Annotated in this window: 414 protein-coding genes, 1 tRNA gene, 3 pseudogenes and 3 riboswitches (2 of these 421 running past the window's edge); of the genes and pseudogenes, 247 read left to right on the top strand and 171 right to left on the bottom strand. The window is 67.8% G+C overall.

Translation table 11 applies throughout. The annotated features are described in order from the left end of the window. The 3 genes in view from WS54_RS01825 to WS54_RS01835 are tightly spaced (each overlapping or abutting the next) and all read left to right on the top strand, a layout consistent with a single transcriptional unit that may run on beyond the window. Positions 1-1,450: the 3' portion of an efflux RND transporter periplasmic adaptor subunit gene (locus WS54_RS01825; protein ID WP_059785151.1), read on the top strand. 74 nt of this gene lie to the left of the window's left edge; only the last 1,450 of its 1,524 coding nucleotides appear in the window; its start codon lies off the left edge, out of view; the stop codon is at positions 1,448-1,450. After that, on the top strand, positions 1,447-4,653 hold the full coding sequence (locus WS54_RS01830) for an efflux RND transporter permease subunit (protein WP_059784818.1): 3,207 nt from the start codon (positions 1,447-1,449) through the stop codon (positions 4,651-4,653). The genes WS54_RS01825 and WS54_RS01830 overlap by 4 nt, the downstream gene beginning before the upstream one ends. Next, on the top strand, positions 4,650-5,018 hold the full coding sequence (locus WS54_RS01835) for a copper-binding protein (RefSeq protein ID WP_058902683.1): 369 nt from the start codon (positions 4,650-4,652) through the stop codon (positions 5,016-5,018). Before WS54_RS01830 ends, WS54_RS01835 begins: the two co-directional genes overlap by 4 nt. Positions 5,019-5,113: 95 nt before the next feature. On the opposite strand, the gene WS54_RS01840 is transcribed toward WS54_RS01835, so the two are convergent. Beyond that, positions 5,114-6,124: a sodium:calcium antiporter gene (locus WS54_RS01840; RefSeq protein WP_059722292.1), complete on the bottom strand. Its 1,011-nt coding sequence runs from the start codon at positions 6,122-6,124 to the stop codon at positions 5,114-5,116. 61 nt (positions 6,125-6,185) lie between these two features. Then, positions 6,186-6,361, bottom strand: a riboswitch (yybP-ykoY riboswitch). Between the two features lie 118 nt (positions 6,362-6,479). Here WS54_RS01840 and WS54_RS01845 point away from each other — a divergent pair. From WS54_RS01845 to WS54_RS01860, 4 genes are all read left to right on the top strand, one after another. Continuing rightward, positions 6,480-6,755, top strand: a complete 276-nt coding sequence (locus WS54_RS01845; RefSeq protein WP_006479857.1) for a metal/formaldehyde-sensitive transcriptional repressor — start codon at positions 6,480-6,482, stop codon at positions 6,753-6,755. Positions 6,756-6,767: 12 nt separating this feature from the next. After that, positions 6,768-7,775, top strand: a complete 1,008-nt coding sequence (gene dmeF / locus WS54_RS01850) for a CDF family Co(II)/Ni(II) efflux transporter DmeF (protein ID WP_059784814.1) — start codon at positions 6,768-6,770, stop codon at positions 7,773-7,775. A gap of 2 nt (positions 7,776-7,777) precedes the next feature. Beyond that, complete coding sequence (locus tag WS54_RS01855; RefSeq protein WP_006484585.1) at positions 7,778-7,963, top strand: DUF1289 domain-containing protein; 186 nt, start codon at positions 7,778-7,780, stop codon at positions 7,961-7,963. A 90-nt stretch (positions 7,964-8,053) separates the two neighbouring features. Beyond that, complete coding sequence (locus WS54_RS01860) at positions 8,054-9,262, top strand: MFS transporter (protein WP_059784808.1); 1,209 nt, start codon at positions 8,054-8,056, stop codon at positions 9,260-9,262. A 24-nt stretch (positions 9,263-9,286) separates the two neighbouring features. On the opposite strand, the gene WS54_RS01865 is transcribed toward WS54_RS01860, so the two are convergent. After that, complete coding sequence (locus WS54_RS01865) at positions 9,287-10,696, bottom strand: heavy metal sensor histidine kinase (protein ID WP_059784805.1); 1,410 nt, start codon at positions 10,694-10,696, stop codon at positions 9,287-9,289. Beyond that, positions 10,693-11,364: a heavy metal response regulator transcription factor gene (locus tag WS54_RS01870; RefSeq protein WP_059784800.1), complete on the bottom strand. Its 672-nt coding sequence runs from the start codon at positions 11,362-11,364 to the stop codon at positions 10,693-10,695. The genes WS54_RS01865 and WS54_RS01870 overlap by 4 nt, the downstream gene beginning before the upstream one ends. A gap of 232 nt (positions 11,365-11,596) precedes the next feature. Here WS54_RS01870 and WS54_RS01875 point away from each other — a divergent pair, with 232 nt between their 5' ends. The 10 genes from WS54_RS01875 to WS54_RS01925 all read left to right on the top strand — a co-directional run bounded on the left by WS54_RS01875 (position 11,597) and on the right by WS54_RS01925 (position 21,868). Continuing rightward, on the top strand, positions 11,597-11,953 hold the full coding sequence (locus tag WS54_RS01875) for a hypothetical protein (RefSeq protein WP_034205579.1): 357 nt from the start codon (positions 11,597-11,599) through the stop codon (positions 11,951-11,953). A gap of 88 nt (positions 11,954-12,041) precedes the next feature. Then, positions 12,042-12,323 (top strand): hypothetical protein, encoded by a 282-nt coding sequence (locus tag WS54_RS01880; RefSeq protein ID WP_058903570.1) that lies wholly within the window; start codon positions 12,042-12,044, stop codon positions 12,321-12,323. Beyond that, positions 12,320-13,819 carry a TolC family protein gene (locus WS54_RS01885; protein WP_059784797.1) on the top strand — a complete coding sequence of 500 codons (1,500 nt, stop codon included), beginning with the start codon at positions 12,320-12,322 and terminating at the stop codon, positions 13,817-13,819. The genes WS54_RS01880 and WS54_RS01885 overlap by 4 nt, the downstream gene beginning before the upstream one ends. 1 nt (position 13,820) lies before the next feature. Next, positions 13,821-15,116: a multicopper oxidase family protein gene (locus tag WS54_RS01890; RefSeq protein ID WP_059784793.1), complete on the top strand. Its 1,296-nt coding sequence runs from the start codon at positions 13,821-13,823 to the stop codon at positions 15,114-15,116. Positions 15,117-15,182: 66 nt separating this feature from the next. Next, positions 15,183-15,530, top strand: a complete 348-nt coding sequence (locus tag WS54_RS01895) for a copper-binding protein (protein WP_059784789.1) — start codon at positions 15,183-15,185, stop codon at positions 15,528-15,530. A gap of 14 nt (positions 15,531-15,544) precedes the next feature. Further along, positions 15,545-15,925, top strand: a complete 381-nt coding sequence (gene copC, locus WS54_RS01900; protein WP_059785148.1) for a copper homeostasis periplasmic binding protein CopC — start codon at positions 15,545-15,547, stop codon at positions 15,923-15,925. After that, positions 15,922-16,863, top strand: coding sequence for a CopD family protein (locus WS54_RS01905; RefSeq protein ID WP_059784785.1), 942 nt, complete (start codon positions 15,922-15,924; stop codon positions 16,861-16,863). Before copC ends, WS54_RS01905 begins: the two co-directional genes overlap by 4 nt. 169 nt (positions 16,864-17,032) lie before the next feature. Next, complete coding sequence (locus WS54_RS01910; RefSeq protein ID WP_059784782.1) at positions 17,033-18,847, top strand: ExeM/NucH family extracellular endonuclease; 1,815 nt, start codon at positions 17,033-17,035, stop codon at positions 18,845-18,847. 698 nt (positions 18,848-19,545) lie between these two features. Beyond that, positions 19,546-21,393 carry a S10 family serine carboxypeptidase-like protein gene (locus WS54_RS01920; protein WP_034205573.1) on the top strand — a complete coding sequence of 616 codons (1,848 nt, stop codon included), beginning with the start codon at positions 19,546-19,548 and terminating at the stop codon, positions 21,391-21,393. Positions 21,394-21,436: 43 nt separating this feature from the next. Continuing rightward, complete coding sequence (locus tag WS54_RS01925) at positions 21,437-21,868, top strand: hypothetical protein (protein WP_059784779.1); 432 nt, start codon at positions 21,437-21,439, stop codon at positions 21,866-21,868. Between the two features lie 71 nt (positions 21,869-21,939). On the opposite strand, the gene WS54_RS01930 is transcribed toward WS54_RS01925, so the two are convergent. Continuing rightward, positions 21,940-23,019 (bottom strand): alcohol dehydrogenase catalytic domain-containing protein, encoded by a 1,080-nt coding sequence (locus WS54_RS01930; protein ID WP_059784778.1) that lies wholly within the window; start codon positions 23,017-23,019, stop codon positions 21,940-21,942. A gap of 109 nt (positions 23,020-23,128) precedes the next feature. On the opposite strand from WS54_RS01930, the gene WS54_RS01935 reads away from it, so the two are divergent. Next, complete coding sequence (locus tag WS54_RS01935; RefSeq protein WP_059784774.1) at positions 23,129-23,920, top strand: helix-turn-helix transcriptional regulator; 792 nt, start codon at positions 23,129-23,131, stop codon at positions 23,918-23,920. A 92-nt stretch (positions 23,921-24,012) separates the two neighbouring features. Here WS54_RS01935 and WS54_RS01940 read toward each other — a convergent pair whose 3' ends face one another. Next, positions 24,013-25,491 (bottom strand): aminotransferase class V-fold PLP-dependent enzyme, encoded by a 1,479-nt coding sequence (locus WS54_RS01940; RefSeq protein WP_059784772.1) that lies wholly within the window; start codon positions 25,489-25,491, stop codon positions 24,013-24,015. 329 nt (positions 25,492-25,820) lie between these two features. On the opposite strand from WS54_RS01940, the gene WS54_RS01945 reads away from it, so the two are divergent. The 4 genes from WS54_RS01945 (at position 25,821) to WS54_RS33490 (ending at position 29,373) form a co-directional block, all read left to right on the top strand. After that, positions 25,821-26,636 carry a MipA/OmpV family protein gene (locus WS54_RS01945; RefSeq protein WP_059784769.1) on the top strand — a complete coding sequence of 272 codons (816 nt, stop codon included), beginning with the start codon at positions 25,821-25,823 and terminating at the stop codon, positions 26,634-26,636. Between the two features lie 8 nt (positions 26,637-26,644). Next, complete coding sequence (locus WS54_RS01950; RefSeq protein WP_059784766.1) at positions 26,645-27,319, top strand: response regulator transcription factor; 675 nt, start codon at positions 26,645-26,647, stop codon at positions 27,317-27,319. Positions 27,320-27,370: 51 nt separating this feature from the next. Continuing rightward, complete coding sequence (locus tag WS54_RS01955; RefSeq protein WP_059784763.1) at positions 27,371-28,723, top strand: ATP-binding protein; 1,353 nt, start codon at positions 27,371-27,373, stop codon at positions 28,721-28,723. A 173-nt stretch (positions 28,724-28,896) separates the two neighbouring features. Next, positions 28,897-29,001: riboswitch (SAM-I-IV-variant riboswitch) on the top strand. 42 nt (positions 29,002-29,043) lie between these two features. Next, positions 29,044-29,373, top strand: coding sequence for a hypothetical protein (locus WS54_RS33490; RefSeq protein WP_159086624.1), 330 nt, complete (start codon positions 29,044-29,046; stop codon positions 29,371-29,373). Positions 29,374-29,424: 51 nt separating this feature from the next. On the opposite strand, the gene glmS is transcribed toward WS54_RS33490, so the two are convergent. Further along, positions 29,425-31,254 carry a glutamine--fructose-6-phosphate transaminase (isomerizing) gene (glmS, locus tag WS54_RS01965; RefSeq protein ID WP_059784760.1) on the bottom strand — a complete coding sequence of 610 codons (1,830 nt, stop codon included), beginning with the start codon at positions 31,252-31,254 and terminating at the stop codon, positions 29,425-29,427. A 156-nt stretch (positions 31,255-31,410) separates the two neighbouring features. Between glmS and WS54_RS01970 the strand changes: the two genes are divergently transcribed. Next, positions 31,411-31,902, top strand: coding sequence for an Lrp/AsnC family transcriptional regulator (locus WS54_RS01970; RefSeq protein ID WP_059784758.1), 492 nt, complete (start codon positions 31,411-31,413; stop codon positions 31,900-31,902). 29 nt (positions 31,903-31,931) lie between these two features. Here the strand turns inward: WS54_RS01970 and panB are convergent, their stop codons facing one another. Beyond that, positions 31,932-32,786, bottom strand: coding sequence for a 3-methyl-2-oxobutanoate hydroxymethyltransferase (panB, locus tag WS54_RS01975; RefSeq protein WP_034205560.1), 855 nt, complete (start codon positions 32,784-32,786; stop codon positions 31,932-31,934). A gap of 77 nt (positions 32,787-32,863) precedes the next feature. Here panB and WS54_RS01980 point away from each other — a divergent pair, with 77 nt between their 5' ends. Continuing rightward, entirely contained in the window at positions 32,864-33,682 is an 819-nt protein-coding gene (locus tag WS54_RS01980; protein ID WP_034205559.1) for an AraC family transcriptional regulator, read from the top strand. Positions 33,683-33,695: 13 nt separating this feature from the next. On the opposite strand, the gene WS54_RS01985 is transcribed toward WS54_RS01980, so the two are convergent. Next, entirely contained in the window at positions 33,696-34,229 is a 534-nt protein-coding gene (locus tag WS54_RS01985) for a methylated-DNA--[protein]-cysteine S-methyltransferase (protein ID WP_059784755.1), read from the bottom strand. After that, positions 34,226-35,698, bottom strand: a complete 1,473-nt coding sequence (locus WS54_RS01990; protein WP_059784752.1) for a DNA-3-methyladenine glycosylase 2 family protein — start codon at positions 35,696-35,698, stop codon at positions 34,226-34,228. The genes WS54_RS01985 and WS54_RS01990 overlap by 4 nt, the downstream gene beginning before the upstream one ends. A 331-nt stretch (positions 35,699-36,029) precedes the next feature. Between WS54_RS01990 and WS54_RS01995 the strand changes: the two genes are divergently transcribed. Next, the gene (locus tag WS54_RS01995) at positions 36,030-37,322 is read left to right on the top strand and encodes an MFS transporter (RefSeq protein WP_034206257.1); all 1,293 of its coding nucleotides are present in this window, start codon (positions 36,030-36,032) and stop codon (positions 37,320-37,322) included. A 79-nt stretch (positions 37,323-37,401) separates the two neighbouring features. On the opposite strand, the gene WS54_RS02000 is transcribed toward WS54_RS01995, so the two are convergent. Beyond that, positions 37,402-38,505, bottom strand: coding sequence for a LacI family DNA-binding transcriptional regulator (locus tag WS54_RS02000; RefSeq protein ID WP_034205556.1), 1,104 nt, complete (start codon positions 38,503-38,505; stop codon positions 37,402-37,404). Positions 38,506-38,575: 70 nt separating this feature from the next. On the opposite strand from WS54_RS02000, the gene WS54_RS02005 reads away from it, so the two are divergent. Next, entirely contained in the window at positions 38,576-39,409 is an 834-nt protein-coding gene (locus WS54_RS02005; RefSeq protein ID WP_059784749.1) for an NAD-dependent epimerase/dehydratase family protein, read from the top strand. Between the two features lie 201 nt (positions 39,410-39,610). Continuing rightward, positions 39,611-40,330 (top strand): tetratricopeptide repeat protein, encoded by a 720-nt coding sequence (locus tag WS54_RS02010; protein WP_082725165.1) that lies wholly within the window; start codon positions 39,611-39,613, stop codon positions 40,328-40,330. Between the two features lie 98 nt (positions 40,331-40,428). On the opposite strand, the gene WS54_RS02015 is transcribed toward WS54_RS02010, so the two are convergent. Together WS54_RS02015 and WS54_RS02020 are read right to left on the bottom strand one after the other, a co-directional pair. Continuing rightward, on the bottom strand, positions 40,429-40,749 hold the full coding sequence (locus WS54_RS02015) for a DUF1330 domain-containing protein (protein ID WP_034205553.1): 321 nt from the start codon (positions 40,747-40,749) through the stop codon (positions 40,429-40,431). A 176-nt stretch (positions 40,750-40,925) separates the two neighbouring features. After that, positions 40,926-41,384 (bottom strand): MerR family transcriptional regulator, encoded by a 459-nt coding sequence (locus WS54_RS02020; RefSeq protein ID WP_059784744.1) that lies wholly within the window; start codon positions 41,382-41,384, stop codon positions 40,926-40,928. 77 nt (positions 41,385-41,461) lie between these two features. On the opposite strand from WS54_RS02020, the gene WS54_RS02025 reads away from it, so the two are divergent. After that, positions 41,462-42,694, top strand: coding sequence for an NADH:flavin oxidoreductase/NADH oxidase family protein (locus WS54_RS02025; RefSeq protein ID WP_059784741.1), 1,233 nt, complete (start codon positions 41,462-41,464; stop codon positions 42,692-42,694). 94 nt (positions 42,695-42,788) lie between these two features. Here WS54_RS02025 and WS54_RS02030 read toward each other — a convergent pair whose 3' ends face one another. The 4 genes from WS54_RS02030 to WS54_RS02045 all read right to left on the bottom strand — a co-directional run bounded on the left by WS54_RS02030 (position 42,789) and on the right by WS54_RS02045 (position 47,591). Beyond that, positions 42,789-44,912 (bottom strand): TonB-dependent receptor, encoded by a 2,124-nt coding sequence (locus tag WS54_RS02030; RefSeq protein WP_059784738.1) that lies wholly within the window; start codon positions 44,910-44,912, stop codon positions 42,789-42,791. A gap of 40 nt (positions 44,913-44,952) precedes the next feature. Further along, on the bottom strand, positions 44,953-46,428 hold the full coding sequence (locus tag WS54_RS02035; protein WP_059784736.1) for a PepSY-associated TM helix domain-containing protein: 1,476 nt from the start codon (positions 46,426-46,428) through the stop codon (positions 44,953-44,955). 243 nt (positions 46,429-46,671) lie between these two features. Further along, entirely contained in the window at positions 46,672-47,157 is a 486-nt protein-coding gene (locus tag WS54_RS02040; RefSeq protein WP_059784733.1) for a hypothetical protein, read from the bottom strand. A gap of 110 nt (positions 47,158-47,267) precedes the next feature. Continuing rightward, positions 47,268-47,591 carry a hypothetical protein gene (locus tag WS54_RS02045; RefSeq protein ID WP_034205546.1) on the bottom strand — a complete coding sequence of 108 codons (324 nt, stop codon included), beginning with the start codon at positions 47,589-47,591 and terminating at the stop codon, positions 47,268-47,270. Positions 47,592-48,184: 593 nt separating this feature from the next. Between WS54_RS02045 and WS54_RS02050 the strand changes: the two genes are divergently transcribed. Continuing rightward, the gene (locus tag WS54_RS02050; RefSeq protein WP_034205545.1) at positions 48,185-48,817 is read left to right on the top strand and encodes a LysE family translocator; all 633 of its coding nucleotides are present in this window, start codon (positions 48,185-48,187) and stop codon (positions 48,815-48,817) included. A 73-nt stretch (positions 48,818-48,890) separates the two neighbouring features. Here WS54_RS02050 and WS54_RS02055 read toward each other — a convergent pair whose 3' ends face one another. Beyond that, positions 48,891-50,519 carry an NADP-dependent glyceraldehyde-3-phosphate dehydrogenase gene (locus WS54_RS02055; RefSeq protein ID WP_059784728.1) on the bottom strand — a complete coding sequence of 543 codons (1,629 nt, stop codon included), beginning with the start codon at positions 50,517-50,519 and terminating at the stop codon, positions 48,891-48,893. Between the two features lie 938 nt (positions 50,520-51,457). On the opposite strand from WS54_RS02055, the gene WS54_RS02065 reads away from it, so the two are divergent. Beyond that, positions 51,458-53,587 carry a TonB-dependent receptor gene (locus tag WS54_RS02065; protein ID WP_059784721.1) on the top strand — a complete coding sequence of 710 codons (2,130 nt, stop codon included), beginning with the start codon at positions 51,458-51,460 and terminating at the stop codon, positions 53,585-53,587. An 18-nt stretch (positions 53,588-53,605) separates the two neighbouring features. Continuing rightward, positions 53,606-54,136, top strand: coding sequence for a hypothetical protein (locus tag WS54_RS02070; protein ID WP_236872744.1), 531 nt, complete (start codon positions 53,606-53,608; stop codon positions 54,134-54,136). Between the two features lie 19 nt (positions 54,137-54,155). Here the strand turns inward: WS54_RS02070 and WS54_RS02075 are convergent, their stop codons facing one another. After that, positions 54,156-55,103, bottom strand: a complete 948-nt coding sequence (locus WS54_RS02075; protein WP_034205541.1) for a LysR family transcriptional regulator — start codon at positions 55,101-55,103, stop codon at positions 54,156-54,158. A gap of 433 nt (positions 55,104-55,536) precedes the next feature. Between WS54_RS02075 and WS54_RS02080 the strand changes: the two genes are divergently transcribed. Then, the gene (locus WS54_RS02080) at positions 55,537-56,565 is read left to right on the top strand and encodes a DUF1338 domain-containing protein (protein ID WP_034205540.1); all 1,029 of its coding nucleotides are present in this window, start codon (positions 55,537-55,539) and stop codon (positions 56,563-56,565) included. 244 nt (positions 56,566-56,809) lie between these two features. Here the strand turns inward: WS54_RS02080 and WS54_RS02085 are convergent, their stop codons facing one another. The 3 genes from WS54_RS02085 to WS54_RS33895 all read right to left on the bottom strand — a co-directional run bounded on the left by WS54_RS02085 (position 56,810) and on the right by WS54_RS33895 (position 57,645). Beyond that, on the bottom strand, positions 56,810-57,007 hold the full coding sequence (locus WS54_RS02085; protein WP_034205539.1) for a CsbD family protein: 198 nt from the start codon (positions 57,005-57,007) through the stop codon (positions 56,810-56,812). A gap of 53 nt (positions 57,008-57,060) precedes the next feature. Next, entirely contained in the window at positions 57,061-57,411 is a 351-nt protein-coding gene (locus WS54_RS02090) for a BON domain-containing protein (RefSeq protein WP_034205538.1), read from the bottom strand. A 69-nt stretch (positions 57,412-57,480) separates the two neighbouring features. Continuing rightward, complete coding sequence (locus tag WS54_RS33895; RefSeq protein WP_179949047.1) at positions 57,481-57,645, bottom strand: hypothetical protein; 165 nt, start codon at positions 57,643-57,645, stop codon at positions 57,481-57,483. Between the two features lie 382 nt (positions 57,646-58,027). Here WS54_RS33895 and WS54_RS02095 point away from each other — a divergent pair, with 382 nt between their 5' ends. The 5 genes from WS54_RS02095 (at position 58,028) to WS54_RS02115 (ending at position 63,244) form a co-directional block, all read left to right on the top strand. After that, entirely contained in the window at positions 58,028-59,560 is a 1,533-nt protein-coding gene (locus WS54_RS02095; RefSeq protein ID WP_034205537.1) for a helix-turn-helix transcriptional regulator, read from the top strand. A 141-nt stretch (positions 59,561-59,701) separates the two neighbouring features. Continuing rightward, on the top strand, positions 59,702-59,893 hold the full coding sequence (locus WS54_RS02100; protein WP_059784714.1) for a CsbD family protein: 192 nt from the start codon (positions 59,702-59,704) through the stop codon (positions 59,891-59,893). 421 nt (positions 59,894-60,314) lie between these two features. Further along, a complete protein-coding gene (locus WS54_RS02105) occupies positions 60,315-61,466 on the top strand; it encodes a branched-chain amino acid ABC transporter substrate-binding protein (protein WP_059784711.1) in 1,152 nt (383 codons plus the stop codon). 203 nt (positions 61,467-61,669) lie between these two features. Further along, positions 61,670-62,842 carry an NAD(P)/FAD-dependent oxidoreductase gene (locus WS54_RS02110; protein ID WP_059784708.1) on the top strand — a complete coding sequence of 391 codons (1,173 nt, stop codon included), beginning with the start codon at positions 61,670-61,672 and terminating at the stop codon, positions 62,840-62,842. Positions 62,843-63,028: 186 nt separating this feature from the next. Next, entirely contained in the window at positions 63,029-63,244 is a 216-nt protein-coding gene (locus WS54_RS02115; RefSeq protein WP_059784705.1) for a hypothetical protein, read from the top strand. A 140-nt stretch (positions 63,245-63,384) separates the two neighbouring features. Here the strand turns inward: WS54_RS02115 and WS54_RS02120 are convergent, their stop codons facing one another. Next, entirely contained in the window at positions 63,385-64,566 is a 1,182-nt protein-coding gene (locus tag WS54_RS02120; RefSeq protein ID WP_059785145.1) for a serine hydrolase domain-containing protein, read from the bottom strand. Between the two features lie 277 nt (positions 64,567-64,843). Here WS54_RS02120 and WS54_RS02125 point away from each other — a divergent pair, with 277 nt between their 5' ends. The 5 genes from WS54_RS02125 (at position 64,844) to WS54_RS02145 (ending at position 70,813) form a co-directional block, all read left to right on the top strand. Then, complete coding sequence (locus tag WS54_RS02125) at positions 64,844-65,971, top strand: aminotransferase class V-fold PLP-dependent enzyme (protein WP_059784701.1); 1,128 nt, start codon at positions 64,844-64,846, stop codon at positions 65,969-65,971. Between the two features lie 96 nt (positions 65,972-66,067). Beyond that, entirely contained in the window at positions 66,068-66,637 is a 570-nt protein-coding gene (locus WS54_RS02130) for a YdeI/OmpD-associated family protein (RefSeq protein ID WP_059784697.1), read from the top strand. A gap of 371 nt (positions 66,638-67,008) precedes the next feature. Next, positions 67,009-68,106: a NucA/NucB deoxyribonuclease domain-containing protein gene (locus WS54_RS02135; RefSeq protein WP_236872745.1), complete on the top strand. Its 1,098-nt coding sequence runs from the start codon at positions 67,009-67,011 to the stop codon at positions 68,104-68,106. Between the two features lie 79 nt (positions 68,107-68,185). Further along, positions 68,186-70,210, top strand: a complete 2,025-nt coding sequence (locus WS54_RS02140; RefSeq protein WP_059784690.1) for an SMI1/KNR4 family protein — start codon at positions 68,186-68,188, stop codon at positions 70,208-70,210. A 96-nt stretch (positions 70,211-70,306) separates the two neighbouring features. After that, a complete protein-coding gene (locus WS54_RS02145; RefSeq protein WP_059784687.1) occupies positions 70,307-70,813 on the top strand; it encodes a GNAT family N-acetyltransferase in 507 nt (168 codons plus the stop codon). 109 nt (positions 70,814-70,922) lie between these two features. Here the strand turns inward: WS54_RS02145 and WS54_RS02150 are convergent. Next, positions 70,923-71,087, bottom strand: a pseudogene (locus tag WS54_RS02150) (TetR/AcrR family transcriptional regulator); the annotation flags it as partial. A gap of 191 nt (positions 71,088-71,278) precedes the next feature. Here WS54_RS02150 and WS54_RS02155 point away from each other — a divergent pair. The 4 genes from WS54_RS02155 (at position 71,279) to WS54_RS34125 (ending at position 72,832) form a co-directional block, all read left to right on the top strand. After that, positions 71,279-71,620: a DHCW motif cupin fold protein gene (locus WS54_RS02155; protein WP_059784683.1), complete on the top strand. Its 342-nt coding sequence runs from the start codon at positions 71,279-71,281 to the stop codon at positions 71,618-71,620. 160 nt (positions 71,621-71,780) lie between these two features. Then, on the top strand, positions 71,781-72,155 hold the full coding sequence (locus WS54_RS02160) for a VOC family protein (protein ID WP_059784682.1): 375 nt from the start codon (positions 71,781-71,783) through the stop codon (positions 72,153-72,155). Next, positions 72,152-72,460, top strand: coding sequence for a hypothetical protein (locus WS54_RS34120; protein ID WP_236872746.1), 309 nt, complete (start codon positions 72,152-72,154; stop codon positions 72,458-72,460). The genes WS54_RS02160 and WS54_RS34120 overlap by 4 nt, the downstream gene beginning before the upstream one ends. A 24-nt stretch (positions 72,461-72,484) precedes the next feature. Continuing rightward, entirely contained in the window at positions 72,485-72,832 is a 348-nt protein-coding gene (locus tag WS54_RS34125; protein ID WP_236872747.1) for a hypothetical protein, read from the top strand. Positions 72,833-72,837: 5 nt separating this feature from the next. Here WS54_RS34125 and WS54_RS02170 read toward each other — a convergent pair whose 3' ends face one another. Continuing rightward, positions 72,838-73,809, bottom strand: a complete 972-nt coding sequence (locus WS54_RS02170; RefSeq protein WP_059784680.1) for a LysR substrate-binding domain-containing protein — start codon at positions 73,807-73,809, stop codon at positions 72,838-72,840. A gap of 134 nt (positions 73,810-73,943) precedes the next feature. Between WS54_RS02170 and WS54_RS02175 the strand changes: the two genes are divergently transcribed. From WS54_RS02175 to WS54_RS02190, 4 genes are all read left to right on the top strand, one after another. Then, on the top strand, positions 73,944-76,235 hold the full coding sequence (locus tag WS54_RS02175) for an NADP-dependent malic enzyme (protein ID WP_059784678.1): 2,292 nt from the start codon (positions 73,944-73,946) through the stop codon (positions 76,233-76,235). A 235-nt stretch (positions 76,236-76,470) separates the two neighbouring features. Continuing rightward, on the top strand, positions 76,471-77,670 hold the full coding sequence (locus WS54_RS02180) for an aminotransferase-like domain-containing protein (protein WP_059784677.1): 1,200 nt from the start codon (positions 76,471-76,473) through the stop codon (positions 77,668-77,670). 12 nt (positions 77,671-77,682) lie between these two features. Then, positions 77,683-77,874, top strand: a complete 192-nt coding sequence (locus WS54_RS02185) for a hypothetical protein (protein ID WP_059784675.1) — start codon at positions 77,683-77,685, stop codon at positions 77,872-77,874. A 94-nt stretch (positions 77,875-77,968) separates the two neighbouring features. Beyond that, the gene (locus WS54_RS02190; protein WP_059785143.1) at positions 77,969-78,556 is read left to right on the top strand and encodes a pyridoxamine 5'-phosphate oxidase family protein; all 588 of its coding nucleotides are present in this window, start codon (positions 77,969-77,971) and stop codon (positions 78,554-78,556) included. Between the two features lie 25 nt (positions 78,557-78,581). Here the strand turns inward: WS54_RS02190 and gcvA are convergent, their stop codons facing one another. Then, on the bottom strand, positions 78,582-79,472 hold the full coding sequence (gene gcvA / locus WS54_RS02195) for a transcriptional regulator GcvA (RefSeq protein WP_059784672.1): 891 nt from the start codon (positions 79,470-79,472) through the stop codon (positions 78,582-78,584). A gap of 134 nt (positions 79,473-79,606) precedes the next feature. On the opposite strand from gcvA, the gene WS54_RS02200 reads away from it, so the two are divergent. The 7 genes from WS54_RS02200 to WS54_RS02230 all read left to right on the top strand — a co-directional run bounded on the left by WS54_RS02200 (position 79,607) and on the right by WS54_RS02230 (position 86,636). After that, positions 79,607-80,311 (top strand): SDR family oxidoreductase, encoded by a 705-nt coding sequence (locus WS54_RS02200; RefSeq protein WP_059785139.1) that lies wholly within the window; start codon positions 79,607-79,609, stop codon positions 80,309-80,311. A gap of 207 nt (positions 80,312-80,518) precedes the next feature. After that, positions 80,519-81,796 (top strand): epoxide hydrolase family protein, encoded by a 1,278-nt coding sequence (locus tag WS54_RS02205; protein ID WP_059784669.1) that lies wholly within the window; start codon positions 80,519-80,521, stop codon positions 81,794-81,796. Between the two features lie 276 nt (positions 81,797-82,072). Next, positions 82,073-83,116, top strand: coding sequence for an alpha/beta fold hydrolase (locus WS54_RS02210; protein WP_059784668.1), 1,044 nt, complete (start codon positions 82,073-82,075; stop codon positions 83,114-83,116). Further along, entirely contained in the window at positions 83,116-83,658 is a 543-nt protein-coding gene (locus WS54_RS02215) for a cytochrome P460 family protein (RefSeq protein ID WP_059784665.1), read from the top strand. Before WS54_RS02210 ends, WS54_RS02215 begins: the two co-directional genes overlap by 1 nt. 277 nt (positions 83,659-83,935) lie before the next feature. Then, the gene (locus WS54_RS02220) at positions 83,936-84,283 is read left to right on the top strand and encodes a DUF4148 domain-containing protein (protein ID WP_034205513.1); all 348 of its coding nucleotides are present in this window, start codon (positions 83,936-83,938) and stop codon (positions 84,281-84,283) included. A gap of 84 nt (positions 84,284-84,367) precedes the next feature. Next, complete coding sequence (locus WS54_RS02225) at positions 84,368-85,159, top strand: alpha/beta fold hydrolase (RefSeq protein ID WP_059785136.1); 792 nt, start codon at positions 84,368-84,370, stop codon at positions 85,157-85,159. 76 nt (positions 85,160-85,235) lie between these two features. Then, positions 85,236-86,636: an amidase family protein gene (locus WS54_RS02230; protein ID WP_059784662.1), complete on the top strand. Its 1,401-nt coding sequence runs from the start codon at positions 85,236-85,238 to the stop codon at positions 86,634-86,636. A 92-nt stretch (positions 86,637-86,728) separates the two neighbouring features. Here WS54_RS02230 and WS54_RS02235 read toward each other — a convergent pair whose 3' ends face one another. Further along, on the bottom strand, positions 86,729-87,064 hold the full coding sequence (locus WS54_RS02235; protein ID WP_156443554.1) for a hypothetical protein: 336 nt from the start codon (positions 87,062-87,064) through the stop codon (positions 86,729-86,731). Between the two features lie 684 nt (positions 87,065-87,748). Between WS54_RS02235 and WS54_RS02240 the strand changes: the two genes are divergently transcribed. The 5 genes from WS54_RS02240 to WS54_RS02260 all read left to right on the top strand — a co-directional run bounded on the left by WS54_RS02240 (position 87,749) and on the right by WS54_RS02260 (position 92,464). After that, positions 87,749-88,219: a rhodanese-like domain-containing protein gene (locus WS54_RS02240; RefSeq protein ID WP_059784657.1), complete on the top strand. Its 471-nt coding sequence runs from the start codon at positions 87,749-87,751 to the stop codon at positions 88,217-88,219. 28 nt (positions 88,220-88,247) lie between these two features. Continuing rightward, positions 88,248-89,201 carry a serine O-acetyltransferase EpsC gene (epsC, locus tag WS54_RS02245; RefSeq protein WP_059784654.1) on the top strand — a complete coding sequence of 318 codons (954 nt, stop codon included), beginning with the start codon at positions 88,248-88,250 and terminating at the stop codon, positions 89,199-89,201. Further along, positions 89,198-89,419 (top strand): helix-turn-helix domain-containing protein, encoded by a 222-nt coding sequence (locus WS54_RS02250; protein WP_034205508.1) that lies wholly within the window; start codon positions 89,198-89,200, stop codon positions 89,417-89,419. The genes epsC and WS54_RS02250 overlap by 4 nt, the downstream gene beginning before the upstream one ends. 137 nt (positions 89,420-89,556) lie before the next feature. Further along, complete coding sequence (locus WS54_RS02255; RefSeq protein ID WP_034205507.1) at positions 89,557-90,489, top strand: family 2A encapsulin nanocompartment shell protein; 933 nt, start codon at positions 89,557-89,559, stop codon at positions 90,487-90,489. After that, on the top strand, positions 90,464-92,464 hold the full coding sequence (locus WS54_RS02260; protein ID WP_059784651.1) for a family 2A encapsulin nanocompartment cargo protein cysteine desulfurase: 2,001 nt from the start codon (positions 90,464-90,466) through the stop codon (positions 92,462-92,464). Before WS54_RS02255 ends, WS54_RS02260 begins: the two co-directional genes overlap by 26 nt. A 460-nt stretch (positions 92,465-92,924) precedes the next feature. Here the strand turns inward: WS54_RS02260 and groL are convergent, their stop codons facing one another. The 3 genes from groL to WS54_RS02275 form a co-directional block, all read right to left on the bottom strand. Further along, positions 92,925-94,565, bottom strand: coding sequence for a chaperonin GroEL (groL, locus tag WS54_RS02265; RefSeq protein ID WP_059784648.1), 1,641 nt, complete (start codon positions 94,563-94,565; stop codon positions 92,925-92,927). A 12-nt stretch (positions 94,566-94,577) separates the two neighbouring features. Next, positions 94,578-94,868, bottom strand: a complete 291-nt coding sequence (locus WS54_RS02270; RefSeq protein ID WP_011356207.1) for a co-chaperone GroES — start codon at positions 94,866-94,868, stop codon at positions 94,578-94,580. Positions 94,869-95,066: 198 nt separating this feature from the next. Continuing rightward, entirely contained in the window at positions 95,067-96,017 is a 951-nt protein-coding gene (locus WS54_RS02275; protein WP_059784646.1) for a LysR substrate-binding domain-containing protein, read from the bottom strand. 163 nt (positions 96,018-96,180) lie between these two features. On the opposite strand from WS54_RS02275, the gene WS54_RS02280 reads away from it, so the two are divergent. The 3 genes from WS54_RS02280 (at position 96,181) to WS54_RS02290 (ending at position 99,532) form a co-directional block, all read left to right on the top strand. Beyond that, positions 96,181-97,335, top strand: a complete 1,155-nt coding sequence (locus WS54_RS02280; RefSeq protein WP_442861311.1) for a M20 aminoacylase family protein — start codon at positions 96,181-96,183, stop codon at positions 97,333-97,335. Positions 97,336-97,417: 82 nt separating this feature from the next. Next, a complete protein-coding gene (locus WS54_RS02285; protein ID WP_059784644.1) occupies positions 97,418-98,200 on the top strand; it encodes an ABC transporter substrate-binding protein in 783 nt (260 codons plus the stop codon). Between the two features lie 174 nt (positions 98,201-98,374). Further along, positions 98,375-99,532 carry a porin gene (locus WS54_RS02290; protein WP_059784641.1) on the top strand — a complete coding sequence of 386 codons (1,158 nt, stop codon included), beginning with the start codon at positions 98,375-98,377 and terminating at the stop codon, positions 99,530-99,532. A 97-nt stretch (positions 99,533-99,629) separates the two neighbouring features. Here the strand turns inward: WS54_RS02290 and WS54_RS02295 are convergent, their stop codons facing one another. After that, a complete protein-coding gene (locus tag WS54_RS02295) occupies positions 99,630-100,649 on the bottom strand; it encodes a zinc-dependent alcohol dehydrogenase family protein (RefSeq protein WP_059784639.1) in 1,020 nt (339 codons plus the stop codon). A 128-nt stretch (positions 100,650-100,777) separates the two neighbouring features. On the opposite strand from WS54_RS02295, the gene WS54_RS02300 reads away from it, so the two are divergent. After that, entirely contained in the window at positions 100,778-101,752 is a 975-nt protein-coding gene (locus WS54_RS02300; RefSeq protein WP_059784636.1) for a LysR substrate-binding domain-containing protein, read from the top strand. Positions 101,753-101,768: 16 nt separating this feature from the next. Here WS54_RS02300 and WS54_RS02305 read toward each other — a convergent pair whose 3' ends face one another. Further along, positions 101,769-102,053, bottom strand: coding sequence for a hypothetical protein (locus WS54_RS02305; RefSeq protein WP_108041761.1), 285 nt, complete (start codon positions 102,051-102,053; stop codon positions 101,769-101,771). Positions 102,054-102,090: 37 nt separating this feature from the next. Here WS54_RS02305 and WS54_RS02310 point away from each other — a divergent pair, with 37 nt between their 5' ends. From WS54_RS02310 to WS54_RS02335, 6 genes are all read left to right on the top strand, one after another. Continuing rightward, entirely contained in the window at positions 102,091-102,810 is a 720-nt protein-coding gene (locus WS54_RS02310; protein WP_034205498.1) for an SDR family oxidoreductase, read from the top strand. A gap of 137 nt (positions 102,811-102,947) precedes the next feature. Further along, positions 102,948-104,897: an arylsulfatase gene (locus WS54_RS02315; protein ID WP_059784633.1), complete on the top strand. Its 1,950-nt coding sequence runs from the start codon at positions 102,948-102,950 to the stop codon at positions 104,895-104,897. A gap of 16 nt (positions 104,898-104,913) precedes the next feature. Next, complete coding sequence (locus tag WS54_RS02320) at positions 104,914-105,963, top strand: formylglycine-generating enzyme family protein (RefSeq protein WP_059784631.1); 1,050 nt, start codon at positions 104,914-104,916, stop codon at positions 105,961-105,963. Then, on the top strand, positions 105,960-106,772 hold the full coding sequence (locus WS54_RS02325) for a MetQ/NlpA family lipoprotein (protein WP_034205495.1): 813 nt from the start codon (positions 105,960-105,962) through the stop codon (positions 106,770-106,772). Before WS54_RS02320 ends, WS54_RS02325 begins: the two co-directional genes overlap by 4 nt. Further along, entirely contained in the window at positions 106,766-107,749 is a 984-nt protein-coding gene (locus WS54_RS02330) for a YkgJ family cysteine cluster protein (protein WP_059784628.1), read from the top strand. The genes WS54_RS02325 and WS54_RS02330 overlap by 7 nt, the downstream gene beginning before the upstream one ends. A gap of 65 nt (positions 107,750-107,814) precedes the next feature. Further along, a complete protein-coding gene (locus WS54_RS02335; protein ID WP_034205493.1) occupies positions 107,815-108,141 on the top strand; it encodes an antibiotic biosynthesis monooxygenase family protein in 327 nt (108 codons plus the stop codon). Between the two features lie 10 nt (positions 108,142-108,151). Here the strand turns inward: WS54_RS02335 and WS54_RS02340 are convergent, their stop codons facing one another. Together WS54_RS02340 and WS54_RS02345 are read right to left on the bottom strand one after the other, a co-directional pair. Further along, the gene (locus WS54_RS02340) at positions 108,152-109,039 is read right to left on the bottom strand and encodes a hypothetical protein (RefSeq protein WP_059784625.1); all 888 of its coding nucleotides are present in this window, start codon (positions 109,037-109,039) and stop codon (positions 108,152-108,154) included. A gap of 155 nt (positions 109,040-109,194) precedes the next feature. Then, on the bottom strand, positions 109,195-110,127 hold the full coding sequence (locus WS54_RS02345) for a LysR family transcriptional regulator (RefSeq protein ID WP_034205491.1): 933 nt from the start codon (positions 110,125-110,127) through the stop codon (positions 109,195-109,197). Between the two features lie 206 nt (positions 110,128-110,333). Here WS54_RS02345 and WS54_RS02350 point away from each other — a divergent pair, with 206 nt between their 5' ends. The 4 genes from WS54_RS02350 to pdeR all read left to right on the top strand — a co-directional run bounded on the left by WS54_RS02350 (position 110,334) and on the right by pdeR (position 118,826). Beyond that, positions 110,334-111,107: a putative hydro-lyase gene (locus tag WS54_RS02350; RefSeq protein WP_059784622.1), complete on the top strand. Its 774-nt coding sequence runs from the start codon at positions 110,334-110,336 to the stop codon at positions 111,105-111,107. Positions 111,108-111,186: 79 nt separating this feature from the next. Then, positions 111,187-112,485 (top strand): MFS transporter, encoded by a 1,299-nt coding sequence (locus tag WS54_RS02355; RefSeq protein WP_059784619.1) that lies wholly within the window; start codon positions 111,187-111,189, stop codon positions 112,483-112,485. Between the two features lie 124 nt (positions 112,486-112,609). Next, on the top strand, positions 112,610-116,248 hold the full coding sequence (locus WS54_RS02360) for a hydantoinase B/oxoprolinase family protein (protein WP_059784616.1): 3,639 nt from the start codon (positions 112,610-112,612) through the stop codon (positions 116,246-116,248). Between the two features lie 574 nt (positions 116,249-116,822). Further along, a complete protein-coding gene (pdeR, locus tag WS54_RS02365; RefSeq protein WP_059784614.1) occupies positions 116,823-118,826 on the top strand; it encodes a cyclic di-GMP phosphodiesterase in 2,004 nt (667 codons plus the stop codon). Between the two features lie 49 nt (positions 118,827-118,875). Here the strand turns inward: pdeR and WS54_RS02370 are convergent, their stop codons facing one another. Beyond that, entirely contained in the window at positions 118,876-119,739 is an 864-nt protein-coding gene (locus tag WS54_RS02370) for a crotonase/enoyl-CoA hydratase family protein (RefSeq protein ID WP_059784611.1), read from the bottom strand. Between the two features lie 397 nt (positions 119,740-120,136). Between WS54_RS02370 and WS54_RS02375 the strand changes: the two genes are divergently transcribed. Then, the gene (locus tag WS54_RS02375) at positions 120,137-122,044 is read left to right on the top strand and encodes a DUF3857 and transglutaminase domain-containing protein (RefSeq protein WP_059784608.1); all 1,908 of its coding nucleotides are present in this window, start codon (positions 120,137-120,139) and stop codon (positions 122,042-122,044) included. A 68-nt stretch (positions 122,045-122,112) separates the two neighbouring features. Next, positions 122,113-122,277: a hypothetical protein gene (locus tag WS54_RS33900; protein ID WP_179949908.1), complete on the top strand. Its 165-nt coding sequence runs from the start codon at positions 122,113-122,115 to the stop codon at positions 122,275-122,277. Positions 122,278-122,320: 43 nt separating this feature from the next. Here WS54_RS33900 and WS54_RS02380 read toward each other — a convergent pair whose 3' ends face one another. Continuing rightward, complete coding sequence (locus WS54_RS02380; protein WP_059784603.1) at positions 122,321-123,370, bottom strand: AraC family transcriptional regulator; 1,050 nt, start codon at positions 123,368-123,370, stop codon at positions 122,321-122,323. A gap of 70 nt (positions 123,371-123,440) precedes the next feature. Here WS54_RS02380 and WS54_RS02385 point away from each other — a divergent pair, with 70 nt between their 5' ends. Continuing rightward, the gene (locus tag WS54_RS02385) at positions 123,441-124,643 is read left to right on the top strand and encodes an MFS transporter (RefSeq protein WP_059784600.1); all 1,203 of its coding nucleotides are present in this window, start codon (positions 123,441-123,443) and stop codon (positions 124,641-124,643) included. 61 nt (positions 124,644-124,704) lie between these two features. Here WS54_RS02385 and WS54_RS02390 read toward each other — a convergent pair whose 3' ends face one another. Beyond that, on the bottom strand, positions 124,705-125,583 hold the full coding sequence (locus tag WS54_RS02390) for an aldo/keto reductase family oxidoreductase (RefSeq protein ID WP_059784597.1): 879 nt from the start codon (positions 125,581-125,583) through the stop codon (positions 124,705-124,707). Between the two features lie 100 nt (positions 125,584-125,683). Here WS54_RS02390 and WS54_RS02395 point away from each other — a divergent pair, with 100 nt between their 5' ends. Then, a complete protein-coding gene (locus tag WS54_RS02395; protein ID WP_059784595.1) occupies positions 125,684-126,583 on the top strand; it encodes a LysR family transcriptional regulator in 900 nt (299 codons plus the stop codon). 6 nt (positions 126,584-126,589) lie between these two features. Here the strand turns inward: WS54_RS02395 and WS54_RS34425 are convergent. From WS54_RS34425 to WS54_RS02410, 3 genes and pseudogenes are all read right to left on the bottom strand, one after another. After that, a pseudogene (locus WS54_RS34425) lies at positions 126,590-126,781 on the bottom strand (transcriptional regulator); the annotation flags it as partial. Between the two features lie 188 nt (positions 126,782-126,969). Beyond that, positions 126,970-127,731: an isocitrate lyase/PEP mutase family protein gene (locus WS54_RS02405; protein ID WP_059784589.1), complete on the bottom strand. Its 762-nt coding sequence runs from the start codon at positions 127,729-127,731 to the stop codon at positions 126,970-126,972. Positions 127,732-127,877: 146 nt separating this feature from the next. Further along, the gene (locus WS54_RS02410; RefSeq protein WP_059784586.1) at positions 127,878-128,345 is read right to left on the bottom strand and encodes a MarR family winged helix-turn-helix transcriptional regulator; all 468 of its coding nucleotides are present in this window, start codon (positions 128,343-128,345) and stop codon (positions 127,878-127,880) included. An 81-nt stretch (positions 128,346-128,426) separates the two neighbouring features. On the opposite strand from WS54_RS02410, the gene WS54_RS02415 reads away from it, so the two are divergent. Continuing rightward, positions 128,427-128,795 (top strand): hypothetical protein, encoded by a 369-nt coding sequence (locus WS54_RS02415; protein ID WP_059784585.1) that lies wholly within the window; start codon positions 128,427-128,429, stop codon positions 128,793-128,795. 93 nt (positions 128,796-128,888) lie between these two features. Beyond that, a complete protein-coding gene (locus tag WS54_RS02420; RefSeq protein WP_059785127.1) occupies positions 128,889-129,506 on the top strand; it encodes a glutathione S-transferase family protein in 618 nt (205 codons plus the stop codon). A gap of 48 nt (positions 129,507-129,554) precedes the next feature. On the opposite strand, the gene WS54_RS02425 is transcribed toward WS54_RS02420, so the two are convergent. The 5 genes from WS54_RS02425 to WS54_RS02445 all read right to left on the bottom strand — a co-directional run bounded on the left by WS54_RS02425 (position 129,555) and on the right by WS54_RS02445 (position 134,656). After that, the gene (locus WS54_RS02425; RefSeq protein WP_059784581.1) at positions 129,555-130,283 is read right to left on the bottom strand and encodes an HAD family hydrolase; all 729 of its coding nucleotides are present in this window, start codon (positions 130,281-130,283) and stop codon (positions 129,555-129,557) included. A gap of 24 nt (positions 130,284-130,307) precedes the next feature. Further along, positions 130,308-131,279, bottom strand: a complete 972-nt coding sequence (locus WS54_RS02430) for an ornithine cyclodeaminase family protein (protein WP_059784578.1) — start codon at positions 131,277-131,279, stop codon at positions 130,308-130,310. 105 nt (positions 131,280-131,384) lie between these two features. Next, the gene (locus tag WS54_RS02435; RefSeq protein ID WP_059784577.1) at positions 131,385-132,515 is read right to left on the bottom strand and encodes a DSD1 family PLP-dependent enzyme; all 1,131 of its coding nucleotides are present in this window, start codon (positions 132,513-132,515) and stop codon (positions 131,385-131,387) included. 128 nt (positions 132,516-132,643) lie between these two features. Further along, positions 132,644-133,603: a LysR substrate-binding domain-containing protein gene (locus WS54_RS02440; protein ID WP_059784574.1), complete on the bottom strand. Its 960-nt coding sequence runs from the start codon at positions 133,601-133,603 to the stop codon at positions 132,644-132,646. A gap of 138 nt (positions 133,604-133,741) precedes the next feature. After that, a complete protein-coding gene (locus WS54_RS02445) occupies positions 133,742-134,656 on the bottom strand; it encodes an NAD(P)/FAD-dependent oxidoreductase (RefSeq protein WP_059784572.1) in 915 nt (304 codons plus the stop codon). 139 nt (positions 134,657-134,795) lie between these two features. On the opposite strand from WS54_RS02445, the gene WS54_RS02450 reads away from it, so the two are divergent. The 4 genes from WS54_RS02450 (at position 134,796) to WS54_RS02465 (ending at position 140,723) form a co-directional block, all read left to right on the top strand. Further along, complete coding sequence (locus WS54_RS02450; protein WP_059784569.1) at positions 134,796-135,236, top strand: RrF2 family transcriptional regulator; 441 nt, start codon at positions 134,796-134,798, stop codon at positions 135,234-135,236. 251 nt (positions 135,237-135,487) lie between these two features. Beyond that, positions 135,488-136,090, top strand: a complete 603-nt coding sequence (locus WS54_RS02455) for a DUF2760 domain-containing protein (protein WP_059784566.1) — start codon at positions 135,488-135,490, stop codon at positions 136,088-136,090. Continuing rightward, positions 136,087-137,928, top strand: coding sequence for an Hsp70 family protein (locus WS54_RS02460; protein ID WP_059784564.1), 1,842 nt, complete (start codon positions 136,087-136,089; stop codon positions 137,926-137,928). The genes WS54_RS02455 and WS54_RS02460 overlap by 4 nt, the downstream gene beginning before the upstream one ends. 5 nt (positions 137,929-137,933) lie before the next feature. Beyond that, positions 137,934-140,723, top strand: coding sequence for an Hsp70 family protein (locus tag WS54_RS02465; protein ID WP_059784562.1), 2,790 nt, complete (start codon positions 137,934-137,936; stop codon positions 140,721-140,723). A 95-nt stretch (positions 140,724-140,818) separates the two neighbouring features. Here the strand turns inward: WS54_RS02465 and ctlX are convergent, their stop codons facing one another. Both ctlX and WS54_RS02475 read right to left on the bottom strand, forming a co-directional pair. Next, positions 140,819-141,823 carry a citrulline utilization hydrolase CtlX gene (gene ctlX, locus WS54_RS02470; protein WP_059784559.1) on the bottom strand — a complete coding sequence of 335 codons (1,005 nt, stop codon included), beginning with the start codon at positions 141,821-141,823 and terminating at the stop codon, positions 140,819-140,821. A 58-nt stretch (positions 141,824-141,881) separates the two neighbouring features. Next, on the bottom strand, positions 141,882-142,961 hold the full coding sequence (locus WS54_RS02475; RefSeq protein WP_059784557.1) for an ornithine cyclodeaminase: 1,080 nt from the start codon (positions 142,959-142,961) through the stop codon (positions 141,882-141,884). A 295-nt stretch (positions 142,962-143,256) separates the two neighbouring features. Here WS54_RS02475 and WS54_RS02480 point away from each other — a divergent pair, with 295 nt between their 5' ends. Further along, positions 143,257-143,688 carry an Lrp/AsnC family transcriptional regulator gene (locus WS54_RS02480; protein WP_059237585.1) on the top strand — a complete coding sequence of 144 codons (432 nt, stop codon included), beginning with the start codon at positions 143,257-143,259 and terminating at the stop codon, positions 143,686-143,688. A gap of 35 nt (positions 143,689-143,723) precedes the next feature. Here WS54_RS02480 and WS54_RS02485 read toward each other — a convergent pair whose 3' ends face one another. The 4 genes from WS54_RS02485 to WS54_RS02500 are packed head-to-tail and all read right to left on the bottom strand — an operon-like array spanning position 143,724 to position 147,311. Beyond that, positions 143,724-144,317, bottom strand: a complete 594-nt coding sequence (locus WS54_RS02485; protein ID WP_059784554.1) for a peroxidase-related enzyme — start codon at positions 144,315-144,317, stop codon at positions 143,724-143,726. Beyond that, on the bottom strand, positions 144,314-144,844 hold the full coding sequence (locus tag WS54_RS02490; protein WP_059784552.1) for a CMD domain-containing protein: 531 nt from the start codon (positions 144,842-144,844) through the stop codon (positions 144,314-144,316). The genes WS54_RS02485 and WS54_RS02490 overlap by 4 nt, the downstream gene beginning before the upstream one ends. Further along, positions 144,841-146,301, bottom strand: coding sequence for an NAD(P)-binding domain-containing protein (locus tag WS54_RS02495; RefSeq protein ID WP_059784549.1), 1,461 nt, complete (start codon positions 146,299-146,301; stop codon positions 144,841-144,843). The genes WS54_RS02490 and WS54_RS02495 overlap by 4 nt, the downstream gene beginning before the upstream one ends. Then, positions 146,298-147,311, bottom strand: coding sequence for a LysR family transcriptional regulator (locus WS54_RS02500; protein ID WP_059784546.1), 1,014 nt, complete (start codon positions 147,309-147,311; stop codon positions 146,298-146,300). The genes WS54_RS02495 and WS54_RS02500 overlap by 4 nt, the downstream gene beginning before the upstream one ends. 355 nt (positions 147,312-147,666) lie before the next feature. Between WS54_RS02500 and WS54_RS02505 the strand changes: the two genes are divergently transcribed. From WS54_RS02505 to WS54_RS02520, 4 genes are read left to right on the top strand one after another with little or no spacing between them, the layout of a single operon-like run. Next, positions 147,667-148,860: an ABC transporter substrate-binding protein gene (locus WS54_RS02505; protein WP_059784543.1), complete on the top strand. Its 1,194-nt coding sequence runs from the start codon at positions 147,667-147,669 to the stop codon at positions 148,858-148,860. Positions 148,861-148,899: 39 nt separating this feature from the next. Further along, a complete protein-coding gene (locus WS54_RS02510; RefSeq protein WP_034205461.1) occupies positions 148,900-150,711 on the top strand; it encodes an ABC transporter permease in 1,812 nt (603 codons plus the stop codon). 11 nt (positions 150,712-150,722) lie between these two features. Continuing rightward, positions 150,723-151,580, top strand: a complete 858-nt coding sequence (locus WS54_RS02515; RefSeq protein ID WP_059784540.1) for an ABC transporter ATP-binding protein — start codon at positions 150,723-150,725, stop codon at positions 151,578-151,580. Continuing rightward, on the top strand, positions 151,577-152,341 hold the full coding sequence (locus WS54_RS02520) for an ABC transporter ATP-binding protein (protein WP_059784538.1): 765 nt from the start codon (positions 151,577-151,579) through the stop codon (positions 152,339-152,341). The genes WS54_RS02515 and WS54_RS02520 overlap by 4 nt, the downstream gene beginning before the upstream one ends. Positions 152,342-152,353: 12 nt before the next feature. Here the strand turns inward: WS54_RS02520 and WS54_RS02525 are convergent, their stop codons facing one another. After that, positions 152,354-153,775, bottom strand: a complete 1,422-nt coding sequence (locus tag WS54_RS02525) for a sensor histidine kinase (RefSeq protein ID WP_059784535.1) — start codon at positions 153,773-153,775, stop codon at positions 152,354-152,356. Then, positions 153,762-154,427 carry a response regulator transcription factor gene (locus tag WS54_RS02530; RefSeq protein ID WP_059784533.1) on the bottom strand — a complete coding sequence of 222 codons (666 nt, stop codon included), beginning with the start codon at positions 154,425-154,427 and terminating at the stop codon, positions 153,762-153,764. The genes WS54_RS02525 and WS54_RS02530 overlap by 14 nt, the downstream gene beginning before the upstream one ends. Before the next feature lie 237 nt (positions 154,428-154,664). Between WS54_RS02530 and WS54_RS02535 the strand changes: the two genes are divergently transcribed. The 3 genes from WS54_RS02535 (at position 154,665) to WS54_RS02545 (ending at position 157,423) form a co-directional block, all read left to right on the top strand. Further along, positions 154,665-155,681, top strand: a complete 1,017-nt coding sequence (locus WS54_RS02535; protein ID WP_059784530.1) for an ABC transporter substrate-binding protein — start codon at positions 154,665-154,667, stop codon at positions 155,679-155,681. Positions 155,682-155,793: 112 nt separating this feature from the next. After that, positions 155,794-157,104 (top strand): MFS transporter, encoded by a 1,311-nt coding sequence (locus WS54_RS02540; RefSeq protein WP_059784527.1) that lies wholly within the window; start codon positions 155,794-155,796, stop codon positions 157,102-157,104. A 115-nt stretch (positions 157,105-157,219) separates the two neighbouring features. After that, entirely contained in the window at positions 157,220-157,423 is a 204-nt protein-coding gene (locus WS54_RS02545) for a prevent-host-death protein (protein ID WP_236872749.1), read from the top strand. 34 nt (positions 157,424-157,457) lie between these two features. Here WS54_RS02545 and WS54_RS02550 read toward each other — a convergent pair whose 3' ends face one another. Then, positions 157,458-159,245, bottom strand: a complete 1,788-nt coding sequence (locus WS54_RS02550; protein WP_059784522.1) for a sensor histidine kinase — start codon at positions 159,243-159,245, stop codon at positions 157,458-157,460. Next, the gene (locus tag WS54_RS02555; protein ID WP_059784519.1) at positions 159,242-159,889 is read right to left on the bottom strand and encodes a response regulator; all 648 of its coding nucleotides are present in this window, start codon (positions 159,887-159,889) and stop codon (positions 159,242-159,244) included. Before WS54_RS02555 ends, WS54_RS02550 begins: the two co-directional genes overlap by 4 nt. 326 nt (positions 159,890-160,215) lie before the next feature. On the opposite strand from WS54_RS02555, the gene WS54_RS02565 reads away from it, so the two are divergent. Continuing rightward, entirely contained in the window at positions 160,216-160,668 is a 453-nt protein-coding gene (locus WS54_RS02565) for a hypothetical protein (RefSeq protein WP_059784517.1), read from the top strand. Positions 160,669-160,774: 106 nt separating this feature from the next. Further along, a complete protein-coding gene (locus tag WS54_RS02570) occupies positions 160,775-162,793 on the top strand; it encodes a VTT domain-containing protein (RefSeq protein ID WP_059784515.1) in 2,019 nt (672 codons plus the stop codon). A 25-nt stretch (positions 162,794-162,818) separates the two neighbouring features. Here WS54_RS02570 and WS54_RS02575 read toward each other — a convergent pair whose 3' ends face one another. Together WS54_RS02575 and WS54_RS02580 are read right to left on the bottom strand one after the other, a co-directional pair. Further along, the gene (locus WS54_RS02575; RefSeq protein ID WP_034205450.1) at positions 162,819-163,148 is read right to left on the bottom strand and encodes a helix-turn-helix domain-containing transcriptional regulator; all 330 of its coding nucleotides are present in this window, start codon (positions 163,146-163,148) and stop codon (positions 162,819-162,821) included. Continuing rightward, positions 163,145-163,477 (bottom strand): type II toxin-antitoxin system RelE/ParE family toxin, encoded by a 333-nt coding sequence (locus WS54_RS02580; RefSeq protein WP_059784513.1) that lies wholly within the window; start codon positions 163,475-163,477, stop codon positions 163,145-163,147. The genes WS54_RS02575 and WS54_RS02580 overlap by 4 nt, the downstream gene beginning before the upstream one ends. A gap of 403 nt (positions 163,478-163,880) precedes the next feature. On the opposite strand from WS54_RS02580, the gene WS54_RS02585 reads away from it, so the two are divergent. Beyond that, positions 163,881-164,390, top strand: coding sequence for a GNAT family N-acetyltransferase (locus tag WS54_RS02585; protein WP_059784510.1), 510 nt, complete (start codon positions 163,881-163,883; stop codon positions 164,388-164,390). 16 nt (positions 164,391-164,406) lie between these two features. Here the strand turns inward: WS54_RS02585 and WS54_RS02590 are convergent, their stop codons facing one another. From WS54_RS02590 to WS54_RS02595, 3 genes are all read right to left on the bottom strand, one after another. After that, complete coding sequence (locus tag WS54_RS02590) at positions 164,407-165,360, bottom strand: hypothetical protein (RefSeq protein WP_059784508.1); 954 nt, start codon at positions 165,358-165,360, stop codon at positions 164,407-164,409. Positions 165,361-165,418: 58 nt separating this feature from the next. Next, positions 165,419-165,541, bottom strand: a complete 123-nt coding sequence (locus WS54_RS34355) for a hypothetical protein (protein WP_006752127.1) — start codon at positions 165,539-165,541, stop codon at positions 165,419-165,421. A 398-nt stretch (positions 165,542-165,939) separates the two neighbouring features. Then, positions 165,940-166,395, bottom strand: coding sequence for an Lrp/AsnC family transcriptional regulator (locus tag WS54_RS02595; RefSeq protein WP_059784505.1), 456 nt, complete (start codon positions 166,393-166,395; stop codon positions 165,940-165,942). A gap of 115 nt (positions 166,396-166,510) precedes the next feature. Between WS54_RS02595 and WS54_RS02600 the strand changes: the two genes are divergently transcribed. Both WS54_RS02600 and WS54_RS02605 read left to right on the top strand, forming a co-directional pair. Then, entirely contained in the window at positions 166,511-167,056 is a 546-nt protein-coding gene (locus WS54_RS02600; RefSeq protein ID WP_059784504.1) for an RBBP9/YdeN family alpha/beta hydrolase, read from the top strand. A 122-nt stretch (positions 167,057-167,178) separates the two neighbouring features. Continuing rightward, positions 167,179-168,429 (top strand): YbfB/YjiJ family MFS transporter, encoded by a 1,251-nt coding sequence (locus tag WS54_RS02605; RefSeq protein ID WP_059784501.1) that lies wholly within the window; start codon positions 167,179-167,181, stop codon positions 168,427-168,429. 39 nt (positions 168,430-168,468) lie between these two features. Here WS54_RS02605 and hpaC read toward each other — a convergent pair whose 3' ends face one another. Beyond that, entirely contained in the window at positions 168,469-169,014 is a 546-nt protein-coding gene (hpaC, locus tag WS54_RS02610) for a 4-hydroxyphenylacetate 3-monooxygenase, reductase component (protein WP_059784499.1), read from the bottom strand. A 356-nt stretch (positions 169,015-169,370) separates the two neighbouring features. Here hpaC and WS54_RS02620 point away from each other — a divergent pair, with 356 nt between their 5' ends. Next, complete coding sequence (locus WS54_RS02620; RefSeq protein ID WP_034205443.1) at positions 169,371-170,003, top strand: response regulator transcription factor; 633 nt, start codon at positions 169,371-169,373, stop codon at positions 170,001-170,003. A 12-nt stretch (positions 170,004-170,015) separates the two neighbouring features. Here WS54_RS02620 and WS54_RS02625 read toward each other — a convergent pair whose 3' ends face one another. The 5 genes from WS54_RS02625 to WS54_RS02645 all read right to left on the bottom strand — a co-directional run bounded on the left by WS54_RS02625 (position 170,016) and on the right by WS54_RS02645 (position 174,177). Then, positions 170,016-170,759 (bottom strand): SDR family NAD(P)-dependent oxidoreductase, encoded by a 744-nt coding sequence (locus tag WS54_RS02625; protein ID WP_059784497.1) that lies wholly within the window; start codon positions 170,757-170,759, stop codon positions 170,016-170,018. A 58-nt stretch (positions 170,760-170,817) separates the two neighbouring features. Then, positions 170,818-171,942 (bottom strand): amidase, encoded by a 1,125-nt coding sequence (locus WS54_RS02630; protein WP_059784494.1) that lies wholly within the window; start codon positions 171,940-171,942, stop codon positions 170,818-170,820. Positions 171,943-171,973: 31 nt separating this feature from the next. Beyond that, a complete protein-coding gene (locus WS54_RS02635; RefSeq protein ID WP_059784491.1) occupies positions 171,974-172,495 on the bottom strand; it encodes a nuclear transport factor 2 family protein in 522 nt (173 codons plus the stop codon). Positions 172,496-172,503: 8 nt separating this feature from the next. Continuing rightward, complete coding sequence (locus WS54_RS02640) at positions 172,504-172,881, bottom strand: hypothetical protein (RefSeq protein WP_034205439.1); 378 nt, start codon at positions 172,879-172,881, stop codon at positions 172,504-172,506. Positions 172,882-172,983: 102 nt separating this feature from the next. Continuing rightward, positions 172,984-174,177, bottom strand: coding sequence for an acyl-CoA dehydrogenase family protein (locus WS54_RS02645; RefSeq protein ID WP_059784487.1), 1,194 nt, complete (start codon positions 174,175-174,177; stop codon positions 172,984-172,986). Positions 174,178-174,330: 153 nt separating this feature from the next. Here WS54_RS02645 and WS54_RS02650 point away from each other — a divergent pair, with 153 nt between their 5' ends. Then, entirely contained in the window at positions 174,331-175,887 is a 1,557-nt protein-coding gene (locus WS54_RS02650) for a sensor histidine kinase (RefSeq protein ID WP_059784485.1), read from the top strand. Positions 175,888-175,931: 44 nt separating this feature from the next. On the opposite strand, the gene WS54_RS02655 is transcribed toward WS54_RS02650, so the two are convergent. From WS54_RS02655 to WS54_RS02665, 3 genes are all read right to left on the bottom strand, one after another. Further along, positions 175,932-176,318, bottom strand: coding sequence for a tautomerase family protein (locus WS54_RS02655; protein WP_059784481.1), 387 nt, complete (start codon positions 176,316-176,318; stop codon positions 175,932-175,934). A gap of 122 nt (positions 176,319-176,440) precedes the next feature. Next, positions 176,441-176,944, bottom strand: coding sequence for an aromatic-ring-hydroxylating dioxygenase subunit beta (locus tag WS54_RS02660; protein WP_059784478.1), 504 nt, complete (start codon positions 176,942-176,944; stop codon positions 176,441-176,443). Further along, positions 176,941-178,224, bottom strand: coding sequence for an aromatic ring-hydroxylating oxygenase subunit alpha (locus tag WS54_RS02665; protein ID WP_059784475.1), 1,284 nt, complete (start codon positions 178,222-178,224; stop codon positions 176,941-176,943). Before WS54_RS02665 ends, WS54_RS02660 begins: the two co-directional genes overlap by 4 nt. A gap of 139 nt (positions 178,225-178,363) precedes the next feature. On the opposite strand from WS54_RS02665, the gene WS54_RS02670 reads away from it, so the two are divergent. Next, a complete protein-coding gene (locus WS54_RS02670) occupies positions 178,364-179,281 on the top strand; it encodes a LysR family transcriptional regulator (RefSeq protein WP_034206245.1) in 918 nt (305 codons plus the stop codon). 118 nt (positions 179,282-179,399) lie between these two features. Here WS54_RS02670 and WS54_RS02675 read toward each other — a convergent pair whose 3' ends face one another. Then, positions 179,400-180,389 carry a PDR/VanB family oxidoreductase gene (locus WS54_RS02675; RefSeq protein WP_059784472.1) on the bottom strand — a complete coding sequence of 330 codons (990 nt, stop codon included), beginning with the start codon at positions 180,387-180,389 and terminating at the stop codon, positions 179,400-179,402. 158 nt (positions 180,390-180,547) lie between these two features. Further along, positions 180,548-181,942 carry a spinster family MFS transporter gene (locus WS54_RS02680; RefSeq protein WP_059784469.1) on the bottom strand — a complete coding sequence of 465 codons (1,395 nt, stop codon included), beginning with the start codon at positions 181,940-181,942 and terminating at the stop codon, positions 180,548-180,550. 410 nt (positions 181,943-182,352) lie between these two features. On the opposite strand from WS54_RS02680, the gene WS54_RS02685 reads away from it, so the two are divergent. Further along, positions 182,353-183,471: a porin gene (locus WS54_RS02685; protein WP_059784467.1), complete on the top strand. Its 1,119-nt coding sequence runs from the start codon at positions 182,353-182,355 to the stop codon at positions 183,469-183,471. Positions 183,472-183,497: 26 nt separating this feature from the next. Here WS54_RS02685 and WS54_RS02690 read toward each other — a convergent pair whose 3' ends face one another. Together WS54_RS02690 and WS54_RS02695 are read right to left on the bottom strand one after the other, a co-directional pair. Next, positions 183,498-184,529: a LysR family transcriptional regulator gene (locus tag WS54_RS02690; RefSeq protein WP_059784464.1), complete on the bottom strand. Its 1,032-nt coding sequence runs from the start codon at positions 184,527-184,529 to the stop codon at positions 183,498-183,500. Continuing rightward, positions 184,526-185,506, bottom strand: coding sequence for an AraC family transcriptional regulator (locus WS54_RS02695; RefSeq protein ID WP_059784461.1), 981 nt, complete (start codon positions 185,504-185,506; stop codon positions 184,526-184,528). The genes WS54_RS02690 and WS54_RS02695 overlap by 4 nt, the downstream gene beginning before the upstream one ends. 149 nt (positions 185,507-185,655) lie before the next feature. Here WS54_RS02695 and WS54_RS02700 point away from each other — a divergent pair, with 149 nt between their 5' ends. After that, positions 185,656-186,762, top strand: a complete 1,107-nt coding sequence (locus WS54_RS02700; RefSeq protein ID WP_059785123.1) for an NAD/NADP-dependent octopine/nopaline dehydrogenase family protein — start codon at positions 185,656-185,658, stop codon at positions 186,760-186,762. After that, complete coding sequence (locus tag WS54_RS02705; protein WP_059784459.1) at positions 186,759-187,769, top strand: 3-hydroxybutyryl-CoA dehydrogenase; 1,011 nt, start codon at positions 186,759-186,761, stop codon at positions 187,767-187,769. Before WS54_RS02700 ends, WS54_RS02705 begins: the two co-directional genes overlap by 4 nt. Positions 187,770-187,780: 11 nt before the next feature. Here WS54_RS02705 and WS54_RS02710 read toward each other — a convergent pair whose 3' ends face one another. From WS54_RS02710 to WS54_RS02720, 3 genes are all read right to left on the bottom strand, one after another. Further along, positions 187,781-189,118 (bottom strand): MFS transporter, encoded by a 1,338-nt coding sequence (locus tag WS54_RS02710; RefSeq protein ID WP_059784457.1) that lies wholly within the window; start codon positions 189,116-189,118, stop codon positions 187,781-187,783. A gap of 321 nt (positions 189,119-189,439) precedes the next feature. Then, the gene (locus WS54_RS02715) at positions 189,440-189,961 is read right to left on the bottom strand and encodes a GNAT family N-acetyltransferase (protein WP_059784454.1); all 522 of its coding nucleotides are present in this window, start codon (positions 189,959-189,961) and stop codon (positions 189,440-189,442) included. Positions 189,962-190,030: 69 nt separating this feature from the next. Next, positions 190,031-190,774 carry an SDR family oxidoreductase gene (locus WS54_RS02720; protein ID WP_059784451.1) on the bottom strand — a complete coding sequence of 248 codons (744 nt, stop codon included), beginning with the start codon at positions 190,772-190,774 and terminating at the stop codon, positions 190,031-190,033. Between the two features lie 309 nt (positions 190,775-191,083). On the opposite strand from WS54_RS02720, the gene WS54_RS02725 reads away from it, so the two are divergent. Further along, a complete protein-coding gene (locus WS54_RS02725; protein WP_059784449.1) occupies positions 191,084-191,467 on the top strand; it encodes a hypothetical protein in 384 nt (127 codons plus the stop codon). A 192-nt stretch (positions 191,468-191,659) separates the two neighbouring features. On the opposite strand, the gene WS54_RS02730 is transcribed toward WS54_RS02725, so the two are convergent. After that, positions 191,660-192,520, bottom strand: coding sequence for a helix-turn-helix transcriptional regulator (locus WS54_RS02730; RefSeq protein WP_034205423.1), 861 nt, complete (start codon positions 192,518-192,520; stop codon positions 191,660-191,662). Positions 192,521-192,615: 95 nt separating this feature from the next. On the opposite strand from WS54_RS02730, the gene WS54_RS02735 reads away from it, so the two are divergent. After that, entirely contained in the window at positions 192,616-193,509 is an 894-nt protein-coding gene (locus WS54_RS02735; protein ID WP_034205422.1) for an SDR family oxidoreductase, read from the top strand. A gap of 33 nt (positions 193,510-193,542) precedes the next feature. Here WS54_RS02735 and WS54_RS02740 read toward each other — a convergent pair whose 3' ends face one another. The 5 genes from WS54_RS02740 to WS54_RS02760 all read right to left on the bottom strand — a co-directional run bounded on the left by WS54_RS02740 (position 193,543) and on the right by WS54_RS02760 (position 198,698). Next, positions 193,543-194,532: a zinc-dependent alcohol dehydrogenase family protein gene (locus WS54_RS02740; RefSeq protein WP_059784446.1), complete on the bottom strand. Its 990-nt coding sequence runs from the start codon at positions 194,530-194,532 to the stop codon at positions 193,543-193,545. Between the two features lie 123 nt (positions 194,533-194,655). After that, entirely contained in the window at positions 194,656-195,558 is a 903-nt protein-coding gene (locus WS54_RS02745) for a LysR family transcriptional regulator (protein WP_059784444.1), read from the bottom strand. Between the two features lie 79 nt (positions 195,559-195,637). Continuing rightward, positions 195,638-197,017: an FAD-containing oxidoreductase gene (locus WS54_RS02750; RefSeq protein WP_059784441.1), complete on the bottom strand. Its 1,380-nt coding sequence runs from the start codon at positions 197,015-197,017 to the stop codon at positions 195,638-195,640. A gap of 182 nt (positions 197,018-197,199) precedes the next feature. Next, on the bottom strand, positions 197,200-197,778 hold the full coding sequence (locus tag WS54_RS02755) for a hypothetical protein (RefSeq protein WP_059784438.1): 579 nt from the start codon (positions 197,776-197,778) through the stop codon (positions 197,200-197,202). A 50-nt stretch (positions 197,779-197,828) separates the two neighbouring features. Next, positions 197,829-198,698: a hypothetical protein gene (locus tag WS54_RS02760; protein WP_059784435.1), complete on the bottom strand. Its 870-nt coding sequence runs from the start codon at positions 198,696-198,698 to the stop codon at positions 197,829-197,831. A gap of 275 nt (positions 198,699-198,973) precedes the next feature. Between WS54_RS02760 and WS54_RS02765 the strand changes: the two genes are divergently transcribed. The 5 genes from WS54_RS02765 (at position 198,974) to WS54_RS02785 (ending at position 205,037) form a co-directional block, all read left to right on the top strand. Further along, entirely contained in the window at positions 198,974-199,612 is a 639-nt protein-coding gene (locus tag WS54_RS02765) for a LysE family translocator (protein ID WP_059784433.1), read from the top strand. Positions 199,613-199,913: 301 nt separating this feature from the next. After that, positions 199,914-200,708 carry a DUF3348 domain-containing protein gene (locus tag WS54_RS02770; protein WP_059784428.1) on the top strand — a complete coding sequence of 265 codons (795 nt, stop codon included), beginning with the start codon at positions 199,914-199,916 and terminating at the stop codon, positions 200,706-200,708. Between the two features lie 10 nt (positions 200,709-200,718). Next, the gene (locus tag WS54_RS02775) at positions 200,719-203,766 is read left to right on the top strand and encodes a DUF802 domain-containing protein (RefSeq protein WP_108041768.1); all 3,048 of its coding nucleotides are present in this window, start codon (positions 200,719-200,721) and stop codon (positions 203,764-203,766) included. Positions 203,767-203,769: 3 nt separating this feature from the next. Then, complete coding sequence (locus tag WS54_RS02780; protein ID WP_059784423.1) at positions 203,770-204,414, top strand: OmpA family protein; 645 nt, start codon at positions 203,770-203,772, stop codon at positions 204,412-204,414. Next, positions 204,411-205,037: a DUF2894 domain-containing protein gene (locus tag WS54_RS02785; RefSeq protein WP_059784421.1), complete on the top strand. Its 627-nt coding sequence runs from the start codon at positions 204,411-204,413 to the stop codon at positions 205,035-205,037. The genes WS54_RS02780 and WS54_RS02785 overlap by 4 nt, the downstream gene beginning before the upstream one ends. Positions 205,038-205,070: 33 nt before the next feature. Here the strand turns inward: WS54_RS02785 and WS54_RS02790 are convergent, their stop codons facing one another. Then, the gene (locus WS54_RS02790; protein WP_059784418.1) at positions 205,071-205,631 is read right to left on the bottom strand and encodes an NADPH-dependent FMN reductase; all 561 of its coding nucleotides are present in this window, start codon (positions 205,629-205,631) and stop codon (positions 205,071-205,073) included. A 145-nt stretch (positions 205,632-205,776) separates the two neighbouring features. Here WS54_RS02790 and WS54_RS02795 point away from each other — a divergent pair, with 145 nt between their 5' ends. Further along, positions 205,777-206,301: a hypothetical protein gene (locus WS54_RS02795; protein WP_034205410.1), complete on the top strand. Its 525-nt coding sequence runs from the start codon at positions 205,777-205,779 to the stop codon at positions 206,299-206,301. Positions 206,302-206,418: 117 nt separating this feature from the next. Here WS54_RS02795 and WS54_RS02800 read toward each other — a convergent pair whose 3' ends face one another. The 4 genes from WS54_RS02800 to WS54_RS34135 form a co-directional block, all read right to left on the bottom strand. Then, positions 206,419-207,045 (bottom strand): hypothetical protein, encoded by a 627-nt coding sequence (locus WS54_RS02800; RefSeq protein WP_059784416.1) that lies wholly within the window; start codon positions 207,043-207,045, stop codon positions 206,419-206,421. A gap of 105 nt (positions 207,046-207,150) precedes the next feature. Beyond that, positions 207,151-207,375, bottom strand: coding sequence for a hypothetical protein (locus WS54_RS33495; RefSeq protein WP_159086625.1), 225 nt, complete (start codon positions 207,373-207,375; stop codon positions 207,151-207,153). Between the two features lie 250 nt (positions 207,376-207,625). After that, positions 207,626-208,909, bottom strand: a complete 1,284-nt coding sequence (locus tag WS54_RS02805) for an isoprenylcysteine carboxylmethyltransferase family protein (protein ID WP_034205409.1) — start codon at positions 208,907-208,909, stop codon at positions 207,626-207,628. Positions 208,910-209,038: 129 nt separating this feature from the next. Continuing rightward, positions 209,039-211,312 carry a collagen-like triple helix repeat-containing protein gene (locus WS54_RS34135; RefSeq protein WP_108041770.1) on the bottom strand — a complete coding sequence of 758 codons (2,274 nt, stop codon included), beginning with the start codon at positions 211,310-211,312 and terminating at the stop codon, positions 209,039-209,041. A gap of 362 nt (positions 211,313-211,674) precedes the next feature. Between WS54_RS34135 and WS54_RS02815 the strand changes: the two genes are divergently transcribed. Further along, on the top strand, positions 211,675-212,073 hold the full coding sequence (locus WS54_RS02815; protein WP_027782376.1) for a carboxymuconolactone decarboxylase family protein: 399 nt from the start codon (positions 211,675-211,677) through the stop codon (positions 212,071-212,073). A 55-nt stretch (positions 212,074-212,128) separates the two neighbouring features. On the opposite strand, the gene WS54_RS02820 is transcribed toward WS54_RS02815, so the two are convergent. Genes WS54_RS02820 through WS54_RS02830 form a run of 3 tightly spaced genes read right to left on the bottom strand, consistent with a single transcriptional unit; the run spans position 212,129 to position 215,629 of the window. After that, entirely contained in the window at positions 212,129-213,112 is a 984-nt protein-coding gene (locus WS54_RS02820) for an alpha/beta fold hydrolase (RefSeq protein ID WP_059784410.1), read from the bottom strand. 7 nt (positions 213,113-213,119) lie between these two features. Continuing rightward, a complete protein-coding gene (locus WS54_RS02825) occupies positions 213,120-214,703 on the bottom strand; it encodes a flavin-containing monooxygenase (protein ID WP_059784408.1) in 1,584 nt (527 codons plus the stop codon). Then, positions 214,700-215,629: an SDR family NAD(P)-dependent oxidoreductase gene (locus tag WS54_RS02830; protein WP_059784406.1), complete on the bottom strand. Its 930-nt coding sequence runs from the start codon at positions 215,627-215,629 to the stop codon at positions 214,700-214,702. The genes WS54_RS02825 and WS54_RS02830 overlap by 4 nt, the downstream gene beginning before the upstream one ends. A gap of 103 nt (positions 215,630-215,732) precedes the next feature. Here WS54_RS02830 and WS54_RS02835 point away from each other — a divergent pair, with 103 nt between their 5' ends. The 3 genes from WS54_RS02835 to WS54_RS02845 all read left to right on the top strand — a co-directional run bounded on the left by WS54_RS02835 (position 215,733) and on the right by WS54_RS02845 (position 217,069). Continuing rightward, on the top strand, positions 215,733-216,377 hold the full coding sequence (locus tag WS54_RS02835; protein ID WP_236872750.1) for a TetR/AcrR family transcriptional regulator: 645 nt from the start codon (positions 215,733-215,735) through the stop codon (positions 216,375-216,377). Between the two features lie 93 nt (positions 216,378-216,470). Beyond that, positions 216,471-216,743: a type II toxin-antitoxin system Phd/YefM family antitoxin gene (locus WS54_RS02840; protein WP_059784400.1), complete on the top strand. Its 273-nt coding sequence runs from the start codon at positions 216,471-216,473 to the stop codon at positions 216,741-216,743. After that, a complete protein-coding gene (locus tag WS54_RS02845) occupies positions 216,740-217,069 on the top strand; it encodes a type II toxin-antitoxin system RelE/ParE family toxin (protein WP_059784398.1) in 330 nt (109 codons plus the stop codon). Before WS54_RS02840 ends, WS54_RS02845 begins: the two co-directional genes overlap by 4 nt. Before the next feature lie 31 nt (positions 217,070-217,100). On the opposite strand, the gene WS54_RS02850 is transcribed toward WS54_RS02845, so the two are convergent. After that, complete coding sequence (locus WS54_RS02850; protein ID WP_059784395.1) at positions 217,101-218,042, bottom strand: LysR family transcriptional regulator; 942 nt, start codon at positions 218,040-218,042, stop codon at positions 217,101-217,103. A gap of 126 nt (positions 218,043-218,168) precedes the next feature. On the opposite strand from WS54_RS02850, the gene WS54_RS02855 reads away from it, so the two are divergent. From WS54_RS02855 to WS54_RS02905, 10 genes are all read left to right on the top strand, one after another. Next, on the top strand, positions 218,169-218,813 hold the full coding sequence (locus WS54_RS02855; RefSeq protein WP_059784392.1) for a glutathione S-transferase family protein: 645 nt from the start codon (positions 218,169-218,171) through the stop codon (positions 218,811-218,813). A gap of 33 nt (positions 218,814-218,846) precedes the next feature. Next, the gene (locus WS54_RS02860; protein ID WP_059784390.1) at positions 218,847-220,910 is read left to right on the top strand and encodes a pyridoxamine 5'-phosphate oxidase family protein; all 2,064 of its coding nucleotides are present in this window, start codon (positions 218,847-218,849) and stop codon (positions 220,908-220,910) included. A 753-nt stretch (positions 220,911-221,663) separates the two neighbouring features. Further along, a complete protein-coding gene (locus tag WS54_RS02870; protein WP_059784387.1) occupies positions 221,664-223,895 on the top strand; it encodes a TonB-dependent siderophore receptor in 2,232 nt (743 codons plus the stop codon). A 59-nt stretch (positions 223,896-223,954) separates the two neighbouring features. Further along, complete coding sequence (gene pnuC, locus WS54_RS02875; protein ID WP_059784385.1) at positions 223,955-224,599, top strand: nicotinamide riboside transporter PnuC; 645 nt, start codon at positions 223,955-223,957, stop codon at positions 224,597-224,599. Positions 224,600-224,635: 36 nt separating this feature from the next. Next, positions 224,636-225,826 carry a phosphotransferase enzyme family protein gene (locus tag WS54_RS02880; RefSeq protein WP_059784382.1) on the top strand — a complete coding sequence of 397 codons (1,191 nt, stop codon included), beginning with the start codon at positions 224,636-224,638 and terminating at the stop codon, positions 225,824-225,826. A 251-nt stretch (positions 225,827-226,077) separates the two neighbouring features. Next, a complete protein-coding gene (locus tag WS54_RS02885; RefSeq protein WP_059784379.1) occupies positions 226,078-227,385 on the top strand; it encodes a TolC family protein in 1,308 nt (435 codons plus the stop codon). 26 nt (positions 227,386-227,411) lie between these two features. Beyond that, a complete protein-coding gene (locus tag WS54_RS02890; RefSeq protein ID WP_059784377.1) occupies positions 227,412-228,881 on the top strand; it encodes an efflux RND transporter periplasmic adaptor subunit in 1,470 nt (489 codons plus the stop codon). A 128-nt stretch (positions 228,882-229,009) separates the two neighbouring features. After that, complete coding sequence (locus tag WS54_RS02895; protein ID WP_059784374.1) at positions 229,010-232,222, top strand: efflux RND transporter permease subunit; 3,213 nt, start codon at positions 229,010-229,012, stop codon at positions 232,220-232,222. Next, a complete protein-coding gene (gene irlR / locus WS54_RS02900) occupies positions 232,222-232,905 on the top strand; it encodes a heavy metal response regulator transcription factor IrlR (RefSeq protein ID WP_034205392.1) in 684 nt (227 codons plus the stop codon). The genes WS54_RS02895 and irlR overlap by 1 nt, the downstream gene beginning before the upstream one ends. After that, positions 232,902-234,326 carry a heavy metal sensor histidine kinase gene (locus tag WS54_RS02905; RefSeq protein ID WP_059784372.1) on the top strand — a complete coding sequence of 475 codons (1,425 nt, stop codon included), beginning with the start codon at positions 232,902-232,904 and terminating at the stop codon, positions 234,324-234,326. The genes irlR and WS54_RS02905 overlap by 4 nt, the downstream gene beginning before the upstream one ends. A 78-nt stretch (positions 234,327-234,404) precedes the next feature. Here WS54_RS02905 and WS54_RS02910 read toward each other — a convergent pair whose 3' ends face one another. After that, positions 234,405-234,692 (bottom strand): DUF4148 domain-containing protein, encoded by a 288-nt coding sequence (locus tag WS54_RS02910; RefSeq protein ID WP_059784370.1) that lies wholly within the window; start codon positions 234,690-234,692, stop codon positions 234,405-234,407. 141 nt (positions 234,693-234,833) lie between these two features. Here WS54_RS02910 and WS54_RS02915 point away from each other — a divergent pair, with 141 nt between their 5' ends. The 3 genes from WS54_RS02915 (at position 234,834) to WS54_RS02925 (ending at position 236,333) form a co-directional block, all read left to right on the top strand. After that, on the top strand, positions 234,834-235,232 hold the full coding sequence (locus WS54_RS02915; RefSeq protein WP_236872751.1) for a hypothetical protein: 399 nt from the start codon (positions 234,834-234,836) through the stop codon (positions 235,230-235,232). A gap of 288 nt (positions 235,233-235,520) precedes the next feature. Further along, positions 235,521-235,802: a hypothetical protein gene (locus tag WS54_RS02920; RefSeq protein WP_059784367.1), complete on the top strand. Its 282-nt coding sequence runs from the start codon at positions 235,521-235,523 to the stop codon at positions 235,800-235,802. Positions 235,803-235,829: 27 nt separating this feature from the next. Beyond that, entirely contained in the window at positions 235,830-236,333 is a 504-nt protein-coding gene (locus WS54_RS02925; RefSeq protein WP_059784364.1) for a hypothetical protein, read from the top strand. Between the two features lie 22 nt (positions 236,334-236,355). Here the strand turns inward: WS54_RS02925 and WS54_RS02930 are convergent, their stop codons facing one another. Together WS54_RS02930 and WS54_RS02935 are read right to left on the bottom strand one after the other, a co-directional pair. Next, entirely contained in the window at positions 236,356-237,081 is a 726-nt protein-coding gene (locus WS54_RS02930) for a ZIP family metal transporter (RefSeq protein WP_059784363.1), read from the bottom strand. 162 nt (positions 237,082-237,243) lie between these two features. Then, the gene (locus WS54_RS02935; RefSeq protein WP_059784360.1) at positions 237,244-238,539 is read right to left on the bottom strand and encodes an O-acetylhomoserine aminocarboxypropyltransferase/cysteine synthase family protein; all 1,296 of its coding nucleotides are present in this window, start codon (positions 238,537-238,539) and stop codon (positions 237,244-237,246) included. Between the two features lie 147 nt (positions 238,540-238,686). On the opposite strand from WS54_RS02935, the gene WS54_RS02940 reads away from it, so the two are divergent. After that, on the top strand, positions 238,687-239,358 hold the full coding sequence (locus tag WS54_RS02940; protein WP_034205386.1) for an O-methyltransferase: 672 nt from the start codon (positions 238,687-238,689) through the stop codon (positions 239,356-239,358). Positions 239,359-239,367: 9 nt separating this feature from the next. On the opposite strand, the gene WS54_RS02945 is transcribed toward WS54_RS02940, so the two are convergent. From WS54_RS02945 to WS54_RS02955, 3 genes are all read right to left on the bottom strand, one after another. Next, on the bottom strand, positions 239,368-240,519 hold the full coding sequence (locus WS54_RS02945; protein ID WP_179955201.1) for a DUF1176 domain-containing protein: 1,152 nt from the start codon (positions 240,517-240,519) through the stop codon (positions 239,368-239,370). 325 nt (positions 240,520-240,844) lie between these two features. Further along, complete coding sequence (locus WS54_RS02950; protein WP_059784356.1) at positions 240,845-241,597, bottom strand: class I SAM-dependent methyltransferase; 753 nt, start codon at positions 241,595-241,597, stop codon at positions 240,845-240,847. A gap of 13 nt (positions 241,598-241,610) precedes the next feature. Continuing rightward, a complete protein-coding gene (locus WS54_RS02955) occupies positions 241,611-242,237 on the bottom strand; it encodes a LysE family translocator (protein ID WP_034205383.1) in 627 nt (208 codons plus the stop codon). 165 nt (positions 242,238-242,402) lie between these two features. On the opposite strand from WS54_RS02955, the gene WS54_RS02960 reads away from it, so the two are divergent. The 3 genes from WS54_RS02960 (at position 242,403) to WS54_RS02970 (ending at position 244,793) form a co-directional block, all read left to right on the top strand. Continuing rightward, complete coding sequence (locus WS54_RS02960; protein WP_059784354.1) at positions 242,403-243,203, top strand: AraC family transcriptional regulator; 801 nt, start codon at positions 242,403-242,405, stop codon at positions 243,201-243,203. A 120-nt stretch (positions 243,204-243,323) separates the two neighbouring features. Then, positions 243,324-243,743 carry a hypothetical protein gene (locus tag WS54_RS02965; RefSeq protein ID WP_059784352.1) on the top strand — a complete coding sequence of 140 codons (420 nt, stop codon included), beginning with the start codon at positions 243,324-243,326 and terminating at the stop codon, positions 243,741-243,743. A gap of 102 nt (positions 243,744-243,845) precedes the next feature. After that, on the top strand, positions 243,846-244,793 hold the full coding sequence (locus WS54_RS02970; protein WP_059784350.1) for a LysR family transcriptional regulator: 948 nt from the start codon (positions 243,846-243,848) through the stop codon (positions 244,791-244,793). Between the two features lie 234 nt (positions 244,794-245,027). Here WS54_RS02970 and WS54_RS02975 read toward each other — a convergent pair whose 3' ends face one another. Further along, positions 245,028-245,948 carry a LysR substrate-binding domain-containing protein gene (locus WS54_RS02975; protein ID WP_059784347.1) on the bottom strand — a complete coding sequence of 307 codons (921 nt, stop codon included), beginning with the start codon at positions 245,946-245,948 and terminating at the stop codon, positions 245,028-245,030. A gap of 108 nt (positions 245,949-246,056) precedes the next feature. On the opposite strand from WS54_RS02975, the gene WS54_RS02980 reads away from it, so the two are divergent. Together WS54_RS02980 and WS54_RS02985 are read left to right on the top strand one after the other, a co-directional pair. Next, the gene (locus WS54_RS02980) at positions 246,057-247,139 is read left to right on the top strand and encodes a tartrate dehydrogenase (RefSeq protein ID WP_034205379.1); all 1,083 of its coding nucleotides are present in this window, start codon (positions 246,057-246,059) and stop codon (positions 247,137-247,139) included. Between the two features lie 133 nt (positions 247,140-247,272). Further along, complete coding sequence (locus tag WS54_RS02985) at positions 247,273-248,583, top strand: MFS transporter (protein WP_059784342.1); 1,311 nt, start codon at positions 247,273-247,275, stop codon at positions 248,581-248,583. Positions 248,584-248,756: 173 nt separating this feature from the next. On the opposite strand, the gene WS54_RS02995 is transcribed toward WS54_RS02985, so the two are convergent. The 4 genes from WS54_RS02995 to WS54_RS03010 all read right to left on the bottom strand — a co-directional run bounded on the left by WS54_RS02995 (position 248,757) and on the right by WS54_RS03010 (position 253,986). Next, positions 248,757-249,254, bottom strand: a complete 498-nt coding sequence (locus WS54_RS02995; protein ID WP_059784340.1) for a hypothetical protein — start codon at positions 249,252-249,254, stop codon at positions 248,757-248,759. Positions 249,255-249,471: 217 nt separating this feature from the next. Beyond that, entirely contained in the window at positions 249,472-250,809 is a 1,338-nt protein-coding gene (gene argG, locus WS54_RS03000; RefSeq protein ID WP_006496064.1) for an argininosuccinate synthase, read from the bottom strand. 320 nt (positions 250,810-251,129) lie between these two features. Further along, positions 251,130-252,212 (bottom strand): FUSC family protein, encoded by a 1,083-nt coding sequence (locus WS54_RS03005; protein ID WP_059784337.1) that lies wholly within the window; start codon positions 252,210-252,212, stop codon positions 251,130-251,132. A gap of 241 nt (positions 252,213-252,453) precedes the next feature. Next, positions 252,454-253,986, bottom strand: coding sequence for a sensor domain-containing diguanylate cyclase (locus WS54_RS03010; protein ID WP_059784334.1), 1,533 nt, complete (start codon positions 253,984-253,986; stop codon positions 252,454-252,456). A 585-nt stretch (positions 253,987-254,571) separates the two neighbouring features. Between WS54_RS03010 and WS54_RS03015 the strand changes: the two genes are divergently transcribed. The 4 genes from WS54_RS03015 (at position 254,572) to WS54_RS03030 (ending at position 258,612) form a co-directional block, all read left to right on the top strand. Further along, complete coding sequence (locus WS54_RS03015; RefSeq protein WP_059784331.1) at positions 254,572-256,107, top strand: amino acid permease; 1,536 nt, start codon at positions 254,572-254,574, stop codon at positions 256,105-256,107. Between the two features lie 262 nt (positions 256,108-256,369). Further along, entirely contained in the window at positions 256,370-256,615 is a 246-nt protein-coding gene (locus tag WS54_RS03020) for a DUF3717 domain-containing protein (RefSeq protein WP_059784329.1), read from the top strand. 166 nt (positions 256,616-256,781) lie between these two features. Then, positions 256,782-257,699: a LysR family transcriptional regulator gene (locus WS54_RS03025; RefSeq protein WP_059784326.1), complete on the top strand. Its 918-nt coding sequence runs from the start codon at positions 256,782-256,784 to the stop codon at positions 257,697-257,699. 109 nt (positions 257,700-257,808) lie between these two features. Beyond that, a complete protein-coding gene (locus WS54_RS03030; protein ID WP_059784323.1) occupies positions 257,809-258,612 on the top strand; it encodes an alpha/beta fold hydrolase in 804 nt (267 codons plus the stop codon). A 40-nt stretch (positions 258,613-258,652) separates the two neighbouring features. Here the strand turns inward: WS54_RS03030 and WS54_RS03035 are convergent, their stop codons facing one another. The 3 genes from WS54_RS03035 to WS54_RS03050 all read right to left on the bottom strand — a co-directional run bounded on the left by WS54_RS03035 (position 258,653) and on the right by WS54_RS03050 (position 261,473). After that, on the bottom strand, positions 258,653-259,006 hold the full coding sequence (locus tag WS54_RS03035) for a hypothetical protein (RefSeq protein ID WP_059784320.1): 354 nt from the start codon (positions 259,004-259,006) through the stop codon (positions 258,653-258,655). A 177-nt stretch (positions 259,007-259,183) separates the two neighbouring features. Further along, positions 259,184-260,836, bottom strand: coding sequence for a PqiB family protein (locus WS54_RS03045; RefSeq protein ID WP_082725164.1), 1,653 nt, complete (start codon positions 260,834-260,836; stop codon positions 259,184-259,186). Then, the gene (locus WS54_RS03050; protein WP_059785112.1) at positions 260,811-261,473 is read right to left on the bottom strand and encodes a DUF3313 domain-containing protein; all 663 of its coding nucleotides are present in this window, start codon (positions 261,471-261,473) and stop codon (positions 260,811-260,813) included. Before WS54_RS03050 ends, WS54_RS03045 begins: the two co-directional genes overlap by 26 nt. A 386-nt stretch (positions 261,474-261,859) precedes the next feature. On the opposite strand from WS54_RS03050, the gene WS54_RS03055 reads away from it, so the two are divergent. Continuing rightward, positions 261,860-262,474 (top strand): TetR family transcriptional regulator, encoded by a 615-nt coding sequence (locus WS54_RS03055; RefSeq protein WP_059784317.1) that lies wholly within the window; start codon positions 261,860-261,862, stop codon positions 262,472-262,474. A gap of 114 nt (positions 262,475-262,588) precedes the next feature. Here the strand turns inward: WS54_RS03055 and WS54_RS03060 are convergent, their stop codons facing one another. After that, on the bottom strand, positions 262,589-263,209 hold the full coding sequence (locus WS54_RS03060; RefSeq protein WP_059784315.1) for a TetR/AcrR family transcriptional regulator: 621 nt from the start codon (positions 263,207-263,209) through the stop codon (positions 262,589-262,591). Between the two features lie 95 nt (positions 263,210-263,304). On the opposite strand from WS54_RS03060, the gene WS54_RS03065 reads away from it, so the two are divergent. Further along, positions 263,305-264,546 (top strand): glycosyltransferase, encoded by a 1,242-nt coding sequence (locus WS54_RS03065; protein WP_059784312.1) that lies wholly within the window; start codon positions 263,305-263,307, stop codon positions 264,544-264,546. A gap of 15 nt (positions 264,547-264,561) precedes the next feature. On the opposite strand, the gene hutC is transcribed toward WS54_RS03065, so the two are convergent. After that, on the bottom strand, positions 264,562-265,257 hold the full coding sequence (gene hutC, locus WS54_RS03070; RefSeq protein ID WP_034205366.1) for a histidine utilization repressor: 696 nt from the start codon (positions 265,255-265,257) through the stop codon (positions 264,562-264,564). A gap of 198 nt (positions 265,258-265,455) precedes the next feature. On the opposite strand from hutC, the gene WS54_RS33500 reads away from it, so the two are divergent. The 5 genes from WS54_RS33500 (at position 265,456) to WS54_RS03095 (ending at position 269,206) form a co-directional block, all read left to right on the top strand. Further along, the gene (locus tag WS54_RS33500; RefSeq protein ID WP_159086626.1) at positions 265,456-265,782 is read left to right on the top strand and encodes a hypothetical protein; all 327 of its coding nucleotides are present in this window, start codon (positions 265,456-265,458) and stop codon (positions 265,780-265,782) included. Positions 265,783-266,058: 276 nt separating this feature from the next. After that, positions 266,059-266,832 (top strand): ABC transporter substrate-binding protein, encoded by a 774-nt coding sequence (locus WS54_RS03080; protein WP_034205364.1) that lies wholly within the window; start codon positions 266,059-266,061, stop codon positions 266,830-266,832. Positions 266,833-267,005: 173 nt separating this feature from the next. Continuing rightward, positions 267,006-267,695, top strand: coding sequence for an ABC transporter permease (locus tag WS54_RS03085; protein ID WP_059784306.1), 690 nt, complete (start codon positions 267,006-267,008; stop codon positions 267,693-267,695). Continuing rightward, positions 267,692-268,405, top strand: a complete 714-nt coding sequence (locus WS54_RS03090; RefSeq protein ID WP_034205362.1) for an ABC transporter permease — start codon at positions 267,692-267,694, stop codon at positions 268,403-268,405. The genes WS54_RS03085 and WS54_RS03090 overlap by 4 nt, the downstream gene beginning before the upstream one ends. Before the next feature lie 33 nt (positions 268,406-268,438). Beyond that, the gene (locus WS54_RS03095; protein WP_034205361.1) at positions 268,439-269,206 is read left to right on the top strand and encodes an ABC transporter ATP-binding protein; all 768 of its coding nucleotides are present in this window, start codon (positions 268,439-268,441) and stop codon (positions 269,204-269,206) included. 45 nt (positions 269,207-269,251) lie between these two features. Here the strand turns inward: WS54_RS03095 and WS54_RS03100 are convergent, their stop codons facing one another. Both WS54_RS03100 and WS54_RS03105 read right to left on the bottom strand, forming a co-directional pair. Then, positions 269,252-270,538 (bottom strand): M24 family metallopeptidase, encoded by a 1,287-nt coding sequence (locus WS54_RS03100; protein WP_218929439.1) that lies wholly within the window; start codon positions 270,536-270,538, stop codon positions 269,252-269,254. A gap of 15 nt (positions 270,539-270,553) precedes the next feature. After that, positions 270,554-271,342 carry a HalD/BesD family halogenase gene (locus tag WS54_RS03105; RefSeq protein WP_218929442.1) on the bottom strand — a complete coding sequence of 263 codons (789 nt, stop codon included), beginning with the start codon at positions 271,340-271,342 and terminating at the stop codon, positions 270,554-270,556. A 131-nt stretch (positions 271,343-271,473) separates the two neighbouring features. Between WS54_RS03105 and WS54_RS03110 the strand changes: the two genes are divergently transcribed. Together WS54_RS03110 and WS54_RS03115 are read left to right on the top strand one after the other, a co-directional pair. After that, entirely contained in the window at positions 271,474-272,478 is a 1,005-nt protein-coding gene (locus tag WS54_RS03110; protein WP_236872753.1) for a LysR family transcriptional regulator, read from the top strand. Between the two features lie 143 nt (positions 272,479-272,621). Next, positions 272,622-273,629, top strand: a complete 1,008-nt coding sequence (locus WS54_RS03115; RefSeq protein WP_236872754.1) for a glycine betaine ABC transporter substrate-binding protein — start codon at positions 272,622-272,624, stop codon at positions 273,627-273,629. A 149-nt stretch (positions 273,630-273,778) separates the two neighbouring features. Here WS54_RS03115 and WS54_RS03120 read toward each other — a convergent pair whose 3' ends face one another. Both WS54_RS03120 and WS54_RS03125 read right to left on the bottom strand, forming a co-directional pair. Further along, entirely contained in the window at positions 273,779-276,097 is a 2,319-nt protein-coding gene (locus WS54_RS03120) for a PA14 domain-containing protein (RefSeq protein WP_059784294.1), read from the bottom strand. Between the two features lie 380 nt (positions 276,098-276,477). Next, positions 276,478-277,518, bottom strand: a complete 1,041-nt coding sequence (locus tag WS54_RS03125) for a LacI family DNA-binding transcriptional regulator (protein ID WP_034205356.1) — start codon at positions 277,516-277,518, stop codon at positions 276,478-276,480. 320 nt (positions 277,519-277,838) lie between these two features. Here WS54_RS03125 and WS54_RS03130 point away from each other — a divergent pair, with 320 nt between their 5' ends. From WS54_RS03130 to WS54_RS03160, 8 genes are all read left to right on the top strand, one after another. Next, positions 277,839-278,756 (top strand): aldose 1-epimerase, encoded by a 918-nt coding sequence (locus WS54_RS03130; protein WP_059784293.1) that lies wholly within the window; start codon positions 277,839-277,841, stop codon positions 278,754-278,756. Positions 278,757-278,889: 133 nt separating this feature from the next. Beyond that, a complete protein-coding gene (locus WS54_RS03135; protein ID WP_082725163.1) occupies positions 278,890-279,918 on the top strand; it encodes an ABC transporter substrate-binding protein in 1,029 nt (342 codons plus the stop codon). A 66-nt stretch (positions 279,919-279,984) separates the two neighbouring features. Next, the gene (locus WS54_RS03140) at positions 279,985-281,541 is read left to right on the top strand and encodes a sugar ABC transporter ATP-binding protein (protein ID WP_059784290.1); all 1,557 of its coding nucleotides are present in this window, start codon (positions 279,985-279,987) and stop codon (positions 281,539-281,541) included. A gap of 33 nt (positions 281,542-281,574) precedes the next feature. Then, positions 281,575-282,552 carry an ABC transporter permease gene (locus WS54_RS03145; protein WP_082725162.1) on the top strand — a complete coding sequence of 326 codons (978 nt, stop codon included), beginning with the start codon at positions 281,575-281,577 and terminating at the stop codon, positions 282,550-282,552. Position 282,553: 1 nt separating this feature from the next. Further along, on the top strand, positions 282,554-283,549 hold the full coding sequence (locus WS54_RS03150; RefSeq protein WP_059784287.1) for an ABC transporter permease: 996 nt from the start codon (positions 282,554-282,556) through the stop codon (positions 283,547-283,549). 79 nt (positions 283,550-283,628) lie between these two features. Beyond that, positions 283,629-284,063, top strand: coding sequence for a cupin domain-containing protein (locus WS54_RS03155; RefSeq protein ID WP_059784284.1), 435 nt, complete (start codon positions 283,629-283,631; stop codon positions 284,061-284,063). A 292-nt stretch (positions 284,064-284,355) separates the two neighbouring features. Continuing rightward, a complete protein-coding gene (locus WS54_RS33905; protein ID WP_175883728.1) occupies positions 284,356-284,493 on the top strand; it encodes an HHHH-motif protein in 138 nt (45 codons plus the stop codon). 65 nt (positions 284,494-284,558) lie between these two features. Further along, entirely contained in the window at positions 284,559-285,020 is a 462-nt protein-coding gene (locus WS54_RS03160; protein WP_059784282.1) for a DUF3761 domain-containing protein, read from the top strand. Positions 285,021-285,125: 105 nt separating this feature from the next. On the opposite strand, the gene WS54_RS03165 is transcribed toward WS54_RS03160, so the two are convergent. Beyond that, on the bottom strand, positions 285,126-286,481 hold the full coding sequence (locus WS54_RS03165) for a polyhydroxyalkanoate depolymerase (protein ID WP_059784280.1): 1,356 nt from the start codon (positions 286,479-286,481) through the stop codon (positions 285,126-285,128). Positions 286,482-286,766: 285 nt separating this feature from the next. Between WS54_RS03165 and WS54_RS03170 the strand changes: the two genes are divergently transcribed. The 10 genes and pseudogenes from WS54_RS03170 to WS54_RS03215 all read left to right on the top strand — a co-directional run bounded on the left by WS54_RS03170 (position 286,767) and on the right by WS54_RS03215 (position 299,579). Further along, positions 286,767-287,429 (top strand): glutathione S-transferase family protein, encoded by a 663-nt coding sequence (locus WS54_RS03170; protein WP_059784276.1) that lies wholly within the window; start codon positions 286,767-286,769, stop codon positions 287,427-287,429. A gap of 241 nt (positions 287,430-287,670) precedes the next feature. Continuing rightward, complete coding sequence (locus WS54_RS03175; RefSeq protein ID WP_059784274.1) at positions 287,671-288,918, top strand: cyclic nucleotide-binding domain-containing protein; 1,248 nt, start codon at positions 287,671-287,673, stop codon at positions 288,916-288,918. Between the two features lie 13 nt (positions 288,919-288,931). Further along, complete coding sequence (locus WS54_RS03180) at positions 288,932-289,696, top strand: flagellar motor protein (RefSeq protein ID WP_059784271.1); 765 nt, start codon at positions 288,932-288,934, stop codon at positions 289,694-289,696. A gap of 68 nt (positions 289,697-289,764) precedes the next feature. Continuing rightward, positions 289,765-290,433: an OmpA/MotB family protein gene (locus tag WS54_RS03185; RefSeq protein WP_059784267.1), complete on the top strand. Its 669-nt coding sequence runs from the start codon at positions 289,765-289,767 to the stop codon at positions 290,431-290,433. Positions 290,434-290,604: 171 nt separating this feature from the next. After that, the gene (locus WS54_RS03190; protein ID WP_059784265.1) at positions 290,605-292,467 is read left to right on the top strand and encodes a methyl-accepting chemotaxis protein; all 1,863 of its coding nucleotides are present in this window, start codon (positions 290,605-290,607) and stop codon (positions 292,465-292,467) included. Between the two features lie 389 nt (positions 292,468-292,856). Continuing rightward, positions 292,857-293,171 carry a hypothetical protein gene (locus WS54_RS03195; protein ID WP_059784264.1) on the top strand — a complete coding sequence of 105 codons (315 nt, stop codon included), beginning with the start codon at positions 292,857-292,859 and terminating at the stop codon, positions 293,169-293,171. A gap of 356 nt (positions 293,172-293,527) precedes the next feature. Continuing rightward, positions 293,528-296,944, top strand: a complete 3,417-nt coding sequence (locus WS54_RS33505; protein WP_159086627.1) for a hypothetical protein — start codon at positions 293,528-293,530, stop codon at positions 296,942-296,944. A gap of 278 nt (positions 296,945-297,222) precedes the next feature. Continuing rightward, complete coding sequence (locus WS54_RS33510; protein WP_159086628.1) at positions 297,223-297,831, top strand: hypothetical protein; 609 nt, start codon at positions 297,223-297,225, stop codon at positions 297,829-297,831. Positions 297,832-297,961: 130 nt separating this feature from the next. Further along, a pseudogene (locus WS54_RS03210) lies at positions 297,962-298,912 on the top strand (IS256 family transposase); the annotation flags it as partial. Between the two features lie 370 nt (positions 298,913-299,282). Beyond that, complete coding sequence (locus WS54_RS03215) at positions 299,283-299,579, top strand: hypothetical protein (protein ID WP_059784257.1); 297 nt, start codon at positions 299,283-299,285, stop codon at positions 299,577-299,579. Positions 299,580-299,779: 200 nt separating this feature from the next. Here WS54_RS03215 and WS54_RS03220 read toward each other — a convergent pair whose 3' ends face one another. The 3 genes from WS54_RS03220 to WS54_RS03230 form a co-directional block, all read right to left on the bottom strand. Continuing rightward, positions 299,780-301,021 carry a metal-dependent hydrolase family protein gene (locus WS54_RS03220; protein WP_059784253.1) on the bottom strand — a complete coding sequence of 414 codons (1,242 nt, stop codon included), beginning with the start codon at positions 301,019-301,021 and terminating at the stop codon, positions 299,780-299,782. Positions 301,022-301,033: 12 nt separating this feature from the next. Continuing rightward, positions 301,034-302,350 (bottom strand): MFS transporter, encoded by a 1,317-nt coding sequence (locus WS54_RS03225; RefSeq protein ID WP_034205342.1) that lies wholly within the window; start codon positions 302,348-302,350, stop codon positions 301,034-301,036. A gap of 130 nt (positions 302,351-302,480) precedes the next feature. Then, entirely contained in the window at positions 302,481-303,392 is a 912-nt protein-coding gene (locus WS54_RS03230) for a LysR substrate-binding domain-containing protein (RefSeq protein WP_059784251.1), read from the bottom strand. Positions 303,393-303,589: 197 nt separating this feature from the next. Between WS54_RS03230 and WS54_RS03235 the strand changes: the two genes are divergently transcribed. Beyond that, complete coding sequence (locus WS54_RS03235; RefSeq protein ID WP_059784249.1) at positions 303,590-304,021, top strand: TIGR02594 family protein; 432 nt, start codon at positions 303,590-303,592, stop codon at positions 304,019-304,021. Positions 304,022-304,067: 46 nt separating this feature from the next. Here WS54_RS03235 and WS54_RS03240 read toward each other — a convergent pair whose 3' ends face one another. The 5 genes from WS54_RS03240 to WS54_RS03260 all read right to left on the bottom strand — a co-directional run bounded on the left by WS54_RS03240 (position 304,068) and on the right by WS54_RS03260 (position 309,726). Further along, positions 304,068-305,504, bottom strand: coding sequence for an efflux transporter outer membrane subunit (locus WS54_RS03240; protein WP_059784246.1), 1,437 nt, complete (start codon positions 305,502-305,504; stop codon positions 304,068-304,070). A 15-nt stretch (positions 305,505-305,519) separates the two neighbouring features. Further along, positions 305,520-307,094: a DHA2 family efflux MFS transporter permease subunit gene (locus WS54_RS03245; protein ID WP_059784244.1), complete on the bottom strand. Its 1,575-nt coding sequence runs from the start codon at positions 307,092-307,094 to the stop codon at positions 305,520-305,522. Positions 307,095-307,107: 13 nt separating this feature from the next. Continuing rightward, positions 307,108-308,202: an HlyD family secretion protein gene (locus WS54_RS03250; RefSeq protein ID WP_034205337.1), complete on the bottom strand. Its 1,095-nt coding sequence runs from the start codon at positions 308,200-308,202 to the stop codon at positions 307,108-307,110. 64 nt (positions 308,203-308,266) lie between these two features. Beyond that, positions 308,267-308,698 carry a MarR family winged helix-turn-helix transcriptional regulator gene (locus WS54_RS03255; RefSeq protein WP_059501342.1) on the bottom strand — a complete coding sequence of 144 codons (432 nt, stop codon included), beginning with the start codon at positions 308,696-308,698 and terminating at the stop codon, positions 308,267-308,269. 107 nt (positions 308,699-308,805) lie between these two features. Next, positions 308,806-309,726 (bottom strand): LysR family transcriptional regulator, encoded by a 921-nt coding sequence (locus WS54_RS03260; protein ID WP_034205335.1) that lies wholly within the window; start codon positions 309,724-309,726, stop codon positions 308,806-308,808. Positions 309,727-309,818: 92 nt separating this feature from the next. On the opposite strand from WS54_RS03260, the gene WS54_RS03265 reads away from it, so the two are divergent. From WS54_RS03265 to WS54_RS03275, 3 genes are all read left to right on the top strand, one after another. Next, positions 309,819-310,247 carry a MarR family winged helix-turn-helix transcriptional regulator gene (locus WS54_RS03265; protein WP_034205334.1) on the top strand — a complete coding sequence of 143 codons (429 nt, stop codon included), beginning with the start codon at positions 309,819-309,821 and terminating at the stop codon, positions 310,245-310,247. 190 nt (positions 310,248-310,437) lie between these two features. Next, on the top strand, positions 310,438-311,685 hold the full coding sequence (locus WS54_RS03270; RefSeq protein WP_059784242.1) for an aconitase X: 1,248 nt from the start codon (positions 310,438-310,440) through the stop codon (positions 311,683-311,685). Then, positions 311,678-312,127, top strand: a complete 450-nt coding sequence (locus tag WS54_RS03275; protein WP_059784239.1) for an aconitase X swivel domain-containing protein — start codon at positions 311,678-311,680, stop codon at positions 312,125-312,127. Before WS54_RS03270 ends, WS54_RS03275 begins: the two co-directional genes overlap by 8 nt. A 22-nt stretch (positions 312,128-312,149) precedes the next feature. Here the strand turns inward: WS54_RS03275 and WS54_RS03280 are convergent, their stop codons facing one another. Next, entirely contained in the window at positions 312,150-313,229 is a 1,080-nt protein-coding gene (locus WS54_RS03280) for an AraC family transcriptional regulator (RefSeq protein WP_059785105.1), read from the bottom strand. 75 nt (positions 313,230-313,304) lie between these two features. On the opposite strand from WS54_RS03280, the gene WS54_RS03285 reads away from it, so the two are divergent. Further along, positions 313,305-315,338: an NADPH-dependent 2,4-dienoyl-CoA reductase gene (locus tag WS54_RS03285; RefSeq protein ID WP_059784237.1), complete on the top strand. Its 2,034-nt coding sequence runs from the start codon at positions 313,305-313,307 to the stop codon at positions 315,336-315,338. A 192-nt stretch (positions 315,339-315,530) separates the two neighbouring features. Here WS54_RS03285 and WS54_RS03290 read toward each other — a convergent pair whose 3' ends face one another. Both WS54_RS03290 and WS54_RS03295 read right to left on the bottom strand, forming a co-directional pair. Further along, entirely contained in the window at positions 315,531-315,935 is a 405-nt protein-coding gene (locus WS54_RS03290; protein WP_059784235.1) for a DUF2471 family protein, read from the bottom strand. Positions 315,936-316,100: 165 nt separating this feature from the next. Then, positions 316,101-316,994 (bottom strand): LysR family transcriptional regulator, encoded by an 894-nt coding sequence (locus WS54_RS03295; protein ID WP_034205327.1) that lies wholly within the window; start codon positions 316,992-316,994, stop codon positions 316,101-316,103. Between the two features lie 86 nt (positions 316,995-317,080). Between WS54_RS03295 and WS54_RS03300 the strand changes: the two genes are divergently transcribed. Then, a complete protein-coding gene (locus tag WS54_RS03300; protein ID WP_034205326.1) occupies positions 317,081-317,860 on the top strand; it encodes an NAD(P)H-dependent oxidoreductase in 780 nt (259 codons plus the stop codon). A 140-nt stretch (positions 317,861-318,000) separates the two neighbouring features. Here the strand turns inward: WS54_RS03300 and catC are convergent, their stop codons facing one another. From catC to WS54_RS03315, 3 genes are read right to left on the bottom strand one after another with little or no spacing between them, the layout of a single operon-like run. After that, entirely contained in the window at positions 318,001-318,291 is a 291-nt protein-coding gene (gene catC, locus WS54_RS03305) for a muconolactone Delta-isomerase (RefSeq protein ID WP_059784232.1), read from the bottom strand. A 43-nt stretch (positions 318,292-318,334) separates the two neighbouring features. Then, complete coding sequence (gene catA / locus WS54_RS03310) at positions 318,335-319,237, bottom strand: catechol 1,2-dioxygenase (protein WP_034205324.1); 903 nt, start codon at positions 319,235-319,237, stop codon at positions 318,335-318,337. Positions 319,238-319,269: 32 nt separating this feature from the next. Then, positions 319,270-320,403: a muconate/chloromuconate family cycloisomerase gene (locus tag WS54_RS03315; RefSeq protein WP_059784229.1), complete on the bottom strand. Its 1,134-nt coding sequence runs from the start codon at positions 320,401-320,403 to the stop codon at positions 319,270-319,272. A gap of 91 nt (positions 320,404-320,494) precedes the next feature. Here WS54_RS03315 and WS54_RS03320 point away from each other — a divergent pair, with 91 nt between their 5' ends. Next, a complete protein-coding gene (locus WS54_RS03320) occupies positions 320,495-321,385 on the top strand; it encodes a LysR family transcriptional regulator (RefSeq protein WP_034205322.1) in 891 nt (296 codons plus the stop codon). Between the two features lie 261 nt (positions 321,386-321,646). Here WS54_RS03320 and andR read toward each other — a convergent pair whose 3' ends face one another. Next, positions 321,647-322,606: an anthranilate 1,2-dioxygenase regulatory protein AndR gene (gene andR / locus WS54_RS03325; protein ID WP_059784227.1), complete on the bottom strand. Its 960-nt coding sequence runs from the start codon at positions 322,604-322,606 to the stop codon at positions 321,647-321,649. A gap of 213 nt (positions 322,607-322,819) precedes the next feature. On the opposite strand from andR, the gene andAc reads away from it, so the two are divergent. The 5 genes from andAc to WS54_RS03350 all read left to right on the top strand — a co-directional run bounded on the left by andAc (position 322,820) and on the right by WS54_RS03350 (position 327,549). Then, on the top strand, positions 322,820-324,091 hold the full coding sequence (andAc, locus tag WS54_RS03330; RefSeq protein ID WP_034205321.1) for an anthranilate 1,2-dioxygenase large subunit AndAc: 1,272 nt from the start codon (positions 322,820-322,822) through the stop codon (positions 324,089-324,091). Positions 324,092-324,105: 14 nt separating this feature from the next. Then, entirely contained in the window at positions 324,106-324,582 is a 477-nt protein-coding gene (andAd, locus tag WS54_RS03335) for an anthranilate 1,2-dioxygenase small subunit AndAd (protein ID WP_034205320.1), read from the top strand. Between the two features lie 35 nt (positions 324,583-324,617). Next, positions 324,618-324,944: an anthranilate 1,2-dioxygenase ferredoxin subunit AndAb gene (gene andAb / locus WS54_RS03340; protein ID WP_059784224.1), complete on the top strand. Its 327-nt coding sequence runs from the start codon at positions 324,618-324,620 to the stop codon at positions 324,942-324,944. After that, positions 324,934-326,154, top strand: a complete 1,221-nt coding sequence (andAa, locus tag WS54_RS03345; RefSeq protein WP_034205319.1) for an anthranilate 1,2-dioxygenase system ferredoxin--NAD(+) reductase — start codon at positions 324,934-324,936, stop codon at positions 326,152-326,154. The genes andAb and andAa overlap by 11 nt, the downstream gene beginning before the upstream one ends. A 108-nt stretch (positions 326,155-326,262) precedes the next feature. Beyond that, positions 326,263-327,549: a DUF445 domain-containing protein gene (locus WS54_RS03350; RefSeq protein ID WP_059784221.1), complete on the top strand. Its 1,287-nt coding sequence runs from the start codon at positions 326,263-326,265 to the stop codon at positions 327,547-327,549. 33 nt (positions 327,550-327,582) lie between these two features. On the opposite strand, the gene WS54_RS03355 is transcribed toward WS54_RS03350, so the two are convergent. The 4 genes from WS54_RS03355 to WS54_RS03370 all read right to left on the bottom strand — a co-directional run bounded on the left by WS54_RS03355 (position 327,583) and on the right by WS54_RS03370 (position 329,183). Next, positions 327,583-327,885, bottom strand: coding sequence for a HigA family addiction module antitoxin (locus WS54_RS03355; protein ID WP_059784218.1), 303 nt, complete (start codon positions 327,883-327,885; stop codon positions 327,583-327,585). A gap of 12 nt (positions 327,886-327,897) precedes the next feature. Further along, positions 327,898-328,176: a type II toxin-antitoxin system RelE/ParE family toxin gene (locus tag WS54_RS03360; RefSeq protein WP_034205316.1), complete on the bottom strand. Its 279-nt coding sequence runs from the start codon at positions 328,174-328,176 to the stop codon at positions 327,898-327,900. Positions 328,177-328,562: 386 nt separating this feature from the next. Beyond that, the gene (locus WS54_RS03365) at positions 328,563-328,862 is read right to left on the bottom strand and encodes an addiction module antidote protein (protein WP_059784215.1); all 300 of its coding nucleotides are present in this window, start codon (positions 328,860-328,862) and stop codon (positions 328,563-328,565) included. A gap of 3 nt (positions 328,863-328,865) precedes the next feature. Then, a complete protein-coding gene (locus WS54_RS03370) occupies positions 328,866-329,183 on the bottom strand; it encodes a type II toxin-antitoxin system RelE/ParE family toxin (protein ID WP_108041857.1) in 318 nt (105 codons plus the stop codon). Between the two features lie 395 nt (positions 329,184-329,578). On the opposite strand from WS54_RS03370, the gene WS54_RS03380 reads away from it, so the two are divergent. The 12 genes from WS54_RS03380 to WS54_RS03440 all read left to right on the top strand — a co-directional run bounded on the left by WS54_RS03380 (position 329,579) and on the right by WS54_RS03440 (position 346,087). Further along, complete coding sequence (locus tag WS54_RS03380; protein ID WP_034205314.1) at positions 329,579-331,219, top strand: acetolactate synthase large subunit; 1,641 nt, start codon at positions 329,579-329,581, stop codon at positions 331,217-331,219. 29 nt (positions 331,220-331,248) lie between these two features. After that, positions 331,249-332,682, top strand: a complete 1,434-nt coding sequence (locus WS54_RS03385; RefSeq protein WP_059784211.1) for an aldehyde dehydrogenase family protein — start codon at positions 331,249-331,251, stop codon at positions 332,680-332,682. 227 nt (positions 332,683-332,909) lie between these two features. Next, positions 332,910-334,493, top strand: a complete 1,584-nt coding sequence (locus WS54_RS03390) for a Na+/H+ antiporter (protein ID WP_059784209.1) — start codon at positions 332,910-332,912, stop codon at positions 334,491-334,493. A 473-nt stretch (positions 334,494-334,966) separates the two neighbouring features. Further along, positions 334,967-336,100: a hybrid sensor histidine kinase/response regulator gene (locus WS54_RS03395; protein ID WP_034205311.1), complete on the top strand. Its 1,134-nt coding sequence runs from the start codon at positions 334,967-334,969 to the stop codon at positions 336,098-336,100. A 124-nt stretch (positions 336,101-336,224) separates the two neighbouring features. Further along, a complete protein-coding gene (locus WS54_RS03405; protein WP_059784206.1) occupies positions 336,225-337,901 on the top strand; it encodes a methyl-accepting chemotaxis protein in 1,677 nt (558 codons plus the stop codon). Continuing rightward, positions 337,898-338,410, top strand: a complete 513-nt coding sequence (locus WS54_RS03410; RefSeq protein WP_059784202.1) for a chemotaxis protein CheW — start codon at positions 337,898-337,900, stop codon at positions 338,408-338,410. The genes WS54_RS03405 and WS54_RS03410 overlap by 4 nt, the downstream gene beginning before the upstream one ends. Further along, on the top strand, positions 338,407-339,843 hold the full coding sequence (locus WS54_RS03415; RefSeq protein WP_059784200.1) for a CheR family methyltransferase: 1,437 nt from the start codon (positions 338,407-338,409) through the stop codon (positions 339,841-339,843). The genes WS54_RS03410 and WS54_RS03415 overlap by 4 nt, the downstream gene beginning before the upstream one ends. Before the next feature lie 46 nt (positions 339,844-339,889). Beyond that, complete coding sequence (locus WS54_RS03420; RefSeq protein ID WP_059784197.1) at positions 339,890-340,600, top strand: chemotaxis protein CheW; 711 nt, start codon at positions 339,890-339,892, stop codon at positions 340,598-340,600. After that, positions 340,597-342,906 carry a hybrid sensor histidine kinase/response regulator gene (locus WS54_RS03425; protein WP_059784194.1) on the top strand — a complete coding sequence of 770 codons (2,310 nt, stop codon included), beginning with the start codon at positions 340,597-340,599 and terminating at the stop codon, positions 342,904-342,906. The genes WS54_RS03420 and WS54_RS03425 overlap by 4 nt, the downstream gene beginning before the upstream one ends. Beyond that, positions 342,903-343,922 (top strand): chemotaxis response regulator protein-glutamate methylesterase, encoded by a 1,020-nt coding sequence (locus WS54_RS03430; RefSeq protein WP_034205305.1) that lies wholly within the window; start codon positions 342,903-342,905, stop codon positions 343,920-343,922. Before WS54_RS03425 ends, WS54_RS03430 begins: the two co-directional genes overlap by 4 nt. A 79-nt stretch (positions 343,923-344,001) precedes the next feature. Next, a riboswitch (Fluoride riboswitch) is annotated at positions 344,002-344,107 on the top strand. 79 nt (positions 344,108-344,186) lie between these two features. Next, positions 344,187-345,428, top strand: a complete 1,242-nt coding sequence (locus WS54_RS03435; protein WP_059784191.1) for a voltage-gated chloride channel family protein — start codon at positions 344,187-344,189, stop codon at positions 345,426-345,428. Between the two features lie 77 nt (positions 345,429-345,505). Continuing rightward, on the top strand, positions 345,506-346,087 hold the full coding sequence (locus WS54_RS03440) for a hypothetical protein (protein WP_059784187.1): 582 nt from the start codon (positions 345,506-345,508) through the stop codon (positions 346,085-346,087). A 1-nt stretch (position 346,088) separates the two neighbouring features. Here the strand turns inward: WS54_RS03440 and WS54_RS03445 are convergent, their stop codons facing one another. Beyond that, positions 346,089-347,102, bottom strand: a complete 1,014-nt coding sequence (locus WS54_RS03445) for an alcohol dehydrogenase catalytic domain-containing protein (protein ID WP_059784184.1) — start codon at positions 347,100-347,102, stop codon at positions 346,089-346,091. A 116-nt stretch (positions 347,103-347,218) separates the two neighbouring features. Here WS54_RS03445 and WS54_RS03450 point away from each other — a divergent pair, with 116 nt between their 5' ends. Next, positions 347,219-348,112 carry a LysR family transcriptional regulator gene (locus tag WS54_RS03450; protein ID WP_059784181.1) on the top strand — a complete coding sequence of 298 codons (894 nt, stop codon included), beginning with the start codon at positions 347,219-347,221 and terminating at the stop codon, positions 348,110-348,112. Between the two features lie 72 nt (positions 348,113-348,184). Here WS54_RS03450 and WS54_RS03455 read toward each other — a convergent pair whose 3' ends face one another. Both WS54_RS03455 and WS54_RS03460 read right to left on the bottom strand, forming a co-directional pair. Next, positions 348,185-348,898, bottom strand: coding sequence for a riboflavin synthase (locus WS54_RS03455; protein ID WP_059784179.1), 714 nt, complete (start codon positions 348,896-348,898; stop codon positions 348,185-348,187). A gap of 211 nt (positions 348,899-349,109) precedes the next feature. Beyond that, entirely contained in the window at positions 349,110-350,972 is a 1,863-nt protein-coding gene (locus WS54_RS03460; protein ID WP_059784176.1) for an ABC transporter ATP-binding protein, read from the bottom strand. Between the two features lie 485 nt (positions 350,973-351,457). On the opposite strand from WS54_RS03460, the gene WS54_RS03470 reads away from it, so the two are divergent. Continuing rightward, entirely contained in the window at positions 351,458-352,339 is an 882-nt protein-coding gene (locus WS54_RS03470) for a Dyp-type peroxidase (protein WP_059784173.1), read from the top strand. A gap of 96 nt (positions 352,340-352,435) precedes the next feature. Here the strand turns inward: WS54_RS03470 and WS54_RS03475 are convergent, their stop codons facing one another. Both WS54_RS03475 and WS54_RS03480 read right to left on the bottom strand, forming a co-directional pair. After that, a complete protein-coding gene (locus WS54_RS03475) occupies positions 352,436-352,837 on the bottom strand; it encodes an OsmC family protein (protein ID WP_059784170.1) in 402 nt (133 codons plus the stop codon). A 97-nt stretch (positions 352,838-352,934) separates the two neighbouring features. Next, positions 352,935-353,858, bottom strand: a complete 924-nt coding sequence (locus tag WS54_RS03480; RefSeq protein ID WP_059784168.1) for a LysR family transcriptional regulator — start codon at positions 353,856-353,858, stop codon at positions 352,935-352,937. 485 nt (positions 353,859-354,343) lie between these two features. On the opposite strand from WS54_RS03480, the gene WS54_RS03485 reads away from it, so the two are divergent. The 6 genes from WS54_RS03485 to WS54_RS03520 all read left to right on the top strand — a co-directional run bounded on the left by WS54_RS03485 (position 354,344) and on the right by WS54_RS03520 (position 360,398). After that, on the top strand, positions 354,344-355,408 hold the full coding sequence (locus WS54_RS03485) for a helix-turn-helix domain-containing protein (protein WP_059784165.1): 1,065 nt from the start codon (positions 354,344-354,346) through the stop codon (positions 355,406-355,408). After that, on the top strand, positions 355,357-356,673 hold the full coding sequence (locus WS54_RS03490) for an Nramp family divalent metal transporter (protein WP_059784164.1): 1,317 nt from the start codon (positions 355,357-355,359) through the stop codon (positions 356,671-356,673). The genes WS54_RS03485 and WS54_RS03490 overlap by 52 nt, the downstream gene beginning before the upstream one ends. Positions 356,674-356,753: 80 nt before the next feature. Beyond that, positions 356,754-357,344 (top strand): phosphatase PAP2 family protein, encoded by a 591-nt coding sequence (locus WS54_RS03495; RefSeq protein WP_034205293.1) that lies wholly within the window; start codon positions 356,754-356,756, stop codon positions 357,342-357,344. A 502-nt stretch (positions 357,345-357,846) separates the two neighbouring features. Continuing rightward, complete coding sequence (locus WS54_RS03510) at positions 357,847-358,635, top strand: SDR family oxidoreductase (RefSeq protein ID WP_059784161.1); 789 nt, start codon at positions 357,847-357,849, stop codon at positions 358,633-358,635. 37 nt (positions 358,636-358,672) lie between these two features. Continuing rightward, a complete protein-coding gene (locus WS54_RS03515) occupies positions 358,673-359,689 on the top strand; it encodes an NADP-dependent oxidoreductase (protein WP_059785104.1) in 1,017 nt (338 codons plus the stop codon). Between the two features lie 196 nt (positions 359,690-359,885). Continuing rightward, positions 359,886-360,398: a hypothetical protein gene (locus WS54_RS03520; protein ID WP_059784159.1), complete on the top strand. Its 513-nt coding sequence runs from the start codon at positions 359,886-359,888 to the stop codon at positions 360,396-360,398. A gap of 46 nt (positions 360,399-360,444) precedes the next feature. On the opposite strand, the gene WS54_RS03525 is transcribed toward WS54_RS03520, so the two are convergent. The 4 genes from WS54_RS03525 to WS54_RS03540 all read right to left on the bottom strand — a co-directional run bounded on the left by WS54_RS03525 (position 360,445) and on the right by WS54_RS03540 (position 364,925). Continuing rightward, on the bottom strand, positions 360,445-361,497 hold the full coding sequence (locus WS54_RS03525) for an AI-2E family transporter (protein ID WP_059784156.1): 1,053 nt from the start codon (positions 361,495-361,497) through the stop codon (positions 360,445-360,447). Between the two features lie 235 nt (positions 361,498-361,732). Next, on the bottom strand, positions 361,733-362,317 hold the full coding sequence (locus WS54_RS03530; RefSeq protein ID WP_034205289.1) for a BPSL1445 family SYLF domain-containing lipoprotein: 585 nt from the start codon (positions 362,315-362,317) through the stop codon (positions 361,733-361,735). A 65-nt stretch (positions 362,318-362,382) separates the two neighbouring features. Further along, on the bottom strand, positions 362,383-362,769 hold the full coding sequence (locus tag WS54_RS03535) for a DUF883 family protein (protein WP_034205288.1): 387 nt from the start codon (positions 362,767-362,769) through the stop codon (positions 362,383-362,385). 284 nt (positions 362,770-363,053) lie between these two features. Beyond that, complete coding sequence (locus WS54_RS03540; RefSeq protein WP_059784153.1) at positions 363,054-364,925, bottom strand: ExeM/NucH family extracellular endonuclease; 1,872 nt, start codon at positions 364,923-364,925, stop codon at positions 363,054-363,056. Positions 364,926-365,131: 206 nt separating this feature from the next. On the opposite strand from WS54_RS03540, the gene WS54_RS03545 reads away from it, so the two are divergent. The 8 genes from WS54_RS03545 to WS54_RS03585 all read left to right on the top strand — a co-directional run bounded on the left by WS54_RS03545 (position 365,132) and on the right by WS54_RS03585 (position 372,141). Further along, the gene (locus tag WS54_RS03545) at positions 365,132-365,485 is read left to right on the top strand and encodes a YciI family protein (RefSeq protein WP_027782496.1); all 354 of its coding nucleotides are present in this window, start codon (positions 365,132-365,134) and stop codon (positions 365,483-365,485) included. A 124-nt stretch (positions 365,486-365,609) separates the two neighbouring features. Further along, a complete protein-coding gene (locus WS54_RS03550; protein ID WP_006482945.1) occupies positions 365,610-366,029 on the top strand; it encodes a YciI family protein in 420 nt (139 codons plus the stop codon). A gap of 25 nt (positions 366,030-366,054) precedes the next feature. Then, the gene (locus WS54_RS03555; protein WP_059784151.1) at positions 366,055-366,471 is read left to right on the top strand and encodes a VOC family protein; all 417 of its coding nucleotides are present in this window, start codon (positions 366,055-366,057) and stop codon (positions 366,469-366,471) included. Then, positions 366,468-367,736, top strand: coding sequence for an RNA polymerase sigma factor (locus tag WS54_RS03560; RefSeq protein WP_059784148.1), 1,269 nt, complete (start codon positions 366,468-366,470; stop codon positions 367,734-367,736). Before WS54_RS03555 ends, WS54_RS03560 begins: the two co-directional genes overlap by 4 nt. 225 nt (positions 367,737-367,961) lie before the next feature. Continuing rightward, positions 367,962-368,384: a rubrerythrin family protein gene (locus WS54_RS03565; RefSeq protein WP_006497294.1), complete on the top strand. Its 423-nt coding sequence runs from the start codon at positions 367,962-367,964 to the stop codon at positions 368,382-368,384. A gap of 121 nt (positions 368,385-368,505) precedes the next feature. Beyond that, positions 368,506-369,843 (top strand): heterodisulfide reductase-related iron-sulfur binding cluster, encoded by a 1,338-nt coding sequence (locus WS54_RS03570; RefSeq protein ID WP_059785101.1) that lies wholly within the window; start codon positions 368,506-368,508, stop codon positions 369,841-369,843. A gap of 62 nt (positions 369,844-369,905) precedes the next feature. Continuing rightward, a complete protein-coding gene (locus WS54_RS03575; protein WP_059784145.1) occupies positions 369,906-370,487 on the top strand; it encodes a DUF3501 family protein in 582 nt (193 codons plus the stop codon). Positions 370,488-371,199: 712 nt separating this feature from the next. After that, positions 371,200-372,141 (top strand): transposase, encoded by a 942-nt coding sequence (locus tag WS54_RS03585; protein ID WP_034205283.1) that lies wholly within the window; start codon positions 371,200-371,202, stop codon positions 372,139-372,141. A 141-nt stretch (positions 372,142-372,282) separates the two neighbouring features. On the opposite strand, the gene WS54_RS03590 is transcribed toward WS54_RS03585, so the two are convergent. Beyond that, positions 372,283-373,809, bottom strand: a complete 1,527-nt coding sequence (locus WS54_RS03590) for a mannose-1-phosphate guanylyltransferase/mannose-6-phosphate isomerase (protein ID WP_059784143.1) — start codon at positions 373,807-373,809, stop codon at positions 372,283-372,285. A 94-nt stretch (positions 373,810-373,903) separates the two neighbouring features. Between WS54_RS03590 and WS54_RS33515 the strand changes: the two genes are divergently transcribed. The 11 genes from WS54_RS33515 (at position 373,904) to WS54_RS03640 (ending at position 387,058) form a co-directional block, all read left to right on the top strand. Then, positions 373,904-374,170, top strand: a complete 267-nt coding sequence (locus WS54_RS33515; protein WP_155294385.1) for a hypothetical protein — start codon at positions 373,904-373,906, stop codon at positions 374,168-374,170. Positions 374,171-374,240: 70 nt separating this feature from the next. Continuing rightward, positions 374,241-375,614: an undecaprenyl-phosphate glucose phosphotransferase gene (locus WS54_RS03595; protein WP_034205281.1), complete on the top strand. Its 1,374-nt coding sequence runs from the start codon at positions 374,241-374,243 to the stop codon at positions 375,612-375,614. Positions 375,615-375,688: 74 nt separating this feature from the next. Continuing rightward, on the top strand, positions 375,689-377,101 hold the full coding sequence (locus tag WS54_RS03600) for a UDP-glucose dehydrogenase family protein (RefSeq protein ID WP_059784140.1): 1,413 nt from the start codon (positions 375,689-375,691) through the stop codon (positions 377,099-377,101). 30 nt (positions 377,102-377,131) lie between these two features. Continuing rightward, entirely contained in the window at positions 377,132-377,575 is a 444-nt protein-coding gene (locus tag WS54_RS03605; RefSeq protein ID WP_034205279.1) for a low molecular weight protein-tyrosine-phosphatase, read from the top strand. Beyond that, complete coding sequence (locus tag WS54_RS03610) at positions 377,569-378,747, top strand: polysaccharide biosynthesis/export family protein (RefSeq protein ID WP_034205278.1); 1,179 nt, start codon at positions 377,569-377,571, stop codon at positions 378,745-378,747. The genes WS54_RS03605 and WS54_RS03610 overlap by 7 nt, the downstream gene beginning before the upstream one ends. Before the next feature lie 50 nt (positions 378,748-378,797). Continuing rightward, positions 378,798-381,023 (top strand): polysaccharide biosynthesis tyrosine autokinase, encoded by a 2,226-nt coding sequence (locus WS54_RS03615; RefSeq protein ID WP_059784137.1) that lies wholly within the window; start codon positions 378,798-378,800, stop codon positions 381,021-381,023. A gap of 62 nt (positions 381,024-381,085) precedes the next feature. Beyond that, positions 381,086-382,045, top strand: a complete 960-nt coding sequence (locus WS54_RS03620; protein WP_059784134.1) for a glycosyltransferase family 2 protein — start codon at positions 381,086-381,088, stop codon at positions 382,043-382,045. A 43-nt stretch (positions 382,046-382,088) separates the two neighbouring features. Then, positions 382,089-383,234 (top strand): glycosyltransferase family 4 protein, encoded by a 1,146-nt coding sequence (locus tag WS54_RS03625; protein WP_034205275.1) that lies wholly within the window; start codon positions 382,089-382,091, stop codon positions 383,232-383,234. Positions 383,235-383,244: 10 nt separating this feature from the next. After that, the gene (locus WS54_RS03630) at positions 383,245-384,711 is read left to right on the top strand and encodes an O-antigen ligase family protein (protein ID WP_059784132.1); all 1,467 of its coding nucleotides are present in this window, start codon (positions 383,245-383,247) and stop codon (positions 384,709-384,711) included. Further along, positions 384,708-385,892 (top strand): glycosyltransferase family 4 protein, encoded by a 1,185-nt coding sequence (locus tag WS54_RS03635; protein ID WP_034205273.1) that lies wholly within the window; start codon positions 384,708-384,710, stop codon positions 385,890-385,892. Before WS54_RS03630 ends, WS54_RS03635 begins: the two co-directional genes overlap by 4 nt. Beyond that, positions 385,892-387,058: a glycosyltransferase family 4 protein gene (locus tag WS54_RS03640; RefSeq protein WP_059784129.1), complete on the top strand. Its 1,167-nt coding sequence runs from the start codon at positions 385,892-385,894 to the stop codon at positions 387,056-387,058. The genes WS54_RS03635 and WS54_RS03640 overlap by 1 nt, the downstream gene beginning before the upstream one ends. 129 nt (positions 387,059-387,187) lie before the next feature. On the opposite strand, the gene WS54_RS03645 is transcribed toward WS54_RS03640, so the two are convergent. Beyond that, entirely contained in the window at positions 387,188-388,423 is a 1,236-nt protein-coding gene (locus tag WS54_RS03645; protein WP_059784126.1) for an MFS transporter, read from the bottom strand. Between the two features lie 154 nt (positions 388,424-388,577). Here WS54_RS03645 and WS54_RS03650 point away from each other — a divergent pair, with 154 nt between their 5' ends. Together WS54_RS03650 and WS54_RS03655 are read left to right on the top strand one after the other, a co-directional pair. Next, positions 388,578-389,048 (top strand): winged helix-turn-helix transcriptional regulator, encoded by a 471-nt coding sequence (locus tag WS54_RS03650; RefSeq protein WP_059784123.1) that lies wholly within the window; start codon positions 388,578-388,580, stop codon positions 389,046-389,048. Positions 389,049-389,113: 65 nt separating this feature from the next. Continuing rightward, positions 389,114-390,049, top strand: a complete 936-nt coding sequence (locus WS54_RS03655) for a hypothetical protein (RefSeq protein WP_034205270.1) — start codon at positions 389,114-389,116, stop codon at positions 390,047-390,049. Here WS54_RS03655 and WS54_RS03660 read toward each other — a convergent pair. From WS54_RS03660 to WS54_RS03670, 3 genes are all read right to left on the bottom strand, one after another. Beyond that, entirely contained in the window at positions 389,991-391,487 is a 1,497-nt protein-coding gene (locus WS54_RS03660; RefSeq protein WP_059785099.1) for an MFS transporter, read from the bottom strand. The genes WS54_RS03655 and WS54_RS03660 overlap by 59 nt on opposite strands. 121 nt (positions 391,488-391,608) lie before the next feature. Then, on the bottom strand, positions 391,609-392,382 hold the full coding sequence (locus WS54_RS03665) for an AraC family transcriptional regulator (RefSeq protein WP_059784119.1): 774 nt from the start codon (positions 392,380-392,382) through the stop codon (positions 391,609-391,611). A gap of 26 nt (positions 392,383-392,408) precedes the next feature. Further along, positions 392,409-392,750, bottom strand: coding sequence for an FKBP-type peptidyl-prolyl cis-trans isomerase (locus WS54_RS03670; RefSeq protein WP_059466723.1), 342 nt, complete (start codon positions 392,748-392,750; stop codon positions 392,409-392,411). 582 nt (positions 392,751-393,332) lie between these two features. On the opposite strand from WS54_RS03670, the gene WS54_RS03675 reads away from it, so the two are divergent. Both WS54_RS03675 and WS54_RS03680 read left to right on the top strand, forming a co-directional pair. Beyond that, complete coding sequence (locus WS54_RS03675) at positions 393,333-394,250, top strand: metal-dependent hydrolase (RefSeq protein WP_059785096.1); 918 nt, start codon at positions 393,333-393,335, stop codon at positions 394,248-394,250. Positions 394,251-394,735: 485 nt separating this feature from the next. Beyond that, complete coding sequence (locus WS54_RS03680) at positions 394,736-396,220, top strand: sigma-54 dependent transcriptional regulator (RefSeq protein WP_059784117.1); 1,485 nt, start codon at positions 394,736-394,738, stop codon at positions 396,218-396,220. A gap of 1,246 nt (positions 396,221-397,466) precedes the next feature. Here WS54_RS03680 and WS54_RS03700 read toward each other — a convergent pair. Further along, positions 397,467-398,249, bottom strand: a complete 783-nt coding sequence (locus tag WS54_RS03700; RefSeq protein WP_034206232.1) for an ABC transporter substrate-binding protein — start codon at positions 398,247-398,249, stop codon at positions 397,467-397,469. Between the two features lie 235 nt (positions 398,250-398,484). On the opposite strand from WS54_RS03700, the gene WS54_RS03705 reads away from it, so the two are divergent. Both WS54_RS03705 and WS54_RS03710 read left to right on the top strand, forming a co-directional pair. After that, on the top strand, positions 398,485-398,904 hold the full coding sequence (locus tag WS54_RS03705) for an MbcA/ParS/Xre antitoxin family protein (RefSeq protein WP_027782522.1): 420 nt from the start codon (positions 398,485-398,487) through the stop codon (positions 398,902-398,904). Then, positions 398,901-399,602 (top strand): RES family NAD+ phosphorylase, encoded by a 702-nt coding sequence (locus WS54_RS03710; protein ID WP_034205264.1) that lies wholly within the window; start codon positions 398,901-398,903, stop codon positions 399,600-399,602. The genes WS54_RS03705 and WS54_RS03710 overlap by 4 nt, the downstream gene beginning before the upstream one ends. A 60-nt stretch (positions 399,603-399,662) precedes the next feature. Here the strand turns inward: WS54_RS03710 and WS54_RS03715 are convergent, their stop codons facing one another. After that, positions 399,663-400,394: a metallophosphoesterase gene (locus WS54_RS03715; RefSeq protein ID WP_059784114.1), complete on the bottom strand. Its 732-nt coding sequence runs from the start codon at positions 400,392-400,394 to the stop codon at positions 399,663-399,665. A 122-nt stretch (positions 400,395-400,516) separates the two neighbouring features. On the opposite strand from WS54_RS03715, the gene WS54_RS03720 reads away from it, so the two are divergent. Beyond that, the gene (locus WS54_RS03720) at positions 400,517-401,170 is read left to right on the top strand and encodes a DUF1345 domain-containing protein (RefSeq protein ID WP_034205262.1); all 654 of its coding nucleotides are present in this window, start codon (positions 400,517-400,519) and stop codon (positions 401,168-401,170) included. A 15-nt stretch (positions 401,171-401,185) separates the two neighbouring features. Here the strand turns inward: WS54_RS03720 and WS54_RS03725 are convergent, their stop codons facing one another. Continuing rightward, positions 401,186-401,854, bottom strand: a complete 669-nt coding sequence (locus WS54_RS03725) for a glutathione S-transferase (protein ID WP_034205261.1) — start codon at positions 401,852-401,854, stop codon at positions 401,186-401,188. Positions 401,855-401,953: 99 nt separating this feature from the next. Beyond that, on the bottom strand, positions 401,954-402,661 hold the full coding sequence (locus WS54_RS03730; protein WP_059784111.1) for a class I SAM-dependent methyltransferase: 708 nt from the start codon (positions 402,659-402,661) through the stop codon (positions 401,954-401,956). Positions 402,662-402,963: 302 nt separating this feature from the next. Here WS54_RS03730 and WS54_RS03735 point away from each other — a divergent pair, with 302 nt between their 5' ends. After that, a complete protein-coding gene (locus tag WS54_RS03735) occupies positions 402,964-404,619 on the top strand; it encodes a DUF3459 domain-containing protein (protein ID WP_059785093.1) in 1,656 nt (551 codons plus the stop codon). Between the two features lie 67 nt (positions 404,620-404,686). Here the strand turns inward: WS54_RS03735 and WS54_RS03740 are convergent, their stop codons facing one another. From WS54_RS03740 to WS54_RS03760, 5 genes are all read right to left on the bottom strand, one after another. Further along, complete coding sequence (locus tag WS54_RS03740; protein ID WP_059784109.1) at positions 404,687-405,271, bottom strand: thiamine phosphate synthase; 585 nt, start codon at positions 405,269-405,271, stop codon at positions 404,687-404,689. 25 nt (positions 405,272-405,296) lie between these two features. Continuing rightward, positions 405,297-406,640, bottom strand: a complete 1,344-nt coding sequence (locus tag WS54_RS03745; protein WP_059784106.1) for a hemolysin family protein — start codon at positions 406,638-406,640, stop codon at positions 405,297-405,299. 76 nt (positions 406,641-406,716) lie between these two features. Next, on the bottom strand, positions 406,717-407,496 hold the full coding sequence (locus WS54_RS03750; RefSeq protein WP_034205257.1) for a sensor histidine kinase: 780 nt from the start codon (positions 407,494-407,496) through the stop codon (positions 406,717-406,719). 67 nt (positions 407,497-407,563) lie between these two features. Continuing rightward, positions 407,564-408,487 carry a DMT family transporter gene (locus WS54_RS03755; RefSeq protein ID WP_059785091.1) on the bottom strand — a complete coding sequence of 308 codons (924 nt, stop codon included), beginning with the start codon at positions 408,485-408,487 and terminating at the stop codon, positions 407,564-407,566. 41 nt (positions 408,488-408,528) lie between these two features. Then, the gene (locus WS54_RS03760; RefSeq protein WP_059784103.1) at positions 408,529-409,386 is read right to left on the bottom strand and encodes a LysR family transcriptional regulator; all 858 of its coding nucleotides are present in this window, start codon (positions 409,384-409,386) and stop codon (positions 408,529-408,531) included. A gap of 113 nt (positions 409,387-409,499) precedes the next feature. Between WS54_RS03760 and WS54_RS03765 the strand changes: the two genes are divergently transcribed. The 3 genes from WS54_RS03765 to WS54_RS03775 all read left to right on the top strand — a co-directional run bounded on the left by WS54_RS03765 (position 409,500) and on the right by WS54_RS03775 (position 412,529). Continuing rightward, positions 409,500-409,883, top strand: coding sequence for a tautomerase family protein (locus WS54_RS03765; protein ID WP_034205254.1), 384 nt, complete (start codon positions 409,500-409,502; stop codon positions 409,881-409,883). A gap of 139 nt (positions 409,884-410,022) precedes the next feature. After that, positions 410,023-411,639 carry a CHAD domain-containing protein gene (locus WS54_RS03770; protein WP_059784100.1) on the top strand — a complete coding sequence of 539 codons (1,617 nt, stop codon included), beginning with the start codon at positions 410,023-410,025 and terminating at the stop codon, positions 411,637-411,639. A gap of 44 nt (positions 411,640-411,683) precedes the next feature. Then, on the top strand, positions 411,684-412,529 hold the full coding sequence (locus tag WS54_RS03775; RefSeq protein ID WP_059784097.1) for a TOBE domain-containing protein: 846 nt from the start codon (positions 411,684-411,686) through the stop codon (positions 412,527-412,529). Between the two features lie 161 nt (positions 412,530-412,690). On the opposite strand, the gene WS54_RS03780 is transcribed toward WS54_RS03775, so the two are convergent. From WS54_RS03780 to WS54_RS03795, 4 genes are all read right to left on the bottom strand, one after another. After that, positions 412,691-413,392: a sulfate/molybdate ABC transporter ATP-binding protein gene (locus tag WS54_RS03780; protein ID WP_059784093.1), complete on the bottom strand. Its 702-nt coding sequence runs from the start codon at positions 413,390-413,392 to the stop codon at positions 412,691-412,693. Between the two features lie 64 nt (positions 413,393-413,456). After that, the gene (gene modB / locus WS54_RS03785; protein ID WP_059501220.1) at positions 413,457-414,134 is read right to left on the bottom strand and encodes a molybdate ABC transporter permease subunit; all 678 of its coding nucleotides are present in this window, start codon (positions 414,132-414,134) and stop codon (positions 413,457-413,459) included. A gap of 10 nt (positions 414,135-414,144) precedes the next feature. Beyond that, positions 414,145-414,939: a molybdate ABC transporter substrate-binding protein gene (gene modA, locus WS54_RS03790; RefSeq protein WP_059784090.1), complete on the bottom strand. Its 795-nt coding sequence runs from the start codon at positions 414,937-414,939 to the stop codon at positions 414,145-414,147. Between the two features lie 118 nt (positions 414,940-415,057). Then, entirely contained in the window at positions 415,058-415,756 is a 699-nt protein-coding gene (locus tag WS54_RS03795) for a phosphatase PAP2 family protein (protein ID WP_059784089.1), read from the bottom strand. A gap of 259 nt (positions 415,757-416,015) precedes the next feature. On the opposite strand from WS54_RS03795, the gene WS54_RS03800 reads away from it, so the two are divergent. Both WS54_RS03800 and WS54_RS03805 read left to right on the top strand, forming a co-directional pair. Beyond that, the gene (locus tag WS54_RS03800; RefSeq protein WP_059784086.1) at positions 416,016-417,125 is read left to right on the top strand and encodes an extracellular catalytic domain type 1 short-chain-length polyhydroxyalkanoate depolymerase; all 1,110 of its coding nucleotides are present in this window, start codon (positions 416,016-416,018) and stop codon (positions 417,123-417,125) included. 74 nt (positions 417,126-417,199) lie between these two features. After that, complete coding sequence (locus WS54_RS03805; protein ID WP_080747669.1) at positions 417,200-417,376, top strand: DUF3563 family protein; 177 nt, start codon at positions 417,200-417,202, stop codon at positions 417,374-417,376. A 103-nt stretch (positions 417,377-417,479) separates the two neighbouring features. Here WS54_RS03805 and WS54_RS03810 read toward each other — a convergent pair whose 3' ends face one another. From WS54_RS03810 to WS54_RS03830, 5 genes are all read right to left on the bottom strand, one after another. Next, positions 417,480-417,899, bottom strand: a complete 420-nt coding sequence (locus tag WS54_RS03810) for an organic hydroperoxide resistance protein (protein ID WP_048988685.1) — start codon at positions 417,897-417,899, stop codon at positions 417,480-417,482. A 154-nt stretch (positions 417,900-418,053) separates the two neighbouring features. After that, complete coding sequence (locus tag WS54_RS03815) at positions 418,054-418,506, bottom strand: MarR family winged helix-turn-helix transcriptional regulator (RefSeq protein ID WP_034205244.1); 453 nt, start codon at positions 418,504-418,506, stop codon at positions 418,054-418,056. A gap of 190 nt (positions 418,507-418,696) precedes the next feature. Further along, a complete protein-coding gene (locus WS54_RS03820) occupies positions 418,697-419,506 on the bottom strand; it encodes a BPSS1780 family membrane protein (protein ID WP_059784085.1) in 810 nt (269 codons plus the stop codon). Then, positions 419,497-420,495 (bottom strand): homoserine kinase, encoded by a 999-nt coding sequence (locus tag WS54_RS03825; protein ID WP_059784083.1) that lies wholly within the window; start codon positions 420,493-420,495, stop codon positions 419,497-419,499. The genes WS54_RS03820 and WS54_RS03825 overlap by 10 nt, the downstream gene beginning before the upstream one ends. 99 nt (positions 420,496-420,594) lie before the next feature. Next, the gene (locus tag WS54_RS03830) at positions 420,595-420,990 is read right to left on the bottom strand and encodes a hypothetical protein (RefSeq protein ID WP_006479446.1); all 396 of its coding nucleotides are present in this window, start codon (positions 420,988-420,990) and stop codon (positions 420,595-420,597) included. A gap of 129 nt (positions 420,991-421,119) precedes the next feature. Between WS54_RS03830 and WS54_RS03835 the strand changes: the two genes are divergently transcribed. Beyond that, a complete protein-coding gene (locus WS54_RS03835) occupies positions 421,120-422,646 on the top strand; it encodes an AMP nucleosidase (protein ID WP_034205241.1) in 1,527 nt (508 codons plus the stop codon). Between the two features lie 114 nt (positions 422,647-422,760). On the opposite strand, the gene WS54_RS03840 is transcribed toward WS54_RS03835, so the two are convergent. Together WS54_RS03840 and WS54_RS03845 are read right to left on the bottom strand one after the other, a co-directional pair. Further along, positions 422,761-423,048, bottom strand: a complete 288-nt coding sequence (locus WS54_RS03840) for a hypothetical protein (RefSeq protein WP_059784081.1) — start codon at positions 423,046-423,048, stop codon at positions 422,761-422,763. 382 nt (positions 423,049-423,430) lie between these two features. Continuing rightward, positions 423,431-424,186, bottom strand: coding sequence for a TIGR00730 family Rossman fold protein (locus WS54_RS03845; protein WP_034205239.1), 756 nt, complete (start codon positions 424,184-424,186; stop codon positions 423,431-423,433). Between the two features lies 1 nt (position 424,187). Between WS54_RS03845 and polA the strand changes: the two genes are divergently transcribed. From polA to WS54_RS03865, 3 genes are all read left to right on the top strand, one after another. Further along, entirely contained in the window at positions 424,188-426,941 is a 2,754-nt protein-coding gene (gene polA, locus WS54_RS03850; protein ID WP_034205238.1) for a DNA polymerase I, read from the top strand. Between the two features lie 278 nt (positions 426,942-427,219). Continuing rightward, a complete protein-coding gene (locus WS54_RS03855; RefSeq protein ID WP_059784078.1) occupies positions 427,220-428,554 on the top strand; it encodes an NAD(P)/FAD-dependent oxidoreductase in 1,335 nt (444 codons plus the stop codon). A 376-nt stretch (positions 428,555-428,930) separates the two neighbouring features. After that, a complete protein-coding gene (locus WS54_RS03865) occupies positions 428,931-429,806 on the top strand; it encodes a dienelactone hydrolase family protein (protein ID WP_034205236.1) in 876 nt (291 codons plus the stop codon). A 129-nt stretch (positions 429,807-429,935) separates the two neighbouring features. On the opposite strand, the gene WS54_RS03870 is transcribed toward WS54_RS03865, so the two are convergent. Both WS54_RS03870 and WS54_RS03875 read right to left on the bottom strand, forming a co-directional pair. Continuing rightward, positions 429,936-430,805: a sulfurtransferase gene (locus WS54_RS03870; protein ID WP_034205235.1), complete on the bottom strand. Its 870-nt coding sequence runs from the start codon at positions 430,803-430,805 to the stop codon at positions 429,936-429,938. A 116-nt stretch (positions 430,806-430,921) separates the two neighbouring features. Further along, entirely contained in the window at positions 430,922-432,028 is a 1,107-nt protein-coding gene (locus tag WS54_RS03875; RefSeq protein ID WP_034205234.1) for an aromatic ring-hydroxylating oxygenase subunit alpha, read from the bottom strand. A gap of 269 nt (positions 432,029-432,297) precedes the next feature. Here WS54_RS03875 and WS54_RS03880 point away from each other — a divergent pair, with 269 nt between their 5' ends. The 4 genes from WS54_RS03880 (at position 432,298) to folE2 (ending at position 436,423) form a co-directional block, all read left to right on the top strand. Then, positions 432,298-432,591, top strand: a complete 294-nt coding sequence (locus WS54_RS03880) for an exodeoxyribonuclease VII small subunit (RefSeq protein ID WP_006479428.1) — start codon at positions 432,298-432,300, stop codon at positions 432,589-432,591. Then, positions 432,588-433,472 carry a polyprenyl synthetase family protein gene (locus tag WS54_RS03885; protein WP_059501205.1) on the top strand — a complete coding sequence of 295 codons (885 nt, stop codon included), beginning with the start codon at positions 432,588-432,590 and terminating at the stop codon, positions 433,470-433,472. Before WS54_RS03880 ends, WS54_RS03885 begins: the two co-directional genes overlap by 4 nt. Before the next feature lie 81 nt (positions 433,473-433,553). Further along, positions 433,554-435,458, top strand: coding sequence for a 1-deoxy-D-xylulose-5-phosphate synthase (gene dxs, locus WS54_RS03890; RefSeq protein WP_034205232.1), 1,905 nt, complete (start codon positions 433,554-433,556; stop codon positions 435,456-435,458). A gap of 155 nt (positions 435,459-435,613) precedes the next feature. Then, positions 435,614-436,423: a GTP cyclohydrolase FolE2 gene (gene folE2, locus WS54_RS03895; RefSeq protein WP_059784075.1), complete on the top strand. Its 810-nt coding sequence runs from the start codon at positions 435,614-435,616 to the stop codon at positions 436,421-436,423. A gap of 91 nt (positions 436,424-436,514) precedes the next feature. Here folE2 and tsaD read toward each other — a convergent pair whose 3' ends face one another. Next, positions 436,515-437,555 (bottom strand): tRNA (adenosine(37)-N6)-threonylcarbamoyltransferase complex transferase subunit TsaD, encoded by a 1,041-nt coding sequence (gene tsaD / locus WS54_RS03900; protein WP_059784073.1) that lies wholly within the window; start codon positions 437,553-437,555, stop codon positions 436,515-436,517. A 121-nt stretch (positions 437,556-437,676) separates the two neighbouring features. Between tsaD and WS54_RS03905 the strand changes: the two genes are divergently transcribed. The 7 genes from WS54_RS03905 to WS54_RS03940 all read left to right on the top strand — a co-directional run bounded on the left by WS54_RS03905 (position 437,677) and on the right by WS54_RS03940 (position 446,400). Next, positions 437,677-438,906 carry an NAD(P)/FAD-dependent oxidoreductase gene (locus WS54_RS03905; RefSeq protein ID WP_257128090.1) on the top strand — a complete coding sequence of 410 codons (1,230 nt, stop codon included), beginning with the start codon at positions 437,677-437,679 and terminating at the stop codon, positions 438,904-438,906. A 105-nt stretch (positions 438,907-439,011) separates the two neighbouring features. Beyond that, positions 439,012-439,224, top strand: a complete 213-nt coding sequence (gene rpsU, locus WS54_RS03910; RefSeq protein ID WP_006479415.1) for a 30S ribosomal protein S21 — start codon at positions 439,012-439,014, stop codon at positions 439,222-439,224. Positions 439,225-439,418: 194 nt separating this feature from the next. Beyond that, a complete protein-coding gene (locus tag WS54_RS03915; RefSeq protein ID WP_059784067.1) occupies positions 439,419-439,865 on the top strand; it encodes a GatB/YqeY domain-containing protein in 447 nt (148 codons plus the stop codon). 70 nt (positions 439,866-439,935) lie between these two features. Then, a complete protein-coding gene (gene dnaG / locus WS54_RS03920; RefSeq protein ID WP_059784065.1) occupies positions 439,936-441,813 on the top strand; it encodes a DNA primase in 1,878 nt (625 codons plus the stop codon). Positions 441,814-441,901: 88 nt separating this feature from the next. Further along, positions 441,902-444,319 carry an RNA polymerase sigma factor RpoD gene (rpoD, locus tag WS54_RS03925; protein ID WP_080747667.1) on the top strand — a complete coding sequence of 806 codons (2,418 nt, stop codon included), beginning with the start codon at positions 441,902-441,904 and terminating at the stop codon, positions 444,317-444,319. A 138-nt stretch (positions 444,320-444,457) separates the two neighbouring features. Then, positions 444,458-444,536, top strand: a tRNA-Ile gene (locus WS54_RS03930). 313 nt (positions 444,537-444,849) lie between these two features. After that, the gene (locus tag WS54_RS03940; protein WP_059784062.1) at positions 444,850-446,400 is read left to right on the top strand and encodes a phospholipase D family protein; all 1,551 of its coding nucleotides are present in this window, start codon (positions 444,850-444,852) and stop codon (positions 446,398-446,400) included. Positions 446,401-446,407: 7 nt separating this feature from the next. Here WS54_RS03940 and pdxR read toward each other — a convergent pair whose 3' ends face one another. After that, positions 446,408-447,889 (bottom strand): MocR-like pyridoxine biosynthesis transcription factor PdxR, encoded by a 1,482-nt coding sequence (pdxR, locus tag WS54_RS03945; protein ID WP_059784060.1) that lies wholly within the window; start codon positions 447,887-447,889, stop codon positions 446,408-446,410. A gap of 235 nt (positions 447,890-448,124) precedes the next feature. On the opposite strand from pdxR, the gene WS54_RS03955 reads away from it, so the two are divergent. Further along, positions 448,125-448,775 (top strand): pyridoxamine 5'-phosphate oxidase family protein, encoded by a 651-nt coding sequence (locus WS54_RS03955; RefSeq protein ID WP_059784058.1) that lies wholly within the window; start codon positions 448,125-448,127, stop codon positions 448,773-448,775. A 142-nt stretch (positions 448,776-448,917) separates the two neighbouring features. On the opposite strand, the gene WS54_RS03960 is transcribed toward WS54_RS03955, so the two are convergent. The 3 genes from WS54_RS03960 to WS54_RS03970 form a co-directional block, all read right to left on the bottom strand. Further along, a complete protein-coding gene (locus WS54_RS03960; protein ID WP_034205224.1) occupies positions 448,918-450,753 on the bottom strand; it encodes a S53 family peptidase in 1,836 nt (611 codons plus the stop codon). Between the two features lie 235 nt (positions 450,754-450,988). Then, complete coding sequence (locus WS54_RS34140) at positions 450,989-451,378, bottom strand: hypothetical protein (RefSeq protein WP_230624805.1); 390 nt, start codon at positions 451,376-451,378, stop codon at positions 450,989-450,991. 3 nt (positions 451,379-451,381) lie between these two features. Further along, positions 451,382-451,758 carry the 3' portion of a hypothetical protein gene (locus WS54_RS03970; protein ID WP_059784056.1) on the bottom strand. The gene runs 247 nt beyond the window's last position, so the window shows 377 of its 624 coding nt (coding positions 248-624); its start codon lies off the right edge, out of view; it ends in the stop codon at positions 451,382-451,384.

The following is a 451,758-nucleotide window of genomic DNA, read 5'->3' on the forward strand; positions in this document are numbered from 1 at the left end:
CGCGGGCGTTCGCCATGCGACGGGCGGCGCGGCGACGGTCGCCATGCCCGCCGCCGCGCCGTCGGGCGTGCCGGCTCAGCAGGCCTCACGCAAGGTGCTGTACTGGCACGACCCGATGGTGCCGAACCAGCACTTCGACAAACCGGGCAAATCGCCGTTCATGGACATGCAGTTGCAGCCGGTCTATGCGGACGAAGGCGGTGCCGCCGCAGGCGTCCGGATCGATCCGGGCCTGCAGCAGAACCTCGGCATCCGCTATGCGACCGTGCGTCGGCGGCAGACGGCGGCCGGCTTCGACGCGGTAGGCACCACGCAGTTCGACGAAGCGCGCGCGGTGGTCGTGCAGTCGCGCGTGACGGGCTACATCGATCGCCTGTATGCGCGTGCGCCGATGCAGCGCATCGCGAAGGGCGCGCGGGTCGCATCGCTGTTCGTGCCCGACTGGCTCGCGCCGCAGGAGGAGTATCTCGCGCTGAAGCGCGGCGGGATGGACGGCAGCGTGCTCGATGCAGCGCGCGCACGGATGCGTGCGCTGTCGATCCCGGACGGGATGATCGCGGCCCTCGACCGCACCGGCCGCGCGCAGACGCACGTCGTGCTGAGCGCGCCGGAAACCGGCGTCGTCAGCGAGCTGAACGTGCGCGACGGCGCGATGGTCGCGCCCGGTCAGACACTCGTGAAGATCGCCGGGCTGTCGACGCTGTGGCTGATCGTCGAGGTGCCGGAAGCGCTCGCCTTGAACGTGCAGCCGGGCATGTCGGTCGACGCGACGTTCGCCGGCGATCCGGCCCGGCATTTCGGCGGCCGCATCCGCGAAGTGCTGCCCGGCATCAGCACGGGCAGCCGTACGTTGCAGGCGCGCGTGGAGATCGACAACGCGTCGCAGAAGCTCACGCCCGGCATGCTGATGCGCGTGCGGGTCGCCGAGAACGAGACGGTGTCGCGCCTGCTGGTGCCGTCCGAGGCGGTGATCGCGACCGGCCGGCGCACGATCGTCATCGTGAAGCTCGGCGACGGCCGGCTCCAGCCGGTGTCGGTGACGGTCGGCAACGACGTCGGCGGCGACACGGAAGTGCTCGGCGGGCTGAACGAAGGCGATACGGTTGTCGCATCGGGGCAGTTCCTGATCGATTCGGAAGCCAGCCTGAAAAGCGTGCTGCCGCGGCTGGAGCGGGCGGCAGGCGCAAGCTCGGCCGCATCGTCCGCGACGGCAAGCGCGCCGGTGTACGAAACCACCGGCAAGGTGGAGAAGGTCACCGCCGACGACATCACGTTCTCGCATCAGCCGGTGCCGGCGCTCGGCTGGGGCGCGATGACGATGGCGTTCGGCAAGCCGTCGGTGCGCGCGTTTCCGGACGTGAAGCCGGGGCAGACCGTGCGTTTCGCGTTCACGCAGACCGACGACGGCTACCGGCTGACGAAGGTCGAGCCGCAGGGAGGTGAGCGATGATCGCGCGCATCATTCACTGGTCCGTCCATCACCGGTTTCTGGTGCTGCTGGCCACCGTGCTGCTCGCGGCATGGGGCGTGCATTCGCTGCGGCAGACACCGCTCGACGCATTGCCCGACCTGTCGGACACGCAGGTGATCGTGAAGGCGTCGTATCCGGGCAAGGCGCCGCAGGTTGTCGAGGATCAGGTGACCTATCCGCTGACGACGACGCTGCTCGGCGTGCCCGGCGCGAAAACCGTGCGTGCGTACTCGTCGTTCGGCGACGCGTTCGTCTACGTGCTGTTCGACGACCGCACCGATCCGTACTGGGCGCGCTCGCGCGTGCTCGAATACCTGAGCCAGGTGCAGAGCCGCCTGCCGGCGGGCGCGACCGTGTCGCTTGGGCCCGATGCGACCGGTGTCGGCTGGGTATACGAGTACGCGCTCGTCGATCGCACCGGCCGTCACGATCTCGGCCAGTTGCGCGCGCTCAACGACTGGTTCCTGAAGTTCGAACTGAAGGCCGTGCCGGACGTCTCCGAAGTCGCGAGTATCGGCGGCATGGTGCGCCAGTACCAGGTCGTGCTGGACCCGGACAAGCTGCGTGCATACGGCATCACGCAGGCTGCGGTCGCGGAGGCGCTCGGCAAGGCCAACCAGGCCTCCGGCGGCTCGGTCGTCGAGCTGGCCGAGTCGGAGTACATGGTGCGGTCGTCCGGCTACCTGCGCACGCTCGACGATTTCCGTCACGTCGTGCTGCGCACCGACGACACCGGCACGCCGGTCTTGCTCGGCGACGTCGCACGCATCCAGGTCGGCCCGGCGATGCGGCGCGGTATCGCGGAACTGAACGGGGAGGGCGAAGTGACGGGCGGCGTCGTCGTGATGCGCTCGGGCAAGAACGCGTTGACGACGATCGACGCGGTGAAGGCGAAGCTCGCCGACCTCAAGCGTTCGCTGCCTGCCGGCGTCGAGATCGTCACGACCTACGACCGATCGCAACTGATCGCGCGCGCGGTCGACAACCTGACGGACAAGCTGATCGAGGAATTCGTCATCGTCGGTGTCGTCTGCGCGGTATTCCTGTTCCATCTGCGCAGCGCGCTGGTCGCGATCCTGTCGCTGCCGCTCGGCGTATTGGTCGCGTTCATCGTGATGCGCTACCAGGGCGTGAATGCGAACCTGATGTCGCTCGGGGGGATCGCGATCGCGATCGGCGCGATGATCGACGCGGCGATCGTAATGATCGAGAACGCGCACAAGCATCTGGAAGCGTACGACCACGCGCATCCGGGCGAGCCGATCACCGCCGCGCGTCGCTGGGAGCTCGTCGCGGCATCGGCGGCGGAAGTCGGGCCCGCGCTGTTCTTCTCGCTGCTGATCATCACGCTGTCGTTCGTTCCGGTGTTTTCGCTGGAAGGGCAGGAGGGCAAGCTGTTCGCGCCGCTGGCGTTCACGAAGACCTATACGATCGCGGCCGCCGCCGGGTTGTCGGTGACGCTGGTGCCGGTGCTGATGGGCTATCTGGTGCGCGGCCGCATTCCGCACGAGCACGCGAACCCGATCAATCGCGTGCTGATCCGCCTGTACCGGCCGCTGCTCGAAGCGACGTTGCGGCGCCCGTGGGCCGCGATCGGCGTGGCAGTCGTCGCGCTCGTGCTGACGGCCGTGCCGTTGTCGCGGCTCGGTGGCGAATTCATGCCGCCGCTCGACGAAGGCGACTTGCTGTACATGCCGACCGCGCTGCCGGGCATCTCGGCGGACAAGGCGAGCGAACTGCTGCAGCAGACCGACCGGCTGATCAAGACCGTGCCCGAGGTCGACACGGTGTTCGGCAAGTCGGGTCGCGCCGATACCGCGACCGACCCCGCGCCGCTCGAGATGTTCGAGACGACGATCCGCTTCAAGCCGCGCAGTACATGGCGGCCGGGCATGACGCCGGAGAAGCTCGTCGACGAACTCGACCGGACGGTGAGGGTGCCGGGCCTGTCGAACGTATGGGTGCCGCCGATCCGCAACCGGCTCGACATGCTGTCCACCGGGATCAAGACGCCGGTCGGCGTGAAGATTTCCGGGCCGGACCTGACGGGAATCGACGCGATCGCGACGCAGGTCGAGGCCGCCGTGAAGCGCGTGCCGGGCGTGACGTCCGCGCTCGCGGAGCGGCTGAACGGCGGCCGCTACGTCGACGTCGACATCGATCGGCTCGCCGCCGCGCGTTACGGGCTGTCGGTGGCGGATATCCAGTCGGTCGTGTCGTCGGCGATCGGCGGCGAGGACGTCGGCGAAGTGATCGCCGGGCGCGAGCGTTTCCCGATCAACATCCGCTATCCACGCGAGATCCGCGATTCGCTCGACAACTTGCGGCAACTGCCGGTCGTCACCGCGCGCGGCGCGCAGATTCGCCTCGGCGACGTCGCGCGTGTCGCGATCGCCGACGGGCCGCCGATGATCCGCAGCGAGAACGCACGGCTGTCCGGCTACGTGTACGTCGATCTCCGCGGTGTCGACCTCAGCACGGCGGTTCGTGCGATGCAGCAGGCCGTCGCGCGGCAGGTCGCGTTGCCGCCCGGCTATTCGATCGCGTGGTCGGGACAGTTCGAGTATCTCGAACGCGCGGCGGCGACGTTGCGTACCGTCGTGCCCGTCACGCTCGTCGTGATCTTCGTGCTGCTGTTCGTCACGTTCGATTCGGCGGCCGACGCGTTGCTGCTGATGTCGACGGTGCCGTTCGCGCTGGTCGGCGGATTCTGGCTCGTATGGGCGCTCGGCCATGCGGTGTCCGTCGCGACGTCGGTCGGGTTCATCGCACTGGCGGGCGTGGCGGCCGAATTCGGCGTGGTGATGCTGCTGTACCTGAAGGGCGCGCTGCAGCGCCGGCTCGATGCCGGCGAACCGCTGACCGATGCGTTGCTGCTCGACGCGATTCGCGAAGGCGCGGTGCTGCGCGTGCGGCCGAAGGCGATGACGGTCGCCGTCGTGCTCGCCGGCCTCGTGCCGATCATGATCGGCCACGGCGCCGGTTCCGAAGTCATGCAGCGCATCGCCGCGCCGATGGTCGGCGGCATGGTCACGGCGCCGCTGCTGTCGATGTTCGTCATTCCCGCCGCGTGGCTTCTGCTGCAGCGCCGTCGTGCGCGAAGCGCGGGCCGAGCGCGGCATTCCGAGGCAGTTCCTTCCGGCACGAACGTGCCATCCCTTCCCACCGGAGAATCACGATGAAGATGAATCAATTGATCGCTGCTGCAACCGCTGTCGTCGCGCTGAGTGCTTTCGCGGTACCGGCGCTTGCCGCCGGCGAGATGTCGAACATGGACATGTCCGGCATGAAGATGTCGTCGGACGGCGCGGCGGAATCGAACGCCGCGCTGACCGACGCCGAAGTGAAGAAGGTCGATGCCGCGAGCGGCAAGATCACGTTGAAGCACGGCGCGCTGCAGAACGTCGGGATGCCGCCGATGACGATGGCGTTCAAGGCGAAGGATGCGGCGATGCTCGCGCAAGCGCATGCGGGCGACCAGGTCAAGGTGCGGATCGAGAAGGTCGACGGCACGTTGACGATCGTCAAACTCGTCAAGGGTTCCTGATCGGCGGGATGCGGGCGTCGCAGCCGCCGCCCGCATCCGGCGCCGTGAAGCGCGCCGCGCCGACGTGTTGGTCGGCCGGCGCGCCCGACCGGCGTTTAGCGCGCCAGCGTCACCGCCAGATACCCCACATAACCCGCGCCGTTCGCGAGCAACGCCCAGATCGCGAGCCCGCGCGTGCGCGCATTGATGCGCAGCCAGGCCGCTGCCGCGAGCGTGATGATCACGCCGGTCAGCACTTCGGGGCGCGGCTCCCACGGCGTCAGCATGATGCCGATCGCCGGCAGCAGCGTGCCCTGGAACACCATCGCGCCGGTGATGTTGCCGAACGCGAGCGTGTCCTTCCGGCGGCGGATCCACAGCACGCTGTTGACCTTCTCCGGCAGTTCCGTCGCGATCGGCACGATGATCAGCGACAGCAGCAGCGCCGACACGCCGAGCACGTGCGACACGCCTTCCACGCCGTGAATGAAGCCCTTCGCCCCGCCCACCAGCAGCGCGACGCCGATCAGCAGTTGCAGCACGATCGTCGCCAGGTTGGTCGGCAGGCCGATGCGCGACAGGAACATCGCGTGCGGCGCCTCGGTGCCGTGCCCGGCATCGACGAGCCCGGTCGATGCACGGAACGTCATCACGACGTACATCACGTAGAGCCCGACCAGCATCGCGGCGAGCAGCGCGCGTACGGCCCAGTTGTGATGCGGAACGAACATCGCGACGGTCGCCAGCGAGAACGCGGCGAGGAACGTGTTCATGTCGCGCACGAAGCCGGTGCGTTCCGGCGTGATCGTGCCGCGCAGCCCGCGCGTGCGGATCACGGCGAGCGTCATCAGGAACGTGGTGAGCGTCGCGAGCATCAGCGGCGCGCCGAGAATCGCGCCGACGCCGATCTCCTCGTTCACGGCCTGGTTCGACGTGCCGCCGGCCAGCGCGAGCAGCGGCACCATCGTTTCGGGCAGCGCGGTGCCGACGGCCGCGAACAGCGAGCCGGTCACGCCTTCGGAAATCTTCAGGCGTTCGCCGAGATGTTCGAGCGCATTGGTGAAGACTTCGGCCGCGACGAGGATCACGACCAGCATGAACGCCAGTTCGACAAACATGAAGGTCATGCGGCACCTCCGCAGGCAGCGGTGGCGTGGGCAAGGCGAGCAGGGAGGAACATGGGGACTCCGTGGTCGGACGCTGACGAACCATGACACATCCGCCGACGTCCGACCAGGAACGACGCGATGTGCCGATGGTCTCGCCAAGCCGATCGGGCCGAACGCGCCACGGCCGCAGGCCGAGTGTGTTGACGCGTTCGCTTTCCGGGGGCGGAAAGCAGGCTACTCCCCAAAGACGGAGAGCAGTCTAGCCGAGCGGTTTTCTTTCGACAAGCCTTCGTCTCGAAAAAAATATACCCCTCCACCCTATAGGGGCAGCCTTCCGGAGATATACTCCCCTACCCTATACAGGAGCCCAGCGATGAGTCATACCGTCCGCGAGAAACAGAAGCTGCTGAACCGCGTGCGCCGTATCAAGGGACAGGTGGAAGCGATCGAGCGGGCGCTGGAAGAAGAGCGCGGCTGCAACGACGTGCTGCAACTGATCACGAGCTGCCGCGGCGCGATGAACGGCCTGCTGGCCGTCGTGCTGGAAGACCACATCCGGTCGCATCTCGTCGATGCGGACACGCCCGATGCGCACGAGGGCAGCGCGACCGAGCAGCTGATCGAGGTCGTGCACAGCTATTTCAAGTAACCGGATGCAAACATGAACGAATTCGACGGCGCGGCGGCGGGCGGCGCGCACAGCCACGCATTTCTGGGCGCCGCACACGCGCGCAACGAGCGGAAGACGTGGATGGTCATCGGCCTGTGTACGGCGATGATGATCGCCGAGATCGTCGGCGGCACGCTGTTCGGCTCGCTCGCGCTGGTCGCCGACGGGCTGCACATGTCGACGCATGCGGGCGCGATGCTGATCGCCGCGCTGGCCTATACCTATGCGCGCCGGCATGCCGACGATCCGCGTTTCGTGTTCGGCACCGGCAAGCTCGGCGACCTGGCCGGCTTCACGAGCGCGATCGTGCTGGCGATGATCGCGTTGCTGATCGGCTACGAGGCGATCGCGCGGCTGCTGGCGCCAGTGCCGATTCGCTTCGACGAAGCGATTCCGATCGCCGTGCTGGGGCTCGCCGTGAACCTCGCCAGCGTGTGGCTGCTGAGCGGCGATCACCATCACGGGCATCGTCATGGTCACGATCATCCGCATCACCACGACGACGACCACGACCACGACGACGCGCACCACGCGCATCATGGTCACGCATCGCACTCGGCCGCGCATCGCGACCACAACATCCGGTCGGCCTACGTTCACGTGATCGCCGACGCGGCCGTGTCGGTACTGGCGATCGTCGGCCTGCTGCTCGCGCGCGCGTTCGGATGGGTCTGGATGGACCCGCTCGCGGGCATCGTCGGCGCGCTGGTGATCGCCAACTGGGCGTACGGGCTGATACGCGATACGGGCGGTGTGCTGCTCGACGTCAACGTCGATCGCAAGCTGACGGACAACGTCCGCCGCGCGATCGAGGCGTTCGGCGACCAGGTCAACGATCTCCACGTGTGGCGCGTGGGCCCCGGGCACATGAGCGCGATCGTGTCGGTCGAATCGGCCGACACCGCGCGCGATGCACGTTTCTACCATGCGCTGGTCGCGGGCTTCGACGGCGTGTCGCACGTGACCGTCGAAGTGCTGACGCCCGCGAAGGCGGCCTGATCGTGGCCGTGAAATCGCCGTGTATCGAGCTGTGCGCGTTCGACGGCCGCACGGGCTTTTGCGTCGGCTGCCTGCGCACCCGCGACGAGGCGCGCGACTGGAAGAAACTGACCGACCATCGCCGGCACCAGATCCTCAACGACCGCACGCGCCGGCAGGCGAAACTTCGGCGCGATACGGCGGAATAGCGGGCGCGCACGCACGGCGTGCGGTCGTGTCACGGGACTGCAGTAGCATCACAGGCATTCGACGTCTGGATTCCTGAACCGGAGCGACCCATGCAGACCGACTCATCGACCGGCATTCTTCGGCAGATTCCACGCAGCGTGTGGGTGCTCGGCTGTGTCAGCCTGCTGATGGACGTGTCGTCCGAAATCATCCACAGCCTGTTGCCGATGTTCCTGATGGCGGGGCTCGGCGCGAGCGCGACGACGATCGGCCTGATCGAGGGGATCGCCGAGGCGACGTCGCCGGTCGTCAAGGTGTTCTCCGGCACGCTGAGCGACTATCTGCGCAATCGCAAATGGCTCGCGGTGGCCGGCTACGCGCTCGGCGCGCTCAGCAAGCCGCTGTTCGCGATCGCGCCGACGATCGGCGTCGTGGTGACCGCACGCATCGTCGATCGCGTCGGCAAGGGGATTCGTGGCGCGCCGCGCGATGCGCTCGTCGCCGACGTCACGCCCGTTCACCTGCGCGGCGCCGCGTACGGGTTGCGCCAGTCGCTCGACACGGTCGGCGCGTTCCTCGGGCCGCTGCTGGCCGTCGTCATCATGCTGGTGTGGCGCGACGATTTCCGCCTCGCGTTCTGGCTGGCCGTGATCCCGGGCGTGCTCGCCGTGGCGCTGCTCGCGTTCGGCATCGACGAACCGGCGCGTGCGCCGGGCGAGCCGCGCGTCAATCCGATCCGCCGCGAGGTCGTCGCGCAACTCGGCGCCCGCTACTGGTGGGTCGTGGCCGTCGGCGGCGTGTTCGCGCTCGCGCGTTTCAGCGAGGCGTTCCTGGTGCTGCGCGCGATGGGCAGCGGCGTGCCCGTCGCGCTCGTGCCGCTCGTGATGGTCGCGATGAACGTCGTGTACGCGTTGTCCGCTTACCCGTTCGGCAAGCTCGCCGATACGACGAGCCACACGACACTGATGGTGGTCGGGCTCGTCATGCTGATCGCCGCCGATATCGTGTTGGCGCACGGCGCGCACTGGCCGGCCGTGCTCGTCGGCGTCGCGCTGTGGGGGCTCCATATGGGCATGACGCAAGGGCTGCTCGCGACGATGGTCGCGCATGCCGCGCCGGCCGAATTGAGAGGGACGGCGTTCGGCGTGTTCAACCTGGTCAGCGGCATCGTGACGCTCGTATCGAGCGTCGTCGCGGGCTTCCTGTGGGACCGGGCCGGTGCTGCTGCCACGTTCTACGCGGGGGCGGTGTTCAGCGCGGCGACCATCGCGCTGCTCGTGTGCGTTCGCACGTCGTTCGGCACGGTGCAGGATCGCTAGCCGCACGACGCGGCGGCGCACGCGCTAACGATCAGTGCCGCGCGGAAAGTAAAGCGCGAACGTCGTGCGCCCGTCGCGGCTCGCGACCTCCACCTTGCCGCGATGCAGCTCCATGATCGACTTCACGATCGCGAGCCCGAGCCCCGCGTTGCGCGCCGCGCCGTGCCGCGACGAATCGATCCGGTAGAACCGCTCGAAGATCCGCTCGACCTGTTCGGGCGGAATCGCGGCGCCGCGGTTCGTGACTTCGACGACCGCGTAGCCGCGTTGTACGGACACGGCCAGCTCGATCGTCGACGCGGCGTGCGCGTGTTCGAGCGCATTCGACGCGAGGTTGCTGACCGCACGCCGGAACAGCGTCGCGTCGGCGACGACCGGCGCTTCGCCATGCACGTCGATGCGCACGCCGGCCTCGTCGGCCAACGCCTGGAAATACGACGCGAGCCGGCGCAGTTCGCTGCCCGCGTCCAGTTCGGCGGTCTTCAGGTGCTGCCGTGCATTGTCGGTGCGCGCGAGAAACAGCATGTTCTCGATCATCCGCTGCAGCCGTTCGCATTCCTCGATGTTCGACTCGATCAGCGCTTCGTATTCGTCGACGGTGCGGGCGCGCGACAGCGTGATCTGCGACGAGCTGATCACGTTCGCGAGCGGCGTGCGCATGTCGTGCGCGAGATCGGACGAGAACTGCGACAGCCGCACGAACGCGCGTTCGAGGCGGTCGAGCATCCGGTTCACCGACGTGGCGAACTCGCGCAATTCGACCGGGCCGCCGCGCGCGTCGAGGCGTGCGTTCAGGTTGTGCGCCTCGATGCGCGATGTCTGCCGGCCGAGGCTTTCGACCGGGCGCAGGCCGCGCGACGCGACCGCGTAGCCGAGCGCGCCGACCAGCAGCGCGCCGACGGCCGCCGCGAGCCAGATGTCGACACGATAGCTTTCGAGCAGCGACTGCCGATCGGCCGCGGTGCGCGCGAGCGCGACCTCGATCGCTTCGCCGGACGGCAGCGTTTCGCGCGCGTACACGCAGCGCGACGTGCCGATGCCGGGCGGCGCGCACGTGAACGGCTCAGCGGCGCTGCCAGCCGGATGCGGCGCCGAGATCACCGATGCGAGCGTGTTGCCGGCTTCGTCGGAATGCTCGACGAGCGGTTGGTGTCGCGCATCGTAGATGCCGAGATAGACGCCCGGATGTGACAGCAGCACGTCATGGAACACGGCCGGGTCGGCGCGCAGCGCGGCCGTCGAGCCGCTGGCGCGTGCCAGTTGCAGGAACTGGTTGAGCTTGGCGGAGATCTCGATGTCGTCGCGCCGCGTCAGTTCGGCGGACAGCGAACGATAGAGATACGCGCCGGTCAGCGCGAACACGAGCGCCGCGACGGCGGCGAACGCGAGCGTCAGGCGCCGCAGCAGCGAATACGACGCGGGGCGCGCGGTCACGAACGATCCTCGAGCACGTAGCCCATGCCGCGGATCGTGTGGATCAGCTTCTTCTCGTAAGCGTTGTCGATCTTCGCGCGCAGGCGCTTGATCGCCGCATCGACGACGTTCGTGTCGCTGTCGAAATTCATGTCCCAGATCTGCGACGTGATGAAGGTGCGCGTCAGCACCTCGCCTTCGCGTTCCGCGAGCAGCTGCAGCAGCGCGAATTCCTGTGCGGTCAGGTCGATGCGGGCGTCGGCGCGCCGCACGCGGCGCTTGAGCAGGTCGATTTCCAGATCGGCGACGTGCAGGACGTCGCGCACGTTGCGCGGTGCGCGCCGCAGCAGTGAGCGGATACGGGCGAGGAATTCGGCATACGCGAACGGCTTGAGCAGGTAATCGTCGGCGCCGAGTTCGAGCCCGGCGACCTTGTCCTCGATCGCGTCGCGGGCCGTGAGCAGCAGCACGGGCGTCTGCTTCTGCGCGCGCAGCCGCCTGAGCACCTCGAAGCCGTCGAGCTCCGGCAGCATCACGTCGAGCACGACGAGGTCGAAATCCTCGTGCAATGCGAGGAACAGCCCGTCCTTGCCGTTTTCCGCGACGTCGACCGTGTAGCTCGCCTCCGTCAGGCCCTTCCGCAGGTAGGACGCCATCTTGGCTTCGTCTTCGACTATCAGTATCCGCATGGTGAGGCAGGCTGTCCGTGATTCCAGCCGGTCAGTGTAACGCCGAGCGTACGGTGTCGCGCGTGCGCGCAGGATGACCGGCGGATGACGGAATTGTCATGAAAAGCCGGTCATGTTTCGGCCATGCCGTCGTCACCGCGTCGGCGATAAGCTGCGGTCGTCTTGTCCCCGGCGCGCGCCGTCACGGCGCCGCGACGGCCCGAACGATCGCTGTCTGCCCGATTTCGTCTCCATGTCGTACTGGCGCACCTTTCTCGTCGTCGTATTGCTCGCGCTGAGCCTGCCGATCCAGTCGTTCGCGGTCGTTTCGATGCCGTGCTCGGGAGCTGCCGTGCGGCATGCGGACAACGCGTCGCACGCGATGCCGGCCGCGCAGGACGGTCATCGCGATCACGGCGACCATGCACGAGGTGCGTCGTCGTGTGCCGCGTGCGTGTCCTGCTGCTTCGGCACGGACATGTCGGGGGCGCTCGCGGTGCCTGCCGCGGCGAGCGTCGGCGTCACGATCGTCGCGCCACCGCCTTCGGCCGGAGGCGTGTCGTTCCTGACCGGCGGCATCGACCGGCCGCCGCGCCGGATGCCCGCCTAGTCCCTGCCCGTGGCCGACCGGCCGCGATCCGCCCTCTACTCCGGCGGCCGCCTCGGGCGCGCCGGACGACTTACGACGAGACATGTTCATGCGATTGATCATTGCGGCGCTAATGGGCGCGGCGGCCCTCGTGCCGTCGCTCGCGCCCGCGCAAACCCCGTTGCCCGATCCGGCGGACGCCGCCGCGTCGGTGCCGGACGTCACCGTGACGTCCGCGTTCGACGGCTACCGGCCGTATCGGGACGATGCAGGCCCGGGCTGGAAGCAACTGAACCGGGACGTGACGGAGCGGCCCGCGAAAGGGCGTACGACCGGCGGCGCGGCCGGCAACGGCGCGGCCCATTCGATGCACGGAGGGGCCGCGCGATGACGACGTTCGCGATATCGCCGAGGATCGGCGCGGCCGTGGTCGCGCTGGCGTTCCTCGCGGGCTGCACGACGTTTTCGAAGGACGGGTTCGACGCCGTGTCGTCCGCCGCATCGGCGCGCATCGGCAAGGACGCAGTGGTGGTCAGGACCGACGCCGACCGCGAAGCCGTCGACCGGCGGACGAAGGAACTGCTCGGCAAGCCGCTGTCGATGGACGACGCGGTGCAGGTCGCGCTGCTGAACAACCGCGGGCTGCAGGCGTCGTATGCGGAGCTGGGGCTGTCGGAGGCCGACCTCGTGCAGGCCGGCCGGCTGCCGAACCCGCGCTTCGCATTCAGCCGCACGCGTGCCGGCGACGGCGAGCTGACGCTCGGCCGCACGTTCTCGGCGAACGTGTTCGCGCTGCTGACGATGCCGCTTGCAACGAAGATCGAGCGCCGCCGTTTCGAGCAGACCAGGCTGGAAACGGCCGATGCGATGCTGAAGGTCGCGGCCGATGCGCGCCGGGCCTACGTGGAAGCGGTCGCCGCCGAGCAGGCCGCGAACTATGCGCAGCAGGTGCGCGACGCCGCGAGCGCGGCCGCCGAGCTGGCGCTGCGCATGCGGCAGGCCGGCAACTTCAGCCGGCTCGACTACGCGCGCGAACAGGCGTTTCATGCCGACGCGGTCGCGCAGCACGCGAAGGCGCGCCAGCAGGCCGTCGCCGCACGCGAGAAGCTCACGCGTGCGATGGGGCTGTGGGGCGAACGCACGCGATACGCGCTACCCGAACGCCTGCCGGATTTGCCGAAGGCGCGCCCGGATCTGCCCGATCTCGAACGCTTCGCGATGCGCAACCGCCTCGACATCCAGGCGGCGAAGCTGCGGACGCAGGGCGTCGCGTCGTCGCTCGGCCTGAGCAAGGCCACGCGTTTCGTCAACGCGGTCGAGCTCGGTTACGTGAACGACTACGAGACCGGCAAGGGCCACGAGCACGGCTACGAGATCAGCGTCGAGATTCCGCTGTTCGACTGGGGCGGCGCGAAGGTCGCGCGCGCCGAGGCCGTCTACATGCAATCGGCGAACCGGCTCGCGAAAACGGCCATCGATGCCCGCTCCGAAGTACGCGAATCGTACGCGGCGTACGTGACGAGCTACGACGTCGCGACGCACTATCGCGACGAAGTCGTGCCGCTGCGCAAGACGATTTCCGACGAACTGCTGCTGCGCTACAACGGGATGCTCGCGAGCGTGTTCGAGCTGCTGACCGATGCGCGCGAACAGGTCGGCGCGGTCAACGGCTACATCGACGCGCTGAAGGACTACTGGCTCGCCGAAACCGATCTGCAGATGGCCGTCGGCGGCCGGTTGCCGTCGTCGGGCGCCGCGCCGCGCGCACCGCATGACGCCGAATCGGCACCCGCATCCACATTCGACGCCGACGCTGCGCGGCAGCCGGCTTCCACCCCCGCGGCGCCATCGGCGCCCGCCACGCAACCGCATCCGGAAGGTCATTGACATGGTGTCCCGTCGACAATTTCTCAGCGGCTCGGGCGCCGCGCTGCTTGGCGCGGCGATGGTCAGCCGGGCCGGCGCCGCGTCGCTGCCCGACGCGCCGACGATGGCGAAAACCGGCACGCAGCCGCCGCTCGTGCCGCCCAACGGCCGCCCGTACACGCCCGTCGCGACGCTGAACGGCTGGTCGCTGCCGTGGCGGATGAAGAACGGCTGGAAGGAATTCCACCTGACGGCCGAGCCCGTCGTGCGCGAGATGGCGCCCGGCATGAACGCGAACCTGTGGGGTTACAACGGCCAGTCGCCCGGCCCGACGATCGAGGCCGTCGAAGGCGACAAGGTCCGCATCTTCGTGACCAACCGGCTGCCCGAGCACACGACGATCCACTGGCACGGGCTGCGGCTGCCGAACGGGATGGACGGCGTCGGCGGCCTCACGCAGCCGCATATCCCGCCCGGCAAGACCTTCGTCTACGAGTTCAGGCTCGAAGCGCACGGCACGTTCATGTATCACCCGCACGCCGACGAGATGGTGCAGATGGCGATGGGGATGATGGGCATGTTCGTCGTGCATCCGAAGGACCGCGGCACGATGCCGGTCGATCGCGATTTCGTGTTCCTGCTCGCCGCGTACGACATCGATCCCGGCAGCTACACGCCGCGCGTGAACGAGATGACCGACTTCAACATGTGGACCTTCAACTCGCGCGTGTTCCCGGGCATCGATCCGCTGCCGGTGCGCGCCGGCGACCGCGTGCGGATTCGTTTCGGCAACCTGACGATGACGAATCACCCGATCCACCTGCACGGCTACAGCTTCGAGGTCGCGGGCACCGACGGCGGCTGGATTCCGCCGGCCGCGCGCTGGCCGGAAGTGACGGCCGATGTCGCGGTGGGCCAGATGCGCGCGATCGAGTTCACCGCCGATCGCCCGGGCGACTGGGCGTTCCATTGCCACAAGTCGCACCACACGATGAATGCGATGGGCCATCAGGTGCCGAACCTGATCGGCGTACCGCAGAAGGATCTCGCGAAGCGGATCGGCAAGCTCGTGCCCGACTACATGGCGATGGGCAGCACGGGCGGCGCGATGGGCGGCATGGAGATGCCGCTGCCCGACAACACGCTGCCGATGATGACCGGCACGGGCCCGTTCGGGCCGCTGGAAATGGGTGGCATGTTCACGGTGCTCAAGGTGCGGCAAGGGCTCGGCCGCAACGACTATCGCGATCCGGGCTGGTTCCGGCATCCGAAGGGCACCGTCGCATACGAATACACCGGCGAAATGCCGGACGGTTGAAGCAGCACGCGGCGGCCGCGCCGATGCGGCCGCCGGTTTCCATTCACTCACACGGGAGTCGACACGATGAAGAAGGGACTGGTTTTGATGGCGACGGGGTGCGCGCTGGCGTTCTCCGCTGCGTCGTACGCCGCCGGCGACATGGCCGGCATGGACATGAGCGATGGCGCGAAGCAGGGCGCCGCGGCGGCGTCGCGCATGTCGCACGGCGAGATCCGCAAGGTCGACCCGGCGGCCGGCAAGCTGACGATCAAGCACGGCCCGCTGGAGAACCTCGGGATGGACGCGATGACGATGGTATTCAAGGTGAAGGACCCGGCGATGCTGTCGCAGGTCAAGGCGGGCGATACGGTCGACTTCGTCGCCGAGGACGTGGACGGCGTGCTGACCGTCGTCGAACTGAAGAAGCCGTGACGCGGAGCGCGAACATGACCAGCACGATTTCCGGACGGCTCGCCGCGTTCGCCGCGGCTGGCGCCCTCTTCGCGATGACACCGGTCGAGGCCTCGGCCCACGGCAAGCTCGAAGGCGCCGCACCCGCAGCCGGCAGCACGGTCGACGCGTCGCCCGACACGGTGCGGCTGACGTTCAACGAAGACCTCGAACCGGCGTTCAGCTCGGTGAAGGTGTCGGATGCGAGCGGCAACGCCGTCACGCAGGACAAGGCGAAGGTCGACGCGTCGAATCCGCGCGTGATGGCCGTCGCGATACCGAAGCTCGCGGCCGGCGCGTACACGGTGCAGTGGACGGCGATGACGGCCGATGCGCATCGCACGAAGGGCACCTATACGTTCCGGGTGAAGGAATGAACGACGGCATCCTCGGCCTGTTGCGGCTCGTGGCGGTGGCGATCCAGAACGCCGGGTTCGCGGTGGTCGTCGGTGCGCTGCTCGGTCGCCACTGGCTCGCGCGCGGCGCGTCCGCATGGCAGCACGACGTCGGCCGGCGGCTCGTCGCGACGCTGCGCATCGCATCCGTCGTATCGCTGCTCGCGAGCGTCACCGCGTTCTGGGCGCACTGCGCGCTGATGAGCGAAGTGTCGCTGCTCGACGCGGGGCCGGCGGTGTGTTCGATGCTTGCGCGCACCGGGTTCGGTCATGCGTGGCTGGCCGGCACGGTGTTGATGCTCGTCGTCGTGCTGCTGTCGTTCGTCGGGCGCGCGAACGACACGCGGTTTCCGTTCGCGATGGCGGCCGCGCTTGCCGCTGTCGCGCTGGCGCGCAGCAACGGCGGCCATCCGGTGGACGCCGGGCTGTTCAGCGTGCCGGTGTGGGTCGACTGGCTGCATCTGCTGGCGATCAGCGCGTGGGTCGGGCTCGTGCTCGTGACGGCGTTCGGCCTGATGCCGCGGCTCGCCCGCATGCCGACGAGCGAGCGCATGACGGGTGCGGCGTTCGTGCAGTCGCTGTCCGATGCGTCGACCTGCGCGTTGATCGTGCTGTTCGCGACCGGCGCGTACAACGGCTGGCGCGGCGTCGAGACGCCCGCCAACCTGCTCGCGTCGACGTACGGGCAGATCCTGCTGCTGAAGCTCGCGCTCGTGCTGCTTGCCGCGATGCTCGGCGGGCACAACCGCTTCTTCGGGATGCCGAAGCTGCTGGACGCGTTGAAGGACCCGGCCGCCGCGATGCCGGCACACGCGTTGAAGCGGTTCTGCACCGTGCTGCGAGTCGAGGCGGTCGTGCTCGGCGGCGTGCTGATGGCGGCGGCCGTGCTCGTGTCGAGCGCGTTGCCGGGGACGGTCTAGCGGCGGGGCTTCGGCGCCGGAAGATGGGGTGCATGGTCGGGGCTTGACCGGACGACACAGGGCGATCGCGGCGTGATGACGACCATTACATCGGCCTGTCTCGCGATTACCAAAAACTGTCACCGAGCGCCGCTAAGCTTTCGCCACCCTCACAACCGGGATTCCCGCCATGCGCTCGACAATCCGCCTGTTTGCCCCGCTATTGCTGCTCCCGGCGCTCGCCGCGCCGGTGTGCGCCGCCACCGCCGCACCCGTCAGCCCCAATTGCGGCGGCAGCACGACGCCGATCGCCGATATCCAGGGGCCGGGCGCGCCGTCGCCGCTCGCCGGGCAGAACGCGTCGATCGAAGCCGTCGTCACCGCCGATTTCGGCGGTACGGACGGCTTCGGCGGCTTCTTCGTCCAGCAGGCCGACGCGCAGCGCCGCAACCAGCCGGGCGTGTCCGAAGGCCTGTTCGTCTATGCGCCGAAAGCGCGCGCGAAGGCCGGCGATCTCGTGCACGTGACGGGCAAGATCGAGGAGAAATACGGGCAGACGCAGCTCACGCTGTCGGGCCCGATCGCGGTGTGCGCGAACGGCCAGACGGTCACGCCCGCGACGCTCACGCTGCCGGTCGACAGCCCGAACGCGTTCGCCGCGTACGAAGGGATGCTCGTGCGCCTGCCGCAGACGCTGAGCGTCACCGACAACTACGAACTCGGCCGTTACGGCAGCGTGATGCTCAGCAACGGCCGCCTGCGCACGCCGACGAGCGTCGTGCCGCCCGCACAGGCGCAGGCGCAGATCGACGCGAACGCGCGCAACCGCCTGATCCTCGACGACGGCTCGAACAAGCAGAATCCCGCGACCGTGCCGTACCCGGCGCCGGGCCTGTCGGCCTCGAACACGCTGCGCGCGGGCTACACCGTGCGCGACGTCGAAGGCGTGCTCGAAGTGCGTTACGGCGCATGGCGCGTGCAGCCGCTGCCCGGTGCAGCAGTGCCGGCGTTCGAAGCACGTACGAACCCGCGCACGAACGCGCCGGCGCGCGATCCGAAATCGAACCTGCGCGTCGCGTCGTTCAACGTGCTGAACTACTTCAACGGCAACGGTCTCGGCGGCGGCTTCGACGATCCGAACAATCGCGGCGCGAAGACCTTCCAGGAATTCCAGCGCCAGGAAGCGAAGATCGTCAGCGCGCTGAAGGCGATCGACGCCGACGTGATCGGCCTGATGGAAATCCAGAACAACGGTTACGGCGAACTGAGCGCGGTGCGCCAGCTCGCGGCGAAGCTCGGCGACCACTGGCGCGTCGTCGATCCGGGTACGTCGCGGCTCGGCGGCGACGCGATCGCGGTCGCGATGATCTACGACAGCCGCAAGGTCGAGCCGGTCGGTCGCGCGGCGACGCTCGCGATCGACGACAAGAACCGTCAGCCGCTCGCGCAGTCGTTCCGGCTGGTCGGCGGCAACAAGCAGGCGCTGACGGTGGCCGTGAACCACCTGAAGTCGAAGAACTGCCCGGACGCCGCGAACGACGATCTCGACCAGGGCGATGGCCAGGGCTGCTGGAACCCGACGCGCACGCGCGCGGCGGCGAAAGTCGCCGACTGGCTGGCCGGCAACCCGACGGGCGTCAAGAGCCAGGGCGTGCTGCTGATCGGCGACTTCAACAGCTACACGTACGAAGACCCGATCCGCGCGCTCGAGTCGCGCGGTTACCGCAACCTCGTCGCGCGCTGGATCGGCGCGAACGCATACAGCTACGTGTACAACGGCGAAGCCGGCTATCTCGACCACGCGCTCGCGACGCTGCCGCTCGCGTCGCACGTGAAGGCCGTGCACGAATGGCACATCAACGCGGACGAGCCGCTCGCGCTGCAGTACACGCTCGCGTACAAGTCGGCCGAGCAGCAGAAGACGTTCTACGCACCGGATGCATATCGCTCGTCGGATCACGATCCGGTGCTGATCGATATCGCGCTGCCGGGCGGCGGGAAGTGACGATGGTTTGAGTGCCTGCGACAGGCGCGACGCGCGGCAATGCCGTCCGTCGCGGCCTGTCCGGGAAAGCCGCTCGAATGCCGGGTAAATAATGCCGCGCAGAATTAATCGAACCGGTATTTTATGGATGACGCAGTGCACATCGTTTCTGCAATTGAAGCGTGATTGAAGCGAATCGAATTATCGAATGACGTGCGCATGTCGCTGCACCGTCCCGATCGATACGGCGATAATAAAAATGAAAGAATGGTCCTGTCGATCCGAAGGCCTTGAACGCGCTGCGCCAATGCAGAAAAGGCTTCCGCGTTGTGCGGGAAAAGTAAAATATTCGGCGCGGCATTGCCGATGAAGCATGCCTTTCACGAATAATCCTGTTTTCTTTCAAATTCCAGACACTGTCCGCCCTTCGCATCATTGCGGGATTTTTAATATCCGAATGATCTTTGACAACGCGGCGCAGCACCGCCTATTTTTGTCATGTCGTAAATTTCAGTAATACAAAAGTGGTCCAAACTGCAGGGGGCGCGTCCTGGCATCATTCTCGCCGGCAGTTTGCTGTGTCTGTATCAAGTTCAGTCTCTTAGAAGTCCCATCCAACCGCCGATTGCCGACCGTGCAACGCGAGTGGCGGGTACGCCTGCGCGTTTCGCGGGCGTCGGCGGCCTTTGTGACGCGGTATCCGAAATCAAAGGGCAGAGATGAAACCAGACAGGAGCAGTACCGGCAGCCGCCGCGTTCGTCGCGGCCGGCTGGGCGGGCTAGGCGCATTGACCGCCATGACACTGGCGCTCGCGGCATGCGGCGGCGACGATTCGTCGTCCGTCGGCGCGTCGAGCCTCGCACAGGCCACCGCGAGCCAGCAGGCCAGCGCGCAGGCGGCCGGCACCCAGGCGCCGGCGGCCAACCAGCCGTACGTCGACCTGGTCGCGTATTCGATGAACGCGACCGACGGCCTCGCGCCGTCGCAGGTGGCCGAGAAAGCGGCCGTCATGCATTACCAGTGGAAGGGCGGCGGCAAGACGATCGACTACACGACGACCACCGGCCACCTGACCGCGCAGGACGCGAACGGCAATGCGGAAGCGTCGATGTCGTATGTCGCGTACACGGCGCCCAGCACGAACGGCAAGCCGCGCCCGGTCACGTTCGTCTATAACGGCGGGCCGGGCTCGTCGTCGATCTGGCTGCGGCTCGGCTCGTTCGCGCCGACCCGCGTGGCCACGCCCGATCCGCTGTTCGGCAACAACTGGCCGAACTATCCGCTCGTCGACAATGCGGAAAGCCTGATCGACACCACCGACCTCGTGTTCATCGACCCGCCCGGCACCGGGCTGTCGGAGGCCGTGTTGCCGAACACCAACCAGAAGTACTGGGGTTCCGACGCGGACGTGAACATCATGCGCGACTTCATCCAGCGCTACCTGAACGTCAACAGCCGCGGCACGTCGCCGATCTACCTGTACGGCGAATCGTACGGCACGCCGCGTACCGACATGCTCGCGCTCGCGCTCGAATCGGCCGGCGTGCACCTGACGGGCATCGTGCTGCAGTCGTCGATCCTGAACTACTTCGCGGATGCGGTGGAAGCGGTGGCGATCACGCAGTCGACCGAAGGGCTGCTGCTCGATACCGACACGGTGGCCGGCTATCTGCCCGGCTACGCGGCGGTCGCGGCGTACTTCAACCAGGTCTCGCCGGCGCCGGTGAACCAGGATCTGTACGCACTGCAGACGGAATTGTTCACGACGCTGATCTACAGCCAGTTGCAGAAGTACTCGCAGTCGTGGGTGTTGAGCCAGCTCGGCATTCCGGATGCGCTCGGCACGCCGGTGTTCCCGAGCGATGCGACGCTCAGGCTGTGGTCGATCCCGTCGAGCCTCACGCAGCAGGCGCTGCGCGGCTACTTCAACGCGAATCCGTTCGGCACGAGCCTGCTGCCGGGCACGACGATCGGCCGGTATGACGGGCGCGTGTCGTTGCCGAATTCCGATCCGCGGCTGCAGACCGACGGCGATCCGTCCGACATCCTGATCTCGCAGCCGTTCACGAACGCGCTCGCGACGCAGATGCCGGACTATCTCGGCTACACGGCCCCGAACGCGACGTACCTGCCGCTGAACGACAACATCATCGGCGTCTGGGACTTCTCGCACGACGGCCAGCCGATGCCCGACACGATCCCCGATCTGCTCGGTGCGCTGCAGCTCAACCCGAAGCTTCGCGTGCTCGCGGAGAACGGCTACCACGATCTCGCGACGCCGTTCTTCAACACGGAGAAGCAGCTCGCGCGGCTGCAGACGGTCAAGGGCCTGAATCCGAAGCTGCAGGTGAACTTCTTCCAGGGCGGCCACATGACTTACCTGGACGACGTCGCCCGTCCGCTGATGAAGCGGGACCTGCAGACGTTCTACAAGGGCGCGCGGATTCCGACGGCGCTGACGCTGCGCATGCTGCCGCCGCCGTGGCCGGACGAAAACCCGCCCAGCGTGCCGACCGGCAGCGTCCCGGGCGCGACGGCCGCGACGACGCTGGCGGCCGCCCCGTGAGCGACGGACGCGTTGTCGGCGGAACCCTCTATTCATCCATTGAATGCGAGCGATCATGTCCCTAATCCAATTGATGCGGCGTATGTCCCCGTTGATCGTGCTCGGTGCCGTGATGAGCAGTGCCTACGCGTTGCCGCCGCAGGCGGTGGCGCCGGTGAAGCTGCCGCAAGGCGGGCGCGGTGTCGACGGTCCGTTCTTTCCTGCCACGCGGGCGGCGCCGGTGTTGCCGTCGACCGGCGCGGCCTTGCAGCAGCAGGCGCAGCAGCGCGTCGACGCGAGGCTCGGCGGCAATACCGTGCTCAGCAACGGCGCAGCCGTGACGAAGGCGCAGGCGCAGAGCAGCGGGCTCGGCTTCGTGTCGAAGCACTTCGACGAGATCGATGCGAAGCACACCGGTCGCGTGACGATGAGCGACGTACGGCAGTTCATCCGGCAGCGGCAGGCGCAGGCGCAGCAGGAACAGCAGGACGAGTGACGTAGCAGGCAGGACGGCGGCCGGTGCGGCTTGTCGGGCGCACCGGCCGCCGAATCGTCGGCGGGCTCGGCTTAAGGCGCGATCACCGTCATCCTGAACGGCCCGCCGTGCTCCGCCGCATGCGTAACCGCGTCGTTCGCGTCGTCGAGCGCGAAGGCCGTCACGTCGAATTGTCCGAGGTCGAGCAGCCCGCCGCGAACGAGCCCGGTCATCAGCGTCACGGCTTGCGTCGGGTACATCCATTTGCCGCGCAGCGTGATGTCGTTGCGCATGATCCACGGATACGGCAGCTCGAGCCCGGCCCCGCCGAGCATGCCGACGCCGCCCATCAGCACCACGCGCCCGTACGGGCGAACCGCCATCACGGCCGCGCGCACCGTCGTCGCGGGCACCGACGGCGGCATCAGGTCGATCACGCAGTCGATCGGCCCCGGCGCCGCCTGCTGCATGCGGATGCGGTCTCCGGTTTCGTCGCCGGTCAGCTCGACCGTGCGCACGCGGTCGCCGAAGCGGCGTTCGAGATCCGCGAGCACGCGCACGTTGCGGCCGGGCGCGACCACGCAGCGCGCGCCCATTGCCAGCGCCACCGCGACGCAGGCGCTGCCGAAATGGCCGGTCGCGCCGCTGACGAGCACGATTTCGCCGGCGCGCAGGTCGGATGCCAGCAGCCCGCCGTAAGGCACGAGCAGGGTATTGAGCGCGCACCAGCGTGCGGCGTCGGCCGACGCGATCGCGCCGATGCGCACCGCGTTCTCGGTCGGCACGCGCAGCCGTTCGGCGAACGGACCGTCGTGAAAATAGCGCTGCAACTGCTTGCCGCCTTCACCGCGCGTGCTCCAGCCCTGCAGCACGATGTCGGGCATTCGCGCGTCGTCGCGCGAGCGGACGGTCGGGTCGCAGAACACCCAGTCGCCCGGCTGCAATTGCGTCGCGTCGGGGCCGGTTTGCCGGACCCGGCCGATCGCGCCGCAGCCGGGCACGATCGGCAGCTCAAGCGGATAGCGGCGCTCGCCGCTGAATACTTCCCGCGCATAGGGCAGAACCGGCGTCGCGACGACGTCCACGACGACTTCGCCGGTGCCGAGCACGGGGTCCGGCATCGTTTCGATCGCGAGCGGCCCGCCGAACGACTTCAGAATCGCAGCTTTCATGACGCTTCCTGACGGTGGGGATGCGTCGATTCTGGCAGGCTTAGAATCTGCAACAAGGCCCGGCGCGAGCCCAGGATGGGCCGATACCACCCTGCCCGGAGCGAACCCGATGACCGTCACCACGCGAACCCCGTTCGGCGATTTCCTGCGCTCGCGGCGCAAGAAGCTGCGCCCGGAAGCCGTCGGTCTGCACGGCGGCCCGCGCCGGCGCACGCCCGGCCTGCGGCGCGAGGAGGTCGCGGAACTCGCGGGCATCGGCGTCGACTGGTACGTCCGGCTCGAGCAGGGGCGCGACGTCAACCCGTCGGAGGCGACGCTCGACGCGCTGGCGCGTGCGTTGCGGCTCGACAAGGCCGAAGCCGTCCATCTGCGCACGCTCGCACGGCGCGACGGGCCGCGTGCGTTCGTGCCGGAACACGTGCCGCCGACCCTCGCGCGGCTCGTCGCGCACCTTCGGCAGCCTGCCTACGTGACCGGCCGGCGCTGGGACATCCTCGCGTGGAATGCCGCCGCGGCCGAGGTGCTCGGCTTCGACCGGCTGGCGCAAGCCGATCGCAATATCCTGGTCTACATGTTCGAGACGCCGCACGCGCGTGCGCTGTTCGCCGCGAGCTGGGCCGACGAGGCGCGGCGGATGATCGCGCTGTTTCGCACGAGCCACGATCTCTACGCGAGCGATCCGGCGTTCGTCGCGCTGGTCGCGCGATTGCGCGCCGGCAGCGCCGAGTTCGCGCAATGGTGGGATGCGCATGACGTGCGCAGCGGCGTGTCCGGCGAGAAAGTGCTCGTGCATGCGCAACGCGGCACGCAGCGCTACGAGTACGCGACGTTCCAGGCGAACGACGATCCCGCGCTGAAGCTGGCGATCTATACGCCGGTGAACGGCGATGAACGGGCCTGATGCGGTCGTGACCGGCGCCACCGGGCGGCCGCGCAGCGAAGCATCGGCTTCATGCGCGACCGCAGGCGGTCAGGCGTAAGGGTGGGGGAGGCTCACGCCGCCCGTCGAGCGGATAGCCGATTCCACAGCATGCCGGAGCGGCTGCCGCTGCGGCAATACGCGAGCACCGGCTTCGGCAGCGTGTCGACCAGTGCGCCGAACGCGTCGACTTCCGCGTCGCCGATGCGGTCGCGCTCGACCGGCAGGTAGCGCGCGTCCATCCCCAGTTCGCGCGCGGCCGCGGCGATCTCGTCGAACGACGGCTGATCCACACCTTCGCCATCCGGCCGGTTGCAGATCACCGCACGAAAGCCCGCATTGCGGATCGCCTTCAGGTCGGCCGGCGTGATCTGCCTCGACGCGGTGAAGCCGGTCGCCGCGGCCGCCCGGCATTGCTCGATCGCCCGCGCGAAACAGCCGATCGCGAAGTCGACGTCCTGCTCCGTCGTGAAGCGCCCGAAACTGATGCGCACGGTACGCCCGGCCGTTTCCGCGTCGAGGCCGATCGCGGTCAGCACGTGGGACGGTGCGCCGCTGGTCGAATTGCATGCGGAGGTGGACGACACGGCGAGCGCTTCGCCGAGCATGAACGGGAAGAAGCCCGGCGCATTGACCGTCAGGCTCAGCGTGTGCGGGATGCGGCGGGCGGCGGCCGCGTTCTGCGTGATGTCGCCGAGCGCGAACAGCGCGTCGGTGAGCCGCGCGCCGAGCGCAGCGATCCGCGCGGCTTCGCCGTCGAGTTTCTCGGCGGCGAGTTCGCATGCGACACCCATGCCGACGATCTGATGCGTCGCGAGTGTGCCCGAACGCAGCCCGCGCTCGTGGCCGCCGCCGTGAATCTGCGGCGCGATCCGGCTCGCGATCTCGCGGCGGACGAACAGCGCGCCGATCCCCTTGGGGCCGTACACCTTGTGGGCGGACATCGACATCATGTCGATGCCGAGCGCGCGCACGTCGATCGGCGTCTTGCCGAGCGCCTGCGCGGCGTCGACGTGGAGCAGCGCGCCGGCCGCGTGCACGATGCGGGCGATCGCGCCGATGTCGGTCAGCGTGCCGATCTCGTTGTTCACGAGCATCAGCGACACGAGGCCGGTGTCGGGGCCGAGCGCGGCCGCCACCGCGTCGGCGGTGATTTCGCCGTGGGCGTCGGGCGTCAGGAAAGTGACCTGCATGCCGCGCTTCGACAGGTTCGCCATCGTGTCGAGCACGGCCTTGTGCTCGAGGCGGCTCGTGATCAGGTGGCGCTTGCCGGTCGCGTTTTCCGCATAGCCCTTCAGCGCGAGGTTGTTCGATTCGGTGGCGCCCGACGTCCAGACGATCTCGTCGGCGTCCGCGCCGATCAGCGCGGCGACCTGCGCACGGGCGTGTTCGACCTTGTCCTTCGCTTGCCGGCCGGCGGCGTGCGAACTGGATGCGGGGTTGCCGAAGATGCCGTCGAAGCCGAGGCAGGCCGTCATCGCGTCGATCACGGCAGGGTCGGCGGGGGTCGTGGCTGCGTAGTCGAGGTAGTGCAGCGGGGTGGGGGCGCTCATGTCCGTCTCTTGCTCATTGCGTAGTGACGGAAATGATACGGGGGACAGAAGGGAAAAAGGATCCAAAGTTGGCTGAGGATTCGGCTCGATGTGGAATAACGTTTTATCCATATGCGGAATGGGGAAATTTGTTTCTTTCCGGGCCGGCCGAGTGCGGCGGCGCCGGCATGCAGGCTCGCGCGCATCGAGCCTCTCGCCTTGCATCGATATTTCCCACCATCCGAATTCCTCACAAGATCCGCCCGAGACGATTTTTTCGGTAAGTGAGCGGTAAGTCGACTGGTCCTACAGTAGCCCCCGTTTCGACCGCCGACTCCAGGAAAACGATTGTGAAAATTGCCGCCCGCCGCGCACGTCCGTTATGGCTGATTGCCGCTTCATTCGCACTGTCATCCGCTTCCGCATGGGCGGACGACGCCATGAGCCCGCCCGATTCCGATCATTCGGGGCTGACCATCCTCGACCACGCGACGAACGTCACGCATTGGGGATTGGGCGCCGGCGTCGGCGTCGAGCCGTCGGTCTACAGCGGCGACGGCACCCGCGTATTGCCTTTTCCGCTGGTCTACTTCGACAACAAATGGGTGCAGGCCATCGGCACCACCATCGATCTGAAAATCGGCAGCTGGAGCGGCGTCAATCTCGCGCTGCGTGGCCAGTTCTCGCTGTTCGACGGATACAAGGGCTCGGACGCACCGATCCTGAACGGCATGGACAATCGCAAGGGCGCGTTGTGGTACGGCCCTGCACTGTCATGGAGCACGCGCTTCGGCACGTTGTCGGGCAGTTTCCTGCTCGGCGGAAACAAGGGCGAACGCGCGAAGATCGGCTTCGAGAAGGCGTTCGCGCTCGGCGCGTTCTCGATCGCGCCGCATGTCGGCGTGGAATGGCTGAGCGACAAATACGTCGACTACTATTACGGCGTGCGACCATCCGAGGCACGTGCGTGGCGCGCCGCATACAGCGCGGGTTCGGCCGTGAACGTGTCGGCCGGCACCCGTATCGACTACCGGCTGACGAAGCAGCAGACGGTGTTCGTGGACGTGGGTGTGTCGCGTCTCGGCGACGGCATCACCGACAGTCCGCTCGTCGGAAGACGGGTCGTTCCCGAGGCCAGAATCGGCTACATGTATCGGTTCAAGTGAGTGCGAGTATGCCAAGAGTGGCGATTGTCGAGGATCACGAGCGCCTGGCCGGCCTGCTGGCTCAGGCCCTGGCCGCGGCGGGGATCGAATCCGATCGGTTCGGCAATGCTCGGGAAGCCGCTTACGGTATCGACCGGGCCGATTACGCGCTGCTGATCGTCGATCGAGGATTGCCCGACGGAGACGGCCTGGCGTTCTTGCGCACGCTGCGCGCGGCGGGGCGCATGATGCCTTGCCTGATGTTGACGGCGCGCGACGCGTTGCATGACCGCATCGACGGACTCGAAAGCGGCGCCGACGACTATGTGACCAAGCCGTTCGAAATGAGCGAGCTCGTCGCCCGCGTCCGCACGCTGATGCGGCGCCCGGCGCTGCTCACGACGCTCGTCGCGTCGTTCGCGGATGTGACCGTCGACCCCTCGCAGCGCACGATGCGCTGTGGCGACCGGACGACACTGCTGGCGCCGGCCGAACTGCAGGTCCTGCTCTGCCTGATGGAAGCCGCGGGCCGGACCGTCCGACATTCGAACCTCGAGCATGCCGCATGGGGGCTCGCGGAGGCGGTCACGCCGAACGCGCTCGAGGTGACCGTGCACCGCTTGCGCAAGAAACTGACGGCGATCGGCGCAACGATGCGACTCGCCAATATCCGCGGCGCCGGCTTCGCGCTGCGCGACGCGTGACGATGCTTCGCCGCGTTCCGCCGGTTGTCACGTCCTCGTAAGAGAACCACCATGTTCCGTCATTGGGTGCTACGCCTGTCGACCCGTCTATGGGTGACCAACGTCGTCGCGTTCGCCATCAGCCTGGCGCTGCTGTCTGCGCTTTCCATCTATTTTCTGGATCGATATCCCGAGTTCTTGGGACGGCGCCAGCAGATGGAGAGCATCCGTCATATCGTGGCCGGGATGCGTTTCGACGCGGCCGGGCGCCCCGCATCCGTGCGATTGGGCGAGCATCCGGCGGTGATGTTCCGGCTCTTGCCGGCCGACGTGAAGTATCGCGTGCTCGATGCGACGGGGAAGGTGTTGCTGGCGTCGGTGCCTTCGAGCGACGACCGACCCTGGCTGACGGAGGACCTCGCGACGGTGGCAGGCAAGGTACTGCCCGCGACGATCGACAGCAAGGCGTACGTGGTCGCGACTCAACGCGCGTTGAACGGTAGCGTCGTCTATTACGTGCAGGTGGCGCACAGCAGGCAACTCGTCGATGCGCTCGTCAGGACGCGGATCGATCCGATACCGAAGACCATCGCTTATGTGCTGGTCATTGCGACCGTTATTTTCGGACTGACGCTGCCGTTGACGATCAGCCATGTGCTGAAGCCGTTGCGGGAGGTATCGCGTGCCGCGCGGGAAATCGAGCCACGCAACTTGAAGACGCGGCTGTCGTCGGCCGGGATTCCCAGCGAGATCAAGCCGCTGATAGACGCGTTCAACGATGCGCTGACCCGGCTCGAGAACGGCTTCGCGGTTCAGCAGCAATTTCTCGCCGACGCCGCACACGAGTTGCAGACGCCGCTCACGCTGGTCAGAGGGCAGATCGAGCTGCAGCCCGACATCAGCCAGAAGGCGCTGTTGCTTCGCGAGATCGACTTGATGGCACGGCAGGTCAAGCAACTGCTGCATCTGGCCGAAGTCAGCGAAGCGCGGAACTTCAGCTTCGACGACGTGAACGGCGCCGAGGTCACGCGAGACGTCGTGAGCTTGCTGGCTGGCAAGGCCGATGCGAAGCAGGTGAAGCTTCATATCGAAGCGCGCGACGCCGCGGCGCCTATACGGGCGGATAGCGGGGCGCTTTTCATCCTGCTCAAGAACATCCTCGAGAACGCGATCAACGCTTCGCCGTCGAGTGGTGTCGTCGTGCTGACCGTTCTCGATTCGGCGATTCATATCGAAGATGAAGGACCGGGTATTCGGCGGGAGCATCTTCCGCTGCTCTTCGATCGATACTGGCGGGCACCGGACTCGCGGTATGACGGTGCCGGCCTCGGGCTGGCAATCTGCAGGGAGATTGCCGACGCCCATCACTGGAACCTCACGGTCGATGTGCTGACGACGGGGACGCGGTTCAGTGTCTGGTTTTAGTTGGCCATGAAGGGATTTCGACCCCTCATGCAAGACACGCGGGTCCGTGGGTTACCTTGGTAACGGGGCGGACGAGTGCGCCTGTCATGCCGACGTGTCGCTTTTCACCGCCCCTTGTCCGGCGTCGATTTTTCGATATAATGAATCCACGTTCGGCATGACGAACGTGAGAATTCAAGCATCCAGAGTCGGGTTTATCCGACGCCAACCTGCCCTCCCGGGCAAGGTGGACGCCCTCGAGGCGATGCGGCCGATTGACGGCAACGAAGCGGGAGCAGCATGGCTGGCACCGGTTCGATCACCATTCATCCGGAGCAACCATGAGCCAAGTTTCCTCCGCTTCCCGCCCGACCGTCTGTGAAGACTGGTCGCACTTCCTTCCCGGTTTCACGTTGACGCATACGGTTCATCTCGTTTCGAGACGGCTTCCGGGCATCGTTTCGACAGCGGAGGCCGTGCTCGAAGGTGAAACGGCGACGGTCGATCGTTGGGCCATCACCCGCTGTGGCGATGTTCTCGAGCAAAAGATCGTGCTCGGTGAAATGACGGAAGGGCAAGCGGTGCGGCTGCGTGAGCGGCTTGCCGCGCTGGAGGGGGTGCTCCGGGCGCGGGTGGAGCATCATTTCGTGAGGGCGGGGGCGGCGCGGTAGACGATGTGGGCGGATCGTCGCCGTATCGGCTGACAAGGGGAAAACATCCCCTCACTCCACCGTCACCGACTTAGCCAAATTCCTCGGCTTATCGATATCCGTCCCCCGCGCCAGCGCCGCGTGATACGCGAGCAGTTGCATCGGCACCGTATGCAAGATTGGCGACAACGGTCCGTAATACTCGTTGAGTCGAATCACCTCGATCCCTTCGCTCGGCACGATCCCGCAGTCCACATCCGCGAACACGAAAAGCCTGCCATTCCGCGCACTGACTTCATGCATGTTCGACCTGAGCTTCTCGAGCAACATGTCGTTCGGCGCGACCGCGATCACCGGCATTTCGTTGCTGACGAGCGCCAGCGGCCCATGCTTGAGCTCCCCCGCCGGATAAGCCTCCGCATGAATATACGAAATCTCCTTCATCTTCAGCGCCCCTTCGAGCGCGATCGGATAATGCATCCCGCGCCCGAGAAACAGCATGTTGTCGCGTCGCGCGAGCAACTCCGACCACGCCATGATCTGCGGCTCCAGCGCGAGCACCTTCGACATCGCATCGGGCAGATGCCGCAGCGCGCGCAGATGCTCCTTTTCTTCATCGTCGCTCAATCGCCCGCGCACTTGCGCCAGTGACAGCGTCAGCAGGAACAACGCAACGAGCTGCGTCGTAAACGCCTTCGTCGAAGCCACGCCGATCTCGATCCCCGCACGCGTCACGAATTGCAGCGCGCATTCGCGCATCAGCGCACTCGTCGCGACGTTGCAGATCGCGAGCGTGTGCATCATTCCGCTGCGCTTCGCGACATGCACCGCGCCGAGCACGTCAGCGGTTTCACCGCTTTGCGACACCGCAACCACCAACGTGCGCGGATTCGGCACACCGTCGCGATAACGAAACTCGCTTGCGATTTCCACACTCGCCGGCAGCTTCGCGATGCTCTCGATCCAGTACTTCGCGGTCAGCGCCGCGTGATAGCTGCCGCCGCACGCGAGCAGCAGCACCGAATCGACGTCGTTGAACACACGCCATGCGCCGTCGCCGAATAGCTCGGGCATGATCGACGAAACGTCGAGCAGCGTATCGGCCACGGCCTGCGGCTGCTCGAAGATCTCCTTCTGCATGTAGTAGCGATACGATCCGAGATCGGCCGCGCCGCTATGCGCGGCGACGCGATGCACCGCGCGCTCGACGCGCTGGCCGGCCGCATCGACGATCCAGTAGCGATGCAGTTGAATATCGGCGACGTCGCCGTTCTCGAGGTACGCAATGCGATCGGTGATGCCGGACAGCGCAATCGCGTCGGACGCCAGAAAATTCTCGCCTTCGCCGACTCCGACCACGAGCGGCATCCCGTCGCGCGCGCCGACGATCCGGTGCGGCTCGTCGCGGCACATCACCGCGATCGCATAGCTGCCGCGCAGTCGCGCGACCGCACGCCGGACCGCGTCGAACAGGTCGCCTTCGTACAGGTGGTCGATCAGGTGCGCGATCGCCTCGCTGTCGGTCTGGCTCGCGAACACATAACCGTGCGCCTGCAGTTCCGCACGCAACTGATCGCAGTTTTCGATGATCCCGTTGTGCGACAGCGCGATGCGCGCATTCGCATCGCTCGGCGAGAAGTGCGGATGCGCGTTGAGCGTGATGGGCGCGCCATGCGTGGCCCAGCGCGTATGCGCGATGCCCGTGTAACCCGACAGCCCCTGCGCGGCGATCTCGCGCTGCAGGTTCGCGACACGATCGACGCTGCGGGCGCGCGCCAGCGCGCGGTCGCGGTAGACCACGACGCCGCACGAATCGTAGCCACGGTATTCGAGCCGCTTCAGGCCGTCGACCAGGTTCGGCAGGATGTCCCGCTGGGCAACCGCTCCGACAATTCCACACATATCGCGCTCCGTAAATGTCCCATCTGGATCAGTGAGAGCGATGGTAGAAGCAGTCGAATGGAATTTAATTTCAAAAAATAGGTATTAATGAAATGGATGGTGGATCGTCTATCATGTTGAAATTAAATTTCACCCTCTGACCGGAAGGAGTGGCCGATGGCCGGCATCACCCTCGACGATCTCGACCTGCGCATTCTCGCGATCCTGCAGGACGACGCGTCGGTATCGAACCTTCAACTCGCCGAGCGCGCGCTGTCGTCGCCGCCCACCTGCATGCGCCGCGTGCGGCGGCTGACGGAGGCCGGCGTGATCCGTCGGCAGGTCGCGATGCTCGACCCGGTCGCGATCGGCACGGCCGTCACCGCGTTGATCGAGATCAGCCTCGACCGGCAGACGGCCGAGGACTACGACGCGTTCGAAGCGTACGTGTGCGCGGAGCCGGCCGTCACGCAGTGTTATCGCGTGTCGCCGGGGCCCGATTTCGTCGTGATCGCCGATCTGGCCGATGTCGCGGAATACGACGAATTCGCGCGGCGGCTGTTCACCGGCGCGTCGAACGTCCGCAACGTGCGGACGTTTTTCTCGACGCATCGCGCGAAATTCGAAGCGAACGCGCGGGTCGCGCATGCGATGCGCAAGCGCACGTAACGTGAGGTAACCGCGTCGTTCGTCCCGCATCACGCAGTCGGGGCCGCGTTCGCCAGTTGCAGCGGCTTGCCGTATCCGAAGCAATGCGCGGGCTCGGGAAACACGCGCTGCCGCACGTCGTGCGCGTACTGGCGGATCGCGTCGCGCATCAGCGCGTTCGCATCCGCGTAACGCTTCACGAAGCGCGGCGTGTACGCGTCGAATGCGCCGATCATGTCCTCGGTCACGAGTACCTGCCCGTCGCAGGCGGGCGATGCGCCGATGCCGATCGTCGGGATCGTCAGCGTCTCGGTCAGGTGGCGCGCGAGCGCTTCGGCGGTGCCTTCGATGACGACGCCGAATGCGCCGGCACGCTCGGCCGCGCACGCGGCGTCGAACACCTGCGCGGCCGAACGCGGGTCCATGCCTTGCGCGCGGAAGCCGCCCGTCGCGTTGGCCTGCTGCGGCATGAGGCCGACATGCGCCATCACCGGAATGCCGCGATCGGTCAGGAAGCGGATCGTGTCGGTCATCTCGCCGCCGCCTTCGAGCTTCACGGCCTGTGCGCCGGTTTCGGCGAGCAGCCGCGCGGCGGAGCGATAGGCTTGCGCGGGCGATTCCTGGAACGTGGAGAACGGCAGGTCGACGACGACGCACGCCTGCGCCGCGCCGCGCACGACGGCCGCGCCGTGTGCAATCATCATGTCGAGCGTGACGCGCAGCGTATCGGGCATCCCGTACAGCACCATGCCGACGGAGTCGCCGACGATGATCACGTCGGCCACGTCGTCGACGAGTTTCGCCATCGGCGCGGAATACGCGGTCAGCGACACGAGGCTGCCGATGCCTTTGGTCGAACGGATCGCGGTGACGGTCTTGCGAGTGATGCGGGTATGAGCGCTCATGGGTGGAAGCCGTGTGAAAAAGGAGCCGCCACGGTAGCATCGCGCTCGTTCGTGCAATGACCTTCGGAGGACGTCTTATGTTGCTGGCGGGACAACCCGGCGGCCCTTACGCGGTGCCGCCGATGGCGCGCCTGCCGAGGCCGCTGTACGTGCGTGCGTTCGGCATTCCCGGCAACGTGAGCGTCGACGCGCACAGTCATCCGTGGGCGCAACTGATGTATGCGACGAGCGGCGTGCTCGAGGTGACGACACCGTCGAGCCGGCAACTGCTGCCGCCGCACTATGCGATGTGGATTCCGCCACACGTGCCGCACGCGGTGTCGACGCGCGATGGCGTCGCGTTCCACAGCCTGTATCTCGACGAGGCAATCGCGCGCAGCGACGTGAACGACGATTGCACGATCCTGTGCATGACGCCGCTGCTGCGCGAGCTGGTGATCGCGACCGGCGAGTTGCCGGTGAACTACGACGAGGCGGGGCCGGACGGTGCGCTCGTGTGCCTGATCGCGGACCGGATCGCGCGCATGCAGCCGGCGCCGCTCACGGTGCCGCTGCCGCGCGATCCGCGCCTGCTGAAAATCGCGCGCGCGTTGCATGCGGCGCCGGGCGATACGCGCAGTCTCGACGAATGGGGCCATCGGGTCGGCGCGACGCGGCGCACGCTGTCGCGCCTGTTCCGGCAGGACACGGGGCTGTCGTTCACCGAATGGCGGCAGGCCGTGCGGCTGCTCGCGTCGCTGCCGCTGCTCGATGCGGGTGCGCCGATCGGCGCGGTGGCCGCGCAACTGGGTTACGACTCGACGTCGTCCTTCATCGCGCTGTTCCACGCGAAATTCCGCGTGACGCCCGGCGCGTATGCGAAGCGTGAAGCGCGCCGGCCGGTGTCGAGCGCGTGACGCGCGCCCTCCATCAGAACGCCAGCGCCTGCTGCACCGGGTGCCGGGCGCCGCGCGAAAACCCCGCGCCTTCGAGCGACAGCAGCGCACGTTTGCGGTCGACGCCGCCCGCATAACCGGTCAGGCTGCCCGACGCGCCGACCACGCGATGGCACGGCACGATGATCGATACCGGATTGCGGCCGACCGCGCCGCCCACCGCGCGCGCACCGCTCATCGGCAGCCCGACGCGCTCGGTGATGTCGCCGTACGACACGAGTTCGCCGAACGGAATCGCCAGCAGTTCCTGCCATACCCGTCGCTGAAACGCAGTGCCGCGCAGGTGGATCGGCACCGAAAACGTGTCGCGTGCACCGGTGAAGTATTCGGCGATTTCTTCGGCGACGCGGCGGGCGATCGGCGAGCGGGCGAGCGCGTCCGCTTCGCGCACGATCGCCAGCGGCGGGAAGTATTTCTGGCCGACGAAGTACAGGCCGGTCAGCACATCGTCCTCGATGCGCACGGCAATGTCGCCCAGCGGGCTCGGAATCAGGTGAGCGGGAGTCATCGCGACATTTCTCCATGAAGGCGCCATGCATGCAATGCGGCATACGCGCGCCACGGCGCCCAGCGGGTCGCCGCGTGCGGCGCGGAGGACGGCCCGCGCGCGGGTTCGGTGCGGGTGGGCAGCCATGCATCGTCGGCGGGAAATGCGTTCGGCCACGCCATCGCGCGCATCGCGACGTACTGCACCGCGCGTTCGTCGAAGCCGGGCAGCGCGCGCAGCGCGGCGAGCGTCGCGTCGAGCGGCGCCATCGGTTCGAGCGCGAGCGTGCCGTCGTCGACGGCACGGGCGAGCGACACGATCGCGCGTGCCGTGTCGCGCTCGATGCCGATCGTCTCGAGGGCCGAAGGCGGCAGCGCGGCCAGCGTCGCGGCGCAGGGCAGCGCGTGCGTGAGGCCCTGCGGCGCGCCGTCGACCGAGTGACCGAAGCGTGCCGCAATTCGTGCGAGCAACGGCGTATCCGCCTGCGCGGCCGCAAGCTGCTCGCCCGCGAGGGCACGGATCGCAATCTCGAGGCCGTCGAACGCACCGGGCACGCGCAGGCCCGGCGAGCCGCTCGCGAGATCGCCGAGATGCGCGTCGATCACGTCGGGGCGGCTGTCCAGATCGAACAGCCGGCGCACGCGTGCGAGCACGGCCGGCACGACCGGCGTCAGCGCGGGCGACACGGTGACGGCCAGCGCGAAGCGCTGCGGCACGTGCGCGACGGACAGCCAGCCGGCCAAGCGGCGGCCGCCGTTCCGGTCCGGCAGCTCGACGATGCGCGCATAACGCTGCGCATCGATCCGCTCGACGCCATCGATCTGCCGCTGCGCGAGAAAACGCATCAGGTCGGCCCATGCGAACGGCGGCCGGTACGGCAGCGGGAAGGTCATGTCGCCGTCGGCCGATGCACCGGCCCCTTTACGTAGCCGCAGCGGATTGAGGCCGTAGCGCTGGCGGAACAGGTCGTTGAAGCGCCGCACGCTGCCGAACCCGGCCGTCGACGCGACGACGGCCACCGGCAGCGCGGTATCGGTCAGCAGCCGCTTGGCCATCAGCAGCCGCTGCGTCTGCGCGAACTCGACCGGCGACACGCCGAACTGCGCGCCGAAGATGCGGCGCAGATGGCGTTCGGTCACGCCGACGCGCCGTGCGAGCGCATCGACGGAATGCGCGTTCAGGAATCCGTCGTCGATCAGCGTCGCGGCCGCGTCGGCGAGATTGCCGGACAGGTCGAGCAGCCCGTGGCCGGGCGCGAGCTCGGGGCGGCAGCGCATGCAGGGCCGGAAGCCGGCTTTCTCGGCGGCCGCGGCGGTCGGGTAGTAGCTGCAGTTGCGCGCCTTCGGCGGCTTCACCGGGCAGACGGGGCGGCAGTACACGCCGGTCGTCGCCACGCCGACGAAGAACCAGCCGTCGAAGCGGCGGTTGCGCGAAAGCAGGGCGGCGTAACAGGTGTCGGGATCGAGGCGCATGGGACGACTGTAAACCATCCCCGGCGCCGATTCTGGCTGGAATCGGACATGTGTCTCCGCGGCCGCGCGCGCCGCGCCTCGGCGGGAAAATCAGGGGAAAAACGGTTAATGCCACTCTGCGGAACAGTCGTCTCTTTTACCGCGACCAATTTGAGATGACTCATCGAAATCCCCGACTGACACGGCCCCGGTGCAAACCCTATCCTTTGAAAAACGTTTTCCAGACGGATCGGCGAAACGTGCCGTGCGCAGCCGTGCGCAGCCGCGCGCCGCCGTTCGCCCCGGCGCCGGTCGCCGGTCAACGAACTTCGTGCGGCGCGACGGGCGCGACCGCGCATCGGAGACATTCATGCCCACTGCCGTCGTCGGCGCCGTGCGCGCGGTTGCCAGTCGCTACCGCTGGACCGTCTGTGCGCTGCTGTTTTTCGCGACCGTCATCAACTACATGGATCGGCAGATCCTCGGCCTGCTCGCGCCGATGCTCCAGCACGACATCGGCTGGAGCCAGGTGCAGTACGGCCGCATCGTGATGGCGTTTTCGGCGTTCTATGCGTTGGGCCTGCTCGGCTTCGGGCGCATCGTCGACTGGCTCGGCACGCGGGTGTCGTACGCGGTGGCGATGCTGGTGTGGAGCATCGCCGCGATGCTGCACGCGGCGGTCGGTTCGGTGACGGGGTTCGCGTTCGTGCGCGCGCTGCTCGGCATCGGCGAGGGCGGCAACTTCCCGGCCGCGATCAAGACGACGGCCGAATGGTTCCCGCGCCGCGAGCGCGCGCTCGCCACCGGCATCTTCAACTCGGGAGCGAACATCGGCGCGGTGTTCGCGCCGGCGATCATCCCGGCGATCGCCGTGGCCTACGGCTGGCGCGCGGCGTTCGTGATCATCGGCGCGATCGGCATCGTGTGGCTGGCGGTGTGGCTGGCGATGTATCGCACGGCCGACACGCGCGCACTCGCGGCGGAATACGACGAGCCGCGCGACGAAGCCGAAGCGCTCGACGCGGCGAATGCGAGCGCCGGCGCGCCGCGCTGGGGCGAACTCATCCGCAAGCGCGAGACGTGGGCATTCCTGGTCGGCAAGTTCCTGACCGACCCGGTGTGGTGGTTCTACCTGTTCTGGCTGCCGAAGTGGCTCAACGAGTCGCGCGGGATGGACATGCAGCACATCGGTTTGCCGCTCGTCTGCATCTATGCGCTGACGACGGTCGGCAGCATCGGCGGCGGCTGGCTGTCGTCGATGCTGCTGCGTGCAGGCTGGAGCGTGAACCGTGCGCGCAAGACGGCGATGCTGATCTGCGCCTGCTGCGTGCTGCCGATCGCGTTCGTGTCGCAGGTGCAGAGCCTGTGGATCGCAGTCCTGATCGTCGGCCTCGCCGCCGCCGCGCACCAGGGCTGGTCGGCGAACCTGTTCACGACCGCGTCCGACCTGTTCCCGCGCCGCGCGGTCGCGTCGGTGGTCGGCATCGGCGGGATGGCCGGCTCGATCGGCGGCGTGCTGTTCTCGGAAGTGATCGGCCAGGTGCTGCAGCGCACCGGCCACTATTGGGTGCTGTTCGCGATCGGCGCGTCGGCCTACCTGATCGCGCTGGCCGTGATGCACGGGCTCGTGCCGAAGATGAAGCCCGCGAAACTCGACGCGTGATTCGCGTCGTTGCAAACGAACGCGCCGCGTCGGACGGCGCGGTTTTTTGCGTTCGGGGCGGTGGCGTGTCGCGACCGCGTCAGCCGGCCGCGGCCGTCGACGCGCGCATGATCAGCCGCGGCTCGAACGTCGAATAGCTCGCGTCGGTGCGCCCGGCGAGCGCGTCGATCAGCTTCTGCATCGCGAGCTCGCCCATGTTCTCGCTCTGGATGTCGACGGTCGTCAGCGCGGGCGCCGCGTAGGCGCCGTACGGCACGTTGTCGATGCCGGCGACGGACACGTCCTGCGGTAGCCGGAAGCCGAGCGACGCAGCCTCCTTCATGAAGCCGAGCGCGATCAGGTCGTTGTAGCAGATCACGGCCTGCGGGCGCTGCGGCCCGAGCATCACGCGCGAGCACGCGCGCTCGCCGGCCTCGGCGGTCGGCGCATGCGCGTCGTGCACGTCGAGCGTGAGCCCGGCTTCGGCGAGGCAGTCGCGCGCGCCCTGAATCCGTTCGTCGTTCACGCGCGCGGTGCCGAAGCCGAGATACGCGATGCGCGTGTGGCCGAGGTTGAGCAGGTGGCGCGCGAGCATGTAAGTCGACAGCCGGTTGTCGATGCCGACGCTCGGAATCGGCAGGCCCGGGCTGCGACGCAGCAGCACGAGCGGCTTGTTGAGGTCGAGCATCCAGCCGGCTTCCTCGTCGGGCATCCGCGTGCTGACGATCAGCCCGTCGACGCGCTGCGCGAGCGCCTCGATCAGCGAACGTTCGCGCGCCTGGCTTTCCTCGGTATCGACGAGCAGCAGCGTGTAGTCGTGCTGCAGCGCGACGCGGTTCGCGCCTTTCACCACGTTCGTGAAGTGCGGGTTGCTGATGTCGAGGATCACGAGGCCGATGGTGCGCGTGCGGCCGGTGATCATCGAGCGCGCGAGCGGGTTCGAACGGTAGCCGAGCCGCTCGATGGCGTCCTTCAGCCGTGCCTCGACGGTCGGCGAGAAGCGCTGCGTGCCGTTCACGTACTTCGAGACCGTCGCGACCGACACGCCGGCTTCCGCGGCCACGTCGCGGATCGTCGGGGAAACTTTTTTCATCCGCAGGGTAACGTTTTCGTTCGATAACGCCGGATTGTGGCAGAAAAAGCCGGCGCGCGGCCAGCGGTCGATATCGGGAAAGTGCGGATGGCTGCAAGCAGGTTCGGCCATTGACGTTCGGCGCCGCGTCCGCGTATAGTTGGAAAACGTTTTCCGATTTGGGCAGATTCAAGGAGATTCGATGAACGCCTCATCCACCGCCGCGCGCAAACCGTTCGGCCGCCTGCTGCTGACGGGCGCGGCCGGCAACCTCGGCCGCCAGTTGCGCGGTGCGCTCGCCGACTGGGCCGACGTCGTGCGCGTCAGCGACATCGCGGCGCTGGGCGACGCGGCCACGCATGAAGAAATTCGCGAGGTCAACTTGGCCGACCGGCCGGCCGTGATGCAGCTCGTCGACGGCGTGGACGCGATCGTTCACCTCGGCGGCATTTCGGTCGATGCGCCGTTCGACGATCTGGTCGGCGCGAACATCACCGGCACGTACAACCTGTACGAAGCCGCGCGCAAGCATGGTGTGAAGCGCGTCGTGTTCGCGAGCTCGAACCATGCGATCGGTTTCCATCCGGTCACCGAAGTGCTCGACGCCGATTCGCCGCTGCGCCCCGACAGCCTGTACGGGGTGACGAAGTGCTTCGGCGAATCGCTGTCGCGCTACTACTTCGACCGCTTCGGGATCGAAACCGTCTGCCTGCGGATCGGCTCGTCGTTCGAGGTGCCGAAGAACCCGCGCATGCTCGTCACGTTTCTCAGCTATCGCGACTTCATCGAGCTCGTGCGCTGCTCGCTGCTGACGAATCGTGTCGGCCACGCGATCGTCTACGGCGCGTCGGACAACCCGGTGAAGTGGTGGGACAACACGAAGGTCGGCTTCCTCGGCTTCCGCCCGCGCGACAGCTCCGAGCAGTTCGCCGGGTTGTTTCCGGTGACGGCGCCGACCGCCGATTACGACGATCCCGCGCAGCGGTTCCAGGGCGGCGGCTTCGTCGTCGGCGAGCCGATGGAACGGAACGCGTAGGCGGCGCGGCTGGCCGAAGGCGCTTCATTGACGACGGATTGGCGGATGCGGTAAAAGGGGAGCCTTCCGGTGTGACAGGCTCCGCCATGCGGTGCCCGGAACGACGACGCGCACCGGACGGCTGCATGCGCGGCGCGACGCTCGAGGGCACGACGTCGCACCGCGCCGCGATCCGATCGAATAATCACAATATCGAGAGCAATGAAGAAGACCTTATTGGCGTTGAGCCTTGCGCTGGCCGTTGCGCCGGCGTTTGCGGATCTGCAGGACGCATTTGCCGCCTACAAGAAGAACGACTACAAGACTGCCATCCCCGAACTCACGACCGCAGCGAACGCGGGTAACGTCGAAGCGGCTGCGCTGCTCGGTGATTACTACCGCTACCAGGACGCAGAGCAGGCGGTGAAGTGGAGTTTTCTCGCGGCCCAGCACGGCGACGCGAAGATGCAATACGACATGGGCGTGCAGATCGACGATGCCGCGTGGCAGTTGTTCCGGCACGAGGAGAATCCGGCCAAGCGCTATTTCCGCGTGGCGGCGGACTGCTTCCAGATGGCGGCCGATCGCGGCTACGCACCCGCACAGAGCGCGCTCGGCATGATGTACGACATGGGGATGAAGCTGCCCCAAGACCTCGAGAAAGCCGTCGCGCTGTATCGCGCCGCTGCGCGCCAGGGCGATCCGCTGGGGCTCGAAAGCATGGGTACGCTCTACCAGCAAGGGCGCGGCGTGAAGCAGAACCTGTCGACCGCGTACACGTTCTATCTTGCCGCGGTGAAGGCCGGGAAAGGCAGCCGCAAGGTCGAGTTCTCCGAGGCGACTGCACGCGCGCTCGAAGGGGAACTGTCGGCGCGCGATCGCGCGCGGGCGAAGGCGACCATCGATGCGTGGCAGCCGGGGCAGCCGCTCGACGGGATCTGACGCGGCAGCCGCCCGCGCGTCGCGGCCTGCGTGGCGTGCCGATGGTGCGCCACGCAGCGCGGCGTCGAGCGCGTAGGGAACGCCACGCGCATCGAGCCTCAGCGCAGGATGTCGGTCGCCTTGTGCCGTTCGTCGACGCCGTCGATCAGGATCAACGGGCCGCTCGCGTGTCGTGCGCGCAGCGGCTGAATCTGCCGGTACGCGTCCGATTCGTACCATGCGCGCGCCGTGTCGAGATCGGGAAACGCGATCGCGATCAGGTCGCCGCGCCACACGCCTTCGCGCACTTCCGGCCGTGCGCCGTGAATCACGAAATGGCCGTCGTACGGCGCGAGCGTGCCGTCGATCCGTTCGAGGTATTCGACGATGTCGTCGCACATCTCGACGTCGTGCAGGTGGGCGATGGCGTAGGCGGTCATGGCGGGCTCCTTGGCGGGATGCGGTGCGTGAGTCGATGGAGCCATGATCGCGGCGCGGGCGGTGCGCGTCGATTACCTGCGACGTAAGCAAATCGCGACAACCGCGCCATATCGTGTTCAGGCTGCGGCGCGCATCGATCGATGGATGGCGCAGCGTAATCCCACGGCACACTCCCTCACGCGCGCTTGCGCGCCGGCCGCACCGCGGCTGCGGACTCCAGTGGCTGGCTGGCCTGCTCGCAGAGCCGGTCGAGCATCCGTTGCGCGGCGCTCGCGCAATCCTCGCCTTCGGGCTTGTTCTCGATTTCGTCGATCAACGTCTCGAGGTGCTGCCGGTTCTGCGCGAGCCGCCGTTCGAGCAGCGCGATCTCGTCGACCTTGTGCCGCAGCGCGACCAGCAGTTCGTCGTGCGGCCATGCGCCGAGATCGGGCGGCAGCACCGCGCGGATCTCGTCGAGCGAGAAGCCCGCACACTGCGCGCGGTCGATGATCGCGAGCCGCGTCAACGCTTCCGGCCCGTATTCCCGATAGCCGTTCGCCTGCCGGCGGGCCGGTTCGAGCAGGCCGCTCGCTTCGTAGAAACGGATGCGCGACGCGGCGAGGCCGCTCGCCTTCGCCAGTTCGCCGATTTTCATGTTGGGCTCCAAAAAGGCTTGACCTTAAAGTTGACTTTAAAGTTATCGTAGGCCATCGTCAATCGAGGATCTGCCACATGAATCTGTTTGCGCCCCTCACACTGCCCAACGGGGCGGTGATTCCGAACCGTCTGGCCAAGGCCGCGATGGAAGAAAACATGGCCGATGCGGACCACGCGCCGTCCGATGCGTTGCTGCGCCTGTACCAGGCGTGGGCCGACGGTCAGGCCGGCCTGATCCTGACCGGCAACGTGATGGTGGACGGCCGCGCGATGACGGGGCCGAACGGCGTCGTGCTCGAAAGCGACGCGCATCTCGACCGTTTCCGCCGCTGGGCGCAGATCGCCCGCTCGGGCGGCGGGCACGTGTGGATGCAGATCAATCACCCCGGGCGCCAGATGCAGGCGGCGCTCGGCCAGACGACGCTCGCGCCGTCGGCCGTGCCGCTCGCGCTCGGCGCGCTGTCGAAGCAGTTTCCGGTGCCGAAGGAAATGACGGCGGCCGATATCGCCGACGTGCAGCAGCGTTTCGTGCGTGCCGCGCGGCTCGCGGAGCAAAGCGGCTTCACCGGCGTGCAGGTGCATGCGGCGCACGGCTATCTGCTGAGCCAGTTCCTGTCGCCGCTGACGAACCGCCGGCAGGATCAATGGGGCGGCAGCATCGAGAATCGCGCACGCCTGCTGCTCGATATCGTGAAGGCGGTGCGCGCGTCGGTATCGCCGGCCTTCGCCGTCGCGGTGAAGCTGAATTCGGCCGATTTCCAGCGCGGCGGTTTCAGCGCGGACGACGCGAAGCGCGTGGTCGAATTGCTGAATCCGCTCGGCGTCGATCTCGTCGAACTGTCGGGCGGCAGCTATGAAGTGCCGGCGATGCAGGGCGAGGCGCGCGACGGGCGCACGCTCGCGCGCGAAGCGTATTTCCTCGAATTCGCGCGCGACATCACGGCCGTCGCGCGGATGCCGCTGATGGTCACGGGCGGCATCCGGCGTCGTGCGGTGGCCGAGCAGGTCGTGAACAGCGGCGTGGCGATGGTCGGCATCGCGACCGCGCTGTCGATCGACCCGAACCTGCCGCGCGACTGGCGCGCCGGCAAGGACAGCGCGCCGGTGCTGGAGCCGATCCGCTGGAAGAACAAGGCGCTGGGCGCGCTGGCGAACATGGCCGTCGTCAAGTTTCAGCTCACGCGGCTCAGCGAAGGGCGTCGTACGCACCCGCAGGTGTCGCCGCTGCGCGCGCTGGTGAAGCAGCAACTGGCCGCGCAGTGCCAGACGCGACGCTACCGGAAGTGGATGGCGGGGCCGCGTACTTGATCGATGCGTCCGGGTCGGCCGCGGCGGTACCGAAGGCTGACCGACCCGCCGCCACGCACGCGGCGCCGCGCGCGTGGCGTGGCGGCGCGTCGCATCAGAACCGGTAGTTCGCGAGCACTTCGAGCCGCCGGTCGTTGCCGAGCAGATACTGCGTCTCGTTGTAGTACGCGGACTGTACGTAGCGACGGTTGAACACGTTGTACGCGCGGGCGGTGATCGTCGTGTCCCTGCGCGGCCGCCACGCGAGGCCGAGGTCGACGGTCGTGTACGACGGCATCACGAGCTGGTTCGCGGTATCGGCGAAGCGCTTGCCGACGTACTTGACGCCCGCGATGCCCGTCCAGTCCGGCGCGAAGCGCCAGCCCACCCACAGGTTCGCCAGACGCTGCGGCACCGACACCGGCACGTTGCCCGCGCGCGATACGGTCGCGCCGCTGGACGACTGCCGGAAATCGTCGTATTTCGCGCGCAGGATCGACACGTTCGCATCGACGCGCCAGTCCTTCGCGATCTCCGCACCGACCGTCGCTTCCAGCCCGCGCGACGACTGCTGGCCGACCTGGATCGACTGGTTCGGGTTCGCCGGGTCGGCCGTCAGGAGATTGCTCTTCACGATCCGGTACGCGGCCAGCGTCCATTCCGCCTTGCCGTCGAGGAACGACTGCTTCACGCCGATCTCGATCTGGCGGCCGGTCGCGAGCGTGAAATTCGCCTTCGACGCATTCAGCGACAGCAGCGAGCTGACCGGATCGGCCGCGACCGAATACTGGCCGTACACGGCGAGACCGGGCCGCACGTCGTACACGGTGCCGACGCGCCAGCCCGTGTTCGCGAACACCTTCGTGAATGCGCCGCCGTTCACGAGATCGTCGCGGTTCACGCTCGCATGGTCGTAGCGCAGCCCGCCGATCACCGACCAGCGCGGCGTGATCGCGAGCCGGTTCTCCGCGAACAGCGCGTACTGGTTCGACTGGCTGCGGTACTTCGGAAACGTACCGGCCGTATTGATGAAACCGCCCGGATCGAAGTCGAACGGATCGACCGTCGACGTGCCCGAATACGGCGAGTTGTTGTCGTGCTGGAACGTCGTGTGGTTGAACTCGACGCCCGCCGAAAACGTGTTGCGCATGCCGAACGGCGCGCTGTCGACGGTGGCCGTCGTCACGTTGCCGTATTGCTCCTGATCATGAAAGATCTCGGTGTAGCTGCTGCGCCGCACTTGCGCGCTCGACGGCACGTACGTGTAGTACTCCGCATCCTTCCAGTGACGATTGCTCTTCATCCGGTACAGCGTGCTCGTCACGTTCAGGCCGTCGCTCGGCTGCCAGTTCGCCGACACGGTGGCCCAGCTGTCGCGGAACGCGATGTCGGCGTCGCCGACGTTGTAGTTCTTCTCGTCGAGCGCGCGATCGCGCGCACCGCCGACGAGCGGCGCGCCGAAATACCGCATCGGATGCTGGAAGCCTTGCGCGTACGACGCCGTCACGTACAGGTCGGGCGTCACGTCGTAGCGCAGCGCGCCCGAGACCGACAGGTTGCGCGAGTCGCCGCGATCGACCCAGTTCGACGAGCGGTTGCCGCTGATGTCGAAGCGGTACGACAGCTTGTCGTCGATCGCGCCGCCGCTGCCGAACGCGGCGCGCGCCGTGCCTTCGGTGCCGCCGCCGACCTGCAGCTCGTTGCGGATCGGCGTGCGCGTCGGCTTCTTCGGCACGATGTTGACCACGCCGCCGATCGCGCCTTCGCCGTAGATCACCGAGGCGGGGCCGCGCAGCACGTCGATATGGTCGACCGACCACGTGTCGAACGGGAACGTGACGCCGATCGCGCCGTACGGGCGCACGCCGTCATAGAGCTGCGTGACCGACGACGCGCCGACGAAGCCGCGCGCGGCGAGTTCCGAATTGCCGTTGCCGGGATGCGGCGACGCGCTGATGCCGGCGGCGCGGCTCACGGCGTCGACGATCGAACTGTCGCCGCGCGTGTCGAGGGTGGCGCGGCGGATCTGCTCGACGCTCGCGGGCGTTTCGAGCGGCGACAGCCCGAGATGGCTGCCGGTGTCGAGCGGTTGCGTCAGTCCGGGCGCCTTCTGCGCGTCGACGCGAATCGGTGCGAGCGTGGCGCCGGCTTCGTCGACGCCGCTTTTCTGTGCGTGTGCGTGCCCGCCCGGCGAGAGCGCCGCGAGAACGGCAGCGGGCAGCATCGATCTGAACTTCATCGTTTCGGTTTCCTTCGAATGGGGGAGGCGCTTGCATCGATCACGCTGCGGCCGGCGCCGCGCGGCCGAACAGCAGCCGGTCGAGCAGCCAGACCGCGACGAGCGTCAACCCCATCAGCGGGAACACGATGCCGAGCAGCACGAGCCCGGCGATCCAGCCGCGCATCGGCGGCGTGCCGCGTTCGCGCGACGGTGCGCCCAGCTTCCCGGCCGGGCGGCGTTTCCACCACATCACGGTGCCCGTGACGGCCATCGCGGCCAGCCCGAGCGACAACACTGCGCAAAGGATCTGGTTCGCGAGCCCGAAATAACGGCCCATGTGCAGCGACGTGCCGTACGACACGGCTTTCGATACCGCGCCGTAGTCGCCGTAGCGGATGTCCTTCAGGACGGCGCCGCTGTACTGGTCGACGTAGATCGTGCGTTCGGCCTTCGGGTCGGCCGGAAAGTACGACGCGGTGAACACGCCATCCGCGCCGGACGGCAACGCGAGCGTGTAGCCGCTCGTCACGCCGAGCCCGGCGACGATCGCGATCGCGCGGGCCAGCGGCAGCGGCGCAGGGGCCGGCGCCGACGCCGACGGCGAATGCGGCACGGGCACGTTGCCGACCGCCCACGGCGTTTGCGGCAACGGCAGGTCGTCCATCACCATTCCCGGCATCGATTCGCCGGAATCGTGGTGATGGCCGGACGACATGGCCGGCTGCGCAGGCGCGTGCCCGGCCGTCACGGCGGCACCCGGGCGCGTCGAGCGGATCGACCCGCCGCCCCACGCGCCTTCCGGCGCACCGAGGTTCACGGTCGCGGCGAGCGCCTTGAAATTCTTGCCCCACGAGCCCGACCACGGCAGCCCCGTCAGGATGAACGCGACCGTGCCGGCCGCGAGCCAGATGCCGGCCGACGCGTGAATGCTCTTCCACAGCGGCCGGCCGCGCAGCGACAGGTCGGGCCGCAGCGCGCGCCCGACGCGGGCCGTCCCGCGCGGCCACCACAGCGCGACGCCGGTGCCGATCATCACGAAGGTCCAGCAGGCGGCGAGCTCCATCAGCAACTCGCCGGTCTTGCCGAGCAGCAGCTTGCGATGCAGCATCCGGTCGATCTGCATGAAGCGGTTCTCGACGCTCAGCGTGCCGAGCACGCTGCCGTCGTACGGGTTCACGTACACGCTCTCGCGGCTGCCGTCGCGCAGCCGGAATACGTACTCGGCGCTGCGGTCCGGCGCGGTGGCGACCTGCACGGACACCGGCGTGGCGCCGGCCGGCATCGCGGTGCGTGCGCGGGCGAGCAGCGTGTCGGCATCGAGCCGCGGCGTCGCGCGCGGTTCGACGACCAGCCGGTGCGGATACAGCAGCGGTTCGATCTGCGGCTGGAAGCAGTAGAGCGTGCCCGTGATCGCGAGGATCACGAGGAACGGCATCACGAACAGGCCGGCGTAGAAATGCCAGCGCCAGAGCGTCCGGTAACCGGCGCTGGCGGAACGAGCGGGCGAGATGGCCCGATCGACGGTGGTCGACATGGTGTGAACTCCTCGGGTGCGTCGAGCGGCGCGACCGGCGCGGGCCGGCTGCGGTCGACGTGCGTCGCACCCGCATGCGTGCATCGCCGCGACAGGCGGCGCGGCACGCTGCGCAAACGGTGCGCAGGGCGGCGTCGCCCGCGCGATGCGGGCATTCGGGTGAACGCGTGAATCAGGTCAGGGCGAAACGAACGGCGTGAACGCGCATGCACGTCGACGTGCGCGCGTCACGGGGCAAAACGTTCAGCAGAACAGAGGAGGAGCGCGGGAGGGCGGGCGATCGTCGCATATCGATCGCACGAATGGAAGACCGTCGAAGCGAATGAAGAAGCGCCGCGGCGGAGCCGCGGGAAACAGCAGCACCAGCAGCACGAACGACGCGAGCGCGGTGAACAGTGCGGCGCCGAACGCGCACAGGCTGTCGCCGTTGTCGGAGGACGCCGCCTGGTCGGCATGCGCGTCATGCTTCAGTGCATCGGCGAGCGCGCGCGCATCGTTGGCCGGCGTGATCGGCGCGCCCGCATCGAAGCGGGCGGCCAGCGCGGCGCCGGTGACGATCAGCGGGCCGCGGCCCGAACACAGCACCACCGAGCCCGCATCCGGACCGTCCGGATCGAGCATCACGGCGCCCGACATCAGCGCGCGGGACAGCAGCGTCACGAGGAGGAACCCCCACAGCCACCGTCGCGCGACGCCTGGCCGGAGCAGGAAGCGGCGAAGTGCGTTCATGGCGCGCGATTGTACCTCCGTTTACGTGGAGGGGCGGTCGGGGCGCGCGTGTGCGGGGCGGGTTGAGTGGCCGCAACGGCCGTGCGCGACGCGCGATCCGTTGCGCCGGCTCACACCGGATAGGCGTCGTCGACCTTCAGGTTCGCGAGCCGGAACAGCGTGCGCAGCGTCTGCGGATGAATGTCGCGGTGCGCGGCGAGCGACGTCAGCATGAAGTCGAGCACCTTCGCGTAGCGGAGCAGTACGAGGCAGCGCGCGAGATCGGGCGCGCGGCCGCGCATGTCTTCGGCGAGCGTGACCATTTGCGTTGACAGCGTGCGCGCCATCTCGAGTTCCATCTGCTGTTTTTCGGTCCAGTCGGGCAGCGGCTGTTCGAGCACCTTCGCGAGGAAGAGCTGGAACGACGAGTCGGACGAGTTGGGCTGCGCATCCATGAAGAGCCTCGTTGCGTGTGCGTATCGTACGGGCGTATCCGCGGACGCGCCCGAGGGTGGATTCATGTCCGCGCGGTCCCCGCGCGCGGCCTCTGCCCGAACGGAATGCAGATTCCGTACCAGCGCCGCCGGACGATTGTTGAGCAATGTTGAGCCGCGCTCCGCCGTCGGTCGGCGAGTCCCGCCGGGACTGGATCGCGCAGGCGGTCGAGGAGGGTGTCTATGGGCGCGAGGTGCGCCGCGTCGGGCGCCCGACGCGGCGTGACGGCGCGAAATGCTTCACGGATGTAACGTAACGCGGGCCTCGGGCGCGTCGCGCGTTTGCGCCGGCGAACGGCCGGAACGACGCGTGCCGCGTGGTCCGGCCGCGCCCGCCGTGCGTCCGCCGACGGAAAACGGCTGCGCGGAACGTGCGCTGTCGCATCGCGCGGACCGGCGGCGAGCACGCCGGTTGTTTCAAAACAGAGACGGTCCGGCGGCGGCCGATCGGTTGCGTGGTCATCCAACTGGCCCAGCGATCGGCCGCACAATTGTCTATGTGCAGACGGCGCGGGTTTGCCAACAATCCCCGAATCGTCCCCGCGAGATACGACATGAGCGCCCATACCTTCTTCTCGGCCAACCTGCTGCTTGCCTACACGGCCTATTTCATCGGCACGGCCAGCCCCGGGCCGAGCAATCTCGCGATCATGTCGGTCGCCGCGACCCAGGGCCGCAAGGCGGCGCTCGCGTTCGCGCTCGGCGTGATTTCGGGGTCGATGTTCTGGGCGACGATCGCGGCGCTCGGCATATCGGCCGCGCTGCTCGCGTGGTCGAAGCTGCTGGTCGCGATCAAGGTCTTCGGCGGGCTGTACCTGCTGTGGCTCGCGTTCAAGTCGGCGCGCACGGCGCTGTCGGGGCCGCCGGCGGCATCGGCGAGCGAGGCCCGCGAGCAGCGGCTGTCGCGCTTCTACGTGCGCGGCGCGATGCTGCACCTGACCAATCCGAAGGCGATTCTCGTGTGGGTGTCGATCGTCGCGCTGTCGTCGAACGGCGCGGGCGGCGCGCACGGCGCCGTCGTCCCGGGCTGCCTCGCGATCGGCTGCATGGTGTTCGGCGGCTATGCGCTGGTGTTCTCGATGGACGGTGCGCGGCGGCTGTACGTGCGCGGCCGTCGCGCGATGGAAGCGTGCCTGGCCGTGGTGTTCGGCGTCGCGGGCATTCGGCTGCTGGCGACGAACGTCTAGCAGCGCGACGCATACCGGAAGCGCCCCGCCGCAGCGGCGTGCGACGGGGGCCCCGGCATCGACCGGGACGGCTTCAGAAAATGAAGCCGGTATTGATGAACTTCGAGTGGTGATCCGACACGATCGAGTCGAGCAGTTGCTTGCTGCCGTCGGTCTGCTTCGCCGCGACCATCGAGCGGATCGAGAACGCGCGCAGCGCATCGCTCACCGACAGCGTGCCTTCGGCCGAATCCTTGCGTCCCGCGAACGGGAACACGTCGGGCCCGCGCTGGCACTGGCAATTGATGTTCACGCGGCACACCTGGTTCACGAGCGGATCGACGAGCGCGCCGATCTGCGCCGGATCGGAACCGAAGATGCTGACCTGCTGGCCGTGATCCGACGTCGTCACGTAGTCGAGCGCGGTTTCCACGTCGTCGAACGGTGCGACCGGAATGATCGGCCCGAACTGCTCCTCGCGGTACAGCTTCATCCCTTCGGACACCGGATACACGACGGCCGGATAGAACAGCGTCTTGCTGAATTCCCCGCCCGAACGATTGACGACCTGCGCGCCCTTCGCCTTCGCGTCGTCGATCGCGTCGGTCATGTACGCGGTGCGATGCATGCCGGGCAGCGGCGTGATGCTGACGCCTTTTTCCCACGGCATGCCGATCTTCAGCTGTTCGAGTGCGGCGGTGAAGCGCTTCAGGAATTCGTCGACGATCGAGCGATGCACGAGCAGCATCTTCAGCGCGGTGCAGCGCTGGCCGTTGAACGACAGTGCGCCGAGCAGGCACTCCTTCACGGTGAGGTCGAGATCGGCGTCGGGCAGCACGATCGCCGCGTTCTTCGCGTCGAGGCCGAGGATCGCGCGCAGCCGGTGCGACTTCGGGTGCTGCTTCTTCAGGTGATCGGCCACCTTGCTCGACCCGATCAGCGCGAGCACGTTGATCTTGCCCGACGCGAGCATGTGCGGCACGACCACCGCGCCCGGCGCGTAGATCGTGTTGATCACGCCCTTCGGGAACGCGTCGCGGAACGCCTCGAGCAGCGGCTCGAACAGCAGCGTGCCGTACTGCGGCGGCTTGAACACCACGGTGTTGCCCATCAGCAGCGCCGGAATCAGCGTCGCGAACGTCTCGTTCAACGGATAGTTGTACGGGCCCATGCACAGCACGACGCCCAGCGGCGTGCGGCGGATCTGGCCGATCGTGCCTTCCGCGATCACGAAGCGCGAGTTCGCGTTGTCGAGCTCCTTCAGCGCATCGATCGTCTGCGTCATGTAGGTGACGGTGCGGTCGAATTCCTTCTGCGAATCGGCGAGGCTCTTGCCGATCTCCCACATGATCAGGTTCACGACGAGTTCGCGCTGCGCGACCATCCGCTTGATGAAGTCCTGCATGCATGCAATGCGCTGCTCGACCTTCATCGTCGGCCACTCGCCGCGGCCCGCGTCGTACGCGCGCACCGCGGCGTCGAGCGCCGCGTCGCTTTCCGTTTCGCCCATCACCGGGTAGCTGCCGATCTCGACCTGCTCGACGCTGCCGTCCGCCTGGCGCACGCACACCGGGGACAGCACGGTCTTGGTTGCGCCGTCCCACGGCCGCAGTTCGCCGTCGACGAGCGACACGCGCTGGTGAATCGGCGAAGCCAGCCGGAATTCGGCGGGGATGTCCTGTAAGGCGGGAAAAAGGTGCTGCAGGGAGGCGGAATCGGGCATGACGGTCTCGTTTGACGGGGTGTCCGGGAAGGACGGGCGATGCGAATCCTGAACTGAACGGTCCTCGATCCTGAATCGGCATCATGACGCGCCCGCGACGGCGCGTCACGCGCGAATAGCGTCGATTCAGCGAATGGAACCAGTTCCATTTAAAAGGAACGCCGCAGCGAATGCAACATGGGGGCAAGCGCGCCGCAATGACCGTAAGCATTCGGAAAGAATGTGTCCAAATCCCCGGTATAACGGCCGCGGTGCAAGCGCAAACGTTTTACTTGGGCCGAATTGAGCGGATAATGGCGCAGCGCGGCGAGGAAAAAAACGCAGTGAGCCTGAGAGCAGACGTAGTGAAGAACGGACGAAGATCCGCTGCGCTGCCGATACGAGGTCGGCTGCCCGGAGCGCCGGGTCGGGGTTGCCCGGTCCGGCGCGCACCGGACCGTTGAATCCGCTCCGTCTGCTCGACCCGATCCTTCGTGATCCTCTCCAGTTTCTCCGTCGTCGTATCCCGACTCCCGCCTGTTATCGATCGTTGCCGCATGAGGCGGCCGATTCTAATCTTTCGTTTATATTACAAATCAAGCCGCTCGATGACCCAAAACAGAAAGGTATTCGTCAGGAATGCAGAGCGCCATGCGCGCTTGCGTTGCGGACAGGCGACACGGTGAAAATTAACTAAAAACACGAATCATTCTCGTTTATTATTTCGCCGCATTACGAGCCGTGACGGGATGTCACGGCTTTTTTCGTGCCGGCGGCGCCGGCCGGCAGCGATCCGCGCCGGCCGTTCGCCACCCGGCCTGCGCGACGGGGCGATCCTCCACGCGCATCGTCGTTTTCGCGAAAAGGGCTTGGCCGCTTCGCCGCGCGATGTGCGCGCGGGCCGGCTCGTTCTCGTTCGCCGTTTTCTTCACCACCTTCTACGTTCACGAACGTTCACGATGAAACTCAACACGAGCGCGTGCCATGCGCTTCTGATCGTCACGTCGCTGGCCGGCGCCCGCACTTCGTTTGCGCAGGCGGCCGACACCGCGGCGACCCTGCCCGCGATTTCCGTCAACGCGGCCGCCGAGCATGCGTCGTACGACGGCGGCCATTCGCGCGCGGCGACCAAGACCGACATGTCGCTGATGGACGTGCCGCAGACGGTGAACGTCGTGCCGCACGCGGTGATCGAGGATCAGAACGCGACGTCGCTGCAGGACGCACTGCGCAACGTGCCGGGCGTCGGCTTCTCGGTCGGCGACGGCCAGCGCGACCAGATCACGATCCGCGGCTTCAACAGCATCACGGACCAGTACGTCGACGGCATTCGCGACGATGCGCTGTACTACCGCGACCTGTCGAACGTCGAGCGTGTCGAGGTGCTGAAGGGGCCGGCGGCCGTGCTGTACGGGCGCGGCTCGGCGGGCGGCATCGTGAACCGCGTGCTGAAGCGGCCGCAGGCGACGCCGGTGAACGACGTGGGCGTGACGCTCGGCACGCGCGGCGAGCGGCGCGGCGAATTCGACCTCGGCTGGAACCCGAACGACGCGGCGCGCTTCCGCGTGACCGGCGCGGCCGAGAATTCGAACAGCTTCCGCGACCAGTTCCAGCTCAACCGGCAGGCGATCGCGCCGTCCGCGCAGTTCAAGCTCGACCGCGACACGGTGCTGAACGTCGAATTCGACTACCTGCACGACCGCCGCACGTCCGATCAGGGCCTGCCCGCGTATCGCGGCCGGCCGGTCGACGTGCCGATCAACACGTACTACGGGTCGGCCGACGGGGGGAACAGTTCTTACAACGACGTCTCCGCGAAGAGCGCGACGGTGTCGCTCGATCACCGCTTCGACGATTCGCTGTCGTTCCACGGCGCGATCCGCGCGTACGACTTCTCGCTCGAGCGGAAGAACTACGTGACGTACGAGCCGATCAAGACGGCCGCGCACCCGGTCGTCACGCTCGACCAGTCGACGCGCCAGCGCACCGATCACGGCATCGACGGGCTGTTCGAGCTCACGCAGAAGACGTCGCTGTTCGGCATGCGTCACGAGCTGCTGTACGGGCTCGAGCTGTCGCAGCAGCAGAAGTTCGACACGATCTACGGCGTGACGAAGGTCGCGACCTACGATCTCTTCGATCCGCAGCCGGTCGTGCTGCCCGGCGTGCCGACCGGCGTGCGCGCGAAGACGAACGCGTCGACCGTCGTCGGGCTCGCGGGCGTCTATGCGCAGGATCTGATCTCGCTGACCGAACACTGGAAGGTGCTCGCGGGCCTGCGCTTCGACTACCTGAACCAGACCCGCCACGACTACACGTCGTCGAACGTCAATCTCGAGCGCACCGATCATGCGTGGAGCCCGCGCGTCGGCCTGATCTACGAACCGCTCGACTGGCTCACGCTGTACGGATCGTTCAGCCAGTCGTTCTCGCCGCTGGCCGACACGCTGATCAGCTCCGGCGCGTTCTCGAACGGCGCCGCGCTCGCGCCGCAGAAGACCACCGCGTATGAGCTCGGCTCGCGCTTCGACCTCGGCGGCAAGGCCACGGCCAGCGTCGCGCTGTTCGACATGCGCCAGACCAACCAGCAGATCGGCGACCCGGCGAATCCCGGCTATGCGCTGCCGATCGGCACGCAGCACGTGCGCGGGATGGAACTCGGCTTCACCGGCGAGATCGCGCCGAAGTGGTCTGTGTATGCGGGGTACGCGTACCTGAACGGCACGGTGGACGGATCCGCGCAGTCGACGGCGGCCGGCCTCGCGGTGTCGAGCAACACGCCGGGGCTGATGCCGCGGCACAGCGCGAGCCTGTGGCTCAAGCGCGAGCTGCCGTACGGCTTCTATGCGGCGGCCGGCATGCAGTTCCAGTCGGCGCGCTACACGTCGGCGAGCGATCTCGTCACGCTGCCGTCGTTCACGGTGTTCAACCTGGGTGCCGGCTATCGGAGCAAGAAGGTCGACGTGACGCTCACGCTCGACAACCTGTTCAATCGACGCTACTTCATCGCCGCGCACGGCAACGCGGACCTGTACAACATGCCGGGCGATCCGCGCACGCTGACCGCCACGGTGAAGTGGCACATGTAACGCACGCGGTGCGCGACAATGCGGGTCTTCGTCACGACGACCCGCACCCGACTGCCCATGATCCGCCCCGCGATTGATGGATTCTCCATGGCCGGCCGCGCCCGTGCGCTGCTTTTATCGTTGCTGGCGTGCGGCCCGCTCGCGGCCGGTGCGCAGACGATTCCCGCGGATGCCGAGCCGGGTTGCCGGGCGGCGCATCTCGACCGGACGATCACGCTGTCGGGGCAATACGCGCTCGATTACGGCGACGAATCGCTCGGGTCGGACGTATGGTTCGAAGAGGACGACGCGTCTGAGCGGCGCTTGCCCGATCGCTCGCAACGAGCGGGCGTGATCGTTTTCACGAATCAACAGGAGGCGAGACGCGGGCTGCGGCTGCCTGCCGCGCAGCCGCGCGGCGTGTGCCGGTTCGACGGGCGCGCGACGCTCGTGATCCGCGATTTGGAGACGGCGTGCCCGGGGCTGGAAACGCCCGATCGTGCGCGGCTGGTGAAGGTCGTGGCGGCCGACGCGCCGGCGCGGCACGCCTGCGGCGCCATCGCGCGATGACGCCGGCGTGACGGCGCCGTTACTCGACGTCCTCGTCCTCTTCGTCATCGGCGGCGGGTGCGTCGCGCTCGGGCGCCGCATACGCGCTCGCCTGTTCGAGCAGCCAGCTGCGGAACGATTCCAGCGGCTTGCTGTGGCTGAACTCGGTCGGATACACGAGGTAGTACGCCGAATCGCCGACGGTTGCCGCATCGCACGGCACGACGAGGCCGAGCTGCTGCAACTGTTCCTCGACGAAGAACTTCGGCACGAGCGCGACGCCGAGCCCGGCCGCGGCCGCGCTGATCAGCATCGTATGCAGTTCGTAGCGTACGCCCTGCATCGTGCGAATATCCTCGACGCCGTGCGTCTCGAACCACTGCGCCCATGCGCCGGGGCGCGTCGTCGAGTGCAGCAGCGGATACGCGAGCAGATCCTCGACGCGCTCGACCGGCCCGTCCAGCAGCGCCGGCGAGCAGATCGGCACGACTTCCTCGCCGAACAGGTAGTCGGACGACGTGCCGGGCCAGGTCGGCTTGCCGTAGTGGATCGCGGCTTCGAAGTGCGTGTCCTCGAACGAGAACAGGTCGGTGCGGCTGCCCATGTTCACGCGCACGTCGGGCGTGCGGTCGTAGAAGCTCTTGATGCGCGGGATCAGCCAGTGCGACGCGAAGGTCGGCAGCACCGCGAGCTCGAGGTAACCGCCGCCGCTGCCGTGCGCGATGATCGACAGCGTGTCGCGGTCGAGCGTTTCCAGCGCGCGTCGTACTTGCGTGCCGTACAGCTTGCCGGCCCGCGTCAGCACGACGCGCTGCTTCACACGCGCGAACAGCCGCACGCCGAGGCTCGCCTCCAGCGTCGCGATCTGCCGCGACACCGCGCTTTCGGTCAGGAACAGTTCCTTGGCCGCGTGCGTGAAGCTCTCGTGGCGAGCGGCGGCTTCGAAAGCCACGAGCGCGCCCATGTTGGGGATCTTGAATTTGCGCATGATGTCTGGGTCTGTCTGGATAGGGAGCACGCACCCGAAATTAAAAAATCATTCCACGGGAATGCCCGACATCTCCCGTAGGGCGGCGTCGCTCGTCGCTCGTCTGGCGCGACCAAACGGCGCTCCTCGCTCCTTGCCCTGCGCCCTGAAGGAAGCCCCCTTGGAACGAGCGATGTCGGGCATTCGCACGTGTGTTCCCTTGCCAAACAGACCTTCAATTCCTCTGATAAAAAGGGCCGCCGCACGTGGGCGAAAGGCAGGCGAAGATCGGCTGATCATTCCAAAAACTCATTACGTATCAATTTAATCTCGCTTTACGCCCCGCTGCAACCCTTTGAATAATGCTTCCCGTGCAAGGCCAGGCGCCCGCAGGGTGGCCGGCCGACGAATGGCCGGCACGTTTGCCGGCGGGTCCCCCGAGACGAGAATCCTGATGCGCAATCCGAATATCGACAGCTTGCTGACGAAGCTGCTGGGACAGGCGAAGACCGACGCCCTGTTCTCGACCCTGAACATGCCGGCCATCCTCGAAGAATGGGAAGACGGCGTCGTGACGCGCGCGGAAATCGCGCAGGCGATGAACATGGCGCTGTTCGAAGGGCTGCTCGAGCGTTCGGCGAACGGCCGCGCGTACACGGCCGACACGATCGAGCGCGGCGGTTCGGTCTATTTCGACCACGGCGCGCTGCGCACGGTGCGCTGGCCGCACACGGGCGCGCTGCCGCCGGGCGAGGCCGCGTTCACGCGCATCCTGCGTCCGCTCGGCTTCCGCCTGAACGGCCGTTACCCGCTCGACAAGCTCGGCATGACCGGCCGGGCGTACGCGCATGAGGACGCGCCGGACGAAATCGCGCAGTTCTTCGTCAGCGAGCTGCATCCGGAGCGCTTCTCGAAGGAATTCCAGCAGGCCGTGACGAATGTCGTCAGCTCGTCGCGCGACCCGTTGTCGCCGGCGGCCGTCGCGTTGCTGTGGGAAGTCGAGCGCGAAGGCTGGCTGTCGCTGGACGACGCGCACGCGTTGCTGCCGGAAATCGTCGGCGCGTTCGCGCGCCAGCACGACCTGCCGAACGAGCTCGACTATGAAACGCTGCTGATGGAATCGGCGGAAATGGCGTGGATCGCGACCGAAGGCAACGCGTTCAACCACGCGACCGACCGCGTCGCCGACGTGTTCAAGCTGGCCGACGACGAGAAGGCGAAGGGTCGGCCGATGAAGCCGGAAGTCGAACGCTCGCGCTCGGGCCGCGTGTTCCAGACCGCCTATCGCGCGGACACCGTCGAGCGCGAATTCCGCACCCGCGACGGCGGCACGGTGAAACGCAACGTGCCGGGTTCGTTCTACGAGTTCATCACGCGCAAGCGCACGTTCGACCAGACGGCGCGCCGCTGGGTGACCGACCTGCGCTTCGACGCGGGCAACGCACAGGGCATCTTCAAGATGACGGCGAACGCGGCGAAGTAAGCGCGACGCGTCGCGCGCCGCATGCAAAAGCAGACGGGCCGGCGGCTGGTTTCAGCCGTCGGCCCGTTTTTCGTTCGTCGACGGGGCGTCGCGTGCGTCAGAAGAGGTGCGTGACCAGATAAAACAGCACCAGCAGCCCGATCGGCACGCCGAGCAGCCATGCGATCAGATATTTGCCCATGTCGCTGTCCTCCTCGTGGCCGCGACGCGGCGTGCGTCGCGGCGGGGTGAGACGACTGGCGCGTTACAGCTCGCGGTCGAATTCCTTCAACTGCTTCTCGGCTTCGTCGCGGGCAATGCCGTAACGCTCCTGGATCTTGCCGGCCAGATAATCGCGATTGCCTTCCGCGACCGCGAGATCGTCGTCGGTCAGCTTGCCCCACTTGGCCTTCAGCTTGCCGGTGAGCTGCTTCCACTGGCCCTTGATCTTGTCTTCGTTCATGGTGTGCTCCTTTCGTAAGGGGAGAAAAGTGCGGCACGCGGCCGCGTGATAGTTCAGGCCTTCGCCTTCAGGCCCGATGCGTCGACGTGCTTCACACCCTTGATGGCGCGCGTCACGGCGACGGCCTTCTTCACGGCGACCTTCGTCGGCAACACGCCCGTGAGCGTGACGACGCCGTCCACCGTCTTCACGCTGATGTCGGTGCTCTTCACGCCATCGGTGGTCGCGAGTTCACTCTTCACCTTGGTCGTGATCCATGTGTCGGTCACCGGCTGGCTCGATTCGGTCGCCATGCCGCTGTCGGTCGACGAGGCCTGGGCGTGCGCGTTCGTGAGCGGGGCAGCGGAAAGCAGGAACGCCGCGCTGACGGCGAGCAGTGTCGAAAGGTGCGAGGTCTTGTTCATTGATGTTCTCCTTCGATTGGCGAGCGAAGCAACGGGTGAGCACGGATCGTTCCCGCGCGTTGCCGGGCCTTAGCGGGCGATCGGCGTGTCGTAGCCGGGCTCGCGCGGCGGCATGTCGGGCCGCGGCACGTCGGGCGGCAGCGGTACCGGCGGGTCGGTGCCGGGCGCCGGTTCGGGCGGATTGTCCGGGGGCGGTTCGGGCCGCGTCGGATCGGGTGTCTGATGCAGTTTCATCCGGGTGTCCTCCTCTGCGGTAGAAAGAGCAGCGTATGAGCGCCGATGCAGTACCAGCGTACCGACGCGAACGCGAGCGGACATCGCGCAAATTCACCTGATCGGCTAGTGCGTTTGCACCGGGGACGGAACGCAGCGGTGGAACACGCGCGTGCACCATGTCCCGGGCAACGCCGCCGGACGGGCGCGCGGGCCGCGCCGCGACGTTCGGCGGGGCACCGCACGATCGCGAGCGGCGTGCGAATGTACTATTCGAGATAGTGCATCCGCGCCTGTCGGGCCGTTGCGCGGCAGGCGATCATCGCCGCACGCGCCAGCCGGGGCGCGCCACCGCAACGGGCGCTCGGCCGACGCCCGTATCGACGACAGGGACAACGATTCGATGAACGAACAAGTAGACGAACAGGCGCTCAAGTCGCATACCGACCGGCGTCAACTGCACCAGATCATCGCCGGGCTCACCGAGGGCGTGATCCTGATCGAGCCCGATCAGCGGATCGTCTGGGCGAACGAGGCCGCGCTCGCGATGCATGGTGTGACCGAGCTGAAGGCGCTCGGCGCGGACGTCACCGAATACCGCGAGCGATTCCGGCTGCGCTACCGGAACAACCATCCGGTGCGCGACGGCCACTATCCGATGGATCGCGTGATCGCCGGCGAGGAGTTCAGCGACGTGACGGTCGAGGTCGAATCGGCGGCCGACGAGTCGGTGAGCTGGGTTCACCGCATCCGCAGCCTGGTGCTGACGAACGCGGCCGGCGCACCCGATTGCCTCGCGCTCGTGTTGCACGATGCGACCGAATGGGCGAGCGCCGAGGAGCGCTTCGAGCGCACCTTCAACGCGAATCCGGCGCCGGCCGTGATCTGCCGGCTCGACGACTTGCGCTACGTGAAGGTCAACCAGGGCTTTCTCGACATGACGGGGTACGCGCGCGACGACGTGCTCGGCCGTTCGGTGTACGAGATCGACGTGCTCGAACAGGCCGAGCGGCGCGAGCTCGCGATCGAGCGGCTCGGCGAAGGCGCGACGATCCCGCAGATGGAAGCCGTGCTGAAGCTTGCCGACGGCAACACCAAGGCGGTGGTCGTCGCCGGGCAGCCGATCGACATGAACGGCGAGGCGTGCATGCTGTTCACGTTCATGGATCTCGAGCCGCGCAAGCAGGCCGAGCGCGCGCTGATGCAAAGCGAGGAGCGCTTCGCGACGGCGTTCCGGATGGCGCCGGTCGCGACCGCGATCGTCACGGCCGACCGTTTCGAGCTGCTCGACGTGAACGACGCGTTTGCCGCGCTGACGGGCCACGCGCAAGGCGACCTGCTCGGCAAGTCCGCCGACGAGATCGGGCTGTGGGCCGAGCGCGGCGTGTGGTCGCGCGTCGAAGGTCGGCTCGCGCGCGACGGCAACGTGCGCAACGCCGACGTGCAGATCCGCACGCGCGACGGCGACGTGCGCGATTGCGTCGTGTCGGCGGACCCCGTCGCGATCCACGGGCGCGACTGCCTGCTCGTCGCGCTGCTCGACATCAGCGACCGCAAGCGGACCGAGATGGAGCTCGTCTATGCGATCGAGACCGCGATGCAGGATGCGTCGTGGTTCAGCCGCACGCTGATCGAGAAGCTCGCGAACGTGCGGCGCGCGAATGCGCCGGATGCGGGCGCGCAGCTGTCCGATCTGACCGCGCGCGAGCGCGACGTGTTCGACCTGCTGTGCCACGGCCTGGCCGACAAGGAGATCGCCGGCCGCCTCGGGCTTGCGCCGAACACCGTGCGCAATCACGTCGCGACGATCTACGCGAAGCTCGACGTGCATAGCCGCGGCGAGGCGATCGTCTGGGCGCGCGAGCGCGGGATCGTCGGCGCGGCCGAGGCGAACGGCGCGCGCGGCGACAAGGGCGGTGCGAAGGGCAAGGACTGACCGCGGCGGTACGAATGCACCAGGCGCACTGGTGCATCCGCATCTGCCGCCCGCGGCGCCGGCTTGCGATCCTGTCCACTCGGCGGCGCCGCGCAGGGGCGCGGCATCGCCGGCTTTCCTCAACCATCGCAGGAGACGACCATGGACAGGAATCGCATCGAGGGCAAGCTCAAGCAGGTCAAGGGTTCGGTCAAGGAAGCACTCGGCAAGGTGACGGGCGACCGCGAGACCGAAGCGGAAGGCGTGGCTGAACAGCAGGCCGGCAAGCTTCAGGAGAAGGCCGCCGAGGCCGCCGACGCGGTGCGCAACCACAAGGGCACCGATCGGCACTGATCGATGACGCGGCGCCTTGCCGGCGTCGCGAAGGCCGGCCGGGACGACGTCGCAACGATGATGCGTTGCCGGCATGACCATGGCCGACCTTGATCCAGCGGCGCGGCCGCCCTTCGCCATGGAAAGCTTCCCTGCACGGTCCACCGACGGGCGGGCCGAGGATCGGCCGCGACTACGGAACTTGATGACAAATCCTCACAACATAGTTCCGATATTTCGTTTGCTGCACGGGTATTGGCTACCCACAATCCCTTCACCTCTTACGCGATGAAAGGCTCTTCGGAGACGGAGCCGCGGTCATCGTCCGCCCGGATTGGCGCGTGGCACGCGCCCTGGCACGCAAACGCATCACCGGCGCGCAGGAGGTTGCCGGCGCGCGACCCTCGCGCGTTGCATCCCGACCCCCAGAAGAAGGACTGCCATGACGTTCCGCATTCGTTCGCTTTCCGGCGTTGCGCTGACCGCCGCGCTTCTCGCGTTCCAGACGGGCGCGGCCCACGCACAGGAGACGATCGTCAAGGTCGGCGTGGCCGGCCCGCTCACGGGCGGCGGCGCCGCATACGGCAAAGACATCGAGAACGGCGTGCGCATGGCGGTCGACGAAGCGAATGCCGCGCGCACGACCGTCGGCGGCAAGCCGGTGAAATTCGTCATAGCGTCGCAGGACGACCAGAGCGATCCGCGCACCGGCGTGCAGGCCGCGCAGCAGCTCGCCGACGCGCAGGTGGCCGTTGTGATCGGCCACTTCAATTCGGGCACGACGCTGCCCGCGTCGAAGATCTACGCGAAGGCCGGCATTCCGATGATCACGCCGTCGGCGACCAATCCCGACATCACGCGCGCCGGGCTCGATACCGTGTACCGCGTGATCGCGACCGACACGCAGAACGCCGGCAACGCCGGTGCGTATGCGGCGAGCGTGACGAAGGCGAAGCGCATCGCGATCATCGACGATCGCACCGCGTTCGGCCAGGGCGAAGCCGACGAGTTCGAGAAGGCCGTGAAGGCGAACGGCGGCACGATCGTCGCGCGCGAATTCACGAACGACAAGGCCGTCGACTTCAGCGCGCAGCTCACGAAGATCAAGAGCACGAATGCCGACCTCGTGTTCTTCGGCGGCCTCGACGCACAGGCCGCGATGCTCGTGAAGCGCATGCGCCAGCTCGGCATTCGCGCGCAGTTCCTCGCGGGCGGCGGCGTGATGAACGCGAACTTCATCCGGCTGGCCGGCAACGCGGCCGAAGGCGCGTCGGTGTGGGAGTACGGGCAGCCGCTGTCGCGTCTGGCGAAGGGCAAGCTGTTCGAAACGAAATTCAAGCAGAAGTACGGCGTTGACATGCTCGCGTATGCGCCGTTCGCGTACGACGCGACGTGGATCGCGATCAACGCGATGCAGAAGGCGAACTCGACGAAGCCGGCCGATTTCAACGGTGCGCTGAAGGGCACGCGCTATGACGGCATCACAGGCACGATCGCATTCACGAACACGGGCGACCTGAAGAGCCCGAGCTCGACGCTGTATGAAGTGAAGAACGCCGCGTGGCAGCCCGTCACGACGAAATCGGCGGACTGAACGCAACACGGGCGAGCGGGCTTTCGCGGCGATGCCGGACGTGCTGAAATAGCCGGAGCGATCGTCGACGAAGCCTGCCCGCGCGACGCCGCGCGAGGCGCGGCACGAACCAGCCACGGGCGCGGCCGGCCGGCGGAGGCCGGCGCCAAGCCCGTCATCAGCGTGAGCGGCCCCAAGCCTTTTACGTGCAACCGGAGTCAGTCGTGAGTTCTCAAGTCGTCATCGTCGGCGGTGGTGTGATCGGCAGCTCGATCGCGTATTTCCTGCGCGCCACCGATCCCACGGTCGCCGTGACCGTCATCGAACGCGATCCCACCTATGCGAGATCGTCGTCGGCGCTGTCGGCCGCGTCGATTCGCCAGCAGTTCTCCACGCCGCTGTCGATCGAGATGTCGCTGTTCGGCATCGACTTCCTGCGCACGATCGGCGAACGGCTCGAAGTGGACGGCAACCGGCCGTCGATCGATCTGCACGAAGGCGGTTACCTGTTCCTCGCGACGCCGGCCGGCGACGCGACGCTGCGCGAGAACCATGCGCTGCAGACGCGCCTCGGCGCCGATATCCGGCTGATGGACGGCGCCGCGCTGCGCGCGAAGTTTCCGTGGCTCAACGTCGACGATCTCGTGTCGGGCGCGTACGGCGTGAGCGGCGAAGGCTGGTTCGACGGCTACGGGCTCGTGCAGGCGCTGCGCAAGAAGGCGCAGGCGCTCGGCGCGCGCTACGTGGCCGCCGACGTGAAGGACGTCGTGCGCGACGGCCGCCGGATCACGCATGTCGTGACGGGCGACGGCGAGCGCTACGCATGCGACACGCTGGTCAACGCGGCCGGCGCGTGGACGCGCGCGCTGTCGTCGATGATGGGCATCGACATTCCCGTGTATGCGCGTCGGCGCAGCATCTTCAACGTATCGTCGCCGGCGAAGCTCGCCGATTGCCCGCTGCTGATCGACCCGACCGGCGTGTATTTCCGGCCGGAAGGGCGGACGTATATCTGCGGCACGTCGCCGAGCCCGGATCGCGACCCGGACGACCTGCCGCTCGACGAAGTCGATCACGCGCTGTTCGACGACGTGATCTGGCCGACGCTCGCGCACCGCGTGCCGGAATTCGAGGCGTTGCGCGTCGAGAACTGCTGGTCCGGTTACTACGAGTACAACGTGTTCGATCACAACGCGATCATCGGCTACCACCCCGAACTCGACAACGTCGTGTTCGCGAACGGCTACAGCGGCCACGGGCTGCAGCAAGGGCCGGCGACCGGGCGTGGCGTCAGCGAACTCATTCTGGGCGGGCGTTACGACACGCTCGACCTGTCGTCGCTCGGCTGGGCGCGCGTGCTCGAAAACCGGCCGATCGTCGAAAAGAACGTCGTGTAGCGCGGCGTGACCGCCCGGTGTGGGGTGGGCGGGATTCTCCTTGTGTCTCAAACCCGTTGGCCCGGCTCCGTCGGGCCTTTTTTCATGGTCGGCGCGCCGCGCCGTGCTCGATGTCGCCGATGCCGGGATGTGGCAACATCGCGGAGGTTTCGACACACGATCTTTACTCGAGCAACGGGGGCCGGGATGAGCGACATCGCCATCGATATACCGTGGCCGGTCATGATGCTGATTCTGGGTGTCAGCTATTGGCCATTGTGGCTGCTTGTCGGAGCAGGGTTGATGTATTTCGGTGTAACGCGTCTGCGCGGGGTCGGGCGTGTTGCCTGTACGGTCGTTGCGGTCTTGTTCATTCTTTATACCGGCCTGGGCTTGTACGTGATGCTTGCCAGGTCACGATAGCGATGCGGTCGGCCGGAAGCGGCGTGACGTCGATTCATGGATGTCGCGACACGTCATGCGCCGCGCTGGACGCGAGGAAGCGATCGATCTGCGCGGAACGACACGGGCCCGGCTTCGCCGGGCCTTTTCCATTCCGCTCGCTACCGAACGCCATAAATCGCGTCCCGCAGATCGAGCGTGTACTGCCCGTTCATGCCTTCGTAAAGGGTGTTCGACAGCGACACGACGGTGAGCCCGCGTGCGCGGTCGACGAACCACGAGTGACCGTAGACGCCGCCCCAGCGCCAGGTGCCGACGGATTCCGGCGACGCGGCCGCCTGCGGGTCGTGCAGCACCGAGAAGCCGATTCCGAAGCCCGCGCCCGGCAGGTCCGGCAATTCGAAATCGCCGGTTTGCACGCGGCCCATCTCGTCGACGAGCTCGGCGGGCAGGATCGCGCCGCCGCCCGCACGCAGCGTGTCCAGCACCGTCAGCACGTCGCCGGCGGTGCCGACCATCCCGGCGCCACCCGATGCGAACGCGTGTGCATTCAGCGCGCGCGACGGCGAGTACGTGACGCCGACGAACCCTTCGACGATGGGCACCGTCTCGTTCTCCGCGAGCCGGTGCGGCTGCGGCGTGTCGTTGACGTACGGCGTGGCTAGCCGCGCGGGATCGCGTGCGACGAAGGCCGTGTCGCGTGCGCCGAGCGGGCGCAGCACGAGCGCATCGACCGCATCGGCGAGCGGCACGCCGCAGACGGCCTCGATCAGCGCACCGACGACGTCGATCGACAGCGAATAGTTCCAGCGGGTGCCGGGTGCGAACAGCAGCGGCACGCTGGCGATCCGGCGCAGGTTTTCGGCGAGCGTGATCGATGCGCCATCGAGCCCGTCGGAGACGCCGGCGCGCGCGTAGGGGCCGTTTGCGTCGGTTTCGTTGAAGCGATAGTCGAGACCGGCGGTATGCACGAGCAACTGGCGCACCGTGATCGTCGGCACGCGGCCGTCGGGGAGTGCCGGACGGAACGCGGGCAGCCAGCGCGTGACGTCCTCGTCGAGCGACAGCTTGCGTTGCGCGACGAGCGCCATCGCGGCCGCCGAGACGATCGGCTTCGTCACCGACGCGAGCCGGAACAGCGTGTCCTCGCGCATCGGCGTACGCGATTCGCGGTCCGCGAACCCGGCCGCGCGGCGATAGACGAGTTCGCCGTCGCGGGCGACGAGGACGACCGCGCCGACGAGGCGCTGCATGTCGAGCTGGCGGGACAGGACCGCGTCGACGCGCTCGGCGAGCGCGGGATCGGTTGACGACTGCAGTGACGATGCGGGAGAGGAGGTCATCGAGATTTCCGTCGTGAAGGGGCCGTTCGACATGTTATGGGATGCCTGGCGCACGCGTCGTTAACCCGTACGCGGAGCGGGGCGATGTGGGCGGCGCGGGCTCGCGGCGACGAACACCCGGCCCGGCAGCCGACAAAATATGCGCCAATCGGCCGGCGGCGTTCGTTAGAATCTGCTTTCGTCGAGGCAATGACGCATTTGCATTGGTGCAGAGCAGTATCGAATCGAAGACGTGGCTTGTCCCGATTCCATCGTTCATCTTTCACCGGAGGCGAGCATGCCAGGTTTACTTCCCGATGTTGACCGCGAGGGGCTCCTCGAATATTCGGTGGTGTACACCGATCGCTCGGTCAATCATATGTCGCAGCGCTTCCAGGGCGTCATGCGCGACATCTCCGCCACGCTGAATAAAGTCTACAACGCGAAGTCGGTCGCGATCGTCCCGGGCAGCGGCACGTTCGGCATGGAAGCCGTGGCGCGACAGTTCGCGACGAACAAGAAGTGCCTCGTCATCCGCAACGGCTGGTTCAGCTTCCGCTGGTCGCAGATTTTCGACATGGGCAGCATCCCGTCCGAAACGACGGTGCTGAAGGCGCGTCCGGTCGAAGCCGGCAGGCAGGCCGCCTATGCGCCGGCGCCGATCGACGAAGTGGTCGCCGCGATCAAGGAAAACAAACCCGATCTCGTGTTCGCGCCGCACGTCGAAACCGCGTCCGGCATGATGCTGCCCGATGCGTACCTGCGCGCGGTGGCCGATGCCGTGCATGCGGTCGGCGGCATGTTCGTGCTGGATTGCATCGCGTCGGGCACCGTGTGGGTCGACATGCAGGCGAGCGGCGTCGACATCCTGATCAGCGCGCCGCAAAAGGGCTGGAGCGCATCGCCGTGTTGCGCGATGGTCATGTTGAGCCCGCTCGCGCGCGAACGCATCGATGCGACGACCAGCACCAGCTTCGCGTGCGATCTGCACAAGTGGCTGCAGATCATGGAAGCGTACGAGGGCGGCGGGTTCGCGTATCACGCGACGATGCCCACGGACAGCCTCACGACGCTGCGCGACGTGATGAAGGAAACCGATGCGTACGGTTTCGACAAGGTGAAGGCGGAACAGCTCGAGCTCGGCGAGCGCATTCGTGCGCTGCTGACGGAGAAGGGGTTCAGGAGCGTGGCCGCGGCAGGATTCGAGGCGCCGGGTGTCGTGGTGAGCTACACGGACGATGACGGTATTCGCACCGGAAAGAAATTCGCCGATGTCGGTGTGCAGATCGCGGCGGGCGTGCCGTTGCAATGCGACGAGCCGGAGGATTTCAAGACGTTCCGGCTCGGGTTGTTCGGTCTCGACAAGCTGCACGATGTCGACGGCGCGGTGAAGCGGTTTGCCGATGCGTTGAACCGGATTCTTTGAGGCGGTCGTGCGCAACGGGCTGCGCCGGCGGTTGCCGCGCGTTCGTCGAGCGGCGGCTTCCGGATCGTTGAAAACCCGACCGTTCAGGAGCGTGACATGACCGAAGGCGCGCTGACGTTTGCCAGTCAAGCCGAATGGGAAAGCTGGCTGGAAAAAAACGGCGGCGCGTCGACCGGCGCATGGCTGCGGCTCGCGAAAAAAGGCGCGGGGCAGCGAACCGTCACCTACGAAGAGGCGGTGGAAAGCGCCCTCTGCCACGGCTGGATCGATGGCCAAAAGAAGGCCGAGAGCGAGCAATACTGGTTGCAGCGTTTCACCCCACGCTCGGCGAAAAGCATCTGGTCCAGGCTCAACAAGGACAAGGCCGAAGCGCTGATCGCCGCAGGAAGAATGTGGCCGGCCGGCATGGACGAAATCGAGAGGGCGAGGAAGGACGGCCGCTGGGAGGCGGCCTATACGTCGGCCAGCAACTCGATCGTGCCGGACGATCTGCAGGCGGCGCTGGACGCCAATCCGAAAGCCGCGAAGTTTTTTGCGACGCTGAACAGCCGCAATCGCTATGCGATCCTGTTTCGGATACAGAACGCGAAGAAGCCGGAAACACGGGCGCGAAAGATCGCGGAATTCATCGACATGCTCAAGCGGGGCGAGACGTTTCATCCGTAGGGCTTTGGCACCGGTGGCATACCAGAAGAAGCATGACTGGCCGAGAACAGCCGGAAGCGGGCGGCTGCCGCCACTTGACGGCGGCAGCGTTCAATTATTCGGCATGCCGAGGTCGGTTGCGTCGCATACGGATTCAACTATGCGACATGGGCTTCGCGTACGGGATCGATTTAGTCGGCGTGACATGAAAAATTCGTTTTTTTGATTTTATGGGTAATTACGTTTATAAAAATAAAACAATAGATATGTAGTCGTGTCGATGATTTACATATCCCTGACGAAATTGACAGCTGCATTTCATCTAAATGTTAGTTTAAATGGATGTGCAGCGAAATCGGTCATTTCGATTAATGAAATAATCAGGAGGGAATGTGATTCATCGAATGCTTTTTGCCGGTGCGATTGTGCTTGCGACGGCGATGCCGGCTCATGCGGAAAGTGCGACGGATGTTTCTCCCATTTGCACGACAGTCCGGACCGAACCGACCAGGGACTCGCTATTGAGTCGAAGCAGTTATTGCCAGAAAACGGTCCCGCTCGAATATGTCGCGAAGGACAATCAAAACAATGAAATCGGGCGAGTGGCTATCGAGGCCTACGCGTATTCCGACAATCCGTCGAATCAGCTTGCGTGGCCATTGAAGTTCCGATTTCGCACCCGCGTCATTTCCGGCAATCCGGGCGGCCTGATGATCAAGCCCGTCGTCGAATGCGGATCGGATTGCACGGTTGCGCCCAATGCCGGCGTGCCGCTTGCCCTCGGCGGATTGTCCAACGAGATATCGGTGATGGTTACGCCGAACATGGGAGCCAATAACCCGCTCAGGTTCAGTCCGACCCTCGAGTATCGGGTCGCGAAGTCGGGGGACTCGTTCGAGAACGGAGCAAGCGTGAGTCCGTACGCGGGTGTGGGTTATATTCCCGACATTCGATGCGACGTCGCGCTCGTCAAGAGCAACTCGCAAGGATGTGTCTACGCGGACGCACCGGCGGTTCTCCGTACCATTGTCGCCACGAATCCCGACGTCGATGAATCGGCGATCCATATTCGCGAAGCGCAAGCGGCCGGGCGGCCCGGCAAGTTCGTGCCGAAGGGAGACGGCACGATTTTTCCCGATACTTGGGAGTCCCGGCCGCTGACACGCACGCGCGACGCAACGCTTCGGCGCGACAATCGGGATGCATCCAAGAAGCAATGCGTTGCGAAATACGGCTCGGTTAACGGTCAGTGCACGTTCACCGGCGATCCGGACGAAACGCCGACCGATTGCGATTGCGACGAGTATCCGTTTGCGTCGACCGAGCAGGGTGCATCGAGTGACCCGGAAGTATCGGTCAAGCGTATCGATGCCAGCGATAATCGACGCGCGGGCGCTTTTCTCGGCAATTTCTATTTGAACCAGCGCGTGCTCGACCAAGAGAATTTCTACGTCGACGTCGGATCTCAGCAGCCTGCCGCAAAACGTTGAGCCGCTGGGGAAAAGGAAAACCGTACCGTTGCCGCGGTTCGCGGGTGACCCCAAACCGCGGCATGAAAACATTCACCACATGAGCGATCACGAGAATTTCCCTTTCTGGCTCAACCAGCCCTATGAACGCTGTCGACGCGTCGTGCCGGGCGCGATGCAATCCGAGACGGTGGCGGTGGAGGATGCGCTGACGCGCGTGACGGCGGCCGACGTTTTCGCGCTGGAGAATGTCCCGCCCGTTCCGCTCGCTGCGATCGAAGGCTATGCATTGCGCGCATCTGATACCGTACACGCGACGCATAGTGCGCCCGCCGAACTCGATTTCGAGTTCAGCCGACGCGCGCTGGCTTCGCCAGCGGGCAGTCCGGCGGCTCGCGCAATCGGCGCGCGGTGTGCGGTCGATGTTCCTCCGTATTTCGCACTGCCGGAAAACGCCGACACCGTCGTCCCGAAAGGCAACGTTGAAATTACGCATCGCGGCGCCCGGTCTTTCCTGCTGTTGCACGCGCCGCTATCCGCCGGGCAACACGTCATCGCTCCCGGCAGCGAATATCGACAAGGCAGTCTGCTCCTGCCCAAGGGCAGCCGGATAACGGCCGAGCGGCGGATCGCGCTGATAGCGGCAGGCGTTCGCGATATCGAGGTTACCAAACGGCCGCGCATCGGCGTGGTGATCGTCGGATATGAACAGCGCGCGCCCGGAATTGCTCGCGAACGCTGGCAGCGGCCCGACACGAGCGGACCGTATATCCGTGCGGTACTGCAGCGCTGGGGATACGAAGTCCACTCGGTCGAATACATCGAGCCTCCGGACATGGCGTTGTCGCCGCTCGAGGTGCAACAGAACGAGTACGCATTCAGGAAGAAGCTCGCCGAGCTCGCGCAACGTTATGACCTGATCGTCGGAGCCGGATTGCCTGCCAAGCCGCCCTTCCGGGATGTCGGACTGAATGCGCAACCGGTGTATTCGCGCGACGACGCGACCGTCGAGATCCAGCAAACACCGGCGGATCGTTTCAACTTCGGACGCAGCGACGATCGCTCGCCGCCGAAGAAAACCACGCTCACGTTCACGCGGCCGGACGGTACGCAGAGCGGGATGACGGTCATGACCAGCTACGATCAGGCCACGCTGATCAACCTGCCGGGCCACACGAATGCGGTCGCTATGCTGATGCACGCGATCATGCCGCGCGTGCTCGATTTGCTCGAGCACGCCGCAACACCGGGGCCCCATTGGGAAGCCGGCATCATTGACCACAGCGTCGAGCGCGATGCTCGACTGAACGCGATGCGATGGGGCAATCTGCACCGCGGCGTCGATGGTAACCCGGTCGTTCGCCTGCTGCCGGCCGAAGATGACGGGTCGATCGGTGGTGTCGTCCATGCCGATGTGCTCGTCGCGATCCCCGCAGCGGACTATCCGATGGCGGCAGGTTCGTCCGTGCTGTTCCTGCGTCTCGATCGCGGCCTTGCCAGCGAGCCGCCGCGCCATGTCACGGCGACATCCGCCGAGGGAGCCGAACAAGCGTTGCCGGCGGTCGACACCCGCGTGGCCGCCCACGCGATCGACGACGCACGCACTATCGACCTTCGCGAAACATGGCAGCGGATCGATGCAACGTTCGCCGCCGATGCGTCACGCTTGCCGGGCGGACTCAACGGACCCGCGTCCGACGATGACATTGATGCATTGCAGGTCGCGCTGGGTACGACGCTGCCCGACGTTTTCATCGACAGTCTGCGCATTCACAATGGCCAGACGGCATTGGGCGATGCGTTTTCCGGAAGCGATGCGCTGCTGAGCGTTCACGAGATCCTCGCGCAATGGCGCATCTGGAAAGGTCTCGTGGACGGCGGCGATTTTGACGGCATGACATCGGAGCCGGAGCCCGGCATCGCCGACGACTGGTACAACCTGAAGTGGATTCCGTTCACCCACGACGGCAGTGGCAATCACCTGTGTGTCGACCTCGATCCCGCTGAAGGCGGCGTCGCCGGTCAAGTGATTCGGGTCTGGCATGATGATGCGCGGCGCGAGCGTGTCGCGGGGAGTTTTCCCGCGTGGCTGGCCGGCATCGCGTCGGCGCGACAATCAAGCTGAGTACTCATGGAGCGTGCAGTCGTGCCGCCTCGTCGATAACCAACGCGTGGCGCGATGTGGCGGGATGGCGGCCCAGACCCGACGGAGAAACGAACGATGGTGTCGAAAAGCGTCCGCAAGGCGACGGTCGACGATGTTCCGGTGCTGACACGGATCCGGAACGATGCACATGCCAAGAAGGTCGCGCACCGCGACTACGTATGGGGCAAGGAGGGCGACGGATTCTCCGAAGGGTGGGTACGAAACCACGTCGCCAAGAAAGCCGTATACGTCGTCGAACAGGATGGCGCGCTGGTCGGAACGTTCTCGCTCGACTTCGACGATGACAGGCACTGGGGGCCCCAAGCGCCGATTGCAGGCTACGTGCACGGCCTCTGTGTGCGGCAGGGTTTCAACGGCCTCGGGCTCGGCAGCTTCATGCTCGACTGGTGCGCTCATGAGGTGAGCCGCTTGAACCGGCGTTTGCTTCGACTCGACTGCAGCGCTGAAAACATCACGCTCTGCGCTTACTACGAGTCGCTGGGCTTTGTCCGCGTCGGATTGAAAGCGGACGGTATTGTCTGGTCTCTTTACGAAAAACCTGTCAGTTCGGGCCGCCGGTGATCGCGGCGGTCCTGCAGCGAACATCGGCGACGGAATCCACGTCAGTCGGGGTCGCACGATCGAACACCACGCGTTCATCTGAAGCCGCGCCCCCGTTACCCTGCTGCACCGGCAAAAAGCCCGCTTTACGATAACTGTCGATCAGCCCGTCATAGAGCGAGAGATCGGCGCGGCTCCGCGCGATGAGCTGGGCGCCGGCGATGGCGGCGAAGATCGCCCGTGCCCGCTGTTTGCGCTCTCGGGCACCGACCACTGCCGCCGCGGACAGAACCTTGCCGCGCTACCGCGTCACGACGCAAGCTCAGGGGGCATGTATCGGTCACTCCGAATTCGTCACGGAATGCTCGACTTGCAATTGTGGAATAGTGTTTGATGTCCAAGGCGATCGGATGCGAACGGATTGCATGGATCGCGACGGCGGATTGACCCTGGCACGAAAGCCCGACCTATACAGGAAGCGACAGTATGAAAATGGATGCGTTTGCCTTTGGCACGACCAACTGGGCCGAAATCGAACGAACGGAACATCGAGGAGAAACCGGCGTCGCTTATTGGCGCACGCGGTTCTTTGGTGAAGAGCCGAACCGGATCCGTGTGCGGATGGTGGAATACACGCCCGGCTACCTCGCCGATCACTGGTGCCAAAAAGGGCATGTTCTTTTCTGTATGGAAGGCGAACTGGAAACGACGCTCGAGGACGGGCGGAAGTTCGTTTTGACGGCGGGCATGAGCTACCAGGTTGGCGACAACGCGGAGCCACATCAGTCCTACACCCGGACCGGTGCGAAACTTTTCATTGTCGACTGATCCGGGTGTCCGCGCGTTTTTTTCAGTCCGCTTTCGGATGCCCCGGACGTCTCATACGGGGCGATCGAGCGGGTAACGGGCTACCACCGCATGTGGCACCGTTGCGGTCATCGCACCATCGCATCAGCATGCTGTCTGATCCATCCATCGGGGAGAGCTCATGTTTGACCACGTCAAATTCGGCGTCAGCGACTACGCCGCCAGCAAGGCGTTTTTCCTCAGGGCACTGGAACCGCTGGGTGCCGAAATCGTCGGGGAACGCGAGCCGTCGTGCGGGATCGAGATCGGACTGCCCAGCAAGTCTTCGCTGTGTTTGTTCCCGACCGACGAGAAACCGGCGCAACTCCACATCGCGTTCGTGGCCGACACGCGGCAGCAAGTCGATGCGTTCCATCGCGCGGCGCTGGAGGCCGGCGGGAAAGACAATGGCGCGCCCGGGCTGCGGCCGCATTATCACGCGAACTACTACGCGGCGTTCGTCATCGGTCCGGATGGACACAATATCGAGGCGGTGTGTCATCGGGCGGAGGGGTGATGCGCTGGATCGGTAAAACGCTCGCGGCGATCGCAAGCATCGCGTTCGTCGGCATTGCCTGCGTTCAGGCAGCGCCCCGCGAAACTGCATTCCCGCGCTTCACGCAGACGGAAGGCAAGCTCGACGGCGACGGGCTTCCGCTCTCCGGCGTGAAGCTCTGCGTGCTGCCCGACCGTGCGCCGTGCTTCGAGATGCCGCCGGCGCCGCTTCCCCATTCTTCGAAGGCGCTGTACCAGTTCGGCCTGAATCCACGGTCTGAGCGGTTGCCGATTGCGTCCGGCGGCTCGTGGGTGTTCTTCTCCTGAATGTTCTCGGGTGGCGGCAGCGGGATGCTGGAGCGCGTGGCGGTGCTGCGCGTTGGCGCGAACGGCAAGATCGAGAATCTGATGCCGAAGGTCACGCAGACGGAAATGGCCGATCGCGCGATGTGGAACGTGCCGGAGGTGTCGCCGTATCCGCTGTTTGTCCGCGCGGACGCCGAGTGGCAAGAGGGCGAAGTGCATTTCGACAAGCACTTCTTCGAAGTCGACGCATGGGTGTTCGACTCTGCCGTCCATCAATACGCGAAGCGCTTTTCTTATCGCACGAGCACACGCTACGACAGAGGCGAGGGTTCGGACCACGTGCTGGCCGCCGAGCGCGCGGAAATCCTGCGTCGCCTTTCAGCGGGCAAGTAACGCGGTTATCGCTGCGTGTCCCCGTACGTCTCCTTGCACACTGCACGCAGCGCATCGACGAGCAGATCGCGCGCGGGCGACTGCGAATCGGCGGAGCGCGTGAACAGCGCGATGGGCGGCAGCGTCCATACCAGCGAATACGGCACGATCGCCACGCCGGCGATCCGCACGAGTTCTTCCGCGATATCGGCCGGCACGATCGACACGGCCTCGTCGCTCGACGCGATCATTTCGCCGATCAGCTTCGACGAGTAGCTTTCGACGATCGGCACGGGCGGCGCGATGCCGGCCGACAGGAACAGGTCGGTCACCTGTTCGCGCATCGGCGTATGCGGCGCGCCGAGAATCCAGTCGAGCGCGTGCAGCTTGTGCCAGTCCAGCGGCGTGCGGGCGAGCTTCGCCGCCAGCCGCCGGCTCGCGATCATGCGCGGCTGCTGCTGATACAGCACTTCGAACGAAACTTGCCCGAGATCGATCGCCGACGACGCGCGCCCGATCACGATGTCGACACTGTGATCGCGCAGTTGCAGCAGCAACTGATCGCTGGTGCCTTCGTGAATCGTGACGGTCAGGCGTCGCTCCATGCGCGCTTGCAGCCACTTCAGCGCGGCCGACAGCATCTGGCCGGAGATGAACGGAATCACGCCGATGTGCAGATGGGCCGCATGCCCGGCGGCGACGGCCTCCATCTCGCGGGCGAGGTGGTCGAGATCCTTGATCATCGCTTTCGCCCGTTCGAGCACGACCGCGCCGAGCGCGGTGGGCCGCATGCCGCGCGACGAGCGCTCGAACAGCGGCGTGCCGAACATGCTCTCCAGTTCGGACAGCGCGTTGGTCACGGCCGGCTGGCTGCTCGCCATGTGCTCGGCGACGCGCGTCAGCGATCCGTGCTGCTGGATCTGCAACAACAGCACCAGATGCCGAATCTTCAGACGAGCGCCGAGCCGCCTGACCACGTCGTTGGCGTCAAAATTCATTGACTGGTCATGCATTCATCAGGAAAAAGTGATGAACCGATATTAAAACAGAATCATCACGTTATGGCGGATCCCTAGAATCACCTTCATGGATCGCGCCGGGACTGGCCTGGCGCCCACGCCGGGACCCCAACATGAAACAGACAGAGACACAGCAGCAGGCCGCGTTCGACTATCACGAGTTTCCGACCCCCGGGAAAATCTCGGTCGTGGCGAGCAAGCCGCTGGTGACCCAGCGCGATCTGGCGCTGGCCTATACGCCCGGCGTGGCGAGCGTGTGCGAGTCGATCGCCGCCGATCCGCTGCAGGCGCACCGCTTCACGAGCCGCGGCAATCTCGTCGGCGTGATCACGAACGGCACCGCCGTGCTCGGTCTCGGCAACATCGGCCCGCTCGCGTCGAAGCCGGTGATGGAAGGCAAGGCCGTCCTGTTCAAGAAGTTCGCCGGGATCGACGTGTTCGACATCGAGATCAACGAGACCGATCCGGACAAGCTGGTCGACATCATCGCCGGCCTCGAGCCCACGTTCGGCGGCATCAACCTCGAGGACATCAAGGCGCCGGAATGCTTCACCGTCGAGCAGAAGCTGCGCGAACGCATGAAGATTCCGGTCTTCCACGACGATCAGCACGGCACCGCCATTACCGTTTCCGCCGCGTTCATCAACGGGCTGAAGGTCGTCGGGAAGTCGATCAAGGAAGTGAAGGTCGTGACGTCGGGCGCCGGCGCGGCCGCGCTCGCGTGCCTGGACCTGCTGGTCGACCTCGGGCTGCCGGTGGAAAACGTCTGGGTGACCGACATCGAAGGCGTCGTCTATCGCGGCCGTACCGCGCTGATGGATCCGGCCAAGTCGCGCTTCGCGCAGGAAACCGAGGCGCGCAAGCTCGCCGACGTGATCGGCGGCGCGGATGTGTTCCTGGGGCTGTCGGTGGGCGGCATTCTCACGGCGGAGATGCTCAAGGAAATGGCGGCGCGCCCGCTGATTCTCGCGCTGGCCAATCCGACGCCGGAAATCTTCCCGGAACTCGCGCACGAGACGCGCGACGACGTCGTCATCGCGACGGGCCGCTCGGACTACCCGAACCAGGTCAACAACGTCCTGTGCTTCCCGTACATTTTCCGCGGCGCGCTGGACGTGGGTGCGACGACGATCACGCGCGAGATGGAGATCGCCGCGGTGCACGCGATCGCGGGGCTGGCCGAGGAAGAGCAGAACGAAGTCGTCGCGGCGGCCTACGGTGCATACGATGTGTCGTTCGGCCCGCAATACCTGATTCCGAAGCCGTTCGACCCGCGCCTGATCGTGCGGATCGCGCCGGCCGTGGCGAAGGCGGCGATGGAAGGCGGCGTGGCGACGCGTCCGCTCGCGAATCTCGATGCGTACGTCGAACAGTTGCAGCAATTCGTCTATCACTCGGGCGCGTTCATGAAGCCGCTGTTCGCGACTGCGCGTCAGCTCGTGCGCGACGGCGGCAAGGCGCGGCTCGTGTTCACCGAAGGCGAAGACGAGCGCGTGCTGCGTGCGGTGCAGGTCATCGTCGACGAGAAGCTGGCGCGGCCGATTCTGGTCGGGCGTCCGGAGGTGCTGCTCGCGCGCATCGAGCGGTTCGGCCTGCGCTTGCGGCTCGGTCAGGACGTCGAAGTAACCAATCCGGAATACGACGAGCGTTTCCCGCAGTACTGGACGAAGTATTGGGAACTGCGGTGCCGCGACGGTATTTCGAAGGAAATGGCGCGCGTGGAGATGCGCCGCCGCCTGACGCTGATCGGCGCGATGATGGTGCAGCTCGGCGACGCGGACGGGATGATCTGCGGGACGGTGGGCGAGTATCACAATCACCTGCGGTTCGTGGACGAAGTGATCGGCAAGAAGCCCGGTGCGTCGACGTACGCGGCGATGAACATCCTGTTGCTCGATCAGCGGACGGTCGCGCTGGTGGATACGCACGTGAACGACAACCCGGATGCGGAGCAGATCGCGGAATTCACGATCGCGGCGGCGCGGCAGATGGAATGGCTGAATCTGACGCCGAAGGTGGCGCTGCTGTCGCGGTCGAATTTCGGGTCGGGGAGTGCGGCTTCCGGCGTGAAGATGCGCCGGGCGCTGGAGATCGTGCGGGAGCAGGCGCCGGATATCGAGGCGGATGGCGAGATGCATGGCGACTGCGCGCTCGATGAAGGGCTGCGGGCGAAGCTGCTGCCGATGTCGCCGTTGAAGGGGGCGGCGAATTTGCTGGTCTGTCCGAACGTGGATGCCGGCAACATCGCGTACAACCTGCTCAAGACGGAAGCGGGGAGCAATGTGGCGGTGGGGCCGTTCTTGCTCGGCGTCAATGCGCCGGTGAACATTCTTACGTCCAGCGCAACCGTGCGGCGGATCGTGAATATGGCCGCTTTGACCGTGATCGAGGCCAATCGAGGGTGACGGGCTGAGGGATCGCTGGGGGAGGGGCGGTTACGGACGCGCCTCCGGGTTGACCCGCGCGCCGCTCCCCATTTGATGACCAAACCGCAAGACCTAGTGCATAGATATCGTTTGCCGAGCCCTTAATGACTATCGACAATCGTGGCTCGAATTCACCGCCGCGGCGCCAGAAGCGCCTTGGTGGCCGGCACGCGGCGGCTATCCCGGCCGGCCGTGCCCACCCGCTCACGACGACATGTACGCGTTCACGCCCTCATTCCAAAACCCTGCCGGTTCGCCGATCCGCGAGTTGTTCAAGTACCTGTCCGAACCGGGCATGATTTCCTTCGCGGGCGGTTACCCGGCCAGCGACCTGTTCGATGTCGACGGCCTGAATGCGGCCGCCGAACGCGCATACGCGCAGCCCGTTCGCTGCCTGCAATACGGCCCCACCGACGGCCTCGCCGAACTGAAGCAGCAACTGATCGCGCTGATGGCGCGGCGCGGCGTCGCCTGCACGCTGGCCGAGCTGCTCGTCACGACCGGGTCGCAGCAAGGGCTCGACCTGCTGCTGCGCGTGATGGTGTCGCCCGGCGACGTCGTGCTGACCGAACAGCCGGCCTATCCGGCCACGCTGCAGGCGATGCGCTTGCAACAGGCGCGCATCGTGACGATTCCCGTCGACGGTGAAGGGCTCGACGTCGATCGTCTCGGCGAACGACTCGCGTCCGGCGCGATCGCGCAGCCGAAGCTGCTCTACACGGTCCCGACCTTCGCGAACCCGACGGGTGCGACGCTCACGCGCGAACGCCGGCTGAAGCTGCTGCGTCTCGCGGTGCAATACCGTTTCCTGATCGTCGAGGACGATCCGTACGGCGACCTGCGTTTCGCAGGCGAAGCCGTGCCGTCGATGCTCGCGCTGGCCGGCGAAGTGGACGGCGCGCGCGACTGGATCGTGCATTTCGCGAGCCTGTCGAAGATCGTCGCGCCGGGGCTGCGCGTGGGCTGGACGATCGCGCCGGCCGAAATCGCGCGGCGCTGCGTGATCGCGAAGCAGACGGTCGATCTGTGCAGCGCGCCGTGGACGCAGGCGACCGCCGCCGAATACCTGGCCGATGGCGCGCTCGAACGCCATCTGCCGCGCATCACGGCCGCGTACCGGCGCAAATGCGACGCGATGTGCGACGCGCTGCGCGACGGTTTCGGCGATGCAATCGCATTCCATCGTCCCGAAGGCGGGATGTTCGTGTGGGCACGGATCGGCGCGGTGCCGTCGGACGTGCTGCTGCAGCAGGCGATCGCCAACAGGATCGTGTTCGTGCCCGGCAACGCGTTCTTCGCGGACAACGTCGACGCAGCGTCGCTGCGCCTGTCGTTCGCCGCGCCGGACGTCGATGCGATCAGGGAAGGCGTCGCGCGCCTCGTGCGCGCGTATGGTGCGGCGCGGGCCGCGTGAGGAGACATCGACATGACGATCACCGTCAACGAAACGACATCGACGGGCGCAGCATCGTTCGCCGGCGACGAGCGGCCGGCCACGCATCGCTCGACGCAGATCGGCGCGGGGCCGCAATATGTGGCCGACGTGCTCGGCCGCTTCGGCGCGGAGCCGGCGACCGATGCCGGCGATGCGGCGTCGGTCGTGCTCGGCTACAACTGAGCGGCGCACGCGCGGCGGCGCATCGTATGCGAGCGGTCGCCGACACGAACGGTTAAGCTTGCGCGATCGAAACACCGACGATCGCCGCTGCCTCATGTCCGACCCGACTTCCGAATCGCTCGCGCAAACCCATGACCGCCTGTGGTCCTGCCTCGAATCCGGCGTGCGCGTGTCGCGCTCGCCGTTCACGATGTTGCAGGCGGCGACGCTCGGCCTCGATGGCGCGCCGAAGGTCCGGACGATCGTATTGCGTCAGGTGAATCGCACCGAGCGCGTGCTGTCGTTTCATACCGATGCGCGTTCGGCGAAGGCGGCGGAGTTGCGCCGCGATCCGCGCATCTCGATCGTCGCCGGCGATCTCGATGCGCTCGTGCAGATTCGCGCGGAAGGCGTTGCGTCGATCTGCGACGACGAAGCGCAACGGCGTGCGGTCTGGCGAGCGAGCCGGCCGCATACGTTGCTGCTGTATCGCGCGCCGTTGCCGCCCGGTACGCCGGTCGCGTCGCCCGAAGTCGCGCATGTCGACGGCGCCGCACCCACCGGCGACGGCTACGAAAACTTCTGCCTGATCCACATGACGGTCACGCGCATCGACTGGCTCGAACTCGCACGCGCCGGCCATCGTCGAGCGGTATTCGACCTGAGCGAAAGCGGCTACGAAGCCCGCTGGATCGCGCCCTGACACGAACCCGACGCGCTCGGGCCGTTCAGGGCCGCCCGTCCGACGCGGCCCGGATCATCCACTCGCGCATCACCGCGATCGCGTCGTCGTCGCGGCGCTCGGCCGGATACACGAGATAGAACCCCATCGACAGCGGAAACGCGAAGTCGAACGGCTTGCACAGTCGTCCGGCGGCGATGTCGCGCTCGACGAGCGGCTCGGTCGCGAGCGCGATGCCCTGGCCAGCGACGGCCGCATCGATCGCGAGCGACGTCTGGTTGAAGCGCAGCCCCTTGTGCGGATCGACGTCGACCGATTCGGGCATCGCCGCGAGGAACGCGGGCCACAGATCGTGCGCGTCGTGCAGCAGCACCTGGCCGGCGAGCGCACGCGGCGAAGCCGGCGCGGTCAGCACCGACGGGCTGCATACCGCATACACGTCGAGCGGGAACAGCGCATGGGTGGCGAGATGCTTGCCGAACGGCGGCTTGCCATAGCGGATCGCGAGATCGACGCCGTCGTGGCGAAACGTCGCGATCTGCGGGTCGGCGATCACGCGCACGTCGTAGTCGGGATGGGCGTCGGTGAACTGCGCGAGCCGCGGGATCAGCCACTTCGACGCGAACGACGGCGTCGTGCTGATCGTCAGCGCGGCGCGCCGTTTCACGAGCTTGTCGGTCGCGTCGGCGATCGCGTGCAGCGCGCGCTGCACGTCGGAGAAATACGCGGCGCCGTCGTGCGTGAGCGCGAGGCCGCGCGGCAGGCGCTCGAACAGCTTCAGGCCGAGCACGTCCTCGAGATGACGCACCTGCTGCGCGACGGCGCCCTGCGTGACGCCGATCTCGTCGGCGGCGGCGCGGAAATTGAGGTGTCGCGCGGACACTTCGAACGCACGAAGCGCATTCAGCGGCGGCAGGCGGGAAGGGCGTGGCGGCATCGTCAGGCTGTAGAAAAACTATCGGCTGGCGGCAGAAATACTGGTTCGACAGTCGGAATCGATGCGCCTACATTACCACCATGGCGCGCCGAATGGCGGCTGCGCGACGGCGGAACGAGAGCAAGGAGCGGATCGTGACTGTAGAAAAAGTGGCGTTGATCACGGCGGCGGGCAAGGGCATGGGCGCGGCGATCGCGCGGGAATTGGCGGCGAGCGGCTATCGCGTCGCGCTGATGTCGCCGTCGGGCAGCGCGGTGGCGCTCGGCGAGGAACTGGGCGGCTTCGGCATCGAGGGCTCGGTGACGGAAGAGGCCGATATCGACCGGCTCGTGCAGGAAGCGCTCGCGCGCTACGGCCGCATCGACGCGGTCGTGAACAACACCGGCCATCCGCCGAAGGGCGAACTGCTGGCGATCACCGACGACAACTGGCACGCGGGGCTCGACCTGATCCTGCTGAACGTGGTGCGCGTGATGCGCCGCGTGACGCCGATCTTCCAGAAGCAGGGCGGCGGCGCGGTGGTCAACATCTCGAGCTTCGCGGCGGATGCGCCCGAGCAGCCGATGCCCGTTTCGTCGGCGTTGCGCGCGGCGCTGAGCGCATGGACGCGCCTGTACGCGGAACGCTATGCGGCCGAGAACATCCGGATGAACGCGGTGCTGCCGGGCTTCGTCGACAGCTGGCCGGAAACGCCGGAGATCGTCGCGCGCATTCCGGCCGGCCGCTTCGGCAAGACCGGCGAGATCGCGAAGACGGTCGCGTTCCTGCTGTCGGACGGCGCGGGCTACATCACCGGGCAGAACATTCGCGTCGACGGCGCGATCGTCAAGGCGCTCTGAGCGGCACACGGGCGCGCGGGCCGCGCAAGCGTGTCCGCCCGCCGTGCAGCAGCAGCTACAAACGCGTACAAATCAGACAAATCCGCGATACATCGGACCTTTCAAATGGGCGACGCCGCGTGGCCAGGGCGCGCCGGATTGAAAGCCAAGGCGCGATCCCGCGCGCGGCATGTTCACTTTCCACTTCACGAAAGGAGATGCCGAACGATGTCTTCCACACCGTTTTCCCCGATGCGTCGCCACCTGCTGGCCACTTCCGTGGCCGCCGGGGTCTCGGCGATGCTGCCCACCGCGCTGCATGCCGCGACCGGCGCGAGCGGCATACGCCCGTTCACCGCGCACATTCCCGACGAAGCCGTGGCCGACCTGCGCCGTCGGATCGCCGCGACGCGCTGGCCGGGCCGTGAGACCGTCGCCGACGAATCGCAGGGCGTGCGGCTCGCGCGCATGCAGGCGCTGCTGCGCTACTGGGGCACCGACTACGACTGGCGCAAGGGCGAGGCGCGCCTGAACGGTTTCCCGATGTTCATCACGGAAATCGACGGGCTCGACATTCATTTCATTCACGTGCGGTCGCGGCACGAGAACGCGATGCCGATGATCATGACGCACGGCTGGCCCGGTTCGATCTTCGAGCTGCTGAAGGCGATCGGCCCGCTGACCGACCCGACCGCGCACGGCGCGAGCGCGGACGACGCGTTCCACGTCGTCGTGCCGTCGCTGCCGGGCTTCGGTTTTTCGGGCCGGCCGACGAAGACCGGCTGGGGTTCCGACCATATCGCGCGTGCGTGGGGCGAGCTGATGGCGCGGCTCGGCTATACGCGCTTCGTGTCGCAGGGCGGCGACTGCGGCTCGGTGATCTCGCATCGCATGGCGATGCAGCGCGTGCAGGGCCTGGCCGGGATTCACGTCAACATGCCGGCGACGGTGCCGCCGGACATCGCGACGCTGCTCGCGACCGATGCGCCCGCGCCGGCTTCGCTGTCGCCGAAGGAGAGGGCCGCGTACGAGAAGCTGGCGACGTTCTATCGCGACAACTGCGGCTACTCGGCGATGATGGTCACGCGGCCGCAGACGGTCGGCTATGCGCTTGCGGATTCGCCGTCCGGGCAGGCTGCGTGGATGTACGACAAGATCTCGCAGTGGACGTACAGCGGCGGCGTGCCAGAACGCTCGATTCCGCGCGACGAGATTCTCGACGACATTTCGCTGTACTGGCTGACGAACACCGCGACGTCGGCCGCGCAGATCTACTGGGAGGATCACTCGAACAACTTCAACGCGGTGGACATCTCGTTGCCGGCGGCGATCACGGTGTTTCCGGGCGAGATCTACCAGGCGCCGCGCAGCTGGGCCGAGCGCAGCTATCGCAACCTGATCTACTTCAACGAAGTCGACAAGGGCGGCCACTTCGCGGCGTGGGAGGAGCCGGAATTGTTCGCGCGTGAAGTGCGTGCCGGGTTCCGGCCGTTGCGGCGCGCGTAAGCGGAGGGTACACAACGAATACGGGTCGGCCTGCTGCGCGGCCCGTGTTCGTTTCTACGCAACCGCCTGCAATGCCAGCGCGTGGTTTTTTGAATCGTCGTGTGTCGGGTCCGCACACGGATACGTTGGGATACAAAGCCTCCGGGCGGTTCGGATATAAAACCGGTGAAGCGATTCACACGGCGATGCGATGCGCCGCCGCTGCGAACGGCGACACCCGATTGCCCGCACGTGCCGCGGGCCCTTTCCTTAGCGATCGACACTGGAGAACGAGTCATGCCTGATACCGTGAACACCCGCCGCCGCCTGATCCTGGGCTCGACGCTGGCGAGCCTGAGCCTGGCCGACCTCGGCTTTAGCGCGCTGGCGCGAGCGCAGTCGGCGCCCGATTCGCCCGCAGCAAAGCGCCCGGCCGGCGTCGCGTCGCTGGGCACGATCCACCAGATCGATGCGGGCGTGCTGAATGTCGGGTATGCGGATCTCGGCCCGAAGGACGGCCCCGTCGTGTTCCTGCTGCATGGCTGGCCGTACGACATCTACAGCTATGCGGAAGTCGCGCCGCTGCTCGTCGCGGCCGGCTATCGCGTGATCGTGCCGTATCTGCGCGGCTACGGCTCGACGACGTTCCGCTCGGCCGACACGGTGCGCAACGGCCAGCAGGCCGTGACGGCCGTCGACATCGTCGCGCTGATGGATGCGCTGAAGATCGACCGCGCGGTGTTCGGCGGCTACGACTGGGGCGCGCGCACGGCCGACATCATCGCGGCGCTGTGGCCGCAGCGCGTGAAGGCGCTGGTATCGGTGAGCGGCTACCTGATCGGCAGCCAGGCGGCGAACGCCAAGCCGCTGCCGCCGCAGGCCGAATTCCAGTGGTGGTATCAGTTCTACTTCACGACCGAGCGCGGCGAACTCGGCTACGCGCAGAATCGCGATGCATTCAACAAGCTGATCTGGCAGCTCGCGTCGCCGAAGTGGCAGTTCTCCGACGAGACTTATGCGCGCTCGGCCGAATCGTTCCGGAATCCCGATCACGTGGCCGTGGTGATCCACAACTATCGCTGGCGGCTCGGCCTGGCCAAGGGCGAAGCACGATACGACGACATCGAGCGTCGTCTCGCGGCCGGGCCCGCGATCAGCGTGCCGACGATCACGATGGAAGGCGATGCGAACGGTGCGCCGCATCCGGAGCCGGCCGCGTACGCGAAGAAGTTCACCGGCAAGTACCAGCACCGGACCATCGCCGGCGGCATCGGCCACAACCTGCCGCAGGAAGCGCCGCAGGCGTTCGCCGACGCGATCCTGCAAGTGGAGCATCTGTGATGCGGGCCGGCGTGGAGGTGTGGCGGCGCGGCGCGCGTCGCGCGCTCGTCGCGGGCTCGCTACTGGCCGGCGCGTGGTCGGCGAGCGGCCCGGCCGCATTCGCGGAACAGCCGAAGCCGGCCGCGGCCGCGTCGCCGATCTACGGCGTGACGATTCCGCCCGGCTACCGGAAATGGGAGATGGTCGCCCCGGCCGAAGAGGCCGCACCGCTCGACGAATTGCGCGTGGTGCTCGGCAACCCGGTCGCGATCCGCGCACTCGAACAGGCGACGCTGCCGTTCCCGGACGGCACGATCCTCGTGAAGCTTGCGTACAAGCGCAAGCAGTCCGACGAGTTCGCGCCCGCGACGGTGCCCGGCCAGGCGACGACCGTGCAGGTGATGGTGAAGGACTCGCGCCGCTACGCCGCGACGGGCGGCTGGGGGTTCGGGCGCTTCATCAACGGCGTGCCGGGCGACATCGGCCAGCATCAGACGTGCTTTGCGTGCCATCAGGCGCGGGTGAAGAATCACGATTACGTGTTCACGCGGCTCGCGCCGTGACGTGACACGGCGGTGCGAAGGTGACGGAAAGGCGTGCCCTGCGAGGCACGCCTTTTTTCGTGGTGCGCGGGAGCGGTGGAGCGCATCGGCAAGCGGGTTTGTATCGCACTGTATCTGCGGCCTTCTTTGAAAAACTGGCATGCAGAAAGCCCTGTTCCGGAAACATGCCGGATACGTGCGCGGGTTCTACTGTCGACATGCAGCAAACGTTCGGTGCCAGACGTTCGCGCCGGACACCAAGTGATCGACACCCCAACTTCCTTCAAGGAGAAATCTCATGAAAGCCGCTCGAATCCTCGCCGTTGCCGTCCTCGCCGTCGCACCCGCGCTGTCGTTCGCCGATACCGGCCACGGCCTCACGCGTGCCGAAGTGCGCGCGGACCTCATCCGTCTCGAGAAGGCCGGCTACAACCCGGCCGGCAGCGAAGCGCATTACCCGGACGATATCGCCGCCGCCCAGAACGCCGTCGCGGCTGCCGAGCAAGTCGCACGGTCGGACCAGAACGGCCCGTCGAAGTCGCAAGGCGACAACGTGGCCGACGCGTCGACGCCGGCCGGCCATCGCGACGCAGCGCAGTCGCGTACCGCACGCAACGCCGCCGACGACCTGTACGCGCATTCGTGATGCCGCGCCGCGCCGGCGACATGCAGGCGCGGCCGCTCACGCAGTACTTCACTTCAACGATACGACAAGGAAAGGAGCATGACGATGGCCGGTTTGATGAAACGCGTTCTGGTATCCGCTGCGATGATCGGCGGACTGTTCGGTGCGGTCGCGGCGCAGGCCGCGCCGAAGGAAGACCTGAAGGGCACCAACGTCGTGCTCGTGCACGGCGCGTTCGCCGACGGGTCGAGCTGGAACCGCGTGATTCCGCTGCTCGAGGCGCGCGGGCTGCACGTGGTGTCGGTGCAGAATCCGCTGAGCTCGCTCGCCGACGATGCGGCCGCCGCGAAGCGCACGATCGACGAACAGAAGGGGCCGGTCGTGCTGGTCGGCCATTCGTGGGCCGGCGTCGTGATCAGCGACGCGGGCAACGACGACAAGGTGAAGTCGCTCGTGTACGTCGCGGCGTTCGCGCCCGACAACGGCCAGTCGATTGCGGACGTCACGCAGGGCCTGCCGGCGCCGTCATGGGCCGGCGAGTTGCGCAAGGACGCAGGCGGCTTCGCACGGCTGTCCGACAAGGCGATCGCGCAGGATTTCGCGCCGGATCTGCCGCCCGTGCAGCAGCGCATCGTTGCGGCGACCCAGGGGCCGTGGTATAGCGGGTGCATCTCCGAGAAGGTCGCGCAGGCCGCATGGCATGCGAAGCCGTCGACGTTCGTCGTCGCGACGCAGGACCGGATGATCGACCCGACGCTTCAGGACGCGATGGCGAAGCGGATCGGCGCGACGGTCGCGCGCGTGAACGCCAGCCACGTCGCGATGCTGAGCCAGCCGAAGGCCGTGGCCGACGCGATCATCGCCGCCGCTGAGCGCGCGAAGCAGGCTACGCAGTGAGCGAATGCGGCGCCGCGCTTTCGTGAGGAGGCGCAGTGCGTGAGTGATGGCGATGTCTTTCCACCCAGGAGAAGTCATGACGCAACTCTGGCAACTGTCGGCAACCGAACTCGCGAAACGCGTGCGGCAGCGCGATGTATCCGCGCGCGAAGTGGCGGACACTGTGCTCGATCGTCTCGATGCCGTGAATCCGGCGATCAACGCGGTCGTCGAACACCGTCCCGACGACGTGCGGCGGCAGGCCGACGAAGTCGATCGCGCCATCGCGCGCGGCGACGATCCGGGGCCGCTCGCGGGCGTACCCGTCACCGCGAAGATCAACGTCGATCAGGCCGGCTTTGCGACGACCAACGGCACGCGCCTGCAGGAAAACCTGATCGCGCCCGCCGACAGTCCGGTGGTCGCCAACATTCGGAAGGCCGGCGGGGTGCTGCTCGGCCGCACCAATTCGCCGACGTTCGCATTGCGCTGGTTCACGTCGAATCTCGTGCATGGCCGCACGCGCAACCCGCGTAATCCGTCGCTGACGCCGGGTGGATCGAGCGGCGGCGCGGCGGCGGCCGTGGCCGCCGGGATCGGCCCGCTCGCGCTCGGCACCGACATCGGCGGCTCGGTGCGCTACCCGGCCTATGCGTGCGGCGTCCACGGAATCCGGCCGTCGCTCGGCCGCGTGCCGGCGTTCAACGCGTCGTCGCCGGAGCGCGCGATCGGCGCGCAACTGATGTCGACGGCCGGGCCGATCGCGCGCACGATCGACGATCTCTCGCTCGCGCTGCGTGCTTTCTGCGCGCCGGACTCGCGCGATCCGTGGCACGTCGCGGTGCCGTTCGACGGGCGCGCGGTGCCCAAGCGCGCGGCGCTGTGCGTGCGTCCGCGCGGGCTGGAGGTCGTGCCCGAAGTCGAGGCTGCGCTGCGCGATGCCGCGCGCCGGCTCGTCGATGCGGGCTGGACCGTCGACGAGATCGACGATACGCCGCCGATGCGCGAGGCTGCGCTGTTGCAGGAACAGCTGTGGCTCGGCGACGGGTTCGGCGCGCTGGCGAACGCAGTCGAGCAGGACGGCGATCCGGGCGCGGCCGCGGTGATCGATGCCGTGCGCGGCAAGGTGCGCGACCTGCCGGCCGACGTGATCAGCCGCGCGCTGGTCCGGCGCACGACGCTGACGCGGCAGTGGCGGTTGTTTCTCGACGAATATGCTGTGTTGCTGCTGCCTGTTTCGTCGGAACTGCCGTTCCCCGACGATCTAGACCGGCAAGGGCCGGACGGCTTCGACCGCGTGTGGGAAGCGCAGCTCACGTTGCGCGCGCTGCCCGCGATGGGGCTGCCGGGGCTGGCCGTCACGACGTCGCTCGCGAACGGCGTGCCGGTGGGCGTGCAGGTGGTGGCCTCGCATCATCGCGAGGATCTGTGTCTGCTCGCGGGGCGCGATATCGAGGCGCGTGGGGTGCCGGTCGAGGTGGTCGATCCGGTGGTGTGACGTGCAGACAGCGCGTGTATCGGCGACACCGCACGGGCATCGCCGATGCATCGTTACCTGTCCAATATCGCGCGACGGCGCGACGTCGGTCGTCAACAGCTCAGCTGAATCGTGGCAACCGTCGGGATGTTGGTATTCCCGTCCGAAATACTCGGCATGACGGAAATATGGCCCGGGTGAAAGTTGGCGACGCACGAGAAGCTGACGCTCGTGTTGTTGAGAATCGTCATCGAGACATCGGTTGCTTGCCAATGGAGCGGCGTGTTCGTCCACGGTGCACCGACCGACGCCGTGCACGTCCCGTTACCGGTGGTCGACGTGCATGAAATGCTCAGGGACGTCTGTGCATGCGCTGGCGATGTGGTCAGCAGCAGCGGAATCGACAGAAGCATGGGCAAGTAAATATTTCGCGAATGTTTGGTCATCATTTTTACGAAAATCCTTGTTTGTCCGTCAAATGGAAAGGATCGCGCGATTCGATACGGCGAAAAACGCGATGCGAACATCGTACCGAAACCGCGCCGGAAGTGGTCGCGTTACGCGTGAATGAATGCAGACGGCTCTCATGCGGTTGAAAACCCGGCAACGGCTTTCATAAGCGCGGCGAGCCGGCGTGCGTGGCCGACGCGTTTCGTCACGCTAAATCGCATTCGTGAAAGCAAGGTGACAGCCCGATCCGGTGGCGGGCACGGCGCGTGTGTCGGTGCGGGTGGAGGTTTCCTTGACGCCGTCAGCCCGTGAACGATCGCCTTCTCTATCGAACCCGTCCTCACCCCTGCCACCGCCGCAACTCACGGAGCGTGAGCTGTCCATTCCATTGCCTCGAACACGAGATGACGGTTTGGTCCATCCGGCCTTTTAAAACGCTTCGATGCACGACATCGAACGGTCATCGCCTTCCTTCCATTTCCAGCCCGCCAGCGACCGCGCATCGATAGCGCGCGTCCGTCATTGCATTCCCCACAGCGCTGATTTGGAAATGAATTTTTATTGGTTCTGCTTCCCCAACCGCACTCGCATAGTGGTGCTGACGGCTATAGACAGCACGCAAGCTGCAACAGCCGCTTTCCCGGTGTTTTGTTCATACGAATTTGCGAGAACAAGGAAGTGTCATGACGGTTGAACTGCAAGAACGAACCGCTGCGCAGCAGGCGCTCGAAGACGCGCGCGCGGCAGCCGTGGCGGCCGGCACGCCCTATGCGGGCGGCATCGCGCCGGAAGCCGCGTGGGCGCTGTTCTCGGCGGGCGACGCATTGCTGGTGGACGTGCGCACGGCCGAGGAGCGGAAATTCGTCGGCCACGTGCCGGAGTCGCTGCACGTGCCGTGGGCGACCGGCACGAGCCTGACGCGCAACCCGCGCTTCGTGCGCGAACTGGAAGCGAAGACCGGCAAGGACGCGGTCGTGCTGTTGCTGTGCCGCAGCGGCAACCGTTCGGCGCAGGCGGCCGAGGCCGCAACGAAGGGTGGTTTCACGCAGGTTTTCAATGTGCTCGAAGGCTTCGAGGGCGATCTCGACGAACGGCAGCATCGCGGCGGCCGCAACGGCTGGCGCTTTCGCGGCCTGCCGTGGGCGCAGGATTGATTCACGGCCGTGACGGGGAGAAAGCAGGATGGCCGCATTCGACATCGACGACATCGTTCAATCGCTGCAGACGGTGCGTCGCGCATGGCGCGAAAAGCAGCGGCGCTCGCTCGAACCGGGCGGGCGCGATTTGCCGGCGCGAGAAGCGCTCGCGCAGATCGTCGGCGCGCTGAAGGGCGTGCTGTTTCCGATGCGGCTCGGGCCGCCCGATCTGCGGCAGGAAAGCGAGAACTTCCACGTGGCCCATGCGCTCGATTCGGCGCTGAATGCGCTGCTCGCGCAGGTGACGCTCGAATTGCGCTACGCAGCGCGTCAGCGCAATGCCGACGGGCCACCGCCCGATCGCATCGATGAAGTCGCGTCGACGGCCGTGCAGGCGTTCGCCGCGCGCTTGCCGGAGATTCGCCGGCTGCTCGACAGCGACGTGCTGGCGGCCTTCCACGGCGATCCGGCGGCCGGCAGCGTCGACGAGGTGCTGCTGTGCTATCCGGGCATCCTCGCGATGATCCACCACCGGCTCGCGCACGAACTGTACGGGCTCGGCCTGCCGCTGCTCGCGCGGATCATCGCCGAGCAGGCGCATGCGGAGACGGGCATCGACATTCATCCGGGCGCGCGCATCGGCGCGGGCTTCTTCATCGACCACGGCACGGGCGTCGTGATCGGCGAGACGGCGATCATCGGCGAGCGCGTGCGCGTGTACCAGGCCGTCACGCTCGGCGCGAAGCGCTTCCCGCGCGATGCCGCCGGCCATCTGGAGAAAGGGCTCGCGCGCCATCCGATCGTCGAGGACGACGTCGTGATCTATGCGGGCGCAACGATCCTCGGCCGCGTGACGATCGGGCGGGGCGCGGTGATCGGCGGCAACGTGTGGCTCACGCAAGACGTGCCGGCCGGCGCAAACGTCACGCAGGCCGTGCTGCGCAGCGAAGCGAACGCCGCGCCGCGCACGGCGGCGCGCGTCGCCTGGGAGGCGCGATGAGCGACCTCATCCATCACTTCGGCGCCAACGTGCGCAAGCTGCGCGAAGCGCGCACGTGGTCGCAGGAACAACTGGCCGAGCATGCGGGGCTGAACCGCTCGTACGTCGGCGAGATCGAGCGCGGCGAGGCGATCGCGTCGATCGTCACGGCCGACAAGATCGCCCGCGCGTTCGACGTATCGATCTCGACGCTGCTGCCGGCCGCATACGTCACCTGAGGTTGCCCCGCATCGTTTCCCCCTTCGGTTGCACGACCTGACGGCTATAGCATGTTGAGCCGGCAGGGGCGGGTTTCCGATAATCACCGAGCGTCATAAGCAATCCTGTTTTTCATCTTAAGAACCCGGAGCCACACATGTCGACCGTTGCAAGCGGCACGGCCGCGCTGAGCGATCACGCCGCCCGCCAACTAGCGAACGCTACCAAGACCGTCCCCCAGCTTTCCACGATCACGCCGCGCTGGCTGACCCATCTGCTGCAATGGGTGCCGGTCGAGGCCGGCATTTACCGCCTGAACCAGGTGAAGAACCCGGAAGCCGTGCGCGCCGCGTGCACGCAGCTCGAGGACGAAAGCGTGTTGCCGCAGACCTTCGTGCCGTACGAGGAGCAGCCGCGCGAATACTTCCTGAACGCGGTGAGCACGGTGCTCGACGTGCATACGCGGATTTCCGATCTTTACAGTAGTCCTCACGACCAGATCAAGGAGCAGCTGCGCCTGACGATCGAGACGATCAAGGAGCTGCAGGAAAGCCAGCTGATCAACAATCCCGACTACGGGCTGCTCGCGAACGTGACCGACGAACAGCGGATCTTCCCGCTGACGGGCGCGCCGACGCCGGACGATCTCGACGAGCTGCTGACGAAGGTGTGGAAGGAGCCGGCCTTCTTCCTCACGCACCCGCTCGCGATCGCCGCGTTCGGCCGCGAATGCACGCGGCGCGGCGTGCCGCCGCCGACGGTCAGCCTGTTCGGCTCGCAGTTCCTCACGTGGCGCGGCATTCCGCTGATTCCGTCGGACAAGGTGCCGGTCGCGGACGGCAAGACCAAGATCCTGCTGTTGCGCGTCGGCGACAAGCGCCAGGGCGTCGTCGGCCTGTATCAGCCGGGCGTCGCGGGCGAGCAGGGGCCGGGCCTGTCGGTGCGCTTCATGGGGATCAACAATCAGGCGATCGCGTCGTACCTGATCTCGCTGTATTGCTCGCTCGCGGTCCATTCGCCGGATGCGCTGGCTGTCCTCGATGACGTCGAAATCGCCAAGTACCATGACTATCCCGACACCTACCGTTAATCCCGGCCTGGCCGGCGGGGACGCGCACGGGTTGCCGCATGCGTCGCTGCCGGCCGGGCTGCCCGACCCGGCGACGCTCGCGCGGCTCGCGTCCGAGTTCTTCGCGACGCCGCCCGGGCAGGCTACCGCGCCCGGGCTGTCGGCGGGCAGCGGCGCGGTCGGCGGCGTGCCGTCGGCATTGCCGGCGGCGGCGCCGATTCTCGCGTCCGTCAGCAACCCGGTGCCGGGCGGCTCGCCGCTCGCAGGCCCGGGCGGGGCGGGCACCGGTGTGCCGGGGCTCGCGCTGCCGCAGGGCAAGGCGCCCGGCACGAATCTCGCGCCATCTGCGCCGACGCACATGTTGTCGCTCGGCAACCGCGCACCGGCGCTCGCGCCGCATGCGGCCGCGCAGAACGGGTTGCCCGACAACGTCGTGTCGATCGCGCCCGCGCTCGAACCGCGGGTCGGCGGGGCGGCGCTCGGCGTACCGCAAGTGAGCGCCGCCGCACCGGAAGGCGCGGCGAAGGTGTCGCCGTACTACTTCACCGACGGTTCGCTGCAGGGCTGGCAGGCGACGCTGCGGGACATCGTCGTGCCGTCGAACGGGCTCGCGTCGCCGGAAGCATTCGGGTTGCCGGGCGACGACGCGCTGCGCGCGCTGCTCGCCGTGCAGCGCGACGTGCCGGTGTCGCATGCATCGGGCACCGACGTGCCGCGCTACTTCATCGACGATGCGCAGGCAGCCGCGCCGCAAGGTCAGCTGCATCGCGGTGCCCATCCGCCGTTCGACGTGAACGCGATCCGCCGCGATTTCCCGATCCTGCAGGAGCGCGTGAACGGCAAGCAACTCGTCTGGTTCGACAACGCTGCGACGACGCACAAGCCGCAGGCCGTGATCGACCGCCTCGCGTACTTCTATGCACACGAGAACTCGAACATTCATCGCGCGGCGCATGCACTGGCCGGCCGCGCGACGGATGCGTACGAGCATGCACGCGAAACGGTGCAGCGCTTCATCGGCGCATCGTCGCCCGACGAGATCGTGTTCGTGCGGGGCACGACCGAGGCGATCAATCTGATCGCGAAGACGTGGGGCGTGCAGAACGTCGGCGAAGGCGACGAGATCGTCGTGTCGCATCTCGAGCATCACGCGAACATCGTGCCGTGGCAGCAGCTTGCCGCGCAGAAGGGCGCGACGCTGCGCGTGATTCCGGTCGACGATTCGGGGCAGGTATTGCTCGACGAATATCGGAAGCTGCTCAACGATCGCACGAAGATCGTGTCCGTTACGCAGGTGTCGAACGCGCTCGGCACGGTCGTGCCGGTGAAGGAGATCGTCGAGCTCGCGCATCGCGCCGGTGCGAAGGCGCTGGTCGACGGCGCGCAGTCGATCTCGCACATGCGTGTGGACGTGCAGGCGATCGACGCGGATTTCTTCGTGTTCTCCGGGCACAAGATCTACGGGCCGACCGGGATCGGCGTCGTGTACGGCAAGCGTGCGATCCTCGACGACATGCCGCCGTGGCAGGGAGGCGGCAACATGATCGCGGACGTGACGTTCGAGCGCACGGTGTTCCAGCCGCCGCCGAACCGCTTCGAAGCCGGCACCGGCAACATCGCGGACGCGGTGGGGCTCGGCGCGGCGCTCGACTACGTGAGCCGCGTCGGCATCGAGAACATCGCGCGCTACGAGCACGATTTGCTTGCGTACGCAACGAGCGTGCTGGCGCCGGTGCCGGGCGTGCGGCTCGTCGGCACCGCGCGCGACAAGGCGAGCGTGCTGTCGTTCGTGCTGAAGGGCTACGAAACCGAGGAAGTCGGGCAGGCGCTGAACGAGGAGGGAATCGCCGTGCGCTCGGGGCATCATTGCGCGCAACCGATTCTGCGGCGCTTCGGGCTCGAGGCCACGGTACGGCCGTCGCTCGCGTTCTACAACACGTGCGATGAAGTCGATGCGCTGGTGAGCGTCGTCAGGAGACTGGCGGCGCGACGCTGACGTTGGTGTCGATGTCGATGTTGACCCGCTTGCGGCGGCCTTCGCGGGCCGCCGCAAGCGTTTTCATGCCAACCGGTCGGAAACGTGGCGACGGATTTCGGACGGCATCGCCTGCGTGACGGTGCCCGTGCGTTGCACGAAGAGGCCGTGGCGGCGTGCACGACGTGGAAAGATTGTGTGGCGGACGCGGTCGGAATGTTTCGGATAACGACAGGATGAATGCCGGTGCGCCCGAGCAGCGCGACCTCCTGCGCGAAGGCGCGGCGCGCACGGGCGTCGCTTGCGGCACATCCGTCGACGGTGGCGACGGTCTGCCCGTGCAGCACCTGCATGAAAGGCAGCGAGCCGGTCGGGCCGGCCACGCGTCAGCGAACAACGCGCAACGACCTCTGTCGCCACGCGTCGCAGGATCCAGCCAGGACGCGCACGCCGGCGAACCGGCGCGCACGCTGCCGCGTCGTCAGAAATCGAATCCCGGCCCGCCCGCGCCCGGGCCACCCGGTGCGGCAGCCGGCGCCGCATCCTTCGGCGCTTCGAACACGGTCGCATCGGTCGTCAGCAGCAGTCCGGCCACCGACGCCGCGTTCTGCAGCGCGGTGCGCGTGACCTTGGTCGGATCGAGCACGCCCGATTCGACGAGGTCGCCGTACTCGCCCGTCTGCGCGTTGTACCCGAAGTTGCCCGTGCCTTCGGCGACCTTCGCGACGACGACGCTCGCTTCCTCGCCCGCATTCGCGACGATCTGGCGCAGCGGTTCTTCCAGCGCGCGCAGCACGATCTTGATGCCCGCGTCCTGATCGGCGTTCACGCCCTTCAGCTCGCGGATCGCCTGCCGCACGCGGATCAGTGCGACGCCGCCGCCCGGCACGATGCCTTCTTCCACGGCCGCGCGCGTCGCGTGCAGCGCGTCGTCGACGCGATCCTTCTTCTCCTTCACCTCGATTTCGGTCGCGCCGCCGACCTTGATCACCGCCACGCCGCCCGCGAGCTTCGCGACGCGTTCCTGCAGCTTCTCGCGGTCGTAGTCGGACGTCGCCTCGTCGATCTGCACGCGGATCTGCTTCACGCGCGCTTCGATGTTCTTCGCATCGCCCGCGCCGTCGATCACGGTGGTGTTTTCCTTGCCGACCTCGATGCGCTTCGCCTGGCCCAGGTCGGCGAGCGTGGCCTTCTCGAGCGTCAAGCCGGTTTCCTCGGCGATCACCTGGCCGCTGGTGAGAATCGCGATGTCCTCCAGCAGCGCCTTGCGCCGATCGCCGAAGCCCGGCGCCTTGACCGCGACCGTCTTCAGGATGCCGCGGATGTTGTTCACGACGAGCGTCGCGAGCGCTTCGCCTTCGACGTCTTCCGCGATGATCAGCAGCGGTCGGCCCGACTTGGCGACCTGCTCGAGCACCGGCAGCAGGTCGCGGATGTTCGAGATCTTCTTGTCGTGCAGGAGGATGTACGGGCTTTCGATCTCGGCGATCTGCTTGTCCGGATTGTTGATGAAATACGGCGACAGGTAACCGCGGTCGAATTGCAGCCCCTCGACGACGTCGAGCTCGTCGGCGAGCGACTTGCCGTCCTCGACGGTGATCACGCCTTCCTTGCCGACGCGGTCGATCGCTTCGGCAATGCGCTGGCCGATCGACTCCTCGCCGTTCGCGGAAATCGTCGCCACCTGCGCGATTTCCTTGCTGGTGGTGGTCGGCTTGCTGATCTTCTTCAATTCGTCGACGGCCGATGCGACGGCCTTGTCGATGCCGCGCTTCAGGTCGAGCGGATTGAGCCCGGCCGCGACGTATTTCTGGCCTTCGCGGACGATCGCCTGCGCGAGCACGGTGGCCGTCGTCGTGCCGTCGCCGGCCGCGTCGCTGGTGCGCGACGCGACTTCCTTCACGAGTTGCGCGCCGATGTTCTGCAGCTTGTCCGCGAGTTCGATTTCCTTCGCGACCGACACGCCGTCCTTCGTGACGACGGGCGCACCGAAGCTGCGTTCGAGCACGACGTTGCGGCCTTTCGGCCCGAGCGTGACCTTCACCGCGTTCGCGAGAATGTTGACGCCTTCGGTCAGCTTCGCACGTGCGACGTCGCTGAAAATGATTTCCTTCGCTGCCATGATTGTGCTCCGTTATTGATTGACGACCGCGACGATGTCTTCCTCGCGCAGCACGAGAAACTCGTTGCCGTCCACCTTGACGGCTTGCCCCGCGTACTTGCCGAACAGCACGCGCTCGCCGACCTGCAGGTCGGGCACGATGCGCTGGCCGTCCGCGTCCTTGCGGCCGGGGCCGACGGCGATCACTTCGCCCTGGTCTGGCTTTTCGGCCGCGCTATCGGGAATCACGATGCCCGATGCGGTGGTGGTTTCCTGATCGAGTCGCTTCACGATCACGCGATCGTGCAAGGGGCGTAGGCTCATATTTTCGTCCTGTGCTGTTCTGTCGAAATGGGCTGGCACTCTTTAACAGAGAGTGCTGACGAGTATAGAAATGCGCGCCGGCGCGATCCAATAACGGATTCGGAAAAGCATTTGCGCGAATGCGCTTTGGGAACGGGTCCGGCTCTGCGGCATGGAGACCGTCGCCGGACGCAACGCGCAACGCGCGACGCGGGCGCGTCAGATCAGCAGCGACACGGTCTTGAACAGCGCGAGATCGTCCTTGCGCGCGGAGCGCGCGTGCCGCCGGACGACCTGCAGCAGGCAGTCGATGAAGCAGCGCGCGGCCTCGCTCAGCGTGCTGCTGCGGCGCGTGACGATGCCGAGCTCGCGCGGCTCGAAGGTCTCCTTCAGCGACAGCGCGCGCATCCGCTCGCCGAACGGCGGCACGGCGGCGAGAATCGTCGGGCACCACGTGCACATGTCGGCCTGCTCGAGCATCGTCTGCAGCATCGCGACCGATTGCGCGCGCACGATGCGCCGCTCGTCGATCTGCGCGCCGTGGCGCGTGAACAGGTAGTCGACGAGCGCCGCCTGGCCGTCCGCCGCGAAATTCAGCACCCAATCGTTGTCGAGCAGATCGTGGATCGATCGCGCGCGTTCGCGCGGGTGGCCGGCGCGCACCATCACCGAGGTCTCGTAACGCAGCATCGGCTCGAACGCGAATTCCTGCGCGCTGCCCGGCTGCACGTGCCCGAGCGCGAAATCCATGGTGCCGTCGCGCAGCAGCGGCTGCGCGACGGCGATCAACGCTTCGTAGAGTTCGAGACGCACGTCGGGCATCCGTTCTCGAAAACGCAGCACCGTTTCCGCGAGGAACGTCATGGTGAGCCATGGCGTGACGCCGACGCTCAGCCGCCCCTCGACGCGCCCGCGCAGCCGTTCGAGATCGCTCTGCGCGTGCTCCAGTTGTTTCAGCACGAGCTTCGCATGGGTGAGCAAGGTTTTCCCGTATTCGGTAAAGCCGATGCCCTCCGGCGCGCGCACGAGCAGCGGCAGGCGCTCGCTTGCCTCCAGCTCGCGCAACGCGCGCGTGACGGCCGCCTGCGACAGCCCGAGCATGCGCGCCGCGCCCCGGATGCTGCCGGCCTCTGCGCTCGCGACGAGCGCCTGCAACTGATGCAGTTTCATGGTGCGATACCCGACAACGAAAGGTTGTCATCATAACGAAACCGCGGCTGGTCGGCCGGATTTTCGCTGCATACGATCCCGTCACGATCCGCCCTCCGGCGGTCGACAACCGGAACGTAGCGAAGGAGTATCGGGGTTGGGCCAAACACGAATTTTTCCCGAAATGGCAGCGATCGAAGCCGAGATGATCGCGCTGCGCCGCCGGCTGCACGCGCATCCCGAGCTCGGCTTCGAGGAGCGCGCGACCGGCGATCTCGTCGCCGAGCACCTGACAACATGGGGTTATCGGGTGGAGCGCGGCCTCGGCGGCACCGGCGTGGTCGGCACGCTGGCGCGCGGCGCCGGCAAGCGGCTCGGGTTGCGCGCGGACATGGACGCGTTGCCGATCCGCGAGACGACCGGGCTGCCGCATGCGAGCCGGCACGACGGCGTGATGCACGCGTGCGGCCACGACGGCCATACGGCGATGCTGCTCGCCGCCGCGTGCTGCATCGCGGCGCGCGCGCGTTTCACGGGCACGCTGAACCTGATCTTTCAGCCGGCGGAGGAAGGGCTCGGCGGCGCGAAGCGCATGCTCGACGACGGGCTGTTCACGCGGTTCCCGTGCGACGCGGTGTTCGCGATGCACAACGTGCCGGGGTTGCCGGCCGGCGTGCTCGGCTTCTGCGACGGCCCGGCGATGGCGTCGGCCGACGAGGTGCGCGTGCGCGTGATGGGCCGGGGCGGGCACGGCGCCGCGCCGCACACGACGGTCGATCCGGTGGTGGTCTGCGCATCGATCGTGATGGCGCTGCAGACGATCGTGTCGCGCAACGTGAATCCGCAGGAGCTGGCGATCGTCACGGCGGGCGCGATCCATGCGGGCGCCGCGTCGAACGTGATTCCGCCGCACGCGGAGCTCGAACTGAGCGTGCGCGCGCTGTCGCCGGACGTGCGCGCGCTGCTCGAGCGGCGCATCCGCGAGATCGTGCACGGGCAGGCCGCGAGTTATGGCGCGACGGCCGAGATCGACTACCGGCACACCTATCCGGTGCTCGTCAATCACGCGGCGGAAACGGCATTCGCTCGCGACGTCGCGCGCGAATGGGGCGGCGACGGCGCGCTGATTCCGCAGTTGCGGCCGATCGCGGCGAGCGAGGACTTCGCGTTCATGCTGAACGCGTGCCCGGGCAGCTACCTGTCGATCGGCAACGGCGACGGCAACGGCGATGGCGCGACCGGATGCGGGCTGCACCACCCCGGCTACGACTTCAACGATGCATGTCTCGCGACGGGCGCGAGCTATTGGGTCGCGCTGGCGGAGCGATATCTCGCGTGACGCGGCGCATGCTGCGTACGCGGCGAGCCGGTGCCCGATGCGCCGGACGAATTCGATTCACGATCTACACAAGGAGACGGCAATGAAGCAGTGGATGGCGGCGCTCTCGATGGCGCTGGCGGCAGGGGCCGCACATGCGGGCGACTGGGCGGGCAAGGAGATTCGGCTCGCGGTCGATCCGACCTACCCGCCGCTCGAGTACAAGCTGCCGGACGGTACGCTGACCGGGTTCGGGATCGACATCACGAATGCGCTGTGCGCGGAACTGAAGGCGCGCTGCGTGTGGGTCGAGTCGAGTTTCGACGGGATGATCCCCGGGCTGCTCGCGCGCAAGTTCGACGTGATCGCGTCGTCGATGACGATCACGCCGAAGCGGATGCAGCAGATCGCGTTCACGAACCGGATCTCGAACGCGCCTGCGCGGCTGATCGCGCGCAGGGGTTCGCCGCTGCTGCCGACGGCCGAATCGCTGAAGGGCAAGCGGATCGGCGTCGAGCAGGGCTCCGCGCAGGCCGACTATGCGATCGCGAACTGGCAGCGGGCCGGCGTGCAGATCGTGTCCTACCCGAACCAGGACCAGGTCTACGCGGATCTCGTGACGGGGCGGCTCGACGCGGCGTTCCAGGCGTCCATCGCGGCCAGCGACGGATTCCTGAAGAAGCCGCACGGCAAGGACTTTGCATTCGCCGGTGAAGCGATCGACGACACGAAGTACTTCGGGCAGGGCGATGGGCTCGGTCTGCGCAAGCAGGACACCGACTTGCGCGACGCGTTCAATCGCGCGCTCGCGACGATTCTCGCGAACGGCACGTATCGGCGGATCAACCGGAAGTATTTCGATTTCGACATCTACGGCGCGAAGTGAGCCGCGTGGCGTGCTGTCGGCGCGCCGCACGTGAGGAGACGGCGCGCGATCGACCGCGCGCCGGATGCGGGGAATGACCGCCTGCACGGCCTGCGAATCGCGCGGGCATTCACGTGCAGGCCCACAAAAACGTATAAGGACAACGAATGAACTGGAGAATTTTTTTTCGTCGCGATTCCGGCGCTGTGCGCAGCGCCTGCATTCGCGCAGGGCAGCGTCACGCTCTACGGTCTGGTCGACGCGGGTATCGACTATACGAACGACGTCGGCGGCCACGGTGCATGGCAGATGGCGAGCGGCTTCGCGCAGGGCAGCCGCTGGGGGCTGAAAGGCGCCGAGGATCTCGGCGGCGGCTACAGCGCGCTGTTCCAGATCGAGAGCGGCTTCAACGTGAACGCCGGCACGCTCGCGCAGGGCGGGCGCATGTTCGGGCGGCAGGCTTACGTCGGGCTCGGCAGCACGCGCTACGGCACGCTGACGCTCGGCCGGCAATACGATTCGGTGGTCGACTATCTCGCGCCGACGACCGCGAACGGGAGCTGGGGCGTCTATCCGTTCTCGCATCCGCTCGATAACGACAACACGGGCAACACGTTCCGCGTCGACAACACGGTCAAGTACGCGAGCCCGGATTTCTCGGGCTTCTCGTTCGGCGGCACCTACAGCTTCAGCAACGACACGGGCTTCGCGAACAACCGGGTGTGGAGCATCGGCGCGCAGTACGAGCACGGCGGGCTGCTGGTCGGCGCTGCGTTCCTGAACGCGAACGACCCCGGCGCGACGTCCGGCGGCGCGGTCGCGGGTGCGGGTTCGGTCGGCGCCGATGCGAACTTTGCGTCGGCGCGGCTGCGAATCTTCGGGGTGGGGATCAACTACACGGCCGGGCTCGCGACGGTCGGCTTCGCGTACACGAACAGCAACGTCACGCGTCCGACCGCGAACGTCGGCTACCTGTTCGGCGACGAGACGATCGCGCCCGTGACGGGGCCGCTCGCCGGCGGCACGGTGACGGCGATCAAGTACCAGAACTTCGAGCTGAACGGCAAATACCAGTTCACGCCGGCGTGCTTCGTCGGCGCGCAGTACGTGTACACGACGGTGCGCTACGACGCGACGACGGGCAGCGCGAAGCCGAAGATCCATTCGATCGGGCTGATGGCCGACTACAACCTGTCGAAGCGGACGGACGTGTACCTGATGGGCGCGTATCAGCGGGTTGCGGGCGACGCGACGGGTTCGTCGCTCGATCGGGCGCTCATCCCCGGCGCAGCGGACCTGTCGTCGACGTCGAAGCAACTGATGGTGCATGCGGGGATTCGTCACCGGTTCTGACGGCGTGCGGTCAAGCGGCGGCGACGGACGGCGGACGACTCGTCGCCCGTCGCCGCCGACGTGCGTGCGCGATTGCGCATCGCGCCGCTTTCCCCCGTCACGCCGCGACGCGAATCACGACCTTGCCGAAATGCTGGCCCGACTGCAGGTACGCATAAGCTTCCGGCGCTTCGTCGAAGCCGAACACGCGATCGACGACGGGCCGGATCCGCTTCGCGTCGACGAGACGGACGACGTCGTCGAGCATCGCGCGGCTGCCGACCATGATCCCGTGAAGCCGCCGGATGCCGCCGATCAGCGACAGCAGCCCGAGTTCGGGGCCGCCGAAGCTGCTGAGGCCGCCGATCACCGACACGATGCCGCCCAGCTTCGTCGCGGCAACCGAGCGCGGCAGCGTGTCGCGTCCGCCGACCTCGACGACGAGATCCGCACCCGCGCCGTCGGTGAGCCGCAGCACTTCATGCTGCCATTCGGGCGTCGCGCGATAGTTGATCGTTGCATCCGCACCGAGTGCACGCGCGCGTTCGAGCTTCGCGTCGCTCGACGACGTGACGATCGTCCGCAGCCCCGCCGCATGCGCGAGCTGCAGCGCGACGATCGATACGCCGCCAGTGCCGAGCAGCACGACGGTCGAGCCGGGGCCTGCGCCGCCGTCGGCGAACAGCGCATTCCATGCGGTCACGCCCGCGCACGACAGCGTCGCCGCCTCGTCGTAGTCGAGATGCGCGGGAATCGCGACCAGCGCGGTTTCGTCGGACACGAAGTGTTCGGCCAGCACGCCGTCGAATTGCGCGCCTGGCGAACCTGAGACTTTCGTCGGTGTGGGCGGCCCGTCGATCCAGCGCGGGAAATACGTGTTGATCACGCGATCGCCGGGCTTGAAGCGTGTGACGTCGCGGCCGGTTTCGACGACTTCGCCCGCGCCGTCGGCCACGGGAATCAGCGGCGCGTCGCCGATGCCGAGATAATCGCCGCGCGCGAACATCAGGTCGCGATAATTCAGCCCGGCCGAGTGGATCTTCACGACGACGTCGGTCGGCCCGACCGGCGGGCGGGCCGCGTCGATGCGGCGGAGCCCGGCGACGCCGTCGCCCGGTTTCAGTTGCCATGCATGCATGTTCGACTCCTGGTTCGAGGGGGACGGGACTATCATAGTGTTGCGTATGGGGACGCATTGGCGAGAGTTTGGCCACGTACTGTTTCCATATGGGACACAAACCTGCGAACGAACCGGAGCGGAATCACATGGACGAGCGGCTGAGAGGCGTCGCGGAATTCGTCGAGGTCGTGGAGTCGGGCAGCTTCGCGGCGGCGGCGCTGCGCGTCGGCGTCACGCGTTCGGCGGTCGCGAAGGTCGTCGCGCGGCTCGAGCACCGTCTCGGCGTGCGGCTGCTGCAGCGCACGACCCGCCAGCTCAACCTGACCGACGAAGGGAACGTCTATTACGAGCAATGCCGGCGGTTGCTGGCCGAACTCGGCGAAACGGAGGCCGCGCTCGACGCGGGCCGGCGCGAGCCGTCCGGACGGCTGCGCATCAGCGTGCCCGTGCTGTTCGGGCGCCAATGCGTGGCCCCGGTCATGCGGCGTCTCGTCGAGCGTCATCCGCGGCTCGAAATCGACGTGTCGTTCAGCGACCGCGTGGCCGACCTGATCGACGACGGCTTCGACATCGCGGTGCGCATCGGCGAGCTGGCCGATACGAGTGCGCTCGTCGGCCGGCGGCTGGGCGTGCAGCGCATGGGCATCTGCGCATCGCCCGCGTATCTCGACCGGCATGGCCGGCCGTCGGGGCTCGACGATCTCGCGTCGCACGTCGGCATCGCGTACTCGCGCGGCGGGCAGCCGGTGCCGTGGCGGATCATCGGCGCGGACGGCCAGGTGCACGACCACCGCGTGGCCGGGCGCCTGCGGTTCGACGACCTGCAGGCGATCGCCGAGGCCGCCGCCGCCGGCGCGGGCCTCGCATGGCTGCCGTGCTGGCTGATGGCGCCGTACCTGCGCGACGGCCGGCTCGCACTGGTGATGGACAGCAACAGCGTGTCGGGCGCGGAGGTGTTCGCGGTGCGGCCGAAGTCGCGGCACGTGCCGTCGAAGGTGCGCGTCGTCGTCGACGCGCTGGTCGACGAGATCCCGCGGCTGTTGGCGTCGGATGACGCAGACGGACAGGGAGAGCTGCATCGCCGCGAGCGCGAGCCGCGCCCGTCGCGCATGGTCGGTTGACGCGGCACATGGCGCGTCAACGTACCTGAGCCGGACGCTCGGCAAGTTCGGCCCTCGCCGTCGCGCTCATCGCCTCGCAGCGGCCGATTCCCGTCGGGGTGCTCGCGCCGCTGCTCGTCGCGCTCGCGCTCGCATTGCCGGCAGGCGGCGTGCTCGCATCGCGGATCGCGTCGCGACGTGCGCGGCCGATGGCGACGAGGCGGGCCACGCGAGCGAAGCGGATGACGGCGACCGTACGCGTTTTTCTCACCTGACGCACAATCATGCGCAACGTGCATGCGACGCGCGGCAGCGTACGCATCGCGCCGTCTTCGATTCTTTCGTACGAGGCACGAATCATGTCATCTCGCACCTATCTCGTCACCGGCGCGTCGCGCGGCATCGGCTTCGCGGTCAGCACGATGCTCGCACGGCGCGGCCATCGCGTCATCGGCGTCGCGCGGCACGCGCAGGGCATCGATTTCCCCGGGGAACTGCATGCATGCGATCTCGCCGATATCGAGCAGACGGCCGCGACGCTCGCGCGTATCGGTGCGTCGGCCGATATCGACGGCATCGTGAACAACGCAGGCATCGCGTTGCCGCAGCCGCTCGGGCAGATCGACTTCGGCTCGCTGCAGGCCGTGTTCGATCTGAACGTGCGGGCCGCGATCCAGGTCACGCAGCATTTCGCCGACGCGATGAAGGCGCGCGGTCATGGGCGCATCGTCAACATCTGCAGCCGCGCGATCTTCGGCAGTCTCGATCGCACCGCATATTCGGCCGCGAAAAGTGCGCTCGTCGGCTGCACGCGCACGTGGGCGCTCGAGCTCGCCGAACACGGCGTGACCGTCAACGCGGTGGCGCCCGGCCCGATCGAGACCGAACTGTTCCGTCAGACGCGGCCGGTCGGCAGCGAAGCCGAGCGCAAGGTGCTCGCGACGATCCCCGCGCGTCGGCTCGGCACGGCCGACGACGTCGCGGCCGCGATCGCGTTTTTCCTGTCGGACGAAGCCGGTTTCGTCACGGGGCAGGTGCTGGCCGTGGACGGCGGCGGCAGCCTCGGCGGGCGCAGCTGACGCACGGCGGCGCGGTGCGTGGTGGACGGCGCGCGTCGCATATTCCCGCATCCCGTTAGCATGTGACGAATCCGACTTTGGGCGCCGCGTGCGCGACGCTAAGATCGCCGATCCCGTAGATCGAGCGTTCCGCAACAATGAAAAAGTCCGCGTCGCCGTTGCATGCTTTTCGTTTCCGTGTCGTCTGCGCCGCGATTGCCGGCGCGGTGTCGCTCGCGTCGTGCGGCGGCGTCGACGGCGATCCGCCGCCGCAGGCCAGCGCGACGCCGTCGGCCAAGCGCCCGAACATCCTGTACATCATGGCCGACGATCTCGGCTATTCCGACATCCATGCGTTCGGCGGCGAAATCGACACGCCGAACCTCGACGCGCTCGTCGCGTCCGGTCGCATCCTGTCGAACCACCACACGGGTACCGTCTGCGCGATCACGCGCGCGATGCTGGTGTCCGGCACCGATCACCATCTCGTCGGCGAAGGCACGATGGGCGTGCCGACCGACGAACGGCGCGGGCTGCCCGGCTACGAGGGCTATCTGAACGACCGCGCGCTGTCGTTCGCGCAACTGCTGAAGGACGCCGGCTATCACACGTATATCGCGGGCAAGTGGCACATCGGCTCGGGGATCGTCGGGAGTACGACGGGTAGCGGGCAGACACCCGATCAGTGGGGTTTCGAGCGCAGTTACGTGCTGCTCGGCGGCGCGGCGACGAACCACTTCGCGCACGAGCCGGCCGGCTCGTCGAACTACGCGGAAGACGGCCGCTACGTGCAGCCTGGCCAGCCCGGGCAGCCGGGCGGCGCGGGCGGCAACCCGGCCGTGTTCTATTCGACCGATTTCTATACGCAGAAACTGATCTCGTACATCGATGCGAACAAGCAGGACGGCAAGCCGTTCTTCGCCTACGCGGCCTACACGTCGCCGCACTGGCCGCTGCAGGTGCCCGATCCGTGGCTGCACAAGTACGCGGGCGTATACGACGCCGGCTACGATGCGATCCGCAACGCGCGGATTGCCCGACAGAAGGCGCTCGGCCTGATCCCCGCCGACTTCAGACCGTTCGACGGGCTGCCGGAGACGACGGCCGCATCGCCCGCGACCGCGAACGACGGCAAGGCCGGCGCGAAGTACGTCAGCGCCGTGCATTCGGCCGCGGACGGCTACGTCGACTACGGCCCCGGCAAGGTCGACAAGCTGTGGTCGAGCCTGTCGCCGGCCGAGCGCCGGGCGCAGGCGCGCTACATGGAAATCTACGCGGGGATGGTCGAGAACCTCGACTACAACATCGGACGCCTGATTCAGCATCTGAAGGACATCGGCGAATACGACAACACGTTCATCATGTTCCAGTCGGACAACGGCGCGGAAGGCTGGCCGATCGATTCCGGCGCCGACCCGACCGCGACCGATACCGCGAACGCGCAGGAGCCGATCTATTCGGCGCTCGGCACCGACAACGGCAAGCAGAATGCGCAGCGCCTGCAGTACGGGCTGCGCTGGGCCGAAGTGAGCGCGGCGCCGTTCCGGCTCACGAAGGGCTATTCGGGCGAAGGCGGCGTATCGACGCCGACGATCGTGCACCTGCCGGGCCAGTCGCAGCCGTTGCCGACGCTGCGCGCGTTCACGCACGTGACCGACAACACGGCGACGTTCCTCGCGGTCGCGGGCGTCACGCCGCCGTCGCAGCCGGCGCCGCCGCTCGTCAACACGCTGACGGGCGTCGACCAGAACAAGGGCAAGGTCGTCTACAACAACCGCTACGTGTATCCGGTCACGGGCCAGTCGCTGCTGCCGGTGCTCACGGGCTCGGCGACGGGCGAAGTGCACACGGCGCCGTTCGGCGACGAAGCGTATGGCCGCGCCTACCTGCGCAGCGCCGACGGCCGCTGGAAGGCGCTGTGGACCGAGCCGCCGCTCGGGCCGCTCGACGGTCACTGGCAGCTGTACGACCTCGCGTCGGATCGCGGCGAGACGACCGACGTATCCGCGCAGAACCCGTCGGTGATCGGCGCGCTCGTCGACCAGTGGAAGGCCTACATGAGCAACGTCGGTGGCGTCGAGCCGCTGCGGCCGCGCGGCTACTACTGAGCGCGGGGGCGACACGATGCGGTTCCGCTTCTGGACGATCGGCGCGACGCTTGCCGCCACGCTGTTCGCCGCCGCGTTCGCGGCAGGCTATGCGAATCCGGCGGCGTCGGCCGGTGGCGCGTTCGACGACCTGAATCGCGGCCGCGCGCTCGCGCCGCTCGGTTCGGAGCGTCAGTGCGAACGCTATTCGGGCTTGCCGTCGAAGTGGCGCGACGATCCGAAGGCCGGCATGGTGCATCTGCGCGGCGGCGCGTTCGTGTTCGGCAGCACGCGCGGCTATGCGGACGAGCGTCCGGTCGGCGACGGCCGCACGCGCGTCGGCGGTTTCTGGATCGACCAGACCGACGTGACGATCGCGCAGTTCGCGGCATTCGTGCAGGCGACCGGATACGTGACCGAGGCCGAGCAGCAGGGCGGCGCGGCGGTGTTCCATGTGCCGACGCGCGACGAGATGAACGCGCGCGATCTCGCGTGGTGGTCATGGGTGAAGGGCGCGTCGTGGCGGCATCCGCGCGGGCCCGGCAGCGACGTGGACGGGCTCGGCAACCTGCCGGTGACGCTCGTCACGCAGCGCGATGCGCTCGCGTATGCGCACTGGCTCGGCCGCGACTTGCCGACCGAAGCCGAATGGGAATACGCGGGCAAGGCCGGCCGCGACGACGCATCGCTCGATGCGGCGCCGCGCGACGCGCAGGGCAAGCCGACCGCGAACTACTGGCAGGGTGCGTTTCCGGTGCTCGATTCGGCGGAGGACGGCCACGCGGGGTTGGCCCCCGTCGGCTGCTATGCGGCGAACGGTTTTCGTCTTTACGACATGATCGGCAACGCATGGGAATGGACGAAGGATGCGTACACGGGCCCGCATCAATCCCACACGAACGGCGACACGGCGGCCGTCGCCCCGCTGACGCGCCGGCACGATACGCCGATGGTCATCAAGGGCGGCTCGTTCCTGTGCTCACGCGATTACTGCGTGCGCTATCGCGCATCGTCGCGCGAACGGCAGGAAGCCGATCTCGGCGCGTCGCATATCGGGTTTCGCACGATCCTGAGGGACGCGTCATGACGGCGGGCATCGGGCGTTTCGTTTCCGCATGGATGTTGATCGCGTGCGCGGCGATGCAGCAGGGCGCGGCGCTGGCTGCCGAAGCCGTGTGGCCGGCCGTGCGCGTCGGCGTGACGCGCGGCGTGCATGCGCAGATTCTCGACGAAGTGAAGCGGGTGGCCGCCGCGCGGGGGCTGCGCGTCGACGTCGTCGAATTCGACGATGCATCGCGCATCGATACGGCGCTGGCCGACGGGCGAATCGACGCGGCCAGCTTCGAGGATGCGCAACAGCTTGGCGAGACCCGCGCACGCAAGCGTATCGCGCTGACTGAAGTCGCGCCGACCGTCACGTTGCCGATGGCGTTCTATTCCCGCAAGCTGACGAGCCTGAACGCACTGCAACCCGGCGCGACGGTCGCGCTTCCCGCCGATCCGCGCGGGATGGCGCGCGCGCTCGTGCTGCTGCAGAACGACACGCTGGTGACGCTGCGCGAGAAGGCCGGCCTGCATGCGACGCTGCGCGACGTGACGAGCAACCGGCTCGGGCTCAAATTCGTCGCGCTGCGCCGCGACCGGCTTTACGCGGCGCTCGACACGGCCGCGTTCGTCGCGATCGACAGCGACGACGCGGCCCGCGCCGGGCTGCAGCCGGCGCGCGACAGCATCAGCCTCGAGGACGCCCGCTCGCCGTATGCGAACGTGCTCACGGTGCGCGACGCCGATCGCGCGAAGCCGTGGGTCGCGCAGCTCGTCGCCGCGTACCACTCGGACGACGTCGCGCACTTCATCCTCACGCGCTACCAGGATTCGGTGCGGCGGCCGTGGTAGCCGGTTACCTGCTCGCGTGCAACGCGTGCGGACGCTGCTGCAACAGCGCGCCGACGCTGTCGTTGCGCGAACTGTTCCGGCATCGGCACCGCTTCGTCGGCGCCTTGACGATCCGCCGCGTGCCGAAGCGGCGGATCGGCGAGCGCTGGCAAGCGGGCGGCCGCGAGCATGCGCTGGATGCGGACGACGTCGCGGCGGCCGATGCGCTGGCGGACCGGCTGTTCCATCGCGGCCGCGTGCACGGCGAATGGCTCGCGCTGACGCTGCAAGGCTACGACTATCCGTCGCTGGGCCGTTGCGCGGCGCTGGCCGACGACGGCCGCTGCGGCGTGCACGCGAACAAGCCGTCGATCTGCCGCGCGGTGCCGCTCGATCCGATGCTGCCCGACCGGTTGCAGGCCCGCGTGCTCGCGGCGCGACGCGGCGAAGCGGCGTGGCTGGGCGCGAACTGCATCGTCGACGCCGCGAGCGTGCGGTCTGCCGACGAATCGGCGTTGCCGATTCCGCTGGTGACGGCCGGGCAGGTCGCGGACCGTGCGGCGCTCGACGCGCATCGCGATGCGCTCGTGTTCGAGCGCGCGGTGTGGCGCGACGCCGTGTTCGCGTCGCTGGCCGACGGCGGACCGGGCGTGAGCGATGCGCTGTCGCGGCTGGCGCCCGGCGGCTACCTGACCGTGTCGATCGTGCCGGCCCTGCTGGCCGTCGCTCAGGTATCCGCGCATTGCCGCGCGCTGTGCATCGACTTCATCGATGCCCAACTGACCTTGATCGGCGCGAACATCGAAGCGGCGCTTGCGCGCCGACATGCGGCCGACCGGCCCGCGACGCAAGAATTGCGCGGCTTCGCGCTGGCGCTGGAACGGGCGCGACGGGCGCTCGCGGCGACGCCGGCATCCGCCGCCGCCGCGCGCGACGATGCGTCACGCATCGAAGCGTGGCTCGACGATCGCGTCGACGCCGCTGCGCTCGCCACCTGACGATCGCGGCACGCCGCGCGTGCCTTACACTTGGCGCTCTTTCAATCGTTACAGAGCGAGCGGGCATGTACGCGTCGACTTTCATTTTTCGCGCCGGGCAGTACGACGACGAATTCCACCGGCTCGACCGGCAGATCGCCGACATGGCGCGCGCGACGCCCGGCTATCTCGGCGAGGAAACGTGGGAGAACGCGCAAGCCGGCTTGATCCAGAACGTTTACTACTGGGAATCGGAGGCGGCGCTGCGGCAGTTGATGCAGCATCCCGCGCATCTCGAGGCCAAGGCGAAGCAGGCGCGCTGGCTGGACGGATATCGTGTCGTGATTTCGCAGGTGCTTCGCGAGTATGGCGACGGCAAGCTGACGCCGCCGCATGCGGGGCCATCCGCGTAAGGGTTGCCGGTCAGGCGGCCGCCCCGGCTTTTCCCGGCGCGCCCGTCGCGCGCTCCCAGATCGGGAAGGTCGCGTTCTGGATCGACGTCTGCGCGTCGATGACCTTGCGGTGGTCGATGCCGGGCAGGTCGAGCAGCCGGTCGACGGCCGCCTTCGCGCCCTCGGCATCCTGCGGAAAGCCGCACGCGAACTGTTCGTTCGTATCGAACAGGATCCACCAGACGTCCGACACGAACGGCCCATGATCGCTGGTTTCGATCCGGATCGCGCCGAGGTCGGACAGCGCGATGTCGCGCGTCGTGCCGGTCTGGTCGGTCGACGCGATGCGCGTCTCGGTTGCGGTCACGGTCCAGCCGCTTTGCCGGGCAGCCGGTCGGGGCGACGACGGCGCAGCCGTCGGTCCGGCCGGGCTGCCGGCGCCCGTATCTGCGCCTGTGTCGTTCGGCACGAGCCCGCCCGCGGCACCGGCCGCAACACCCGGCGCACCGCCATCCTGCCGCGCGCGCCCGTCGATCCAAGGCAACGCGGCGGCGCCCGCCATCGCCGCAATCCATAAGTAGTACCCGGCCCCGAACGCGCGGATCGTTTCGTAGTTCGCGTCGGTCGGAATCGTATGCCATCCGGCCGCAAAGACCACGACCACGGCCAGCAGCGCCGACACGGTACGGCTCGGCCTGAGCAGCGCGACGACGAGCAGCGGGTTGCCGAGCCACGCGAATTGCAGGTCGAGGATCGCGAGCCCGCCGAGCGCGAGCACCGTGTAGCCGTGCCACCAGCTCACCGCGCCGGCTGCATTCGGCGGTTCGGCCGCGACGGGCAGTAGCAGCGACGCGGCATACAGCGCGACGATCACGACGCGCGCGAGGTTCCGGCGGGGCGAAGCGGAGCGAATCTGCATGTTGCCTTCCTGTCGTGCACGGTCATGCGAGGCGGCGAATGCCGGACGGCCCGGCCTTCATTCGCGATGCGCGGCGCCGGCGTGGCGGCGCGTCGAACGCGATTGTGGGCGATTCGCGCGGCGATGTCGAACGCGCGTCGTCCATCGCTGCACGGTCAAAGCGCTTCGACCAGCAACCGCGTGCTTTTCTCGCAATACTCGTGACACGCCGCGCGCGCGGCGATCGACGCGCCGTGCACGAACCGCGGCGCGTCCGCCCGCCGCGACATCGACACGACGATCGACGGCGGCGACGGCTGCAGCGGCAGCTCGACGACTTCGCCGCTCGCGATCAGCGCATCGACGAACAGCACCGGGATCGCGGCGACGCCGAAGCCGTCGCGCACCAGTTGCACGATCACCGAGATCGACGGCGAGCCGGTGATGCGCGTCTCCGACAGCGGTACGCCGTGCGCATGCGCGAGCGTGCGGACGATGTCTTCCAGCGCGCGATGGGGCGCGGTGCCGCGCCCGTAGGTGAGGATCGGCTGGCGCAGCACCTGCCGCGCGAGGCCCGTGCGCAGGTTCGGCAGCAGCCCCGCGCGCGCGATCCAGCGCACCGGGTAGTTCGCGAGCGCGTCGCATACGACCGACGCCTCGTCGCTGCCTTCCACGCGGATGATCAGGTCGAGCTCGCCGGCCATCAGCCGGCGTTGCAGCACGACGCTGACGTCGACGGTCAGATCGATCTCGAGCTGCGGATAGTCGGCCGCGAGCCGCCGCATATAGTGCGGCAGCCAGCTGTGCACGACCGTCTCGATCACGCCGAGCCGCAGCTTGCCGCGCAGCGCGCGCTCGCCGGACGCGGCGGCCTGCAGTTCCTGCGTCGCCTCGACCACGGCTTTCGCATAGCCGAGCAGGTATTCGCCGTTCGGCGTGAGCCGGAACGCGCGGCTGTCGCGATCGACGAGTACCGTGTGCAGTTCGTCCTCGAGCGCTTTCAGGCGCTGCGAGATCGCGGCCGGCGTCGCATGCAGCGCGGCCGCGGTCGTGCGGAAGTTGCGCAGCTTCGCGAGCGTGACGAAGGTTTCGAGAAAACGCGTGTTCATGGCGGTCGGGCGAGCAGTGGATGCGCAGCTTGCCGGCGACGAAAAATGAACGGGACCGGGGAAAACCCGCGGATCCGTTAAGAAATTCTATACAACGGACGCAAAAAAACTCGTTGGCGACAAATTTTTTTCTTTTCTATTCTTCGCCGTATCCGATGACACGCCACCGTCATCGCCCCGTCATCCCGATTCCGCGACCGACCATCATGACGCCTTCCGAATTCCGCCAGTCCGTGCGCCGCGGCGCGTTCCGCGGCCCGACCGCCGGCCATTGCGGCCCGTTTGCCCAGGCGAACCTGGCGATCCTGCCCGACGCGTACGCGCACGATTTCCTGCGCTTCTGCCAGGCCAACCCGAAGGCCTGTCCGCTGCTGGGCGTCGGCGAACCGGGCGCGTTCCGGATCGACGCGCTCGGCGAGGATCTCGACATCCGCACCGACGTGCCGAGCTACAACGTCTACCGCGACGGCCGCCTGACCGAGCAGGTCGAATCGCTGGAAGCGCTGTGGCGCGACGATTTCGTCGTATTTGCGATCGGCTGCTCGTTTTCGTTCGAGGACATGCTCGCCCGCGAAGGGATCGGGCTGCGCCACGTCGAGGAAGGGCGCAACGTGCCGATGTACCGCACGTCGATCGCCAACCGCCGCGCGGGCATCTTCGGCGGTCAGCTGGTCGTGTCGATGCGGCCGCTGCGCGGCGCCGACGCGATCCGCGCGGTGCAGATCACGAGCCGGTTCCCGGGCGTGCATGGCGCGCCGATCCATATCGGCCATCCGCGGGAACTGGGCATCGAGGATTTGAACGCGCCCGAATTCGGCGACGCGGTGACGATCCGCGACGGCGAACTGCCGGTGTTCTGGGCGTGCGGCGTGACGCCGCAAACCGCGCTGATGGACGCGAAGCTGCCGATCGCGATCGCGCATACGCCCGGCCACATGCTGATGACCGACATCACGAACGCATCGCTGGCCGTGTTCTGACCGGCCGCACACCCGTTACGCCACGTACCCGCGACACACCACACGCCATTCGACGGCGCATCACGACAGGAGCACCACCATGGAAAGCAAGACCCTCGCGGCGCCCGCCGCCGAGCCCGCGAGCCGCGAGCGCAGCAGCCTGTTCTCGTGGTACGCGGATGCGCAGCCGCGCGAACGCCGCGCGTTCTGGAGCTGCAAGGTCGGCTACATGCTCGACGGAATGGACACGCAGATGCTGTCGTTCGTGATCCCGACGCTCGTCGCGACCTGGGGCATCTCGCTCGCCGACGCGGGCTTCATCGGCACGATCACGCTGCTCGCGTCGGCGCTCGGCGGCTGGATCGCCGGCATCCTGTCCGACCGGATCGGCCGTGTGCGCACGCTGCAGCTCACGGTGCTGTGGTTCGCGGTGTTCACCGCGCTGTGCGGACTCGCGCAGAACTACCCGCAACTGGTCGCGGCGCGCGCGCTGATGGGCTTTGGCTTCGGCGGCGAATGGACGGCCGGCGCGGTGCTGATCGGCGAGGTGATTCGCGCGCGCGACCGCGGCAGGGCGGTCGGCCTCGTGCAGTCGGGCTGGGCGATCGGCTGGGGGCTGTGCGCGCTGCTGTATGCGCTGCTGTTCTCGGTGCTGCCGGCCGAGCAGGCGTGGCGCGCGCTGTTTCTCGTCGGGCTCGCGCCCGCGCTGCTGGTCGTCGCGATCCGCCGTTACGTGAAGGAGCCGGACGTCTACGAGAAGGAGAAGGCCGCGCAGGCGAAAGTGGCCGATGCGCCGCGCCTCACCGAGATCTTCGCGCCGAAGCTGATCACGACGACGCTGCGCGCGGCGCTCCTGACGACCGGCGCGCAGGGCGGCTACTACGCGATCACGACGTGGCTGCCGACCTTCCTGAAGACCGAGCGGCACCTCACGGTGATGGGCACCGGCGGCTATCTCGCGATGATCATCCTCGGCTCGTGGGTCGGCTACCTGACGAGCGCGTACCTGACCGACCGCCTCGGCCGCAAGCCGAACTTCATCCTGTTCGCGGTCGGCTCGATGGTGATCGCGTTCTCGTACACGTCGCTGAACCTGACCAATGCATCGATGCTGTGGCTCGGCTTCCCGCTCGGCTTCTTCGCGTCGGGCATCTTCTCGGGAATGGGCGCGTTCCTCACCGAGCTGTTCCCGACCCGCGTGCGCGGGTCCGGTCAGGGCTTCTGCTACAACGTGGGCCGCGCGATCGGCGCACTGTTCCCGTTCCTGATCGGCGCGCTGTCGAAGCAATACGGGCTCGGCCCGAGCATCGGCATCTTCGCGGTCGCCGCGTACGGCGTGGTGATCGTCGCCGCGCTGACGCTGCCCGAGACCCGCGGCCGCGAACTCGACGCCGCGTAAGCGGCAGCGGCCCGCGCCGCGCTTTCTCCCTTTTCCCCTTTTTACCGGTACCGCCACGCGGCGCGCGACGCGCGCCGTGCGGCGGCGCTCGTCCCTCGATTCAACGACGCATCGACCCGACATCATGACCGACCGACACCTTTCCCCCGTTTCCTCCGACGCCGCGCGCTGGCAATTCTGGATCGACCGCGGCGGCACGTTCACCGACATCGTCGCGCGGCGGCCCGACGGCACGCTCGTCACGCACAAGCTGCTGTCGGAGAACCCCGAGCAGTACCGCGACGCGGCCGTGGCCGGCATCCGCCACCTGCTCGGCCTCGCGGCCGGCGAGCCGATCACGCCCGAGCGGGTCGACATGGTGAAGATGGGGACGACGGTCGCGACCAACGCGCTGCTCGAACGCAAGGGCGAACGCACCGCGCTCGCGACGACGCGCGGCTTTCGCGACGTGCTGCGCATCGCGTACCAGAACCGGCCGCGCCTGTTCGATCTCGACATCGTGCTGCCCGACGCGCTGTACGAGACGGTCGTCGAGATCGACGAGCGCGTCGGCGCGCATGGCGACGTGGTCGTGCCGCTCGATGTTCAGGGTGCCGAAGCGTCGTTGCGCCGTGTGTTCGACGGCGGCGTGCGCGCCCTCGCGATTGTGCTGATCCACGGCTACCGCTACACCGCGCACGAACGGATGCTGGCCGAACTCGCCCGCCGCATCGGCTTCACGCAGGTGTCGGTGTCGCACGAGGTGTCGCCGCTGATGAAGATGGTGTCGCGCGGCGACACGACCGTGGTCGACGCGTACCTGTCGCCGATCCTGCGCCGCTACGTCGAACAGGTCGCGCACGAGATGCCGGGCGTGAACCTGCAGTTCATGCAGAGCAGCGGCGGGCTGACACGCGCCGATGCGTTCCAGGGCAAGGACGCGATCCTGTCCGGCCCGGCCGGCGGCATCGTCGGGATGGTGCGCGCGGCGCGCGCGGCCGGCTTCGAGCGCGTGATCGGCTTCGACATGGGCGGCACGTCGACCGACGTGTCGCACTACAACGGCGAATTCGAGCGCGCGTTCGAGACGCAGGTGGCCGGCGTGCGGATGCGCGCGCCGATGATGAGCATCCATACGGTCGCCGCGGGCGGCGGCTCGGTGCTCGGCTTCGACGGCGCGCGGCTGCGCGTGGGGCCCGAATCGGCCGGCGCGAATCCGGGGCCGGCCGCGTACCGGCGCGGCGGCCCTCTGACGGTGACCGACTGCAACGTGATGCTCGGCAAGATCCAGCCCGACCATTTCCCGCGGGTGTTCGGCCCGCATGCGGACCAGCCGCTCGACCGCGACGGCGTGGTCGCGAAGTTCGCGGCGCTCGCCGACGAGATTCACGCGGCGACCGGGCGGCGCGAGACGCCCGAGGCGCTCGCCGAAGGTTTCCTGGAGATCGCGATCGGCAGCATGGCGAACGCGATCAAGAAGATTTCCGTGCAGCGCGGCCACGACGTGTCGCGCTACGTGCTGACGACGTTCGGCGGCGCGGGCGGCCAGCACGCGTGCGGCGTGGCCGACGCGCTCGGGATGACGCAGGTGTTCGCGCATCCGCTCGCGGGCGTGCTGTCCGCGTACGGGATGGGGCTGGCCGACCAGACTGCGATGCGCGAGCGTGCGGTCGAGGCCGTGCTGACCGACGCGTCGCTGCCGGCGCTGAACGCGGCGCTCGACCGGCTGGCCGACGAGGCCATCGGCGCGCTGCTCGAACAGGGCGTGCCGCCGCATCGGATCGCGACCGAGCGGCGCGTGCACCTGCGCTACCAGGGCACCGATTCGGCGCTCGACGTACCGGCCGGCAGCGTCGCCGCGATGCAGCAGGCGTTCGAGGCCGCGTACCGGCAGCGCTACGCGTTCCTGATGCCGGGCACGCCGCTCGTCGCCGAGCTCGCGTCGGTCGAGGCGATCGGCCGCTCGGACGCGCCGGTCGAGGTCGCGCCGCTCGCGCCGCGCGAGGCTGGCGCGGCGCCTCGAGCGCACGCGGCCGTGCGCTTTTATTCCGGCGGCCAGTGGCACGACGCGGCGCTGTATGTGCGCGACACGCTGCGCGCCGGCGATGCGATCGACGGCCCGGCGATCGTCGCGGAGCAGAACGGCACGACCGTCGTCGAGCCCGGCTGGCGCGCCGCGATGACCGCGCAGGGCAACCTCGTGCTGACGCGCACGACGCCGCTGCCGACGCGCCGCTCGCTCGGCACCGACGCCGATCCGGTGCGGCTCGAGATCTTCAACAACCTGTTCATGTCGATCGCTGAGCAGATGGGGCTGCGGCTGCAGAACACCGCGTACTCGGTCAACATCAAGGAGCGGCTCGACTTCTCGTGCGCGATCTTCGACGGCGACGGCAACCTGATCGCGAACGCGCCGCATATGCCCGTGCACCTCGGCTCGATGGGCGAAAGCATCCGCACGGTGATCGAGCGCAACCGCGGCCGCATGCGCGACGGCGACGTGTTCATGCTGAACGACCCGTACCACGGCGGCACGCACCTGCCGGACGTGACGGTCATCACGCCGGTGTTCGCGGACGGCTCGGATGCGCCGCTGTTCTACGTCGGCTCGCGCGGCCACCACGCGGACATCGGCGGCACGACGCCGGGCTCGATGCCGCCCGACTCGACGCACATCGACGAAGAGGGCGTGCTGATCGACAACTGGCAGCTCGTGTCGGCCGGCGTGCTGCGCGACGCCGAGACGCGCGCGCTGCTGGCGTCGGGCCGCTACCCGGCGCGCAACGTCGAGCAGAACATGGCCGACCTGCGGGCACAGGTGGCCGCGAACCAGAAGGGCGTCGACGAATTGCGCCGGATGGTCGTGCAGTTCGGCCGCGACGTCGTGCTCGCGTTCATGGGGCACGTGCAGGACAACGCGGAAGAAGCCGTGCGGCGCGTGATCGGCGCGCTGCAGGACGGCGCATACCGCTACCCGCTCGACAACGGCGCGGAGATTCGCGTCGCGATTCGCGTCGACCGCGCGGCGCGGTGCGCGGAGATCGACTTCACCGGCACGTCCGCGCAGCTCGACAACAACTTCAACGCGCCGAAGGCCGTCTGCATGGCGGCGGTGCTGTACGTGTTCCGCACGCTGGTCGGCGACGACATCCCGCTGAACGCCGGCTGCCTGAAGCCGCTGACCGTGATCGTGCCGGCCCGCTCGATGCTGAACCCCGAATACCCGGCGGCCGTCGTGTCGGGCAACGTCGAGACGTCGTCGGCGATCACCAACGCGTTGTACGGCGCGCTCGGCTGCGTCGCGTCGAGCCAGGGAACGATGAATAACTTCACATTCGGCAACGATCGGTACCAGTACTACGAGACGATCGCGGGCGGCAGCGGCGCGGGCGACGGCTTCGCGGGCGTCGCCGCGGTGCAGACGCACATGACGAACTCGCGGCTCACCGATCCGGAGGTGCTCGAATGGCGCTATCCGGTGCGGCTCGATTCGCACCGGATCCGCGCCGGCTCGGGCGGCGCCGGGCGCTGGCGCGGCGGCGACGGCGCGGTGCGGCGGATCCGCTTCCTCGAGCCGATGACCGCGTCGATCCTGTCGAACAACCGGATCCACGCGCCGTTCGGCGCGGCGGGCGGCGAAGCCGGCGCGCTCGGCCGCAACACGATCGAGCGGGCGGACGGCACGGTCGAGGCGCTCGACCATATCGGCCGCGCGCAGATGGCGCCGGGCGACGTGTTCGTCGTCGAAACGCCGGGCGGCGGCGGCTACGGCGCGCCGGACTGAGCGACGCACCCGGCGCGGGCACCCCCGCGCCGGGTGCGCGGGCGGGTGAAGCCTATTGCAAAGGACTGTGGAATAAAGCGGCGCATTCACGCGCGAGCGGAATCAAAAAATGGCGGAAACGTGGATCGCGACATGCGATTCGACCCCTGCCGCCACGGTCTCGCCAAAGATCTGGCCCCGTCATCACGGATCGGCCTCAAACGCCCGTCCGGCGCGGGTTCCGGCCCGGCAACCCGCTCTCGATGCGCGGCGCGTCGTCGGCCCGTTCTCGAGTGGCCGATCATGAAAAATCCGGCTTGCCAATCGAGTGCCGGTTCCTTGACACTTTTCTCTAAATGTGAGTGCCAATCTTCATCGTCATTTGATAAGATGGCTCTCATCATTCGTAAGGCAGAACCTGCGCGCATCACGCGCGAACGCCGGCCGCATCAGCTGCAAACAAGTACGGGACGAGGCCCGCTGTCACGGCGATCACGGCTGCCTTGCCGGGCATGCGCACTGCGCGGCCCGGGAAGGCGGTCGGCCCACTCGCCTCCGTCTACACTGTGCGTTTTTTTTGGATCGGGGCGTGTCCATGGATGACGAAAACGATAGCGCGGTGCTCGAGGCGCATGTCGGTACGCGCAGCCCCTGCTGGCGTCTCGGCAGCGACAGCAACGCGCTCGAACTGGCCGCGGTCCGCGGCCTGACCAACGTCGCGATCGCGCTGACGACCGAACAGGCCGCGCGCATCCGCGCGCTGACCGGCGTCACGTCGCACCTGGTGCTGGACATCGTGCTGTTCGGCAACCCGGTCAGCCTCCATCTCGTCGGCAGGAAGGTCAATACGGTCGACTGGGCCGGCACGGCGTCCGCCTATTCCGATACCGAGTCCGTCGCCGGCGATCTGTCGCACGGGCTCGCGTTCGCCGAGCAGGTCGTGTCCGAAGTGAATTCGCTCGTCGTGATCCTCGACCGCAACGGGATGGTGCAGCGCTTCAACCGCCTGTGCGAGGAAGTGACGGGCAAGCGCGAGGTCGACGTGATCGGCCGCAGCGCGTTCGAGCTGTTCATGAGCCCCGAGCAGGGCGCGCAGTCGCGCAGCAACATCACGGGCTTCTTCGCGAGCAACCAGTCGTTCGCGGTCGAGCGCTACATCAACACGGTCAACGGGCCGCGCCTGTTCCAGTTCCGCAACAAGTTCGTGCAGAGCGGCAGCGGCGTCGACGAACAGTTCCTGATCTGCTCGGGCATCGACATCACCGAGGAGCGCAACGCGCAGCAGCGGCTCTCCGAGCTCGCGAACACCGACGTGCTCACCGGGCTGCCGAACCGCCATGCGATCAGCGAGCGCATCCGGACGGCGATCGCCGAGGAGAGCGAGCTGACGCGCGGCCAGGTCGGCATCCTGTTTCTCGATCTCGACAACTTCAAGCGCGTCAACGATCACTACGGGCACATCACCGGCGACCGCCTGTTGCAGGACGTGTCGGCGATCATCAGCGGCTGCCTGCCGTCCGGCGCGACGCTCGCGCGGCTCGGCGGCGACGAATTCCTCGTGCTGTTCGAACACGGCACGCGCCCGCTGCTCGAAGCGACCGCGCAGATCATTCTCGAGCGGCTGCGCACGCCGATCCATCTCGGGCTGATGGAGGTCTACACGAGCTGCTCGATCGGCATCGCGATGTATCCGCAGCACGGCGATTCGCTCGAGACGCTGATCCGCAGCGCCGACACCGCGATGTACGTCGCGAAGGAAGCGGGCAAGCATACGTATCGCGTGTTCTCGCTGGAGATGAACCAGAAGGTCGCGAAGTACATGTGGCTCGACACGAACCTGCGCAAGGCGCTCGAGGAAGAGCAGTTCGTGCTCCACTACCAGCCGGTCGTCGATATCGCGACGGGCGACGTGCACGGCGTCGAGGCGCTGATCCGCTGGCAGTCGCCCGATCGCGGGCTCGTCGCGCCGGTCGAGTTCATCCGTTTCGCGGAAGAGTCGGGGCTGATCGCGCCGCTCGGGCGCTGGGTGATGCGCACCGCGGCCGCGCAGGCCGCCGCATGGAAGGCGAAGGGGCTCGGTGTCCGGATCGCGGTGAACGTGTCCGCGCGGCAGTTGCAGGACATGAACATCGTCCACCAGTTCGCGTCGATTCTCGACGCCGCGGGGCTGAAGCCGGGCCTGCTCGACATCGAGCTGACCGAAAGTTGCTTCATCGAGGACGAGGAGGCGGCCATCGGGCTGATGCGGCAGTTCCGCCAACTGGGCGCGGAGATCCATCTCGACGATTTCGGCACCGGCTATTCGTCGCTGTCGCAGTTGTCGCGCCTGCCGCTCGACGTGATCAAGCTCGACCGCACCTTCATCTCGGCCATCGACCGCAATCCGCGCTCGCAGGCGCTGGTGCGCTCGGTCGTGTCGCTCGCGAAGGCGCTGAATTTCGCGGTGGTCGCCGAAGGCGTCGAAACCCATGCGGAAGCCGAATTCCTCAAGCAGCTCGACGTCGATCACGCGCAGGGCTACTACTACGCGCGGCCGATGCCGGCGCAGGCGTTCGAGGCGTGGCTCGCGGAGACGAGAAAGCTCAGGCTGATCGCCTGAGCGTCGTTCCGGAAACGGGCGCCGCCGGCCGCCGGTGGCGCCCGTCGCATTACACCGTGCGCAGTTTCGACACGCGCCGGTTCTGCAGCATCACCAGGCGTTCCATGTACGCGAGGTCCTTCGGCTCGATCGTGAACGCCGCATGCACCCATGCTTCCGTGATGTCCATCAGCTCCGAGCGCGACAACTGGAACACGCGTTCGCGGGCGCGCAGCATCGCACGGATGCCGTTCAGCTTGGGCTTCGTCACGTCGATGAAGGTGCGCGTCGCGAGGTACGCATCACCGGCGTCGAACGTCTCGTCGATCAGGCCGCGATCTTCGTACCATTCGGCCGCATGCGCTTCGCCGGTCGCGATCAACGATTCCGCGAGGCCGCGGTTCGCCTTGCGCGCGACCAGCGAATAGCCGCCCATGCCCGGGAACAGGTTGAACGCGATCTCCGGGAAGCCGAGTTTCACGCCCCTCTGCGCGAGCACGTAGTGATGCGCGAGCGCGGCCTCGAAGCCGCCGCCGAGCGCGCTGCCCTCGACCATCGCGATCGAGATCGCACCGGTGCCGAAGCCCGTGTAGATCTCGTACACGCCGTCGATGCACGAGCGCGCGTAGGCCATCAACTGGTCGCGCCGGCCGCTGCGGATCGCATCGACGAAGAAGCTCAGGTCGCCGCCGACGTTGAACAGCTCGGGGACGAGCGAGCCCGTCACCCAGAAGTCGAACTTGAGACCCGAGTCGCGGGCGACGCGCGCGAGATGAATGATGTCGGTGACGAGTTGTTGGTTGAAGCACGGCCGCGGCTCCGATCGCAGCATCATCCACATGACGTTGCGGCCTTCTTCGTAGAAGGCGGACAGTTGCGAGAGTTCACCGGCTTCGTAAAACGGGCGGCATGCCGGATGGGATTGGAGTTGCATGGTATGTCCTCGTGAGATGTGGTTTTAAAGACCGCCGCGCCAGGCGCGAGGCATCGCCATTGTTGCGCGCGCACAAATGTCGAATTGCGGGGAAAAACGCACGACCGGGACGCCGATGCGAATCGCGTTCGGGTGGGGCGGGGATGACGGACGGGGTGACGTCGATCGGAGCGCTGTGGCGGCTGTGCCGGACGGGGTGGTGTCGATCGGAGCGCTACGGCGGGCGCCGGCCTTGCGCGCCGCGGCTTGACGCTCGCCGGTACGTCACCCACACTGGGCCGCACGACGGCGCCGCGGCGGGTACGCGGGTGGCTTGTCATCCGCGCGTCATGCGGTACGACTTCCGCCCGCGCGCGCGACGCCGGCACCCGGCAACGAACGCGCGGAGAGCTTCGACGTGGTGCGGTTTCCTTCCCGATGGTCCGGCTGCCTGTTCGCGTGCGCGGTGGCGCTCGGCGCGGGTACGGCCGCGGCCGACACGCGCGGCACCGGCGATTCGCCCGACGCGGGCGATACGGCGCCCGTCACGCTCGTCAGCGACGTCCACGAATTCGTGATCCAGCACGACGGTTCGCTCGACGAGCACGACGACTCGACGCTGCGCGCGAACGACGCGAACGGCATCGACGCGGTCGCGCAGCGCTACGTCTGGTTCGACAAGAATCTCGAGAAGGTCGAGCTGCTCGCGGCCGAGACGATCGACCGCGACGGCGTCGCGCATCCGGTCGGCGCGGACGGCATCCGCGACGTGCAGGAGCCGCGCTCGGCCGGCGCGCCGACGTTCCAGGACGGGCTGCTGCGCACCGTCGTGTTCCCCGGCGTCGAAGCCGGCTCGAGCACGCGCGTCGCGTTCCGCAAGACCCGCACGAAGCCGGTCAATCGCGGCTACTTCGGCTACTACGTCGAGCCGTCGCGCGAGCCGGTCGATCGCCAGCGGCTGATCTTCGACGTGCCGGCCGACATGCCGCTGTATGCGGATGCGCGCGGCTACGTCGCGCTGCCGCCGGTCACGGCGAACGGCCGCACGCGTTACGAATTCGACTACCGGCACGGCACGTACGATCGCATCGAGCGCGGCGCGGTCGGTTACCCGACCTACGGCGACCGGCTCGTCGTGTCGACGCTGCCCGACTACGCGGCGTTCGCCGCGCGCTACCGCGACGCAGCGGTCGACCCGAGCGCGAACGATCCGGCCGTCGTGCAACTGGCGCGAGCGCTCACGGCCGATGCCGCCGATCCGCGCGACAAGGCGCGCCTGCTGTACGACTGGGTGCAGGCGAACGTGCGCTACGTCGGGTTGTTTCTCGGCGAAACGGCCGCCGCGCCGCATCGCGTGACCGACATCCTGCGCAACCGCTACGGCGACTGCAAGGATCATGTCGCGCTGTTCGGCGCGTTGCTGGCGGCGGTCGGCATTCGCAGCGAACCGGTGTTGATCAATCTCGGCGCCGTGTACACGCTGCCGTCGGTGCCGGGCTACGGCGGCGGCGCGATCAATCACGCGATCACGTGGCTGCCCGATCTCGGGCGCTACGCGGATACGACGACGGCCGGCATCGCGTTCGGCTACCTGCCGCCGATCGTGATGGATCGCCCCGCGCTGCTGGTCGATACGGGCGTGCTGTCGCGCACGCCGGCCACGCAGCCGCGCGCCCGCACCGCGCGCATCGCGATCGATGCCGCGCGGCCCGGCGCCGCGCGTTTTCAGGCGTATGTCGAGGACGACGGCTGGACGGCCGAACTCGAACGCAACCTGTTTCGCCGCGCGTCGCGCGACCGCATCGCGCAACTCGCGAACGAGCGCCTGGCGCAAAGCGGCCTGCGCGGCCGCGTGCAACTGTCGACCGGCGACCGGCGCGCGACCGACGGGCCGTTCGACGTGACCGTGACCGGCACGCTCGATCATTTCGTATGGCCGGACGGCACGACCGCGTTGCCCGCGCTGTCGAGCCTGACGGGCGGCATCGCGACGCAGGTCGAGACCTGGCTGGCCGAGCCCGTGCGCACGCAGCCGTGGGGCTGCCTCGGCGGCACGTTCGACGAGACGGGCCAGATCGCGTTGCCGGCGGGCGTCGCCGTGACCGACCTGCCGGCCGATACGGCCGTGCACGACCGTTTCGTCGACTTCACGTCGCATTACGTGTTCGATGCGGTCGCGCGGGTCGTGCAGGTCACGCGGCGGATGAAGGCGGATTTCGGCCGTCAGGTGTGCACGCCGGACGAGTTCGCCGCGCTGCGCGCGTCGCTCGAGCGCATCGAGCGCGACACGCAGGCGCAGATCGTCGTGCGGGCGACGCGCCGTTGAGCGGCGCGGGCACGGCGTTCGCTCCGAACGGGCGGACGACGCAATCGCCGACGCGCAGGAGGGACATCATGACGGAGCGGGACCGCGAGATCGCCGAGCTCGCGAAGGAATTGCTGGGGCGGATCGTGCAGGGTACGGTCGCGGCCGGCGCGGCAGTCGATGCGCAGCAGTGTGCGGCGCTCGCCGTGCAGTGCGCGACAGCGCTGATCGACCGGCTCGACGCGCTGAAGTGACGCCCGGCGGGCCGCCGCCCGCGCCGGCGCCGTGCGCCGCGCGTTACGCTCCGGCGTGCACGTCGCCGCTCGCGCGCACGGCGCCCGGCGGCTTGCCGACCACGCGCTTGAACGCACGGCTGAACGCCGCGAGCGAACCGTAGCCGAGCCGGTACGCGACGGCTTCGATCGCCTCGCGGTCGCGTGCGATCCACTGCGCGGCGAGCCGCATCCGCAGCTCGGTCAGGTAACGCACGGGCGTCATCCCGGTGGCCGCGAGGAAGCGCTCGGCGAACACCGACCGCGACACGCCCGCTTCGGTCGCGAGTTCCGCGACGCTCCAGTTGCGGCCCGGGTCGCGATGCAGCGCGACGATCGCGCGGCCGAGCTTCGGCTCGCGCAGCGCCTGCACCCAGCCCGTCGCGTCGCCGCATCCGCACTCGACCCAGCCGCGCACGATGAACGCCGCGACCACGTCCGCGAGCCGCGCGAGGATGCCCGCGAAGCCCGCGCGCGCAGTGCACGCTTCGCGCTCCATCGCATCGAGCATCGGGCGGATCTCCGGGTAGCGCGCGAGCAGCGTGCCCACGTGCATGAACTTCGGCATCGTGCCGACGAGCGGCTGCATGCCGCCGAGGTCGAGCTCCATGCACGCGCTGAAGATCAGCGCGTCGCCGGCGCCGGGCTCCGTCGTCGCGCAGGTCGCGGGCGAGACGCCGGCCGACGCCACCGACGCGACCGTATCGCAGATCTTCGCGATCTCGAAGCCGTTGATCTCGCGGCACGGCACATCCGGATCGGACACCAGCGCGTGCATGCCGCCGTGCGGCAACAGGATCGCGTCGCCGGCCTCGAGCCGCATCGTGTCACCCGACGCGTCGCGCAGCAGCACGGGCCCACGCACGACGAAATGGAACTGCGCGCGGCCCGGCGCATGGCCGAAATTCATCCCGAACGGCCGCGCGACCTGGATGCGGCGGTACTGGACGCCGCTCAGGCGCATCCCCAGCAGCAGCTCGCTGACGAGGTCGTGCACGTCGGGAATCGGGGGCAAAAGGGGCTCGGACATATCGAGATACGGACGTTCGATCAACAAGAACGGATTGTATGTCATAGACCGTCCTGCCGCTGTTTCTTACGATACGCCCTCATCAGTACTTTCCCTAACCGACACGGAACCCCGCATGAATCCCGGAATTTCCTCGGCCGCCTCGACGGCGGCCCCCCGCGAACCGGCCTGGCGCGCGGTATTCGCGATGGCGCTCGGCGTGTTCGGGCTCGTCACGGCCGAATTCCTGCCGGCGAGCCTGCTGACGCCGATGGCCGAGAGCCTCGGCGTGACCGAAGGTGTGGCCGGACAGGCCGTCACGGCCACTGCCACGGTCGCGCTGGTCACGAGCCTGCTGATCTCGGCGCTCACGCGCACGATCGACCGGCGTCGCGTGCTGCTCGTGTTCTCGGTGCTGCTCGTCGCATCGAACCTCGCCGTGGCGTTCGCGCCGAACTTGGGCATGCTGCTGTTCGGCCGCGTCGTGCTCGGCGTCGCGCTCGGCGGCTTCTGGACGATGGCGACGGCCACCGCGATGCGGCTCGTGCCGACGGCGATGGTGCCGCGCGCGCTGTCGATCATCTTCAGCGGCGTGGCGGTCGCGACCATCGCGTCGGCGCCGATGGGCAGCTACTTCGGTCACCTGATCGGCTGGCGCAACGTGTTCCTGATCGCGGCCGTGCTGGGCGGCATCGCGTTCGTGTCGCAGATGATCACGCTGCCGTCGATGCCGCCGAGCGGCACCACGCGGCTGCGCACGCTGATCGACGTGCTGCGCCGGCCGACCGTCGGCCTCGGGATGTTCGCGACGATCCTCGTGTTCACCGGGCATTTCGCGTTCTTCACGTATCTGCGGCCGTTCCTCGAACAGGTGGCGGGCGTCGGCGTGAACGGGCTGTCGGCGATCCTGCTCGGCTACGGCATCGCGAACTTCGTCGGCACGTCGCTCGCGGGCCGCGTGCTCGAACACCGGCTGCGGCCGATGCTGATCGGCATGCCCGCGCTGATGGTCGTGCTCGGCATCGCGCTCGTCGTGCTCGGCCGCGCGCCGATGATCGACGCGGTGCTCGTCGCGTTGTGGGGGATGGCGTTCGGCGGCGTGCCGGTCGCGTGGTCGACGTGGGTGACGCGCACCGTGCCCGACGAGGCCGAGAGCGCGGGCGGGCTGATCGTCGCGGCGGTCCAGCTCGCGATCGCGACGGGCGCGGCCGCCGGCGGCGTCGTGTTCGACGCGAACGGCGCGGCGGGCGTGTTCGTCGGCGCGGCCATCGTGCTCGCGGTGGCGGTCGCGACGATCGTGACCGGCGTGCCGAAGCGGGTTGGCGTGGTCGCGTCCTGACCGGCCGGCGATCCGGCGGCCGGCGGCCCGCGTTGCACGGGCTGCCGGGCGATCGTCCGCGTCAGGCGGCGTCGACGCCCGCGATGCGGTCGAGTTCCGCGAGCGCGTCTGCCGGCAGATCGACGTCGGCTGCCGCGAGATTCTCGTGCAGATGCGCGACTGACGACGTGCCGGGAATCAGCAGGACATTCGGCGCGCGGCGCAGCAGCCACGCAAGGGCGACCTGCATCGGCGTCGCGCCGGTACGGGCGGCGACGCCGGACAGCGTCGACGACTGCAGCGGCGAGAAGCCGCCGAGCGGAAAGTACGGCACGTAGACGATGCCGTCGCGGGCAAGCGCGTCGATCAGCGCATCGTCGCCGCGATGCGCGATGTTGTAGTGGTTCTGCACGCAGACGATGTCGCAGATCCGCCGGCCTTCCGTGACCTGCGCGGGCGTGACGTTGCTCAGGCCGATGTGCCGGACGAGCCCGCGCCGCTGCAGTTCGGCCAGCGTGGTCAGCGGCGCTTCGATCGATCCTTCTGCCGGCCCGTGCGTGTCGAACATGATGCGCAGGTTGACGACGTCGAGCACGTCGAGCCCGAGGTTGCGCAGGTTGTCGTGCACGGCCCGTTCGAGTTCGTCGGGCGCGAACGCGGGCAGCCACGACGCATCGTCGCCGCGTCGCGCGCCGATCTTGGTGACGATCACGAGATCGTCGCGATACGGATGCAACGCGTCGCGAATCAGTTGGTTCGTGACGTGCGGGCCGTAGAAGTCGCTGGTGTCGAGATGGTCCACGCCGGATTCGACGGCTTCGCGCAACACGCGCAATGCGGCATCGCGATCTTTCGGCGGGCCGAATACGCCGGGGCCTGCAAGCTGCATCGCGCCGTAGCCGATTCGTTTGACGTGGCGATCGCCGAGCTTGAAGGTGGCGGTGGGGCGAATGTCGGGCATGACGGGCTCCTGTCGATGGAATGAATGCGTTCAGCATAGGGATGAGTCGTCTGCGCGATAAGCCGGCATAATTCGCACGGGTTGTACGAAAAGGCGAACGATGCAAACCGATCTGGGCGATCTGAACGCGTTCATGGCCGTGGCACGCGCCGGCGGATTCCGCGACGCCGCACGCATGACGGGCCTCAGCGCGTCGGGGCTGAGCGAGGCCGTGCGCCGGCTGGAAGCGCGGCTCGGCGTGCGGCTGCTGCACCGCACGACGCGCAGCGTCGTGCCCACCGAAGCCGGCGAGCGCCTGCTTGCGCGCCTCGGGCCCGCGCTGACCGAAGTGGCGGCCGCGCTCGACGATATCGACGAATTCCGGAACCGGCCGGCCGGCACGCTGAAGCTCAACGTGCCGGTCAGCGCATCGCGGCTCGTGTTGCCGGCGATCGTGCCGCGCTTTCTCGACGCGTATCCGGATATCCGGCTGGAAGTGATCGCCGACGAAAATTTCGTCGACGTGCTGGCGGCCGGATGCGACGCGGGTATCCGCTACGACGAACGGCTCGAACAGGACATGATCGCGGTGCCGATCGGCCCGCGCATCCAGCGCTTCGCGACTGCGGCGGCGCCCGGCTATCTCGCCCGGCACGGCCGGCCGCGGCATCCGCGCGATCTGCTCGACCATCGGTGTCTGCGCGGGCGCTTCGCCAGCGGCGCGATGCCGCCGTGGGAGTACGAGCGCGACGGCGAGGTCGTGCGGGTCGAGCCGGCCGTCGGCCCGCTGCTGGTGCAGATCGGCGGCGCGACGGAGCTGCTGGTCGATGCGGCGATCGCCGGTACCGGCATCCTGTATCTGTTCGAAGACTGGGTGCGCCCGCATTTCGACAGCGGCGCGCTCGAACCCGTGCTCGAACCGTGGTGGCGGCCGTTCTCGGGCCCCTTTTTGTATTATCCGGGGCGGCGTCTCGTGCCGCCGGCGCTGCGCGCGTTCATCGATTTCATCAAGGCCTCCTGAGCGTCGTCAGCGCGCCGGCGCGTGCGCGTCGAGCCACTGCCGGTGACGCGCGTCGGTCGCATCGTCGGCGGGAAACATGCATTCCATGCGCAATTCCTGCGCGGCCGCGCTTTGCGGCGTGCCAACCGTCGTGACCGGCGAGAAGTCGCGCAGCACGACGCCTTCGCGGATGAAGCCGATCGGGATGACCGCGAGGGCGCAGCGACTGCGCCGGCGGCGTGTTTCAGTCGCGCGGAAGCGGATACGCGCACATGATGTCTCCTGACGACGGGCGCTGCCGGAATGGCGGCGCGACACCCGAAGCGTAGAAGCGGGCGTATCGCGCGCCAATGACATGCGATGTCATCGTTCGACGCGCAGCGAACGCGCGCCGCTCCGTGAATCCGTCAGCCGCTCTGCCTGACCAGCGCCGCCAGCGCCTTCATCGCCTGCAGATACGGATACGGCCCATGGCTGATGCGCGCCACGCCGTATTCCGCGAGTTCGGCGAGCGTCGGCGTTTCCGCGACGCGCATCACGTTTACCGGCAGCGGCGACGCGGCCGTCAGTGCGCGAATGAGCGCCGGCGAACGCAGGCCCGGCACGAACAGGCCGTCGGCGCCGGCCGCCGCATACGCGCGGGCGCGCGCCAGCGTCGCGTCGAGCAATCGTTCGTCGTGCGTATCGGCGGCCGCGTTGAAGAATACGTCGGTGCGCGCGTTGATGAAGTAGTCGGCGCCCGCGCGATCGGCTGCCTGCCGGGCTGCCGCGAGACGGGCCGCCGCGGCGTCGACGTCGCGCAGCTCGCCCGTCGACGGCACGCTGTCTTCGAGATTGCAGCCGATCGCGCCGGCCCGGATGCTCAGCGCGATCGTCTCGCCGACCTCCTCCGGCCGCTCGCCGTAGCCGCTCTCGAGATCGACGGTGACGGGCAGGTCCGTCGCGCGCACGATTCGCTCCAGCACCTCCATCATCAGTGCGCGCGGCATCTGCTCGCCGTCGACGAAACCGTTGGCGGCCGCGACGGACCAGCTGCCGGTGGCCAGCGCGACGGCGCCGGCATCGGCCACCGCGCGCGCACTGCCGGCGTCCCACACGTTGAACAGCGTCAGCGGTTGGCCCGCACGGTGAAGCGACCGGAAAGTCGCGCCTTTCTCGTTGTTGCCCATGCTCGTCTCCTCGTGGATACCGGATCGGTTGTCGTGCCGAGCGATATTGCCACCGAATCGGGCGGTGCGACGGCGGCCGGCAATGTCTGCTGACAACGCGTGGCAGGAAGTGCGCGCGACCGCCGCGGCGCGCGTCGTGCGCCGGCTCAGCCGCGCGAACCCGGATCGATCGACAGCGTGCGCAACTGGCTGCGCAACTGGTCGACTTCGCCGGGCGCGAACGGCCGCTCGATCTCGGCATGCGTGCGCTGCCACAGCGGAAACGCTTCGGCCAGCAGGTCGTGCCCGGCCGGGGTCAGTTCGAGCAGGCGGCTGCGCCGGTCGTCCGGATCCTGCGCGATCGTGACGAGGCCGCGCCGCTCGAGCGGCTTGAGCGCCGCGGTGAGCGTGGTGCGGTCCATCGCGAGCAGCGACGCGACCGATTTCATCGGGGCCGGTTGCGGCCGGTTCAACGACATCAGCAGCGAAAACTGGCCGTTGGTGAGATCGAGCGGGCGCAGCACATCGTCGAAGATGCGCGCCAGATTGCGTGCCGCGCGCTGCATGTGCAGGCACAGGCAGCAATCGCGCACCATCAGCGTCGTTTCGAAGGGAAGCTTTTCTTTTCGTGCCATGTTGCAATTGTATTGATATCAACCTATCTTGTCAAGGTCGAGGCGCGGCAACCCGCTGCGTCCATCATCGGAGGAGAAGGCATGAGTGCGCAACAACAGGTGTATCTCGCCGTATTTCTCGGGAGCCAGGATAGCCCGGCGATGAAGGCATGGCTCGCGCTGCCCGAGGAAGAGCGGCGCACGCGCGAGCGCGACGGCATCGCCGCATGGCATGCGTGGGTCGAGCGCCATCGCGACGCGATCGTCGAGCTGGGCGGGCCGCTCGGCAAGACCAAGACCATCGACGCGGGCGGCATCCGCGACACGGTCAATGCGCTGACCGGCTTTACCGTCGTGCGGGCGGCGTCGCACGACGCGGCCGCCGCGATGTTCGAAGGTCATCCGCATTTCACGCTGTTCCCGGGCGTGTCGGTCGACGTGATGCCGGTGCTGGCGATTCCCGGCGCGTGAGCGACGCGCGATGCCGGGCGCTGCGTGTCGCCCGGTTCGCTGCGCGTGGCCCGGATACGGGCTTTTTTCCGACGTTCTGGATGGAGATTGGCGATGAAGCTTTACGGATTTGCCGGCACCCGCTCGCAACGGGCGCTGTGGGGGCTGAAGGAACTGGACGCGGATTTCGAATTCGTGTCGGTCAACCTGCTCGAGGGCGAACACAAGCGGCCCGAATTCCTGCGCCTCAATCCGGCCGGCAAGGTGCCGGTGCTGGTGGACGGCGACCTCGTGATTCCCGAATCGGCCGCGATCGTGCTGTATCTCGCGGACAAATACCCGGAGAAGGCGCTGCTGCCCGTCGATCCGGTGCTGCGGGCGCAGGCCTATCGGTGGATCATGTTCGCGGTGACGGAGCTCGAGCAGCCGCTGTGGCGGATCACGCGGCATACGTTCCTCTATCCGCCGGAGAAGCGCTCGCCGGCCGATATCGAACTGGCGCGCGAGGATTTCGCCACGATGGCCGTCATTCTCGACAAGCATCTCGAAGGGCGCGAGTTCATCGTCGGCGATGCGCTGACGGTGGTCGATTGCGTGACGGCCTACCTGATCGACTGGGCGAACGAATGCCACCTGATCGAACCGTTCCCGCAATTGCGCGCGTATCTCGAACGGCTGTATGCGCGGCCGAAGGCGCCGCAGCGGATCGCGGAGGCGAGGCAGGCGGCGTGAAACGGGGGGCGGGTCATGTGCCGTATCGGCATGACCCGCCGCGTTCGCTTACGAGCGCGACACCGTGTCGGGCCCGCCAAGCGCACGGCACAGCATCGCCAGATCGCGCAACGTGAGATGCGGCGTCGCCGGATGTCGCGGCGCCTGTTCTCCTTCGGCCCGAGGCTCGCGCACGACCCATGCGGCCTGAAGCCCCGCATTCAACGCGCCGACGATATCGAGGTGGAAATCGTCGCCGACGTGCAGCAATTCGGCCGGCCGGACGTCGAGCGCGGCCGCCGCCGCATGGAAGATCTCGGGTGCCGGCTTGGCGAAGCCGAAGGCACGCGCGCTGAGCGTCGTGCGGAAGAATTCGCCGCCGCCGGTCAGCCGCAGATCCGCGTTGCCGTTGGTGACCGCGATCAACGGAAAGCGGGCGCTCAACCACGCCAGCGCCGGCAGCGCGTCTTCGTAGAATTCGACGCGATTGCGCGCCGCGTAGAAGACGTCGTAAGCACGGTCGGTCAGCGAGACGTCTTCGTTCGCGCGTTCCAGCGCGAGCCGGATCGATCCGATTCTCATCGCGCGATAGTCGCCGGCGAGCTCCGGGTATAAACGTTCGTATTCCTCACGTAGCGCACTGAGCGCCTGTTGCGTCGGCAGCACGCTCGCGGTATGGGGCGCGTGCTCGATCAGCCATGCGCGAAGCGTCGCCTCGGCCCGGACGACGGACGGCCCGAACGGCCACAGGGTGTCGTCGAGGTCGAACGAGAGGGCGGAAACTTTGGCGAGACGCATGGCGGCGGAAAGCGGGAAGTCGTTTTACCAGGGCCACGGAACGGAGGTTCCGGTGCCGTGGTCGAGGGCATGCCGATACAGGAAGCGCGCGACGGTCAGGTCCTGAAGCGCGAGCCCTGTCATGTCGAAGACGGTGATCTCGTGCGCGGCACGGTCGACCGATGTCGCACCCGCGAGGATGTCGCCGATTTCCGTACGCGGCAAATCGGGCGCCCACTGGCACTCGCCGATGCTGCGCGCCTGGTCGTGATCGTCCACGACGATGCGCGCGCGTTCCAGCACGCCCGCGGGAAGTTCGCGCTTGCCCGCGGTATCGGCGCCCACGCAGGTCAGGTGGGTGCCCGGCTGAACCGCATCCGCGTCGAACAACGCGCCGCCGCCGGGCGTGGCCGTGATCACCACGTCGCTATGGGCGACCGCCTCGTTCCGGTCGCGCGCCACGCCGATCTCGCACCGTTCGACGAAGTGCGATTCGAACGCCGGGTCCGGCTCGCCGCCGACGTTTACGTACTGCACCGTGCACCGCCGCGGCAGCAGCCTGAGCGCGTAGTCGAGCTGCACGCGCGCCTGCACGCCGGTGCCGAACACGCAGATCCGCGTGCTGTCGCGGCGCGCGAGCAGTTGCAGCCCGAGGCCGCCCGCGGCGCCGGTCCGCGCGGTGGTGATCGCGTTGCCGTCCATGATGCACAGCGGCCTGCCCGTCGCCGGATCGAACAGCGCGACGGTGGCCTGATGCGGTTCGCCGCCGCGTGCCCGATTGCCCGGCCAGAATCCGGCGGCCTTGAAGCCGAGCAGATCCTGACCGGCGACGTCGCCCGACTTGATGCCGAACACGCCGCCGGTATGCAGCTTCTCGCGTACCACCGGGAATACGCGTCCGGCCCGTTGACCGTGCAGCACGAAGGCTTCGCGGACGGCCGCCATCACTTGCCCGGCCTGCAGGGCGGGCTCGACGGCATCGCGGTCGAGGAGAAGGAGGCGGGCGTCGGTCGGCATGGTCGGGGGCTGTTCGGCACGAGACGAATCGAGAATTTTTAAATTTTGTCCAGAACTGGACGAACAGTCAATGCCGGATGACACGGCACGGACGCCGGACTTCGCTCACCAGCCGTAGAAGCGCGGCCACGTCTGCGCGTCGCCGTCGTCGCCGATGGCCTGGTATTCGGGATGTTGCGCACCGGTGGCGCATGCGTGATTCGGCAGGATGCGCAGGCGCGTGCCGATCGGGAACCGCTGCGCGATACCCGTATCCGGCGCGCCCGTGCGCGACACGATCCCGTGTTCCTGGTTGGCGGCGCTCATCAGGTAGTCGCCGAGCACGTCGCCGGTTTCGGTGCAGATCTGCCCGTAGCCGAAATCGCGCGCCTGGCGCTGCGTGCCGCGGTCGCGGCTCATCGCCATCCAGCCCGCGTCGACGATCGCCCAGCCTTTCTCTTCCTGATGGCCGATGACGGTCGTCAGCACCGACAGCGCGATGTCGGACAGTGCGCACACGCCGATGTTGTGCATCACGAGGTCGAACATCACGTACACGCCGGCGCGCACTTCGGTCACGCCGTCGAGCCGTTGCGCCGCCAGCGCGGTGGGCGTCGATCCGATACTCACGACCGGGCACGGCAACCCGGCGGCCCTCAGGCGCTCCGCGGCCCGCACGGTGCGGCTGCGCTCCTGTTCGGCGAGCGCGACCAGCGCCTCGGGCGTGTCGTATTCGTAGCTGGAGCCCGCGTGGGCCAGTACGCCGCCGAGCAGCATGCCGCCGTCGGTCAGCGCGCGGCCGACGTCGATCAGCCGGTCGGCTTCGGGCGGGATGCCCGAGCGGTGGCCGTCGACGTCGACCTCGATCCACACGTCGAAACGTTCGCCGTGCTCGCGCCCGAAGGCGACGATCGCGTGCGCGGCCGGCAGGCTGTCGGCGACGATCTTCAGGTCGCAGCCCTGCCGGCGCAGCGCGAGCGCCTGGCCGAGCCTGGCGGGCACCATGCCGACCGCATAGACGATGTCGCGGATGCCGTCGGCGAAGAACTGCTCGGCCTCCTTGAGCGTCGACACCGTGATGCCTTGCGCGCCCGCCGCGAGCTGCGCGTCGACGACGTGCCGGCATTTGGTGGTCTTGACGTGCGGCCGGAACCGGACGCCGAGTGCGTCGAGATGCGCCTGCATGCGCGCGATGTTGCGACGCATGCGGCCGACATCGATCAATGCGGCAGGGGTATTGAGCGTGTGAAGGTCCACGGTGGGTCCGATTGCGAGGTTGCCAGGCGCTCACTGTAGGGCAGTTGGCTCGCATCGTGCTTAATGCAGGACTAATCCGTCATTAAGCCGGATTTAATGGGCCGAATCTCGCGGATCGCGGCCCCGGCTCACGCCCTGCCGCGCCACGGCGGCGGATCGAGAAATCGCCGCGCGGCATCGAGAAACACGCGCTGCCGCGCGGAACGGCCGGTACGCGACGGCAACAGCGCCGTCACCGGCGCGGGCGGCAGGTGCCAGCCGGGCAGCAGCCGGACGAGCTTGCCGTTCGCGAGCAGCGGCGCGACGTCCCACTCGGAGCGTTCGACGATGCCGAGCCCGGCGAGCGCCCATTCGGTGATGACGGTGCCGTCGTTGGACGACAGCGCGCCGGTGACGCGGATGACGGCGGAGCGCCGCGATTCGCCCTTGACGCCACTGCCGGGCGAGAAGCGCCAGCGCGGGATGTCTTCGTCGTTCTCGCGCAGGCACAGGCAGTCGTATCGTGCCAGGTCGGACGGATGGTTCAGGTCCTCGATGCGGCGCGCGTACGCGGGGCTCGCACACAGGAAGCGCTCGTTGGGCGCGAGCGGATAGCCGATCCACGACGACGACTTGAGGCTGCCGACATGGACGACCACGTCGGCCCCCGCCGCGCTGGTCAACGGGCTTTCCGACAGGTGGAGCGAGATGTCGAGTTTCGGATGCGCACGGTGCAGGTCGCGCACGATCCGGGCGACGTACTTGCGGCCGAAGCCGAGCGGGGCGACGACGCGCAGCGTGCCCTGCACGTCGCCGTGGTCGCCCGCGATGCCGACCGGCAGCGCCTCCACGCGCTCGAGAATGCCGACGGCTTCCTGGTACAGCCGCTGCCCTTCGTCGGTGAGCGCGATGCCTTTCGGCTGCCGCACGGCGAGCCTGGCGGACAGGCGCGCCTCCATCCGCTGCAGGCGGATCGTGACCGCGGGCGGCGTGAGATCGAGCAGGCGGGCGGCGGCGGCCAGCGAACGCGACGTGCCGATCGCGCGGACGAGTCGAAGGTCGTCGAGGTCGAGCATTTCATGGCTCTTGATGCGGATGATGGCAAGCATTAAACCGCACATCGCGCGGCGAAGCCATCGGCGTGGCGCCGGGCGGCGCCGACGAGGACCACCCGAACGCGTCTGTCACGTTCGTCCGATACATTGAGTTTTCCGAATCGATCGTGACGCCGCGCTTACCGCACCCGCCTACGCGTCCAGCCCGAAAATCAGCGACCGGTGTGCGCCCACGCCGGCCGCCACGCCCGATGCCGACGCGAACGTCGCATTGGTCATCAGGCTCGACGCGTCGCCGGCCGCATACACGCCGGCGACGCTCGTCTGCTTCCACGTATCGACGCGAATCGCGGGGCCGAGCGGCCCTTCGTCGAACGCGCAGCCGAGCTGCTGCGCAAGCTCGCTCGCCATGGTCGTGCGCGCGCCGATGAACAGCGCGTCGATCGGCACGACCTGACCGTCGGCGAGCCGCAGCGCGTCGATATGCGGCGCATCGCCGAGGATCTCGACGACCGGCGAGCGCTCGATGCGCACGCCGCGCGCAGCGAGCAACGCGGCTTCTTCTTCGTTCGCTTCGACCAAGCCCTGTGTGAACCATGTCGTCGGGCCCCAGTCCGGAATCAGGATCGCCTGATGGACCGACAGCGGATGCGTGGCGAGCACGCCGAGCCGCTGGCCGCCGACCTCGTACCCGTGGCAGTACGGGCAGTGCAGCACGCTGATGCCCCAGCGTTCGGCGAGCCCGGGCAGCGCCGGCAGTTCGTCGCGGATGCCGGTCGCGAGAATCAGCCGGTCGGCGCTCGCGTGGCGGCCGTCGGCCAGCGTCACGTCGAAGCGTCCGTCCGCGCCGCGTTCGGCGGTGCGGACCTCGCCGTCGACGCGCTGCACGGTCGGATACGCGGCGAGCTGCGCGCTTGCTTCGGCGACGATCTGTGCGGGCGGCTTGCCGTCCTGCCCGAAGAAGCCATGCGCGTGTTCCGCAAAGCGGTTGCGCGGCCGGCCGGCGTCGATCACGAGCACGCGGCGGCGTGCCCGCGCCAGTTGCATCGCGGCCGACAACCCGGCAAAGCTGCCGCCGATCACGATCACTTCATGATGGGAATGCATGCATCGACTCCTTTCTGAACTTGCGTGAATGACCACGTGCTCTGCTGGCGGACAACTCATGAAACACGTGAAGTTGCATGATAGGGCGATGGTATCATTCATGCAACTTCAGAAGTTTCGAGAAAGAGGAGTCCCGCCCGTGAGAACCGACAGCCGTTTGTCGCGCATGCTGCATGCGCTGATCCACATGGACCAGGCCGACGGCCCGCTGACGTCGGAGACGATCGCGACGATGCTGTGCACGAACCCGGTCGTCGTGCGGCGCCTGCTCGGCGGGTTGCGCGATTGCGGGTACGTGCAGTCGGAGAAGGGGCACGGCGGCGGCTGGGCGCTGAGCGTCGCGCTCGACGACATCACGCTGCTCGACGTCTATCGCGCGGTGGGCGAGCCGCCGCTGTTTTCCGACCTGGTGTCCGAGGATGCGCCCGAGTGCCTGGTCGAGCAGGCCGTCAACGCGCATCTGACGGTGACGCTGAAGGAGGCCGAAGCCTCGCTGCTCGCGCGCTTCGGCGAAGTCACGCTCGGCATGCTGTCGCGCGATTTCGAAGCGAAGGCGGCCCGGCGGCGCAAGCCGCGCTGACGCGTCGCAGCATCGCGCTCGGGGCGCACCCGACTGGCGATTCGGCGCGGCCGAAACCGCTGCGCCGCGGTGTTCTGTCCCCCGACTTCTGCCCGGTTCGCCCGCCACAGGGCAAAATACGGGTTTTCCGCACCCGCGAGGGCGCGTTCGAATCACGCGCCGGGCGGCGGCAGTGCGCATTCCGCACGTTGCCGCCGGGCGCCCAGGCAAGATCGCTCGCCGTGCTGCGAGCCCACAGGAGTCCAGACCCCATGCCCGAATCCAACCTGTCCTTCTTCGGCCGGCTGTCGCTGGCCGTCGGCACGTTCTTCTCCGTGCTCGGCAACCGCGAGTTCGCGGCCGAAGTGCTGCGCGTGCGCGACGGCGTCCCGACGGCGGCGCCGGTTGCCCCGGCCCCGGCAGCGCCGGCACCCGCTGCTGCGCCGGCACCGGCCGCGGCGCCCGTGAAGGCGCCGGCCCCCGAGCTGCGCGAAGCGAGCCCGCAAGCCGCGCTGCAACTGCTCGGCCTGCTGCAACGCGATGCACGCTTCATCGATTTCGTCGAGGAAGACATCGCCGGCTACGCGGACGCCGACATCGGCGCCGCCGCGCGCCTCGTGCACGACGGCTGCCGCGCCGCGCTGCGCGAACACTTCACGATCGTGCCGGTGCGCGACGAGGCCGAAGGCAGCCGCGTGACGCTGCCGGCCGGCTTCGACGCGACGGCCGTGCGCGTGACGGGTAACGTGGTCGGCGCCGCGCCGTTCACCGGCACCGTCAGCCATCGCGGCTGGCGCGTGTCCGACGTGCGCCTGCCGAAGCTGACGGGCAGCCACGACGCCTCGGTGATCGCGCCGGCGGAGGTGGAACTGTGAGCGATCCGCGCTATTCGATCGGCATCGACCTCGGGACGACCCATTGCGCGCTGTCGTACGTCGACAGCAGCACGAGCGACGGCGAAAAGATCGTGCAGCACGTGCTGCCGATCGCGCAGCTCACCGCGCCCGGCGCGCTGGAATCGCGCGACCTGCTGCCGTCGTTCCTCTATCTTCCGCATGAAAGCGAGCTGACGCAGGGCGACCTGACGCTGCCGTGGACGGCTTCGCGTGCGTTCGCGGTCGGCGAAATGGCGCGCACGCGCGGCGCCGGCACGCCGATCCGCCTCGTGTCGAGCGCGAAGAGCTGGCTGTGCCACCCGGGCGTCGACCGTCGCGCGGCGATCCTGCCGAGCGATGCACCGCCGGAAGTGGCACGCGTGTCGCCGCTGGAAAGCTCGATCCGCTACCTGACGCACCTGCGCGAGGCGTGGGACCACGCGCATCCGGACGCGCCATTCGCCGAGCAGGACGTGACGGTCACGATCCCCGCATCGTTCGATCCAGCCGCGCGCGAACTGACGGCGGAAGCCGCGCGGGCCGCCGGCTACTCGCGGATGACGCTGCTGGAAGAGCCGCAAGCGGCGCTCTACAGCTGGATCCAGAAGAGCGAAGGCGGCTGGCGCAAGCAGGTGCAGGTCGGCGACCTGATCCTGTGCGTCGACGTCGGCGGCGGCACGACCGACCTGTCGCTGATCGCGGTGGTCGAGCGCGACGGCAACCTCGAACTGCATCGAGTGGCCGTCGGCGAGCACATCCTGCTCGGCGGCGACAACATGGACCTCGCGCTCGCGCACGTGGTCGCGCGCAAGCTCGCGCAGCAGGGCACGCAGGCCGATCCGTGGCAACTGCGCGCGCTGACCTACGCGTGCCGCTCGGCCAAGGAAACGCTGCTGTCCGACCCGACCACCGATGCGGTGCCGCTCGTCGTGCCGAGCCGCGGCTCGAAGCTGATCGGCGGCTCGATCCGCACCGAGCTGACGCGCGCGGAACTCACGCAGACGATCCTCGAAGGCTTCTTCCCGCAAGTCGACGCCGCCGCGCGGCCGGTGAGCCGCGCGCGCGTCGGCCTGACGCAGCTCGGCCTGCCGTATGCGCAGGACGCCGGCATCACGCGCCATCTCGCGGCGTTCCTCGGCCGCCAGGTCGCGGCGCTCGACACGCTCGAAGGCGTCCAGCGCACGCTGCCGCCCGGCGCGACGTTCTTGCATCCGACCGCCGTGCTGTTCAACGGCGGCGTGTTCAAGTCGACGCTGCTCACGCAGCGCGTGCTCGACACGCTCAACGGCTGGCTCGCCGCCGAAGGCGCGCCGCCCGCGCGCCTGCTCGAAGGCGCCGATCTCGATCTCGCGGTCGCGCGCGGCGCGGCGTATTACGGCTACGTGAAGCGCGGCCGTGGCGTGCGCATTCGGGGCGGCACGGCGCGCGCGTACTACGTCGCGATCGAATCGGCGATGCCCGCGGTGCCGGGGCTCGAACCGCCGGTGCAGGCGCTGTGCGTCGCGCCGTTCGGGATGGAGGAAGGCTCGGACGCGGCGCTGCCGCCGCAGGAGTTCGGCCTCGTCGTCGGCGAACCGGTGCAGTTCCGCTTCTTCGGTTCGTCGGTGCGCCGTCAGGATCAGGTCGGCACGTTGCTCGACTACTGGTCGCCGGACGAGCTGCAGGAACTCGAAGAAATCCAGGCGACGCTGCCCGCCGAAGGGCGTACGGTCGGCGAAGTCGTGCCGGTGAAGCTGCATGCGCGCGTGACCGAAGCCGGCACGCTCGAACTCGAGGCGATCCCGAGCGGCACGAACGAGCGCTGGAAGGTCGAGTTCGACGTGCGCGGCGCCGCCTGAGCACGATGAAGCGTTATACGGTCGGCATCGACCTCGGTACGAGCAACACCGTCGTCGCATACGTCGAGGCCGGTTCCGACGCGATCCGCGTGTTCGACGTCGAGCAACTGGTCGGGCCGGGCGCGGTGGCCGCGCAGCCGCTGTTGCCGTCGGTGCGCTATCACCCGGCGGCGGGCGAGTTGCCGCCGGACGCGCTGCGCTTGCCGTGGCAGGCGGCCGGCGCGCGCGGCGCGCGCACCCATTCGAGCGGCGGCTCGGCCGGTCGTGACGGCGGTGCGGACGACGCGCCGCCGGCCGTGATCGGCCGTTACGCGCGCACGCTCGGCGCGCAGGTGCCGGGCCGGCTCGTGTCGAGCGCGAAAAGCTGGCTGTCGCACGCGGCGGTCGACCGGCTCGCGGCGATCCTGCCGTGGGGCGCGGCCGACGGCGTCGACAAGGTGTCGCCGGTCGATGCGAGCGCGAGCTATCTCGCGCATGTGCGCGACGCGTGGGACGCGCACTTTCCCGATGCGCCGCTCGCGAAGCAGGACGTGATCCTGACGGTGCCCGCGTCGTTCGACGACGGTGCGCGCGCGTTGACCGTCGAGGCCGCGCGACGCGCGAAGCTGCCGGCGCTGCGATTGCTGGAAGAGCCGCAGGCCGCGTTCTACGACTGGCTGTACGGCCAGCGCGACACGTTGCGCGACACCTTCGCCGCCGCGCGGCGCGTGCTGATCTGCGACGTCGGCGGCGGCACGACCGACCTCACGCTCGTCGACGTCGCGCCGGGCGACGACGGCGAGCCGACCTTCACGCGCGTCGGCGTCGGCAACCATCTGATGCTCGGCGGCGACAACATGGACCTCGCGCTCGCGCGCCTGATCGAGACGCGGCTGACCGAGCCCGGTACGCGGCTGTCGGCCGCGAGCCTGTCGCAACTCGTCGAGCGCTGCCGCGCGGCGAAGGAGCGGCTGCTCGGCGACGACGCGCCGGCGTCCGTCACCGTCACGCTGCTCGGCGCGGGCAGCAAGCTCGTCGGCGGCGCGCGCTCGGCCGAGCTGACACGGCAGGAAGTCGAGCGGATCGTCGTCGACGGGTTCTTTCCGCAGGTCGATGCCGGCGAACTGCCGCGCCGTGCGCGTGCCGCGATCGTCGAATTCGGCTTGCCGTATGCGAGCGACGCGGCCGTCACGCGCCACGTCGCCGCATTCCTGACACGTCATGCGGAAGGCCCGCTGCCGGACACGCTGCTGCTCAACGGCGGCGTGTTCCGCGCGGGCGCGCTCGCCGGCCGTCTCGCGCAGACGCTCGGCGCGTGGCGCGGCGCGCCGCTCGACGTACTGCACAACGCGCATCCCGACGTGGCCGTCGCGCGCGGCGCGGTGGCCTACGGGCTCGCGCGTGCCGGGCATGCGCCGCGCATCGGCGGCGGCTCCGCGCGCAGCTATTTCCTCGTGCTCGACGATGGCGCGGACGATGCGGCCGCACGCGGCGTCTGCCTGCTGCCGCGCGGTGCGGAAGAGGGCCGCGAGATCCGGCTCGACGATCGCACGTTCGCGCTGCAGCTCGGGCAGCCGGTGCGTTTTCACCTCGTGTCGACGGTGGCCGACACGCAATATCGACCCGGCGATCTCGTCGATCTCGACGGCGGCGATTTCGTGCGGCTACCGCCGATCGCGACGGTCGTCGACGCGAAGGCGGGCAGCGACGCGCGCACGACGCCGGTGAAGCTCACCGCGTCGCTGACCGAGGTCGGCACGCTCGAAATGCATTGCATCGCGACCGACGACGCGACGCGCCGCTGGCGGCTCGAATTCCAGTTGCGCGGCGATGCGCCGGTTCACGGCGACGATGCCGCGGCCACGCGGCATCCGCGTCTCGACCAGGCGATCGCGTTGATCGAGCGCTCGTTCGGCAGCAAGGCCGCGGGCGTGACGCCGAAGGACACGCGCCGGTTGCGCGCGCAACTCGAACAGGTGCTCGGCGCGCGCGAAGACTGGGACGTCGCGCTCGCACGCGAACTGTTCGACGCCTTGCTTGCGCGGGCGCGGCGGCGGCGTCGCTCGGCCGATCACGAGCGCGCCTGGCTGAACCTTGCCGGGTATTGCCTGCGTCCGGGTTTCGGCCATCCGCTCGATGCGTGGCGCATCGAGCAGCTGTGGCCGCTGTTCGACGACGGCATTCAATACGTGACCGACGCCCAGGTGTGGTCCGAGTGGTGGACGCTGTGGCGGCGCGTGGCCGGCGGCCTCGACGACGCCGCGCAGACGCAGGTGCGCGACGCGATCGCGTTCCTCGAACCGTCCGACGACAAGCGGCGCAAGCTGCCGTTCGATCCGGCCAAGGTCGGTCCGGCCGACATGACGCGGCTGTCCGCGTCGCTCGAACGGCTGCCCGTCGAGCGCAAGGTCGAGCTCGCCGAGCGCCTGATCGCGCAATTGCAGAAGCCGGCCGAACGTGCGTTGTGCGCATGGGCGCTCGGGCGGATCGGCGCGCGTCGGCCGTTCTACGGCAGCGCGCACGGCGTCGTGCCGCCGGAAATCGTCATCGGCTGGCTCGATGCGCTGTTCGCGCTCGACTGGAAGCAGGTCGAGCCCGCGGCGTTCGCGGTGGCACAGATCGCGCGGATGACGGGCGACCGCTCGCGCGACCTGCCGGACGACACGCGTGAGGCCGTCGTCAAGCGCCTGGCGGCCGCGAATGCATCGGCGACGTGGATCGACATGGTTCGTGAAGCAATCGCGTTCGACGAAGCCGACACGGTGCGCGTATTCGGCGAGACGTTGCCGGCAGGGTTGAAGCTGCTGGCCGATTGAAAGCGCGACAGGGTGCTTCGATCTTGTTCGGAGGCCGAAGCATCACGTCAACCGCCAACCGCCAACCGCGGCGCGATGCCGGAGCCTCGCTTCGTTCAGGCGTGCGGCACCGCATCGTGCCGCTTTTCCGCCGGTTCGACTGCGACGCCGTCACGCGGCGCCGTCGAACGCCGCGCCAGATGAATCGCCGCGAGCATGCAGCGCACCGACCCGCCGGCCAGTTCGATCGTCGGCACGTCGAGCGGCAGCAATCGCGCGGAGCGCTCGATCGTCGCACGCTGCGCCGGCGCGAGGCAATCGTATGCGCGCCGCGACAATGCGAGCACGCGGCCATCCTTCCCCGACAATTCCAGCGTATTGCCCGCGAAATTCGCGATCTGCGCGTGATCGAGTGCGATCACCGCGCGCCCCGTTTCGGTCAGGCGTTGCGCGATCTCGCCGCGGCGGCGGCTGTCGGCGATCAGGTCGAGGCCGACCATCGCGAACTCGGTGGCGATGCTCATCATCACGTTCGTGTGATAGATCGGCTTGCCGTTCGCATCGGCCGTGTCGAAGCAGATCGGCTCGAAGTTGAAATTCGTGCAGAAGCGTTCGAGCGCGACCGGATCGGCACGCCGCGAGCGCGCGGCGTACGCGATCCGCGCGACGTGGTCGAGCACCATCGCGCCGGTGCCTTCCAGGAACACGTCGTCGTATTCGAGGCCCGAGTAGTCGATCACGTCCTGCACGCGATACTCGGCCTTCAGCATCTCGATCACGTCCGCGCGCCGCTCGCGGCGGCGGTTCGGGCAGTGCATCGGATACAGCGCGACATGGCCGCCCGGGTGCGTCGAGAACCAGTTGTTCGGGAACACGGAGTCGGGCGTGTCGCGCTCGCCGTGGTCGTCGAACACGTGCACGCGCACACCCGCATCGGCGAGCGTGCGCGCGGCGGCCGTGACTTCGTCGCGCGCGGCGGCCGACACCGCCGGCGTGTCGCCCGCGCCGCCGCCGGCCGTGCGCTGGAACGCATTGTCGGCCGCGGTCTGCGGGTTCGGCAGGAAGCGGTGCGGCCGGATCATCACGACGGCGGACGGCGCCTGGATCGATACGAGATTCATGAAGAGCGGGAGCGAAGGGCGGAAAACGGGCGGCGTACAGGCCGCCCGCGCGGCACGGTCAGCGCGCGAACGCGGCGACGGCTTCGGTCACGAACGCCGCGTGACCGTGCGCGATCGCGGCCGGATCGTCAATCAGCGCGAACAGGTTCTTCGGATCGACGGCCGGCGGAATCAGCGCGATCTCGACGCCCGCGTTGTGCTGCTGCGCGAGCGCATACAGGTAGCGCAGCGCCGAGTAATCCTCGAGCGCGAACCCGACCGAGTCGAACACCGTGACCTCGCTCGCGCGCTCGCGGCCGGCCGTCTCGCCTTGCAGCACGCGCCACAACTCGACGACGGGGAAGTCGCCCGGCATCTGCTGGATCTCGCCCTCGATGCGCGATTGCGGTTCGAATTCGACGAATACGCGGCCCGCGTTCAGCACGCCCGCCTCGAGCTCGGTCTTGCCCGGGCAATCGCCGCCGACGGCGTTCAGATGCATGCCGGGCTCGATCATGTCGGCCGTGACGATCGTCGCGTACGCCTTGTCGGCGGTGACGGTCGTCACGATGTCGGCGCCGCGCACGGCGTCGGCGGTCGATGCAGCGCGCACGACGCGCAACTTCGGATACGCGGCGAGGTTCTGCACGAGCTTGTCGGTCGCGCGCGGATCGACGTCGAACACGCGGATTTCGTCGATGCCGAGCAGCGTGTGGAACGCGATCGCCTGGAATTCGCTTTGCGCGCCGTTGCCGATCAGCGCCATCGTGCGCGAATCGGGCCGGGCGAGCGCCTGCGCGGCGAGGACCGACGTCGCGGCCGTGCGCAGCGCGGTGGTGAGCGTGAGTTCGGCGAGCAGCAGCGGGTAGCCGGTATCGACTTCGGCGAGCGCGCCGAACGCCATCACCGTGTGCATGCCGCGCGCCGCATTGACGGGGTGGCCGTTCACGTACTTGAACGCGAACAACGACGCGTTCGCGACGGGCATCAGTTCGATCACGCCGTCGCGCGAGTGGCACGCGACGCGCGGCGACTTGTCGAAATCGGCCCAGTGCAGGTAATCGGCGCGCAGCGTGTCGACGAGTTCGCGCAAGAACGTCGTGACGCCGGTTCGGGCGACCAGGCGGGCGGTGGCGGGAACGTCGAGGAAGCGAGTCATCGGTCTGTCTCCATATTCGGTGCCGGTACGGGTGTCCGGGCGTTCGGGTCGGCCGGGCAGGGCGTCGGCGCGAATCCGGGCTTGCCGAAAAAAGCGGCGGCGCGGCGCGTCGGCCGGTCGATGGAGTCATTATTTCCGCGAGTCGAGCCAACAAAAAGACGGCAAAAGTGGCAGATTCCTCGGTAGACTTTGCACATTGCCAACCCATTCCGGCAGTTTGACCAGTTTGCGCGGGCCGCAACAGGCCGCCTTCGGCACGCTGGCGGCCGGTTCACGCTCAACAGGAAGGCCGTTCATGATCACGCTCGACGACGTCGACCGTCAGCTCATCGCGCTGCTGCGCGACAACGCGCGACTGCCCGTCGTCGCGTTGGCGAAGGCATTGCGCGTGGCGCGCGCGACCGTGCAGAACCGGCTCACGCGGCTCGAGAAGAACGGCGTGATCGTCGGCTATACGGTGCGGCTCAAGCCGGCGGCCGAACGGCACCGGATCCGCGCGCTGATGTCGATCGCGGTGCAGGGCAATCGCGGCGCGGAAGTGGTGAAGGTGCTGCGCGGGCATCCGAACGTCGCGTCGATCCACAGCACGAACGGGCGCTGGGATCTCGTCGCCGAGTTGCATGCCGATTCGCTCGAGCACTTCGATCGCGTGCTCGGCGCGATCCGGTTGATCGATGGGATCGCGAATACCGAGACGAGTATTTTGTTGTCGACGCACAAGGCGTGACGCGGCCCCGGCCCGCGCCACGTCCTTCCGTGCGCTCAGCCATTGGCCGCCGGTGCCGGGAACACCGGCTCGCCGAGCGTCAGCATCAACCGGTTCGCCCACGCGAAGATCGCGATGGCGTGCGACAGGTCGAGAATCTCCTCGTGCGTCAACCCTTCGGCTTCGAGTGCCGCGATGTCGTGCTCGTCGATCGCGTCGGGCCGCTCGGTCAACGCGATCGCATAGCGGACGATCGCGCGTTCGCGCGCCGTCGTGCCGGCCGTCGCCGGATCGTCGAACACCTGTTCGATCGCATCGGTGCGTTTCGCGAGCTGCGCGAAGCGCTGTGCATGCACCGACGCGCAGTACACACAGCCGTTCACGCGCGATACGGCCGTGCTCGCCAGTTCGCGCTCCGCGCGCGACAACCCGCCGGGGCCGTACATGATCGCGTTGAACACGGCCGAGCGCTGCCGCAGGATCTCGGGAAGATGGACGAGCAGCAGGTAATAGTCGGACGTTTTCGCTTGCGGATGGCTCGCTTCGAGCACCGCGAGCTGATCGGGCGTCGCCGCGTCGAGCGACACCGTGTCGAGCCAGGCGCGCCAGCCGAGCGTATCGGACGTGAAGCCGTGGGCGGCAGTCGTCATGCGGCCTCCTTCGCGGCACGTGCCTGAAGCGCCCGCGCGGCAGCGGCGACGCGCAACTGATACGCGACGAACGCGACGAGCTGCGACAGCGCGACGATCGCGGGCGTCGTGAGTCCGGCCGACTTCAACGCGTCGAGGTCGGATGCGCGCGCGTCGGCCGGCGCGTGCGTCAGGCGTTTCGCGTGCAAGAGGATTGCGCCGAGGCGTCGAGGTAGCGCGTCGAACGCATCGGCATCCGCCTGTTCGATGTCGTCGAGCGTACCGCCTGCGTCGAGCAGCCGGGCGCGATAGATGTCGGCCAGCGCGTGCGCATTCGACTGCCGCGCGACATACCGCGCCGCATGCAGCCGTTCGATCGGCGAAAGATCGGGCAACGCGGGATCGAACAGCGCGGCTTCGCTCAGTTGCGTCGGCAACCGCACCTTGTCGCGGGCGCGGCGCAGCGTGGCGACGGCGTCGCCTTCGCGCAGGCCGGCTGCCGCGTCGATCGTATCCGGCACGACGGCCGGCGTGATGGAGTCAGTCATCGTTTCGGTTTTCCTTCGTCGTCAAAGTGATCGAGGGCATCGGCGTCGCGCCATTCGTCGCCCTGCAACTCCGCGTTCGCGTAGGCGACGAGTGCGTCGTAGTGGCGCTCGCGATCGGCATCGAACAACCGGCTCGCGATGCCGCGTGCCAGCCGCTGCGCGCCCGCGCTGATGGCCGGGATATCGCCCGACAGCTTGCCGTGGCTCAGGCTCGCCGCATGGTTGAAGCAATGGATTCGCGTGACGGCCGGGCAGGCGCCGCGCTCGCGCTCCTGGAACGCGAACGCGGGGCCCAGATCGGGCGACTCGGCCAGCTCGTCGAGCCACAGCGCCGGGTCCGGCCGATAGCGATCCTTCCAGCGCCGCACGTGTGCGCCGAACGACGCGAATTCCTCGCGCGTGGTCCAGTCCGAATGAAACCCCGTCGCGAAGATCAGGAAGTCGACCGTGCAGCGGCCGCGCGGTGTCGTCACTTCCAGCCCGTCCGCACGGTCGGCGAGCGTGTCGATCGGGCTGCCCGCATGGAAATGCGCATGGCCGTGGCGCGACACGCGCAGCACGCTGTCGCGCGGCGGGGGCGTTTGCGACGTCAGCGCGTAGTGCATGAAGCGCCACTTCGTCGCGTCGTCGAGATCCGCGTAGCCGTGCACGAGCCCCGGGCTGCCGATGCCCGTCAGCTTGTTGATGCGCGGAATGTCCGCGCGGCGGAAGAACAGGTCGACGCGGGCGGCGCCGGCTTCGAGTGCGGTACCCGCGTTGTCGAACGCGGACGCGCCTGCGCCGACCACGCCGACGCGCTTGCCCGCGAGCGCGGCGAAGTCGATCGGCTCGGACGAATGGGCCCAGCGCGTGCGCGGCGCGCGTTGCGCGACGGGCGGCACGTACGGACCGCCGAGCCCGTCGCGGCCGGTCGCGAGCACGACGTGCCGCGCGAGCAGCGTCTGTGCTTCGCCGTTGCCGCGCACGTCGAGCGCGAGCAACCCGTCGTCGCGCGGGCGCAGCGCGACGAGCGTCGTGTCGTTGCGCACCTGCAGGTCGAGCACGCGCCGATACCAGCGCAGGTAGTCCATCCATTGCGGGCGCGGGATCTTGTAGAGCACGTCCCATGCGTCGCGGCCGTATTGCGCTTCGAACCATGCGCGGAACGTCAGCGCGGGCAGGCCGAGCGCGGGGCCCGCAAGCTGCTTCGGAGAGCGAAGCGTCTCCATTCGCGCGAACGTGACCCACGGGCCTTCGTAGCCGGCCGGCGCGCGGTCGATCACGCACTGGTTGTCGATGCCGAGCAGGCGCAGCTCGGCGGAGGCCGCGAGCCCGGCCATGCCGCCGCCGACGATCGCGACGTCGAGCACGCGCGCGCCGTCCGCTTCGCGCGGCGGCACCCACGACGGCGCGGGCAGGTCGAGCCAGCGCAGGTCCTGCGCGAGCCGCGCTTCGAGTGCGTCGAGCGGGGTTGTCATGCGGCCTCCGGGCGCGCGCGGCGAGTCCGTGCCGCGCGAGGCGGGCGCGTCGCGCGATCGGTGCGCAGCCGGTCGCCGCGCAGCAGCGCGTCGTGCGCGGCGGCGTCGTGAAAGATCACGTCGTCGAGCAGCGCGCGCGTCGTGCGATACAGCGCGTCGAGCAGCGCATCGACGGCCGCCGTGCGGGCCTTGCCGGCCGGTGTTGCGACGCCGAATGCGAACGGGATGTCGACGTCGAGCGGGCGCGCGACGACGCCGTCCACCGGCAGCGCGACGCCCGTGGCCGGATCGACGATGCCGATCCCGATGCCCGCGCGCGCGGCCATGACCGCATTCAGCGACGCGTTGGTTTCGATGAATACGCGCGCCTCCACGCGCGCGGCGGCGAACGCCGCGTCGATCCGCTGGCGCAACCGGTGCCGGTTCGCGACCGTCACGATGCGGCGCCGCGCGAGGTCGCGCAGCGCGATGCGCGGCTTTGCCGCGAGCGGGTCGCCGGCGGGCAGCACGGCGACGCACGGGGTCTGCGCGATCCACTGCACGTCGAGCCCGGCATGCGCCATCGGCAGCGTGAGCACGCCGACATCGGCCGTGCCGGCCAGCACCTCGTGCACGACATGCTCGGCCGATTCGCTGCGCAATTGATAGTGCGGCGCATGCGCACCGTCGGGCAGCGCGGCGAGCGCGGCCGGTACGAGCGTGGCCGCGAGCGACGGCGTGGCCGCGATGCGCACGGGTTCGGCGCTTTCGTCGCCGAGCGCGCGCGCCCGCGCCTCGATCGCGCGCAGGCCGACCAGCGAGCGTTCGACTTCCTCGTACAGCAGGAACGCGCGTCGCGTCGGCGTGACGCGCGGGCCATGCCGGTCGAACAGCGCGTAGCCGAGATCGGCTTCGAGTTCCTGGATCTGCCGCGTGACGGCCGGTTGCGAGCGGCCGAGCAGTTCGCCCGCGCCGGTCACGCTGCCGGCCGACATGACCGCGGAAAAGGCTTCGAGTTGATGCAGCTCCATGACGCGTTCCGATGATGCAATTTGCGCATTGTAGGAGTGCGAGCATGCGCGATTCATATAATGATTTTTGCTATCGACAGCGGGAAAACTGCGAAGCGCGCGGCCGTCGCGTTGGCCCGCCTTGTGCGCATGCGCGCCGGCTGCGCGGGGTGACGAGAACGAAACGTCAATCGAATCAACGCGATGCGATGGGTGTGCGCACGTCGCTCGACGTGCGACGGATGGACGACCGTTCACGAGCGTCGCCTGCTTCGCGCCGCGTGCGATATCGATATGCGCAAAACTTCGTTGGATCGTCCTGAACCGGATGGTTACATGCCCTCAATCTTTTCGACTGACTGACGTTGGGGGACGCATGAACGTTTCGGGGAACGACGCGCGCGGCGCATGGCGACGCGTGCTGGGCACGATGGCGGCGCTCGCTGCCGCATGGGGCTTGTCGACGGGCGGCGCGCTCGCGGCCGGCGTATCGGGCGAGCCGGTGGTGATCGGCGTGAGCGGGCCGCTCACGGGCCAGGACGCGCAATACGGCGAGCAGTGGAAGCGCGGTTTCGATCTCGCGCTCGACGAGATCAACGGCAGCGGCGGCATTCACGGCCGGCCGCTCGCGATCGACTTCCAGGACAGCCGCAGCGACCCGCGCCAGGCGGTGGCGATCGCGCAGAAGTTCGTCGCCGATCCGCGCATCGCGATCGAGCTCGGCGATTTCTCGAGCGCGACGTCGATGGCTGCGTCGCCGATCTATCAGCGTGGCCAGCTGGTGCAGTTCGGCTTCACGAATTCGCATCCGGATTTCACGAAGGGCGGCGATTATCTGTGGAGCACCGCGCTGAGCCAGGCCGAGGAACAGCCGCTGCTCGCGCGCTACGCGGTGAAGGCGCTCGGCTTCAAGCGGATCGCGGTGCTGTACCTGAATACCGACTGGGGCCGCACCAGCAAGGACATCTTCGCGAAGGCCGTGACCGGGCTCGGCGCGCAGGTCGTGGCGGCCGAAGGCTACCAGCCGGCGGAGAAGGATTTCCGCTCGACGCTCGTGCGGATCGGCGCGTCGCAGCCCGATTCGATCGTGCTGATCTCGTACTACGCGGACGGCGCGCAGATCGTGCGCCAGGCGCGCACGTCGGGCGTCGCGCTGCCGATCGCGGCGGTGGGCTCCGTGTATTCGCCGAAGTTCCTCGAACTGGGCGGCACGGCCGTCGAAGGCGTCTATACGGAATCGAACTTCTTTCCGGCCGAACCGCGCCCCGAGGTGCAGGCGTTCGTGCAGCGCTATCGTGCGAAATTCCACGCGGATCCCGATTCGTTCGTGGCGCGTGCCTACGACGCGCTGATCCTGTCGGCGGAAGTGCTGCGCCGCTACGGCACGACGCGCCAGGCCGCGCACGACGGTTTCGCGAAGGTCGCCGACGTGCCGAGCGTGATCTTCGGCAAGGTGCGCTTCGATCCGCAGACACGCCGCGTCGCGGGCGCGCGCACCGTGTATCTGGTCGTGAAGCAGGGGCAGTGGGCGCTGTGGGACGGCGCGAAGCCGCAGCTCGCGGCGCGCTGAACCCGACATGAACCGCCTGCACCTGACGGACGCATCGTGATGGCTTCCTGGCTCGACTACACGCTCAACGGCCTCATCGTCGGCAACATCTACGCGCTGCTTGCGGTCGGGCTCGCGCTGATCTTCGGCGTGTCGCACCTGATCAACTTCGCGCACGGCTCGGTGTACATGGTCGGCGCATTCATCGGCTGGCTCTGCCTGACGCGCTTCGGGCTGCCGCTGCCGCTTGCGCTCGCGGCGGTGGTCGTCGGCTGCGGCGCGCTCGGCATCGCGATCGAGCGGATCGGGCTGCGGCCGCTGCGCCATGCCGCGCGCATCGCGCCGCTGCTCGCGACGATCGGTATCAGCTTCATCCTCGACCAGCTCGCGCAACTCGCGTTCGGCGCGGATCCGCGTGCGGTGCCGACGCCGCTGCCCGACTGGCACGTGCGGATCGCCGGCGCGACGCTCGGCTCGCTCGACCTGCTGATCGCGGGCATCGGCCTCGCGGCGGCTGCGCTGCTGTACGGCTTCCTGCGCTTCACGCGGCTCGGCTGGGCCGTGCGCGCGACCGCGCAGGATCGCGACGCGGCGCTGCAGATGGGTGTCGACGTCGACCGCGTGAACCAGACCGTGTTCGCGATCGCGTGCGCGCTCGGCGGCGTGAGCGGGCTGCTGGTCGGCATGTACTACAACAGCATCGATCCGGCGATGGGCTTCCAGGCGACGCTGAAGGGCGTCGTCGCGCTGCTGATCGGCGGGCTCGGCAACGTGCCCGGCGCGATCGCCGGCAGCCTGCTGCTCGGTCTCGTCGAAAGCTACGGCGTCGCGCTGTTCGGCACCAGCTATCGCGACCTGTTCGCGTTCGGGCTGCTGATCGTGTTCCTCGTGTGGCGGCCGAACGGCTTGTTCAGCGCGAACCGCGCGCTGCCGCCGGAGCCGATGACCGGCACCTTCCTCGCCGCCGCGAAAGCCGTGCGCGTGCCGCGCCCGGTGCTCGTCGTGCTGATCGCGGCAGCGGCCGTGCTGCCGTGGCTCGGCGCATCGCCTTACGTGCTGCAGACGCTGACCAACGCGTGGCTGTACGGGTTGCTCGCGCTGAGCCTCACGCTCGTCGCGGGCACGGTCGGGCAGATCTCGCTCGGCCACGCCGCGCTGCTCGTGATCGGCGCGTATGCGTCGGCGCTGCTGTCGTCGGATCTCGGCTGGTCGCCGGCCGTGACGATTCCGTGCGCGGGCGCGGTCACGGCCGTGCTCGGCACGCTGCTCGTCTATCCGGCATTCCGGCTGCGCGGGCATTACGTGTCGATCGCGACGCTCGGCATCGGCGAAGTGGTGAGCCTCGTGATCCTGAACTGGGACGGCCTGACGCGCGGCCCGCTCGGCATCACCGGCATCGCGCCGCTGCCGTGGGCGACGACCGCGCGCGCCGCGTACTGGTTCACGCTCGCGGTGCTCGTCGTGTTCGCGCTCGTGCAGGTGCGGCTGCTGCGTTCGCATCTGGGCCGCACGCTGCGCGCGGTGCGCGAGGACGACGTCGCCGCGCGTGCGCACGGCATCGCGCCGAACCGCTACAAGGCGATCGCGTTCGCGGTCGGCGGCGTCGCGGCGGGCGTGAGTGGCGGGATCGCCGCGCACCTGTACAGCTACATCAATCACCAGACCTTCGATTCGCAGGTGTCGATCCTCGCGTTGACGATGGTGATCCTCGGCGGGCTCGGCAACGTGCTCGGCGGCATCGTCGGCGCGATCGCGCTGATCGGGCTGCCCGAGCTGTTCCGTTGGGCGGCCGACTACCGGATGCTGATCTACGGCCTCGTGCTGCTGCTGCTCGTCCGGTTCCGGCCGCAGGGCCTGCTCGGCACGGTGTGAGGAGGAATGCGATGACGACCACTCGGCCCCTGCTCGACGTGCAGGGCCTGACACGCCGCTTCGACGGCGTGACCGCGCTCGACGGCGCGAGCCTGACGCTCGCGGACGGCGAACTGCTGAGCGTGATCGGCCCGAACGGCGCGGGCAAGTCGACGCTGTTCAACCTGATCGCGGGCGCCGACCGGCCCGACGCCGGCCGCGTGACGTTCGACGGTCGGGACATCACCGGCACCGCGCCCGAACGACTCGCGGCGCTCGGTATCGCGCGCACGTTCCAGCATGGCCGCGTGTTCGGCAACCTGAGCGTGCTGGACAACGTGCTGATCGGCGCGCATGCGCGGCTGCGTGCGGCGCGGCCCGGCTGGCCCGCGCTCGGCGCGGCCGCCGAAGTGCTGCGCGCGCTCGTGCGGCCGGCTTCGGTGCGGCGCGAGGAGGCCGAACTGCGCGAAGAGGCGCGCGCGATCGTCGCCGGGTTCGGCGAACGGCTCACGCCGCGCATCGATCATCCGGCACACAGCCTGTCGTATGCGAACCGGCGGCGCGTGGAGATCGGCCGCGCGCTCGCGCTGCATCCGCGCCTGCTGCTGCTCGACGAGCCGACGGCCGGGATGAACGAGACGGAGACCGCCGAGATGCTGCAACTGATCCAGTCGCTGAAGGCGCGCGGCCTGACGATCCTGCTGATCGAGCACAAGCTCGAACTCGTGATGCGCGTGTCCGACCGCGTGATGGTGCTCGACAACGGCGTGAAGATCGCCGAAGGCGCGCCGCGCGACGTGCGGCACGATCCGCGCGTGATCGAGGCCTATCTCGGCCGCCGTCATGCGGGCGGCCCGTCGGCCGGTCGTGCCGCGCAGGCGGCTGCATGAGCGTACTTTCTTCGAGACCCGATACGACCATGACGGACGCGCTGCTGAAACTCGAACACCTCGACACGTTCTATGGGCCCGTGCAGGTGCATTTCGACGTGAACGTCGAAGTCGGCCGCGGGCAGATCGTCAGCCTGCTCGGCGGCAACGCGAGCGGCAAGTCGACGACGATGAAGCTGATTCTCGGGTTGATGCGGCCGAAGCGCGGCGTCGTGCGTTTCGACGGCGACGACGTGACGGCGCTCGCGACGCCGCAGCGCGTGCGGCGCGGGATCGCGGCCGTGCCGGAGGCGCGGCGGCTGTTCGGCGACATGAGCGTGCGCGAGAACCTGCTGATGGGCGCTTACACGCGCGGCGATCGCGCGGCGGTGACCGACGACTACGAACGCGTGCTCGATCTGTTTCCGCGCGTACGCGAGCGGCTCGCGCAGCGCGCGGGCACGCTGTCGGGTGGCGAGCAGCAGATGCTCGCGATGGCGCGCGCATTGATGGCGCGGCCGAAACTGATCTGCATGGACGAGCCGACGATGGGATTGTCGCCGCTCTACGTCGACAAGGTGCTCGAACTGATCGATTCGATCAACCGGCAGGGCGTGACGGTGTTCATGGTCGAGCAGAACGCGAGCCTCGCGCTGGAGATCGCGCACTACGGATACGTGCTGCAGACGGGCCGCGTCGTGCTGGAAGGGCCGGCGAAGGCGTTGCTCGACGACGAGCGCGTGCGCGATGCGTATCTCGGTGGGGAGGCGGTGGCGGTGTAGGGGGCCTTCACTTTACGCGTGATTCGCGTGCGTCGCCGCCGCACGCGGAAACGTCAGCACCACCGCGAACCCGCCTGCCTCCGGAAACGCGAACCCGACGCGCCCGCCGTGCGCCTTCATCACTTCCTGCACGATCGCGAGACCGAGTCCCGACCCCGTGCGGCGCTCGCTGCCGTCCGGCGCTATCCGCACGAACGGTTGCAAGGCCGCGTCCCAGTGCTCGCGCGGCATCCCGCGCCCGTTGTCGGTGACGGTCAGCGTCACCGCCCGATCCGCGTTGCCTTGGGTTGCGACCGACACGACGATGTCGTCTGCATGGCCGTGCAGCAACGCGTTGTGCAGCACGTTCGACAGCGCTTCCTGAAGACTGATCGCATCGCCGTCGATCCATGCCTGCGGCGCGTCGCTCGCGAACGCAACGGCCACGTCGCGCTCGCCGGCGAGCGGAATCGTGCGGCCCAGCACCTCTTTCGCGAGCGCGACGAGTTCGACGGGTTGCAGCGGCACGGCCTCGGTGCGATGAATCACCATCGCATGATTGAGCAGCTGGCCGGTGAGCCGGCCGACGTCCGCACAGGTCGCGCGCAGCGCATCGAGCCGCGCCGCACGGCGCGCGGGGTCGGCCTCGCCGTCGAGCAGCTCGATCTGCGCGTCGAGCCGCGCGAGCGGCGTGCGCATCTGGTGGGCGGCGTCGGCGATGAAGCGCTGCATCGCGTTGATCCGCTCCGCGAGCCGTCGCATCAGCCCGTTGATCGACCCGATGATCGCGTCGATCTCGCTCGGCGTATCGACGGCCACGGGCCGCAGGTCGGCCGGGTCGCGCGCGGCGATGATCGTGCCGATCCGCGCGAGCGGGCGCAGGCCGCGCCGGATCGCGAGGCCGCTCGCGCCGATCGCGAGCACGCTCATCAGCAGGATCAGCGTCCACACCTTGATGCTCATGTCGTTCGTCAGCTGCTGACGCGCATTGGTTGTCTGCGCAACCGTCACGAGCGCCCAGCCCGGCGTGCTTTCCTCGGGCATGTAGCGGGCGATCGTCGCGGTACGGATCGGGTGCCCCTGGTAGACGGCATTCGCGAACGCGGGGCCCTGCTTCGCGGCGGCGAGCGTCGCGGCGCTCGCGAGATCGTTGTAGCCGGCCACGACCACGCCGCGCGAATCGACGACCTTGTAGTAGACGAGGTCGTAGCGCGACAGTGTCGACAGCGCGGCGACCGGCGGATTCAGCGCGAGCACGCCGCCTTGTACGTAGAGGTTTTCGGCGACCTGGATCGACGCGCCCGCCAGCAACTGGTCGTATGCGCGTTCGGCCGCGACGCCCGCGTAGTAGCGCGCGATCGCCGCGAGCGCGAGCGCGCCGGTCGCGACGACGAGCGCGATGAACAGCAGCGTGCGCCCGAACAGCGTCTTCGGGAACCAGTCAATGCGCGGCAATCTGATACCCCATCCCGCGCGTGGTACGGATCTCGACGGAGCTGCCCTGCAGCTTCCGGCGCACGCGCGTCACGTATTGCTCGACCGCGTTCGCGGTCGGCTCGTTGCCGAAGCTGAACAACTGGTTCAGCAGTTCTTCCTTCGAGAAGATGCGTTGCGGGCGGCTCGCGAGGATTTCGAGCAGCGCGAATTCCTGGCGCGACAGCGACAGCGGCTGGCCGTCGAGTTCCGCGAGGCGGCTGCTGCGGTCGATCACGAGGCCGCCGAGCGTCAGCACGTCGTTCGCGTGACCGCTGTTGCGGCGCAGGAGCGCCTGCACGCGCGCGTCGAGTTCGCGATAGTCGAACGGCTTCACGAGGTAGTCGTCGGCGCCGAGGCCGAGGCCGCTCACGCGGTCGTCGATCGCCGAGCGGGCGGTGACGAGCAGCACGGGCGTCGTGCTGCCGGACGCGCGCAGGTTGCGCAGCACGGTGAAGCCATCCATGCCGGGCAGGTTCGCATCGAGCACGACGAGATCGAAGCGCTCGACGCGCAGCAGCCCGTGCGCGGTCGCGCCGTCGGTTTCGAGATCGACGGCGTGGCCGAGCCGGGCCAGGCGGCTGCGGATCGCCGCGCCGATTTCCGCATCGTCCTCCACGACGAGAATGCGCATGATGCCGTTTGCAGGTAGGTGGATTAGGGGTTTTCCCGGGGCCGGGATGTCAGCATTTTCTCAGACTCGGTCGATAACCTGTGTCGAGCCGGAAGCAGGATGCAAGGACGGCATTAATACCAGAAATACTCAAGGAGACGGCAACATGCAGCATGTCACGGGCACGACGAACGCGCGCCGCGGCGCCACGCCGGCCTGCGCGTGGCCGCTGGCCGCCCGCCGCACGGCGGTGTGCGCATGACGATGTCGCCGCGCCGCCGCGCGCTGATCGCCGCCGGGCTCGGTGTGCTCGCCGCGCCGGCGCGGGTGCGCGCGAAGCCGCGCACGGTGCGGATCTCGAAAGGCTATGGCGTGCTGTACCTGCCGTTGCTCGTGATGGAGAAGCAGCGGCTGTTCGAGCGGCATGCGGCGCGCCACGGCGTGCGCGACGTCGCGGTCGAATGGGTGCTGCTCGACGGCGGCAATTCCGTCAACGACGCGATGATGGCCGGTACGCTCGATTTCGCGGGCGCCGGCGCGCCGGGGTTCATCGAACTGTGGGCGCGGGCGCGCGGCATTCCGAACGTCGAGGTGATCGGCATCAGCGGGCTGTCGACCACGTCGCTGTCGCTGAACGCGAACCGGCCGGGCCTCGTGTCGCTGCGCGACTTCACGCCGTCCGACCGGATCGCGGTGCCGGGCATCCGCACGTCGCTGTCGGCGGTCGTGCTGCAGATGGTCGCGAGCCGGCAGCTCGGCGCCAGGCATTTCGCGCAGCTCGATTCGATCACCGTGAACCTGCCGCATCCGCAGGCGATGCAGGCGCTGATCCGCCGCGAGAACGGTGTGACCGCGCATTTCACGTCGCCGCCGTTCTCGACGCTCGAATTGCGGCAGCCGGGCATTCATCGCGTCGTGAGTTCGGTCGACGTGCTCGGCCCGCTGACGCTCGACGTCGTGTTCGCGCCGAAGCGGCTCGTCGATGCGCAGCCTGCGCTGGCCGTCGCGTTTCTCGGCGCGCTCGACGAAGCGAACCGCCTGATCGCGCAGGACCCGCGCGCGGCGGCCGCGCTCTACGCGGCGTCGTCGGGCGTCGGCGTGTCGCACGACGACGTGATGCGGATGCTCGCCGCGCCCGACACGCGTTTCTCGGTGCTGCCGAACCAGTTGATGGACTACGTCGAATTCCTGTATCTGGCCGGCACGATCAAGGCGAAGCCGCGCGCGTGGCACGAGATGTTCGCGCCGATGCTCGACGACTACCGGTCGGGTTGAGCCGCATCCGCCGCGATCCGAATCCATTCACCGAACCACCCGACGCCGGCACGTTCGTCGCGCGCGGTGCCGTTTCAACCGATATGCAACCGATTCACGCAAGGAGCCTGAAGTGAACGCTACCGATACCCTGGACCCCGCGTCCGCCGAAGAACGGCGCATCATGTCGAAGATGGCGCGGCGCCTGATGCCCATCCTCGTCGTGATGTTCCTGATCGCATTCATCGACCGGCAGAACGTCGGTTTCGCGAAACTGCAGATGGTGCACAGCCTCGGCATGACGGAAGCCGCGTTCGGGCTCGCGTCGTCGCTGTTCTTCATCGGCTACCTGCTGTTCGAGGTGCCGAGCACGCTCGCGCTGCATCGCTACGGCGCACGCGTGTGGCTCGCGCGGATCATGCTGACGTGGGGGCTCATCACGGTGCTGATGGGCTTCACGACGTCGATGCCCGTGTTCTGCTCGCTGCGCTTCCTGCTCGGCATCGCCGAGGCCGGCTTCTATCCGGGCGTGATCTATTACCTGACGCTGTGGTTTCCGCAGAGCTACCGCGCGAAGGTGCTCGGCATCTTCACGCTCGGCAGCGCGCTCGCGAACATGCTCGGCTCGCTGGTCGGCGGCGTGCTGCTGAGCCTGAATGGCGTGTGGGGGCTGGCGGGCTGGCAGTGGGTGTTCGTCGCGACGGGCATCCCGGCGGTGATCGTCGCGATCGTCGTGTTTCGCGTGCTGCCCGCCTCGTTCCGCGAAGCGCCGTTCCTCGACGAGCGCGAGAAGCAGATCGTCGCGGCCGCGCTGGAGCGCGAGAAGCCGGCGCAGGCCGAGCACGGCCAGCCGTGGAAGGCGCTGCTCGATCCGCGCGTGATGCTGTTCGCGGCGACCTACATGCTGATGTCGACGTCGCTGTACGGCGTCACGTACTGGCTGCCGACGCTCGTGAAATCGTTCGGCGTGTCGAGCACGACGAACGGGTTCCTGAGCATGCTGCCGTGGGCGCTCGCGGTGGTGCTGCTGCTGTGGCTGCCGGCGAAGCTGCGTCGCGCGAAGAGCATCCTGCGTACGATCGCGATCGTCGCGGCGCTGGGCGCGCTCGGCTTCCTGCTGAGCCTCCTGCTGCCGTCGACGCCGCTGCGCTTCGTCGCGCTCGTGCTCGGCGGCGCGTGCATTCCGCTGCTGTATCCGTGCTTCTGGTCGATGCCGCCGCGCTATTTCACCGGCGCGCGCGCGGCCGCGAGCGTCGCGGCGATCAACTCGATCGGCAACCTCGGCGGCTTCTTCAGCCAGAACCTGATGCCGTTCGCGGGCAAGATGACGGGCACCGCGTTCGGGCCGATGATCGTGCCGATCGTGTGCCTCGCGCTGCTCGGCATCGGCGCGCTGGTCGCGTGGACGCGCTCGGAGCGGGGGATGGTGGCGGCGCGGGCGTGATGGCGTGCGTCGCTGTCGCAGCGTCGGCCGTTTCCGATAATTTTGAAACTGGACGACGCATGCCGGTTCGACGGCAAGTACGCCAGCGCGCTACCATGCGATGCACATGCGACGAATGGAGCAGGAAATGAAGAAAGCGACCACGATGAACCTGTCTTGCGATGACGTTGCGCGCCCCGCGCCGCGCGAGTTCGTCGCACGTGGACTGGCATCGCGCGACGAGGCGCGGCGGACCGGCGAATACATCGATGCGGTAAACGTCCGCGCGGAACTCGAGCGCATGCTGAAAGCGGCGCGCTCGATGAAGGCGGTCGGCTAAGTCACCGTCGTGCGGGGGCTTTCGCCGCCCTGATCTACCGCTGCGAAGCCCCGAGCTCGCCATGCCCGACTGGCGCCGGCGACAGCGGAATCTCGACCTCGACCGTCGTGCCTTCGCCGAGCGTCGTCGCGATCCGCAGCGTGCCGCCGACCAGATACGCACGCTCGCGCAACCCCACCAGCCCGAACGAACCCGACTTGCGCGGCACCGCGGGATCGAATCCCGCGCCGTCGTCGCGTATCGTCAGCACGATCGCTTCGCTGCCGGACACGAGTTCGACGCTCGCGTGCGACGCGGCCGCGTGCCGGGCGACGTTCGCGAGCGCTTCCTGCGCGATGCGGAACACGGCCGTCGCATACGGCTCGTCGAGTTGCAGTTCGGGCGGCTCGACGTGCAGCGAACAGGCAATCCCGTGACGGTGCCGGAAATCTTCCACGAGCCATTGCATCGCCGCCGCGAAGCCGAGATCGTCGAGCATCAGCGGACGCAGGTCCGACGCGATGCGGCGCGTCGCGGCCACCGCGCCGCGCGCGAGCGCATGCATCGCCGCGATCTTGCGCGCGAGCGACGCGTCGTCCTGCGGCACGTGGTCGATCAGCCATTCGAGATCGTTCTTCAGCGTCGCGAGCGTCTGCGCCAGTTCGTCGTGCAGTTCGCGCGCGATGCGGCGCTGCTCGGCTTCGCGCGCGCTGGCGCTGATCGCGGCGATCTCGCGCAGTTCCTCGCGCGACGCCTGCAGCGCCCGTTCCGCGCGCACGCGCTCCTCGACTTCGCGTCGCAGGTCGCGGTTCGACGCGCTCAGTTGCGCGGTGCGCGCGGCGACGCGCTGTTCGAGCCGTTCGTTCGCATCGTTCAACTGCGCGCTTTTCTGCGCGACGAGCAGATGCTGGTAGCGCGCGCCGGCGAGCGCGCGCACCGTTTGCGCATGCAGCCGACCGTTCTCGAACAGCATCGCGAACAGCACGACGCCGGACGCGACGAGACCGTACGCGCGCCCCGCATAGAAGCCGAGGTCGAAGCGGCCGTGATTCAGCATCGACGACAGCGCGATGTCGAACAGCCACGCGACGAGCACCGTCATCACCCACAGGTCGAGCACCGAATGGCGGCGCCGCTGCCGCCACATCAGCATCAGCGCGACGAGGTTCAGCCCCCAGACGACCGTGATCGCGTTCGTCATCGTCGCGGTCATCCGGTTGCCGCTCATGATGCGCGGCAGCAGGTCGTGGCCGGCGGTCGCGAACAGCGCGAGCGCGACGGTCGCGCCGACCGCGGCCGCGATGCAGAGGACGACCGGAATCGCCGCGCGCCGCTGCGGGGCCGGGGCCGGGCGCCCGCGCGACGTCGCGCGCAGCAGCGCGTACGCGGCGACCGACAGCGGAAAGCCGCCATGCCAGAACAGGTACAGCCATGCGGTGGTCTGTTCGCCGGCGCCGAGCAGGCCGGTCGGCGCGAACAGGCCGGGGAAGGTCAGCATGTGCGTGCCGGCCATGAACGCCGTGAACAGGTAGCCGCCCGCCAGCACGAGCAGCGGCTTCTCGCGCAGGATCGCGTACTGGCCGAGAAGCAGGCCGGCCGTCACCATGTCGTTGACGACGATCGCCGACTGGTACACGGGAATGAACGCCCCGCCCGGCGCGAGCGGCAGGGCCGCGAACGGCGCGAGCGCGGCGAAGATCGCGGCCGAGACGAGTACCGTCGCGAGCGCGAGCCGCCGCTCGCGCCGGCCCGGCGGCAGCGACGACATGAACAGGCGCGACGTGTCCGGATCGTCGTCGTCCGGCGGCGGCGGTGCGGGCGGGAGGCGGAAGGTGGCCGTCATGCGTCGTCGGCGTCGAAGTCGAGATCGTGCCGCACCGCGTAGCGGATCAGTGCGGCTTCGTGCGGCAGCGCCATCTTCTCGAGAATCCGCGTCTTGTACGTGCTGACCGTCTTCGCGCTCAGCGCGAGTTCGGACGCGATCTGCGTGACGGTCTGGCCCGCGACGATACGGTGCATCACGTCGAGCTCGCGCGCGGACAGTCGCTCGTGCGGCAGCGTCTGAGCCGGCTCGCGCAGCGTGTGAGCGAGGCTTTCGGCCGCGGACGGGCTCACGTAGACGCCGCCCGCCGCCACCCTGCCGACGGCCTCGACGAGCTCGGTGGTCGCACTGTCTTTCGTCAGGTAGCCGGTGGCGCCGGCCTTGAACGCGCGCGCCGCGTACTGGGTTTCCGCGTGCATCGTCAACACCAGCGTGCGCAGCGACGGCGCATGACGCCTGACCAGCCGGATCAGCTCGATGCCGGTCGGTGCGGGCATCGACAGGTCGAGCAGCAGCACGTCGGCGGCGGCGCGCTCGGCCAGCGCGAGCGTGCCCGCGCCGTCGCTCGCCTCGCCGACGATCTCGAAACCGCCGGCCCGCTCCAGGATGTGACGCAGCCCGTCCCGCATGACTGCGTGATCGTCAGCCAGAATTACCCTGATCATCTTCCAGCGATCCTCTTCGGGATGACGCCGCGAATTGCTGTTCGGGTTGTCGCCGCGGCCGTTCTTCCGATCAATATATGCCCCCGAACCCGAAAACGGTACGCGTTCGCGAAATTTTCGGGATGGTTGATCGCGGACTGTGCACCGCGGCGAAATAATTCACGGGAAAGCATACCGTGTGCAGCCCATGCGAATCAGGGTATTCCCGGTGGTCGTTGCAGCCCACGCGGGCTTGCGCGGCAGCGCCGGAACCACCCCGCGAACCGTTCCGATTCGGGACTAAACTGGTGCCCGATGCCGTCTGCGCGAACCGAGGAGCCCCTGCGATGATCGATCTTGCCGATATCCTGCCGTCCGCATTGCCCGCCGCCGTCGCGTGGGCCGAAGCGGAGGCGGTGCGCGGGCTCGCGCTGGGGGCGCCGCTGACGCTGGCGCAAGCGGACGACGCGCGCACGGTGGGCGTCGTGCAACCGGACCGGATCCGCGTGGTGGCGGTCGACCGCATGCCGTTTCCCGACACGCCGACGCTCGCGGCGATCGCCCGCGACACGGGGCTGCTGTCGCCCGGGACGATCGGCCTCACGCTCGGTCACGCGGTGTACGTGCTGCGCGGGCAGGACACACGCCGCCTGCTGACGCACGAATTCCGGCACGTGCATCAATACGAGGCCGCCGGCTCGATCGGCGCGTTTCTTGCGCGCTATCTGCACGAGATCGCGACGGTCGGCTACCACGACGCACCGCTCGAGGCCGACGCGCGGCAACACGAGTTCGATTGATCCCTGACCCCGCCACCGGCGAGCGTGCGCATGTCGCGATGAACGTATCCGATCCCCCTGCCGGCCCGCCGTTCGCGCACCGGGCCGCCCCGTCCGGGAGTGTGCGATGAGCGACACGATCCACGCGTGGATCGGCGCGATCGGCGCGCATCCGCTGCTCGTGCTGGCGATCGTGTTCGTGGCCGCCTGCGCCGAGGCGATCGCGCTGATCGGCACGATCGTGCCGGCCGGCGCCGTGATGTTCGCGGCCGGTGCGTTGATCGGCGCGGGCGCGCTCGACGCATGGGCGACGATCGGCGTCGCGGCCGTCGGCGCGGTGATCGGCGACGGGATCAGCTACGAACTCGGGCGGCGTTACCGCGGGATGATCCGCAATGCGTGGACGCGCTTCGGCTATGCGAGCGCCTACGCGCGCGGCGAGGAGTTCGTGCTGCGTCACGGGATGAAGAGCATCGTGCTCGCGCGCTTTCTCGCGCCGGTGCGTGCAGTCGTGCCGGTCGTCGTCGGCTGTGCGACGCTGCCGCGCCGGTCGTTCTATCCGGTCAACGTGATCTCGGCGCTCGTGTGGGCGCCTGTCCACATCGCACCCGGCATCCTGTTCGGCGCGTCGGCCGCGCTCGCCGCAGCGATCAGCGTGCGGGTCGCCGCGATCCTGCTGGTCGTGGCCGCGCTGGTCGCGCTTGTGTGGATCGGCGTGCGCGTCGCGCTGCGGCGCGGCTGGCCGTTGTTGCGCCGCGCGCTCGCCGAAGCCGTGCATGCATGCGCGCGCCGCTGGCCGCGGTTCGGCGCGCGGTTGCACGACGGCATCGCGTACCTGCGCGGGTTGCCGGGCGCGGTGCCCGTGCTCGCGCTGTTGTTCATCGGCTGCGTGTGGCTGTTCGCGGGGATCGTGCAGGACGTCGTCGCGAACGATCCGCTGATGCATGCGGACATCGCGCTGTATGCGTTCCTGCAGAACCTGCGCACGCCGCCCGCGGACGCCGCGATGAGTGCGCTCGCCATCCTGCATGGACACGACACGGGGCTGATCGTCGCGGCCGCGTTGCTCGTCTGGCTGATGATCCATCGCTGCTGGCTGACGGCCGCATGGTGGCTCGCGACGGTCGGCGTCGCCGTCGTGCTCGTGCCGGCGTTCGGCGCGGGCGTGCCCGGCGCGACGCCCGCGAGCCTGCCGCCCGGTGCGCTGCACGTGCCGCTGCCCGATGCCGACGCCGCCTTCGCGATCCTCGCGAGCAGCGGCCTCGGCTGGCTGCTCACGCGCGACCGGCCCGCGCTGTGGCGCATTCCGGTCGTGACGGCGGTCGTGCTGTGGATCGTGCTCGGCGGCTTCGCGCGGCTGTACGTCGGCGATACCTGGCTGTCGGGCCTGCTGGGCGGATGGAGCCTCGGGCTCGCGTGGTTCGCGTTGCTCGCCGGCGCCTATGCGTACTGGCGCGTGCGCGAGCACGTGCAGCCGCGCGGCGCGCTCGTCGCGGTCGTCGTCGTGCTCGCGACGGCCGGCGTATGGACGGTGCCCGCGCAATGGCAGCGCGATCGCGCGGCGCGTCCGCATGTCGGCGATGTGGTCGCGATGACCGTCGACCAGTGGCTGCGCGGCGGGTGGCAGCGCGTGCCGACGCGGCGCACCGAGATCGGCGGCGACCGCGAGGAATATCTGCCGCTGCAATGGAGCGCGACGTCGGACACGCTCGTCCGTCATCTCGCGCAGGCCGGCTGGCAGCGCGCGACGCCGTGGTCGCCGGCCACCGCGCTGCGCTGGCTGGCGCCGCAGGCGCCCGTCGACACGCTGCCCGTGCTGCCGCGCTACACGCATGGCGAAAGCACGCGGCGCGTGTTCGTCCGCGTCGATCCGGCCCACCCGGAAAGCCGCTTCGTGCTGCGGCTGTGGCGTTATCCGTACGTGTTGCAGGATGCGCTCGGCATGCGGCCGCTGTGGTACGGCGCGCTGTATCGCGAAACGCTGCGCCGGCCGGCGCGGCTGATGACGCTCGTGCACACGACGACGATCGACGATGCGGCGGCGATTGCGCACGCGCTGGCGGTCGAGCCGACGATCGCACATCGGCCGGCGGGGACGACGGCCGGGCCGGACGAGATGTTGCTGGTCTGGATGGTGACGCCGTGAATGGGCAGGGCGTGACGTACGCCTCTTACGCGTGCGACGGCTGCGCGGGCACGACGGACAGGCGCAGGCCGACGGTCTTGAGCACCGCGAGCAGGGTTTTCAGCGTCGGGTTGCCGCTCGGGGACAGCGTGCGATACAGCGATTCGCGGCTGATGCCGGCCTCGGCCGCGACGGCGCCGAGCCCGCCGTACGCTTCCGCGACCGTGCGCAGCGCGAGCAGACCGGCCGCGCGGTTCTCCGGATCGTCGAGCGATTCCATCGCGACGCGCAGATAGGCGACCGCGAGCTCGCGATCGGCGCCGAGTTCGGCGACTTCCGCGTCGTGGTGCGATACCGCGCCTTTGAGCTTGTTCATGTTTGCCTCCGTTTCCAGTTCGACCAGTGTTCCTTCGCGCGCCTGATGTCGTCGGACTGACCGGCCTTGTCGCCGCCGGACAGCAGCAACACCAAGGCGCCGCCGTACCGACCGAAATACACGCGGTAGCCGGCGCCGACATGGACGCGCAGTTCGATCACGCCTTCGCCGACCGGCTCGCAGTCGCCGAAATTGCCGGCCTGCACACGGCGCAGGCGCTCGCGGATTCGTGCCTGCGCGAGCTTGTCGCGCACGGCGTTCAGCCATTCGGTGAAAGGCTCGCGACCGTCGTCGCGCTGATAGCGAAGCAGTTCGAACCTGGAGGGCATTGTAACTTATAAACTACAAAGAAGTAAATGGAGCGAGACGGTTCGCATCGCAATGGCTGGGTGGCCGACGCGCATGCGGCGTCGCCATGGCTCGGGATGTCAGGGCATGGCGCTCGCTTCCCGGCCGACGATCATTCTTTCATCCGGTATGGCGCGTGACGATTCGGCCAAACGGCCGGTATCGATGGGGCGATGAAGGGGCGCGCGCCGTGGCCGAGCGGCTCGGCTTCGGCGATCTGTCGAGCTTCTCGCAGGCGTCCACGCGCTGACACGGCGTGCCGCCGGGCGCATATCGCAGCGCAGCGCGGCGCGGCGCGGCGGGCAGGCGACCCGCGACGAATCGCGGTACGATCGCTCGTTTGCCCGTCTTGCCTGTCTACATCACCGTCACGAGAGCCCCCGCATGATCACGATCCGCCCGATGACCGACGACGATTTCGCGCGCTTCTGGCCGACCTATCGCGCCGTCGTCGCTGCTCAGGAAACCTATGCATTCGATCCCGACCCGACGCCGGAAGCGGCGCGCGCACTGTGGCTCGACGCGCCGCTCTGCACGTGGATCGCCGAGGAGGACGGCGTGGTGCTCGGCTCGTATTACCTGAAGGCGAACGCGGCCGGCCCCGGCAAGCACGTGAGCAACTGCGGCTACATGGTGAGCGAGGCCGCGCGCGGACGCGGCCTCGCGCGCCTGATGTGCGAGCACTCGCAGCAAGTGGCGCGCGAGCGCGGTTTTCTCGCGATGCAGTTCAATTCGGTGGTCGCGACGAACGAGGTCGCGGTCGCGCTGTGGCAGAAGCTGGGATTCGAGATCGTCGGCCGGCTGCCGCGCGCATACCGTCACGCGCGGCTCGGCTTCGTCGACTGCTTCGTGATGTTCAAGTGGCTCGGCGACGCGGCGGCCGCCGAAGCCTGAGCAATCCGCCGCTGCGTCAGACGGCGAACGCGCCGTCGAACACGATCCGTTCGTCGAATGCGAGCGTGCCGCGCGCGAAGATCAGGTCGAGATGGTGGCTGCCGTTTTCGCCGCCGCCAAGCCCCAGATGCAGCCCCGGATGGCGTTCCTCGAACCCCGCGTTGCGGCCGTACAGGCCGCGTATGCCGAGGTTCGTGCCGATGCCGAATTCCTCGATCCGCCGGTGATTCGCGTGCCGGTCGAGATAGGTCGAGAAATCGCGCCGGAAGCCCGCATCGTCGGTGTCGAAATCGACGATCGTGCTGTGTTCTACATGCAGCGTCGCGAGCCGCTCGGCCACCTTGTACTTGATCGCGAACGGCACGGTGCCGAGAAACGTGCCGCTGAACACGACCGAGCCGTTGAGGTCGGTCACGTGCGTCGCGATCTCGCCGGGCACGACGTCGAGGTTGCCCATGCCGTCCACGCTCGTCCATTTCTGGTCGGGCGCGAGCGAGCCCGTCAGCGCGTTGCCGGCTTCGTCGACGAAGCGGATCTGCGACGCGCGTGCGGCGGCCTCGATCAGCCGGCCGTTGCGTGCGGCGATGTCGTCGAGCGATTCGGCGAACGCCTCGTCGAGATGCGGGCCGTAATCCTTGAACAAAACCGACTTGCTCCAGTGCTCGACGATCGCGGGGCGGATCGCGGCGAGGAACGGCGGCCCGCTCGGCGACGGCGTCGGCAGGCACGACGAGTCGTACAGCAGCACGAACAGGTCGGCGTCGACGAGCGCGGCGGCGATGTCGGCGGGCGGGGTGCTTTCGAGGCAGAGGGTGGTCGCGGCGAGCGAGTCGGGCAGGGCGGAAAAGGCGCGCAACGCGACGTCGCGATTGCGGGTGTCGTAGCCGACCAGCAGTTTTCCCGATTCGCCGCGTGTCAGCTTGTCGCGCAGCGCCGGGTGAAAGCCGAGCGCGCGGTGCAGGTTCAGCATGCGTATCTCCGGAAGCGGCGGAAGGGCCGCGGCCCTTCCGCGAGAACGGGTGGCCCGCTCAGACCGGCCAGAGCGCGGTGCCGAACGGCACCACGGCGTCCTCGACCATCATGTCGACGGCCTCGGGGTGCGTGTCTTCCTGCATCCAGTCAAGCAATTCGATCTGCCGAGTTTCCTGCATGTCAATTCTCCTGTGGTGAACATGAGTGATTCAACATGAAAGCGCGGCAAAAATATTGCCGCTCCTCGTTCCGGATTTTGTGAATACCGGACGAGTGGCGTCGATATTAGTCTGGTGAATTTGCGAATGCAATGTGCTGCAATGTTTTTAGCCATGACGTGCTAAACACGGGTCAATGGCGGTTCATATATTGGAAAAACCGGATAAAACGAGCGACGGATCGCGCATCATTTTTTTATTTGAAGAAATCCGGATCGACGAAATCAATCAGGTTATTTTTAATTTGAATTCAATTGCCAGGATTGATGCGCTTTATGTCATTCGAGAAAAACGCGTGCGCGATCGCCTCGCGCTCGAACCGGTCCGCCGATTCATGTGTCACGCAGCCGATCCGCACGTCATCCCAGCAACGCCTTTCCGATCGCCTTGGTCGGTTCGGAGCGCAGCACCAGCGAAGTCGTGACCGCGCCGAAGCGGGCAATCGCGTCGATGAGGGTTTCGAGTTGGCCCGGTGTCGGCACCAGCACCTTCAGCAGAAAGCAGTCGTCGCCGGTCATGCGGTGGACTTCGATGACGTGCGGCATCTCGGCGAACGTGCGCAGCGCCGGCTTGATGTGTTCGTGAGTCGTTTTGAGCCGGATGATGGCCGTCATGCCCAACCCCAGCGCCGCCGGATCGATCCGTGCGCCGTAGCCGGCGATGATGCCGCGTTCTTCCAGCCGCTTGACGCGCTCCGAGGTCGCGGGCTGCGACAGCCCGATGCGCCTGCCCACTTCCGATAGCGGCGTTCGCGCGTTCTCCTGCAGCGCTTCGAGGATCGCAAGATCCAGGCGATCCAGTGCTTCGTCCGGCATGACGGTCCTCCGGTACCGTTGATTCATCGGCATTTTGTCTCAATAACCGATGACTTGCCATTCCGTGCCGGCCGGCGCGTGGTCACACTCGGGCTTTTCGTTGACGGAGAGCGTGATGGATCAGGCGATCGTGATCGTGCCGGGTATCGGCAATTCGGGACCGGATCATTGGCAGAGTCATTGGGAGACGATGTTTCCCGGCGCCGCGCGGATCGCGCCGGCTTCGTGGGATGCGCCCGACCTGGCCGACTGGACAGCGGCGCTGGACGCGGCCGTGGCGAGCGCGGCGACGCCCCCGCTCGTGATCGGTCATTCGCTGGGCTGCTTGTTGTTCGCGCATTGGCATGCGGTGTCGGCGCGCGCGGTGCGCGGCGCGTTTCTCGTGGCCGTGCCCGATCCGGCAGGGCCGCGCTTTCCGGTTGCCGCCGCCGCGTTTGCGAACCTGCCGAGCGGTCGGTTCGGACGCGCGCCGGTGCTGGCGATCGCGAGCACGGACGATCCGTACGATCCGTCGGGGCGCGCGCTGGAATGGGTCGCAGAACGGGGCGCGACGCCGCTTCTGCTTGGCGCACGCGGCCATCTGAACGCGGCGTCGGGGTTGGGCGGATGGCCCGAAGGGCGCGCGCTGCTCGCGGCGTTCGTGGCCGGACTCGGGCGATAGTGCGTGCCAGCGCCGGCTGGCGGGTTTTTGCCGGCAGCGCGCGCCGGTTTCACGGCGGCTCAAGTATGATCGACCGACGGCGGCGAAAGCCCCGGAATCGAACAACGATGGAGACACTCCCGATGCGCGCAGTGCCGCAACCGGAGCGTGCCGGCCGCTCGCGGCCGGACGCCGGCGCAACCGATCCCGGCCGTATGGCCGCGTGGCGGCTCGCAATCCGTCTGTCGCTCGGCAGCGCGATCGCGCTCGGCCTCGCACGCTTTTCGTATGCGCTGCTGCTGCCGCCGATGAAGGCCGATCTCGGCTGGACGTTCGCGCAGGCCGGCGCGCTGAACACGGCGAACGCGGCCGGCTACCTGATCGGTGCGCTTGCCTTTCCGCTGCTGTCGCGGCGCTGGCGCGCGGGCACGCTGCTCGCGGCCGGCTGCGCGCTGACCGCCGTACTGATGGCCGCGAGCGGGCTCACGTCGGACATGCACGCGCTGCTCGCGCAGCGGCTGGCGACGGGTATCGGCAGCGCGTCGATCTTCATCAGCGGCGGCGTGCTGGCCGCGCGGCTCGCGTCCGCCGCGCCGCGCGACGCAGGGCTGCTGCTCGGCCTCTATTACGGCGGCACCGGATGGGGCATCGTCGCGTCGTCGCTGCTCGTGCCGGCGACGCTCGTGCATCGCGTACACGGCTGGCAGCCGGCATGGTTCGCACTCGCGGTCGCGTGCGTGCTGTTCTCGGCGGTGGCCGTGTCGGCTGCGCGTCGCATCGAGCGCGTGCACGCGGCGCCGGTCGCACCGGCCGACGGCGCGAAACCGGCAGCGACCGCGAGCCCCGCCCGCTTCGCACTCGCGCTGGCCGGCTACGGCCTGTTCGGCGTCGGCTATATCGGCTACATGACGTTCATCGTCGCGCTGCTGCGCGGCGCGGGGATGAGCGGCACGGTCGTCGCCGCGTTCTACGTGATGCTCGGCGTCGCGACCGTCGTGTCGGCGCGGCTGTGGTCGGGGCTGCTCGACCGGATGCGCGGCGGCCAGGCGCTCGCCGTGCTCAACGCGCTGCTCGGCGTCGCGACGCTGATGCCCGCGCTGTTCGTGCATCCGGCTGCCGCGTTCGCGTCGGGCTTGCTGTTCGGCGCGACGTTCCTGTCGGCGGTTGCCTCCACGACGGCCTTCGTGCGGCACAACCTGCCGCCCGACGGCTGGGCGAAGGGCATCAGCGCATTCACGACGGTCTTCGCGTTCGGGCAGATCGCGGGGCCGGTCGCGATCGGCTGGGTGTCGGACAGTGCGGGGCTCGCGCGCGGGCTCGTGTATTCCGCGCTGACGCTGTTCGCGGGCGCTGCACTGGCGGCCGGGCAGCGCGCGCTGCGGGCGTCCGCGTAGTCCGCTCGAACGCGCATGCCGCGCCGCGTGCCGGCATCGTTACCGCACGCAAGCGGTGCGCGATACGCGATGAAACGCGCGGCTGAAGTAGATGAGGCTGTCGCCGTCGTCGCGCACGCGGATCGACGTCGCCTCGATGAACATCACCGAATGCGAGCCGACTTCCTTCATCTCCGCGATCGTGCCCTGCAGGCTCGCGAGCGCATCGCGCAGCACCGGCACGTCCCGTTCGCCGCGATCCCACACGGGTAGCTCGAAGCGCTGTTCCATCGGCAGGTCGGTGAGCCCCGCGAAGTGTCGCGCGAGCAGCTCGTGCTCGGCCGGCAGCACGTTGATGCAGACCTGACGGTTGCGCTCGAAGGTCGCATGCATCGCACTCGACCGGTTCAGGCACACGAGCAGCGTCGGCGGCGCATCGGTGACGGAGCACACGGCGCTCGCGGTGATCCCGCAGCGGCCGTGCGGCCCCGCGGTGGTGATCACGTTGACGGCCGCGCCGAGGTGGGCCATCGCCTGGCGGAAGGCCTTCTGCGCGTCGGTCGGTTCGACGCGCGCCGGGCGCGGGATATCGGTCGTGGAAGACATGGGCGCTCCTGAGTGGACGAAAGCGGCGAGCGGCGCAGCGCGGCGAGCGCAGCGACGGATCGCCGACGATGACCCAAGCGTACGTCGCGAAAATGCGGTCGACCATTCGCACGATTGACGATCGGGATGGCGTTCCTGCCAACGCGTCTAAAGGTTCTACCTAGCTGCGCGTCGCCGCGCGCGAAAAAAACCGCGATGGCGCGTTCGTGCGGCACGTGCAGGGGTTTTCAGCGGGTTTTCGGCTCGTTATGATGTGCCGCACATCCCCCACGCGAACGACGCGCACGACACGCCGGCCACCGGCCTTCCGTGCGGCGCGTGCGATACCGATGCCGATATTCAGCGAGACCCCCGCGATGACGTCACCCGCACCGATCGTATACATCGTCGACGACGACGGCGGCATGCGGACGTCGCTCGCGTGGTTGCTCGAATCGGTCGGCATCGCGTCCGAGGGCTTCGCGAACGCCGCCGACTTTCTCGCACGCTTCGACGTGAATCTGCCCGCCTGCCTCGTGCTCGACGTGCGCATGCCCGAGAAAAGCGGCTTCGACGTGCAGGCCGAATTAAATGCGCGCGGCGCGACGCTGCCGGTGATCTTCGTCAGCGGGCACGGCGACATTCCGATGTCGGTGCGCGCGCTGCAGAACGGGGCGATCGATTTCGTCGAGAAGCCGTACAACTCGCAGCAGATGCTCGAGCGCGTGCAGCGTGCGCTGCGGCTCGCGCAGCAGCGGCACGCGGTGAGCCAGCGCCACCGCGAGCTGCGTCAGCGGCTCGATGCGTTGACCGCGCGCGAGAAGGAAGTGCTGCGCGGCGTCGTGGACGGCAAGGGCAGCAAGCAGATCGCCTCGGATCTGTCGATCAGTGTGAAGACCGTCGACGTGCATCGCGCGAGCATCAAGGAGAAGCTCGGCGCGACGTCGATCGCCGCGCTGGTGCGCGACGTGATGGTCGTGTGGGGCGACGACGCGGAATCGTCGCGATGAGGTTCGGCGCGTTCAGCGCATGTACAGCCCGCCGTTGATGTCCCAGCATGCGCCGTTCGCGAAATGCGCGTCGCCCGACGCGAGCAGCACGGCGGCATCCGCGACGAAACCGGCCGACCCGAGCTTGCCGCCCGGCAGGCTCGCGAGCACCTGGCGCAGTTTGTCGGGCGCGACGCTTTCGTACACGATCGGCAGATCGAGCGGCCCCGGCGAGATCGCGTTGACGGTGACGCCGTGCGCGGCGAGATCGCGTGCGAACACCTTGGTCAGCGTCAGCGTGCCGCCTTTCGCGGCCGCATAGTGCGCGCCCGTCGCCGAGCCGCCGTTCTGCCCGGCGAGCGACGCGATGTTGACGATGCGGCCCGCGCCGCGCTGCGCGAAGTACTGGCCGAACACCTGGCAGCCGAACAGCACGCTGCGCAGGTTCACGTCGATCACCTGGTCGAACTGTTCGGCGGTGATTTCCATCGCCGGCACGACCTTCGATGCGCCCGCGTTGTTGACGAGCACGTCGACCATGCCCCAGCGCGCGACGAGCGCATCGCGCGCCGCTTCGAAATCGCGTTTCGACGTGACGTCGAGCGGCCACGCGATCGCGCGTTCGCCGCTCGGATCGAGTTCGCGCGCATGCGCGTGAATGGCGTCGGCGGCGATGTCGGCCAGCGCGACGCGATAGCCGGCCGCATGAAAGCGTTCGGCGATGACGGCGCCGAGCCCGCGCGCGGCGCCGGTGACGAGGACGACTCGGTGTGACATGGTGTGGGTCCTGTGGTTCGAGGGCGCACGCCGGCGAAAGCGGCGCCCGTATCGTGGTTCATGCGGCCAGTGCCGCTTCGAAGTGTGCCGCGATCGCGCAGACCCGTTCGTCCGCGCCCTTGCGTCCGACGATCTGCAAGCCGGCCTTCAACGGCGAACCGGCGAGCGGCAGCGGCAGGCTGAGCGCCGGATGGCCGCTGAGGTTGAACGGCCGGATCAGCGACGACATCGCGATGACCGATACGCCGTCGCGCGCCTGCTGCAGCGTGATCGGCAACGCGGGCAGCGTCGGCAGCACCAGCACGTCCGCCTGTTCGAGCGCGGCATCGGCCTGCGCGGTGAAGCGTGCGCGCACGGCTTCGGCTTCCGCGAGCGCGGCCGGTGTCGTCGTCGCGGCCGTGCGCAGTCGCGCGTCGAGATCGGCGCCGAGCCGGCCCGTTTCGACCAGATGGCCGAACGCGCGCGACGTTTCCGCGTTGATCACGGTGAGTCCCGCCGCGAACGCGGCCGGCATTTCATCGAGCACGATCGTGTGCGAACGCAGGCCCGATACGCGAACGGCCGCGTCGAGCGCGGCGGTGATCGCCGGATCGGCTTCGACGGCGACTTGCGCGACCGTGCAGCCGGCTGCACATGCCGCTGCCTGCGCACGGTCGAAGTCGGGCGCGATCGCGGCCATCGCCGCGACGAGCGTGCGGATCTCGCGGGCGAACGGCCCGACGCAATCGAGCGTCGTGTCGGCGGGCGCGACGCCGCGCCGCGACACGCGGCCGAACGTCGGTTTCAGCCCGGCCACGCCGCAGCACGCGGCCGGCCCGCGAATCGAGCCGCCGGTGTCGGTGCCGAGCGCCGCGTCGACGTCGCCGAGCCCGACGAGCGATGCGGAGCCGCTCGACGAGCCGCCCGGAATGCGCGTGGCGTCCTGCGGATTGACGGGCGTGCCCGTGTAGTCGTTGATGCCGGTCATGCCGAATGCGAGTTCGTGCATGTTCGCCTTGCCAGCGATCTGCCAGCCGGCGTCGAGCAGCAGGCGGACCACGTCCGCGTGTCGTCCGGCCGGCGGCGCGTCGGCGAGCGCGCGGCTCGCCGCGCGGGTCGGATGGCCGGCGATGTCGATCGTGTCCTTGATCGCGATCGTCGGGCCGGGGCCGCCGAGCGTGAAAGTGTCGATGAAGCCTGTCATGGTCGGTATCGTGCGAAAGCAGCGGGAAACATCAGGACCGTGGCGCGGCGGCGAGCGGCCACGGGCCGTCGAGCACGCGTTCGGTGCGGAAATGGCGGATCAGCCAGGCGGCGCCGTCGGCGGCCGGCGCGAAATCGACGGTCAGCCGCGCGGCGATCAGTTCGGCCGAGCCGTCCGCATAGCGCGACGCCTGCAGCATGATCCAGCGGCCGCGCGCGCTTGCGTGGCCGGCGCCGATTTCGATCGACTCCGACGTCAGGAAGTGCAGGTTCGCCGCGAAATGCGGATCGGGCGGCAGATAGCGGCCGAGCATCGCGACGATCGCGGTGGGGCCTTCGACGCGGCCGAACTTCCGCGCGTACTGCGTGCCGACGCCTTCCCACACGGCGTCGGCCGTGAACAGCTCGGCCAGCGACGGGCCGGCGCCGGCCTCTTCGGGCACGTCGCACAGCGCCATGTAGCGCGTGAGCGTCGCACGCACCGCGCGCTCGGCGTCGAGCGCCGCGACGCGCCGTGCGAGCGCGTCGATCGCGGCAGGTGACGGATCGGTCATTGCGCGCCTCACGCCGCGGGCTGCGCGGCCGGCGGCACGGTCAGCGCGCGGCCCACGCGTGCCTCGATCTTGCCGTAGCGCCACAGGTTGTATTCGCCGACGGGCGTCGTGCGGTACAGGTTGCACACGGCGACCGTCGTGTCGAAATCGGCGACGTCGGCCATGATGTAGAAGGTCCACGGCGCGCCGTCGGCCTGGCCGACCACGAGGCGGTCGTCGTCCATCACGCCGAGCACGCGCACGCCGGGCATCGCTTCGACGGCCGCGAGCATCGCGCCGTACGCCTGCCACACTTCGCCGATCCGCTCGCGCGGCAGGTCGAAGAAATTCTGCGACACGCCGCAGCAGAACAGCACGCGCAGCGGCAGCGGATTCGAATCGGACATATCGGGTTCTCCAGAGGAATCGGTCGGGTGCTTGAACCGGCCGGCGACGGCGCGTCGGGTCCGGCTTCATGCGCATTCGTCAAAGGCGTCGGTCGATGCGGGTCACAGATAGCCGGGAAACGGCGTGACGCCGGTAAACACCGCGCCCGCGCCGTCGAAGTTGCCTTCGGCGAGGAACGCATGCTGCGTGACGACCATCGCATCGCGCAGCAGCCGCTGCAGCGGATGCGTGCGATAGATCGCCGCCGTGCCGCCGAGGCGGTACGCGCGCTCGACGACGCTCGCGCCTTCGCGGGCGATCTGCGTGGCCGCGAGCCGCAGCAGGCTGACCTGGTCGGGCGTCACCGGATTGCCGGCGAGGATCGATTGCCAGACCGAGTCGGTCGCGTCGTAGAAGAACGCGCGCGCCGAGCGCAGTTGCGCCTCGGCCTTCGCGAACTCGATGCGGAAATACGCGCGATCGGCGAGACGCGGCGCGCCGGTCGTCGTCTGGCGGCCGCCGGACATGCGGTTCACGACGTCGAGCGCCGCGCGCGCGAGGCCGAGATTGACGACGGCCAGCACCTGCGCCGCATACGCGACGGTCGGGTAGCGGTACAGCGGCTCGTCGACGGTCGGCTCGCCGCCGCGCACGAAGGTCCACGCTTCGGGCACGAAGCGGTCGTTCACGCGCAGGTCGTGGCTGCCGGTGCCCTGCATGCCGACCACGCTCCAGTTCTCGACGATCTCGACGTCGGCGGCGCGGAACACGGCCGTGCGCGGCTTGTTCGGTGCGGCGTCCTGCGCGCCCGGCACGGCGATGCCGACGCCGAGCCAGTCGGCGCCCTTGCAGCCGCTCGCGAATTTCCACGTGCCGTTCACGCGCCAGCCGCCCGGCGCGGCCAGCGCGGGCTGCACCGGGAACAGGCCGCCCGCGAACACCTGGTCGGGGCCGCTCGCGTACAGCTCGGCCTGGGTCGCGAGCGGCAGTGCGGCGAGGTAGACGTTCGCGGAGCCGAAGCTCGCGACCCACGCGGCCGAGCCGTCGGCGGTCGCGATCCGTTCGATCGTGTCGAGGAACGCGGTCGGCGCGAGCGCGTCGCCGCCGAAGCGGCGCGGCGTGCCCGCGCGATAGATGCCGGCCTGCTTGAACAGCGCGATGACGTCGCGCGGCACGTGCGACAGCCGGTCGAATTCCTCGCGGCGCGCGGCGACGGTTTCGATCACCGCATCGAGCGGCGACGACTGCCCGACCGCGGGACTGGCCGCAGGCGGCGAGGCCGGTGCGGATTCGATGGCGAGGGCGGCTTGCGGCATGAAAGTCTCCTGGGAGTGGGGCGATTTCGGGCATTCGCATGTGCGTTTCATATGCAAACAGACCCCAGTCTAGAAACGCCGAAAACACGCAGCAATTGGTGCGTTGGACCGCGCGACTGGTGATGCTCCGTGCCGGCCTAAAGAAATCTTCAGATGCGATCGGCGCGCGCCGGTGCTATGTTGGGTTCCCGGCCGCGCGACGACGCCGCGCACCTTCCTCCGAATCCGATCATGAGTTTTCCCGACGAAGACGATTTCCACCGGCTGCTCGACGCGCTGACCACGTGCGTGCTGCTGCACGACGCGCGCACCCGGGCGATCGTGTGGGCGAATCGCGCGGCGTGCATCGCGCTCGGCTTTTCCGTCGAGGAACTGCTGCCGCTGAAGGCGCCGGACATGACGCGTCCCGAGCCGAAGTACCGGCGCGAGATCGCGGTGAGCGCATGGGATCGTGCGCGCGTGGACGGGCCGCAGGTGTACGAATGGTGCTATCGATCGCGCACGGGCGTCGACATGCTGTCCGAGGCCACCGCGACCTACGTGCCGCTGCGCGGGCGCGACGTCGTGATGGTGCAGTTTCGCGACATCAGCGCGGAGGAGGCGGTTCGCCAGCAGTTGCGCCGCTACGAGGCGCGGCTGCGCGAGTTCATGCAGGATCTCGACGAGGGCATCGCGGTCGTGACGCCGCACGGCGGCGTGCAGTTCATCAGCGAGTCGGGCCGTCGCGTGCTCGGCCTCGCGCCCGACGAGCCGCTCGGCGAGGTGCTCGACTACTGCTGCGCGGCCGATCGCGACCGGCTCGTCGCGCAGTTGCGCGATGCGCCGTCGGCGCATCCGTCCGCGCCGCAGCGCTACCGGATCGTGCGGCGCGACGGCTCGGCGTGCTGGCTGCGCATCCTGTGCCGGCAGGTCGAGATCGAAGACGATCTCGACGGGCTGCTCGTGCAGTTCCGCGACGTGAGCGACGAAGTCGCGATCGAGGACGCGCGTCGCGCCGAAGCGCGGATGCTCGAATACGCGGGCCGCTACAACGCGATGGGCGAGATGGCGACCGTGATCGCGCACGAACTGAGCCAGCCGCTCGCGGCCGTGCGTAATTTCATCGAAGGCGCGGTGCGGCGGCTGAACGGCAACGGCGCCGTCGACGACGCGATCTGGGGGCTGCGCAGCGCGGACCGGCAGGCCGAGCATGCGGCGCTGATCATCAAGAGCGTGCGCGAATTCATCGTGAAGCGCGAGCCGGTCGTCGTGCGGGCCGACCTGCGCGACATCCTCGCGGATGTCGCGTACTTCATCGAGCTGCGCGCGAAGGAGGCCGGCGTGACGGTCGCGATCGTGCAGGCCGACGCGCCGCTGCCGATCCGCTGCGAGCGCGTGCTGATCGGGCAGGTGATCCTGAATCTCGCGTTCAATGCGATCGAGGCGTTCGCCAGTTGCGAGCGCGTGCCGCGCACGCTGACGCTCGGCACCGCGAACGTGGCCGGCCACGCGGAATTGCGGGCGATCGACAATGGCCCGGGCATCGAAGCCGGCGCGCACGACCGGCTGTTCGACGGCTTTTCGTCGTCGAAGGTCGGCGGCAACGGCATCGGGTTGTCGCTGTGCAAGAGCATCGTCGCGCGCCACGGCGGGCGGATCGCCGCGAGCCCGGCCGCGGGCGGCGGGCTCGACTGCCGCGTGACGCTGCCGCTCGCCGACGCGCCCGCCTAGCGGCTGCGTCGCATCACGGCGGGGCGGCGATGCGCGGCGCATGGTCAGCGCCCCAGCGCCCGCGCGGTCTGGCCGCCGATGCCGAAGTCCGTGTTCGGAATGTCCTTGACGATCACGCGCGTCGCGTGCAGCGGCGCGTCGAGCACGGTCGCGCCCGCGTCGGACAGCGCGGCGATCAGCGCGCGTTTCTGTTCGTCGGTGCGGCCGGCGATCAGGATCGCGACGATCACCGGCAGCGATGGCGGCGCGCCGTCCGCGGCGCTGCGGCCGCCGAGGCCGATATGCGTCGCGGGCAGCTCGGTGAGCAGCACGCGCACCGATTCGATCGGTGCGCCGATTGCGTCGACGGTCGCGTTGCTGAGTCGGGCGATCAGTTCGGCCTTGCGCGCGTCGTCGTGGCCGGCCGGCAGGAAAACTTCGAGTGTGGGCATGGTCGTCCGGAAAGGTGAAGGTGACCGGTTCACCTTTGCGCGGGCGACGGCGAACCGCCGGCCGCTCACAGGTGAAGGTGACCGGCTCACCGTTGCGTCGGCGACGGCGAACCGGCCGCGGCTTACAGCAGGAAGCCGATCGCGCTGAGCGCTTCGGTCGAGTCGATCAGGCGCACGACTTTCTCGGCGATCCGCATCTCGCCGTCGGCATCGACGTGCAGCTTGTGCGTGACGTCGGCCGCGAACAGCGTCGCGACGCCGCGCTTGTACGCGACGACGACCTGCGCCGATTTCAGCTCGACGGTGTCGGCGCCGCTGCTTTCCAGCGTGAAGCGCGACACGGTGCGCACCGTGCGCGCCGCATCGGCGGCCGATGCCGAATAGCCGGACATCATCCGCTGCACGCGCTTCTCGCGCATGTCGCGGTCGTCGAACACGTAGTTCAGCGTCGCCGCGAAATCGGTCGTGTCGGGATCGATCGGCACCACGTAGTGGCCGGCCGGATCCCACAGGTCGAGCCACGCGCGGTAGTCGCGGCGGTCGAGCATCTCCGCTTCGCGCCACACGAATTCGACCGCGCGGGCGAAGGTCTGCTCGGAGAAAAGGGCGTTGCGGTCGTCCATCATTGCTGCTCCATCATGTTGCGCCATTGCCGGTAGGCCTCGCGCATGCCGGTCTCGTCGGTCGCATGCGCGGTCTTTTCGCCGTTCGCGGCGGTCGTCTCGCGGTTCAGCCCGCGATTCACGAGGATCGGCACGTCGGGGCCTGCGTGCGCGCCGCGCTGCACGCGCTCCCACGCTTCCGCATCGTCGGGGCTGCCGAAGCCTAACGGGCCCTGGAAGTGCTCGTGAATGCGCAGCCGCTCGCGGTTCGCTTCGTCGGGGCCGCCGTCCATCGCGAGCGCGACGTGGCGGATCTCGGTCTCGTGCGCGGAGATCGGCCGCAGCACGCGGAAGAACGCCATCGACAGCGCGAGATTCGGGAACAGGTTCAGGTTGAAGCCGACGCCCATCAGCGAACGCACGATGCGACGCACTTCGTCCGGCGCATGGCGCTCGGCGAGCGTCGCGGCGAGCGATGCGAAGCGCTCGGGCAGCGGCGCGCCGTCGTCCTCGTCGAGATCGATCAGCTCGGGCATCAGCACCGCGAGACTGTGGCCGTTGCCGAGCGCGCGGCAGAACGCGTCCTCGCTCGTCATGAAGCTCGTGATCGCGGCGGCCGTCTCGTCGTCGATCGATTTCATCCACGACTTGTGCACGACCGGGAAGTGGTAGAGGTCGGTGGTGTTCTCGAGCTGGATCTTCCAGTTGCCCTTGAACTTGAACTTGTGTTCGCCGTTCGCCTTGATCGGGTAGCCGGCGCCCTGTTTCATGAACAGGTCGATCCACGGCTTCGCGCCGCCGAGGAAATCCTCGAGCGGCTCGATCGCGTCGTTGAAGCTCGCGAACACCAGCCCCTGATACACGCCGACGCGCAACTTCACGAGCGGCAGGTCGGCTTTGTCGCACACGCCTTCGTAGCCGTCGCCGTACGGCAGTGCGCGCAACGTGCCGTCGAGCGCATACGACCAGCTGTGATACGGGCACGTGAAGCCCTTCGCGTTGCCCTTGTGCGCTTCGCACACGGTCGCGCCGCGATGGCGGCAGCGGTTCTGCAGCACGTTGATGTCGCCGGTCTTGTCGCGCACGACGATCACCGGCTGGCGGCCGATCGTCGTCGTGACGAAGTCGCCCGGATTCGGCAGCTCGCTCTCGTGCGCGACCCAGATCCAGGTGCGGTAGAAGATGCGGTCGAGTTCGGCCTCGAACAGCGCGGGGTCGTGATACATCGCGGGCGCGATGCGGTCGGGCTGCGCGAGACCATGCAACGCGCGGGTGTCGATCGTCTGGTAGGGAATGTCGCTCATCGTCGTCGTGGGGAAAGAGTCGCGAAATCGGGCCGCGCCGGGCGCGGTTTCGAATGCCCAGTCTCGTCTTCCGCTACATATCCGTCAAATTGATCTAAAATTGGCAAGTCAATAAATACGGCAAATGATGGAGGCGGTGATGACGTCGGTCGATCATCTCGATCTGAACCTGTTGCGCGTGTTCCAGGCGATCGTCGAGGAACGCAGCCTGACGAAGGCCGGCGAGCGGCTCGCGCTGTCGCAGCCGGCCGTCAGCTATTCGCTCGGCCGGCTGCGCACGCTGTTCGACGATCCGCTGTTCGTGCGGACGCGTTCGGGCATGCAGCCGACGCCGGTCGCGCTCGAACTCGCGGGCATCGTCGGCAAGGCGCTCGACATGGTGCGCGTCGCGTTGCGCTACGCGGAGCGCTTCGATCCGGCCACCAGCACGCGCACGTTCCGGCTGTCGTTGTCGGATGCGGGCGAGATGGCGTATCTGCCGGCGATCTGCCAGGCGCTGCGCGACCGTGCGCCGCGCGTGACGCTGAGCGTGCAGCCGTTGCCGGTGGAGGAGATCGAGGAAGCGCTGCGCGCGAGCAGGCTCGATTTCGCGATCGGCAACCTGCCGGAGCTGATGCCGCGCACGCGCCACCAGGTGCTGTTCGAGGAAACCTACGTATGCATGACGGGGCGCCGGCGCGGGCTGCCGACGGCGGTCGCGCTGAGCCTCGAGCAGTTCGTGCGAGCCGCGCACGTCAACGTGAAATCGGTCGAGCACAGCCACCACGCGCTCGACGATGCGTTGCGCGCGCAGGGCGTGGGCCGCAACATCGCGCTCGAGGTGCCGCACTTCGTCGCGTTGCCGAGCGTGCTGTCGGTCACCGATCTGTATGCGACGCTGCCGAAGCGGCTCGCGCAGATCCTGAACCGCGACAACGCATTCCGCCTGTACGAGCTGCCGGTCACGCTGCCGCCCGCACCGGTGACGATGCACTGGCACGAGCACTTCCACGAGGACGAGGGCAACGCGTGGATGCGCGCGCTGCTCGCCGAGATCGTCGAGCGCTTCGACGAATGACGCTCGGGCGGGGCGCGACGGGCGGCCGATGGAGGTCGCCGGCGCCGGCCTGCACCGGTCTCCGGCGCATGGGTCGATCGCCAGGTCGGCGCCGCCGCATGTCGACGCACTCGGCTTATCAGAGATCGAGCACCAGCACGGCGGAACGCGCGCGCGACACGCAGCAGCAGATCACCGCATTGCTCGCGCGCTCGGCCTTGCTCAGGCAGTGGTCGCGGTGATCGGGCTCGCCGTCGACGACGGGCACCATGCAGGTGCCGCACACGCCTTCGCCGCATGACGTATCGACTTCGACGCCGATGCGCGCGAGCGCGTCGACGATCGACGTGTCGGGCGTCACGCGCACCGATTGCCCGCTGCGCCGCAGGCGCACTTCGAAGCCGTCGGCAGCGCCGGTGTCGGCTGCGGCGTGGCCCGTATCCGCGGCGACGGGGTCCGCCGCGAAGCGTTCGAGATGGATCGCCTCGTCGGGAACGCGCGTGGCGGCCGCGGCGACGACCGCATCCATGAACGGCCCCGGGCCGCACGTATAGACATGTGCGTGTGCATCGATCGACGCGACGCAGCCGCGGAGCTCGGCCGCGAGCGCATCGGGCTCGACGCCGTAATGGAACGTCACGTGCGATGCGAACGGCTCGGCCGACAGTTCGTCGACGAAGGCGGCGTGCTCGCGGCTGCGCGCGAAGTAATGCAACCGGTAGCGCGCGCCGCGCCGGTTCAGCGCGTACGCCATCGACAGCAGCGGCGTGATGCCGATGCCGGCCGCGACGAGCACGTGCTCGCTCGCGTCATCCGTCAGACGAAACAGGTTGCGCGGCGTGCCGATCGACAATTCGGCGCCGACGCGCACGTCGTCGTGCAGCGAACGCGAGCCGCCGCGCGAGCGCGTTTCCTTCTTCACCGCGAACAGATAACTGCCGCGCTCGTCGGGGTCGCCGCACAGCGAATATTGCCGCGTGATGCCGGACGGCGCGGTGACGTCGATATGGGCGCCCGGCTCGTACGCGTCGAACGGCTGGCCGTCGACGCGCGAGACCCGGAAACAGCGGATGTCCTGCGCCGCGTCGATCAGCGCGTCGATCCGGACCTGGTGGCGGTTCGCTTGCATGGGAAATTCCGTGGGGTAGAGGAAAGCGGCGCGGCAGCGCGCCGCGCCGTCATGCGATCGAGAATAGGGACGGGCATCGCATAAATCAAATCGATTAAAAAGCGATGCCTGAATCAGTGGGATGGATGATTCGTGGGCGCGCCAGGGTGTCCGGTGTGTCAGCGCACGGCGATCGCGTCGCCTGCGCCGGCCGCCTGCGGCGCCGCGGCCGACACGTGACCGCGTTCGCGATCGAGGCTGCGGCGATAGTGGCGGCAGCCGACGGCGAGCAGCAGCGCGGCCAGCGTAGCCGCCGCGACGTTGACGATCGACATCGAATGGCCGACCGCGGCCGGCGCCCCGAACACGCGATCGGTGAACAGCGCGACGACGGTCGTGCCGATCCCGAGCGCGATCAGGTTCGACACGAGCAGGAACAGCGCGGAGATCTGCGCGCGCATCTGGTTCGGCGCGAGCGTCTGCATCGCGGCGGTCGACGTCGGCATCGGGAACGACGCGAAGAACATCGCGACGACCAGCATCGCGAGCGACGCCGGCAGGCTGTCGAGCTGCGTGAACAGCGTCGCGGGGATCGCCATGCAGGCGGCGCCGATCGCGCCGGCGCGCATCGGCGCATCGCCGCGGCCGCGCCGCAGCAGCCAGTCGTTGAGCCAGCCGCCGCAGAACACGCCGGCCGTGTTGGCGGCGAGCAGCACGATGCCGAGCGTGTAGCCGGCTTCGACGGCCGTCATCCCGAAGCGGCGGATATAGAACGCAGGCGTCCAGCTCAGCAGGCAGTACAGCGTCATCGCGTAGAACGAGAAGCCGAGGTAGTGGCACGAGAAGGTCGCGCGGTGGGCGCCGACGAAGCGCAGCGAATCGCGCATCGACACGCGCCGCACGGCGCCCGAGCGATCCTGCGCGAGCCCCTTGCGCTGAGGGTCGCGCACGGTCGCGGCGAACAGCAGCGCAACGAGGATCCCCGGCAGCCCGACGATCAGGAACGTGACCTGCCACGCATGCACCTGCCCGACGACCGGCAGCGTGAAGGCGCTCGCATGCTTGAGCAGCGCGATCACGTAACCGCCGATCAGGAACGCGATGCCGCCGATGAACGAGCCGAGCGAATACACGGCGATCGCGCGTCCGAGCTTCTCCTTCGGGAAGTAGTCGGCGAGCATCGAATACGCGCCGGGCGACAGCGCGGCCTCGCCGACGCCGACGCCCATCCGCGCGACGAACATCTGCACGAAATGCTGGCTGAGCCCGCACGCGGCGGTGGCGACGCTCCACAGCGCGATGCCGAGCGAGATGATGCGCGGGCGCGCATAGCGATCGGCGAGATACGCGACGGGCAGGCCCATCACCGCGTAGAACAGCGAAAACGCGAAGCCGTTGAGCAGGCTGAACTGCGTATCGGACAGGTGCAGGTCGCGCTTGATCGGTTCGATCATCAGCACGAGGACCTGGCGGTCGACGAACGAAAAGACGTACGCGAGCATGCAGATGACGACGACATACCATTCGTACGTATAGCGCTTGCCGTCGGCAGCGCGGGCCGTGGATGCGGACATGCGGGTTCTCCAGGAGCGGGCGGTGGAAAAGCGCGGCATCGGCCCGGCGGGCCGGGCGCCGTCGCGGCGCGAAAGCGTGCGGGTGACACGATCGGAGACGCAGCGTAGTCGGCCAAATTCGGCCGCCATAGCCGGAGTGACAGCCGCGCCACACGGACATTTACCGACCCGGATAAAGAAAACACCGAGGCCGTGCGCGCGGGCCGCCGCGCCGCGCGCGTGCGGCGGGGCGCCCGCGCTTCATGCGGCGCATCTATAAGCGTTATAGAGCGCATTGCGTCGACGTCCGAAATTGTCGTTCCTAGACTCGGCCCGTTTTTTATCGGCAGCGTTGGCCGTTCGCGGCGAACGCGCCTCACACCACGCGGCGCGAGGCCGACCGGCGCCGGCACTTCCACGGGACGACGAACATGAACCAACCGAACGGGCGGGCCGACCGGCTTGCCGTACCGCTTGCCGCGCTGCTCGCGTGCACGGCGCTGCCTGCCGTCGCGCAATCGAGCGTGACGCTCTACGGCCGCATCGACACCGCGATCGAATACGCGAACGCCGGGCCGAACCACGTGGCGCGCATGGGCAGCGGCAACCTGTGGGCGTCGCAGTGGGGGCTGAAGGGCGTCGAGGATCTCGGCGGCGGCTACGCGACGATCTTCAAGCTCGAGGACGGTTTCAACGCGGCGAGCGGCGCACTGGCGAACGGTAGCGCGCTGTTCGGCCGCGAAGCGTGGGTCGGCATCACGGGGCCGTTCGGCGGCGTGCAGTTCGGCGAGCTCTACACGATCCTGCATACGACGCTCGTCACGTACAGCCTGCCAGGCCTCGGCGCGGGGCTCGCATGGGGCAACGCGACCAACAACTTCGTCGGGCCCGCGTTCCTGCGCGTGCGCAATTCGATGCGCTACACGTCGCCGCGCTCCGCGGGCTTCGTGCTGCGCGCAATGGCCGCGCGCGGCACGAACGGCGCGGCCGGGCAACCGGCGACGCTGGGCGACACGTACGGCGCGGGGCTCAACTACGTACACGGCGGCCTGTCGGTCGACGTCGACTACATGCAGCAGAAGTTCAGCCCGGTTGCGTCGTCCACGCTCGGCGCCACGAGCACGGCCGCGAACGGCAACTACACGCTCGGTGCGATTTCGTACGACTTCAACGTCGTGAAGGTGGCCGCGCTGTACCTGCGTCATCGCGGCGGTCCCGATGTGGCGACCGCGATCGACAGCCAGAGCGCTTATCCGCACAGCGACATCATGGAACTCAGCGCGACGGTGCCGATCGGGCGTGCGTCGCTGCTGCTGAGCGTCGGCCATTACCGGAAGGTGGCCGACAGCGACGGCAACGCCGATTCGTACGGCATCCGTTTCGACTATCCGCTGTCGAAGCGCACGGTGCTGTACACGGGCGCCGCGATGGTGCGCAACGGCGCGCACGCACGCTTCGTCGTCAACGGCGCGGCCGGCGGCGGCGTCGCGGTGGCGAAATCGGGCGCGACCGCCAGCTCGCTCGTCGCGGGCATCCTCACGTCGTTCTGACCGTGTCGGCGAGCCAGCTTGCGCCGCTACGCGCACGCGGGCGGCTGCGGTGCGAGCCATGCGTCGAACGGTGCCTGCTCGCCGATATTGAACAGTTCCAGCAGCAGCGCACGCAGCCAGCGATGACCGGGATCCGCATCGAAGCGGCGATGCCAGTACGCGTTGACGGCCCATTCGCCGGCGCCGGCGATTTCGTACAGCACGCACGGCTGGCGTGCCGCGAACGTGATCGCGATCGTCTCCGGCAGGATCAGCGCGTAATCGCCGTCCCGCAGCAATGCCGGCACCACCATGAAATCGGGCAGCGCCGCGCGCACGCGCGGCATCAGTTCGTGCCGTTCGAGCAACTGCATCGATTGCGGATGCGACGTGACCGCGACGAAGCGCAGCGTGTCGGGCGCCGTGCCGTCGAGGACGAAATCGTCGGGCAACCCGGCGCGCTGCGCGGTGCGGCGCGGCATCAGCAGCACGCAGCGCTCGTGCAGCAGCGCGGTGCGCTGGAAGTGGCTCGACGCATCGGCGAAATGCCCGAGCGCGAAGTCGATGCGGCCCGATTCGAGCGCGACGTTGAGCTGGCATTCGTCGACGTGCAGCGTCTCGATCACGGCGCCCGGCGCGCGCCGGTCGAACGCGGCGAGCAGCGTCGGCAGGAATGCGCTCGCCGCGAAATCGCTCATGTGCAGGCGAAACACGCGCTGCGTGCTGTCGGGCGCGAAGCGCGAGCCTTCGTCGAGCACGTCCTGCAGGATCGCGAGCGCCTTGTCGACGGAGATCGCGAGCCGTTGCGCACGCGGGGTCGGCTCGACGCCGGTGCCGGTGCGCACGAACAGCGCGTCGCGAAACATCAGCCGCAGCCGGCCGAGCGCGTAGCTGACGGACGGCTGCGTGACGCCGAGCCGCAGCGCCGCGCGGCCGACGTGCCGCTCTTCATACACCGCGCGAAACGTCTTCAACAGGTTGAGATCGAGATCCTGCACGCGCAGGCCGTCGGATGCGTCCGCGTCGTGCGGCGCGGGATCGGAGCGGGCCGGCGGCCGGCCGGGGGCGGAGTGCGTCATCGTGCTTGCCTCGCGGTGACCGAAGGCGCGTGGCCGTAACGTCGCGCATACGCCTTCGCGAAATGGCCGAAGCCATGGATACCGTGCGCGATCAGCACGTCGGTCACGCTGTGCGCGTCGCCGCGTTGCAGCGCCGCGTGCACGGCGGCGAGCCGACGCTCGCGCACGTACGCGGCCGGCGTGGTGTGCAGGAATGCGCGGAACGCATGCTGCAGCGTGCGCGGCGCGACCCCGGCGACGGCAGCCAGCACGGTGAGCGCGAGCGGTTCGCCGAGGTGCGCATCGATGTGCGCGCAGGCACGCCGCACGTAGGCGGGCAGCGGCGGCGTGCCGCGCAGCAGCGCGTCGCTGTACGCGTGCGGCAGGTGCGTGAGCAGCAGCGACATCAGCCACGCGGTGAGGTCGGCGCCGAACGCCGGCGACGCCGCGCCGAGGCCCGGCTGCGCGCCGAGCCGGCACAGGTACTCGAAGGTCGGCAGCACGAGCGCCGCGCCCATGCCCTTGCCGGCACGGCCGGCCGCGAGGTCGAATTGCAGCGGCCGCGTGAGCGTGACCTGCAGCATGTCCTGCAACTTGCGTTCGAGCGCGCCGCGTTCGAGCCGCAGCACGAGATTGCGGCAATCGCGGCTCGTGCGCAGGCGGCTCGCGAGCGCGGGCGACGACACGGTCAGCTCGCCGGGGCCGGCGCGCACGACGACGCTGCCGGCCTGCAACTCGCACGCGCCGGCGAGCGTCAGCCGGAACAGGAAGTGATCGGCGTCGTCGCCGAAATCGATGCGCGTTTCGCGGCCGTAGCAGAGTTCGAGCAGCGCGCCGTGATGCAGCGGCACCTCGTACAGCTCCGCATGAAACGGATCGCGGCCGGACACGGCCATCCGGTGCGGCCCGAACCGGTGCGCGACCGCGCGTTCGACTTCGTCGGGCGCCTGCAGCAGGCCGAGCCGGTTCGGCGCATGGCGGGAAAGGGCGATGTGCATGCGTGGACCTCGTGGCGGATGCGGAGGCGCGGCGGTATGCGCAGCCTCGCGAATGCGTTGCGCGAACGGGCGCGTCGTTGCGCGTTTCGAAGCGACGCGGCGCGGGCGGCCGCGTAGTCTCGGACAAACTCGATCACCGGGAGAAGACGATGAAGGTATGTGTTCTGGGCGGCGGCCACGGCTGCCATGCGGCGGCCATCGACCTGCTCGAAAAAGGCCACGACGTGACATGGTGGCGGCGCGATCGCGAGCCGCATGCGCGGCTGCGCGCGCTTGGCGGGCTGAACGTCACCGACTATCGCGGCAAGCGCGTGGTGCCGCTCGGCGATGGACCAGGCGCGATCCGTCCGACCGACGATCTCGCCGCTGCACTGCATGGCGCACGGCTCGTCGTGGTGCCGCTGCCGGCCACGTCGCACGACGCGCTCGCCGCGCAGGTCGCGCCGCTGCTGGAGGACGGCCAGGTCGTGTTCCTGCCGCCCGGCACGTTCGGCAGCGCGGTGTTCGCGCGTGCGGCGGCCGACGCCGGCAACCGTTCGCGCGTCGCGTTCGCCGAAACGGGCACGCTGCCGTACCTGGTGCGCAAGCATGGCGACAACGATGTCGTGATCAGCGCGTACGCGACGCGCCTGCCGACCGGCGTATGGCCGGCGAACGCGGCCGGCTGGGCGTTCGACGTGCTGCGGGCGGGCTATCCGTCGGTCGAGCCGGTGGAGGATGCGTTGTCCGGCGCGCTGATGAACGCGGGCCCGGTGATTCACCCGCCGCTGATCCTGATGAACGCCGGGCCGCTCGAACACTTCGACGCGTGGGACATCCACAACGAAGGCACGCAGCCGTCGATTCGCCGCGTGACGAACGCGCTCGACGCCGAACGCGTCGCGGTGCGCGAAGCGCTCGGCTACCGCGCGCCGCATTTCCCGCTCGCCGATCACTATGCGACCGAAGGCGACGAGTGGATGTACGGGCGCGGCGCGCACGGCAAGCTGACCGATAGCGGCGACTGGCGCGAGAAGATCGATCTGCGCACGCATCGCTACATGCTCGAAGACACCCGGCTCGGGCTGTCGTTCATCGTGTCGTGCGGGCGCTGGGCCGGCGTGCCGACGCCCGTCGCGCAGGGGCTGCTGAGCATCGCGAGTGCTGTCGCGGTGCGCGACTTGTATGCGGAAGGCCGCACGCTGGAGCGGCTCGGGCTCGCGGCGCTGTCGAAGGACGCGCTGCGCGCACTGCTCGACGCGGGGTACGCGGCATGAAGGCGGCCGCCGATGTGACGCGCATCCACGTGCTCGGCGCGGGACGCATGGGGCAGGGCATCGCGCTCGTGTTCGCGTTCGCGGGCCTCGACGTGACGCTGATCGACTTCAAGCCGCGCGATGTGGCCGGCTTGCGCGCGTTCGACGAACGCACGCGCGGCGAGCTCGCCCGGCCCGTGCAGGCGCAGGTCGCACTGGGCCGCATCGATGCCGCGCAGGCCGACGCCGTCGTCGCGCGTATCGCGCTCGTGGCGCGCGACGGCGCGGCGGACGCGGTGCGCGACGCCGATATCGTGTTCGAAGCGCTGCCCGAAGTGCTCGATGCCAAGGCCGACGCGCTGCGCTGGCTCGGCGAGCACGTCGATGCGCACGCAACGATCGCGTCGACCACGTCGACGTTCGTCGTCACCGAATTGCAGCGCCATGTCGCGCACCCGGCGCGGATGCTGAACGCGCACTGGCTGAATCCCGCGCTGCTGATGCCGCTCGTCGAGGTCAGCCGCAGCGATGCGACCGACCGAGCCGTCGTCGACGGGCTCGCGGCGCTGCTCGAGCGCGTGGGCAAGAAGCCGGTGATCTGCGGGCCGGCGCCCGGCTATATCGTGCCGCGCATCCAGGCGCTCGCGATGAACGAGGCCGCGCGGATGGTCGAGGAGGGCGTGGCGAGCGCCGAGGACATCGACACTGCGATTCGCACCGGCTTCGGCCCGCGCTTCGCGGTGCTCGGGCTGCTCGAATTCATCGACTGGGGCGGCTGCGACATCCTGTACTACGCGTCGACGTATCTGGCCGGCGAGATCGGCCCGCGCTTCGCCCCGGCCGCGAGCGTCGTGCGCAACATGGAAGCCGGACGCGACGGCGTACGCACGGGTGCCGGCTTCCACGACTATGCGGCGGTCGACGTGCCGGCGTACATGCGGCAGCGGCTCGGAGAATTCGCGCGGCTGCTCGATCATCTCGGGCTGGCGCCGGCATTCGACGGCGCGCGGCGCGACGCCGGGCGCTGAGCGTCGCGCGTTCATGCCGAGTGGTCGCGCGAACCGTCGGCGGGCGCGATGCGCGTCTCGCGCATCGCGCACAGCGTCGCGACGGTCACGAGGCCGAGCGCAACGAGGAACAGCGACACCGGCCACGACGCGTGATAGCGCGCGAGCAGCGCGGTCGCGATCAACGGCGACATCCCGCCCGCGAAGATCGATGCGACTTCGTGGCCGAGCGCGACGCCCGAGTAACGCACCTCGGTGCTGAACAGCTCGCCGACGAGCGCGGGCAGCGTACCGATCATCGCGCCGTGGCTCACCGCCGTGCCGACCGTGAGCGCGAGCCACACGAGCGGCGTCGCGCGCGTGTCGAGCAGCCAGAAGAACGGAAACGCGCACGCGACGAGGCTCAGCGCGCCGATCAGGTACACGGGCTTGCGGCCGATCCGGTCGGACAGGCGGCCCCATGCGAGCATCGCGCCCATCTCGACGATCATCGCGATCATCACGCCGGTCAGCATCGTGCCGTTCGGGATGCCGACGTATTTGCCGTAGACGAGCGAGAACGCGAGGAAGATGTACGCGCCGCCGTTCTCGGCCACACGCAGCCCCATCGCGAGCAGGATTTCCTTCGGATGGCGGCGGATGCACTCGACGATCGGCAAATGCGTGCGCGCGCCGCGCTTGCCGGCCTGCTCGAAGTCGCGGCTTTCCGGCAGATGGCGGCGGATATAGAGGCCGATCGCGAAGATCGCGACGCTCGCGAGGAACGGCAGCCGCCAGCCCCACGTGCGGAACATGTCGTCCGGCAGCGCCTGCGCGGCGAGAAACGCGGCCGACGACAGCACGAAGCCGCCGCCCACGCCGAGCTGGCTCCACGCCGCGTAATAGCCGCGCTGCTCGGGCGGCGCGTTCTCGCTGATCATCAGTACGCCGCCACCCCATTCGCCGCCGGACGCGATGCCCTGCAGCAGGCGCAGCACGACGAGCGCGGCCGGCGCCCACAGGCCGACCTGCGCATAGGTCGGCAGCAGGCCGATCGCGAAGGTCGATGCGCCCATGATCAGCAGCGTCCACACGAGCGACGCCTTGCGCCCGTAGCGGTCGCCGACGTGGCCGAACACGATCCCGCCGAGCGGGCGCGCGACGAAGCCGAGCGCGAATGCCGCGAACGCGGCGAGACTGCCCGCGAGCGGCGATGCGCCGGCCGGAAAGAACACGTGGCCGAATACCAGCGCCGCGGCGGTGCCGTACACGAAGAAGTCGTACCACTCCATCGCGTTGCCGGCGACGGAGGCGATGACGATCCGGCGCAGTTGCCGGTCGGCGAGCGGCCGGGCGGCGCTCGGGGATTGCACGGTGTCGGTCGGGTACATGGCGGGCTCTGATGGGGGGGCGGGTGCGTGCCGTCTCGTGCGGCACTGCGGGCTAGTGTTGTCGGCCCGGCTCTCCCGGTCAAATCCACAGAAAAAGGGGAGTGTCATCACTCCCGCAAATGATGGTCGCGGCGTGCGTGGCCGTGCCCGTGCGCGCCGGCGCCCGTCACCGCTCGATCTGCCGGTTCCGGCGCGTGTCCCCGTTCGCCGGCGCGGATCGAGGGGGGGCTTGCGTCATCCGTTCGACGAACCGAAGACGCCGTCACTGGTTGCCTGTATTCGTTTGCGCCGCGTCGAAGCGATGCCGACGGGAGCGGACGGTCAGCGGCGGTAGATGAACTCCAGATCGGTCGATTCGCCGACCTTGAAATCGTACGTACCGACACGCTTGAAGCCTGCCTTCTCGTAGAACGCGATGGCCTTCGCGTTGCCGGACCACACGCCCAGCCATATCGGGCCGGGGCGCGTCGCGGCGAGATACTGGAGCGCGGCGTCGAACAACGCCCGTCCGGCGCCGGTTCCCTGCGTGCCGCGTCGAAGATAGATCTGATGGATCTCGCCCGCACCGTCCGTCACGTCCGGGTGCGGAAGCTTGCACGGCCCCGCATGCGCGTATCCGACCAGCGTGCCGTCGTCGCCTTCCGCGACCCACGTCCGGCACCGCGGGTCGCCGAGCTGCTCGGCGATCGCCGCAACCGAGTACGTCCGGGCTTCGTACTCGGCCAGATCGTCCGGCGGATAGTCGATGCCGAACCCGTCCTGCAGAAAGGTTTCGCGAAACGTATCGCGCTTCAATTCGGCAAGCGGGACGGCATCGGTCAGTGTCGCAACGCGGATCAACATTGAGCCTCTCCAGGTTCGGTGTCGGGCCGACAGTTTATCCCGGACGAGCTCGGGCAGACGCGCCGTCTGCTAACCCGCGACCGTCGCGGTCGGACGCACGACGATCTCGTTCACGTCGACATCGGCCGGCTGCGCGATCGCATACGCGATGGCCGCCGCGATCGCGTCGGGTTCGAGCGCGATGCTGCGGTATCGCGTCATCGCTTCTGCGGCGACCGGATCGGTAATCGTGTCGGCCAGCTCGGACGTGACGACACCCGGGCAGATGCTCGTGACGCGCAGCTTGTCGTTCTCCTGCCGCAAGCCGTCGGAGATCGCGCGTACCGCGTATTTCGTCGCGCAATAGACGGCGGCCGTCGGCGATACGCGCAATCCGCCGATCGACGACACGTTGACGATCTGGCCGAAACCCTGCCGATTCATCACCGGCAGGACGGCCGCGATGCCGTACAGCACGCCCTTGATGTTGACGTCGACCATGCGGTCCCACTCGTCGACCTGCAGCGACGCCATCGGAGACAGCGGCATGACGCCCGCGTTGTTGACGATGACGTCGATCTGCCCGTACTCGGCGAGCGCGGCGTCGACGAAGGCGACGCTGTCGTCGCGTCGCGTGACGTCGAGCGCGCGCCAGGCCGCGGTGCCGCCCTCGGCGCGAATGTCGTCGGCGAGCGCGGCGAGGCGTTCGGTACGGCGTGCGCCGAGCATCAGGCGCGCGCCGCGCGCGCCCAGATAGCGGGCGGTGGCCTCGCCGATGCCGCTGCTCGCGCCGGTGATCAGGATCACTTTCCGTTCGATGTTGTGGCGGGTCATGTCCGTTCCTCGGTGGGAGATGAAGAACCGACAGCATCGCGCGGAAGCATGCGTGACCGTTATTCCGCAAGTCCGCATTTCTTGCACGATTCTCCGAGAATGCGTGGGGCACGATCCCGCGCACGGTCGCGCCAGCGGCTTCCCGATCCGGGAAACGTGCCGATTTTGCAGCGCAGCGAAAGGCGGCGACGCTCCTGCGGCCGGGCCTCCGTAACCCGCCGGAACCCCGGCACGGCAATCATGCGGATGCCGATGGTTGACCGCCCGCGGACATGCTAGGATTTCCGACAAACAACTCCGGAGACTGCGATGCCGTTCATCTGCGAAAACGTCGAATGTCGTGCCGTGCTGGCTCGCGGGCAGGTCAGGCACCATCAGGAGGACGCGGGCTGGTGCTTCTACTGCCCCGACTGCAACGCCAGAAACGAGTTGATGAATATCGGCACGGTCAGCGGCCCTGTCGAGCTGGTTCAGCCGGAGCGGGCCAGCCCGCCGCACAAGGTCGTCGCGACGGCCCGGCCGCTGGACGACGGCCGATACGCGGCGCAATTGAGCGTCCAGCGGGCGCTCGCCGTGAAAGGCACCTACGCGGCCGAAGAGCACTGGGATCAGCTCGGCGTATTCGGCGACGCGCAGGAAGCCGTCGCGCATGCGAAGTCTTTCGCGACGGACCTGCTGCAGCGCGCGGCATAGTCGGCACTTTTCCGTGAATGAGCCAGGGGCGTCGCGCGTTCAGCGCGCGACGCCCCTTTGCGTTTTCCGCGTACGTTCGTCAGTGGTCGATATCGAACGGCACATACTGCTTCGCGATCCGTCGATCCGTCGATCCGTCGATCCGTCGATCCGTGTCGTGCGGAATCACGCTCCCGGGAAAGCCGTGCGCGGTCACACGGCCGGCGCTTGCGCCGTGCTGCGTGCCTGTTCGCGGGCCGCGACGAGCGCCCGGATCCGCTCGCGGTCGGCCGGCGTCGCCGGCGTGAAGATCACGAGGCTCAGGTCCGGGCGGCCGGTGACCGTGAACGCCGAATATTCGAACGCGATCCGGCCGGCCTGCGGATGGCGGATCTCCTTCGTGCCTTCGTGCTGCGAATGGATTGCGTGGTCGCGCCACATCGCGTCGAATTCGGCGCTCGTCGCGCGCATCTCGTCGACGAACGCCTGCACGGCCTGCGTCGCGCCGCTGCGCGCGACGTCCGCACGAAATGCCCCGACCGCGAACCGCGCGATGCGCTCCCAGTTCGGCTGCACGGCGCGCACGCGTGCGTCGACGAAGATCAGCCGCAGGATGTTGCGCGCGGCCGGCGGCAGGGTCGCGTAGTCGGTCAGCGTCGCGGCCGCCGCGTCGTTCCACGCGACGACGTCCCACGTCGCCGTGCGGATGATCGCCGGGCTCGCGTCGAGCGAATCGAGCACGTGCTGCAGGCGCGGCGTCACGCTGGCCGGCGCGTGATAGCGCACCTCGGGCGGGTGGCCGACGCCGAGCAGGAACAGGTGCTCGCGTTCGGCGTCGTTGAGCATCAGCGCGCGGGCGAGCCGGTCGAGCACGTCGGCCGACGGCGCGCCGCCGCGCCCCTGTTCGAGCCACGTGTACCACGCGGCGCTCACGTGCGCGCGCTGCGCGACTTCCTCGCGCCGGAGGCCCGGTGTGCGCCGGCGCGTGGCCGGCAGCCCGAGCGCGGCCGGGTCGAGTTTCTCGCGGCGGTCCCGCAGGTACGCGCCGAGCAGGTTGTCGGGGGCGTCAGCCATATCCTGTTAGTTCGTTTACCGGTAAACCGTCACGACTTCACCGCGAGCGGCCATCCGCACATAGTAAGCCTCCATTTCATCCGGAGGTGCTGAACATGCGTGTCTTTGTTACGGGAGCATCGGGATTCGTCGGCTCGGCCGTCGTGGCCGAACTCGTGGCGGCCGGGCACTCGGTGCTCGGGCTCGCGCGGTCCGATGCGGCCGCGGCGTCGGTCGCCGCGGCCGGTGCCGACGTCCATCGCGGGTCGCTGGAGGATCTCGACAGCCTGACGCGCGGCGCCGAGGCCGCCGATGCGGTGATCCACACGGGATTCAATCACGACTTCTCGCGCTTCGCGCAGAACTGCGAACTCGATCGCCGCGCGATCGAGACGATCGGCGCGGCGCTCGCCGGCTCGGCGCGGCCGCTGGTCGTCACGTCGGGCCTCGCGCTCGTCGCGCCCGGCCGCGCGGCGACGGAGGACGATCCGCACGTGCCGGTGTCGGCGAGCTATCCGCGTGCGTCCGAAGCGACCGCGGTCGCGCTGGAAGCGCGCGGCGTGCATGCGTCGGTCGTCCGCCTGCCGCCGTCCGTGCATGGCGACGGCGATCACGCGTTCGTGCCGCGCCTGATCGCGTTCGCGCGGGAGAAGGGCGTATCGGCGTTCGTCGGCGACGGCGCGAACCGCTGGCCGGCCGTGCACCGGCTCGACGCGGCGCGTGTGTACCGGCTCGCGATCGAACGCGGCGCGGCCGGCGCGCGCTATCACGCGGTCGACGATACGGGCGTGCCGTTCCGCGAGATCGCCGAGGTGATCGGCCGGCGGCTGAACGTGCCGGTCGTCGCGAAGTCGGCGGCGGAAGCCGGCGAGCACTTCGGCTGGTTCGCGATGTTTGCGGGGATGGATGCGCCCGCAACCAGCGAGCGCACACGGGCATCGCTCGGCTGGGCGCCGACGCAGCCGCGGTTGCTGGCCGATATCGACCGGCCGCGGTATTTCGAAAGCTGACGAGCGGCGCGCGCCGCTCGCCATGGGCGCGGCTCAGACCGTGACGACGATCTTGCCGACCTGCGCGCCGGCTTCCATGTAGCGGTGCGCGTCCGCGATGTCGTCGAACGCGAACGTGCGATCGATTCGCGGCTTCAGCGTGCCGGCCGCGAGCCCGTCGACGATGAAGCGCTTCGCGCGTTCGAGCCGTTGCGCGCTGCCGGTGATCTCGAACAGCTCGTAGCCGCGCAGCGTCAGGTGGCGCGCGAGCAGGTCCATCACCGGCACCGGGATGTCGCGCGGGTCGAGCGCGCCGTACTGGAAGAACGTGCCGCCGGTGGCCAGCGCGCGCAGCAGGTTCGCCGCGTCGGGGCCGCCGACCGGGTCGAACACGAGACGCGCGCCGATGCCGCCCGTGATTTCGGCCACCTGTTGCGGCAGGTCGGCGGGGCTGCCGACGATCACGTGCTTCGCGCCTGCATCGAGCAGCGCCCGACGTTTCGATTCGCCGCGCGTCAGCGCGATCGGCACCGCGCCGATCTGGTTCGCGACCTGGATCGCGGCCTGCCCGACGCTGCTCGACGCGGCGCCGACCAGCACCGCATCGCCGCGCTGGAGCCCGCCGAGTTCGATCAGCGCGCCGTAGGCCGTCACGAACATCATCCACGTCGCGGCCGCTTCCTCGAACGACAGGCTGTCCGGATGCCTGACCACCGCATGCGCGGGCACGTTGACCACGTCGCCGTACATCCCGTAGTCGGCGAACGAGAATGCGGGCACGACGCTCACCGCGTCGCCTTCGGCGAACGCCGTCACGTTGCGGCCGACCGCCGCGACCACGCCCGACGCCTCGTAGCCGAGCGACGCCGGAAAGCGCGGCATGAACGTGTATTCGCCGCGACGGAACATGATTTCCGCGCGATTGACGCCGATCGCCTTCACGCGTAGCTGGATGTCGTCGGGGCCCGGCGCGGGCACGTCGACGGTGTCGATCTGCAGTACGTCGGGGCCGCCGACGCGGTGGAAACGAACGATGCGGGCCATGGAGCGCTCCTTCGATGAACGGGTGTCGATGAAGCAGCATCGTAGGCGGGCGCCCGCGCCGGATAAACGCGCGGCCCGATCATTGATTGTTATTCGACGAATAACAATCGACGCGAACCCGCGCTACGCCGGATAACGCCGCGCGAACAGCTCGGTCAGCCAGTCGATGAACGCGCGTACCTTGTCGGGCAGATGCGCGCGGTTCGGGTACAGCACCGACACCGGCTTCGGCACGGCCGGCACGCCGGGCAGCAGCTCGATCAACCGGCCCGCGTCGATGCTCGGCTGCAGCGCGGGCCGCAACGCATGCACGATGCCGAGGCCGGCGAGCCCGCACGACAGCAGCGCTTCCGAGTTGTCGGTGAGCAGGCTGCTCGCGAGTTTCACCGCGACGGTTTCGCCGTGCGGCCGGAACGTCCATTCGAGCACGCGGCGATTGCGGCCGGTGAAGAAGTTGACCGCGCGATGCGTACGCAGCTCGTCGAGCGTGCGCGGCAAGCCATGGCGTGCGATATAGGCCGGCGACGCGCACGTGGCCATGTGCACCGCGCCCACGGTGCGCGCGACCATGCTCGAATCCTTCAGCGTCCCGACCCGCACCGCACAGTCGATGCCTTCGCCGATCAAATCGGCCGGCTGGTCGCTCGTGCCGAGCACGAGTTCGATCTGCGGATAGCGTTGCTGGAAATCGGGCAGCGCCGGAATCACGACCGTCTTCGCGAGCGCGAGCGCGATGTCGATCCGCAGCCGACCCTTCGGCACCGCGCGTTGCCTGGGGAACGACGCGAATGCCTCGTCGATGCTGCCGAGCAACTGCACGCAGCGCGCATGGAACGCCTCGCCCTCGGCCGTCACGCTGACGCGGCGCGTGCTGCGGTTCAGCAGCCGGACGCCGAGCGCCTGTTCGAGCTGCTGCACCGCTTTCGTGACGGCCGGCCGATGCAGTTGCAGCGCATCGGCGGCCTGCGTGAAGTTGCCGCGTTCGACGATCTGTACGTAGATCTGCATCGCTTGCAGACGGTCCATGGCGTTCCCGGATGGCGTGGCGAGCGGCCATCTTCGCATACCGCCGGCGCGCGGTGCGCGGCCGCCCGCCTGTCGTGCGTCAGTCGACCGGATGCAGGTCCTGCAGCAGCGTCGGCACGAGCTCCGACACGGTCGGGTGGATATGCATCGCCCGGCTGATCGTCGTGTACGGCGCGCCGGCGGTCATCACGTCGAGCATGCCGTGCACCACTTCGTCGCCGGTCACGCCGAGGATCGACGCGCCGAGGATCGCGTGGCTGTCCGCGTCGACGATCACCTTCATGAAGCCCTGGCTTTCGCCTTTCTCGACCGCCCGGCCGACGCGCGTCATCGGACGCGTGCCGACCAGCAGCCGGCGGCCCGTCTGCTTCGCTTGCGCGAGCGTCATGCCGACGCGGCCGAGCGGCGGATCGATGTACATCGCGTAGGCCGCGATGCGGTCGGACACCCTGCGCGGGTCGTCGTCGAGCAGGTTGGCCGCGACGATCTCGTAGTCGTTGTACGCGGTGTGCGTGAACGCGCCGCGCCCGTTGCAGTCGCCGAGCGCCCAGATGCCGGGCACGTTGGTGCGCAACTGGTCGTCGACGGTGATGTAGCCGCGCGCGTCGGTGTCGACGCCCGCGCGGTCGAGCCCCAGATCGTCGGTGTTCGGCACGCGCCCGACCGCGAGCAGCAGGTGCGAGCCCGCGACCTCGCGGCCGCCGCCCGTGCAGTCGAGGCCGACCACGATGCCGCCGCCGTCGCGGCGCGCGCTCAGGCAGTTCGCGTCGAGCTGCACGTCTATCCCTTCGTTTTCGAGGATCTCGCGCACGGCCTGCGACACGTCTTCGTCCTCGCGTTGGACGAGGCGCGCGCCTTTCTCGACGATCGTGACCCGCGAGCCGAAGCGGCGGTACATCTGGCCGAATTCGAGGCCGACGTAGCTGCCGCCGACGATCACGAGATGGTCGGGCAGGAAGTCGACGTCCATCATCGTCGAGTTGGTCAGGTACGGCACCGAGTCGAGGCCCGGCATCGCGGGCACCTGCGCGCGTCCGCCGACGTTGATGAAGATGCGTTCGGCCTCGAGCAGTTCATCGCCCACGCGCACCGCGTTCGCGCGTTCGAATCGGGCATGACCCTGAAAGACGGTCGTGTTGTCGAGGCCGCGCACCCATTGCTCGACGCCGCGGTTCGAGCGGCCGGAGATCTGGTCCTTGCGGGCCTTCACCGCTTTCATGTCGACGGTGACGGGGCCGCCGATCGACACGCCGTATTCGCCGGCGCGTCGTGCGAGCTGCGCGGCGTACGCGCTCGCGATCAGCGTCTTGGTCGGGATGCAGCCGGTGTTCACGCAGGTGCCGCCGAAGCGGCCGCGCTCGACGATCGCGACTTTCATGCCGGCGCCGGCGAGCCGCGCGGCGAGCGGCGGCCCGGCCTGGCCGGTGCCGATGACGATCGCATCGAAGTGTTGCGTCATGACGTCCTCCTGTGCGGGGGCAACGAGGAAAGGGGCAGGCGCAAGCCGCATGCCGTGCCGGCGGTCGCCCTCGGGCAACGAGCGCCTATGGTAGACCCGTTGGCCGGGTGTCGCGAGCGGCGCGCGGGCGACGCGCCGGATTGAAAAACGGCGCCGCCGCGGCGCGGGTGCGTACCGGGAAGCTAGTCCTTGCGCTTCCATTGCCCGAACGACACCGGACGGTGCGCGTCGGCGCGCGTGACGGTGACGTGGTCGGGCTTGTCGTCGAGCGGAAACGATTCGGTGACGATTTGGTTCGAAAACAGCCAGCCGTGCGTGCGCGGGTCGTAGCGGAACGTGACGTAGTCGGTCCAGTGCTGCCCGCACGCGACGGCATTCTGCACGGTGAAATAGCGGCCCTTCACCGAAAGGCCGTTGTTGGCCGCGTCTTCAGGATCGAACGGATCGCACTGGCCGCCTTCGTTCGCGCGCAGCACGACCTGGTCGTTGCGCGTGGCGAGCCGGTAGGTGTGGTCGGCCCGTTCCTCGTAGATCAGCAGCGGGCGCGGCGACGGCTGGTCGCGCGTATCGACCGCGCGATGCACGACGACGAGAAAGCTGTGCCGCCCATCGTCGAGACCGGGGCCGGCTTCCGCGAGCAGCGGCTGATAGCCGGGCGGCAGTTGCGCGGCGATCGACGCCGGCAGGCCGTCGGCGCGGGCGCCGGGCGGGAGGGCGGCGAGGAGCGGGAGCAGCGAGAGTAGCAGGCGGAGTGTCGGCATGATTGGGGCAGAATATCGGGAGGGTGACGGATGTGCCGGCGCGCCCGATGTCAGCCGGCTGCGCGCGGGCGATAGTGCCAGGTTGCGAGATCGATTTCGATGCCGAGCTGGTAGGCGACCAACTCAAGCAGCGGATCGAATGCTTGAGGCTCGCCGAATGCCGCCTCACCGGCTGCCGTGATGTGCTCCGCGAAGCTGACTGCCAGCGCGGCCTGGACGGGCAGTGGGGATACGCTGACGTCGAGTTTCCTTGCCGCCCATTCCTGCGCCAACCGGTGGGATTCGAAGGTTTGCTCGGGGTCGAACAGCACGGACACGATCAACTGCCCGCCGTGGCTGACCGCTACCATGCAGAACGGCAAGATCGCGTCGTGGCCCGCATCGTGCTCCTTGATGACCGCGCCGAACGAATGAGCGATCCAACCGGACGGAACGCGGGTAGGCAGACACAGTGTCGAACCCGTGCGCGCGTAAGGAGCCGCCAGATACTCGCTGAATTCTTTCCGGAAGTCCTGGAGTGCAAACGCGAGATAGCGCGTGTCAAACTGGATGGGTGCACCGGGATGGCAAACGTTGCGGGCCATCCTCCAGTGATTCAGCACCATGCCGGCTGAAATTTTCTTTTGCCACAGATGCAGTTCGTCGATGCTCGCGAGGCCGCGTTTGACCTTGTCTTCCAGTGCACCGAACTTCCCGTTGGCGACCGGATCGGCTGGCGAGCGGAACTCCTTCATGGCCGCCTGACGCGTCGTATCGCCCATCTCGATTCGCTGGGCCTGCAGCCCGTAGTCCTCGATGAGCCAGCGCGGGATGACATGCTCGCCTTTCTTCTTACCTTCGATTGGCACGCCCGTGAACAGGCAGCGGTCGTTGAAATCGTCGCGCTCGAACTGTTCGCGCGTCATCGTCGGGTCGGTCACGAGAGTCTCCGGTTCGTCAAAAGTAGGCCGTCGGGCACCGGGGAGGGCGAGCGGCCAGTCGTGCGAGATGTGGTTGTTACAGATCGCGCGAGAAACTCCGTGCCGGGCACCGGATTGAACACGACGGGCGGCGCGGAATGACGGGAAAGAGGGCCAGCATAGCAGCGCACAGCCGCTTTCGGCCACGCGCGAAGCGTGCCAGAATCGACGGCCCCACCCGTCGGAAACGACACGCAGGCGCCGGCGCAGCGGCGTCGCTGACCAAGGAGACGTCGATGACCGCATCGGCTGCCGTACTCGCCATCCTCGCTGCGCTGTTTCTCGGCGCGATGATTCCGGGCCCGAGCTTCGTGCTGGTGGCCCGCAATTCGATCGGGCTGTCGCGTCGCGACGGGCTCGCCACCGCGCTCGGCATGGGCATCGGCGGCATCGTGTTCGGCGGCGTCGCGCTGGCCGGGCTCTACACGCTGCTGCAGGCCGTCGAATGGCTGTACGTGGGTCTCAAGCTGGCGGGCGGCGTTTACCTGATTTACATGGCGTCGAAGATCTGGCGCGGCGCCGATCGGCCGATCGCGATGGACGATCCGCGGGCGATGGTCGGCGGCAGCGCGCGCAAGTCGTTCTGGACCGGCCTCACGACCCAGCTCAGCAACCCGAAGACGGCGATCTGGTACGGCAGCATCTTCGCGGCGCTGCTTCCGCAGCATCCGCCGCTGTGGTGTTACCTCGTGCTGCCGCCGCTCGTGTTCGCGGTCGAATTCGGCTGGTACACGCTCGTCGCGCTGTGCTTCTCGACGCGTCGGCCGCGCGAACTTTACCTGCGCGCGAAGAAATGGGTCGACCGCATCGCGGCCGGCGCGATCGCGCTGCTCGGGCTGCGGCTGATCCTGAATGCACCGAAAGCGGGGATCTGAGCGCTGCTTCGTCAGCGCGTGGCAGCGGCCGGCCATGGCCGTTGCCGATTAGCGGCGGGAACCGGCCGGGCCGCTCGCCCGAACACGCGTCGGCGTGTCGCGAACGCATCGCGTCCCGATGGCGCGGCCGCCCACCGGCCGCCGCCGAGCCTGTCTTCCACCCGTTGCCGCCGCCCGCCGAGCCTTGCGCGACGGGCGTCCGCGCGGGGCGCACGACGCGCCGAACCGCACCGCTTCCCCGATTCCGGCGGTCGACTGCCCGACGACGTGTAAACTGCTGCCTTTTTTGACGGTTTGCAGCATGGTGCAAGCATCTCCGCGCCCGGCGTTGAGCGGTCCGACGCTCGTCCGGCTGCTCGCGCGCCTGGCCGATGCCGACGTCGCGGAATCCCGGCAGACGCTGTCCGATCGGCTGAGCCAGTGGCTCGGCTGGACCGACGCGATCACGCTGTCGTCCGCGCTGAACGCGAGCCCGCCGGGCATTGCGGCCGGCGTGCGCGGCTACGACGCCGAGCGCGACTGCGCGCGCGTGCGCCACGACCTCGCGCAGGCGATCGCGGCCAGCCACCGGCCGCGCGCGCGTCGGCGGCCGGGCGACCCGCCGCCGCCGGCCGCCGACACGGCCGATTTCGCGGACTTCCGCCAGCGTTATCTGACCCTGCAGCAGGACATGGAAACGGCGATCGGCCAATTGCGCGGCCGCCTGCGGGTCGCGCTCGCCGCGCGCTCGTCCGGGATGGCGCGGCTCGCGACGCTCGACACGATCATGGAGCGCGTGCTCGGCGCGCGCGAGCGCAGCCTGCTGTCGGCCGTGCCCGCGCTGCTCGGCACGCGCTTCGCGCGGTTGCGCGACGCGGAGCGGCAGGCGCTGGCCGACGCCGAATCCGCGGCCGCGACGGCCGCCGGTCGCGATGCGCCCGACGCATCCGCGCCTGCCGCCGAAGGCACGGCGGCCGACACCGCGACCGTCGCGGCGATCGTGCCCGGCGCATGGCTCGATACGTTTCGCGACGAGATGCAAAGCATCCTCCTTGCCGAACTCGAAGTCCGGTTTCAAACGGTAGACGGGCTGCTCGCGGCCCTTCGCACCTGCTAATCAACACGCTATGTCCAGAATTCGTCTTGATCTCGTTGTCTTCGTCACCGGTCTGCTCGCAGTGGGCTGGATCGGCGCCGGCTATGTCGCGTCGAACCCGCTGGCGTCGGCCGTCACGCTGCTGATCGGCGTGTGCTACGTCGCCGGCGCATGGGAGCTGCTGCGCTACCGGCAGGCGACCGCCACGCTGTCGCACGCGGTCGCCGGCCTGAACGCCCCGCCCGCGAAACTCGACACGTGGCTCGATACGTTGCATCCGGGCCTGCGCGGCGCGGTGCGCGCACGGGTCGAAGGCGCGCGCGTCGCGCTGCCGGGCCCGGCGCTCACGCCTTATCTCGTCGGCCTGCTGGTGTTGCTCGGCATGCTGGGCACGCTGCTCGGGATGGTCGTCACGCTGAAGGGCACGGGCGCCGCGCTCGAGAGCGCGACCGATCTCGACGCGATCCGCGCGTCGCTGATCGCGCCGGTGAAGGGGCTCGGGTTCGCGTTCGGCACGTCGATCGCCGGTGTGGCCACGTCCGCGATGCTCGGGCTGTTGTCCGCGCTCGTGCGCCGCGAGCGGATCGATGCGGCCCAGCAGCTCGATGCGAAGATCGCGACGACGTTGCGCGTGCATTCGTCCGCGCATCAGCGCGACGAATCGTTCCGGCTGCTGCAGCGCCAGGCCGACGTGATGCCGGCGCTGGTCGACCGGCTGCAGACGATGATGACGACGCTCGAGGCGCGCAGCGTCGCGCTGCACGACCGCCAGCTCGAAAGTCAGCAGGCGTTTTTCGAGCGGACCGAGCGCGCGTACGCGGGCCTTGCGTCGAACGTCGGCGACGCGCTGAAGGAAAGCGCCGCCGAAAGCGCGCGCGTGGCCGGTGCGGCGCTGCAGCCGGTCGTCGCCGCGACGATGACGGGGCTCGCGCAGGAGATGGCCGCGCTGCGCGACACCGTGACGGGTGCGGTGCAGCGGCAGCTCGACGGGCTGACGGACGGCTTCGAGAAGACCGCCGGCAACGTGACGGCCGTGTGGAACCGCGCGCTCGACGAACAGCGCCGCGCAAGCGATGCCATCGCGCAGCAGTTGCAGACGACGCTCGGCCAGTTCGCCGACACGTTCGCGCAGCGTTCGTCGGATCTGCTCGACGGCGTCGCGACGCGCCTCGAATCGACCGAAGGCCGCCTGTCGGACGCATGGCGCGAGGCGCTGTCGCGCCAGGAGCAGGCCGGCGAGACGCTGGCCGGCCAGCATGCGCGCGCGCTGGGCGAAGCCGCCGCGACGTTCGAACGCCATTCGGCCGCGACGCTCGCCGCGATGCGCGAGTCGCACGCGGGTTTGCAGACGCAACTGGCGGCGCGCGACGAAGCACGTCTGTCGGCCTGGAACGATTCGCTCGCGGCGATGGCCGCGAAGCTCGGCGACGAATGGCAGCGTGCGGGCGCGCACAGTGCGGGCCGTCAGCAGGAAATTTGCGACGCCCTCGCGCAAACGACACGCGATCTCGCCGCGCAGGCGTCGACGTTCGAGCAACGCTCGAACGATCTGCTGACGACGATTCGCGAATCGCACACCGGCCTGCAATCGCAACTGGCGGCGCGCGATGAAGAGCGCCTCGCTGCCTGGAACGATTCGCTCGCCGCAATGGCCGCGAAGCTCGGCGAAGAATGGCAGCGTGCGGGCGCGCACAGCGCGGGCCGTCAGCAGGAAATCTGCGACGCACTCGCGCAAACGACGCGCGATCTCGCCGCGCAGGCGTCGACGTTCGAACAACGCTCGAACGATCTGCTGTCGACGATCCGCGAATCGCACACAGGCCTGCAATCGCAACTGGCCGCACGCGACGAAGAACGCCTCGCCGCCTGGAGCGATTCGCTCGCGGCGATGGCCGCGAAGCTCGGCGAAGAATGGCAGCGCGCAGGCGTGCACAGCGCCGGCCGTCAGCAGGAAATCTGCGACGCGCTCGCACAAACGACGCGCGACCTGGCCGCACAGGCGTCGACGTTCGAACAACGCTCGAACGATCTGCTGTCGACGATCCGCGAATCGCACACCGGCCTGCAATCGCAACTGGCTGCGCGCGATGAAGAGCGCCTAGCTGCCTGGAACGATTCGCTCGCCGCGATGGCCGCGAAGCTCGGCGAAGAGTGGCAGCGCGCAGGCGTGCACAGCGCCGGCCGTCAGCAGGAAATCTGCGACGCGCTCGCACAAACGACGCGCGACCTGGCCGCACAGGCGTCGACGTTCGAACAACGCTCGAACGATCTGCTGTCGACGATCCGCGAATCGCATACCGGCCTGCAATCGCAACTGGCCGCACGCGACGAAGAGCGCCTCGCTGCCTGGAGCGATTCGCTCGCGGCGATGGCGGCCGCGCTGCGCGACGAATGGGCGCAGACGAGCGCGCAGGCCGCGGCGCGCCAGCAGGACATTTGCGACACGCTGGCCCGCACCGCGAACGACATCACCGCGCAGGCGCAGGTTCACGCGAGCGACACGATCAACGAAATCTCGCGCCTCGTGCAGGCCGCGTCGGAGGCGCCGAAGGCTGCGGCCGACGTCGTCGCCGAGCTGCGCCAGCGCCTGTCCGACAGCATGGTGCGCGACACCGCGACGCTCGAGGAGCGCAGCCGCCTGCTCGCGACGCTGGAGACGCTGCTCGGCGCGGTCAACCACGCGTCGACCGAACAGCGCGCCGCGATCGACGCGCTCGTCAGCACGTCGGCCGACCTGCTCGATCGCGTCGGCGCGCGCTTCAACGACACCGTCGACGCCGAGACGCGCAAGCTCGATTCGGTGGCCGCGCAGGTCACGGCCGGCGCCGTCGAAGTGGCGAGCCTCGGCGACGCGTTCGGGATGGCCGTGCAGGTGTTCGGCGAATCGAACGACAAGTTGCTGACCCATCTGCAGCGTATCGAAGCCGCGCTCGAGAAATCGCTCGCACGCAGCGACGAACAGCTCGAGTACTACGTCGCGCAGGCGCGCGAGGTGATCGACCTGAGCGTGATGTCGCAGAAGCAGATCGTCGAAGACCTGCAGCAGCTCGCCGGCCGGCGGGCGCCCGTCGGAGCGTAACGCATGCACGACGAAATCGACGGCGGCGCGCAATCGGCGCCGGTGTGGCCCGCGTTCGCCGACCTGATGTCGGTGCTGCTCGGCGCGTTCGTGCTGATCCTCGTCGGCGTGATCGGCATGCAGCTTCAGCTCACGTCGAAGCTCGAGGAAGCGGTGCGTGCACGCCAGCTCGAGGCGCAGCAGCGCAAGTCGCTCGAACAGGCCCTCGCCGGGCCGCTCGCGGCCGGCCGCGTGACGCTCGTGAACGGACGCATCGGCATCAGCGGCAACGTGCTGTTCGCGCTGAACTCCGACCAGTTGCAGCCCGCGGGCCGCGACCTGCTGAAGACGTTGGCCAGCCCGCTGGCCACGTACCTGAAGACGCGCGACGAGATCCTGATGGTCAGCGGCTTCGCGGACGACCAGCAGGTGCACGCCGGTAACCGCCTGTTCGCGGACAACTGGGAACTGTCGGCCAAACGCGCGTTGACGGTCACGCGCGCGCTGATCGATGCCGGCGTGCCGGCCTCGTCGGTGTTCGCGGCCGCGTTTGGTTCCGAACAGCCGGTCAGCTCGAATGCGGACGACGAAGGCCGCGCGAAGAACCGCCGCGTGGAAATCGCGCCGGTGCCGCGCAAGTCGGCGTCGAACGGAGGAAAGGCAAAGTGACGGGCGATGCGACGCACGTGCGCGCGACGCTCGACGCATGGCGCGAGCAGGGCGCCGATCGGCTCGATCCCGTGCGCTTTCACCGGATCGACGCGCTCGAACGGCGCGCGGCCGTGCTCGACGGCGCCGCACGCGCGCTGGTCGATGCGCGGCTGGCGACGCTGCTCGAAGGGTTCGCGGGGCTCGTCGCGCGCGGCAATGACGCCGACACCCCGCGCGAGACGGGGAAAGCCGCTGCGGAGGCGCCCGCGCGCGGCGCGCTTGCCGCGCTCGTCGAAGGGCTCGCGCGCGATGCGCAGGCCGACCGGCGCGGGCTCGATCCAGAACTCGTCGACTACTTCCGCGCGACGTGGTCGAAAGTCCGCACGGAACAGCAATACCGGCAGTCGCTCGACCAGGTGCCGCGCAACGCGGGGCCGCTCAATTCGAACAGCCTCGTGCACCGCTCGCTCGCGACGATGCGCGAGCTGTCGCCGGACTACCTGCAGCAGTTCCTGTCGTACGTCGATGCGCTCGCATGGCTCGAGGATCTCGTCGGCGGCGGCGCGCAGCCCGAGAAGGAAGCGCCGCGCGCGAAAGCGGCCAAACCGGCGAGAAAGACGACGCGCGCGAAGGCGCGATAACGCTACGCCGCACGCGTTCGGCGCGTGGATCGCCTACCGGCCGGCGCTCGTGTCGTCGATCGCCGCGCGCAGCGCGTGCAATGCGTCGACGAGCGCCGACGCGAACGGCGGATGCGCGGCGATGCCCGCCGCATCGAGCCGGCTCCCGAGGATCGGCAGCGCGATCGATGCAGGCTCGACGATGTGCGCCGACATCACCGACAGCGTTTCGCGCAGCGCCGCGTCCGCATGCGTCGCGCGCGGCGACGCGTTCAACACGGCCACGGGCTTGTACACGACGGCCTCGCATCCCACGACCCAGTCCAGCGCGTTCTTCATCACGCCGGTGACGCCGTGCGCGTATTCCGGGCTGGCGATCAGCACGCCGTCGGCCGCGTTCAGGCGGTCGATCAGATCGCGCACCGCGGCGGGCGTCGGGTATTCGGCATCGGGATTGAACAGCGGGAACTCGCCGAGACGATCGAAGCGTGCGATGCGCATGCCGGGCGGGGCGACGAGCGCGGCTGCGTCGAGCAGCGCCGCGTTGCACGACTGCGCGCGCAGGCTGCCGCACAGCGCGACGATGTCGATACGGCGGCGGGGAGCGATGGCCATCGGCGAGGGTCCGGGAATGCGATACGTGGGGGCGGACGCATTATCGCACCGTGCGCGCGATCGCCGGCCGATCCGATCGCAGGCACTACAATCACGGTCTGCTTTTCGTCGGCCCGGAAATCTTTTTTTGCGGAATGATTCGCTCATGAAGCGCTGGAATGCTCTGATTCTCGTTGCCGCCACCGTGCTGGCCAGCGCTTGTGCCGGTCGTTCGTCCACGCGTGACGATGTCGCGCGCCCATCCGACGATCGAAACGTGCAGACTGCGCTCGACAGGATCGCGGCTTCCGCGAACCAACCGGTCTGCGATCCGGCGCATTTGAAAATGGAGATCGCAGAAGCGACCCGGATGATTCAGCAACAGGCAAACCAGGATGCGTTCGTCAAATCCGAGCGTCTTGCCGCGTCGTTCGCATTTTGCGGGCCGAAAAGAAACTGGGGAATGGCCACGACGGCTGAATTTGTCGGCAGCCAACTTGCTTTTGCTGTCCTGTTGCAATCGAGAATGCCGGAGCAGCAGCGAAATCTCGATGCGATCGAGCGGGATGCGCGCTGGGCCGACCTGCTTTTGCAATACGCGCGCAGGTTCCCCGGCGAACGATCGGCGGCCGAGCAGGATTGGCAGATTCTCGAACGCGGTCGCCAGGCGCTTCAGCGCGCAAGTCAGTAACGCACTCGCGCGACCATGCGCGATGGCTGGCCGCGACGGCTGCACGGTCGTCGGATCGATCGTCTTCCGGTACGTGCGGCCCGTGTCCCTGGCAAATCGTGACGACCATCGTCCCGATCAGGCGCCTGCATGGCTTGGGTCCGACGATACCGGCCATCGCATCGTGCCGGATGCCACGCCGGCCATCCCGGCCGCCTGCGCGAATTCGCCGATGCCCCACCCGCGCCCGAGCAACAGCCGCCGCGTATGCAGCGCACCGTGCACGTCGTCGGCAACGGTTTCGCCGAGATAGCGCAGCGCACGGCCTTCGACATCGACGAAGCCATGCTGGTAATCCTGCGCGAGCGCCGTCCACAATTGCGCGGCGCCGATCGACTGGCGCGCGCCGCTGATCAGGCACAGGCCCGCGTCGAGCCCCCAGCGGTACAGCGCCGTCGCGAGGCCCCGGCGTTGCGCCGAGCCGCGCAGCCGCGTATGCGGCGCGCGCAGGTAGCGGTCGGCGCGGCGCGGCAGTTCGGGCAGGCGGTTGAACACCGTATAGCCGGCGAGCTGGCGCGCGGCCGGATCCTCGACATACAGGAAGTATTCGCCGTCCGCTTCGCGGTGGCGGACGATCAGGCCCGAGCGGCCGAGCGCGACGGCCGGCAGTCCGTGCAGGCGATGGCCCGGCTGGTGCAGACGTTCATGAAGGATGTCGAGTTCGTCGTCGATGTCGTGCTGGGAATGCTGTACGTCGATACGCATGGCAAAAGCCGCCCGTCCCGGGCGGTTCGGGAAAGAGGTTCATCGCAAAAGGGAACGGAAGCGGGTGCGGCCCCCGGGCTCGGCGAAGCGAGCCGGGGCCGCGAATCAGCTGGGGATGTGCTGGAAACCGGCGGCGATCGCGGCGAGGCCCGCGATGCAGAGTGCGAACAGGATCAGGACTTTGTGGATCACGCCTCTTTCCTCATGAATGCGCGGCGTCGGCAGGCGGCGTCGCGGAGACGGTGAGCGGCGGGCACGGCCCGCACGGCCGTCGCGCGGGGCGACGGTCGGGTGTCCGGCGACGGATCGTGCGCGGACGGCCAGCACCATACGCGACGCGCCGGAGCCGGGCAATCGGACTGACGGAGAAAGGCGACGAAAAGCGGGGAATCGCGGCGTTTCGCGACAATTGGCCGCATGGGGCGCGCCGACACGTTCGGGAGTTATACGCGAAAGCGCATCGTCGAGCGCTGGAGGGCATGCGCGAAAAAGTGTCGTTGCGGGTGCGAAGCCTGCGACAGGTAAGCCGATGCCCATGCGAGGGACGGGAGCGGCACGGAGGCCGCCCCCGGTCGCGCCGTCACACCGCCTGCCGCGCGCCGAATGCCTGCCTGATCCGCGCGAACAGCCCGTGCTGAGCGATCCATTCGGCATACGCGCGATAGTCGGGATCGCGCATCAGATGACGCTCTTCCGTCTTCGCCCGCACGTAGTAGATCAGGTTGACCGCGACGAGTCCCGCGCAATGCATGAGCCCGACCTGCCAGCCGAGCGGCTCGACGAACGGCACCGACACCATCCAGTACGACAGGTTCTTCGTGATGTACGCCGGATGCTTCGTGAAGCGGTACGGGCCCGACGTGATGATCCCGCGGTTGGTGAGGTTCGAGAACCGCAGCCCGAACGAGATCGTGCACAGCGCGTAGGTCAGCAGCAGCAGGATGATCGTCGCGCCCCAGATCACGCGCAGCGTCGGCGCCGACAGCAGCCAGTTGTCCCAGAACATCGAGCCTTCGTAGCGGATGTAGTTGTTCGAGATCAGCGACCAGAACGGCTGATAGCAGATCAGCGCGGCCACCCAGCCGAGCGTCGTCGGCTCGACGGTGCGCACGTGACTGTCGAGGATGCGGAACGTGCACAGATAGCCGACGGTGCCGAACATCAGATCCATCGTGAACGACAGGTCGTACATGAACACGAAGGTCGCGATCGTCATCGGCGCATGCATCGCGTTCGCGAGCGACGCGCTCAGGTGATCGGCGTCCTTCGACAGGTAGACAGTCATCAGCGGCAGGAAGAACGCCTTCACGCCCCAGCCGGCCAGCATCTCGCGCACCGGCTTCCAGCTCGCGGGCTGCTCGCGGCGGAACAGGAAGCGGCCCCACAGCAGATACGCGTCGTCGGTCTCGCGCTGGTGGCGGTCCATCCACGCGAAGTAGAACGGCGCGGCGACGATCACGTACGGCGCGAGCGAGCGCAGCAGCGACCAGAACGGCAGGTAGAACGCGCCGTGGTATTCGGGCAGCAGCCAGTAGATCGCGCCGATGCCCGCGTAGACCGACGCCAGCGCGCCGAGCCGCGTCGCCACGCGCGCGATGCCGAGCGGCCGGACGGCCTGCCGCGACAGCCCCGCGCTCGGACGCAGGTAGACGCGCGAGACGAAGAGTTCGTGCAGCGCGATCGTGCCGATGATCGCGAGGCTCGCGATGACCGCGCGGGTGGCCGCGTCGAGGGCCGGGTGGTCGCGCGTCACCCACAGCGCGAAGAGTCCGGCCGTGATGCCGAGCAGGCCGGCGCGTAACGGCGTGGCGGAGCGGGGTGGGTGGTCCGGCGCAGCGACGACGCCGTCGAGCGTGGAGTTCATGATCGGATCCTCGTGGGTGTGAGGGCCGGCGCCCCCGCTGGGCGGGTGACGCCGGCCGTCGGCCGGGCTGTTTATGGATGCGCGCCCGGCCATTGGCCTGTCGTTCTGATGCGATGCGTGATGCGTTGCTTACTTCTTGGTGCCGCCGCCCAGCAGACCGCCGAGCAGGTTGGTCACCGGCGACAGCAGGTTGCCGGTGCCGCCCGCGGCGCCGCCGCCCGTGCTGCCGGTCAGGCCGGTCACCACGGAGCCGCTGCCGCCCGGCGTCGTCACGGTGCCGGCTGCGCCGCCGGAGCTGACCGTGCCGGTGGCGCCGGCCGAACCGGCCGGCGTTCCCAGCGCACCCGTGAGCGTGCCGACCGGGCCGCTCGTCAGCACCCCGCCGAGCGTGCCGGACACGTTGCCGCCCGGCGTCGTGACGGTGCCGGTGAGGCTCGCACCGAGCGGCGTCAGCGCGTTGACGAGGTTGGTGACCGGCGCCAGCAGGCCGCCGAGGCCTGCGCCACCGGTGCCGCTGGTGCCGCCGGTCCCGCTCGTTCCGCCCGTGCCGCTGGTGCCGCCCGAACCGATGCCGCCGAGTGCGCCCGTCACCGTCCCGAGCAGGCCGGTGATCGGCGCGAGCGGGCCGCCGCCGGTGCCGCTCGTTCCGCTGGTGCCGCCCGAACCGCTCGAGCTGCCGCCGCCGAGGCCGCCCGTCAACGTGCCGAGCAGGCCCGTGATCGGGGCGAGCGGATTGCTGCCGCCCGTGCCGCTGCTGGAACTGCCCGCGTTGTTGGCGTTGACGAGGCCGCCCGTCGACGTCACCGTATTGCCGAGTTGCCCCAGGACGCCGCCGAGGCTCGTGCCGACCGGGTTGTCGGTCGCGCCGCCGACCTTCGTGCCCGCGAGCGCGATGCCGTTGCCGAGCGTGCTCAACAGGCCGTTGAGCGGCGCGCCGAGCAGCGTGACGCCGCCGAGCGTCTGCGTGACGCCCGGCGTCGTGGCGCCGCCGGTCAGCGTATTCGTGATCGGGTTGATGACCTTGCCGAGCTGCGTTTCGAGCTGCTGGACCGGCGAGCTGTTCAGCGCCGTGTTCAGCGCCGATGCGGTCGAATTGACCGCGGTGCCGACCGTGTTGACGAGACTGCCGACCAGGGTCGTCGCCGGCGCGAGCGGCGACAGCGGACCGGTGCCGAGGCTCGTCACTGCATTGCCGAGGTTGTTGACCGCACCGCCGGCGCCGGTCAGCAGGCCGGTGGTCGACGTCAGCGTCGGCCCGAGCGGGTTCGCCGACACGCCGATCGAACCGAGGCCGGCCGCGACGCCGTTGCCGAGCGATTGCACGCCGTTGCCGAGGCTGCCGACCGCGTTGCCGATGCTGGTGGCCGTCGCCGGGTTCGTGCCGGGAATCTGCACGCCGCCGATCTGACCGCCGCCGTTTACGACCGTCGTGCCGAGCGCCGTCACGAGGTTGCCGGATTTCTGCAGGACGTTGCCGAGAGGGGTGACGCCGGTGCCGGAGGTGCCGGAAGTGCCCGACGTGCCTGAGGTACCGGAGGTGCCCGAGGTACCGGAAGTGCCGGACGTGCCGGAAGTGCCGGAAGTGCCGGAAGTGCCGGACGTGCCCGAGGTACCGGAAGTGCCCGACGTGCCGGAAGTGCCCGACGTACCGGAGGTACCTGACGTACCGGAAGTGCCTGACGTACCGGAGGTACCTGACGTACCGGAAGTGCCTGACGTACCGGAAGTGCCCGACGTACCGGAAGTGCCCGACGTGCCGGAGGTGCCTGAGGTACCGGAAGTGCCCGACGTACCGGAGGTGCCCGACGTACCGGAGGTGCCCGAGGTACCGGAAGTGCCCGACGTACCGGAAGTGCCCGACGTACCGGAGGTGCCCGACGTACCGGAGGTGCCCGACGTACCGGAAGTGCCCGACGTACCGGAGGTGCCCGAGGTACCGGAAGTGCCCGAGGTACCGGAAGTGCCCGAGGTACCGGAAGTGCCCGAGGTACCGGAGGTGCCCGACGTACCGGAAGTGCCCGACGTACCGGAGGTGCCCGAAGTACCGGAAGTGCCCGAGGTACCGGAAGTACCGGAAGTGCCGGAGGTACCGGAAGTGCCGGAGGTGCCGGAAGTGCCGGAAGTGCCGGAGGTGCCCGAGGTGCCGGAGGTACCAGAAGTGCCCGAGGTACCGGAAGTGCCTGACGTACCAGAAGTCCCCGACGACCCCGAGCTACCGCCACCCGACGTCCCCGACGAACCGCCGCCCGACGTACCGGAAGTCCCCGACGTGCCGCTCGTCCCGGACGTGCTCGGCTTGATCGTCGGCGGGGTCGTCGGTCCATCGACCGAGCCGCAGCCGTACAGCGCGAGCAGTGACGAGACGGCCATCGTTACCGTCGTCTTCTTGAAAAGAGTGTGCATGTTGGCCTCGACATTGGAAGTGTGTCGAGGTCTTCACTGCAAATTCTGCGCCATGACAAGTTTCGCGAAACGGTATCGCGATTTGTTGCGGGAATCGGGAATATCGATGCGATTTAAACGGAGGAATGGCGGTTTCGCGCGACGGGCACGCGCGGTGCGCGAACGTCGCGGCTGCGATGTTCCCGTCAGGCGCCGTAACGCCCGGCCGGATGTTACGTAGCGTTCGGCCGTCCGTGCCGCGGACGCGCCGCGAACCGAGCGCCGCGTCTTTGACGAAACCGCGCCGCGCGCATGAACATGGCACGACATCTCCCGGCTGCCGGCGACGCCGAGGCGGCCCCGACTCCAACCAGGACACCGACATGAGCGAACAGGACAGGGAATACGGCAAGGCGCGGCGGATCGACGTGATGGGCGAGGCGTTCGTCGAGCGCGCGATGCGCGACCTCGACGGATTTTCGCGTCCGCTGCAGGACTGGCTGAACGAACATGCATGGGGCAGCACCTGGCAGCGGGGCGGGATCGACCTGAAGACGCGCAGCCTGTGCACGTGCGCGATGCTGGCGGCGCTCGGCCGCGGCACGGAGCTGAAGGGCCATATTCGCGGTGCGCTCAACAACGGCGCGAGCCTCGTCGAGATCCGCGAGGTATTGCTGCACAGCGCGCTGTACGCCGGCGCGCCGGCCGCGGTCGAGGCGTTCCGCAGCGCGCGCGAGGTGCTCTCGGATCTCGGGTTGTCGATACCCGACGACGAAGCCTGATTCGGTCGCTGCGGCGGCTGCCGGCACGGAAACCGGCCCGCCTCGTTGCCGCGATCTACGCGATGCGTACCGGCTGCGCGGTGGCATCAACCGGCGCGGCGGCGACTTCGAGCAGCCAGTCGGCCGTCGCTTCGGGAAGCGTGACCGGCAGCATGTGCCCGCCCTCCACGACCTTCAGCCGCACGCGCGCCGATTTCCGCGCGAGCGCTTCGCCGTGCGCGCGCCAGTTCAGGATCGGATCGGCGTGGCCGTACAGCACGTCGACCGGCAGCGCGAGTTCCGCATAGCGACGCTCCATCGCGGGCAGGTCGACGGGCGCCGACAGCAGGTCCGTCGCCGTCGCGTAGAACACGTGCGGGCGCATCCCGAGCAGGCCGCCGCCCTTGACCGGGAAGTCGCGCGGCACGTCCTCCGGCGCGAACACCTGACGCACGGCCTTGCGGCCCGTCAGGATCGTCAGCGGGATCGCGAAGGTCCACGACACGAAACGGCGCACGAGCGGCGACGGCAGCATCAGCGGCTTGAACGGCGCAGGCGGCTCGGTCTGCTCGTGCGACAGCGGCGCGATCAGCGCGAGCCGGCTCACGCGGTCCGCGTGGTTGAGGCCCACCGCGAGCGCGATCGCGCCGCCGAGCGAGTGGCCGACCAGCACCGGCTTGTCGAGCTTCAGCGCGTCGATGAACGCGGCGACCGTGCGGGCCTGCGCGAACACGTTCGCCTGCGAGGCCGGGCCGCGCAGCGAGCGGCCGGCGCCCGGCCGGTCGATCAGGATCACGCGATGCCGCTGCGCGAGCCGCGTGAGCGGCAGGTACGCGAAATTGCGCCATTGCCCCGCCAGCCCGTGGACGAACACGATCGGCGGGCCGTTGCCGTATTCGACGTAGTGGATGCGGTCGCCGTCGATGTCGACGAAGCGGCCTTCGGGCGGAAACGCGCGCGTCACGCGACGGGCCACGTAACCGGTAAACAGCGCGAGCGCAGCGAGCACCGCGACGACGCCGAGCAGCACGTTCTGGATCAGATGGAGCGTAGGAGTCATGTCGGCCTCAGCGGGTGTCGAGTGCGGGTTCGGCAACCGGCGCGGCTGCTGCTTGGCCGGGTTGGGCGCGGCGTTCGAAATGCATCGCGGAATCGGCGAGCGGGCTGAACTTCAGCGACGCGAGATCGAGCACGTAGTTCTGGTGGAATTTCCACGGCTTGCGGTGCCCCTGCTTCGGCAGGATGCCGGCTGCGCGCTGGATGTAACCCGAACTCAGGTTGACGGCCGGCACGTCGCCGAGATCGCCTGCGCCGAGCCGCGGCACGCACGTGTCGTACCCGTTCGCGCGCATGTGATTGAGCAGCCGGCACACGTAGCGCGCAATCAGCTCGGCCTTCAGCGTCCACGACGCATTCGTGTAGCCGAACGACGATGCGAGGTTCGGCACGTCGCTGTACATCATCCCCTTGTACGACACCGTCTCCGACAAATCGACCGCGCGGCCGTCGACCGTGACCCGCGCGCCGCCGAGCATCTTTATCTTCAGCCCGGTCGCGGTGACGATCACGTCCGCGTCGAGCTGCTGGCCGCTCTTCAGCTGGAGGCCGGTCGGCGTGAAGCGCTCGATCTCGTCGGTGACGATCGATGCACGGCCCGCGCGAATCGCCTTGAACAGGTCGCCGTTCGGCACGAGACACACGCGCTGGTCCCACGGCATGTAGCGCGGCGTCAGGTGCTTCGCGACGTCGAAGTCGGGGCCGAGCTGCTTGCTCGCCGCGCGGATGATGAACCGCTTCGTCCGGTCGGGCTTGCGGCGCGACACGTTGTACAGGTATATCGTCAGCAGGACGTTCTTCACGCGCACGAGCCGGTGCGCGAGCCGCGACGGCAGCACGCGGCGTAGCGCGTTCGCGATCTTGTCGCGCGCGGGCAGCGACACGATGTAGGTCGGCGAGCGCTGCAGCATCGTCACGTGCCGCGCATCGGCCGCCATCGACGGCACGAGCGTGACGGCCGTCGCGCCGCTGCCGATCACGACCACGCGCCGGTTCGCGTACGACAGATCCTTCGGCCAGTGCTGCGGATGCACGAGCTGGCCCTCGAACGTGTCCATGCCTGCCCAGTCGGGCAGGTAGCCGGCGTCGTAGTCGTAGTAGCCGCTGCACATGTACAGGAAGCGGCACGTGTAGACGAGCGTGTCGAGCGCGCCGTCGCGCGTGCGTTCGACGCGCACCGTCCAGCGCGCGCGGTGCGAATCCCAGTCGGCCGCGATCACTTTCTGCCCGTACCGGATCGTCTTGTCGATGCCGTACGCGTGCGCGGTGTCGCGGATGTAGTCGAGGATCGTCTGCCCGTCGGAGATCGCCTTGTCGCTGTGCCACGGGCGGAAGCTGTAGCCGAGCGTGAACATGTCGGAATCCGAGCGAACGCCCGGATAGCGGAACAGGTCCCAGGTGCCGCCGATCGCGTCGCGCGCCTCGACGATCGCCACGCTCGCATGCGGGCAGCGCTGCTTCAGGTGATAGGCGGCGCCGATGCCGGACAGGCCGGCGCCGACGACCAGCACGTCGAGGTCGTTGCCGTCACTTCGGTCGCGGCGGGCGTCGGGGGCGGGCGGCGCGGCGCGCCGGTCGGTCGTCGTCGAGCTCATGCGGGGTCCTTCGTCGGTGGGGTGGGGCGCGCGGCGGCGGGCGCGTAGGCGCGTTCTCCCGCGGAGGCTACCTTCGGGCGGAGATTGCGTGCGCGGGCGCGACGCACGTGGCGCAGCATCAGCCACTGATAACCGGCGCCGAGCAGCCGCGCGATCCTGTCGAGCCGGCGCGCGTCGGCGCCGACCAGCACGCGGCGCGCATTGCGCTCGACGCCCGCGAGGATCTGTCGCGCGGCCTCGTCGGCCGTCGTCGCGTTGATCAGGCGGTTGGCTTGGCGGCGATGGGTCGCTTCGTCCTGCCCCGTCAGCGCGTGGATGCTGGCGTCGACGCGGCCCGCGTCGACGATGCTCGTCGCGACGCCGCCCGGATGCACGCAGGTCGCGCTCACCGGCGCGCCGTCGAGTTCGAGTTCCATCCGCAGCGCCTCGGTGAAGCCGCGCACCGCGAACTTGGTCGCGTTGTACGCGCTTTGCGTCGGCATCGCGACGAGCCCGAACAGGCTCGAGGTGTTGACGACGTGCCCGTCGCCCGACGCGCGCAGATGCGGCAGGAACGCCTGCGTGCCGTGCACGACACCCCAGAAATTGATGCCGACGATCCATTCGAGATCGGCGAGGCGGGCGGTTTCGGCGCTGGCGGCCAGCGATACGCCCGCGTTGTTGAAGATCAGATTGACCTTGCCGTGCTCGGCGCGAACGAAATCGGCCCACGCGAACACCGCGTCGCGGTCGGCGACGTCGACCCGGCGCGTGCTCACGCGCACGCCGTGCCACGCGCACGCGGCCGCCGTGCCGGCGAGCCCGGCTTCGCCGACGTCGGCGAGCGCGACCTCGCAGCCGCGCCGCGCGAGCTCGATCGCGAGGCTTCGGCCCATGCCCGAACCGGCGCCCGTGATCGCGGCGACCTTGCCGGAAAATCCCTTCATCCGTCGTTCCTCCCGTTCCGCTTGCGCTGCATCGGCGGCGCGTCTATTGTGGTGTTGTTCGTCACCACTTTAGTTTTCGGGTGTCCTGATGTCAAATAGCGGAATGGAGAAAGCACTCGAAACGGAAAAAAGAGGCCGGTCGTATGGCGGCGTGGCGCCCGAGGTACGGGCCGCCGAGCGGCGCGACGCGTTGATCCGCGCGGCGACGCGCGTATTCGGCACGGTGGGGTTTCGCAAGGCGACCGTGCGGTCGATCTGCCAGGAAGCGAAGCTGAACGATCGCTATTTCTATGCGGCATTCGACAGCACCGAGGATCTGTTGCGCTGCACCTATCTGCATCACGCGCAGCAACTGCACGACGCGGTCGCGCAGGCGGTCGCCGCGCGCGGCGGCGATCTGCGCGAGCGCGTCGACGCGGGGCTCGCCGCGTTCTTCGCGTTTCTGCGCGACCCGTGCGCGGCGCGCGTGCTGCTGCTCGAAGTGATGGGCGTGAGTGCGGATACCGACATGACGTATCAGCGCATGCTGCTCGACTTCGGCAAGCTGATCATGGCGATCGGCGTGCCGCGCGAAGCCGTGACGCCGGCGGAGCGCACCGAGCAGCGGCTGATCGGGCTCGCGCTGGTGGGCGCGATGACGAACGTCGGCGCCGCATGGCTGCTCACCGGCTATCGCGATCCGGAGGCACAGATGATCGCGAGTTGCAGGAAGGTGCTGTTGGGAACGTTGGGGGAAGCGGGCGGGTAGGCGCGTCGCCAAGGGGCGACTATCGCCACCTCGAGGGAGACTGAATTTGGACTATAATCGGTCTCATCCGGTGCCCGGCCAAGGACGCGTTCCATGAAATTCTCGACTCAAGTCAAGCCCATCAGCTATCTCAAGAGCCACGCGGCCGAGATCGTCAAGGACATCTCGGAGAGCCGCGAGCCGATGCTCATCACCCAGAACGGCGAAGCGAAGCTCGTCGTCCTGGACGTCAAGTCGTATGAGGAGCACGAAGAGACGCTCGCGCTGCTGAAGTTGCTTGCGCTGGGCAATCGCGAGATCGATCAGGGTCACTTCCGTCCCGTCGAGGATGTCTTCGCCGACCTCGACAAGGACGACGATCAATGACGTTACGCGTTGTCGTTCTTCGCTCGGCGGAAAAAGATTTGAAGGCGTTGAGGCGTTATCTTCTGTCGAACTTCGGCCCGGAAACCTGGCAAGTCAGCTATCGACAGATCAAGGACGCCATCGCGTCGATTCGTGCTTTTCCGGCTCAAGGCAGGATTCCCGATGAGCTGGCGCATATCGACCTCAGTCAGTATCGCGAAGTCGTCGCGGGAATGAATCGCATCATTTACGACGTGCGCGGCGACACGGTCCATGTGCATATCGTGTGCGATACGCGCAGGGATCTGAAGTCGTTGCTGATGAGACGGCTCATGCAGACCTATTGAGCGCCGACCTTCGCGTTTCTTCACTTTCCCGCTAGTTCGAACGTGAGCGCCTCGTCGTGGGCGCGACCGGCGTCTGCCCGAGCCGCGCCTTCATCGCATCGATGAACGCCCGCACCTTCGGCGACGGCAGCCGCGTGGACGGGTACACCGCATGAATCCCGGCCGGCGCCGTGCGCCAACCCGGCAGCAGCCGCACGAGCCGGCCGGCCGCGACGTCGTCCGCGGTCGAGAAATCCGTCAGCAGCCCGAAACCGCCGCCCGCGAGCACGATCGCGCGGCACGCGGTCGCGGTGTTCGACACCACCGGCGCGACGCAGCGCACCGACGCGTGGCCGCCGCGCGCGTCGTCGAGGTCGAGCGTATGCGGGCGCGGCAGCGACGACAACATCACGAACGGCAGCGCGGCGAGCGCATCCGGATCGCGCGGCAACCCGTGGCGTGCAACGAACGCCGGGCTCGCGACCAGCCATTTCTCGTAGGTGCCGAGCTGCACGGCGCGATGATTCGAATCGGCGAGGCGGCCGATGCGGATCGCGACGTCGAGGTTGTCCGCGACGAGATCGACGACGCGGTCGTTCGCGACGAGTTCGACGGCGAGCGCCGGATGCCGGTCGCGCAGCGCGACGACGGCCGGCGCGACGACCAGCGCGCCATAGTCGATCGGCACGCTCACGCGCAGCGTGCCGCGCAGCGGCCCGGCGTCGGACGACACCGCGTCGAGCGCGGTTTCGGCGGCGCGCACGATGTCGCGGCACGCGTCGTAGAACGCGCGCCCGGCATCGGTCACGCTCAGCCGCCGCGTCGTGCGCACCAGCAGGTTCGCGCCGACCTCGGATTCGAGGCGCTGCATGTGCGTGCTGACGACCGTCTTCGCGAGGCCGAGCCGCTCGGCCGCGGCCGTCAGCGAGCCGGCCTCGACCACCGCGACGAAGATCGCCAGCCGGTTCAGGTTCACGTCGCGCAGATCGGCCATCGTCGATTGTCCTATGAAAGCGGATAATGTTTCAGCAATTATCCGTCTTCTGGCGGCGAACCGCGAGCGCTACGCTGGGGCCGTTCGTCGCCGATCCCCGGCGGCGCGAGATGCCGGAGTGTTTCCATGTCTGCCGCCAGCAAGCCTGCTTCGCCGATCCGCGTTTATTCGTTCCTGTTGTCCGGGCACGCGCACCGTGTCCGGTTGTTCCTGTCGCTGCTCGGGCTGCCGTCCACGACCATCGACGTCGATCTCGCGGCCGGCGCGCAGCGCGAACCGGCATTTCTCGCGCTCAATCCGCTCGGGCAGGTGCCGGTGATCGACGACGGCGGCACCGTGATCGCCGATTCGAACGCGATCCTCGTGTACCTCGCGAAGCGCTACGGCGACGCGCACTGGCTGCCCGACGATCCGGTCGGCGCGGCCGTCGTGCAGCGCTGGCTGTCGTATGCGGCCGGCCCGATCGCGTCGGGGCCGGCCGCCGCGCGGCTCGTGACCGTGTTCGGCGCGCAGCTCGACCCGGACGCGGCCAAGCGCACGGCCGCGAAGGTGCTCGACGTGATCGATCGCGAGCTGGCCGGCAAGCCGTTCGCGGCCGGCGCGCAGCCGACGATCGCGGACATCGCCGCGTACACGTACATCGCGCACGCGCCGGAAGGCGGCGTGTCGCTCGAACCGTATCCGCACGTGCGCGCGTGGCTGGCGCGTATCGAGGCGTTGCCGGGCTTCGTCGCGATGCCGACGACGCGCGCGGGCCTGCTCGCCGCTTGACGCGCGGCCACCGCACCTGTTCAGGAAAACGCAATGAATGCGCCGGGCGCCGTCGTACCGGGCTGGGACCTCGAGACCCCGCCGTTTCACGCGGGCGAGCTCGCCGTGCAGCAGCGCGCAGGAGTGACGGACGCGGCGGGCGTGGCCGGCCGGCGCGGCATCCGGCGTTTCATGCCGGACCAGCACCGGACTTTTTTCGCGCAACTGCCGTTCTTCGTGCTCGGCGGCGTCGATGCGCATGGGCAGCCATGGGCGACGCTGCGGGTCGGCGCGCCGGGTTTCGTCACGTCGCCGGACGCCCGCACGCTGCGCATCGCGGCGCGCGCGCTGCCGGGCGACCCGCTGGCCGGCGCGTGGCAGGCCGGTGCGCCGCTCGGCGGGCTCGGGATCGAATTCGATACGCGGCGGCGCAATCGCGTGAACGGCGTCGTGCGCACGGTGGACGGCGAGGCGCTGACGATCGCGGTCGAGCAGAGCTTCGGTAATTGCGCGAAGTACATCCAGGGCCGCAAGCCGACCTTCATTGCGCGGGACGTCGACGCATCCGTCGCGCCCAACGTGTCGGACGCGCTGAGCGACGCGGACCGCGCGCTGCTCGCGCAGGCCGACACGTTCTTCGTCGCGAGCGCGAACGCGTCGCCCGACGCGGGCGCGGCGCGCGGCGCGGACGTGTCGCATCGCGGCGGGATGCCGGGCTTCGTTCGCGTCGACGATGCACGCACGCTGACGACGCCCGATTTCAGCGGCAACCGGTTCTTCAACACGCTCGGCAACCTGCAGCACGATCCGCGCGCGGGGCTGCTGTTCGTCGATTTCGACGGCGGCGATGTGCTGTATGTCGCCGCGCACGCGGAGATCGTGTGGGATGGGCCGGTCGTCGCGTCGTTCGACGGCGCGCAACGCGTCGTGCGCTTCCATGTACGGGAAGTGCGGCGCATGCGGGCGGTGCTGCCGTTCCGGTGGTCGGCGGTCGAGCGTGCGCCGCAGTTCGCGGCGATGGCGTCGTCGTCGGGCGGCGCCGCGGCAACGGCCGGGCCCGTGCAGGCCGCGGTCGCGCCGGCATCGGCGCCCGCATGGCGGCCGCTGCGCATCGCGAAGATCGTCGACGAGGCGCGCGCGATCCGGTCGTTCCATTTCGAGCCGGCGGATGGCGGCGCATTGCCTGCGTACGAAGCCGGTCAACACCTGACGCTGCGCATCGCATTGCCGGGCAGCGACGCGCCGTCGATGCGCAGCTACACGCTGTCCGATGCGCCGGGCGGCGTGCATTACCGGATCACCGTGAAGCGCGAGGGGCGCGTATCGGCATGGCTGCACGATCATGCGCGGGTGGGCATCACGCTCGACGCGCAGATGCCGCGCGGCCGCTTCGCGTTCGATCTCGCGAGCCCGCGCCCGGCCGTGCTCGTGTCGGCCGGCATCGGCATCACGCCGATGGTCGCGATGCTGCGCCGGGCACTGGCCGACGACACACCGTCGCGCCGCGTCGTGTTCGTGCACGGCGCACGCGAAGCGGCGGACCGGCCGTTTGCCGCGGAACTGGCGCGCATCGCGGCCGCCGATGCGCGCGTGTCGCTTCACTGGTTCGACAGTCATCCTCACGAAGGGGCGGCCGCGAGGGCAGGCCGCATCGACGTCGGACAACTGAAGCGGATCCTGTCGTTCGACGACTACGACTTCTACCTGTGCGGGCCGTCGGCGTTCATGCGCGACCTGTACGACGGGCTGCGCGCGCTGAACGTGCCGGACGAGCGCATCCGTTTCGAGGCGTTCGGGCCATCGAGCGTCTCGCGCAGTGCGACTCGCGCGGCCGCCGCGCCTGCGGCGGCAAGCGTGCCTGTCGTGTTCCGGCGCACGGGGCGCGAAGCCGCATGGACACCCGCCGACGGCACGCTGCTCGAATTCGCGGAAGGGCAGCGCGTGGCCGTGCCGTCTGAATGCCGCGCCGGTTCGTGCGGCACGTGCGCGACGCGCGTGCTGTCGGGCGCGGTCGACTACGCGCAGACGCCCGATGCGCCGGTCGCACCCGGCTGCGCGCTGCCATGCGTCGCGCGGCCCGTACAAGGGGCCACGGAGCCGCTCGTGCTCGATTGCTGACGCGCTTGCGACAGGCGACCGCGGGCAGCCTGCCGCGCGAAAAGCGCGTGCAACTGCTGCTTTTTCGGATGCCGTCCGGGTCGACGATAGCGTCGACCGATTCGATGAACGAGCCCGTCGAGAAACTGCTCGGCATGGACGGTGACGATGCGGGGGGCTAAAGCGAACGGCTGACGAACCGGTAGCGGGCGGCCCTTCCCGCGCCGGTTCCAGGCGTTCCGCCCGGCGCACGATGACGCCGGTGTCGGGGGCCGGCGCGCGACGCGAATCGCGCCCGCATCGTCGCCGCCGTCGCGCCGCCCGAAGCGCGATTCCGGTTGCCGGCTTCTCCGTTTCCCGTTCCGCCCGATTCCTCGGCCCTGGGCCCCGCCCGGGGTAAAATGCGCGCCACGCCGCGATGTCGCGCGCCGGGCAGGCCGCCGTTCCGACGAACGGCCGGCGCGAGTGCCCGCCGCCCGCACCGGGGCGTTCGAAGCGTCCCCCGCATGACACGATCGCGCGAGGCAGCCGGCCGGCCGACAGGCACCCGACGGACCCGTCGGCCGCTGCGTCGTTGCCGGCGCGTCATCGAATCCGATGCCCCATCCTGCGCTGTTCCGACCGGCCGGCCCGCTTGCGCGCCGCATGGTCTGGTTCGTCCGATGAATATCGCGTCGACGCACGCGTCCGGCGACGGGCGCGGCGGCGGGTGCACGCTTCGCAGCTTCCAACGGGTTTCGACAGGGTCGAGTGGCGAGTTTTCCATCCAGAACAATGACGGTGAATAGAACAACAGCGGCGCCCGCACGGCGGCGGCGCACGAAGGTCGGGCTCGGTGTCGGTCTCGGCGTCACGCTTTTCGCGGTGCAGGCTGCCGCCGCACCGGGCGACACGCCCGCGCCGGGCGCCGACGCGAGCGGCAGCACGACGCTGCCCGCGATCGCGGTGAGCGGCGAGCGCGGCCGCTCGCTGCGGGCGCGCGAAGCGTCGGTCGCGGGGCTCGACGACGCGCCGCTGCGCGACACGCCGGCGTCGGTGAACGTCGTCACGCGCGCGCTGATCGACGATCAGCAGGCGAAGCGCTTGAGCGACGTCGTGCGCAACGATGCGTCGGTCGTCAACGACTATGCGCCGGTCGGCTATTTCGAAGGCTTCGCGATCCGCGGCTTTCCGGTCGATCTCGCGAGCGCGATCCGGATCGACGGGCTGACGGTGTCCGGCGAGCAGAACGTGCCGCTCGAGAACAAGGAGCGCGTCGAGATCCTGAAAGGACTCGCGGGCATCGACGGCGGCGTCGTCGCGCCGGGCGGCGTGATCAACTTCGTGACCAAGCGCTCCGCGAACGTCGCGAGCGTGACGGGCGGCGTCGACAGCCGCGGCTCGACGTCGGCGGCCGTCGATCTCGGCCGCCGCTTCGGCCCCGACCATCAGTTCGGGTTCCGGATCAATGCGGCGAAGGAGAACATGCACTCCTACATCGACGGCACGAACGGGCGGCGCACGTTCGGCTCGATCGCCGCCGACTGGGACATCGGCCCGCGCGCGAGCCTGCAGCTCAATGCCGAATTCCAGCAGTGGATCCAGCGTTCCGCGCCCGGCTACCAATTGCTCGGCGGCACCGTCGTGCCGTCGGTCAAGACGACGTCGAAGGCGCTCGGCACGCAGCCGTGGGCGAAACCGGTGACGACCGATGCGCTGAACCTGAACGCACGCTTCGACTACCGGTTCAACGACGACTGGAAGGCCTACGTCGCCGCCGGCCGCAGCCGCACGATGATCGACGACAACAGCGCGTTCGCGTACGGCTGCTATTACGCGGCAAGCTGCGCGGCCGGCGCGACGTCGCCGTTCTTCTTCGGCGCGAACGGCGACTACGACGTATACGACTTCCGCAGTCCCGGCGAATACCGGCGCAACGACGAGCTGCGCGCGGTCACGACGGGCAAGTTCGCGACGGGGCCGCTGCGGCACGAGCTGACGCTCGGCGTGAGCGTGCAGCGCCGCGTCGTGCACATGGCCGACGCCGTGTACGACTACGTGGGCAGCGAGAACGTCTACGGGCCGGACCTGACCTTCTCGCCGTCGCCGAATTCGCCCGGGCCGTCGTATCCGCGCCTCGACGCGTGGCAGTACGGCGTGTTCGGGCTCGACCGCATCGGCATCGGCGAACACTGGCAGGTGCTCGCGGGCGGCAAGGAAGTGCTGCTGCGCCAGCGCAGCTGGAGCAGCCTCGACGGCGATACGACGCATACCGACCGCTCGGTGTTCCTGCCGCAGGTCGCGCTCGTCTACAAGCCGGTGGACGTGCTGTCGCTGTATGCGTCGTACAGCAAGGCGCTGTCGCTCGGCGATCAGGCCCCCGTACGCGCGACCAACGCGTATGCGTTCCTGCCGCCCGTCGAATCGCACCAGTTCGAGCTCGGCGCGAAATACGACTGGCTCGACCGGCTGAGCCTCACGGCCGCCGTGTTCTCGATCAGCAAGCCGTTCCAGTTCGCCGACCCGGACGCATCGGGCACGGCCTACACGTTCGTGCAGCGCGGCACGCAGCGGCACCAGGGCATCGAGCTCGGCGCGGCCGGGCGCGTGACCGAGCGGCTGGGGCTGACGGCCAGCGTCGCGGCGATTCGCGCCCGCGCGGTCGATTCGGGGTCGCCGGCGTACGAAGGGCACCAGATCATCAACGTGCCCGCGCTGCGCGCGTCGCTGTATGCGGACTACGCGGTGCCGGGCATCGCGGGCCTGAACGTGCTCGGCGGCGTGGAATACAGCGCGGCGCGCAACGCGAACGAGGAAGGCACCGCGCGCGTGCCGTCGTGGTTCGTGTTCAATCTCGGCGCGCGTTATACGACGAAGATCGGCGGCCATCGCACGGTGTTGCGCGTATCGGTGGACAATCTGTTCGACAAGTTCTACTGGCGCGACGCAGGCGAGCAGCAGGGCGATGCGTACCTGTTCCCGGGTGCGCCGCGCACCGCGCGCGTGTCGTTGACCTATGATTTCTGACCGACCGGAATCGGCCGCGTGATGCGCGGCCCCGGCAGCCCACCAGGAGAGCACAGACGATGTCCCCACTCGAAATCGCCGGCGTGATCGTCAGCGCGCTCGCGATCTGGCTGACCGCGAAACGGCGCATGCTGTGCTGGCCGGTCGGCCTTGCGTCGGTCGCGCTGTACGGCTGGATCTTCTTCGACGCGAAGCTGTATTCCGACATGCTGCTGCAGGGCGCGTTCGCGGTGCTGCAGGTGTACGGCTGGCAGCGCTGGCTCGCGCAGCGCGCGAGCGAGGCCGCCGGCGGTGCCGACCGCCAGGCGGCGCCGGCCGGCGACGTCGCACCCGTGACCGGCGTGCGGCCCCGGCAGATGCTGCCCGACCTGATCGCGGCCGTCGTCGGCAGCGCGCTGCTCGGCGGGATGATGGCGCGCTGGACCGATGCGGCGCTGCCGTTCGTCGATGCGTCGCTGACCGCGTTCAGCCTCGTCGCGCAATACTGGACCGCACGGCGCTACATCGCGTCGTGGGGACTGTGGATCGTCGTGAACGTCGTGTACGTCGGGATGTTCGTGTTCAAGGAACTGTATCTGACGGCCGGGCTCTATGCGTTGTTCATCGGCCTGGCCGTCGTCGGCTGGCGCGACTGGAGCCGGACGGCCGCCGCATTGCGCGCGGCCGCCGGCGGCCCGCTCGCATCGGGCGGCGGCGCGCGCTGATCCGCGCACGGATTCAACTACGGAGCAACGCCGTTCATGTCATTCCCCCTCGAGCCGGACGGCCCCCTGTCGCGCGACGTCGCGCCGCCGCAATTCGGCGTGGACGGCGAGCAGGCCGAACGCGACTGGCCGCTGATCACGCACGACGAAGTGGCGGCCGTGCTCGCGCGGATCGACGGCGCGGGCGAACCGGCGCGGCTGACGTGGCACAGCCCGCGGCAGTTCGCGGCCGCCGTGCTGGTGCGGATGGCCGACGGGCGCGGGTTGTTCGTCAAGCGTCATCACGCGAGCCTGCGCGATGTCGCCGGGCTCGAGGAAGAGCATCGCTTCATCGCGCATCTGCGCGCGCGCGGGATGCCGGTGGTGGACGTGCTGGCCGATCGCCGCGGTGCGACCGCGTTCGCGTCCGGCGAATGGACGTACGAGGTGCACGTGCTCGCGCCCGGCGTCGATCCGTATCGCGGCGTGATGTCGTGGCAGCCGTTCACGCATCCATCGCATGCGTATGCGGCCGGCCGCGCACTGGCCGAACTGCATCGCGCGTCGGCCGGCTACGATGCGCCCGCGCGGCCCGTGCGCACGCTGCTGTCGAGCTTTCGCGTGCTGTCGTGCGCCGATCTGACGGGCGCGCTCGAGCGCTGGGTCGACGCGCAGCCGCTGCTCGTGCGCGCGCTCGGCTCGCGCGACTGGCGTGGCGACGTGGCCGACGCGATCGGCCCGTATCATGCGCGCCTCGTGCCGCTGCTGCCGGCGTTGCCGCCGCTGTGGACGCACGGCGACTGGCACGCGTCGAACCTGCTGTGGACCGACGCGGGGCCCGGCGCGCAGGTCCGGACCGTGCTCGACTTCGGCTTGTCTGACCGCACCTGCGCGGTCATGGACCTCGCGCTCGCGATCGAGCGCAATACGGTCGACTGGATGGCGCCGGCCGATGCGCGGCGCACCGAATACGACCAGATCGACGCGCTGCTCGACGGCTACGAATCGCTCGAACCGTTGAGCGACGACGCGTATGCGGCGCTGGTCGCGCTGCTGCCGATCGTGCATACGGAGTTCGCGCTGTCGGAAGTCGCGTATTTCGGCTGCATCATCGATGCGCCGGCGATCGTCGACATCGCGTACGACGGCTACCTGATCGGGCACGCGCGCTGGTTCGGCGAACGCGACGGGCGGCAACTGCTCGACTGGCTCGTGCGGCGGCGGCGCGCGAAGCAAGGGCTCGCCTGATCCGGGTGCGCGGGCCTGCCGCGTACACCGCACACGCATCGATTCCCCGACGACCTGCAATCTTCCGTGCCGCGCGTCGCGCCGTACGTTCAACCCGTCCTTCCGATCCTCGACGCGGCATGCCGTTCTCGCGGCGCGACGCACGCCTGCGTGCCGCTGCGCCCGACATGACGGAAATATCATCTTCGCCTCATGTTCGCACTGCGGCCGGTCCGTAGCATCGGTCGCAAACCGTTACCGCAGAACCGAACATGCTCAAGCTCAACCTCGTCGTGGCCGTCGTTTTCGCGATGGCCACGACGGCTCATGCGCAGCCATCGCCGTCGCCGGGGCCGGCCCCGGCTAGCGCCGCCGCGCCGATCGGCGCACCGCCATCCGATGCGTTTCCTGCGCCGTCGATGACGCTGTCCGATGCGCTCGCGGTCGCGGCGCGGAACAATCCGGCGTTGCGCGGCGCGCGCGCGGACGTCGACGCGTCGACCGGCGCGCTGATGCAGGCCGGCGCGCGCCCGAATCCCGAAGTGTCGTTTCTGCAGGAAGGCTTCAGCCGCGCCGAACGCACGTCCACCGCGACGATCAGCCAGGCCATCGAACTGGGCGGCAAGCGCCGCGCGCGGCTCGACGTCGCGTCGTACGGCCGCGAGGCGGCGAACGCGTTGCTCGACGAGCAGGGCGCCGCGGTGCGCGCCGACGTGATCGCCGCGTTCTACGGGCTGCTCGCCGCGCAGCGCCAGCTTCAGGTGACGGAGGAATCGGCCGCGATCGCCGCGCGCTCCGCGGATCTCGCGGGGCGCCGCGCGCAGGCCGGCAAGGTGTCGCCGGTCGAGGCGACCAAGGCGCAGGTCGCGGCGGCCGGCGTGCAGATCGAAGTGGTGACCGCGCGCGGCCGCGTCGAGGTCGCGCGCGAGAAGCTGAACGCCGTGATGGGCGAAGCGCGCGACGACCGGCTCGCGGTGCGCGGCGACCTGGAAAACGTGCCGCCGGTCGAGCCGCTGTCCGCATTGACCGCGCAGCTCGACGACGCGCCGCTCGCGCGCGTCGCGCGCGCCGAGCTGCTGCGCTCGAATGCGGCCGTGTCGCTCGAACGCGCGCGGCGCGTTCCGGACGTGACGGTCAGCGCGGGCGTGAAGCGCGTGACCACGGGCGGCGTGCCCGACAACCAGGCCGTGGTCGGCGTATCGATTCCGATTCCGCTGTTCAACACGAACCGGGGTGCGTTGCTCGAGGCGACGCACAAGGCCGAGCGCGCGAACGCCGATCTCGATCGCGAACGCACGCGCCTGAGGCTGGAACTCACGCAGGCGTACGCGAATTTCGAGGCCGCCGAGCAGGAAGCGCAGCGGCTGAAATCCGACATCCTGCCGGCCGCGCGTCTCGCACTCGATGCGATGTCGCGAGGCTACGAACTCGGCAAGTTCAGCTTCCTCGACGTGCTCGACGCGCAGCGCACGCTGTTCCAGGGCCAGTCGCAATACGTCCGTGCGCTCGCCGGCGCCCATGCGGCCCGCGCCGATATCGGCCGGCTCGTCGGCACGCCGCTCGCGGCCGTCGCGCGCTGAGCGCCGCTCTCACCTGAAGGATCATCATGTCACGCAGCAAAATCTTCGTCATGGCGGCCGCCGTGCTCGGCGGCGCAGGGATCGTGATCGGCGCGCTCGCCGTCGCGCGGGGCGGCGGCAGCGCATCGGCGCCGACGGCCGCCGAAGTCGCACAGCCGGCCGAGGGCGCCGGCGCGCATGGCGGTGTCGTGCTCGAGCGCGGCAAGCTGTCGGTCGAGATCGTGATGACGGAAAAGCCCGGCGACGCACGGCTCGTCGTCTATCCGTTCGTCGACGGCAAGCCGGCGGTCGATGGCGTGACCGTGTCCGGCACGCTGGTGCGGTACGACCGCACGCACGAACCGTTGCGGTTCGACGCAGCCGGCTCGAAGTTCGTGTCGGCGCAGTCGATCGCGAAGCCGCACGTATTCGATGCGACGATCGACGTGAAGGCCGGCAACGATGCCGCGTCGTTCCCGTTCGCGCGCGCCGACGGTGCGATCGCGCTGAGCGACGCGCAACTCGCGACGTCGAGGATCGCGCTTGCGAAGGCCGGCCCCGCGCGGATCGCGACGCCGTTCCAGTTGCCGGGCGAGATCAAGTTCAACGAGGACCGCACCGCGCACGTGGTGCCGCGCGTGGCCGGCATCGTCGAGCAGGTGTCGGTGTCGCTCGGGCAGAACGTCGCGAAGGGGCAGGTGCTCGCCGTGATCGCGAGCACCGACCTGGCCGACCGCCGCAGCGAGTTGCTGACGGCCGAGCGCCGGCTGACGGGGGCGCGCGCGACCTACGAGCGCGAACGCACGCTGTGGAAGGAGCGTATTTCGGCCGAGCAGGATTATCAGCAGGCCCAGGTGCAGTTGCGCGAGGCCGAGATCGCCGTGCAGAACGCGCGGCAGAAGCTCGCCGCGCTGAACGCGCCGGTCGGCGCGGGCGCGCTGAACCGTTATGAACTGCGCGCGCCGTTCGCGGGCACGATCGTCGAGAAGCATGCGACGCCCGGCGAGGCGATCGCCGCCGACGCGAGCATGTTCGTGATTTCCGACCTGTCCACCGTGTGGGCCGAGATGGCGGTGCCCGCGCAGCGGCTCGACGACGTGCGCGTCGGCCGTGACGCGACGGTGATCGCGACCGCGTTCGAATCGCGTTCGAGCGGCCCGATCGCATACGTGGGGTCGCTGCTCGGCGAACAGACGCGCACCGCGCCGGCGCGCGTCGTGCTGCCGAACCCGGACCGCGTGTGGCGCCCGGGGATGTTCGTGAACGTGTCGGTCGATGCGGGCAGGCAGGATGTGCCGCTCGCGGTCGCGAGCGACGCGCTGCAGGACGTCGACGGCGCGCCGTCGGTGTTCGTGCGCTCGCCGAAGGGGTTCGTCGCGCAGCCGGTCGAGACGGGGCGGCGCGACGAACGCGCGATCGAAGTGCTGAAGGGGCTCCAGCCCGGCCAGGAATACGCGGCGTCGAACAGCTTCGTGCTGAAGGCGGAACTCGGCAAGGGGAGCGCGGAACATGAATGAGCGGCACTACGCGAGCGCCGTGGCGCGACTGGCGGCCCTTCATGCGGCCTGCTTTCCGAGCGGCCGGTCGACCGACCGCGCGGCCCGTCCGGTGAGGACGTCCGTGCTCCCCTTCAAGGAATCCCGACATGTTTGAGCGCCTGATCCGCTTCGCGATTGCGCACCGCTGGCTCGTGATGCTGGCGATCGCGGCCGTGGCCGCGCTGGGCGTGTTCAGCTACCAGCGGCTGCCGATCGACGCGGTGCCCGACATCACCAACGTGCAGGTGCAGATCAACACGTCCGCGCCCGGCTACTCGCCGCTCGAAGCCGAGCAGCGCATCACCTATCCGGTCGAGACCGCGATGGCCGGGCTGCCGGGGCTGGAGCAGACGCGCTCGATCTCGCGTTACGGGCTGTCGCAGGTCACCGTGATCTTCAAGGACGGCACCGACATCTACTTCGCGCGGCAGCTCGTCAACGAGCGCATTCAGGAAGCGAAGGACAAGTTGCCGGCCGGCATCGCGCCCGCGATGGGGCCGACGTCGACGGGCCTCGGCGAGATCTACCTGTGGACCGTCGAGGCCGACGCCGGCGCGCGCAAGCCCGACGGCACGCGCTATACGGCGGCCGACCTGCGGGAACTGCAGGACTGGGTCGTGCGGCCGCAGTTGCGCAACGTGCGCGGCGTGACCGAGGTCAACTCGATCGGCGGCTACGTGAAGGAGTACCGCGTCGCGCCGAACCCGGCAAAGCTGATGTCGTACGGGCTGACGCTCGCCGACGTCGTGCGCGCGCTGGAGCGCAACAACGACAACGTCGGCGCCGGCTACATCGAAAAGCGCGGCGAGCAGTATCTGGTGCGCGTGCCGGGCCAGGCGCGCACCGTCGACGACATCGCGAACATCGTGCTGACCAACGTCGGCGGCGTGCCGGTGCGGATGAAGGACATCGGCGCGGTCGACATCGGCCGCGAACTGCGCACCGGCGCCGCGACGTCGAACGGCGAGGAAGTCGTGCTCGGCACGGTGTTCATGCTGATGGGCGAGAACAGCCGGACGGTGTCGAAGGCCGTCGCCGCGAAGATGGAGGACGTGAACCGCACGCTGCCGGCCGGCGTGAAGGCGATTCCGGTGTACGACCGCACGGTGCTCGTCGAGAAGGCCGTCGCGACGGTGAAGAAGAACCTGCTCGAAGGCGCGGTGCTCGTGATTGCCGTGCTGTTCCTGTTCCTCGGCAACATCCGCGCGGCGCTGATCACCGCGCTCGTGATTCCGCTGTCGATGCTGATGACCTTCACCGGGATGGTCAACGCGAATGTGAGCGCCAACCTGATGAGTCTCGGCGCGCTCGACTTCGGGATCATCGTGGACGGCGCGGTGGTGATCGTCGAGAACTGCGTGCGGCGGCTCGCGCATGCGCAGGCGGCGGCCGGGCGGCCGCTCACGCGCGCCGAGCGTTTTGCCGAAGTGTTCGGCGCATCGCAGGAGGCGCGCCGTGCATTGATATTCGGACAACTGATCATCATGGTGGTGTACCTGCCGATCTTCGCGCTGACCGGCGTCGAAGGCAAGATGTTCCACCCGATGGCGACGACCGTCGTGATGGCGCTCGCCGCCGCGATGGTGCTGACCGTCACGTTCATTCCGGCGGCCGTCGCGTTGTTCATCGGCGAGCGGGTCGAGGAGACGGAAAACCGGCTGATGGGCTGGGCGCGGCGCGCGTACGAGCCGGTGCTCGCCGCGTTCATGATGCGCCCGGCGCGCGTGATGACCGGGGCGGGCGCGATCGTGCTGGTCACGCTGGGGCTGGCGACGCGCCTCGGCAGCGAGTTCATCCCGAGCCTGAACGAGGGCGATCTGGCCGTATCCGCGCTGCGGATTCCCGGCACGAGCCTGTCGCAGTCGGTCGAGATGCAGAAGTCGATCGAGAAGACGCTGAAGGCGCGCTTCCCCGAGATCGAGCGCGTGTTCGCGCGCACCGGCACGGCCGAAATCGCCGCCGACCCGATGCCGCCGAACCTGTCGGACGGCTACATCATGCTGAAGCCGGCCGACACGTGGTCCGATCCGAAGAAACCGCGCGATCGGCTCGTGCGCGAGATCGAGGACGCGCTCGCCGAGCTGCCGGGCAACGCGTACGAGTTCTCGCAGCCGATCCAGCTGCGCTTCAACGAGCTGATTTCGGGCGTGCGCAGCGACGTCGCCGTGAAGCTCTTCGGCGACGACATGGCCGTGCTGAACCGGACCGGCGAGCAGATCGCCGCTGCCTTGCAGAAGGTGCCGGGCGCGTCGGAGGTGAAGGTCGAGCAGACCACGGGCCTGCCGGTGCTGACCGTCAACCTCGACCGCGACAAGCTCGCGCGCTACGGCGTGAGCGTCGCCGACCTGCAGGATTCGGTGGCCGCGGCCGTCGGCGGCCGGAAGGCCGGCACGCTGTTCCAGGGCGACCGCCGCTTCGACATCGTCGTGCGGCTGCCCGACGAACTGCGCTCCGACATCGAGGCGATCAAGCGGCTGCCGATCGCGCTGCCCGCGCCGGCCACGGGCGCCGCCGCGCGGCTCGCGGCAGCCCCGTACGTGCCGCTCGCGGAGCTCGCGACGATCGACGTGGCGCCCGGCCCGAACCAGATCAGCCGCGAGGACGGCAAGCGGCGGGTGGTGGTCAGCGCGAACGTGCGCGGCCGCGACGTCGGCTCGTTCGTCGCCGATGCGCGCGAGCAATTGCAGCAGGACGTGCGCGTGCCGGCCGGTTACTGGGTGTCGTGGGGCGGGCAATTCGAGCAACTGCAGAGCGCGAGCGAGCGCTTGAAGCTCGTCGTGCCGCTCGCGCTGTTCATGGTGTTCGTGTTGCTGTTCGTGATGTTCAACAACGTGAAGGACGGGCTGCTGGTGTTCACCGGCATTCCGTTCGCGCTGAGCGGCGGTGTCGTGTCGCTGTGGCTGCGCGGGATTCCGCTGTCGATCACGGCGGCGGTCGGTTTCATCGCGCTGTCCGGCGTGGCGGTGCTCAACGGGCTCGTGATGATCTCGTTCATCCGCAACCTGCGCGACGAAGGGACGCCGCTCGACGCGGCCGTGCGCGACGGCGCGCTCACGCGGCTGCGGCCCGTGCTGATGACCGCGCTGGTCGCGTCGCTCGGCTTCCTGCCGATGGCGTTCGCGACCGGCACCGGCGCCGAGGTGCAGCGCCCGCTTGCGACGGTCGTGATCGGCGGTATCCTGTCGTCCACGGCGTTGACGCTGCTGGTGCTGCCGGTGCTGTACCGTGTCAGCCATGCGGTGTCGTGGCGCACGGCGTTGCGCGGCGGCGTCGGTGCGCGCGTGCTGCGCCGGCTGGGTTTCTTCAAGGGTAATGCGTGATGCGAATTCTGATTGTCGAGGATGAACCGAAGACGGGCGCGTATCTGCGCAAGGGCCTGACCGAGGCCGGCTACGTCGTCGACTGGGTCGAGGACGGCATCACGGGCCAGCACCAGGCCGAAACGGAGGAGTACGACCTGCTCGTACTCGACGTGATGCTGCCCGGGCAGGACGGCTGGACGTTGCTGCAGAACCTGCGGCGCAGCAAGTCGACGCCCGTGCTGTTCCTCACCGCGCGCGACGACGTCGGCGATCGCGTGAAGGGGCTCGAACTCGGCGCGGACGACTATCTCGCGAAGCCGTTCGATTTCGTCGAGCTGACCGCGCGCATCAAGTCGATCCTGCGGCGCGGCCAGCCGCGCGACTCGAACACGCTGCGCGTGGCCGATCTCGAACTCGACCTGACGCGCCGCAAGGCCACGCGGCAGGGCGACACGATCCTGCTGACCGCGAAGGAGTTCGCGCTGCTGTGGCTGCTGATGCGCCGCGAAGGCGAGATCCTGCCGCGCGCGACCATCGCGTCGCAGGTGTGGGACATGAACTTCAACAGCGACACGAACGTCGTCGATTCGGCGATTCGCCGGCTGCGCTCGAAGATCGACGACGCGTACGAACCGAAGCTGATCCACACGGTGCGCGGGATGGGCTACGTGCTCGAAACGCGCGGCGGCGCGGCCGCATGATCGCGCGCCTGCTGCCGCGCACGCTGCGCGGCCGCCTGACCGCGCTGATCATCCTGTCGACGTCGGTGATCCTCGCGTCGAGCGGCGTCGCACTGTACGAGGCGCTGAGCAACCGCGTCGAAGCCACGGCGGCCGAGCAGATGGCCGGCATTTCCGCCGCACTGGGGGCACACCTGGCCGAGGCGCGCACGACGGCCGACGTCGCGCGCAACGCCGATATCTGGATCGACCAGTTGCACGGGCATCCGAACATGGATCTCGCGATCTTCGATGCCGGCGGTGCGCGCCTCGTCGGCACCCCGGGCTTCCGTCCGTATGCGCCGCTGCTGTCGATGAACGCCGGGCGCGTGCCGGTCGGCATCGCCGCGCCCGGCGAGCGGCACCGGTATCTGCTGACGAGCGTGCCGCTCGCCGGCGCCGGGGCGCCCGTGGTGCGCGTCGCCGTGCAATACGACCGCAGCGCCGACGTGCTGCTGTTGCGCACGCACGCTTATACGATCGTCGTGATCGAGGTGTTCGGCGTGGTGCTCGCGGCCGCGATCGCATACGGCATCGCGGCGCTCGGGCTGAGCCCGCTGCGACGATTCGCGGCGCGCGCCGAGCAGATGTCGACGAGCCGGCTCGCGCATCCGCTGCCGGAACTCGATACGTCGGGCGAGCTGAAGGAACTCGAGCATGCGTTCAACGGGATGCTCGCGCGGCTGAACGAATCGTTCACGCGGCTGAGCCAGTTCTCGTCGAATCTCGCGCACGACATGCGCACGCCGCTGACGAACCTGCAGGCGGCCGCGCAGGTCGTGCTGTCGCAACCGCGCAGCGCGGACGAATACCGGAGCGTGATCGAGTCGAGCATCGACGAATACCAGCGGCTGTCGCGAATGATCGAGGACATGCTGTTTCTCGCGCGTTCGGAGCAGGCCGGCACGTCGATCGATGTGCGACGCCTGAATGCGGCGGAGGAGGCGGAGCGGGTGGCCGGCTACTACGAGCCGCTTGCGGAAGACGCGGGCGTGACGGTGAAGGTCGACGGCCATGCGTGGGTCGATGCGGATCTGACGCTGTACCAGCGCGCGTTGAGCAACCTGCTGTCGAATGCGCTGACCTATGCGCCGCGCGGCAGCGTCGTGACGATCGATTGCGTCGAGCAGGGCGGCGCGACGACGATCGCCGTATCGGATACGGGGCCCGGCATCGCGGCGGAGCACGTCGGGCGGATTTTCGAGCGCTTTTATCGCGTCGATCCGTCGCGGCACGATTCGGCGTCGGGCACCGGGCTCGGCCTCGCGATCGTCCGGTCGATCATGGACAATCACGGCGGCGAATGCGGCGTCGACAGCGAACCGGGTCGCCGCACGACCTTCTGGCTGCGCTTTCCGCGACGGCCGGCCGCGCCTGAACGGCCGGCCGCCATCGGCGCCTGACGGTGCGGGCGCACACGCCCGCGCGCTCGCCGTAAGCAGCCGCGCGCGGCGCGTTGCCCGCGGCCGGGAGGCTGGGCGTCATTGCTTCGCGGTCAGGTCGTCGTGATTGTCGGTCTGCGGCCTCTTCTCGCCGCCATGCACCGAAATCCCGTGCAGTTCCTTGTTGCGTGCAACGATCTCGCCGGTCGGCGGGTACTGCGTCTTGCTCGTCGGCACGACACCGTCGTGCTGCGCCTGTTTCAGTTCGTCGACGACCTGCGAGCGGGACTTGCCTTGCATTTGCGTTTGGGCGTGCGCGGCCTGCGCGGCCATGCCGAGCGACAGCGTGGCGGCGACGAACCATGCTGCGAGTTTTGCGGTTTTCATCGAGTGCTCTCCTTGATCACGGCCGCCGGGTGGCGAACCATGGACCCAGTATGCGAAAGCGGCCGTGCGCGATCGTGATCGCGAGATGAAAAATGCGTCAGATTGCGGGGCGCGGTGGCGTACCGTGCGGACTCGCTCGACATGACGCAACCGTCATGTTCGCGTCATCGGTGCGATGAGCGGGAAGCGGAACATGAGGTCTGCCGTCGGCCGACCGCGCCGGCGGCATTCGTGCCGATCGCGACGACAGTGTCGATAGCGTGCGGCGCTGTTCAGGCCTTCATTCCGGATCGACAATTGCACCGTCCTGCCATTCATTTCGCGTTGATCGCAGTCCTGATCGTTCCGTTGCTCTCGGGCTGCGCATCGTCGACGCGCTCCGGTGCCGCGGCAACTGCACCTGCCGCGGTTCGCAAGCCAGCGCGGGCCGCCTCGATGCCTGGCGAGCAGATCGACTATGCCGGGCACCGCTGCGGCAATCCGAACCTGTATGTGAAAACGCATCCATGCCTGTTCCCGCAGCGCAACGCCGCGCCCTGATCGTCGGACCCGCGTAAAAAAAACGGCCCGGCACTCGACGAGTCCGGGCCTAATGCGTGATCGTGCCGTACGGCGGCGACCCGCTGCGTGGAGGGGAACGGGCAGGGCCCGCTACCGTTCCGATCGTAGCGGCGCGGCGCATCGCGAACCTGATCGGAACATGAAATTTTCGTCACGCAGTGCATGGCGGAACGGTGACGAAACCGTCATGAAGCGATCACGAATCCGCACCGCCGCGGGATCAAAGTGATGGCTCCCGTCAAGACATTCCAATAAGGAGCTGTTCACATGAACATGCCGCACCCGGCGATCGCCGTTAGCGTTGTCGCACCGTCGATCGCGGCCTTCTCGCAGGTCGTGGCCGCGCAGCCGAAGCGCCGTCGGGACGTGATTCAGGAACGGCTGCGCGCGCGTCGCGACGGCGCGATCCCGATCCCGAGCCCGACTCACGACTACCCGGCGAGCCCGACCGCCGTCGCGCGCCATCGGGCGATTCATCGCGCGACCGTTCGTCGCGGCGACGAGTCGCCGCCGGTCGATGCGCACGACGACCGCTTCGTGGGGCTTTGATCGTTCATCGATGAAAAGGAGCGTGCGATGCGCAATGTCGCGAAAGGGATCGTGCTGGCGGCGTACCTGATGTCGGCGGCCGCGATGGCGGCAGGCTGGCCGGAACGTGCGCTGTCGCACGCGTCGGCGCACGACGTCGGTCGCCGCGCGAACGAGCGAATGCGCTGCGAGTTGGCGGCCGTGCCGGCCGGCGCGTGGACCGCGACGTTCGCGCGCGGACAATGCGAAGTCGCCGCTGGCCGGCTGACGTTCGTGCCGGCCGATGCCGGCGACGCGTCGACCGTCGCGGCGAAACGGATCGTGCTCGGCGACGTCCGTACCGTGTCGCATCAGTCGCGCAAGCTGAAGGAGCAATTGCAACTGACGACACGCGACGAAGTGATCGCGCTGAACGTGCTGACCGACGACGGCAGCCGCAAATCGCGCGAACATGCGATCGACCTGTGGACCGCGCTGCGCAACGCGGGTGTCGCGCCGGTCAACGGCACGCGCATCGTCGATACGTGGCCGACCGGCGCGACGACCTGGTAGCCGTCGCGCCGTCGAACGCGGCTTACCCGGCCTTCACGGATCCTTCGATCAGGAAGAACACGATGAAGCCGATGAAGAACGAGGCCGTCGCGAACGGTGTCTCGGGCACTTCGTGCGCTTCGACCAGCAGTTCCTCGGTGACGAGGTACAGCAGCGCGACCGTGCCGAGCCCCAGCAGCGCCGCATAGATATTCGCCGGCAGCCCGGCGAACGCCGCATTGCCCGCAACGGCTGCGACGCTCAGCAGCGCCGCGAGCGCGACCGGCACGACGATCGACGGCGTGCGGCCGATGCCGGCCGCGGCCAGCGCCGCGCTGACCGACAGCGCGAGGAACAGCACCTCGAGCGTCAGTGCGACGGTCAGGATGATGCCGCTTTCGTCGCTCGCGGAAAAGGCGATGCCGAGCACCAGGCCGTCGACGACGAGATCGATCGCGGTGACGACGATCAGGCTCACGGGCAACCGCGCGTCCTCGAAGCGCGTCTCGACCGCACCAGACAACGCGCGAATCGCCAGCATCAGCGCGATCCCGAGCACGAAGCCGACGACGACCGGAAACAGCGCATGCGCACGGTCCTGCGGCAGCAGTTCGAGCGCGGCGGCCGCGAACACGATGCCGCCGGTGAAATGCTGGATCACGCTCGAGGTTTTCGGGCCGGGCGCGCGCCACGCGGCCGCGAGGGCGCCGAAGCAGGCCGCCAGCACGGGCGGTAACGTGAGCAGCGCGAGCTTCGCGGTGGGGGTCATGAGGTCTCTCGGCGGTGGGCGTGTCGCAGCGGAGGCTGCGTCGCACGATCGTACGCGCGGGGCGTCGCCCCGGCATCGACCGGAGATTGAACACCTTGAAGCCGCTCCAAGGTCAAGCGGCTCGATGCCCGCGCACCGGCGAGCCGGCCCGCCCCGTTCCGGTCAAAGCTGCGCGAGCGCCTGGTCGAGATCGGCGAGCAGGTCGTCGATATGCTCGATGCCGATCGACAGCCGCACCGTCTCTTCCTTCACGCCGGCCTTCGCGAGTTCGGCCGGCGACAGTTGGCGGTGCGTGGTCGATGCCGGGTGCGTCGCGAGCGACTTCGTATCGCCGATGTTGACGAGCCGCGTGAACAGCTTCAGCGCGTCCTGGAACTTCGCGCCGCCGTCGCGGCCACCTTTTACGCCGAACGTCAGGATGCCCGGCGCACGGCCCGACAGGTAGCGCGCGACGAGCGGATGGTCGGGGTGATCGGGCAGGCCCGCGTAGTTCACCCATTCGACGTGCTCGTGGCGCGCGAGGTGCTGCGCGATCTTCAGCGCGTTGTCGCTGATCCGCTCGACGCGCAGCGCGAGCGTCTCGATTCCCTGCAGGATCTGGAACGCATTGAACGGCGAGATCGCCGCGCCCATGTTGCGCAACGGCACCACGCGGGCGCGGCCGATATAGGCTGCCGGCCCGAACGCATCGGTATAGACGACGCCGTGATAGCTGACGTCCGGCTCGTTGAGCCGCGTGAAGCGGTCCGCGTGCTCGGCCCACGGGAACTTGCCCGAATCGACGATCGCGCCGCCGAGGCTCGTGCCGTGTCCGCCGAGATATTTCGTCAGCGAGTGCACGACGATGTCCGCGCCGTGTTCGAACGGGCGCAGCAGGTATGGCGACGGCACCGTGTTGTCGACGATCAACGGGATGCCGCGGCGATGCGCGACCTCCGCGAGCGCGGCGATGTCGGTGACGTTGCCGAGCGGGTTGCCGACCGATTCCGCGAAGATCGCCTTCGTGCGCGCATCGATCAGCGGTGCGAACGATGCGGGATCGCGCGGATCGGCGAAGCGCGTGGCGATCCCGTATTGCGGCAGCGTATGCGCGAACAGGTTGTAGGTACCGCCGTACAGCGAACTCGCAGACACGATGTTGTCGCCGGCTTCGGCGATCGTTTGGATCGCATACGTGACGGCGGCTTGCCCCGACGCGAGCGCGAGCGCGCCGATGCCGCCCTCGAGCGCGGCGATCCGCTGCTCGAGCACGTCCGTCGTCGGGTTCATGATCCGCGTGTAGATGTTGCCCTGGACCTTCAGGTCGAACAGGTCGGCGCCGTGCTGCGTGTCGTCGAATGCGTACGCAACGGTCTGGTAGATCGGAACGGCGACCGCGCGCGTGGTCGGGTCGGGGCGATAACCGCCGTGCACGGCGATGGTTTCGAGGCGCCAGTTCGAATTGGCCTGATCGGTCATGGGTGCTCCGTTTGTTGTTGTGAAGGTCGAGGGTCCTGCCGTCCGGCGATTATAGGAGCACGTGTGCGGCTGCCCTTAGAACGAATGGTGTGTTGCTTATCGGGCGCGGCGCATAGAATGCCTTTTTCCGCAGACGAGAGGTGCGCGATGGATCAGGATCGATGGAACCAGGTGGATGCGTATTTTTCGGCGACGCTCGTGCCGTCCGACGCCGTGCTCGACGCCGCGCTGGCGGCGAGCGACGCGGCCGGGCTGCCCGCGATCAACGTCGCGCCGAACCAGGGCAAGCTGTTGCAACTGCTCGCGACGATCCGCGGCGCGCGGCGCATCCTCGAAGTCGGCACCCTCGGCGGCTACAGCACGATCTGGCTGGCGCGCGCATTGCCGCCGGGCGGCTCGCTCGTGACGCTCGAACTGAACCCGGCACACGCGAAGGTCGCGACGCAGAACATCGCGCGCGCCGGGTTCGCGGCGGTCGTGTCGGTGGTGGTCGGCAGTGCGAAGGACAGCCTGGCGCGGCTCGTCGAGGCCGGGGAGGCGCCGTTCGATTTCGTCTTCATCGATGCGGACAAGGACAACAACGCCGTTTATCTCGACGCGGCGCTGAAGCTGTCGCGGCCCGGCACGGTGATCGTCGTCGACAACGTCGTGCGAAACGGGCGCGTCGCCGATCCGGGCAATCGCGAGCCGGACGTGGTTGGCGTGCGCGACGGGTTTGCGCGCCTCGCGGCCGAGCCCGCGCTCATGACGACCGCCGTGCAGACGGTCGGGCAGAAGGGCTGGGACGGATTCTCGATCTCGATCGTCGGCGCCGCGTGACGTGACGCGTCAGTGCGGGCTGCCGGCCGCGTCGGCCCGGCGATACAGGCGCGGCCATCGAGCCTGGAACAGGCCGTTGCAGGTGCTGTGCGTGGCGAGGCCGTCGAGCACGAAGCGCCGGCCGTCGAAGACCCACGATGCGGTCGAGCCGCAATCGCCGGCGCTGCGCAATCTGACCGTGCTCGACAGCGTCGCGCGGGCGGCATCGTAGCTGGCGTCGGTCAGCTCGTTCGCGAACGACGCCGAATCGAGGCCCGCGCTCGCGTTCTCGCCGAAATTCATCGCGGCCGGCATGTACGGCGCGGTGCGGCGCACGCGATACCACAGGTCGGTGTGGTTATACAGGCTGCTGGTCTGGCACGGGATCGCGACGAGCGCCTCGTCGGACGAGATCGCGACGGCGCGCGACGCTTTCCTGCGGTCGCTCGCCGACATTTCGTCTTCGACCTCGGCCGCGCATTGCTTCACGTCGGCGCCGAATTTCGCGAGCACCGCATCGACGAGCGGACGCTGTTCGGCGCTCGACAGGGTCGAGTCGGCCGGCGGCGCGGGCGTGATCGCGGGCGGCAACGCGGGCGCGGCCGGCACCGACGACGCAGGCCGGGCGCCGGGGCGCGACAGCGCCGTGACCGTGCCGACGCGGCCCTGCGTATCGTCGATCAGCAGCAACGCGGCATTCAATCCCGACAACGGCGTACGCGCGGCGGGCGCCGATGCCGGATCGCCGAGGCTCAGCAGTTGGGCATTACGCGCTGCGGCGAGCCACGCGGCCACCGTGGCCGGATCGTCGGTCCGGAGCCGGAACGGGCGGGCTTCGTCGTCGGTCTTGTCGCCGAACGTATGCCATTGCGCCGGCATCGCATCGAACGGTCGGCCGTCGACGCGGGCCGTGCGCAAGTCGATCGGCGCCGATGCGTAAAGGTCGAGCGACGGTTGCGCGTCCGGGCCGGCGTCGCGCGTCACGCGCAGGATCAGGCCGGCGCGTGCATCGTCGATATCGTCGGCGTGACTTTCCGCGATACAGCGATTGCCGTTGTCGCAGACGACCGACCAGCTCTTGAACTCGCGTTCGACTGGCGGCCGCGACAGCGGACGGGCGTGCGTGACGATCGGGGAAGCGGCGAGGAGGGCGGCGACGGCGAGCGAAAAACGGTGCGACATGGCGGTTCGAATCGACTGGGAGGAGGCGGGCGGAGGATGCCGGACTGCAAGCGCATCGTCAGCAAGCGGTGCAGGTCGAGTGCAGTGGCGCGAACGGCATCCAGTATACCGCTGCAACGCGGAGGAACGATGTGACGAAACGGTGCGCGGGCACGCACGTGGCCGATCGACGCGCAAGCGGCGCGATGCCGGCAGCCACCGCGCCGTTCGTTTCATCGACTGCCGGCCGCGCCGTGTCGGACGGTCGCGCCGCACGATCCGGGATGCGTATGCGGTGAGCACGCTGCCCGCCGCCAGCGCAATCGACGTACCCGCGCACCCGCGCTCACGCGCGGCAGATCGCGATGATCTCCGCGCTGGTCGCTTCGTCGAACGGAGCGTGGTCCCAGTCGCCGCGCCAGTCGGCCGACGCGAAACCGGCGGCCGCCACGCGCGCTTGCAATTCGGCGTGCGCGATGAAACGCAGCCGGCTCGTATTCGTCAGCACCGTGTCGTCGCGGTGGAAGCGGTAGTGCGTGCCGAACGTCACGATCGCGCCGTCGATCGCCCGCACCGCGTGATGGAGATCGACGATGCCGAACGCGTGCGATTCGACGCTGCGTGCCGACTGCGCGGGCGTCCATGCCCGCCACGGTTCGGTGCGCGGGTTGCGGGTATCGAACAGGAAGCGGCCGCCGCCGGCGAGCACGCGCCGCACGCCGTGCAGCGTCGCGTCGATGGCGTCGTCGGTCAGCAGGCACTGGAACGCGTGCCCGGTCATCACGACCGCATCGAACGGTGCACCGGGCGGCAGGCCGTCGAGTGCGCACGCGAACCAGCGCACGGCGTCGGCGCCCGGCTGGCGTCGCGCGTAATCGATCATCGCCGAAGCGGGATCGATCCCGACGACGTCATGCCCGGCCGTCGCGAGCCGTCGGGCGAACGTGCCGGTGCCGCAGCCGAGATCGAGGATGCGTTGCGGGGCGGCGCCGATCTCGGCGGCGTAGAACGCGAAGTCCCGGTCGCCGGCGTTGAACAGGTCGTATACCGCGACGAGGCGCGGGTCGGTGTAGAGCAGGTCCGCGCCGGCGGGCGTCATACGCTCGCGCGCATCAGCGCTGCTGCACGGCCACGCGCAGCCCGAGCGCGATGAAGATCGAACCGATGATCTTGCCCTGCCAGCGCGTGAGCCACGTGAGCCGCTTCACGATGCGGCCGAGCGGGCGGATCGAGCACGCGATCAGCGTCGTATAGAGCGAGCTGAGCACGACGAAGATCAGCCCGAGCACCGCGAACTGCACGAACGTCGAGCCGCGCTCCGGATGCACGAACTGCGGCATGAACGCGAGAAAGAACAGCGCGGTTTTCGGATTCAGCACTTCGGCGGGAATCGCCTGCAGGTACGCCTTGAACGGCGTGACGGGCGACACCTGCGGCAGCGACGGATCGGCCGCCTTTTCCAGCAGCGCGCGCACGCCGAGATAGATCAGGTACGCGGCGCCGGCCAGCTTCACGACGTTGAACGCGAGCGCCGACGTCATCAGCAGTGCGGACAATCCGACGGCCGCGAACAGCGTGTGCACGAAGTCGCCGCTCGCGACGCCGAGGCCGGTCAGGATGCCGGTCTTGCGACCGCCCTGTACGGTGCGGCTCAGCACGAGCAGCACGGCGGGGCCGGGGATCAGGAACAGGCCCAGGACGACGGCCGTGAAGGTGGTCAGCGTGGTCAGGTCGAACATGGCGGCTCCGGCAGGTTGGCGCAGCGACAGGGGATCGCCGCATTGTATTCGGTTCGTCGCGCGCCCGCAGACGCCGCGTCGAACCGCACGGCTGCGCCGGCGCCTTTCTGGTATAAGCACGAAAGGACGCGTCGGCGTCCGGCCTTTTCCACAGCTTGTCGTTCCATGCGCGACCTTCCACCGATGACCGATCCCGCCGCGGACGCCGACGTCTATCACGTGCCGCGTCCGCTCGTGGTGTTCGGCGGCTCGGTCGTCGAGCCCGAATGGCGGCTGGAGCGGCACAGCCATCGTCAGGCGCAACTGCTCTACACGCTGAGCGGCGTCGTCTATTGCGAGATCGACGGCGGCGTGTGGAGCGCACCGCCGCAATGCACGGTCTGGATTCCGGGCGACGTCCCGCATGCGGCGCGCGGCTCGGCCGGCGCGACCTTCTACGCGGTCCTGGTCGAACCCGACGCGGCGCTCGACCTGCCCACGCGCTGCTGCACGCTGGCCGTGTCGCCGCTGTTGCGCGAGCTGCTGCTGAAGGCGGCCAGCTTCCCGAACCTGTACGACGTCGACGGGCCGCAAGGGCGGCTGGTGGCGACGCTGCTCGACGAACTCGTCGCGGCGCCTGTCGAAGACTTGTACCTGCCGATGCCGGCCGATCGCCGGCTGCGCAAGCTGATCGACCATCTGCTCGACGATCCGGCCGACAAGTCGCCGCTGCCCGAACTCGCACGGCGCGCGGGCATCAGCGAGCGCAGCCTCACGCGGCTCGCGACGAAGGAGCTCGGGATGAGCCTCGGCGACTGGCGCCGGCGGCTGCACGTCGCGCTGTCGCTGCGGATGCTGACGACCGGCCGCCGCGTGCATCAGATCGCGATCGATCTCGGCTACGAGAGCGCGAGTAGCTTCGTCACGATGTTCCGCAAGGCGACCGGCAAGTCGCCCACGCAATTCCTGACCGACCGGCAACGCTGAACAGCCGGACTGCGCACCCCCGCACGTTTGGCCGGATCGAGAAAGCAGTTGGCCGGAATGAGAAATGACGCATGAGGCCTCGCTCCATAGAATGAGAATCGTTCTCATCTGGAGGTCGACATGCAAATCGTCACGACTGAATTCCCGTTTGTCTGGCTGCGTTACAGCGGCTCGCCCCCCACCGATCCCGCCCGCCTGATCGCCGAACTCGACGTGTTGCTCGCGCGCCGCGAACGTTTCGTTCTGCTGACCGACGATGCGCCGTCCGGCGACGATCGCGCCGACAACGATCACGAGATACGCAAGCAGCTCGCGAAATGGAGCAAGGCCAACCGCGCGCTGTCGCGCGAATGGATCCCGGGGATGATCGCGATCGAGCCCGATGCCGCGCGGCGCATGGCGCTCGATGCTTTTTCGGGCGCCTTCGAGAAGGTCTGGGGGTATCCGCTGAATGCGGCCGCGAGCCGCGACGACGCGCTGGCGCTCGCGCAACGGCTGCTGGCCGAACCGGCGCGCAGCATCGCGGCGGCGAACGCCTGATCCGACGGCGGCGCGGCCCGCGCGGCTTGCGTCGACATCGGCACGCAGGCGCAGTGCGCGAACGCGCGCTGCGGCATATCGCAACCACGCAGAGGTGTTGGGGTGGACAATCCGATCCGCGCGATGCGCATCTTCACGCGCATCGTCGAAATGAACAGCTTTACGCGCGCGGCGCAGGCGCTCGGCATGCCGTTGCTGGTGCGCACGACGCGCGCGTTGCGGGCGACGCCCGAAGGCGACGCGTACTACCGGCGCTGCGTCAGCATCACGGCGGACGTCGACGAACTCGAAGCCAGCATCCGCGGCGCCGCGCTGCGTCCGAGCGGGCCGCTGCGTGTCGAGTTGCCGGCGTCGGTGGCGGGCGCGATCGTGTTGCCGGCGCTCGGCGAATTCAACGCACGGCATCCCGATCTCGAACTGATGCTCGCCATGGCCGGGCGCGCGGTCGATCGTATCGGCGACGCGATCGACTGCAGCATCCGGCTCGGTGCGCTGCCCGATTCGTCGCTCGTCGCGCGCCGGCTCGGCGCGCTCGAGCGCGTGACGTGCGCGAGCCCCGCGTATCTCGACCGCTTCGGCGTGCCGCGCACGCCCGACGAGCTGGGCGCGCATCGCGCGGTAGGCGCGTCGCACGTATCCGGCCAGCGTCCGGCCGAGCTCGAGTTTGTGGTGGACGACGCGGTGCGCAAGGTGCGGCTCGACGGCATCGTCGGCGTGGACGACGAGCAGGCGTATCTCGCCTGCGGCGTGCACGGCCTCGGGCTGATCCAGCCGACGCGCGTTGCCGCGCAGCCGCTGATCGAGGCCGGGCGATTGCGGGAGGTGCTGCCGCGCTGGCAACCCGATGCGCTCGCCGTGTCGGCCGTCTACGTGAAGCGCCCGCATGTATCGCCCGGCGTGCGCGCGTTCGTCGACTGGATCGCCGAGCGTTTCGTGCAGGCCGTGAAGGAACACATGGGGCTGGCGCCGGTGGGGGCGACGGGGTGGCGGCCGGCGCAGGAAGTCGTCGCTGCGTGCGACCGTTATGGCGGACTGGTAGCGGCGGCCTGACGGCGGTATGTGGCCGGCAAGCCGTCAAGCGGTTGCGAGGCGGAATGCACGGGCCATCCGGTACGGATCGAAGAATGTCAATATTTTGGCGATGCAATGCGAAATCGGCCAAAATATTTTCCTCATATGCCGCACGGTCAGCCGTGCAGCCGCACACGGCGAGCCGGAGGCGTGCGGGTGCCCGCAGCATCGCGCACCGACAGGCCGTCCCGCACGGCGTGTGGAGCCCGCGCGTTACACCACCCTGAATCGCCCCAATTCTTCCGCCAGAAAATCGACGAACGCGCGAATTCGCGCCGACATCTGGTGACGCTGCGCATATACCGCGTAGATATCGGCGCTCGACGTTTCATGATCCGGCAGCACGACCACCAGCCGCCCGTCGGCGAGATAGTCGCGCAGATCCCATTCCGCGCGCATCAGGATCCCGTGCCCGTCGAGCGCCCACTTCACCGCGATTTCGCCGTCGTTCGTCGTCAGGTTGCCGTTGATCCGCACGGCTTCCGTGCGGCGGGCCGCGCCGCGCCCGCTCGTCAAGCGCCACACGCCGTAACCTTCGTCGCCCTGCCGGATGCCGATGCAGTTGTGCCGCGTCAGGTCGTGCGGCGTGCCGGGCGTCCCGTGCCGCGCGAGATACACGGGCGCCGCGCACAGTAGCCGGCGGTTCGGCGCGAGCCGCCGCGCGACGACGCGCGTGTCGGGCGGTTCGCCGAAGCGGACGCACACGTCGAACGCATCGTCGGTGAGCGGCGGCGGCATCACCGACAGCTGCAGCTGCACTGACACTTCCGGATAGCGCGCGACGAAGCGCGAGATCGCCGGGCCGACGTGGCTGCGCCCGAAGCCGAGCGTCGCATTCACGCGTAGCAGGCCCTTCGGCCGCTGCTTTGCGCTGCCGAGCAATTCTCCGAGTTCGTCCATCTGGTCGAGGATCCGGCGCGCGTATTCCAAGTACACATCGCCTTCGGGTGTCAGCATCATCCGCCGCGTCGTGCGATTGACGAGCGTCACGCCCGCACGCCGCTCCATCTGCGTGAGCCGCTTGCTGACGGCCGCCGCGGTCAGCCCGAGCTCGCGCGCGGCCGCGCTCAGGCTGCCCGAAGCGGCCAGCGTCGAGAAGAAGCCGAGATCGGCCGGCTGGACGGTATCCGCCATGACGGGATTCATGAATTGAAGTTAAAGATGCTTTGAGTATAGCCCCGGTTTCTGCACTACTGGTTCGGTAAAGTGCGTTCACGCTTACGATCAATCGAGGATGTCCGCATGAAGACCTACCGTATCGCAACGATTCCCGGCGACGGCATCGGCAAGGAAGTGGTGCCTGCGGCCAAGCAGGTGCTGGCAGCGCTCGCCCGCGGCAGCGACCGCTTCGCGTTCGAGTTCGAGGATTTCGACTGGGGCGCCGACTACTACCGCCAGCACGGTGCGATGATGCCGGCCGACGGTCTCGACGCGCTGCGCGGCAAGGACGCGATCCTGTTCGGCTCCACAGGCGACCCGGACGTGCCCGACCACGTGACGCTCTGGGGGCTGCGCCTGAAGATCTGCCAGGGCTTCGACCAGTACGCGAACGTGCGCCCGACACGCATCCTGCCGGGCATCGACGCGCCGCTGAAGCGCTGCGGGCCGGACGACCTGAACTGGGTGATCGTCCGCGAGAACTCGGAAGGCGAGTACGCGGGCGTCGGCGGGCGCGTGCACCAAGGCCATCCGATCGAGGCTGCGACCGACGTGTCGATCCTCACGCGCGCCGGCGTCGAACGCATCATGCGTTTCGCGTTCCGGCTCGCGCAGTCGCGGCCGCGCAAGCTGCTGACCGTGATCACGAAGAGCAACGCACAGCGGCACGCGATGGTGATGTGGGACGAGATCGCGAAGCAGATCGCGCAGGAGTTTCCCGACGTGACATGGGACAAGGAGCTCGTCGATGCGGCGACCGCGCGCATGGTCAACCGGCCGGCGTCGCTCGACACGATCGTTGCGACTAACCTGCACGCGGACATTCTCAGCGATCTCGCCGCCGCGCTCGCGGGCAGCCTCGGCATCGCGCCGACCGGCAACATCGATCCCGAGCGCCGCTATCCGTCGATGTTCGAGCCGATCCACGGCTCCGCGTTCGACATCATGGGCAAGGGGCTCGCGAATCCGGTCGGCACGTTCTGGTCGGTCGTGATGCTGCTCGATCACCTCGGCGAGACGGAAGCGGCCGCGCGTGTGATGCAGGCGATCGAGACCGTGACGGCCGACCCGTCGCTGCATACGCGCGACCTCGGCGGCAGCGCGACGACTGTGCAGGTGACGGCGGCCGTCTGCGAGCGCATCGCCAACGCGGCGGTCGCGGCCTGACGGCGCCGCCCGTTCGCTTCACTCGCGCATTTTTTCTGTCCGCGACTCGCGCATCCGACGCGAGCCGGGCGGCGGCCGGCGCCGATGGTCCACCGACCGACGGCGCACGGCCCGACCTCGAAGGAGGAGACACATGCAAGCGGATCTGGAAACCCGCGTCGCGCGGAAACTGATGTGGCGCATCATTCCGTTCGTGATGCTGCTTTACTTCGTCAGCTTTCTCGATCGCGTCAACGTCGGCTTTGCCGCGATGACGATGAACAAGGCGATCGGCCTGTCGCCGACCGCGTTCGGGTTCGGCGGCGGCCTGTTCTTCATCGGCTACTTCCTGTTCGAAGTGCCGTCCAACCTGATACTGCACCGCGTCGGCGCGCGCATCTGGATCGCGCGCGTGATGATTACGTGGGGGATCGTGTCGGCCGTATCCGCGTTCGCGGCCGGGCCGACCAGCTTCTACGTGTTGCGCTTCCTGCTCGGCATGGCCGAAGCGGGTTTCTTCCCCGGCATCATCCTGTACCTGAGCTTGTGGTTTCCCGTGAAGCAGCGCGCGGTGGCCGCCGCGTGGTTCATGGCGGCTGCGCCGATCTCGACCGCGATCGGCTCGCCGCTGTCGGGCGCGATCATGCAGATGCCGCCGATGTTCGACTTGGCCGACTGGCAGATGCTGTACATCGTCGAAGCGCTGCCGGCGGTCGCGCTCGGCTTCGTCGTGCTGAAGTGCCTGACCGAGGCGCCGTCGCAGGCCGCGTGGCTGCGGGCCGACGAGCGCGACTGGCTGATCGCGAAGCTGAAAGCGGAAGCGGACGCGCGCCACACGCACGCCGGGCATACGGCCGGCGCGTGGCAGGCGCTGCGCGACCCGCGCGTGCTGGCGCTCGCGCTGATCTACTTCGGCACGTCGGCGGGGCTGTACACGCTGGGCCTGTGGGCGCCGCTGATGGTCGAGCAGTTCGGCTTCACCGCATTGCAGACGGGCTTGCTGACCGGCATTCCGAGCATCGCCGCCGTGGTCGCGATGATCGCGTGGGCGCGGCATTCGGATCGCACCGGCGAGCGCACGTGGCATGTCGTGATTCCGTGCGTGCTCGCGTGCATCGGCTTCGTGTTCGCTGGGCAGGCGAGCACCGCGCTGCTGACCGTGCTCGCGCTGGTCGTCGTCAACATCGGCATCAGCGCCGCGAAGGCGCCGCTGTGGGCGATGCCGAGCGCGTTCCTGTCGGGGGCCGGCGCGGCGGCGGGCATCGCGATGATCAACTCGATCGGCAATCTCGGCGGGTTCGTCGGGCCGTTCGCGATCGGCTGGCTGAAGCACGCGACGGGCGGGTATGCGGCCGGGCTCTACGTGGTGGCCGGCACGCTCGCGGTGTCGGCGATCGTCACGCTGATGCTGAGCCGCAAGGGCGCGCGGGAAGCGGCGGTGCCGGGCGTGCGGCATCACTCGTAAGCGTGGCAATGTGCGCGGCTGCAGGGCAGCCGGACGGGGGCGTGGCGTACCTGTCCGGCTTCGTGCGCGGCGGCGCGCGATCGGCCGGGCGCGAGCGTCGGCGTCAGCGCAGGTTCACGCACGGCCCGGACGGCGCGTGCCGGCGCAGCCGCGACGAGGCTGCTACGAGGCTGCTACGAGGCCGTCGCCGCGACCTGCCGCGCGATACGTGCCGCACACGCGTCGGGCGTCGCATCGGAAGTATCCACCACCATCTCGCTGAATGGCCGCGCCGCATACCCTTCCCGATACATTTCCGCGATCCGGCGGCGCTCCCATTCCGTCAACGCGCGCGCGCCGCGATTCGACGCCGCGACCGCTTCCGGCGGCGCGAGCGTGACGACGAACAATCGCGCATCGCGCGCATCGCAGGCCGCGCGCAGCCGTTCGAACTCCGCGTCGCCGATCGGATAGGCGATGACCAGATGGCGTTCTCGTGCGTTCGCGATCTGCGTGACGAGGCGTTCGAGCGCGATCGCCCATTGCACGTCGAACGGCGCATCTTCTGGCGCATCGTGATCGTCGCCGTCGATGAAGCGCGCGTCGGGCAACACGCGTGCGAGCGCGAGGCCGATCGTCGTCTTGCCGCTGTTGATCGGGCCGTTCAGGTGGATGACGGTAAGGGTGGTCATGAGTCGACGCAGGAATCGGACGACTCGCAGCTTGCCATGACCGGCACGGCGATGCAGTGCCGTCGACGCGTCACGCGGCGGGATGCGAATGCGGAAGGAAGCGGAAAGGCGGGGGACAGGGGAAGCGGCAGGCTGCGTGCGTAATGAGGCGCCACACGTGCAGCCTGCCCGACCGTGCCGCATGCAGGCGATGCGGCACGGCGTCGAACGACGCGACTTACTTGTCGCCGTCGCCCTTGATCTGCGGCAGCGCCGACGCTTCGCCCGGCGTCAGCAGCCCGACTTGCGAGTACACGCGCAGCTTGTCGCGCGTATCGGTGATGTCGAGGTTGCGCATCGTCAACTGGCCGATCCGGTCGCGCGGCGAGAACGTCGACGCGACCTTCTCCATCGACAGGCGTTCCGGCTGATACGTGAGGTTCGGCGACTTCGTGCTCAGGATCGAGTAGTCGTTGCCGCGGCGCAGTTCGATCTTCACTTCGCCGGTGATCGCGCGTGCGACCCAGCGTTGCGCGGTTTCGCGCAGCATGATCGCCTGCGGGTCGAACCAGCGGCCCTGGTACAGCAGGCGGCCGAGGCGGCGGCCGTTTTCGCGGTACTGCTCGATCGTGTCTTCGTTGTGGATACCGGTGACGAGACGCTCGTACGCGATGTACAGCAGCGCGAGGCCCGGAGCTTCGTAGATGCCGCGGCTCTTCGCCTCGATGATGCGGTTCTCGATCTGGTCGCTCATGCCGAGGCCGTGGCGGCCGCCGATACGGTTCGCTTCCAGCAGCAGCTCGACCTGATCCTTGAACTCGACGCCGTTCAGCGCGACCGGCTGGCCGGCTTCGAAGCGCACCGTCACTTCCTCGGCGGCGATCTTCACGTCGTCGCGCCAGAACGCGACGCCCATGATCGGGTTCACGATCTTGATGCCGCTTTCGAGGCTTTCCAGATCCTTCGCCTCGTGCGTCGCGCCGAGCAGGTTCGAATCGGTCGAATACGCCTTCTCGGCCGACATCTTGTACGCGAAGCCGGCCTGGTTCATGAATTCGGACATTTCGGCGCGGCCGCCGAGCTCGTCGATGAACGTCTGGTCGAGCCACGGCTTGTAGATCTTCAGATCCGGGTTCACGAGCAGGCCGTAGCGGTAGAAGCGCTCGATGTCGTTGCCCTTGTACGTGCTGCCGTCGCCCCAGATGTTGACGCCGTCTTCCTTCATTGCGGCGACGAGCATCGTGCCCGTCACGGCGCGGCCGATCGGCGTCGTGTTGAAGTACGTGACGCCGGCGGTCGTGATGTGGAACGCGCCGCTTTGCAGCGCCGCGATGCCTTCGGCGACGAGCTGCGCACGGCAGTCGATCAGGCGGGCGCCGGCTGCGCCGTATTCGATCGCGCGTTTCGGGATCGCGTCGTAATCGTCTTCGTCGGGCTGGCCGAGGTTCGCCGTGTATGCGTACGGGACGGCGCCCTTCAGTTTCATCCAGTGCAGCGCGGCGCTGGTGTCCAGGCCGCCGGAGAAGGCGATACCGACCTTCTGGCCGGTCGGGAGGCTTTCGAGAATCGTGCTCATAGGAATTACCGTGGATTGAAGCCGGTGGGATCGTATTTCGCGGAATATGCGAGTATCGGCTGTCCGGGAAGATGGGGCAAGGGTTGATTTTGGTGCGGAACCGTCGCCGCGCCCGTCGCGGCGGGCCTGACAGGCGGTTAACCGGCTGGAGAACGCCGGGCGGGGCGGCGTTGCATCGACGCCGAAAACCCGCGCGGACGAACCGGGCCCCGGGCCGGATTTCGGGGGCCGGATCGGTGGCCGGCCGTGCCCAGCGTCGCCGGCGCGCCGCCTCGATGTGCCGAAAGGCATATGAAAGAAAGGCGTGTGAAGCTGGCGCCTCAGATATTCCACGACCGTGCGGTATCGAGCAGCCGCTCGCGCAGCTGGTCGACTTCGCCGGCCAGCTTGGCCGTGATCGACACGTAGCCGGACAATTGCGGCGGCGGCGCGTCGTTCGGTACGTCGTGCGGCGCGTCGGCCGGCCGGCGGCGCGGCGCGAGCCGGCTCGGCGTGCCGAACTTGAGCGCGCGGCTCGCCCCGACCAGCGTGTCGCGGATGCGCCGGTTCACGGTCTTCATCTCGACGCGCATGTATTCGCGGGCCGCCACGTCGTCGCGGGCCGGCAGCGCGCTCGACAGGATCTCCAGATAACCGATGCACAGGCGCAGGCTGCGCTGGATCGCCTCGAGTTGCGCCATCGACGTCTCGCATTCCTTCGCCACCGACGGCATCAGCGAGCGCAACTGCACGAGCAGCGCGCTCAGCGCGGCCATTTCCTTCAGGTGCGCGTCGTCGCCCACCTGGCGGTCGCCCGCGAGCCGCGCATGCACGGCCGCGCACGCGCGCAGCGCGTCGGCGAGCTTGTAGCGCCACGAATAGGTCGCGTAGAGCGGCAGCGCGAACGAGAACGCCAGCGCGATCGCGATGCCGGCGAGCACGTTCACCGCGCGCCACAGGCCGTCGACGATCTCGTTGTCGCCGTGCCCGGCGACGATCACCATCGTGATCGCCGACAGCAGCGCGATGTAGCCGGCCTTGCCGATCGCGTGATACGCGCAGACGCCGCACCCGACTGCCATCAGCAGGTAGATCGCGAACGGTGCGTGCAGGAACGAGTAGAGGAGGATCAGCCCGAGCCCCGCCAGTGCGCCGATCGATGTGCCGAGCGCGCGCTCGGCCGCCTTCTTGCGGATGTTGCCGTGGTGCTGAAGTCCGCCGACGACGATCAGCACCGTGATCGTCGACCATTCGCCATGCGGCACGTTCAACCCCGTGGACAGCGCGATCGACACGAGAATCGCAAGCGCGACGCGCGCCGCATGGATCAGCTTCGCATGCCGGTAGCGGCGATACGGGTCGAGCAGCGGGCGAAGCGCGTGGCGCACGAGCGGGGGCAGGCGGGTGGGGAGCGGGGCGGTCATGGCGGAGCTGAGGGTGGCAGGAACGCGCACGGCGGCCCGCGCGGGCCGGCGCCGCGCCGCATGCGCAGCTGACGTAACGCTAGCCGAACGCGCGCGGGCTGTCCACGGCGCGGCCGCAGGGCGGGGCGGCAGGCGGCCGCATCGGATCACGCGGCGGGGCGGATCAACGCGCATCGAGGCGCACCAAGGCGAATCAAGGCGAATCAAGGCGAATCAAGGCGCAAAGACGCCTCGCGGCGAGTCACGCGTCGGCCGCGCTCGACTGCGCGTCCAGCACGCGGTTGCGGCCGCCGGACTTCGCGCGGTACAGCGCTTCGTCGGCGCGCCGCAGCAGCGTCGCGGCGTTCATCCGGCCGTCGGCGGCGGTGGCCGTGCCGATGCTGGCCGTGACGCGCCCGTACGGACTTTTCACGTGTTCGATGTCGAGCCCCGCGATCGCGCGCCGGATGCCTTCGGCGACGGTCGCCGCGCCCGGCGCGTCGGTGTCGGGCAGCGTGACGACGAATTCCTCGCCGCCGTAGCGCGCGACGTGATCGCCGTCGCGGCGCAGGCAGCGCGACAGCGACTGCGCGACTTGGCGCAGCACGTCGTCGCCGGCCGGGTGGCCGTAGTAGTCGTTGAACGCCTTGAAGTGGTCGACGTCGACGAACAGCACGGACAACGGGCGGCCGCTGCGCGACGCGCGCTGCGCCTCCTTCGCGAGCACCGTGTCGAAGGTGCCGCGGTTGTCGAGGCCCGTCAGCGAATCGGTGTGCGCGAGCCGGTACAGCTTCGATTCGGCCTCCTGCCGGCGCTTCAGCTCGCGCGACAGCGCGAGCGAGCCCCACGCGATGAACGCCGTGAACAGGCCCATCAGCACGACGGTCCAGACCGCGCGGTGGTGCCACGACGCGTAGATGTCGATCTCGGCGGGCGCGACGTCGACGATCAGCGGCAGCCCGGCGAGATGCTTGTAAACATAGATGCGCCGCACGCCGTCGATGGCGCCGACGCCGGTCAGCTCGCCGTTGCGGCTGCGCTGCGCGTCGATGAACAGCGGCGAGTCGTGCAGATCGAGGCCGACCACCCGCGTGTCGTACGGCAGGCGCGACACGAGCGTGCCGTTGTCCTCGACGATCGCCGCGCTGCCGTGCCGGCCGACCGCGAGGCCGTCGAGCAGCGCGCGGAAGTAGTCGATGCTGAGCGTGCCGACGACGATGCCGCCGAACCTGCCGTCGGGCCCGGTGATCCGGCGGCTCAGCGCGATCGTCAGCGCGCCGCCGCGCAGCCGCGACGCGTACGGCCGGCTGATGTAGAGGCCGGCGACGAGCCGGTCGCGATGCACGGTGAAATAGTCGCGGTCGGCGAAATTGCCTTGCCGGGCGGGCGATGCGCTGGAATCGATCGCGATATTGCCGTGCGCATCCATCACGAAAATCGAGCCGAGATAGGCGCCGGTCGCCGCGCGGTCGAACAGCAGCCGGTGGCGTTGGCGCGGCGGCAATGTCATCAATTCCGGATCGGCCACGCCGTCGACGACGTTTTGCAGCGACAAATCGTAGAGTTCGATATTGCGCGCGATATCGCGTTCGATCAGCAGCATCAGGTTGCGCGCATTTTCGACCGCATGGTCATACGCGTCGCGCCGTGCCTCGATCAACAGCGACGTGGAAAGTCCCCAACTGAACATCAGCAGGACGATGCCCGCCACGAGGACGCCGCGGGGCGACAGAATCCGTGCCACGATCGACGCGGTATGGCGGCGCAGCGTGGCGGGCAGCGGGAATGACTTCATCCTCGGGGGTGGCGGGCGGCGGGTACGCGCGTGGTTGGCGGTTCCGTGCGCTGATTATTTCGAATTAATCGTCATTATCCCGCGAATTCCCGAATTTCGTGTGCACATGCAAAACATGCATGCGGAGACGACGATTCGAAACGGTTACGCATCATTACCGCATGGCGCGCGGGCGATTTGATTTGAATCAATGACCAGTGTCCGTCTTTTCATCTGATTAATGGGGCGTCGAGCGGTCGATTTTGCGTATTGATGCGATATTTGGCGGATCGGGACAGGATTGGGCGCCGACCGGAGAAATGAAAATCGAATGACCCGGACGTAATCGTGGTTTGGGCGACGGCATGCGGCAGTCGCGGCGGCCGAAGCGGCCAACCCGTTGATTCCGCGAAATCGCCGGCGTGGCGGCGGGCGGGCGACCTTGGCTGTCCGCCTGTCGAATCAGGTAGAATCCGCGCTTCGCCGCAGGCGCCCGCCGCGCAACGCGTATCGGGGCCGCATCGAATGCATCGCAGGACGCGCACCGCGCTCCGGTTCCGCATGCGCCGGCCACGGATGCCGGCCCGCTCAACGTTCGTTTCGTTTATGTCCGCCATTCCGAATTCCGACCCATCCGGTTCGTCCGCGAACCGACCCAAGCTTCATCGCGCGCTGAAGGCGCGCCACCTGACGATGATCGCCATCGGCGGCTCGATCGGCACGGGCCTGTTCGTCGCGTCCGGCGCGTCGATCTCGCAGGCCGGCCCCGGCGGCGCGATGGTCGCGTACATGCTGATCGGCCTGATGGTCTACTTCCTGATGACGAGCCTCGGCGAGATGGCCGCGTTCATGCCGGTGTCGGGCTCGTTCGCGACCTACGGCGCGAAATACGTGGACGAAGGCTTCGGCTTCGCGCTCGGCTGGAACTACTGGTACAACTGGGCGGTGACGATCGCGGTGGAGCTCGTCGCCGCGCAGCTCGTGATGCACTACTGGTTTCCGGACGTGCCGGGCGTGTGGTGGAGCGCGGCGTTCCTTGCCGTGATGTTCCTGCTCAATGCGCTCACCGTGCGCGGTTTCGGCGAAGCCGAGTACTGGTTCGCGCTGATCAAGGTCGTCACCGTGGTCGCGTTCATCGGCGTCGGCCTGCTGATGATCTTCGGCATTCTGAAGGGCGCGCCGGCCAACGGCTGGGGCAACCTGACGATCGGCGACGCGCCGTTCGCGGGCGGCCTGCCGGCGCTGATGGGCGTCGCGATGATCGCGGGCTTCTCGTTCCAGGGCACCGAACTGATCGGCGTCGCGGCCGGCGAATCGGAGAACCCGCGCACGACGATTCCGCGCGCGGTGCGCCAGGTGTTCTGGCGGATCCTGCTGTTCTACGTGTTCGCGATCTTCGTGATCGGCGTGCTGATTCCGTATACCGACCCGAACCTGCTGAAGACGGACGTGACCGACATCGGCGTGAGCCCGTTCACGCTGGTGTTCCGCCACGCGGGCCTCGCGTTCGCGGCCGGCGTGATGAACGCGGTGATCCTGACGGCCGTGCTGTCGGCCGGCAACTCGGGCATGTATGCGTCGACGCGGATGCTCTACAACCTCGCCACCGAAGGCCGCGCGCCGAAGGTGTTCGCGAAGCTGTCGCCGGGCGGCGTGCCGCGCAACGCGCTGTACGCAACCACCGCCGTCGGCGCGCTGTGCTTCTTCACGTCGCTGTACGGCGACAAGACCGTCTACCTGTGGCTGCTGAACACGTCGGGGATGACGGGCTTCATCGCGTGGCTCGGCATCGCGGTCAGCCACTACCGGTTCCGCAAGGGCTACGTGAAGCAGGGTTATGCGCTCGACCAGTTGCCGTACCAGTCGAAGTGGTTTCCGTTCGGTCCGCTGTTCGCGTTCGTGCTGTGCCTCGTGATCGCGCTCGGCCAGGACTATCAGGCGTTCCTCGCGAATCGGATCGACTGGGCCGGCGTGGCCGCGACCTACGTCGGCATTCCGCTGTTCGTCGTCGTGTGGCTCGGCTACCGGTTCCTGAAGAAGAGCCGGTTCGTGCGCTACGAGGACATGGAGATCGCGCCGTGGGTCGCCGCGAATCGCGGCGCGCAGCGGCAGCCGGTGGCGAACCGCGAAACTGCAAGCTGACGCCGGCGCGGCAGCGGCCGTGCGACGGACGACGAAACGGGAAGCCATGCGCTTCCCGTTTTTTTTTGCCCGGCTTTTGCCTGCACGGGGTCAAAGCCGGTTATATTGCCCGACCCTACCGGGCCACGGCCCGGCCGGCGCGACAGGCGCGGCGCGGATCGGCATCCGGCGCGCGCGGCGCGGCGGCCGGCGGGCGGCCCGGCGTTTTTATCGCTCCGTCCGGGCCGGCACGGCCCGCGGAGCGCGCAACCCAGAGGAACTCATGAGTGCATCACCCGCCGAGCGGAAGGCCGAACCCGTTTCCATCGTGCGAATCGAAGCCGCGATCAACGCGTGGCGCGAAGTGTACCCGCCGGCGCCGGACGGCGAGGACGGCTACGCGCTCGACGCCGGCAGCAACTGCCTGGCCGAGCTGTACGGCACGATGATCTGCTATCGATTGCCCGACGTGCCGCTCGACTCGCTGAGCCACGAGCAGCGCGACGCGCTGTACGCGACCGAGGTGTGATGCGCGGTCGCGCCGCCGCCGCAAGGCGGCGATGAAACGACGGGAAGCGCGCAGGCTTCCCGTTTTGCTTTGGGCGGCGAGCGTGGCGATCGGCCCTGCCTGCGGTATCGTGGCGACATCATCCGGCCGGGTTGGGCGCCGGATCGCTCGCCGGGAGGCATCGAACATGGAGTTGAGACACCTCCGCTACTTCGTCGCGGTGGCCGAAGAGCGGAATTTCACGCGGGCGGCGGAACGGCTGCATATCGCGCAACCGCCGCTGAGCCGGCAGATCCAGCAGCTCGAGGAAGCGCTCGGCGTGTCGCTGTTCGAGCGCAACGCGCGGCCGCTGAAGCTGACCGACGCGGGGCGCTTCTTCTATTCGCACGCGGTGCAACTGCTCGCGCAGACCACCGAACTCGAATCGATGACGAAGCGGGTCGGCAAGATCGAGCGCAGCATGTCGGTCGGGTTCGTCGGCTCGACGCTGTACGGGATGCTGCCGAAAATCATCCGGCGTTATCGCAGCGAATATCCGGCCGTCGAGCTGAGCCTGCACGAGATGTCGACGATGGACCAGATCAAGGCGCTGAAGGAAGGGCGCATCGACGTCGGGTTCGGGCGCATCCGTCACGAGGATCCGAGCGTGCGGCGCGTCGTGCTGCGCGAGGAGCGGATGATCGTCGCGCTGCCGGTCGGCCACGTGCTCGACAGCGCGAAGCCCGTGCTGTCGCTGCACGATCTCGTGAACGACACGCTGATCATCTTTCCGAAGGCGCCGCGCCCGAGCTATGCGGACCAGGTGCTCGCGGCCTTCCACGATCGCGCGCTGCAACCGCGCAGGATCTACGAGACGCGCGAATTGCAGATCGCGCTCGGCCTCGTCGCGATGGGCGAGGGCGTGTCGGTCGTCCCGCAGAGCGTGTACGGGCTGAAGCGCGACGACATCAGCTACAAGCCGCTCGACGATCCGAACCTCGTGTCGCCGATCATCATGAGCACGCGCGCGCTCGACGAATCCGAGGACATCCGCGCGATGCAGGCGCTGATCTACCGGTTGTACGACGAAGCGCAGATGGAGTATCTGCCGCCGCAGCCCGAATGAGCGCGTGGGTGGCAGGGGCTTGCTTGACGCGGTGCGCGCCGGCAGGCCACCATGCCCCGATTCGATGCGGCCGCCGACGGGCGGCCGCTTTCATGCAGACGACCGACACATGGCCGATATCGTGACCGAGGAGACAACCGTCGAGACGCCGCAAGGGCGGCTCTTTGCGAAACGCTGGCGGGCGGCTCCGGCTCCGGCGCGGCACACGACTGCGCCGATCGTGCTGCTGCACGATTCGCTCGGCTGCGTCGACCTGTGGCGCGACTTTCCCGCCCAGCTCGCGCGCGTCACGCAGCGCGACGTGATCGCCTACGACCGCCTCGGTTTCGGCCGTTCGGATCGCCATCCGGGCAAGCTCGACTCGGCGTTCGTCCGCGACGAGGCTGACCGTGCGTTCGCCGCGGTACTGGAACGGCTCGGCGTCGATGCGTTCGTCGCCTTCGGCCACAGCGTCGGCGGCGGGATGGCGGTCGGGTGTGCGGCCGCGTATCCGGCACGTTGCCGCGCGCTCGTGACGGTCGCCGCGCAGGCATTCGTCGAGGATCGCACGCTGGCCGGCATTCGCGACGCGGGGCGGCAGTTCGACGAGCCGGGGCAACTCGACCGGCTCGCGCGCTATCACGGCGACAAGGCCGAATGGGTGCTGCGCGCGTGGGTCGACACGTGGCTGTCGCCGGCGTTTCGCGACTGGACGCTCGACGACGACTTGCAGCGCGTGCAGTGCGCGACGCTCGCGATTCACGGCGAAGACGACGAATACGGGTCCGACGTGCATCCGAAGCGGATCGCCGCGCGCGTTGCGGGGCCGTCGTCGTTCCTGTTGCTCGCCCGCTGCGGACACATGCCGCACCGCGAGCGAACCGACGACGTGCTGGCCGCCGTCGCGACGTTCCTGCGCGACGCGCCCGCCTGAGCGCGCTCGCCATCGCCAGCGGGCGGGCGCCCGCCGGCCGTCAGAACGAAAGCTGGATCGCGAGATCGATCGCCAGCAGCGCGATCGAGCAGCCGATGCCGAGGATCACGTTCGGCAAGCGGTGCTCGAAATCGCGATGATCCTTGCGCATCGCGGCGCCGAGCAGAAAGATCGCCTCGACGACGATCTGCAGTCCGACGAACAGCAGCATCAGCAGATACTCGTAGCCCATCTGCTTGAACGCGACGAATTGCATCCCGTGATCGCGGATCCACTGGCCGACGCGCAGCAGTTCGTAGACCAACAGCAACGCAGGGAACAGGTAACTGATGATGTAGGTCGGCGCGGTGGCGTGCCGTAGTTCGAGGTGGAAGTGCTGATGCGTGGTAGCCATCACAACCCTCCTTGCAACGCATGATTGCGGTCGCGACGGCGGCGCGATCGCATGCATACGTCGGGTTTGCCCGATGCACAGTGCGCAGCCGTACCGCATCAGCATACTGCCGCGCGGGAAATTTCGCATGCGATGCGTGCGCGCGTCGTCGAAAGGTGTGTCCATCGCGCGACGCATTCACTGCGCCGTACTTGCCGGATGCGGTGCGCGATCGGACTGCGTGGTGGCCGATGCGCTCGGCCGTAACCATTCGGGATGCTGCTCCATTTCGTCGGCCAATGCGCGCAGCGCGCGCGACGTGCGCGCGAATTGCGTCAGCGTATGGCGGACGTTCGATGTATCCGCACCCTTTTCCCGGAGCATGGCCTGCGCGACCATGAACGCCTGTCGCGCGGTGCGCAGCGCGGCATGGGCCTGCGGCGCGAGTTCGGTATCGAGTCGGGCGAACAGCGCATCGGTATTCGCGAGCGCGACGTTCAGGTTCGTGCCCATCCGGTCGAGCGGCAATCGGGAAAAAGTGCCGGCGATATCGGCAATCCGGTCGCGCAGCACGTCGAGCGTACCGGGCACGGTCGGCAAGGCAATCGGCTCGCGGTTCGTGTCGACCGACGCGGGCGGCGCGTGCGGGAACATGTCGAGCGCGACATACGAGCGGTTGGCGATCGGGTTACCGATGCGCAACTGGCCGCGCAAGCCGCGCGCGACGAGCGTGTGCAACAGCGCCTTGCCGGCATCGGAATCGCCGTTGCCGAGGACGGCGCGGTAGCGTTGCCCGAGGCGGTCGGGGTAGAGCGCCATCGTCACGCGCATCGTGACGTCGCCGCGTGTCGCGTCGTATTCGGTGCCGACGGCCGTCACGTTACCCAGTTCGATCCCGCGAAAATCCACCGGCGCGCCGACCTCGAGGCCGCGCAGCGAGCGGTCGAAACGCATCACCACCGGCGCGGCCGGAGCATTCGGCGTGCGCATCGCGTCGATTTCGTCGTCGGCCACGCGAAAGCGCGCGCCGTCGGGCGCCGCGACGACCGACGTGCGTCCCGGCGGCGACGCGAACGCGAGTGCGCCGGCGAGCAGCGCGGCAATCGACGGCGTGCCGAGCTTCATGCCGCCCGCATCGAGCTGCAGGCCGAGGCCGCCGGCTTGCCACCAGCGCGCATCGGCATCGACGTAGCGATCGAACGGCGCGGCGACGAACACGTCGATCGATACACCGTGCCCGTCGGCGTCCAGCGCATACCCGGCGACCTGGCCGACACGGGCGCGCCGGTGATAGACCGGCGAGCCGATCGTGACCGAGCCGAGCGATGGGGCGCGCAACGTGTAGTGACGGCCGCCGCCTTCGGCGACCGGTGGTGCATCGAGCCCGGCGAAGGCGGTGCGCGGTGCATGCGAACGGCCGACGGCCGCCGCGACGTATGCGCCCGAGCGCAGCGAATCGAGGCCGGATACGCCGTCGAGCCCGACGCGCGGCCGCACGATCCAGAAACGTGTGTCCGCCACGGCCAATGCGCGCGCGTCGGTGTCCAGCTGCACGTCGATCGTCACGCCCGGTTGCCCGCGCCGTGCGCGAACGCGCGTGACGCGGCCGACTTCGACATTGCGCAGCCGCAGCGTCGAGCGGCCGGCCTCCAGTCCGTCGGCGGTCGCGAACGCGATCGTGAGCGTCGGCCCGCGGCTGTCGAGCAACGACACGCCCCATGCGAGGCAGCACGCGGCGGCCGCGAGCGGCACGATCCAGACGATCGCCGCGCGCGGCCAGCGGGCACGCCACCGCGCGATCCGCGCCGACGTGCGCCCGCGGCGTTCAGTCGAATTGCGCGACGAGCGCATCGGCACCCTTGTCGATGCCGGTTTTTGCGGCGCCGAGCGCGCCGAAACTCGCGCCGATGTTCATCGCGTTCGGATACTGCTTCGTCACGTACGCGCTGATCAGCCGGTTCGTCGACGCATCGCGGATCTCCACCGCGTAGATCACCGAGCCCGTGAACGCGCCTTCGCGACCGCGGATCGCCTGCACGCCGTTGTAGACGTTCCCCGCGAGATCGAAATGCGCGAACGCACCGGCGAACGTCGTCGTCGTCACGGCGCCCGTCAGCGTCAGCTTTACGCGCAGCGTGTCGGCGCCTGGCGTGCTCGTCAGCTCGAAGCGCTTGCCGAGCTTCTTCGCGAACGTGTCGCCCATGTACGCGGCGAGCGTCGACTTGTCCTGTTCGGTCAGGTCACCGAACTGATGATCGGCGCCGCGATAGACGACCACCGGGTCGAGGATCAGCTTCCGGTACTTGTGCCAGTCCGCCGGCAGCGCGTAGCGGTAGGGCACGCGGCCGGATTTGTCCTGCGGATCGCTGCGCAGGTACGGCGACGATTCGATGCCGCTGTAGCGGGTGGGCTGAACGCCGGCGCATCCGGCGAGCGCGACGCACAGCGCGGCGTTGAGCAGGTGGCTGGGCTTGATCGTTCGGTTCATCTGACTCTCCGGGTCGGGTTTCGCGCCGGTCGGGCCGGTGCGAACGGGGTGCAACAGAGCGGCATTGCCGCTCGGGTTTATGAAAAAACCAACCAGACGGTTTGTTTTTGGGGCGCAATACGGGCGATGAAACGGGGAAGCGACAGATCGTTCGACGGCGGTGAACGGCCGGGAAGTCGCGCCACACGGGCCTCGCGCCGCGCCATGCAATGCACGGCGCGGCCCGTCATCCGGCCGGGGCCGATGCGGGAGCCGATCGTAGCACCGCCATTTCCGGATGTAAACCGACCAGGCGGTTTGTTTGTGATAGACTCCGCGCATTCGCTTCATGCGGCCGTGCCGGCCTGGCCCGGCCGCATCGCCTCATTTCATACCGGGGAAATTTCATGGATAACCCGACGCGTTCCGAGCGAACGCGCACTGCCGCGATCCAGGCGGCGCTCGCGATCCTCGAGCGCGACGGCCCGGGCAAGCTCACGTTCGATGCGATTTCGCGCGAAAGCGGGATCAGCAAGGGCGGGCTGATGCATCAGTTCCGCACGAAAGGCGATGTGCTGAACGCGCTGATGGAACATCAGCAGGACACCTACCAACGTTTCCAGCGCGACTATCTGGCCGCGCGCGATCCGGGCGAAGCGCAGCCGACGCTGGCCGCGCAGATCGCGACGATGCGCGAAGTGATCGACCAGCAGCCGTCCGCGGCGCTCGCGATCATGGCGGCGCTGGTCGAGGATCCCGCGCCGCTGCAGAAGGTGCGCGAGACCGATGCCGAGATCGTGAAGCGGATGACGGTCGAATCCGGCGATCCCGAGCTCGCGCTGCTGCGATGGAAAGCGGCGTGGGGGCTCGCGCTATCGGCGATGTTCGGGCTGTGTCCGCTGTCGGCCGACGAGCGCGCCCGGCTGTTCGACCGGCTGCTCGACGAGACGCAATGGCCGGCGGGCGGCGGCGATGCCGCGCCACGCGGTGCGCGGGCGGCGAAAACGCCGCGGAAAAAATGAAGCGCGCGTTCGTCGCATGCGGCGTGGCGGTCGCCCGTTTCGGGCGCTCGCTGCTCGCGGTCGTGCTCGGGCGCTTGTGAGTGCGTGGCGCGTACGCACGCATGCGAGCGTGCGTCAGCTCTTCGCTTCCGTGCCTTCGATGAACAGCTTCGCGACCGACTGAAACTCCCGTTTCAGCGACAGCCCCGGCACGGTCAGCCAGCGCAGCATCGCCGCGAGATACAGGTGATGGAACCAGGTTGCGAGCTGATCGGCCCGTAGCGTGCGGTTCAGTTCGCCGGCCTGCTGCCCGGCGGCGATCAATTGCTGCCACACCGATGCGATATCGCTGCCGTGCTCTCCCGCGCGCTCCGGTTCGGCGGCGCCGATGCTCAGGAAGCGGTGCCGCAGGTACGCGAGCAGGTACGCCGGATGTTGCTCGCACCACGCGGCCGACGCGTCGAGCACGCAGCCGATGCGCGACGCGAAGGTCTTGCGCCGCGCGACGTCGTGCTGCAGATGCGCGAGATCGCGCGCGAGTTCGCCTTCGAGCCAGTGCGCGAGCACGGCTTCCTTCGTCGGAAAGTGGTTGTACAGCGTGCGCTTCGCGACATCGGCCTGCGCGGCGATCTGCTCCATCGTGACGGCATCGTAGCCGTGCGCATCGAACAGGCGCGCGCCGGTCGCGGCGAGATGCGCGAGCATCTGGATGCGTTTGCGTGCGCGGCGGCCCGGATCGTCGGTCGGAATCGTCATGGCAGGGGATTGACTGAAAGTGTGCGGATTGCATTAGTATACGACGTGCACTTTTTTGAATCCAACCTTTTCCGTCGTGCACGAGGAGCTTCCGCATGAAACTCGTCATCGCCACCTACGGCACCGAAGGCGACACGCGTCCGCTCGCGGCGCTGGGCCGCGCGCTGCTGGATGCCGGTCATGACGTCCGGCTGCTGGCCGATGCGGCGACGCTCGGCTCGGCCGCTGCGCTCGGCGTGCCGTCGGCGCCGCTGTCCGGTGACATCCGTCGCGCGATTGCGCCGGAAGGCGCGCTGGCCGACGCGGTGCGCGGGCGCGGCGGCTTCAACGATACGTCAAAGGCGCTCGCCGCGATCGCGAATGCGAACACGGCCGCATGGATGCGCGAAGTCGCGGACGCGTCGGCCGGGTGCGACGCGCTTCTCGTGTCGGGGCTTGCGTCGTTCGTCGGGTTGTCGGTCGCGGAGTATCGCCGCATACCGGCGATCGGCGCGGGCATGATCCCGATCACGCCGACCGCCGAATTCGCGTCGCCGTTCCTGCCGCCGGGGAAGCTGCCGCGCTGGCTGAATCGCGCGAGCCATCGGCTCGTGAATGCGTTGCTGTGGCGCGCGTTCAGGAAATCGACCAATGCGGCGCGCGCGAGCGTATGCGGATTGCCGCCGCGCAAGCACGTGTGGACCGATCATCCGATGCTGTACGGCGTATCGCCGGCGCTGCTGTCCGGCCCGGCGGACTGGCCGGCGAACGTGCAAGCATGCGGCCAGTGGCGGATCGATGCGCGTGCGTGGGCGCCGCCGCCGGAACTGTCGGCGTTTCTCGACGCGGGCGAACCGCCCGTGTACATCGGATTCGGCAGCATGGCCGGCTTCGATCGTGCGGCGATGGCCGCGGCGCTGACGCAGGCGCTGGCCGGCCGACGCGCGCTGTTCTATCCGGGCTGGAGCGGCGTCGATGCAGCGCTGCTGCCGACGCACGTTCGCGTGATCGGCGACACGCCGCACGACTGGCTGTTCCCGCGCGTCGCGATGGCGATTCATCACGGCGGGTCGGGCACCACGCATTCGGCCGCGCGGGCCGGCATTCCGTCGGTGGTCGTGCCGTTCGCGGGCGATCAGTTTTTCTGGGCGAACCGGCTGCAACGGCTCGGTGTCGCGGATGCGCCGGTCGCGGGGCGGCGCGTGGACGCCGCCGCGCTGGCGCGCGCGATCGCGTTTGCCGAACGGGGCGAGACGAAAACGCGTGCGACGCAACTCGGTGCGCGCCTCGCGCAAGAGGACGGGTTGAAGCGGGCCGTCAGTGCGATCGAACGCTGGGTGCAACCGCGCGCGACGTGAGCGCGCGCACGGGCATCAGAAATGCCCGGTGAACCGGTAGCGGCTGCCCGGATGCCACAGATTCGCGACCGACGCGACCATCCCCTGCGACCACGTGCGCCGATGCAGCAGCAGGCATGGCTCGCGATCGTCCATCGTCAGGTGGCGGCGCGTTTCGGCGTCGGGCATCGCGGCCTCGATCCGGTATTCGACGCGCTGCAGCGGCGCGACGCGCGTCAGGTACTGGTTCGGCGTCGTGGTCGTGAAGTCCTGCAGCGCGTATTCGGGCGCGCAGGCCGGATTGACCCAACGTTCCTCGAGCTGCACGGGCGTGTCGTTCTCGAAATGCAGCACGCGCGAATGGAAGATCGGGCTGCCGGTGTCGAGCTGCAGCTCGTCGGCGAGTTTCGCATCGGCGACGGCCGCGCCGACCTGCAGCACCTGCGCGCGATAGCCGTGGCCGCGCGCGGCGACTTCGTCGGAGATGCTGCGGATCGCGACGAGCGTCGATTCGTATTTCGGCGACGCGACATAGGTGCCGGAGCCGCGCGTGCGCGTGAGCACCTGTTCGGCCGTCAGCTCGCGCAGCGCGCGGTTGACGGTCATGCGCGCGACGTTGAATTCGCGCGCGAGCTCGTTCTCCGACGGCACCTGGTCGCCTTCGGCCCATTCGCCGGCATGAATGCGCGCGAGGATGAAGTCCTTGATTTCCTGATAGATCGGTGTGGTCATGGGGTCGCGATTTCAGAGTCGGCAGCGGGCCGCCGCCGGATGCCGATCCGGCGCGCGCCCGGCGCCGAGTGTACCGGTTTCGCGGACGCGCTGGCCCGGATGCCCCGAATGATCCCCGTTCGGCCGGCGCGCGTCCATGCGGGATTGCACAGGGCGGCCGGCCGGCGGCAGGCCGCTTGCGGTCGGAGCCGATGCCGGATGCCGATCGCCGGCATGCGCGCGGCGGCCGAACATCGCGTTTCGATAGGACTGCGAGCCATCGTTCAGGTCGAAGCCAGTTTCGACGCGAAACTGCGCATGCTGGCCGCCGCCGAGATCCTCGTTGCCGCTGCTCGGCCCGAAGACCGTATTCGACAGGCCGCTGCCTTGCTGCCACGCGATCCGTCGCGCGTGCCCGTGCGGCAACGCGTATTCGAATCGATGAAAGGGGGAGTGCGTGACGCGTGTCACGTGCGGCGGTGGCGAAACGCCGACCAGCGCTGCAGCAGGCCGGTGGGGAAAGTCGATGCTGACGGCGAGGTCTAGACAACTTCCGCACGCGACCGCCGGCCTCCGTACACGGCGAGAAAGCCGTCGTTCAGCTTTGCGTAATCAATAATTAATTGAAAATTAAGGAAAATTCTGCCGGCGATCCTATTCCGCCGACAATTAGAGATAAACACGGATTGCTGACCCCATCCCTGAAAAGGCAAAGTTGTATGTACAACTTGGAACGTCGCCGGAACAGGCGATTCCCGGTTGCAAGGGTTCGCGGCGGGCAGCCGACCGGATCCGCCCCAGTTCGCCTCTGACAGGAACGCCATGAAGAAACTCGCGCTCAGTATTGCCCTCGTCTGCCTCGCGGTCGGTGCTCACGCCAAGGATTGGTCGACGATCCGCTTCGGCGTCGACGCCAGCTATCCGCCGTTCGAATCGAAGGACGCAAGCGGCAAGGTCGTCGGCTTCGACGTCGATCTCGGCAACGAGATCTGCGCCCGGCTGAAGGCGAAATGCGTGTGGATCGAGAACGACTTCGACGGGATGATCCCGGCGCTGAAGGCGAAGAAGTTCGACGGCGTGCTGTCGTCGATGTCGATGACGCCGGCGCGCGCCGAACAGATCGCGTTCTCCGACAAGCTGTTCAACACGCCGACGCGTCTCGTCGCGAAGAAGGGCGCAAACCTGCAGCCGACGGCCGAATCGCTGAAGGGCAAGTCGGTCGGCGTCGAGCAGGGCACCATCCAGGAAACCTACGCGAAGGCGTACTGGGCGCCGAAGGGCGTGCAGGTCGTGCCTTACCAGAACCAGGACGGCGTGTACCAGGACCTGATGTCGGGCCGCCTCGACGCGGCGCTGCAGGATGCGGTGCAGGCCGACATCGGCTTCCTGAAGACGCCGCGCGGCGCGAACTTCGATTTCGCCGGCAAGGACATCGACGATCCGAAGACGCTCGGCAACGGCGCGGGCATCGGCCTGCGCAAGGACGACGCCGACCTGAAGGCGAAGATCGATCGCGCGATCGCCGACATCATCAAGGACGGCACGTACAAGAAGCTCGAGAAGAAGTACTTCGCATTCGACGTCTACGGCGGCTGACCGCCCGTACGGCGCGCATCGCGTGCGGCGCGCCGCACGCGTGGCCGGATGCCCCACCCTGCGCGGCAGGCGTCCGGCTTGATGAGCAGACCGCATCACGTCGTGCGCAGAACTCGTTTGATGCGCGGTTAATGGCTATCGACAATCCAGCCACATCGTTCTGGATCCCTCATATGATCTTCCAAGGATTTGGCCCGCTGCTGTGGGCCGGCACGGTCGAGACCGTGAAGCTCGCGGTGCTGTCGCTCGCCGCGTCGCTGATACTGGGCCTCGCGGGCGCGGCCGCCAAACTGTCGGCCAACCGCGGGCTCAAGGCGGTCGGCACGTTCTATACGACGCTGATCCGCGCGGTGCCCGATCTCGTGCTGATGCTGCTGCTGTTCTACGGGATCCAGATCCTGCTGAACGACGTGACCGACCTGCTCGGCTGGGACCAGATCGACATCGACCCGTTCGTGGCCGGCGTCGTGACGCTCGGCTTCATCTACGGCGCGTACTTCACCGAGACGTTCCGCGGCGCGTTCCTCGCGGTGCCGCGCGGCCAGCTCGAAGCCGGCTTCGCGTACGGGATGAGCGGCTGGCGCGTGTTTTACCAGATCCTGTTCCCGCAGATGATGCGCTTCGCGCTGCCGGGCATCGGCAACAACTGGCAGGTGCTCGTGAAGGCCACCGCGCTCGTGTCGATCATCGGCCTCGCCGACGTCGTGAAGGCGTCGCAGGACGCGGGCAAGAGCACGCTCGATTTCTTCTTCTTCACGCTGGCCGCGGGTGCGATCTACCTCGCGATCACGACGGTGTCCAACGTCGTGCTGCATCACCTCGAGAAACGTTATTCCGTCGGCGTCCGGAGGCTCGCACTGTGATCGAACTCGTTGGCCAGTACTGGCAAAGCTATCTCTATTCCGACGGCTACCGCTTCAGCGGCCTCGCGATCACGCTGTGGCTGCTGGTCGTGTCGATCGCGTTCGGTTTCGCGCTCGCCGTGCCGCTCGCGATCGCGCGGGCGTCGTCGAACCGCTGGATCTCGGGGCCCGTATGGCTCTATACGTATGTGTTCCGCGGCACGCCGCTCTACGTGCAGCTGCTGATGTGCTACACGGGCATCTACAGCCTGCAGGTGGTGCACAACCACGAGCTGCTCGACACGTTCTTCCGCAATGCGATGAACTGCACGCTGCTCGCGTTCGTGCTGAACGAATGCGCGTATGCGACGGAGATCTTCGCGGGCGCGATCAAGGCGACGTCGGCCGGCGAGATCGAGGCCGGGATGGCCTACGGGATGTCGCGCTTCAAGCTGTATACGCGGGTCATCCTGCCGTCCGCGCTGCGCCGCTCGCTGCCGAGCTACAGCAACGAAGTGATCCTGATGCTGCACGCGACGACGCTCGCGTTCACCGCGACCGTGCCCGACATCCTGAAGGTCACGCGCGACGTCAATTCGGCCACCTACATGTCGTTCCAGGCCTACGGCATCGCGGCCGTGCTGTACGCCGTCGTCGTGTTCGCACTCATCTGGGCGTTCCGCAAGCTCGAGGCGCGCTGGCTCGCGTACCTCGCGCCGCGCAGCCATTGACGCATTCACAAGATCCGCAACGAAGGACCCAGCATGTACAAGCTTACCGTTGACAACCTGCACAAGAAGTTCGGCGACAACGAGGTGTTGAAGGGCGTGTCGATGAAGGCGAAGGCCGGCGACGTGATCAGCATCATCGGCTCGAGCGGCTCCGGCAAGAGCACGTTCCTGCGCTGCATCAACTTCCTCGAACAGCCGTGCTCGGGGCAGATCACGATCGGCAGCGAGCCGATCCAGACCACGCGCGACCGCAACGGCTCGCTGCGCGTGGCCGACCAGAAGCAGTTGCAGCGGATGCGCACGAAGCTCGCGATGGTGTTCCAGCACTTCAACCTGTGGGCGCACATGACGGTGCTCGAGAACGTGATCGAAGCGCCGATGGCCGTGCTCGGCGTCGGCAAGGACGAGGCGATCGCGCGGGCGCGCAAGTATCTGGAGAAGGTCGGCCTCGCGCCGCGCGTCGAAGGCATGTACCCGTCTCACCTGTCGGGCGGCCAGCAGCAGCGCGTCGCGATCGCGCGCGCACTGGCGATGGAGCCGGAAGTGATGCTGTTCGACGAGCCGACGTCGGCGCTCGATCCGGAATTGGTCGGCGAAGTGCTGAAGGTGATGCAGAAGCTGGCCGAGGAAGGCCGCACGATGGTCGTCGTCACGCACGAGATGGGCTTCGCGCGCAACGTGTCGAACCACGTGATCTTCCTGCATCAGGGGAAGATCGAGGAAGAGGGCGATCCGCAACAGATTCTCGTGAATCCGAAAAGCGAGCGGCTCGGGCAGTTTCTGTCGGGGCGGTTGAAGTAAGAGACGGTTTCAAACACGCCCCGTGAGACCGGTCTTGCGCGGCGTTCAGGCGAGCAGACGGCGTTCGAACGGGTAGTCGGACAGCAGTTCGAGTTGGCCGTCGTCGCGCACGTACACCTGTTCCTCTAGCTTCACGCCCTCGCCACCGTCCTCATGGCCGATGTAGCTCTCGATGCACAGCGTCATGCCGGGTTCGATCACGCCGTCATAGCCCTTTGTATCGTTGTCCTCGCGATGGCAGATGTACGGGTATTCGCCCGTCATCCCGACGCCGTGGGCCAGCGCGAAATAGCGGCGTGCGCGGTACGGTTGCGGGATCTGCCACGCCTTCGCGATGAATTCCTGGAACGTGGTGCCGGCCTTTACGTTTTCCATGTTCGTGTGGATCTGTTCATAGGCGAGTCGGTATAGCGTCTTTTGCGCGGCGGACGCGGGGCCGTCGCCGCATAGAAACGTGCGCGAGAAATCCGCGTAGTAGCCGAAGCGTCCCACCACGTCGGTGTCGAGCCCGACCAGTTCTCCCGCCTGGATCTTGCGCGGGCTGCTTTCCTGGAACCATGGATTCGTGCGCGGGCCCGAGCTTATCAAGCGGGTTTCGACGTAGTCGCCGTCGGTCTCGATCACATGCTGATGCAGGTGCGACCACAGCTCGTTCTCGCTGATGCCGGGCACGAGGGCGGCTTCGAGCTTGTGCACCCCCGCCTCTGCCGCGCGCAGCGACGCACGGATCATCTTGATCTCGTTCTTCACCTTGATTGCACGGGCGCGTTCGAGCGGCTCCTGGGCGTCCGAAAGTTCGTAGCCGCGCGCTTGCAGCGCAAATGCGGCCGCCGATGTCGCACTTTCGATCGCGATCCGCTTGCCGCCACCGCATGCGCGAACCAGATCGTCGATCTCGTCCGCCCAGCGTTCGGTGGTCTGACGCAGCATGTCGTCACAAAAATAGTATGAAATCGCGGTGGCCGGCCGGACTTCGTCCACGGTATCGAGTCCGTCGGCCAGGAATTCGCATCCTGCGTATTCGAACAGCACCACCTTTCCCTCGGCCGGAACGAATAGATAGCGTGCGGGATTACGCATCGAATACACCTGCATGTTGCGCGAGCCGGTTGCATATCGCATGTGAGTGGGGTCGAACAGGATCGCGGCGGTCAGGTCGCGTTTCTTCAGTTCCCGCCGAACCGAGGCAAGCCGGTCGCGCCGGATCTGGGCGATTTCGTCGGCGGTCGGCTCGCAATCTTCCGGGCGGTGAGTCGGTCGAAGCATCGTCATGATGGTAAGGGGAGCGTTATGAGTGTAAGTACAACGAAATAGTGCGATGGGTTGGCCCACCGCGAACGCACATCGTCAGTCGACCAGGTTGTCCGCGCGGACCAGCGTCTGTTCGGCTTCCAGGTGCATTTCCGATACGCGGCCGTACAGCTGGCGGGTTCGCTCGAGTCGGCCGATCACGCCGGGCTTTTTCGAATAGGCGAAGATCGTCGTGTGGCGATCGATGTCGCCGCGTACCTGGGTCACGCGGTGCAGCGAGAAACGCCCCTTGAACAGTTGCAGATCGCCCGGCTGCAGCGTAATCACGCTGATCGGCGTGCGCGTCTCTCCGCGCACCACGGCGCCGACCGCATCGTAGTTTTCGCCCTCGGGCGACCGGATGTTCGGGCAGTACTCGAAGTCGCCGCCAGCCGTAGGCTGCTGCGTCATCATCGACACGATGAATTCGTTGGTGTCGTAGTGCCACGGTTGTTCGGTGCCGGGCGGCATGACGTTCTGAACCAGCCCGGCGTACGGGTCGGCGTATTCCCAGATCTGCGTCTCGCCGAGGCACGCAGCGACGAATTGCTTCATCGCACGCGCCACGTAGATCCGGTGAACGATTGCATCGGCCGGGATCACGTCGCGCGTGACGAAGCCGCTCGTACGATCCATGAAGATACGGCGCGGGTCCGCGGCGGGCAGCGACGGATCGTCGGCGGTGAAATACGCATTGACCTTGCGGCTCGAGAAATAGGTTTTTTTCGCGAAGCCGAGCCCTTCGACGCGCGCCTGTTCCAGTGCGGCGGGGCGCAGGAAGCCGCTCAGTACCGCGCTGCCGCTGCGCGTCAGCTGGGCCCGGCAAGTTGCGACCAGGTCGCGCATTCGGGCGTGCCCGGGTTCATGCAACGGATAGCGGTCGGTATCGACGATATCGCTCAGATCGGTACATTCTGCGTCGGCGAGAGGCGGGCTTGCTTGCACGGTTGGCTCCAGTTTCGAGGGATGAGGCGTTTGTGGCCGGAATTGTTTTCGACAACAATCGGCCTATCGATGCGCCCATGATTCGATCGACAAATTCCCTTGCAAAACGAGTAATTTCGATGACTGATATCAGCGAACCCGATTGGTCTCAACTCCGCTCGCTCGACGGAGAACTCGTGCGTGCGTTCATCACGGTGGTCGACAGCGGCGGCGTGACCGCCGCTGCCCGGCAGATGCACCGCACGCAGTCGACGATCAGCCTGCGCATCCGAACGCTCGAAGAGCGGCTGGAAACGCACCTGTTTTTGCGCGACAGTCGCCGTCTGGCATTGTCGAGAGACGGGGAAAATTTCCTGATTCATGCGCGCCGCATCATTCAGGTGCAGAACGAAGCGATCGCCGCACTGAAACGCACGGGCGGTCATGGCGTGATCCGCTTCGGCTTGCCCGAGGATTACGCGGAGCTCTGGTTGCCCGATCTGCTCGAAAAGTTCTATCGGCTACGGCCCGATGCGCGCCCGCATATCGATTGCCGAATGTCGCTGGAGCTGATCGAGCGCCTGCAGGCGGGCGAACTCGATCTGGCACTGGTCATCAGGCACAACGCGCAAAGCGGTGGGCGCCATCTCGGCCGCGAGGACGTGGTGTGGGCCGCGCATCGCGATTTCGTGTTACCGGATGGCGCGTCCGTGCCGCTCGCGCTGTTTCCGGAAACCTGCTGCTACCGTCAGCGCGGACTCGCGGCACTGGCGGCACTCGGGCGGCCGTATCACGTGATCTACACGAGCCAGAGCCCGACCGGTATCAAGGTCGCCGTCAATCACGGTGCGGCGGTGACGATCATCGACCGCTGCACGCTGCCCGCGAACTGGCGCGTGCTGGACATGGAAGACGGCTTGCCGGCGCTGCCGCCCGCGGATCTCGAACTGCTCCGCTCCCCCGGCACGTGCAATCCGGCCGCCGACGATCTGGCCCTGCTGATCGAGACGATGGTCGAGGAACGCCGCCGCGCGGCGAGCACGTCGTCGCCCGCCTGAACTATCACGCATCGCGTCCGGCAGCCTCCGGTGAGCCGGGCCAAACGCAACGACGCGATCATTCGGCCTCTCCGATGGTCCCTATCGGAATTCCTCGCTGTCAAAAGGAAATTGGCGCAATAAATATATCGGCAAGCGAACGGATGACCGTTGCCGAGAACGCCGATGCCCGCACGATCGTGCCCGCCCGGTTCCGTCGGCCGCGCGATGCTCCGCCCAAGTTCCTTTTCCATCACATAGGAGCCCTTACCATGATCCTGTCGTTGTTTGCCCGCTTGCTTATTGTCGCCGTGCGCAGCCTGGTACTCGGGCGGCTCATGCTGGTCTTCGCGCTATCGATTTCTGCGTCGGCGCACGCCGCCGGCAATGGAACGATTGCGATCGGAGTGAACAACTGGGCCGAGAATATCGCGGTCGCGAATCTGTGGAAGGCGCTGCTTGCGGAAAAAGGCTACGACGTCACGCTGCAGTCCGGCGACAAGGCGATCATCTATAACGGCGTCGCGCAGGGCAGGCTCGATCTGACGTTCGAAGTCTGGCTGCCGTCCGCGGACGGCCCGCCGTACGACGCGATCAAATCGCGCGTCGAGAAGATCGGTCCGTGGTTTCCCCGCGCCCAGCTGGGCCTCGCGGTGCCCGATTACGTCGCGATCGACAGCATCGATCAGTTGAACTCACATGCGGCCGAGTTCAGCCACGACGGCAAGCCGACGATTTTCGGCATCGAGCCTGGCAGCGGCTTGATGAAACTGACGGGCGAGGCGCGCAGCGCGTATGCGCTCGACGCAACCGTGCTGCCGTCGTCGGAGGCTGCGATGTTACTCGCGCTGGAGCGCGCGCAAAAGCGTCGCCAGCCGATCGTCGTCACGCTGTGGAATCCGCACTGGGTGTGGGCGAAGTATCCGATGCACTACCTGAAAGACCCGAAGCAGGTGTTCGGTCAACCCGATGCGATCTATGCGATCACGAAGACCGGTTTCGGTCATACGCGTCCGGATGTCGCGCGCTGGCTCGGCGCATGGAAGATGGACGACCAGACACTCGGCTCGCTGATGAACGATATCCGTGCCGCCGGTGAATCGGATCCGCAGAAGGGTGTCGCGCGATGGATCGCATCGAATCGCGCCCGGGTGAGCGAATGGCTACGCTGACAGACGGTTTCATGAAGATTGCTCCGTATGCCGAAAGGTATTCGGGCCTTTTGAAACCCTCTCCGAGCGCGCGTGCGGGTTGCGACACCTCGCCCGTGAAGCCGTACAGGCGTCACGGGCGACGCACGAGCTGATGCAACCGGCGCCTGCTATTGCGCGAGCGCGTCCGTCAACGGCCGCTGCGCGACACGCACGAGATTGTCGCGGCCCGCACTCGGGCTCGACCATTGCAGATGCATGCTGGCCGGCCCGCTCGCATGCACGTACTCGACGCGGATCGGCACGTTCCGCTTCTGCGACAGGTGGATGCGGCCCTTCGCGGTCGCGAGCCCCGGCTGCTCCTTGTCGATCACCTGGCGGCCGTCGATCCACACGCGCGCGACGTTGTCGCTCGTCACGCTGAACGTGTAGTTGTCAGCCTTCGGAATGTCGAGCGCACCGGTCCAGCGGATCGCATAGTTCGTCGCATTCATCCCCTTCGACGCATCGGGTGAATCGGTGCCGCGCTCGGTATTCAGGTCGAAATCGACCAGCGGCGTGATCGACGAGAACACCGGCGTGGTGAACGTCGTGTCGTTGTAGTACGTCGCGTTCAGCACACGCAGCCGCGAGCTGAACGCGCTGGCGAGCGCCTGCACCTCGGCCGTGCTCCACGGGTGGCCGTCGGGGTAGAGCGTGCCCTGGAACGGCGTCGCCGGCTCGACGGTGGCCGGCGCGGACGCCGTCTGCCCCCAGTGGAAACGGGTGTTCGTGCGGCCGATCATCAGCTCCCATACCAGGAAGCCCGTCTTGCCGCCGTAGGTGGACGCGATGCCGGCCATCGTCTGGCCTGCCTGGCCGCCCGGCCAGCCGCGCTGCAGCGTTTCCGAGTTCAGGCTGTCGAGCAGGCTCGGCGGCAGCGAGTAGTCGGGCGTCGTCGCATTGATCGCGTACGGGTGGAACGCATGGAAGTCGGAGAAGTAATCGCCTTCGGGCTCCTGCACGTTCGGCGAATTGATCGGCTGCGTCGCGCCCGCGTTCAGGATCGCGATGCGCGCGTCGTTCATCATCCACGCGCGCGTCGGTTGCAGCGCGCCGTTGCCGCTGCAGCCGGGCTCGTTCATCGGTTCCCAGTACAGGATGCGCGGGTCGTTGCGGTGCGCGGACACGAAATCGGCGATATAGTGCTGCAGGTCCTGCTTGTACGTGGTCGATGCGCCCGCCGCGATCGGCTGCAGGTACTGCTGCTCGACCGACTGCCCCGGCGATTGCACCCAACGGCTGTTGTGCACGCCGAAGATCGGCGCCGGCTGCGGGCCATACGCGGGATCGACGTGCCAGCAATCGTCGTAGAAGATCGGTGCGACCTTCAGCCCGTGGCGCGCGGCGATCTCGAGCAGGCTGTCGAATTTCGCGAGGAACGCGTCGCGATCGTTGACCCAGTTCAGGTAGTGCAGGTACACGGTGATCGTGTTCATCCCGTAGGTCTGCGCGTAGTCGAGCTCGCGATCGACGATCGCCGGATCGTAGTTCTGCCAGAAATCGATCGCATTGACGGCATTCCACGGGTTGTACACGGCGCCCACCACGCGCGAGAAATCGTATGTTTTCGGCGCGACGTCCGGATAGCGGCTCACGGTCACGTTGCTGAACGCGACGCTCGCGCCGAAGCGGCGCAGCCCGAACGCGCCCGCGCGCAGCGCGGTCGTCAGGCCGCTCGTCGCGTCGTTGATGCTGATCACCTGCGTGCCGTCGACGAACACGTCGATCGCGTTGTTGCGCGTGACGACCTTCAGGTGGTGCGTGCTGCCCGGCACGACCGCGGGTGCGGGGTAATCGATGAAGTCGGTCCAGTTGTTCTGTTCGCGGCCGACCTGCACCACGTGGCGCACCGCATCGAGCCCGATGTAGTAGCCCGTCAGTGCATCGGTGCCGACCGACGGGTTCGTCACGTGCACGATGAAGCCCGCATTCGCGGTATTCGCGCCCGGCGCCGGCGCGCCGATCGTCACGTCCGCTTCGTACGACGCGTGGCCGTACGCCGGATGCTGCGCGTTGGTGACGAGCTTCGCGCCGTCCGTGCTCGTACCGTCGATCCGGATCGTGTTCGTGCCGCCGCTCGTCCAGGCCGGGCCGTACGTATCGAAATCGGCGAGCGTCAGCGTTTGCGTGTCGGTCGCGACGGGCGGCGCCGGCGGCGCATACGGCGGCACGCCGCGCGACGACACGCGCAGCGCGGGCGTCGGCCCCGGCAGGCCGAGCGTGACGAGCTGGTTCGGGAAACGCGACGGGCCGCCGTGCCCCATGTTCATGAAATCGCCGGATGCGGCGGCGTTGGCCGTGGCGGCACCGTCGCTGGCTGCGGCATCGACGGACGCACGCGCGGCGAGCGCCGATGCCGACGGGGCGGACGAATCATCGCCGCCGCACGAGGCGAGCAATACGACGACCGCGAGTGCGGCGGGCTTGAGACGAGACGTGATAGTCATTCTGGACTCCGGATCAATGAGGAGAAGCGGACGACTGGTGACTCGATGCGGATGAAGCGGTGCCCGGACGGCGAGCGTCGCGGCACGGTGTGCGTGTGATGTGCGGACGGCACGGAGCGGGCTGCGCGGCGGGTTCGCGCGCAGTCGCTTCCGGTTACCGTCTCGTCGTGTTGCCGTGTCGTGGCTCGGGGTTCTGCCCGATGCCGGTGCAAGTATAGAAATGCCGGGAAAATATTACTAATAATTTAGTGATGGTGTTTACCCTCGAATGTACGGCAACGGGGGCGAACAGGGCGGCGACGGCCGCGCGAACACGCGCGGGCGGCGAATGCGCCGCACCGCGTCGTGTGGTGTCCGGAAGGAAGGAGGCTGGGACGCGCTTACGCGCTCGCCGATTGCGCGGCCGTCTCGACGGTCCGCACCGACCCGCGCTCGACCAGCGGCCCGTCGAGCTTGATCGCGCGGCGGCGCACGGGCATCCCGACCGCACGGTTCTGTTCTTCCTGCAGCAGGATCTCGACCGCCCAGCGGCCCAGTTCGTAGTTCGGCAAGACGATCGTCGACAGCGGCGGGTGCGTGTGCCGCGCGATTTCCTGGTCGTCGTAGCCGAGCACCGAGATGTCGTCGGGCACGCGCATCCCGAGATGCTTGACGGCCTCGATCGCGCCGATCGCCATCAGGTCGTTCGCGCAGAAGATCGCGGTGGGCGGGTGCGGCTCCCGCAGCAACGACAGCGTTTGCTCGAAGCCGGTGTCGGAGCCCCAGTCGCCGTCGCGCACGAGTTCCGGCGCGAACGGGATGTCGGCCGTGGCGAGCGCGGTGCGATAGCCTTTCAGGCGATCCTTCGCGGCGTCCTGCCACGGTTCGCCGTTGACGTAGCCGATGCGCCGGTGGCCCGCGCGCAGCAGGTATTCGGTCGCCGCATGGCCGCCCGCGACTTCGGCCGGCACGATCGACGACAGCCCGCTGTCCGTCGTATAGCAGTTGAGCAGCACGGCCGGCACGCGCAGCAGCTCGGCCGGCAGCGCGACCTTGCGCGTGTAGACGGTCGCGTAGACGACGCCCAGCAGGTTCGGCATCGCGAGCACCGACTCGAGCACCTGACGCTCGATGTCGACGTTGCCGTGGGTCGAGTACACGGCGAGCAGCTTGCCGTTCGCGTAGGCCGCGTCGCGCGCGCCGTCGATGTTGACGACCGGGTGCGGGCTCGTCGAGATTTCGTCGGCGAGATAGACGATCAGGTCGCGCTCGCCGCTGTGCGTCATCGTCACTTCGCGCGGCAGGAAGCGGTAGCCGAGTTCGTGCGCGATCTTCAGCACTTTTTCGCGCGTGGCGTCCGAGAATTTCGTGCCCGCCGCGTTGTTCAGCACGAGGGAGACGGTGGATTGCGACACGCCGGCAAGTTTGGCGATGTCGGTCATCGTGGGGCGACGTTGAGTAGAGCGTTTCACGGTAGGAGCGCGGTCCGGCCTCGGCAGGATGGGCAAATAAGATCGTTGATGAACAGCGGGTCGGATCAATTCGACACGACGGTAACATCGGCCATTCGGGCCGGCAATCAAGCTTTACGCGGGATGCGCCGGATGCGTGGATGTCCGGATAATAATATCAACAAATATTATTGACCACGCACGCGGCGCCATGCCATCCTTGGCCGCACATGCCCGCGGCCGAATGCTGCACGCCGGCCGGCGGGGTCGTCAGCTTCATCCCGGGATGATCGATGCCGATGGGAATGGGAATGCCCCGCCACACCGACCTGATCGAACTCGCCAGCGGGTCGACCCGCGTACGCGTCGCGCCGCGGGCCGGCGGATCGATCGCCGCGTACTACGACGAAGCGCCGGACGGCCCGCAGCACTGGTTCCGCCCGACCTCCGACGCGGCGCTCGCGAGCGGCGATCCGCTGCGCTTCGCGAGCTTTCCGCTGTTTCCTTACTGCAACCGCATCCGCGACGCGAAGTTCGAATTCGGCGGCCGCACGATCGACCTGTCCGGCCCGGACGACGCGTATCGTCATGCGCTCCACGGGCACGGCTGGCTGCGTCCGTGGCAGGTCGAGCGGCGCGCCGACACGCAGGTCGACCTGCGCTTCGAACACCGCCCCGACGCGGGCCGCGCGGGCGACTGGCCGTTCCATTACGAGGCGCGCCAGTCGATCCGGCTGGACGGCCCCGTGCTGTCGATCACGCTGTCCGCGCGCAACCTCGGCGCGCAGCCGATGCCGTTCGGCATGGGCCATCACCCGTATTACCTGCGCACGCCGCACACCGTCGTGAAGGCGCACGTCGACGCGATGTGGCACGCCGACGCCGACGTGCTGCCCACCCACGTCGGCGATCATCCGGCCGTCGCCGCGCTGTGCAACGGGATGCCGGTCGATGCATTCGAGCTCGACAACAATTTCGTCGGCTGGTCGCGCGAAGCCGCGGTGATCTGGCCGGAGCGCGGCCGGCAGGTCGTGCTGCAGGCCGAGCGGCCGTTCGATCAGCTCGTCGTGTACGCCCCGTCGGGCGCCGACGCGCTGTGCGTCGAGCCCGTCACGAACACGACGGACAGCTTCAATGCGGCGGAACCCGCGTCGCTCGTCGGCGGCTGCGTGCTGGCGCCGGGCGAGGCGCTGCAGGCGACGTTGCGGTGGACGCCGGGCCCCGCCTGACGGGTTCGGCGGTACGGGATTATCCCGAGTCGGGCAGGCGATAATATCGAGTAATAATATTAATTCGTGATGCCGCTGCCGCCGGTGTGCCACGGGGCGCGGGCCGATCACGACATCACAACACTTGGAGACGATGATGCCGAGCCGTGCAAAGCTGCAACGTATCGTGGTGACGATGGGTGTGACGCTCGGATGCGTCGCGATCGCGCATGCGCAGGACAATGCGCAGAAGGTCGGCGCCAGCTCCGCGCAGACCTGCACGAATCCGAAGCCGGGCAGCGTGAAGCTGAGCGATCTCGTGGTCGGCTTCTCGCAATCGGAGAACGAACAGAACCCGTTCCGCGCGACCGAAACCGCGTCGGTGCGCGCCGCTGCGAAGGCGGCGGGCGTCAAGCGGCTGCTGTATACGAATGCGAACGCGAACCAGGCGAAGCAGGTCGCCGATATCGAAAGCATGATCAACCAGGGCGCGCAGGCGCTGATCGTCGCGCCGAACGATTCGACCGGCCTGCAGCCCGCGCTCGCGCAGGCGCGCGCGAAGGGCATTCCAGTCGTGACGATCGACCGCCAGACGGCCGGCACGCCGTGCCAGGATTTCATCACGTTCCTCGGGTCCGACTTCTTCCGGCAAGGGCAGCGCGCCGCGCAGGCGCTCGCCGATGCGACGGGCGGCAAGGCCACGATCGCCGAGATCCAGGGCGGCTACGGCAATACCGTCGAGAGCCAGCGCACCGACGGCTTCGCCGACGGCGTGAAGAAATTCCCGAACATGAAGATCGTCGCGTCGCAGACCGCGAACTGGTCGGCCACCGAAGCGCAGAAGGTGATGGAGCAGGTGCTGCTCGCGCATCCGGACGTGAACGCCGTCTACGCGCAGGCCGACACGATGGCGCTCGGCGCGATGACCGCGTTGCGGCAGGCTGGCAAGCAGCGCGGCGTGACGGTCGTGTCGATCGACGGCACCAAGGATTTCGTCACCGCGATCGCGAACGGCTCGGCCGCCGCGAGCGTCGAGACGAATCCGCGCTTCGGCCCGCTCGCGTTCAAGTCGCTCGAAGCGTGGTTCGCCGGCAAGCCGGTCGCGCAGAAGCAGATCATGGAAGACGCGCTGTACGACAAGGCGAACGCGAAGCATTCGCTCGAAGCGAACCTCGTCTACTGATCGGCCGGCAAACGATCGGCGACGGCTCAACCGCTCAACCGCTCAACCGCGAACGCGAGGCGCGCGATGGACGCAACGCTTCCCGCCGGACCCGACGCCGGCACCGGCGCCGACGGCAAACCCGTCGTGCTCGAGACGCTCGGCATCGGCAAGACGTTCGGCGTCGTGCGCGCGCTGACCGACGTGTCGCTGTCGCTGCGCGCGGGCGAGGTGCACGGGCTGATGGGCGAGAACGGCGCCGGCAAGTCGACGCTGATCAAGATCCTCACCGGCTTTCACCAGCCCGATGCGGGCGAGATCCGCGTCGACGGCGTGCCCGTGTCGTTCGACAGCCCGCGTGCCGCGCAGCGCGCGGGCATCTGCGCGGTCTATCAGGAAATCAACCTGATTCCCGAACGCAGCGTGGCCGAGAACATCTTCCTCGGTCACGAGCCGCGCCGCTTCGGCCCGTGGATCGACCGCCGCGAGATGCGGGCGCGCACCCGCGAGATCGTCGAGCGTTACGGGCTCGACGTCGACCCGGCCGACAAGGTCGGCGCGCTCGGCCTCGGCCAGCAGCAGATGGTATCGATCGCGCGCGGCGTGTCGCTCGGCGCGCGCGTGCTGATTCTCGACGAGCCGACTTCCGCATTGAGCGGCGCGGAAGTGGAGGTGCTGTTCGGCGTCGTCGAGCAGTTGCGCGCAACTGGCATCGCGATCGTGCTCGTCAGCCATCGCCTGTCCGAGTGCTACCGGATGTGCGACCGGCTGACCGTGCTGCGCGACGGCGCAGTCGTACGCAGCGATACGCCCGACCGGCTGCCGCGCATGGCGCTGATTTCGGCGATGCTCGGCCGTGAAGTCGGCGCGCACGGCCCGCGCGAACAGGCAGAGGCGGCCGCCGCCGACACGACGCACGAGCCGGCGCTCGCCGTCGACGGACTGCGCTGGGGCACGCGTCTGCGCGACGTGTCGTTCCGCGTCGCGCCGAAGGAGATCGTCGGGCTCGCGGGCTTGCTCGGCGCGGGCCGCACCGAGACGTTCAAGGCCGTGTTCGGCGCGCAGCAGCCGGACGGCGGCGCGGTGCGCGTCGGCGGCCGCGCGCTCGACGGTGCCGATCCGGCGCGGGCGATTCGCGCGGGGCTCGCGTTCCTGTCCGAGGATCGCCGCTCGGAAGGGATTTTCTCGAAGCTGTCGGTGCGCGAGAACATCGTCGTGTGCGTGCTGCCGCGCATCGCCCGCTTCGGCTTCATTTCCGTGCGCAAGCAGGAGGCGCTCGTCGAGCGCTACATCCGCGAGCTGGGCATCAAGACGTCGCATGCGGGCGCGCCGATCTCGACGCTGTCCGGCGGCAACCAGCAGAAGGCGCTGATCGCGCGCTGCCTGTCGACCGAGCCGTCGGTGCTGCTGCTCGACGATCCGACGCGCGGCATCGACGTCGGCGCGAAGGCGGAAGTGCACGATCTCGTCAAACGGCTCGCCGACGACGGGCTCGCGGTCGTCGCGACGTCGTCGGAGATGGAAGAACTGCTCGAGCTCGCCGACCGGCTCGTGATCCTGCACGAAGGGGCGACGAGCGGCGAACTGCCGACGCGCGGCGCGAGCCCCGACGACGTGACCGCGTTGCTCGCGAACCAGACGTAACGCACCGCACATCGACCCGAGGATGAAGAAAGCGTGAATCTTGCCAACCTGATGAGCGAACCGGACCAGGCCCGTCGCACGTCGCGCCGCTCGCTGTTCGCGCAGGCACGCGACCACAGCGTGTATCTCGCGTTCGTCGCGCTCGCCGTCTTCAACCTGATCGTCACGCCCGGTTTCGCGAATCCGCTCGCCGCGCGCAGCCTGCTGTTCCAGGCCGCGCCGATCGTGCTGATCGCACTCGGGCAGAACCTCGCGATCGCCACGCGCGGGATCGACCTGTCGGTCGGCTCGGTGATGGCGCTCGCCAGCGCGATCATCGCGGTGTGCCTGCCGTACGGCATCGGCGCGGCGTTCGCGGCGGCGATCGCGGTCAGCCTCGCGGCCGGCCTGTTCAACGGCGGGCTCGTCGCGCGGCTCGGCATCGATCCGCTGATTTCCGGGCTGGCATTGCTGGTCGCCGCGCGCGGGCTCGCGCAGGCGTTGCTCGGCGGCTCGCGCGTGAGCCTGCCGCCGTCCGATGCGTTCGATTTCGTCGGCATCGGCACGTGGTTCGGGCTGCCGGTCGTGATGCTGATCGCGCTCGCGTGCGCGGCCATCGTGTTCTTCGTCGTGCGCAACACGACCTTCGGGCGCTACACGATTCTCGTCGGCGCGAGCCGCGATGCCGCGCATCTCGCCGGCGTGCCCGTGCGGCGCACGCTGCTGGCGGTCTATGCGGCCAGCGGTGCATTGGCCGGGCTGGCCGGCCTGTTCGCCACCGCGCGGCTCGGCGCGGGCGATCCGAACTACGTCGGCGTGAACTTCGAACTCGACGCGATCGCCGCGTCGGTGATCGGCGGCACGCCGCTGTCCGGCGGGCGCGTGTCGATCGTCGGCACCGTGTTCGGCGTGCTGCTGCTGCAACTGCTCGATGCCAGCTTCATCATGAACAACATCAGCTACACGTATGCGCAGATCCTGAAGGCCGCGTTCATCCTCGGCGCGTTGTACCTGCAACGTTCGGGAGCCTGACATGTCGACCGCGCCGATCTCCCCGCACGCCGCGCAAGATGCAGGCCGCGCGCGCCGCGCGCAGTTCGTCCGGCTCGTGCAGGCGCGGGGCGCGATCGCGATCCTCGTGCTCGTGTGCCTGATCGCCGGCCGCGTGTTTCCGCATTTCCTGAGCGCGCCGAACCTGCTCGACATCGTCGCGGCCGCCGCGTTCGTCGCGCTGATCACGATCGGGCAGAGCTTCGTGATCATCCTCGGCGGGTTCGACCTGTCGGTCGGCTCGCTCGTCGGGCTCGGCACCGTGATCGCCGCGTATGCGGCGCCGTATGGATGGGGCGCCGCGCTGGCCGCGCCCGTTGGCGTCGGGCTGATCGTCGGGCTCGTGAACGGCTGGCTGATCGCCCGCGCGCGGATGGCGCCGTTCATCGTCACGCTCGCCGCGCTGCTCGGGTTGAAAGGGCTGTCGCTCGTGCTCGCGAGCCAGGACATGCTGATCGCGAACCCCGGCTTCTTCGCGACGATCGCGAACGGCTCGCTGTTCGGCATCGGCAATCTCGTGTGGATCGTGCTCGTCGCGTATCTCGTCGCCGCGTTCGTGCTGAATCACACGCGCTACGGCGCGGGCGTGTTCGCGATCGGCGGAAACGAGGAGGCGGCGCGCATGCTCGGCGTGAACGTCGAAGGGCTCAAGGTCGTCACGTACGGGTTGAGCGGCGCGCTGGCGGGGCTGGCCGGTGCGCTGCTCGCGTCGCGGCTCGATTCGGGGTTGCCGGGCGCCGGCAACAGCTACGAGCTACAATCGATCGCGGCCGCGGTGATCGGCGGCGTGCTGCTGACGGGCGGCGTCGGCACGCTGTTCGGTCCGCTCGCGGGCGTGCTGCTGCTCGGCGTGATCGAGAACGTGATCAACCAGGTCGGCACGTTGAGCCCGTACTATCAGAACCTCGCGAGCGGTGCGTTCCTGCTGCTCGCGGTGATCGCGCAGACGCTGCTGACCGGCAAGCGGCGCAAGCGGTGACGCGCACGATGTCGTGCCGCCGCAAACTGGAACGCTAAATGCTTGTGTCGCGTCATCCTTTCGATGAAGGAGCACCGCGATGAGCACGCCGACCCCCACCGCTTTCTCCCACGTGAAGCCGCAGGACACCGCCTATCGGGGCGAAGGCCTGCGCGACTTCTTCCTGTACCGCGATCTCGGCATCGCCGCCGCGACGAACGGCAAGGTCGTCGCGCAACTCGTCAGGGCCAATCATGCACCGACGGCGGGCACCGGCTGGCACCGTCACGAGGCCGAATTCCATATCGTGATCATGCTGAAGGGCTGGGCGCGTTTCATGTATGGCGAACAGGAAACGCTGGTTGCGGCCGGCGACTGCGTGCACCAGGCGCCGGGGATCGTCCACTACCTGTTCGACTACTCGCCGGACATGGAATACCTGGAAATCGTCGGGCCTGCCGACTTCAAATCGATCGACGTCGACGGCCCGTGCGCGGTGCCGGAGCCGACGCCGTGGGGCGAAGCCGGTGCGTAGCTTGCCGGTGGGTGTGCGTTTTCGACGAACCGCCTGCATTCAGGCGGTTTTTTGTTTACCCGCTGACATCCGCGCACGGCTTTCCGCTTCCGTCCATTGATTCGAATTCCAAAGCGTCGCGAAGCTGAAGAATCGGAAAGAAAAGAAAGACGTTCGTCAGCTTCGCGTGTCGACAGGCGATGCGATGTCAAAGATCGTCAATTGCACGCAGGTGCGGTGCACGGCGTGTCGACGCCCGGCGTTAAGGAGGTACGGCCGGACCATCGGCTGACCTAACCGGGAGAGTGTCACCATGAACCGCATCGCGAAGATCCTGACCGCCACGGCACTGGCTTGCGCCGTGCTCGCACCGGCCCTGGCCGAAGCGCATTCGCACCGCGTGTGCCATTTCGATCATCACCACCATCGCGTGTGCCGCTGGGTGCGGTAACCGTCGCCGTTCCCGGGGATGACGCCCCGGACGCTTTCATCATTCAGGCAAATCAGGAGAGGACCATGAAAAAAACGATGTTGATCGCCGCGCTGGTCGCCGGCATGGGTGTGTCGATCGGTGCGTTCGCGCAGGTTCCGGCCAGCGCGCCGGCCGGCACGACCGGGCTGTGCAAAGACGGCTCGTTCTACTCGGGCGCATCGAAGAAGGGCGCATGCGCGGGCCACAAGGGCGTGAAGACGTGGTACGGCGCATCGGCCGCTGCCGCGGCGAGCGCACCGGCCGCGGCGCCGGCAACGGCGGCTTCCGCTGCGCCGGCATCGGGCGCAGCGCCGGCGAAGAGCGCGGCCACGACGGCCGCGGCGCCGGGCGGCGGCGCGGGCAAGGTGTGGGCGAACGACAGCACGAAGGTCTATCACTGCTCGACCGACAAGTACTACGGCAAGACGAAGCACGGCAGCTACATGTCGGAAGCCGACGCGAAGGCGAAGGGCTACCACGCGTCGCACGGCAAGGCTTGCTCGTAACGAGCAGGCTGGGCGCGCGAGCGGTTTCGCTCGTGCGCCGTCTGTGCTGAAGCAAACATCGCCCCGCCTCTCCGGCGGGGCGATTCACTGTGGCGCCAGCCGCGTTCAGTGCGCGTGATCCGATTGCGTTTCGGCCGCCGCGTCGACCGCGGATGCCCGTGCATCGAGCAGCGCGCGCAGCGTGACGTAGTGCGCGCCGCTCGTGTCGCGTTGCGCATCCGCGGTGCGATCGTACGGCTCGTTGTCGTGGATCGTCGCCCGCACGATCGGATAGATCTGCGTTTCCCACCGGCTGCCGTTGAACACGCCGTAGTGCCCCACGCCCGTTTGTACATGGTGCGTCTTCAGGTACGACGGCAACCCCGAACACAATTCCTGCGCGGCCACTGTCTGACCCACGGCGCAGATATCGTCCTTCTCGCCTTCGATCGTCAACAGCGCGGTGCGATGAATCGCCGCCGGTTCGACGAGCGTGTCGCCCACCGCCAGCTCGCCGCGCGCGAGCGCGTACTGCTGGAATACCTTCTCGACCGTTTCCAGATAGAACTCCGCGGTGAGGTCCGCCGTCGCGAAATATTCGTCGTAGAAGTGCCGCAACGTGTCGGCTTTCGCGGGGTCGCCTTTCGCGCGTTCGTAGTACAGATCGGCGAACGACGCCGCATGCCGGTCCGGGTTCATCGACATGAACGCGCCGACCTGCACGAAGCCCGGATACACGCACCGCTGCGCGCCGATGAAACCCGCCGGCACCACGCTGATCAGGTTGCGCGCGAACCATTCGATCGGCCGACTCGTGGCGAGCGCGTTGACCTTCGTCGGATTCACGCGGCAGTCGATCGGGCCGGCCATCAGCGTGAGGCTCGCCGGTTGCGCGGGATCGCCGCCGGCCGCCATCAGCGCGACGGCCGCCAGCGACGCGACGGTCGGCTGGCAGATCGCCAGCACGTGCGCGTCCGGGCCGATGTGGCGGATGAAGTCGATGACGTGCATGACGTATTCGTCGAAACCGAAGCGCCCGGCCGCCAGCGGAATGTCGCGCGGGTTGTGCCAGTCGGTGATGTACACGTCGTGGTCGGCCAGCATCGTGCGCACCGTGCCGCGCAGCAGCGTCGCGAAGTGCCCGGACATCGGCGCGACGATCAGCACGCGCGGCTGGCGCGCGACCGGCCGAGCCTTGCGGAAATGCAGCAGCGTCGCGAACGGCGTCGTTGTCGCCGCTTCTTCGACGATCGGCACCGTTTCGCCGTCGACGACGACCGACGCGATCCCGAACGGCGGACGCCGGTGCGAGAACGCGCAGCATTCGAGCAGTTCGCACAGCGCGTCGACCATGCGGCCCGTCGGTGTCGACGTCGCCGGCGGCCACAGCGACATCGTCGCGCGCGTGGCGGCTGCCCATGCACGCGCCGGGCGCAGGCATTCCGCAGACCATTGATAAAACGGATAGGCAAGCAGGTTCATGACCGTCGCTCGTGATGCCGCATTACAGGGATCGAGGCAAGCCGTATGCCAGCGTGACGCTGGCACGCGCGTTGCAGCGGTTCGGGAGCGCGGCGGCACGCGCGGGACGTGATGACGGAGGGGAAAGTGACGCGCTGCCTTGCCGGCCGGGCGTGCGACCCGTGCGGCGATGCCGTGCGACGTTGCGCCGGTTCGGCGAACGGACCGCACAGACGTGGTGCGGCCGGTCATGCGGTGCGCCCGCTTACGGTGCAGGGGCACGAACGACATTCAGCAGGGGGCGACATGGAATCCAACGCACGGACGACGCTGACCATCAGCAGCCGCAATTACTCGTCGTGGTCGATGCGCGGCTGGCTGCTCGCGAAGCTGAGCGGGCTCGCGTTCGAGACGATCAGCGTGCCGATCGACGCCACGTCGCGCGCGGAGCTGCTGCTGCTGTCGCCGTCGATCCTCGTGCCGTGCCTCACGCACGACGGCAATGCGGTGTGGGACACGCTCGCGATCGCCGAATACCTGAACGAGATCCGGCCGCACGCGCGGCTGCTGCCCGGCGACCGGCATGCACGCGCGCATTGCCGGTCGATCTGCGGCGAGATGCATTCCGGCTTCAGCGCATTGCGATCCGCGCTGCCGATGAACCTGCGCGGGCATTTCCCCGGCTTTCGGATCTGGTCGCGCGCGCAGCACGACATCGAGCGGATCGTGACGATCTGGCGCGAGTGCCTCGCCGAATACGGCGGCCCCTGGCTGTTCGGTGCGGAGATCGGCATCGCCGATGCGATGTACGCGCCGGTCGTCATGCGCTTCCTGACCTACGACGTGAAGCTCGAACCGGACGTCGCCGAGTACTGCATGCGCGTGCTCGCGCATCCGTTCGTCGTCGAGTGGATCGACGCGGCGAAGGCCGAGCACGAAGACATCGACGAACTCGACATGGAGTTCTGACCCAACGCGAGCGGTTGCGACGGGCTTTCAATTTCGCTACACGCGCAATGGGCGAAACGAACGATCGATGCGCCCGCGCGATCCGCAAACGTTTTACCTTGATTCCGGTTCGGAACGAGGACGAATTCCCTAAAGGATGTTGCGCTCGATGACGTAAACGAGTCACGGGGACGACTCGCGATCGCACGCTTCAGACTTGCGACGCGCAGTCCGCAACAACCAGCGCAGCAGGGGAATCGACTTGAATCGTCAGCAATCGTGGACGCGTACCGCGGCGCCCGGAGAAATCATTTACTCGGAGGGCTTCGCGGGCGAGCCCGTCATCTTCCTGATTACCGAGGGCAAGGTCGAACTCTCCACGCGCTGCGACGACAAGCGCGTGATCGTCGCGACGCTCGGCCGCGGCGAGTTCTTCGGCGAATCGGCGCTGCTCGCCGCCGAACCGCGCGCGCATACCGCGAAGGCGCTTTCGTTCTGTCAGCTCACGGTCGTGCCGGCCGGCATGCTCGATGAAGAGATCGAGCGCGTGTCCGCGCTGCTGCGCCATATCGTGCGCACGATGATTCGCCGCGTGAAGCGCAAGGACGACCAGCTTGCGACCTACACCCATGCGGATTTCATGCCGGGCGTGCTGTCGTATGCGCACGTGCTGTCACTGATGGCCGGCGCCGACGCGCGTGAAGCCGGCGACACGTGGGCGCGCCGGCCGATGCAGGCGCATGCGGCCGAGACGTCGGTGCCGCTCGCCGACGTGATCCGCAAATGCCGCGCGATCGCCGGCCATTCGCGGCCGCACGTGCTTGCGATGCTGCGGCGCATGGAGAAGCTCAACCTCGTCACGATCGAAGCCGCGCAAGCCGAGGGTGGCGGCGCGACCGACTATGCGGCGTCGTCGGATGCGCGCCAGGTCGTCACGTTCGACGCCGCACGCGTGATCGACCGCGCGCAGCAGGTCGCCGATCACGATCTCGACCTGTCGATCAACAGCGAACTCGAACTCATCGAACTCGCCGATCTCGAATCGCTGATCGGCGTCGACAAGACGCTGCTGCTCAACAAGCTGTCGAACGGCGAGATCGCCGACGAAGTGTTCGCGTTCCGCAAATCGAAGGTGCTCAACTACGTCGAACAAAAGGGCGTCGCGTACTTCTCGCGCCGCAACGCGCGCCGCGGCGGCGACGTGCGCGCGCTCGAGGATCTCGTGTGGATCGACCAGCGCACGCTGTTCGACGTGATCAGCGCGTTCGATACCTACGATCTCGCGAAGCTGATCGCGAACCTCGACGATCGCGCGGTGGCCGACAAGCTGTTTTCCGTGATGACCGAGGCACGACGCAACGAGGTGTCGTGGGTGATGCGCCGCGAACTCAAGCTCGATCCGGTCGAGATCGACGAGATCGAGCAGCGCGTGCTGGAGGCCGTTCGCGCGGCGAAGGCGCCGGTGGCGGGTGCGGCGTCCGTCGCGTCGACTTCATCGTCGGACGCTTGATACGGGAGCGCGTATGGATCTGTTGACGCTGGTCGGTGTGGTGCTGGGCGGCGCGGCGATCGTGTTCGGGTTCGCGCTGGAAGGCGGGCATTTCTCGATGCTGTTCCAGTTCGAGGCGCTCGTGATCGTGCTCGGCGGCACGCTCGGCGCGGTGATGATCCAGAACACGTGGGCGCGCTTCTTCGACGCGGTGAGGCAGTTGCGGCTCGCGTTCGTGCGCGCACGCGAGGTCGATCGCAAGAACCTGTCCGACCTGCTCGAATGGGGCGACCGCGCGAAGCTTGACGGGCTGCTCGCGTTCGAATCGATGGACGTGAGCGGGATTCATCCGTTCGCGCGACGCGGGCTCGAACTGCTGGCGAACGGCGTGTCGACCGCGGTGCTCGAGGATGCGTTGCAGCGCGAACTCGACGCGTACGAACGCAGCCGCCTCGCGGCCGTGCGCGTGTGGCAACAGGCCGGCGGCTATGCGCCGACCTTCGGCATTCTCGGCTCGGTGCTCGGGCTCGTGCAGGTGACGAGCCATATTCTCGAACCGGCGCAGCTCGGGCCGGGCATCGCGGTGGCGTTCGTTGCGACGCTGTACGGGCTCGCGTTTGCGAACCTCGTGTTCCTGCCGCTGTACGGCAAGCTGCGCGCGCAGATCGACAGCGAGATGCGATTCCGCAAGCTCTATCTCGACGGCCTGCTCGCGATCTCGCGCAAGGAGTCGCCGCATACGATCGAGACGCGATTGACCGGCGATGTGCGCGGGCGGGCGGCGGAATCGCTCGCGTGATGTTCGTGCGCTTTGTGCCTGCGTGTATCTGCACCTGTACCGTATGACGAACCCGGATTCACGACAGCATGACTGCTAGAACCGATGGCGCATCCGCTGCCGATCGCGACGATGACGAACTCGAAGGCGCGCAGTCGGGGCGCTGGCTGATCTCGTACGCGGATCTCATCACGACGCTGATGGTGCTGTTTCTCGCGCTGTATGTGCTGCAGCTCGCGAAATACAACGCGCTCGATGCGCGGTATCAGACGCTTGCGCGGCAGGCCGGTGGTGCTTCTCATGCTACCGATGTTGCTACGCCCGCTCATGCGCCGCCGTGGCTCGCGTTGCTCGATTCGTTGAAGTCCAATGGACGCATTTCGCTGGTGAAGGCGCCGCACGGCGTCGAGATCGGTATCGACGCGAAGATCCTGTTCAACGTCGGCGATGCACGCTTGCTGCCCGATTCGTCGCCGGTGCTGAACCAGATTGCGCAGGCACTGAGCGCGCATGCGACGGGCGATATTCTCGTCGAAGGTCACACGGACAGCGTGCCGATCGCGAACGCGAAGTACGAATCGAACTGGGAGCTTTCGTCGGCGCGCGCGGGGAGTGTGGTGCGCTATCTGACCGAGCGCGGTGTTGCGCCGCATCGGCTGGCGGCGATCGGGCGGGCGGATACGCAACCGCTTGTTGCAGGGGATGATGCGGCTTCGAGGGTGCGAAACCGGCGGGTGACGATCTTCGTTGCGTACTAGTCAGCGCGTTGTATTTGCGTTGCCTTCGCATATATAGGCGGCCGCATATGCCTGCCCGTCAACGACATAACGAATCTCGAATGATCGCTATCTGAAATCAGCGATGCGCTTCTGCGCCCGCTTGCCGATAACCCAATCTGGCTCAGACCGAGCGGTTATCGAGGGTTCCCCATGCATTTCTGGCGCAAGCTTTCCATTCAGAACAAGCTGATTCTCAGCATGACGAGTTGCCTGCTCGTGTTCGTCGCGATCTCGAGCGGGCTCAGCGTCCGCCTGATCGGCAATGCGGTGCGCGATCGCGTCGTCCGCGAAGAGCTGCCGACCGCCGTCAACGGCATTCGCGCCGACGTGCAGCGCCAGATGGCCGGCCCGATCGCTGCGTCGCGCATTCTGGCGCGCGATGCGTTCCTGCTGCAATGGGAAGCCGACGGCGAACCCGATGCCGGCACGCGCAACTGGATTCAGCTCGCGAAGAACGTGAAGGACGAGCAGAAAGCCGCGTCCGTGCAGTGGGTGTCGGTGAAGAGCGGCAACTACTACAACGAAGCCGGCCTGCAGCGGAAGGTGACCGACAAGGATCAGTGGCTGACCAGCTTCCTGTCGTCGGGCAAGGCGTACGACGTGAACATGGACCGCGAGGTGACCGTCGGCGGCTACATGATGTTCATCAACAGCCGCGTGGAGCTCGACGGCGTGCCGATCGGCGCGGCGTGCATGAGCCTGTCCGTCGATGCGCTCGCGAAGGGCATCTCGGCTTACCGGATCGGCGAGACCGGGTTCGCGTACCTCGTTCGGCCCGACGGCGCGATCATGATGCATCGCGATACGTCGCTGATCGACGGCAAGCATTTCCTCAAAGATGAGCCGGGGCTGCCGGGCGATGCGTCGTCGACGCTGCTCACTGGGAAGCCGTATGCGTACCTCAGCTACGAGGGCGGCGGCGGCGCGCGCTTCATCGCGACGTCGTTCATTCCAGAGCTGAATGCGTATGTGGTCGTCCAGGTGCCGCAGGCCGAACTGCTCGGGCCGGTGGCGCGTGCGATCCGAAGTGCTGCGCTGGTCGCGGCGGTGGTGGGCCTCGGGGTCGCGCTGCTCGTGATCTGGCTCGTGGGGCGCGCGATTGCTGCGCCGATCAGGCGTGCGGCTACGCTGCTGTCGGAGATCGCCAGCGGACAGGGCGATTTGACGCGCCGGATGACGGTCGAGAGCGAGGACGAGATCGGACAGTTGTCGGACGCGTTCAACCGATTCGTGTCGTCGCTGTCGACGCTCGTTCATCGGATTCGGGCGGCTTCGGCTTCGATCGCGACCGGGTCGGCGCAGATTGCTTCGGGGAATGCGGATCTCAGCGAGCGCACCGAAGGACAGTCGAGCAATCTGGAGCGGACGGCTTCGTCGATGGAAGAGATCACGGCCGTGGTGCGCAACAACACCGAAACGGCGACGACAGCCGCGAAGATGATCAACGGCGCGGCGGATACGGCGGCGCGCGGCGGGCAGGTGGTGGGTGAGGTCGTGACGACGATGGAGCAGATCAGTGATGCATCGCAGCGGATCTCAGAGATCATCGTGATGATCGACAGTATCTCGTTTCAGACGAATATTCTGGCGTTGAATGCTGCTGTGGAGGCCGCGCGGGCGGGGGAGCAGGGGCGTGGGTTTGCTGTGGTGGCTTCGGAGGTGCGGAATCTGGCGCAGCGCAGTGCGCAGGCGGCGAAGGAGATTAAATCGCTGATCGAGCATAGCGCGGGGACGGTGGGTGCTGGGTCGCGGCTCGTTAGTGAGGCGGGGAAGGTGATGAGTGATGTTGTTGCGCAGGTTCAAGGCGTTAGCGCGATGATGAGCGAGATCGCCGAGGCTAGCCTGGAGCAGAGTGCCGGGATCGACCAGATCGGGGATGCGGTGCAGTCGCTCGATCAGATGACGCAGCAGAATGCTGCGTTGGTTGAGGAAAGTGCGGCAGCGGCGGAGAGTTTGAGGCAGCAGGCGGCGGAATTGACCAGGTTGGTTTCGGCTTTTAAGGTGGATGAATAAAATCTGATTCGCGTTTTAGATTCGGGCGTTTTTGTGGAGAGGCTGCCGTCGATTCATAGTAGCCATTTCTGCATTAGGGCCTAGGTTGGGGGATGTCATAGAAGAATGAAAAGCATTTCGAGAGTGAAAGTTTATGTGGGTGCGGTTGTGCTCGCGTTGGTTACTGCAGTTAGGACAAAGGTGATTACTTCATCTATTAATACTTATCTCGCCGATCAAAAAACTGCATAGGCAGCGAGTCCGGCTTCCATCGAAGATCAGTCAGAATTAGACAAGAAATACACCGCCGTGTTGAGTGTGAAGCTGGTAAAGCTTATCGGGACGGTCAGGCGGAAGGGGTTTCTGGGAAGGTGGCGAGTAACGTGCGGGGCGCTATCGCCGATGACGGGATGACGCTCAGGCTGGATGGACTGTCCTTCAAGTCGGATGACGGGAAGGAGAATCTTTTGGTGACGACAGTGCCCTTTTTGAAGACCTGGTCGAAGACGGCGGATGCGGGGCTTAAGTGGACGGATGATGTTGCCGTTATCTTTGATAACGAGATTTTTATACAGATGTATTTGTGGGGGGCGTGGATTGCGGTGTGGGTGGGGCGGGTGGCTGAGGAACAGCGGCATGAGTGTTTGGGGAAATACTTGGCCCCATCGAAGAACTATTCGCGGCTTGTATCGGAGATGCAGGCGAGAGTGGATGAAGTCGTCTAATATGGTGCAGTCCGGCCGTCAACTTGCAGCTGCCAATGCTCCTGCTGCTGCTCCTGCTCCTATATTGGGAGGGGGTACCGATGCATGGACCTTGCTAAGTGCCTTACGAAAACTTCTGCGTGCGGACAGCTTCAAGTTGCTCGCTGACGGCCAGATTCCCCGCGTTCGAACTGTTTCCGCGTGCTAGTAGGCCAATTGTCCGCGCGCAGATGGACTGCCTATGGCTATAGACTGGCTTGGGGACCTCTCCGAGTAGCGCGGGCAGCGGTGAGATATCCCTGAGAAGCTAAACCGGGACAGACTTGACGGCCTCCGTTTGTCGGGAGAGGATGATAGATGATAAGAGGAGGTGGACATTGACTAGCGCCCTAGAGAAATTATATGAAACATTCGAAAATGGTCTTCCTGTCGTTCTATTTCTTGGTCAGGATTTCTTTCGAGTCGAACAGTCGGAGTCGGTTTTAAATGGCTTAGTGGAGCGGATCGAAGGTAAATCGACTAGGTCCGGGGTAAGGTGGCAAGACGTTCTTCGAACACGAGGTATCACGACGGCTGATTATCAGTGGCTTAGCGAAAGATTCGACCGGCGAGTGCCTACGGAAGGTATCGAGAAAGTCTTTGATTTGGCGTGGAGCGGTGTTTTCACAACATCATTGGACCATCGAATTGCGAATTTTCTTGAAACGCGAGGGCGTCTTCCCGAAACTGTGTTGGCATCAGATCATTACTCGCGAGCGCCGCGAAGCAAAGCACGTCCTGCAATCCACTATCTTTTTGGGCGGGCGATCGATAGCGAGGACTCTTCACCACCTAGGTCCCAAATAGAACTTAAGCGGAGATTGTCGACGCATAGCATCCCCTTATTGAATAGGCTGCGCGAAACTGCTACGGCTCTTGGCCTTGTCGTGATCGACGGTTTTGTCCCGGGAAGTGATTGGTTAAATATTGATGATCTGCTTGCCTCGGTTTCCGAGCAGCCGGCTCCGCTAGTTCTATGGTTTGGCGCAACACAAACGGACTCCGAATTCGTAGAGCACATGGTCGGCGAGGGGACCCTCATCTGCGAACCGCGTGGTTTGGCAGAAGTACTTGGCACATCGGCTAGGTCCGCAGCGGACGCGGCGCCTGTCTTTAGTAGTGTAGAGGGAACCATCAGTCTCCCGGATAACCGTTTTTTTAATTTGCTGCCGTCTCTACGGCTGCGAGTAGAGGCGGTGGCAGCTGTTGTGGACGACAATTGGACGGATACTCCCGACAGTTCGCTAAGCCAGGTAAAGGAACTATTTAAGCGTTTCCACGGAGACTTTGGAGGCCCCCGATCAACTATCGAAGGTGTCCTCCGAGGTTTCGCCATTCAACGGGATTTCGAGAGTCGCTTGTTCTCGGCGACAGACCTGCTTCTTAAGAGAAGTCGCGATGTGGACAGCTTTGTGATACTCCACGGTCAATCCGGAACCGGAAAGAGTATCGCGCTTGCGCGCTTGGCGGTGAAGCTTAGGACTCGACTGAAGGTGCCGGTACTGTTTTCATGGGGAAGAGTGCCACTAGCGTCAGAGCTAGATGACTTCTGCGAGGCGGCCGAAGAGTCGGGGGCGCCCGGGACGGTTGTAATATGTGATGGAAGTCACCCGCCAGCTCGATACGTCGATCTAACTACTGGTCTAAAAAGCAAAGGACGCAGGGTAGTTGTGGTTGGTTCCTGCTATCGAATTGAAGATAGAGACGAGAAGGATCCAAATTTCATCTACGCGCCGGAGAAGCTGTCATCAACAGAGATCGGTTTACTGAGTGATCTGCTGGTGAAGTACGGTCACGTTGGTATTGGTGAAGAAGCAGCGCAGCTATCTGGCGAATACTTCCTTCCACTCTTGTATCGGCATCTCACTGCGAGCAGAAGTCGTCTAGCTGGTGGGGTGTCCAACGAAGCTAGGGCCGCTGAAGGTACGATTCGCATCCGAGCTCGCAGTGTTCCGCCTCGAAGAACCCAGAATACTCTCCTCGCCGAGAAGCTAATTGCCGCGGGTATAAATCTACGGCCCGAACCCATTTTTGAAGATGAAGTCGACCTTGAAGAGTCTGATGCTGCAGCGCATTTGATCGACTATGTCATGGTGGCTGGTCGGCTGGACTGTGCTATTCCAGTTAATTTGCTACTGAGATCACTGCGTAAAGCAGGTGGAGATGACTTTGATGTGTCACAAATCGCTTTTCTTTTCCTGGAGTTGGATTTGTTCCGGTGGAGAGTGGGGGATCCCGAGGGTAACAGTTATCTCGTTCAGCCTCGATTGCAGCTTGAGGCTGAGCTGATTTGTCGAAAACGGGTCGCCGACAAAGAGCGCGAATTAGAATGTCTTGTCGCTCTAATTTCTGCGGCTCGCTCGAATTCCGTCGATGAAGAGGCTGAGATCCAGTTTGCGTTGGATTTGCTCCATAAGCTTCATCGTGATGGACCGAGAGGTAAGGCCTACCAATCTGGCTACCTGACAATTGCTCGAACGCTGACTGCGTTACGGGTGGAGCACCAAGTCATGGACGCTCGACTGATGCTGCAAGAGTCGGCCTTTCGCCGTGAAGCTCTTTTCGCTTCGGAACGATCGGATCAAATGGAGCCGATCTCCGATGAGCACCGCGACGTGATCCTCAACGAGGCGAGGGAGGTGGTTGAGCTTGCGTTGTCCCAGATTGCTGCCGGCAAGCTGAGGGCTGGTAAGAAAGCCCGGCAAAACTTTTCGGTCGAACGTGCCTCAATTTACGGTTTTCTGGCAGTTGGTCTGGCTAAGAGAAAAGCTAAGGAGCAGGACATTTGGTCTCACTATCAAGCTGCGCGGACGGCAGTTCAACAAGCTATTTCCGGTAGCACCGCATATCACCCGGTTGATGTTGGTCTCTGGACACCTGCTGATATCTTGCGGGAAAAGACGCTTTCCCCGGTTCACTCCGCTGAGTTGCGAGCCGACATTCAATCTACATTGGATCAAGCTTCCGGCGGAATTTTAGACAAGGAAGGGCTTCTCGCGCTTCAAACTCGCAAGATGAAGGTGGCCTCGTTGCTTGAGAATTCGGCTTTGTCGAATCAGGCATTTAATGAGTTGGAAGCTATAAATCCCCAGGTTGCCTATTTTCTGCGGGCTAGAGAATTGGCTGCTGAAGTTTTGGCTGATCAGTCGAAGGATCCAACCTCGAACGAAGTCGCTTGCGCATCTGAGGCAGTGAAGTTTTTGGAGGCACGATCAGGGGCAATCAAAAATGATGTTCGTTCCTTACAACTGCTCTTGCAGCTAAAGTGGATATGTTTGACTGGAAGGCGCTTGTTCGCGAGGGATCGATCCCGCATTCCGCAAGAGCGATCTGACCAGCAGCAGATCCACTCGATTGTGTCAAATCTCAATATCGCGGCGGGAGAAGGTGCAAGAAACAGTTATCGTTTGCTCGAGGCTGCCCTCGAGTGGTTAGTTGGCGACATTCACAGCGCGCGCGAGCAGTTTCGCAGTCTCGGCCGTGACAGCGACTTCGAGGACCCTGCGCGTGTTCTTCGTCGGCTTCTACTGGAAGCTCCGGGAGGACAGGGGTTTACAGGTAAGATTCGTCGACAGCGAAGTGAAGGGCACTGGGAGGTTCAAGTCGCTGGCTTTGGTGGCGAAATTGATCTGCTAACTAGGGACTTCTCAGGAGATGATCCGCGGCCGGGGCGCGACGTTCGCTCTTTCAACATCGCGTTCAACTATCTGGGGCCGATTGCAGACCCGGCAAGTCGCCACGGAGATAAAGCATGAGTTTTTCTCGTGCCCACGTGGCATACCTTCAGCTACGGCGCCGCCTTACAGCTTGTGTGTCTGCGGATGTTTTACCAGACGTTACAATCGAGCCACCGAAGGATACGGCGGATGAACTGGCTTTCCTGCGGTTGGTGGCTTGGTCTTATACGGTTCTTCATGAGACCGCCAAACTATCATTGGGAGTACTACGGCACTTACCCCCTCTTAGAGAGCGGTCGGGGACACTGCTACCCCACGTCCGTGCACTGCGGACTTGGACTAGCCACAACCTAGCGTTGGATAGCAAGACTGATGTCGCGACAATCCGGAGCGCAATCGCTTGGTTCCGAGCAAATTGTGGAACGGGTACACCTTCAAGTGCTGCGAATTGGGCGCAGTGTTTTGACGTACTTTTGGATGATATTTCGACTCTTTTGGAGGAAGCCGTCAAAGCTTGTGATGCTTTTGAAGATCCAGTAGACGGAAAGGGTCTGAAAGAGGAGTTCGAGCGCCGTCTTGAGCGGAGTTGGGAGGGGTTTCGGTTCGATACTTTCGTAGACGCAGCATGCAATCTGCTCGGTTACTCCGGTTTAGATGTGGTGTCTTTCCGAAATAAAAACCTTCAGGCATGGCGCGATATCGTGGCGTTTTCCGAACCAGATGCTATCGATCAAAACTTAACGAAGCGGGTGGAAGCTGATGTACTTTTGTACATGGGAGATGCGGCACCTTTGACAGGCACTGAATTCCGAACATTGTTGGCGCTTTCAACGGGCCCAGAGATTCGAGCTTGCCTTTCCGCTTTTCGTGGCAGTTCTATGACTGACCGCAAGGCGCTCATGGATCATCTATACGAGGTAACTAGAAGAGAGACGAGTTCAGCAGGAGCAGCCGAAGATGACTGACTTGTATTAACCGGAACTCGATTTGACAAGTAGTCGGGCCGTTAGAGAGGAAGTGGTGCCAATGAGGAACTAGTTTTTCCTTGGCGAGTTCTAGTGAATCGAGGAAGGTGTGCATCGGTTTTTTGCCGTCACACTATCACCGCTGATACTCGCGTTCATTGTTGCACTGTTCACCGGCTTCGACGACAAGATCGTCGCTATGTACGCACGCGGCATGAGCGTGCGGGAGATTCAGGGTTTCCTGGGGGAGATGTACGGCATCAAGGTGTGGCCGGACTTCGTCAGTACGGTGACCGATGCCGTGATCGACGAAGTGCGCGAATGGCAGCAGCGGCCGCTCGAGCCGATGTCCCCGGTCGTGTTCTTCGACGCCTTGCGAGTCAAGATCCGCGACGAAGGCGTCGTGCGCAACAAGGCGATCTACTTGGCGCTGGGCGTGCACCGCGACGGCACACGCGACGTGTTGGGCCTTTGGATCGAGCAGACCGAGGGGCCAAGTTCTGGCTGCGGGTGGTGAACGACCTTAAGCTGCGCGGCGTGCAGGATGTCCTGATCGCCGTGGTCGACGGCCTTAAGGCTTCCCGGAAGCGATTAACACGGTGTTCCCGGAAACGACGGTCCAGACCTGTATCGTCCATCTGATCCGGAACTCACTGGACTTCTCCAGCTGGAAAGGCAGGAAATCGGTCGCAGCGGCGCTCAAGGAGGTCTATCGGGCACCGTCGGCCGAAGCGGCCGCCGTGGCGCTGGAGGCGTTCGATACGAGCCCGTGGGGTACGAAATACCCTCCGATTGCCGTGCTCTGGCGCCGAGCCTAGGATCGGGTGATTCCGTTCTACGCCTTCGCGCCTGATATCCGGAAAATTGTATATACGACCAACGCAATCGAGTCGCTGCACATGCAGCTTCGGAAGATCATCAAGGCGCGCGGCCACTTCCCGTCGGACGAGGCCGCGCTCAAACTGATCTGGCTGGCGCTGCGCAACGTCGTTGCCAAGTGGACCGCTCCCGGCACGATTGGAAGAGTACGATGACGCGGTTCGCACTGCTTTACCCGGAACGATTCAACATTGGAGTCTGAATTTCAACCCGCCTCACACACGGAATTCCGGATACCTCCCGCGCGGTTGAGCGGTCCAATCTCAAACGTGACTATTCCAAATGGCTAAGGCGACTCTTCCGTATCCCTATACCCAACGGCCAATGTCCGCCAACTTCCCATTTCTGAGATGCCAGCCCGACTACACTGGTCATGAAGCCATGCTTCTCGCCATCGGAAGTTGGCCACGGCCCTCCCCGTCCCGATGGTCGAAATAAAGCCGTCTTGCCCAACAAGACCCAACGAAGAGGGAGAAAGAAGGGGAAACCCAACGCATCAAAGAAGCGCGGGCCGCATGGGCGGCAACCCATACGACCCGCTGACCACCACCAACTCGTACTAGGAGTCGGAAATGGCTGACGCCAATACTAAGCCACGTCGTAGAAAGAACAAACCCGTCAACATGCAGAAGACGTTTGAGCTGGTCCTTCGCAACTACCCGGACCTTCCCAAGCGAGGCTGGCCCTACCTGCCGTGGATGAAGGCGATCGATATCAATTTCAAGATCTTCGGATTCAAGCCGGGCGACCGCGTGTACCTGAGGGTCTGCGATGCCAACCGTACGATCACGATCACACCGGACTACGGCCAGTTGGCGCTGCGAGAGCAGCCGTACCACGATCCTGATTGGGTACCGCCGCCGCTATAACGCTTGCAAGGGCCGCTTGACGCGGCTCTAGCGAGTGGAACGCAGGCGTCTCTCGAATGCGATTGACCGCCGGGGCGACAGAGCCCCGGCCATTGCCGCGAACGCCGAGACCCACACCTGTAGCCACCGTCAACAAATGTCACGACCACAGGGCCCGTGACGCCGCACCGCGCCTGCCAAAATAGCCGCATGGCTTCAAATCAGCACCCGCTGGCCCGCCGCTTCACAACCGCTCCCCGCTGCAACACATACTCGATCCGCGCGCCTTCATCAGCCACGACCCCGATATCCGCGAGCGGATTCCCATCCAGCACGACGAGGTCCGCGATCGCCCCCGTCGCAACCACCCCAAGCTGCCCTGTCATATTCACAATCTCCGCCGCCACCGTCGTCGCCGACCTGAGCGCTTCCAGATTCCCAAGCACCTCCGCCCGAATCCGAAACTCACCGGACTGAAACGCATGCATCTCGCCGAGCAGGTCCGACCCGAACCCCATCTTCACGCCGGCCTTTGCATAGATTTCGAGCGATTCACGTCCTTTCTGCTGCACGGAAGCAACTTTCGCGATGGAGTCCGCCGGCATCCCGAACTCCGCCCCATGTTTAGCCAGCGCGTCATAAGTCACGAGCGTCGGCACCACGAACGCCCCCCGCTCATGCATCAGCATCGCAGCCGCTTCATCCACGAGATTTCCGTGCTCGATCGTCCGCACGCCGCATCTTACGGCCCGCGCAATCGCCCGCCCCGTATACGCATGCGCCATCACATAAGTATTCGCAGCCTCGGCCTCGTCGACGATCGCCCGAATCTCGTCCTCCGAATACTGCGTATTCGCAATCGGATCGGTCGGCGAAGCCACGCCACCAGAAGCCATGATCTTGATCTGCGTCGCGCCTTTTTGAATTTCTTCACGCACCGCGAGCCGCACACCTTCAATCCCGTCAACCACCCGAGCAATCGCCCCCGTCCGAAAGCAGCACGAACAAGGCTCCAGCAAATCCCCCCGAGGCCGAAAATCCCCATGTCCGCCGGTCTGCGACAGCGCCTTCCCCGACGGAAAGATCCGCGGCCCCGGAATCAGCCCCGTCTCGACCGCCTGCATCAGGCTCCAATCCGCGCCCCCCGCATCCCGCACACTGGTAAACCCACGCGACAACATCGCATCGAGAATCGGCAGCGACCGAATTGCCGCGAGAATATTCGGCTGCGTCGCATTCGCGCCCAGGTTCGCATTCGACGCCAGCACATGCACGTGGCAATCGATGAACCCCGGCATCACGGTCTTGCCGCGCACGTCGATCACCTGCGCGTTCGGCAAATCCACCGCCCGATCGGTGACTTCGACGATCCGCTCACCCTCGATCACGACATGATGATGTTCGAGCAACACGCCTCGTTCGAGGTCGAGCACGTTGCCGCCTTGAAGCACGGTAATGGTCATGGAGAAAAATCCTTATCGAGTCGTTGCGGCCGCACGCTTCGCATCCCTCACGAAGCGCGTGCCGACGAAGCTGACGGCCGCCGCGAGCATCACGTAGAACGCGGGCGCCATGTTGCTGCCGGTGCGGGCGATGAGCCACGTGATCAGGAACGGCGCGAACCCGCCGAAGATCGTCACCGCGAAGTTGTACGCAACGGATAACCCGGTCGACAGCACCTTGGTCGGAAACAGCTCCGCGAACGCCGCGAGGATCGGCCCCGTATAGGCCGCGATCAGCACGCCGAACACGGCCTGGAACACGATCAACGACGTGAACCCGGGCGCGTGGTTGATCCACGAGAACATCGGCCACGCCAGCACGAGGATCGCGAGCGCCGAGCCGGACAGGAACACGCGCCGTCCCCACGCGTCGGCGAGTCGCCCGACGATCGGCGAGCAGCACATGATCGTCAGCCCGCCGACCATGCCGGCCGTGAAGCCGGTCGATTGCGGCAGATGAAGCGTGCGCACGGAATAGGTCGGCATGTAGAACAGCAGCACGTAGGTGCAGACGGTCCACAGAATGACCATCGAGAAACTCGCGAACGTCTCGCGCGGGTAGGTGGACAGCACTTCCTTCAGCGGCGAGCTTTCCTTCGCCTGCGATTCGACGGCGCTGAACGCGGGCGTCTCGTCGATATGGCTGCGAATGAAGTAACCGACCGGCCCGACGATGATCCCGAGCAGGAACGGCAACCGCCAGCCCCAGCTATGCAGCGCCTGCGTGTCGAGCGAGGTCGTGACGAACGTGCCGGTCGCCGCACCGAGCAGCACAGCGAAGCCGATGCTCGACTGGATCCAGCTCGAGTAATACGCGCGTTTCTCCGGCGGCGCGTATTCGGTGAGGAACGCGGTGGCGCCGCCCATCTCGCCGCCGGCCGAGAAACCCTGGAGCAGCCGCGCGACGACGATCAACAGCGGCGCGGCGATGCCGGCCTGTTCGTAGGTCGGCGCGATCCCGATCAGTGCGGTGCCGGCCGCCATCAGCAGGATCGTCAGCGACAGCGCGGCCTTGCGGCCTGCCTTGTCGGCATAGACGCCGAGCACGATGCCGCCCACCGGCCGCATGAAGAAGCCCACGCCGAACGTCGCGACGGTGAGCAGCACGGACGTCAGTTCGTTGCCGGTCGGGAAGAATAGCTTCGCGATGATCACCGCGAAGAAGCTGTAGACGGTGAAGTCGAACCATTCGAGGCCGTTGCCGATCACGGTCGCGACGATGGCGCGGCGGCGCTGTTGCACCGCCGCATCGACGGCAGGCGCGGCGCGCGGAGAAAGCGTTCCTTGCATGGTCTCTTCCTTGGTCAGAAGACGGGACGGCTGCCCCGCACGAATCCCATGCTAAGGAGCGCTGGATTTTTTTCTGAAACGAAAGATTCGCATGCAGGCATGCGCTGCACGCATGCGTGGCGCCCGGTATTCAGGACTCGATCTGCTTCTCTGCCTGTTCGAACAGCCAGCGGGTGAACAGGCGGGCGGCCTGGTTCTGCGCGCGGTCGTTCGGCGAGATCACGTAATAGCCGCCGCCATGGCTCGCGGACGCTTCCGTCACGCGCACGAGCAGGCCGGCTTCGATGCATGCGTCGATCATGTAGCGCCAGCCGAGCGACACGCCTTGACCGAGAATCGTCATCTGCACGATCTGCGGATAGGAGTTGATCGTGATGTCCTGCGGCTGCGCCTTTTGCCGGTCGACGTCGTTCAAGTCGAACCATTCGGACCACGACATCCATTGGCGCTGACCGTCTTCGAGGCGCAGCAGCGTTTCGTTCGCGAGATCGGCCGCATCGAGCGTGCGGCCGGCCAGATAGCCGGGCGCGCAGACGGGGAACACTTCTTCGTCGAACAGCCGGCGTGCAGTGTATTCGGCCGGCGCCTGCTGGCGCACGTAGTAGACGCCCACGTCGAATTCCGCGGGCGACATCGAGGCAAGGCCGTCGCGCACGATCAGGCGCAGCTTGATGTTGGGATACGTGGCGCGAAAGTGCGGCAGCCGCGGCGTGAGCCAGAGCAGCGCAACGCCGGACGAGCACGCGATCGTCAGTTCGAGATCGCCGTACGGTTTCATCACGTCGTGCGTGGCTTGCGCGCATTGCGTGAGCAGATGGTGGACTTGCGCCGCGTATTGCTCGCCGGCGATCGTCAGCCGCAGCGAACGGTGTTCGCGAACGAACAGCGAGCGGCCGAGGAATTCCTCGAGCTGCTGGATCTGGCGGCTGATCGCGCTTTGGGTCAGGTGCAGTTCGGCGGCGGCTTTCGTGAAACTCGCGTGCCGCACGGCGGCTTCGAACGCGATGAGGCACTGAAGGGGCGGCAGAGGCGTGATGCGCATGGCGGTTGGCGGAGTCGATGGCGCTGCCGACATGATACGGGCGCACTCGACGAAAATCGCAACCTGCAAAGGGCGCTGTGGATTCGCCCCATTCGTGCGAAGATTGCGCGAAACGACACCGACACGTGCCCGAGAACGACGTGACCCTATCGAACCCTGAGAGCAAAGTGAAAGCCGCCCACGCCCACCCGCCCTGGATGCCCGTCGCGCTGGCCGAACTCGGCATCCGCCGCCATCCGCCGGGCAGCGTCAACCCGCGCATCGTCGAGTACAACAACCAGACGAACCTGGTCGGCTACGACGACAAGATTTCCTGGTGCTCGTCGTTCGTGAACTGGTGCATGGTGCATGCCGGATTCCGCGGTACAGGCTCGGCGCTCGCACGCTCGTGGCTCGAATGGGGCAAACCGCTGGAGCGCCCGGTCTACGGCTGCATCGCGATCCTGACGCGCGATGATCCGGCGAGCTGGAAAGGGCATGTTGGTTTCTATCTGCGCCATGATGCCGAACATGTGCATCTGTTCGGCGGCAATCAATTGGAAGAGGTTCGCGAGCTTGCGTACCCGTTGCATGAAGTAATCGGGTACCGTTGGCCACTGCCGGATGACCGCAACGCCGCGCCGGCGTAGCCGTGCAGGCCGTCGACGCGGCCTGCATCCCTATCAGGCATCGGCTTCAGTTCTTCGCGACGGCCTCGACCTCCGTCCCACCCGCCCCCTCATTCCTGCTCCACCCACCCCCAAGCGACCGATACAACGCCACCGCTGCCAGCGCGTGCTCGCGCTTGACCTGATTGAGCGAATCCGAATCCCTTAGATAGACCTCCTGCGCCGACAGCACGTCCAGAAAATCCGTCGCGCCGCCCTTGTAAAGCTGATTCGCCAACCCAAGCGCTTTATCGGAAGCCGCCAATGCGCTACCAAGCCTTCGCGTCGCCTCATCGGAACTGACGAGATTCGCGCGCGCATCCTCGACTTCCCGCAACGCTTGCAGCATCGTCTGCCGTAACCCGAGTTCCGACTCGCGCATCCGGCTTTCGCTCTGCGAGATATCGGCGGTAATCCGTCCCGCGTTGAAGATCGGGCTCGTCGCACTCAGCGCCGCGCTGAACAGGTTATCGGTCAACGTCGGCAACCCGAGATACGAAGCCGCCAGAATCCCGTCCGTCAGGTTCAACGAAAACTTCGGATAGCGTTCGGCCTTCGCCACGCCCACTTGTGCCGCACGCCGCTCGACTTGAGCGTAGGCAGTCAGCACATCGGGCCGCCGCAACAACGCTTGCGACGGCAACGTCCCCGGCACACCGACCGGCGGCGCGGGAATCTCCCCGGTCTGCGCCAGCACGAGCCGATCGACCGATTCCGGCGTCCGCCCCGAATATACGGCGATCAGATTGAGCTGATGCGATATCTGCGCCTGCGTCGGCGGAATCCTGGCTTCGAGCGCATCGAGCTGGTTCTGCGCGCGCGTCACGTCGAGTTCCGTCGACAGCCCGAACGCCTGTCGCTTGCGCGTGAGTTCGAGCGCATGCTGCCGGATCTTTGCGTTGTTCTGCAGGATCTTCAATTCCTGCTGCGCCCAGCGCAGATCGACATACGCGGATGCCGCATCGGCCGCGAGTGCGAGGCGCATCGCATCTTCCGCATGCTTCTGCCCAACCAGCTCGGCCTGTGCGGCCAGCAAATCGAGCCGTTCGCCGCCGAACACGTCGGGCGACCAGCTCAGCGCGAGCCCCGCACCCGCCTGCCGCACATAGCCGAGCGGCGGCGGCGTGTTCTGCCGCGCGTCGGCCGCATGGGCGGTCGCGTCGAGTTCGGGCAGCAGCGCCGCGCGCTTCTGCACGGTCAGCGCCTGCGCCTGCTTCACGCGTTCGGCGGCGGCTTGCAGATCGAGGTTGCCGTCGAGCACGGTCGCGATCAACCGGTCGAGCACGGGGTCGCGGAATTGCGCCCACCAGGCGGCGGCGTCGATGTCCGCGCGCGGCACGTCGGTATCCCACGCGGTGGGCGCAAGCGTCCGAACCGATTCGTTCAACGCCGGATGTTGCGCGGGCTGCACCGCACACCCGGCGGCGAATGCGCTGACGGCCAGCGCGACGAGTAGCTTCTTCATGATGATCCTTTGGCCTCAGTGCGCGTCCGGCGGCGGCGCATTCAACGTAATGGGTTTGGAAAACACGACGGCAAGCAGCGCGACGACGAAGCACAGCGACAGTGCGTAGTACGCATCCGCATAGGTGAGCGTCAGCGCTTCGCGATAGATCAGCCGATGCAGGTTCGCGAGGCCGGCCTGCGCGGTATTCAACGTATTGCCGGCCACCGATCCCCAGTACGCGGCCTGGCGATCGAGCAGCGATGCGACCTGCGGTTCGCCGGCGCTCACGTGCTCGTTCAGCCGCAGATAATGAAAATTCAGCCGGTCGTTGAGCATCGTCGCGCTCACCGCGATGCCGATCGCGCCGCCGAGGTTGCGCATCAGGTTGAACAACCCGCTCGCCGATTTCAGTCGAGACTGCGGCAGCGAGCCGAGCGCCATCGTTACGATCGGCGGTACGCTGAACTGCTGGCCGATGCCGCGCAGCGCCTGCGGCAGCAGCAATTCCCGCCAGCCCCAGTCGTGCGTGATCGGCGTGTACAGGTAGCATCCGAGGCCGAAGCAGATCAACCCGAACACGAGCAGCGCACGCATGCTGAAATAGCGCGCGGCGAACGCGTACGCGCACAGCGCGATCAACTGGAACGCGCCGACCGACAGCAGCGCGATGCCGATCTGCAGCGAGCTGAACGCGCGCACCTGCGCGAGGAACAGCGGCGTCAGGAACACGGTCACGAAAATCCCGATGCCGGTCACGAACGACAGCAGGCTGCCGATCCCGAAGTTGCGCACGGCGAGCGCGCGCAGGTCGACGATCGGATCGTCGGCGGTCAGCGCGTGCACGATGAACAGGAAGCCGCAGATGCCGGAGATCCACGCGCAGATGACGATCGCGTCGTCGCCGAACCAGTTCTTGCGCGGGCCTTCTTCGAGCACGTATTCGAGGCAGCCGAGGAAGCCGGACATCAGCGCGATGCCGAGATAGTCGCCGCGCTTGATCAGGCTGAGGTCGGGCTCGTCGATATGCACGTAGCGCGGCACGAGCGCGGCCACCGCGATGCCCGGCACGAGGTTCAGGTAGAACAGCCAGTGCCACGACCATTGGTCGGTGATCCAGCCACCGATCACCGGGCCGATCGCCGGCGCGAGCGATGCGAGCGCGCCGATGGTCGTCGACGCGATCAGTCGCTGCTTGCCGGGGAACAGCACGAACGCGGTGGTGAACACGGTCGGGATCATCGCGGCGCCGAGCGCACCCTGCATCCCGCGGAACAGGATCATCGAGTTGATGTCCCACGCGAGCCCGCACAGCATGCTGGTGATCGTGAAACCGACGGCCGATGCGACGAACAGCCAGCGCGTCGACATCACCTTCGACAGCCAGCCCGACATCGGGATCACGATGATCTCGGCGATCAGGTACGCGGTCTGTACCCACGACAATTCGTCCTGGCTCGCGGACAGCCCGCCGCCGATGTCGCGCAGCGACGACGCGACGATCTGGATGTCGAGCGTCGCCATGAAGAAGCCGACGCACATCAGCGCGAACGCGAACACGCGCTGCTTCGTCGGTTGCGACGCGGGGTCGCCGGAAAACGCGGTGGTCATCGTCGGCTCCCGCTCAGTGCTTGTGGTCGGTATGCACGGTCACGACCGCGGACAGGCCGGGGCGCAGCACCTGCTCGATGCCGGGCTGCGGATCGAGATGCACGCGCACGGGCACGCGCTGGACGATCTTCGTGAAGTTGCCGGTCGCGTTCTCGGGCGGCAGTACGCTGAAGGTCGCGCCGGTCGCGGGCGCCAGGCTGTCGACGCGGCCATGCAGGCGCGTGCTCGACGCGTCGAGCGCGACGTCGACGCGATCGCCCGCGCGCATCTTGCGCAACTGGTCTTCCTTGAAGTTCGCGTCGACCCACAGGCCGGACGCCGGCACGACCGTCAGCAGCGGCACGCCGACGTTCGCGAGCATCCCGACGCGGCCCGTGCGGTTGCCGACGTAGCCGTCGACCGGCGAGCGGATCGTCGTGTATTCGACGTTGAGTGCCGCGACGCGCTGCGCGGCGAGCGCGGTGTTCACACGGGCCCGCGCATCGGCGAGCTGTGCGCCGAGCACGTCGAGCTGCCGCTTCGAGGCGAGCAGCGCGGCGTCGCTGCGTTCGACGGCCGCGCCGGCCTTCGAGTAATCGGCATCCGCGCGTTCGACGATCTGGTTCGATACGGCGTCCGACTTCACGAGCTCGCGATAGCGCACGCGGTCCGACGCGGCGCGCGTCAGTTCGGCCGACGACGCGTTCTTGTCCGCCGCGTGCTGGCCGATCACTGCGAATTGCAGTTGCTGCTTCGCTTCGAGTTCGGTCACGGCGGCGCGCGCGCTGTCGACTTCGGCGCCGGCCTGCGCGAGCTTCGCGTCGTAGTCGCGCGCATCGAGCTGCACGAGCACGTCGCCGGCCTTCACGCGCTGGTTGTCGGTCACGAGAATCTTGTCGACGAAGCCGTTGACCTTCGGCGCGAGCACCGTCACGTCGCCGCCGACATACGCGTCGTCGGTGCTTTCCTGGAAGCGCAGCACGAACAACCAGTCGAGCGCGGCGGCCGCGACCACGACGACGACGGCGCCCACCGCGATGCGCATCCACGGCACGCGGCGTTGCTGCTTCGCGGGCCGCTCGGTTGTGGCTGCTTCGCGGGACGAGGCAGCGGCTTGGGTCGTATCCATCGATTCACCTATGTATATGCACTGTTCAAAACGACCGACGGCACGGCGTCGATCGGGGATGGGGTCAGCGTTCCGGCAGGTTGTGCGTGATCCGGAACAGTTCGTCTCTCAGTCGGGCCGCCTGCGTCGGCCCGAAGCACCGCTCGAACGCTTCCTGTGCGGCGAGCCAGTGCACGTGCGCATCGGCCACCTTCGTTTCGCCGTCCGCGGTCAGCGCGAACGTCTGGCCACGGCAGGGCGGCTCGATGCGCCCCGTCACCAGCGCCGCGCCGACGAGCGGCTTGAGCGCGCGCAGCAGCGCGGTGCGTTCGATCACCAGCACGTTCGACAACGTCGCCATCGTCAGGCCGGGCCGGTCGCGCAGCAGCGCGAGGATGCTGTACTGCGACGGCGTGACGCCCGCCCGCGACAGGTAACGCTCGTAGAACTGCGAAATCCGTCGGGCGGCTTGCCGGACTGCGAAGCAATCGTCGTCGGTGAGCGTGGTCTTGTGCATGTGCACATGTTAGGTGACGGGGCGGCGCGAAGCGAGCGGCGCGGCGGGATCAGATTGGTGTCGTGGCTGTACCAATCGGCGCCGGCAACGCGCGTTCGCGCGCCGGGTCAAGCCGCCGCGGGCACGCTCCAGCCTTCGCGGTCGCAATACGCGGCCGTGTAGTCGATGAACGCCTTCACCTTCGCGGGCAGCAGCGCGCGGTTCGCGTAGGCGAGCTTGATGTCGACGAACGCATCGACGAGATCGGCGCCTTCCAGCAACTGCACGAGCGCGCCCGACGCGAGTTCGGCCTCGACGAGCGTTTTCGGGACGATGCCGATGCCGAAGTCGTGCATCACCATTTCGCGGTTGAACACGGGGCTGTTCGACGAGATGTCGAAGCGGAACGGCACGGTAAGCGTGTCGCCGTCGACGCGGAACGATAGCGCAGGGCGGCGCAGCGACGGCGAGATCGGCACGAACGGATGAAGGGCGAGGTCGGCCGGCGTCTCGGGGCGCGCATGCGCGTGCAGATACGCGGGCGTCGCGACGATCACGACCGGAATGCGCTCGATCAGCCGCACGACGGTCGATTCGCTCGTCAGCATGTACGGCACGACGATGCCGATGTCGTAGCCTTCGCCGACCAGATCGACCGGGCGCTCGGTCAGCGTGACGTCGAGGCGCACGTTCGGATGCGCGGTCTTGAAGCCGGCGATCAGCGGCACGAGGCGGTTCAGCGCGGCCGTCGTATGCGCGACGAGGCGCAGCAGCCCCTCGGGCTCGCGCGTGTGCGTCTGCGCTTGCGCTTCCAGCGCGTCGAGCTCGTCGAGTACGGCCGCGCAACGTTCGTAGATCCGCTCGGCCGTTTCGGTCAGCGACACCTGGCGCGTGGTCCGGTGCAGCAGCCGGCTGCCGAAGCGCGCCTCCAGATCCGCGACCGCGCGCGACACGACCGGCCGCGCAAGGCCGTGCATGTCCGCGGCGCGCGTGAAGCTGCGCATCTCCACCACCGACCGGAAGATCCGCAGCTTGTCGATGTAGTCCATGTCCGTCTCCTTGACGCGATGGCCGGCCGCCGGCCGGTGTTACGACGGAGTGTACATTGACTTTATGCATATGCACATATAGATTGCGAAACATGAACGACATCTCGATTGCTCAGACCTGCAACTGCCTCGCGCTGCGCCAGGCGGCGCGCTTCGTCACGCAGTTGTACGAGCGCCATCTGGCCCCGGTTGGCGTCACGCCCGCGCAGTTCTCGATCATGGCGAACCTCACGCATCGGCCCGGCCTGGTGATGAGCGAACTCGCCGATACGCTCGTGATGGATCGCACGACCTTGCTGCGCGCGCTGAAGCCGTTGCAGCGCGACGGCTTCGTCGCGACGGCCGCGTCCGAGCACGATGCGCGTGCCCATGCGCTCCATCTCACGAAGCTCGGCGAGCGCACGTTCGCGCAGGCGAAAGTCGCTTGGCAGGCCGCACAGGACGAATTCGACGCGCAGTTCGGCCGCGATCGCGCAAAGGCGTTGCGCAATGAGCTGTTCAGCCTGACGGCGGAACGCTAGGCGAGGCTTCGGTGTGGCGAGCGACTGGTGTGAAATCCGAGCCATTGATGCGGCCGGAAGCGTTGGGTCGTGGAGATTGGTTTTAATGGTGTCCGGTTTTCGGGTGATCTGGACAGTTTTTACTTCCAGTTGTAGAGTCCTCTGACCGATTTCAGGCCGGCGCCGCCGGTACGAGTCAGAGGAGCCACCGATGCTGCAGTTGAGTGACCGCGACGACGCGATGTTGCGCGGGGATTTCGGCGACGGCGTCGCCCGCGCGATGCGCATCGTCGCGCGCACGGCGCAGGTGATGTCCGCGCCGCACCTGATCGACATTACGTCCGCGCACATCGACGGTTGTCTGTATCACGGCCGGACGAGCCTCGACTTCGTCGACTATTTCGTCGAGACGGGCGCGAAGGTCGCGGTGCCGACCACGCTGAACGTCGGGTCGCTCGACCTGATCCATCCCGAGCTGTATCACGGCGACCGCACGATCCAGCGCGATGCGCAGCGCCTGATGGACGCGCATGTGCTGCTCGGCTGCGAATCGAGCTTCACGTGCGCGCCGTATCAACTGAAGAATCGCCCCGCGATGGGCGAGCAGATCGCGTGGGCCGAATCGAATGCGATCGTGTTCGCGAACTCGGTGCTCGGCGCGCGCACGAGCCGCTACGGCGATTTCCTCGACCTGGCCGCCGCGATCACCGGGCGTGCGCCGTATGCGGGGCTGCATGTCGACGCGAACCGCGCCGCGCGGATCGTGTTCAATGCGCCGGACTTCAGCCGCCTGCCGTCGCGCGACATCTATTTCGCCGCGCTCGGTTTGGCGGTCGGCAAGATCGCGGGCGCCGTCGTGCCGGCGATCGTCGGGCTGCCGGCGGACACCACCGAGGACGAGCTCAAGGCGCTCGGCGCGGCCGCCGCGTCGAGCGGGGCCGTCGCGCTGTTCCATGCGGTCGGCGTGACGCCCGAGGCGCCGACGCTCGATGCCGCGTTGCACGGGCAGGCGGCGCAACGCACGGTCGACATCACGATGGCCGATCTCGACGAGATTCGCCGCACGCTGAATCACGGCGCGGCCGGCGACGCGCTCGTCGCGGTCGCGCTCGGTACGCCGCATTTTTCGCTGGCCGAATTCCGCACGCTCGGCACGTTGCTCGACGCGTTCGACGGCCAGCCGGCCTGCGATTTCTACGTGAACACGAGCCGCTTCATTTTGTGGGAGCTGGAGCAAGTCGGTCTCGCGGAGAAATTCGCCGCGCGCGGCGTCCAGATCGTCGTCGATACCTGCACGTACATCACGCCGGTGATGAAGCAGTTGTCGGGGCTGGTGATGACCAACTCGGGGAAATGGGCGTCGTATGCGCCCGCGAACATCGGCGTGACGGTCGCGTACGGCAGCATGCGCGAATGCGTGCGGTCCGCGTACGAAGGCAAGGTGCGATTCGATGACTGAAGCGACGGGACAATGCTTGACGGGCGACACGCTCGTGCCGGGCAGCGCGTGCGCGCGCCCGTTCGTTCTCGACAAGCCGCTGAGCTTCTGGGGCGGCTACGACTCGGGCGCGGGCCGGATCGTCGATCGCGGGCATCCGCAGGCCGGCGCGAGCCTTGCCGGCAAGGTGATGGTGATGCCGCACGCGAAGGGTTCGAGTTCGAGCAGCAGCGTGCTCGCGGAAGCGGTGCGCAACGGCACGGGGCCGGTCGCGATCGTGTTGAAGGAGCGCGACCTGATCATCTCGATCGGCGCGATCGTGGCCGCCGAGCTGTATGCGATCGCGGTGCCGGTGGTGTGCGTGACCGACGACGTGTACGACGCGATCGCCGCGGCAACGGGCGACGTGCGGATCGAAGCGGGAGAGGGGGACGGCGGCGCGCGGATTCATATCGGCGGCTGACGCGCTGCGCGCGTGTTTCGCATCAGTCGCGTGCCACCCCCGCCGCCTCCCGATACGCGCTCGGCGTCTGTCCGGCCCAGCGCCGGAACGCGCGCGTGAAATTCGCCGGGTCGGTGAATTGCAGCCGTTCGGCGATCGTCTTCAGGTCGAGATCCGACGCGGCGAGCAACTGCTTGGCGTCGCGAAACCGTGCTTCGTCGAGCAATCGCCGATAGCTCGATCCGGCTTCCTCCAGCCGGCGCCGCAGCGTGCGCGTCGACACGAGCAGCGCATCGGCGAGCGTGTCCGGCCCCGGATAATCGCCGGCCGCGCGCGCCAGTTCCGCCCGTACGCGCTCGACCAGATCGCCTTCCTCCTGCCGCACCTGTGCATATTCGCGCTCGACCTGCACGAGCGCCTGCCGGTGCGCGACTTCGTCGGCGAGCGGCAGCGGCCAGTCGAGCGCGTCGCGTGCGATCCACAACGCATTGGCCGCGCAGCCGAATGCCACCGGCGGCAACGTATCGCGATAGCGCGCGAAATACGCAGGCTCCGGCCACGTGAATTGCAGCGTGATCGGCGGTGACACGCGGCCGGACCACTGCGAGACGTTCTGCGCGAGCCCCGTGAGCACGAATTCGAACATCACGTGATGCTGCAGCACGGGGTTCGCCTGCACGCCGTGCAGTTCGAGCGTCGCGCCGCGTTCGTCCTCCGCATAGGTCAGCTTGTATTGGCGATTGCGCATCCGGAAGTAGCGCTGCGTGACCGACAGCGCTTCGCGGATGTCCCGCGCGGTCAGCGTCGCGTAGCCGAGAAAGCCGTGCACGGTCGGCTTCAGCAGCAGCCCGAATGCGAGCCCGATACCCGGATCGCCGCCGATTTCGATCGCGTTGAGCACGAGCCGCCCCCATTGCGACGGCGCGACGCGGGCGTCCGGCTCGGCCAGCACGGCGTCGCGCAGGCCCGTGCCCGCACGCACGGCGCCCAGGTCGACGCCGCGCGCGGCCAGCGCCTGCAGCAGCAGGCGCGTATAGGCGACCGGAATCGTCGGCCGGCGCAGCCCGAGGCGATCCTTGCGAGATGGGGAAGTCATGTCGGTTTGGCCGAAAATGACAAGTATTATGGCTGTTTTGCCCCTCACGTTCAAGGCGGCGCGCGCCTACGATGGCAGGCATCGCTTATTGGCCGGATCATCATGACGACTCCCTTTCCCCACCTGCTCGCACCGCTCGATCTCGGCTTCACGACGCTGAAGAATCGCGTACTGATGGGCTCGATGCATACGGGCCTCGAGGACAGCCGCAAGACGCTGCCGCGCCTCGCCGAATATTTCGCCGAGCGTGCGCGCGGCGGAGTCGGCCTGATCGTGACGGGCGGCTTTGCACCGAACGTGGCCGGCTGGACCAAGCCGTTCGGCGGCATGCTGACGACGTCGGCCGCCGGGCGCCGGCATCGCGAGATCACCGGCGCGGTGCATGCGGAGGACGGCAAGATCGCGCTGCAGATCCTGCATACGGGTCGCTACGGTTATCACCCGTTCGCGGTCGCGCCGTCGAAGATCAAATCGCCGATCTCGCCGTTCGCGCCGCATGAACTGAGCGCGCGCGGCGTCGAGCGGCAGATCCGCGCGTTCGTGCGCTGCGCGACGCTGGCACGCGAAGCCGGTTACGACGGCGTCGAGATCATGGGCTCCGAGGGCTACCTGATCAACCAGTTCATCTCGATGCACACGAACAAGCGCACCGACCAGTGGGGCGGTTCGTACGAGAACCGCATGCGCCTGCCGATCGAGATCGTCGAGCGCACGCGCGAAGCGGTCGGCCGCGACTTCATCCTGATCTACCGGCTGTCGATGCTCGACCTGATTCCGGACGGCAGCGACTGGAGCGAAACCGTGCAGCTCGCGAAGGCGGTCGAGCGCGCGGGCGCGACCATCATCAACACGGGGATCGGCTGGCACGAGGCGCGCGTGCCGACGATCGCGACGTCGGTGCCGCGCGGCGCGTTCGCGTGGGTGACGAAGAAGATGAAGGGCGAGGTCGGCATTCCGCTCGTGACGACCAACCGGATCAACCGGCCCGAAGTGGCCGAGCAGATTCTCGCGGACGGCTGCGCGGACATGGTGTCGATGGCGCGCCCGCTGCTCGCGGATGCCGAGTTCGTCGTCAAGGCCGCGCAGGGCCGTGCCGACGAGATCAATACCTGCATCGGCTGCAATCAGGCATGCCTCGATCACGCGTTCAAGAACCAGATCGCATCGTGCCTGCTGAACCCGCGCGCGTGCCACGAGACCGAGCTGAAATACACGCCCGCGCCGCGGCCGAAGCGGATCGCGGTGGTCGGCGCGGGGCCGGCCGGGCTCGCCTGCTCGACGGTGCTCGCGCAGCGCGGCCATCGGGTCGACCTGTTCGACGGCGCGGCCGAGATCGGCGGCCAGTTCAACATGGCGAAGCGGATTCCTGGCAAGGAGGAGTTTCATGAAGCGCTGCGCTACTTCGGCCGGCAGGTCGAACTGACCGGCGTGAAGCTGCACCTGAACCGCCGCGTCGACGCGAGCGACCTGATCGCGGGCGGCTACGACGAGATCGTGCTGGCGACCGGCGTCGCGCCGCGCGACCCGAAGATTCCGGGGCAGGACGGGCCGAACGTGCTCAGCTATATCGACGTGCTCGCGGGCAGGCAGCCGGTGGGCCGGCGGGTCGCGGTGGTGGGCGCGGGCGGGATCGGCTTCGATGTCGCCGAATATCTGGTGCAGGACGGCGAGTCGCCGACGCTCGATCTCGACGAATGGAAAGCGGAGTGGGGCGTGACCGACCCGGCCGCGACGCGCGGCGGCGTGACGCGCGCGCAGGCGTCGGCGCCGGCGCGTGAAGTGACGCTGCTGCAGCGCAAGGCCGCCCCGCTCGGCAAGGGGCTCGGCAAGACGACCGGCTGGATTCACCGTGCGACGCTGAAGATGAAGCAGGTGAAGATGATCGGCGGCGTGAACTACGAGCTGATCGATGCGCGCGGGCTGCATGTGTCGTACGGCGAGCAGCGCACCGATCACGAACTGATCGAAGCCGACACGATCGTGCTCTGCACGGGGCAGGAGCCGCAACGTGCGTTGCTCGCGCCGTTGCAGGCCGCCGGCCGTTCGGTGCACCTGATCGGCGGCGCGGAACTGGCCGCCGAACTCGACGCGAAGCGCGCGATCGATCAGGGTGCGCGGCTCGCAGCGCGGTTGTAACGGGCGACCGCTGCAACGGTCGCTCGAACGTACGTCGCGCGGAGACGATCAGGCTGCGCGCGGCTCGCGGCTTGCCGCCCGATGCGCGGATTCGCCAATGCGGGACCGCGGCGAGCCGCAGCGCCGGTCGCGCTGCCACGCAAGGTGGCGGCGCGAGCCCGGCATACCGTGATTGCGATCGACTGGCGCGGCTCAGGCCGCTTCGGCCCGCTCTTCCTCCTCCGCTTCGAGCATCGCCTTGACGATCAGATAGACGGCCGGCAGATCGTCGTCGTCGCGGCGCCAGTCGACCGGCTCCTCGACGTCCGCGGCGACCAGCCGGCTGTCGCGCAGCCGGATGAACGCGTCGACGACGGCCGGATCGTTGCGGTTCAGGAAACCGGGATTCGAGAACGCCAGCTCTTCGACGTTCAGCAGCGCCTGCCAGCTCATCGTGCGCACGGCCGCCGGGTGGGTGCGACGGCGCAGGCCGAGCGCCCGCTGCGCGGGGCCGCCGACGACACGCTGCAGATCGACGACCGCCCGCTGCGCGGCGCGCTCGAAGTGGGCGGGATTGAAGCCGGGTTGTTCGGGATCGAATGCGGAAGCCTGGAACATGGTCGCCTCACAAAAGTCCGTTCGTCTGTGGATGACGGAATTCGGGTCAAATGGTGCAAAAGCACTGTAAATATATACAGTGTTCGATGCGGTTTCAAGCCCCGAATGCAGGATTCCGTGCGTCGGCGAGCGACGCGGGCGAATCGCGTCGATCGGGCGAACGCTCTACACCGCCGCCGCGATCGTTTCCCGCAGCCATCGATGCGCCGGGTCGCGATGCATGCGCTCGTGCCACAGCATCGACATCTCATAGCCGGGCACCTCGACCGGTGCGTCCACCACGCGCAGCGCGGGCACGTCGCGCACCAGCCGCTCGGGCAGCATCGCGACGAGGTCGGTGCTCGCGACGGCCGACATCACGAACAGGAAGTGCGGCACCGACAGCACGACGCGTCGCGCGGCGCCGACCTTCGCGAGCGCTTCGTCGGTCACGCCGAAAAAGCCGCCGCCGTCGGGCGACACGATCACGTGCTCGAGCGTGCCGAACTGCGCGAGCGTGGGGCGCCGCTTCAGCTTCGGGTGACCGGCACGGCCGATCAGCACGTAGCGCTCGACGAACAGCGGCAGGCGCCGCATGCCGGGCGGCGACCCTTCGGTCGTGTGGAACGCGAGGTCGACGCCGTTTCGTTCGGTATCCTGCTCGATGCGCGGCGGCACGAGCTCGATGACGGCCAGCCGCGTGCCGGGCGCGGTCGAACGCAACGTGTGCAGCGCGGGCAGCACGATCGTCGATTCGCCGTAGTCGGTCGCGGCCACCCGCCACGTGTTCGTCGCGGTCGCGGGATCGAACGGCGCGGCCGGGAGCACCGTGCGCTCGAGCCCTTCGAGCGCGTCGCGCAACGGCTCGCGCAGCGCTTCCGCACGTGCGGTCGGCCGCATTCCGCGCGGCCCCGGCAGCAGCAGCGGATCGCCGAACACGTCGCGCAGTTTCTGCAACTGCACGCTGACCGACGGCTGCGACATGTTCAGCCGCTCGGCCGCGCGCGTGACGTTGTGCTCGGCGAGCAGCACGTCCAGCGTGACGAGCAGGTTCAGGTCGAGCCTTCTGAGATTATTCATGGCTATAGCTGGAATATCGGGAATTCATTTCAAATATACCGTCGAAGGCGGCATCCTGCAGTCATTCAATTGACGGAGTGACGAGCATGAATGTGCTGATCGTGTATGCCCATCCCGAGCCGCGTTCGCTGAACGGCGCGCTGCGCGACTTCACCGTCGGCCATCTCGAAGCGGCCGGCCACACGGTGCAGGTGAGCGACCTGTATGCGATGAACTGGAAGGCGGTACTCGATGCGAACGACGTGACCGATCGCGCGCCCGACGCGCGGTTCGATCCGTCGCTCGATTCGAAGCGCGCGTTCGAGGCGGGCACGCAAAGCGAAGACATCGCGCGCGAGCAGGACAAGCTGAAGTGGGCCGACGCGGTGATCCTGCAGTTTCCGCTGTGGTGGTTCTCGATGCCGGCGATCATGAAGGGCTGGTTCGAGCGCGTGTATGCGTACGGTTTTGCGTATGGCGTCGGCGAGCATTCCGATACGCACTGGGGCGATCGCTACGGCGAAGGTTCGCTGGCCGGCAAGCGGGCGATGGTCGTCGTCACGACGGGCGGATGGGAGCCGCACTACAGCCCGCGCGGCATCAACGGGCCGATCGACGACTTGCTGTTCCCGATCCAGCACGGCGTGCTGTATTACCCGGGGTTCGACGTGCTGCCGCCGTTCGTGATCTATCGGACGGGCAAGATGAACGCCGCGCGCTTCGACACAACGTGTACGGCGCTCGGCCAGCGTCTCGACGATCTGTGGACCACGCCGCCGATTCCGTTCCGCCGCCAGAACGCGGGCGACTACGAGATTCCGGCGCTGACGTTGAAAGAGGAGATCGCGCCGGGGACGGTGGGGTTCGCCGCGCATCTGGCCGCGTGAGAGGGGCTGCGCACGTCGACGCGCGGTGATACGGGTAACCGTCGCCGAATGCAAAACGCCCCGGGCGGCCTGCATGACATCGCCGGCAGCCCGGGTCGTGCCTCTCGCGGCCGTCGGTCACGGCCGCGATGCATCGTTGCTTACTGGTCGTCTTCCCGCACCGACGAAGGATGCCGGCACAGCGCCCGCACCTCCATCTCCATATACGGAAACAGCGGCAACTGACTCAGCACGTCGTGCAGTTGCTGCACGCTGTCGACGTCGAAAATGCTGACGTTCGCATACTGCCCGGCGATCCGCCACAGATGCCGCCACACGCCCTCGTTCATCAACCGCTGGCACATCGCCTTTTCTTCCGCCTTCAGCGTGGCCGCCTTGACCGGATCCATGTCCGCCGGCAGGCGAACGGTCATTTCCACATGAAACAGCATCCTGCACTCCTTGCGTTGTCGATTCGTCGAACGGGACGGGCGCTCACGCCTGCGCGCGGGGCCGCTCGACTTCGCTCCCCGGCACGTCCTGCTTGTCCTTGAGCAGCGAGAAATCGAAGTCGATCAGCGCGAACTGCCCGTCGACGCCGTACGGCTTGCCTTCCGCGCCCTCCGCCTGCCTGACCGGCGGGATCAGCCCGTCGCGCGTCGCGAACGCGAAGTCGTCCCACAGGTGCGGATCGCCATCGATGTTGATCTGCGTCGTCAGCTTACGATACCCGTCCGCGGAAACGAAGAAGTGAATGTGCGCCGGACGATGGCCGTGGCGGCCGAGCTGGTCGAGCAGTTGCTCGGTCTTGCTGCCCGGCGGCACGCTGTAGCCGACCGGCAGCACGCTGCGGAAGCTGTAACGGCCTTCGGCATCGGTGCGGATCGAGCGGCGCAGGTTGAACGCGGGCTGCGACGGGTCGAAGTACGAGTAATTGCCCAGGTGGTTCGCATGCCACACCTCGACCAGCGCGTTCGCGAGCGGCGCGCCGTCCTGGCCGAGCACCCGGCCGCGCATGATCAGCGTCTGGCCCGGATCGGTGCCGTCGTCGAGCCGTGCGTGACCGACCGATTCCGGCGCGCCGGCGACATACAGCGGCCCTTCGATCGTGCGCGGCGTGCCGCCGTGGATGCCGGCCTTTTCCTCGGCTTCGTCCATCCGCACGTCGAGAAAGCGTTCGAGGCCGAGGCCCGCAGCGATCAGCCCGAATTCGCGGCCGGCTTCGTTCAGGAAGTTCAGGGCCGTCCAGAATTCGCTCGGCTGCACGTCGAAGTCCTCGATCGTGTAGCAGATGTCCTTCACGATCCGGTTGACGATCGCGCGCACGCGCGGGTTGCCGGGCTTCTCGGCGGCGTCGTCGAAGGTCTTCAGCAGTGCGTCGATGGCTTGCTTGTTCATCTGTGTCTCCGGTTTCGGTTGTCGTGTGGGGATCAGCGGGCGTCGCGTCGCATCCGTTCGATGCGGGCCCAGTCGAAGGTGAGGCCGAGGCCGGGCGCCGCCGGCAGGTGCAGCTTGAAGTCCTGGTAGCGCAGCGGCTCGACGAGGATCTCCTCGGTGAGCAGCAGCGGGCCGAACAGTTCGGTGCCCCATTTCAGCGAGTCGAACGTGCTGAACAGTTGCGCGGACGCCATCGTGCCGGCCGCGCCTTCGAGCATCGTGCCGCCGTACAGTTCGATGCCGGCCGCCGCGGCGATCGACGCGACGCTCGCCGCGCCCTGCAGACCGCCCGATTGTGCGATCTTCACCGCGAACACGTCGGCCGCGCGGTCCTGCGCGAGCGCGAACGCGTCGACGGGGCCGTGCAGCGCCTCGTCGGCCATGATCGGTACTTGCGCGAGCTGCGTGAGGCGTTTCAGCCCCGCGCGGTTGGTCGCGGCGATCGGCTGCTCGACGAGGCTCACGCCGGCGTCGGCGAGCCGCGCGCCGGCCCAGATCGCATCGGTTTCGCTCCAAGCCTGGTTCACGTCGACCCGCACGTCGCCGCGCTCGCCGAGCGCGCGCTTGATCGCGACCACGTGCGCCACGTCGTCGGCGACCGCGTTCGCGCCGATCTTCAGCTTGAACGCGCAATGGCGGCGGGCATCGAGCATCGCTTCGGCTTCCGCGATGTCGCGCTGCGTGTCGCCGCTCGCGAGCGTCCACGCGACATCGACCGCATCGGTCCGGCGCCCGCCGAACAGCTCGGACAGCGGCACGCCCAGACGCCGCGCCTGCGCATCGAACAGCGCGGTCTCGATCGCGCACTTCGCGAAACGGTTGCCCTGGAACAGCCTGCGCACTCGCGCCATCGCGGCGCCGGGGCGCGTCGCGTCCATGCCTTGCAGCAGCGGCGCGAAGTAGGTGTCGAGGTTGACCTTGATGCTTTCGGGGCTTTCCTCGCCATAGGCGAGGCCGCCGATGGTCGTCGCCTCGCCGACGCCTTCGATACCGTCCGTGCATCGAATTCGGACCAGGACGAGCGTCTGGCAATGCATCGTGGCGACCGACAATCTGTGGGGCCTGATCGTCGGCACATCGACCAGCAACGTCTCGATGCGCTCGATGGTGGCGGTGGTTGCTATCATGCGATTCCTCCTGTTGGTGCACATGGTAGGAATTCCCGCCCCGCGTCGTCCAACACTCTTTCCGACTACTTCCATACCTTTGAGGCATGAAATGGAATTGCGTCAGCTCCGGTACTTCATCGCCGTCGCCGAGGAAATGAACATCACGCGGGCCGCGGAGCGGCTGCACATGACGCAGCCGCCGCTGAGCCGCCAGCTCCAGGCGATCGAGGACGAGATCGGGTTGCCGCTGTTCGAGCGCGGCGCGCGGCCGCTGAAACTGACCGATGCCGGGCGCGTGTTCTATGCCCAGGCGAAACGTCTGGTCGATCAGGCCGACGAGCTCGGCCCGCTGACGCGGCGGCTCGCGCAACTGTCGGAGCGGATCGTGATCGGCTTCGTGCCGTCGACGCTGTACGGCGCGCTGCCGGACGTGATTCGCGCGTTTCGCGAGGCGCAGCCGGACGTCGAGCTGTCGCTGATCGAAATGTTCACGCTCGAACAGCTGGGCGCGCTGAAGGGCGGGCGGATCGACGTGGGGTTCGGCCGTCTGCGCTTCGACGACGACCAGCTGGTGCGCGAGGCGCTGATCGAGGAGAAGCTGATCGCGGCGCTGCCGGTCGGGCATCGGCTCGCCGATCCGGCCCGGCCGCTGACGCTCGCGGATCTCGCGAGCGAGACGATGATCGTCTATCCGAGCACGCCGCGGCCGAGCTTCGCCGATCAGCAGCTGTCGGCGCTGCGCGACGGGGCGGTCGTGCCGGCGGCCGTGCACGAGGTGCGCGAACTGCAGACGGCGCTCGGGCTCGTCGCCGCGCAGGTGGGCGTGTCGCTGGTGCCGGAGAGCGTGGAGGGCGTGCGCGTGAAGGGCGTCGTCTATCGGCGGCTGCCGGAGCCGGGCGCGACGTCGCCGATCATCATGAGCCGCCGGCTGCACGGCGAAAGCGCGGCGACGGCGGCGTTCTGCGCGATTGCCCGGGAGATGATCGTGCCGGCCGCATAGCGAAGCCGCTCGCCTCTCGACTGCAACTAACGGTCAGGCCCGGCGGAGCCGGCGGACGCAGTGCGAGGTCCGTTGCGGGGCGATGTCGGTGGGCGTCGGCACGCGGCTGCCGCGGGCGAGCCGGCAGGCAGATCGGAAGGTCGGGCATGCCGGGAAGGTCGGGAAGGTCCGGAAGATCGGGAAGGCCGGGAAGGCCGGGAAGGCCGGGAAGATCGGGCTGGCCGGGCAGGGCAGGCAGATCGGCAAGCCCGCGCGTCCGGGCTACCGCTTCCCGTCGAGCGTGTCCGACGGCGATTCGCCGAACTTCTCCCGATACGCGATGGCGAACCGGCCGAGGTGCGTAAATCCGCAATCGAGCGCGATATCGGCGATCCGCCGGTCGGACGTCGCGCCGCGCAGCAGTTCGCGCGCGTGCGCGAGCCGCGTCGCGCGCAGGTATTGCATCGGGCTCATCCCGCGGAATTGCAGGAACGCGTCGCGCAGCGTTCGTTCGGGCACGTTGGCGGCCTGGACGATATCGGCGAGCTGCAGCGGCTGCGCGTAGTGCGCATCGACGAATTCCTGCGCGCGCCGCACGAAGCCCGGCGCCGGGTCGCGATGCGACGCCTGCAGCGCGGACGGCGGATGACCTTCGATCAGCAGGTCGATCAGCAGATGCTCGAGCTGCGATGCGACCCGCGGGTTCGCGTTCGCGCGTTCGAGCAGCTCGGGCGACCGCGCGACGAGCATCAGTTGCTGGCGCCACGCGGCGAGCGCGGCGTCGCTGATGTGCAGCACGGGATCGAGCGTCGCGCGCGGATCGCCGGTCAGCGAACCGACGGTCGCCGCGTCGATGCGCAGCACGAACTGCTCGCAATCGGCCGACAGCATCGCGTCGAAGCGCTCGCCGGGCGCGCACAACACGCCGGTCTGCCCGTCGACGCCGAGCTGCCGTCCCATCGCGCGCACTTGCGCGTGGCCGGACAGGCAGAACATCAGCAGGTAGTAGCCGTCGACGGCGTCGACCTGCACGCGCATCGCGTCGCCGAACGCGATCGTGCCGATCCCGAGGCCGCCCAGCTTGACGAAATCCATGTGCGATGCACCGTGCACGCGGCCGTTCGGCAGCAGCGCGTGCGGCTGCATCACACGCGAGATCCGCTCGCGCGTCTCGTCGAGATCGCGGGATTCGAACAGCCGGTGCGCACGCAGCGCGAGCGGCTCGAACGACGTTGGGGACATGGGCCTCAGCCTTGGTATGGACGACGCGCGCTTCGATCCGACGAATGGGCCGCGCTCGTGCGCCGGGTCGCGTGTGCCGTCATGCTAGCGCAGAAATCCGCCGAAAGTGGATATTGCGCCGCCGCAATCGCACTTTCCGGATAGACGTCGAATATTAGCTTTTCAAAAATCGGCTCCATGCATTCAACGCAACGGATCGACAAGGAGTCCGACATGGAGCAGACAGAATCGCCCGTCGTTTTCGCCGCGCGCGGCGACGCGTCCGACGTGACCTTCCCGCACGACGACGGCTCGCGCGTGCCGTACAAGGTGTTCAGCTCGCAGGCGGTCTACGAACGCGAGCAGGAACGCATCTTCCGCGGGCCGACGTGGAATTTCGTCGCGCTCGAAGCGGAAATCCCGAACGCCGGCGACTTCAAGAGCACGTTCGTCGGCGATACGCCGGTGGTCGTCACGCGCACCGAGGACGGCGCGCTGTCCGCGTGGGTGAACCGCTGCGCGCACCGCGGCGCGCAGGTGTGCCGCAAGTCGCGCGGCAACGCGAGTTCGCACACGTGCGTCTATCACCAGTGGAGCTTCGACAACCAGGGCAACCTGCTCGGCGTGCCGTTCCGGCGCGGCCAGAAGGGCATGACCGGGATGCCGGCCGATTTCGATCCGAAACGGCACGGGCTGCGCAAGCTGCGCGTCGACAGCTATCGCGGGCTCGTGTTCGCGACCTTCAGCGACGAGGTCGCGCCGCTGCCCGAGTATCTCGGCGAGCAGATGCGCCCGTGGATCGACCGGATCTTCCACAAGCCGATCGAGTATCTCGGCTGCACGCGTCAGTATTCGAAGTCGAACTGGAAGCTGTACATGGAGAACGTGAAGGATCCGTATCACGCGAGCATGCTGCACCTGTTCCATACGACCTTCAACATCTTCCGCGTCGGGATGAAGGCGCGCTCGATTCCGGACGCGAACCACGGGCTGCACAGCATCATCACGGTGACGAAGACGGGCGACGATACGTCGGCCGCGTACAAGCAGCAGAACATCCGTTCGTTCGACGAGGGCTTTCATCTGGAGGACGAATCGATCCTCGATCTCGTGTCGGAATACGACGAGGATTGCACGAACCATATCCAGCCGATCTTCCCGCAGCTCGTGATCCAGCAGATCCACAACACGCTGGTCGCGCGCCAGATCCTGCCGAAGGGGCCGGACAACTTCGAGCTGATCTTCCACTTCTTCGGTTATGCGGACGACACGCCCGAGCTGCGCGCGCTGCGCATCAAGCAGGCGAACCTGGTCGGGCCGGCCGGCTACATCTCGATGGAGGACACGGAAGCGACCGAACTCGTGCAGCGCGGTACGGTGCGCGACGCCGACGCGACGTCGGTGATCGAGATGTCGCGCGGCAATCCGGACCAGCAGGACACGGTGATCACCGAAAGCCTGATCCGCAAGTTCTGGGTCGGCTACCAGAAGCTGATGGGCTATTGAGGCGGGAGCGAAAAATGACGGAAGACATGAAGACGTGGTTCGAGATTTACATGCTCCAGAACCGCTACATCGGGCATCTCGACAACGACCGGCTCGAACGCTGGCCGGAAATGTTCACCGAGGACTGCACGTACGAAATCGTGCCGAAGGAAAACGCCGATCTCGGGCTGCCGGTCGGGATCGTGCACTGCACGAACCGGCGGATGCTGCGCGATCGCGTGGTGTCGCTGCGGCACGCGAACATCTACGAAGCGCACACGTACCGGCACATGACGTCGGGCCTGACGATCGTCGCCGAACGCGACGGCGAAATCGACACCGAGAGCAACTACGTGGTCGTGCAGACCCGCAGCAACGGCGAATCGAACGTGTACCAGGCCGGCAAGTACTACGACACGGTGGTCCGCACGCCCGACGGGTTGCGCTACAAGACCAAGCGCGTGATCTACGACACGTCGCGCGTGCAGACGCTGCTCGCGACGCCGATCTGACCGATCCGACCGATCTGACGAAGCAAGGAATCGACATGACCGAAGCAACGCTGGCCGAGTGGCATCCGCTCGGCGCTTTCGACGAATTCTCCGAAGACGAACCGGCGGCGCGCGTCGCCGGCCAGAAGCCGATCGCCGTGTTCCGGATCGGCGACGAACTGTTCGCGATGCACGACCTCTGCACGCACGGGCATGCGCGGCTGTCCGAAGGCTATGTGGAGGATGGCTGCGTCGAATGCCCGCTGCACCAGGGGCTGATCGACATTCGCACCGGCGCGCCGAAATGCGCGCCGATCACCGAGTCGGTGCGAACCTATCCGATCCGGATCGTCGACGGGCAGGTGGAAGTCAATGTCGGCTGATCCGTTCGTGATCGTCGGCGCCGGCCATGCGGCGCGGCGTACGGCCGAGGCGCTGCGCGAGCGCGACGCCGCGGCGCGCATCGTGATGATCGGCGCGGAGCGCGAGTTGCCGTACGACCGGCCGGCGCTGTCGAAGGATGCGTTGCTGAGCGACGGCGGCGAGCAGCGTGCGTTCATTCGCGATGCCGCGTGGTACGACGCGCAGCGCATCGAACTGCGGCTCGGCGCACGCGTCGAAGCGATCGAGCGGGATGCACGGCGCGTGCGGCTCGACGACGGTGCGACGTTGCCGTACGCGAAGCTCGTGCTCGCGACGGGCTCGCGCGTGCGGACGTTCGGCGGCCCGGTCGACGAAGGCATCGTGCCGCATTACGTGCGTACCGTGGCGGATGCGCGCGCGTTGCGTGCGCAACTTGCGCCCGGGCGCCGCGTGGCGGTGCTCGGCGGCGGCTTCATCGGCCTCGAGGTCGCGGCGGCCGCGCGCCAGCTCGGCTGCGACGTGACGGTGATCGATCCGGCCGCCCGCTTGCTGCAGCGTGCGTTGCCGGAAGCCGTCGGCGCGTATGCACGGCAATTGCATGACGCGCGCGGTGTGGCTTTCCAGATGGCGACGCTGCCGCGCGCGATCCGCCGCGCGCCGGGCGGCGGCGCCGTCGTCGAGACCGATCGCGGCGACGTGCCGGCCGACGTCGTCGTGGTCGGCATCGGTGTCGTGCCCAACGTCGAGCTGGCGCAGGCGGCCGGGCTCGACGTCGACAACGGGATACGCGTCGATGCAGGCTGCCGCACGGCCGATGCCGCGATCTTCGCGGCGGGCGAGGTGACGATGCACTTCAATCCGCTGCTCGGGCGCCACGTGCGGATCGAATCGTGGCAGGTGGCGGAAAACCAGCCGGCCGTCGCGGCCGCGAACCTGCTCGGCGCCGACGAGCGCTATGCGGAGCTGCCGTGGCTGTGGTCCGATCAGTACGACTGCAACCTGCAGATGCTCGGGCTGTTCGGCAGCGAACGCACGATCGTCGTGCGCGGCGATCCGGCGAGCGGGTCGTTCACGGTGTTCGGGCTCGGCGACGACGGCAGGATCGTCGCGGTGGCCGCGGCGAACCTCGGGCGCGACATCGGCGCATCGCGGCGGTTGATCGCGGCAGGCGCGGTGCCCGATCCGGAGAAGCTGGCCGATCCGGCGGTCAATCTGAAGACGTTCATGTAGCGGCGGCGCGCGGCACGCGTGCGCCGCGAGTGCCGACGCCGGCGGGCGGGTTTGTCGGTTGCGGCGAAATCGGGGATATTAGCGGCATCGCCGATTCGCCCGTCCTCCATGACGCCAGACAAAGCCCTCGAACTGAAACGAAGCAAGCGCCGTGCGCTGTGGCTGCTGCTGGCGGCCGTCGCGGTGTTCGTCGCCACCATCCTGCTGCCGCGCGGCCCGTGGGTCGACGGTTTCAAGGCGGTGGCCGAAGCCGCGATGGTCGGCGCGCTCGCCGACTGGTTCGCGGTCGTCGCGCTGTTCCGCCGCGTGCCGATCCCGTTCGTGTCGCGCCATACCGAGATCATCCCGAAGAACAAGGACAAGATCGCCGACAACCTCGCGGTGTTCGTGCGCGAGAAATTCCTCGGGCCCGACGCGCTCGCCGCGCAGATTCGCCAGCACGATCCCGCGCAGAAGCTCGGCGCGTGGCTTGGCGAGCCGGCGAATACCGACGCGCTCGGCGGCTACGTGACGAAGCTGACGAGCTTCGCGCTCGACATGACCGACGACGCGCGGATCCAGTCGTTCGTCCACGATGCGTTCCGCGCGGTGATCGACCGGGTCGACCTGTCGCAATCGGCCGGCGCGATCCTCGACACGCTGACGAAGGACGGCCGCCACCAGGCGCTGCTCGACGACGCGATCGAACAGGTGGTCGACGTGCTCGACAAGGAAGAGAACCGCGAGGTGATCGCGGGCTTCATCGTCGAATGGCTGAAGACGCAATACCCGAAGGTCGAGAAGATCATGCCGACGCAGTGGTTCGGCGAGAACGGCGCGCGGATGCTCGCGAGCGCGGTGAGCCGCGTGCTCGAAGGCGTCGCGGCCGACCCCGAGCACGAGTTGCGGCAACGCTTCGACCGGACGGTCGTGCGGCTGACCGAGCGGCTGAAGCACGACCCCGCGTTCATCGCGAAGGGCGACGAGATCAAGCGCTATATTCGCGACGGCGATGCGTTCAACGAGTATGTGCGCGACTTGTGGGACCAGTTGCGCGCGTGGCTGAAGGCCGATCTCGCGCGCCCCGATTCGGCGCTGCACCGGCAGGCCGCGACGCTCGGCGGCTGGCTCGGCGCGCGGCTCGCCGAGAGCCCGGCGCTGCGTGCGTCGCTGAACGAGCACGTCGAGAAGGCCGTGCACGAGATGGCGCCCGATTTCGCCGATTTCCTGATGCGTCACATTCGCGACACGGTGCGCAACTGGGATGCGGGCGAGATGTCGCGGCAGATCGAGCTGAACATCGGCAAGGATCTCCAATACATCCGCATCAACGGCACGCTGGTCGGCGGGCTGATCGGGCTCGGGTTGTATCTGGTGTCGCTCGCGCCGCGCTGGGCGGCCGGCTGGCTGCATTGACGCGGCCACGCGAACGAACGGCGGACTGCGTGCCTACGCGTGCGTGCGTTCGCGCGGTTCGACCTTGCGGTCGATCTCGTTGCGCGTCGGAAGCGTCTTGAGATCGTACGTGGCTTGCAGATTCAGCCAGAATTCCGGCGACGTATCGAAGTAGCGCCCGAGCCGATAGGCCGTATCGGCCGTGATTCCGCGCCGTTCCTTGACGATTTCGTGCAACCGCGTTGCCGGCACGTTCAACGCGAGCGCCAGCGCGTTGACGCTCAATTCCAGCGGAACGAGGAATTCTTCCCGAAGGATTTCGCCCGGATGAATCGGGCGCATTCCGTTCTTGAGCATGCGAAGCTCCAGTCAGTGATAGTCGACGATCTCGACCTGGACGGGGCCGTCGTCGCTCCATTCGAAACAAATCCGCCATCGCTCGTTGATGCGGATGCTGTGCTGACCTTCCCGATCGCCCTGCAACGCTTCGAGCCTGTTGCCGGGCGGCGCCCGCAGATCGCGCAGCTCCTTCGCTGCGGCAATCATTTGCAGTTTCCGGGTGGCAACCGTTTCGATCGCGCGGAAGCGCTTGGGCGTTTCTCCTGCGAAAAGCAACTGCGTGTCTTTGCATCGGAACGAATTGATCATTACGGTTAGGGTATTACGTTTTGCGTAATACGTCAATGAGAATGAAATGGCTGCGGCGATGCGCGCGCCGAAGCGTTGTCGCGTGAGATGAACAACAGGAGACCTACCTGATTGGAAATCAATGGAGGTCGACGCGTGACGACAGGCGTCGCCGATGGGTGCCCAGCGGTTTCTGTCGTTCCGACGAGTATGGGGGCGTTCGATGCCTTTACGCGTCCGATATGCCATCCGGACGATCGGATGCATCGACGGCACGCAGGCCGGCGGGCTGATCGGCTCGGGGCGGATCGGATGTCGCTCGCCCCGCGCCGCGCTGGGCGGCCGGGTGGCGGCATCGAGGCGGGCACGGACGTTGCGCCGGCGGCGCGATGCCGTGCGCCGCCGGGTCAGGCGGCAGCCTTGGCGCCGTGCAATTGCAGGCCGAGCGCCTTGATGACTTTCAGGATCGTGCCGAAGCTCGGATTGCCGTCGTGCGACAGCGCCTTGTACAGCCCTTCGCGCGACAGGCCCGCATCGCGCGCGACCTGCGACATGCCGCGTGCGCGGGCGATCACGCCGAGCGCGTGCGCGATGAAGGCCGGATCGTCGCCGGCTTCCTGCAGGCATGCGTCGAAGTAGTCGGCCATGTCGTCTTCGGTTTTCAGGTGTTCGGCCGAATCCCATGGCCGCGTCTTGATCTTGTTCATCGATCACTCCATGTCGAGGTGCGCGAGCATTGCATGCGCGGCGCGTATGTCGGCCTGCTGCGTCGATTTATCGCCGCCGCAAAGCAGGATGACCCATATCGTCGCGCGCCTGACGGAGTAGACGCGGTAGCCGGGCCCATGGTCGATGCGCATTTCCACGATGGGCGCGCCGGCGGATTTCCAGTCGCCGGGATTGCCCATCGACAGGCGGTCGATGCGCGCCTGGATGCGGCGCTTGGCGATGCGATCGGGCAGGCCGGCAAACCAGGTGTCGAAGACGTCGGTGGTCCGGATGCTGAATGCCGGGGAACTGTAAGGCATGAATTGCGATGTGTCAACCATGGTTCACATGTTTGTCGAGTTGAACATCGTTGGCATTACAGCCCGGCTGGCGCATCGCTGGACGCTTCCCGGCCGTCAGGCCGATCTTTTCGCTGCTGGGGTCGGCCATTCGGCCGAAGTCGGAATTCCGCGAATCCGTCTACAATCAAAAACGTCTTTGCCGCCCGTGCGTGCTGGCCGCGCGCGGGCGGGTCCGTTCGTCCTCCGGCATCCGGAGGAGGCGCCGCGCAGCATGCACCTGGCATTGCGTCTTGCGCGGCGAGCAGTGCCGTGGTCTGTGTCCAGTAGGTGAGGCGTCCGCGTGCCGTAGGCCGGCGCGCGTCCTGAACGCCGCGTGTCCGTAGGCCGGGCAGGCGGCATAACCGAGAGTCCCCATGAAAGCATCGGATCTGTTCGTGAAGGCGCTGGAAGCCGAAGGCGTCGAGTACGTGTTCGGCATTCCAGGCGAAGAAAACCTCGATCTGCTCGAATCGCTGAGGCGATCGAAGATCAAGCTCGTGCTGACCCGGCACGAGCAGGCGGCCGGGTTCATGGCCGCCACCTACGGCCGCCTCACGGGCCGCACTGGCGTGTGTCTCGCGACGCTCGGGCCGGGCGCGACGAACTTCGTGACGGCCGCCGCGTATGCGCAACTCGGCGGGATGCCGATGCTGATGATCACCGGGCAGAAGCCGATCAAGTCCAGCAAGCAGGGCCATTTCCAGATCGTCGACGTGGTCGATATGATGCAGCCGCTCACGAAGTTCACGCGGCAAATCGTATCGATCGGCAACATCCCGTCGGCCGTGCGCGAAGCGTTCCGCCGCGCGGAGGAAGAGCGCCCGGGTGCCGCGCACCTCGAGCTGCCCGAAGACATCGCGCACGAAGAGGGCGACGGCAAGCCGATTCCGCGCAGCTACAGCCGGCGGCCGGTGGCGGAGGAGAAGGCGGTCGCGCACGCGGTCGACGCGATCCAGGCCGCGCGCCATCCGCTGCTGATGATCGGCGCGGGCGGCAACCGCAAGACCACCTGCAAGATGCTGCTCGAATTCGTCGACAAGACGGGCATCCCGTTCTTCACGACGCAGATGGGCAAGGGCGTGATCGACGAGACGCATCCGCTGTGGCTCGGCAACGCGACGCTGTCCGACGGCGACTTCGTGCATCGCGCGATCGAGCATGCGGATTGCATCATCAACGTCGGCCACGACGTGATCGAGAAACCGCCGTTCTTCATGCGCACCGACGACAAGACCGTGATCCACGTGAACTTCCTCGGCGCGCAGGTCGACCCCGTCTATTTTCCGCAGATCGAGGTGGTCGGCGACATCGCGAACGCGGTGTGGCAGATGAAGGAAGCGGTGAGGCCGCAGCCGCATTGGGATTTCGAGCGCTTCGCGATGATCAAGACGCATTTCGACGCGCATCTGGAAAAGGGCCAGCACGACCCGCGGTTCCCGATGTATCCGGTGCGGATCGTGAACGACCTGTACAACGCGCTGCCGCTCGACGGCATCGTCTGCCTCGACAACGGGATGTACAAGATCTGGTTCGCGCGCTACTGGCGTGCGCACGAACCGAATTCGCTGCTGCTCGACAACGCGCTCGCGTCGATGGGCGCGGGCCTGCCGTCGGCGATCGCGACGAAGATCGTGCATCCGCAGCGCAAGGTGATCGCCGTGTGCGGCGACGGCGGCTTCATGATGAATTCTCAGGAGCTCGAAACGGCCGTGCGGTTGAAGCTCGACATCGTCGTGATGATTCTGCGCGACGATGCGTTCGGGATGATCCGCTGGAAGCAGGAGAACATGAATTTCCCCGATTTCGCGATGACGCTGAAGAATCCCGACTTCGTGTCGTACGCGCAGAGCTACGGCGCGCACGGGCATCGCGTCGAGTCGGCCGACGATCTCGAGCCGTTGCTGCGCGAGTGCTTCTCGTCGCCGGGCGTGCACGTGATCGACGTGCCGATCGACTACTCCGACAACGAGCGCGTGCTGAACCGCGAGATCAAGCGCCTCTCGGCGCAACTCTGAATGCCCCGTTCACAGGAAGGAGTCGTTCCATGTTGAAGGAAACCTATCCGTACTACCTTGCCAACGAAGCCGTCTACGCGAACACCGATCTGGAGGTGACCGACAAGTTCAGCGGCAAGGTCGCCACGCGCGTCGCGCTGGCCGACGCGAAGGCGATCGATGTGGCGATCGCCGCGGCAGTCGACGCCACGAAGCCGATGCGCGAGATGCCCGCCTACCAGCGGCAGGCCGTGCTCGATCATTGCGTCGCGCGGTTTCGCGAACGTTTCGACGAGCTGGCCGAGGCGCTGTGCATCGAGGCCGGCAAGCCGATCAACGACTCGAAGGGCGAAGTCACGCGGCTGATCGATACGTTCCGCGTCGCGTCCGAGGAATCGGTGCGCATCGACGGCGAGATCGTCAACCTCGAGATTTCCGCGCGTGCGCAGGGCTATACGGGCTACACGAAGCGCGTGCCGATCGGCCCGTGCTCGTTCATCTCGCCGTTCAACTTCCCGTTGAACCTCGCCGCGCACAAGGTCGCGCCCGCGCTCGCGGCCGGCTGTCCGTTCGTGCTGAAGCCGGCGAGCCGCACGCCGATCGGCGCGCTGATCATCGGCGAGGTGCTCGCGGAAACCGACCTGCCGAAGGGCGCGTTCTCGGTGCTGCCCGCGCATCGCGACGGCGCCGACCTGTTCACGACCGACGAGCGCTTCAAGCTGCTGTCGTTCACCGGTTCGCCTGCCGTCGGCTGGGCGCTGAAGGAGAAGGCCGGCAAGAAGAAAGTCGTGCTGGAGCTCGGCGGCAACGCGGCCGCGATCGTCGATGCCGACCAGCGCGAGCGGCTCGACTACGTGGTCGAGCGGCTCGCGTTCGGCGCGTACTACCAGTCGGGCCAGAGCTGCATCGGCGTGCAGCGGATCCTCGTGCATGCCGACCTTTACGACGCGTTGCGCGAGAAGCTGATCGCGAAGACGCGTTCGCTGAAGATGGGCGATCCGAAGGATCCGTCGACGTTCGTCGGCCCGATGATCTCCGAATCCGAGTCGCGCCGGCTGTCGGGCTGGATGGACGCGGCCGTCGCGGCGGGGGCGAAGATCGTCGCGGGCGGCAAGGTCGACGGCGCGATGTTCGAGGCGACGCTGCTGGAAAACGTCGGGCGCGAGCAGGACCTGTACCGGAAGGAGGCGTTCGGCCCGGTCGCGATCCTCGAGAAGTTCGACCGCTTCGACGACGCGCTGGCACGCGTGAACGACAGCGACTTCGGGCTGCAGGCCGGCGTGTTCACCGATTCGCTCACGCATGCGCAGCGCGCGTGGGACGAACTGGAGGTCGGCGGCGTCGTGATCAACGACGTGCCGTCGTTCCGCGTCGACAACATGCCGTACGGCGGCGTGAAGGATTCGGGCCTCGGCCGCGAAGGCGTTCGCTACGCGATCGAGGACATGACCGAGCCGCGGCTCATGGTGGTGCGGCGTCGGTGACGCGCGTCAGGCGGCGCGGCGCCGCGACGGCACGCGGGCGGGCGATCGGGCCGGCCCGCGTGCCGTTTTTCATGGCGGCGCGTGGAGCGGCACGGGGCCGCGCGCGCCCTGCGCGGCCGCCGGAAACAGGCTCGACTACGGGCGTCGCCTCGTGATGTAATCGCGCGAAACTGCCGACCGGGGTACGACGCCGGAAAGCGCGAATTCATTCTTCACGAGGTCGATTCATGTCCCCCGTCTCGGCATTCAAGCTGGTTCTGTTGTCATTCCTCGCGATCGTTGCGCTCGAATGCATCGCCAAGCGGCTGCGGCTGCCGCCCGCGGCCGCGCTGCTGATCGGCGGCATCGGCATCGCGTTCATCCCCGGTCTGCCGCCGATCAACCTCGATCCCGAGCTGGTGCTGCTGGTGTTCCTGCCGCCGCTGTTGATGGACGGTGCGTACTTCTCCGTATGGGAAGAATTCAAGCGCAACGTCGGCGGCATTCTGATGCTGGCGATCGGCGCGGTCGTGTTCACGACGTTCGCGGTCGGCTTCGCCGTGCACTGGGTGGTGCCGGCGCTGCCGTGGGCCGCGTGCTTCGCGCTCGGCGCGATCGTGTCGCCGCCCGACGCGGTCGCCGCGAAGGCCGTGCTCGAACGCGTCGCGCTGCCGCGCCGGCTGATGGTGCTGCTGGAAGGCGAGAGCCTGCTGAACGACGCGGCCGGCCTCGTGCTGTTTCGCTTCGCGGTCGCGGCCGCGCTCACCGGCGCGTTCAGCCTCGAGCACGCGGTCGTGCGCTTCGCGGAGCTCGGGCTCGGCGGCGTGGTGGTCGGCTTCGTGATCGGCAAGCTCGTCGTGTGGTTCCTGAAGCTGCTCGACGACGACTACCTCGTGATCACCGTCGCGGTGATCGCCGGATGGATCGCGTACATCGCGGGCGAAATGGCCGAGGTGTCGGGCGTGATCGCGACGGTGACGGCCGGCATGATCGTCGGCTGGCATCAGCACGAGGTGTTCTCGGCGGCCGTGCGCACGCGCGGCACCGCGTTCTGGCAGGTCATCGTGTTCCTGCTCGAGGCGATGGTGTTCGTGCTGATCGGGCTGTCGCTGCGCGGCGCGATCCATCGGCTCGGCGGCTTCGACCAGGTGCTCGGCACGATGGTGCCGCCCGTGCTCGCGGTGCTGGCGGCGGTGATCGTGTCGCGCTTCGTGTGGATCTACGCGGTCGAGGCGCTGAAGTGGCCGGTGCGCGGCCTCGCGCGGCGCGTGGAGGCGCCCGACTGGAAGGCCGCGACGATCATGAGCTGGGCCGGCATGCGCGGCGTGGTGACGCTGGCGATCGCGCTGTCGCTGCCCGAGGCGCTGCCCGGCCGCGACGTGATCCTGGTCGCGTCGTTCGCGGTGATTCTCGTCACCGTGCTGCTGCAGGGCACGACGATCGGGCCGCTGATCCGGCTGCTGCGTCTGCCGCCGAGCGAGGCGCGCGCCGCGCATCACCTGACCGAGCCGCAGACGTGGGCGCATATCGAGGCGGCGCAGCTCGCGGCGATCCAGCCGCTGGTGCGTGACGACAACGGCAACGTGATTCACCCGCGCCTGCTGGAGCAATACACGTATCGGGCCGAGCTGACCGAGCGCGCGAAGAACGAGCCCGAGTATCCGGCGGAGATCCGCGTCGCGCACTACGACGTCGTGCTGGCCGCGATCAGGGCCGGGCGGGCGGAACTGTTGCGCCTGCATCGTTCCGGGCGCATTCACGACGAAATGCTGCACACGGTCGAGCGCGACCTCGACCTGCAGGAAGTGTCCGCGCAGCACGCGCGCGGCTAGCCGGCCAGCTTACGAATCGCACGGGTCGGCGTTCTGCCGGCCCTGAAACGCGCGCGGGTCGAGCGACCCGTCGCGCGATTTGTCCTCTCCCACCCACCGATTCGGCGCATTCGAATCCGGCCCTCAATATGACCGACGCCGAGCCTTGCAGCGCATGCAAACCTCGTCGCGGCGGTCCCGCAAACGTTATCGTCTTTCGAATCCGGAAATGATCTGATTTATCTGTTTCGGTCTCTTTCTGCATATTTGGCAAAACTAAACCGGAAGGAGATAGATGCTGTGTTCTAATTTCATTTAGAATCAGCCGGTTATGTTTATTGAGAGAAAGAATGCGGAGGTAATGCGGTCGTCGACGGGGAAACAAGCGGCGTCCGAAGCCCCGCAAGGCAGTGCCGACAGGCCAAATCGGCGAAATCAGGCGGGTTTTACAACTGCCAATATAAGATAGTGTCCAAGTCGGATAAACAACTCCTATGAAAGAATCGATTGGAGATTCGGCGTTTGAAACTGTATTTATGAAAGAATCGAGCAGTGATAATGCCTCGGATTGCCTCGAATCGGGGTTATCGGTCCTCCTGGTCGACGACCAGCCGTTCGTCGGCGAGGTGATCCGTCGCGCGTTGCGCAGCGAGCACGACATCGACCTGCACGTGTGCACCGACGCACATCGGGCGATGGCGGTCGCGCGCGACGTGAAGCCGACGGTCATCCTGCAGGATCTCGTGATGCCGGAGATCGACGGCCTCGATCTCGTGCGCGCGTGGCGCGCGGACGCCGGCACCGCACGCGTGCCGATCATCGTGCTGTCCGCGAAGGAGGAGCCGATCGTCAAGCGCGAGGCGTTCATCGCCGGCGCGAACGACTATCTGGTGAAGCTGCCCGACGCGATGGAGCTGACCGCGCGCATCCGCTATCACTCGAATTCGTACCTGATGTCGCGGCAGCGCGACGAGGCGCTCGATTTCCTGTCGCACGACATGCGCTCGCCGCAGACGTCGATCCTCGCGCTGCTCGACGTCTACCGGGCCGAACACGGCGACATGCCGGCGATCATGGAGCGCATCGCCGGCCACGCGCGGCGCGCGCTCGCGCTCGCCGACGGCTTCATCCACCTGACCCGCGCGCAGTCCGAGCGCCGCGCGCCCGAGGTCGTGAGTCTCAACGAGATCGTGCTCGACGCCGTCGACCAGCTGTGGGAGAAGGCGGCCGGGCTCGGCTGCCGGGTGATCGCGCACGTGCCCGATACCGAGTGCGTGACGATGGGCGACCGCATGATGCTGACGCGCGCGGTCGCGAACCTGATCGACAACGGGCTGAAGTACGGCCCGACCGGGATGGACGTACATTGCACGCTGAGCGGCGACGACGGCGCCTGGCTGATCGGCGTCGAGGATGCCGGCGCCGGCATCGCGCCGGAACAGCGCACGGCCGCGACCGAGTCGTTCGTGCAGCTCGAATCCGCGCACGGCGCGGCGCGCAGCGGTTTCGGCCTCGGCCTCGCGTTCGTCCGCGCGACGGCGGCGCGGCATCGCGGCCAGATCCTGATGCGCAATACGGCGCGCGGCTTCATGGTCGCGCTTCGGCTGCCGGCGCAAGCGGAGCGGTGATGTCGCGGCGCGGCCTGCCGGCGCCGCGCCGCCCGCGAGACCCCGATGCGCTCGTGGCGCGCCACCCGGCGCGCAGGCGGGCGCGGATTTTTTCAACGCTGAATTTAGAAAGCCCATAACGAACATGGCCACCGTGACGCCCCGCACGACCAATGAAAGCCTGCATCCGACGATCGGCGCTGCCCGGCTGACGCTCGGCAATCGCATCCTGCTCAGCTTCGGCGTGCTGTTCGTGCTGATGCTGGTGACAGCCGGCGTGTCGTACGAGCGACTGCGCGCGATCAACGCCGAAGCCGTCAGCATCGAGCGCGACTCGCTGCCCGGCGTCTACCTCGCGTCGACGCTGCGCGGCTCGGTCAACGAATCGTTCACGCTGCTGCAGCAGGCGACCTTCGTCGATACCGAACCCGAAACCGTGCAGCGCGATCTCGCCAGGATCCCCGACGTGCTGAAGGACATCGAGTCGCTGTCGGTGGACTACCAGAACACGACGTTCCGCGACGACGACCGGCAGCGCTTCGCGGCGTTCCGCGGCGCCTACGATCACTACGTGCCGCTGCTGAACGAAGCGATGCGGAAGAGCCGAGCGTCGCGAGACGACGCGGTCGCCGCCTACGCGAAGGTGCTGCCCGCGTGGACCGAGGTCGTGCGCAACGCGAACGTGCTGGTGCAGGAGAACCGCAAGTTCGCCGAGCAATCCGCGAAGCTGATCCGCGAATCGGTGCAGGACACCGAGATCGTGCTCGCGACCGCGCTGGCGTTCGTGCTGCTGTCCGCGCTCGGGCTCGGCTACGGGCTGTACCGTTCGGTCACCGTACCGATGGCGCGGCTCGTCGAGGTGCACGACGTGATGCGCACCGGCAACCTGACGCGTCGCCTCGATCTGCGTCGTCGCGACGAATTCGGCACGCTCGAGACGGGCTTCAACCGGATGGCCGACGAGTTGACCGAGCTGGTCTCGCGCGCGCAGCAGTCGTCGATGCAGGTGACGACGTCGGTGGCCGAGATCGCCGCGACGTCGCGCGAGCAGCAGGCCACCGCGAACGAGACCGCGGCGACGACGACCGAGATCGGCGCGACCTCGCGCGAGATCTTCGCGACGTCGCGCGACCTGCTGCGCACGATGAACGAGGTGGCCGGCGTGGCCGAGCAGTCGGCGACGCTCGCGGGCGTGAGCCAGAGCGGGCTCACGCGGATGGGCGAGACGATGCGCAGCGTGATGGATGCGGCCGGCTCGGTGAACGCGAAGCTCGCGATCCTCAACGAGAAGGCGCTGAACATCAACCAGGTGGTCGCGACGATCACCAAGGTGGCCGACCAGACCAACCTGCTGTCGCTGAACGCGGCGATCGAGGCCGAGAAGGCCGGCGAATACGGCCGCGGCTTCGCGGTCGTCGCGACCGAGATCCGCCGCCTGGCCGACCAGACGGCGGTGGCGACCTACGACATCGAGCAGACGGTGAAGGAGATCCAGTCGGCCGTGTCGGCGGGCGTGATGGGGATGGACAAGTTCTCCGAGGAAGTGCGCCGCGGGATGCTCGACGTGCAGCAGGTCGGCGGGCAGCTGTCGCAGATCATCGCCGAGGTGCAGACGCTCGCGCCGCGCTTCCAGATGGTCAACGAAGGGATGCAGACGCAGGCGAACGGCGCCGAGCAGATCACGCAAGCGCTGTCGCAGCTGTCGGAAGCCGCGCAGCAGACGGCCGAGTCGCTGCGCCAGTCGTCGCAGGCGATCGACGACCTGACGCTCGTCGCGAACCAGTTGCGCACCAGCGTGTCGCGCTTCAAGGTCGACGCGTGACGCGCGCCGATCCGCAGCACGGCGCTCACGCGCTGTTCCTGATGTTCGAGCTCGACGGCGAGCGTTATGCGCTCGACGCGGCCGGCATCGAAGAGGTGCTGCCGCTCGCCGTCACGAAGGCGGTGCCCGGCGCGCCTGACTGGATCGCCGGGCTGCTGATGCGCGGCGGCCAGCCGGTGCCGGTGATCGACGTGCCGATGCTGGCGCTCGGGCGGCGCGCGCAGGCGCTGCGCTCGACGCGGCTCGTGATGGTCCGCCATCGCGCCGGTCACGCCGGTGGCGAGCGCACGATCGGCCTGATCGTCGAGCGTGCGACGCAGACGATGCGGATCGACCGCGCGGCGTTCCGCGCCAGCGGCGTCTCCACCGCGCGCACGCGCTGGCTCGGGCAAGTCGCGAACACGCCCGACGGCGTCGTGCAGCAGATCTCCGTGTCCGACCTGATCGACGACGTTGCCCGCCTGTATCTGTTCGACGGCCTGTCGGGCCACGGGGAGGAATCCGCATGAACGCGTCCGAATCGCGATTTCGCGGCTGGCTGCTGCGCGAGACCGGCATCGACCCCGATTCGCTCGGCAACGATTTCCTGATGCGGGCGCTGACGGATCGCGTGCATGCGGTGCAGGCGGACGGCGAGCGCGTGCCGTCGGCCGCGCGGCCGACCGTGACGCCGGAAGCGCTCGACGCGTACTGGCAGCACCTCAACGCGTCGGCTGACGAACGGCGCGCGCTGATCGAGCTGTTCGTCGTCCCGGAGACGTGGTTCTTCCGCGACCGCGAAGCCTTCGCCACGCTCGCGCGGCAGGCCGCCGAACGGCTCGCCGCGATGCCGGGCCGCGTGATCCGCGTGCTGAGCGCGCCGTGCTCGACGGGCGAGGAGCCGTATTCGGCGGCGATGGCATTGCTGGATGCGGGGCTCGAGCCGGCCAGCTTCGCGATCGACGCGATCGACCTGAGCGCGCGCGCGATCGAGCAGGCGCGGCTCGGCTGTTACGGACGCAATGCGTTTCGCGGAACGGCGACGGAGTTTCGTACGCGGTATTTCACGCCGACCCGCGACGGCTGGCTCCTCGACGAGCGCGTGCGCGCGTGCGTGCAGTTCAGTCACGCGAACCTCGTCGAACCGGTTGCCGACAACGGCATCCGCTACGACTTCGTGTTCTGCCGCAACGTGCTGATCTATTTCGACCGCGATGCGCAGGATCGCGTGATCCGCTCGCTCGACGCGCGTCTCGCCGACGACGGCATGCTGTTCGTCGGGCCGGCGGAGACGGGCGTCGCGATGCGGCACGGGATGCGCTCGGCGCGCGTGCCGCTGGCGTTCGCGTTTCATCGCGAGTCGGCCGGCGCGGCGGCGGCCGATGCATGCGCGGTCCGGCCGGTTGCGCCGCTGTCCGCGGCGGCGCCGTACCGGCGCGCGGAGCGCGTCACGGTCGCACCGCTCGCCGCACTGCACCCGGCGGCGGCCGTGGAGCCGCCCGCCTGGCTCGGCGACGGGCGTCAGCCGTTCGCGGCGGCGCCGGCCGTGCCGATGGCCGCAATCGACGCACGGGCCGAGCTTGCCGTGGCAACCGCCGTGGCGGCCGCGCCGGCCTACGACGGCATCGCCCCGACGATCGACGACGCGCCGACGCTGGAGGATGCGCCGACGCTGGAGGATGCCCAGGCCCTCGCGAACGCGGGTGCGTTCGACGAGGCCGAGCGCGTGCTCGCGCAGTTCTCGGCGCGCGTCGGCCCGCATGCCGACGCGTTCTACCTGAACGGACTGATCGCGGATGCGCGTGGGCGCGCCGCGGAGGCGAGCGACTTCTACCGGAAGGCGTTGTACCTGCGCCCCACGCATCACGAGGCGCTGACGCATCTTGCGACGCTGCTCGACGTCGGCGGCGATCGTGCGGGCGCGCAATGGCTGCTCGAACGCGCCCGGCGTTCGGCCGGCTGACACGACGACGGGAATGGGACCGACACCGCGATGACCAGAGGAATTCATGAACCGCGCCGCCGCTGCCACTGACGACGCGACGCTCGACGTCGACGATTGCTGGAACCGGATCGGCACGCGCGGCGACCGCTCGTGCGAGCGGCTGAACGACTGCCTGCGCTGCCTGAACTGCCCGGTCTACGCCGGTCACGCGGCGAAGCTGCTCGAGCGTCCGCTCGACGTCGCCGAGATGACGGACGTCACGCGCCGAATGAGCGCGTTCGGCACCGCGCATGCGCGCGACGACGACGGCGATACGCGCCATGCGGCGCTCGCGTTCCGGGTGGCCGACGAATGGCTCGCGCTGCCGATCGGCGTGCTGCGCGAGATCGCCGGCACGCGCCCGATCCATTCCCTGCCGCATCGCCGCCATTCGGCCGTGCGCGGGGTGGTCAACATCCGCGGCACGCTGCGCATCGCGATCTCGATCGGTGCGCTGCTCGGCCTGGATGCCGGCAAGACCGGCAGCGGCAGTGGCGACGACGGCCGTTTCACGCGGCTGCTGGTGGCCGCGCACCAGGGCGAACCGGTCGTGTTTCCGGTCGACGAGGTCGAGGGCGTGCTGCGCTTCGGCGCCTCCGACTGGGTGCCGGTGCCTGCCACGGTCGGGCGCGCGAGCGCCGGCCTGTCGCGCGGCGTGCTGTCGTGGCGCGGCAAGTCGGTAGGGCTGCTCGACGACGATCGTCTGTTCGACGCCGTGACACGGAGCATGCGATGAGCGGCGATGACGACCTGAGCCACCTGTCGCTGCTCGAGCTGTATCGCGAGGAGACGCGCACGCAGACCCAGGCGCTGTCGGAGCGGCTGCTCGCGCTCGAATCGGGCGAGCCCGATTCCGTCGCGCTCGAAGCGTGCATGCGCGCCGCGCATTCGCTGAAGGGCGCCGCGCGCATCGTCGGCGTGCCGCTCGGCGTCGAGATCGCCGGGCGGATGGAGGAATGCTTCGTCGCCGCGCAGGCCGGCACGATCGCGCTGACTGCCACGCACGTCGACGTGCTGCTGGCCGGCGTCGATTTGCTGGTGCGCGTCGGCGATCCGCAGGGGCAGCCCGTGTCCCAGACCGAGATCGACGGGTTCGCGGCGGCGCTGACGGGCGCCGACGGCGCGCAAACGATGCAGGCGCCGGCCGCCGTGCCGCCGCCGGTGCCGCCGTCGTTGGTGCCGTATCGCGAACACGACGGCGCCGCGAACGAGCCGGTCGGGGCGAGTGCCGCGATGCCGCCGCTCGCCGTGTCGGGCACGGCGCCCGATCCGGTCCAGGCCGGCCGCGTCGCGGGCGCCGGTGCGATGCGCCGCGTGCGCGCCGATACGCTGAACCGGTTGTTGAGCCTGTCCGGCGAATCGCTGGTCGAATCGCGCTGGCTCAAGCCGTTCGCCGAATCGATGCTGCGCGTGAAGCGCGCGCAGCGCGACGCGGCCCGTTCGCTCGACCTGATGTACGAGCAGTACGCCGACGATCTCGACGCCGGCATGCTCGCGTCGATGAACGAAGTGCGGCACATGCTCAACGACCTGCAGCGCTCGCTCGCCGAGCGCATGGACGAATTCGACCGCTTCGAGCGGCGCAGCACGCATATCGCCGAGCAACTGTACGACGAGGCGCTGCAATGCCGGATGCGGCCGTTCGGCGACGCGACGCGCGCCTATCCGCGCATCGTCCGCGATCTCGCGCGCTCGCTCGGCAAGCAGGTGCGTTTCTCGATCGTCGGCGAAGGCACGCAAGTCGATCGCGACATCCTCGATCTGCTCGACGCGCCGCTCGGTCACCTGTTGCGCAACGCGATCGACCACGGCGTCGATTCGCCCGACGCGCGTCAAGCGCGCGGCAAGCCGGCCGAGGCGAGCGTCACGCTCGAGGCGCGCCACAGCGCGGGCTCGCTGCTCGTCAGCGTGATCGACGACGGGCCGGGCGTCGACATGGATGCGCTACGCGCGGCCGTCGTGCGCCAACGCCTGACCGACGACGAGACGGCCGCGCGGTTGTCCGATCCCGAACTGCTCGAATTCCTGCTGCTGCCGGGTTTCTCGATGCGCGATGCGGTGACCGACGTATCGGGGCGCGGCGTCGGCCTCGACGCGGTGCAGGAGATGGTGCGCGGCGTGCGCGGCGCGGTGCGGATCTTCAACGAGCCGGGCGCCGGCATGCGCTTCGTGCTGCAGTTGCCGCTCACGCTGTCGGTGATCCGCAGCCTGCTCGTCGAGGTCGGCGGCGAGCCGTATGCGTTCCCGCTCGCGCACGTCCGACGCACGCTCGAACTCGAGCACGACGACATCGACGTGCTCGAAGGACAGCCGCATTTTCCGTTCGACGGCCGGCGCGCGGGCCTCGTCGCCGCGCACCAGTTGCTCGACGCGGGCGAGCCCGACGTCGCGCGCGCCACCACCGCGGTCGTGGTCGTCGGCGGCGAACCCGAGCTGTACGGCGTCGCGGTCGACCGCTTCCTCGGCGAACGGATGCTCGTGGTGCAGCCGCTCGACAGCCGCCTGAACAAGATCCAGAACATCGCGGCCGGCGCGTTGCTCGAGAACGGCGACCCGGTGCTGATCGTCGACGTCGAGGACCTGATCCGCTCGGTCGACAAGCTCGTGCGCGGCGGCCAGCTCGCGCGGCTCACGCGCGATCCGCAGCTCGCGCTCGCCGACCGGCGTCGCCGCGTGCTCGTCGTCGACGATTCGCTGACGGTGCGCGAGCTCGAACGCAAGCTGCTGGAAAAGCGCGGCTACGACGTGACGGTCGCGGTCGACGGGATGGAAGGGTGGAACGCGGTGCGCAGCGATGCGTTCGATCTCGTCGTGACCGACGTCGACATGCCGCGCATGGACGGCATCGAACTCGTCACGCTGATCAAGAGCGACCCGATGCTCAAGCGCGTGCCGGTGATGATCGTGTCGTACAAGGATCGCGACGAGGATCGCCGGCGCGGGCTCGATGCCGGCGCCGATTACTATCTCGCGAAGAGCAGCTTCCACGACGAGGCGCTGCTCGATGCCGTGCACGACCTGATCGGGGACGCGCACCGATGAACATCGGCATCGTCAACGATCTGCCGCTGGCCGTGGAGGCGCTGCGCCGCGTGATCGCGCTGCGCGCGGACCATCGCGTGCTGTGGGTGGCGACCGATGGCGACGAGGCCGTGGATTTCTGCGTCGCGCATCCGCCCGACGTCGTGCTGATGGATCTCGTGATGCCGAAGGTCGACGGCGTCGCCGCGACGCGCCGCATCATGGCGCGCGCGCCGTGCGCGATCCTGATCGTGACGGCGAGCGTCAGCGCGAACACGTCGTCGGTGTACGAAGCGATGGGCGCCGGCGCGCTCGACGCGGTCGACACGCCGACGCTCGCGCTCGGGCTGTCGACCGATGCGTCGCCGCAGGCGCTGCTCGCGAAGATCGACCAGATCGGCCGGCTGCTCGAAAGCCGCACCGCGGCGCTCGTGCCGCCGGGGCCGGCGCCGGCGCGCGGACAGCCGACGCTCGTCGCGATCGGTGCGTCGGCGGGCGGGCCGACCGCGCTCACCGCGCTGTTGCGCGCGCTGCCGGCCGACTTTCCGGCCGCGATCGTGATCGTCCAGCACGTCGACCAGGCATTCGCGTACGGCATGGCCGAATGGCTCGACGGCTATACGCGGCTGCCGGTGCGCGTCGCGCGACAGGGCAGCGTGCCGGAAGCGGGCGAGGTGCTGCTCGCGGCGACCAACGACCATCTGATGCTGTCGCCGCGCGGCGTGCTCGGCTATACGCGGCATCCGGCCGAAACGCCGTACCGGCCGTCGATCGACGTGTTCTTCAACAGCGTCGCGGACGGCTGGCAGGGCGATGCGCTGGGCGTGCTGCTGACGGGCATGGGACGCGACGGCGCGCTCGGCCTGAAGGCGATGCGCGCGAAGGGCTGCTATACGATCGCGCAGGACGAAGCGACCAGCGCCGTGTACGGGATGCCGAAGGCGGCCGCGGCGATCGGCGCGGCGTCGGCGATCCTGCCGCTCGAACAGATCGCGCCGCAGTTGATCGCGCGGATCGCGCTCGCGCCGCGCGACTGACGGCGCACCGGCCACGCGCCGTCGTTTCGCGGCGCGCCGGCGTCTGCATTGCGTGCTTGGCGCGGCGTCGCGTACAATCGCGGCCTGCGGAGATGGCATGCCTCCCTGCGGTCGTTCGCGGCGCGTGGCGCGCGCGGTGCGGCCCTCAACCGCCGGTTTGCCCGGCTGATGATGCCTGCGTGTTCCTGGGTCGTCAGGAGGTCGCAGGCCGTCCATCCGGCGTTCTGCCGCCCAGGTTTCGATGTTCCGTCGAATCTGGAAATCATGTTTTTCACGACTTCTGCCGATCTTTTCGCGACCGTGCGCTATGTGTGCCGCTGGCTCGCGCTTTCCGCGCTGCTCGGCACGCTGGCCGGTACGGCTTCCGCCGTGTTCCTGATCGCGCTCGACTGGGCGACCGGCACGCGCGTCGCGCATCCGTGGCTGCTGTGGGGGCTGCCGGCCGCCGGTTTCGCCACCGGCTGGATCTACCATCGCTTCGGCCAGTCGGTCGCGCGCGGCAACAACCTGCTGATCGACGAGATTCACGACCCGAAGGCGCTCGTGCCGAAGCGGATGGCGCCGCTCGTGCTCGTCGCGACCGTCGTCACGCACCTGTTCGGCGGGTCGGCCGGCCGCGAGGGCACGGCCGTGCAGATGGGCGGCGCGCTCGCCGATCGCGTCACGCACCTGTTTCGTCTCGATCGCGAGCATCGCCGCGTGCTGCTGATGGGCGGCATCGCGGCCGGCTTCGCGTCGGTGTTCGGCACGCCGCTCGCAGGCGCCGTGTTCGGGCTAGAGGTGCTCGCGATCGGGCGCGTGCGATACGACGCGCTGCTGGCCTGCGTCGCGTCGGCGATCGTCGCGGACGCCGTGTGCCGTGCGTGGGGCGTCCATCATACGGCCTATGCGATTCCGTTCGTGCCGGCCGTATCGGCGACGGGGCTGGCCGTGACGGTCGTCGCGGGCATCGCGTTCGGCGTGGTCGGACGGCTGTTCGCGTTTGCGACGCATGCGCTGACCGCGTGGTTTCGCCGCGCGATCCGCCATGCGCCGCTGCAGCCGTTGCTCGGCGGCCTGCTGGTCGCCGTGGCCGCGACCGTGCTGAACGTGCCGCAGTATCTCGGCCTCGGCATCCCGACGATCGAGGCCGCGTTTCACGGCCCGCTGCCGCTTTACGATTTCGCGGGCAAGTTCGCGTTCACCGTCGTCACGCTTGCGTCGGGATTCAAGGGCGGCGAGGTGACGCCGCTGTTCTACATCGGCGCGACGCTCGGCAATGCGCTCGGCCAGGTGCTGGCGCTGCCGGTGCCGGTGCTCGCGGGGCTCGGCTTCGTCGCGGTGTTCGCGGGCGCGGCGAACACGCCGATCGCGTCGACGATCATGGCGATCGAATTGTTCGGCGCGGATATCGGCGTCTATGCGATCGTCGCCTGTGTCGTCGCGTATCTGTTTTCCGGGCACGCGGGGATTTATCGCGCGCAGCGCGTGGCGGTGGGGAAGGGGGCGCGGGTGGAGGTGGAGTGAGGCGGGGGCCGCGGTCGATGTCGTTCGATCGCGGCGGTGCGATGCGATACCCGGGACGCTGAAAAGAGAGGCATCCAATGACGTCGGACGATTTTCTGAACGAAGCGAAGCGGCTTGCGAGGCCGTGCCGTCAGTACCGCTTCGCGGACGACGGCGAACCCGTCACCGGCTACTGGCATGGAATTGATGCCGGCGCGTTGTGCATTTCCGTCGAGCGCGACGGCGTCTGGCTGAACGTATATCTCGACGATGGCGGCACGTCAGGCCGCGTGGAGACTTCCACGCAACCTGTCCGCTCCGCCCGCCCGCTGTGCCGATCCGACGCGATGTCGCTTCCATCGGTCGACGCGGTGTTCCGCTTCGGCTCCGCCGCGATCGGCGCGTACCTCGACGCACTCGGCTGGCAGCGCGACTGGGGATTCAACGGTAACTTCAAGGGCGCGGCCGCGCACGACTACGAGCGCGAATGGATGGCGCAATGCCCGCTCTATACAGGCGGCGTGGTGGCCGTCGCGGGCGGATGGAACATGCCGTGGCCCGACGACGGGGACGAGTGGATCGATCTCGATCTCGTCCTCTGGACGTTCGAGGAATCGGAACCGTGGATCGAGGTGTTTTCCGACGGCAGCCGCTACTCGGTGATCCAGCGGATCACCTAGCTCACGTGTCGCTGCGATCACCGTGCACCAACACCGCCTTGGCGCCCTCGGCCGATTCGTACTGCATCGCCTCTTCGATTTGATCGAGGCGAAACATGTCGCCGATTTTCGTTCTGAACAACGGATTGTCAATCACCTGTTCCAGGTTGCCGAGCGCGCGGACAAGGTTGTCGGGTTCCTTCACCGTGCGGCTGTCGAAATTGCTGAACCGCTTCATCGTCAGATTTTTTGACATGAATAGGACGGAAGGAATCACGACCGGCGACGCAGCGCCCAGAAAGCCGTACACGTAGACCGTCGGGTTCGGCGGCAGCACCGGCAACACGTGACTGAGCAATTCGCCGCCGACGCCGTCAAAAACGGCTGTCGCGTTCAGTTCCGCCGCGAGCGAAGCAAGCTCGCGCTCGAATCCTTCTCGCGTGACGATCACGTGCTCAACGCCGGCTGCGCGCAACGTGTCGCGCGCGGCGTCGCCACGAAGCAGAAAGATCGCTTGCAGTTGTCTGTCGCGCACGAGCGCCGCGATCCCACGGCCCGTTGCCGAATTGCCAGCCGTCACGATGACACCCTTGTGCCCGTCCCTTTCGGCTTCGTCGAGAAATGCGTAAGCCATCATCGCGTTCACGAGCGAGCCGCAATAATCTCGCGCACAAACGTGCTCGGGCAAAATCAGGCACGTGCTGTAGGGCACGTGTGCGCGCTCGGACCACAAGCCGACGCTGCGCGGGCTTCGAGCCAGCGAGCGATAAATCGCCACCTGTTTGCCGAGGTATTTTTGCGGCACACCGTCGCCGACGGAGACGACTCTTCCGGCACCGGATGCGCCCCAGACAGCGTGTTCGCTCAACGGCAACGCAAGACCCGCCGCTGCCGGCCTTGTGAGGAACGTCTTGTCGCCGTGGTTGATGGCTGACGCATCCATGTCGATCAACACATGCTCGGGTGCGGCGTCGAGTGGCGTGGGAATGTCGCGCAGTTCGAGTGCGCGGTCGGGCGTCACACTGAGTGCTTTCATGGTCGGTCGTGTCGGTTGGCTGAACAACCGTGAATCTACGGCGATTTCGATATTGCCGAAACGGCCTGTTCCGACATACCATCAATTCCATTTTGGAATCGCCGGGAAGCCCGCTGATGGATCGTCTGGATGCAATTCGGCTGTTTGTCCGCCTTGTCGAATGCGGCAATTTCTCGGCCGTGGGGCGCGAACATGGAATAGGACAGCCTGCCGTCAGCAAGAAAATCGGTGCGCTCGAAACTCACCTTGGCGCGCAGCTTCTGATGCGCACGTCGCGCAAGGTCATCGTCACCGATGCGGGGCTCGCGTTCTACGAGTCAGCCAAGCAACTCATTGACGATTTTGACGTGCTCGAAGCGTCAGTGGGCGACCGTCAGCGCGCCCCCAAGGGCGTCGTCAGGGTCAACACGGCGCCGGCACACGGACGGCTGTGCATTACCCCGTTGTTGCCGGAATTCTTCAAGCGCTACCCGGACGTAAGCGTCGAATTATCGGTTTCCGAGCGGCTGGTCGATCTGGTTGGCAATGGCGTCGATCTTGGCATCCGGCACGGGCAGTTGATGGATTCGTCACTCACCGCCAAAAAACTGACCGACGCGGATTTCCTGCTCGTCGCCAGTTCGGACTACGTTGCCGCACGTGGCGAGCCACAGCGACTTTCCGACCTCGATCGGCACGCGTGCGTGGTATTTTCGAAAGATCGCGAGCCGAAACCGTGGGCGTTCAAGGTCAAAAAGGAAACCGTCTCCTACGTGCCGCACGGCTCGCTGATGACGGGCGACGCCGAACACATCCGGGCGTCCGTTCTATGCGGCCTTGGCATTGCGCAAGCGCCGTCCTGGTTGTTCGAGGAAGACATTCGATCCGGCAAGGTTCGCGTCCTGCTGCCGCAGTTGCAGCCTGAACGCTTCCCCATCCATCTCGTGTACCCCGCAGGCCGACGCCTTCCGATGCGGGTGCGGGTGCTCGTCGAATTTCTGGTTGCGGCCTTCAAGAACGGCAAGCCTTGACCGGTCGGAGCGCCACGGACGAATAAGCCTGCGTACCCACGCGACATACCGTGGCACGCAGGTCATCGACCTTTACTGCTTCGGCAGCCGCGCGACGTTGCGCGCCAGCAGTTCCTCGATGTCGATGCCTTTTTCCGCCAGCAGCGCGGTGACGACGCCGTTCAATTCGCCGAGCGTTTCCTTGACCGATTCCCGGATCGTATCGACGACGACCTGGGTGCTGCGCTCGATCTCGATGTTGACCTTGTCGTTGACGCCCTTCGCATCGAACGTGGTCGCGCGGCGCGTTTCGGGAATCAGCCAGACGTCGAACCAGCCTTCGTCGCGATCGACGTCCGACACGGTGAGGCTGCAGCCGTTGATCGCGATGTAGCCCTTCGCGAACACATAGCGCTTGAATTCGGCCGGCACGCCGATGCGGATCATCCGGTTGTGCTCGGACGATGCGATGTGCGCGATGGTCCCCGTGAAATCGACATGGCCGGACAGCGGATGCCCGCCGATCTCCGCGCCGTCCTTCGCGGCCCGCTCGACGTTGACGCGCGCGCCGGTCGAGAGGTCGGCCAGCGTCGTGATCCGCAGGCTCGGCAACATCACGTCGAAGTCGATCAGCTCCGGCGAATGGATGGTCGTCACCGTCAGGCAGACGCCGTCGACCGACACGCTCGCGCCGATCTCGATATCGTCGGTGAACCGCTCGGGGAATGCGATGCTGAAGGTCCTCAGCTCGCCGTGATCCTTGATGGCGTCGATGGTGCCGACGCCCTGAACAATGCCTGTAAACATGGTCTGCCTTTCGTCGCGAATTGCCTGGCCGACATGATAAGTGATCCGGGCGGCGGACACGCCGCGGCGCGCGGTCCGGCACCGCCGAGCCAGCGCCGCGGACACGAAAAAAGGCCGTGCGCATGGCACGGCCTCGATCCGGAACCGATTGCCGCCGCGTGGCCCCGGCGGCGATGACCGCGCCGCCGGGCCAGGTCGCGACGCGCCTGCATCAAACCTCCGCCGGCTCTCCCAGCGGCCCGGCATTGCGATCCGCCGTGCGTCGCGGCGAATCGGCGAGCCCCTTCGCCAGCTCCAGCGCCTGCCGCTCGAACAGCCGGCGATAGATGCCGCCGTCGATGCGGATCAGCGCGTCGTGGTTGCCTTCCTCGATCACCTTGCCGCGATCGAGCACCAGCAGCCGGTCGAGCGCGCGCACGGTCGACAGCCGGTGCGCGACGACGAGCGTCGTGCGGCCGACCATCAGCCGCTCCATCGCCTGCTGGATCAGCAGCTCGCTTTCGCTGTCGAGGCTCGACGTCGCTTCGTCGAGGATCAGGATCGGCGCATCCGCGAGGAACGCGCGCGCGATCGCGACGCGCTGGCGCTCGCCGCCCGACAGCTTGATCCCGCGTTCGCCGACGAGCGTGTCATAGCCGTCCGGCAGCGCGGCGATGAAGTCGTGCGCGCTGGCCAGGCGCGCGGCGCGCTCGATGTCGGCGCGGCTCGCGTCGGGGCGCGCATACGCGATGTTCTCCGCGAGCGTGCGGTGGAACAGCACGGGCTCCTGCTGGACGATCGCGATCTGGCTGCGCAGCGAATCCTGCCGCACCTGCGCGATGTCCTGGCCGTCGATCGTGATGCGGCCGCCCGATACGTCGTACAGGCGCTGGATCAGCTTGATGAACGTCGTCTTGCCCGATCCCGAATGGCCGACGAGGCCCACGCGTTCGCCGGGCGCGATCCGCATCGAGAAATCGTCGTACAGCGGCACCGGATGGTTGCCGTAGCGGAACGTCACGTGCTCGAAGCGGATTTCGCCTTGCCCGATCCGGATGGCCGGCGCGCCGGGGCGATCGTCGATGCCGAGCGGCTGGCGTTCGAGCGCGACGAGTTCTTCCATGTCGTTCACCGAGCGCTGCAGGTTGCGGATATGCATGCCGACGTCGCGCAGGTAACCCTGCAGCATGAAGAACATCGTCAGCGCGAACGCGATGTCGCCGACGCTCGCCTCGTCGTTCATCCACAGCCGCAGGGCGACGCCGATCATCGCGGCCTGCATCGCGACGAGCATCGCGCCCTGCAACCCGCCGTTGAACGTGCCGCGCACCCACGTGCGGCGCGTGCGCTGCCGCCACTTGCCGATCACGCGTGCGAGCCGCGCTTCCTCGCGCGTTTCCGCGCCGAACGCCTTGACCACCGCGTTGCAGCTCACCGCATCGGCGAGCGCGCCGCCCATGCGCGTGTCCCACAGGTTGCCGAGCCGGGCGGCAGGCGCGACGATGCCGAGCGACACCGCGACCGTCACCGCGATGTACAGCAGCGAACCCGCGCCGACGACGAGCCCCATCACGGGCCAGTGCGTGCCGAGCAGCACGGTCGCGCCGACCAGCATCGCGACCGACGGCAGCAGCGCGATCAGCACGGTGTCGTTGAGCAGGTCGAGCGCCCAGATGCCGCGCGTGATCTTGCGCACGGTCGAGCCCGCGAAGCTGTTCGCGTGCCAGTCGGTCGAGAAGCGCTGCACGCGGTGGAACGACGCGGCGGCGATCTCGCTCATCATCTTCAGCGTGAGCGTGATGATGTTCAGGTAGACGCCCTGGCGCAGCACCGTCGCGCCGATGCCGAGCGCGGCGAGCGTGGCGAACGCGACGAGGGCCGAATGCCACGCGGCGGCGCGGTCGGTCAGGCCGCTCGACAGCGCGTCGACGAGGCGGCCGGCGAACAGCGGCGTGAGGACGTCGGCGAGCGCGGCGAGCAGCGCGAGGCTCGCGACCGCGGCGATGCGCGCCGGCTGCTTGCGCCAGTAACGGAGGGTGAAGCCGAAGACGGCCTGGAATGCATGGCCGCCCAGATGGGAGGTTTTTCTGGTCATTTATCGTTGCCCGGCGCGTCGCGCGACGGGACTTTCCGGTTCGGAGAACGTCGAAAACGCAACAGCCGGGCCGCGCGAAACACGCGGGCGGAACGAAACGGGCTGTCGGGAAAAGCGCGGCTGACGGGTCAGCGGAAAACTCGGGAGCCGGCGCGGACGGCGGGCTGGATCAACTGCGCCGTGAGACCACGTTCGGGAAGGTTGCTGGCATTCGGAACATCTGCACCTCCCTGAAGTGAACGGTTGAAAGGACGCCGAAAAGACGTGCAGCGATTTTATCAGGAGTGTCGCGCGCGCCGCAACGTCTGACGAATGCGGCGTTGCAGCGTCGATACGGTTAGTATTCAGGGTTTTGGCCCCTTTCCGCGTACGTTGCGCGATGGCGGGCACGGGCCGCGGCGGACGCATCGATTACACTTCGGCGTCCGCGGCGCGCGACGACGCGCGCCCGCCCGGATCCACTCCGAACCCTTCCCGAGGAAACGATGAGCGACGTTCAGCAAGGCATCCTGGCTCCGATCGATACGGCAGCGCGATACCTCACTTTCACGATGTCGAATGACGGCAATATCGCCGCGGCGCTGGCCGCGCTGCGCGAGATCGTCGACGGACGCGACACGGTCGTCGGCTTCGGGCACGCGCTGGCTGCCTATCTCGGACATCCGGTGCCGGGCCTGACCGACTATCCGGCGTTCGCGGTGAACGACCGCACGCTGCCGGCGACGCCGGCCGACGTGTGGGTCTGGCTGCGCTCGGACGATCGCGGCGAGATCGTGCTGCGCGCGCGGGCGATCGAACGCGCGCTCGCACCGGCGTTCGCGCTGCAGGACGCCGTCGACGGCTTCCGCTATTCGAACGATCGCGACCTGTCCGGCTACGAGGACGGCACCGAGAACCCGGAAGGCGACGACGCGATCGCCGCGGCGATCGTGACGGGGCAGGGCGCGGGGCTCGACGGTTCGAGCTTCGTCGCGGTGCAGCAGTGGGTGCACGATTTCGACCAGATGGAGCGCATTCCGTCGGGCGAGATGGATGACATCATCGGGCGTCGCCGTTCGGACAACGAGGAACTCGACGACGCGCCCGAATTCGCGCACGTGAAGCGCACCGCGCAAGAGAGCTTCGAGCCCGAGGCGTTCATGCTGCGCCGTTCGTCGCCGTGGTCGGACACGCGCCGCGCGGGTCTCTATTTCGTCGCGTTCGGCTGCTCGTTCCGCGCGTTCGACGTGCAGATGCGCCGGATGAGCGGCGCGGAAGACGGGATCGTCGACGGCCTGTTCCGCTTCACGCGGCCGCTGACGGGCGCGTATTTCTGGTGCCCGCCGATGAAGGACGGCAAGCTGGACCTGTCCGCGCTCGGACTGTAAGCGCCGGGCGGGATCGACGAACGGGCGGGTCGCGCCGGGTGCGCGGCCCGCCCGTTTCGTTTTTCGCGCGGCAGACCGTATGGCCTGCCGCGTGCGTCAGTTCAACGTCGTGTCGATCCGCGTGCCGCGCTTGATGAACTGCGTGACCGGCGTCTTCTCGCAGATTTCCGCGAGACGCTGGCGTTGCGCGTCGTCGAGCGGACCGTCGAGCGTCACGACGCGGCGCACGTACTGTACGCCGTCGCGATCGGCATGCAGCTCGGTGCGCACCGTGATGCGCGCGGCCGGCCACGTCTTGCGCTGCATGTACATGCGCAGCGTCGCGGCCGTGCATTGCGCGAGCCCGGCCAGCACGAACTCGTATGGCGCCGGCCCGCGATCCCGGCCGCCTTCGCGCGGCGCTTCGTCGCCGGTCAGCGCATGCGTGCCGGCCTGCAGCTGGACGACGTAGTCGGGCGCGTCGGCATCGAGGACGGCGTCGGCGTGGATGAGGGACATGGCAAATCTCCGGTAGCGGATCGAGGAAAGAGGGCGCCGTGTAGCGGCGCGCAGCCGCCAGCATACCGTCGCGCTCGCGTGGGCGCGTGTCGCGCCGCTACGTGTCGGCGATACCGGCGCTGCTGCGCACGAGCGCGGCGATGCGTTCGCGCACCCACCGATGCGCGCGGTCGGTGTCGCGCGATTCGTGCCAGTACGCGAGCAGCGGGAACGGCTTGAGCCGCAGCGGCAGCGGCCGCACGGCGATCGGCAGCAGCGCGGCCATGCGTCGCGCATAGGTGTGCGGCAGCGTGACGAGCAGATGGCCGGCCGCGGCGATCTGGCAGGCGGCGAAATAGTGCTGGCAGGTGAGCCGGATGTCGCGCAAGCGCCCGTCGTTGCCGAGCAGGACGTCGAGCGATTGCGGCGCGCCGAGCGACGACACGGCGATATGCTGCGCCGCGAAATAGTCGCCGCGTCGCAGCGGGTCGCGCGCCAGCGGATGATCGCGGCGCATCGCGACGACGAGCGAATCGTCGAGCAGGTGTTCGGTGGCGATGCGCGCGCCGGTCGGCACGCGGCGATCAACGACGAGATCGAGGTTGCCCGACGCCAGTTCGCGTTCGATGTCGGGCACCGCGATGCGGCGGCTGACGAGCCGCAGGCCCGGCGCTTCGTCGGCGAACGCGGCGACGATGCGCGGCAATGCGATGGATTCGAGCACGTCGCGAATGCCGACCGCGATGCTCAGGTCGAGCGTCGCGGGATCGAAGGCGGACGGATCGCGCGCGGTGCCTTGCAGGCCCTTCAGGTGCCGCTGCACGTCCGCGATGATCGACCGCGTGCGCTCGGTCGGCACGACGCGATTGCCCTGGCGCACGAACAGCGGATCGTCGAAATGCGCGCGCAGCCGGTTGAGCGCATGCGTGACGGCCGGCTGCGTCAGATGCAGCGCGCGGGCGGCCGCGCCGATGCCGCCATGCACGTAGACGGCGTCGAGCACGCGAAACAGGTTCAGGTCGAGACGGTGATCGGCGGGCACGGAGCGCGGGCGGCGTGGTGAAGGACGGATCGATTCTAAAGGATGCGCAGGCAACGGATGCGCGGCTCGGCATACGCGCCGATCGTGCGCGTTCGATGCGTGTCGACGCCGTTCGCGCCGATACGCGAGCGGCCGCTCGACCGCTGCGCGACGCCATCGAACACGCACGTCGTCACGCATGACGGCCGCGATGGTCGGCCGCATCGTATGCGCGATTCCGTGCCGGCTTACCGGCGGCGCACGGCAGCCTGTAGTAATCCGCCATCATGCTGTCCCCGTCGGCCATTTAGCGCCAAAGGCACTACCCGTTCGGCTAAGATGCCGTCGCTTCATATTTCGGGATAGCCGTCCTGTCGCACGCATTCAAACCAAATATAAGCCTGACAGTTCGACGGTATTAGAAGAAGTCGAACAAGTCGGGGGCTTGGCCAGTGAATGCAGCAGATCAGCGGTGGGTCGTTATCTATTTGAGTACGGGGTTTTCGTTGGCCCAGGCCGCGCGTCTCGGCGAAGCCTTCAACCTGGCGAATCGCCTGCATGGGTACGGCGCGGATTATCAGCTCAAGTACGTATCCGAAAGCGGGGGACTGTTGCAGTCGTCGTCCGGCGTGAGAATCGCGGCCGAGCCGCTCGGCGACGAACACAGCCGCCGTGCGCTCGCGTTCTTTCATCTTCATGGCGACCGGGCGGCCGTCAATTGGGACGACGCATTGCAACGGCGCCTGACCGACATTCGCCGGCATGCGCGCTGGATCGTCGACGCGATGGATCTGCCCGCGCTCGCCGCGACGCGGCGGCCGTCGTCGTCGATCGACGGGCGGCCGGGCCGGGCGGGGCGCCGGGCCGCCACGACGATCGAATCGCGGGTCGGCGAAACTGACGTGTTTGCCGCCGCGCTCGACATGTTCCGCGCCGACCTCGGCGACAGCGCCGCGCAGGAGATCGCCAGCAACATGATGCGGCCGGTCGAGCAGCGCTATGTGCAGTCGATGTGGGCGTTCCGCGAACTGAGCGCGAGCCCGTCGATCCGGATGTCCGCGCAGCGGCTGCGCGCGCAGAGCGTGAACCGCGTCTCGATCGCGAACGCCGCGCAGGCGGCCGCGATGAGCGAGCGCAATTTCCTGCGGCGCTTCAAGAAGGAAATCGGCGTGACGCCGACCGAGTTCGTCCAGCACGTGCGGCTCGAACGTGCGTGCCACATGCTGATCCATACGACGCTGCCGGCCGACAAGGTCGCGCGGCGCACCGGGTTCGGCAGCGGCGAGCGGCTCGCGAAGCTGTTTCGCCAACGCCTGTTGATGTCGCCGACCGAATTCCGCGTCGCCGAGCGGGAAAAAATCCTCGCGCACGGCGCCGCGTCGCCCGATTCGGACGACGGCCGCGCCGCCGCGTGTTGCGACGGCGACGGGGCGGGTTGCGACGCGTGCGCGGCCGAGCGCGGGAAAACGGGCCGGATACCCGTAGAATCGTCGTGTCGCGATCTCGATTCCCGGTTTCCATGCCCTTTCTCCCCACTACCGCCACCGCCCCTTTCTGCCCGTCGGAAGTAAAGGGCAGCATCACGATCGACGCCGCCGCGCCGCGCTGGCGCAAGCTCAGGCGTTTTTTCGGCCCCGGCCTGCTGGTCGCGATCGGCTACATGGATCCCGGCAACTGGGCGACCGATATCCAGGCCGGCTCGCAGTTCGGCTATGCGTTGCTGTGGGTCGTCGCGTTCTCGAGCCTCGCGGCGATCTTCCTGCAGATGCTCGCGGCGCGGCTCGGCCTCGTCGCGGGCAAGGATCTCGCGCAAGCCAGCTACGACCGCTACGGGCGCGTCGGCCGCGTCGTGCAGTGGATCACGGCCGAGGTGTCGATCATCGCGTGCGACATTGCGGAAGTGCTCGGCTGCGCGCTCGCGTTCAAGCTGCTGCTCGGCGTGCCGCTCGCGTGGGGCGTCGTGCTGACCGCGCTCGACACGGTGATCGTGCTCGGCCTGCAGGGCAAGGGATTCCGGCAGATCGAGGCGATCGTGCTCGGGTTGATCGCGACGATGGCGTTCTGCTTCGTCGCGCAGGTGGCGATCACGCCGCCCGACTGGCATGCGGTGGTCGGCGGTCTCGTGCCGGGCGATCCCGGCCACGACCGCAAGGACGCGATCGTGCTCGCGCTCGGCATCGTCGGCGCGACGATCATGCCGCACAACCTGTATCTGCATTCGTCGGTCGTGCAGACGCGGCACGTCGTCGGCGGCGCGCGCGGCGTGATCCGCGACACGCTCGCACTCGTGCGCATCGATACCTGCGTGTCGCTGTTCGTCGCGATGCTCGTCAATGCGGCGATCCTCGTCGTCGCGGGTGCGGCATTTCATGCGACCGGCCAGCACAACGTGACCGACATCGAGCAGGCGTACCGGCTGATCACGCCGATCGCGGGCGGCGCGGCCGCGCTGTTGTTCGGCATCGCGCTGCTCGCGTCGGGGCAGAGCTCGACGCTCACCGGCACGATCGCCGGCCAGGTCATCATGGATGGCTTCCTGCATACGAAGATCCCGTGCTACCAGCGCCGGCTGATCACGCGCGGGCTCGCGCTCGTGCCGGCGCTGATCGGCGTGCTGTGGCTCGGCGACGGCTCGGTCGGGCAACTGCTCGTATGGAGCCAGGTGCTGCTGAGCCTGCAGTTGCCGTTCGCGATGTGGCCGCTGATCCGCTCGGTCAGCGACCGCGGCACGATGGGCGAGCATGCGATCGGCCGCGGGATGCAGGTGGCCGCATGGGCGCTGTTCGCGGTGATCACCGGCACGAACCTGCTGTTGATTACCGGTGTCGCGGGCTGATACAGCCTGTCACAGGCTGACACAGGTGCGCTGCGCGCTTGCGGTAAACTGCGGCCTTTCGATCGTCCCCGAAGTTCGTCATGTGGAGTGAAATCAGCAACATCGGCGATGCCGCGCTGACCTTGCCGATCGCGCTGACCTGCGCGGCATGGCTCGCGCTGACCGACTGGCGTCTCGCCGCCCGCTGGGGCGTGCTGCTGGCCGCCGGCATGGGCGTCGTCGGCGCCACGAAAATCCTCTATGCGGGATGCGGCATCGAGCTGCCGCAATTCGATTTCCGCGTGATCAGCGGTCATACGATGCTGTCGACGTCGGTGTGGACGGTCGCGCTGTCGATGCTGTGGCAGGCGTTCCGGCCGGGCAAGGCGCCCGGCATCGCGGCCGGGCTGGCCGTTGGCGCGGTCACGGCCGTCGCACGCGTGTTCGATCATTCGCACACCGTGCCGGAAGTCGTCGTCGGCTGGATCCTCGGCGCGCTGGTCGCGCTGGTGTTCCTGCGCGGCTACGACGGCGCGCGACAGCGTGCGTTTTCGCCGCGCGTCGCGGCGGTGTGCCTGCTGCTCGTGTCGGGCATCGCGTACGGGCACCGTGCGCCGTTCCAGCGGATGATCGACACGCACTCGCCGCAGCTCTGCGCGTTCGTGCGCGCGCCGTCGGGCGACGGGTTCTGACGGTCGCCGACGGCGGGCGCTCCGGCGCCGCCTGCTTGGCGCGTTCTCGCCGCCTTCTCGCCGCCGGCGTTCGTCCGGCGTTTTCCGGTGCATGGCACGATGCCACGCCGGCTCGTCTTCCCGATTGCATTCTTCTCCGTGCGCAACGCAACGCCCGTCTCCCGTCGATCGACTGGCCGACGCAATCCATCCGAGCGGCCGCACCGGGCGGTTCGCGCACGGGCGCCGGTACGTGCAAGGCATGAACGACGCCTATGACCGGGCATAACGAAGATTCATTTCATCGATCGGCAGCATTCGCGTACGCTGGCTGTCGTTTCATCGCGGGCAAGCTGCGCGGCCGGTCCGGCGTGCGTCGCGGCCATCTCGATATACTCGCGGGAACCGTGCGTTGCGGCGCCGTGTCGGCGCACCGGCGACCGGCCCAGGTCGGCTGGACCATGCACGCAAACCCCGTCGCGGCAGCGTTGCGCGACGACGATTCACGACAGGAGCAGGTCACATGACAATCGTTTCTCCGCGCCTCGCCGGCAAGTGCGCATACATCACGGGCGCCGCGGGCGGCCTCGGCCGCGCGATCGCGCGCCGGATGGTCGAGCAGGGTGCGCGCGTGTTCCTGACCGACATCGCGGAAGCGGCGGTGCTCGATGCGTTCGCGCAGGAACTCAATGCGGGCCGTACGACGCCGGTCGCGTTCGCCGCAACCCAGGACGTGCGCGACGAAGCGCGCTGGCAGGCGCTGCTCGCGCAGGCGACCGACGCGATGGGCGGGCTGTCGGTGCTCGTCAACAACGCGGGCGTCGGCTCGATCGGTTCGCCCGCGCAAATCGAGCTGGACGAATGGCGGCGCGTGATGGCGATCAACGTCGAGAGCATCGTGCTCGGCTGCAAGCATGCGCTGTCGTACCTGGCCGAGAGCCATCCCGCGTCGATCGTCAACATCTCGTCGGTCGCGGCGTTCAAGGTCGAGCCGGACTTCACCGCGTACAACGCGTCGAAGGCGGCGGTCGCGTCGCTGACGAAGTCGGTCGCGATCGATTGCGCGCGCCGCGAGATCGACGTGCGCTGCAATTCGATTCACCCGGCGTTCATCCGCACGGGGATCGTCGAGCCGCTGTTCCAGTCGCTCGGCGAACGCGACGCGACGCGTAAGCTCGCGCGCGGCATTCCGCTGCGCCGGCTCGGCGAGCCGGACGACGTCGCGCACGCGGCCGTGTATCTCGCATCCGACGAGAGCCGCTTCGTGACGGCCGCCGAACTCGTGATCGACGGCGGCATGTGCGCGGTCTGACACGCATCCCGAACCACGACGATTGGAGGAGAACATCATGTCGACAACCGTGAACCGCCAGCTGCTGCTGAAGACGCGCCCCGAAGGGCGGGTCGGCCGCGAACACTTCTCGCTCGTCGAGACGCCGGTGCCAGCGCTTGCCGACGGCGAGGTGCTCGTGCGCGTGCTGTATCTGTCGATGGACCCGACCAACCGCGTGTGGATGAGCGACGTGCCGCAGTACCTGCCGCCCGTCGCGATCGGCGAGGTGATGCGCGCGCTCGGTATCGGCCGCGTGGTCGCGTCGCGCCATGCGGGTTTCGCGGAAGGCGAGCTCGTGCAGGGGCTCGTCGGCTGGCAGGACTATGCGGTCGTGCCGGCCGAGCAGGCCGCGCAGCTCGTGAAGCTGCCCGCGCAGTCGGGCCTGCCGCTGCCGACGCTGCTCGGCGCGTGCGGGATGAGCGGGCTGACCGCGTACTACGGGCTGACCGACATCGCGCCGGTGCAGCCGGGCGAAACGCTCGTCGTGTCGGCGGCGGCCGGCTCGGTCGGCTCGATCGCCGGGCAGATCGGCAAGATTCACGGCGCACGGGTGGTCGGCATCGCGGGCGGCGCGAACAAGTGCCGCTACCTGACCGAGACGCTCGGCTTCGACGCGGCCGTCGACTACAAGGCCGACGATTTCCGCCAGCAATTGAAGGCGGCGACGCCGGACGGCGTGCACGTGAACTTCGAGAACGTCGGCGGCGAGGTGATGCGCGCGGTGCTGTCGCGAATGGTGATCGGCGGGCGCGTCGCGCTGTGCGGCGTGATCTCGAACTACAACAGCGGCCGCGCGGCCGACGACGTCGGCGTGCTGATCTCGAAGCGGCTGACGATGCGCGGCTTCCTGATCCTCGATTACCGCAAGAGCCGCGAAGCCGTGCAGACGCTCGCGGGCTGGCTGCGCGACGGCCGGCTCAAGGCCGAGGAAACCGTGGCCGACGGTCTCGAAAACGCGCCCGACGTGCTGAACCGCCTGTTCGACGGCGACCATCGCGGCAAGCTCGTGCTGCGCGTCGATCCGGACGCGTGACGGGCGTGCGACTTCGGTCGCATCGGGCCGCGGGGCCGTGTCGACTGCGCTGAGTTCGATCGATTCGGCTGCAGTTTAGGACTTGTCCCATATATTGTCCGGGCCGCTCTCCTTACAGTAATTGCCAGCACACGGGCGGCGTGACCGATGCGTCACGCCGCCCGTTTTTTCGGTCACGCGGCAGAGGAGAGGGAACATGCGCAACAACGCGAAGCGATCGGCATCGGCGACGGCAGTGGGCGCCGGCGTCGTGCGGACGATGGTGTTCGGGCTCGGTGTCGTGTTCGCGATGTCGATTGCCATGCCGAACGCGATGGCGGCCGGACAGCCCGCGTCGGATGGCGTCGTGCGGTTCGCCGGTTCGCTCGTCGACCTCTACGACGTGACGCTCGATGCCCCGGCGGGCGTGCAGGTCGACGCGCGGGACGCGGCCGGCGGCGCGGCAACGGCCACGCTCCGGTTCGATGCGCATGGCCGGCGCCTGGCCGGTGCGCAGGTAGCGCTGGTCGGGCCCGACGGCGCGCCGCTCGCGTCGGACGGTGGCGCGGCGGTGCGGGTGACGTGGCGCGATGCGCGCGACGAACGAAGCGTGCCGCTGGCGCCGGGCCGGGCTCATCGCGTCGGCCCGTACGGCGGCGTGATGACGGTCGCGGCGGATGAAGCAACGGGCGCCGTGGCGCCCGTCTTGATCCATATCCGTCATCCGTGACCGGCGATTGCCGCACGCGTGCGGCGCGCCGGCGGCCGGACGCGCGTCATTCGCCCTGTTCGGCGCGCGCGTAGATGTCCCAGCTCGCCATGAACAGCGCGGCGACGAGCGGCCCGATCACGAAGCCGTTGATGCCGAACAACGCCATCCCGCCGAGCGTCGAGATCAGCACGACCCAGTCGGGCATCTTCGTGTCCTTGCCGACGAGGATCGGGCGCAGCAGGTTGTCGACGAGGCCGATCACGCCGACGCAGAACACGACGAGAATTACGCACTTCCAGACCGAGCCGATCATCAGCAGGTAGAGTGCGGCCGGCACCCACACGAGGCCCGCGCCGATCGCGGGCAGCAGCGACAGGAACGCCATCAGCGCGCCCCACAGCACGACGCCCTCGATCCCGAGGATCCAGAAGATCAGGCCGCCGAGCGCGCCCTGCACGAGCGCGACCGCGATGTTGCCCTTCACGGTCGCGCGCACGACCGTCGTGAACTTCGCGAGCAGCAGGTTCTTGTGCTCGTCGTCGAGCGGCAGCGCGCGGCGCACGCGGCGGCCGATCTCGCCGCCGTCGCGCAGCAGGAAGAACACCATGTACAGCATCACGCCGAAGCTCACGATGAACTGGAACGTGTTCTGGCCGATGCTGAGCGCCTGAGTCGCCGCGAACTGGCTGATCTGCGCGGCGCCGTCGGTCAGCTTCTTCTGGATGCCCGGGATGTTGGTCAGCCCGTATTTCTGCAGCAGATGCTGGACCGACGACGGCAGTGCGTGAACGATGTCCTGGAAGTACTGCGAATAGTTCGGCTGCGCGGTCTTGATTTCCTGGTACACGTACGCGATTTCCTGCACGAGCGTGCCCGCCACGAACACGAGCGGCAGGATCACGATCAGGATGATCAACGACAACGTGACGAGCGCGGCCAGGTTGCGCCGCTTGCCGAAGCGCGCGGCCAGCCAGCGCTGCACGGGCTGGAACAGGATCGCGAGAATGGTGCCCCAGAACACGGCGCCGAAGAACGGTGCGAGGATCCAGCAGAGTCCGACGGTGACCGCGAACAGCAGGAAATAGAAGAATTTTTGGTGATCTTGTCCGCTATCCATGGGTGACATTCGCGCAGATTGATGCGTGGTTTGATTGAATTTCGTTGCCCTGTGCGCGATCGATTCGCGAACGTCACGGGTTCGCGGCGAAACGCGTTGCGGGGCGGCCCACGCGGAGTATGCCCGCAAAGGTGCCGCCATCATAGCCGCTGCGTGGGAGACATGCGAAAACGCCGCGGCCGGGGCCGCGGCGCTGCCGGGAAGCGAACGCGGTGCGAGGCCGCGTGCCGCGTCGTCAGATGTGGAGCTTGGTGACCTTCGTGCCGTTCACCGACAGGTCGCCCATCAGGCCCGCGTTGGTCAGGACCAGCACTTCCACCGGTGCGGTGGCCGTGTTGGTGTCGACCGCGCCGTTCGCGCCGACCTTCACGACCGCGACCGACGCGTCGGCGCCGGCCGACCAGCCTTCCGACTTGCGGAACGAGTCGAGCGCATCCTGCGTCATGAACAGGAACACGACCGCCTTCGACTGCGCGCCGGCCTGCAGCCCGACCGACAGCGACGACGTGTTGTAGTAGCCGACGGTACTGCCGCCGACGCGTAGCGCGCCGTTGCCGGACTGGGCGCCGACGATGAAGCCGGCTTGCAGCACGTTCGGGAACACGAGGACGCCGCGTGCCTTCGAGACCAGATCGCGCGAGCCGGGCACCGTCGAATACAGGCGCGACAGCGTGGCATTCACGCTGGCGTCGATCGACTGGCGTTTCGACGCGCTGGCCGCCGCGCTATCGGGTTTGTCGGACGTGGTCGTGCAGCCGGCGAGGGCGAGGCTGCCGAGCATCACGGCAGCGGCGGCTTTCATGGCGAGGGATTTCTGCATGGCGGTTTCTCCTTCGTTGTCTGATTGAGAGCGGACGGTGCGGGCGACGGTGCGGGCAGCCCCGTTCAACGGCGGGAAAGGAGCAGCCCCGCGACGAACGCGAGGCCCGCGACGACGCCGGCGGTCTGCCACGGATTCTCGTGCACGACCTGCGACATGCGTTCGGCCGAATCGCGCAGCCGGGCGGCCGCGCTGCCCGACGCGTAGTCGAGCGCGCCGCGCGCTTCGTCGATCCGGGACTGGATGCGTTTGCGCAAGGCGGCGATATCGCCATCGCCGTCGTTTTTCAACAAATCTTCCAGTTCGTCGACCAGCCCGCGCAGATCGTCGCTCACGTCGGCTTGCAGGTCGCGGGCGGCGGAGCGGGTCGTACGGCCAACGCGTCGGCCGGTGCGGCGGATATCGGACAGGCCGCGGTCCAGCTTGTGTTCGATCGAGTCGGTAAGCGCCATGGTGTTTATCCTCCTTCGATTCCAGGCTAATTTGAAGATAAGACGAATCGCAGCAACTAGTGTGATTCACTTGATCCGTCTGAGTTTCGAGACAAATTTTCAATTCGTCGGCGGGATTGCCCGAGCGCCCCGTCACGCGGGGCGGAGCGGCGGTTGAAAAAATTTCGCGTCTCGGCCGACGCAGCGTGTCGAACAGCGGATCGCAGTGAAAGCCCGGTAAATATGGCGTTGCCGGGCCATCAGGTAAATAGTGCCGTTGCAGGTCGCGTACTGATGCAATTGCACTAATCGACGCCAGATCGAGGCGCACGATTCGTGCCCGGTGCCGATCGCCCACCGCTGCCGTCCAGCGCGACGTCGATGACGACGGGATCGTGGTCGGACGAGCGGTAGGCGTCGGGCGCGTAATAAGCAGACCGTCGCGCGGACGTTTTGTAATCGGGCACGGGTTGCAGGACGAGCGGTTCGTCCGCGTTGATGTGCCAGAACTGCACGGCCTTCACGCGCGCGGCGAGCGGCGGCGTGGCAAGTGCGTGGTCGAGATTGCCGGCTTCGCCGCGAAATACGTAGCTGTACGCAGCATCGCCGACGAAGCGGGCAACCAGGTTCGCATAGCCGCGCGCTTCGAGCGTGCGAATCGGGTCTTCCTTCGCATAACTGTTCAGATCGCCGATCAGCAGCACGCCGTCGGCCGCGACGCCCGTCGGCGAGGTGGCGAGCCAGTCGGCGACGCGCGCGGCCGCCTGGGTACGCGCCGCGTTCCAGCAGCCCTGGCCGTCGGACTGGTCGAGATTGGCGTCGCTCGCATGCGGGCAGTTCTTCGACTTCAGGTGATTGACCGCGACCGTGAACGCGCGCGTGCCGCCGATGCGCCGGAACGTCTGAGCGAGCGGCGGGCGGTGCCGGCCGCCGAGTGCGACGGTGGCGGCGCGCCCGACCGGCTCGACCGTGCGGCTGTCGTACAGCAGCGCGACCGCGATCGCGTCGCGGCCCAGCCGCGCGGTGCCGGGATCGACCGCGCGCCAGCCGTCGCCGAGTTGCGCGGCGAGACGCGTCACGGCGCTCGCGTCGCCGTAGCCGTTGTTCGCGATTTCCATCAGCCCGATCACGTCGGCGCGCAGCGCGCGCAACGCCGCGACGATCTTCGCTTCCTGCCGCGCGAACGCGGCAGGCGTTTTCGCGCCGCGGCCGCCCGGCGCGTCGAATCCGCCGCCGCGGCCGTCGCCGTTGAAATAGTTGAAGACGTTGAACGATACGACGCGCACGTCGGCGTCGGGATGCCGGGCCGGTGCCGCGGTACGCGGGTTCGCGGCGGCCTCGAACACCGGCGCCGTGCCGGCCACCGGTTGCAGCCGCCATGCGCCGTAGCGCCACTCGAGCACGCCCTCTATGCCGCGTACCGTGTAGCCCGCGCGCAGCGTGTTGGCGGCGCTCAGCGCGGGCGGCGGATAGCGGACGGTCGCCGGGTCGCGGCGGCTCGAACCGTCGTCGAGCACGATGCGGTTCAGTGCGTTGGCTGCGGCCTGGGCAGCAGCATCGGCCGGCAATGCGACCTGGGTCGGTATGCGCAGCCGGCCGCTGCTCAGCACGATGCTGCCGTAGCGGCCGAGTTCGTAGGTATCGCTGACCGTCAGCGTTTGCGGCAGGCGTACGCGCATGGCTTCGTGCGCGGCCAGGACGGCGGGCGACGCGACCGGCAGCGCGAGCGTGGCCGGCGTGACCGTCTGCCCGCGTGCGCAGACGGTCACGCGGCCCGACAGGGTGAACTGCGTCCGGCCGTATTGCTCGTCGACCTTGCCGGTCAGATGCACGAGATTGCCGGGCTCGGCGCGCGCGTTCGGCGCGTGGACGAACAGGCCCTCGGGGACGCCCGGCCGGCGTTGCCGTTGCGCGTCGGCCTGCTGGACGAAGAAGCCGCCCAGGCCGCCGGCGCCGCCGAACGCCGCGGTGACGACCGCTTCGATCGACGTCGTTTGCCCGGCGAGCGGCGACGGCCGGCCGGCGCGGCGGATCTCGGCAATCGCCGTGGTCGCGCCGCCGCAGCCGCTGCTGACCGGCAGCGCGGCGACGGCCGGCCAGGCGAAGAGCGGTGCGCAGAGCATGGCGGACAACGCCGCGAACGGCGCAACGGCGAACAGGGGGAGCGGGCGTGACATGAGACGGTCCACAGGATGAAAATCCGACGGTTCGGGACCGCATCTTGAAGGCAAACTGTCAGGCTGCGACCGAAATGGCCGTCCGGCCAGTGCCGGTTGGCCAACGATGCGGCAAGCCGCCCCGCGGCTGTTACGCTTTCGCATCGGCCGTCGCATGCCGCTCGCCCGGCGCATGCCGCGGCGCCCCGTCCCCACAGGAGAAATCCATGTCTTACATGCTGTTGATTGTCGAACCGACCGAGCAGCGCGCCGAGCGCACGCTCGACGAAGGTCAGGCGCTTTATGCGCGCATGGTCGATTTCGCCGAGTCGCTGAAGGCGCGCGGCGTGCTGCGCGGCGTCGAGTCGCTGGAGCGGTCCGAGCGCGGCACGCGCGTGCAGGTGCGCGACGGCGAGACGCGCCTGCTCGACGGCCCGTTCGCGGAGGCGAAGGAGATGATCGGAGGCTTCTTCCTCGTCGACGTCGACACGCGCGAGGAAGCGATCGAGATCGCGCGCCAGTGTCCGGCTGCGCAATGGTGCACGGTCGAGGTGCGCGCGGTCGGCCCATGTTTCCTGTGAGCGTCGCGACTCGGTATTTACCCTGATTTGTCGTGGCGCGTGTCGATCCGGCCGTCTTCCGCCCGTCGTCCGGGTAAGGCGCCGCGGAACGGGCGCCGCTTTCCACCGACGAGAGGAGTGAACGATGCGATTCATGATCATGATCCGGGCGAACGCCGTCAGCGAATCCGACGCGTTGCCGGACAACCGGCTGGTCGAGGCCATGACGGTCTATCACGAGGAACTGGCGAAGGCCGGCGTGCTGCTCGACGCCAACGGCCTGAGATCGAGCGCCCATGGTTGGCGCGTGCGCTACACGGGCGGCAAGGGCACGGTGATCGACGGCCCGTTCGCCGAAACGAAGGAACTGATCGCCGGCTATACGCTGATCCAGGTGCGTTCGCGCGACGAAGCGCTCGAATGGACGCGCCGGTTTCCCGCGCCGTTCGGCGCCGAGCTCGATTGCGAGATCGAGGTGCGGCCGCTGTTCGAGCTCGACGACCTGACGCCGAGCGACGCGGTCGAGCGGTTCCGCGATCTCCACGTCGGCCGTAGCCACGCCTGAACCAACCTCACAGGGAGCACCCGTCATGCACAAGATGGTTTTCATCAATCTGCCGGTAGCCGACCTGCCGCGCGCGAAGACGTTCTACCAGGCGCTCGGCTTCGAGGTCGTGCCGGCCTATACCAACGATCAGGCCGCCTGCATCCGGATCAGCGACGCGATCTTCGCGATGCTGCTCGTGCGGCCGTTTTTCCAGACCTTCACCGACAAGACCATCATCGATCCGGCGACGCACATCCAGGTGTTGTCGTGCCTGTCGTGCGACAGCCGCGCCGAAGTCGACGCGATCGTCGCGAAGGCGCTGGCGGCGGGCGGGGCCGCGCCGCCAGCGCCGCGCGAGTACCCGAACATGTACGGCCACGGGTTCACCGATCCGGACGGCCACACGTGGGAACTGATGGCCATGCCGCTGGACGCGTCCGCCCAGGGGCAGGCGTCGTGACGCGTGAGGCGACTCATCGTGCGATCGAAGCGGTCTGGCGAATCGAGGCGCCGAAGATCATCGCGCGCGCCGCGCGCGTGGTGCGCGACGTCGGCGTGGCCGAGGAGCTGGCGCAGGACACGCTCGTCGCGGCGCTCGAGCACTGGCCCGTCGACGGCGTGCCCGACAACCCGGCCGCCTGGCTGATGACGGCCGTGAAGCGCCGCGCGCTCGACCGGGTCCGGCAGGAGTCGCTTCATGCGGCGAAGCGCGATCAGCTCGGTCACGAGATGGACGCGCTCGAAGCGCATGTCGTCCCCGATATCGCGGACGCACTCGCCGACGCGCGCGACGACGACATCGGCGACGACCTGCTGCGGCTGATCTTCACGTCGTGCCACCCGGTGCTGTCGACCGACGCGCGCGTCGCGCTGACGCTGCGGCTGCTCGGCGGGCTGACGACGGGCGAGATCGCGCGCGCGTTCCTGACGCCCGAGCCGACGATCGCGCAGCGGATCGTGCGCGCGAAGCGCACGCTCGCGGCGGCGCACGTGCCGTTCGAGGTGCCGGCCGCCGATGCGCGGCCCGCGCGGCTCGCGTCGGTGCTCGAAGTGATCTATCTCGTGTTCAACGAAGGCCACGCGGCGACGGCGGGCGACGACTGGATGCGTCCGGCGCTATGCGACGAGGCGTTGCGGCTCGGTCGCGTGCTGGCCGGGCTCGCGCCGGACGAAAGCGAAGTATTCGGGCTCGTCGCGCTGATGGAGCTGCAGGCGTCGCGCATGCATGCGCGCATCGACGCGCAGGGTCGGCCCGTGCTGCTGCTCGACCAGGACCGCAGCCGCTGGGATCCGTTGCTGATCCGGCGCGGCCTCGCCGCGCTGGAGCGGGCGACGAAGCTCGGCGGCGTGCGCGGGCCGTATGCGCTGCAGGCGGCGCTTGCAGCGTGCCACGCGCGCGCACGGCAGGCTTCGGACACGGACTGGGCACAGATCGTCGCGCTGTACGACGCGCTCGCCGAAGTCGCGCCGTCGCCGGTCGTCGAGCTGAATCGCGCGGTCGCGGTAGGGATGGCGTTCGGGCCGGCCGCGGCGCTCGAACTCGTCGACGTGCTGCGCGACGATCCGGCGCTGGCGCGCTATCACTGGCTGCCGAGCGTGCGCGGCGATCTGCTCGCGAAGCTCGGCCGCGCCGACGAGGCCAAGCGGGAGTTCCGCCGTGCGGCGGAACTGACGCGCAACGAGCGTGAGCGCGAATTGCTGCTCAAGCGCGCGATGGATGCGTGACGCATCGCGCATGACGCGCGTGGCGCCGCGGCAGCGCCCATCTTCGCGGCCATCCGCCGCGTTCGCCCCCGACACTATCGCCCGCATTGAAAAAGCCTATTGGGGGATGCGAACGCGAGCGCCTAGATTGAAGAGCACGATGCGCGCCCGGCGCACGCATCGTTCCCCACATATCTGATCGGCCCGGCGTCGCACGCGGCCGCGCCGACTCGAACGGAGGCGCAAATGGCTCAACTCAAGGGCAGCAAAACCGAAGAGAACCTGAAGGCCGCATTCGCGGGCGAATCGCAGGCGAATCGGCGCTATCTGTATTTCGCTTCGAAAGCCGACGTCGAGGGGCAGAACGACGTCGCCGCGCTGTTCCGCTCGACGGCCGAAGGCGAAACCGGCCATGCGCACGGCCATCTCGAATACCTGGAAGCTGTCGGCGATCCCGCCACGGGTTTGCCGTTCGGTTCGTCGCGGCTGAATCTCGAATCGGCGATCGCCGGCGAAACGCACGAATACACCGACATGTATCCGGGCATGGCGAAGACCGCGCGCGACGAAGGGTTCGACGAAATCGCGAACTGGTTCGAGACGCTCGCGAAGGCCGAACGCAGCCACGCGAACCGCTACACGAAGGCGCTGGACAGTCTCGTCGACTGACGGGACGTCGCAGGTCGCGCTGCAACGCCGCGCGGCCGGCACCGGCCGGCGGTTCGTTCATCGCCGCCCGCACCGCGCGGGCGGTGCGCTTGCGCACATGCGCGCCACGCGGGAGCGCCCCATGCCCCACAAGGAAGGCAGTCTCGAAGCCCCGACCCGGCATCCGCTCGACTGGCAGTCCGAAGCGTTCTACGACCAGGCCGCGATCGATGCGGAAATGACGCGCGTATTCGACATCTGCGCCGGATGCCGGCGCTGCGTGTCGCTGTGCGGCGCGTTTCCGGCGCTGTTCGACCTCGTCGACGACACGCCGACGGGCGACATCGACGAAGTGCCGAAGGCCGCATTCGGCAAGGTCGTCGACCAGTGCTATCTGTGCGACCTCTGCTACATGACGAAATGCCCGTACGTGCCGCCGCACGCATGGAACGTCGATTTCCCGCACCTGATGCTGCGCGGCAAGGCTGCGCGTTACAAGCGCGGCGAAGCGCCGCTGCGCGACAAGGTGCTGTCGAATACCGATGCGCTCGGCCATTTCGCGGGCATTCCGGTCGTCACGCAGACGGTCAACGCGGCGAACCGCACGCCGCCTGCGCGCCACGCGCTCGAAGCGCTGCTGGGCGTCGACCGCGACGCGTGGCTGCCGGAGTTCGCGCCGCGCAAGTTCCGCCGCGCCGCGAAGCGCTCGGATGGCCCGCCGGTACGCGACGGCGAACGCACGCCCGGCAAGGTCGCGATCTACGCGACGTGCTACGTGAATTTCAACGAGCCGGGGATCGGCCACGACCTGCTCGCGATTCTCGCGCACAACGAGATCCCGTACGAGCTCGTCACGCGCGAAGCGTGCTGCGGGATGCCGTTGCTCGAGCAGGGCAATCTCGACGGCGTCGCCGCGAAGCAGGCCATCAACATCCCGGTGCTCGAACGCTATGCACGCGAAGGCTACGCGCTGATCGGCGCGATCCCGAGCTGCGTGCTGATGTACAAGAGCGAACTGCCGCTGATGTTCCCCGGCGACGCGGCCGTGCGTGCGGTGGCCGACGCGTTCTGGGATCCGTTCGAGTACGTGATCGCGCGGCATCGCGACGGACTGCTGAAGACCGATTTCAAGACCGGTCTCGGCACCGTGTCGTATCACGTGCCGTGCCATGCGCGCGTGCAGAACATCGGCCGCAAGACGGCCGATGCGCTGTCGCTCGTGCCCGATACGCGCGTGAACGTCGTCGAGCGCTGCTCCGGCCACGCGGGCACGTTCGGCGTGAAGAAGGGGTTTCATGCCGATGCGATGCGGATCGGCGCGCCCGTGTTCAAGGCGATGGCCGAGCCGCAGCCGGACGTCGTGTCGTCCGACTGCGCGCTCGCCGGCCATCACATCGTGCAGGGCATCGGCGAGAAGGGGTTGCCGCAAGCGCCGCTCGCGCATCCGCTGACGCTGCTGCGCCGCGCGTACGGCATCTGACGCGTCCGAACCCGCTTCGTTGCGAACACATCGACGACATCCGACGATACCCAAGGACATCCATGACGCTGACCCGCGACTCCCTGCTGACGCTCGAAGCGTACGCGAAGATCCGCAAGGCCGAACACGCGCGGCTCGTCGCGTACAAGCGCCGCCGCGCGGTGGCGCTCGGCAATCACCTGCGTTTCCTGTTCGAGGACGAGACGACGATCCGCTACCAGATCCACGAGATGCTGCACATCGAGAAGATCTTCGACGAAGCCGGCATCGCAGCGGAGCTCGACGCGTATCTGCCGCTGGTGCCCGACGGCACCAACCTGAAGGCGACGATGCAGATCGAGTACGAGCACGAGGTCGAACGGCGCGCGGCGCTCGCGCGGCTGATCGGGGTCGAGGATCGCGTGTACCTGCGGGTCGACGGGCACGCGAGCGTCTACGCGATCGCCGACGAGGATCTCGAGCGCGACAACGCCCAGAAAACGTCGGCCGTGCACTTCGTCCGCTTCGAGTTCGATGCGCCGATGCGCGCCGCGCTCAAGGGCGGGGCGGCGCTGTCGATCGGCTGCGATCATCCGGCCTATACGATGCCGCCGCAGCGCATCGACGCGGACGTGGCCGCGGCGCTGGCCGGCGATCTGCGCTGAGCCGGCGCCCACGGCGCCTGGCGGCGCCGCTTTTCCGTTCCGACCCGAAACGGGCGCGCCGCAACGCCGCGGCGCGGCCGCTCGCCCGTTGCCCCGGAAATGTAACAACCGTGACGGATTTGCATGCGGGGACACAGTGGGCGCGCCGCGTCAGCGTATTTTCATTACTCGCAGAGAAACAATAAAAAGATTGTGCATGGAGATAATTCGATCCCCTGTAAATCGAATGATTTACCGATTCGTGAATATCTTGTTACGAATTTTCCCCTGATTTACCGATTTCGGGAAGCCATTCCGCGGAGTGTCGCGGATGGGGCCGGAGCAGACCGCAACGGCCCGTTTCACGGCATTCTTCAGACGCTGTGGAGCCCCGCCAGACGGGCCTTTGCAGCCGCCGGCATAAAGATCTCGCAAAAAAATTCAAGCGTAAATGGATTGCTCGCCCATGGCAGGTTGTTTCAGTGCGTAACATTAAGTCATTGTCATATTGAGATAAACCCTGAGGATGGTATGCTTCGTGCACAAAAATTCCCACATTGGAGTGAGACCGCGATTTGTGCGCCATTGCCGGGAATCGCGGCACCGTGAAAGTGCGGTGTCGCCCGGTATGCACAACGCCGGATAACCATAATGTGCAACCTGGCCGCCCCGCGACGTGTCGCGACGGCGCCGCCAATCGCAGCCCCGGCCTGGCTGCGTGGAGAGATCGACTATGTTCTTCGATGAGCTTAACGATGAAGAGTGGTTTCGCCTTTCAGCGCTGATCGCCGATGAACCCATCCGGCTGAACCGTCGCGGGCGTCCGCGCGCCGAACCGCGCGTCGTCGCCAACGCGGTGCTCTGGATCCTGACGACCGGGGAAGCCTGGTCAAAGCTGCCCGGTCGCTATCCATCCGGGCCGACGTGCCGCCGCCGCTACGAAGAGTGGCTCGCGAACGGCACGCTGCTGAAGATGATCGACGTGCTGACCCAGTTCAGCGGGCGCACGTTCGCGTATATCCCGCCGCCGCCCGTCGCGGTCGCGCCGGCCCGCCGCGCGGAGCCCGTGCCCGACAACGACCGTTTGCGCGGCGTGTTCTGGCAAAACCCCGAGTCGTGGCAATTGCCGGTTGCGCAGGCAAACGTTTGGCCGGGCGAGGGTGCGTCGCTGAGCACGATGCGGGACGACCAGGTGGACGGCCGCTCCGGCGTGTCGTTCACGGTGCCCGGCGCGCCGGCCGCGGAACTGCGCCATGTGCGGGCGTCGGCGGCGAGCTTCGCCGCGGCCGAGCCGCAGGTCGACGAGTATCGCGGCTATACGATCAGCGGGATCGCGCAGCCCGTGCAGAACCTGATGTATCGCGCGTGGGCCGAGATCTCGCAGGACGACCGGCGCGTCGAGCGCTCGGGCCTGATCGGCCCGCGCTTCACCGACGCCGAGGAAGCCGAGCAGTACGCGCTCGACTGGGCGCGCCAGTGGATCGATCGCCACGGTGCAAGCGACGCGCCGGCGCGCGAGCCGCAGGGCGAAGTGCTGGCCGGTTTGTCGGCGCTGGCGCGCGCGGAGTCGGACATCAAGCGCTTCATCGCCGAGCGTCGCGCGGGCGCGTTGTCGGAAAGCCGCAACGATCCCGTGCAGTCGGAACGTCGCGAATACGAGTACCGCGTGGGCTGATCGCCGTTTCCGTGCCACGCGCGGGCCGTCGTGCGCCACGACGCCCGCGCGCCAGTCCGGTGTCTCCTTCGGTGTCTCCATGTCTGCCTCGCCCGGGCGCCGCTGTCGAGGCGGCGCCCTTTCGTGCATGACGGCGCCGCGTTACTGTCTGCCGTAGGTATCGTCGAAGCGGACGATGTCGTCCTCGCCGAGATACGCGCCCGACTGCACTTCGATCAGCTCGAGCGGCATCTTGCCCGGGTTCTCCAGGCGATGCGATACGCCGAGCGGAATATACGTCGATTCGTTTTCGGACAGCAGGAACGTTTCGTCGCCGCGCGTGATGCGCGCGGTGCCGCGCACGACGATCCAGTGCTCGGCGCGGTGGTGGTGCATCTGCAGCGACAGTTGCGCGCCCGGCTTCACGACGATGCGTTTCACCTGGAAGCGCTCGCCCATGTCGACCGAGTCGTAGTGGCCCCACGGACGATGCACCTTGCGGTGGTCGGTCGCTTCGGAGCCCTGTCGCGCCTTGATGTGCCCGACGATCTTCTTCACGTCCTGCACGCGCGATTTGTCCGCGACGAGCACGGCGTCGGGCGTTTCGACGACGACCAGGTTCTGCGTGCCGACGCAGGCGACGAGCCGGCTTTCCGAGTGCGCGAACGTCGATTCGGCGCCTTCGAACAGCACGTGGCCGCGGCCGACGTTGCCGGTTTCGTCCTTCGGCGAGATCTGCCAGATCGCATCCCACGAGCCGACGTCCGACCAGCCCGCGTCGAGCGGCACGACGACGCTCTCGCACAGTTGCGGCTGGCTCGCGAGCGGTTCCATCACCGCGTAGTCGATCGAGTTCGACGGCGACGCGGCGAATGCGTCGCGATCGACGCGGAAGAAGTCGCCGTCTTCCTTGCCCTGCGCCACGGCCTGTTCGCAGGCCGCGTAGATCGCGGGCTCGAGCTGCCGGATCGCCTTGAGCCAGACCGACGCGCGCACGATGAAGATCCCGCTGTTCCACCAGTATTCGCCCGACGCGACGTACTGCTGCGCGAGTTCGAGGTGCGGCTTCTCGACGAAACGGTCGAGGCGGCGTACGTCGAGGGGGCCGGTTGCGGCGTCGCCGAGCGGCGCGCCGACGCGGATGTAGCCGTAGCCGGTTTCCGCGTGCTTCGGCACGATGCCCATCGTCGCGATCTTGCCTTGCGCGGCGCAGTGCACGCCGGCCGCGACGGCCGCGTGAAAGCGCGGCACGTCCGCGACCGCATGGTCGGCCGGCATCACGGTCATCACCGCGTCGTTGCCGCCGGCGACGAGCCGCAGCGCGGCGAGCGTCAGCGCGGGCGCAGTGTCGCGACCGAGCGGCTCGAGCATGATCGTCGCGTGCTTGGCCGTCAGGCGCAGTTGCTCGGCGGTCGTGAAGCGGTGATCTTCCCCGCAGACGATCAGCACGTCGTCGTTGAGCGGATGATCGGCCGTCAGGCCGTCGAGGCGCAGCGCGGTGGACTGCAGCAGCGAGTGATCGCCGAGCAGGCCGATCAGCTGTTTCGGAAAACGCTCGCGCGACATCGGCCACAGGCGCGTGCCGGAACCGCCGGCGAGAATCACGGGCTGCACGGCGAGACGCGTGCCGGCCGCGGGGGCGGCGGAAGTAGAAGGGCGCGTTTCGGCGGCCACTGCCGGAGCATTCATGATGACACTCTCCACGGTTGAAGTCGGTGCCTGTCGTTGTAGCATGAAGTAAATCGACAATAAAACCGGACCCAATGCCGGATATCCGTCAGGCATGCGTACGGAAGAATTTTCCGCGATAGCGCCGGCCGGAAATAAAAAAATAAAAAATAATTCCGGGCGCCGGCCGGACACGACCGCCCGCAAAGGGCGGCCGGGAAGCGTAAAGATTCCGAAAAAATCTCCGTTCCCGACCGATTCGGGAAAACCTGCCGATTTAATTAAAAAAGATCGCGGCAAGAATTTCCGATTATTTTTCGAAATACTTGTGCGCTTGAGGAGGAATTTTCTTGTCGCTTCAATAGCGTCATGCAACGTTTGAATCGAATGCGCGGCATGGGCTGCGCAAGGCGCTGTTCGGCAAACGCCTGTTCAAAGAAGAGGAAACAGACATGTTGAGCGTGCTGGCGAGAGTCATCGATATCGCGATGGTCGTGACGGGTGCGCTGATCGCGGCCGCGTTGCACGACGGCAGCATCGGGCTCAGCGACCTGCAGCGCACGACGGTGCTGTTCGACTGCCTGCTGGTCGTCGTGTTCTTTCCGGCCGTCGGCATCTACCAGTCGTGGCGCGGCAAGCGTCTCGTCGGGCTGGTGGTCCGCGTTGCGTTCGCGTGGCTCGCCGTGGAGCTCGCGGGCATCCTGCTGAGTTTCAGCTTTCACCAGTCGGGCGACCTGTCGCGGCTGTGGCTGGGTTACTGGGCGCTCGCGACGACGGCGCTGCTCGCGGGCTCGAAAGCCTGCGTGCACGTGGTGCTGCGGCAATTGCGCCGCGGCGGCTACAACCTGAAGGCGGTCGCGATCGTCGGCGGCACGCCGGCGGCACGGCGGCTGATCGCGCAGATGCGGGCGCGGCCGGAAGCCGGCTTCAACCCGGTGTGCGTGTACGACGAAAGCGAGGCGCCGGGCGAAGTCGCGCTCGACGACGTGCGTATCGAGCGGCAGTTCGAATCGCTGGTGTGGCTGGTGCGCAGCCGCGCGATCAGCGAGCTGTGGCTCACGCTGCCGATCACGGAGGAGCGTCGGATTCACGAGATCGTGACGGTGTTCCGCCACGACTTCGTGAACATCCGCTTCATTCCGGACGTGCGCACGCTGTCGTTCTTCAACCAGGAAGTGGTCGAGGTGCTCGGCGTGCCGGCGATCAATCTCGCGGCGTCGCCGATCACCGACGTGCGGATCCTGCCGAAGTTCGTGTTCGACCGGCTGTTCGCGCTGGCGGCGCTCACGGCGCTCGCGCCGGTGATGGTGCTGATCGCGGCCCTGATCAAGCTGACCTCGCGCGGGCCGGTGTTCTTTCGGCAAAAGCGCAAGGGCATCGACGGGCACGAGTTCGAGATCTACAAGTTTCGCTCGATGAAGGTGCATCAGGAAGTGGCCGGGCAGGTCACGCAGGCAACGAAGAACGACTCGCGCGTGACGCCGGTCGGCCGGTTCCTGCGGCGCACGAGCCTCGACGAGCTGCCGCAGTTCATCAACGTGCTGAAGGGCGAGATGTCGGTGGTGGGCCCGCGCCCGCATGCGCTCGCGCACGACGACATCTACAAGGATCTGGTCAAGGGCTACATGTTCCGCTACCGGATCAAGCCGGGCATCACCGGGTGGGCGCAGATCAACGGCTTTCGCGGCGAGACCGACCAGATCGAGAAGATGATGGGCCGCGTGAAGCTCGACCTGTACTACATGCAGAACTGGTCGTTCTGGCTCGACATCAAGATCGTCGTGCTGACGCTGTGGAAAGGCTTCACCGGCAGCAACGCGTACTGACACCGACGCGCCGCGTCACGCAGGCATTCCGGTTTTCCGAATTTCGAATCATTGGTCAAGGGGTCCGACACATCATGAATCTGACTATCATCGGCAGCGGTTACGTAGGGCTTGTCACCGGCGCCTGTCTCGCCGACATCGGGCACGACGTGTTTTGTCTCGACGTCGACCAGGCAAAGATCGACATCCTGAACGACGGCGGCGTGCCGATCCACGAGCCGGGCCTGAAGGAAGTGATCGCGCGCAACCGCTCGGCCGGCCGCCTGCGCTTCTCGACCGACGTCGAGGCCGCGGTCGCGCACGGCGACGTGCAGTTCATCGCGGTCGGCACGCCGCCCGACGAGGACGGCTCGGCCGACCTGCAATACGTGCTCGCGGCGGCGCGCAACATCGGCCGCTACATGACCGGCTTCAAGGTGATCGTCGACAAGTCGACGGTGCCGGTCGGCACGGCCGAGCGCGTGCGCGCGGCGGTCGCCGAGGAGCTCGCGAAGCGCGGCGGCGACCAGATGTTCTCGGTCGTGTCGAATCCGGAATTCCTGAAGGAAGGCGCGGCCGTCGACGATTTCACGCGGCCGGACCGCATCGTGATCGGCTGCGACGACGACGTGCCGGGCGAGCGCGCCCGCGAGCTGATGAAGAAGCTCTACGCGCCGTTCAACCGCAATCACGAGCGCACACTGTACATGGACGTGCGTTCGGCCGAGTTCACGAAATACGCGGCGAACGCGATGCTCGCGACGCGCATCTCGTTCATGAACGAACTGGCGAACCTCGCCGACCGCTTCGGCGCGGACATCGAGGCCGTGCGCCGCGGGATCGGCTCCGATCCGCGCATCGGCTACCACTTCCTGTATGCCGGCTGCGGCTACGGCGGCTCGTGCTTCCCGAAGGACGTCGAGGCGCTGATCCGCACCGCCGACGAGCACGGCCAGTCGCTGCAGATCCTGAAGGCGGTGTCGTCGGTCAACGCGACGCAAAAGCGCGTGCTCGCCGACAAGATCGTCGCGCGTTTCGGCGAGGACCTGACCGGCCGCACGTTCGCGCTGTGGGGCCTCGCGTTCAAGCCGAACACCGACGACATGCGCGAGGCGCCGAGCCGCGAGTTGATCGCCGAGCTGCTGTCGCGCGGCGCGCGCGTCGCCGCCTACGACCCGGTCGCGCAGCAGGAAGCGCGCCGCGTGATCGCGCTCGATCTCGCCGATCACCCGAGCTGGCTCGAGCGCCTGACCTTCGTCGACGACGAGGCGCAGGCCGCGCGAGACGCCGACGCGCTCGTGATCGTCACCGAATGGAAGGCGTTCAAGAGCCCCGACTTCGTCGCGCTCGGCCGCCTGTGGAAGACGCCCGTGATCTTCGACGGCCGCAACCTGTACGAGCCGGAGACGATGAGCGAGCAGGGCATCGAGTACCACCCGATCGGCCGGCCGGGCTCGCGCCAGGCCGTCGCCGCCCGCGTGCCGGGCGCCGTGCGCGCCGGCGCGTAACCCGTTTTCCGTCACTCGTTACGAGACGCCATGTTCCGGAACATCCTGATCGTCTGCCACGCGAACGTCTGCCGCAGCCCGGCGGCGGAAATGCTGTTCAAGTCGCACGCCGCGTCGCGCGGCGGCCCGCGCCCGACGTTCCATTCGGCCGGCGTGCACGCGAACGACGGCGACGGCATCGATCCGGTGATGCGGAAACTGCTGGCCGAGCGGGGCGTCGATGCGACGACCCATCGCTCGCGGCGGCTGTCGCGCCGGATCGTGCGCGACGCCGACCTGATTCTCGTCAGCGAGCGCGATCAGATCAAGGCCGTCGAATCGGTCGATCCGTTCGCGCGCGGCAAGGTCCACCTGCTGGGCAAGTGGGAGGACGCCGAGATCGCGGACCCGCATGGCGGCCCCGAGGCCGACTATCGCGAGAGCTACTCATTGATCGAACGTCTGGTTCAAGGATGGCTGCAAAAACTATGCTGAAACGTCCCATGCGCCCGCTGGCGCTCGCCGTCGCGCTGACGACCTTCCTGTCGGCCTGCGCAACCGCGCCCGGCAACTACCTCGACTCGTCGAACCTGAAGGACGACGGCCGGCAGGAAGCGGCCGAGACCTATCCGGTTCATTACATCGACGCCAAAGTGGTGATGGATCAGCTGCAGAAAGCGCAGGTCGACCATCCGCTGCCGCCCGGGCGCTTTACCGATCCGTCGCAGTACACGTATCGCGTCGGTCCGCAGGACATTCTCGGCGTCACCGTGTGGGATCACCCGGAGCTGACGACGCCGCAGGGCCAGTCGTTCTCGAGCGGCGGCAACACGACGCAATCGGTCGCGGGCGCGCTGCAGCAGCCGTATACGACCGCGCTGCCAGGTCAGGCCGATCCGTACGGCCAGACCGTGGCCGCCGACGGCACGATCTTCTTCCCGTTCGTCGGCCGCATCCGCGTGGCGGGCAAGACGGTCGCGCAGATCCGCGACGAGATGGCGTCCAGCCTGGCGCGCTACGTGAAGAACCCGCAGCTCGACGTGCGCGTGCTGTCGTTCCGCAGCCAGAAGGTGCAGGTGACGGGCGAGGTGAAGCAGCCGGGCCCGCTCGCGGTGAGCGACGTGCCGCTGACGCTGGTCGACGCGATCTCGCGCTCGGGCGGCTCGACCGCCGAGGCCGACCTGCAGCGCGTGCGGCTCACGCGCGACGGCAAGCTGTACACGCTCGATGCGAACGGCGTGCTCGATCGCGGCGAGGTGAAGCAGAACGTGATGCTGCAGCCGGGCGACATCGTCAACGTGCCGGACCGCAGCGACAGCCGCGTGTTCATCATGGGCGAGGTCAAGACGCCGGTCACGGTGCCGATGCTCAAGGGCAAGCTGACCATCGCCGATGCGCTGACGGCCGGTGGCGGCATCCTCGACACCGACGCGAACCCGCGCAAGATCTACGTGATGCGCGGGATGCGCGACAACCCGACGAAGCCCGAAGTGTTCCGTCTCGACATGACGCAGCCCGACGCGCTGATGCTGTCGAGCCGCTTCCCGCTTCAACCGCTCGACGTCGTCTACGTCAGCACGGCCGGCTCGGTGCAGTTCAACCGCGTGCTGCAGCAGGTGCTGCCGACGATCCAGACGATCTTCTACATGCGGCAAATCACGCGCTGATAGCCCGCCGGGGCGGCGTCCGCCCCCCGGCACCACTCAAGCGGGAACGAATGGTGAACACGCAAGCGAAACACTCCTACGCGGACCTGACCGCGAAAACCGAGGAAGAGGACGTCGTTCTCGGCCAGTTGCTCCAGGTCATCATGGACGACATCTGGCTGCTGCTCGGCATCGCGGTGACGGTCGTCGCGCTCGCCGGCCTCTATTGCTTCATCGCGAAGCCGGTCTACCAGGCGGACGTGCACGTGCGGGTCGAGGGCAACGACAACACGTCGCAGGCGCTCACGCAGACGCAAACGGGCGCGTCGATCAACAGCGGCCCGCAGCAGGCGCCGACCGATGCGGAAATCGAGATCATCAAGAGCCGCGGCGTCGTCACGCCGGTCGTCGAGCAGTTCAAGCTGAACTTCTCGGTCGCGCCGAAGACGCTGCCGGTGATCGGCAGCCTCGCCGCGCGCCTCGCGACGCCGGGCCAGCCGTCGCGGCCGTGGCTCGGCCTGAAGTCGTATGCATGGGGCGGCGAAGTCGCCGACGTCGACTCGATCAGCGTCGTGCCGGCACTCGAAGGCAAGAAGCTGACGCTGACGGCCGGCCCGGACGGCACCTATTCGCTGGTCGACGCGAACGGCACGCGGTTGCTGGCGGGCCGCGTCGGCGAGCCGGCGCAGGGTGGCGGCGTGACGCTGCTCGTGCAGAAGCTCGTCGCGCGTCCCGGCACGCAGTTCACGGTGGTCCGCTACAACGATCTCGACGCGATCACCGGTTTCCAGTCGGGCATCCAGGTGACCGAACAGGGCAAGCAGACGGGCGTCGTGCAGATCTCGCTCGAAGGCAAGGACCCGGACCAGACCGCCGCGATCGCGAACGCGCTCGCGCAGTCGTACCTGAACCAGCACGTGATCGCGAAGCAGGCGGAAGCGACCAAGATGCTCGACTTCCTGAAGGGCGAGGAGCCGCGCCTGAAGGCCGATCTCGAACGCGCGGAAGCCGCGTTGACGCAGTACCAGCGCACCTCGGGCTCGATCAACGCGAGCGACGAGGCGAAGGTCTACCTCGAAGGCAGCGTGCAGTACGAACAGCAGATCGCCGCGCAGCGCCTGCAGCTCGCGTCGCTCGCGCAGCGCTTCACCGATTCGCACCCGATGGTGATTGCGGCGAAGCAGCAGCTCGCGGAGCTGCAGGGCGAGAAGGACAAGTTCAGCAACCGCTTCCGCAGCCTGCCGGCGACCGAAGTGAAGGCGGTCCAGCTCCAGCGCGACGCGAAGGTCGCCGAGGACATCTACGTCCTGCTGCTGAACCGCGTGCAGGAGCTGTCGGTGCAGAAGGCCGGCACGGGCGGCAACATCCACCTCGTCGATTCGGCGCTGCGCCCGGGCGATCCGATCAAGCCGAAGAAGGCGCTGATCCTGTCGGCCGCCGTGTTCCTGGGGCTGATCCTCGGCACCGGCGTCGTGTTCCTGCGCCGCAACCTGTTCCAGGGCATCGAGGATCCGGACCGCGTCGAGCGTACGTTCAACCTGCCGCTGTACGGGCTCGTCCCGCAGAGCGCCGAGCAGGTGAAGCTCGATGCCGCGGCCGAGAAGGGCGGCACTCGTGCACGGCCGATCCTCGCGAGCCTGCGTCCGAAGGACCTGAGCGTCGAAAGCATGCGCAGCCTGCGCACCGCGATGCAGTTCGCGATGATGGACGCGAAGAACCGCGTGATCGTGCTGACCGGCCCGACGCCGGGCATCGGCAAGAGCTTCCTGACGGTCAACCTCGCGGTGCTGCTCGCCCATTCGGGCAAGCGCGTGCTGCTGATCGACGCCGACATGCGCCGCGGGATGCTCGACCGCTACTTCGGCCTCACCTCGCAGCCGGGGCTGTCGGAGCTGCTGAGCGACCAGTCCTCGCTCGAGGACGCGATCCGCGAGACGCCGGTGCAGGGCCTGTCGTTCATCGCGGCCGGCACGCGCCCGCCGAACCCGTCGGAGCTGCTGATGTCGACGCGCCTGCCGCAATACCTCGAAGGCCTCGGCAAGCGCTACGACGTCGTGCTGATCGATTCGCCGCCGGTGCTCGCGGTGACCGACGCGACCATCATCGGCCGCATGGCCGGCGCCACCTTCCTGGTACTGCGCTCGGGCATGCATACGGAAGGCGAGATCGCCGACGCGATCAAGCGCCTGCGCACCGCGGGCGTCGATCTGGAAGGCGGGATCTTCAATGGCGTGCCGCCGAAGGCGCGCGGCTACGGCCGCGGCTATGCGGCCGTGCACGAATACCTGAGCGCTTGATCGCATTGCACGACACCGGGCCGGCGCGCGCCGCATCGGCCCGGCCGAATGGAGAACCCTCGATGAAAATTTCCGTGCTCGTTCCGACCTACCGGCGTCCCGCCGACCTCGCGCGCTGCCTGCTGGCGCTGCAGCGGCAGCAGCGGCTGCCCGACGAGGTGATCGTCGTCGCGCGCCCGGAGGACGACGCCACGCACGAACGGCTCGCCGATCCGGCGGTCGGCGGCGCGCTGCCGCTGCGCATCGTGCCGGTCGACGTGGCGGGGCAGGTCGCCGCGCTGAACAAGGGGCTCGACGCGTCGACCGGCGACATCGTCGCGATCACCGACGACGATGCGGCGCCGCGCCCCGACTGGCTCGCGCGCATCGAAGCCGCGTTCCTGTCCAACCCGCGCGTGGGCGCGGTCGGCGGCCGCGACTGGGTGCACGAAAAAGGCCGCCTGCTCGACGAATCGCGCGAGCAGGTCGGCCAGCTCACGCTGTCGGGCAAGATCATCGGCAATCATCACCTCGGCGTCGGCGGCGCACGCGAAGTCGACATGCTGAAAGGCGCGAACATGAGTTATCGCCGCGCGGTGATCGAACGGCTGCGCTTCGACACGCGGCTGCGCGGCGCCGGCGCGCAGGTGCACAACGACATGGCGTTCAGCATGGAAGTGCAGCGCGCGGGCTGGACGCTGCTGTACGACCCGGCGATCGCCGTCGATCATTTCCCGGCCGAGCGCTTCGACGACGACCGTCGCGATGCGGCCTCGCTGAACGCGATCAGCAACGGCGCATACAACCTGCAACTGACGCTGCGCGAGCATCTGCCGCCGCTACGGCGCGAGATCGCGTGGTGGTGGTGGACGCTGATCGGCACGCGCGTCTATCCGGGCTTCGCGCACGTGCTGCTGTCGTTGCCTACCGCGCGGCGCGCCCGCGTGCTCGCGCACTGGCGCGCGGTGCGCCGCGGCGCGCGCGATGCGCGCCGCACGAACCTCGCCCCCCACCGCGCGGCGATGCCGCCGGTGACGTCTTGAACGGCCCGCGCGCAGTGCGCGCGGCCACGCCCGGAGGGCTCGCATGACCATGAAGGATGCAACGAAAGTTCACGTCCATTTGTTCTATGGCGCCGATCCGCGTACCTACCGGAAAGGCGACGACATCGGCTGCCTGTACGGCTACCACCACGCCGAATCCGACGAATTCCGGCTGACCTATTCGCAGGACGGCCGCGAGAACCGCGTCGTGAGCATCGCGCGCCGCGCGCTGAAGGCGGCGCTCGGCTTCGACGTCGTGCATGCGTGGCGCAACCGCGCGGCGCTGCTCGATACCGACGTGATCTGGACCCACACCGAACAGGAGCATCTGGCCGCCGCGCTGATCCTGAAGCTCGCCGGCGCGCAGGGCAAGCGCCCGCTGCTGCTTGCGCAGAGCGTGTGGCTGTTCGACAAATGGAACAGCTTCGGCGGCCCGCGCCGCTGGCTGTACCGCAAGCTGCTCGCGCGCGCCGACGCGCTGACCACGCTGGCTCGCGACAACGCCGACCTGTGCCGCCGCTACCTCGGGCGCGAAGCCGAGTTCGTCTATTACGGGCTGAACACGCAGGACTTTCCGCCGGTCGAGCCGCAGCAATGGAAGCCGAACCGGCCGCTGCGGATCGCGGCGATCGGCAACGACCGCGACCGCGACTGGCGCACGTTCCTCGCCGCGTTCGGCGGCGACGCGCGTTACGACGTGCGGCTCGCGACGCGCCGCCGCGTGCCTCGCGAGTGGCACGCGCCGAACGTGAAGATCGGCCCGGCGGCGGGGCTCGCGAAGCAGCACGAGCTGTACGCGTGGGCCGACGTGATCGTCGTGCCGCTGCGGCCGAATTTCCACGCGTCGGGCATCACGGTGATGCTCGAGGCGGCGGCCGTCGGCAAGCCGATGATCGTGTCCGACGTGGGCGGCCTGAGCGACTACTTCCCGCACGATACGGCCGCCTATGTGCCGGCGTTCGACGCGCAGGCGATGCGCCAGGCCGCCGATCGCTTCGTCGCCGACCCGGTGGCGGCGCTCGACTGCGCGCGGGCGGCCGCCGCGTGCCTGCGCGAACGCGACCTGACCACGCAGGCGTTCGCCGAGCAGCACGTGCGGATTACGCGCGACATGCTGCGCCGGCGCCGCACGCCCGCGGCGGCCGGCGTGGCGATGCCGCTCGCCGATTCGCGTCCTTCGTCGCAGTGAGCTCGGATCGATGAGTACGATTGCCGCCGAACGCGCGCCGTCGCGCCCCCGCAGCCGGTTCGCCGAGCCGAAGCACTGGGCCGGGCAGGCCGGGCTGTGGACGTTCACCGCCGCGCTGATCGCCGTCCACCAGGGCAAGGTGCTGACGCTCGCGTTCCCGGTGCTGGCCATCGGGGTGGGCGTCTGGCTGTATTTCAAGAGCCCGGCGCGCTATGTCGGCTTCATGTGGTGGGTGTGGTTCCTGAGCCCGGAAGTGCGGCGCCTGGCCGACTGGTCGAAGGGCGCGTTCACGCCGACGAGCCTGATCCAGGTCGCGCCGCTCGCGGTGACGATGATCGCCGGCTTCGGGCTGCTCAGGCATTACCGCGTGCTCGCGCAGCGGCGCGGGATTCCGGTGCTGCTGATCCTGTTCGGGCTCGTGTATGCGTATCTCGTCGGGATCGTGTCGAGCGGCGTGATGGCCGCGACCTACGACCTCGCGAACTGGCTGTACCCGATCCTGATCGGCTTTCACATCATGGTGAACGCGCGCAACTATCCGGAGTACCGCGACGTGCTGCTGTCCACCTTCATGTGGGGCATGCTCGTGATGGGCGTGTACGGCGTCGTGCAGTATTTCGTGATGCCGCAGTGGGACGTGCTGTGGATGGTCGGCTCGCAGATGGGTTCGCAGGGCGAGCCGGTGCCGTACGGCGTGCGCGTGTTCAGCACGATGAATTCGTCCGGACCGTTCGCGTTCGCGATGATGGGCGCGCTGGTGTTCGTGCTGGTTGCGCCGCAGAAGATCCGCTGGTTCGCGGGCGCGGCGGGCTTCGTGTCGTTCGCGCTGTGTCTCGTGCGCTCGACCTGGGGCGGCTGGGTGATCGCGCTCGCGATCCAGCTCGTGCAATCGAGCAACCGCGTGCGGATGCGGATCCTGATCAGCGGCGTCGTGCTGGTCGGGCTGTGCGTGCCGCTCCTGACGGTCGGGCCGGTGGCCGACCGGCTCGGCCAGCGCCTGCAGTCGATCGCGAACCTGAAGGACGACCGCAGCTACGACGATCGCAACAAGTTCTACGCGACCTTCGCGCAGACGGCGTTCACCGACGTCGCCGGCGAAGGGATGGGCGCGACCGGCGCGTCCACGAAGCTGTCGAGCGACAGCGGCGAGCTCGGCAAGTACGGCAGCTTCGACAGCGGCGTGATGAACGTGCCGTTCGTGCTCGGCTGGCCCGGCACGCTGCTGTATCTCGCGGGCGTCGTGATGCTGTTCGGCCGCACGCTGCGCGCGGCGTTCAAGCTGCGCAAGGACAAGTTCGTCGGCGCGTGCCTGAGCCTGTGCCTGTCGACCTTCGCGATGCTCGTGTTCACGAACTCGCTGATCGGCACCGGCGGCCTGCTGATGTTCACGGCCATTTTTTCGATACTTGCCGCGGCGCACTGGCAGAAGGCGCAACGCCTGCTGGTCGCCGCGCGTTCACGGGGAGGCGACCATTGAGAATCGCGATCGTCACGCACGTCGTGCGACATAACGACGGGCAGGGCCGCGTCAATTACGAAATCGCGCGCGCGGCGCTGGCCGAAAACTACGAGGTCACACTGGTCGCGTCGCACGTCGCGCCCGAGCTGCTGGCCGACCCGCGCGTGCGCTGGGTGCCGGTGAAGGTCGGCGGCTTCTGGCCGTCGAATCTCGTCAAGCAGCAGGTGTTCGCGCTGAAAAGCGCGGCGTGGCTGCGCGCGCACCGCGGCGAATACGACGTGCTGCACGTGAACGGCTTCATCTCGTGGATCAAGGCCGACGTGAATACCGCGCACTTCGTGCACGGCGGCTGGTTCAAGAGTCCGTACTATCCGTTCGGGCTGACGAAGGGGCTGTGGTCGGCCTACCAGTACGTCTATACGCGCGTGAACACCGCGCTCGAGCGCTGGGCCTACCGGCGCTCGCGCGCGATCACGGCCGTGTCGCAGAAGGTGGCCGACGAAATCGCCGGGCTCGGCATCGACAGCCGCAAGATCAGCGTGATCTACAACGGCGTCGACGGCAGCGCGTTCGCGGGCGCCCAGGCCGACCGTGCGGCGTTCAAGCTGCCGGACGACGCGTTCCTGCTGCTGTTCGTCGGCGACCTGCGCACGCCGCGCAAGAATCTCGGCACCGTGCTGAAGGCGCTGACGAAGCTGCCGCCCAACGTTCATCTCGCGGTGGCCGGCTACTTGCCCGGCAGCCCGTATCCCGACGAAGCGCGCGCGCTCGGCATCGATTCGCGCGTGCATTTCCTCGGGCTCGTGAAGAACATGCCGACGCTGATGCGCTCGGTCGACGCGTATGTCTTTCCGTCGCGCTACGAAGCGATGAGCCTGTCGCTGCTGGAGGCGATGGCGGCCGGGCTGCCGGTCGTCACCGCGCGCACGGCGGGCGGCGCGGAAATCATCACGCGCGAATGCGGGATCGTGCTGGAGGATCCGGACGATCCGGCCGCGCTCGCGCAGGCGATCGGCTCGCTCGCGGCGTCGCGCGACACCTGTCGCGCGATGGGCGATGCGGCCCGCGAACTGATGACCCGTTTCGGCTGGGCGCACATGGGCGCCCAGTACGTCGCGCTTTACCGGCGCATCGGCCAACCCACGCAGCCGTCCGCCTTCGCGCGGGCCGAGCATGCGATCACGCAGGAGCAACCGTGATGTCCCAATCTTCCCGGCCGATCAAATCGTTGCAGATCGGCATGCACTGGTTCCCCGAACGCGCGGGCGGCCTCGACCGGATGTACTACTCGCTCGTCGGCGCGCTGCCCGGCGCGGGCGTCGAAGTGCGCGGGCTCGTCGCCGGCTCGCCGAAGGTCGCCGACGACACGGGCGGGGCGATCCAGGGCTTCGGGCCTGCGTCGCAGCCGCTCGCGCGGCGGATGCTCGCCGCGCGGCGCGCGCTGCGCGACGAGATCCGCAGCGAGCGTCCGGACGTGATTTCGTCGCACTTCGCGCTGTACACGTTTCCGGGCCTCGACGTGACGCGCGGGATTCCGCAGGTGTCGCACTTCCAGGGGCCGTGGGCCGACGAAAGTCAGGTCGAGGGCGCCGCGTCGCTCGGGCAGCGCGCGAAGCGCTATCTCGAACAGGCCGTCTATACGCGTTCGTCGCGGCTGATCGTGCTGTCGCAGGCGTTCGGCCAGATCCTGACGAACCGCTACGGGATCGATCCGTCGCGCGTGCGCGTGATTCCCGGCTGCGTCGATACCGCGCAGTTCGACACGCCGCTCACGCCGGCCGAGGCGCGGCACAAGCTGCAACTGCCGCAGGACCGGCCGATCGTGCTGGCCGTGCGCCGGCTCGTGCGGCGCATGGGGCTGGAGGACCTGATCGACGCGATCGGCCTCGTCAAGCGCCGTCACCCGGACGTGCTGCTGCTGATCGCCGGCAAGGGCAAGATCGGCGAGGAACTGCAGCAGCGCATCGACGCAGCCGGGCTGCAGGACAACGTGAAGCTGCTCGGCTTCGTGCCCGACCACCATCTCGCGGCGCTGTACCGCGCGGCGACGGTCAGCGTCGTGCCGACGGTCGCGCTCGAGGGCTTCGGCTTGATCACCGTCGAATCGCTGGCGTCCGGCACGCCGGTGCTGGTCACGCCGGTCGGCGGATTGCCGGAGGCGGTCGCCGGGCTGTCGAACGATCTCGTGCTGCCGTCGACGGGCGCGGATGCGATCGCCGAAGGGCTCGGCGGTGCGCTGTCGGGCGCGATCGCGCTGCCCGACGAGGCCGCGTGCAAGCGCTATGCGCGCGATCATTTCGACAACGCGGTGATCGCGCGGCGCGTGGCCGGCGTCTACGAAGAGGCGATCCGGGCGGCGGGCTGAACGCCCGGGCGTGCCCCGCGCGCGCCGAACCGCAAGCCCGCCGGGCGCACGTGCGCGGCCGGTTCGCGTGCCGGCCGCCCGCCGAGGGCGCGTCGGCTTTTCCCGTTCGATCCGCATGACCCGCGCGCATCATGCGCGCCGCAGCGTCGCGGCCCATGCGCCGAGCGCGGCCATGCTCACCGCCGCGCCGAGCCCGCAGACGCCGGTCCATCCGGCGCGTGCATACGTCATCGTCGCCGCAATCGCACCGAGCCCGCTGCCGGCCGAATAGAACAGCATGTAGCAGCCGACGAGCCGCGCATGCGCGTCGGGCCGCGCGCCGAGAATCATGCTCTGATTGACGACGTGCACGGCCTGTCCGCCGACGTCGAGCAGCACGATGCCGACGATCAGCAGCGCAATCGACGTATTGCCGAACGCGAGCGGCAGCCACGAGCAGGCGAGCAGCGCAAGGGCGACGCCGGTCGTCGCTTCGCCGCGCCCGCGATCCGCGAGCCGGCCCGCGCGGGCGGCGGCCGCCGCACCCAGTGCGCCGACGAGGCCGAATGCGCCGATCTGCGTGTGCGACATCGCGTGCGGCGGCGCGCTCAGCGGCAGCACGAGCGCGCTCCAGAAGATGCTGAACGCGGCGAACATCAGCAGCGCGATCGCGCCGCGCACGCGCAGCACGCGTTCGTCGCGCAGCAGCGACACCATCGAGCGCAGCAGCGCCGCATAACCGATGCGTTCGCGCGGTTCGTGCCGATCCGGCAGCAGCCGCGACAGCACGACCAGCATCGCGATCGCGAGCCCGCCCGACACGAGATAGACCGCCCGCCACCCCGCGATGTCGGTGACGACGCCCGCCAGCGAGCGCGCGGCCAGCAGCCCGACCACGACGCCGCCCTGCGCGGCGCCCACGACGCGCCCGCGTTCGCCGGCGCCGGCGAGGGTGGCCGAGCATGCGATCAGCCCTTGCGTCATCGCGGTGCCGAGCAGCCCGACCGCGACCATCCCGGCCAGCAGCGCGACGCGCGTCGACGCCACGGCCACGCCGATGCAGGCGGCGCTCAGCAGCACAAGCTGCACGGCGATCAGACGCTTGCGGTTCAGCAGGTCGCCGAGCGGCACGACGAACAGCAGCGCGAGCGCGCAGCCGAGCTGCGTCGCGGTGACGACGCCGCCGACCGCGGCCTGCGACACGCCGAAATCCCGCGCTATCGAATCGAGCAGCGGCTGTGCGTAGTAGACGTTCGCGACGCTCGCCGCGCAGCAGACGGCCAGGAGCGCGACGCGCGCCGACGACAGGCGGCCGCCCTCGGCCGGATGGACCGCGCCGGTTGGCGCGGTCGATGCAACGGTGCCGGAATGGCAGGACGATTCCATGGGTTTCCTCATGCAATGTAGTTGCAATTTGAAACTGGTTTGGAGTGTAGGGAAAGTAGTTTTAAAATGCAACCTGTTTGACGGCGGGCGTGGGGCCCGTGCACGGACGGTCGGCCTGCCCGCGAAGGCGGCCGGCGCGATTGCGGAGAGGAACATGGCCAGGCAGAAAAGTCTTGCGGATTCGCCGTGCCCGGTGGCGCGCGCGACCGATATCGTCGGCGATCGCTGGGCGTTGCTGATCGTGCGCGACGCGTTCGACGGCGTGCGCCGCTTCGGCGATTTCCGCGCGAGCCTCGGCGTCGCGAGCAACATCCTGTCCGACCGGCTGAAGATGCTGGTGGACGCGGGCGTGTTCGACGTCGTGCCGGCCTCCGACGGCACCGCGTATCAGGAGTACGTGCTGACCAGGAAAGGCGAAGGGCTGTTTCCGGTCATCGTGATGCTGCGGCAGTGGGGCGAGGCCAACCTGTTCGCGCGCGGCGAGCCGCATTCGGTGCTGGTCGACCGCGGCACCGGGCGCGCGATTCGCAAGCTCGCGCTGCGGCACGACGACGGCCGGCCTTTGAAGGCGGCCGACACCGTCGTCAGGAAGATCGACGATGAAGCGGGTGCGGCACGGCGATGAGCGCGAGGCGCGATGGCTGCACCGTCGGCTAGACTGTCGCGATCGTCGTCCGGAGCCGCATCGCCATGACTCATCCACTGGATTCCGCCGGTTATCGGCGCTTGCTCGAGTTGCAGCGCCGTATCCACGATCATTGCGCAAGCGAAGGTGCCGAGGAAGGCCACGACCATGCGGATCCGGCGGAGCCGCTGTGGCTGTCCGATTTCAATCATCTCGACGTCGCGCCGCTGCGGGCCGGGCTGCATGTCCGATACTTCGGCGAGGCATGGGGCGAGCCGCTCGACTGGACGCTGGCATGTCTGGCGGAGCCGGAGGTGGCGAGCCTCGTGACCGATCTGGTGTTCAGCGGGCCGGACGAAGGCGCGAACGGCACGCGCGAATGGGATTTCGGTCCGCTGCTCGATTCGGATGCGCACTTTCCGATACTGCGGTCGCTGTATGTGCGGCCGACCGAGCCGGCCGATCACAACTTGTCGATGATCGTGCGCCGGGATCGGATCATGCAGGAGGGCGGCGAGATTGCCCGCTTCGTCGCGAAGGCGCCGTTTCTCGCCGAGCTGACGGTGCCGAACGCACCCGATGCACGCTTCTTCGACGTGCCGTTGCCGTATCTGAGCCGGCTGCGCATCGGCGGCTGTTACGACACGCAGCAGTTCATCGACCGTCTTGCCGGCAGCGACAACCTGCCGTCGCTCGGCCGGCTCGATTTCTCCGAGTCGACGGAATTGCATTCGGCGTGGAAGCACGAGCGTGGCGCGGGCTGCATCACGCCGTTCGACGCCTACGAGCGCTTGCTGAAGAGCCGGACCGGCCAGCGGCTCCACGCGCTGTATCTGAGAAATACCTGTCTCGACCTCGACGCGCTCGAAGCGCTGCAGGCGCTGCATCCGGCGTTGCAGCTGATGGTGATCCAGGCCGGCAGAGGCGGCTATGTGAGCCACTTCAGGAAGAACTTCTTTCCGTGGCGTCACCTGATCCAGCCCGACCCCGGCGACGCGTGACCGCCAGCGCTCGATCGTGCGCCGGCACCGCCCGACGCGAACGCGGTGCGTCGCGACGCGCAGCGGCCCGCACACGGGTCGCGAGCAGCGCGGCCGCGAGCAGCAGCATGACCGACACGGCGGTTTCGATCCGCAATCCGCTCGCGACCTGCGCTGCCCCGCCGCCGGCGAGCGCACCGAACGCCGCGACGCCGATCGCGCCGCCGGCCTGCCGCGCGGTATTCAGCACGGCCGACGCGATGCCGGCGCGGTCGGGCGCGACCGATGCGAGCACGGCCGTCGTCATCGCGGGCACCGCGAACCCCATGCCCGACGGTATCAGCAGGAACGGCGCCAGCAGCACGCCGAGCGGCGTCGACGCGTCGACGAAATGCAGCGACCCGTAGCCGAGCGCGGCGACGAGCGCGCCGGCCAGCATCGGCACGCGCGGGCCGTGGCGCGCGACGACGCGGCCGCTCGCGAGATTCGACAGCAGGAACCCGCCCGTGAGCGGCAGGAACGCGAGCCCCGCCTGCAGCGCCGATTCGCCGCGCGCGCGTTGCAGGTACAGCGCGAGCACGAACAGGGTGCCGTAGTACGTGAGGTTCACGCAGATGCCGAACAGCACGGCCGCGCTGAACGTGCGGTGGCGGAACAGCGACAGCGGCAGCATCGGCGTGGCCGTGCGCGACTCGATCGCGACGAACGCGAGCGCGGCCAGCGCCGCCAGCACGCAGCCGCCGGCCACGACCGGATGCGTGAAGCCGAGCGGCCGCCATTCGATCACCGCGCCGGTCAGCGCGGTCAGCATCGCGATCGCGACGAACTGGCCGTGCAGGTCGAGCGAGCGGGGCGGCGCCGCGCGTCCGTGGCGCGCGGGCACCCACGCGAACGTGGCCGCGAGTCCCGCCGCAGAGAGCGGCAGGTTCACGAGGAAGATGCCGCGCCAGCCCCATGCGGCGATCAGCAGGCCGCCGACGACCGGGCCGGCCGCGATCGCGATCGACCCGGCCGCCGTCCACGCGGCGACCGCGCGGGCGCGCAGGCGCGGGTCGTGCCGGCACGCGTCGTTCAGCAGCGCGAGCGAATTCGGCAGCATGGCCGCGGCGCCGATGCCTTGCAGCGCGCGGGCCGCGACCAGCATCGCGGGCACGACGGCGGCGCCGCATGCGAGCGACGCGAGCGCGAACAGCAGGAGGCCTGCGATATACAGGCGGCGTGCGCCGAAACGGTCGCCGAGCGCGCCGGCCGACAGCATCAGCACCGCGAACGCGAGCGTGTACGCATCGACGACCCACTGCAGGCCGGCGACCGGCAGGTACAGGTCGGCGGCGAGATGCGCGAGCGCGATGTTGACGATCGTCACGTCGAGCTGCGTGACGACGAAGCCGATGCTGACGGTGGCGACGACGCGCGCGAGCGCTGGCGGGAAAGCGGAGGAGGGTGTGGTCGTATCCATGCGCCCATCGTAGGCGGCGACGGACACGTGACGTTTCAGCGAGACGCGAAGCGTCGATACGGATGCCGATCCGCGTGCTGCCGGCTACGTGCGTCGATGCGTATTCAGCGCGCTACCGCGCTCAATGCCGTTCGCCGCGCCAGCGTCCGGGCGCCACGCCGAAGCGCTTCGTGAACGCATGCGTGAACGTGCTTTGATCCGCGAAGCCGACGCTGCCCGCGATGTCGACGAGCGAATGCCGGCCGTCGGCGAGCAGCACGACCGCGGCGTCGAGCCGCAGCCGCTGCAGGTAGCGATGCGGCGTTTCGCCGAACGCCTCGACGAACAGTTGATGAAACCGGCGCATTCCGTAGCCGCAGTGCGCGGCGAGATCGGCGATGCGCAGCGGCTCGGCGAGCCGCGCGCGCAGCCAGCGGTCGATGCGCGCGAAATCGAGGCCCGACGCCGGCGCGGCGATGCCCGCATCGTCGAGCAGCGCGTCGCACAGGCGCGCGGCGGCCTGCCACTGAAAGCGGTGCGCGGCAGCCTGTCGTGCGTCGCCGGCCGGCGCATCGTGCTGCGCGGCGACCGCCGCGACCTGCGCGACGAGCGACGTGAGCGCCGGGTCGATCGACACGGCGCGCGCATGGTCGAACAGCCGCTGCGGTACCGCGAGCGACGCGGCGGGCAGGTCGATCACGAGCTGGCGATTCTCGCCGAGGCCCGCGTAGTCGTGGCGCGCGCCGGCCGGAATCAGCCAGGCCGCGTGCCGGTCGATGCGCCGGCCGATTCCGTCCACCGCCATCACCATCGCGCCGTCGACGCCGAGCACGACCTGGTGGAAGTCGTGCACGTCCGACGCTTCGCACGTGGCGTAGCGGCGCAGCGCGATGGCGGGGGAGGCGATGCGTTCCATCGGAAGGGAAACGGCCGGCGGCGGGGTCAGACGTCGAGCAGTTCGACTTCGAACACGAGCGTCGCATTCGGCGGAATCACGCCGCCTGCGCCGCGCGGGCCGTAGCCGAGCTGCGGCGGGATCGTCAGGCGACGCACGCCGCCGACCTTCATGCCCTGCACGCCTTCGTCCCAGCCCTTGATGACCATGCCGCCGCCGAGCACGAACGCGAACGGGTCGTTGCGATCCTTGCTCGAATCGAATTTCTGACCGTCGGTCAGCCAGCCGGTGTAATGGACGCTGACGGTCTTGCCGGCTTGCGCTTCCGCGCCGGTGCCTTCGGTCAGGTCCTCGATCTTGAGGCCCGATGCGGTCGTGGTGACAGACATGACTTCTCCTGAAAGAACGTTGCGTGAAACCGCTATTGTAGGCGAGCGCGCAGCGGCCCGGCGCGCGTGGATTTCGTGCCGTCGTACGCGTGTCGGCGAAGGTGGCGGGGCGCCGCGCGCGGAATCGGCCGATCCGCTATTGGAACGCGCGTTTGAATTTTCGGCGAGGCCACGGGCCGCGGTTGCACCACGGCAGTGCGCCACGCGTATGAATCGACGTTCTCGGCACGTCTTGCCGCATGCCGGGCGACCGTTGCCGGACGCGGCGAGATGCCCGGCGCACGGGGCTGCCGGGCCGATGGCGGGACGCTGCGCCACACCCGCCACCTCGCCCGTTCGCGCGCCGGCGCGTTCGAATCGCCACCCGGCCGAGCGTCGTTCGAACGCCGTTTTCTCCGCCTGTCCGACCGTGCCCTGTTTGGAAGTGCGCATCTACCGCACGGCTTGCGTGCGCCGGCGCGAGCGGCCTATCGTTACATCTGTCGATGTCAGGATTTTGGCGGCGCGCGACGCGTCGCCCGGGCTTGCGCCGGCCGCGTCCGACGATGCGCCGGGCCGCTCGGCAACAGGAGAACGATGCACATGAAGTCAGCCGCTTCCGTCACCGCAGCCGGGATCATGCCGGTGCGCCGCGACCTGCGCTTCGACCTGCCGGTCGAACGTGCGAAGGACTGGCATGGCCTAGGGTCGCACGTGACCCATTTCTTCAACGCGCTGTCGCTGCTGTTTCCGGCCGGCGAGCGCTTCTTCATGGATTCGGTGCGCAACTACCGCGACCGGATCGACGATCCCGTGCTGAAGCAGCAGGTGCTGGGCTTCATCGGCCAGGAGGCGATGCACACGCGCGAGCACGTCGAATACAACGAGCTGATGCAGGCGAACCGGCTGCCCGCGCGCAAGCTCGACCGGCGCGTGTGGACGGTGCTCGGCTACATGAAGCGCACGCTGCCGCATTCGGTGCAGCTCGCGCACACGGTGGCGGCCGAGCACTACACGGCGATGCTCGCCGACTGGCTGCTGTGCGACCCGACGCGCCTCGACGGCTCGGTCGAAGGCTACCGGCAGATGTGGATCTGGCACGCGCTGGAGGAAACCGAGCACAAGGCCGTGTCGTTCGACGTGTGGAACGCCGCGATGAAGCCGGGGCTGCGCCGCTACCTGATCCGCATCGGCGTGTATCTGCTGACGACGCTGACGTTCTGGCCGACCGTGTTCCTGATGCACGCGACGCTGCTGTGGCGCGATCGCGGCGCCGGCCATCACGTGCGCGGCCTGCTGCGGACGATCGCGTTCCTGTACGGGCCGCGCCGCGGGCTGTTCCCGCGCATCGCCGGCGAATGGCTGAGCTTTTTCCGGCCGGGCTTCCACCCGTGGGATCACGACAATCGCCACCATCTCGCGCGGGTCGACGCACTGGCCGCCACCTACGGCGAACACGGCGGCACGCCGGCCGGCCGCGGTCGCGCGAACGCGCCGGCGCCGCTCGCGTCGGGCCGCTGATCCGGGCCGCCGGCCGCCCGTCGCCCGTCGCCCGTCGCGCGGCGCGCGGCGCGCGGCGCGCGGCGGGGCATCGTGCCTGTTGCGTTCGCGCATCGGCCGGCTCGTTCCGACGATTGACGACAATCAACCGGAACCGGTTGCACCGCGTTCGCATGCCCGCCACACCGGTTGCACACGCATGCGCCGGTGCGCCGATCGGGCGTGCGCCCGTCCCATACCCATGCCTCGCGCCAGCACCGGCGCGGCTTTGCGCGTGCGGCACCGGTTCTTTCCGGCCGTGTGCGGCGCCCGCCACAGGGATAACACCCATCTAGCCGGCGGCCGGCCGCATCGATATACCGTTCATGGCGACGTCGACTCCCGCGCGATTCATGCGCAGGGGGATTTTATTCGGACGGGAATACGCCCAATATGTCGGTTCGATCGTGTCCGTCGTACGCGGCGGTGAGCCGGCGCGCGATACCAAAGCCAAGCGGGGAACAACGATGGTTGCAAGGTCACCCGACGCAAACGGGCACGCGGCGCCCGAGATGACGGACGTGTCCGTCACCGCTCCCGAGGCCGGCCGCAAGCTGTTCGTGATCATGCGCACGCCCGACGAGCCGTTGCTGGCGCAACTGCGCGGGCTCGGCTGGGAGATCGCGGTCGCGAAGACGGCCGGCGCCGCGCAGAACATGACCTCCGGCGTGAGCGTGGCCGCCGGGCTGGTCGATTTCACCGGGTTCACGTCGCGCGACTATCCCGCGCTGAAGATGTGTCTGAGCCAGCCGGCGATCGGCTGGATTTCCATCGCGCAGGCCGGCATCACGATCGGCCCCGCCGTGCGCGAACTGATCCGCAGCTATTGTTTCGATTACGTGACGCTGCCGCTGCCGTCCGAATGGATTTCGCACGTGCTGGGCCATGCGCGCGGGATGGCCGCGCTCGATCGCGTCGACGGCGCCGCCTACGCGGCGTCGATCGGCGAACACGGGATGATCGGCAACTGCGAGGCGATGCAGCAACTGTTCAGCACGATCCGCAAGGTCGCGAAGACCGACGCGAGCGTGTTCATCTCGGGCGAGTCGGGCACCGGCAAGGAACTGACGGCGCTCGCGATTCACGAGCGCTCCGGCCGCGGCAAGGGGCCGTTCGTCGCGATCAATTGCGGAGCGATTCCGCATCATCTGCTGCAGTCCGAGCTGTTCGGCTACGAACGCGGCGCGTTCACCGGCGCGAACCAGCGGCGCGCGGGCCGGATCGAATCGGCGAACGGCGGCACGCTGTTTCTCGACGAGATCGGCGACATGCCGGTCGAAAGCCAGGCAAGCCTGCTGCGCTTTCTGCAGGAAGGCAGGATCGAGCGGCTCGGCGGGCACGAGTCGATCGCGGTCGACGTGCGGATCATCTCGGCCACGCACGTCGATCTCGACGGCGCGGTCGAAGCCGGGCGCTTCCGCGCGGATCTCTATCACCGGCTGTGCGTGCTGCGCATCCACGAGCCGCCGCTGCGCGCACGCGGCAAGGACATCGACATCCTCGCGCACTACGTGCTGCAGAAATTCAAGGCCGACAGCGGCCGCAAGATCAGCGGCTTCACGTCGGCCGCGCTCGATGCGATGCGGCGCTACGAGTGGCCCGGCAACGTGCGCGAGCTGATCAATCGCGTGCGGCGCGCGATCGTGATGGCCGAGAGCCGGTTGCTGACGCCGCACGATCTCGGGCTCGACACGCCCGGCGAAACCGAACCGGTGACGCTCGAACAGGCGCGGGCGCTGGCCGAGCGCACCGCAATCGAGAACGCGCTGCTGCGCAACGACCATCGGATCAACAAGGCCGCCGCCGAACTCGGCATTTCACGCGTGACGCTCTATCGGATGATGATCGAGCACGGGCTGAACGATCGCGACCACAACGGCGACAACGGCGGCAACGACGGCGGCAACGACGGCGCGCCGTCGGACGACGCCGGGCATCAGCGGGTCGGCTGAGCGGCGCGCGAACCGGCTCGGCGAGCGGTCCGCAGCCGCTGCGGCACGCACGTGACGGGCGGCACGCACGGCACGACCGCGACGACGCGCCACGCGCGGGCGAGCCTTGGCCCGACACGCCGAAGCGGGTCAGCGTGGCGAGCTCGGCGGATCGTCGTGGGCGGTCGCCCGGGCGGCGCGAGGTCGCGTGCAGCGGCGCCGCAGGATAGCCATGCGATCGGCCGCGTCCGGCGTCCGGCCGCGGCGTGCGGCGCACCTCGCCGCCGGCGGCATGTAAAGCGCATGAAACATTTCGCGTCGGCCGCCGGGCGAATTCCCGCGTCGAATCGGGCCGATCGGCCGGTTCGTCGCCGGTAAAAATTCCGCGCTCCATTGTTCAGCCTTATTCCGCAAGGCCCCGCCGTGCCGCCGCCGGCGCGTGCCGCGGCACCGATGTTTCAATTGCGTAACTTCCGGCATCCCACGCCGGTTCCGGCCGCGAGCCGGCCCGATCGCCCCCTTGCCCGGCCGGGCTCGCGCCGCGCTGGCCCGGTCCTTGCGAAGAAGGGCGTGCGAGAGTCGACGACGCGAGGTCCGTCCGGTCAGGCAGCCAAAGCCTTCAGTACCGGCCAGGACGCAGTCCGCGGGGATGCGGCGGCCGCGCGCGGTGCAGCGGCCGCGTCGCGGCGAGCACGGAGCGTCGTCGCCTGATCGCCGGGGCATCGGCATCGTCCGGTTGCCGGAACAAACATCAGACAGCAAACGGGGTAGAAAAATGATCGATCGTCACACGCCGCGGCCCGCAGGCCGCGATCGCCGTGATTCGGGACATCGCCGCTCGAACGTCGCGCTTGCGGCCGACCGGCATGCCTCGACAGGCCATCTCTCCGCGCCCGGCGCGAGGCGGATCCGGCTGGTTGCCGGTCATCCGCGCCGGGTCGGTACTTTCCTGCACGCGAACCCGATCCGCATGGGCATGTGCACACGGGCGCCGGTACCGCGACGCCCGGTTTTCGCCTATTGATTCGAACCGCACGACGTCCGCTCGCGTGGCCCGCCGTTGTCGCACGCGATTGATTGGTAATCCGAACGATAGACGAAGCGTCGTGCCCAGGCCGCGTACGACGCAACACGACAAACGACGCAACACGACGCGCATTCGATGCAACGGCGAGCCGCTCGATGTCGTTGCCATCCGGTTGAAGGGGAGGGGCGGTCGGACGCGCGCGACGGAAGCGGTCATCCGTATGCGCGCGACGCCGTTTTTTCAGCCGCCGTAGATGTCGAAGTCGAAGTACTTCGATGCGAGCCGCTTGTAGGTGCCGTCCTTGACCATGTCGACGATCGCGCGGTCGATCTTCGCCTTCAGGTCGGTGTCCTCCTGGCGCAAGCCGATGCCGGCGCCGATGCCGAGCACCTTTTCGTCGACGAGTTCGGGTCCGACGAACGTATAGTTCGCGCCGCGCGGCGATTTCAGGAATCCGATCGCGGCCTGCACTTCATCCTGGAGCGCTGCGTCGAGGCGACCGGCGATCAGGTCGGCATACACGCCGTCCTGGTTCTGGTACGACACGACGTTCGCGCCTTGCTTGCCCCAGTACGCCTTCGCATACGTCTCCTGCGTCGTGCCCTGCTCGACGCCGATCGATTTGCCCTTCAGCGATTCGGCGGTCGGCAGCAGCGGCGAGCCTTTCTTCACGACGAGCCGCGTCGGCTGGTTGTAGATCTTCGTCGTGAAGCCGATCTGCTGCGCGCGCTGCGGCGTGATCGACATCGACGACAGCACCGCATCGAACTTCTTCGCCTTCAGCGCCGGAATCATCCCGTCGAAGTCGTTCTCGAGCCACACGCATTTCGCCTTCAGGCGCGCGCAGATCTCGTTGCCGAGGTCGATGTCGAAGCCGACGAGCTTGCCGTCGGGCGTCTTCGACTCGAACGGTGCATAGCTGGCGTCGGTGCCGAAGCGGATCGTGGTCCAGTCCTTCGCGACGGCGGGGCCTGCGGATACCGCGAGCAGGGCGATCGAAACGGCGGCAATCAGTCTCTTCATCGTGCATTCCTTGGCGTGGTGCATCCGGTTTCTGGGCGACACGGTCTCCACGGACACGACCCGCGCCGTGACGCGGTGTCCGCACGGCCATTAACGCAGAAAATAAAATCGTAGTCCAGAATGGACAAAAAATATCGTTTCGCTGGATGCCTGCACGCGATCGATGGGTGCGACCCTTGCAAAAATACGAGAATGGACTAATCTTGTTAGTGAATTCGTTTCGAGACTAACGATCATGTCACAGCCCGCGTACGATTCGCATTCCGCCGTGCCGCACGCTTCGGTCGCGCAGATGTCGGCGGCCGGCCTGCGTGCGTTTTTCAACATCGCGCGCGATTGGGAGCTGACGATCGACGAGCAGATCGTGCTGCTCGGATCGCCGGGCCGCTCGACGTTCTTCAAGTGGAAGGCCGCGCCCGAATCGGCGCGCCTGCCGCGCGATACGCTCGAGCGGCTATCGCTGCTACTCGGCATCTACAAGGGGTTGCAGATCCTGCTGCCCCAACCCGCCGCGGCCGATGCGTGGGTCAAGCGGCCGAACGATGCGGCGCCGTTCGGCGGCAAGCGCGCACTCGACCGGATGCTGGCCGGCAACGTCGGCGATCTGGTGGCGGTCCGGCAATATCTCGACGCGATGCGGGGTGGCTGGGCGTGACGACACCGATCGAAGTCAGCCGGTGGCCCACGACCACCGTCGATTGGGCGCCCGCCTATCGCGTGATTCCCACCCGTTTTCCGGCCATCAACCTGTTCGACCGCGTCGCGTCGGCGGACGACTTCGACGCGCTCTACGCGCTCGAATCGCTGACCAACGACCGCATCCGCAACGAAGTCGGCACGCTCGATCTCGTGCCGCCCGCCGAGCGCCGCTACGGGCAGGGCTGGGGGCCGATCATGGCCGCGTTCACGCACCTGAATCCGCTGGGCAGCCGCTTTTCGGACGGCAGCTACGGCGTGTTCTACTGCACGCGCACGCGCGACACGGCGATCGCCGAAACGCGCTATCACAGCGGGCTGTTCCTCGCCGCGACGAAGGAGCCGCCGATGCGTCAGCAGATGCGGCTCTACACCGTGTTCGCGCACGGCGACGTCGCCGACGTACGCACGTGGCCGCAGCGCGATCCCGCATTACTGGACCCGGTCGACTACAGCGCGGGACAGGCATTCGGCCGTGCGGTGCGCGGTGCAGGCGGCGCGGGGATCGTCTATCCGTCGGTGCGCGACCCGCGCGGCGAGTGTCTCGCCGCGTTCCGCACGACGCTGCTGCGCGACTGCCAGCATGCGGCCTATCTCGAATACAACTGGAACGGTTCGGCCGTCGATGCGGTGTTCGAGCTGAATCAGGTCGGCTAACGTTCGCCGGGCCGGCGCGGCGGGCCGTTGCGTTGCGCGGCGCGGCGCCGGCCCGGCGCGTCAGGGCAGCGGCCAGTCGCCCGCGTGGCGTTCGCGCGCTTCGGCCTGCGTCATCGACCAGGTGCGGCCGGTGCGCGGCTCGGCGAGCGTAAGCCGGCCGGCGGGCGCGAACGCACCCGTATCGATGAACCATTGCGCGCCGATCCGTAGCGGCGCACGCACCGGCGTGTGACCGGTGCAGGTCAGCGACAGCCCGGCCTGCCGCGCCGGATCCGCGAGCCCCTGGACGAGGTCGCGGCCCCACATCAGCCGCTCGCGTACGTCGTGCGAATAACTGCCCGTATCGAGATCCGCGTCCGAGCCGAAGAATTCCGCATGCAGCACGTTGAAGCGCGTCGGGCCGTCGCCGATCACGCGCACGAGCGGCAATGCGTCGACGCGCGCCGCATGCGCGCGCAGTCGCTCCGGCGGCAGGTCGGCGCCCCAGTCGCCGCCGATGCCGCGCCACACGTCGGGCGGCAACTTGCCGCGCGCGACGAGGCTCAGCACTTCCTCGTGATTGCCGCGCACGACGTGGCACCACGGCCGCTCGAGCAGGTCGAGCGCGGTGTCGGAGGCCGGGCCGCGATCGACGAGATCGCCGACCGAGAACAGCCGGTCGCGGGCCGGGTCGAAGCGGACGTCGTGCAGCAGCGCGCGCAGTACGTCGACGCAGCCGTGCAGGTCGCCGACGACGAAGTCGCGGCCGGTCGTATTCTCGGGATGGCGGCAGAGCAGGGCGGTGGCGGTCATCCCCTTATCTTAGGCGCTCGCGCCCATCGCCACGCCGCGATGGAATGGCGATAATCGGGGCGCGTTGGCCGCCGATGCGATGCACCGGTCGAACCCTTTCCATCTGCTTTCGGAATGACACGATGACGTTTTATCCGCAGGTATTACGCAACCGGCCGCGCATGGTCGCGGCGTTCGTCGCCGGCTTGCTGTGCGCGGTGCTGCTGCCATTTCCGCTGCGCCCGACCGTGCGGGCGCTGATCGGCTGGGATTGCGCGGTCTGGTTGTATCTGGTGCTGATGTGGGTGCGCATGGTCACCGCGCATCATCACAAGGTGCGCGAAGTCGCGATCCGCGAGGATGAAAACGCGACGACCGTGCTGACCGTCGTGTGCCTCGCGACCGTCGCGAGCGTCGCGGCGATCGCGATCGAACTCGCGACCGCGAAGAGCGTCGGCTTCCGCGCGGGACTCAGCCACTACGCGATCACGGGCGCGACGCTGTTCGGCGCGTGGTTCCTGATTCCGACGATCTTCACGCTGCACTATGCGCGGCTCTATTACGGCTCGCCGAGCGGCGATCGCGCGCTCCGTTTCCCGGACCGGAACCCGGAGCCCGATTACTGGGATTTCCTGTATTTCGCGTTCACGCTCGCGGTCGCGTCGCAGACGGCCGACGTGTCGCTCGCGAACCGCTCCGCGCGGCGCTCGGTGCTCGCGCAGTCGATCCTGTCGTTCTACTTCAACATGGCCGTGCTCGGCTTGTCGATCAACGTCGCGGCGGGGCTGCTGAGCTGACGCCGGTTACGCCGGTCACTTGAGCAGGTCGTACCGGCCGCCGCGCTCCAGCGCGCGCTGGTATGCAGGCCGGGCATGAATCGTGTCGAGAAAGCGCGCGATCGCGGGATACCGGCTGCCGCCGCCGCGCGCGGTCGCGGCTTCGAGCGGAAAGCTCATCTGGATGTCGGCCGCGCTGAAGCGGTCGCCGACGAACCAACCGGTGCGTGCCAGCGCGCCGTCGACATGGCCGAGATGCAGCGCGATCTGCGGATCGACGAAGCCCGACTGCAGCGTCGCGGCGATCTTGCGTGCGATCGGCCGCGCGAAGAACGGCATCGGCGCCTGCGCGATCCGCAGCGCGACGAGCTTGAGCAGCAGCGGCGGCATCGCGGACCCTTCCGCATAGTGAAGCCAGTACGTGTAGTCGTGCCGCTCGGGCGAGCCGGGCGGCGGCGCGAGGCGCCCGTCGGCGTAGCGTTCGACCAGGTATTCGACGATCGCGCCCGATTCGGCGAACGTGCGGCCGTCGTCGGTCACGACGGGCGACTTGCCGAGCGGATGGATCGCGCGCAATTCGGCCGGCGCGAGCATCGTCTTCGGATCGCGTTCGTAGCGCACGATCTCGTACGGCACATCCAGTTCTTCGAGCAGCCAGAGCACGCGCTGCGAACGCGAGTTGTTCAGGTGATGGACGGTGAGCATGTCGAGGCCGAAAAGGGGGGCGGGAACGACATCATACCGAGCGCATGCGGCGCGTTCGCGAATCGCACGGCGCGTGTCGTGGCGCGCCGCATCGAGCCGTCATGCGCGCCGCACCGCAATCCACGCCCCCCAGAACAGGCTCGCGAAAAAACGCAGCGGCGCGTCGAAGCCCGCTTCGCGCAGCAGCGCGAACACGGCATCCTCGGACGCGGGCGGATCGGCGCCCTGCAGGATCTTCGCGAGCTGCGCGCGCACGGCGTCGGGCGTGGCGCCTTTCATGCGCCAGCGCTGCTGCCAGGCGTCGAGCAGACGCGGGTGGTCCGCGTAGCGGCGATGGTTGCCGGCGAGCACGAGCGGTGCGCCGGGCTTCAGGCGTCGTGCGATCGCGTGCAGCAATGCGGCTTTCGCGTCGTCGCCCGGCACGTGATGCAGCACGCCGATCAGCGTCGCCCCGTCGAACGCGGGCGCGTCGGGCAACGCGTCGACGCCGGCCTCGACGAACGTCGTACGCGCGCCGAAACCCGCGGCTTCGACGTTCGAGCGCGCGAGCGCGAGCATCGGCGCGGACGGGTCGACGGCCGTGAACTGCCAGCCCGGTTCGAGCGCGGCCGCGACGCAGATTTCCTGCCCCGTGCCGCCCGCGCCCGCGACGAGCATCCGCGCATCGGGCACGCCGATCGCCGACGCGAGCAGGCATGCGGCGAGTTCGTGGCACGCATCGTAGCCGGCGAGCGCGATGCGCGATTGCTCGGCGTATTCGTGTGCGCGCGACGGATCGAATTTCGCGGCGCTGGCGGGAAGCGACATGGCGGAGTTCCTCGGAGTGGGGCGGACGGCGTGTCCGCGGGCATGACGCAGAGCGTAGGGGCGCGTGGCCGGCGCAACAAGGCGAGCGATCATTCCGGTATGCCGACTACCCGACTCGTCGACCCGCACCCGCTGGTTTCCCCGGGGTCGATTCGCATTTAAAAATATCTGACCACGATGCATCGCGATGGCGAATCCGGCGCATACTCGTTTCTCTCCCCCGCCTGGCCGTCGCATGCCGGGCCCCGATGCGCTGCGCCATCGGCGCGGCCATGCCGCTCGGTACGCACGAGGAGCGCATGATGTCCGATTGTCCGCACGATCCGTACGCGCAGCACTACATCCATTGTTTGCCGTTTGGCGCGCAGCCCTGCGGCGCGCTCAGCACGGCGCCGCGCACGCATTTTCGCGTGTGGGCGCCCGGCAGCACTCACGTCCAGCTCGAGCTCGATACCGGCTACGGCCCGACGCTCGTCCCGATGACGAGCGCCGGCCCGAACTGGTTCGAAGTCTTCGTCGACTGCGGCGCGGGTGCGCGTTACCGCTATCGTCTCGACGATACGGTGTCGATTCCCGATCCCGCGTCGCGCTCGCAACCCGAGGGGCTCAACGGCCCGAGCGAGGTCGTCGATCCGCGCGCGTTCAAATGGCGCAATACGTTCTGGCACGGGCGCGCGTGGGAGGACATCGCGCTGTATGCGATCCGCCCGCACGCGGTGGGCGGCTTCGACGGCGTGCGCCGCCGCCTGCCGCAGCTCGCGCGCCTCGGCGTGACCGCGCTGGAGTTGCTCGCATCGCCGCACGACAGCCTGCCGTTCGCGCCGCTCGCGGCCGAAGGCGGCCCCGACGCGCTGAAGGCGCTGATCGACGATGCGCACGGCTACGGTCTCGCAGTGCTGCTGGAGCTCGACTACGCGCGCTTCGGCAGCGGCACCGATGCGCTGCGCCACTACGCGGGGCCGTTCTTCCACACGCGCGACGATCCGCTGCAGGCCGCGCCGCTCGCGCTCGACCATCCGGAAGTCTGCGATTTCTTCTGCGACAACGCGCTGTACTGGATCGACGAATACCGCTGCGACGGGCTGCGCCTGCGCGAAGCCGACCGGATCGGCGTGTCGTGGCTGCGCGAGATCGCGGATCGCGTGCGCGCCGCCGTGCCGGCCGACCGGCTGATCCACCTCGTGCTCGGCAGCGAGCGGCATCCGGCCCATCTCGCCGATACCCATTTCGACGCGCAGTGGAACGGCTGCGGCGAACGCGCGCTGCACCGGCTCACGGGGCGCGACACGTCGGCGCATGAAGGCATTTCGATGCACCAGTCGATTCACACGCTCGCTCGCGCGCTGACCGCGGCCGGCGCGGCGTACCGGCCGGCCGCGCCGGCTGACGGCATGGCCGCCGACGGCGGCCTGTCGCTGACGTCGCTCGTCCTGTCCGATGGCGCATGGCGCGACGGCGGCCCGGGCGATCACGACGGGCAGGCGGCCGGTCTGGCCGGGCTGGCGCTGTCGCTGCTCACGCCGCAGATCCCGCTGATCTTCGACGAAACCGCGCGCGACATCGACCGCGCGCATTTCGTGCAGTCGGCGCTCGCGGTGCGCGCGAAGCTGATCGCGCCAAGGCTGTCCGATTGCCGGCCGCAGGACGCACGTGCGCTGAAAGCGGATGGCGACGGCGATGCCGACGCGCTGTGCGCATCATGGCGGCTTGCCGACGACGAAACGTTGACGATCGCGTTGAACCTGTCGCCCGAGGCGGTGCCGTTCGACGCGCCGCGAGGGCGCGTGGTGTTCGAGACGCCGGCGCGTGCGCGCGACCGGGTCGATGAAGGGGAGTTGCCGCCGTATTCGCTCGTCGCGTGGCTGACGGGCGACGTCAATCGCTACGCGCTGACGCACGATGTGCGTCGCATCGACGACGGTTCGTGGCGCGGGATGCGTCCGAACCTGAACGCGTGAGGCCGAGCGCGTGACGCGTCGGAGCCGGGCGCGGCCCGGCCCGGCAACGCTGCCGGAAGGCGCCGAATTACCAGAACCCGCGGATGCCCGCGATGCCGTATGCACCGTGACGGCGCGCCTCGTCGAGATGCGCGTGCGTCATGCCGCCGAGCGCGAACACGGGCATCGCGGCCTGGGCGGCCAGCGTGTCGAATTGCGCCCAGCCGAGCGTTGGCGCGCCGGGGTGGCTGAGCGTCGGCAGCACCGGCGACAGCGTGACGAAATCCGCGCCCGCACGCGCGGCCAGCAGCAGATCGTCGTGCGAGTGGCACGCGGCGGACACGCGGCGGCCGGCCGGCAGCGGCCGTTGCGCGACGGCGCGCAGGGCGGCGCCGTCGAGATGCCAGCCGGCGCCGTCGAGCCGCATCACGCCGGCTGCATCGATCGGCCCGTTCAGCATCAGGGACGCGCCGGCTGCGTCGCAGCGGGCGAGCGCCGCGGCGGCCAGTGATGCGAACGCGGCCGCGTCGAGCGATTTCACGCGCAGTTGCACGAGCGTTTCGCCGCGCGCGAGCACGGCCGACAGCCGGTCGAGAAACGCGGCCCGATCGGCCGCCGACGCGGACGCCGGTTCTGGCGTGATCACGCAGCAGCGCGGCAGCGGCGCGTTCATCGCGCGACGACGCGGCGCGCGGCCGTCATTCGTCGGCCTCTTTCGCGATCTTCGGATAGACGCGCACGAGCACGATGCGCGGCCCGTTCATCTTCTTCACGACGACGTCGAAGCGGTCGAACGACACGCGCTGCCCTTCGGTCGGCAGGTCGCTGAGCGCCTGGATCACGAGGCCGCCGACCGATTCCGCGCGGCCTTCGTCGATGTCGATGCCGAGCGCCTGTTCGAGCGAGACGACGGGCAGGCTGCCCTTGCCCATCAACGTGCCGTCGTCGAGACGGCTCCAGTCGGCATCGCCCTGGCGGAACTCGTCGTGGATCTGGCCGACCAGCGCGCCGAGCAGGTTGTCGAGCGTCAGGAAGCCGATCGGCTTCTCGCCCTTGTTGCCTACCAGCGCGAAGTGCGGGGCGCCCTTGCGGAAGCGGCGGAACAGTTCGAGCGCCGGCGTGTCGGGCTTCACGTACTGGACCGGGCGCACGTAGTCGGACAGGTCGTCGAGCGCGGCGCCCGCGTGACGGGCGAGCAACAGGTCCTTCAGGTGGATCAGCCCGCTCACCTGTTCGCGCGACGCATCCTCGAACAGCGGATAGCGGCTGAAGCGGTGCCGCGCGACGATCTCCATGTTGTCGGGCAGCGGCAGGTCGCGCCGCAGGCCGATCATTTCATGGGCCGGCCGCATCAGGTCCGACACGGTCATCGACGAAAAATCGAGCGAGTGCGCGAGCGTGTTCCACTCGTCGTTGCTGTACGTGCCGCGCGCCGGCTGTGCCGCATTGCCGGCCGCGCTGCGGCGGCTGCGCAGGATCAGCTTCAGCTCGTCGGTCGAATAGTGCGCGTCGCCGCCGTGGTCGGCCGACAGCCCCGCGAGCCGCAGGACCGCGTTGGCGCTGGTATTGAGCACCCAGATCGCCGGATACATCGCCCAGTAGAACGCGTAGAGCGGCAGCGCGACCCACAGGCCGACCTTCTCCGACTGGCGGATCGCCATCGATTTCGGCGCCAGTTCGCCGACGACGATGTGCAGGAACGAGATCAGCGAGAACGCGAACACGAGCGAGATCAGGTGCACGACGCGTTCGGAGTGGACGCCGACCAGGTCGAGCAGCGGGCCGATCAGTTGCGCGAACGCCGGTTCGCCGACCCAGCCGAGGCCGAGCGACGCGAGCGTGATGCCGAGCTGGCACGCGGAAAGATACGCGTCGAGCCGGCCGTGCACGATGCCGAGGATGCGCCCGCGCAGGCCGTGCTTGCGGGCGAGGGTCTTGACGCGCGTTGCGCGGAGTTTGACGAGGCCGAATTCGGCCGCAACGAAGAACCCGTTCAGGGCCACCAGGAACAACGCGCCGATGAGCGCGAAGATCTGTAACAAAGAATCGCTCCGGTTATGACAGGCCCATCAGTATAGAGCCGGAAAGGAATTTGTAATGTATCGACCGGCCGCTTGCTTACACCGGCGCCTCGCAGGGAATCGAGAACGTGAGCGTGGCGGCGGCGCCGTCGGCGAACACGTCGTGCGTGAACGTGCCGCCGTGCGCGAGCGCGACGCGCTGGCACAGCGCGAGCGTCCACGCGCTGCGCTTTGCATCGCGCTCGCGCAGCATCTCGCGCCGGGCGAACGATTCGAACGCGTGCGGCTGCGCGGGATCGACGAGCGCGCCGGCGTTAACGGTGCAGGTGGCGCGCGCGGTGAATTGCGCGCCGTCGCGCGTGCAGGCGAACGCGACGCGGCTGCCCGCGGCACTGGCCTCGACGGCCGTCGTCAGCATGGTCCAGAGCGCCTGCGCGACGCGTTCGCGATCGACGGCGAGCGACGGTTCGCCGTCCGGCAGCGTCGTGTCGAGCGTGACCTGCCGTGCGTCGGCGAGCGCGAACCGCACGAGCGCGACCGTCTCGTCGAGCAGCGCGCGCAGCGCGAACGGCCGCGGCGCGAGCGTGAGCATGCGCGTTTCCGCGCGCGGCGCGTCGAGCACGCCGTCGATCAGCGCGACCTGTTGGTCGATGCCCGTGCGGATGCCCGCGAGCGCGCGCTGCAGGTTCGGATCGGCATGGGCGAGCTGGCGCTCGAGCACGTAGGCCCAGCTGTGCATCGCATTCAGCGGGCTGCGCAGGTCGTGCGACGCGATGGAGAGCGCCTGGTCGCGCAGGAATAGCGCCGCCTGGGCGGCGTAGTGCGCTGCGCGTTCGCGCAGCAGGTCGGCGGCGGGATCGACGGAAGTGGACGTCACGGAGCAGGCCTGTCGGAAGCGGTTGGCGTGGAAGTCACGCGAATCGCCATTATAGGGACGGTGGGCGTCACGCCGGCAGCGCGTCCTCGTCCTTTTTCCGTGCGTCGCCGTTCGGCAGCAACTGGCACGCGAGCAGGCCGGCCAGCATCAGCGCGCAGCCGACGAGCGCGCGCAGCGTCAGCGTTTCGCCGAGCGCGGCCCAGCCGGCGATCGCCGCGAACACGCCTTCCATGCTGAAGATCACGGCCGCGTGTGCGGGCGCCGCGTCGCGTTGCGCGACGACCTGCAGCGTATAGCCGACCCCGACCGACAGCAGCCCGCCGTACAGCAGCGTCGGCAGCGCGCCGCGCAGCATCGCGACGCTGATCGGTTCGACCGCCAGGCCGACCGCGAGACACGCGATGCCGCACACGGCGAATTGCAGGAACGCGAGCACGAGCGGATCGTGGCGTTTCGCGAGATGGCCGACCGCCATCACGTGCGCGGCGATGATGACGGCGCCCGCGAGCTGGAACCAGTCGCCGTCGAGCACCGCGAAGTGTTCGTCGATGCTGAGGAAATACAGGCCGACCGCGGCCAGCATCGCGCCGAACCACGTGCCCGCGCCGATCCGGTGGCGCGCGAACACGCCCATCAGCGGCACGATCACGACGTACAGCGAACTGATGAAGCCGGCGTTGGCGATCCGCGTGTATTGCAGGCCGAACTGCTGCAGCGAGATCGACACGGCGAGCAGACCGCCGAGCGCGACGCCCGGCAGCAGCAGGGCCGGTTCGCGCCGGATGGCCGCGAGCTGCGCGCGCGACGCCGTATTCATCATCAGCAGCGGCACGAGCACGAGCGCGCCGAGCAGGAAGCGCAGCCCGGTGAACAGGAACGGCCCGATCACGTCGAGGCTCAGGCGTTGCGCGACGAAAGCGGAGCCCCAGATCGCGGCGGCGGCGAGCATCAGCAGATTGGCGCGGAGGTGCTTGCGGGCGTCGGGCTTCATCGGCATTCGTCTGGAGATTGCGGGCGGTGGAGCCCGCTAGTTTACGCCGAGATTGCAAGGCTGTCGGCAAACCTGCGCAGCGCGGCGGCGGCCCGGGCGTCGCGTACGCGCGAATACAGCACGACCTGCGATTGCGGCAGCGGCGGCAGCCCGAATTTCGCGCCGACGTCGACCAGCGTGCGCGGGGCGACGCGGCGCGCGAGCGGGCAGACGGCCAGCCCCGCCGCGGCCGCCGCCGTGACCGCCGCGACCCCGCCGCCCGTGAAGCGCTCGCGCCAGGGCAGCCCCGCGCGGTCGAGCGCGCGCAGCGCGGCGGCCCGCACGCCGCAGGGGCCGGCCAGCACCGCGAGCGGCAGCGGCTCGCCGGCGCGCGGCGTCCAGTCGGGCGCGGCGAGCCAGGCGAGCGGCTCGGTGAACAGCGGCGTGCCGTCGTCGCGCGGCGGATCCTCGCCCGGTTCGTGACGGACGATCACTGCGTCGAACCGCCGTTCGTCGTATTGCGGAAGCAGGCTCGTCGACGCGCCGAGATGCATTTCCAGCGACAGCCCCGGATCCTGCCGGTGCAGGCTCGTGAGCACGGCCGGCAGGTCGGGCACCGCGACGTGCTCGCTGACGCCGAGCGACAGGCGGACCGTGCCGGTCGAGATCGCGCCGAGCGCATGCTCGTGCGCGTCGAGCAGCGCACGGGCGGCCGGCAGGAAATGCTCGCCGTCGGCGGCCAGCTTGACGACGCGCGGCGTGCGCGCGAGCAGCGGCTTGCCGAGATGGGTTTCCAGCCGCTTCAGCTTCAGGCTGACGGCCGATTGCGTGGTGCCGAGCGCATCGGCGGCGCGCGTGAAGCTGGCGAGGTCGGCGACCAGCACGAACGCGCGGACGGCATCGAGATCGAGTACTTTCATTTCAAGTGAAAATGGATGAAATATTCATCAATGACTGTTCATTATAGGTTGGCGCGCCTAACCTGACGCTGTGTTTTCGTTCTTCAACGTCACTCACCGACAGGAGCAAGACCATGCCATTCACCCGTATCGCCGTACGCGAAGGCAAACCGGCCGCCTACCGCAGGGCCCTCGTCGACGGCGTGCACCGCGCGCTGATGCAGACGTTCAACGTACCCGAGGACGACATCTTCATGGTCGTGACCGAGCACGCGGCCGAGAACTTCGTGTTCGGCCGTCATTACTACGATATCGAGCGCAGCGACGATCTCGTGATGATCCAGATCACCGCGAACAACACGCGCACGCTCGAGCAGAAGCGGGCGCTGTACCGGACGATCGTCGAGAACCTCGCGCAGCAGCCCGGCGTGCGGCGGGAAGACGTATTCATCAGTCTCGTCGAGGTGCTGAAGGAGAACTGGTCGTTCGGCAACGGCATCGCGCAATACGCCGTCTGACGTGCCGGCTTGACCTGCCACAGGGAGACAGGGCCGGATCGTCGCCTGCGCGCTTTTGGGGCGTGTACTATGGAAGTTGCTTCACGAACGACGCCGGCGCGGTCGATGCGCCGGCGATCCTTCATGTGCAGGAGCCTCCATGTCGCGTGTGCTGGAAATCGTGTTGTCGTTGTCGCTGGAAGGGTGGCCGGTCAAGGGCGCAAGCCGCGCCCGGGGCGCGCAGCGCGACTTCGGCGCCGAGCTCGTGCGTGCGTGGCGGATCTGCCCGCAGGTCCGGATGCGGCGCGGCCACGAGCGCGTGACGATCGCACCGTGCCAGATCGAGGAGGCCGAGCGGAGTCCCGGCGCGAACTGGTGGACCTGGGTCGAATCGAACGCGCATGGCACGCGGGTCGTCGCCTCGCGCACCGCGACGTTCGCCCCCGGCGTCACGCAGCGCGAACTGTTCGACGCGGAGCACGCGGGGATCGCGGTCGCCACGCCGCTGCCGATACCCGCGCCGAGCGCCGCAGCCGGTGCCGACGCACGGGCCGCCGTCGGCGGCGATGCACCGGACACCGACGAAGCGCGGTCCCAGGCGTCGGCGCTGCGCGTCGTCAGCGAACGGCGGCGCGGGCGCTGGGCCGACGACAGCGGCGTCGTGGTCGAAATGACGCTCGACGACATCACGCTGCACGGCGGCGGCGAGCCGCCGCGACGCCACGTCGAACTGCGCCTGGCCGCGCCGGACTGGGAAACCGTGGCCGCGCGCACGGCCGCGCTGCGCGCGTTGTTTGCCGCGGCGCGCGAACTGAGCGGCGCGTGGCCCGCCTTCGTGCAACTGACGAGCGTGATCGACCGCGCCTGTGCGGGCGGCCCGCTGGCGCCCGCGCTGGTCAAGGCGCAATCCGTCGACCTGACCGGCATCCGCACCCAGCGCGCCGCGCTGTTCGCGCTGTCCGGCGACATCACCGCGCAGTGGCTCGGCAACGAATGCGGCGTCCTCGATCGCGACGATCCCGAATTCGTGCACCAGATGCGCGTCGCGCTGCGCCGCCTGCGCACGCTGATGCGCTTCTTTCCGCGCTTCACCGACCGTCAATGGAAGGACACGCTCGGCGTCGACCTGCGCTGGCTCGCCGCGCTGCTCGGCACGGTGCGCGACTGGGACGTGTTCGCGACCGAGAGCCTGCCCGCGCTGATCGCGGCCGACGGCGGCGGCAGCGACTGGGACGGCACGCTCGACGCCGCCCGCGCGCAGTCGATGGCCGCGCGCGTCGAGCTGCGGCAGGCGCTGCATTCGGCCCGCTATGCGCGGCTGACGCTCGGCTGGCTCGAATGGCTGAGCGCGCTCGCGCTGCCGGCGGCCGACGGCGACGACGCGCCGTCGCTGCGGCGTCACGCGTCCAGGCGTGTGCGGCGGCTGTTCGGTCATCTCTACGCATCGCCGTCGCTCACGTCGCTGGACACCGCGGCCCGCCATCGGGTGCGGATCGATGCGAAGCGGCTGCGCTATGCCCTCGAATTCTTCGCGTCGCTCGCGTCGCGCCGCACGCGCAACGAGACGGTCAAGACGCTGGCGCGCGTGCAGAGCGTGCTCGGCGAGGCGAACGACGCGATGGTCGCGCTGCATCATCTCGAGCAACTGGCGGCGCCGCCGTACCAGATCGGTTTCGTGCGCGGCTACGGCGCCGCGCTCGAACAGCGGGCGGCGCGCGACGCCGAGGCGCTACTGGCCAGCCTGCGGGCGCCGAAGCTCGGCGGCAAGCCGGGCTGAGCGCCGTGCGCCGACCCTATAATGGCCGCCCGTATCCCGCACGCATGCCGATGACGACCGACGCACCGCATTCCTCCTCGTCCGCCGGACCGCTCGAATTGGGCGGCGAGCTGTGGCTGCGCGCCGGCGACCAGACGCTCGGCGGCGCGACGCGCATCGCGCTGCTCGCGGCGATCGGCGACACCGGTTCGATCACGCGCGCGGCGAAGGCCGTCGGCCTCAGCTACAAGGCCGCGTGGGACGCGGTCGACACGATGAACAATCTTGCCGGCGAGCCGCTCGTCGCGCGCTCGACGGGCGGCAAGGGCGGCGGCGGCACGACGCTGACGCCGCGCGCGACGTCGCTGATTGCCGCATTCCGCACGATCGAGCGCGAGCATCGCCGCTTCATCGAGGCCGCGAGCGCGGCCGTGGCCGGCTTCGACGTCGACTGGGCGCTGATCGGCCGGATCGGGATGAAGACGAGCGCGCGCAACCAGTGGTTCGGCAAGGTCGCGTCGATCGTGCGCGGCACCGTCAACGACGAGGTGACGCTTGCGCTGCCGGGCGGGCAATCCGTCGTCGCCGTGCTGACGCACGAAAGCGCCGAGGCGCTCGGGCTGCGGGAAGGCGCGAGCGCGTGCGCGCTGGTGAAGGCGTCGTGGGTCGTGCTCGCGGTCGACGATGGCGGGTCCGAGCTGAAGGTGTCCGCGCGGAACCGGCTGTGCGGCAGCGTCGAAGCCGTCGCGGCGGGTGCGATAAACAGTGAGGTGACGCTCGCGCTCGACGGCGGCGGGACGCTGACGGCCGTCGTGACCAACGACAGCGTCGATGCGTTGCAGCTCGACGTCGGCCGGCGCGCGATCGCGCTGTTCAAGGCGTCGAGCGTGATACTGGCGGTGACGGGCTGACCGGGCAGTGCGGCTCGCCGCGGGGGCGGGGCGAAGCCGGCGCCGCACCCGTTTGCATCGCACCGGCCTCGTTTTCCGCTTTCAGCATGTGCCGCGATGCGGCGTCTCTCAGGCTTCAACGTGGCGGCCAGCGCCACGGTCACGACCAAGGCGTCGCGCGTTCAGACGACGCGCGTCGGCCACTCGGCGTGCGGCGCGTTCGCCAGCACGCGTCCTTCGCTCAACTGCACGACCTGGTCGCCGAAGGCGGCGACGTCGTCGGGGTCGTGCGAGATCAGCACCATCGGGATGTCGAGTCGCGCCTGCAGTTCGGCGAGCTCATGACGCATGCGCTGGCGCATCGCGCCGTCGAGCGCCGCGAACGGTTCGTCGAGCAGCAGGATGCGCGGCTGCGCGACCAGCGCGCGCGCGAGCGCCACGCGTTGCTTCTGCCCACCCGACAACTGCGACGGATACTGTCCGGCGAGCGATTCGAGGTCGAACGCGCGCAGCCAGTACGCGACTTCTGGCGGCACCGTTTTCGCGCGCGGGTTGCGCAGTCCGGACGTGAGCCCGAACGCGATGTTCTGCCGCACGTTCAGATGCGGAAACAGCGCGTAGTCCTGGAACAGATACGCGACCCGGCGTTCGCGGGTCGGCACGTCGATGCGGCGTGCAGCGTCGAACAGCGGCTCGCCGTTCAGCGCGATCGTGCCTTCGTCGGGCGTCAGCAGTCCGGCGATCGCCTGCAGCGTCATGCTCTTGCCCGCGCCGGACGGCCCGAACAGCACGACGCGCTGCGTCGTCGCCGCGAACGACATGTCGAGCGTGAAGCGGCGCTCGGCGTTCGCGTAGGTCTTGCGGATATCGACGACGAGGCTCATTCGACCCTCCGCCGAAGCGGGCCGGCTACCGCACGGCGCCGGCGATACGGGCGGGACGGGCGCTTCATGTCAGTTGGCTCCGCCGGGCGCGCGACGGCACGAGCCAGCCGGTCGCGAGCAGCACGAGCACGCAGGTGATCGACGTCACCAGCACGAGGAAGTTGGCCGTGGCGTCGTCGCCGGCCTGCACGGCCGCGTAGATCGCGACCGACAGCGTCTGCGTGCGGCCGGGCAGGTTGCCGGCGATCATCAGCGTCGCGCCGAATTCGCCGAGCGCGCGCGCGAACGCGAGCAGCGCCCCCGCGAGGATCCCGCGGGCGGCGAGCGGCAGCGTCACGCGGAAGAACACCGCCCCTTCGCCGAGCCCGAGCGTGCGCGCGGCGCGCTCCAGATGCGGATCGACGCCCTCGAACGCCGCGCGCGCCGATTTCAGGATCAGCGGAAACGCGACGACCATCGACGCGATCACCGCACCCTGCCACGTGAACACCAGCGCGATGCCGAGCGTGTCGAGCCACGCGCCGAACACGCCGCGCCGGCCGAGCAGCACGAGCAGGTAATAGCCGAGCACCGTCGGCGGCAGCACGAGCGGCAGCGTCAGCACGGAATCGACGACGTCGCGCAGCGGCGAGCGCCAGCGCGCGAGCACGAACGCCGCCGCGACGCCGAGCACGATGTCGAGCGCGGTCGCCCAGCCGGCCACCTTCAGCGACAGCAGCAGCGGGACCCAGGCGTCTTGCATCGCGATACGCTCACTTGGCGGGCTTGAAGCCGAACGTCGACAGCACGGCCTGGCCCTGCGGCGACGCGACGAAATCGATGAACGACTGCGCCTGCGCGGCGTGGCGACTGTCCTTGACCACGGCGATCGGGTAGGTGATGGCCGTCCGGGTCGGCACCGTCAGCGCGACCTTCACGCGGCCCGGCATGATCGCGGCGTCGGTGCCGAACACGAAGCCCGCGTCGACCTCGCCGCGCGCGACGTAGTCGAGGCTCTGGCGCACGTTGGCGGCGAGCACGCCCTTCGCGCTGACGGCGTCCCACACACCGGCCGCGCGCAGCGCGCCCTCGGTGTAGCGGCCGACCGGCACCGAGGCCGGGTCGCCGTACGCGATGCGCTTCACGCCGGGCGCGGTCAGGTCGTTCAGCGACGTCGGCGCGGCCGCATGGCTGTCCGCCGGCACGATCAGCACGAGCGAGTTCGCGGCGAAATCGCGGCGCGTGCCGGGCACGATTACCTTCTCGCTCACCGCGCGATCCATCGCCTTCTGGTCGGCCGACGCGAACACGTCGGCCGGCGCGCCCTTGGCGATCTGCTGCATCAGCACGTCCGATGCGCCGAAGTTGAACAGCACCTTGGTGTCGGGATGCTGCTTCTCGTACGCGTCGCCGACGGCCTTGAATGCATTCGTCAGGCTGGCGGCCGCCGACACGACCAGTTCGTCGGCGGCGGAAGCGGGCGCGCTGAACGCGACCCCGGCGGCAAGCGTGGCGATCGGCAGCAGGCGAAGCAGGGCGCGGCGAAGCGGACGGACGGTTGAGCGCATGGGGATTCGTTTCGAATGGGTGGAAACCGTAATCGTAATATAGGGCGGGTTATAACGCTCGACATACTGCTCATGCGGCAGTGCGCATGAAATGGTCAGACGTAAAAAGGGGCGCCCGTCACGCGTGAAGCGTATGCGGCGCCGATTCGGTGCGCTGCAGCGACGACGGCTGCGACGCGGGACGGTAGTTCGGGTTGGCCTTCCAGCGCGCGCGGACGAACGGGCGCTCGTGGCCCGACAGTTGCAGCGCGACCTTGGTGACCCAGCGGTGCGACGGCACCGTGAGGCCGTGCAGCGCCACGGTGACGAGCGCGAGGCTCGCGACGACCGCCGGCACCGACCAGCGGTGCGGCGCCGCGCGCCACGAGCCGGCGATGAACGCGAGCGCGGCGATCGCGCCGACGATGCAGCCGGTGATCGATTCGGACGGCGAATGCGCGGCGAGTGCGACCCGCGACACGCCGACCGCGACGCCGGCCGCGAGCCCGAGCGCGATGCCGGCGATCCGCACCGGCGTGCGCGTGCGGATCAGCGCGAGGAAGATCGCGACCGGATACACCGACGTCGACAGCATCGCATGCCCGCTGAATCCGGTGAAATCCCACGCGCGGATGCCGATGCCCCAGCCGAGGAACGCGATCTTCGTGAGCGCCACCACGCCGATCGCGGCCGCGAGCACGCCGAGCCACGCGGCCGCACGCTGCCACGAGTAGCCGAGCGCGAGCCAGACGGCGATCGTGATCGCGAGCGGCAAGGTCAGGCCGGCGCCGCCGAACGCGGTGATCATGATCCACAGGTGAGCGGGCAGGTCGAACATCGGGAAGGGAGCGGACGAAGGCGGGACAATGCTTAAATCAACGCGCGAGCCGGGAAGAACGACTACAACGGATACAAGCGACGAAGCCCCAGTATAGCGCCGCGTCCGCATGAGGCCCGTTTTTTGCGCTACCGGCAACGATCGGCGTGCAGGAAAAATCCCGGAAACAATGCTATGGTGCATTGCACAAAGTCGAACGATGCATCCGTTGCGGTGCTCTGATGGCGCCCCTATTTTTTCCTGACTGCGAGCCCGATCGATGACCAAAAGTCTGACCAAGATGTGGCTGGGCGGCATGAAACGCATGCTGTCTCCGGCCGCCAAGCGAGCGGCGCGCGATGCGCAGCGCCTCACTCGCGATGCACTCGAGGCCGTGGCCTCGCCTGCCGTGCCCGATCCGTCCCAGCCGCGCGAATCGCGCGTGCGGCCGCGCGCGGCCGCCTGGGCGGCGGGCGAATGGACGCGCGGCGAACATCCGATGGCGCCGGCGCTCGGCCGTCTCGTCCAGAATCTCGCGTACGGGCTTTATGTGCCGCCCGGCCGCCGGCGCGGCGCGATACCACTCGTCGTGATGCTGCACGGCTGCCGGCAGTCGATCGACGAATTCGCGCAGGGCACGCGGATGAACCTGCTGGCCGACAAGCACGGTTTCGCGGTGCTGTATCCGGAGCAGTCGCTGCGCGCGCACGCGCATGGCTGCTGGCATTGGTATGAGGACACCGATCGCGCGGGGCGGGGCGAGGCGGACGCGGTGGCGTCGCTGGTCGACGCGCTGGTCGACGAGCACGGCTTCGACGCGTCGCGCGTCTACGTCGCGGGGCTGTCGGCTGGCGCGGGCCTCGCGTCGCTTCTCGCGCTGCACCATCCGGACCGTTTCGCGGCGGTCGCGTTGCACTCCGGCCCCGCGCTCGGCGAGGCGAATTCCGGCATCACTGCGATGGACGTGATGCGGCGCGGCCTGCGGCAGAATCCGGCTGCGGCGGTCGATACGCTGGTCGACATCGGCGCGTATCCGGGCATGCCCGCCTTGATTGTCCAGGGCGACGGCGACCGGGTCGTCGCGCCGAAGAATGCCGACCAACTGGCCGTGCAGTTCATGCGCCTGAACGGGCTCGCCGATAGCCGGGGTGCGTTGCGCGGCGGCGAACGCGTCGAGTCGCGCGAAACGGGCGCCCGAGTGACCGACGTATGCCGCGACGGCGAGCCGGTCGTGCGGCTTTGCCACGTGAAAGGGCTCGATCACGCATGGGCCGGCGGCGACGAAGCCGTGCCGTTTCACGCGGCAGTCGGCCCCGACGCAAGCGCGATGATCTGGGCCTTTTTCGAAGCTCATCGTCGCACTGTGGCGACCGAACGACGCACCGTTTGATCGACGCTGGCCAAAAACTAGGGTTTTCCCTATAATTCGGGAAAACCCTAGTCCAGACCTTTGCGAGATCGAACATGTACCTGCTGAGCCACCTCTTCCTGATGCTGACCAAGAACGCCGAAAAGGCCGCGAAAGAGCGCGCCGACGCGTACCTGGCCGAAGCCACCGACATCTACGATCTCGAATTCCGCATGCGCAAGATCGATCGCGACGCGGCACTGAACCGCCCGTATTCGTTCGGCGCGCGCTAAGCGGCGCACGCGGGCCTGCCGGCCCGCCATTTCGACGATTCGCGCAAAAGGGCGCGTGCGGCACCATGCCGCACGTGCCCTTTTTGCATTCCGCTGCGTCGCGTCAGACGACCGTCAGGCGCACCGGTACGTTGTTGCGCGTGGCGTTCGAATACGGGCACACGTGGTGCGCCTTGTCGACCAGCGCCTGCGCGTCGGCCTTGTCGAGCCCCGGCAGCGATACGCGCAGTTCGATGTCGAGCCCGAAGCCGCCGGCATCGTTCGGGCCGATGCCCACTTCCGCCGTGACTTGCGTATCGGCCGGCAGCGTCTGCTTGTTCTGGCCCGCGACGAATTTCATCGCGCTCAGGAAACAGGCCGAGTAACCTGCGGCAAACAGTTGCTCCGGATTCGTGCCTTCCGCACCCGTGCCGCCGAGTTCGCGCGGCGCGGCCAGCTTCACTTCCAGCTTGTGGTCGGCGGATACCGCGCGGCCGTCGCGGCCGCCCGTGCTCGTGGCGCTGGTCTTGTACAGAATGTTCATCGTGCAGCTCCTGTCGGGAAAAGGGAGAAAAGCGGTCCGGAGAAATACGGCACCGCCAGCCACGAGTGAAATATAGAACACAAATCATTAGTGTGCAAATGAAATTTGCGAGAAAAACCCGATGGCGCCGGGCAGGTCGCTCGGCGCTGGAGCGTCAGCGTTCGTTGGCTACCGACAGCGCGTCGCGCAATTGCTGGAGGTCGGCGCGCAGCCTGATCAGGAACTCGGGGGTTTGCTGCATCGTGCAAAAGAGATCGGCGGGCACCGAGCGCGCGCGATCCTTCAGCGCACGGCCTTCCGGCGTCACGCGCACATTGACGACGCGCTCGTCGGCCGCGCTACGCACGCGTTCGACGTAGCCGAGCGCTTCCAGCCGCTTGAGCAGCGGCGTGACCGTGGCCGGATCGAGGTCGAGCCGCGCGGCGATGTCCTTCACGGCCATGTCGTCGCGTTCCCACAGCACGAGCATCGCGAGATATTGGGGATAGGTCAGCGACAGCTTGTCGAGCAGCGGCTTGTACGCCTTCGTCATCGCGTGCGAAGTCGAGTAAAGCGCGAAGCACAGTTGCTCGTCGAGCGTCTGGGGCAGCGGAGGCAGGCGATCCATGATTCGGAGAAGCGCGGCGGATGCGCGAACGATTTGTACGCAAATTATTTTGCGCGCAAAAGACCGGATTGAACAGAGGCGACCGGATGCGGATCGTTAGAGGAAAAAGGGGAGGTCAAGGCGCGCCGGGCGACGAGCCGGCGCGAGAAACGGCGAGACGGCCGGCGACATGCGCCGGCCGGGAGAAGGGTCAGCGACCCGACATCGTCGTGGTCGCGCCCGGTTCCTGCACGCCGAAGCAGCCGCGATAGGTCGCGTAGAACGAGCAGTACAGCATCGTGACGATGATGATCGTCACCGGCATCATGATCGTCAGCGCATACGCGCCGGCGCCGAGCGCCTGCAGCAGCAGCGACAGCGCGAGCGACGTGCCGAGCGCGACGCCGAACCACAGCGCGCCGTAGACGACGAACGCGCCGCGATTGCGCCAGCAGCTGACGATGCTGAAGAACAGCGCCTTCGCGGGCGGGACGTCGTGCCACGCGACCAGCACCGGCGCGAACCAGAACAGCATCGCGACCGGCAGATAGAGCAGCGTCGCGAAGAACAGCGCGCCGAGCGTGCCTTGCGCGGCCAGCGTCTCGGGCGTCGTGTTCGCTTCGTCGGCCGCGCCCATCATCATGTGGAACAGCGCGCCGCCGTCCACGAACGACGAAGCGGCGAACACCAGCACCATCGACGCGACGTAGATCGCGCCGAGCGCGAGCAGCCGCTGGGTCGCGACGGTGCCGTACGAGCGAAAGCCGTCGACGAGGATCGTCGGCATCACCGTCTTGCCGGCCACCGTGTCGCGGCACGCGGCCATGAACCCGACCGCGATGCCGGGAATGAACACCAGCGGCAGCGCCGAGCCGATCACGGGCACCATCGACACCAGCGTAATGGCGAGCAGATACGTGAAGAACAGCGTGATGAACGCGAGCGGATTCCGGCGGAACAGCCAGATGCCTTGACGGAACCAGACATAGCCCGTTTTCGCGGGCACTTCGATCAGTTGCATGCGGTTTGGATCTCGGGAAGCGCGGGCGTATGCGCGATACGCTCCCGCAGGATGCGTTCGAAATGGCCGGGGTCGTGCGGCTTGAGCATCTCGGCCGCGCGCGGCAGGTAGAAGTCGTACAGGCGCGACACCCAGAAGCGGTACGCGCCGGCGCGCAGCATGTCGCTCCAGTGGCGCCGCTCCTCGGCCGTGAACGGCCGGACCGTCTGGTATGCACGCAGCAGCGCATCGGCGCGCGCGACGTCGAGCACGCCGCTCGCGAGGTCGACGCACCAGTCGTTGACGGTCACCGCGACGTCGAACAGCCACTTGTCGCAGCCCGCGAAGTAGAAGTCGAAGAAGCCGCCGAGGCGCACGTCGTGACCGGTGCCGGGCGCCGCATGGGCGAACAGCACGTTGTCGCGGAACAGGTCGCAATGGCACGGCCCGCCTGGCAGCGCCGCATAGTCGTCCGACGCGAAGAAGCCGGCCTGGTGCGCGAGTTCGCCTTCGAGCAGCGTGCGTTGCGCGTCCGTGATGAACGGCACGATGGCGGGCACGTTCTCCTGCCACCACGGCAGGCTGCGCAGATTCGGCTGGCTGCGCGGATAGTCGCGCCCGGCGAGGTGCAGGCGCGCGAGCATCTGCCCGACCTCGATGCAGTGTTCGACCCCCGGCGCGAGTTCGGCCGCGCCGTCGAGCTTCGTGACGATCGCGGCCGGCTTGCCGTGCAGTTCGCCGAACAACGTGCCGTCGTCGCGCGGGACCGGATCCGGCACCGGCACGCCGTGGGCGGCCAGATGGCGCATCAGGTCGAGGTAGAACGGCAACTGCTGCGCCGTGAGCTTTTCGAAGATCGTGAGGACGTATTCGCCGAGAGTCGTCGTCAGGAAGAAATTGCTGTTTTCGATACCGGACGGAATGCCGCGGAACGCAAGCACGTCGCCCAGTTCGTAGTGGCGCATCCATTGCGCGAGATCGGAGTCGGAAACAGCGGTGAAAACGGCCATGCGGGATGCGTCAGGTCAGGGTGTCGGCACGCGGGCGGCGTGCATCGCGACAGCAGGTGAAGGGGCGGCGCGGCGCGATCGGTGCGCGGCGCCACGGAATCAGTAGCGCAGGTTCAGCGACGGCAGGCGCGTGATCGGAATGCCCGCGTCGTGCGGCTTCGGCGACGTGTCGGGCGTCGAGCTCATCTGGTAGCGCGTGCCGAAGTTCGACTTCACGTCGATCTCGACCGGCTTGCCGCGGTCGCGGTACTCGGTGACTTCGGTGCCGTTCTTGCTCTTTTCGTGGAAGCTCGGCGTGCGGCGGATGTCGGCGAAGTCCACTTTCGACGTGACTTCGGCGCCCGGCCGGTTGATCTTGCGGAGATCGGGCAGGCCGGCGGCTTCGTTGGCCTCGGCCCGGGCCTGCGCGTCGGCGTCGGGCGTGCCGCCGGCGGCGTGAGCGACGCTGGCGGCGGCAAACGCGACGGCAGCGGCGACGAAAATGAGCGGCTTCATGATGAGTCTCCAGTGAACCTACCGATTTTAGCAAATACTGCGCGCCATCCGGCCCTTGCGCGCGCAGGGGCAGCCATAAAGGCGACGGGGTTCCGTGGTAATGTCGTCGGATCAGACGAGGTGATGAAAATGAAGAACGATTTGAGCCGCCGGCACCGTGTGCTGTCGCCCGAAAGCCCGTCGGTCGAGGCTTTCGACGATCCGATCGCCGCCGTCGCGCGGCTGTCCGCCATTTACGACACGAATACGGGCTTCCTGCGCGATGCGTTTGCGCGCTATCGCCGCCACGAACCGATTACCGAGCACGTGCGCGCGTGCTACCCGTTCGTGCGGATCCGCACCGACGTCAACACGCACGTCGATTCGCGCCGCTCGTACGGCTTCGTCGCGGGTCCCGGCGTATTCGAGACGACGGTCACGCGCCCCGATCTCTTCGCGAACTACTACCGCGAGCAACTGCGCCTGCTGTCGAAGAACCACCATGTGAAGATCGAGATCGGCGTGTCGTCGCAGCCGATTCCGATTCATTTCGCGTTTCCGGAAGGCATTCATCTCGAGGGCGAACTCGATCGCGACCGCCTGCTCGCGATGCGCGACATCTTCGACACGCCCGATCTGTCGTATCTCGACGATCGCATCGTCAACGGCACGTTCGAACCGGCGCCGGGCGAGCCGCATCCGCTCGCGCTGTTCACGGCCGCACGCGTCGACTTCTCGCTGCACCGGCTGCGCCACTACACGGCGACGTCGCCCACGCACTTCCAGAACTACGTGCTGTACACGAACTACCAGTTCTACATCGACGAGTTCGTGAAGCTCGGCCGTACGCTGATGACGGAAAGCGACGACCCCGAGGTGCGCGCGTACCGCAGCGAGTACAGCGCGTTCGTCGAGCCGGGCGACGTCGTCACATACAACGCGAACCTCGGCGGCGAACCGGCCGAGGGCACCGCGCCACCGCGCCTGCCGCAGATGCCCGCGTATCACCTGAAGCGCGCGGACGGCAGCGGGATCACGATGGTCAACATCGGCGTCGGCCCGTCGAACGCGAAGACGATCACCGATCACATCGCGGTACTGCGTCCGCACGCGTGGGTGATGCTCGGTCACTGCGCGGGGCTGCGCAACACGCAGCGTCTCGGCGACTACGTGCTCGCGCACGGTTACGTGCGGGAGGATCACGTGCTCGACGCCGACCTGCCGCTGTGGGTGCCGATTCCGGCGCTGGCCGAAGTGCAGCTCGCGCTCGAGCGCGGTGTGGCCGAGGTCACGCGGCTCGAAGGTGCGGAACTGAAGCGCGTGATGCGCACCGGCACGGTCGCGAGCGTCGACAACCGCAACTGGGAGCTGCGCGACCATCGCGAGCCCGTGCAGCGGCTGTCGCAGAGCCGCGCGATCGCACTCGACATGGAAAGCGCGACGATCGCCGCGAACGGCTTCCGCTTCCGGGTGCCGTACGGCACGCTGCTGTGCGTATCGGACAAGCCGCTGCACGGCGAACTGAAACTGCCGGGCATGGCCGACACGTTCTATCGCGGGCAGGTCGACCAGCATCTGCAGATCGGCGTGAAGGCGATGGAGATCCTGCGCACGAACGGGCTCGACAAGCTGCATAGCCGCAAGCTGAGAAGCTTCGCGGAAGTGGCGTTTCAGTAACGACACGGCGCAACGGCGTCCGTCACGACAAAGGCCGCACGCGAACCTGGGTTCGCGTGCGGCCTCGTTCTTTTCGTTTCGATACGAAGGCCGGATGGCCTCGTGCTCAGGCGCTCAGCACTCGCCCTTCTTCGCGTGCCCCGGCGGGCAGTGATAGCCGCCATGACCGCGATGACGCTCGTGATCTTCCCACTCGCGGCGTTCCCAGTAGCGGCGGCCGTCCCAGTAGCGGTCGCCGTGCCAGCCGACGATCACCGGCGCCGGTGCGACCACGACGGGCGCGGGTGCGACGACGACCGGCGGGGGCGTGCCGATGTTGACGTCGACGTTGACGGCGTGAGCGAGGCCGGACAGCGAAAGGCCGAGGCCGGCGAAGGCGAGGGCGATCAGCGAGCGTTGCATGTTCTTTTCCGTGGTGTGGTGATGAATGGGTCGGCGCGACGCGATGGAAGCGAGGGGGACCGCTCCACCGGGGGGATCGCCGCACCGACACGATGAAGTGTGCTGGCGTGCGACGGAAAAGGCGAGTCGTGATTATTACGGAGGATTGGCGGTGCGCAGGCGCGCGACGGGGCATCCATTTGACAGTGACGGGCCGCCGGTGTGGGCGATCCCGCGACATCGCGCAGCGCCGACGGCGGGGATTTGACATTCGACCGCGCGCGGCGGCGAACGAGTATTAACAGCGCGTTACAAAGTCACGCCCGGCGGGCCGCCGGATCGCGATACCCATGGCGTCGAAGCGCGACAGCCGGCCATCGGGCCGGCTGTCGTCATTGACCGGTTACAGATAGAACATCCGGTCTTCTTCCGGGCGCGGCGGATGATCTTCGTCCGAGCCTTCTTCCTCGCCGCTGTCCTCGTAGAACGCGAGCACCGCGTCGAGCACCTGGTCGGGGTCGTCGATCACCTGCATCAGGTCCATGTCTTCCGGGTTGATCAGGCCGTTCGGAATCAGCTGATCGCGGAACCATTGCAGCAGTCCCTGCCAGAACTCGCTGCCGACGAGAATGATCGGCACGAGGCGCGACTTCTTCGTCTGGATCAGCGTGAGCACTTCGGACAGCTCGTCGAGCGTGCCGAAGCCGCCCGGCATCACGATCACCGCATCGGAGTTCTTCACGAACGTGACCTTGCGCGTGAAGAAATGGCGGAAGCGCAGCGAGATGTCCTGATAGTGATTGCCGGCCTGCTCATGCGGCAGCTCGATGTTCAGGCCGACCGACGGCGCCTTGCCGGCGTGCGCTCCCTTGTTCGCGGCTTCCATGATGCCGGGGCCGCCGCCGGAGATCACGGCGAAGCCGGCGTCCGACAGCTTGCGCGCGATCTGCACCGCGAGCTTGTAGTGCGGCGTATCGGGTTTGAGGCGGGCAGAACCGTAGATGCTGACGGCCGGGCGGATCTCCGACAGGTACTCGGTCGCCTCGATAAACTCTGCCATAATCGTGAACATCTGCCACGATGCGCGCGCCTTCTTGGCCGTCGCGCGTTCTTGATCTGCGAGCGAACGCAGACTCGGAATCACTTTTCTCTTGTTCATAATGCCTGAAGAACGAAATCTGGAAGGTAAGACCCTGCTATTGGTTGACGGTTCGAGCTATCTGTATCGGGCTTACCATGCGATGCCTGATTTGCGTGGCCCTGGCGGGGAGCCGACCGGAGCGCTCTACGGAATCATCAACATGCTGCGCCGTATGCGCAAGGAAGTCAGTGCAGAGTATAGCGCTTGCGTGTTCGATGCAAAGGGCAAGACGTTCCGCGACGACCTTTATGCCGACTATAAGGCAAACCGTCCGTCGATGCCGCCCGACCTCGCATTGCAGGTCGAGCCGATCCACGGCGCCGTGCGCGCGCTCGGCTGGCCGCTGCTGATGGTCGAAGGCGTCGAGGCCGACGACGTGATCGGCACGCTCGCGCGCGAAGCGGAGCAGCACGGGATGAACGTGATCGTGTCGACCGGCGACAAGGATCTCGCGCAACTCGTGACCGAGCGCGTCACGCTCGTCAACACGATGACGAACGAGACGCTCGATCGCGACGGCGTGATCGCGAAGTTCGGCGTGCCGCCCGAGCGGATCATCGACTACCTCGCGCTGATCGGCGACACCGTCGACAACGTGCCGGGCGTCGAGAAATGCGGGCCGAAGACGGCCGTGAAATGGCTGTCGCAATACGACAGCCTCGACGGCGTGATCGAACACGCGGCCGAGATCAAGGGCGTGGTCGGCGACAACCTGCGCCGCGCGCTCGATTTCCTGCCGCTCGGTCGCAAGCTCGTGACGGTCGAGACGGCCTGCGATCTCGCGCCGCATCTCGAATCGATCGAGGCATCGCTGAAGAGCGACGGCGAGGCGCGCGAGCTGCTGCGCGACATCTTCGCGCGCTACGGCTTCAAGACCTGGCTGCGCGAAGTCGACAGCGCACCCGCGGAAGGCGGCGGCGCCGATGCGCCGGAAGGCGAGCCGGCCCCGGTGATCGCGACCGACGTCGTGCGCGAATACGACACGATCCAGACGTGGGAGCAGTTCGACGCGTGGTTCGCGAAGATCGATGCGGCCGCGCTGACCGCGTTCGACACCGAGACCACCGCGCTCGACCCGATGCTCGCGCGGCTCGTCGGCCTGTCGTTCTCGGTCGAGCCGGGCAAGGCGGCCTACCTGCCGGTCGCGCACCGCGGCCCCGACATGCCCGAGCAGCTTCCGCTCGACGAGGTGCTCGCGCGCCTGAAGCCGTGGCTCGAATCGGCCGATCGCAAGAAGGTCGGCCAGCACCTGAAGTACGACGCACAGGTGCTCGCGAACTACGGCATCGAACTGAACGGCATCGAGCACGACACGCTGCTCGAGTCGTACGTGCTCGAATCGCACCGCACGCACGATATGGACAGCCTCGCGCTGCGTCATCTGGGCGTCAAGACGATCAAGTACGAGGACGTGGCCGGCAAGGGCGCGAAGCAGATCGGTTTCGACGAAGTGGCGCTCGCGCAGGCCGCCGAATATGCAGCCGAGGACGCCGATATCACGCTGCAGCTTCATCACGCGCTGTATCCGCAGGTCGCGCGCGAGCCGGGCCTCGAGCGCGTGTATCGCGAGATCGAGATGCCGGTGTCGCTCGTGCTGCGCAAGATGGAGCGTACGGGCGTGCTGATCGACGATGCGCGTCTGCAGGCGCAGAGCACCGAAATTGCGACGCGTCTGATCGAGCTCGAAGGGCAGGCGTACGAACTGGCGGGCGGCGAATTCAATCTCGGGTCGCCGAAGCAGATCGGGCAGATCTTCTTCGAGAAGCTGCAGTTGCCGGTCGTGAAGAAAACGCCAAGCGGCGCGCCGTCGACCGACGAGGAAGTGCTGCAGAAGCTGGCCGAGGACTACCCGCTGCCGAAGCTGCTGCTCGAGCATCGCGGGCTGTCGAAACTGAAGTCGACCTATACCGACAAGCTGCCGCGCATGGTGAACCCCACCACCGGCCGCGTGCACACGAACTATGCGCAAGCGGTCGCGGTGACGGGCCGCCTTGCGTCGAACGACCCCAATCTTCAGAACATTCCGGTGCGCACGGCCGAAGGCCGGCGCATCCGCGAGGCGTTCATCGCCGCGCCGGGCCACCGGATCGTGTCGGCCGACTATTCGCAGATCGAATTGCGGATCATGGCCCATATCTCGGGCGACGCGTCGCTGCTGCGCGCGTTCTCGCAGGGCGAGGACATCCACCGCGCGACGGCCGCCGAAGTGTTCGGCGTGACGCCGCTGGAGGTCAATTCCGACCAGCGCCGGATCGCGAAGGTGATCAACTTCGGGCTCATCTACGGGATGAGCGCGTTCGGGCTCGCGTCGAATCTCGGCATCACGCGCGATGCGGCGAAGCTCTATATCGACCGCTATTTCGCCCGCTACCCGGGCGTCGCGCAGTACATGGAAGACACGCGCGCGACCGCGAAGGAGAAGGGCTACGTCGAAACCGTTTTCGGTCGCCGCCTGTGGCTGCCCGAGATCAATGGCGGCAACGGCCCGCGCCGCCAGGCGGCCGAGCGCGCGGCCATCAATGCACCGATGCAGGGCACGGCGGCCGACCTGATCAAGCTGTCGATGATCGCGGTGGACGACTGGCTCACGCGTGACCGGCTCGCGTCGCGGATGATCATGCAGGTGCACGATGAACTGGTGCTCGAGGTGCCCGAAAGCGAGCTGTCGCTGGTGCGCGAGAAATTGCCGGAAATGATGTGCGGCGTCGCGAAGCTGAAGGTGCCGCTGGTCGCCGAAGTGGGCGCCGGTGCGAACTGGGAAGAGGCACACTGACGCACCCCCGGGCGCTCCCCGTTCCCCGCGGCATATTGTTGCAGGGATGCCGAATATCGAGATGGTTTGCTTGTGGTCAACGCGCAAGCTCCCGGACAATGCATGTCAGTCATGTCATTGATGCGGGGCGGCGCGCCCCGCGTTCCGGATCGGCCGCATCGAAGTGCTTCGAACTGCACATCGACGATGTCCGAACCGGTTAATCCACCGGGCGGCGCGAATGCATCGCGTTTGCTTCGTCCGGCGGCAGCAGTTTCGAATCGCAAAGGGGGAATCGGATGCATCGGATCATCATCGTAGGCGGAGGCGCGGGCGGCCTGGAACTGGCGACGCGGCTCGGCGATCGTTACGGCGCGCGCGGCAATCGTCCCGCGCGTGCGCTTGTCACGCTCGTCGACCGCAATCCGACGCACATCTGGAAACCGCTGCTGCACGAGGTCGCGGCCGGCAGCATGGACCCGTTCACGCAGGAGCTCGAATATGCGGCGCAGGCGCGCTGGCACGGCTTCGAGTTCCAGCAGGGCGAGCTGTCCGGGCTCGACCGCGCGGCGAAGCGTCTCATGCTGGCGCCCCTCAACGACAGCGACGGCGCAGAACTGTTGCCGGCGCGCGAGCTGGAATACGACACGCTCGTGATCGCGATCGGCAGCACGACCCACTTCTTCGGCGTGCAGGGCGCACCGGAAAACGCGATCGCGCTCGATACGGTCGGGGAGGCCGAACGCTTCCGCAAGCGGCTGATCGCGGCATGCATGCGTGCCGAGCACCAGACGCCGGCGCCGACGGCGCCGGGTGGGGCGGCCGAGCCGCGCATCCAGGTCGTGATCGTTGGCGGCGGCGCGACGGGCGTCGAGCTGTCGGCGGAACTGCGCAATACCGCGCAGGTGCTGTCCGCGTACGGGCTGCACAAGCTCGATCCGCGCAACGACGTCGGCATCGTGCTGATCGAATCGGGGCCGCGGATTCTGCCGGCACTGCAGGAGCGCGTGTCGGCGGCGACGGCCGAACTGCTCGAGAAGCTCGGCGTGCGGCTGATGCTCGGCGAGCGCGTGACCGAGGTGGCGCCCGGGTTCGTGCATACCGCGAGCGGCAAGGTGGTGCGCGCGGACCTGACGGTCTGGGCGGCCGGCATCAAGGCGCCGTCCGTGCTGGCGCACCTCGACGGCCTCCAGGTCAACAAGCTCGGGCAGCTCGACGTGCGCCGCACGTTGCAGACCTTCACCGACGACAACGTGTTCGCACTCGGCGATTGCGCGGCCTGCGCATGGCCCGGCAACGAGCGCAACGTGCCGCCGCGCGCGCAGGCTGCGCACCAGCAGGCGAGCTTCCTGCTGAAGGCGATCGGTTGCCGGCTCGAGGGGCGCCCGCTGCCCGAATTCACGTATCGCGATTTCGGTTCGCTCGTGTCGCTCGGTCACTTCAGCGCGGTCGGCAATCTGATGGGCGGGCTCATCGGCGGCAACATGCTGATCGAAGGGCTGTTCGCACGCTTCATGTACATGTCGTTGTACCGGCTGCACATCGCGGCGCTGCACGGTTATCCGCGGATGATGCTCGACACGGTCGCGCACTGGCTGCGGCGCACGACGCTGCCGCGCGTGAAGCTGCACTGATCGCGTACTCGCGTACTCGTGTACTCGCATGCGGAGCGGGTGGAGAATGCGCACGTCGTGCGTGTTCGCCGCCCGTTTTTCTTTTCGATTCGCAAGGATTCGGTCGCGCGATGCACGTCGATAGGCGCAACCGCGTGGTGATTCGGCGGGCCGTCGGCAGGTTGCCACGCGATGTCGAGTCGATCGCCGCCACGCGTCGTAATCGAGTCTTACACATCCGACAGTTGACGCGACAACGGATTATTGGGCATCTTGTCCGGGTTTTCGTTTGCGGCGGAGTGCCAACCGCCGCGACATCCGCGCCGCGCGCCGGTGCGATGCCCCGTCATGGCGTATCCGCGATCGTGACGGCGGCGCCCAATCGAGGAGTGCATTCATGTTGAAACCCGAAGTCGACAGCCTGGTCCCCCATGTCCCGTTCTCGCGCCGCAAGTTCATGCAGGCCGCGCTGGGCGGCACCTTCGCGGCGGCCGTGCTGCCCGTGTCGGCGCAGACGGTCACGACCGACAGCGCAGGGCTGGACGTCGACACCATCGAGATCCGCTCCGGCGATGCGAGCGTTCCGGCTTATCGCGCCCAGCCGGTCGACAAGACGAACCTGCCGGTCGTCATCGTGATTCACGAGATTTTCGGCGTGCACGCGCATATCGCCGACGTGTGCCGGCGCTTCGCGAAGCTCGGCTATCTCGCGATCGCGCCCGACCTGTTCGCCCGGCAGGGCAACGCGGCGAAGTATCCGACGATGAAGGAGCTTTACGACCACATCATCAGCAAGGTGCCGGACCGGCAGGTCACCGAGGATCTCGATGCGACCGTCGCGTGGGCCGGCAAGAACGGCGGCGACCTGACGCGTCTCGGCGTGACCGGGTTCTGCTGGGGCGGCCGCCAGGCGTGGCTGTACGCGGAACACAATCCGCACGTGCGGGCCGCCGTGGCCTGGTACGGATTCGTCGAAGGCAAGACCGACGAGATGACGCCGTTCAACCCGGTCGACCACGCGTCGTTGCTGAAGGTGCCCGTGCTCGGGCTGTACGGCGAGAAGGATCAGAACATCACGCAGGCGTCGCTCGCGGACATGCGCAAGGCGATCCAGGCGAGCGATTCGAAGCTCGCGCGCGAATCGGAGATCGTCGTGTATCCGGATGCCGGTCACGCGTTCTTCGCCGACTACCGGCCGAGTTACGTGAAAGGCGATGCCGAGGACGGCTGGAAGCGCGCGATCGAGTGGTTCCACAAGTACGGCGTGATGTAAACGGCAAGCGGCGGCAACTGCCGCCGCGGCATCGGTCGGCGCAGCGCCGGCCGCGGCTTCACCGGCCGCCGCAGCACCGGCCACCGCGGCACCGGCCGCCGCTTCATCCTCGTCGCGCCGCGCGGGGGCTCAAGGATTCGGGCCGGTCGCGATCGGTCGCGACGGATCGGCGCTCCACTCGCTCCACGAGCCGGGGTACAGCGACGCGCCGTGCAGGCCCGCTACTTCCAGCGCCAGTGCGTTGTGGCATGCGGTGACGCCGGAGCCGCATTGCAGGATCGCGCGATTCGGTTCGGTGCCGGCCAGCACGGCAGCGAATGCTTCTCGCAATTCGTGGCCGCTCTTGAAGCGGCCGTCGGCGGCCAGATTGTCCTTGAAGAAGCGGTTGCGCGCGCCCGGAATGTGGCCGCCCACCCGATCGATCGTTTCATTTTCGCCGCGATAGCGATCCGGTGCGCGCGCATCGATCACGACGCGCGAGGGCGACGACACGTTCGCGAGCACGGCGGCTGCATCGACCGTCGATTCGAGCGGCGCGGCTGAGCGGAAGTCGCCGGCGGCCGGTTGCGGCACGTCGGTCGTCAGCGGCTGGCCGGCCGCTTCCCAGGCCTGCAGGCCGCCGTCGAGCACGGCAACCGAATCGTGGCCGAGCCAGCGCAGCAGCCACCACAGGCGCGCCGCGTACGCGCCGCCTTGCGCGTCGTACGCGACGACCTGCTGACCCTGCTTGAGGCCGCGGCTGGCGAGCAGCGTGGCGAGCGCGTCGCGGGTCGGCAGCGGATGGCGGCCGTTGGTGCCCGTCTTGCGGCCCGACAGGTCGCGGTCCAGGTGAAGATAGTGCGCGCCGGGGAGGTGGCCGGCTGCGTACGCGGCTTCGCCGGCGCCGGGGTCGGCGAGATCGAAGCGGCAGTCGAACAGCGCGACGCTGCCGGGCGCCGCGGCCAGGCGCTCGGCGAGATTGGCGGCGGAGATGAGCGTGGTGTAGTGAGTGTGCGGCATGACGGCTCCCTGGAGTGCAAATGGCCTGACACTCCAAGTCTAAACAAAAAAAGACGGGCCGAAGCCCGTCTTTTCGTTTGCCGGCGGCCGCGCGGCGTCGACGCGCCGCACCCGCATCACAGGTCGCCGAGGTGGCGGCGCAGGAACTCGTGGAAGTGCTGCATGCCGTCTTCCATCGGGCTCTGGTACGGGCCCACCTGCGACTCGCCGCGGGCCATCAGCGCGCGGCGGCCCGCATCCATCCGCATCGCGATCTCGTCGTCCTCGACGGCCGTTTCCATATACGCGGCACGCTCGGCCTCGACGAATTCGCGTTCGAACAGCGCGATTTCCTCGGGGTAATAGAACTCGACGATGTTGGTCGTCTTCTGCGGCCCGCGCGGAATCAGCCACGACACGACCAGCACGTGCGGATACCACTCGATCATCAGGCCCGGGTAGTAGACCATCCAGATCGCGCCGAACTCCGGCGGCACGCCGTTGCGGAACTTCAGCACCTGCTCGTGCCACTTCTGGTAGGTCGCGCTGCCCGGTTTCGCGAGGGCGTTGTGCACGCCGACCGTCTGCACGCTGTACCAGTCGCCGAACTCCCATTTGAGATCGTCGCACGACACGAAGCTGCCGAGGCCCGGATGGAACGGGACGACGTGATAATCCTCGAGATAGACCTCGATGAACGTCTTCCAGTTGTAATCGCACTCGTGCACTTCGACGTGATCGAACTGGTACTCGGAGAAGTCGAAGTGATGCTTCGTGCCGAGATGGGCGAGGTCGCGCGCGACGTTGCGGCCCTCCGCCTCGAACAGCAGCCCCTGCCAGTTCTGCAGCGGGCTCTTGCCGAGGTTCAGGCACGGCTTGTCGGGGAAGTGCGGCGCGCCGAGCAGCTGGCCTTCCAGATCGTACGTCCAGCGGTGCAGCGGGCACACGATGTTCTGCGCATGGCCGCGCCCGTTGAGCATGATCGCCTGCCGGTGGCGGCACACGTTCGACAGCAGTTCGATCTGGTTCGTCTGGTTACGGACCAGCACGCGGCCTTCCTTCTCGGACGGCAGCGCAAAATAGTCTCCCGCCTCGGGCACCATCAACTCGTGCCCGACGTAACGAGGTCCTTTCTTGAAGAGGGTTTCGATCTCGCGCTCGAGTAGCGCCTCATCGAAATATGCAGTGACTGGAAGCTGGCTGTGAGCCGACTTCAACTGAAGCGCATCGCTCAGATTGGACATTCCCACTCCCGGTGTTAGCGTGAAAGCAGTGAACAACCCAACCATCGAAAAATCGATTTAGGGAAACGGAGAATTATACCCGGTTCGCCTCGCAAGGCTAGGATTAAGTGCCTGATTTGTGTCAATTTTTTGTCGGGCGACCGTCGAAAGGCGCACACTGTGTGCCGGAGATGGGGCCGGAATTGTGCGCGGGCGCCCACGACGGCAGGTCGGAAAATTCTCTTTTGCCGTAGAATGTCCGACTTGTTTTGAAATTTGACACCTCGTCCATGGCGAAAACCGCATCCCCAGGCGCCACGCCGCCCGGCAATGGCACCGAACCGTTGCCGGACAATTACGAGATGGCGCTCGCGGAGCTCGAGACGCTGGTTGCCCGGATGGAAGGCGGCGCGTTGAGCCTCGAGGATTCGCTGGCGGCGTATCGTCGCGGTGCGACCCTCGTTGCGTTTTGCCAACAGCAGCTCGAGAAAGTGGAGCAGCAGGTTCGCGTGCTCGACGGCGCGACGCTGAAGCCGCTTTCGTCCGGAACGGCCGCCACGGACGGCGAAGACGACGATCTATGACATTCGAACAATGGATGCGGTCCGTGCTTGACCGTGTCGAGGACGCACTCGGCCACTATCTGCCGGCTGAAACGGCGACGCCCGCGAAACTTCACGAGGCGATGCGCTACGCGGTCCTCGGTGGCGGCAAACGCGTTCGCCCGCTGCTGTGCCATGCAGCGGGCGAGCTGACCGGGGCGACGGAGGCGGCGCGCAACGCCGCGGCGGCGGCGCTGGAGATGATCCACGTCTACTCGCTCGTGCACGACGACATGCCGTGCATGGACGACGACGCGCTGCGTCGCGGCAAGCCGACCGTGCACGTGCAGTACGACGAGCCGACGGCGCTGCTGGTCGGCGACGCGCTGCAGTCGCAGGCGTTCGTCGCGCTGACCGACGCCGCTGCGCTGTCGCCGGTGCAGCAGGCGGCGCTCGTGCGCGAGCTGGCGCTCGCGAGCGGCTCGATCGGCATGGCCGGCGGGCAGGCGATCGATCTGGCGAGCGTCGGCCTGAAGCTGACGCGCGAGCAGCTCGAGACGATGCACCGGATGAAGACGGGCGCATTGCTGCGCGCGGCCGTGCGGATGGGCGCGCTGGCCGGCGAGACGCCGTCGGCGGAAACGATGGCCGCGCTGGATGTGTACGCGGGGGCCGTGGGTCTGGCCTTTCAGGTCGTCGACGACATTCTCGACGTCACGACCGATTCGGCGACGCTCGGCAAGACGGCCGGCAAGGACGCGGCGAACGACAAGCCGACCTATGTATCGATCCTCGGTCTCGAGGCGTCGCGCGAGCTGGCAGCGCAGCTGCGCGCCGAAGCGCATGACGCGCTGAAACCGTTCGGCGCACGCGCACAGCGTCTCGCCGAACTTGCCGACCTGGTAGTGAACCGGGTCAGCTGACGCGAAAGCCCGCCGCCGCGCACATGCCACGGTGCGCGCAAAAGAATGCGGGCGCGTTTGATTTCCTACAATGGAACGACGATGTACGACTTGCTGAAAACCATCGACGACCCGGCGGATTTGCGCCGCCTCGATCGTCGCCAACTGCAACCGCTCGCGGATGAACTGCGCGCGTTCGTGCTCGACAGCGTGTCGAAGACGGGCGGCCACTTGTCGTCCAACCTCGGGACGGTCGAGCTGACGATCGCGTTGCACTACGTGTTCAACACGCCGAACGATCGCATCGTCTGGGACGTGGGTCACCAGACCTACCCGCACAAGATCCTGACGGGTCGCCGCGACCAGATGCATTCGCTGCGTCAGTACGACGGCATCTCGGGCTTCCCGCGCCGCAGCGAATCCGAATACGACACGTTCGGCACCGCGCACTCGAGCACGTCGATCTCGGCCGCGCTCGGCATGGCGATCGGCAGCCAGCTGAACGGCGACGACCGCTTCTCGATCGCGGTGATCGGCGACGGCGCGATGACGGCCGGCATGGCGTTCGAGGCGATGAACAACGCGGGCGTGTCGGAAGATGCGAAGCTGCTCGTGATCCTGAACGACAACGACATGTCGATCTCGCCGCCGGTCGGCGCGCTGAATCGCCATCTCGCCCGCCTGATGTCGGGCCGCTTCTATGCAGCTGCGCGTGCAGGCGTCGAGCGCGTGCTGAGCGTCGCGCCCCCGGTGCTCGAACTCGCGCGCAAGCTCGAGGAGCATGCGAAGGGCATGGTCGTGCCGGCTACGCTGTTCGAGGAATTCGGCTTCAACTACATCGGCCCGATCGACGGTCACGATCTCGATTCGCTGATCCCGACGCTGCAGAACATCCGCGAACTGCGCGGCCCGCAATTCCTGCACGTGGTGACGAAGAAGGGCCAGGGCTACAAGCTCGCCGAAGCCGATCCGGTGCTCTATCACGGCCCCGGCAAGTTCAACCCGGCCGAAGGCATCAAGCCGTCGACCACGCCCGCGAAGAAGACCTACACGCAGGTATTCGGCGAGTGGCTGTGCGACGAAGCCGAGCGCGATACGCGCGTGGTCGGCATCACGCCCGCGATGCGCGAAGGCTCGGGCATGGTCGAATTCGAGAAGCGTTTCAAGGATCGCTACTACGACGTCGGCATCGCCGAGCAGCACGCGGTGACGTTCGCGGGCGGTCTCGCGACCGAGGGGCTGAAGCCCGTCGTCGCGATCTACTCGACGTTCCTGCAGCGTGCGTACGACCAACTGATCCACGACGTCGCGCTGCAGAATCTTCCGGTCGTGTTCGCGATCGACCGCGCGGGCCTCGTCGGCGCGGACGGCGCGACGCATGCGGGCGCGTACGATCTCGCGTTCATGCGCTGCATCCCGAACATGACGATCATGGCGGCATCCGACGAAAACGAATGCCGCCAGATGCTGCACACGGCGCTGCAGCAACCGAACCCGACCGCGGTGCGCTATCCGCGCGGCGCGGGCACGGGCGTGGCGACGGTGAAGGAATTCACCGAGATTCCGCTCGGCAAGGGTGAAGTGCGTCGCCGGACGTCGCAGCCGGAAGGCAAGCGCGTCGCGATCCTCGCGTTCGGCACGATGGTCGCACCGTCGCTCGCCGCTGCCGAGGAGCTCGATGCAACGGTCGCGAACATGCGCTTTGTGAAGCCGATCGATGCGGCGCTCGTGCGCGAGCTGGCCGAAACGCACGACTACCTCGTCACGGTCGAGGAAGGCTGCGTGATGGGTGGCGCGGGTTCGGCCTGCGTCGAAGCCCTGATGGAGAGTGGGGTTATCCGACCCGTAATACAATTGGGCCTCCCTGACCAGTTCATCGATCACGGCGACCCCGCGAAGCTGCTGTCGCAATGCGGCCTCGACGGCGCGGGCATCGCGAAATCGATTCGCGAACGCTTTCTGAGCCCGGCGGCCGATGTCGCCGATCAGGCGAAGCGCGTCGCATGAGGCGGCGCCGCCTGCGGGCGGCGCCGGCGCGACTGGCGCAACCGGTCTTCATGGATGCGGAAAACATGGGCCTGCGGGCCCATGTTGCTTTTCCGGCTGCCGCGTGACGCGGCGTGCGCGTCGTCGGACGCGCGGCTTACAAGGATTGAACCAAGATGAACCAGATGAACCCCGCCTTCGTGATGCCCGACGTGCAGAGCACGGTGGATACCCGTCAGATCCCGATTCAGCGCGTGGGCGTGAAGGCGGTCCGGCATCCGTTGACGGTGTGTACCGAAAGCGGCGACGTGCAACCGACCGTCGGCGTCTGGAACCTCGACGTCCGTCTGCCTGCCGATCAGAAGGGCACGCACATGTCGCGCTTCGTCGCGCTGCTCGAAGAGAATCGCGCGCCGCTGACGGTCGAGCGCTTCCGCGCGATGCTCGCGTCGATGCTCGTGAAGCTCGAGGCCGAGGCCGGCCGCATCGAAGTCACGTTCCCGTATTTCGTGAACAAGACGGCGCCGGTGTCGGGCGTGCAGAGCCTGCTCGACTATGAAGTGACGCTCGCGGGCGAAAGCCGCAACGGCGACACGCGCCTGTTCCTGAAGGTGCTCGTGCCGGTGACGAGCCTGTGCCCGTGCTCGAAGAAGATCTCGCAATACGGCGCGCACAACCAGCGCTCGCACGTGACGATCGATGCGGAGCTGGCGGCCGATCTGCCGGTCGAGGCGCTGATCCGCGTCGCCGAAGAAGAAGCGTCGTGCGAACTGTGGGGGCTGCTGAAGCGTCCCGACGAGAAGTTCGTCACCGAGCGAGCGTACGAGAACCCGAAGTTCGTCGAGGATCTCGTGCGCGATGTCGCGCAGCGTCTCGATGCGGACGAGCGGGTGGTCGCCTACGTGCTCGAAGCCGAGAACTTCGAGTCGATCCACAATCACAGCGCGTATGCGCTGATCGAGCGCGACAAGCGGCACGCTGCATGAACGCCGCGACGTTTCGTCGCGCCAATGAGAAAGGCAGCTCGGAATCGAGCTGCCTTTTCGTTTTCCGGCTGGCGGCGTTGCGTTGCGCGATTCAGCGTGCGAGCGACGCGAGATCCCAGCGCGGCTTCACCGTGAACGCGTAGTCGGCATTCGCCTGTTCGGGCCAGCGGCCGAGGCGCAGCGCGCCCGCGAGCGCGATCATCGCGCCGTTGTCGGTGCAAAGCGCGAGATCGGGATAGTGCACGTCGAAGCCGCGCTTGGCCGCGGCCGCCGACAGGGCCGCGCGCAACTGGCGGTTCGCGCCGACGCCGCCCGCGACCACGAGGCGCTTGAGCTTCGTCTTCTTCAGCGCGGCGAGCGACTTCGCGACGAGCACGTCGACGGCCGCATCGACGAAGCCGCGCGCGAGGTCGGCCTTCGCCCGTTCGAGAGCTTCGCCGTCGAGCTGCGCCGCTTCGAATTTCTTCATCTGCGTGAGCACGGCCGTCTTCAAGCCGCTGAAGCTGAAGTCGAGATCGCCCGAATGCAGCATCGGGCGCGGCAGCACGACCGCGCCCGGCGTGCCCGTTTCCGCGAGTTTCGAGACTTCGGGGCCGCCCGGATAGCCGAGACCGATCAGCTTCGCCGTCTTGTCGAACGCTTCGCCGGCCGCGTCGTCGAGCGTTTCGCCGAGCGTCTCGTAGACGCCGACGTCGGTCACGCGCATCAGTTGCGTGTGGCCGCCGGAAACCAGCAGCGCGACGAACGGGAACGGCGGCGGCTCGTCGACCAGCAACGGCGACAGCAGATGGCCTTCGAGGTGGTGGATGCCGACGGTCGGCTTGTTCCACGCGAGCGCGAGCGCATTCGCGATGCTCGCGCCGACCAGCAGCGCGCCGGCGAGGCCGGGGCCCTGCGTGAATGCGATCGCGTCGATGTCCTCGCGGCGCGTGCCGCTTTGCGCCATCACCTCCTCGAGCAGCGGCAGCGCGCGGCGGATGTGGTCGCGCGACGCGAGTTCGGGCACGACGCCGCCGTAGTCGCGGTGCATCGCGATCTGCGAATGGAGCGCGTGCGCGAGCAGGCCGCGCTGCGTGTCGTAGAGCGCGAGGCCGGTTTCGTCGCAGGAGCTTTCGATGCCGAGAACGAGCATGGGTACGGGCAGGGCGCGCCGTTTCGGACGCGCCGCAGATAGGTCGACGTAACCGGAAAGTATAGCAGGCGAGGGCGGGCCGGCGCTGGCGGCGGCCCGGCCCCGATGCCGGGCAGGTACAATCCGCGCCATGGAAACTTATGACATCGCCGTGATCGGCGCGGGCGCCGCCGGCATGATGAGCGCCGCGGTCGCCGGGCAGCTCGGCCGCCGCGTCGTGCTGATCGATCACGCGCCGCGGCTCGCCGAGAAAATCCGCATCTCGGGTGGCGGCCGCTGCAACTTCACGAACCTGTATGCCGGGCCCGACAATTACCTGTCGTCGAATCCGCATTTCGCGCGCTCGGCGCTGGCGCGCTATACGCCGCGCGACTTCCTCGGACTGCTCAAGCGCCATCGCGTGACCTGGCACGAAAAGCACAAGGGTCAGCTCTTTTGCGACCACGGCAGCGACGCGATCATCGACGTGCTGAAGCACGAGTGCGACGCGGGCGGCATCGCGTGGCGCCGGCCCGTCGTCGTCGACGCGGTGCGCCATACGCCGTCGGACGGCTTCACGCTCGATACGCAGCAGGCCGGCCCGATCGCTGCGCGTGCACTGATCGTCGCGACCGGCGGCCTGTCCATCCCGAAGATCGGTGCGACCGACTTCGGCTATCGGCTCGCGAAGCAGTTCGGCCACAAGCTCGTCGATACGCGGCCCGCCCTCGTGCCGCTGACGTTCGCGCCGCAGGACTGGGCGCCGTTCGCGCCGCTGTCCGGCGTATCGCTCGAAGTGCGCGTATCGACCGGCGACAAAAAGCGCGGCGGCGAATTCGTCGAGGATCTGCTGCTGACCCATCGCGGGCTCTCCGGGCCGGGCATCCTGCAGATCTCGAGCTACTGGCAGCCCGGCGACCCGATCCGCGTCGACCTGCTGCCGCAGCGCGACACGGTGGCCGACCTGCTCGACGCGAAACGCACGTCGAAGCGCCAGATCGGTTCGCTGCTCGCCGACTGGGTGCCGTCGCGCCTCGCGCATGCGTGGCTCGACACGCATCGCGTCGCGGCCGACGCGCGGCTCGCGGACCTGCCCGACAAGACGCTGCGCCAGATCGGCGACGCGCTGTCCGGCTGGACGCTCACGCCGAACGGCACCGAAGGCTACAAGAAGGCCGAAGTGACGAAAGGCGGGGTCGATACGCGGGAGCTGTCGTCGGCGACGATGATGAGCGCGCGCGTGCCGGGGCTGTTCTTCGTCGGCGAGGCGGTGGACGTGACGGGCTGGCTCGGCGGCTACAACTTCCAGTGGGCGTGGGCGTCCGGCACGGCGGCCGGGCAGGCTGCGGCCGAGTATGCGCGCGGCGCCTGACGCACCGGCCCGCGCCGTTGCGCCCGGGGGCGGCCCCGTGCCTTTGGGCATGCGCTCTGCTATACTCGGTAGTCTTTCCCTGCAAACCTTTATTCGTGTCGGATCATGACGATCATTCGCGTTAAAGAGAACGAGCCGTTCGAAGTTGCCATGCGTCGCTTCAAGCGCACGATCGAGAAGAACGGTCTGCTGACCGAGCTTCGTGCGCGCGAGTTTTACGAGAAGCCGACCGCGGAGCGCAAGCGCAAGAAGGCCGCGGCGGTGAAGCGTCACTACAAGCGTATTCGCAGCCAGACGCTGCCGAAGAAGCTGTACTGAACGATTGGGCGCCGCGCGGTTCGCTGAGCGGCGCACCGGCGACTCCGCGCGATCGGGTGCGGTCGCGCAGCCGATCAGGCGGCGAGTCGCCGATGCCGGATTCGAGCAACCCGCTTGAGACACTGTCCCAAGCGGGTTTTTGTGTTGACGTCCGTTCGCGGGCGTCGGATTCACGTTTCCATCCCGGGTGAAAGATGAGTTTGAAAGAGCAGATCAGCGAAGACATGAAGGCCGCGATGCGCGCGAAGGAAAGCGAGCGTCTGGCAACGATTCGCCTGCTGATGGCCGCGATCAAGCAGCGCGAAGTCGATGATCGGGTCACGCTCGACGACGTGGGCATCACGGCCGTGGTCGACAAGATGATCAAGCAGCGCAAGGATTCGATCAGCCAGTTCCAGGCGGCCGGCCGCGACGATCTCGTCGCGAAGGAGCAGGCCGAGCTGACCGTGCTGGGCGGCTACATGCCCGCGCAACTGTCGGACGCCGAAGTGGCGGCCGAAGTCCAGGCGGCGGTCGCGCAAACCGGCGCAGCCGGTCCGCAGGACATGGGCAAGGTGATGGGCGTGCTGAAGGGCAAGCTCGCCGGCCGTGCCGACATGACGGCCGTTTCCGCGCAGGTCAAGGCCGCGCTCACGAAGTAAAACCTGTTTCCGGCGCGCCCAGCGATGCGTGCGCCGGGCGCCGTATCCTCTTTTTTCGCTCGATCCCACGGTGATTCCGCATTCGTTCCTGCAGGATTTGCTGAACCGCGTCGATATCGTCGACGTGGTGGGCCGGTACGTGCAGCTCAAGAAGGGCGGCGCCAATTTCATGGGGCTGTGCCCGTTCCATAACGAGAAGAGCCCGTCGTTTACCGTCAGCCCGACCAAGCAGTTCTATCACTGCTTCGGTTGCGGCGCGCACGGCACCGCGATCGGCTTCCTGATGGAACACGCGGGGCTCACGTTCCCGGAAGCCGTGCAGGAACTCGCGCAATCCGTCGGCCTGACCGTGCCGCACGAGCCGTCGATGCGCGGCGGCGGTGGGGGCGCAGGCGGGGGCGGCGACTATCCGGCGCCCGTGTCGAAATCGGTGGCGACCGCGCTGTCCGACGCGATGACGACCGCGTGCGACTACTATCGCAAGCAGTTGCGTGGCGCGACCGACGCGATCCAGTACTTGAAGAACCGCGGGCTGACCGGCGAGATCGCCGCACGCTTCGGTCTCGGCTATGCGCCGGACGGCTGGCAGAACCTCGAGGCCGCGTTCCCCGACTATCGCGACGAGTCGCTCGTCGAGGCGGGGCTCGTGATCGTCAGCGAGAAAACCGATGCGCAGGGCGTCGCGCGCCGCTACGACCGGTTCCGCGAGCGGATCATGTTCCCGATCCGCAACGTGAAGGGGCAGGTGATCGGTTTCGGCGGCCGCGTGCTCGGCAGCGGCGAACCGAAGTACCTGAACTCGCCGGAAACGCCGCTGTTCAACAAGGGCAGCGAGCTGTACGGGCTGTTCGAGGCGCGGCTCGCGATTCGCGAGCGCAAGTACGTGCTGGTCGTCGAGGGTTACATGGACGTCGTCGCGCTCGCGCAGCTCGGGTTTCCGAACGCGGTCGCGACGCTCGGCACCGCGTGCACGCCGATTCACGTGCAGAAGCTGCTGCGTCAGACCGACACGGTCATTTTCAGTTTCGACGGCGATTCGGCCGGGCGGCGCGCGGCCCGGCGCGCGCTCGAGGCATGCCTGCCGCATGCGGGCGACAACCGCACGATCCGGTTCCTTTTCCTGCCGACCGAGCACGATCCGGACAGCTACGTGCGCGAGTTCGGCGCGGACGCGTTCTCCGAGCAGGTCGAGCGCGCGATGCCGCTGTCCCAATTTCTGTTGAACGAAGCAATCGCCGGCAAGGCGCTCGATCAGCCGGAAGGCCGCGCGAAGGCGCTGTTCGATGCGAAGCCGCTGTTGCAGGCGCTGCCCGCGAACGCGTTGCGCGCGCAGATCATGCACATGTTCGCCGATCGCCTCGACATCCCGTTCGAAGAGGTCGCGGCGCTGTCGGACGTCGATACGCGTATCGCGGCGGCGCCGCGCCAGGCGCCCGCGCGCAGCGAGCGGCGCCGCGTGACGGACAGCGAAAAGCGCGCGTTGCGCACGCTGGTGATGCATCCGCGCGTCGCCTCGCAGCTCGACGACGAACAGATTGCGACCCTGCGTGCGCTGCCGCGCATCGGCGAGTTGTTCGCGGAAGTCGTCGATCATGCGCGTGCGCTGGGGGACGGCGCGGAGTTCCGGCTGCTGTCGGATGTCCTGAGGACGTCCTCGAACGCGGCGACTTACGAGGAAATCTTCCGCGAAATTCTGGACTATGATGAAAACGTCCGCGATTTGCTGTTACAGAATCCGGAAGACGAGACGGTGCCCGAGCGGCAGCGTGAGCAGGAGCGGATTGCGGGGGAGGAGTTGCAGGCGGCGGTGCTCAAGATGCGCTACGACGCCTGCTGCGACCGGCTGGACAGGCTGGCGCGGCAATCCACCTTCACCCCCGAGGAATTGACCGAATTGACGGAATTGAACCAGCAGCGAACCGACATGAAGCGTCGGCTCGGGCTGTAGGCGGCTGGGGCGCTTAGAGAGGGTTCCCCAGCGTGCTATAATATAAGGTTTCCAGCGGTTTGTTTTCCAGGCAGAGGCGAGAATCGCGATGGCAAAGACGACAGGCGGAAAGAAAGCAACAGGCAAGGGCTCGACGGAGCCGACCAAGAAGGTCACAGCGGCCAAGTCTGCTTCTTCCGCCAGGACAACGTCTTCAGCCACGTCAGCTCCTGCGGGAAAGAAAACCGCGGCCGGCACTGCTCAGGCTGCGCCGGCGCCGGCAGCCAGAACACGGGCTGCCGCCAGACCCGACTCCGGGCCGGCCAAGCCGGCGGCGAAGCGGGCAAGTGCGAAAAGCGCAAGGGACACGACTGCCGACGCGGACGAAACGGCAGTACGTACTACTCATGCACCCACGGTTCAACCGGCTGTCGTCCAGCAGCCGCGAGTCGATATAGCCGGTACGGCGAACTCCATGACCAAAAAGCTGAACGAAGTATCCGTCGAAGACGACGCAAATCAGAGCGACGAGCAGCCCGCAGCCGCGGCTGCACCGGGCAAATCCAAGGTGCGCGATCGTCGCGCCAAGGAAAAGGCGCTGCTGAAGGAAGCGTTCGCGACGAGCACGCCGGGCACGGCCGAGGAGCTCGAAGAGCGCCGCGTGAAGCTGCGCGCGCTGATCAAGCTCGGCAAGGAGCGCGGCTTCCTCACGTACGCCGAAATCAACGACCACCTGCCGGACAACTTCACCGAGACCGAAGCCCTCGAGGGCATCATCGGCACGTTCAACGACATGGGCGTGGCGGTATACGAGCAGGCGCCGGACGCGGAAACGCTGCTCCTGAACGACAACGCGCCCGCCGCGTCGTCGGACGATGAAGTCGAAGAGGAAGCGGAAGTCGCGCTGTCCACCGTCGATTCGGAATTCGGCCGCACGACCGACCCGGTCCGGATGTACATGCGCGAGATGGGCACCGTCGAGCTGCTCACGCGCGAAGGCGAAATCGAGATCGCGAAGCGGATCGAGGACGGCCTGCGCCACATGGTGATGGCCATCTCCGCGTGCCCGACCACGATCGCCGACATCCTCGCGATGGCCGAACGCGTCGCGAACGAAGAGATCCGCGTCGACGAGCTCGTCGACGGCCTGCTCGATCCGAATGCTTCGGACTCCACCGATACGGACGGCTTCTCCGCGAAGGAAGCGGAAGCCATCGAGAACGAGGACGAGGAAGCCGAAGAGGAAGAGGAAGAAGAGGAAGAGGAGGAAGACGACGGTGCCGCGCAGGCATCGGCCAACGCCGCCCAACTCGAAGCCCTCAAGCGCGCGTCGCTCGAGAAGTTCGCGCAGATCAGCGAGTGGTTCGACAAGATGCGCCGCGCGTTCGAGAAGGAAGGCTACAAGTCGAAGGCCTACCTGAAGGCGCAGGAAACGATCCAGAGCGAGCTGATGACGATCCGCTTCACCGCGCGTACCGTCGAACGCCTGTGCGACACGCTGCGTGCGCAGGTGGACGAAGTGCGCCAGGTCGAGCGTCAGATCCTGCACATCGTCGTCGACAAGTGCGGCATGCCGCGCTCGGAATTCATCGCGCGCTTCCCCGGCAACGAGACGGATCTCGACTGGGCCGAGAAGATCGCCGCGGAAGGCCATCCGTACAGCGCGGTGCTGTCGCGCAACGTTCCGGCGATCCGCGAACAGCAGCAGCGTCTGCTCGACCTGCAGGCGCGCGTCGTGCTGCCGCTGAAGGACCTGAAGGAAACCAACCGCCAGATGGCGGCCGGCGAACTGAAGGCGCGTCAGGCGAAGCGCGAAATGACCGAGGCCAACCTGCGTCTCGTGATCTCGATCGCGAAGAAGTACACGAACCGCGGCCTGCAGTTCCTCGACCTGATCCAGGAAGGCAACATCGGCCTGATGAAGGCGGTGGACAAGTTCGAATACCGTCGCGGCTACAAGTTCTCGACCTATGCGACGTGGTGGATCCGTCAGGCCATCACGCGCTCGATCGCCGACCAGGCGCGCACGATCCGTATTCCGGTTCACATGATCGAGACGATCAACAAGATGAACCGCATCTCGCGGCAGATCCTGCAGGAAACCGGCCTCGAGCCGGATCCGGCCACGCTCGCCGAAAAGATGGAGATGCCGGAAGACAAGATCCGCAAGATCATGAAGATCGCGAAGGAGCCGATCTCGATGGAAACGCCGATCGGCGACGACGACGATTCCCATCTCGGCGACTTCATCGAGGACACCAACACGGTCGCGCCGGCGGATGCCGCGCTGCATGCGAGCATGCGCGACGTCGTGAAGGACGTGCTCGATTCGCTGACGCCGCGCGAGGCGAAAGTGCTGCGGATGCGTTTCGGTATCGAGATGAGTACCGATCACACGCTCGAGGAAGTCGGCAAGCAGTTCGACGTCACGCGCGAGCGCATCCGTCAGATCGAGGCCAAGGCGCTGCGCAAACTGCGTCACCCGAGCCGTTCCGACAAGCTGAAGTCGTTCCTCGAAGGGAACTGATTTCCAGCATCCGTGCCGCGAACGCCGCCGGTATCCGCATGATGCCGGTGGCGTTCGTTCCCTTTGTCGTCTTTGTTGTTACAATGCCGGCCCGGCCTCGTTGTCGGGGCAGCGTGTAGCACGCTTTGCTTCTCGTCTGGGCCCCTAGCTCATGCTTGGTTAGAGCAGCGAACTCATAATTCGTTGGTGCCGGGTTCGACTCCCGGGGGGCCCACCAGATTCGCTTCCACGGTCGTCCGGGGAAGCTCGAAACCCGCGATTGCCGCACGGCGTCGCGGGTTTTTCTTTGGTGCGCCGCCCGAATGTGTCGAACGTATTGAACGCGTTCGTGCCGGCGCCGCGTGTCGCATCTTCGCCACCGCGGAAACACCGAAAGCGTGCCGCCGCGATATCAATCGAAGTATGCTGTGGCGCGATCCGGTCGCACGCCGGTCCGTAGCGCGCGTACCGTGGACCCGTGCCGCGCTCCGTCCGGCAGCCAGCCAGAACAAACACAATCCGACTTCGCCCGACATTGGGGGGCGGCCAACATGATCATGCTGCGTTCGTGGGGTGCGATTCTGTCGTTGCTGATGCTCGTCGCGTGCGCGAGCCTGCCGCCGCTGGCCGATCGCACGCCGACGCATGCATTCACCGATACGGACGATACGCGGCTGGGCGTCGCGTTCCAGCAGCAGGCCGCCGCTCATCCGGGGCAGGACGCGTTCCATTTGCTGACCGATCCGGTCGATGCGCTGGATGCGCGCGTGCTGCTCGCCGACCGTGCCGACCGCTCGCTCGACCTGCAGTACTACATCTGGCACGACGACCTGACCGGGCACGAACTGGCCGATGCGATCATTCGCGCGGCCGATCGCGGCGTGCGCGTGCGCGCGCTGCTCGACGATCTCGGCACCAATGCGGACGACCGCAAGCTGCTCGAGATCAGCTCGCATCCGAACATCGAGATCCGGTTGTTCAATCCGGTGGCCACGCGCCGCTTCAAGAAGATCGGCACCGTGTTCGAGTTCTCGCGCGTCAACCGGCGCATGCACAACAAGGCGATGATCGCGGACAACCAGGCGGCGATCGTCGGCGGCCGCAATATCGGCGACGAATATTTCGGCGCATCGTCGATGCTGGAGTTCGGCGATCTCGACGTCGTCGTTCACGGCCCGGTCGTGAAGGACATCTCGACGGAATTCGATACGTTCTGGAATTCGCCGTATGCGTATCCGATCGATACGCTGGTCGGGCACGACGCGGCGCCGGGCGGGCTCGATCGCGAACGCGAGCGATTGCGCGACTACCTGCGGGCGATGGAGGACAATCCGTACGTGCTCGAGGCACGGCAGCGGCTCGACCGGATCGTCCACGGGCAGGGCACGGAGCTGTCGTGGGGGCATGCGACGGTGCTGTACGACGATCCGTCGAAGATCGCGCACGCGCCGAAGGACAGCGACGGGCACCTGATGCCGCAGTTGCGCGCGCTTGCGTTGCAGCCCCGGCACGACCTGCTGATCGTGTCGCCGTATTTCGTGCCGGGCAAGGAGGTGGTCGAGCGGCTGCGCGCGCTCACGGCGCGCGGCGTGCGCGTGACGGTGCTGACCAATTCGCTCGCGTCGACCGACGTGGCGGCCGTGCATGCCGGCTACCGGCGCTATCGAAGCGATCTGGTGAACGCGGGCGTGCGGCTTTACGAGCGTCGGCCATCGGGCGACAAGAGCATTTCGAAGCAGATCATCGTCGGCTCGTCGCGCGCGTCGCTGCACGCGAAGACCTACGTGTTCGATCACACGAGCATCTTCATCGGGTCGATGAATCTCGATCCGCGCTCGCTGAACCTCAATACGGAGATCGGCGTTTACTGCGAGAGCCCGGCGATTGCGTCGCAGGTCGCCGACGATCTGGAGGCGCGGCTCGATCGGATCGCATGGCGTGTCGACGCGAGAACCGATCCGGCCGGCAAAGGGCGGCTCAAGTGGATTCAGACGGACGCGGACGGGAAGATCACCGAGATCGATCACGAGCCGGAGGTGTCCACCCCGCGGCGCATGGAAGTGTGGTTTCTCGGGCTGTTTCCGATCGAATCGCAACTGTGAGCGGCATTCAGCGCCGCGCGCGGCGCTGCCGGTCGATGACGTCGGCGAATTGCATTGCCGCCGTCTCGATCGTCGCGTCGCTCAGCCCCGAATAGCCGAGGACGAAGCCGTTGTATCGGCGGCCGTCGCCGCGGTAGCCGTCGCCGATGCAGTAGTGGCTCAACGGTTGCAGCAGCAAGCCGTGGGCGCTTGCGGCACGCGCGACGTCGGTATCGCGCAGCGGCACCGCGAGATCCGCGGAAAGATGCATGCCGCCCGGGCTTTCCCGCACGCTCAGCGACGTGCCGAGATGGCGCGCGAGCGCCGCTTCGAGGCTGCTGCGCCGGGCGGCGTAGAGCGCTCGCATCTTCCGCAGGTGCCGCGCAAAGAGGCCGCTGTCGATGAATTCGGCCATCGCCAGCTGGTCGGCCGAGTGACCGCGATGGACGAGTTCGCGCAGCGTGCCGGTGAAGCGTTCGACGAGCACCGGCGGCACCACCATGAAACCGAGCCGAAGCGCGGGAAACATCGTCTTGCTGAACGTGCCGAGATAGCACACCGGGGCATCGGCATGCAGGCCCTGGATCGCGGGCAGCGGCTGGCCGCCGTGGCGGAATTCGCTGTCGTAGTCGTCCTCGATGATCCACGCGCCGCATGCGCGGGCGCGCTCGACGAGCGCCGCGCGTCGCCGAGGGCTCATCAGCGCGCCGAGCGGGTACTGGTGCGACGGTGTCGTGTAGATCAGCCTGGGCGGGCGGGTGCGCCACTGCTCGTCGGTCGGCGCCATGCCTTCGCGATCGACCTCGATCGGCACGGGATTCAGGCCGGTCGACCGGAATGCGGTCCTCGCGCCGTTGTAGCAAGGATTCTCGAGCCAGCCGTAGTCGCCGGGATTCGCGAGCATGCGCGCGCAGAGTTCGAGGCTGCTCTGCGTGCCGTCGGTGATGAATACCTGGCCCGTGTCGCAGCGCACGCCGCGCGAGACGCGAATGTACGCGGCCACCGCGCGCCGCAGTTCGGGTAGCCCTTCGACCGGCCCGTACGCGAGCCGGGCGGGCGTGATGGTCTTCCATGCACGCTCGATGCACCGGCGCCACTGTGCAACCGGGAATTCGTCGAGCGACGGGAGGCCGGGAACGAACGGCAGCATGCGTTCGGGCTCGGGCTCGACGTTCTCCAGCCCCTGCACGCGCGCCGACAGGTGAACCGGTGCGGGGCCGTCTTCATGGCCGGCGCTCGGCCGGCTGCATCCGTCCCATAACGTGATCGTGCCGTTGCGCGTGGCCGCCACGAAGCCTTCCTCGGCCAGGCGCTCGTACGCATAGACCGCGGAATTGCGCGCGATGCCCAGTTCGGCCGCGAGCACGCGCGTCGACGCGAGCCGCGTGCCGGGCGGCAGGTGCCCGTCCAGCAGCATGTCGCGCAGGCTCCGGTAGAGGGCTTCTTGCTGGCTATGTGTTGTCGCGCCGTCCTGTCTGGAAAGCGACGAGATGAGCAGCGCGAGATCCATGGCTGGTCCCAGAAATTTTCCTTGTGCTGGTTCTTTCGAAGATGCCGCGCGCATCGTATCGTTCATGTTCTCGCGGGGCAGGCCGGTGCACGCGAATTCCTGGCGATCGGCGCGGCTTTGCGATACGCGCGTATTTTGCTCGATTCGGCAAGCGACTGTCGATGGGGCGGACAACCGCGCGCTTACGCCCGAATACGGCACGATGCCGATACCATTCATTTCGCACTACAGATCTATGAACGACCGAACCCCTCTCTCTTCCACGCCCCGTACGACCGTTCGCCGCCTGCCCGAGCTGGCGAACCACGATCGCACGATGCTCTACCGCATCGTGGACGACGCGTACGTCTGTCACATCGCGTTCGGCGACGGGCAGAACACGCACTGCATCCCGACCGCGCACTGGAGAAAGGGCGACGCGCTCTATATCCACGGGTCCAACGGCAGCCGGATGATCAAGGCGCTGTCGGCCGGCGCGCAGGCTTGCGTCGCGATGACGCTGCTGGACGGCCTCGTGCTGGCCAGGTCCGCGTTCAATCATTCGATGAATTATCGATCCGCGGTGATCTACGGGCAGTTCGACGTGGTGGAAGGCAGCGAGGAAAAACTCGCCGCGCTGGATGCGTTGATGGACAAGATCGCGCCGGGCCGCAAGCACGAAGCGCGGCCGGGCAATTCGAAGGAAATCAATGCGACCGGCGTGCTGCGGATTTCGATGGCGGAAGCGGCCGTGAAAATCAGCGATTCGCTGCCGTCCGACAAGGAAGAGGATCTCGGGCTGGCGGTATGGGCCGGGATCTTGCCGTTGAAGACGACGCGCGGCGCGCCGGTTCATGCCGACGGTCACGTGCCGGTGCCGGATTATGTCCGGAACTGGGCCGATTGAGCGGTGCGACGAGGCCGCATCGGAAGCGGCGAGACGACACGCCTTGCACAGGACCCGCGAAGGCTGCGTAGCGTTCGCGGGTCGGCGGACGCGGTTGCATACGAGACGTCGCGCTTGCGCATCCGGTTCGGTCAATGGCTCGTCAGCGCGCGAAATCCGATGTGCTCTGGATGAACGCGTTCAGCTTCGAGATGTTCACGCTGCCGAAGCCCGTCGTCGCATCCCAGCCGGCCTTTGCCTTGTAGCCGTACGTGCCGCTGCCGTTGTTGCCGGACGTGACGTCGTGCAGCAGCGCCGCGTTGCTCGGGAAGTACTTGTAGATGCTCGACGCCGGGAACCCGAGCGTATTGTTGTTGGCCGACTGCAGCCGCGCCCAGATGCCCGTGAAGATCGGCGCGGCGAGGCTCGTGCCGCCTTCGTTGTTCAGGTAGCCCGAACCCCACAGCGTGTCGGACGTCTGGCCGTTCACGACGAGAATCGCGCCCGTGCGCAGGTCGGCGTCGAAGCCGACGTCGGGTAGCGCGCGCTTGGTCGAGCCGGTCAGGGTCGACGACTGCCACGTCGGCGCGGCCTCGTACTTGCTGTAGCCGCCGCCCGTCGACCACACGGTGCCCGGCTGCCAGCTCGGATCGTTCCAGACGATTTCGCTGTTGTACGCATTGGTCGACGTATTGGTGAACAGCGTCGTGCCGCCCACCGCGATCACGTACGGCGACGTGGCCGGCTCGCTCACCGTGTAGGTCGAACGCGACGGCGTGCCGCTCGCGCATTCGTACGCGCCGTGGTCGCCGGCGGACACCGAGAAGGTTTGCCCTTGCGCGACCGCCTGCTTGAAGATGGTGTCGTCGGTGGCCTGCGAGCCGGTGCTGTACGCGGACGATTCGCATACGCCGAGCGATACGTTGATCACTTTCGCGACGTTGTCGGTCACGGCCTTGTTGTACGCGGCCGTGATCGCGGTGAGCGTCATCGACGGCGCGGTGTAGAACACGACCTGCTTCACGCTGCCGCCGGCCGTGCCGACGATCGACTGGCTGTCGAGATTCCATTCGACGGTGCCGTCGGTGTCGGTGTACGAACTGCCGGCCGGGCCCGTCTTCACGATGCTGCTGCTGATCGTGCCGAGGCCGTTGTTCGCGGCGAACGTATTGAGGTCGCTCACCGTCTGCGACAGGTCGCCTTCGGAGATGATGCCGACCGTGGTCTGCGAGGCCGTCGGCGTGCCGTCGCCGCCGTAGATCGACGAGAACTCGGTCGGGTTGTGCGGCACCGCCGACGCGCCGGCCGGGATCGTCAGGTTGCTGGTGTTGCCTTGCGGCTTGCCGCCCGCGCCCGTATGCATGAGCTCGACGTTCTGCAGGCCGAGCACCGCGCCGACGATGTTGCCGATCGCGTTCGGCACTTGCGCGGCGTCGGTGTTCGCATACACGCTGCGGCCGTTGCGCGTGAAGCGCTTGAGGGTCGTGCGGAACGCGGACTGGACGGTTCCCGCGGTGCCGGACGCGGAGACCAGCAGCCGGTTCGGCGCGACCACGATATTCACGAAGCCGGCCTTGCGCAGATGCGCGACGACGGACGCGACCTGCTGGTCGGTCGGCGCATATTGCGCGGCGAATTGCGCGGGCGTCAGAAACTGCCGGTAGTGCGGCGAACCGGGCGTATGCAGGTCGCGCAGGTACTGGTCGAGCTGTGCTTCGTTGCGCAGGTTCAGCCCGAGCACGATGTCCACCGATTCGCCGGGCGCCATGTCGATCGCGGCGGCCGCCGCGGCAGCCGTGCTCGCCGCGGGCGCGCCGGCCGTGCCGGCTTCGTTCTGCTGCACGAGCGGCAGGAAGCCCTTGGTGCGCGTTTCCGTCCAGCCGGCCGCGGGCGCGGCATGGGCGGTCGCCATGCCGAACGACGCGGCTGCGGCCGCGGCGGCGAGTGCGAGATTGACGGCGCGAATGTGCTTTTGTTTCTTGTTTGCAACCTGATTCATTTGAATTACCCCTCCGGTTGAACAACGAACGGCACGAACAACGATGGTCGACAGCGGTGCGGGTCATGCACCGCCGCTTTCTGTCGCATGCGGGCGGGTGGCACGGACGCGACAGGGCCTTTCGCCCGATCCGGAAAGCGGTTTTTCTCCGGGGGCGAAATACGGAAAACGCGGTAACGGAAAGGCTGCGCCACAGGGCGGCGCAGTCGCGCCGGATTCGGCGCGGGCGGGATTGCTAGAGCAACAGCTTCGTTGTCCTGCTCATTTGATTCGATCCTTCGGCCCGCTGCCGGATGGCAGCCGTCCAGTGAAATGCATCGGGATGCTGCACGCGCCGGCGGGCGAACCCATCATTCGGCGGCGCGTACTTCGGTGCAGCGGAAGCGAAAAACGTGGAACGGAATCGTTTGCGTGGCAGGCAATCCGTCGGATTGCTTGCATCGGACGGTATCAAGAACGAAAGTATGATGTCAAACTTTTTTTGATTATATGAAACAAAGTTAAAGCTAATAAAGCGCAATGATTTTGAAAAGATCGGTAGTGTTTTGTAATGTTCGAAACCGGCAACGCAGGTAATGCGGAAAGAGGCTCGCCGATCCTTTCCGATGCGTGTTGCAATGGCCAATCGTTATCGAGGAAATGCTCGAATCGACGGGGCCTGTCGTTCGGTGACCTGAAGGTCGTCGACGATCCGGAACAGCGCGTCGACATGCCGAAGCAGCGCGTCGCGAGAGGAAGCGTCGCCATTGTCGGCGAGCGTCCTGATGGCGTCGAGCCGAGTTTCGAGTTCGGCGAGCCGTGTGCGCGTGACGCGACTGTTGCCGACGGCGGTGGCCGTCGCATCGGATGGGTTTGCAGGTTTCGTTGGATGAGTCATCGCATTGAAATGCTCGATGAAGCGCGACAGATCGGCCGGACAGCTGTCGCGGGAGACCGTGCGCGCCGACGGGTCGCCGGCGACGGTCCGTGCGGCGGTGTCCGCCATGGCGTCGAGCGTCGCGAGCA

The organism is Burkholderia sp. NRF60-BP8 (assembly GCF_001522585.2).
GTDB lineage: Bacteria > Pseudomonadota > Gammaproteobacteria > Burkholderiales > Burkholderiaceae > Burkholderia.

Excerpts from the sequence above, each read along its gene's own strand:
- WS54_RS01830 (WP_059784818.1), top strand. The coding sequence starts at position 1,447 with ATGATCGCGCGCATCATTCACTGGTCCGTCCATCACCGGTTTCTGGTG.
- WS54_RS01835 (WP_058902683.1), top strand. The coding sequence starts at position 4,650 with ATGAAGATGAATCAATTGATCGCTGCTGCAACCGCTGTCGTCGCGCTG.
- WS54_RS01840 (WP_059722292.1), bottom strand. The coding sequence starts at position 6,124 with ATGACCTTCATGTTTGTCGAACTGGCGTTCATGCTGGTCGTGATCCTC.
- WS54_RS01845 (WP_006479857.1), top strand. The coding sequence starts at position 6,480 with ATGAGTCATACCGTCCGCGAGAAACAGAAGCTGCTGAACCGCGTGCGC.
- dmeF (WP_059784814.1), top strand. The coding sequence starts at position 6,768 with ATGAACGAATTCGACGGCGCGGCGGCGGGCGGCGCGCACAGCCACGCA.
- WS54_RS01860 (WP_059784808.1), top strand. The coding sequence starts at position 8,054 with ATGCAGACCGACTCATCGACCGGCATTCTTCGGCAGATTCCACGCAGC.
- WS54_RS01870 (WP_059784800.1), bottom strand. The coding sequence starts at position 11,364 with ATGCGGATACTGATAGTCGAAGACGAAGCCAAGATGGCGTCCTACCTG.
- WS54_RS01875 (WP_034205579.1), top strand. The coding sequence starts at position 11,597 with ATGTCGTACTGGCGCACCTTTCTCGTCGTCGTATTGCTCGCGCTGAGC.
- WS54_RS01880 (WP_058903570.1), top strand. The coding sequence starts at position 12,042 with ATGCGATTGATCATTGCGGCGCTAATGGGCGCGGCGGCCCTCGTGCCG.
- WS54_RS01885 (WP_059784797.1), top strand. The coding sequence starts at position 12,320 with ATGACGACGTTCGCGATATCGCCGAGGATCGGCGCGGCCGTGGTCGCG.
- WS54_RS01890 (WP_059784793.1), top strand. The coding sequence starts at position 13,821 with ATGGTGTCCCGTCGACAATTTCTCAGCGGCTCGGGCGCCGCGCTGCTT.
- WS54_RS01895 (WP_059784789.1), top strand. The coding sequence starts at position 15,183 with ATGAAGAAGGGACTGGTTTTGATGGCGACGGGGTGCGCGCTGGCGTTC.
- copC (WP_059785148.1), top strand. The coding sequence starts at position 15,545 with ATGACCAGCACGATTTCCGGACGGCTCGCCGCGTTCGCCGCGGCTGGC.
- WS54_RS01905 (WP_059784785.1), top strand. The coding sequence starts at position 15,922 with ATGAACGACGGCATCCTCGGCCTGTTGCGGCTCGTGGCGGTGGCGATC.
- WS54_RS01910 (WP_059784782.1), top strand. The coding sequence starts at position 17,033 with ATGCGCTCGACAATCCGCCTGTTTGCCCCGCTATTGCTGCTCCCGGCG.
- WS54_RS01920 (WP_034205573.1), top strand. The coding sequence starts at position 19,546 with ATGAAACCAGACAGGAGCAGTACCGGCAGCCGCCGCGTTCGTCGCGGC.
- WS54_RS01925 (WP_059784779.1), top strand. The coding sequence starts at position 21,437 with ATGCGAGCGATCATGTCCCTAATCCAATTGATGCGGCGTATGTCCCCG.
- WS54_RS01930 (WP_059784778.1), bottom strand. The coding sequence starts at position 23,019 with ATGAAAGCTGCGATTCTGAAGTCGTTCGGCGGGCCGCTCGCGATCGAA.
- WS54_RS01935 (WP_059784774.1), top strand. The coding sequence starts at position 23,129 with ATGACCGTCACCACGCGAACCCCGTTCGGCGATTTCCTGCGCTCGCGG.
- WS54_RS01940 (WP_059784772.1), bottom strand. The coding sequence starts at position 25,491 with ATGAGCGCCCCCACCCCGCTGCACTACCTCGACTACGCAGCCACGACC.
- WS54_RS01950 (WP_059784766.1), top strand. The coding sequence starts at position 26,645 with ATGCCAAGAGTGGCGATTGTCGAGGATCACGAGCGCCTGGCCGGCCTG.
- WS54_RS01955 (WP_059784763.1), top strand. The coding sequence starts at position 27,371 with ATGTTCCGTCATTGGGTGCTACGCCTGTCGACCCGTCTATGGGTGACC.
- WS54_RS33490 (WP_159086624.1), top strand. The coding sequence starts at position 29,044 with ATGAGCCAAGTTTCCTCCGCTTCCCGCCCGACCGTCTGTGAAGACTGG.
- glmS (WP_059784760.1), bottom strand. The coding sequence starts at position 31,254 with ATGTGTGGAATTGTCGGAGCGGTTGCCCAGCGGGACATCCTGCCGAAC.
- WS54_RS01970 (WP_059784758.1), top strand. The coding sequence starts at position 31,411 with ATGGCCGGCATCACCCTCGACGATCTCGACCTGCGCATTCTCGCGATC.
- panB (WP_034205560.1), bottom strand. The coding sequence starts at position 32,786 with ATGAGCGCTCATACCCGCATCACTCGCAAGACCGTCACCGCGATCCGT.
- WS54_RS01980 (WP_034205559.1), top strand. The coding sequence starts at position 32,864 with ATGTTGCTGGCGGGACAACCCGGCGGCCCTTACGCGGTGCCGCCGATG.
- WS54_RS01985 (WP_059784755.1), bottom strand. The coding sequence starts at position 34,229 with ATGACTCCCGCTCACCTGATTCCGAGCCCGCTGGGCGACATTGCCGTG.
- WS54_RS01990 (WP_059784752.1), bottom strand. The coding sequence starts at position 35,698 with ATGGTTTACAGTCGTCCCATGCGCCTCGATCCCGACACCTGTTACGCC.
- WS54_RS01995 (WP_034206257.1), top strand. The coding sequence starts at position 36,030 with ATGCCCACTGCCGTCGTCGGCGCCGTGCGCGCGGTTGCCAGTCGCTAC.
- WS54_RS02000 (WP_034205556.1), bottom strand. The coding sequence starts at position 38,505 with ATGGCCGAACCTGCTTGCAGCCATCCGCACTTTCCCGATATCGACCGC.
- WS54_RS02005 (WP_059784749.1), top strand. The coding sequence starts at position 38,576 with ATGAACGCCTCATCCACCGCCGCGCGCAAACCGTTCGGCCGCCTGCTG.
- WS54_RS02010 (WP_082725165.1), top strand. The coding sequence starts at position 39,611 with ATGAAGAAGACCTTATTGGCGTTGAGCCTTGCGCTGGCCGTTGCGCCG.
- WS54_RS02015 (WP_034205553.1), bottom strand. The coding sequence starts at position 40,749 with ATGACCGCCTACGCCATCGCCCACCTGCACGACGTCGAGATGTGCGAC.
- WS54_RS02020 (WP_059784744.1), bottom strand. The coding sequence starts at position 41,384 with ATGAAAATCGGCGAACTGGCGAAGGCGAGCGGCCTCGCCGCGTCGCGC.
- WS54_RS02025 (WP_059784741.1), top strand. The coding sequence starts at position 41,462 with ATGAATCTGTTTGCGCCCCTCACACTGCCCAACGGGGCGGTGATTCCG.
- WS54_RS02030 (WP_059784738.1), bottom strand. The coding sequence starts at position 44,912 with ATGAAGTTCAGATCGATGCTGCCCGCTGCCGTTCTCGCGGCGCTCTCG.
- WS54_RS02035 (WP_059784736.1), bottom strand. The coding sequence starts at position 46,428 with ATGTCGACCACCGTCGATCGGGCCATCTCGCCCGCTCGTTCCGCCAGC.
- WS54_RS02040 (WP_059784733.1), bottom strand. The coding sequence starts at position 47,157 with ATGAACGCACTTCGCCGCTTCCTGCTCCGGCCAGGCGTCGCGCGACGG.
- WS54_RS02045 (WP_034205546.1), bottom strand. The coding sequence starts at position 47,591 with ATGGATGCGCAGCCCAACTCGTCCGACTCGTCGTTCCAGCTCTTCCTC.
- WS54_RS02050 (WP_034205545.1), top strand. The coding sequence starts at position 48,185 with ATGAGCGCCCATACCTTCTTCTCGGCCAACCTGCTGCTTGCCTACACG.
- WS54_RS02055 (WP_059784728.1), bottom strand. The coding sequence starts at position 50,519 with ATGCCCGATTCCGCCTCCCTGCAGCACCTTTTTCCCGCCTTACAGGAC.
- WS54_RS02065 (WP_059784721.1), top strand. The coding sequence starts at position 51,458 with ATGAAACTCAACACGAGCGCGTGCCATGCGCTTCTGATCGTCACGTCG.
- WS54_RS02070 (WP_236872744.1), top strand. The coding sequence starts at position 53,606 with ATGCGGGTCTTCGTCACGACGACCCGCACCCGACTGCCCATGATCCGC.
- WS54_RS02075 (WP_034205541.1), bottom strand. The coding sequence starts at position 55,103 with ATGCGCAAATTCAAGATCCCCAACATGGGCGCGCTCGTGGCTTTCGAA.
- WS54_RS02080 (WP_034205540.1), top strand. The coding sequence starts at position 55,537 with ATGCGCAATCCGAATATCGACAGCTTGCTGACGAAGCTGCTGGGACAG.
- WS54_RS02085 (WP_034205539.1), bottom strand. The coding sequence starts at position 57,007 with ATGAACGAAGACAAGATCAAGGGCCAGTGGAAGCAGCTCACCGGCAAG.
- WS54_RS02090 (WP_034205538.1), bottom strand. The coding sequence starts at position 57,411 with ATGAACAAGACCTCGCACCTTTCGACACTGCTCGCCGTCAGCGCGGCG.
- WS54_RS33895 (WP_179949047.1), bottom strand. The coding sequence starts at position 57,645 with ATGAAACTGCATCAGACACCCGATCCGACGCGGCCCGAACCGCCCCCG.
- WS54_RS02095 (WP_034205537.1), top strand. The coding sequence starts at position 58,028 with ATGAACGAACAAGTAGACGAACAGGCGCTCAAGTCGCATACCGACCGG.
- WS54_RS02100 (WP_059784714.1), top strand. The coding sequence starts at position 59,702 with ATGGACAGGAATCGCATCGAGGGCAAGCTCAAGCAGGTCAAGGGTTCG.
- WS54_RS02105 (WP_059784711.1), top strand. The coding sequence starts at position 60,315 with ATGACGTTCCGCATTCGTTCGCTTTCCGGCGTTGCGCTGACCGCCGCG.
- WS54_RS02115 (WP_059784705.1), top strand. The coding sequence starts at position 63,029 with ATGAGCGACATCGCCATCGATATACCGTGGCCGGTCATGATGCTGATT.
- WS54_RS02120 (WP_059785145.1), bottom strand. The coding sequence starts at position 64,566 with ATGACCTCCTCTCCCGCATCGTCACTGCAGTCGTCAACCGATCCCGCG.
- WS54_RS02125 (WP_059784701.1), top strand. The coding sequence starts at position 64,844 with ATGCCAGGTTTACTTCCCGATGTTGACCGCGAGGGGCTCCTCGAATAT.
- WS54_RS02130 (WP_059784697.1), top strand. The coding sequence starts at position 66,068 with ATGACCGAAGGCGCGCTGACGTTTGCCAGTCAAGCCGAATGGGAAAGC.
- WS54_RS02140 (WP_059784690.1), top strand. The coding sequence starts at position 68,186 with ATGAGCGATCACGAGAATTTCCCTTTCTGGCTCAACCAGCCCTATGAA.
- WS54_RS02145 (WP_059784687.1), top strand. The coding sequence starts at position 70,307 with ATGGTGTCGAAAAGCGTCCGCAAGGCGACGGTCGACGATGTTCCGGTG.
- WS54_RS02155 (WP_059784683.1), top strand. The coding sequence starts at position 71,279 with ATGAAAATGGATGCGTTTGCCTTTGGCACGACCAACTGGGCCGAAATC.
- WS54_RS02160 (WP_059784682.1), top strand. The coding sequence starts at position 71,781 with ATGTTTGACCACGTCAAATTCGGCGTCAGCGACTACGCCGCCAGCAAG.
- WS54_RS34125 (WP_236872747.1), top strand. The coding sequence starts at position 72,485 with ATGCTGGAGCGCGTGGCGGTGCTGCGCGTTGGCGCGAACGGCAAGATC.
- WS54_RS02170 (WP_059784680.1), bottom strand. The coding sequence starts at position 73,809 with ATGAATTTTGACGCCAACGACGTGGTCAGGCGGCTCGGCGCTCGTCTG.
- WS54_RS02175 (WP_059784678.1), top strand. The coding sequence starts at position 73,944 with ATGAAACAGACAGAGACACAGCAGCAGGCCGCGTTCGACTATCACGAG.
- WS54_RS02180 (WP_059784677.1), top strand. The coding sequence starts at position 76,471 with ATGTACGCGTTCACGCCCTCATTCCAAAACCCTGCCGGTTCGCCGATC.
- WS54_RS02185 (WP_059784675.1), top strand. The coding sequence starts at position 77,683 with ATGACGATCACCGTCAACGAAACGACATCGACGGGCGCAGCATCGTTC.
- WS54_RS02190 (WP_059785143.1), top strand. The coding sequence starts at position 77,969 with ATGTCCGACCCGACTTCCGAATCGCTCGCGCAAACCCATGACCGCCTG.
- gcvA (WP_059784672.1), bottom strand. The coding sequence starts at position 79,472 with ATGCCGCCACGCCCTTCCCGCCTGCCGCCGCTGAATGCGCTTCGTGCG.
- WS54_RS02205 (WP_059784669.1), top strand. The coding sequence starts at position 80,519 with ATGTCTTCCACACCGTTTTCCCCGATGCGTCGCCACCTGCTGGCCACT.
- WS54_RS02210 (WP_059784668.1), top strand. The coding sequence starts at position 82,073 with ATGCCTGATACCGTGAACACCCGCCGCCGCCTGATCCTGGGCTCGACG.
- WS54_RS02215 (WP_059784665.1), top strand. The coding sequence starts at position 83,116 with ATGCGGGCCGGCGTGGAGGTGTGGCGGCGCGGCGCGCGTCGCGCGCTC.
- WS54_RS02220 (WP_034205513.1), top strand. The coding sequence starts at position 83,936 with ATGAAAGCCGCTCGAATCCTCGCCGTTGCCGTCCTCGCCGTCGCACCC.
- WS54_RS02225 (WP_059785136.1), top strand. The coding sequence starts at position 84,368 with ATGGCCGGTTTGATGAAACGCGTTCTGGTATCCGCTGCGATGATCGGC.
- WS54_RS02230 (WP_059784662.1), top strand. The coding sequence starts at position 85,236 with ATGACGCAACTCTGGCAACTGTCGGCAACCGAACTCGCGAAACGCGTG.
- WS54_RS02235 (WP_156443554.1), bottom strand. The coding sequence starts at position 87,064 with ATGATGACCAAACATTCGCGAAATATTTACTTGCCCATGCTTCTGTCG.
- WS54_RS02240 (WP_059784657.1), top strand. The coding sequence starts at position 87,749 with ATGACGGTTGAACTGCAAGAACGAACCGCTGCGCAGCAGGCGCTCGAA.
- epsC (WP_059784654.1), top strand. The coding sequence starts at position 88,248 with ATGGCCGCATTCGACATCGACGACATCGTTCAATCGCTGCAGACGGTG.
- WS54_RS02250 (WP_034205508.1), top strand. The coding sequence starts at position 89,198 with ATGAGCGACCTCATCCATCACTTCGGCGCCAACGTGCGCAAGCTGCGC.
- WS54_RS02255 (WP_034205507.1), top strand. The coding sequence starts at position 89,557 with ATGTCGACCGTTGCAAGCGGCACGGCCGCGCTGAGCGATCACGCCGCC.
- WS54_RS02260 (WP_059784651.1), top strand. The coding sequence starts at position 90,464 with ATGACTATCCCGACACCTACCGTTAATCCCGGCCTGGCCGGCGGGGAC.
- groL (WP_059784648.1), bottom strand. The coding sequence starts at position 94,565 with ATGGCAGCGAAGGAAATCATTTTCAGCGACGTCGCACGTGCGAAGCTG.
- WS54_RS02270 (WP_011356207.1), bottom strand. The coding sequence starts at position 94,868 with ATGAGCCTACGCCCCTTGCACGATCGCGTGATCGTGAAGCGACTCGAT.
- WS54_RS02275 (WP_059784646.1), bottom strand. The coding sequence starts at position 96,017 with ATGAAACTGCATCAGTTGCAGGCGCTCGTCGCGAGCGCAGAGGCCGGC.
- WS54_RS02280 (WP_442861311.1), top strand. The coding sequence starts at position 96,181 with ATGGCAGCGATCGAAGCCGAGATGATCGCGCTGCGCCGCCGGCTGCAC.
- WS54_RS02285 (WP_059784644.1), top strand. The coding sequence starts at position 97,418 with ATGAAGCAGTGGATGGCGGCGCTCTCGATGGCGCTGGCGGCAGGGGCC.
- WS54_RS02295 (WP_059784639.1), bottom strand. The coding sequence starts at position 100,649 with ATGCATGCATGGCAACTGAAACCGGGCGACGGCGTCGCCGGGCTCCGC.
- WS54_RS02300 (WP_059784636.1), top strand. The coding sequence starts at position 100,778 with ATGGACGAGCGGCTGAGAGGCGTCGCGGAATTCGTCGAGGTCGTGGAG.
- WS54_RS02305 (WP_108041761.1), bottom strand. The coding sequence starts at position 102,053 with ATGCGTACGCTGCCGCGCGTCGCATGCACGTTGCGCATGATTGTGCGT.
- WS54_RS02310 (WP_034205498.1), top strand. The coding sequence starts at position 102,091 with ATGTCATCTCGCACCTATCTCGTCACCGGCGCGTCGCGCGGCATCGGC.
- WS54_RS02315 (WP_059784633.1), top strand. The coding sequence starts at position 102,948 with ATGAAAAAGTCCGCGTCGCCGTTGCATGCTTTTCGTTTCCGTGTCGTC.
- WS54_RS02320 (WP_059784631.1), top strand. The coding sequence starts at position 104,914 with ATGCGGTTCCGCTTCTGGACGATCGGCGCGACGCTTGCCGCCACGCTG.
- WS54_RS02325 (WP_034205495.1), top strand. The coding sequence starts at position 105,960 with ATGACGGCGGGCATCGGGCGTTTCGTTTCCGCATGGATGTTGATCGCG.
- WS54_RS02335 (WP_034205493.1), top strand. The coding sequence starts at position 107,815 with ATGTACGCGTCGACTTTCATTTTTCGCGCCGGGCAGTACGACGACGAA.
- WS54_RS02340 (WP_059784625.1), bottom strand. The coding sequence starts at position 109,039 with ATGCAGATTCGCTCCGCTTCGCCCCGCCGGAACCTCGCGCGCGTCGTG.
- WS54_RS02345 (WP_034205491.1), bottom strand. The coding sequence starts at position 110,127 with ATGAACACGCGTTTTCTCGAAACCTTCGTCACGCTCGCGAAGCTGCGC.
- WS54_RS02350 (WP_059784622.1), top strand. The coding sequence starts at position 110,334 with ATGACGCCTTCCGAATTCCGCCAGTCCGTGCGCCGCGGCGCGTTCCGC.
- WS54_RS02355 (WP_059784619.1), top strand. The coding sequence starts at position 111,187 with ATGGAAAGCAAGACCCTCGCGGCGCCCGCCGCCGAGCCCGCGAGCCGC.
- WS54_RS02360 (WP_059784616.1), top strand. The coding sequence starts at position 112,610 with ATGACCGACCGACACCTTTCCCCCGTTTCCTCCGACGCCGCGCGCTGG.
- pdeR (WP_059784614.1), top strand. The coding sequence starts at position 116,823 with ATGGATGACGAAAACGATAGCGCGGTGCTCGAGGCGCATGTCGGTACG.
- WS54_RS02370 (WP_059784611.1), bottom strand. The coding sequence starts at position 119,739 with ATGCAACTCCAATCCCATCCGGCATGCCGCCCGTTTTACGAAGCCGGT.
- WS54_RS33900 (WP_179949908.1), top strand. The coding sequence starts at position 122,113 with ATGACGGAGCGGGACCGCGAGATCGCCGAGCTCGCGAAGGAATTGCTG.
- WS54_RS02380 (WP_059784603.1), bottom strand. The coding sequence starts at position 123,370 with ATGACATACAATCCGTTCTTGTTGATCGAACGTCCGTATCTCGATATG.
- WS54_RS02385 (WP_059784600.1), top strand. The coding sequence starts at position 123,441 with ATGAATCCCGGAATTTCCTCGGCCGCCTCGACGGCGGCCCCCCGCGAA.
- WS54_RS02390 (WP_059784597.1), bottom strand. The coding sequence starts at position 125,583 with ATGCCCGACATTCGCCCCACCGCCACCTTCAAGCTCGGCGATCGCCAC.
- WS54_RS02395 (WP_059784595.1), top strand. The coding sequence starts at position 125,684 with ATGCAAACCGATCTGGGCGATCTGAACGCGTTCATGGCCGTGGCACGC.
- WS54_RS02405 (WP_059784589.1), bottom strand. The coding sequence starts at position 127,731 with ATGGGCAACAACGAGAAAGGCGCGACTTTCCGGTCGCTTCACCGTGCG.
- WS54_RS02410 (WP_059784586.1), bottom strand. The coding sequence starts at position 128,345 with ATGGCACGAAAAGAAAAGCTTCCCTTCGAAACGACGCTGATGGTGCGC.
- WS54_RS02415 (WP_059784585.1), top strand. The coding sequence starts at position 128,427 with ATGAGTGCGCAACAACAGGTGTATCTCGCCGTATTTCTCGGGAGCCAG.
- WS54_RS02420 (WP_059785127.1), top strand. The coding sequence starts at position 128,889 with ATGAAGCTTTACGGATTTGCCGGCACCCGCTCGCAACGGGCGCTGTGG.
- WS54_RS02425 (WP_059784581.1), bottom strand. The coding sequence starts at position 130,283 with ATGCGTCTCGCCAAAGTTTCCGCCCTCTCGTTCGACCTCGACGACACC.
- WS54_RS02430 (WP_059784578.1), bottom strand. The coding sequence starts at position 131,279 with ATGCCGACCGACGCCCGCCTCCTTCTCCTCGACCGCGATGCCGTCGAG.
- WS54_RS02440 (WP_059784574.1), bottom strand. The coding sequence starts at position 133,603 with ATGCTTGCCATCATCCGCATCAAGAGCCATGAAATGCTCGACCTCGAC.
- WS54_RS02445 (WP_059784572.1), bottom strand. The coding sequence starts at position 134,656 with ATGCATTCCCATCATGAAGTGATCGTGATCGGCGGCAGCTTTGCCGGG.
- WS54_RS02455 (WP_059784566.1), top strand. The coding sequence starts at position 135,488 with ATGCCCGAATCCAACCTGTCCTTCTTCGGCCGGCTGTCGCTGGCCGTC.
- WS54_RS02465 (WP_059784562.1), top strand. The coding sequence starts at position 137,934 with ATGAAGCGTTATACGGTCGGCATCGACCTCGGTACGAGCAACACCGTC.
- ctlX (WP_059784559.1), bottom strand. The coding sequence starts at position 141,823 with ATGAATCTCGTATCGATCCAGGCGCCGTCCGCCGTCGTGATGATCCGG.
- WS54_RS02475 (WP_059784557.1), bottom strand. The coding sequence starts at position 142,961 with ATGACTCGCTTCCTCGACGTTCCCGCCACCGCCCGCCTGGTCGCCCGA.
- WS54_RS02480 (WP_059237585.1), top strand. The coding sequence starts at position 143,257 with ATGATCACGCTCGACGACGTCGACCGTCAGCTCATCGCGCTGCTGCGC.
- WS54_RS02485 (WP_059784554.1), bottom strand. The coding sequence starts at position 144,317 with ATGACGACTGCCGCCCACGGCTTCACGTCCGATACGCTCGGCTGGCGC.
- WS54_RS02490 (WP_059784552.1), bottom strand. The coding sequence starts at position 144,844 with ATGACTGACTCCATCACGCCGGCCGTCGTGCCGGATACGATCGACGCG.
- WS54_RS02495 (WP_059784549.1), bottom strand. The coding sequence starts at position 146,301 with ATGACAACCCCGCTCGACGCACTCGAAGCGCGGCTCGCGCAGGACCTG.
- WS54_RS02500 (WP_059784546.1), bottom strand. The coding sequence starts at position 147,311 with ATGGAGCTGCATCAACTCGAAGCCTTTTCCGCGGTCATGTCGGCCGGC.
- WS54_RS02505 (WP_059784543.1), top strand. The coding sequence starts at position 147,667 with ATGAACGTTTCGGGGAACGACGCGCGCGGCGCATGGCGACGCGTGCTG.
- WS54_RS02510 (WP_034205461.1), top strand. The coding sequence starts at position 148,900 with ATGGCTTCCTGGCTCGACTACACGCTCAACGGCCTCATCGTCGGCAAC.
- WS54_RS02515 (WP_059784540.1), top strand. The coding sequence starts at position 150,723 with ATGACGACCACTCGGCCCCTGCTCGACGTGCAGGGCCTGACACGCCGC.
- WS54_RS02520 (WP_059784538.1), top strand. The coding sequence starts at position 151,577 with ATGAGCGTACTTTCTTCGAGACCCGATACGACCATGACGGACGCGCTG.
- WS54_RS02530 (WP_059784533.1), bottom strand. The coding sequence starts at position 154,427 with ATGCGCATTCTCGTCGTGGAGGACGATGCGGAAATCGGCGCGGCGATC.
- WS54_RS02535 (WP_059784530.1), top strand. The coding sequence starts at position 154,665 with ATGACGATGTCGCCGCGCCGCCGCGCGCTGATCGCCGCCGGGCTCGGT.
- WS54_RS02545 (WP_236872749.1), top strand. The coding sequence starts at position 157,220 with ATGGAGCAGGAAATGAAGAAAGCGACCACGATGAACCTGTCTTGCGAT.
- WS54_RS02550 (WP_059784522.1), bottom strand. The coding sequence starts at position 159,245 with ATGACGGCCACCTTCCGCCTCCCGCCCGCACCGCCGCCGCCGGACGAC.
- WS54_RS02555 (WP_059784519.1), bottom strand. The coding sequence starts at position 159,889 with ATGATCAGGGTAATTCTGGCTGACGATCACGCAGTCATGCGGGACGGG.
- WS54_RS02565 (WP_059784517.1), top strand. The coding sequence starts at position 160,216 with ATGATCGATCTTGCCGATATCCTGCCGTCCGCATTGCCCGCCGCCGTC.
- WS54_RS02570 (WP_059784515.1), top strand. The coding sequence starts at position 160,775 with ATGAGCGACACGATCCACGCGTGGATCGGCGCGATCGGCGCGCATCCG.
- WS54_RS02575 (WP_034205450.1), bottom strand. The coding sequence starts at position 163,148 with ATGAACAAGCTCAAAGGCGCGGTATCGCACCACGACGCGGAAGTCGCC.
- WS54_RS02580 (WP_059784513.1), bottom strand. The coding sequence starts at position 163,477 with ATGCCCTCCAGGTTCGAACTGCTTCGCTATCAGCGCGACGACGGTCGC.
- WS54_RS02585 (WP_059784510.1), top strand. The coding sequence starts at position 163,881 with ATGATCACGATCCGCCCGATGACCGACGACGATTTCGCGCGCTTCTGG.
- WS54_RS02590 (WP_059784508.1), bottom strand. The coding sequence starts at position 165,360 with ATGCTGAACCTGCACCGCGCGCTCGGCTTTCACCCGGCGCTGCGCGAC.
- WS54_RS34355 (WP_006752127.1), bottom strand. The coding sequence starts at position 165,541 with ATGCAGGAAACTCGGCAGATCGAATTGCTTGACTGGATGCAGGAAGAC.
- WS54_RS02595 (WP_059784505.1), bottom strand. The coding sequence starts at position 166,395 with ATGCCGGACGAAGCACTGGATCGCCTGGATCTTGCGATCCTCGAAGCG.
- WS54_RS02600 (WP_059784504.1), top strand. The coding sequence starts at position 166,511 with ATGGATCAGGCGATCGTGATCGTGCCGGGTATCGGCAATTCGGGACCG.
- WS54_RS02605 (WP_059784501.1), top strand. The coding sequence starts at position 167,179 with ATGCGCGCAGTGCCGCAACCGGAGCGTGCCGGCCGCTCGCGGCCGGAC.
- hpaC (WP_059784499.1), bottom strand. The coding sequence starts at position 169,014 with ATGTCTTCCACGACCGATATCCCGCGCCCGGCGCGCGTCGAACCGACC.
- WS54_RS02620 (WP_034205443.1), top strand. The coding sequence starts at position 169,371 with ATGACGTCACCCGCACCGATCGTATACATCGTCGACGACGACGGCGGC.
- WS54_RS02625 (WP_059784497.1), bottom strand. The coding sequence starts at position 170,759 with ATGTCACACCGAGTCGTCCTCGTCACCGGCGCCGCGCGCGGGCTCGGC.
- WS54_RS02630 (WP_059784494.1), bottom strand. The coding sequence starts at position 171,942 with ATGACAGGCTTCATCGACACTTTCACGCTCGGCGGCCCCGGCCCGACG.
- WS54_RS02635 (WP_059784491.1), bottom strand. The coding sequence starts at position 172,495 with ATGACCGATCCGTCACCTGCCGCGATCGACGCGCTCGCACGGCGCGTC.
- WS54_RS02640 (WP_034205439.1), bottom strand. The coding sequence starts at position 172,881 with ATGTCCGATTCGAATCCGCTGCCGCTGCGCGTGCTGTTCTGCTGCGGC.
- WS54_RS02645 (WP_059784487.1), bottom strand. The coding sequence starts at position 174,177 with ATGCCGCAAGCCGCCCTCGCCATCGAATCCGCACCGGCCTCGCCGCCT.
- WS54_RS02650 (WP_059784485.1), top strand. The coding sequence starts at position 174,331 with ATGCGATCGGCGCGCGCCGGTGCTATGTTGGGTTCCCGGCCGCGCGAC.
- WS54_RS02655 (WP_059784481.1), bottom strand. The coding sequence starts at position 176,318 with ATGCCCACACTCGAAGTTTTCCTGCCGGCCGGCCACGACGACGCGCGC.
- WS54_RS02660 (WP_059784478.1), bottom strand. The coding sequence starts at position 176,944 with ATGATGGACGACCGCAACGCCCTTTTCTCCGAGCAGACCTTCGCCCGC.
- WS54_RS02665 (WP_059784475.1), bottom strand. The coding sequence starts at position 178,224 with ATGAGCGACATTCCCTACCAGACGATCGACACCCGCGCGTTGCATGGT.
- WS54_RS02670 (WP_034206245.1), top strand. The coding sequence starts at position 178,364 with ATGACGTCGGTCGATCATCTCGATCTGAACCTGTTGCGCGTGTTCCAG.
- WS54_RS02675 (WP_059784472.1), bottom strand. The coding sequence starts at position 180,389 with ATGCAAGCGAACCGCCACCAGGTCCGGATCGACGCGCTGATCGACGCG.
- WS54_RS02680 (WP_059784469.1), bottom strand. The coding sequence starts at position 181,942 with ATGTCCGCATCCACGGCCCGCGCTGCCGACGGCAAGCGCTATACGTAC.
- WS54_RS02685 (WP_059784467.1), top strand. The coding sequence starts at position 182,353 with ATGAACCAACCGAACGGGCGGGCCGACCGGCTTGCCGTACCGCTTGCC.
- WS54_RS02690 (WP_059784464.1), bottom strand. The coding sequence starts at position 184,529 with ATGACGCACTCCGCCCCCGGCCGGCCGCCGGCCCGCTCCGATCCCGCG.
- WS54_RS02695 (WP_059784461.1), bottom strand. The coding sequence starts at position 185,506 with ATGCACATCGCCCTTTCCCGCCATGCGCCGAACCGGCTCGGCCTGCTG.
- WS54_RS02700 (WP_059785123.1), top strand. The coding sequence starts at position 185,656 with ATGAAGGTATGTGTTCTGGGCGGCGGCCACGGCTGCCATGCGGCGGCC.
- WS54_RS02705 (WP_059784459.1), top strand. The coding sequence starts at position 186,759 with ATGAAGGCGGCCGCCGATGTGACGCGCATCCACGTGCTCGGCGCGGGA.
- WS54_RS02710 (WP_059784457.1), bottom strand. The coding sequence starts at position 189,118 with ATGTACCCGACCGACACCGTGCAATCCCCGAGCGCCGCCCGGCCGCTC.
- WS54_RS02715 (WP_059784454.1), bottom strand. The coding sequence starts at position 189,961 with ATGTTGATCCGCGTTGCGACACTGACCGATGCCGTCCCGCTTGCCGAA.
- WS54_RS02720 (WP_059784451.1), bottom strand. The coding sequence starts at position 190,774 with ATGACCCGCCACAACATCGAACGGAAAGTGATCCTGATCACCGGCGCG.
- WS54_RS02725 (WP_059784449.1), top strand. The coding sequence starts at position 191,084 with ATGCCGTTCATCTGCGAAAACGTCGAATGTCGTGCCGTGCTGGCTCGC.
- WS54_RS02730 (WP_034205423.1), bottom strand. The coding sequence starts at position 192,520 with ATGGCTGACGCCCCCGACAACCTGCTCGGCGCGTACCTGCGGGACCGC.
- WS54_RS02735 (WP_034205422.1), top strand. The coding sequence starts at position 192,616 with ATGCGTGTCTTTGTTACGGGAGCATCGGGATTCGTCGGCTCGGCCGTC.
- WS54_RS02740 (WP_059784446.1), bottom strand. The coding sequence starts at position 194,532 with ATGGCCCGCATCGTTCGTTTCCACCGCGTCGGCGGCCCCGACGTACTG.
- WS54_RS02745 (WP_059784444.1), bottom strand. The coding sequence starts at position 195,558 with ATGGACCGTCTGCAAGCGATGCAGATCTACGTACAGATCGTCGAACGC.
- WS54_RS02750 (WP_059784441.1), bottom strand. The coding sequence starts at position 197,017 with ATGACGCAACACTTCGATGCGATCGTCATCGGCACCGGCCAGGCCGGG.
- WS54_RS02755 (WP_059784438.1), bottom strand. The coding sequence starts at position 197,778 with ATGCCGACACTCCGCCTGCTACTCTCGCTGCTCCCGCTCCTCGCCGCC.
- WS54_RS02765 (WP_059784433.1), top strand. The coding sequence starts at position 198,974 with ATGACCGCATCGGCTGCCGTACTCGCCATCCTCGCTGCGCTGTTTCTC.
- WS54_RS02770 (WP_059784428.1), top strand. The coding sequence starts at position 199,914 with ATGGTGCAAGCATCTCCGCGCCCGGCGTTGAGCGGTCCGACGCTCGTC.
- WS54_RS02775 (WP_108041768.1), top strand. The coding sequence starts at position 200,719 with ATGTCCAGAATTCGTCTTGATCTCGTTGTCTTCGTCACCGGTCTGCTC.
- WS54_RS02780 (WP_059784423.1), top strand. The coding sequence starts at position 203,770 with ATGCACGACGAAATCGACGGCGGCGCGCAATCGGCGCCGGTGTGGCCC.
- WS54_RS02790 (WP_059784418.1), bottom strand. The coding sequence starts at position 205,631 with ATGGCCATCGCTCCCCGCCGCCGTATCGACATCGTCGCGCTGTGCGGC.
- WS54_RS02795 (WP_034205410.1), top strand. The coding sequence starts at position 205,777 with ATGAAGCGCTGGAATGCTCTGATTCTCGTTGCCGCCACCGTGCTGGCC.
- WS54_RS02800 (WP_059784416.1), bottom strand. The coding sequence starts at position 207,045 with ATGCGTATCGACGTACAGCATTCCCAGCACGACATCGACGACGAACTC.
- WS54_RS33495 (WP_159086625.1), bottom strand. The coding sequence starts at position 207,375 with ATGGTGCTGGCCGTCCGCGCACGATCCGTCGCCGGACACCCGACCGTC.
- WS54_RS02805 (WP_034205409.1), bottom strand. The coding sequence starts at position 208,909 with ATGAACTCCACGCTCGACGGCGTCGTCGCTGCGCCGGACCACCCACCC.
- WS54_RS34135 (WP_108041770.1), bottom strand. The coding sequence starts at position 211,312 with ATGCACACTCTTTTCAAGAAGACGACGGTAACGATGGCCGTCTCGTCA.
- WS54_RS02815 (WP_027782376.1), top strand. The coding sequence starts at position 211,675 with ATGAGCGAACAGGACAGGGAATACGGCAAGGCGCGGCGGATCGACGTG.
- WS54_RS02820 (WP_059784410.1), bottom strand. The coding sequence starts at position 213,112 with ATGACTCCTACGCTCCATCTGATCCAGAACGTGCTGCTCGGCGTCGTC.
- WS54_RS02825 (WP_059784408.1), bottom strand. The coding sequence starts at position 214,703 with ATGAGCTCGACGACGACCGACCGGCGCGCCGCGCCGCCCGCCCCCGAC.
- WS54_RS02830 (WP_059784406.1), bottom strand. The coding sequence starts at position 215,629 with ATGAAGGGATTTTCCGGCAAGGTCGCCGCGATCACGGGCGCCGGTTCG.
- WS54_RS02835 (WP_236872750.1), top strand. The coding sequence starts at position 215,733 with ATGGAGAAAGCACTCGAAACGGAAAAAAGAGGCCGGTCGTATGGCGGC.
- WS54_RS02840 (WP_059784400.1), top strand. The coding sequence starts at position 216,471 with ATGAAATTCTCGACTCAAGTCAAGCCCATCAGCTATCTCAAGAGCCAC.
- WS54_RS02845 (WP_059784398.1), top strand. The coding sequence starts at position 216,740 with ATGACGTTACGCGTTGTCGTTCTTCGCTCGGCGGAAAAAGATTTGAAG.
- WS54_RS02850 (WP_059784395.1), bottom strand. The coding sequence starts at position 218,042 with ATGGCCGATCTGCGCGACGTGAACCTGAACCGGCTGGCGATCTTCGTC.
- WS54_RS02855 (WP_059784392.1), top strand. The coding sequence starts at position 218,169 with ATGTCTGCCGCCAGCAAGCCTGCTTCGCCGATCCGCGTTTATTCGTTC.
- WS54_RS02860 (WP_059784390.1), top strand. The coding sequence starts at position 218,847 with ATGAATGCGCCGGGCGCCGTCGTACCGGGCTGGGACCTCGAGACCCCG.
- WS54_RS02870 (WP_059784387.1), top strand. The coding sequence starts at position 221,664 with ATGACGGTGAATAGAACAACAGCGGCGCCCGCACGGCGGCGGCGCACG.
- pnuC (WP_059784385.1), top strand. The coding sequence starts at position 223,955 with ATGTCCCCACTCGAAATCGCCGGCGTGATCGTCAGCGCGCTCGCGATC.
- WS54_RS02880 (WP_059784382.1), top strand. The coding sequence starts at position 224,636 with ATGTCATTCCCCCTCGAGCCGGACGGCCCCCTGTCGCGCGACGTCGCG.
- WS54_RS02885 (WP_059784379.1), top strand. The coding sequence starts at position 226,078 with ATGCTCAAGCTCAACCTCGTCGTGGCCGTCGTTTTCGCGATGGCCACG.
- WS54_RS02890 (WP_059784377.1), top strand. The coding sequence starts at position 227,412 with ATGTCACGCAGCAAAATCTTCGTCATGGCGGCCGCCGTGCTCGGCGGC.
- WS54_RS02895 (WP_059784374.1), top strand. The coding sequence starts at position 229,010 with ATGTTTGAGCGCCTGATCCGCTTCGCGATTGCGCACCGCTGGCTCGTG.
- irlR (WP_034205392.1), top strand. The coding sequence starts at position 232,222 with ATGCGAATTCTGATTGTCGAGGATGAACCGAAGACGGGCGCGTATCTG.
- WS54_RS02905 (WP_059784372.1), top strand. The coding sequence starts at position 232,902 with ATGATCGCGCGCCTGCTGCCGCGCACGCTGCGCGGCCGCCTGACCGCG.
- WS54_RS02910 (WP_059784370.1), bottom strand. The coding sequence starts at position 234,692 with ATGAAAACCGCAAAACTCGCAGCATGGTTCGTCGCCGCCACGCTGTCG.
- WS54_RS02915 (WP_236872751.1), top strand. The coding sequence starts at position 234,834 with ATGACGCAACCGTCATGTTCGCGTCATCGGTGCGATGAGCGGGAAGCG.
- WS54_RS02920 (WP_059784367.1), top strand. The coding sequence starts at position 235,521 with ATGAACATGCCGCACCCGGCGATCGCCGTTAGCGTTGTCGCACCGTCG.
- WS54_RS02925 (WP_059784364.1), top strand. The coding sequence starts at position 235,830 with ATGCGCAATGTCGCGAAAGGGATCGTGCTGGCGGCGTACCTGATGTCG.
- WS54_RS02930 (WP_059784363.1), bottom strand. The coding sequence starts at position 237,081 with ATGACCCCCACCGCGAAGCTCGCGCTGCTCACGTTACCGCCCGTGCTG.
- WS54_RS02935 (WP_059784360.1), bottom strand. The coding sequence starts at position 238,539 with ATGACCGATCAGGCCAATTCGAACTGGCGCCTCGAAACCATCGCCGTG.
- WS54_RS02940 (WP_034205386.1), top strand. The coding sequence starts at position 238,687 with ATGGATCAGGATCGATGGAACCAGGTGGATGCGTATTTTTCGGCGACG.
- WS54_RS02945 (WP_179955201.1), bottom strand. The coding sequence starts at position 240,519 with ATGTCGCACCGTTTTTCGCTCGCCGTCGCCGCCCTCCTCGCCGCTTCC.
- WS54_RS02950 (WP_059784356.1), bottom strand. The coding sequence starts at position 241,597 with ATGACGCCCGCCGGCGCGGACCTGCTCTACACCGACCCGCGCCTCGTC.
- WS54_RS02955 (WP_034205383.1), bottom strand. The coding sequence starts at position 242,237 with ATGTTCGACCTGACCACGCTGACCACCTTCACGGCCGTCGTCCTGGGC.
- WS54_RS02960 (WP_059784354.1), top strand. The coding sequence starts at position 242,403 with ATGCGCGACCTTCCACCGATGACCGATCCCGCCGCGGACGCCGACGTC.
- WS54_RS02965 (WP_059784352.1), top strand. The coding sequence starts at position 243,324 with ATGCAAATCGTCACGACTGAATTCCCGTTTGTCTGGCTGCGTTACAGC.
- WS54_RS02975 (WP_059784347.1), bottom strand. The coding sequence starts at position 245,948 with ATGGCGGATACCGTCCAGCCGGCCGATCTCGGCTTCTTCTCGACGCTG.
- WS54_RS02980 (WP_034205379.1), top strand. The coding sequence starts at position 246,057 with ATGAAGACCTACCGTATCGCAACGATTCCCGGCGACGGCATCGGCAAG.
- WS54_RS02985 (WP_059784342.1), top strand. The coding sequence starts at position 247,273 with ATGCAAGCGGATCTGGAAACCCGCGTCGCGCGGAAACTGATGTGGCGC.
- WS54_RS02995 (WP_059784340.1), bottom strand. The coding sequence starts at position 249,254 with ATGACCACCCTTACCGTCATCCACCTGAACGGCCCGATCAACAGCGGC.
- argG (WP_006496064.1), bottom strand. The coding sequence starts at position 250,809 with ATGAGCACGATTCTCGAAAGCCTCCCGACCGGCCAGAAGGTCGGTATC.
- WS54_RS03005 (WP_059784337.1), bottom strand. The coding sequence starts at position 252,212 with ATGACCGCCCCGCTCCCCACCCGCCTGCCCCCGCTCGTGCGCCACGCG.
- WS54_RS03010 (WP_059784334.1), bottom strand. The coding sequence starts at position 253,986 with ATGAAGTCATTCCCGCTGCCCGCCACGCTGCGCCGCCATACCGCGTCG.
- WS54_RS03015 (WP_059784331.1), top strand. The coding sequence starts at position 254,572 with ATGTCCGCCATTCCGAATTCCGACCCATCCGGTTCGTCCGCGAACCGA.
- WS54_RS03020 (WP_059784329.1), top strand. The coding sequence starts at position 256,370 with ATGAGTGCATCACCCGCCGAGCGGAAGGCCGAACCCGTTTCCATCGTG.
- WS54_RS03025 (WP_059784326.1), top strand. The coding sequence starts at position 256,782 with ATGGAGTTGAGACACCTCCGCTACTTCGTCGCGGTGGCCGAAGAGCGG.
- WS54_RS03030 (WP_059784323.1), top strand. The coding sequence starts at position 257,809 with ATGGCCGATATCGTGACCGAGGAGACAACCGTCGAGACGCCGCAAGGG.
- WS54_RS03035 (WP_059784320.1), bottom strand. The coding sequence starts at position 259,006 with ATGGCTACCACGCATCAGCACTTCCACCTCGAACTACGGCACGCCACC.
- WS54_RS03045 (WP_082725164.1), bottom strand. The coding sequence starts at position 260,836 with ATGCGCTCGTCGCGCAATTCGACTGAACGCCGCGGGCGCACGTCGGCG.
- WS54_RS03050 (WP_059785112.1), bottom strand. The coding sequence starts at position 261,473 with ATGAACCGAACGATCAAGCCCAGCCACCTGCTCAACGCCGCGCTGTGC.
- WS54_RS03055 (WP_059784317.1), top strand. The coding sequence starts at position 261,860 with ATGGATAACCCGACGCGTTCCGAGCGAACGCGCACTGCCGCGATCCAG.
- WS54_RS03060 (WP_059784315.1), bottom strand. The coding sequence starts at position 263,209 with ATGACGATTCCGACCGACGATCCGGGCCGCCGCGCACGCAAACGCATC.
- WS54_RS03065 (WP_059784312.1), top strand. The coding sequence starts at position 263,305 with ATGAAACTCGTCATCGCCACCTACGGCACCGAAGGCGACACGCGTCCG.
- hutC (WP_034205366.1), bottom strand. The coding sequence starts at position 265,257 with ATGACCACACCGATCTATCAGGAAATCAAGGACTTCATCCTCGCGCGC.
- WS54_RS33500 (WP_159086626.1), top strand. The coding sequence starts at position 265,456 with ATGCCGATCGCCGGCATGCGCGCGGCGGCCGAACATCGCGTTTCGATA.
- WS54_RS03080 (WP_034205364.1), top strand. The coding sequence starts at position 266,059 with ATGAAGAAACTCGCGCTCAGTATTGCCCTCGTCTGCCTCGCGGTCGGT.
- WS54_RS03085 (WP_059784306.1), top strand. The coding sequence starts at position 267,006 with ATGATCTTCCAAGGATTTGGCCCGCTGCTGTGGGCCGGCACGGTCGAG.
- WS54_RS03095 (WP_034205361.1), top strand. The coding sequence starts at position 268,439 with ATGTACAAGCTTACCGTTGACAACCTGCACAAGAAGTTCGGCGACAAC.
- WS54_RS03105 (WP_218929442.1), bottom strand. The coding sequence starts at position 271,342 with ATGCGCGACCTGGTCGCAACTTGCCGGGCCCAGCTGACGCGCAGCGGC.
- WS54_RS03115 (WP_236872754.1), top strand. The coding sequence starts at position 272,622 with ATGACCGTTGCCGAGAACGCCGATGCCCGCACGATCGTGCCCGCCCGG.
- WS54_RS03120 (WP_059784294.1), bottom strand. The coding sequence starts at position 276,097 with ATGACTATCACGTCTCGTCTCAAGCCCGCCGCACTCGCGGTCGTCGTA.
- WS54_RS03125 (WP_034205356.1), bottom strand. The coding sequence starts at position 277,518 with ATGACCGACATCGCCAAACTTGCCGGCGTGTCGCAATCCACCGTCTCC.
- WS54_RS03130 (WP_059784293.1), top strand. The coding sequence starts at position 277,839 with ATGCCCCGCCACACCGACCTGATCGAACTCGCCAGCGGGTCGACCCGC.
- WS54_RS03135 (WP_082725163.1), top strand. The coding sequence starts at position 278,890 with ATGATGCCGAGCCGTGCAAAGCTGCAACGTATCGTGGTGACGATGGGT.
- WS54_RS03140 (WP_059784290.1), top strand. The coding sequence starts at position 279,985 with ATGGACGCAACGCTTCCCGCCGGACCCGACGCCGGCACCGGCGCCGAC.
- WS54_RS03150 (WP_059784287.1), top strand. The coding sequence starts at position 282,554 with ATGTCGACCGCGCCGATCTCCCCGCACGCCGCGCAAGATGCAGGCCGC.
- WS54_RS03155 (WP_059784284.1), top strand. The coding sequence starts at position 283,629 with ATGAGCACGCCGACCCCCACCGCTTTCTCCCACGTGAAGCCGCAGGAC.
- WS54_RS33905 (WP_175883728.1), top strand. The coding sequence starts at position 284,356 with ATGAACCGCATCGCGAAGATCCTGACCGCCACGGCACTGGCTTGCGCC.
- WS54_RS03160 (WP_059784282.1), top strand. The coding sequence starts at position 284,559 with ATGAAAAAAACGATGTTGATCGCCGCGCTGGTCGCCGGCATGGGTGTG.
- WS54_RS03165 (WP_059784280.1), bottom strand. The coding sequence starts at position 286,481 with ATGAACCTGCTTGCCTATCCGTTTTATCAATGGTCTGCGGAATGCCTG.
- WS54_RS03170 (WP_059784276.1), top strand. The coding sequence starts at position 286,767 with ATGGAATCCAACGCACGGACGACGCTGACCATCAGCAGCCGCAATTAC.
- WS54_RS03180 (WP_059784271.1), top strand. The coding sequence starts at position 288,932 with ATGGATCTGTTGACGCTGGTCGGTGTGGTGCTGGGCGGCGCGGCGATC.
- WS54_RS03185 (WP_059784267.1), top strand. The coding sequence starts at position 289,765 with ATGACTGCTAGAACCGATGGCGCATCCGCTGCCGATCGCGACGATGAC.
- WS54_RS03190 (WP_059784265.1), top strand. The coding sequence starts at position 290,605 with ATGCATTTCTGGCGCAAGCTTTCCATTCAGAACAAGCTGATTCTCAGC.
- WS54_RS03195 (WP_059784264.1), top strand. The coding sequence starts at position 292,857 with ATGACGCTCAGGCTGGATGGACTGTCCTTCAAGTCGGATGACGGGAAG.
- WS54_RS03215 (WP_059784257.1), top strand. The coding sequence starts at position 299,283 with ATGGCTGACGCCAATACTAAGCCACGTCGTAGAAAGAACAAACCCGTC.
- WS54_RS03220 (WP_059784253.1), bottom strand. The coding sequence starts at position 301,021 with ATGACCATTACCGTGCTTCAAGGCGGCAACGTGCTCGACCTCGAACGA.
- WS54_RS03225 (WP_034205342.1), bottom strand. The coding sequence starts at position 302,350 with ATGCAAGGAACGCTTTCTCCGCGCGCCGCGCCTGCCGTCGATGCGGCG.
- WS54_RS03230 (WP_059784251.1), bottom strand. The coding sequence starts at position 303,392 with ATGCGCATCACGCCTCTGCCGCCCCTTCAGTGCCTCATCGCGTTCGAA.
- WS54_RS03235 (WP_059784249.1), top strand. The coding sequence starts at position 303,590 with ATGCCCGTCGCGCTGGCCGAACTCGGCATCCGCCGCCATCCGCCGGGC.
- WS54_RS03240 (WP_059784246.1), bottom strand. The coding sequence starts at position 305,504 with ATGAAGAAGCTACTCGTCGCGCTGGCCGTCAGCGCATTCGCCGCCGGG.
- WS54_RS03245 (WP_059784244.1), bottom strand. The coding sequence starts at position 307,094 with ATGACCACCGCGTTTTCCGGCGACCCCGCGTCGCAACCGACGAAGCAG.
- WS54_RS03250 (WP_034205337.1), bottom strand. The coding sequence starts at position 308,202 with ATGGATACGACCCAAGCCGCTGCCTCGTCCCGCGAAGCAGCCACAACC.
- WS54_RS03255 (WP_059501342.1), bottom strand. The coding sequence starts at position 308,698 with ATGCACAAGACCACGCTCACCGACGACGATTGCTTCGCAGTCCGGCAA.
- WS54_RS03260 (WP_034205335.1), bottom strand. The coding sequence starts at position 309,726 with ATGGACTACATCGACAAGCTGCGGATCTTCCGGTCGGTGGTGGAGATG.
- WS54_RS03265 (WP_034205334.1), top strand. The coding sequence starts at position 309,819 with ATGAACGACATCTCGATTGCTCAGACCTGCAACTGCCTCGCGCTGCGC.
- WS54_RS03270 (WP_059784242.1), top strand. The coding sequence starts at position 310,438 with ATGCTGCAGTTGAGTGACCGCGACGACGCGATGTTGCGCGGGGATTTC.
- WS54_RS03275 (WP_059784239.1), top strand. The coding sequence starts at position 311,678 with ATGACTGAAGCGACGGGACAATGCTTGACGGGCGACACGCTCGTGCCG.
- WS54_RS03285 (WP_059784237.1), top strand. The coding sequence starts at position 313,305 with ATGACGACTCCCTTTCCCCACCTGCTCGCACCGCTCGATCTCGGCTTC.
- WS54_RS03290 (WP_059784235.1), bottom strand. The coding sequence starts at position 315,935 with ATGTTCCAGGCTTCCGCATTCGATCCCGAACAACCCGGCTTCAATCCC.
- WS54_RS03295 (WP_034205327.1), bottom strand. The coding sequence starts at position 316,994 with ATGAATAATCTCAGAAGGCTCGACCTGAACCTGCTCGTCACGCTGGAC.
- WS54_RS03300 (WP_034205326.1), top strand. The coding sequence starts at position 317,081 with ATGAATGTGCTGATCGTGTATGCCCATCCCGAGCCGCGTTCGCTGAAC.
- catC (WP_059784232.1), bottom strand. The coding sequence starts at position 318,291 with ATGCTGTTTCATGTGGAAATGACCGTTCGCCTGCCGGCGGACATGGAT.
- catA (WP_034205324.1), bottom strand. The coding sequence starts at position 319,237 with ATGAACAAGCAAGCCATCGACGCACTGCTGAAGACCTTCGACGACGCC.
- WS54_RS03315 (WP_059784229.1), bottom strand. The coding sequence starts at position 320,403 with ATGATAGCAACCACCGCCACCATCGAGCGCATCGAGACGTTGCTGGTC.
- WS54_RS03320 (WP_034205322.1), top strand. The coding sequence starts at position 320,495 with ATGGAATTGCGTCAGCTCCGGTACTTCATCGCCGTCGCCGAGGAAATG.
- andR (WP_059784227.1), bottom strand. The coding sequence starts at position 322,606 with ATGTCCCCAACGTCGTTCGAGCCGCTCGCGCTGCGTGCGCACCGGCTG.
- andAc (WP_034205321.1), top strand. The coding sequence starts at position 322,820 with ATGGAGCAGACAGAATCGCCCGTCGTTTTCGCCGCGCGCGGCGACGCG.
- andAd (WP_034205320.1), top strand. The coding sequence starts at position 324,106 with ATGACGGAAGACATGAAGACGTGGTTCGAGATTTACATGCTCCAGAAC.
- andAb (WP_059784224.1), top strand. The coding sequence starts at position 324,618 with ATGACCGAAGCAACGCTGGCCGAGTGGCATCCGCTCGGCGCTTTCGAC.
- andAa (WP_034205319.1), top strand. The coding sequence starts at position 324,934 with ATGTCGGCTGATCCGTTCGTGATCGTCGGCGCCGGCCATGCGGCGCGG.
- WS54_RS03350 (WP_059784221.1), top strand. The coding sequence starts at position 326,263 with ATGACGCCAGACAAAGCCCTCGAACTGAAACGAAGCAAGCGCCGTGCG.
- WS54_RS03355 (WP_059784218.1), bottom strand. The coding sequence starts at position 327,885 with ATGCTCAAGAACGGAATGCGCCCGATTCATCCGGGCGAAATCCTTCGG.
- WS54_RS03360 (WP_034205316.1), bottom strand. The coding sequence starts at position 328,176 with ATGATCAATTCGTTCCGATGCAAAGACACGCAGTTGCTTTTCGCAGGA.
- WS54_RS03365 (WP_059784215.1), bottom strand. The coding sequence starts at position 328,862 with ATGAACAAGATCAAGACGCGGCCATGGGATTCGGCCGAACACCTGAAA.
- WS54_RS03370 (WP_108041857.1), bottom strand. The coding sequence starts at position 329,183 with ATGCCTTACAGTTCCCCGGCATTCAGCATCCGGACCACCGACGTCTTC.
- WS54_RS03380 (WP_034205314.1), top strand. The coding sequence starts at position 329,579 with ATGAAAGCATCGGATCTGTTCGTGAAGGCGCTGGAAGCCGAAGGCGTC.
- WS54_RS03385 (WP_059784211.1), top strand. The coding sequence starts at position 331,249 with ATGTTGAAGGAAACCTATCCGTACTACCTTGCCAACGAAGCCGTCTAC.
- WS54_RS03390 (WP_059784209.1), top strand. The coding sequence starts at position 332,910 with ATGTCCCCCGTCTCGGCATTCAAGCTGGTTCTGTTGTCATTCCTCGCG.
- WS54_RS03395 (WP_034205311.1), top strand. The coding sequence starts at position 334,967 with ATGAAAGAATCGATTGGAGATTCGGCGTTTGAAACTGTATTTATGAAA.
- WS54_RS03405 (WP_059784206.1), top strand. The coding sequence starts at position 336,225 with ATGGCCACCGTGACGCCCCGCACGACCAATGAAAGCCTGCATCCGACG.
- WS54_RS03415 (WP_059784200.1), top strand. The coding sequence starts at position 338,407 with ATGAACGCGTCCGAATCGCGATTTCGCGGCTGGCTGCTGCGCGAGACC.
- WS54_RS03420 (WP_059784197.1), top strand. The coding sequence starts at position 339,890 with ATGAACCGCGCCGCCGCTGCCACTGACGACGCGACGCTCGACGTCGAC.
- WS54_RS03425 (WP_059784194.1), top strand. The coding sequence starts at position 340,597 with ATGAGCGGCGATGACGACCTGAGCCACCTGTCGCTGCTCGAGCTGTAT.
- WS54_RS03430 (WP_034205305.1), top strand. The coding sequence starts at position 342,903 with ATGAACATCGGCATCGTCAACGATCTGCCGCTGGCCGTGGAGGCGCTG.
- WS54_RS03435 (WP_059784191.1), top strand. The coding sequence starts at position 344,187 with ATGTTTTTCACGACTTCTGCCGATCTTTTCGCGACCGTGCGCTATGTG.
- WS54_RS03440 (WP_059784187.1), top strand. The coding sequence starts at position 345,506 with ATGACGTCGGACGATTTTCTGAACGAAGCGAAGCGGCTTGCGAGGCCG.
- WS54_RS03445 (WP_059784184.1), bottom strand. The coding sequence starts at position 347,102 with ATGAAAGCACTCAGTGTGACGCCCGACCGCGCACTCGAACTGCGCGAC.
- WS54_RS03450 (WP_059784181.1), top strand. The coding sequence starts at position 347,219 with ATGGATCGTCTGGATGCAATTCGGCTGTTTGTCCGCCTTGTCGAATGC.
- WS54_RS03455 (WP_059784179.1), bottom strand. The coding sequence starts at position 348,898 with ATGTTTACAGGCATTGTTCAGGGCGTCGGCACCATCGACGCCATCAAG.
- WS54_RS03460 (WP_059784176.1), bottom strand. The coding sequence starts at position 350,972 with ATGACCAGAAAAACCTCCCATCTGGGCGGCCATGCATTCCAGGCCGTC.
- WS54_RS03470 (WP_059784173.1), top strand. The coding sequence starts at position 351,458 with ATGAGCGACGTTCAGCAAGGCATCCTGGCTCCGATCGATACGGCAGCG.
- WS54_RS03475 (WP_059784170.1), bottom strand. The coding sequence starts at position 352,837 with ATGTCCCTCATCCACGCCGACGCCGTCCTCGATGCCGACGCGCCCGAC.
- WS54_RS03490 (WP_059784164.1), top strand. The coding sequence starts at position 355,357 with ATGCCCTTTCTCCCCACTACCGCCACCGCCCCTTTCTGCCCGTCGGAA.
- WS54_RS03495 (WP_034205293.1), top strand. The coding sequence starts at position 356,754 with ATGTGGAGTGAAATCAGCAACATCGGCGATGCCGCGCTGACCTTGCCG.
- WS54_RS03510 (WP_059784161.1), top strand. The coding sequence starts at position 357,847 with ATGACAATCGTTTCTCCGCGCCTCGCCGGCAAGTGCGCATACATCACG.
- WS54_RS03515 (WP_059785104.1), top strand. The coding sequence starts at position 358,673 with ATGTCGACAACCGTGAACCGCCAGCTGCTGCTGAAGACGCGCCCCGAA.
- WS54_RS03520 (WP_059784159.1), top strand. The coding sequence starts at position 359,886 with ATGCGCAACAACGCGAAGCGATCGGCATCGGCGACGGCAGTGGGCGCC.
- WS54_RS03525 (WP_059784156.1), bottom strand. The coding sequence starts at position 361,497 with ATGGATAGCGGACAAGATCACCAAAAATTCTTCTATTTCCTGCTGTTC.
- WS54_RS03530 (WP_034205289.1), bottom strand. The coding sequence starts at position 362,317 with ATGCAGAAATCCCTCGCCATGAAAGCCGCCGCTGCCGTGATGCTCGGC.
- WS54_RS03535 (WP_034205288.1), bottom strand. The coding sequence starts at position 362,769 with ATGGCGCTTACCGACTCGATCGAACACAAGCTGGACCGCGGCCTGTCC.
- WS54_RS03540 (WP_059784153.1), bottom strand. The coding sequence starts at position 364,925 with ATGTCACGCCCGCTCCCCCTGTTCGCCGTTGCGCCGTTCGCGGCGTTG.
- WS54_RS03545 (WP_027782496.1), top strand. The coding sequence starts at position 365,132 with ATGTCTTACATGCTGTTGATTGTCGAACCGACCGAGCAGCGCGCCGAG.
- WS54_RS03550 (WP_006482945.1), top strand. The coding sequence starts at position 365,610 with ATGCGATTCATGATCATGATCCGGGCGAACGCCGTCAGCGAATCCGAC.
- WS54_RS03555 (WP_059784151.1), top strand. The coding sequence starts at position 366,055 with ATGCACAAGATGGTTTTCATCAATCTGCCGGTAGCCGACCTGCCGCGC.
- WS54_RS03565 (WP_006497294.1), top strand. The coding sequence starts at position 367,962 with ATGGCTCAACTCAAGGGCAGCAAAACCGAAGAGAACCTGAAGGCCGCA.
- WS54_RS03570 (WP_059785101.1), top strand. The coding sequence starts at position 368,506 with ATGCCCCACAAGGAAGGCAGTCTCGAAGCCCCGACCCGGCATCCGCTC.
- WS54_RS03575 (WP_059784145.1), top strand. The coding sequence starts at position 369,906 with ATGACGCTGACCCGCGACTCCCTGCTGACGCTCGAAGCGTACGCGAAG.
- WS54_RS03585 (WP_034205283.1), top strand. The coding sequence starts at position 371,200 with ATGTTCTTCGATGAGCTTAACGATGAAGAGTGGTTTCGCCTTTCAGCG.
- WS54_RS03590 (WP_059784143.1), bottom strand. The coding sequence starts at position 373,809 with ATGAATGCTCCGGCAGTGGCCGCCGAAACGCGCCCTTCTACTTCCGCC.
- WS54_RS33515 (WP_155294385.1), top strand. The coding sequence starts at position 373,904 with ATGCGTACGGAAGAATTTTCCGCGATAGCGCCGGCCGGAAATAAAAAA.
- WS54_RS03595 (WP_034205281.1), top strand. The coding sequence starts at position 374,241 with ATGTTGAGCGTGCTGGCGAGAGTCATCGATATCGCGATGGTCGTGACG.
- WS54_RS03600 (WP_059784140.1), top strand. The coding sequence starts at position 375,689 with ATGAATCTGACTATCATCGGCAGCGGTTACGTAGGGCTTGTCACCGGC.
- WS54_RS03605 (WP_034205279.1), top strand. The coding sequence starts at position 377,132 with ATGTTCCGGAACATCCTGATCGTCTGCCACGCGAACGTCTGCCGCAGC.
- WS54_RS03610 (WP_034205278.1), top strand. The coding sequence starts at position 377,569 with ATGCTGAAACGTCCCATGCGCCCGCTGGCGCTCGCCGTCGCGCTGACG.
- WS54_RS03615 (WP_059784137.1), top strand. The coding sequence starts at position 378,798 with ATGGTGAACACGCAAGCGAAACACTCCTACGCGGACCTGACCGCGAAA.
- WS54_RS03620 (WP_059784134.1), top strand. The coding sequence starts at position 381,086 with ATGAAAATTTCCGTGCTCGTTCCGACCTACCGGCGTCCCGCCGACCTC.
- WS54_RS03625 (WP_034205275.1), top strand. The coding sequence starts at position 382,089 with ATGACCATGAAGGATGCAACGAAAGTTCACGTCCATTTGTTCTATGGC.
- WS54_RS03630 (WP_059784132.1), top strand. The coding sequence starts at position 383,245 with ATGAGTACGATTGCCGCCGAACGCGCGCCGTCGCGCCCCCGCAGCCGG.
- WS54_RS03640 (WP_059784129.1), top strand. The coding sequence starts at position 385,892 with ATGTCCCAATCTTCCCGGCCGATCAAATCGTTGCAGATCGGCATGCAC.
- WS54_RS03645 (WP_059784126.1), bottom strand. The coding sequence starts at position 388,423 with ATGGAATCGTCCTGCCATTCCGGCACCGTTGCATCGACCGCGCCAACC.
- WS54_RS03650 (WP_059784123.1), top strand. The coding sequence starts at position 388,578 with ATGGCCAGGCAGAAAAGTCTTGCGGATTCGCCGTGCCCGGTGGCGCGC.
- WS54_RS03655 (WP_034205270.1), top strand. The coding sequence starts at position 389,114 with ATGACTCATCCACTGGATTCCGCCGGTTATCGGCGCTTGCTCGAGTTG.
- WS54_RS03660 (WP_059785099.1), bottom strand. The coding sequence starts at position 391,487 with ATGGATACGACCACACCCTCCTCCGCTTTCCCGCCAGCGCTCGCGCGC.
- WS54_RS03665 (WP_059784119.1), bottom strand. The coding sequence starts at position 392,382 with ATGGAACGCATCGCCTCCCCCGCCATCGCGCTGCGCCGCTACGCCACG.
- WS54_RS03670 (WP_059466723.1), bottom strand. The coding sequence starts at position 392,750 with ATGTCTGTCACCACGACCGCATCGGGCCTCAAGATCGAGGACCTGACC.
- WS54_RS03675 (WP_059785096.1), top strand. The coding sequence starts at position 393,333 with ATGAAGTCAGCCGCTTCCGTCACCGCAGCCGGGATCATGCCGGTGCGC.
- WS54_RS03680 (WP_059784117.1), top strand. The coding sequence starts at position 394,736 with ATGGTTGCAAGGTCACCCGACGCAAACGGGCACGCGGCGCCCGAGATG.
- WS54_RS03700 (WP_034206232.1), bottom strand. The coding sequence starts at position 398,249 with ATGAAGAGACTGATTGCCGCCGTTTCGATCGCCCTGCTCGCGGTATCC.
- WS54_RS03705 (WP_027782522.1), top strand. The coding sequence starts at position 398,485 with ATGTCACAGCCCGCGTACGATTCGCATTCCGCCGTGCCGCACGCTTCG.
- WS54_RS03715 (WP_059784114.1), bottom strand. The coding sequence starts at position 400,394 with ATGACCGCCACCGCCCTGCTCTGCCGCCATCCCGAGAATACGACCGGC.
- WS54_RS03720 (WP_034205262.1), top strand. The coding sequence starts at position 400,517 with ATGACGTTTTATCCGCAGGTATTACGCAACCGGCCGCGCATGGTCGCG.
- WS54_RS03725 (WP_034205261.1), bottom strand. The coding sequence starts at position 401,854 with ATGCTCACCGTCCATCACCTGAACAACTCGCGTTCGCAGCGCGTGCTC.
- WS54_RS03730 (WP_059784111.1), bottom strand. The coding sequence starts at position 402,661 with ATGTCGCTTCCCGCCAGCGCCGCGAAATTCGATCCGTCGCGCGCACAC.
- WS54_RS03735 (WP_059785093.1), top strand. The coding sequence starts at position 402,964 with ATGTCCGATTGTCCGCACGATCCGTACGCGCAGCACTACATCCATTGT.
- WS54_RS03740 (WP_059784109.1), bottom strand. The coding sequence starts at position 405,271 with ATGAACGCGCCGCTGCCGCGCTGCTGCGTGATCACGCCAGAACCGGCG.
- WS54_RS03755 (WP_059785091.1), bottom strand. The coding sequence starts at position 408,487 with ATGAAGCCCGACGCCCGCAAGCACCTCCGCGCCAATCTGCTGATGCTC.
- WS54_RS03760 (WP_059784103.1), bottom strand. The coding sequence starts at position 409,386 with ATGAAAGTACTCGATCTCGATGCCGTCCGCGCGTTCGTGCTGGTCGCC.
- WS54_RS03765 (WP_034205254.1), top strand. The coding sequence starts at position 409,500 with ATGCCATTCACCCGTATCGCCGTACGCGAAGGCAAACCGGCCGCCTAC.
- WS54_RS03770 (WP_059784100.1), top strand. The coding sequence starts at position 410,023 with ATGTCGCGTGTGCTGGAAATCGTGTTGTCGTTGTCGCTGGAAGGGTGG.
- WS54_RS03775 (WP_059784097.1), top strand. The coding sequence starts at position 411,684 with ATGCCGATGACGACCGACGCACCGCATTCCTCCTCGTCCGCCGGACCG.
- WS54_RS03780 (WP_059784093.1), bottom strand. The coding sequence starts at position 413,392 with ATGAGCCTCGTCGTCGATATCCGCAAGACCTACGCGAACGCCGAGCGC.
- modB (WP_059501220.1), bottom strand. The coding sequence starts at position 414,134 with ATGCAAGACGCCTGGGTCCCGCTGCTGCTGTCGCTGAAGGTGGCCGGC.
- modA (WP_059784090.1), bottom strand. The coding sequence starts at position 414,939 with ATGCGCTCAACCGTCCGTCCGCTTCGCCGCGCCCTGCTTCGCCTGCTG.
- WS54_RS03795 (WP_059784089.1), bottom strand. The coding sequence starts at position 415,756 with ATGTTCGACCTGCCCGCTCACCTGTGGATCATGATCACCGCGTTCGGC.
- WS54_RS03800 (WP_059784086.1), top strand. The coding sequence starts at position 416,016 with ATGACCAAAAGTCTGACCAAGATGTGGCTGGGCGGCATGAAACGCATG.
- WS54_RS03805 (WP_080747669.1), top strand. The coding sequence starts at position 417,200 with ATGTACCTGCTGAGCCACCTCTTCCTGATGCTGACCAAGAACGCCGAA.
- WS54_RS03810 (WP_048988685.1), bottom strand. The coding sequence starts at position 417,899 with ATGAACATTCTGTACAAGACCAGCGCCACGAGCACGGGCGGCCGCGAC.
- WS54_RS03815 (WP_034205244.1), bottom strand. The coding sequence starts at position 418,506 with ATGGATCGCCTGCCTCCGCTGCCCCAGACGCTCGACGAGCAACTGTGC.
- WS54_RS03820 (WP_059784085.1), bottom strand. The coding sequence starts at position 419,506 with ATGCAACTGATCGAAGTGCCCGCGAAAACGGGCTATGTCTGGTTCCGT.
- WS54_RS03825 (WP_059784083.1), bottom strand. The coding sequence starts at position 420,495 with ATGGCCGTTTTCACCGCTGTTTCCGACTCCGATCTCGCGCAATGGATG.
- WS54_RS03830 (WP_006479446.1), bottom strand. The coding sequence starts at position 420,990 with ATGAAGCCGCTCATTTTCGTCGCCGCTGCCGTCGCGTTTGCCGCCGCC.
- WS54_RS03835 (WP_034205241.1), top strand. The coding sequence starts at position 421,120 with ATGAAGAACGATTTGAGCCGCCGGCACCGTGTGCTGTCGCCCGAAAGC.
- WS54_RS03840 (WP_059784081.1), bottom strand. The coding sequence starts at position 423,048 with ATGCAACGCTCGCTGATCGCCCTCGCCTTCGCCGGCCTCGGCCTTTCG.
- WS54_RS03845 (WP_034205239.1), bottom strand. The coding sequence starts at position 424,186 with ATGAACAAGAGAAAAGTGATTCCGAGTCTGCGTTCGCTCGCAGATCAA.
- polA (WP_034205238.1), top strand. The coding sequence starts at position 424,188 with ATGCCTGAAGAACGAAATCTGGAAGGTAAGACCCTGCTATTGGTTGAC.
- WS54_RS03855 (WP_059784078.1), top strand. The coding sequence starts at position 427,220 with ATGCATCGGATCATCATCGTAGGCGGAGGCGCGGGCGGCCTGGAACTG.
- WS54_RS03865 (WP_034205236.1), top strand. The coding sequence starts at position 428,931 with ATGTTGAAACCCGAAGTCGACAGCCTGGTCCCCCATGTCCCGTTCTCG.
- WS54_RS03870 (WP_034205235.1), bottom strand. The coding sequence starts at position 430,805 with ATGCCGCACACTCACTACACCACGCTCATCTCCGCCGCCAATCTCGCC.
- WS54_RS03875 (WP_034205234.1), bottom strand. The coding sequence starts at position 432,028 with ATGTCCAATCTGAGCGATGCGCTTCAGTTGAAGTCGGCTCACAGCCAG.
- WS54_RS03880 (WP_006479428.1), top strand. The coding sequence starts at position 432,298 with ATGGCGAAAACCGCATCCCCAGGCGCCACGCCGCCCGGCAATGGCACC.
- WS54_RS03885 (WP_059501205.1), top strand. The coding sequence starts at position 432,588 with ATGACATTCGAACAATGGATGCGGTCCGTGCTTGACCGTGTCGAGGAC.
- dxs (WP_034205232.1), top strand. The coding sequence starts at position 433,554 with ATGTACGACTTGCTGAAAACCATCGACGACCCGGCGGATTTGCGCCGC.
- folE2 (WP_059784075.1), top strand. The coding sequence starts at position 435,614 with ATGAACCAGATGAACCCCGCCTTCGTGATGCCCGACGTGCAGAGCACG.
- tsaD (WP_059784073.1), bottom strand. The coding sequence starts at position 437,555 with ATGCTCGTTCTCGGCATCGAAAGCTCCTGCGACGAAACCGGCCTCGCG.
- rpsU (WP_006479415.1), top strand. The coding sequence starts at position 439,012 with ATGACGATCATTCGCGTTAAAGAGAACGAGCCGTTCGAAGTTGCCATG.
- WS54_RS03915 (WP_059784067.1), top strand. The coding sequence starts at position 439,419 with ATGAGTTTGAAAGAGCAGATCAGCGAAGACATGAAGGCCGCGATGCGC.
- rpoD (WP_080747667.1), top strand. The coding sequence starts at position 441,902 with ATGGCAAAGACGACAGGCGGAAAGAAAGCAACAGGCAAGGGCTCGACG.
- WS54_RS03940 (WP_059784062.1), top strand. The coding sequence starts at position 444,850 with ATGATCATGCTGCGTTCGTGGGGTGCGATTCTGTCGTTGCTGATGCTC.
- pdxR (WP_059784060.1), bottom strand. The coding sequence starts at position 447,889 with ATGGATCTCGCGCTGCTCATCTCGTCGCTTTCCAGACAGGACGGCGCG.
- WS54_RS03955 (WP_059784058.1), top strand. The coding sequence starts at position 448,125 with ATGAACGACCGAACCCCTCTCTCTTCCACGCCCCGTACGACCGTTCGC.
- WS54_RS03960 (WP_034205224.1), bottom strand. The coding sequence starts at position 450,753 with ATGAATCAGGTTGCAAACAAGAAACAAAAGCACATTCGCGCCGTCAAT.